The 461,373-nt window shown below is 37.8% G+C and carries 368 protein-coding genes, 18 tRNA genes and 11 pseudogenes (2 of these 397 cut by a window edge); 149 read left to right on the forward strand and 248 right to left on the reverse strand.

Annotated elements, in window-relative coordinates; genetic code table 11:
• Positions 1–825, reverse strand: the 5' portion of a protein-coding gene (locus tag PU02_RS04275; RefSeq protein ID WP_053944224.1) for an NADP-dependent isocitrate dehydrogenase. The gene continues 378 nt to the left of window position 1, outside the view; the window shows 825 of its 1,203 coding nt (coding positions 1–825); the start codon lies at positions 823–825; its stop codon lies off the left edge, out of view.
• 709 nt (positions 826–1,534) lie between these two features.
• Positions 1,535–1,609 (reverse strand) — tRNA-Glu (locus PU02_RS04280).
• A gap of 547 nt (positions 1,610–2,156) precedes the next feature.
• Between PU02_RS04280 and glpX the strand changes: the two genes are divergently transcribed.
• Positions 2,157–3,146, forward strand: coding sequence for a class II fructose-bisphosphatase (gene glpX / locus PU02_RS04285; RefSeq protein ID WP_053944225.1), 990 nt, complete (start codon positions 2,157–2,159; stop codon positions 3,144–3,146).
• Positions 3,147–3,243: 97 nt separating this feature from the next.
• Here the strand turns inward: glpX and PU02_RS04290 are convergent, their stop codons facing one another.
• The 4 genes from PU02_RS04290 to PU02_RS04305 form a co-directional block, all read right to left on the reverse strand.
• A complete protein-coding gene (locus tag PU02_RS04290) occupies positions 3,244–4,350 on the reverse strand; it encodes a branched-chain amino acid aminotransferase (protein ID WP_053944226.1) in 1,107 nt (368 codons plus the stop codon).
• 407 nt (positions 4,351–4,757) lie between these two features.
• Positions 4,758–7,055 carry an SPOR domain-containing protein gene (locus tag PU02_RS04295; protein WP_053944227.1) on the reverse strand — a complete coding sequence of 766 codons (2,298 nt, stop codon included), beginning with the start codon at positions 7,053–7,055 and terminating at the stop codon, positions 4,758–4,760.
• Positions 7,056–7,175: 120 nt separating this feature from the next.
• Positions 7,176–8,933: an arginine--tRNA ligase gene (gene argS, locus PU02_RS04300; protein ID WP_053944228.1), complete on the reverse strand. Its 1,758-nt coding sequence runs from the start codon at positions 8,931–8,933 to the stop codon at positions 7,176–7,178.
• Positions 8,934–8,962: 29 nt separating this feature from the next.
• Positions 8,963–10,159, reverse strand: a complete 1,197-nt coding sequence (locus PU02_RS04305; RefSeq protein ID WP_053944229.1) for a deoxyguanosinetriphosphate triphosphohydrolase — start codon at positions 10,157–10,159, stop codon at positions 8,963–8,965.
• Positions 10,160–10,257: 98 nt separating this feature from the next.
• On the opposite strand from PU02_RS04305, the gene PU02_RS04310 reads away from it, so the two are divergent.
• From PU02_RS04310 to glmS, 5 genes are all read left to right on the forward strand, one after another.
• On the forward strand, positions 10,258–10,581 hold the full coding sequence (locus tag PU02_RS04310; protein WP_053944230.1) for a HesB/IscA family protein: 324 nt from the start codon (positions 10,258–10,260) through the stop codon (positions 10,579–10,581).
• A 17-nt stretch (positions 10,582–10,598) separates the two neighbouring features.
• Positions 10,599–11,609 carry a carboxypeptidase regulatory-like domain-containing protein gene (locus PU02_RS04315; RefSeq protein ID WP_144417893.1) on the forward strand — a complete coding sequence of 337 codons (1,011 nt, stop codon included), beginning with the start codon at positions 10,599–10,601 and terminating at the stop codon, positions 11,607–11,609.
• 38 nt (positions 11,610–11,647) lie between these two features.
• Positions 11,648–12,430 carry a cytochrome c biogenesis CcdA family protein gene (locus PU02_RS04320; RefSeq protein ID WP_053944231.1) on the forward strand — a complete coding sequence of 261 codons (783 nt, stop codon included), beginning with the start codon at positions 11,648–11,650 and terminating at the stop codon, positions 12,428–12,430.
• Between the two features lie 8 nt (positions 12,431–12,438).
• Complete coding sequence (glmU, locus tag PU02_RS04325) at positions 12,439–13,788, forward strand: bifunctional UDP-N-acetylglucosamine diphosphorylase/glucosamine-1-phosphate N-acetyltransferase GlmU (protein WP_053944232.1); 1,350 nt, start codon at positions 12,439–12,441, stop codon at positions 13,786–13,788.
• Between the two features lie 156 nt (positions 13,789–13,944).
• Positions 13,945–15,771 (forward strand): glutamine--fructose-6-phosphate transaminase (isomerizing), encoded by a 1,827-nt coding sequence (gene glmS / locus PU02_RS04330; RefSeq protein WP_053944233.1) that lies wholly within the window; start codon positions 13,945–13,947, stop codon positions 15,769–15,771.
• 225 nt (positions 15,772–15,996) lie between these two features.
• On the opposite strand, the gene recG is transcribed toward glmS, so the two are convergent.
• The gene (recG, locus tag PU02_RS04335) at positions 15,997–18,108 is read right to left on the reverse strand and encodes an ATP-dependent DNA helicase RecG (RefSeq protein WP_053944234.1); all 2,112 of its coding nucleotides are present in this window, start codon (positions 18,106–18,108) and stop codon (positions 15,997–15,999) included.
• A 387-nt stretch (positions 18,109–18,495) separates the two neighbouring features.
• Here recG and dnaE point away from each other — a divergent pair, with 387 nt between their 5' ends.
• Positions 18,496–21,966 carry a DNA polymerase III subunit alpha gene (gene dnaE, locus PU02_RS04340; protein WP_053944235.1) on the forward strand — a complete coding sequence of 1,157 codons (3,471 nt, stop codon included), beginning with the start codon at positions 18,496–18,498 and terminating at the stop codon, positions 21,964–21,966.
• Between the two features lie 130 nt (positions 21,967–22,096).
• Here the strand turns inward: dnaE and PU02_RS04345 are convergent, their stop codons facing one another.
• From PU02_RS04345 to rnd, 3 genes are all read right to left on the reverse strand, one after another.
• Positions 22,097–23,356 carry an FAD-binding protein gene (locus PU02_RS04345; RefSeq protein ID WP_053944236.1) on the reverse strand — a complete coding sequence of 420 codons (1,260 nt, stop codon included), beginning with the start codon at positions 23,354–23,356 and terminating at the stop codon, positions 22,097–22,099.
• Between the two features lie 15 nt (positions 23,357–23,371).
• Complete coding sequence (locus tag PU02_RS04350) at positions 23,372–23,626, reverse strand: zinc-finger domain-containing protein (RefSeq protein WP_053944237.1); 255 nt, start codon at positions 23,624–23,626, stop codon at positions 23,372–23,374.
• Between the two features lie 310 nt (positions 23,627–23,936).
• Entirely contained in the window at positions 23,937–25,091 is a 1,155-nt protein-coding gene (gene rnd / locus PU02_RS04355; RefSeq protein ID WP_053944238.1) for a ribonuclease D, read from the reverse strand.
• Positions 25,092–25,219: 128 nt separating this feature from the next.
• Between rnd and aspS the strand changes: the two genes are divergently transcribed.
• The gene (aspS, locus tag PU02_RS04360; protein ID WP_053944239.1) at positions 25,220–27,001 is read left to right on the forward strand and encodes an aspartate--tRNA ligase; all 1,782 of its coding nucleotides are present in this window, start codon (positions 25,220–25,222) and stop codon (positions 26,999–27,001) included.
• 150 nt (positions 27,002–27,151) lie between these two features.
• Positions 27,152–29,401, forward strand: a complete 2,250-nt coding sequence (gene parC, locus PU02_RS04365; protein WP_053944240.1) for a DNA topoisomerase IV subunit A — start codon at positions 27,152–27,154, stop codon at positions 29,399–29,401.
• A gap of 91 nt (positions 29,402–29,492) precedes the next feature.
• Here the strand turns inward: parC and PU02_RS04370 are convergent, their stop codons facing one another.
• The 10 genes from PU02_RS04370 to rpe all read right to left on the reverse strand — a co-directional run bounded on the left by PU02_RS04370 (position 29,493) and on the right by rpe (position 38,478).
• Entirely contained in the window at positions 29,493–30,743 is a 1,251-nt protein-coding gene (locus PU02_RS04370) for a multidrug effflux MFS transporter (RefSeq protein WP_082311410.1), read from the reverse strand.
• 68 nt (positions 30,744–30,811) lie between these two features.
• The gene (gene grxD, locus PU02_RS04375) at positions 30,812–31,144 is read right to left on the reverse strand and encodes a Grx4 family monothiol glutaredoxin (RefSeq protein ID WP_053944241.1); all 333 of its coding nucleotides are present in this window, start codon (positions 31,142–31,144) and stop codon (positions 30,812–30,814) included.
• Positions 31,145–31,239: 95 nt separating this feature from the next.
• Positions 31,240–31,473: a BolA/IbaG family iron-sulfur metabolism protein gene (locus PU02_RS04380; RefSeq protein ID WP_053944242.1), complete on the reverse strand. Its 234-nt coding sequence runs from the start codon at positions 31,471–31,473 to the stop codon at positions 31,240–31,242.
• 63 nt (positions 31,474–31,536) lie between these two features.
• A complete protein-coding gene (purL, locus tag PU02_RS04385; protein WP_053944243.1) occupies positions 31,537–33,747 on the reverse strand; it encodes a phosphoribosylformylglycinamidine synthase subunit PurL in 2,211 nt (736 codons plus the stop codon).
• Positions 33,748–33,914: 167 nt separating this feature from the next.
• On the reverse strand, positions 33,915–34,583 hold the full coding sequence (purQ, locus tag PU02_RS04390; protein ID WP_053944666.1) for a phosphoribosylformylglycinamidine synthase subunit PurQ: 669 nt from the start codon (positions 34,581–34,583) through the stop codon (positions 33,915–33,917).
• Positions 34,584–34,595: 12 nt separating this feature from the next.
• A complete protein-coding gene (purS, locus tag PU02_RS04395) occupies positions 34,596–34,835 on the reverse strand; it encodes a phosphoribosylformylglycinamidine synthase subunit PurS (protein WP_053944244.1) in 240 nt (79 codons plus the stop codon).
• Positions 34,836–34,890: 55 nt separating this feature from the next.
• Positions 34,891–35,655: a phosphoribosylaminoimidazolesuccinocarboxamide synthase gene (gene purC / locus PU02_RS04400; RefSeq protein WP_053944245.1), complete on the reverse strand. Its 765-nt coding sequence runs from the start codon at positions 35,653–35,655 to the stop codon at positions 34,891–34,893.
• Between the two features lie 192 nt (positions 35,656–35,847).
• Positions 35,848–36,396, reverse strand: coding sequence for an RBBP9/YdeN family alpha/beta hydrolase (locus PU02_RS04405; protein WP_053944246.1), 549 nt, complete (start codon positions 36,394–36,396; stop codon positions 35,848–35,850).
• A gap of 91 nt (positions 36,397–36,487) precedes the next feature.
• Positions 36,488–37,792, reverse strand: coding sequence for an adenylosuccinate lyase (purB, locus tag PU02_RS04410; RefSeq protein WP_053944247.1), 1,305 nt, complete (start codon positions 37,790–37,792; stop codon positions 36,488–36,490).
• Positions 37,793–37,803: 11 nt separating this feature from the next.
• On the reverse strand, positions 37,804–38,478 hold the full coding sequence (gene rpe, locus PU02_RS04415; protein WP_053944248.1) for a ribulose-phosphate 3-epimerase: 675 nt from the start codon (positions 38,476–38,478) through the stop codon (positions 37,804–37,806).
• Positions 38,479–38,699: 221 nt separating this feature from the next.
• Here rpe and PU02_RS04420 point away from each other — a divergent pair, with 221 nt between their 5' ends.
• Positions 38,700–39,155, forward strand: coding sequence for a flavin reductase (locus PU02_RS04420; protein WP_082311428.1), 456 nt, complete (start codon positions 38,700–38,702; stop codon positions 39,153–39,155).
• Between the two features lie 520 nt (positions 39,156–39,675).
• Positions 39,676–40,092 (forward strand): RNA polymerase-binding protein DksA, encoded by a 417-nt coding sequence (gene dksA / locus PU02_RS04425; protein WP_053944250.1) that lies wholly within the window; start codon positions 39,676–39,678, stop codon positions 40,090–40,092.
• A gap of 243 nt (positions 40,093–40,335) precedes the next feature.
• Here the strand turns inward: dksA and PU02_RS06600 are convergent, their stop codons facing one another.
• A complete protein-coding gene (locus PU02_RS06600) occupies positions 40,336–40,500 on the reverse strand; it encodes a flagellar biosynthetic protein FliO (protein ID WP_082311411.1) in 165 nt (54 codons plus the stop codon).
• A gap of 378 nt (positions 40,501–40,878) precedes the next feature.
• Between PU02_RS06600 and PU02_RS04430 the strand changes: the two genes are divergently transcribed.
• From PU02_RS04430 to PU02_RS04440, 3 genes are all read left to right on the forward strand, one after another.
• Positions 40,879–43,428 (forward strand): ATP-binding protein, encoded by a 2,550-nt coding sequence (locus PU02_RS04430; RefSeq protein ID WP_053944251.1) that lies wholly within the window; start codon positions 40,879–40,881, stop codon positions 43,426–43,428.
• A 351-nt stretch (positions 43,429–43,779) separates the two neighbouring features.
• Positions 43,780–44,760 (forward strand): tRNA dihydrouridine(20/20a) synthase DusA, encoded by a 981-nt coding sequence (dusA, locus tag PU02_RS04435; protein WP_053944252.1) that lies wholly within the window; start codon positions 43,780–43,782, stop codon positions 44,758–44,760.
• A gap of 358 nt (positions 44,761–45,118) precedes the next feature.
• A complete protein-coding gene (locus PU02_RS04440) occupies positions 45,119–46,123 on the forward strand; it encodes a nicotinate-nucleotide--dimethylbenzimidazole phosphoribosyltransferase (protein WP_053944253.1) in 1,005 nt (334 codons plus the stop codon).
• 38 nt (positions 46,124–46,161) lie between these two features.
• On the opposite strand, the gene PU02_RS04445 is transcribed toward PU02_RS04440, so the two are convergent.
• From PU02_RS04445 to PU02_RS04485, 9 genes are all read right to left on the reverse strand, one after another.
• Entirely contained in the window at positions 46,162–46,641 is a 480-nt protein-coding gene (locus PU02_RS04445) for an Lrp/AsnC family transcriptional regulator (protein WP_053944254.1), read from the reverse strand.
• A 436-nt stretch (positions 46,642–47,077) separates the two neighbouring features.
• A complete protein-coding gene (locus PU02_RS04450; protein ID WP_053944255.1) occupies positions 47,078–47,629 on the reverse strand; it encodes a thermonuclease family protein in 552 nt (183 codons plus the stop codon).
• Positions 47,630–47,982: 353 nt separating this feature from the next.
• Positions 47,983–48,150: a 50S ribosomal protein L33 gene (rpmG, locus tag PU02_RS04455; RefSeq protein WP_053944256.1), complete on the reverse strand. Its 168-nt coding sequence runs from the start codon at positions 48,148–48,150 to the stop codon at positions 47,983–47,985.
• Between the two features lie 512 nt (positions 48,151–48,662).
• Entirely contained in the window at positions 48,663–50,741 is a 2,079-nt protein-coding gene (rnr, locus tag PU02_RS04460) for a ribonuclease R (protein WP_053944257.1), read from the reverse strand.
• Between the two features lie 197 nt (positions 50,742–50,938).
• On the reverse strand, positions 50,939–53,536 hold the full coding sequence (gene topA / locus PU02_RS04465) for a type I DNA topoisomerase (protein WP_053944258.1): 2,598 nt from the start codon (positions 53,534–53,536) through the stop codon (positions 50,939–50,941).
• A 406-nt stretch (positions 53,537–53,942) separates the two neighbouring features.
• Positions 53,943–55,130 (reverse strand): DNA-processing protein DprA, encoded by a 1,188-nt coding sequence (dprA, locus tag PU02_RS04470; RefSeq protein WP_053944259.1) that lies wholly within the window; start codon positions 55,128–55,130, stop codon positions 53,943–53,945.
• Positions 55,131–55,135: 5 nt separating this feature from the next.
• A complete protein-coding gene (plsY, locus tag PU02_RS04475) occupies positions 55,136–55,765 on the reverse strand; it encodes a glycerol-3-phosphate 1-O-acyltransferase PlsY (RefSeq protein WP_053944260.1) in 630 nt (209 codons plus the stop codon).
• 8 nt (positions 55,766–55,773) lie between these two features.
• Positions 55,774–57,078 (reverse strand): dihydroorotase, encoded by a 1,305-nt coding sequence (locus tag PU02_RS04480; RefSeq protein WP_053944261.1) that lies wholly within the window; start codon positions 57,076–57,078, stop codon positions 55,774–55,776.
• Positions 57,038–58,039: an aspartate carbamoyltransferase catalytic subunit gene (locus tag PU02_RS04485; protein WP_053944667.1), complete on the reverse strand. Its 1,002-nt coding sequence runs from the start codon at positions 58,037–58,039 to the stop codon at positions 57,038–57,040. The genes PU02_RS04480 and PU02_RS04485 overlap by 41 nt, the downstream gene beginning before the upstream one ends.
• 127 nt (positions 58,040–58,166) lie before the next feature.
• On the opposite strand from PU02_RS04485, the gene PU02_RS04490 reads away from it, so the two are divergent.
• Positions 58,167–59,795 carry an acyl-CoA dehydrogenase family protein gene (locus tag PU02_RS04490; protein ID WP_053944262.1) on the forward strand — a complete coding sequence of 543 codons (1,629 nt, stop codon included), beginning with the start codon at positions 58,167–58,169 and terminating at the stop codon, positions 59,793–59,795.
• Here PU02_RS04490 and ruvX read toward each other — a convergent pair.
• Positions 59,780–60,265, reverse strand: coding sequence for a Holliday junction resolvase RuvX (gene ruvX / locus PU02_RS04495; protein WP_053944263.1), 486 nt, complete (start codon positions 60,263–60,265; stop codon positions 59,780–59,782). The genes PU02_RS04490 and ruvX overlap by 16 nt on opposite strands.
• Positions 60,266–60,428: 163 nt before the next feature.
• On the opposite strand from ruvX, the gene gatC reads away from it, so the two are divergent.
• The 6 genes from gatC (at position 60,429) to PU02_RS04525 (ending at position 65,214) form a co-directional block, all read left to right on the forward strand.
• The gene (gene gatC, locus PU02_RS04500; RefSeq protein ID WP_257719831.1) at positions 60,429–60,713 is read left to right on the forward strand and encodes an Asp-tRNA(Asn)/Glu-tRNA(Gln) amidotransferase subunit GatC; all 285 of its coding nucleotides are present in this window, start codon (positions 60,429–60,431) and stop codon (positions 60,711–60,713) included.
• Positions 60,714–60,741: 28 nt separating this feature from the next.
• Positions 60,742–62,226: an Asp-tRNA(Asn)/Glu-tRNA(Gln) amidotransferase subunit GatA gene (gatA, locus tag PU02_RS04505; protein ID WP_053944265.1), complete on the forward strand. Its 1,485-nt coding sequence runs from the start codon at positions 60,742–60,744 to the stop codon at positions 62,224–62,226.
• A gap of 697 nt (positions 62,227–62,923) precedes the next feature.
• Positions 62,924–63,499 carry a cold-shock protein gene (locus tag PU02_RS04510; protein ID WP_053944668.1) on the forward strand — a complete coding sequence of 192 codons (576 nt, stop codon included), beginning with the start codon at positions 62,924–62,926 and terminating at the stop codon, positions 63,497–63,499.
• Positions 63,500–63,564: 65 nt separating this feature from the next.
• Complete coding sequence (locus tag PU02_RS04515) at positions 63,565–64,080, forward strand: DUF192 domain-containing protein (protein WP_053944266.1); 516 nt, start codon at positions 63,565–63,567, stop codon at positions 64,078–64,080.
• A 2-nt stretch (positions 64,081–64,082) separates the two neighbouring features.
• Positions 64,083–64,889 (forward strand): alpha/beta fold hydrolase, encoded by an 807-nt coding sequence (locus PU02_RS04520; protein ID WP_053944267.1) that lies wholly within the window; start codon positions 64,083–64,085, stop codon positions 64,887–64,889.
• A 112-nt stretch (positions 64,890–65,001) separates the two neighbouring features.
• Positions 65,002–65,214, forward strand: a complete 213-nt coding sequence (locus PU02_RS04525) for a DUF3126 family protein (RefSeq protein WP_053944268.1) — start codon at positions 65,002–65,004, stop codon at positions 65,212–65,214.
• A gap of 31 nt (positions 65,215–65,245) precedes the next feature.
• Here PU02_RS04525 and radC read toward each other — a convergent pair whose 3' ends face one another.
• Together radC and map are read right to left on the reverse strand one after the other, a co-directional pair.
• Complete coding sequence (radC, locus tag PU02_RS04530; protein ID WP_053944269.1) at positions 65,246–66,040, reverse strand: RadC family protein; 795 nt, start codon at positions 66,038–66,040, stop codon at positions 65,246–65,248.
• A gap of 12 nt (positions 66,041–66,052) precedes the next feature.
• On the reverse strand, positions 66,053–66,889 hold the full coding sequence (map, locus tag PU02_RS04535) for a type I methionyl aminopeptidase (RefSeq protein WP_053944270.1): 837 nt from the start codon (positions 66,887–66,889) through the stop codon (positions 66,053–66,055).
• Positions 66,890–67,748: 859 nt separating this feature from the next.
• Here map and PU02_RS04540 point away from each other — a divergent pair.
• The 11 genes from PU02_RS04540 (at position 67,749) to PU02_RS04590 (ending at position 78,890) form a co-directional block, all read left to right on the forward strand.
• The gene (locus PU02_RS04540; protein WP_053944271.1) at positions 67,749–68,567 is read left to right on the forward strand and encodes an RNA methyltransferase; all 819 of its coding nucleotides are present in this window, start codon (positions 67,749–67,751) and stop codon (positions 68,565–68,567) included.
• Positions 68,567–69,376, forward strand: coding sequence for a glutamate racemase (gene murI / locus PU02_RS04545; protein WP_053944272.1), 810 nt, complete (start codon positions 68,567–68,569; stop codon positions 69,374–69,376). Before PU02_RS04540 ends, murI begins: the two co-directional genes overlap by 1 nt.
• 168 nt (positions 69,377–69,544) lie before the next feature.
• Positions 69,545–70,162, forward strand: a complete 618-nt coding sequence (rpsD, locus tag PU02_RS04550; RefSeq protein WP_053944669.1) for a 30S ribosomal protein S4 — start codon at positions 69,545–69,547, stop codon at positions 70,160–70,162.
• 280 nt (positions 70,163–70,442) lie between these two features.
• On the forward strand, positions 70,443–71,300 hold the full coding sequence (gene ttcA / locus PU02_RS04555; RefSeq protein WP_144417874.1) for a tRNA 2-thiocytidine(32) synthetase TtcA: 858 nt from the start codon (positions 70,443–70,445) through the stop codon (positions 71,298–71,300).
• Positions 71,301–72,006: 706 nt separating this feature from the next.
• Positions 72,007–72,082 (forward strand) — tRNA-Lys (locus tag PU02_RS04560).
• A 786-nt stretch (positions 72,083–72,868) separates the two neighbouring features.
• Complete coding sequence (locus PU02_RS06945) at positions 72,869–73,579, forward strand: septal ring lytic transglycosylase RlpA family protein (RefSeq protein WP_269464937.1); 711 nt, start codon at positions 72,869–72,871, stop codon at positions 73,577–73,579.
• Positions 73,580–73,985: 406 nt separating this feature from the next.
• Positions 73,986–74,630 carry a dTMP kinase gene (gene tmk / locus PU02_RS04570; protein WP_053944275.1) on the forward strand — a complete coding sequence of 215 codons (645 nt, stop codon included), beginning with the start codon at positions 73,986–73,988 and terminating at the stop codon, positions 74,628–74,630.
• Complete coding sequence (locus tag PU02_RS04575) at positions 74,627–75,679, forward strand: DNA polymerase III subunit delta' (RefSeq protein ID WP_053944276.1); 1,053 nt, start codon at positions 74,627–74,629, stop codon at positions 75,677–75,679. The genes tmk and PU02_RS04575 overlap by 4 nt, the downstream gene beginning before the upstream one ends.
• Positions 75,680–75,740: 61 nt before the next feature.
• Positions 75,741–77,297 (forward strand): methionine--tRNA ligase, encoded by a 1,557-nt coding sequence (metG, locus tag PU02_RS04580; RefSeq protein ID WP_053944277.1) that lies wholly within the window; start codon positions 75,741–75,743, stop codon positions 77,295–77,297.
• A complete protein-coding gene (locus tag PU02_RS04585; RefSeq protein WP_053944670.1) occupies positions 77,287–78,060 on the forward strand; it encodes a TatD family hydrolase in 774 nt (257 codons plus the stop codon). The genes metG and PU02_RS04585 overlap by 11 nt, the downstream gene beginning before the upstream one ends.
• Before the next feature lie 11 nt (positions 78,061–78,071).
• Complete coding sequence (locus PU02_RS04590) at positions 78,072–78,890, forward strand: MBL fold metallo-hydrolase (protein ID WP_053944278.1); 819 nt, start codon at positions 78,072–78,074, stop codon at positions 78,888–78,890.
• 70 nt (positions 78,891–78,960) lie between these two features.
• Here PU02_RS04590 and PU02_RS07045 read toward each other — a convergent pair whose 3' ends face one another.
• Both PU02_RS07045 and pcsA read right to left on the reverse strand, forming a co-directional pair.
• Complete coding sequence (locus PU02_RS07045; RefSeq protein ID WP_470210669.1) at positions 78,961–79,275, reverse strand: DUF6163 family protein; 315 nt, start codon at positions 79,273–79,275, stop codon at positions 78,961–78,963.
• A gap of 124 nt (positions 79,276–79,399) precedes the next feature.
• Complete coding sequence (gene pcsA / locus PU02_RS04595) at positions 79,400–80,176, reverse strand: phosphatidylcholine synthase (RefSeq protein WP_053944279.1); 777 nt, start codon at positions 80,174–80,176, stop codon at positions 79,400–79,402.
• A 173-nt stretch (positions 80,177–80,349) separates the two neighbouring features.
• Here pcsA and PU02_RS04600 point away from each other — a divergent pair, with 173 nt between their 5' ends.
• From PU02_RS04600 to sodC, 3 genes are all read left to right on the forward strand, one after another.
• Positions 80,350–81,555, forward strand: coding sequence for a UbiH/UbiF family hydroxylase (locus tag PU02_RS04600; protein WP_053944280.1), 1,206 nt, complete (start codon positions 80,350–80,352; stop codon positions 81,553–81,555).
• A 277-nt stretch (positions 81,556–81,832) separates the two neighbouring features.
• Positions 81,833–81,922 (forward strand) — tRNA-Ser (locus tag PU02_RS04605).
• A gap of 222 nt (positions 81,923–82,144) precedes the next feature.
• Complete coding sequence (sodC, locus tag PU02_RS04610; RefSeq protein ID WP_053944281.1) at positions 82,145–82,672, forward strand: superoxide dismutase family protein; 528 nt, start codon at positions 82,145–82,147, stop codon at positions 82,670–82,672.
• Positions 82,673–82,737: 65 nt separating this feature from the next.
• On the opposite strand, the gene PU02_RS04615 is transcribed toward sodC, so the two are convergent.
• From PU02_RS04615 to PU02_RS04640, 6 genes are all read right to left on the reverse strand, one after another.
• Positions 82,738–83,103 carry an SUF system Fe-S cluster assembly protein gene (locus PU02_RS04615; RefSeq protein WP_414947389.1) on the reverse strand — a complete coding sequence of 122 codons (366 nt, stop codon included), beginning with the start codon at positions 83,101–83,103 and terminating at the stop codon, positions 82,738–82,740.
• A 37-nt stretch (positions 83,104–83,140) separates the two neighbouring features.
• The gene (locus PU02_RS04620; protein WP_053944283.1) at positions 83,141–84,373 is read right to left on the reverse strand and encodes a cysteine desulfurase; all 1,233 of its coding nucleotides are present in this window, start codon (positions 84,371–84,373) and stop codon (positions 83,141–83,143) included.
• A gap of 20 nt (positions 84,374–84,393) precedes the next feature.
• Positions 84,394–85,662: a Fe-S cluster assembly protein SufD gene (gene sufD, locus PU02_RS04625; protein ID WP_053944284.1), complete on the reverse strand. Its 1,269-nt coding sequence runs from the start codon at positions 85,660–85,662 to the stop codon at positions 84,394–84,396.
• 9 nt (positions 85,663–85,671) lie between these two features.
• Complete coding sequence (gene sufC, locus PU02_RS04630; RefSeq protein ID WP_053944285.1) at positions 85,672–86,427, reverse strand: Fe-S cluster assembly ATPase SufC; 756 nt, start codon at positions 86,425–86,427, stop codon at positions 85,672–85,674.
• Positions 86,428–86,504: 77 nt separating this feature from the next.
• Positions 86,505–88,016, reverse strand: a complete 1,512-nt coding sequence (sufB, locus tag PU02_RS04635; protein ID WP_053944286.1) for a Fe-S cluster assembly protein SufB — start codon at positions 88,014–88,016, stop codon at positions 86,505–86,507.
• A gap of 111 nt (positions 88,017–88,127) precedes the next feature.
• A complete protein-coding gene (locus PU02_RS04640; protein WP_053944287.1) occupies positions 88,128–89,279 on the reverse strand; it encodes a cysteine desulfurase family protein in 1,152 nt (383 codons plus the stop codon).
• Between the two features lie 168 nt (positions 89,280–89,447).
• On the opposite strand from PU02_RS04640, the gene PU02_RS04645 reads away from it, so the two are divergent.
• From PU02_RS04645 to bcp, 3 genes are all read left to right on the forward strand, one after another.
• A complete protein-coding gene (locus PU02_RS04645) occupies positions 89,448–90,140 on the forward strand; it encodes an alpha/beta hydrolase (RefSeq protein WP_053944288.1) in 693 nt (230 codons plus the stop codon).
• Positions 90,141–90,460: 320 nt separating this feature from the next.
• Positions 90,461–91,714 (forward strand): tyrosine--tRNA ligase, encoded by a 1,254-nt coding sequence (tyrS, locus tag PU02_RS04650; RefSeq protein WP_053944289.1) that lies wholly within the window; start codon positions 90,461–90,463, stop codon positions 91,712–91,714.
• Positions 91,715–91,892: 178 nt separating this feature from the next.
• Positions 91,893–92,375, forward strand: a complete 483-nt coding sequence (gene bcp / locus PU02_RS04655) for a thioredoxin-dependent thiol peroxidase (protein ID WP_053944290.1) — start codon at positions 91,893–91,895, stop codon at positions 92,373–92,375.
• A 110-nt stretch (positions 92,376–92,485) separates the two neighbouring features.
• Here bcp and prfB read toward each other — a convergent pair.
• The 3 genes from prfB to PU02_RS04670 all read right to left on the reverse strand — a co-directional run bounded on the left by prfB (position 92,486) and on the right by PU02_RS04670 (position 97,617).
• A protein-coding gene (gene prfB / locus PU02_RS04660; RefSeq protein ID WP_144417877.1) for a peptide chain release factor 2 occupies positions 92,486–93,617 on the reverse strand; the annotation gives its coding sequence in 2 pieces (ribosomal slippage) (positions 92,486–93,547 and positions 93,549–93,617; 1,131 coding nt in all).
• 155 nt (positions 93,618–93,772) lie between these two features.
• Positions 93,773–96,226 (reverse strand): penicillin-binding protein 1A, encoded by a 2,454-nt coding sequence (locus tag PU02_RS04665; RefSeq protein ID WP_414947390.1) that lies wholly within the window; start codon positions 96,224–96,226, stop codon positions 93,773–93,775.
• Between the two features lie 143 nt (positions 96,227–96,369).
• Positions 96,370–97,617, reverse strand: coding sequence for an N-acetylmuramoyl-L-alanine amidase family protein (locus PU02_RS04670; protein WP_053944672.1), 1,248 nt, complete (start codon positions 97,615–97,617; stop codon positions 96,370–96,372).
• Between the two features lie 594 nt (positions 97,618–98,211).
• On the opposite strand from PU02_RS04670, the pseudogene PU02_RS04675 reads away from it, so the two are divergent.
• Positions 98,212–100,267 (forward strand): annotated as a pseudogene (locus PU02_RS04675) (Rne/Rng family ribonuclease); the annotation flags it as partial.
• 539 nt (positions 100,268–100,806) lie between these two features.
• On the opposite strand, the gene PU02_RS04680 reads toward PU02_RS04675, so the two are convergent.
• Positions 100,807–101,424, reverse strand: a complete 618-nt coding sequence (locus tag PU02_RS04680; protein ID WP_053944292.1) for an invasion associated locus B family protein — start codon at positions 101,422–101,424, stop codon at positions 100,807–100,809.
• A gap of 250 nt (positions 101,425–101,674) precedes the next feature.
• Here PU02_RS04680 and PU02_RS04685 point away from each other — a divergent pair, with 250 nt between their 5' ends.
• Complete coding sequence (locus PU02_RS04685) at positions 101,675–103,498, forward strand: extracellular solute-binding protein (RefSeq protein WP_053944293.1); 1,824 nt, start codon at positions 101,675–101,677, stop codon at positions 103,496–103,498.
• A gap of 82 nt (positions 103,499–103,580) precedes the next feature.
• On the opposite strand, the gene mfd is transcribed toward PU02_RS04685, so the two are convergent.
• From mfd to PU02_RS04795, 22 genes are all read right to left on the reverse strand, one after another.
• A complete protein-coding gene (gene mfd, locus PU02_RS04690) occupies positions 103,581–107,072 on the reverse strand; it encodes a transcription-repair coupling factor (protein WP_053944294.1) in 3,492 nt (1,163 codons plus the stop codon).
• Between the two features lie 5 nt (positions 107,073–107,077).
• Complete coding sequence (locus PU02_RS04695; protein ID WP_053944295.1) at positions 107,078–107,368, reverse strand: FAD assembly factor SdhE; 291 nt, start codon at positions 107,366–107,368, stop codon at positions 107,078–107,080.
• A gap of 74 nt (positions 107,369–107,442) precedes the next feature.
• A complete protein-coding gene (locus tag PU02_RS04700; RefSeq protein ID WP_053944296.1) occupies positions 107,443–108,123 on the reverse strand; it encodes an ABC transporter ATP-binding protein in 681 nt (226 codons plus the stop codon).
• Entirely contained in the window at positions 108,123–109,391 is a 1,269-nt protein-coding gene (locus PU02_RS04705) for a lipoprotein-releasing ABC transporter permease subunit (protein WP_053944297.1), read from the reverse strand. Before PU02_RS04705 ends, PU02_RS04700 begins: the two co-directional genes overlap by 1 nt.
• A gap of 11 nt (positions 109,392–109,402) precedes the next feature.
• Positions 109,403–110,731 carry a proline--tRNA ligase gene (proS, locus tag PU02_RS04710; RefSeq protein WP_053944298.1) on the reverse strand — a complete coding sequence of 443 codons (1,329 nt, stop codon included), beginning with the start codon at positions 110,729–110,731 and terminating at the stop codon, positions 109,403–109,405.
• Between the two features lie 185 nt (positions 110,732–110,916).
• Positions 110,917–112,593 carry a ribonuclease J gene (locus tag PU02_RS04715; protein WP_053944299.1) on the reverse strand — a complete coding sequence of 559 codons (1,677 nt, stop codon included), beginning with the start codon at positions 112,591–112,593 and terminating at the stop codon, positions 110,917–110,919.
• A gap of 52 nt (positions 112,594–112,645) precedes the next feature.
• On the reverse strand, positions 112,646–113,449 hold the full coding sequence (locus tag PU02_RS04720; protein ID WP_053944300.1) for a biotin--[acetyl-CoA-carboxylase] ligase: 804 nt from the start codon (positions 113,447–113,449) through the stop codon (positions 112,646–112,648).
• Positions 113,446–114,906, reverse strand: coding sequence for an NADH-quinone oxidoreductase subunit NuoN (gene nuoN / locus PU02_RS04725; protein WP_053944301.1), 1,461 nt, complete (start codon positions 114,904–114,906; stop codon positions 113,446–113,448). The genes PU02_RS04720 and nuoN overlap by 4 nt, the downstream gene beginning before the upstream one ends.
• Positions 114,907–114,923: 17 nt before the next feature.
• Positions 114,924–116,393, reverse strand: coding sequence for an NADH-quinone oxidoreductase subunit M (locus tag PU02_RS04730; protein ID WP_053944302.1), 1,470 nt, complete (start codon positions 116,391–116,393; stop codon positions 114,924–114,926).
• Complete coding sequence (nuoL, locus tag PU02_RS04735; RefSeq protein WP_053944303.1) at positions 116,393–118,357, reverse strand: NADH-quinone oxidoreductase subunit L; 1,965 nt, start codon at positions 118,355–118,357, stop codon at positions 116,393–116,395. Before nuoL ends, PU02_RS04730 begins: the two co-directional genes overlap by 1 nt.
• Positions 118,358–118,363: 6 nt before the next feature.
• Complete coding sequence (gene nuoK / locus PU02_RS04740) at positions 118,364–118,672, reverse strand: NADH-quinone oxidoreductase subunit NuoK (protein ID WP_053944304.1); 309 nt, start codon at positions 118,670–118,672, stop codon at positions 118,364–118,366.
• Positions 118,673–118,685: 13 nt separating this feature from the next.
• Entirely contained in the window at positions 118,686–119,306 is a 621-nt protein-coding gene (locus tag PU02_RS04745; RefSeq protein WP_053944305.1) for an NADH-quinone oxidoreductase subunit J, read from the reverse strand.
• A gap of 94 nt (positions 119,307–119,400) precedes the next feature.
• The gene (gene nuoI, locus PU02_RS04750; RefSeq protein WP_053944306.1) at positions 119,401–119,892 is read right to left on the reverse strand and encodes an NADH-quinone oxidoreductase subunit NuoI; all 492 of its coding nucleotides are present in this window, start codon (positions 119,890–119,892) and stop codon (positions 119,401–119,403) included.
• 13 nt (positions 119,893–119,905) lie between these two features.
• A complete protein-coding gene (nuoH, locus tag PU02_RS04755; protein ID WP_053944307.1) occupies positions 119,906–120,952 on the reverse strand; it encodes an NADH-quinone oxidoreductase subunit NuoH in 1,047 nt (348 codons plus the stop codon).
• Between the two features lie 21 nt (positions 120,953–120,973).
• Positions 120,974–123,043, reverse strand: a complete 2,070-nt coding sequence (nuoG, locus tag PU02_RS04760; protein ID WP_053944308.1) for an NADH-quinone oxidoreductase subunit NuoG — start codon at positions 123,041–123,043, stop codon at positions 120,974–120,976.
• Positions 123,044–123,104: 61 nt separating this feature from the next.
• A complete protein-coding gene (gene nuoF, locus PU02_RS04765; protein ID WP_053944309.1) occupies positions 123,105–124,412 on the reverse strand; it encodes an NADH-quinone oxidoreductase subunit NuoF in 1,308 nt (435 codons plus the stop codon).
• Positions 124,413–124,537: 125 nt separating this feature from the next.
• Positions 124,538–125,209 (reverse strand): NADH-quinone oxidoreductase subunit NuoE, encoded by a 672-nt coding sequence (gene nuoE, locus PU02_RS04770; RefSeq protein WP_053944310.1) that lies wholly within the window; start codon positions 125,207–125,209, stop codon positions 124,538–124,540.
• Positions 125,209–126,399, reverse strand: coding sequence for an NADH-quinone oxidoreductase subunit D (locus PU02_RS04775; protein ID WP_053944311.1), 1,191 nt, complete (start codon positions 126,397–126,399; stop codon positions 125,209–125,211). Before PU02_RS04775 ends, nuoE begins: the two co-directional genes overlap by 1 nt.
• A 147-nt stretch (positions 126,400–126,546) precedes the next feature.
• Entirely contained in the window at positions 126,547–127,158 is a 612-nt protein-coding gene (locus tag PU02_RS04780) for an NADH-quinone oxidoreductase subunit C (protein WP_053944312.1), read from the reverse strand.
• An 11-nt stretch (positions 127,159–127,169) separates the two neighbouring features.
• Positions 127,170–127,751: a NuoB/complex I 20 kDa subunit family protein gene (locus tag PU02_RS04785; protein WP_053944313.1), complete on the reverse strand. Its 582-nt coding sequence runs from the start codon at positions 127,749–127,751 to the stop codon at positions 127,170–127,172.
• On the reverse strand, positions 127,742–128,107 hold the full coding sequence (locus PU02_RS04790; protein WP_053944314.1) for an NADH-quinone oxidoreductase subunit A: 366 nt from the start codon (positions 128,105–128,107) through the stop codon (positions 127,742–127,744). Before PU02_RS04790 ends, PU02_RS04785 begins: the two co-directional genes overlap by 10 nt.
• Positions 128,108–128,393: 286 nt before the next feature.
• Positions 128,394–128,470 (reverse strand) — tRNA-Asp (locus tag PU02_RS04795).
• 210 nt (positions 128,471–128,680) lie between these two features.
• On the opposite strand from PU02_RS04795, the gene PU02_RS04800 reads away from it, so the two are divergent.
• From PU02_RS04800 to parE, 5 genes are all read left to right on the forward strand, one after another.
• A tRNA-Val gene (locus PU02_RS04800) sits at positions 128,681–128,756 on the forward strand.
• Positions 128,757–129,012: 256 nt separating this feature from the next.
• Positions 129,013–129,630: a LemA family protein gene (locus tag PU02_RS04805; RefSeq protein ID WP_053944315.1), complete on the forward strand. Its 618-nt coding sequence runs from the start codon at positions 129,013–129,015 to the stop codon at positions 129,628–129,630.
• Positions 129,631–129,634: 4 nt separating this feature from the next.
• The gene (locus PU02_RS04810) at positions 129,635–130,468 is read left to right on the forward strand and encodes a TPM domain-containing protein (protein ID WP_053944673.1); all 834 of its coding nucleotides are present in this window, start codon (positions 129,635–129,637) and stop codon (positions 130,466–130,468) included.
• A gap of 301 nt (positions 130,469–130,769) precedes the next feature.
• Positions 130,770–131,507: a lipoyl(octanoyl) transferase LipB gene (gene lipB / locus PU02_RS04815; RefSeq protein ID WP_053944316.1), complete on the forward strand. Its 738-nt coding sequence runs from the start codon at positions 130,770–130,772 to the stop codon at positions 131,505–131,507.
• A 94-nt stretch (positions 131,508–131,601) separates the two neighbouring features.
• Positions 131,602–133,671 (forward strand): DNA topoisomerase IV subunit B, encoded by a 2,070-nt coding sequence (gene parE, locus PU02_RS04820; protein ID WP_053944317.1) that lies wholly within the window; start codon positions 131,602–131,604, stop codon positions 133,669–133,671.
• A 19-nt stretch (positions 133,672–133,690) separates the two neighbouring features.
• Here the strand turns inward: parE and recJ are convergent, their stop codons facing one another.
• Positions 133,691–135,475 carry a single-stranded-DNA-specific exonuclease RecJ gene (recJ, locus tag PU02_RS04825; protein ID WP_053944674.1) on the reverse strand — a complete coding sequence of 595 codons (1,785 nt, stop codon included), beginning with the start codon at positions 135,473–135,475 and terminating at the stop codon, positions 133,691–133,693.
• Positions 135,476–135,753: 278 nt separating this feature from the next.
• On the opposite strand from recJ, the gene rplM reads away from it, so the two are divergent.
• Both rplM and rpsI read left to right on the forward strand, forming a co-directional pair.
• Positions 135,754–136,218 carry a 50S ribosomal protein L13 gene (rplM, locus tag PU02_RS04830; RefSeq protein ID WP_053944318.1) on the forward strand — a complete coding sequence of 155 codons (465 nt, stop codon included), beginning with the start codon at positions 135,754–135,756 and terminating at the stop codon, positions 136,216–136,218.
• Between the two features lie 2 nt (positions 136,219–136,220).
• Entirely contained in the window at positions 136,221–136,706 is a 486-nt protein-coding gene (gene rpsI / locus PU02_RS04835) for a 30S ribosomal protein S9 (RefSeq protein ID WP_053944319.1), read from the forward strand.
• Between the two features lie 104 nt (positions 136,707–136,810).
• Here rpsI and PU02_RS04840 read toward each other — a convergent pair whose 3' ends face one another.
• From PU02_RS04840 to PU02_RS04870, 7 genes are all read right to left on the reverse strand, one after another.
• Entirely contained in the window at positions 136,811–137,206 is a 396-nt protein-coding gene (locus tag PU02_RS04840; RefSeq protein ID WP_053944320.1) for a response regulator, read from the reverse strand.
• Between the two features lie 368 nt (positions 137,207–137,574).
• Positions 137,575–138,375 carry an N-acetylmuramoyl-L-alanine amidase gene (locus PU02_RS04845; protein WP_053944321.1) on the reverse strand — a complete coding sequence of 267 codons (801 nt, stop codon included), beginning with the start codon at positions 138,373–138,375 and terminating at the stop codon, positions 137,575–137,577.
• A gap of 506 nt (positions 138,376–138,881) precedes the next feature.
• Positions 138,882–138,958: transfer RNA gene (locus tag PU02_RS04850), tRNA-Arg, on the reverse strand.
• 27 nt (positions 138,959–138,985) lie between these two features.
• Positions 138,986–139,291 (reverse strand): ETC complex I subunit, encoded by a 306-nt coding sequence (locus PU02_RS04855; RefSeq protein ID WP_053944322.1) that lies wholly within the window; start codon positions 139,289–139,291, stop codon positions 138,986–138,988.
• A 97-nt stretch (positions 139,292–139,388) separates the two neighbouring features.
• Positions 139,389–139,465, reverse strand: a tRNA-Pro gene (locus tag PU02_RS04860).
• Between the two features lie 348 nt (positions 139,466–139,813).
• On the reverse strand, positions 139,814–140,512 hold the full coding sequence (hdaA, locus tag PU02_RS04865) for a DnaA regulatory inactivator HdaA (RefSeq protein WP_053944323.1): 699 nt from the start codon (positions 140,510–140,512) through the stop codon (positions 139,814–139,816).
• Positions 140,509–141,663, reverse strand: a complete 1,155-nt coding sequence (locus PU02_RS04870) for an AI-2E family transporter (protein WP_053944324.1) — start codon at positions 141,661–141,663, stop codon at positions 140,509–140,511. Before PU02_RS04870 ends, hdaA begins: the two co-directional genes overlap by 4 nt.
• A gap of 215 nt (positions 141,664–141,878) precedes the next feature.
• Between PU02_RS04870 and purM the strand changes: the two genes are divergently transcribed.
• From purM to accC, 5 genes are all read left to right on the forward strand, one after another.
• Positions 141,879–142,964 (forward strand): phosphoribosylformylglycinamidine cyclo-ligase, encoded by a 1,086-nt coding sequence (gene purM, locus PU02_RS04875; protein ID WP_053944325.1) that lies wholly within the window; start codon positions 141,879–141,881, stop codon positions 142,962–142,964.
• On the forward strand, positions 142,924–143,574 hold the full coding sequence (purN, locus tag PU02_RS04880; RefSeq protein ID WP_053944326.1) for a phosphoribosylglycinamide formyltransferase: 651 nt from the start codon (positions 142,924–142,926) through the stop codon (positions 143,572–143,574). Before purM ends, purN begins: the two co-directional genes overlap by 41 nt.
• Positions 143,575–144,147: 573 nt before the next feature.
• Positions 144,148–144,987: a DsbA family protein gene (locus PU02_RS04885; protein WP_053944327.1), complete on the forward strand. Its 840-nt coding sequence runs from the start codon at positions 144,148–144,150 to the stop codon at positions 144,985–144,987.
• Between the two features lie 126 nt (positions 144,988–145,113).
• Positions 145,114–145,602 carry an acetyl-CoA carboxylase biotin carboxyl carrier protein gene (accB, locus tag PU02_RS04890; protein WP_053944328.1) on the forward strand — a complete coding sequence of 163 codons (489 nt, stop codon included), beginning with the start codon at positions 145,114–145,116 and terminating at the stop codon, positions 145,600–145,602.
• 13 nt (positions 145,603–145,615) lie between these two features.
• Positions 145,616–146,989, forward strand: coding sequence for an acetyl-CoA carboxylase biotin carboxylase subunit (accC, locus tag PU02_RS04895; protein ID WP_053944329.1), 1,374 nt, complete (start codon positions 145,616–145,618; stop codon positions 146,987–146,989).
• 317 nt (positions 146,990–147,306) lie between these two features.
• Here the strand turns inward: accC and PU02_RS04900 are convergent.
• The 4 genes from PU02_RS04900 to folE all read right to left on the reverse strand — a co-directional run bounded on the left by PU02_RS04900 (position 147,307) and on the right by folE (position 150,088).
• A tRNA-Thr gene (locus PU02_RS04900) sits at positions 147,307–147,379 on the reverse strand.
• Between the two features lie 528 nt (positions 147,380–147,907).
• Positions 147,908–149,092: an alpha/beta hydrolase gene (locus PU02_RS04905; RefSeq protein WP_053944330.1), complete on the reverse strand. Its 1,185-nt coding sequence runs from the start codon at positions 149,090–149,092 to the stop codon at positions 147,908–147,910.
• Between the two features lie 176 nt (positions 149,093–149,268).
• Positions 149,269–149,353 (reverse strand) — tRNA-Leu (locus tag PU02_RS04910).
• Between the two features lie 132 nt (positions 149,354–149,485).
• Positions 149,486–150,088, reverse strand: a complete 603-nt coding sequence (gene folE / locus PU02_RS04915) for a GTP cyclohydrolase I FolE (protein WP_053944331.1) — start codon at positions 150,086–150,088, stop codon at positions 149,486–149,488.
• Positions 150,089–150,208: 120 nt separating this feature from the next.
• Here folE and PU02_RS04920 point away from each other — a divergent pair.
• From PU02_RS04920 to thrS, 3 genes and pseudogenes are all read left to right on the forward strand, one after another.
• Positions 150,209–150,634: pseudogene (locus tag PU02_RS04920) on the forward strand (iron-sulfur cluster assembly scaffold protein); the annotation flags it as partial.
• Positions 150,635–150,638: 4 nt separating this feature from the next.
• A complete protein-coding gene (gene yidD / locus PU02_RS04925; protein ID WP_053944332.1) occupies positions 150,639–150,992 on the forward strand; it encodes a membrane protein insertion efficiency factor YidD in 354 nt (117 codons plus the stop codon).
• Positions 150,993–151,110: 118 nt separating this feature from the next.
• A complete protein-coding gene (gene thrS, locus PU02_RS04930) occupies positions 151,111–153,111 on the forward strand; it encodes a threonine--tRNA ligase (protein WP_053944333.1) in 2,001 nt (666 codons plus the stop codon).
• Between the two features lie 23 nt (positions 153,112–153,134).
• On the opposite strand, the gene PU02_RS04935 is transcribed toward thrS, so the two are convergent.
• The 5 genes from PU02_RS04935 to PU02_RS04955 all read right to left on the reverse strand — a co-directional run bounded on the left by PU02_RS04935 (position 153,135) and on the right by PU02_RS04955 (position 156,991).
• On the reverse strand, positions 153,135–153,638 hold the full coding sequence (locus PU02_RS04935) for a MerR family transcriptional regulator (RefSeq protein WP_053944334.1): 504 nt from the start codon (positions 153,636–153,638) through the stop codon (positions 153,135–153,137).
• A gap of 142 nt (positions 153,639–153,780) precedes the next feature.
• Positions 153,781–154,152 carry an integration host factor subunit alpha gene (locus PU02_RS04940; protein ID WP_257719834.1) on the reverse strand — a complete coding sequence of 124 codons (372 nt, stop codon included), beginning with the start codon at positions 154,150–154,152 and terminating at the stop codon, positions 153,781–153,783.
• Positions 154,153–154,212: 60 nt separating this feature from the next.
• Positions 154,213–155,187 (reverse strand): beta-ketoacyl-ACP synthase III, encoded by a 975-nt coding sequence (locus PU02_RS04945; protein WP_053944336.1) that lies wholly within the window; start codon positions 155,185–155,187, stop codon positions 154,213–154,215.
• 49 nt (positions 155,188–155,236) lie between these two features.
• Entirely contained in the window at positions 155,237–156,307 is a 1,071-nt protein-coding gene (gene plsX / locus PU02_RS04950; protein ID WP_053944337.1) for a phosphate acyltransferase PlsX, read from the reverse strand.
• A gap of 150 nt (positions 156,308–156,457) precedes the next feature.
• Positions 156,458–156,991, reverse strand: a complete 534-nt coding sequence (locus tag PU02_RS04955; protein WP_053944338.1) for a YceD family protein — start codon at positions 156,989–156,991, stop codon at positions 156,458–156,460.
• A 238-nt stretch (positions 156,992–157,229) separates the two neighbouring features.
• Here PU02_RS04955 and PU02_RS04960 point away from each other — a divergent pair, with 238 nt between their 5' ends.
• A complete protein-coding gene (locus tag PU02_RS04960; protein ID WP_236824044.1) occupies positions 157,230–157,652 on the forward strand; it encodes an outer membrane protein assembly factor BamE in 423 nt (140 codons plus the stop codon).
• Positions 157,653–157,706: 54 nt separating this feature from the next.
• Here the strand turns inward: PU02_RS04960 and nusB are convergent, their stop codons facing one another.
• From nusB to glyA, 6 genes are all read right to left on the reverse strand, one after another.
• Positions 157,707–158,177, reverse strand: coding sequence for a transcription antitermination factor NusB (nusB, locus tag PU02_RS04965; protein ID WP_053944340.1), 471 nt, complete (start codon positions 158,175–158,177; stop codon positions 157,707–157,709).
• Between the two features lie 2 nt (positions 158,178–158,179).
• Positions 158,180–158,638: a 6,7-dimethyl-8-ribityllumazine synthase gene (locus PU02_RS04970; RefSeq protein WP_053944341.1), complete on the reverse strand. Its 459-nt coding sequence runs from the start codon at positions 158,636–158,638 to the stop codon at positions 158,180–158,182.
• An 89-nt stretch (positions 158,639–158,727) separates the two neighbouring features.
• Entirely contained in the window at positions 158,728–159,345 is a 618-nt protein-coding gene (locus PU02_RS04975) for a riboflavin synthase (RefSeq protein WP_053944342.1), read from the reverse strand.
• Positions 159,327–160,454: a bifunctional diaminohydroxyphosphoribosylaminopyrimidine deaminase/5-amino-6-(5-phosphoribosylamino)uracil reductase RibD gene (gene ribD, locus PU02_RS04980; RefSeq protein WP_053944343.1), complete on the reverse strand. Its 1,128-nt coding sequence runs from the start codon at positions 160,452–160,454 to the stop codon at positions 159,327–159,329. Before ribD ends, PU02_RS04975 begins: the two co-directional genes overlap by 19 nt.
• Positions 160,447–160,929: a transcriptional regulator NrdR gene (nrdR, locus tag PU02_RS04985; protein WP_053944344.1), complete on the reverse strand. Its 483-nt coding sequence runs from the start codon at positions 160,927–160,929 to the stop codon at positions 160,447–160,449. The genes ribD and nrdR overlap by 8 nt, the downstream gene beginning before the upstream one ends.
• Positions 160,930–160,958: 29 nt before the next feature.
• Positions 160,959–162,257, reverse strand: a complete 1,299-nt coding sequence (gene glyA / locus PU02_RS04990; RefSeq protein WP_053944345.1) for a serine hydroxymethyltransferase — start codon at positions 162,255–162,257, stop codon at positions 160,959–160,961.
• A 241-nt stretch (positions 162,258–162,498) separates the two neighbouring features.
• Between glyA and argC the strand changes: the two genes are divergently transcribed.
• Positions 162,499–163,437, forward strand: coding sequence for an N-acetyl-gamma-glutamyl-phosphate reductase (argC, locus tag PU02_RS04995; protein WP_144417879.1), 939 nt, complete (start codon positions 162,499–162,501; stop codon positions 163,435–163,437).
• Here the strand turns inward: argC and PU02_RS05000 are convergent.
• From PU02_RS05000 to hfq, 3 genes are all read right to left on the reverse strand, one after another.
• Positions 163,417–164,532: a COX15/CtaA family protein gene (locus PU02_RS05000; protein ID WP_053944346.1), complete on the reverse strand. Its 1,116-nt coding sequence runs from the start codon at positions 164,530–164,532 to the stop codon at positions 163,417–163,419. The two genes, argC and PU02_RS05000, sit on opposite strands and share 21 nt — an antisense overlap.
• A gap of 865 nt (positions 164,533–165,397) precedes the next feature.
• Positions 165,398–166,738, reverse strand: a complete 1,341-nt coding sequence (hflX, locus tag PU02_RS05005; RefSeq protein WP_053944347.1) for a GTPase HflX — start codon at positions 166,736–166,738, stop codon at positions 165,398–165,400.
• 33 nt (positions 166,739–166,771) lie between these two features.
• Complete coding sequence (hfq, locus tag PU02_RS05010; RefSeq protein WP_053944348.1) at positions 166,772–167,008, reverse strand: RNA chaperone Hfq; 237 nt, start codon at positions 167,006–167,008, stop codon at positions 166,772–166,774.
• 980 nt (positions 167,009–167,988) lie between these two features.
• Between hfq and PU02_RS05015 the strand changes: the two genes are divergently transcribed.
• The 7 genes from PU02_RS05015 to PU02_RS05045 all read left to right on the forward strand — a co-directional run bounded on the left by PU02_RS05015 (position 167,989) and on the right by PU02_RS05045 (position 180,634).
• On the forward strand, positions 167,989–172,680 hold the full coding sequence (locus tag PU02_RS05015) for an apolipoprotein A-IV repeat region-like domain-containing protein (protein WP_053944349.1): 4,692 nt from the start codon (positions 167,989–167,991) through the stop codon (positions 172,678–172,680).
• Between the two features lie 638 nt (positions 172,681–173,318).
• Complete coding sequence (locus tag PU02_RS05020; RefSeq protein ID WP_053944350.1) at positions 173,319–175,673, forward strand: NADP-dependent malic enzyme; 2,355 nt, start codon at positions 173,319–173,321, stop codon at positions 175,671–175,673.
• Between the two features lie 171 nt (positions 175,674–175,844).
• Positions 175,845–176,129: an acyl carrier protein gene (locus PU02_RS05025; protein WP_053944351.1), complete on the forward strand. Its 285-nt coding sequence runs from the start codon at positions 175,845–175,847 to the stop codon at positions 176,127–176,129.
• Between the two features lie 9 nt (positions 176,130–176,138).
• Positions 176,139–177,314: a beta-ketoacyl-ACP synthase gene (locus tag PU02_RS05030; protein ID WP_053944352.1), complete on the forward strand. Its 1,176-nt coding sequence runs from the start codon at positions 176,139–176,141 to the stop codon at positions 177,312–177,314.
• A gap of 17 nt (positions 177,315–177,331) precedes the next feature.
• A complete protein-coding gene (locus tag PU02_RS05035; RefSeq protein ID WP_053944675.1) occupies positions 177,332–178,633 on the forward strand; it encodes a beta-ketoacyl-ACP synthase in 1,302 nt (433 codons plus the stop codon).
• A 39-nt stretch (positions 178,634–178,672) separates the two neighbouring features.
• A complete protein-coding gene (locus PU02_RS05040; RefSeq protein WP_053944353.1) occupies positions 178,673–179,701 on the forward strand; it encodes a zinc-binding dehydrogenase in 1,029 nt (342 codons plus the stop codon).
• A 3-nt stretch (positions 179,702–179,704) separates the two neighbouring features.
• A complete protein-coding gene (locus PU02_RS05045; protein WP_053944354.1) occupies positions 179,705–180,634 on the forward strand; it encodes a lipid A biosynthesis lauroyl acyltransferase in 930 nt (309 codons plus the stop codon).
• Positions 180,635–180,717: 83 nt separating this feature from the next.
• On the opposite strand, the gene PU02_RS05050 is transcribed toward PU02_RS05045, so the two are convergent.
• Complete coding sequence (locus tag PU02_RS05050) at positions 180,718–181,095, reverse strand: iron-sulfur cluster assembly accessory protein (RefSeq protein ID WP_053944355.1); 378 nt, start codon at positions 181,093–181,095, stop codon at positions 180,718–180,720.
• Positions 181,096–181,592: 497 nt separating this feature from the next.
• On the opposite strand from PU02_RS05050, the gene PU02_RS05055 reads away from it, so the two are divergent.
• Positions 181,593–181,669: transfer RNA gene (locus tag PU02_RS05055), tRNA-Pro, on the forward strand.
• A gap of 231 nt (positions 181,670–181,900) precedes the next feature.
• On the opposite strand, the gene PU02_RS05060 is transcribed toward PU02_RS05055, so the two are convergent.
• A complete protein-coding gene (locus PU02_RS05060; protein ID WP_053944356.1) occupies positions 181,901–182,371 on the reverse strand; it encodes an Hsp20 family protein in 471 nt (156 codons plus the stop codon).
• 740 nt (positions 182,372–183,111) lie between these two features.
• Here PU02_RS05060 and cpdR point away from each other — a divergent pair.
• Together cpdR and PU02_RS05070 are read left to right on the forward strand one after the other, a co-directional pair.
• Entirely contained in the window at positions 183,112–183,474 is a 363-nt protein-coding gene (cpdR, locus tag PU02_RS05065; protein ID WP_053944357.1) for a cell cycle two-component system response regulator CpdR, read from the forward strand.
• Between the two features lie 94 nt (positions 183,475–183,568).
• Positions 183,569–183,643, forward strand: a tRNA-Val gene (locus PU02_RS05070).
• Between the two features lie 238 nt (positions 183,644–183,881).
• Here the strand turns inward: PU02_RS05070 and PU02_RS05075 are convergent.
• Positions 183,882–183,958: transfer RNA gene (locus PU02_RS05075), tRNA-Arg, on the reverse strand.
• A 252-nt stretch (positions 183,959–184,210) separates the two neighbouring features.
• On the opposite strand from PU02_RS05075, the gene PU02_RS05080 reads away from it, so the two are divergent.
• Positions 184,211–184,984, forward strand: a complete 774-nt coding sequence (locus tag PU02_RS05080) for an NAD kinase (RefSeq protein WP_053944358.1) — start codon at positions 184,211–184,213, stop codon at positions 184,982–184,984.
• Between the two features lie 106 nt (positions 184,985–185,090).
• Positions 185,091–186,518: a DEAD/DEAH box helicase gene (locus tag PU02_RS05085; RefSeq protein ID WP_082311414.1), complete on the forward strand. Its 1,428-nt coding sequence runs from the start codon at positions 185,091–185,093 to the stop codon at positions 186,516–186,518.
• Positions 186,519–186,600: 82 nt separating this feature from the next.
• On the opposite strand, the gene gltX (PU02_RS05090) is transcribed toward PU02_RS05085, so the two are convergent.
• From gltX (PU02_RS05090) to PU02_RS05115, 6 genes are all read right to left on the reverse strand, one after another.
• A complete protein-coding gene (gltX, locus tag PU02_RS05090; RefSeq protein ID WP_053944359.1) occupies positions 186,601–187,971 on the reverse strand; it encodes a glutamate--tRNA ligase in 1,371 nt (456 codons plus the stop codon).
• Positions 187,972–187,981: 10 nt separating this feature from the next.
• Entirely contained in the window at positions 187,982–189,661 is a 1,680-nt protein-coding gene (locus PU02_RS05095) for an NAD+ synthase (RefSeq protein ID WP_053944360.1), read from the reverse strand.
• Between the two features lie 832 nt (positions 189,662–190,493).
• Positions 190,494–191,876, reverse strand: a complete 1,383-nt coding sequence (gene gorA / locus PU02_RS05100; RefSeq protein ID WP_053944361.1) for a glutathione-disulfide reductase — start codon at positions 191,874–191,876, stop codon at positions 190,494–190,496.
• Positions 191,877–192,072: 196 nt separating this feature from the next.
• Positions 192,073–192,630, reverse strand: coding sequence for a DUF2059 domain-containing protein (locus tag PU02_RS05105; protein ID WP_053944362.1), 558 nt, complete (start codon positions 192,628–192,630; stop codon positions 192,073–192,075).
• Positions 192,631–192,685: 55 nt separating this feature from the next.
• On the reverse strand, positions 192,686–193,390 hold the full coding sequence (gene rpiA / locus PU02_RS05110; protein ID WP_053944363.1) for a ribose-5-phosphate isomerase RpiA: 705 nt from the start codon (positions 193,388–193,390) through the stop codon (positions 192,686–192,688).
• Positions 193,391–193,956: 566 nt separating this feature from the next.
• Entirely contained in the window at positions 193,957–196,221 is a 2,265-nt protein-coding gene (locus tag PU02_RS05115) for a ComEC/Rec2 family competence protein (protein ID WP_236824001.1), read from the reverse strand.
• 115 nt (positions 196,222–196,336) lie between these two features.
• Here PU02_RS05115 and gltX (PU02_RS05120) point away from each other — a divergent pair, with 115 nt between their 5' ends.
• The 5 genes from gltX (PU02_RS05120) to PU02_RS05140 all read left to right on the forward strand — a co-directional run bounded on the left by gltX (PU02_RS05120) (position 196,337) and on the right by PU02_RS05140 (position 201,877).
• Positions 196,337–197,773 carry a glutamate--tRNA ligase gene (gene gltX, locus PU02_RS05120; protein WP_053944364.1) on the forward strand — a complete coding sequence of 479 codons (1,437 nt, stop codon included), beginning with the start codon at positions 196,337–196,339 and terminating at the stop codon, positions 197,771–197,773.
• Positions 197,774–198,012: 239 nt separating this feature from the next.
• Positions 198,013–199,317 carry a citrate synthase gene (gene gltA, locus PU02_RS05125; RefSeq protein ID WP_053944365.1) on the forward strand — a complete coding sequence of 435 codons (1,305 nt, stop codon included), beginning with the start codon at positions 198,013–198,015 and terminating at the stop codon, positions 199,315–199,317.
• 304 nt (positions 199,318–199,621) lie between these two features.
• Entirely contained in the window at positions 199,622–200,374 is a 753-nt protein-coding gene (locus PU02_RS05130; protein WP_053944366.1) for a transporter substrate-binding domain-containing protein, read from the forward strand.
• A 76-nt stretch (positions 200,375–200,450) separates the two neighbouring features.
• On the forward strand, positions 200,451–201,170 hold the full coding sequence (locus PU02_RS05135) for an ABC transporter permease (protein ID WP_053944367.1): 720 nt from the start codon (positions 200,451–200,453) through the stop codon (positions 201,168–201,170).
• A complete protein-coding gene (locus PU02_RS05140; RefSeq protein ID WP_053944368.1) occupies positions 201,170–201,877 on the forward strand; it encodes an ABC transporter permease in 708 nt (235 codons plus the stop codon). The genes PU02_RS05135 and PU02_RS05140 overlap by 1 nt, the downstream gene beginning before the upstream one ends.
• Before the next feature lie 279 nt (positions 201,878–202,156).
• On the opposite strand, the gene lpxB is transcribed toward PU02_RS05140, so the two are convergent.
• The 13 genes and pseudogenes from lpxB to PU02_RS05205 form a co-directional block, all read right to left on the reverse strand.
• Entirely contained in the window at positions 202,157–203,362 is a 1,206-nt protein-coding gene (gene lpxB / locus PU02_RS05145) for a lipid-A-disaccharide synthase (RefSeq protein ID WP_053944369.1), read from the reverse strand.
• Positions 203,355–204,227 (reverse strand): LpxI family protein, encoded by an 873-nt coding sequence (locus PU02_RS05150; protein WP_053944370.1) that lies wholly within the window; start codon positions 204,225–204,227, stop codon positions 203,355–203,357. The genes lpxB and PU02_RS05150 overlap by 8 nt, the downstream gene beginning before the upstream one ends.
• Positions 204,228–204,229: 2 nt before the next feature.
• Positions 204,230–205,054: an acyl-ACP--UDP-N-acetylglucosamine O-acyltransferase gene (lpxA, locus tag PU02_RS05155; protein WP_053944371.1), complete on the reverse strand. Its 825-nt coding sequence runs from the start codon at positions 205,052–205,054 to the stop codon at positions 204,230–204,232.
• Between the two features lie 2 nt (positions 205,055–205,056).
• Entirely contained in the window at positions 205,057–205,539 is a 483-nt protein-coding gene (gene fabZ / locus PU02_RS05160; RefSeq protein ID WP_053944372.1) for a 3-hydroxyacyl-ACP dehydratase FabZ, read from the reverse strand.
• 1 nt (position 205,540) lies between these two features.
• Positions 205,541–206,583: pseudogene (lpxD, locus tag PU02_RS05165) on the reverse strand (UDP-3-O-(3-hydroxymyristoyl)glucosamine N-acyltransferase).
• A 60-nt stretch (positions 206,584–206,643) separates the two neighbouring features.
• A complete protein-coding gene (bamA, locus tag PU02_RS05170) occupies positions 206,644–209,040 on the reverse strand; it encodes an outer membrane protein assembly factor BamA (protein WP_053944374.1) in 2,397 nt (798 codons plus the stop codon).
• 201 nt (positions 209,041–209,241) lie between these two features.
• The gene (gene rseP / locus PU02_RS05175) at positions 209,242–210,390 is read right to left on the reverse strand and encodes an RIP metalloprotease RseP (protein WP_053944375.1); all 1,149 of its coding nucleotides are present in this window, start codon (positions 210,388–210,390) and stop codon (positions 209,242–209,244) included.
• Positions 210,391–210,428: 38 nt separating this feature from the next.
• Positions 210,429–211,232: a phosphatidate cytidylyltransferase gene (locus PU02_RS05180; RefSeq protein ID WP_053944676.1), complete on the reverse strand. Its 804-nt coding sequence runs from the start codon at positions 211,230–211,232 to the stop codon at positions 210,429–210,431.
• 610 nt (positions 211,233–211,842) lie between these two features.
• Positions 211,843–212,403, reverse strand: a complete 561-nt coding sequence (gene frr / locus PU02_RS05185; protein WP_053944376.1) for a ribosome recycling factor — start codon at positions 212,401–212,403, stop codon at positions 211,843–211,845.
• A 33-nt stretch (positions 212,404–212,436) separates the two neighbouring features.
• Positions 212,437–213,156: a UMP kinase gene (gene pyrH, locus PU02_RS05190; protein ID WP_053944377.1), complete on the reverse strand. Its 720-nt coding sequence runs from the start codon at positions 213,154–213,156 to the stop codon at positions 212,437–212,439.
• A gap of 141 nt (positions 213,157–213,297) precedes the next feature.
• Positions 213,298–214,221: a translation elongation factor Ts gene (gene tsf / locus PU02_RS05195; protein ID WP_053944378.1), complete on the reverse strand. Its 924-nt coding sequence runs from the start codon at positions 214,219–214,221 to the stop codon at positions 213,298–213,300.
• A gap of 109 nt (positions 214,222–214,330) precedes the next feature.
• Positions 214,331–215,104, reverse strand: coding sequence for a 30S ribosomal protein S2 (rpsB, locus tag PU02_RS05200; protein ID WP_053944379.1), 774 nt, complete (start codon positions 215,102–215,104; stop codon positions 214,331–214,333).
• Positions 215,105–215,262: 158 nt separating this feature from the next.
• A complete protein-coding gene (locus tag PU02_RS05205) occupies positions 215,263–216,063 on the reverse strand; it encodes an EipB family protein (protein ID WP_071628368.1) in 801 nt (266 codons plus the stop codon).
• Between the two features lie 138 nt (positions 216,064–216,201).
• Between PU02_RS05205 and PU02_RS05210 the strand changes: the two genes are divergently transcribed.
• Both PU02_RS05210 and PU02_RS05215 read left to right on the forward strand, forming a co-directional pair.
• Positions 216,202–216,663 (forward strand): RidA family protein, encoded by a 462-nt coding sequence (locus PU02_RS05210; RefSeq protein ID WP_053944381.1) that lies wholly within the window; start codon positions 216,202–216,204, stop codon positions 216,661–216,663.
• Between the two features lie 125 nt (positions 216,664–216,788).
• Positions 216,789–217,211, forward strand: a complete 423-nt coding sequence (locus tag PU02_RS05215; protein ID WP_053944382.1) for an HIT family protein — start codon at positions 216,789–216,791, stop codon at positions 217,209–217,211.
• A gap of 8 nt (positions 217,212–217,219) precedes the next feature.
• On the opposite strand, the gene clpA is transcribed toward PU02_RS05215, so the two are convergent.
• Together clpA and clpS are read right to left on the reverse strand one after the other, a co-directional pair.
• Positions 217,220–219,586, reverse strand: coding sequence for an ATP-dependent Clp protease ATP-binding subunit ClpA (gene clpA / locus PU02_RS05220; protein WP_053944383.1), 2,367 nt, complete (start codon positions 219,584–219,586; stop codon positions 217,220–217,222).
• Positions 219,587–219,598: 12 nt separating this feature from the next.
• On the reverse strand, positions 219,599–219,952 hold the full coding sequence (clpS, locus tag PU02_RS05225; RefSeq protein WP_053944384.1) for an ATP-dependent Clp protease adapter ClpS: 354 nt from the start codon (positions 219,950–219,952) through the stop codon (positions 219,599–219,601).
• 245 nt (positions 219,953–220,197) lie between these two features.
• Between clpS and PU02_RS05230 the strand changes: the two genes are divergently transcribed.
• Both PU02_RS05230 and PU02_RS06955 read left to right on the forward strand, forming a co-directional pair.
• On the forward strand, positions 220,198–221,517 hold the full coding sequence (locus PU02_RS05230; protein ID WP_053944385.1) for an SPOR domain-containing protein: 1,320 nt from the start codon (positions 220,198–220,200) through the stop codon (positions 221,515–221,517).
• A 32-nt stretch (positions 221,518–221,549) separates the two neighbouring features.
• Entirely contained in the window at positions 221,550–221,828 is a 279-nt protein-coding gene (locus tag PU02_RS06955; RefSeq protein WP_071628369.1) for a hypothetical protein, read from the forward strand.
• A gap of 383 nt (positions 221,829–222,211) precedes the next feature.
• Here the strand turns inward: PU02_RS06955 and PU02_RS05235 are convergent, their stop codons facing one another.
• The 14 genes from PU02_RS05235 to PU02_RS05300 all read right to left on the reverse strand — a co-directional run bounded on the left by PU02_RS05235 (position 222,212) and on the right by PU02_RS05300 (position 239,134).
• The gene (locus PU02_RS05235; RefSeq protein WP_053944386.1) at positions 222,212–223,609 is read right to left on the reverse strand and encodes an L-serine ammonia-lyase; all 1,398 of its coding nucleotides are present in this window, start codon (positions 223,607–223,609) and stop codon (positions 222,212–222,214) included.
• Between the two features lie 370 nt (positions 223,610–223,979).
• A complete protein-coding gene (locus PU02_RS05240; RefSeq protein WP_053944387.1) occupies positions 223,980–224,660 on the reverse strand; it encodes a nitroreductase in 681 nt (226 codons plus the stop codon).
• A gap of 453 nt (positions 224,661–225,113) precedes the next feature.
• Complete coding sequence (gene rpoC, locus PU02_RS05245; RefSeq protein WP_053944388.1) at positions 225,114–229,325, reverse strand: DNA-directed RNA polymerase subunit beta'; 4,212 nt, start codon at positions 229,323–229,325, stop codon at positions 225,114–225,116.
• A gap of 167 nt (positions 229,326–229,492) precedes the next feature.
• Positions 229,493–233,641 (reverse strand): DNA-directed RNA polymerase subunit beta, encoded by a 4,149-nt coding sequence (rpoB, locus tag PU02_RS05250; RefSeq protein WP_053944389.1) that lies wholly within the window; start codon positions 233,639–233,641, stop codon positions 229,493–229,495.
• 276 nt (positions 233,642–233,917) lie between these two features.
• Positions 233,918–234,289 (reverse strand): 50S ribosomal protein L7/L12, encoded by a 372-nt coding sequence (gene rplL / locus PU02_RS05255; RefSeq protein WP_053944390.1) that lies wholly within the window; start codon positions 234,287–234,289, stop codon positions 233,918–233,920.
• Between the two features lie 106 nt (positions 234,290–234,395).
• Positions 234,396–234,914 (reverse strand): 50S ribosomal protein L10, encoded by a 519-nt coding sequence (gene rplJ, locus PU02_RS05260; RefSeq protein WP_053944391.1) that lies wholly within the window; start codon positions 234,912–234,914, stop codon positions 234,396–234,398.
• Positions 234,915–235,275: 361 nt separating this feature from the next.
• Positions 235,276–235,974, reverse strand: a complete 699-nt coding sequence (gene rplA, locus PU02_RS05265) for a 50S ribosomal protein L1 (protein WP_053944392.1) — start codon at positions 235,972–235,974, stop codon at positions 235,276–235,278.
• 4 nt (positions 235,975–235,978) lie between these two features.
• Positions 235,979–236,407: a 50S ribosomal protein L11 gene (rplK, locus tag PU02_RS05270; protein ID WP_053944393.1), complete on the reverse strand. Its 429-nt coding sequence runs from the start codon at positions 236,405–236,407 to the stop codon at positions 235,979–235,981.
• A gap of 156 nt (positions 236,408–236,563) precedes the next feature.
• Positions 236,564–237,094: a transcription termination/antitermination protein NusG gene (gene nusG / locus PU02_RS05275; protein WP_053944677.1), complete on the reverse strand. Its 531-nt coding sequence runs from the start codon at positions 237,092–237,094 to the stop codon at positions 236,564–236,566.
• Positions 237,095–237,114: 20 nt separating this feature from the next.
• Positions 237,115–237,327, reverse strand: coding sequence for a preprotein translocase subunit SecE (secE, locus tag PU02_RS05280; protein WP_053944394.1), 213 nt, complete (start codon positions 237,325–237,327; stop codon positions 237,115–237,117).
• 180 nt (positions 237,328–237,507) lie between these two features.
• Positions 237,508–237,583 (reverse strand) — tRNA-Trp (locus tag PU02_RS05285).
• Between the two features lie 41 nt (positions 237,584–237,624).
• Complete coding sequence (gene tuf / locus PU02_RS05290) at positions 237,625–238,800, reverse strand: elongation factor Tu (protein ID WP_053944181.1); 1,176 nt, start codon at positions 238,798–238,800, stop codon at positions 237,625–237,627.
• Between the two features lie 155 nt (positions 238,801–238,955).
• Positions 238,956–239,029: transfer RNA gene (locus PU02_RS05295), tRNA-Gly, on the reverse strand.
• Positions 239,030–239,050: 21 nt separating this feature from the next.
• A tRNA-Tyr gene (locus PU02_RS05300) sits at positions 239,051–239,134 on the reverse strand.
• A 191-nt stretch (positions 239,135–239,325) separates the two neighbouring features.
• Here PU02_RS05300 and PU02_RS05305 point away from each other — a divergent pair.
• Positions 239,326–240,156: a TrmH family RNA methyltransferase gene (locus PU02_RS05305; RefSeq protein ID WP_053944395.1), complete on the forward strand. Its 831-nt coding sequence runs from the start codon at positions 239,326–239,328 to the stop codon at positions 240,154–240,156.
• A 684-nt stretch (positions 240,157–240,840) separates the two neighbouring features.
• Here PU02_RS05305 and PU02_RS05310 read toward each other — a convergent pair.
• From PU02_RS05310 to PU02_RS05330, 5 genes are all read right to left on the reverse strand, one after another.
• The gene (locus tag PU02_RS05310) at positions 240,841–241,245 is read right to left on the reverse strand and encodes a DUF2155 domain-containing protein (protein ID WP_053944396.1); all 405 of its coding nucleotides are present in this window, start codon (positions 241,243–241,245) and stop codon (positions 240,841–240,843) included.
• Positions 241,246–241,351: 106 nt separating this feature from the next.
• Positions 241,352–241,756 carry an NADH:ubiquinone oxidoreductase subunit NDUFA12 gene (locus PU02_RS05315; RefSeq protein ID WP_053944397.1) on the reverse strand — a complete coding sequence of 135 codons (405 nt, stop codon included), beginning with the start codon at positions 241,754–241,756 and terminating at the stop codon, positions 241,352–241,354.
• 180 nt (positions 241,757–241,936) lie between these two features.
• On the reverse strand, positions 241,937–243,436 hold the full coding sequence (gene gatB / locus PU02_RS05320; protein ID WP_053944398.1) for an Asp-tRNA(Asn)/Glu-tRNA(Gln) amidotransferase subunit GatB: 1,500 nt from the start codon (positions 243,434–243,436) through the stop codon (positions 241,937–241,939).
• Between the two features lie 124 nt (positions 243,437–243,560).
• Entirely contained in the window at positions 243,561–244,985 is a 1,425-nt protein-coding gene (gene tig, locus PU02_RS05325) for a trigger factor (protein ID WP_053944399.1), read from the reverse strand.
• Positions 244,986–245,120: 135 nt separating this feature from the next.
• Positions 245,121–245,203: transfer RNA gene (locus tag PU02_RS05330), tRNA-Leu, on the reverse strand.
• Positions 245,204–245,371: 168 nt separating this feature from the next.
• Here PU02_RS05330 and trmFO point away from each other — a divergent pair.
• A pseudogene (trmFO, locus tag PU02_RS05335) lies at positions 245,372–246,753 on the forward strand (methylenetetrahydrofolate--tRNA-(uracil(54)-C(5))-methyltransferase (FADH(2)-oxidizing) TrmFO).
• 327 nt (positions 246,754–247,080) lie between these two features.
• Here the strand turns inward: trmFO and PU02_RS05340 are convergent.
• The 7 genes from PU02_RS05340 to PU02_RS05370 all read right to left on the reverse strand — a co-directional run bounded on the left by PU02_RS05340 (position 247,081) and on the right by PU02_RS05370 (position 257,840).
• Positions 247,081–247,359, reverse strand: a complete 279-nt coding sequence (locus tag PU02_RS05340; protein ID WP_053944400.1) for an HU family DNA-binding protein — start codon at positions 247,357–247,359, stop codon at positions 247,081–247,083.
• Positions 247,360–247,585: 226 nt separating this feature from the next.
• Positions 247,586–250,006 carry an endopeptidase La gene (gene lon, locus PU02_RS05345; RefSeq protein WP_053944401.1) on the reverse strand — a complete coding sequence of 807 codons (2,421 nt, stop codon included), beginning with the start codon at positions 250,004–250,006 and terminating at the stop codon, positions 247,586–247,588.
• Between the two features lie 188 nt (positions 250,007–250,194).
• Positions 250,195–251,469: an ATP-dependent Clp protease ATP-binding subunit ClpX gene (gene clpX, locus PU02_RS05350; protein ID WP_053944402.1), complete on the reverse strand. Its 1,275-nt coding sequence runs from the start codon at positions 251,467–251,469 to the stop codon at positions 250,195–250,197.
• 187 nt (positions 251,470–251,656) lie between these two features.
• A complete protein-coding gene (clpP, locus tag PU02_RS05355; protein ID WP_053944403.1) occupies positions 251,657–252,283 on the reverse strand; it encodes an ATP-dependent Clp endopeptidase proteolytic subunit ClpP in 627 nt (208 codons plus the stop codon).
• A 562-nt stretch (positions 252,284–252,845) separates the two neighbouring features.
• Positions 252,846–254,222: a Trk system potassium transporter TrkA gene (trkA, locus tag PU02_RS05360; RefSeq protein ID WP_053944404.1), complete on the reverse strand. Its 1,377-nt coding sequence runs from the start codon at positions 254,220–254,222 to the stop codon at positions 252,846–252,848.
• A gap of 4 nt (positions 254,223–254,226) precedes the next feature.
• Positions 254,227–255,585, reverse strand: a complete 1,359-nt coding sequence (gene ntrX / locus PU02_RS05365) for a nitrogen assimilation response regulator NtrX (protein WP_053944405.1) — start codon at positions 255,583–255,585, stop codon at positions 254,227–254,229.
• A gap of 14 nt (positions 255,586–255,599) precedes the next feature.
• A complete protein-coding gene (locus PU02_RS05370; protein ID WP_053944678.1) occupies positions 255,600–257,840 on the reverse strand; it encodes a sensor histidine kinase NtrY-like in 2,241 nt (746 codons plus the stop codon).
• A 531-nt stretch (positions 257,841–258,371) separates the two neighbouring features.
• On the opposite strand from PU02_RS05370, the gene PU02_RS05375 reads away from it, so the two are divergent.
• The gene (locus PU02_RS05375; protein ID WP_071628370.1) at positions 258,372–259,565 is read left to right on the forward strand and encodes a bifunctional 2-C-methyl-D-erythritol 4-phosphate cytidylyltransferase/2-C-methyl-D-erythritol 2,4-cyclodiphosphate synthase; all 1,194 of its coding nucleotides are present in this window, start codon (positions 258,372–258,374) and stop codon (positions 259,563–259,565) included.
• 201 nt (positions 259,566–259,766) lie between these two features.
• Here the strand turns inward: PU02_RS05375 and PU02_RS05380 are convergent, their stop codons facing one another.
• The 12 genes from PU02_RS05380 to tpiA form a co-directional block, all read right to left on the reverse strand.
• On the reverse strand, positions 259,767–260,228 hold the full coding sequence (locus tag PU02_RS05380) for a type II toxin-antitoxin system RatA family toxin (protein WP_053944406.1): 462 nt from the start codon (positions 260,226–260,228) through the stop codon (positions 259,767–259,769).
• A gap of 12 nt (positions 260,229–260,240) precedes the next feature.
• Positions 260,241–261,194 (reverse strand): lipoyl synthase, encoded by a 954-nt coding sequence (gene lipA, locus PU02_RS05385; protein ID WP_053944407.1) that lies wholly within the window; start codon positions 261,192–261,194, stop codon positions 260,241–260,243.
• A gap of 67 nt (positions 261,195–261,261) precedes the next feature.
• The gene (gene lpdA, locus PU02_RS05390; RefSeq protein ID WP_053944408.1) at positions 261,262–262,722 is read right to left on the reverse strand and encodes a dihydrolipoyl dehydrogenase; all 1,461 of its coding nucleotides are present in this window, start codon (positions 262,720–262,722) and stop codon (positions 261,262–261,264) included.
• Positions 262,723–262,944: 222 nt separating this feature from the next.
• A complete protein-coding gene (locus PU02_RS05395; RefSeq protein WP_053944409.1) occupies positions 262,945–264,258 on the reverse strand; it encodes a pyruvate dehydrogenase complex dihydrolipoamide acetyltransferase in 1,314 nt (437 codons plus the stop codon).
• Between the two features lie 14 nt (positions 264,259–264,272).
• Positions 264,273–265,637, reverse strand: coding sequence for a pyruvate dehydrogenase complex E1 component subunit beta (locus tag PU02_RS05400; RefSeq protein ID WP_053944410.1), 1,365 nt, complete (start codon positions 265,635–265,637; stop codon positions 264,273–264,275).
• Between the two features lie 17 nt (positions 265,638–265,654).
• A complete protein-coding gene (pdhA, locus tag PU02_RS05405) occupies positions 265,655–266,707 on the reverse strand; it encodes a pyruvate dehydrogenase (acetyl-transferring) E1 component subunit alpha (protein ID WP_053944411.1) in 1,053 nt (350 codons plus the stop codon).
• 812 nt (positions 266,708–267,519) lie between these two features.
• Entirely contained in the window at positions 267,520–267,837 is a 318-nt protein-coding gene (locus PU02_RS05410; RefSeq protein ID WP_053944412.1) for an FtsB family cell division protein, read from the reverse strand.
• Between the two features lie 382 nt (positions 267,838–268,219).
• Positions 268,220–269,482 carry a phosphopyruvate hydratase gene (gene eno / locus PU02_RS05415; RefSeq protein WP_053944413.1) on the reverse strand — a complete coding sequence of 421 codons (1,263 nt, stop codon included), beginning with the start codon at positions 269,480–269,482 and terminating at the stop codon, positions 268,220–268,222.
• A gap of 88 nt (positions 269,483–269,570) precedes the next feature.
• A complete protein-coding gene (gene kdsA, locus PU02_RS05420) occupies positions 269,571–270,416 on the reverse strand; it encodes a 3-deoxy-8-phosphooctulonate synthase (RefSeq protein WP_053944414.1) in 846 nt (281 codons plus the stop codon).
• A gap of 33 nt (positions 270,417–270,449) precedes the next feature.
• Positions 270,450–272,078: a CTP synthase gene (locus PU02_RS05425; RefSeq protein WP_053944415.1), complete on the reverse strand. Its 1,629-nt coding sequence runs from the start codon at positions 272,076–272,078 to the stop codon at positions 270,450–270,452.
• Between the two features lie 134 nt (positions 272,079–272,212).
• Positions 272,213–272,641, reverse strand: a complete 429-nt coding sequence (secG, locus tag PU02_RS05430; protein WP_053944416.1) for a preprotein translocase subunit SecG — start codon at positions 272,639–272,641, stop codon at positions 272,213–272,215.
• Between the two features lie 100 nt (positions 272,642–272,741).
• The gene (tpiA, locus tag PU02_RS05435; protein WP_053944417.1) at positions 272,742–273,506 is read right to left on the reverse strand and encodes a triose-phosphate isomerase; all 765 of its coding nucleotides are present in this window, start codon (positions 273,504–273,506) and stop codon (positions 272,742–272,744) included.
• A gap of 167 nt (positions 273,507–273,673) precedes the next feature.
• Between tpiA and PU02_RS05440 the strand changes: the two genes are divergently transcribed.
• Positions 273,674–275,563 (forward strand): peptidyl-prolyl cis-trans isomerase, encoded by a 1,890-nt coding sequence (locus PU02_RS05440; RefSeq protein WP_053944418.1) that lies wholly within the window; start codon positions 273,674–273,676, stop codon positions 275,561–275,563.
• A 240-nt stretch (positions 275,564–275,803) separates the two neighbouring features.
• Here PU02_RS05440 and PU02_RS05445 read toward each other — a convergent pair whose 3' ends face one another.
• From PU02_RS05445 to nagZ, 10 genes are all read right to left on the reverse strand, one after another.
• Positions 275,804–276,655, reverse strand: a complete 852-nt coding sequence (locus PU02_RS05445; protein WP_053944419.1) for a phytoene/squalene synthase family protein — start codon at positions 276,653–276,655, stop codon at positions 275,804–275,806.
• A complete protein-coding gene (locus tag PU02_RS05450; protein ID WP_053944420.1) occupies positions 276,652–277,038 on the reverse strand; it encodes an Mth938-like domain-containing protein in 387 nt (128 codons plus the stop codon). Before PU02_RS05450 ends, PU02_RS05445 begins: the two co-directional genes overlap by 4 nt.
• Before the next feature lie 447 nt (positions 277,039–277,485).
• On the reverse strand, positions 277,486–277,944 hold the full coding sequence (gene yajC / locus PU02_RS05455; RefSeq protein ID WP_200903951.1) for a preprotein translocase subunit YajC: 459 nt from the start codon (positions 277,942–277,944) through the stop codon (positions 277,486–277,488).
• A gap of 361 nt (positions 277,945–278,305) precedes the next feature.
• Positions 278,306–279,514: a M23 family metallopeptidase gene (locus PU02_RS05460; protein ID WP_053944680.1), complete on the reverse strand. Its 1,209-nt coding sequence runs from the start codon at positions 279,512–279,514 to the stop codon at positions 278,306–278,308.
• 146 nt (positions 279,515–279,660) lie between these two features.
• Positions 279,661–280,323, reverse strand: a complete 663-nt coding sequence (locus PU02_RS05465) for a protein-L-isoaspartate(D-aspartate) O-methyltransferase (protein ID WP_053944422.1) — start codon at positions 280,321–280,323, stop codon at positions 279,661–279,663.
• Between the two features lie 133 nt (positions 280,324–280,456).
• Positions 280,457–281,734, reverse strand: coding sequence for a serine--tRNA ligase (gene serS / locus PU02_RS05470; protein WP_053944423.1), 1,278 nt, complete (start codon positions 281,732–281,734; stop codon positions 280,457–280,459).
• Between the two features lie 58 nt (positions 281,735–281,792).
• On the reverse strand, positions 281,793–282,575 hold the full coding sequence (tatC, locus tag PU02_RS05475) for a twin-arginine translocase subunit TatC (protein WP_053944424.1): 783 nt from the start codon (positions 282,573–282,575) through the stop codon (positions 281,793–281,795).
• 12 nt (positions 282,576–282,587) lie between these two features.
• Positions 282,588–283,010, reverse strand: a complete 423-nt coding sequence (locus PU02_RS05480) for a twin-arginine translocase TatA/TatE family subunit (protein ID WP_053944425.1) — start codon at positions 283,008–283,010, stop codon at positions 282,588–282,590.
• 72 nt (positions 283,011–283,082) lie between these two features.
• Complete coding sequence (gene tatA / locus PU02_RS05485; RefSeq protein ID WP_053944426.1) at positions 283,083–283,382, reverse strand: twin-arginine translocase TatA/TatE family subunit; 300 nt, start codon at positions 283,380–283,382, stop codon at positions 283,083–283,085.
• Positions 283,383–283,584: 202 nt separating this feature from the next.
• Positions 283,585–284,607 (reverse strand): beta-N-acetylhexosaminidase, encoded by a 1,023-nt coding sequence (gene nagZ, locus PU02_RS05490; protein WP_053944427.1) that lies wholly within the window; start codon positions 284,605–284,607, stop codon positions 283,585–283,587.
• 601 nt (positions 284,608–285,208) lie between these two features.
• Here nagZ and PU02_RS05495 point away from each other — a divergent pair.
• From PU02_RS05495 to pgsA, 3 genes are all read left to right on the forward strand, one after another.
• Positions 285,209–286,069 (forward strand): 23S rRNA (adenine(2030)-N(6))-methyltransferase RlmJ, encoded by an 861-nt coding sequence (locus PU02_RS05495; RefSeq protein WP_053944428.1) that lies wholly within the window; start codon positions 285,209–285,211, stop codon positions 286,067–286,069.
• Between the two features lie 332 nt (positions 286,070–286,401).
• Positions 286,402–288,387, forward strand: coding sequence for an excinuclease ABC subunit UvrC (gene uvrC / locus PU02_RS05500; protein WP_053944429.1), 1,986 nt, complete (start codon positions 286,402–286,404; stop codon positions 288,385–288,387).
• A gap of 70 nt (positions 288,388–288,457) precedes the next feature.
• Entirely contained in the window at positions 288,458–289,039 is a 582-nt protein-coding gene (gene pgsA / locus PU02_RS05505; protein ID WP_053944681.1) for a CDP-diacylglycerol--glycerol-3-phosphate 3-phosphatidyltransferase, read from the forward strand.
• A gap of 421 nt (positions 289,040–289,460) precedes the next feature.
• Here pgsA and ndk read toward each other — a convergent pair whose 3' ends face one another.
• The 3 genes from ndk to PU02_RS05520 form a co-directional block, all read right to left on the reverse strand.
• On the reverse strand, positions 289,461–289,883 hold the full coding sequence (gene ndk, locus PU02_RS05510; protein ID WP_053944430.1) for a nucleoside-diphosphate kinase: 423 nt from the start codon (positions 289,881–289,883) through the stop codon (positions 289,461–289,463).
• Positions 289,884–290,229: 346 nt separating this feature from the next.
• Positions 290,230–292,977 (reverse strand): autotransporter outer membrane beta-barrel domain-containing protein, encoded by a 2,748-nt coding sequence (locus PU02_RS05515; protein ID WP_082311416.1) that lies wholly within the window; start codon positions 292,975–292,977, stop codon positions 290,230–290,232.
• A gap of 1,173 nt (positions 292,978–294,150) precedes the next feature.
• Positions 294,151–294,600, reverse strand: a complete 450-nt coding sequence (locus tag PU02_RS05520; RefSeq protein WP_053944432.1) for a DNA polymerase III subunit chi — start codon at positions 294,598–294,600, stop codon at positions 294,151–294,153.
• 356 nt (positions 294,601–294,956) lie between these two features.
• On the opposite strand from PU02_RS05520, the gene lptF reads away from it, so the two are divergent.
• The 6 genes from lptF to rsmA all read left to right on the forward strand — a co-directional run bounded on the left by lptF (position 294,957) and on the right by rsmA (position 302,478).
• Positions 294,957–296,147, forward strand: a complete 1,191-nt coding sequence (lptF, locus tag PU02_RS05525; RefSeq protein WP_053944433.1) for an LPS export ABC transporter permease LptF — start codon at positions 294,957–294,959, stop codon at positions 296,145–296,147.
• Positions 296,144–297,235, forward strand: coding sequence for an LptF/LptG family permease (locus PU02_RS05530; protein ID WP_053944434.1), 1,092 nt, complete (start codon positions 296,144–296,146; stop codon positions 297,233–297,235). Before lptF ends, PU02_RS05530 begins: the two co-directional genes overlap by 4 nt.
• A gap of 51 nt (positions 297,236–297,286) precedes the next feature.
• Positions 297,287–299,581 (forward strand): LPS-assembly protein LptD, encoded by a 2,295-nt coding sequence (locus PU02_RS05535; RefSeq protein ID WP_053944682.1) that lies wholly within the window; start codon positions 297,287–297,289, stop codon positions 299,579–299,581.
• Between the two features lie 103 nt (positions 299,582–299,684).
• On the forward strand, positions 299,685–300,644 hold the full coding sequence (locus PU02_RS05540; protein WP_053944435.1) for a SurA N-terminal domain-containing protein: 960 nt from the start codon (positions 299,685–299,687) through the stop codon (positions 300,642–300,644).
• On the forward strand, positions 300,641–301,657 hold the full coding sequence (gene pdxA / locus PU02_RS05545) for a 4-hydroxythreonine-4-phosphate dehydrogenase PdxA (RefSeq protein ID WP_071628371.1): 1,017 nt from the start codon (positions 300,641–300,643) through the stop codon (positions 301,655–301,657). Before PU02_RS05540 ends, pdxA begins: the two co-directional genes overlap by 4 nt.
• Positions 301,648–302,478: a 16S rRNA (adenine(1518)-N(6)/adenine(1519)-N(6))-dimethyltransferase RsmA gene (gene rsmA, locus PU02_RS05550; RefSeq protein ID WP_053944436.1), complete on the forward strand. Its 831-nt coding sequence runs from the start codon at positions 301,648–301,650 to the stop codon at positions 302,476–302,478. The genes pdxA and rsmA overlap by 10 nt, the downstream gene beginning before the upstream one ends.
• Before the next feature lie 26 nt (positions 302,479–302,504).
• Here the strand turns inward: rsmA and gmk are convergent, their stop codons facing one another.
• The 7 genes from gmk to PU02_RS05585 all read right to left on the reverse strand — a co-directional run bounded on the left by gmk (position 302,505) and on the right by PU02_RS05585 (position 308,645).
• A complete protein-coding gene (gmk, locus tag PU02_RS05555; RefSeq protein WP_053944437.1) occupies positions 302,505–303,170 on the reverse strand; it encodes a guanylate kinase in 666 nt (221 codons plus the stop codon).
• A 69-nt stretch (positions 303,171–303,239) separates the two neighbouring features.
• Positions 303,240–304,346 carry an endolytic transglycosylase MltG gene (gene mltG, locus PU02_RS05560; RefSeq protein WP_053944683.1) on the reverse strand — a complete coding sequence of 369 codons (1,107 nt, stop codon included), beginning with the start codon at positions 304,344–304,346 and terminating at the stop codon, positions 303,240–303,242.
• A gap of 87 nt (positions 304,347–304,433) precedes the next feature.
• Positions 304,434–305,696 (reverse strand): beta-ketoacyl-ACP synthase II, encoded by a 1,263-nt coding sequence (gene fabF, locus PU02_RS05565; RefSeq protein WP_053944438.1) that lies wholly within the window; start codon positions 305,694–305,696, stop codon positions 304,434–304,436.
• A gap of 96 nt (positions 305,697–305,792) precedes the next feature.
• On the reverse strand, positions 305,793–306,029 hold the full coding sequence (locus PU02_RS05570; RefSeq protein ID WP_053944439.1) for an acyl carrier protein: 237 nt from the start codon (positions 306,027–306,029) through the stop codon (positions 305,793–305,795).
• 254 nt (positions 306,030–306,283) lie between these two features.
• On the reverse strand, positions 306,284–307,021 hold the full coding sequence (gene fabG / locus PU02_RS05575) for a 3-oxoacyl-[acyl-carrier-protein] reductase (RefSeq protein WP_053944440.1): 738 nt from the start codon (positions 307,019–307,021) through the stop codon (positions 306,284–306,286).
• An 18-nt stretch (positions 307,022–307,039) separates the two neighbouring features.
• Positions 307,040–307,984 carry an ACP S-malonyltransferase gene (fabD, locus tag PU02_RS05580; protein ID WP_053944441.1) on the reverse strand — a complete coding sequence of 315 codons (945 nt, stop codon included), beginning with the start codon at positions 307,982–307,984 and terminating at the stop codon, positions 307,040–307,042.
• A 73-nt stretch (positions 307,985–308,057) separates the two neighbouring features.
• Positions 308,058–308,645, reverse strand: a complete 588-nt coding sequence (locus PU02_RS05585; RefSeq protein ID WP_414947420.1) for an undecaprenyl-diphosphatase — start codon at positions 308,643–308,645, stop codon at positions 308,058–308,060.
• Positions 308,646–309,054: 409 nt separating this feature from the next.
• On the opposite strand from PU02_RS05585, the gene rpsF reads away from it, so the two are divergent.
• From rpsF to PU02_RS05630, 9 genes are all read left to right on the forward strand, one after another.
• Complete coding sequence (rpsF, locus tag PU02_RS05590; protein ID WP_053944443.1) at positions 309,055–309,468, forward strand: 30S ribosomal protein S6; 414 nt, start codon at positions 309,055–309,057, stop codon at positions 309,466–309,468.
• Entirely contained in the window at positions 309,468–309,716 is a 249-nt protein-coding gene (rpsR, locus tag PU02_RS05595; RefSeq protein ID WP_053944444.1) for a 30S ribosomal protein S18, read from the forward strand. Before rpsF ends, rpsR begins: the two co-directional genes overlap by 1 nt.
• A gap of 80 nt (positions 309,717–309,796) precedes the next feature.
• Positions 309,797–310,768 (forward strand): hypothetical protein, encoded by a 972-nt coding sequence (locus PU02_RS05600; protein ID WP_053944445.1) that lies wholly within the window; start codon positions 309,797–309,799, stop codon positions 310,766–310,768.
• Between the two features lie 34 nt (positions 310,769–310,802).
• The gene (gene rplI, locus PU02_RS05605) at positions 310,803–311,357 is read left to right on the forward strand and encodes a 50S ribosomal protein L9 (protein ID WP_053944446.1); all 555 of its coding nucleotides are present in this window, start codon (positions 310,803–310,805) and stop codon (positions 311,355–311,357) included.
• Between the two features lie 374 nt (positions 311,358–311,731).
• Positions 311,732–313,234 (forward strand): replicative DNA helicase, encoded by a 1,503-nt coding sequence (locus PU02_RS05610; protein ID WP_053944447.1) that lies wholly within the window; start codon positions 311,732–311,734, stop codon positions 313,232–313,234.
• 6 nt (positions 313,235–313,240) lie between these two features.
• Entirely contained in the window at positions 313,241–314,650 is a 1,410-nt protein-coding gene (gene radA, locus PU02_RS05615; protein ID WP_053944448.1) for a DNA repair protein RadA, read from the forward strand.
• A 130-nt stretch (positions 314,651–314,780) separates the two neighbouring features.
• Positions 314,781–315,374, forward strand: coding sequence for a CvpA family protein (locus PU02_RS05620; RefSeq protein WP_053944449.1), 594 nt, complete (start codon positions 314,781–314,783; stop codon positions 315,372–315,374).
• A gap of 70 nt (positions 315,375–315,444) precedes the next feature.
• A complete protein-coding gene (gene purF, locus PU02_RS05625) occupies positions 315,445–316,932 on the forward strand; it encodes an amidophosphoribosyltransferase (RefSeq protein WP_053944450.1) in 1,488 nt (495 codons plus the stop codon).
• A 2-nt stretch (positions 316,933–316,934) separates the two neighbouring features.
• Entirely contained in the window at positions 316,935–317,684 is a 750-nt protein-coding gene (locus PU02_RS05630) for an SDR family NAD(P)-dependent oxidoreductase (RefSeq protein WP_053944451.1), read from the forward strand.
• Between the two features lie 74 nt (positions 317,685–317,758).
• On the opposite strand, the gene pssA is transcribed toward PU02_RS05630, so the two are convergent.
• From pssA to PU02_RS05655, 5 genes are all read right to left on the reverse strand, one after another.
• Positions 317,759–318,598 (reverse strand): CDP-diacylglycerol--serine O-phosphatidyltransferase, encoded by an 840-nt coding sequence (gene pssA, locus PU02_RS05635; RefSeq protein ID WP_053944452.1) that lies wholly within the window; start codon positions 318,596–318,598, stop codon positions 317,759–317,761.
• A gap of 8 nt (positions 318,599–318,606) precedes the next feature.
• Positions 318,607–319,305 (reverse strand): phosphatidylserine decarboxylase, encoded by a 699-nt coding sequence (locus tag PU02_RS05640; protein ID WP_053944453.1) that lies wholly within the window; start codon positions 319,303–319,305, stop codon positions 318,607–318,609.
• Between the two features lie 115 nt (positions 319,306–319,420).
• The gene (locus PU02_RS05645; RefSeq protein WP_053944454.1) at positions 319,421–321,304 is read right to left on the reverse strand and encodes an ABCB family ABC transporter ATP-binding protein/permease; all 1,884 of its coding nucleotides are present in this window, start codon (positions 321,302–321,304) and stop codon (positions 319,421–319,423) included.
• Between the two features lie 595 nt (positions 321,305–321,899).
• Entirely contained in the window at positions 321,900–323,399 is a 1,500-nt protein-coding gene (cysS, locus tag PU02_RS05650; RefSeq protein ID WP_053944455.1) for a cysteine--tRNA ligase, read from the reverse strand.
• Between the two features lie 283 nt (positions 323,400–323,682).
• Positions 323,683–325,005, reverse strand: a complete 1,323-nt coding sequence (locus PU02_RS05655) for a dihydroorotase (RefSeq protein WP_053944456.1) — start codon at positions 325,003–325,005, stop codon at positions 323,683–323,685.
• Between the two features lie 67 nt (positions 325,006–325,072).
• On the opposite strand from PU02_RS05655, the pseudogene ygfZ reads away from it, so the two are divergent.
• Positions 325,073–325,918, forward strand: a pseudogene (gene ygfZ / locus PU02_RS05660) (CAF17-like 4Fe-4S cluster assembly/insertion protein YgfZ).
• 754 nt (positions 325,919–326,672) lie between these two features.
• On the opposite strand, the gene panB reads toward ygfZ, so the two are convergent.
• The 11 genes from panB to rpoZ all read right to left on the reverse strand — a co-directional run bounded on the left by panB (position 326,673) and on the right by rpoZ (position 336,044).
• Positions 326,673–327,488, reverse strand: coding sequence for a 3-methyl-2-oxobutanoate hydroxymethyltransferase (gene panB, locus PU02_RS05665; RefSeq protein WP_053944457.1), 816 nt, complete (start codon positions 327,486–327,488; stop codon positions 326,673–326,675).
• 12 nt (positions 327,489–327,500) lie between these two features.
• A complete protein-coding gene (gene panC, locus PU02_RS05670) occupies positions 327,501–328,346 on the reverse strand; it encodes a pantoate--beta-alanine ligase (protein WP_053944458.1) in 846 nt (281 codons plus the stop codon).
• 27 nt (positions 328,347–328,373) lie between these two features.
• Positions 328,374–329,120 (reverse strand): DNA repair protein RecO, encoded by a 747-nt coding sequence (gene recO / locus PU02_RS05675; RefSeq protein WP_053944459.1) that lies wholly within the window; start codon positions 329,118–329,120, stop codon positions 328,374–328,376.
• Positions 329,121–329,124: 4 nt separating this feature from the next.
• Positions 329,125–330,027, reverse strand: a complete 903-nt coding sequence (era, locus tag PU02_RS05680) for a GTPase Era (protein ID WP_053944460.1) — start codon at positions 330,025–330,027, stop codon at positions 329,125–329,127.
• The gene (gene rnc, locus PU02_RS05685) at positions 330,024–330,728 is read right to left on the reverse strand and encodes a ribonuclease III (protein WP_053944461.1); all 705 of its coding nucleotides are present in this window, start codon (positions 330,726–330,728) and stop codon (positions 330,024–330,026) included. Before rnc ends, era begins: the two co-directional genes overlap by 4 nt.
• A gap of 10 nt (positions 330,729–330,738) precedes the next feature.
• On the reverse strand, positions 330,739–331,521 hold the full coding sequence (lepB, locus tag PU02_RS05690) for a signal peptidase I (protein WP_053944462.1): 783 nt from the start codon (positions 331,519–331,521) through the stop codon (positions 330,739–330,741).
• Positions 331,522–331,605: 84 nt separating this feature from the next.
• Positions 331,606–332,007 carry a holo-ACP synthase gene (gene acpS / locus PU02_RS05695; protein ID WP_053944463.1) on the reverse strand — a complete coding sequence of 134 codons (402 nt, stop codon included), beginning with the start codon at positions 332,005–332,007 and terminating at the stop codon, positions 331,606–331,608.
• A 43-nt stretch (positions 332,008–332,050) separates the two neighbouring features.
• A complete protein-coding gene (locus tag PU02_RS05700) occupies positions 332,051–332,596 on the reverse strand; it encodes a DUF2062 domain-containing protein (RefSeq protein WP_053944464.1) in 546 nt (181 codons plus the stop codon).
• A 105-nt stretch (positions 332,597–332,701) separates the two neighbouring features.
• Positions 332,702–333,280, reverse strand: a complete 579-nt coding sequence (gene pyrE / locus PU02_RS05705) for an orotate phosphoribosyltransferase (protein ID WP_053944684.1) — start codon at positions 333,278–333,280, stop codon at positions 332,702–332,704.
• 16 nt (positions 333,281–333,296) lie between these two features.
• Positions 333,297–335,525: a RelA/SpoT family protein gene (locus PU02_RS05710; protein WP_053944465.1), complete on the reverse strand. Its 2,229-nt coding sequence runs from the start codon at positions 335,523–335,525 to the stop codon at positions 333,297–333,299.
• A gap of 123 nt (positions 335,526–335,648) precedes the next feature.
• Positions 335,649–336,044 carry a DNA-directed RNA polymerase subunit omega gene (gene rpoZ, locus PU02_RS05715; RefSeq protein ID WP_053944466.1) on the reverse strand — a complete coding sequence of 132 codons (396 nt, stop codon included), beginning with the start codon at positions 336,042–336,044 and terminating at the stop codon, positions 335,649–335,651.
• 504 nt (positions 336,045–336,548) lie between these two features.
• Between rpoZ and PU02_RS05720 the strand changes: the two genes are divergently transcribed.
• Entirely contained in the window at positions 336,549–337,232 is a 684-nt protein-coding gene (locus PU02_RS05720) for a uracil-DNA glycosylase (protein WP_053944467.1), read from the forward strand.
• A gap of 37 nt (positions 337,233–337,269) precedes the next feature.
• Here PU02_RS05720 and smpB read toward each other — a convergent pair whose 3' ends face one another.
• Entirely contained in the window at positions 337,270–337,749 is a 480-nt protein-coding gene (smpB, locus tag PU02_RS05725; protein ID WP_053944468.1) for an SsrA-binding protein SmpB, read from the reverse strand.
• Between the two features lie 18 nt (positions 337,750–337,767).
• Positions 337,768–338,652 carry a 4-hydroxy-tetrahydrodipicolinate synthase gene (gene dapA, locus PU02_RS05730; protein ID WP_053944469.1) on the reverse strand — a complete coding sequence of 295 codons (885 nt, stop codon included), beginning with the start codon at positions 338,650–338,652 and terminating at the stop codon, positions 337,768–337,770.
• 242 nt (positions 338,653–338,894) lie between these two features.
• Between dapA and PU02_RS05735 the strand changes: the two are divergent.
• Positions 338,895–341,015 (forward strand): annotated as a pseudogene (locus PU02_RS05735) (lytic transglycosylase domain-containing protein).
• Between the two features lie 185 nt (positions 341,016–341,200).
• On the opposite strand, the gene PU02_RS05740 reads toward PU02_RS05735, so the two are convergent.
• Entirely contained in the window at positions 341,201–341,980 is a 780-nt protein-coding gene (locus PU02_RS05740; RefSeq protein WP_053944470.1) for an energy transducer TonB, read from the reverse strand.
• A 276-nt stretch (positions 341,981–342,256) separates the two neighbouring features.
• On the opposite strand from PU02_RS05740, the gene PU02_RS05745 reads away from it, so the two are divergent.
• From PU02_RS05745 to PU02_RS05765, 5 genes are all read left to right on the forward strand, one after another.
• On the forward strand, positions 342,257–344,458 hold the full coding sequence (locus PU02_RS05745; protein ID WP_053944471.1) for a TonB-dependent hemoglobin/transferrin/lactoferrin family receptor: 2,202 nt from the start codon (positions 342,257–342,259) through the stop codon (positions 344,456–344,458).
• 224 nt (positions 344,459–344,682) lie between these two features.
• A complete protein-coding gene (locus tag PU02_RS05750) occupies positions 344,683–345,726 on the forward strand; it encodes a hemin-degrading factor (RefSeq protein ID WP_053944472.1) in 1,044 nt (347 codons plus the stop codon).
• 18 nt (positions 345,727–345,744) lie between these two features.
• Positions 345,745–346,632 (forward strand): heme/hemin ABC transporter substrate-binding protein, encoded by an 888-nt coding sequence (locus PU02_RS05755; protein WP_053944473.1) that lies wholly within the window; start codon positions 345,745–345,747, stop codon positions 346,630–346,632.
• Between the two features lie 118 nt (positions 346,633–346,750).
• Positions 346,751–347,743 carry a FecCD family ABC transporter permease gene (locus PU02_RS05760; protein WP_144417880.1) on the forward strand — a complete coding sequence of 331 codons (993 nt, stop codon included), beginning with the start codon at positions 346,751–346,753 and terminating at the stop codon, positions 347,741–347,743.
• Positions 347,736–348,581, forward strand: a complete 846-nt coding sequence (locus PU02_RS05765) for a heme ABC transporter ATP-binding protein (RefSeq protein WP_053944474.1) — start codon at positions 347,736–347,738, stop codon at positions 348,579–348,581. Before PU02_RS05760 ends, PU02_RS05765 begins: the two co-directional genes overlap by 8 nt.
• A gap of 369 nt (positions 348,582–348,950) precedes the next feature.
• Here the strand turns inward: PU02_RS05765 and PU02_RS05770 are convergent.
• Positions 348,951–349,730 (reverse strand): annotated as a pseudogene (locus PU02_RS05770) (N-acetylmuramoyl-L-alanine amidase).
• A 995-nt stretch (positions 349,731–350,725) separates the two neighbouring features.
• Positions 350,726–350,816: transfer RNA gene (locus PU02_RS05775), tRNA-Ser, on the reverse strand.
• 393 nt (positions 350,817–351,209) lie between these two features.
• Between PU02_RS05775 and PU02_RS05780 the strand changes: the two genes are divergently transcribed.
• The 10 genes and pseudogenes from PU02_RS05780 (at position 351,210) to PU02_RS05825 (ending at position 364,984) form a co-directional block, all read left to right on the forward strand.
• Complete coding sequence (locus PU02_RS05780; protein ID WP_053944475.1) at positions 351,210–352,421, forward strand: porin; 1,212 nt, start codon at positions 351,210–351,212, stop codon at positions 352,419–352,421.
• Between the two features lie 897 nt (positions 352,422–353,318).
• Positions 353,319–355,154 (forward strand): phosphomethylpyrimidine synthase ThiC, encoded by a 1,836-nt coding sequence (thiC, locus tag PU02_RS05785; RefSeq protein WP_053944476.1) that lies wholly within the window; start codon positions 353,319–353,321, stop codon positions 355,152–355,154.
• Positions 355,151–356,101 carry an FAD-dependent oxidoreductase gene (locus tag PU02_RS05790; RefSeq protein WP_053944477.1) on the forward strand — a complete coding sequence of 317 codons (951 nt, stop codon included), beginning with the start codon at positions 355,151–355,153 and terminating at the stop codon, positions 356,099–356,101. Before thiC ends, PU02_RS05790 begins: the two co-directional genes overlap by 4 nt.
• A 3-nt stretch (positions 356,102–356,104) precedes the next feature.
• Entirely contained in the window at positions 356,105–356,302 is a 198-nt protein-coding gene (gene thiS, locus PU02_RS05795) for a sulfur carrier protein ThiS (RefSeq protein WP_053944478.1), read from the forward strand.
• Positions 356,303–356,306: 4 nt separating this feature from the next.
• Entirely contained in the window at positions 356,307–357,080 is a 774-nt protein-coding gene (locus PU02_RS05800; RefSeq protein ID WP_053944479.1) for a thiazole synthase, read from the forward strand.
• The gene (locus PU02_RS05805; protein ID WP_071628372.1) at positions 357,077–357,679 is read left to right on the forward strand and encodes a thiamine phosphate synthase; all 603 of its coding nucleotides are present in this window, start codon (positions 357,077–357,079) and stop codon (positions 357,677–357,679) included. Before PU02_RS05800 ends, PU02_RS05805 begins: the two co-directional genes overlap by 4 nt.
• Positions 357,670–358,417, forward strand: a pseudogene (locus PU02_RS05810) (hydroxymethylpyrimidine/phosphomethylpyrimidine kinase). Before PU02_RS05805 ends, PU02_RS05810 begins: the two are co-directional and overlap by 10 nt.
• Before the next feature lie 480 nt (positions 358,418–358,897).
• A complete protein-coding gene (locus PU02_RS05815) occupies positions 358,898–359,725 on the forward strand; it encodes a uracil-DNA glycosylase (RefSeq protein ID WP_053944480.1) in 828 nt (275 codons plus the stop codon).
• Positions 359,726–359,795: 70 nt separating this feature from the next.
• The gene (gene pepN, locus PU02_RS05820) at positions 359,796–362,420 is read left to right on the forward strand and encodes an aminopeptidase N (RefSeq protein ID WP_053944481.1); all 2,625 of its coding nucleotides are present in this window, start codon (positions 359,796–359,798) and stop codon (positions 362,418–362,420) included.
• Between the two features lie 236 nt (positions 362,421–362,656).
• Positions 362,657–364,984: a PAS domain-containing sensor histidine kinase gene (locus PU02_RS05825; RefSeq protein WP_053944482.1), complete on the forward strand. Its 2,328-nt coding sequence runs from the start codon at positions 362,657–362,659 to the stop codon at positions 364,982–364,984.
• Here PU02_RS05825 and PU02_RS05830 read toward each other — a convergent pair.
• The 8 genes and pseudogenes from PU02_RS05830 to PU02_RS05865 all read right to left on the reverse strand — a co-directional run bounded on the left by PU02_RS05830 (position 364,962) and on the right by PU02_RS05865 (position 373,592).
• The gene (locus PU02_RS05830; protein WP_053944483.1) at positions 364,962–366,347 is read right to left on the reverse strand and encodes a sensor histidine kinase; all 1,386 of its coding nucleotides are present in this window, start codon (positions 366,345–366,347) and stop codon (positions 364,962–364,964) included. The genes PU02_RS05825 and PU02_RS05830 overlap by 23 nt on opposite strands.
• Positions 366,344–367,027, reverse strand: coding sequence for a response regulator transcription factor (locus tag PU02_RS05835; protein ID WP_053944484.1), 684 nt, complete (start codon positions 367,025–367,027; stop codon positions 366,344–366,346). The genes PU02_RS05830 and PU02_RS05835 overlap by 4 nt, the downstream gene beginning before the upstream one ends.
• A 74-nt stretch (positions 367,028–367,101) precedes the next feature.
• The gene (locus PU02_RS05840) at positions 367,102–368,610 is read right to left on the reverse strand and encodes a Do family serine endopeptidase (protein ID WP_053944485.1); all 1,509 of its coding nucleotides are present in this window, start codon (positions 368,608–368,610) and stop codon (positions 367,102–367,104) included.
• Between the two features lie 215 nt (positions 368,611–368,825).
• Entirely contained in the window at positions 368,826–369,257 is a 432-nt protein-coding gene (locus tag PU02_RS05845; RefSeq protein WP_053944486.1) for a cytochrome c-type biogenesis protein, read from the reverse strand.
• Positions 369,254–371,242: pseudogene (locus tag PU02_RS05850) on the reverse strand (heme lyase CcmF/NrfE family subunit). Before PU02_RS05850 ends, PU02_RS05845 begins: the two are co-directional and overlap by 4 nt.
• Entirely contained in the window at positions 371,232–371,729 is a 498-nt protein-coding gene (ccmE, locus tag PU02_RS05855; protein ID WP_082311418.1) for a cytochrome c maturation protein CcmE, read from the reverse strand. The pseudogene PU02_RS05850 and the gene ccmE overlap by 11 nt, the downstream one beginning before the upstream one ends.
• 183 nt (positions 371,730–371,912) lie before the next feature.
• Positions 371,913–372,455, reverse strand: coding sequence for a tetratricopeptide repeat protein (locus tag PU02_RS05860; protein WP_053944487.1), 543 nt, complete (start codon positions 372,453–372,455; stop codon positions 371,913–371,915).
• Between the two features lie 291 nt (positions 372,456–372,746).
• Positions 372,747–373,592 carry a peptidoglycan-binding domain-containing protein gene (locus PU02_RS05865; protein WP_053944488.1) on the reverse strand — a complete coding sequence of 282 codons (846 nt, stop codon included), beginning with the start codon at positions 373,590–373,592 and terminating at the stop codon, positions 372,747–372,749.
• 865 nt (positions 373,593–374,457) lie between these two features.
• On the opposite strand from PU02_RS05865, the gene PU02_RS05870 reads away from it, so the two are divergent.
• Positions 374,458–374,790 carry a DUF5330 domain-containing protein gene (locus tag PU02_RS05870; protein WP_236824003.1) on the forward strand — a complete coding sequence of 111 codons (333 nt, stop codon included), beginning with the start codon at positions 374,458–374,460 and terminating at the stop codon, positions 374,788–374,790.
• A gap of 113 nt (positions 374,791–374,903) precedes the next feature.
• Positions 374,904–375,311, forward strand: a complete 408-nt coding sequence (locus PU02_RS05875; protein ID WP_053944490.1) for a SufE family protein — start codon at positions 374,904–374,906, stop codon at positions 375,309–375,311.
• A gap of 70 nt (positions 375,312–375,381) precedes the next feature.
• Here PU02_RS05875 and PU02_RS05880 read toward each other — a convergent pair whose 3' ends face one another.
• Positions 375,382–375,819 (reverse strand): Ros/MucR family transcriptional regulator, encoded by a 438-nt coding sequence (locus PU02_RS05880; RefSeq protein ID WP_053944491.1) that lies wholly within the window; start codon positions 375,817–375,819, stop codon positions 375,382–375,384.
• Positions 375,820–376,341: 522 nt separating this feature from the next.
• Here PU02_RS05880 and PU02_RS05885 point away from each other — a divergent pair.
• On the forward strand, positions 376,342–378,474 hold the full coding sequence (locus tag PU02_RS05885; protein ID WP_053944492.1) for a S9 family peptidase: 2,133 nt from the start codon (positions 376,342–376,344) through the stop codon (positions 378,472–378,474).
• 44 nt (positions 378,475–378,518) lie between these two features.
• Here the strand turns inward: PU02_RS05885 and PU02_RS05890 are convergent, their stop codons facing one another.
• The 5 genes from PU02_RS05890 to PU02_RS05910 form a co-directional block, all read right to left on the reverse strand.
• Entirely contained in the window at positions 378,519–379,121 is a 603-nt protein-coding gene (locus PU02_RS05890; protein ID WP_053944493.1) for a superoxide dismutase, read from the reverse strand.
• 307 nt (positions 379,122–379,428) lie between these two features.
• Positions 379,429–379,503 (reverse strand) — tRNA-Gln (locus PU02_RS05895).
• A gap of 629 nt (positions 379,504–380,132) precedes the next feature.
• Complete coding sequence (gene ppdK, locus PU02_RS05900) at positions 380,133–382,805, reverse strand: pyruvate, phosphate dikinase (RefSeq protein ID WP_053944686.1); 2,673 nt, start codon at positions 382,803–382,805, stop codon at positions 380,133–380,135.
• An 83-nt stretch (positions 382,806–382,888) separates the two neighbouring features.
• Positions 382,889–383,482, reverse strand: coding sequence for a DsbA family protein (locus PU02_RS05905; protein WP_236824045.1), 594 nt, complete (start codon positions 383,480–383,482; stop codon positions 382,889–382,891).
• A 79-nt stretch (positions 383,483–383,561) separates the two neighbouring features.
• Entirely contained in the window at positions 383,562–384,113 is a 552-nt protein-coding gene (locus PU02_RS05910; protein WP_053944495.1) for a DUF721 domain-containing protein, read from the reverse strand.
• A 199-nt stretch (positions 384,114–384,312) separates the two neighbouring features.
• Here PU02_RS05910 and mutY point away from each other — a divergent pair, with 199 nt between their 5' ends.
• Positions 384,313–385,371 carry an A/G-specific adenine glycosylase gene (gene mutY / locus PU02_RS05915; RefSeq protein ID WP_053944496.1) on the forward strand — a complete coding sequence of 353 codons (1,059 nt, stop codon included), beginning with the start codon at positions 384,313–384,315 and terminating at the stop codon, positions 385,369–385,371.
• Between the two features lie 72 nt (positions 385,372–385,443).
• On the opposite strand, the gene PU02_RS05920 is transcribed toward mutY, so the two are convergent.
• Positions 385,444–386,580 carry a site-specific DNA-methyltransferase gene (locus PU02_RS05920; protein ID WP_053944497.1) on the reverse strand — a complete coding sequence of 379 codons (1,137 nt, stop codon included), beginning with the start codon at positions 386,578–386,580 and terminating at the stop codon, positions 385,444–385,446.
• A 307-nt stretch (positions 386,581–386,887) separates the two neighbouring features.
• Here PU02_RS05920 and PU02_RS05925 point away from each other — a divergent pair, with 307 nt between their 5' ends.
• From PU02_RS05925 to PU02_RS05935, 3 genes are all read left to right on the forward strand, one after another.
• Positions 386,888–387,580, forward strand: a complete 693-nt coding sequence (locus tag PU02_RS05925; RefSeq protein ID WP_053944498.1) for an HAD family hydrolase — start codon at positions 386,888–386,890, stop codon at positions 387,578–387,580.
• Positions 387,581–388,039: 459 nt separating this feature from the next.
• Positions 388,040–389,362: a M16 family metallopeptidase gene (locus tag PU02_RS05930; protein ID WP_053944499.1), complete on the forward strand. Its 1,323-nt coding sequence runs from the start codon at positions 388,040–388,042 to the stop codon at positions 389,360–389,362.
• A gap of 450 nt (positions 389,363–389,812) precedes the next feature.
• A complete protein-coding gene (locus tag PU02_RS05935) occupies positions 389,813–392,647 on the forward strand; it encodes an EAL domain-containing protein (RefSeq protein WP_414947419.1) in 2,835 nt (944 codons plus the stop codon).
• Positions 392,648–392,720: 73 nt separating this feature from the next.
• Here PU02_RS05935 and PU02_RS05940 read toward each other — a convergent pair whose 3' ends face one another.
• A complete protein-coding gene (locus PU02_RS05940) occupies positions 392,721–393,323 on the reverse strand; it encodes a YqgE/AlgH family protein (RefSeq protein ID WP_414947402.1) in 603 nt (200 codons plus the stop codon).
• A gap of 20 nt (positions 393,324–393,343) precedes the next feature.
• Here PU02_RS05940 and PU02_RS05945 point away from each other — a divergent pair, with 20 nt between their 5' ends.
• Positions 393,344–394,231: a protein-disulfide reductase DsbD domain-containing protein gene (locus PU02_RS05945; RefSeq protein ID WP_335337470.1), complete on the forward strand. Its 888-nt coding sequence runs from the start codon at positions 393,344–393,346 to the stop codon at positions 394,229–394,231.
• A 10-nt stretch (positions 394,232–394,241) separates the two neighbouring features.
• Here the strand turns inward: PU02_RS05945 and rnhA are convergent, their stop codons facing one another.
• The 3 genes and pseudogenes from rnhA to cyoE form a co-directional block, all read right to left on the reverse strand.
• Positions 394,242–394,721, reverse strand: coding sequence for a ribonuclease HI (rnhA, locus tag PU02_RS05950; protein WP_053944503.1), 480 nt, complete (start codon positions 394,719–394,721; stop codon positions 394,242–394,244).
• Positions 394,722–395,196: 475 nt separating this feature from the next.
• Positions 395,197–396,243 carry a 4-hydroxy-3-methylbut-2-enyl diphosphate reductase gene (gene ispH / locus PU02_RS05955; RefSeq protein ID WP_053944504.1) on the reverse strand — a complete coding sequence of 349 codons (1,047 nt, stop codon included), beginning with the start codon at positions 396,241–396,243 and terminating at the stop codon, positions 395,197–395,199.
• Between the two features lie 193 nt (positions 396,244–396,436).
• Positions 396,437–397,368, reverse strand: a pseudogene (cyoE, locus tag PU02_RS05960) (heme o synthase).
• A 390-nt stretch (positions 397,369–397,758) separates the two neighbouring features.
• Between cyoE and PU02_RS05965 the strand changes: the two are divergent.
• Together PU02_RS05965 and tldD are read left to right on the forward strand one after the other, a co-directional pair.
• Complete coding sequence (locus PU02_RS05965; protein ID WP_053944505.1) at positions 397,759–398,295, forward strand: invasion associated locus B family protein; 537 nt, start codon at positions 397,759–397,761, stop codon at positions 398,293–398,295.
• 113 nt (positions 398,296–398,408) lie between these two features.
• Positions 398,409–399,827, forward strand: a complete 1,419-nt coding sequence (gene tldD / locus PU02_RS05970) for a metalloprotease TldD (RefSeq protein WP_053944506.1) — start codon at positions 398,409–398,411, stop codon at positions 399,825–399,827.
• 67 nt (positions 399,828–399,894) lie between these two features.
• Here tldD and PU02_RS05975 read toward each other — a convergent pair whose 3' ends face one another.
• The 7 genes from PU02_RS05975 to PU02_RS06005 all read right to left on the reverse strand — a co-directional run bounded on the left by PU02_RS05975 (position 399,895) and on the right by PU02_RS06005 (position 407,792).
• On the reverse strand, positions 399,895–401,148 hold the full coding sequence (locus PU02_RS05975) for a class I SAM-dependent RNA methyltransferase (protein WP_053944507.1): 1,254 nt from the start codon (positions 401,146–401,148) through the stop codon (positions 399,895–399,897).
• Positions 401,145–401,882, reverse strand: a complete 738-nt coding sequence (locus PU02_RS05980; RefSeq protein WP_053944508.1) for a TlyA family RNA methyltransferase — start codon at positions 401,880–401,882, stop codon at positions 401,145–401,147. The genes PU02_RS05975 and PU02_RS05980 overlap by 4 nt, the downstream gene beginning before the upstream one ends.
• A 1-nt stretch (position 401,883) precedes the next feature.
• Entirely contained in the window at positions 401,884–403,806 is a 1,923-nt protein-coding gene (gene dxs / locus PU02_RS05985) for a 1-deoxy-D-xylulose-5-phosphate synthase (protein WP_053944509.1), read from the reverse strand.
• A 188-nt stretch (positions 403,807–403,994) separates the two neighbouring features.
• Positions 403,995–404,249, reverse strand: a complete 255-nt coding sequence (locus PU02_RS05990; protein ID WP_053944510.1) for an exodeoxyribonuclease VII small subunit — start codon at positions 404,247–404,249, stop codon at positions 403,995–403,997.
• A 7-nt stretch (positions 404,250–404,256) separates the two neighbouring features.
• A complete protein-coding gene (ribB, locus tag PU02_RS05995) occupies positions 404,257–405,369 on the reverse strand; it encodes a 3,4-dihydroxy-2-butanone-4-phosphate synthase (RefSeq protein ID WP_053944511.1) in 1,113 nt (370 codons plus the stop codon).
• Between the two features lie 576 nt (positions 405,370–405,945).
• Positions 405,946–406,764, reverse strand: a complete 819-nt coding sequence (fabI, locus tag PU02_RS06000; RefSeq protein WP_053944512.1) for an enoyl-ACP reductase FabI — start codon at positions 406,762–406,764, stop codon at positions 405,946–405,948.
• A gap of 125 nt (positions 406,765–406,889) precedes the next feature.
• Positions 406,890–407,792 carry a DnaJ C-terminal domain-containing protein gene (locus PU02_RS06005; RefSeq protein ID WP_053944513.1) on the reverse strand — a complete coding sequence of 301 codons (903 nt, stop codon included), beginning with the start codon at positions 407,790–407,792 and terminating at the stop codon, positions 406,890–406,892.
• Between the two features lie 297 nt (positions 407,793–408,089).
• On the opposite strand from PU02_RS06005, the gene pdxH reads away from it, so the two are divergent.
• Positions 408,090–408,713, forward strand: a complete 624-nt coding sequence (gene pdxH / locus PU02_RS06010; protein ID WP_053944514.1) for a pyridoxamine 5'-phosphate oxidase — start codon at positions 408,090–408,092, stop codon at positions 408,711–408,713.
• A gap of 81 nt (positions 408,714–408,794) precedes the next feature.
• Here the strand turns inward: pdxH and ubiA are convergent, their stop codons facing one another.
• Entirely contained in the window at positions 408,795–409,739 is a 945-nt protein-coding gene (ubiA, locus tag PU02_RS06015) for a 4-hydroxybenzoate octaprenyltransferase (RefSeq protein WP_144417881.1), read from the reverse strand.
• Between the two features lie 145 nt (positions 409,740–409,884).
• On the opposite strand from ubiA, the gene purD reads away from it, so the two are divergent.
• Positions 409,885–411,186 carry a phosphoribosylamine--glycine ligase gene (gene purD / locus PU02_RS06020; protein WP_053944515.1) on the forward strand — a complete coding sequence of 434 codons (1,302 nt, stop codon included), beginning with the start codon at positions 409,885–409,887 and terminating at the stop codon, positions 411,184–411,186.
• A 434-nt stretch (positions 411,187–411,620) separates the two neighbouring features.
• Here the strand turns inward: purD and PU02_RS06025 are convergent, their stop codons facing one another.
• The 7 genes from PU02_RS06025 to PU02_RS06055 all read right to left on the reverse strand — a co-directional run bounded on the left by PU02_RS06025 (position 411,621) and on the right by PU02_RS06055 (position 418,385).
• Positions 411,621–412,151: a DUF6101 family protein gene (locus PU02_RS06025; RefSeq protein WP_053944516.1), complete on the reverse strand. Its 531-nt coding sequence runs from the start codon at positions 412,149–412,151 to the stop codon at positions 411,621–411,623.
• A gap of 94 nt (positions 412,152–412,245) precedes the next feature.
• Positions 412,246–413,655 carry an FAD-binding oxidoreductase gene (locus PU02_RS06030; protein ID WP_053944517.1) on the reverse strand — a complete coding sequence of 470 codons (1,410 nt, stop codon included), beginning with the start codon at positions 413,653–413,655 and terminating at the stop codon, positions 412,246–412,248.
• A complete protein-coding gene (locus tag PU02_RS06035) occupies positions 413,636–414,619 on the reverse strand; it encodes an L-threonylcarbamoyladenylate synthase (RefSeq protein WP_053944518.1) in 984 nt (327 codons plus the stop codon). The genes PU02_RS06030 and PU02_RS06035 overlap by 20 nt, the downstream gene beginning before the upstream one ends.
• Entirely contained in the window at positions 414,616–415,257 is a 642-nt protein-coding gene (locus PU02_RS06040; protein ID WP_053944687.1) for a ribonuclease HII, read from the reverse strand. The genes PU02_RS06035 and PU02_RS06040 overlap by 4 nt, the downstream gene beginning before the upstream one ends.
• A 226-nt stretch (positions 415,258–415,483) precedes the next feature.
• Entirely contained in the window at positions 415,484–416,368 is an 885-nt protein-coding gene (locus PU02_RS06045; RefSeq protein WP_053944519.1) for a 4-(cytidine 5'-diphospho)-2-C-methyl-D-erythritol kinase, read from the reverse strand.
• Between the two features lie 274 nt (positions 416,369–416,642).
• Positions 416,643–417,494 carry a S49 family peptidase gene (locus PU02_RS06050; RefSeq protein WP_053944520.1) on the reverse strand — a complete coding sequence of 284 codons (852 nt, stop codon included), beginning with the start codon at positions 417,492–417,494 and terminating at the stop codon, positions 416,643–416,645.
• Between the two features lie 99 nt (positions 417,495–417,593).
• Positions 417,594–418,385 carry a tRNA1(Val) (adenine(37)-N6)-methyltransferase gene (locus tag PU02_RS06055; protein WP_053944521.1) on the reverse strand — a complete coding sequence of 264 codons (792 nt, stop codon included), beginning with the start codon at positions 418,383–418,385 and terminating at the stop codon, positions 417,594–417,596.
• A gap of 179 nt (positions 418,386–418,564) precedes the next feature.
• Here PU02_RS06055 and PU02_RS06060 point away from each other — a divergent pair, with 179 nt between their 5' ends.
• From PU02_RS06060 to glyS, 4 genes are all read left to right on the forward strand, one after another.
• Positions 418,565–419,641: a polyprenyl synthetase family protein gene (locus PU02_RS06060; RefSeq protein WP_082311419.1), complete on the forward strand. Its 1,077-nt coding sequence runs from the start codon at positions 418,565–418,567 to the stop codon at positions 419,639–419,641.
• Positions 419,642–419,721: 80 nt separating this feature from the next.
• Positions 419,722–421,452 carry a tetratricopeptide repeat protein gene (locus PU02_RS06065; protein ID WP_053944522.1) on the forward strand — a complete coding sequence of 577 codons (1,731 nt, stop codon included), beginning with the start codon at positions 419,722–419,724 and terminating at the stop codon, positions 421,450–421,452.
• Between the two features lie 67 nt (positions 421,453–421,519).
• Entirely contained in the window at positions 421,520–422,464 is a 945-nt protein-coding gene (locus tag PU02_RS06070; RefSeq protein ID WP_053944523.1) for a glycine--tRNA ligase subunit alpha, read from the forward strand.
• Positions 422,464–424,686, forward strand: a complete 2,223-nt coding sequence (glyS, locus tag PU02_RS06075; RefSeq protein ID WP_053944524.1) for a glycine--tRNA ligase subunit beta — start codon at positions 422,464–422,466, stop codon at positions 424,684–424,686. The genes PU02_RS06070 and glyS overlap by 1 nt, the downstream gene beginning before the upstream one ends.
• Positions 424,687–424,797: 111 nt before the next feature.
• On the opposite strand, the gene PU02_RS06080 is transcribed toward glyS, so the two are convergent.
• The 7 genes from PU02_RS06080 to PU02_RS06110 all read right to left on the reverse strand — a co-directional run bounded on the left by PU02_RS06080 (position 424,798) and on the right by PU02_RS06110 (position 429,884).
• Positions 424,798–425,277 carry a F0F1 ATP synthase subunit B gene (locus tag PU02_RS06080; protein ID WP_053944525.1) on the reverse strand — a complete coding sequence of 160 codons (480 nt, stop codon included), beginning with the start codon at positions 425,275–425,277 and terminating at the stop codon, positions 424,798–424,800.
• Positions 425,278–425,288: 11 nt separating this feature from the next.
• Entirely contained in the window at positions 425,289–425,855 is a 567-nt protein-coding gene (locus tag PU02_RS06085) for a F0F1 ATP synthase subunit B (protein WP_053944526.1), read from the reverse strand.
• Positions 425,856–425,991: 136 nt separating this feature from the next.
• On the reverse strand, positions 425,992–426,222 hold the full coding sequence (locus PU02_RS06090; RefSeq protein WP_007477984.1) for a F0F1 ATP synthase subunit C: 231 nt from the start codon (positions 426,220–426,222) through the stop codon (positions 425,992–425,994).
• Positions 426,223–426,278: 56 nt separating this feature from the next.
• Positions 426,279–427,037: a F0F1 ATP synthase subunit A gene (locus PU02_RS06095; protein WP_053944527.1), complete on the reverse strand. Its 759-nt coding sequence runs from the start codon at positions 427,035–427,037 to the stop codon at positions 426,279–426,281.
• A gap of 64 nt (positions 427,038–427,101) precedes the next feature.
• Positions 427,102–427,470 carry an AtpZ/AtpI family protein gene (locus PU02_RS06100; RefSeq protein WP_236824046.1) on the reverse strand — a complete coding sequence of 123 codons (369 nt, stop codon included), beginning with the start codon at positions 427,468–427,470 and terminating at the stop codon, positions 427,102–427,104.
• Between the two features lie 322 nt (positions 427,471–427,792).
• Positions 427,793–429,208 carry a ribosome biogenesis GTPase Der gene (gene der, locus PU02_RS06105; protein ID WP_053944528.1) on the reverse strand — a complete coding sequence of 472 codons (1,416 nt, stop codon included), beginning with the start codon at positions 429,206–429,208 and terminating at the stop codon, positions 427,793–427,795.
• A gap of 4 nt (positions 429,209–429,212) precedes the next feature.
• Complete coding sequence (locus PU02_RS06110; RefSeq protein ID WP_053944529.1) at positions 429,213–429,884, reverse strand: tetratricopeptide repeat protein; 672 nt, start codon at positions 429,882–429,884, stop codon at positions 429,213–429,215.
• A gap of 831 nt (positions 429,885–430,715) precedes the next feature.
• Between PU02_RS06110 and PU02_RS06115 the strand changes: the two genes are divergently transcribed.
• Both PU02_RS06115 and nhaA read left to right on the forward strand, forming a co-directional pair.
• On the forward strand, positions 430,716–432,401 hold the full coding sequence (locus PU02_RS06115) for a hypothetical protein (protein ID WP_053944690.1): 1,686 nt from the start codon (positions 430,716–430,718) through the stop codon (positions 432,399–432,401).
• A gap of 38 nt (positions 432,402–432,439) precedes the next feature.
• On the forward strand, positions 432,440–433,783 hold the full coding sequence (gene nhaA, locus PU02_RS06120; RefSeq protein WP_053944530.1) for a Na+/H+ antiporter NhaA: 1,344 nt from the start codon (positions 432,440–432,442) through the stop codon (positions 433,781–433,783).
• A gap of 2,142 nt (positions 433,784–435,925) precedes the next feature.
• Here nhaA and PU02_RS06130 read toward each other — a convergent pair.
• A complete protein-coding gene (locus PU02_RS06130) occupies positions 435,926–437,182 on the reverse strand; it encodes an aspartate kinase (protein ID WP_053944532.1) in 1,257 nt (418 codons plus the stop codon).
• A gap of 175 nt (positions 437,183–437,357) precedes the next feature.
• On the opposite strand from PU02_RS06130, the gene ubiG reads away from it, so the two are divergent.
• Positions 437,358–438,104 carry a bifunctional 2-polyprenyl-6-hydroxyphenol methylase/3-demethylubiquinol 3-O-methyltransferase UbiG gene (gene ubiG, locus PU02_RS06135; RefSeq protein WP_053944533.1) on the forward strand — a complete coding sequence of 249 codons (747 nt, stop codon included), beginning with the start codon at positions 437,358–437,360 and terminating at the stop codon, positions 438,102–438,104.
• A 13-nt stretch (positions 438,105–438,117) separates the two neighbouring features.
• Here the strand turns inward: ubiG and grxC are convergent, their stop codons facing one another.
• Both grxC and PU02_RS06145 read right to left on the reverse strand, forming a co-directional pair.
• Positions 438,118–438,372, reverse strand: coding sequence for a glutaredoxin 3 (gene grxC, locus PU02_RS06140; protein WP_053944534.1), 255 nt, complete (start codon positions 438,370–438,372; stop codon positions 438,118–438,120).
• A gap of 70 nt (positions 438,373–438,442) precedes the next feature.
• Positions 438,443–439,162: a ComF family protein gene (locus PU02_RS06145; RefSeq protein WP_053944691.1), complete on the reverse strand. Its 720-nt coding sequence runs from the start codon at positions 439,160–439,162 to the stop codon at positions 438,443–438,445.
• Between the two features lie 226 nt (positions 439,163–439,388).
• On the opposite strand from PU02_RS06145, the gene PU02_RS06150 reads away from it, so the two are divergent.
• Positions 439,389–440,279: a methyltransferase domain-containing protein gene (locus PU02_RS06150; RefSeq protein ID WP_053944535.1), complete on the forward strand. Its 891-nt coding sequence runs from the start codon at positions 439,389–439,391 to the stop codon at positions 440,277–440,279.
• A 16-nt stretch (positions 440,280–440,295) separates the two neighbouring features.
• Here the strand turns inward: PU02_RS06150 and PU02_RS06155 are convergent, their stop codons facing one another.
• The 4 genes from PU02_RS06155 to PU02_RS06170 all read right to left on the reverse strand — a co-directional run bounded on the left by PU02_RS06155 (position 440,296) and on the right by PU02_RS06170 (position 444,787).
• On the reverse strand, positions 440,296–441,651 hold the full coding sequence (locus PU02_RS06155; RefSeq protein WP_053944536.1) for an L-cystine transporter: 1,356 nt from the start codon (positions 441,649–441,651) through the stop codon (positions 440,296–440,298).
• Between the two features lie 284 nt (positions 441,652–441,935).
• Positions 441,936–442,349: an 8-oxo-dGTP diphosphatase MutT gene (gene mutT / locus PU02_RS06160; protein ID WP_053944537.1), complete on the reverse strand. Its 414-nt coding sequence runs from the start codon at positions 442,347–442,349 to the stop codon at positions 441,936–441,938.
• Between the two features lie 150 nt (positions 442,350–442,499).
• Positions 442,500–443,738, reverse strand: a complete 1,239-nt coding sequence (gene argJ, locus PU02_RS06165; protein ID WP_053944538.1) for a bifunctional glutamate N-acetyltransferase/amino-acid acetyltransferase ArgJ — start codon at positions 443,736–443,738, stop codon at positions 442,500–442,502.
• Between the two features lie 104 nt (positions 443,739–443,842).
• Entirely contained in the window at positions 443,843–444,787 is a 945-nt protein-coding gene (locus PU02_RS06170) for a peptidylprolyl isomerase (RefSeq protein ID WP_053944539.1), read from the reverse strand.
• A 397-nt stretch (positions 444,788–445,184) separates the two neighbouring features.
• Between PU02_RS06170 and secA the strand changes: the two genes are divergently transcribed.
• The 4 genes from secA to prmC all read left to right on the forward strand — a co-directional run bounded on the left by secA (position 445,185) and on the right by prmC (position 450,458).
• A complete protein-coding gene (gene secA / locus PU02_RS06180; protein WP_053944541.1) occupies positions 445,185–447,902 on the forward strand; it encodes a preprotein translocase subunit SecA in 2,718 nt (905 codons plus the stop codon).
• Positions 447,903–447,918: 16 nt separating this feature from the next.
• A complete protein-coding gene (locus PU02_RS06185) occupies positions 447,919–448,398 on the forward strand; it encodes a Fur family transcriptional regulator (protein WP_053944542.1) in 480 nt (159 codons plus the stop codon).
• Positions 448,399–448,520: 122 nt separating this feature from the next.
• The gene (prfA, locus tag PU02_RS06190) at positions 448,521–449,594 is read left to right on the forward strand and encodes a peptide chain release factor 1 (protein WP_053944543.1); all 1,074 of its coding nucleotides are present in this window, start codon (positions 448,521–448,523) and stop codon (positions 449,592–449,594) included.
• A 3-nt stretch (positions 449,595–449,597) separates the two neighbouring features.
• Positions 449,598–450,458 (forward strand): peptide chain release factor N(5)-glutamine methyltransferase, encoded by an 861-nt coding sequence (gene prmC, locus PU02_RS06195; RefSeq protein WP_053944544.1) that lies wholly within the window; start codon positions 449,598–449,600, stop codon positions 450,456–450,458.
• Here the strand turns inward: prmC and nrdF are convergent.
• From nrdF to nrdH, 4 genes are read right to left on the reverse strand one after another with little or no spacing between them, the layout of a single operon-like run.
• A complete protein-coding gene (nrdF, locus tag PU02_RS06200) occupies positions 450,455–451,429 on the reverse strand; it encodes a class 1b ribonucleoside-diphosphate reductase subunit beta (RefSeq protein ID WP_053944545.1) in 975 nt (324 codons plus the stop codon). The two genes, prmC and nrdF, sit on opposite strands and share 4 nt — an antisense overlap.
• A gap of 11 nt (positions 451,430–451,440) precedes the next feature.
• Positions 451,441–453,591, reverse strand: coding sequence for a class 1b ribonucleoside-diphosphate reductase subunit alpha (gene nrdE, locus PU02_RS06205; RefSeq protein WP_053944546.1), 2,151 nt, complete (start codon positions 453,589–453,591; stop codon positions 451,441–451,443).
• Entirely contained in the window at positions 453,573–453,971 is a 399-nt protein-coding gene (gene nrdI, locus PU02_RS06210) for a class Ib ribonucleoside-diphosphate reductase assembly flavoprotein NrdI (RefSeq protein ID WP_053944547.1), read from the reverse strand. The genes nrdE and nrdI overlap by 19 nt, the downstream gene beginning before the upstream one ends.
• Positions 453,971–454,195: a glutaredoxin-like protein NrdH gene (gene nrdH / locus PU02_RS06215; protein ID WP_053944548.1), complete on the reverse strand. Its 225-nt coding sequence runs from the start codon at positions 454,193–454,195 to the stop codon at positions 453,971–453,973. The genes nrdI and nrdH overlap by 1 nt, the downstream gene beginning before the upstream one ends.
• Positions 454,196–454,901: 706 nt before the next feature.
• On the opposite strand from nrdH, the gene PU02_RS06220 reads away from it, so the two are divergent.
• The 7 genes and pseudogenes from PU02_RS06220 to PU02_RS06250 all read left to right on the forward strand — a co-directional run.
• The gene (locus PU02_RS06220; RefSeq protein WP_053944692.1) at positions 454,902–455,654 is read left to right on the forward strand and encodes an ABC transporter ATP-binding protein; all 753 of its coding nucleotides are present in this window, start codon (positions 454,902–454,904) and stop codon (positions 455,652–455,654) included.
• A 3-nt stretch (positions 455,655–455,657) separates the two neighbouring features.
• Positions 455,658–456,527, forward strand: a complete 870-nt coding sequence (locus PU02_RS06225) for a metal ABC transporter permease (RefSeq protein ID WP_053944549.1) — start codon at positions 455,658–455,660, stop codon at positions 456,525–456,527.
• A gap of 10 nt (positions 456,528–456,537) precedes the next feature.
• Positions 456,538–457,455, forward strand: coding sequence for a metal ABC transporter solute-binding protein, Zn/Mn family (locus tag PU02_RS06230; protein WP_053944550.1), 918 nt, complete (start codon positions 456,538–456,540; stop codon positions 457,453–457,455).
• A gap of 227 nt (positions 457,456–457,682) precedes the next feature.
• Complete coding sequence (gene ugpB, locus PU02_RS06235) at positions 457,683–459,008, forward strand: sn-glycerol-3-phosphate ABC transporter substrate-binding protein UgpB (RefSeq protein ID WP_053944551.1); 1,326 nt, start codon at positions 457,683–457,685, stop codon at positions 459,006–459,008.
• 87 nt (positions 459,009–459,095) lie between these two features.
• Positions 459,096–459,980: pseudogene (gene ugpA / locus PU02_RS06240) on the forward strand (sn-glycerol-3-phosphate ABC transporter permease UgpA).
• 10 nt (positions 459,981–459,990) lie between these two features.
• Positions 459,991–460,842 (forward strand): sn-glycerol-3-phosphate ABC transporter permease UgpE, encoded by an 852-nt coding sequence (ugpE, locus tag PU02_RS06245; RefSeq protein ID WP_053944552.1) that lies wholly within the window; start codon positions 459,991–459,993, stop codon positions 460,840–460,842.
• Positions 460,843–460,844: 2 nt separating this feature from the next.
• A protein-coding gene (locus PU02_RS06250; protein WP_053944553.1) for a sn-glycerol-3-phosphate import ATP-binding protein UgpC crosses the window boundary here: on the forward strand, positions 460,845–461,373 show its 5' portion. It continues 509 nt past the right edge of the window; the window shows 529 of its 1,038 coding nt (coding positions 1–529); its start codon is at positions 460,845–460,847; its stop codon lies off the right edge, out of view.

The following is a 461,373-nucleotide window of genomic DNA, read 5'->3' on the forward strand; positions in this document are numbered from 1 at the left end:
TTGGACATCACCATCGTAGTTTTTACATGCCCAGACATAGCCTCCTGACCATTTTAAGGCAGAAGCGACCATATCATCAATTAAGCGGTGTTCATAGTTTAATTTACGATTTTCAAATTCAGTTTTAAATTCAGTCTCAAATATCGTTTGAAAAATATCTTTAAAACGCCCATCGTAAGCCTTCAAAATGGTATTTTTTGTAGAGAGATAAACAGAAACATTTCGTTGTAGGCCATAATTAAAAGAGGCTCGAGCAAAATCACGGATTGATTCATCGAGGTTATACATAGCCATAGCGACGCCTGCATTTGGGGCATCAAAAATATCATGTTCAATAGTGTGGCCATTCTCGCCAACAAATTTGATACTGAGCTTTCCTTTGCCAGGAAATTTAAAGTCAGTTGCTTTATATTGATCACCAAAAGCATGGCGCCCTATAATAATTGGTTTTGTCCAATGTGGAACAAGGCGTGGGACATTTTTGCAAATAATAGGTTCGCGAAAAATGACGCCTCCTAAGATATTACGAATTGTTCCATTTGGTGATCTCCACATTTTTTTTAAGTTAAATTCTTCCACACGCGCTTTGTCAGGAGTAATTGTCGCACATTTTATACCTACTCCATGTTTTTTGATGGCATGAGCAGAATCGATAGTAACTTGATCGTCTGTTGCATCTCGATTCGTTATAGAAAGATCGTAATATTCAATGTCAATATCTAGATAGGGATGAATCAGTTTATCTTTGATATATTGCCAAATGACACGAGTCATTTCATCTCCATCGATTTCGACAATGGGATTTTCCACTTTGATCTTTTCCATCAGAGATCCTTTATCTTTTTTAAATAATAATGTTAGTCATAACATTTTTAGTTCTATGATGAAAAGTAAAAATAGGAATGATATGAGAAGTATACTTTATAGGAACGGGGGCTAAAGTGTATTCGCTATTTGAAAGCAGTGATTATTACAGATGAACTAGAGATCCTGAAAAGAAAATAAGATATTTGTAAGCAATGATTTTTTTTACAATAGCTTATAGGCATCTTTTCTTAAATTACCTTTCATAAATTTTATAAAACTTTTCATTGAGTGGGAGATAATGAAGAGTTTTTTTTCACTTTAAAGTATTGGAAGTGACAAATATGGATATTAGTTTTACTTTAGCTAAAGTAAGTGGTTGCTGATCTTCTTATTTTTATTGAAATAAGATTCTTTTAGCAAATCTGACGCAGGCTATACTCATAAACTAGTTAATCTATTTTCTATTTGTGTAATTTTTTATTAAATTTTTTGAGTAGTTATGGCAGGAATCTTCTTTGCACAAAAACAGAAACGTTCTATGAAATAAGGCTCTTATAACAAAAGTAACAAGAAGCACATGCATGTCGAATAAAACACATAGAAAGCAACGATCAGTACTTGTGTGCAACTAGGTTTCCGTTTTATTGAAATTTTCATGAAAATGAAAAAGAAATAACACACTGTTCGTGCAGTAATCAAATAAGCAGTGGCACGATAAAAAGGAGACTGGTACGCCCAAGGGGAATCGAACCCCTGTTTCCGCCGTGAAAGGGCGATGTCCTAACCGCTAGACGATGGGCGCAAACCAATGAAAAGGCTTATAGAGAGGATCTTTTTACTTAGCAAGTCCCTATGGATAACTTTTTTTAAAAAATATGTTTTATTAAATTATTTTTAAGTGTTTACTATCCGTATGCAGCTTAAAATTTTGGATAAAGTTTACGTAGGATGCTCATTATTGCAAAAAATAATAAAAATTTATAAAATTCACTCTTAATTTAGCATCAGCAAGGAAGCTATATGATCTTTATCATTATGAATGTTTGAAGGCAGGTTTTTGCGTAGTTTTATCGTTTCTACACTTTGTTATATATTGTTTTGTGGTAATTGTATTTTATAAAAAAAACTTGATAAAAAGGATAGGTCATCAAGAAGGAGAGTCTTATTCTAGTTGTGTGCAAAAAAGTAGGTGTGTAGTAACGTATTTAAAAAATGTATTTGTTTTTTGGAATTATGAAATAAAAAACTCAAATTGCTTTTATTTTATCTTTTTAAGAAGTGTTAGTTGATATTTGAGCGATAAAAAGTTAGTTTTTTTATGAATAATAATTTGGTAGGACTCTGATCATATGCTTGAGGAAACTCAAACTGCTTTAAATGGGCTGGATCGTATTTTGACGCTTGAGTTGGTGCGTGCAACTGAACATGCTGCTGTTGCGGCTGCGCGTTTGCGGGGCCGTGGTAATGAAAAGGCAGCCGATCAAGCTGCTGTTGATGCAATGCGAAAAGAACTAAATCGCTTACCTATTAGTGGTACAGTTGTAATTGGTGAAGGTGAGCGTGATGAAGCACCCATGCTCTATATTGGAGAAAAAGTAGGACTTCGAACCGGTCCAGAGATGGATATTGCGCTTGACCCTCTTGAAGGGACTACAATTTGTGCTAAAAATCTTGCTAATTCTTTGTCAGTTATTGCCATTGCTGAAAAAGGCAATTTACTTTACGCACCGGATGTTTATATGCAAAAAATTGCTATTGGTCCTGGTTACCCAAAAGATCTGGTTGATATAGATGCTAGCCCATCGGATAATATTTTTTCTCTTGCGAAATTTAAGGGTGCTTCTGTTAATGAAATCACTGTCTGCATTATGGATCGGCCGCGTCATGCAAAATTGATCAGTGAAGTACGTGCGACAGGAGCAGCGATCTGTTTGATTAATGATGGGGATGTCGCTGGTGTCATTAATACATCAGCTCCAGATGAAACAGGTATTGATATTTATATGGGGATTGGTGGAGCTCCAGAAGGTGTTTTAGCTGCTGCTGCTTTACGCTGTACCGGTGGATATATGCAAGGGCGTTTACAGTTTAGTACAGAAGAACAAATCACTCGAGCTCAAAAAATGGGGATCAATGATACTGATAAAGTTTATACAATGGAAGAAATGGCAAAGGGTGATGTCCTATTTTCTGCAACAGGTGTAACTGATGGCAATATGTTGTCTGGTGTAAAATTTATGCGCGATTACATTCAAACAGAAACGATCGTAATGCGTTCGTGCACTGGTACGATTCGCAATGTTAAAACGCGACACAAAGATCAGGAAAAATTTAGGTAGTGCTTTTTTAAATTAGTGTCTTTAAAAACGCGGAAGAGTCTGCTTAATTGTCGAAGTGAGTGCTTGAGGCTTTGAGAGCGAATGGCGTGTTTTGTGATTATGAAAGCTCGACGAAACGTATCCAGCCGTTTTTATCTTCTATGTTTCCCCTTTGGATATTGGTGAGTTCTGTACGAATTTTGTTGGTAATTTCACCGGTCAATCCATCTCCAACAACAAGTTCTCTACCTTTGTATTTAAAACGGCCAATCGGTGTAATGATAGCAGCAGTGCCACAAGCAAACGCTTCTTTAAGTTGCTTGTTTTGAATATCATTTTTCAGTGATTCAAAGGCATACGGGCGTTCTTCCACTGTTAAGCCCATTTGTTGAGCCAATTTTAAAACTGAATTACGAGTTATTCCAGCGAGAATAGTGTCCTTAAGAGAAGGTGTTATAAGGGTATTGTTTGCCAAAACAAAGCATATGTTCATGCAACCAAGTTCTTCAATCCACTTACGTTCAACCATGTCAAGAAAGAGTACTTGATGACAATGGGACTGAAGTGCATTTTTTTGTGCAAGAAAACTTACTGCATAATTGCTACCACATTTAGCACTGCCTGTTCCGCCTGGTCCTGTTCGGCTATATTCTGTTTCAATCCATACGGTTATAGACTCATTCATTTCTGTGAAGAATGACTCAACTGGAGAGGCGATAATACAGAAAATGTATTTTTGAGAGGGACGAACGCCTAAAAAACCTTCATTTCCAAACATAAATGGGCGTAAGTAAAGACTAGCATTTGGATTACTAGAAATCCATTTTTCATCAATTTTTACTAATTGGTCAATTGCATCCAAAAAAATATTTTTGGGTAATTCAGGCATTACTAGTCTCTTTGCTGATTGTGCAAAACGTTGGGCATTAGCTTCAGGACGAAACAATACAACGCGTTTATCTTTTGTGCGATACGCTTTAAGACCTTCAAAAATTCCCTGAGCATAATGTAATACAGCACTTGCTGGACTAATTGCTAAATGTTTGTGTTGCGAAACAGTAGCATTATGCCATCCATTTTGTTCGTTCCACTGTATGGTGACCATATGGTCTGTAAAAAATTTGCCAAAACCGGGGTTCTTAAGTATTTCTGCCCGTTTTTTATCTGATATTGGGGATAAGCTTTTTTCTACTTTAAAGCTTAATGGTAAGTGAGAAGGAGTCATGAATAGAACCTTTTTGGAGATAACTTAATTTTTTGATAGGACAGGAAGGAAAACAGCTTTTGGTAACATTATAACAAAGATTGAAGTATGAGTCTTGTACTGAAAATCTACCCTAAGACTAATGTGATTATTACAGATCTTTCAAATTTACTTTGTTACGTATAGTGAATATTTTGATTATTAGAAAGCAGACCTAACTTTTTAGGTTATAGGCATTTTTACAAATAAAACTTAAAATACAAAACAAAAAACCAAAATTTTTAGATTCTTATTAAGGAACAAGAAAAGAAAGAAACAAACACATCTAGGGGAATGTTTTTTCCTTAATATGCACACAAAACTAGTATTTTTTACGTTTCTAGAAATTTAATAGAAATAAAAATATATAAATAACGAAGCTGTATTATTTATTGGGGGATGAAACAGCTGCCTCCAGAATTTTTTATGCTTTCACAAAGGCTTACAGCTTCATTACGATTGTTAGTTTGAACACGAACACGGTAATAAGTTCCTTTCCCTTCTATAAAAGCAGGCTGAATATTTAGAATGCGATTGCCGATAAGATAACCAAATTTGAGTTTTAAATTTCTCAAAGAATCTTCAGCGAGTTCAGGTGTTGGTTGAGATGCAAGTTGCACGTAGTAACTTTGAGAACCTTCCATTTTTGTTTGCACGGCTGTATTTGCTCTAGAAATGGTTTGTTTCCGTTCATTTACACTTGGCTTAATAAAAGGTCTTGGTACAAAAGAATTAAGCTCTTGTTCATTGACATTGGAAGAATGTGAAACAGTTGAAGATTGATCATGAGAATGATCTTTCTCTTGAGATCTATTCGTTCCATAGTCATTTACAGAGTATACTGATACCAGTTTTTTTGTGCCATCTGGATTTACAACAACGGTTTTAACTTCCTGTTTTGGCGTGGAATGATCAGAAGATTCCATTGGCTTATATGTTTTTTCTGAAGTTAATGTTTTTCTGCTATCTGAATGCGCGATGACTTCTTTAACTTCATGTGTCGGAATAACACGATCAAGCGCATGCGATATTGCATCTTCCACATGGAATTCCTCAGAGAGGGATGAAGAAGAATCATTGAGTTGTGATTCAGTTAAAATTTTAGGCTCTTCGGAGGTATCAATAAGAGATTCTTGTGCTACCTCTTGTTTCTTATAGAGGTCATCTTTTTGCTGATAAATATTTAAATTGTTCTGGATGTCATTTTCAGATTCTGTCTCTTCTGGTTTTATCTTAAACGGTATATTATCCGCTCGTATAAAAGGTAAATATGCCTCGTCACTTGATGATTCAAAGAGGCGGAAATAATTAATAAAAGAAGTTCCTAGTATGGCAAGAAGAGTAACACCAGCAATAAGAGTTTTATATGTAACGATAAACTTCCAAAAAGGATTAGCTAATATATAAACTTGTTTTTTTATCTGCAAATCCATATTGTGGATCTTCAGGAAGAGAGGAAAAAAAATGCTCTTTACTGTCAATGGAAGGGCTAAAATCGCTTTGTTTTTTTGTGAAGAAGAATTTTCTGAAACACTTCCTACATTAAATATATCAGAAAATTCTTCGTCAATCTTATCAGAGGAAATATTGTGTTGGGGTGCTTCATATAAAACTTCAGGAACCATTATAGGTTCAATTTTTTCTACGACTTCATCTACAAGCTTACACGTATCAACTTCTGGATGAGGATTATCATTGTAGGAATTCTTTTGTACGAAAAAATTATCTCCTTTCATACCCTCAATTGCTCCTGATGAAGGTTGTATATTACTGAAGCTATCCTGATAATGTCGGGCATCATTTTTACCATCTTTCTTTTGGGTGACAGCAGATTCCCGTTCTAATGATTCTTTTTTGTGCAAATCTGGATGAGAAAAAACGCGTTTTTCTTGAGAAGGATTCTTCCGGTTAAGTGATCCACTATCTTGTGATGAAACAGAAGATGATGAAAAAAAGTTTTCTTCTTTATCGATAGAGGAAGTCCTCATTTTTTTTATTAACTGAGAAGATGGAGAAAGAGAAAGTTCACCTTCAGAAGGAGATGGATTCCTATCGCTACTCTGTTTAGATTGCACTTTATCATTTTCAAAACGTGGAGAACTAGATAATTCACCATGATTGTGAGGATTGTGAGTACTTTTATTTAATTTCTGAATATCTGAATTATTTGAAGACTGCAGATTTGCTTGCATAAGAGACGCAGTTTCTTTTTTATTAGCACTACTTTGGGCAGAGAAATAGTTGGTGCCACTGGGTAAAGAACTTTCTTTTAAAGCTTCGCTTTTTTGAATTGGTAAAGGAGATAATGTATTCAAAAATTTTTCTTCATCATCATTTATGGATGATAAATCATTTTTCTTTATAGAGGAAATTTCCGGAAAAGAAACAGCTCGCTGAGGTTCTTGATTGTTAATAGTAGGGTGTAAATCCTGAGAATTTTCTTTATTCTTAAGTGCAAATTTATTTGCTAAGTCATTTTCAAATTCTTCATCTAGAAAAGGAAAATCAAAATCACCATCCGAAAATGAACCATCAGAATTCTGAGATTCTAAAGATTCTTGGTTTGGTAAGGAGTCAAACTCTTGATTTTCATCTTGATTTAAAAATTGTGCAAGCTCCGCCAATGGATCATATTCTTCATGATCTTTTCTTTTTTCTTGCAGATATTTGCGATCATTATCGCTCATAGGCTTTCTCACATGACACTAAGGTTGAATATGACACAGTAACTAAACTCTAAGATAGTATTTTCTTCGTAACAAAATATCAAATATATTCTTAATAATTTCTATATATTTATGATTTTTCTAATGCATCTCTGTTAAAGCTTCTACCCCAATAATTTTGAGTCCTGATGATAGCACATTTATAAATGCTTGAATTAATCCTAATCTAGCTAGTGACAATTCCTCATCATCAGCTTTGATAAAACGTAAATAAGGGTTGTCATTACCTTTATTCCAATGCCCATGGAAATTTGAGGCAAGATCATAAAGATAAAATGCTAAACGGTGTGGTTCTTTGTAAATGATAGCTTGTTCAATAATACGTGGATATTCAGCTAATTTACGGATCAGTGAAATTTCAGTGTTATCTGATAGTTTATCGAGATGTTTAATTGTAACATCACTTGAGAAATTGGTTGTCTGAAGATTTTCTTGTGCTTGACGAAGAACAGAATGGCAACGTGCACTTGCGTATTGTACATAAAAAATGGGGTTATCTTTTGATTGTTCTGTTACTTTTGCTAAATCGAAATCAAGAGGCATTTCACATTTGCGGTAAAGCATCATAAAACGTACAGGGTCAGGACCAACTTCCTTCACTACATCATGAAGAGTGATAAATGAGCCTTCTCTCTTAGACATACGCACTGGTTGGCCATCACGAAAAATTCTAACTAATTGGCACAAAAAAACAGTTAACTTTGCTTTATCTCCAGCAATTGCTTTTGCTACCGCTTCAAGTCGTTTTACGTAGCCACTATGATCAGCTCCTAAGACGTAAACCATATCATCAAAGTGGCGCTTAAATTTATCATAAAAATATGCAACATCAGCAGCAAAGTAGGTATAAGAGCCATCAGATTTAACCAAGACTCGGTCCTGATCATCACCAATATCAGTTGAGCGGAATAAGATTTGCTCATGTGCTTCCCAATTTTCTACGATTTGTCCTTTAGGGGCTGACAATACACCCCTATAAGCATGATTTTTAAGAGTGAGATTATCAATTGTATCCTTAATAGCTTGTGCATTACTGGCATAAAGTCTTTTTTCTGAAAAAAAGACGTCATGGCAAATGTTTAAAGCAGCAAGATCTTGACGAATCATTGCCATCATCGCATCCACAGCACGTTCTTTAACGATAGATAAAGCTTTATCACTATCCATGGCAAGTAGTTTGTCGCCAAACTCTTGAGCGAGTGATTGCCCCAATGGTATAAGATAGTCACCAGGGTACATACCTTCTGGAATTTTATGGATCGTTTCTCCTAAAACTTCACGATAGCGCAGCAGTACGGAATGAGCGAGAGTTTCAATTTGTTGACCGGCATCATTGATATAATATTCTCTGGTAACGTCATAATCAGCAAACTGAAGTAAATTAGAGAATACGTCACCAATAACAGCACCTCGACAATGTCCAATATGCATTGGACCTGTTGGGTTTGCGGACACATACTCAACATTAACTCGTTTGCCTTTTCCCATTGTCAAGCGACCATAATCTGTACCGGATTCAATTATCGACTTCAGCACATCGTACCAAAAGGATTGAGTCAATTTGATATTAATGAATCCAGGGCCAGCAACATCGATACAGTCAATAGAATGATCGTTTTTTAAAAGAATTAAAATTTTTTCTGCGAGCACACGCGGACTCAATCCGACAGATTTTGCAAGAACCATAGCAGCGTTTGTTGAAAGATCACCATGTGCAGGATCACGTGGAGGATCAACTGTAATCTTTGATAGATCTAAATGTTCATTATTTTTTCCTTTTATATCAGATAGTTCAATTGATCTTTTAATTTTTTTCTCAAAGTTTTTAAAAACATTCATATTCAAATTCCGCGCTACATTGAAACCAGTTAAACGAAATTGTCTAGTCGGTCAAATAATCGCCGATATTCTCGTAAAGCATAATGGTCAGTCATACCCGATAAAAAATCAGAAATGAGGTGCACACGTTCTTTTTCATTTAAATGGATCGTCTTGTCGTACCAATTTTCTGGCATGAGATTTTGGTTTTCATAATAACAGTTAAATAATTTTTGTACGATATGTTTCGCTATATTACGATGTTTGAGAACTTGATTATGGTAGTAAAGATTCTTGAAAAGAAAATCTTTTAGCTGCTTTTCTTTTAAAGCCATTATAGGAGAAAAAGTAATAATGGCTTGTTCTGCTCGACGAACATCATTTGTATTCTGAGGCTTGAGAAGAGCTAAATTTTTGTGTGCCTGTTGGATTACATCTTCAACCATGACTGTTATTTGCTTCCTCACCAATTCATAACCACGCCGAGTCTGATCAAGTTGTGGGTATTTTTCTTCGATATCATTCAATAATGGAGCAGTAAGTGAAACTGTTTTGAATTGGTTCAGTGTTAAATAGCGTGAACGTAAACCATCATCAATATCATGCGCATTGTAAGCAATATCATCAGCAATGGCAGCACATTGTGCTTCTAACCCAGCAAAGCAATCAAGCTCAAGATCATGATCTGCATTGTACTGCATAATATAGGTAGGAATATTTTTGTTTTTAGAATGCGATCCTAAAAGAGGTCCATTATGCTTTACAAGACCTTCTAAAGTTTCCCAGGTAAGATTTAGCCCCGTAAAATCTGCATAGCGTTGTTCAAGTTTTGTAACTATGCGCAACGTTTGTGCATTATGATCGAAACCACCATAAGAAACCATTAATTCATCAAGGGCTTCTTCTCCTGCATGACCGAAAGGAGGATGTCCTAAATCGTGAGCAAGGGCAATAGCTTCAGCCAGATCTTCATCGAGGTATAATGCACGTGCCAGTGTTCGTGCAATTTGAGAGACTTCAATTGAATGGGTAAGACGAGTACGATAATGGTCACTTTCATCGGTGATGAATACTTGTGTTTTATGTTTGAGACGTCTGAATGCATTGGAGTGAATGATACGGTCTCTGTCTCGTTGAAAAGGTGTACGTATGTTGCTAGAATTTTCATAAAACAGTCTTCCACGGCTTGTTTGTGGATTTGTGCTATATATTGACCGAAATTGGTTTTTTGTGTTGCTGATATCCATTGAAAATTGCTTATTCTCGCTTTAAGTGTAGGTAATTTATTTTTCGTTGTCCGCCTAAGATATTCTTTCTTGGTGGTCTAGTGCAAGGGTATATAAAGATGACTGTGGATATATCAGATTCGGCTGTTAAACGAATTGCACAGATACTTTCAAATGAGCCTGATAAGGTGGCATTGCGTGTTTCTGTTGAAGGAGGAGGTTGTTCAGGTTTTTCTTACAAATATAATTTAGTTCATGCGCGTGAAGAAAACGATTTCGTTTTTGAAAAAGATGGGGCTGTAGTTTTGATTGATTCGATCTCCCTTCCTTTTATGGAAGGAGCAAGGATTGATTTTGTTGATGATCTTTTAGGACAGTATTTCCAAATACAGAATCCCAATGCTATTTCACAATGCGGATGTGGTGTGAGTTTTTCAATCTAAGCTCTCCAGTGCGCAGTATTGCTCTTGAAAAGATTACTATCTTAGTTAACAATGGAGGAATGGGTATTTTTTCTGAAAGATTATGTCGAGTTTTATGGTTAACAATAGTATCTCTTTTATTGTGGGGGGGTGTTGCTGTGTTTTCTGGAGAAAGGGGAAAGAAGAATTTGCAACATGAATATTCAGAGGTTTTTGATCTGTACGCCCAAGGTCATGGGAAAGAATCTTTTGCTTCTCAGGCTAAGTTAGTTATGCATGCCCAATTAATCAACGATAGTGAGAATATTACTGAAGGACTTGTATGGAGAGTTTATAGCTCTGTTATGGAAAGTAGTAATGAGTTACCTTTGGTTGCGAGTTTTGAAGGAGGGAGTGCGCATTTTGATTTAGAAGCAGGGAGCTATGTTATTCACGTTTCATTCGGTCGTGCAAGTTTAATACGCCGTGTGAATCTCGAGGGTGGGCAAAGGCTTGTCGAAAATTTTAATCTAAATGCCGGTGGTGTCATTTTAGATAGTGGGGTTCTTGATGGTAAGGTTAATGAAAAGGAACTGCACTTTGCTATATACGAAAGCACAAAAGCAATGGATGATACTGATGCTATTGTATCTAATATAAGGCCTAAGTCACTTGTACGCTTGAAAGCTGGCTACTACCACGTTGTATCTTATTATGGTTCAGTTAATGCTGTTATACGTTCTGATATTCAGGTAGAAGCAGGGCAAATTACTGAAGCAACCCTTCAGCATCAAGCTGCTCAAATTCTGTTGAAATTGGTACGACAAGAAGGAGGAGAGGCATTAGCAGATACGAGTTGGTCTGTTATTAATAACTCTGGGGATATTATTTATGAAACTGTTGGCCCCTATGTCTCTCTTGTATTAGCTGAGGGTGACTATATTGCCATTGCAAAGAATAAAGAGCAGATTTATCAAAAAGATTTTTCAGTTACATCAGGTCGTGACGAGGATGTGAGCGTCATAGCAGATGTAAATAGCATAAAAAAAGTTAATGAAGCAATCAATTAGGTAGCACGCTAGTTATCATTGGAGATGGATTTAAGATTTTGGTGATAGAATTTTCAGTTTTGAGCGTATTTTTCGCAGGTGCATTGTCCTTTTTATCTCCGTGTGTTTTACCATTGGTTCCACCTTATTTGTGCTATATGGCAGGTGTGAGCATTAGTGATTTGCGTTTGTCTAAACAAGAAGGAAAAGGATCAGTACGTCTAGTTCTTTTATTTTCAGTCATTGCATTTATATTTGGATTTACAACTGTTTTTGTTGCGTTGGGTGCAAGTGCGAGCACAATTGGTAGGTTTGTTGGCTACTATCGTGATTTGTTGGCAATAGTTGCAGGGATAATTGTTATTATTTTTGGTTTAAATTTTCTGGGTCTCATAAAAATTAATTTTTTATTTCAGGAGGCACGTATTCAGACGTATAAAACGCCTTCAGGGCCTTTAGGGGCTTATATTATTGGTTTGGCTTTTGCATTTGGTTGGACACCCTGCATTGGACCAATTTTGGGACCAATTATAACTCTTGCAGGAACAAAAAAGACTGTGTTTGAAGGTGCTACGCTCTTGGGGGTTTATTCTTTAGGGCTTGCAGTTCCTTTTGTCCTGGCAGCGTTATTTTCAGGTAGCTTTATGCGATTTTTAGGATTTTTTCGTGTTCATTTAGGAAAAGTTGAAAAGATTATCGGTTTTTTTCTCGTTATCACGGGCATTTTATTTTTAACAGGTTATATGCAAAATTTTTCATTTTGGATTTTGGACAATTATCCCACGTTAGGTAATATCGAATCTTTCGGTTTGTCTGACGTAATCGATTTATTTAATTTTTGAGTGATTTTATGGCTAGGAGCTGTCTTTCTATTATTCTTGCAGCGGGTGAAGGGACACGTATGAAATCGTCTCTTCCAAAGGTTCTTCATAAGATAGCTGGATTACCACTCGTATGTCATGTAATAAACCAAGTAAAATTAGTAGGTTCTTCACAATTAGCAGTAGTTGTAGGATCTGGTGCAGAAGAGGTTACAAGGGTTGTTCAGTCTTTTGTAAAAGATACAATGATTTTTGAACAAAGAGAGCGTTTGGGTACCGCTCATGCTGTTTTGTCCGCTCGCTCAGTTTTGGAAAAAGCAATTGATGATGTTTTAATTGTTTTTGGTGATACCCCCTTAATAGACTGTGATTCACTAGAACAGATGCGTGTGCTTCTTGCCAATGGAGCGGATGTTGTAGTAGCTGGTTTTCACGCAGATGATCCTACGGGTTACGGTCGTCTTATGATGGAAGACAATAAACTTATTGCTATTACAGAGGAAAAAGATGCGACTGCTGAAGAGAAAAAAGTGTCTTTTTGTAATGGTGGGATGATGGCAGTTAACGGGAAGTGTATAATTTCCCTTTTAGAAAAGATCAGTAATAACAATGTAAAAAAAGAGTACTACCTAACGGAGATTGTTTCTGTTGCATCGCGTGAAAATTTAAATGTTCAAGTAATAGAAGTTTCTTCTGAAAATATCATTGGTGTGAATAATTGTTATGAGCTTTTTGAAGCTGATACTATATGGCAAAGACGCAAAGCGCGTGATCTTATGCTTTCTGGAGTTACGATATTAAGGCCAGAGACTACTTATTTTTCTTATGATACAGAAATTGAACCAGATGTTGTAATCGAGCCAAATGTTTATTTTGGACCTGGAGTAAGAGTAAAATCTGGTACAGTAATTCGTGCTTTTAGCTATTTAGAAGGGGCGATTATTGGCAAAGATGCACAGGTAGGTCCTTACACGCGTTTACGTCTTGGAACAGAGTTATCCAGGTTTGTTAAGGTTGGGAATTTTTGTGAGCTTAAGCAAGCAAAAGTTGGAGAATATAGCAAAATTAATCATTTAAGCTATGTTGGTGATGCAGAAATTGGTGCCCACACTAATATTGGGGCTGGCACAATTACTTGCAATTATGATGGTTTTAACAAACATAAAGTTATTATTGAGGATAGTGTTTTTGTTGGTTCTAATTCAGCACTTGTTGCTCCACTGGCTATTGGGAGAGGGGCTTATATAGCTTCAGGGAGTGTTGTTACAGAAAACGCACCTATAAACAGTGTTGTTTTTGGTCGTGCGCGGCAGGTAACGAAAGAAAATCGTGCAACAAAATTGTGTGAGCGTTTATCAAAAAATAAGCAGAAAAAATGATATTTAAGTCTATTTTTAAATTTTATTTAAGTTCAGTAATAAAATAGAGACGGTTATATTGTTCCTTATTCGTAAAGGAATTTCAACTTTGAGATAAAGTTAGCGTAATTGTTTTAAATATCTTTATAGATCGAAGATGTAGATCGGAGTTTTCTAATGTGCGGAATTATTGGAGTCCTTGGGAACAAGCCTGTTGCATCGCGTCTTATTGAAGGTTTGAAGCGCCTTGAATATAGAGGGTATGATTCATCTGGTTTAGCGATGCTGCATGATGGAGATCTTCATCGAGTCCGGGCTGAAGGGAAGATTGTTAATTTAGAAGAAAAATTAAAATTAATTCCCTTGGAAGGGAATGTAGGGATTGGTCATACACGTTGGGCTACACATGGGGCAGCTGTGGAACGAAATGCCCATCCTCATATGACTAAACAGCTCGCAGTTGTTCATAATGGTATTGTTGAGAATTTTGCAGAATTGCGAAGGGAATTAATTGAAGATGGCTATGTTTTTGAAACAGAAACCGATACGGAAGTTATTGCTTATCTAATTACGCATTCTCTAAAATTAGGTCTTTCGCCACGGGACGCGACATATACAAGTTGTAAGAGATTGCGAGGTAGTTTTGCTATTGCCCTTATTTTTGAAGGGAAAGAAGATTTGATGATAGCTGTTCGTTCTGGGCCTCCCTTAGCGATTGGTTATGGTGAAGGAGAGTTTTTTATAGGGTCAGATGCAGTGGCTTTATCCTCATTTACGGATCGTATAAGCTATATGGAAGATGGTGATCTTGCGGTCATTATGCATGAAGGAGTAACAATTTACGATGCAAATAATCAGTTAGTAAAACGTCCTGTTACGACATCATTGTTTGATGGAGCGCTACTTGTCTCTAAAGGAGGGCACCGTCATTTTATGCGTAAAGAAATATTTGAACAACCTGAAGTTATTTCTCATACGTTGGCACGTTATCTCGATCTTGAAAATCATACAGTTCGTCTATGTGAAAATTTTATAAATTGGAAAAATATTAATCGATTATTGTTTGCAAGTTGTGGAACAGCTTATTATTCAACGCTTGTTGCACGTTACTGGTTTGAAAATTTTGCTTCTTTAAGTGTTGATAATGATGTGGCTTCTGAATTTCGTTATAGGGAACCGCCTATAGCGAGTGATGCATTATCGGTATTTGTCTCTCAGTCCGGAGAAACAGCAGATACGTTGGCGTCTTTGCGTTATTGTAAGGATTTGGGTATGAAAACGGCAACGATTGTCAATGCTATGCAATCAACGATGGCAAGAGAGGCTGATTTTGTTTTTCCAATATTGGCAGGGCCAGAAATTGGTGTTGCATCAACAAAAGCTTTTATGTGTCAGTTATTAACGCTTGCTTCAATTGCACTTTATGCAGCAAAACAACGAGGATTTCTTCCAGAGATAGTAGAACAGCAATTTGTCCAGCAATTAGTCAAAGTACCTAAAATTTTAAATGAAGTTTTAAAACTGGATGAAAAAATTAAGAAAATTTGTCGTGATTTGGTTAGTGCAAAAACTGTTCTATATCTCGGACGTGGTACTTCTTATCCAATTGCTTTAGAAGGGGCACTAAAACTAAAAGAGTTATCTTATATTCATGCAGAAGGTTATGCGGCGGGTGAATTAAAACACGGACCGATTGCATTAATTGATAAGGAAACTCCAGTTATCATCGTTGCTCCTTATGATAAATGGTTTGAAAAGACTTGTTCTAATATGCAGGAAGTCGCTGCACGTAATGGCCGGATCATTTTAATAACTGATAAAAGAGGGGGGGAGGCAGCATGTCTTGATTCTATAACAACGGTTATATTGCCAGAGATTCCAGAATTTATCGCGCCTATCATTTACACTTTACCTGTACAATTAATTGCTTACCATACGGCTGTTTTGTTGGGTACAGACGTTGATCAACCACGCAATTTAGCAAAATCAGTAACTGTTGAATAAATGTTTTTTAAAATTTTTTGAAAAAAGAGTTGTAAAAAAGTGCGCTCATTGGAAAAATCGTTGTTCCATTTAAGAAATTATTTTTATTTGAAATGCATCATTAAGGCGATGAATATGAGCGTTGTTTTTACTAAAGGCGGATGAGTAATTTTCAGTAACATCTACTCTTTGTACTGTTTTTACGAGTCATTTTAGTAAAATATCTTTATGTGCTTTTTTGAGGTGTCATCCTGCGCGTAAAAGTTGAAGGGCTTCGTTGTGTCCAAAAAGGTGCAAGAGAAGACGTAGGGCTTTTCCTTGTTTCGAAAAAAGACCGGCATCATGTTGTAAAAACAGACGCACATCCCTTCTTGCCATTGATAAAAGATCACCATGCACTGCAAGATTTGCTATGTGAAATTCAGGTAATCCGGATTGTCGTGTTCCTAATAATTCGCCTTCACCCCGTAGACACAAATCTTTTTCAGCAATTTTAAAACCATCTTCTGTGTTACGCATGATATTAAGACGTGCTGCTGCCATTTTGGTTAGTGGAGTTTTGTAGAGCAAGACACAAGAGGATTTTTTATTTCCACGTCCAACGCGTCCGCGTAATTGGTGTAATTGTGCAAGTCCAAAATGTTCCGCATGTTCAATGACAATGATTGAAGCATCAGGGATGTCTACTCCTACTTCAATAACAGTGGTTGCAACTAAAATACGTATTTCGCCACATTTAAAAGAGGCCATTACAGCTTTCTTTTTATCAGCAGGCATTTTGCCGTGCATCATGCCAACGTAATCTCCAAATTCTTTATGCAAGATAGCAAAACGACTTTCAATTGAGGTTAATTGGAGAGTTGTGGATTCTTCTACCAAAGGACAAATCCAATAGAGTCTTTCACCTTTTTCCAAAGCATTTGAAATTCGCTCTATGAGTTCAGAAATTTTTTCCAAAGGGAAAGTTACTGTGGTAATTGGTTGTCGTCCAAAGGGTTTTTCTGTGATTTTGGATACGTCCATATCACCAAAAGTTGTTAGTATTAGAGTACGTGGTATAGGTGTTGCGGTCATAACCAATATATCGGGGATATGGCCTTTTTCCGCGAGGGTGAGACGCTGTTGCACACCAAAACGATGTTGTTCATCAATTATAGCTAATGAAAGGTTATGATAAGTAACAGCTTTTTGTATTAGGGCATGGGTTCCTATAATGATGGAGCTTTGTCCTGACGCAATTTCATTTAAAATATTCGCACGTAATTTTCCTTTTTCCTGTCCGGTTAGTAGGGTGGTTTGCAAGCCTATTTTCTTGGCGAGAGGTGCAATTGTAGTCAAATGCTGTCGAGCTAAAACTTCTGTTGGAACCATTAAAGCTGACTGTCCAAAATTTTCAGCAATTTGTGCCATTGCCATTAATGCTACAATGGTTTTTCCTGTTCCAACATCACCTTGAAGAAGTCTTAACATGGGTTCAGATGAAGCTAAGTCGTTTTCAATTTCTCTTATTGCGTTTTGTTGTCCATTTGTTAGTTGGAATGGCAAAATTTTGATTAGTTTTTTAGTATAGGTCCCTGTTGGTGGACGAGAAATACCCGGGAGAGATTTCGTTTTTAGGCGCACAAGAGCAAGGGCTAGTTGACTGGAAAGAAATTCATCATAAACAAGGCGTTTATAGGCCGTGCTTTCCAAATTTATATCACAAGGGTCTATAGGAGAGTGGATGCGGTGTAGAGCAACAGAAAACGAAGAAAAATTTTGTTGTTTTTTTGTATCTTCATTAATCCATTCTGGTAAAAGAGGGACATGGTCAAGAGCATTTTTTATTGCAGATCTCAATGTTTTTGCTGACAATCCAGAAGTAGAAGGGTAGATGGGCTCGATGAGAGGTATGTTAGTTAATGGTTCATCACTAAAAATCACATGATCAGGGTGAGCCATGGATAATTGTCCATTAAATCGCTCGACTTTACCGGATACAATGATTGTCTTTCCCTCAGGGAATCTTTTTTCTAGCCAAGAGCGCTTAGCGTGAAAAAAAAGCAAGATTATTATACCTGTTTTGTCATGACAGATGATGCGATAGGGTGATCTGCTATGCTTGCTCGGTGGTGGTTGATGTTGGTCGATGATAATCTCAAGAGTAACAATCGTTCCTTCTTTTGCAGAGGCAATGTTTGGTCTTGCTCTGCGGTCTACAACGGTATGGGGCATCAACTGAAGTAAGTTAATAAGCTTAAGTTCGTGTTGTGCAGGGTTAATATTTAAAACTTTAGCAAATAGTGAACATGTTTTTGGATTGAGACCCGGAAGGGTGTGAATGGGAGACAAAAGAGGAAGGATAAGGTTTAAACACATAGGGGAAAATCTCAATTGTGTTTTTTATTTTTCAGTTTTTTAGGCACTGAATGATGAATCATTTAAGATGCAAAAAGGATATCACACCATTCACACCGTATTTAAATTTACGTTTCACAAGAAATCACAGGTAGCAAAAATAGATATTAATATAAATAGCTGCTATTACTATTAGTATTGTTTCTAGATGTTTTTATGTGAATATCTTGAACATAGCTCATGAATAAAGCTAGAATGTATCATCGGATGTGTAATGATACCCAAGTTACGTAAAATTTTATATAGGTAATGTATAAAAGTTTTTGCTTAAGAGGATTATAGATTCCGATTGTAATTTGGTTTTTATTTCGGGGCAGGAAATTGTAGAGTGCTAAAAAAAAGAGCAACATAACCAGTAAAAATAAACAATTTCCTCGGTTTATTCATCTGAGGGTACATTCGGCTTATTCGCTTCTTGAAGGAGCTTTAAGAACGGAGCAGATTGTTCAATATGCGGTTTCTGATTATGCTCCGGCGATAGCTATTACAGACACGAATAATTTATTTGGTGCATTAGAATTTTCTCAATATTGTTTTTCTCATGGTATTCAACCCCTCATTGGATGCCAACTTGCTGTTGATTTTGACGATAACGACGATTATTCACGTTTGACAGATAAATACAGATATCCTTCAGATTTTTCTTCTATTGTTCTTTTTGCTGCCAGTGATGTAGGTTATGCTCATTTGGTGCGTCTCGTGAGCCGTGCTTATCTTGATAAACGTGATACTGATCCTCCCCACATAAGAGCTGATTGGTTGTTATCACATAATGAGGGGATAATTGCTTTGACTGGCGGTCCAGGTGGCCCGATTAATTTATCCTTAGAACAAGATAAAAGAGGATGGGCTGTTCAGTGTTTAACGAATTTGAAGAAAATTTTTGATAATCGCCTATATATCGAATTGCAACGTCATGGTTCTTACAATAAAAAAGTTGAGTGTGAGCTTATCGATTTAGCTTATGAACATGAAATACCTCTTGTTGCAACAAACGAATCCTTTTTTCTTGATAAAAAATGCTATGAGGCTCATGACGCATTAATGGCTGTTGCTGAAGGGCAGGTCGTTTCTAATCCAGACCGTAAACGTGTGACGCCAGATCATTATTTAAAATCACAAGATGAAATGGTTGTGTTGTTTTCTGATCTTCCAGAGGCTTTAGAAAATAGCGTTGAGATTGCGTTGCGTTGTCATGCTTTCACTCCTGTTCGCCAACCAATTCTACCTCGTTTTACAGAAAGAACTGAAGATTCAAGTTCCGCTTTAAAAGAAGAGGATAATGAATTGTTAAAACAGGCTAAAAATGGCTTAAAAGTACGTATTGAAACAATAGGCTTAGCTCCAGGATATACGATTTTAGATTATGAGAAGCGGCTTGATTACGAACTTTCAATTATTATGCGCATGCAGTTTTCTGGTTATTTTCTTATAGTTTCTGATTTTATAAAGTGGGCAAAATCTCGTGATATTCCTGTTGGTCCAGGTCGTGGTTCTGGGGCTGGTTCACTTGTTGCTTATGCTTTAACTATTACTGATGTTGATCCGTTACGTTTTTCTCTCTTATTTGAACGTTTTTTGAATCCGGATCGTGTTTCGATGCCAGATTTTGATATTGATTTTTGTCAAGATCGACGTGAAGAGGTTATTCGTTATGTGCAAGAAAAATACGGTTATGATCAGGTAGCTCAAATTATTACATTTGGTAAATTGCAAGCACGTGCAGTATTACGTGATGTCGGTAGAGTTTTAGAAATTCCCTATCGTCAAGTAGATTATTTGACGAGGTTGGTTCCTGCTGTACCTGGAAACAATGTTGAATTAGCACAAGCTATTAAAGATGAACCAAAATTTAAGGAAGAGGCAAAAAAAGACCCTACTATAGGTCGTATGTTAGATATAGCCTTACAGCTTGAAGGTCTTTATCGCCACGCGTCGACGCATGCCGCAGGTATTGTGATTGGTGATAGACCTTTATCCGAGATTGTGCCGATGTATCGCGATCCACGCTCTGATATGCCTGTAACTCAATTTAATATGAAATATGTTGAGAAAGCTGGGCTAGTAAAATTCGATTTTCTTGGTTTAAAAACACTTACTGTTCTAAAAATGGCTGTCGATTTTGTTGCACGAAAGAACATAAAAATCGATTTATCTCATATTTCTTTCGATGATCAAACTACCTATGCCATGTTAGCACGTGGTGAGACTGTTGGTGTATTTCAAGTTGAAAGTGCTGGTATGCGCAAGGCACTTATTGGTATGAAACCAGATCGTATTGAAGATATTATTGCGCTTGTAGCACTTTATCGTCCTGGTCCGATGGAACATATTCCAGTGTATAATGCCTGCAAACATGGAAAGGAAGAGATTGCCTCTATTCATCCTAAAATAGATTATTTGATTAAAGAAACTCAAGGCGTCATTATTTACCAAGAACAAGTAATGCAAATAGCTCAAGAACTTTCTGGTTATTCTCTTGGAGAAGCAGATTTGCTGCGTCGAGCTATGGGAAAAAAATCCGTGAAGAGATGCAAAAACAGCGAGTACGTTTTTGTAAGCGGAGCCGTTAAGAGTGGGATTGATGAAGAGCAAGCGGATGTCATATTTGATCTCTTAGCAAAATTTGCAGATTATGGTTTTAATAAATCGCATGCTGCTGCATACGCGATTTTATCCTACCAAACAGCTTACATGAAAGCACATTATCCAGTTGAATTTTTAGCAGCTTCTATGACATATGATATGACAAACACTGATAAATTAAATGATTTTCGGTGCGAAGCATTAAGGCTAGGAATTGAAGTTGTTAAACCTTGCGTGCAAACGTCTCATCGTGTTTTTGAAGTGGGAGAAAATTGTATTTATTATTCTTTGGCTGCTATTAAAGGTGTCGGTGATTCAGTAGTTGATCATATTGTGGCTTGCCGTGGGGGCAAGCCTTTTAAAGATTTAGAAGATTTTTGTGAACGCATTGATCCTCGCATTGTCAATAAGCGTGCGATGGAAGGGTTGGTCTATTCTGGAGCTTTGGATTGTTTTGGTATTGCGCGAGAAGTTTTACTAGCAAATCTTGGAATGTTGAGTGCGCGCGCTGTTCGTATTTGTGATAATAATTTTAGTGGTCAGACTGATATATTTGAAATGGTGGATGGTCCGAAGGAACCATTTATTTTGACGCAAGCACCGGCTTGGTCTTTGGCAGAAAGAATGTACAATGAATTTCAGGTTATAGGTTTTTATTTTTCCGCCCATCCTCTAGATGAGTATCAAACAATTCTTGCTAAAAAACGTGTTCAGACTTGGAGTAGTTTTGCCAGTGCGGTTAGGGGTGGTGCAACTGCTGCTCGACTTTCTGGAACTGTTTTAGCAAAGCAAATTCGCAAAACAAAGTCCGGAAAAAGGATGGGTATTATTCAATTTTCTGATATAAGTGGGCAATATGAAGCTGTAATATTTTCTGAAGGTCTTGCTCTATATGATGACATTCTACAACCTGGAAAATCTTTTGTCATTACAGTGAGTGCAGAGAATCGATCTGAGGGAATAAGCCTACGTATTGAAGCAGTTCAGTCCTTAGAAGAAGAGGCTGTACAAGATCATAAGGTGATGCGTCTCTTTATAAAAACAGTTGATGTTATTGCGCAAATTGAGAAAAATCTAAGTTTAGGCGGTAATGGAGAGGTAAGAATTATTTTAATACAAGAATATAAATCACAAGAAATTGAGATTGTACTTCCTGAGCGATATAAGGTGAATCTTCGCGTAGCACATTCTATGAAAATACTCCATGGTGTTCTTGATGTAGAGTTGAGCTAGTTAAGTAATGGTGAAATCACGTCTACATCCTGGATATTTCTAATACTTAATAAGAACGAAGACTAGCAAGTTATACGCATCTACTTGTATTTTTTATAGAACAATCAATGTCATTTAAACCATGTGATTTTTAACGCTTATTAGTTTGTGTGATATAGCTTTTTGTTAAGTTTATAGCATCGTAAGTGTAGAGCCAATCAAGGTCGGAGATAATATTTTCTGCTGTCCGGATTTTCATCATAAAGTTACGTGCAATCGCTAAAGGACCAGAGGCATGATAGACTAGTTTATTGAAGTTTACTTGTTTTTTTATGGCTGCAATGCGGGGTCTACGTATTTTTTCATAAAGTGAGACTGCTCTTTGTAGTGAAAGGTTACTGGCAGAAATAGTTTCTGCCAGTGTAGCTGCGTCTTCTATTGCCATAGAAGAGCCCTGTGCCGCAAAAGGTAAGGCTGCATGAGCGCAGTCGCCAACAAATACTTGGTTTTCCAGACCTAAAAATCTATCTTGTTTCATTTGAAACAGTGGCCAATATCTCCAGTCATCAATATGGTCAATTAATTGAAGAATTTTAGGATTCCATTTACTGAAGAGGGATTTTAACTCATTTTTTTCTCCCTTTAAATTCCATTTTTTTTCAGAATTTTCTCCATAAGTAATAGCAACAATATTAAAAGTTTTTTCTGGCTGAATAGGATAAATAACAAGATGATTGTTAGACCCTAACCAAGCGGTAATCGTTTTTGTGCTTTGTAGTAGAGGGTAGACATTTTGAGACAGATTATTAGAGGATATAGTTGCACGCCAGGCAATGAGACCACTAAAATCCGCTTTTTCGCAAAAAGGAGTTAATTGTCGTAATTTTGACCAAACACCGTCACATCCAATGAGAAGTGATGTCGTGTAAGGCTGATATTGTTGCTTTTGGGTGGAGTTTACCGTTTGTATTTCTATTACACTAGCACCGTTTATTGTAGCTTTCTTTGACGATATGAAAGCCTCTCCTATTTTGCATGTGATAAGAGGGTGTTCAATAGCAGTCTCGTATAAAATTTTTTGTAAATCAGCTCGATGAATTGTAAGATAGGGGAATTTCCAGCGTTTTTCATAGCATTCAATAAGATCAATTTGTAAATGTGTCTTTAGTGATGTGCCATCTCTCAATTGAAGAAAATGGGGTTGAATACCTGCTTTAATTAATCTATCAAGAATTCCCCAGTGGGCAAGAATACGTGTTGCATTTGGAGTAACCTGAATGCCAGCGCCCGCAGTATCGATTTTTTTACGTTTTTCAATAACAATACTTTTAATCCCCTTGTGAGCAAGAGCTAAGGCAGAGCTCAGGCCAGCAATACCTGCACCAACAATAATGGGTGGATTATATTTCATATTGAAAAGATGATATTATGAAACATTGCTACTGTCGCTGTGGTATGCACAGCCTATCGGATTTGTTTGGTCATGTTGTAATAAATTATTATAGCGGTAAAGTGTTGAACAATAAGGACAAATTTTCTCATCAGCTGCTCCCATATCTATAAAAATATGGGGGTGATCAAACGGCTGCGTTGCGCCCACGCACATAAATTCCTTTACGCCGATTTCAATTATTTTATAACCATTATCATTTTGGAAATGGGGGATATTGTGGTCAGCCATGATACATAAGTTCCAGATAAATTATTTAAATGCCATAGTTTAGATTACATACTCTAACATTAGTTATGTTTGTAATGAAATTCACAAGAACACAAGCTTCTTTTTAAAATAATGTCGATTATATCATAACTGACGCTATATGCCTATGTTTCGTAGTAACGGTAGTGGTGTGTTTTTATTTTTGAACGCTGCTAGTTTATAAGAACGAATACGCTCTAATTGCAAAAGATAACGAAGATCTTGCTGCTGAGAACATATATGTTTTTGTATGCTGGACGCCACATACCATAATCATAATCGTTATAAGTTATTAAAGATTTTTAATTGTTAATTGCCTATTCTGAAAACAGAAGCCTATTTTCCCTTTTAACATTTGTTCAGCTTTTTGACCAAATATTTCATAACGCCAACCATTCATAGCCGGGATATTCAATGTTGTTGTGTTATTAGCAATTTTCTCTAAATCATCAGATGTTGCAATGATTTTGGCTGCAACATTATTTTCATTTGCAACTAATTTTAATAGTATCTTGAGGAGATCAATTGCTACAGCTGTTTTATTGCTGACGGGGTTGTGTTTTGGGAGAGCAGGAAGAGAGGTTATATCAACTGTCAAGCTTTCATTGATGGCTTCAATTAATGTTTGCATCATTTGTGGACGGTGCAAAATCTTGTTAACACCACGTAAACGTCCTAGCTCAGATTCATCTTTTGGTTTCTGAATTGCAATTTCAATAAGAGATTCGTCCTTCATGATATGACGGCGTGGAACATTATGCTTGCGTGCTTCACGTTCACGCCAAGCTGCTACTTTTTGTAAAACAGCAAATTCACAAGCTTTTCCAACTTTTCCTTTTACTTTTTTCCATGCCTCATTTTCTGGAATTTCATAAGTCTGTGGTGCTAAAAGAGTGGCCATCTCATCGTCCATCCAATGAGTGCGTTTATTGTTTTCTAATAGTTTTTTTAATGCGAGATAAACATCTCTAAGATAAGTAACATCAGCAAGAGCATAGAGTAATTGTTTTTCAGACAGAGGACGGTAGCTCCAGTCTGTAAAGCGCGATGACTTGTCAAGGCAATGTCCTGTACAGCGCTGTACAATTTGATCATAAGAGATAGAATCACCAAACCCACAAATTGATCCTGCTATCTGCGTGTCAAAAAGGGGAAGGGGAATGATTCTTCCTAAGTGATAAATGATTTCTATATCTTGACGAGCAGCGTGGAATACCTTGACAACTTTTTTATTAGTCATCAATTCAAAGAATGGTTGTAAATCAATACCTTGTGCTGTTGGATCAATAAGGACTGTGAGATTGGGTGATGAAATTTGAATGAGACATAATTGAGGCCAAAAAGTTGTTTCCCGAATAAATTCAGTATCAACTGTTACAAAATCAGAATCGCAAAGGGTGGCAATAGCAATTTTAAGATCTTCTGTTTGTGTAATGGGTTTCATTATTCTATTATAGCGAAAGGAGATTAAGTTATTATTATTTTCTTATAGCCTTTGTGGTCATATCTTGACAAATGGTTGCCAAAAAGCATTTGTAACGCGTATAAAAACAATTATAACAAAAGGCAAGAACTATGCACCGTTATCGCAGCCATAATTGCGCCGCTCTTCGTAAGTCTGATGTAGGAACGAAGGTTCGTCTTTCGGGATGGGTTCACCGCGTTCGTGATCATGGGAGAATTCTTTTCGTTGATTTGCGTGATCATTTCGGAATTACACAAATTGTTGTGAGTCCTGATTCTCCTGTTTTTCAACTTATTGAAAAAGTACGTTCTGAATGGGTTATTTGCGTGGGTGGAAAAGTGTGTGCACGCGCTGATGATGTTATTAACGCAACTTTACCAACAGGTGAGATTGAAGTTTTTGCTGATGAAGTTGAAATTCTTTCAAAATCTGATGAGCTTCCGTTACCTGTTTTTGGTGAGCCTGACTATCCAGAAGATATTAGATTAAAGTATCGTTTTCTTGATTTGCGTCGAGTGACCATGCATAAAAATATTATGCGCCGTACAGAGATCATTACCTCTATACGACGATTTATGCAGGACAGTGGTTTTACAGAATTTACGACTCCACTTTTAACAGCTTCTTCACCGGAAGGAGCACGCGATTTTTTAGTTCCAAGTCGTATTCATCAAGGGAAATTTTATGCGCTGCCTCAAGCACCCCAACAGTATAAGCAATTATTAATGATATCTGGTTTTGATCGCTATTTTCAAATTGCTCCGTGTTTTAGAGATGAGGATCCACGGGCTGATCGCCTTCCTGGGGAATTTTATCAGTTAGATCTTGAAATGAGTTTTGTTGAGCAAGAAGATGTTCTTACAATAATGGAACCCATTATACGTTCTATTTTCGAAGAATTTGCGGACGGAAAATCTGTAACAAAAAAGTTTCCTCGAATTGCATATGATGAAGCAATACGAAAATATGGTACAGATAAACCTGATTTGCGTAATCCTATTATTATGGAGGATGTTTCTCATCATTTTTATGATTCTGGTTTTAAAGTTTTTTCTCAAATTTTGGCTAATGATGAGAATGCGCAGGTATGGGCTATTCCTGCCAAAACAGGTGGAAATCGCGCTTTTTGTGATCGCATGAATGGGTGGGCTCAAAGTGAGGGACAGCCAGGTCTTGGGTACATTTTTTGGCGTAAAGAAGATGAGAATTTTGAAGGAGCTGGTCCTATTGCAAAGAATATAGGTTCTCAAAAAACTGAAGCTATTCGTATGCAACTTGGGCTTGAAAAGGGGGATGCTTGTTTTTTTGTGGCAGGAAATCCCAAAAAATTCACATCTTTTGCTGGTGCTACACGTACTCGAATAGGAGAGGAATTAAATTTCATTGATGGAGAATGTTTTTCTTTTGCGTGGATTGTTGATTTTCCATTTTTTGAATGGAACGAAGATGAGAAAAAAATTGATTTTGCACATAACCCTTTTTCAATGCCTCAGGGAGGAATGGATGCTGTTAATCACAAAGATCCCCTCACTCTTAAAGCTTTCCAATATGATCTTGTTTGTAATGGTTATGAGATTGCATCAGGGGGGATTCGTAATCACTTACCTGAAATGATGCTTAAAGTTTTCGAGTTGGCTGGTTTTTCTAAGGAAGTTGTAGAAGAACGTTTTGGCGCTTTATACCGTGCATTTCATTATGGCGCTCCACCACACGGTGGTATGGCAGCCGGTATCGATCGCATTGTTATGCTTTTGCAAGGTGCAAAAAACTTACGTGAAGTTTCTTTATTTCCAATGAATCAGCAGGCTCTTGATTTGTTAATGAACGCTCCATCTGATGTTTTTTCTTCACAATTGAGTGATTTAGGAATTCGAATTTTTCCTACTGCTTAAAATAGTTAACAATAACTGATTAAATTTCATATATATATATATAATCCCAGAGAAGAGTATCTATTTTTATAAGTTTGATTTAAAAAATTCTTCATTTTTTGTATGTGAGGTTAGGTACAATTTAAATATGAAAGGTATTTTCTTGCTGCAATGGCCAATGAAATAAAAGAATTTTCTGATAAGGAACGTATTGAGTCAATAGAGCTACATTCTGCTTTACAAGAGCGTTACCTTTCTTATGCTCTTTCTACGATTACACATCGCGCATTGCCTGATGTACGTGATGGATTAAAGCCTGTTCATCGACGTATTATTTATGCAATGCGCTTATTAAAGTTATATCCTGGACAATCTTATGCTAAATGTGCTCGGATTGTGGGGGATGTTATGGGAAAATTTCATCCTCATGGCGATTCCTCTATTTATGATGCATTAGTTCGTTTAGCTCAAGATTTTGCAGTTCGTTATCCATTGATTGATGGACAAGGAAATTTTGGTAATATTGATGGGGATAATGCTGCAGCTATGCGTTATACAGAAGCGCGTATGACTGAGGTTACAGAGCTATTGCTCGAAGGAATCAATGAAAATGCTACAGATTTCCGTTTAACCTACAATGAAGAAGATGAAGAACCTACCGTTTTACCTGGAGCTTTTCCAAATCTTTTGGCTAATGGTTCTTCGGGTATTGCCGTTGGTATGGCGACATCTATTCCTCCACATAATGTTGCTGAATTATGTGATGCGGCGCTGCATTTAATTTCTTATCCTGATGCCAACCATAAGGATCTAAATAGGTTTGTATTGGGGCCTGATTTTCCAACCGGTGGTGTTTTGATTGAGCCACCTGAAAATATTGAAGAATCTTACCGTACAGGGCGTGGATTCTTTCGATTACGTTCACGTTGGCATCAGGAAGTAGGTAACCGTGGTTCTTATGTAGTGGTTGTTACTGAAATTCCATATCAAGTACAAAAATCTCGCCTTATCGAAAAAACAGCAGAGCTATTAATTGCAAGACGTTTGCCTATGCTTGAAGAGATTCACGATGAATCAGCAGAGGATATTCGTATAGTTCTCATACCTAAAAATCGTACAATTGATCCCGAACTTTTGATGGAATCACTTTTTAAATTAACTGATTTTGAAGTTAGATTTCCTCTTAATCTGAATGTTTTAACTTCAGGAAAGATTCCTAATGTCCTTTCTTTACGTGAGACTTTACAGCAGTGGCTTGAACATCGTAAAGAAGTTCTTATTCGTCGCTCAAATTACAGACTTAGTCAAATTGAATGCCGATTAGAAATTCTTCATGGATATCTTGTTGCATATTTAAATCTTGATCAAGTGATTCAGATTATTAGAGAAGAAGATGAACCTAAAAGAAAGCTTATTGCATATCTTAAGCTGACAGAAAATCAAGCTGAAGCTATCTTAAATATGAGGTTGCGTTCTTTACGTAAACTTGAAGAATTTGAGATTCGTAAAGAATTTGAAGCTCTTAAAGCTGAAGAAGCTAATTTACAGACTTTGTTGGCCTCTGATGCACAGCAGTGGAAAATGGTTTCAGAAGAAATTATGAAGGTTCGCGAAAAATTCAGCGGCAACACTCTTTTAGGAAGAAGACGTACAAAGTTTGGAGAAGCACCAAAGCGTGATATTGATGATATTCATCAAGCAATGATCGAGAAAGAACCCATTACCATAGTTATTTCTGAGAAAGGATGGGTACGCGCTTTAAGAGGGCATTTACATGATTATAAAATTCTTTCTTTTAAAGAGGGAGATTGCTTGAAATTAGCGTTTCCAGCCTGCACAACAGACAAGATTATAATAGTGAGTACTGGTGGAAAGTTTTTTACTGTTAGTGCAAATACCTTACCAAAAGGGCGAGGACATGGTGAGCCGGTTCGTATCTTAGTTGATATGGGGGATGAGCATGATATTTTGACAGCTTTTGTACATGATCCACGGAGAAAATTACTTTTAGTTTCGTCTTATGGAGATGGTTTTATTGTTTCCGAGAGAGGGATTATAGCGAATACCAAAAAGGGGAAGCAAATTATGCAGGTAAAATCTCCAGGTCAGGTGAGGCTTTGTGTCCCTGTAAAAGGAGATCATGTTGCAGTAATTGGCGAAAATCGTAAAATGCTCATTTTTTCTGTTGAACAAATACCTGAAATGAATCGTGGTAAAGGTGTTCGTCTGCAACGTTTTAAAGATGGTGGTGTTATTGATGCCAAAACATTTAATTTGTCGGAAGGATTAAGCTGGCAAGACACAGCTGAGCGCACTTTTAATCGTCGAGCTGACGAGCTTATAGAGTGGATGGGTGTCCGTGCTGGGGCAGGGCGTTTGCTTCCAAAAGGCTTCCCTAAGTCTGGAAAATTTACTGGCTAGTGATTAATAAAGAATACTCGTTTAGATCATTAGTATAGAGAAGGATAAGCTATTTAAGTTTACCTCTTAAATAAGAAAGGGTAAGAAATCTTCATTTTTGAGAAGCATTTTGCATAAATAAGCATCCACGTTCAGCCCACAAAATAAGAAGAATCGCAATAAAACTTAGAAAAAAGAATCCTGCTGAATTGGGGATTGTTGTGTCATCAAATTGTTGTGCAACGAGAAAACCGAGAACTGTAGCAATAGATGTTTGAAGACAGCCAGAAACAGAAGATGCTGTCCCAGCAATTTTTCCAAGAGATTCGAGTGCAAGAGTGTTAAAATTTGCTATAATTCCTCCGCACGTAAACATAATAAAGCTATAAAGCATCATATAATAATAAAAGGGAACAACTCCGTCTGTCAATAATGATGAAACGAACCAAACACATGAAACCGAAGAAAATAATAGAAGCATGCTATGAGCAATAAAGCGAATTCCAAGAGTCATAACAAGACGGGAATTGAAAAAAGCTGCTATAACCTGAAATATAGTAGCAGTTGCAAAAGCGACTGGAAACCAGACGCCTAGATTATAAATTCCATCGTATACCTGTTGAGACGTATTAATAGAGGCAAAAAATGCAACCCATAACAATAGAAGTTGCAAGGGTGTAACAAAGCGCGTTTCGGTCACTGATAACAGACCAGAGGTTTTTTTTACAGAAGAAAAGGAGAGGGATGTTTGTGCGTACAAGGTTTCAGGTAAGCGCAGATAAACCCAAATCATAAGTCCAAGGCTTGTGATTCCCATAATCATGAAGATAAGTTTCCAGTTTCCAAAAAACAAAATAATCTGCCCTACTGTTGGTCCGAGCATCGCAACGATAAGAAAAATCATCATAACCATGGACATAACTTTTGCCATTTTTTTACCATCATACAGATCACGTACCATAGCAGTTGTGAGGACGCGCATGACGGCTCCTCCCACACCCTGTAAAAGGCGTAAAAGCAGTAATACATGAAAATTTGATGTAAGTGCGCATGCAATAGATGCAAAAGAGTACAGTGCAAGCCCTATGAGGACGAGGCTACGTCGACCGTAGCGATCGCTTATTGGCCCAAAAAATATCTGTGTAATTCCGAAGCTTATAAGGTAACAAGAAATGATATAATGTTGGTCATTCTCATTTGCAACATGAAAGTCGGTTAAAATGTCTTTGGTAGCTGGCAACATAATGTCGATAGCTATGGAGTTTATGGCCATCAATGCTGCAATGATAACAATAAACTCTTTGTATCCAATCGCTCTCTTAATTAGATCTATATGTTTTTGTTCTTCGATAAGATATGACATGCGTGCTCATCCTCAAAAAAATCTCGACTGAACAACGCTTTTTAAAGAGCTGAATAAAATCAGAGACATTAAGACATATTAAAGGGGATACCATTTTCACTTAGTAGTTTTTGCAACTCACCACTTTGAAACATTTCTTTGATAATATCACAGCCACCAATAAATTCCCCTTTGATGTAAAGCTGTGGAATCGTTGGCCAATTGGAATAATTCTTAATTTCTTGACGCAACTCATCAGAATCTAGAACATTGATCCCTTTATAATTCAATCCGAGATAATTTAAAATTTGAACAACTTGTCCGGAAAATCCGCATTGCGGAAAATCTGGCAATCCCTTCATGAATAAAACGATGTCATTCATCTTTATTTCATTATTAATAAAATCGTAGGAAGTTGTCATTTCGTTATTCTTGATATTAGGAATTAAAATTTATATTCACACTAGATGCACTCTTAAATCGTATTGGTGCAGTGAATGCAAGAAAAAATTTTAAATTATTGAGGAACACTCGTTTGAATCGCTAAAGCGTGAAGTGCGTTACCCATATTTCCTCTAAGGGCATTATAGACCATTTGGTGCTGTTGAACGCGGCTTTTGCCTTGAAAACTTTCTGAAATAATTTCTGCAGCATAATGTTCACCATCTCCGGCAAGATCACGAATTGTTACTTTCGCATCTGGAATAGCTTCACAAATAAGATTTTCGATTTCGGTAGCACTCATCGCCATTATTACTCTCCTATATTTGTTGTTACAATGAACAATTCTAAACGAATGGGAATCAATAACCACTTATCCTTCATTCATAAACTCTGGAAACCAATTTTCATAAGCTTGTGTGAGCTTGGATATTGAAAGTATGAATATATCTTTTACATCAAGCTCAGAACCTCCAACTGTACCAAGCTTTGTTAAGGCAATGCCATTGATTTGTGCATATTTTTCAAGATTGTGAAGTTCTTTCGGTTTAACTGCGAGAATATAACGGCCTTGATCTTCTCCAAAGAGTTCAGCATGCTGAGGTAGCTTTTTGCTTAACTCTATTTTCATTCCTTTTTTGGCCTTAATAACCATTTCAGCAAGGGCAATTGCTAATCCCCCATCAGAAATGTCATGAACGGCATTGGTATAGCCATGGTGAATGACTTCTCGAACAAATTTACCATTTGTTTTTTCAAGTTGTAGATCTACGTGAGGCGGTGTACCTTCTGTGATGTTTAGAATGTCGCGTGCATAAACTGATTGTCCTAAATGTGATCCACAAGGACCAACTAAAATAATGACGTCTCCATTTTGCATACCATCTATTGTTGCCGTTTGTGACCAATCATCCAATATGCCAACGCCAGCTATTGTCGGTGTAGGAGGGATAGCGTTACCGTTTGTTTCATTGTATAGAGAAACGTTTCCTGAAACGATTGGAAAGTCAAGTTCTTTACAAGCCTCTCCTATACCTTGAATAGCAAGGACAAGTTGTCCCATAATTTCGGGTTTTTCAGGATTACCAAAATTAAGATTATCTGTTGCAGCTAGTGGTTTTGCTCCTGTGGCACTAATATTGCGCCAACATTCTGCAACAGCTTGTTTTCCTCCTTCATAAGGATCAGCTTCACAATAACGGGGAGTTACATCAGAAGAAAAAGCCAAAGCACGTTTTTTATTATTATCTACACGGACAACTCCTGCGTCACCTCCAGGATGAACAAGAGTGTTTCCTTGTATAAAACTATCATACTGTTCATAAACCCACCGCCGTGAACTTTGGTTTGCAGAATTAAGTAATGTTAAGAGTGCATTTCCTAAATTTTCAACTTGTTTGACATTTTCTATTCTGAGGGGTTCTTTCAGGATAGGGGCTGTCCAAGGACGGTTGTAAACAGGGGCTTCATCACCAAGTTCTTTAATTGGTAGATTAACAACTTCTTGTTTTTGATGGTACACACGAAAACGCAAATCATCTGTTGTTTTTCCAATGATGGAAAAATCAAGGCCCCATTTATAAAAAATAGCTGCAGCCTTTTCCTCCTTCTCTGGTTTTAATATCATGAGCATGCGCTCTTGACTTTCAGAAAGCATCATTTCGTAAGCTGTCATATTTTCTTCGCAAACAGGAACTTTATCAAGATCAAGAGTTATACCTAAGTTTCCTTTTGCTCCCATCTCGACTGAAGAGGATGTTAACCCTGCGGCTCCCATGTCTTGAATAGAAATAACAGCTCCCGATTCCATGAGTTCTAGGCATGCTTCAAGTAAACATTTTTCTGTAAAAGGATCACCAACTTGAACAGCTGGACGCTTTTCATTTATAGCATCATTAAACGCAGCGGAAGCCATTGTTGCTCCTCCGACACCATCACGCCCCGTTTTGGCACCAAGATAAACAACAGGCAGTCCTACCCCTTGAGCTTTTGAGTAAAAAATAGAATCTGTTTTTGTAATCCCAGCGGCAAAAGTATTAACAAGAATATTGCCGTTATAACGCTCATCGAAGTTCACTTCTCCTCCAACGGTTGGAACGCCAAAAGCATTACCGTAACCACCGATTCCAGAAACAACACCTGAGACAAGGTGACGTGTTCGAGAATGTTTTGGTGAGCCAAAGCGCAATGCATTCATAATAGCCACAGGGCGCGCGCCCATTGTAAAAACATCTCGCAGAATACCACCGACACCTGTTGCTGCACCTTGATAAGGTTCAATATAAGAGGGATGATTGTGGCTTTCCATTTTAAAAACGACACAAAGACCATCGCCAATATCGACAATACCAGCGTTTTCTCCAGGACCCTGGATGACATGTTCTCCTTGTGTTGGTAAAGTTTTAAGCCATTTTTTAGACGATTTATAAGAACAATGCTCGTTCCACATTGCAGAAAAAACACCCAGTTCAGTAAAAGTTGGTTCTCTTCCAATTAATTTTAAGATACGCTCATATTCATCATTTTTTAGGCCATGTTGTGCAATGAGTTCTGGTGTAATAGCAATATTATTACGAACGTTCATGAGTGCTTTATCCCGTTAAATTAATAAAAATAGGATTTGTGTTATTATTCCCTAAGTAACCGATTTTACTTTCGAGTTGTCAAGCTTTCAAAGAGCTTTAAGAGCTTTATAAGTTAAAATCTAGTTTGTATGTTCGTTATCAATTAAGATACAATCTTTTATAATCACTAACCTAGAAGTCCTAAGGCGCTTTGAAAAAGCAAGCGACCATCGATGCCACCATGCGCAGGTTCAATCATATTTTCGGGGTGGGGCATCATACCAAGAATATTTCCAGATTCATTTATAATTCCAGCAACATCACCAATTGATCCGTTAGGATTTGTATCTTCTGCATAGCGAAAAACAATTTGTCCATTGTCTTCCATTTTTTTAAATATATCCTCGTCTGCAAAATAGTTACCGTCATGATGTGCTACAGGGCAACGAATAATTTGCCCTTCAGAATATCCCTGGGAAAATCTTGTATCTGCATTAGTAATTTTAAGTTTTACTTCACGACAAACAAATTTTAAGGAAGCGTTACGCATTAAAGCACCAGGTAGCAATCCAGATTCTAGTAAAATTTGAAAACCATTACAGACCCCTATAATCGTAACGCCTCTTTGTGCTTTTTCATGGAGAGCTTTTAAAACTGGCATGCGTGCAGCAATTGCACCACACCTTAAATAGTCGCCATAAGAAAATCCTCCAGGAATAACAATCATGTCAACATCTGGGATTGTTACCTCTGTTTGCCATACCTTTAATGGTTCAACACCTGTTATATGACGTAGGGCTACGATCATATCTTTATCACGATTCAATCCAGGTAATTGAATAATCGCAGTTTTCATTGATAAATCCACTTAAAGAAGTTTTATAGTATAGTTCTCAACGACAGTATTTGTGAGTAATTTTTTACACACCTCTTCAAGTGTTTGCTGCGCAGTTTCAGAAGGCATATCATCAAGAACAATGTCAAAAACTTTTCCTTGGCGAACAGATTGGATACTTTTAAAATCTAGACTATTCAGAGCATTAGCGATTGCTTTTCCCTGAGGGTCGAGGACGCCATTTTTTAAAGTAACTATGATACGCGCTTCCACTTTGTGTTTCCTATTGTTAGCAATTGTCGAAAAATATGTGACTCTGCTTTATTTTTTATTTCACTAAAACTGGACCACTCGGTCGAGGATTGTCATTTTCATTCATAATTCCAAGGCGTCTTGCAACATCCTGATAAGCATCGATTAATCCTCCCATATCTTGGCGAAAACGATCCTTATCCATCTTTTCTTGTGTTTTCACATCCCATAAACGGGCAGAATCAGGTGAAATTTCATCAGCTAGAATAATACGCATTGTATCATTTTCCCATAAACGGCCAAATTCCATTTTAAAATCTATTAACTGGATACCAACACCAGTAAAAAGACCAGAGAGGAAATCATTAATACGAACTGAAAGCTGCATAATATCCTCTAATTCTTGCGGAGAAGCCCATCTAAAAGCTGTGACATGCTCCTCTGTTACCATTGGATCATTAAGGGTGTCGTTTTTATAATAAAGCTCGATAATGGATTGAGAGAGAATTGTCCCTTCCTCCAATCCTAAACGTTTAGAAAGAGAACCCGCTGCGACATTTCTTACGACAACCTCTAAAGGAATAATTTCAACAGCCCTGATAAGCTGCTCACGCATATTGATACGTTTAATAAAATGGGTTGGGATCCCTAAACGAGCAAGGTTTGTAAAGATATATTCTGAAATACGGTTATTTAAAACCCCTTTGCCATCAATGACTGCATGTTTCTTTGCGTTAAATGCGGTTGTATCATCCTTGAAGAATTGAATATAAGTATTCGGCTCAGGACCTTCGTATAAAATTTTAGCTTTGCCTTCATAGATGCGGTTGCGACGATTCATCATAACTTTCTATTCGTGTAAGAGATTCTAATATCACTGATGGAAGGAATAGTATCTTAATTAATAACAATTCTCAATGACTGTATAGCACCTATGACCATTTTTGTTATTTCAAGGAGAATAAATAAAGACTAACTAGTGTATAACCCATATTATAATAGAACGATTGCAAAAAATCATTCATACTTTATATCAAATCTTTGATAAGAGACGAGAAAAAGCTATAAGCCCTTCAGGCCAAGGGCCATGTCCGGATTCTGTGTTGATATGACCAGAGAAACCTGCATCAATAAATAATGATCCCCAGTCACTTGCAAGCTCTTTTGCAACTGAAAATTGGCAAAAATCATCGTTTCGACTAGCCACGACAGTTGAAGGAAAAGGGAGTTTGTTCCTCTGGTATGGCCCAAATGTCATCAAATGCTTAGGACGTATTTTTTCATTAGTTACATCTGGTGGAGCAACAAAAAAAGCGCCACAAATTTTTTTTGCATCATGGGCAATAGCACAGATGGCTGTTGGAACTCCCAACGAGTGAGCAATAATAACAACCGGCTTATGAGCGGTTGCAATAGCCTTTTTAACTTCCTGCACCCATTCTTCACAAATAGGTTTAGACCAGTGATGTTGTTGAATACGACGAGCTGTTGATAATTTTTTTTCCCAGCGTGTTTGCCAATGGTCAAAATCAGAACCTTTGTAACCTGGAATGATAAGAATATCGAGTTGGTTTACTTTCATTTATTCTTGTTTACTAATTTTTTTTAAAAAAAGCATAAAAAGATAACACAAAATATGTATCTAAAGCAGATGCTACCATACACGACTTTTATCATGATTCAAAGACACGGTCAAAAATTGTGTCAATATGTTTGGTATGGTAGGAAAGATCAAATTTTTGACGAAGTTCTGTTTCAGTCAAGGCCTGTGTAATTTCTTCGTCTTTTAGAAGCTCTTCCAAAAAATCTTTTCCTTGTTCCCAGACTTTCATGGCGTTCCGTTGTACAATCCGATAAGAATCTTCGCGACTTATACCTGCTTGTGTTAGTGCCAAAAGCACACGTTGTGAATGGATGAGGCCGCGAAACTTATTTAGATTTTTTTTCATATTTTCTGGATAGACGATTAAGTTTTCAATCACTGATGTCAACCGAGCGAGGGCAAAATCAAGTGTAATGGTTGCATCAGGGCCTATATAACGCTCAACAGATGAGTGAGAAATGTCACGTTCATGCCAAAGTGCAACATTTTCCATAGCAGGAACTGAAAATGCACGCACCATACGTGCCAATCCAGTCAAATTTTCTGTCAATATTGGATTACGTTTATGAGGCATGGAAGAAGATCCCTTTTGTCCAGGTGAAAAATATTCTTCTGCTTCAAGAACTTCTGTTCGTTGTAAATGGCGTATTTCTATAGCCAATCTCTCAATAGATGAAGCAATTACAGCAAGTGTTGCAAAAAACATGGCATGACGGTCACGTGGAATAACTTGGGTAGAGATGGGTTCAACACGCATTCCTAGTGCTTTTGCTACATGTTCTTCAATACGTGGATCAATATTAGCAAAAGTGCCAACAGCTCCTGATATAGCACAAGTAGAAATTTCCTCCCGTGCATCGAGAAGGCGCTTCCGGCAACGTGAAAATTCGGCATATGCCAAAGCAAATTTAATTCCAAATGTTGTTGGTTCAGCATGGATACCGTGACTGCGTCCAATTGTAATTGTTTCTTTATGTTCAAAAGCACGCTTTTTTAATGCTGTGAGAAGTTGATCTATATCTTCTAGTAAAATGTTGCTTGCACGCATAAGCTGAATATTGAGAGCCGTATCCAAGATATCTGATGATGTCATACCTTGGTGAATAAAACGGGCTTCTGGTCCAACAAATTCAGCTAAATGCGTTAAAAATGCTATAACATCATGCTTAGTAATTGCTTCAATTTCATTAATACGATCGATATCAAATATAGCAGCGTTCCCCTTTTCCCAGATAGTCTGAGCAGTCTTTTGTGGAATGAGACCGAGTTGCGCAAGTGCATCACAAGCATGCGCTTCTATCTCAAATAAAATACGGTATTTAGTCTCTGGAGACCAAATTGCTACCATTGTAGGACGAGAATAACGGGTAATCATAATATTTCCTTTTAAATTGAAGAGGTTGTAGCCTTGCGTAATGCATTAATACGTGTTTTATAAAGGTCTTTATTGCCATTTTTATAAATAGAAGATCCTGCAACAAACACATTTGCACCGGCTTTTGCAGTAATACCAATTGTACCAACTGTAACGCCACCATCTACTTCAAGGTTAATGGGTCGATGTGCAATCATAGCCCTGACACGCTTAATTTTATCTACCATTTCCGGAATAAAATTTTGTCCACCAAAGCCAGGATTGACTGTCATAACAAGAATGAGATCAACTTGGTCAAGTACGTAGTTCAGTACATGTTCTGGTGTACTTGGATTGATTGAAACTCCTGCTTTTTTTCCCATTTCTTTAATTTTTTGTAATGAACGGTGCATATGGGGGGCTGCTTCTGCATGAATGGTTATAATATCTGCACCAGCTTTTGCAAATGATTCAATGTGAGGATCAACAGGTGCTATCATTAAATGGACATCGAAAATTGCTTTGCTTAGTGGGCGTAGGGCTTTAATAACATCTGGACCAAAAGTAATATTGGGAACGAAATGTCCATCCATAACGTCCAGATGAATCCAGTCAGCTCCAGCATCTATAACATCAGATACTTCCTGACCAAGTTTTGAAAAATCTGCCGCTAAGAGTGAAGGTGCAATGAAATGAGAGCGGGACATTAAGATCTCCTTAGTTGGCTCTTTTCTTACATAATGTTACATGATGTAATGTACAACTGCTTATTGCTTATGTATGATACAATGTAGATGGTTGAGTTTTTCATTAAAATATCACGTAAATTTTAAAACTATGTAAGTGAAATATGTCAGATTGTGCAATAGATTCTACTCATGAATTTCAAAAAACACCCCCTGTTTCTTCACAGGAGTATAGGGATACTATGAGTTATTTTGCAGGGGCTGTCCATATTATCACGACTAATGGTATTGGTGGAAAGCGCGGAGTGACAATTTCAGCTTGTTGTTCCTTATCAGATGACCCTCCAACGCTTTTGGTTTGTCTTATGCGCCACAATGCTGGTAATAAGTTATTTGTAAAAAACGGTAATTTTTGTGTCAACAGTTTAGCAGGAAAGCATCAATTATTAGCAGATATTTTTTCTGGGTGTTCTGGTCTTACGCAGCAGGAACGTTTTAATTTAGCTAAATGGAGGATTTTAAAAACAGGTGCACCGATTCTTTTGGACGCTTTGGCATCACTGGATTGCAAGTTAATTTGTTGGCATGAATATGCAACGCATTATATTTTGGTAGGTGAGGTTGTGGCTACAAACCATAGCAAAAATGAAGATTCTCTGATATATTTAAATCGTAGTTATCACAGTCTACCATTGTAGATTTTTGTATATAAAAGAATCAGATTTTTTTTGTAATCTTTTCTTTAGTGCACTCATGTTTTTATAAAAGTGGTGAAAAGCCAGCATTGTAGGGTATAGTAATATCCTGCAGCTGTATTTATTAAAATGCGGTTATATAAATACTGACTTTAGGGATAATACGATTTTGATCTATACCTCTATGGGACTCTATTTGAGCAATATGTATAAATTTATACCACAAATTTAGTAATGCTTTTTGGTAAGAATCTTAGCATTTTGAAGGCTTAAGTTTTTAATGGATTAAAATTCATCTTTAATCTCTTTAATTTTAAATTTTTTCATTTTTTGCATAAGAAAGTCATTTTTTGCACTTAGCATCCCTCGTATTATTCTCTTAATTTTCATATTTGATAGGTTATCTTATTAATATGTGCTGTATGAGGAGATAGTAGGGAGAATTAGGTAAATTTACGCTTGTGTTGTTGTAAACTGCACAATATTGTAGAGGCCCGCACATACCATATATGGAGGTTATGGCATGAGTAAAGTGATGAAAGCTCGGTATCACCCTAGTGAAGATGAGCCTTTTATGAATAAACGGCAGCAAGAATATTTTCGTGCAAAGTTAATTTCTTGGAAAACCGATATATTAAAGGAATCTCGTGAGACTTTAGAAAGCTTACAAAAAGAAACTGTTAATCAACCTGATTTAACTGATCGGGCAGCTTTTGAAACTGATCGAGCAGTTGAGTTACGTGCTCGTAATCGTCAAAGGAAGCTTATTGCAAAGATAGATGCAGCCTTAGAGCGTATTAAAAATGGTACCTACGGGTTTTGTGAAGAAACTGGAGAACCTATTGCCTTGAAACGTCTTGAGGCTAGGCCGATTGCTGTTTTATCATTGGAAGCTCAGGAACGTCATGAAAAACGAGAAAAGGTTTATCGTGATGATTAAGATAGTGAGGCAAGTAGCTGATTAAAAATAATAATTGTTTTAGAATGACAGAAATTTTATCTGTAATCTGCTGTAAGGGAGGGAGTGTCTTCCCCTGCTTATTAGTAATAAATTCCTGGAATAGACAGATAGTTTAGAAAGGGATGGGTGTTGCCTTTCATTTACCTGATCTTTCCAAAGAGTGAGGTAGTGCTCCTATAAATTAGAGATTAAAATCAACGAAAAACTGTCAATAGTGCATTTCTATGGCATATGACGTTCTTTGTGTGGGATTTTTGTTTTTTTAGTATCAGATTCCACGACAATGTCTGTTGTTCCACCGATAAGAATAAGATGTTCTACATCGTCACGACGGACTAAAATAAGGCGGCGCACACGGTCGACAGCGATTGTATCAAGTATTGCCAGTCGTTGTGGATTTTTTTTCCGTTTATGTTGAGTCCTCTTTTATTTACAAATCGTAGAAGCGCCATGGTTACGACTATTGCTGCAATTGTTACAATAAAAAATATAAGGCTTGTGATCACGCTCGCTGTAAATCCCCCTATTTGGTTTGATAACAAGATATTCACAGTGTTTACTTCCCCTATCAAGTGAAAATCGTTACGTCTTTTATAAGTTTAATTTTAAAAACGTAATCATACAGCAAGCTGATAAGATAGCTTATTCAAGATTAAGTTCTTCATCGCAAATAAGGTAGCATGAATGCATTTGATGTAGTAGGAAAAAATCATGTTTACACTGCAAAGGTGATGATATGTTCGGCTGTGATCAGGGCAGATAGAGATGAATAACAGTTTTAATGATATTATGAAGTTATTATCTAACCCTATGCATTGGTGGCGGTGGATCCTGATTTTTTGGCTCTTCTTTGTTACAATTTTCCTATTTATCATGGGATTTTTGAACATTTTTTACTTACAGGATTATTTTGATAAAGTTGCATTAATATTTTTCTTAATTTTAGCTGTTATAATTTTTACAATGCTTCTTCTGATAGGACTTGGCATCCTGAGATATAAAGGCATTCAATGGTATCATAACCTAGATTTTAGCATTTTTAATGAAGTGAATGATATAATAATTGTTTCTGATTTGTCGGGCTTTGTTTATTACTCTAATCACAATTATCAAAGAATTTTTACCTACAAGAAAGGAATTTCCTGTTATGCCATTATAGCTGCTTTACCGGGTGCTGGTGCGTTCGTGTATCGCCTGAAGCTAGCAATATCCAACAATTTTTTATTTGAAGAAAAATTAAGAGTGGATTGCTCAATTTTTGGTCATTCTATACAGGAAAATCCAGCTTGGTATAGTGTTTCTGTTCATCCAATTGTGCAGTGTAAACAAAAATTTCTGTTTTGGCGTATTACTGATATTATGCATGTACAAGGAAATTGTGAATCTGTTCTTCCAAATTTTCAAGAAGCTATTTGTCAGTTAGATAAGATTCCAGTAGGATTTTTATCTGTTAATACGCAAGGGACTATCCTTTATCTGAATCAAATCTTTGCTGAGTGGTTTTCAATTAATTTAGCTTCTTTTGGGGCTGGAAAACATTGTTTTGATCAATTATTTCACGATGCTGGAATTAATAAAACGTGGAGTGATCTTCGTGCACAAAGTAGAGAACATCAGCGTTTAGATTTTTCTCAACCCTATGAATTTACACTGCGTTTGGCCCCTGATACGAGTAGAGAGAAACTTCTAAGCTGTTTTATGTCTGTTTCTTCTCTTCCAGAAGATGACGATGTTCATCATATTATTATGGTGCCAAAACGAACACAAGAAGATGCAAAAAATTTGCCATCAGCAATATCAAATAGACTGGTGAGTTATCTTGATAAAAGTCCCTTTGCAATAGCGGTAGTTGATCATAGAGGGAACTTTATTTGTGTAAATAATGCTTTTTCGTTGTTAATGCGGTGTACCAGCGATTTGATTAGCCTTTATGATGTTATACCCAGTCGTGATCATGCACGATTGAGGTATGCATTCCAAAAAATTGCAACATATCAAAATGTTTCAGATCCAATTGATACAGTATCTAAAAATGATGGAGAACATCATTTGCGCTTTCATGTGATGCCAGTGGTTCAGGATCATGCTGGCACAGCACAAAATTTTGCTGTTGTATCGGTTGTTGAAATAACAGAGCAAAACACATTTGAAGCTGAAATAGCACAAAACCAAAAGATGCAAGCTGTTGGACAATTAGCCGGGGGCATTGCTCATGACTTTAATAACGTTTTAACAGCAATCTTAATGTCATGTGATCTTCTTCTAAATACACATCGTAGTTTTGATCCAGCGTACGCTGATCTCATTAACATAAAAAATAATGCTGATCGTGCTGCTGCACTTGTTCAGCAATTATTGGCGTTTTCTAGAAAACAAACGCTTCTTCCTGAAAAGATTGACTTTACAGAATTTCTGTCAGACATCCGCAGTCTAATTTTACCTCTTCTGGGTAATAATATTCAATTAAAAATTATTCATGGAAGAGATTTATGGAGTGTCAAAGTTGATCAGGCATCTTTTCAACGTATCATTATGAATTTAGTTATTAATGCACGCGATGCTATATCTGATACAGGTGTAGTGACAATTACAACTAATAATATTACAAAGGAGCGTAGTGTTGAGCTCAATTACGTAGACTTTTCAGCTGGTGAATATGTTCAGTTAAGCATTTCAGATACGGGATCTGGTATACCTTCTTCTGTTCAAGAGAAGATGTTTGAGCCATTTTTTACAACAAAAGAAGTTGGAAAAGGAACAGGCCTTGGTTTATCGATGGTCTATGGAATTATAAAGCAAACAGGTGGTTATATTTACTGTGATAGCCAAGAGGGGCAGGGAGCGACATTTCATATTTTTCTGCCTCGTTACATTGCTGATCCTGAAGATGAAGTTAAGCATATTGAGGAAGTGAATAAGAAAGGTCAAAATCAAGATTTGACAGGCTCAGCAACTGTGTTATTGGTTGAAGATGAAGATGCTGTTCGAATGGGAGGAATGAAAGCACTTCAGATGAGGGGGTATACGGTCTTAGAGGCTAGAAGCGGAGAGGATGCACTCTCTGTGCTTGAAGATAATAAAGGTACTGTTGATATTATAGTTTCTGACGTCGTTATGCCGGAAATGGATGGGCCGACTTTATTTCAAGAGGTACGCAAAAATTATCCTCATATTAAATTTATTTTTGTTTCTGGATATACAAAGGATACTTTCTCGAAAAATCTTCCCAAAGATGCTGTTTTTGGATTTTTATCTAAACCATTTACACTAAAACAGTTGGCACTAGCGGTTAAAGAGGGACTCGCAAAAAAATAGGACGAATTTACAAGTATAATGAACAATAAAAATATCATATATAACGAGTTAATTCTTTAAGTTAAATTTTAATAAATTTAGGTAATATTTTGATAAATTAGTATATTATGAATATAAAAATCGTAGTGATATTAAAGTGGAGATGCTACGTTTGTGTATTCTACTACAGCAGTATGAAAATACTATATGGTAGCCATTTTTATAAAAAACTCTTTAAGGAAATTGCAGATAAAAATAATATCTGAGATACATTTTTTATCATATGTATAATAAATATGCTGGCGCTATGTGAATAAAAATTGGCACGCATGAGTACTAGAAGAGCATTGATGGTAGAGATATAGGTTAATTATGGCGCTTTATGATACTTCGCCACTGGTTAAGTTTGCAGTGGCTCCAATGTTGGATTGGACAGATCGGCATTGCAGATTTCTTTATCGTCTTTTAACGAAAAAGGCGCTTCTTTATACTGAAATGATTGTTGCAGATGCTATCATACATGGAAATCGTCAGCAAATTTTAGCTTTTAGCAGTCAAGAACATCCAATTTCACTGCAAATAGGAGGACATGATCCTCAGAAATTAGCACAGGCTGCACAAATTGCCGAGAGTTTTGGTTATGATGAGATTAATTTAAATGTAGGATGTCCATCAAATCGTGTTCAGGCTGGTACGTTTGGAGCTTGCTTAATGCTGAATCCTGATATTGTAGCGCGTGCCGTAGATGCAATGAAAAAAGCTATAAGTCTACCTGTTACTGTCAAATGTCGTATAGGTGTGGATGAACAGGATGAAGAAGCAGCTTTAAATCTTTTAGCTGATCAATTGTGGAATGCCGGTTGCAACGCGCTTTGGGTTCATGCACGCAAGGCATGGTTAAAAGGTTTAAGCCCCAAAGAAAATCGAAATATTCCACCACTTCATTACGAACGGGTATATAATTTAAAAAATAAATATAACAATAAATTCATTGGAATAAATGGAGGAATTAAATCAATTAATGAAATAAAAGAACACCTAAAATTTTGTGATGCGGCTATGGTTGGACGGCAGGTTTATTATAACCCATCCTTATTGTGTCTCATTGATTCTGAAATATATGGTGAGTCACGGAGTGTTTTTAGAGATTGTGATCTTATCAATGCAATGTATGAGTATACTGATCGACATCTTGCAGTGGGTGGAAGTCTTTTTCATGTAACACGCCACATGGTACATCTGTTTCATGGTCGAAAAGGTGCACGCAAATGGCGGAGAATTTTATCAGATGCTGCAACAAAAGAAGATGCAAAGGCACATATTATCAAAGAGGCTTTTGCTTCTCTTGTTTAGAACGCTTTCGTAGTGGTTTACATTACCTTTTCAATAAAATAGCATGTAGTGCTTATCGTAGTTTATTAATGAGCCAGATAACGTTTTTTTGTTGTAGAGTAAATTTCTTTTGCAGAATCTATAACTCTGCATGTTGTTATGCTACTGGCTAGTAAATAGTTATGAGATAGTTTGTGTATGAACTGTGTTAATCGAATTTGTCAAATAATAATTTTAGTAAGACAGGAGTTCAATTCAAATGATTGCTGCTGAGTAGTGGGGATATCTATTGTTACAATATATTCGAAATACAAAATGAATTGTTCATAACATGTTCGTACAAAAGAGTTTTAATTATACGGTGTAAGAAGGTATTTTCATATTGGCTGCTCCTTTCGATGATTTTCATGCATTGCTAACAACTTTACCTACCATTGACGAATTTTTTGTAACTTTAGCAAAAAAGCGGCAAATAAAATTGAAAAAGTCACGGGGAAAACTAGGAAAATTAGAAGAGATTGCAATTTGGTACGCTGGATGGAGAGCTGAAGAAAAACCAGTTATAAACAAACCGTTTGTGGCTATTTTTTCTGGAAATCATGGTGTTACTGATCAAAATATCACACCATTACCAAGATCTGTAACGCAGCAAAGAGTTGATAATTTTTCAGTAGGAGGGGGCGTTATTAATCAAATTTGTGCATCTTATGATCTTGGATTGAAAGTATTTGATCTGGCACTGGAATATCCAACAATGGATATTACTAAGGGAGCAGCAATGGATGAACGTACTGCAGCTGCAACAATGGCATTTGGGATGGAAGCAATTGCAGGAGGAACAGATCTTTTGTGTATAGGCGAAATGGGTATTGGAAATACGACTATTGCCTCAGCTCTATGTTTTGCTTTGTTTGGTGGAGAAGCTGAAGAATGGGTAGAATCTGATACAAGTTCTATGAGTGATTTTTATCAAAATAAAATAAAGGTAGTAAAACAAGCAATTTCTTTACATAAGGATTTTTTCAATGATCCTTTTGATATTATGCGCTACTTAGGGGGACGTGAAATTGCTGCTATGGTTGGGGCTATTTTGGCTGCAAGAATGGAAAGGATTCCTGTTATTCTAGATGGTTTTGTAGCAACTGCGGCAGCAGCGATTCTCTATAAGATATATCCAATGGCTCTTGATCATACTATTATCAGTCATATCTCTAAGGGAACAGCACATAGCAAGCTTTTAGAAAAAATTGAGAAAAGACCACTTTTAGATTTAGAAATAGATCTTGGTGAAGGGGCAGGTGCAGCTATAGCAGCTGGTGTGGTTAAGGCAAGCGTTTTAGTTCATGCGCAAACAACACTGCTAGAAGAGAAAAATGGTATCTAAAAAACGAAAAATCTCTACAAAACATGAAGAAATATTCTTCATCTGTTTTCCTTTTCTAATATTATATAATCAAGAGGAAGTTCTGTGGTGTATTTAATTTGTTCCATAGCAAAAGAAGAAGATACGTCGTAGATATCAATCTGCGTAGTTAGCTTTTTATAAAAAATATCATAAGATTCAATGTTAGGAACTACAACACGTAGTAAATAGTCTATATCTCCGTTCATTCTATAAAATTCAATGACTTCGCGAAATTCATGAATAATTTTTGAAAAGCGCTTAAACCACTCGTGACTATGCGAATTGACGCGGATGGAAACAAAAACGGTAACATGTACATTCACTTTTTGAGGAGAAAGGATAGCAACACGGCGCTGGATTACGCCATCTTCTTCAAGTTTCTGAATTCTTCTCCAACAAGGAGTTGTGGAAAGCCCAACTTTTTTAGCAATATCAGCTACGGAGAATGTAGCATCTTCTTGTAATAAACAAAGGATTTTTCGATCAAGGCGGTCCATATTTCTCTTCCAAGTATTAAAACTTACAAAAATTAACGGATTAAAAGACGAAGATACACAATGGGACTATAGTAATCACGAAGTAGCATTGCAGTCCAAGAGTACTTTTTGCTATAGTGGGTAAGGTAAAATGGCGACATCATGTTCTTTGATTGACCTGCATAAATTTCTTTAATGGTAGTAAGTGGTCTATGATAGCCCTATATTTTAATTCTGAAATGTGCCATTTTTGTGCATAATTACCCATCAATGGTAAGGGGAAATCTTATCCAGCCGTGGCTTGAATATTTTAAAATTATATATCTCTTTATATTGAATTAGATTCACCGTAGTCATAATCAGAAAATTATGTCTATGATGGCAAACAAGAATTTGTTGGTGAGGACATATATACGGAGAGTTATACCTTCAGAAAACTATATATAATTTTAATATTCTACTTTATTTTTCTATATGAAGATGATTTTCGCCATTGTTGTGGCCGTTGGAAATATGATCTCCATATTCCCCTTTTTTCCTCCCTGGCTTCTTTTTCTTCCCGAGGATATTCGTAGTAACTTACAGCCCAACCTTTATGCACCATCGCAGCATTTATGTTATTGATGTCTTTTGTTCGACAGGTAGCAATAATACGATGATATTTATCTCTTTTATTCCAATGACATGTAATCATTCTATTTGATATGAGCTTTTCTAAATTCTTCTTCGCTCTAAGACCACAAGGGTATCTCTCATTTTTTATACCGCAAAATTGGCCAAGTTCGGGAGCATCGATTCCTGAAAGTCGGACCATAATATTAGATATTACAATTGAATCGCCATCGATAACTTTTGCATAACCTCTAATGGTTTTAGAAGTAGAAATTTTTTTTTGTATTTGAACAAAATTTTTACAGAGTACTGGACTCGAAAAAACAAAAATTGTTACAAAAAATCCTAAAGTGAAAACTTTCTTTTTTAAATATGTTTTGGGAATAAGAAAATTCATTACTTTAATTAGCTAATAACCGTAAAATTATATAACAAAAAAATGCAACACAAATTGCCAAAAATAACGAAAAATAAAGACCCTATATAAGAGTTGAGTGCAATTTTCTGTTGTAATGATACCAAAAAGATATCAACGGCAAAAACGGAAGCACTTATTAGACTAACCACAGACACAATGATTAGCAGTATTTCCACAATATAGAAGCACAGCGCACACAAGAACAATGTACAGAAGAACCTCAAAACGGAAAGAAGTTACATACAGAACACACTAGCTCATCGAAAGGAAGTACCCAAAAACGTTCTAATCTTATCCATAGTTTTTCACTTAGGAACAAGAAAACAAATCAACTACTTAATTTTAGCTTCTTTAAAATTAACATGCTTCTTCGCAATAGGATCATACTTACGCTTACTCATCTTATCTGTCATTGTACGGCTATTTTTCTTTGTCACATAAAAAAAACCGGTATCCGCAGTTGATAAAAGCTTAATCTTAATTGTTGCTGCCTTGGCCATGATAAGGGTCCTATTACATTAAAAACAACACCACTGTGCTATCAATAATTTACTTTTTTGATTGGATTATGTTCCTCGATCAACCTACGTATGTTACAAAAAAAGTCAAGGGTCAATTGCTAATTGTGCATTGATTAGAAAAAAGTTAAAACGACCTATAATCATAGGTTAAAACAATACATGATCCTAAAAGACAAGCGATTTTAACAAAATACTCTCTTATCACTTTATAGTTGAATAAAAACTCACTTACATATTTTAAAATATAATTGTACTCTCAATAAGAAAAAAGCTTGCACTCTTCAAAAAGTATATTGATAGTTCTATATGATTTTGAGTTATAAAAATTATCATTATACATTCAAAAAAATCCCAAATATCATAATTTATTAATATTTAATTATTTTTGCTCGCAACAAATTCAAAAAATATTAATCCTTGTGTGAGTTATTAGGCAGTAGGATAACTTAATTTAATACATTTCTATGAGATCTTCATAAATTAGGTACATCTCATGTAATGTTTTTTCTTTGATAAAAATCAGATCGTTTCTTTTTTATTGGGTATTTTTCTTCGTTGTAGGAAGAAGATGAAAAGCTTGATGGGTGAGGTTCTGTTAATATTTTAAGGCACAAAGAACCAGAAATGGGTTGTACTTCTACAAGTTTTATCTCTACTTTATCACCAATTTGGTAGCATTTTTTGCTATACTTTCCTACAAGAGCATGCTGCTCTTCATTAAGGTGGTAATGATCTTTCCTAAGAGTAGAAATAGGTACAAAACCATCTGTATGAAGATTATCAAGTAGAATGAAAAGACCTGCTTTTGTAACTCCAGAAATGCGACCCGTAAATATATGCCCAACTTTATTTTCTAAATAGTGTGCAATAAGTCGATCAACGGTTTCTCTTTCAGCTATCATTGCTCGGCGTTCATGAGAAGATATTTGTATGGCAATTTGTGCAAGATTTTGTTCCTGTTTATCTTCGAGGGTATCATCCCCTAATTGTAAAGCTTTGATAAGTGCTCGGTGAACAATAAGATCAGCATAACGACGGATAGGTGACGTAAAATGCGTATAATTTTGCAAATTTAAACCAAAATGCCCTCTATTTTTAGGATGATATTCGGCTTGAGATTGGGAACGCAAGATCACTTGATTTATAAGTTCTTGTTTTTGTGTATTACTGACATTTATAAGAATACTGTTCAATTTTTTTGATGTAAGTTCTTCTTTTTTAGAGAGAACTATTTCAAAATTATGCAAAAAATTATAGAGTGTTTCTTGTTTAGCAAGGGAGGGTTTGTCATGAATACGATAAATAAAAGGTTGCTGATGTCTTTTTAATGTTTCGGCAGCAGATACATTGGCCTGTATCATAAATTCTTCTATTAAACGGTGTGCTTCCAAACGAGGTGGAATTATAATATCTTTAATTCGCCCTTGATCATCAAGAATAATCTTTTTTTCAGATATCTCTAACTCTAATGGTTGTCGGCTGTTGCGTGCAATTTTTAAGCTATCATAAGCTTCCCATAATGGCTTTAGGATATTTTCAAGGAGAGAAACTGTTTTTTCATTCACATTGCCCTCAATAGCGTATTGTACTTCTTGATATGATAATTTTGCTATTGTTCGCATTGTAATACGATGAAAGCTATGTTGACGTTTGTTGCCATTGGCATCAAATATCATACGAACGGCTAGGGCAGGCCTGTCTTCTCCTTCACGCAGAGAACACAAATTATTTGAAATAAACTCAGGCAGCATTGGTATAACTTTACCTGGAAAATAAATAGAATTTCCTCTCTTAAATGCTTCTTTATCTAATGCACTATCTGTTTTTACATAATAAGAAACGTCTGCGATCGCGACAATGATAATCCAACCACCTTCATTAGTGGGGTCTTTATCTTTTGTTGTGTAAACTGCATCATCATGATCTTTTGCATCTGGTGGATCAATTGTAATGAATGGTAAATTCCTCCAATCTTCACGGTTGACGGTATTGGAAGGCTTTATATTTTCTACTTGTTCAAGCACATTTTTAGGGAAGTGATAGGGAATCTCTTTTGAAATAAGAGAAATTATTGCCAGTTCTTTTTCATCAGTAATATGTCCTAAAATATTTTTTATTATTATATTTTTTGAGTTAGAACGGGTACTTTTTGGGATTTCAGCTTCAATTAAATGGCCAGATTGTATGTTGTTATTTAAAGGTTTACAAACAATGAATCCTCTGTCTTTTTTTTCTAGCGGTAAAAACTGCCATTGATCATTTTCCAATTTTTTAACGATGCCGACAGTGGTTGTTTTTTTCTTATAAATTTTACGAACTATTCGTCCTGTATATGATGGAACTTGAGAATTTTTATTTAGGAAAGTTTTTACAAGAACATAATCTTCGACGCCAATATTTTTATCCTTTTTAGAATGCAAAGGAAGAATTTTAACATCATGTTTTATGCTGTCATTCCAATTAATGGGTTGTGCAGTAAAACTACCATCATTGTTTCGTGCACTAATTTTTACCACGACTATAGAAGGCAACTGAAGAAAAGGGATTAGTTTTTTATATTGTTTTAGCATGAAGTGCTTATTCTAAAGGTCATGTGATATATTCCTTACCGGTTATGACGGTCATTTTAAATGAGATATATAGGAAATTCTGTTTCTACTTTATACAACGGAAATTATGAGTTGATTGTAAAAGAACCTTATGGCATCAAGAAACGCGTAAATTTTGAATGAATAAAAATATTTAACTCTTTCCTTTTGATTAAAACTTATGATTTTTCTGCAGGGGAAGTTTTTTTAGATTTCTCTTTCTTCTTTGAACTTTGTTTTTTAGTACTTTTTATTTTAAGAGAAGTGGATGCTTTAGTCGATATAAGCTCTAACGCTTCTGAAAATGTTACTTTTGTTGGATCTTTATCTTTTGATAATGTTACATTGATTTTTTTCCAATTGATATATGGACCGTAACGTCCGTCACGTACGGTGATGCTTCCGCCATCTGGATGATCACCTAACGTTGATAATATAGAAGAGATTGTTTTACGCTGGCTAGTTTTATTTTCTTTCTGTTCGGAAAGCATCACAACAGCATGGTTTATGCCAATATTAAAAACATCGTCTACCTTCAAAAGGGTAGCATACTTGCTATCATGAATGAGATAAGGGCCGTACCTTCCAAGTGTAGCCGTAATCATTTTTCCTGTTTCGGGGTGTATTCCTACTTCACGTGGAAGTGATAATAAAGACAAAGCTTTGTTAATATCAACGTGATCTATTACCCACTCTTTAGGTATACTTAAGCGTTTGCTTTCCTTTCCTTCACCTAACTGAACGTAAGGTCCAAAGCGACCATTGCGAAGAGAAATATCCTTTCCTGTTATTGGATCAACACCAAGAATGATAGGTTCATCATTGCGTATAGCTTGCCTTTCTTCTCCAATGTTTGCGCCAAGTTGATTTGTGTATTTGCATTCAGGATAATGAGAACAACCAACAAATGCTCCATAACGACCTAATTTTAATGATAACTGACCATCTTTACAAAGAGGGCAAGAACGGGGATCACTTCCATCTTCATGCGCAGGGAAGATAAGGGGGGCCAATGTAACATTCAATGCATCAAGAATGTTTGTTATACGTAATTCTTGGATATTAGTGACTGATTCATTAAATCCAGTCCAAAAATCGTTCAAAACATCTTTCCAAAAAAGAGTTCCCTCTGATATGAGGTCTAATTTTTCTTCTAAATCTGCTGTGAAATCATATTCTATATAGCGATTAAAAAAGTTTTCAAGAAATGCCGTAACAATACGTCCCTTAGCATCCGGGATAAGTTTTCGTTTATCAATGACAATGTAATTACGATCACAAAGTGTTGCTAATGTAGATGCATAAGTTGAAGGACGACCAATTCCCAACTCCTCAAGTTTTTTAATTAATGAAGCTTCAGAATAACGAGGAGGTGGTTCTGTGGAGTGTTGTATCGTTTCTATTTTCTCTTGTACAAGGATTTCATTGACGTTGATTTTTGGTAATCGAGCTAGTTCATCTTGATTATCATTTATTTCATCGTTTTGATCAGAGTATGCGGCGATAAAACCATCAAAGCGGACAACAGAACCTGTCGCTCGCAAATTTGCACAGTTTTCCCCCTGTACTGCTTGAATTTCAACGATTGTACGCTCAATTTCAGCAGAACGCATTTGACTAGCGATAGTACGCTTCCATATTAATTCATATAATTTTGCTTGATCGTTATCAAGAAAACTACGAATTTTATCAGGGTGGTACCCAAAATTTGTTGGACGAATAGCTTCGTGTGCTTCTTGTGCATTTTTTGCTTTTGTTGAATAAAAGCGCGGTTTTTCAGGAAGATAGTTAATACCAAATGATGTACTTATTGCCTCTCGTGCTAAATCAATAGCTTCGGGAGCCATTTGTACACCATCAGTACGCATATAAGTGATGAGACCTGCTATTTCACCATTGATTTCAACACCTTCATAAAGCTTTTGAGCTACTTGCATTGTACGAGATGCAGAAAAACCTAATTTTGAAGAAGAAGCTTGCTGTAACGTAGAAGTTGTAAAAGGCGGAAAAGGATTTCTTTTTATAGGTTTTGCTTCAACACTTAGTGTGTGATATTCCGCTTTCTCCAAGACAGAACGAATTTCATCTGCTTGTTCTTGGGAACGAATATCAAGCTTTCCAAGTTTTTTTTTGTTAAATTCTATTAATTTCGTCTGTATGATATCGTTCCTAGGGGTTTTTAGGTTAGCTGCAACTGACCAATAATCTTCTTTAATGAAACCTTCTATTTCTGATTCGCGATCACAAATGATGCGCAAAGCAACCGATTGAACACGACCAGCTGAGCGGGCGCCAGGTAATTTTCGCCACAATACAGGTGAAAGCGTAAAACCCACAAGATAATCAAGAGCACGACGTGCAAGGTAAGCATTGACAAGAGATATATCAATATCACGTGGGTTGTTCATCGCATCAAGAACAGATTTTTTTGTGATGGCATTAAAAACAACACGCTTAACGGGTTTGCCATTTAATATTTTTTTCTGATTAAGAACATCAAGAATATGCCATGAGATAGCTTCTCCTTCACGATCAGGGTCAGTTGCCAAAATGAGGCTATCTGATTCTTTAACAGCTTTAATTATTTCATTTAAGCGTTTTGCTGAAGCGGTATCAATTTCCCATTTCATAGAGAAATCTTCATCGGGAAGAACAGAGCCATCTTTGGCCGATAAGTCACGAACATGTCCAAATGACGCCATGACCTTATACTGCTCTCCGAGATATTTGTTAATTGTTTTTGCTTTAGCTGGAGATTCAACGATGACAATATTCATAATTTTATCCAAATGCTACAATAATTTTATCCAAATGCTACAATAAAAGTATTCCTTATAAACATTATTTCAAATGAATAGCCAATGACAATTGATCAAGAATACATAAAAATATATTATGCAACTTTTGGTTGTTATTATATAAAATACTCTTTATAAGAGATTTACACCTTATTTTTTGTGTCTGATATAGAAGCATGCGGCAAATATTTAAGATGACATCTGTTGAGAGATAGAGAGAATGCTCAAGGATAGAAGGCTATGTATATACATCATTTAAAAGTCATTCACTATATCACAGATATGTCAAAACAGATGAGTCATATGGCATGTCGAGCTGATAGTCCACTTTTGGCACTACTGTTGGATATGGTTGCTAAAGAGGGAGAGAGCATTCTTAATGATACTAAGACTCTTGAGAATAATGAAAATTCGACAAAGAAACATAACCACCGGAATGTCGAGTAAGTTTTCCAGCAAGGTCAAGCTCAATTAACAAAAGATAAAGATTTGGTAGAGAAGCACCAGAATGATTACTTAATGTATCTAAGTCAATTGGAGTTGTTGATAGAGCAGAAAGGACAGCTGCACGTTCTTTATCATCTTCTGCAGAAGAGAGATTGTTGTTTCCCTTGCTTGGTTTAATGAAATATTCTTGTTGAGAGTAAATAGAATGCACTTCTTCAAAAAAATTGAGTTGAGGATCTATGTTTTTTGGGATTAGTGGAGTAAGTGCCTCTATGATGTCAGATGGATGTGTAACTAATAAAGCTCCTTCTTTTATCAAGTTGTTTGCGCCAATGGATCTTGGATCAAGCGGAGAACCTGGAATAGCAAAAACTTGTCGTCCTATTTCAATAGTTTGACGAGCTGTAATTAAGGAACCTGACCGCATGGCAGCTTCTACCACCAAAAGTCCAAGTGACAAACTTGCTACGATACGGTTTCTCCTTGGAAAATCGATGGCACGAGGTCTCCAACCAATAGGCATTTCACTAATGATTGCTCCTCCATTAGCTATAATATCATCATAAAGTTTTTTGTTTTCTGGAGGATAGATATGATCGATACCACCAGCCATAACCGCAACTGTTCCGGTTAATAAACTCGTTTGATGCGCTATACTATCAATGCCACGCGCAAGGCCAGAAATAACGGAAAAACCAGCATGACCTAAAAAATGAGCAAATTGGACAGTTATTTTCTTTCCAGCTGCTGAAGCATCACGAGAACCAACGATTCCAACAGAAGGTTTACAAAAAACTGAAGCGTTTCCTTTTATAGCAACGAGTGGAGGAGAAGCTTCTGTTAGCTTGAGTAATGGTGGATAACTTGGCTCTCCTAAGCCTACAAATCGAACACCTAATTTTTCTGCTCGTTGCATTTCTTTTTCAGCATCTTCTAATGTTGCCACACGGACAGCTACACTGCGACCACCTTTTTTACTAAGTTCAGGAAGTGCAGCTAAAGCATTTTCTGCTGTTTTGTAACGACCTATCAAATCACGAAAAGTAATTGCCCCAATGTTCTCACTGCGTAAGAGCCGTAACCAATTTAAACGTTGACGATCAGTAAGAAGGATCCCCTTATCCATTCCCTTTATTTAATGCTCACTTTTCTTTCTTTATTAGCTAAGATTCTAGTAATGTTATCACGATGCTTAATGACTACGAGTACACTCATTACAACTATAATGCAATCATCATAAGAAAATGGAGAAAAAAAATTAACAAAAATTGAAACAACAAGAACAGTTATAAGCGCAGATAACGAAGAAATATATGTTAACAAAAAAGTTATTGTCCAGGATGCAATAAAAACAATCATAATTGGCCAGTAAAAACCCATGCAAACACCTAAATAAGTAGCTACACCCTTGCCGCCCTTAAATTTAAGCCATATTGGGAAAAGATGCCCTAAAAAGGTTAGAAAACCTGCCAAAGTTATGATGAAAGAATTTTCTGTTTGAGGAAATAAGAATTTAGCGCCCCAGACAATGCAACTTCCCTTCAATACATCACAAAGAAGGGTAAGGGCTGCAACTTTTTTGTTTCCTGTTCGTAAAACATTCGTAGCACCAATATTTCCAGATCCAACCGTTCTAATATCACCAAGACCACATAATTTTGTAAAGAGTAGTCCAAACGGAATAGAACCTACGAGGTAGGATATTACGAGATAAAGCCATGCATTGGTACAAGATTGTAAAAATATTACGAGTTCGTTCATTGGATATTCTATTTTACTGGATTGTGAAGTTTGAACACTGATTTTCCTTTAACAAGAGTCTGAACAACTCGTCCTTGAAAACGTGTATTCTCAAAAGGCGTATTTTTTGAGTGTGATGACAACATGTCTGAAGAAAGTACCCATGGTTCATCAAGATCAACTAGAATAAGATCAGCATGAGCACCTCTCATTAATGTTCCAGCATTAAGACCAAACAGCTTCGCTGGCGCAGTTGATAAAAGCTCAACTAATCGTAAGAGGGATACATCATGATTGTGATAAAGGAGTAAAGTTGCACTCAATAAAGTCTCCATACCGATAGCACCTGCTGCTGCTTCTTGGAATGGTAAATGTTTTTTATCTACGCCTTGAGGATCATGAGAAGAAACAATAACATCCACGGTTCCGTTTTTTATTGCTTCAATCATCGCAATTCGATCTTCTTCTGTGCGTAGTGGAGGTTCCAGACGTAGGGAAGTGCGATATTCAGCAATATCATTTTCATTGAGAGATAGATGATTAATTGATACACCAGCTGAAATTTTTGGATTATGATTTTTGGCTAAATATATGGCGTTAGCAGACATAGCTGTTGATATTTGCGTTGCATGATAGCGTGTTTGTGTAAGTGCTGCCAATCGTAAATCCCTTTCAAGGGGGATAATCTCTGCTTCACGAGGTATACCAGTAAGACCTAGCCAGCTTGCCAATAGACCTTCATTCATAACACCTTGATCTACAAGATCTTTATCTTGTGTTTCATTAAGTAATGCAACATTAAAATCACGAGCATATGTCATTGCACGATGCATAATAGATGAGTTTTGAATGGTTTTTTTTCCTTCACTGAAAGCTATCGCTCCAGCGTTTTTCAATAAGCCAAATTCAGCTATTTTTTCTCCATTAAGACCCTGAGTGATAGCAGCTACAGGATAAATATTGACTAATGCTTCATCACGTGCTGTACGCACAATAAATTCAATAAGTGCAACATTATCAATAACTAACTGTGTATCTGGCATAACAAAAAATGAAGTAATGCCTCCTGCTGCTGCAGATTGACTCGCTGAAATAATTGTTTCCCGGTATTCAACCTTCGGTTCACCAATGAAAACTCTAGTGTCAACAAGTCCAGGAAAAATTGCCTTATTTTGTGCATTAACAATTTCTGCACCCTCTGGGGTTCCTTGATTAAGAGCTTCTTTTCCAGCAACCGTAATGAGTCCGTTTTCAACAATAACAGTTCCAACTTCGTCAATTGCGCGCGAAGGATCAACAATACGAGCATTTTGAAAAACTATGGGTTTTATCATTTTTTTCTCCATTCCTATTGTGATACGTATCCAGCAAAGCTTCCATAACAGCCATGCGCACAGCTACCCCTATCTTGACTTGTGTGTGAATTACGCTACGAGCTCCATCGGCTATATCAGAAGAGATCTCTACTCCACGATTTATTGGACCAGGATGCATAACGACACAATCACTTTTGGCATAGGTTAGGTTATCTTTATGGAGGCCAAAATAATGGGAATACTCACGAAGAGAAGGGATAAACGCTCCGGTCATACGTTCATGTTGCAAGCGTAACATCATAATAACATCAGCATTTTTAAGACCATCTTGCATCGTATTGAAAACTTCTACTCCCATATTTCCAATGCCTGGAGGTAAAAGTGTTGAAGGTGCAACAACACGAACACGTGCTCCTAGTGCATTAAGACTGATGATATTAGAACGTGCAACACGCGAATGTAAAATATCACCGCAAATTACAACGATTAGTCCCTCAATATGGCCTTTTGTTTTCCTTATAGTTAGAGCATCCAACAAAGCTTGAGTTGGATGCTCATGTGCACCATCACCTGCATTGATAACACAACAATCAACTTTTTCAGCTAAAAGGGAAACAGCCCCAGCACAGTGATGACGAACAACGAGTATATCTGGTTTCATTGCGTTAAGAGTCATAGCCGTATCAATGAGTGTTTCTCCTTTTTGTACAGATGAATTGCTGATCGCAATATTTATCACGTTTGCTCCCAACTTCTTGCCAGCCAATTCAAAAGAGGATTGCGTTCGTGTAGAGGCTTCAAAAAAAAGATTAATTTGGGTACATCCATTTAGAACAGATTTTTTTTTATTAATCTTTTCTAAAAAAAGAATGTTTTCATCTGCGCGATCAAGTAACGCTACAAGATCCTGTGTACGAAGATTCTTAATTCCTAAAAAGTGTCTGTAAGGAAAAATTGAAGATGATGCATTCTGAATCATAATATTCTTTTCTGTAACTATCTTTAAAGAACTCAAACATGAATTTCTTTAAGTGTAACAGATGTTTTTAATTGCAAAAAGACAAATAGTTTATGATATGAAATTATACAAATAAGGAATATATCGTATGAATGCTTCGTCTATGCAGAATCCTCGTCCCAAAAATGCGTTTCTTAATGATACTCTCATGTCTCACGTCGCATCCATCCTTCCTGCAGATTTATTAGCAGGTTTTGAAGAAATAGGAGCTTTCATTGCAAGTCGTGAAGCACAGAATTTTTCTCGTTTAGCAAATTGTTACCGACCAATATTACGCCACGATAATGAGCATAATCAACCAAAAGAAGATCTTGAAATACATGCATCTTACCATAATCTTCAGCAGTATTCGAGGCAAATAGGTTTAGTTTCCTCACTTTGGGAAAATACAGCTATGGAAAACGGTGTGCGTTACCAAGCTCGTGCTATTCGTTTAGCTCTTTCTGCTGGTCTGGAGACTGGACATCTGAATGAAGTGGTTATAGCAAGTGCATCTATAGCAGTGTTAATTGGTGAAACTGAATTATTTAAGAAATGGCAGCATGCCCTTTTGTCACGCAAATATGATTCTTCTTCTCAATCGATATCTTGTAAGAAAGGCGCTTCTCTTACCTGTGCTTTTGATAAACTTGAAGAAAGTGAAAAGCATTTTTCAAATGTTCCAGAGGCTCAAAAAATCTCTTTTGATGAAACAATGAAATGTGATTTGTATCGCTTAAGTATCACAAAAACTAACGTTGTTAATCCAATGGCTGATGGATACATTGTCAGTGCAGAAATAGATGGTTATTTAAGCTGTTTTCTAGTTCCTCGTTTTCAAGAAGATGGTACACCCAATAATACTATATCAGTGCGTTATCTGATGCAGCGTTCCGGAGAATGTTCAGTACCTGAAGGGACTATTGATTTTCAAGGATGTTATGGCTGGATTATAGGAAACATTGGAGATGGAGCGAAAGTTATCAAAGATATTGAAACTATGATACGTTTTGATCAGTCTGTGATATCAGCAGGAGTTTTACGTGCGGCACTTTCACTAGGTATGGACTTTTTTAGAAAAAAAACGCTAAATTGTCTTTTTTCACCACTAACAGAACGCGTTTTTGCTGATATTGCACTCGATATTGCTGCTTCTCAAGCGTTAGTTTTGCGTTTAGCAAGAGCATTCGATAATGCTGCAAATGATCGCTCTGAAGCAGCCTTTGCACGCGTTATGACACCGGTCATTACTTATCACGTAAGCCAATTAGTTATTCCCATTGTTGGTGAGATTATTGCACAGGTTGGTTTAAAAGGTTTTATAAAGGGTAATCCTTTATCGCAAATGTTAAACGATGGAGCAATGCGAGTAGTTAGAAATAAGGTTTCAAATCAATTGGTAAAAGATACCATTCTTATGGCAAATAAAGCACCTGGATTATTTCAGCAATTGTTAGAAAATATTGCTATTGATATCGGACCAGCGGGTTCACGAGCTATTGAAATTATTAAATCAGCTGCGCATATGGCTTCAACAAATGAAGGAATAGGCCGGTTCTTTGTTGAGCAGATAGCTTACGCAGCAGCAACTGCTTCGCTGCGCCATAAGGGGATGGAATATGTTACAAATGCTTATATGGAAAGTCGTCTTGGAGGGCAATGGAGATCATCTTATGGAATGATGATTGTACAGTATAATGCAGAAAAACTACTAAGCATTCTTTATCCATCTGCATGATTTTTATAAAGGAATCTAATTCTATCGAGAGCACCTTGTAATATGAAAGATGCTGCTGCTGAGTCAATGTGTTTAGCTCTTTTGGAGCGTGACATGTTCATTTCTAAAAGGTGACGTTCTGCTGCTATTGTTGATAGTCGTTCGTCCCAAAAAACGAATGGAATGTTTGTCTGTATTGCCATATTACTGACAAAAGATCGGGTTGCCTGAGCTCGAGGACCACTGCTTCCGTCCATGTTAATAGGCAATCCAATAACGATAATACCTACATTTTCATCATTTAAAATTTTCATAAGTATATGAGAATCTAGAGTAAATTTTTTTCGTTGAATAACAGAACGCGGATTGGCATAAGTTAAACTTATATCAGAAATAGCAATTCCAACAGTTTTCGTACCTAGATCCAAACCTGCTACTGTTTGCTTAGGTAGAAGATGTGTGATAGCTTCATCTATGGTAATAATGGCCATGGGGATGGATCTTGACGTTCAGAAGTCTCGAATATATTCCTGATTTATGACTGAATCTTTGTATAATGGGTTTCCTTATACGCCTATAGATGAAACATTGATCGGCCTCAAATAAAAAATTTGGAATTGGGTAAATTCCTGACCAGAAAGGTGTGGTGTCTCTGTGGATAGTAAGACAATGAAGCGAGTGGCGCATCTAGCACGTATTGCCATCCGTGATGATGAAGAAAAACACATGATAGAAGACCTCAATGCCGTCATTGAGGGTTTTTCCAAGCAACTTGATGAAGTTGATGTTACTGGGGTTGAGCCGCTAGTATCAGTAACGCCATTGCTACTCCGAATGCGTGAGGATAATGTTACAGATGGCAATATGGCTTCAGATATTGTAGCAAATGCGCCTATGACGAGCGAAAATTTTTTTCTTGTAGCAAAAATTATTGAGTAGTTTTCTATATAAATTTTGAGAGTCGAATATGACTGATTTAACAACATTGACTATCGCACAGGCTCGTGATGCCTTAACGAAAGGTGATTTTAAAGCAACAGAGCTGACAGAATCTTACCTAAAAGCCATAAAAGAAGCCAATTTAACTTTGAATGTTTATGTAGCAATTACTGAAGAACAAGCAATGAAAATGGCGGTTGAATCGGACAGTCGTTTTTTTAAAAAAGAGGCGGGTATTCTAGAAGGAATTCCGTTAGGAATTAAAGATAACTTCGCGACAAGGGATGTTCATACTCAAGCTTGTTCATATATCCTCGATGGATTTAAGCCAAAATACGAATCAACTGTGACCGCTAATCTGTGGAAAAGTGGTGCAGTTATGTTAGGTAAGCTTAATATGGATGAATTTGCCATGGGCTCTTCTAATAAAACATCCTATTATGGACCAGCTATCAATCCGTGGCGTAAATTGAACTCTAATGAAAATCTTGTTCCGGGTGGTTCTTCAGGAGGATCCTCTGCCGCAGTTGCGGCACGGCTTTGTGCAGCTGCAACAGCAACAGATACTGGCGGATCGATACGCCAACCTGCAGCATTTACTGGAACCGTAGGAATCAAGCCAACTTATGGACGTTGTTCGCGGTGGGGAATCATAGCTTACGCCTCATCACTTGACCAAGCCGGACCTATTGGACGCACCGTTCAAGATTGTGCGATTATGCTCAAATCAATGGCTTCTTTTGACAAAAAAGATTCAACTTCTGTAGATTTGCCTGTTCCTGACTACGAAAGTTATCTTGGCAAATCAATTAAAGGAATGAGGATTGGTATCCCAAAAGAATATCAAATTGAAGGAATTTCTTCAGAAATTATTGAACTTTGGCAGAAAGGGGTTCATTGGCTTCAAGAAGCAGGAGCTGAAATTGTTGATGTTTCATTGCCCCACACAAAGTACGCTTTACCTGCTTACTATATCGTAGCTTCTGCGGAGGCATCTTCTAATTTAGCGCGCTATGATGGTGTTCGCTTTGGGCTTCGTATTCCAGGAAAAGATATTGTTGAAATGTACGAAAATACGCGTTCTGCAGGTTTTGGTAATGAAGTTAAAAGGCGTATTTTAATTGGTACCTATGTTCTTTCAGCGGGATACTATGATGCATATTATCTAAAAGCTCAAAAAGTACGTACATTAATTAAGCATGATTTTGATCAATGTTTTTCCTCTGGCGTTGATGCAATTCTCACACCTGCAACACCAACACCTGCTTTTGGCATTACGGATGAGACAATAAAAAATGATGCAATAACAATGTATCTTAATGATATTTTTACTGTGCCGGTTAACATGGTAGGTTTGCCTGGGATTTCTGTTCCTGCAGGTTTATCATCGAGTGGTCTTCCCCTAGGACTACAATTAATAGGCAAGCCTTTTTCAGAAGAAGTCATTTTTCAGGCGGCTCACATTATAGAGCAGGCGGCTGGGACATTAAGTGCAGATAAATGGTGGCCGTAAGTATTTATATCTTCAGCTGGTTTAATGAAAAAAATTAAAGGTTTTTAGGGAGGTGGGAGATTCTAATCATTAATTAACTCATTTTGATATCGCGACAAGTGGATTTCCCTTTTTGTTTAAGTTTCTATTAGTTAGTTTTAACTGATGACTATAAATTTCAGTAGCATTACTGAGTTTGTTGCTATCAGCAATTAAATGTCATAATATTTTTTAATGTTATATGTGTCATATTCACCATTTTGGTAAGCATGGTTACTACTCTCTATATATACTAGAATTGCATGCTCTTAGGTTTTAATCATTTTCTAGTACACAATATCTTAAATTAATAAAAAGGAATGATTAATTGAATAAGGTTGCATACATAATTTTTACACGCATAAGCAACAATGCTATAGCAAATAAGATATAAGGTTCCTTCAATTTTAGAACTATAAAATCTACAACTTACTCTCTCTAAAATTTTTTCTTGTATAAATTCTGCCATAAAAAAATCAATCACTGCATGTAGGTTTTCTGAGACAGTGTGATAATACAGTTAGATATTTGGGAGGATATTTATAAAGTGCCATTAAAGTAAAGTATGACAATATGGGGAAATTTTATCTTGGGGGTTGCTTGTTCATAGGGGTGCAATGTTTACTCTTATATGAGAGAATCGATTTGTGAAATTAAACCTGCGGGATTATGTTTGAGTATGATGATTAAAAATACATTAAAAGATCATTCCCTATCTGAAGAAAATCTTGGGGTTTGTGGTGAAATTATTGAGATTAGCGGCATTATTAAGTGGTTTGATGGCAGTAAGGGGTACGGGTTCATCGTGTCGGACTTGCCTGGTTTTCCCGATATATTGTTGCACGTGACAGTAATGCGACGAGATGGTTTTAAGACAGCCTTGGAAGGTTCTAGAATTGTTTGCGTTGTTAAAAAAACCGAGAGAGGATTGAAGTGTGTTCAAGTAAAGTCTATTGACTTGTCTTCAGCTGTTCACCCTTCAGAAATTCCAGTACGCACGCATGTTACGGTTTCTCCTGAAAGTGGTTTAGAACGCGTAATTGTAAAATGGTTTAATCGTAATAAGGGATTTGGATTTCTGAGTAGGGGACAGGGGACAGGAGATATTTTTATTCATATGGAGACATTACGGCGTTTTGGTTTAGCAGAGCTTCATCCCGGTCAAGTTGTTATCGTGCGTTTTGGCCAAGGGGAAAAAGGATTGATGACTGCAGAGATTTATCCTGATATAGCACTTCCGTTCGCTACTCATTAGATGAGAGATGTCAATCTTCCTTTTTAGGGATTTTGATTCTTTTTAATTACTCTAGAGAGGGATGTATGCTGCGCTTGTTCAGGAAAGAGAAAGTTTCTCTGCTGGTGTTGTTTTTTTATATAGGTGGGATGGGTGTAGCTGCTACACAAGAACCCATGAAGATTCCTGTTGATTCAGTTCCTCTGCAAATAAAAACAGAGCAAGGTGTTGTCTCCTATGAGGTGGAAGTTGCTTTTTCAACTGATCAGTCAGCCGCAGGTTTAATGTATCGAACTTCTTTTCCTAAAAATCGTGCCATGTTATTTAAAAATTCGATAAATGAAGAGGGTGATGATACACAAAAGTTTTATATGTGGATGGCTAACACTTACATATCTCTAGATATGATTTTTTTAAATTCAGAGGGAATAATTGTTTCAATTATTGAAAAAACTTCTCCACTATCAACGAATATTATTTCATCAGAGGTAGCTGCAACTTTTGCTATTGAAATCAATGCTGGTGAAGTTTTTGATAAACAAATACAAAAGGGACAACGTGTTATTCATCCTGCTATTTGCGGAAAATGTGAAAGTGAATAAAAATGACAACAGAAAACATTCATTTTTTTGAGCACAGTGGTTTTAAATTTGCTTACCGTGAGGAAGGGGAAGGGGAGCCTGTTTTGCTTATTCATGGTTTTGGATCTTCTGCATGGATAAATTGGTGTGCGACGGGTTGGTTCCGTACCCTTACTGAAGCAGGCTATCGTGTTATTGCAATTGATAATCGTGGGCATGGTGATTCAGAAAAGAGTTATGACCCTCTATTTTATACACCTCAAGCTATGGCTAGTGATTCAGTTAAGCTTCTTCAACATTTAAAAATATCTAAAGCTCATGTTATGGGATATTCTATGGGAGCGCGAATTAGCGCATTCATGTCCCTTCTTTATCCAGAGTATGTGCATAGCGTTGTTTTTGGTGGTTTAGGTATAGGTATGGTGACGGGAGCAGGTAATTGGGAACCCGTTGCAGAGGCTCTCTTAGCGAAAGATGTTTCAACTATTACAAATCCACGTGGTTTGATGTTTCGTAAATTTGCAGATCAAACTAAAAGTGATAAACGAGCTTTAGCTGCTTGTGTTGTAAAATCGAAACAAGAATTAGCAGAAGAAGATGTTCGTAAAATTAAGCAACCAGCACTTGTCGCAGTGGGCTCATTAGATGACATTGGTGGTGAAGCAGAACCATTAGCGGCTTTATTGCCTAATGGTAAGGCTCTACAAATTCCTAATCGGGATCATATGCTTGCTGTAGGAGATAAAATTTATAAAAAAGGTGTTGTCGATTTTTTTCTCATTATCCCATTCTTTAATTTGTGGCTTTTAAAAGCTGTTTTTTTCACATAAGGAGAATTTTGAGATAAAAATAACGGAACGAGAAACCATAAAATATGCTTATTTTATGGTTCCATCTATTTCGTTTGTAGGTGAGGCTATTTTTAAAACATAGGAGAGTGCAGTGAATAGTAATGAAATAAAAAAACTTGATAATTACTTAAAAAACACATTTCAAAATACGCACTTACAGGTAAAAACACGACCAAAGAAAGATGATTCTTGTGAAGTTTATATCAAAGGTGAATTTTTAGGGGTAATCTACAAAGATGAGGACGAAGGTGAATTATCCTACAATTTTTCTATGGCTATATTAGATGTTGACCTGGATAACTAATACCTGAATCGCAATAAATTTTTACTATTTTTTATATTAGTTTGAGCGCTTTAAAACTCGTATGGTCGTTACGCCCAATAATGAGGTGATCGTGGAGGATAATCTCTAACGCATTGGCTACATCTTTTAGTCTATATGTCATTGATATATCCGCTTGAGAAGGTGTTGCATCACCTGAAGGGTGGTTGTGAACCAAGATAATTCCGGATGCAGACAATGCTAAGGCACGAGAAATAACTTCACGAGGATAAACGGATGTGCGATCGACAGTCCCAATTTGCTGGATTTCATCAGCAAGAAGACCATTTTTTTTATCCAAAAATAAAATACGAAATTGTTCACGTGTTTCATGAGCCATAGCAGCTTTACAATAAGCTAATACTTTATCCCATGAAGAAAAAATATCGCGTTTAGATAATTGTGTGCGAGCGATGCGTGCAGCAACATCAGAAATAATTTTTAAATCTATTGCGGTAGCAGAACCACATCCCTGAACTTCTTGGAGCCTATGGATATCTGCTCCTAGTACATCTGCCAAAGACCCAAAATATTCTATTAAATTCTTGGCCAATGGTTTAGTATTGGCACGAGGAATTGTTCGAAAAAGCAACAACTCAAGATATTCATAATCTTCAATTGCACTGCCCTTTGTGCTTAAATATCGCTTACGTAAACGATTTCTATGACCTTGATAATGTTGAATAATTTTTGATTTTTTTTTGGGTATTTTATTTTTAGTACGTTCTACAAAACTAAAACCAGTATCTGATGTAAGCTCAAATTGGCTATCTTTGTCTGCTCCAGCTTTGTTGAATTTTGAATCCATAGCATTTTACATCTATATTGGAGCGGATAATTGAGAGATATAAAAAATGTCTTTTGGAGATTCAGTAAATATCTCACATCCCTCATCCGTCACACCAATTGTATGTTCATACTGTGCAGTAAGGGAACGATCGCGCGTAACAGCAGTCCACCCATCAGATAAAATTTTAACCTGTGGTTTACCTAAATTAATCATGGGTTCAATTGTGAATATCATACCCTTCTTTAGTTCTTCACCTTCACCTTTTTTTCCATAGTGTAAAATATTGGGCACATCGTGAAAAAGCTGTCCAATTCCGTGACCACAAAAATCTCTTACAACCGAGCACCGCTCAAGTTCTGCATAATGTTGAATAGCAGCACCAATATCACCTGTTGTTGCTCCGGGTTTTACTGCGGCAATTCCTCTCATAAGACACTCATGAGTTACTTTTAACAAACGCTCCGCGGAACGCTTAATTTTTCCAACGGGATACATACGACTTGAATCTCCATGCCAACTGTTAAGGATAAAAGTGACATCAACATTAACAATATCACCTTCTTGCAAAGGTTTCTTATTTGGTATGCCATGGCAAACAACATGATTAATAGACGTACAACATGAATGACTATACCCACGATAATTTAAATCAGCAGGTAGAGCATTGCGCTCAGCTCCAAAAGTAAAAACAAAATCATCAATTTCTTGTGTAGTAACACCAGGAATGATAATGTCTGCAAGTGCATCAAGGCATTCTGCAGAAAGCCGTCCTACTTTACGCATTTCACTGAAAGCATAATCGTCAAAAATGCGAATTTTTCCGTTAAATTTGAGAGGTACTTTATTATATTCAATGTAATCAGTCATTTTTTATTTTCTGTCTCTGCATGAGTGAATTGAAAAATACTTTTTAGATTTCGTACAACATTTTAGAGAGTAAAGCCCCGTTATTGATCTTTCAGCTAGACACTAAATGTAGATTTACATCTGTGATTAGAATTAAGCCTATAATAAGCGACAAACTCTAAACAATTGTACCTCTGAATGATATTAAGCATTATTGTTTACTTTCTTTGCTGTGCAACTGTTATTAGTTTACCTAAATGATACGATCCACATTTTTTCTGTATCTACAAATTTTTATCAATATTTTTTGGTTAATAAAATATAATGAACGTTTTTTATCTCTAAATAACATTCAAAGAGAATATCATCAGATAGAAGAAAATCAATGCATGAATTGATACCGCTGTTGTCATAATAATTATCTAATTATATGAAATAATAATCTATCTTGAGTTACTTTTCATGTAAGGCTATTCGAAAAACTTATATTAAACCAATAAAACATTACCCACTTCAATACTTTTTAATAAATATGAAGACTTTTATTAAAAGTTATTACTATAGTAATAGTAATATTTTATTACAAATATAAAGTAATACTATTAAATTAGTTAGTATTTTTATAGCTATATATTCTACACGATACAATTTAAAATACATTATGTGTTAAGTATATTCGTTCAAAATTAAGATTGAATTGTACTAATATAAATAGAAATACTTACTTCTTAAGTAATTAATTTTGTTTGTAGTATTCTAAACGCCAGAATAGAATCGGCAATGTTATATTGAAAAATTTATTTTATAGAGTAATAGTTTCAGGTAGTTAAATCAAATAAAGATATAATGATAACTTACTTTACGCACAGTGGTGTAGATAATGGCTGGAACAAATAGGAATTGCAATAATGTAATGGATGGTCCAACAATTATATTGGTCGAACCACAATTACCAGAAAATATTGGTATGGTAGCAAGAGCAATGGCAAATTTTGGATTATTTAAATTACGTCTAGTTAATCCAAGAGAAAAATTTCCAAATGAAAAAGCGAGGGCTGCGGCGAGTAAGGCAGACCATGTCATTAATAATACTCAAGTCTTTTGTAAACTGTGTGATGCAATTGCAGATTTAAATTATGTTATTGGTACAACGGCACGTAAAAGATATAGTTTTAAAACCGTTAAAAGTGCTGTGGAGGCTACGAGAACTTTACGTCATCACGAGAATATAGGGCATAAAACTGGTATTTTATTTGGAAGAGAGCGGTGGGGATTAGAAAATGATGAAATAAGCCTTGTCGATGAAATAGTTACTTTTCCTGTTAATCCTGCTTTTGCATCACTCAATATTGCACAGGCTGTCCTGATAATGTCTTATGAATGGATGAAATCAGGTCTAGAAAATACAGATGATACAGCTTTTCGTGCAGAGGAAATAAAGCCTGTTGATAAAGCAACTCTTCATGGTTTTTTATCGCAGTTAGAAGAAGCTCTGGATATTCGCGGCTATTTTAGACCGAAAGAACGTAAAGAAGTTATGATTACAAACATACGTTCTGTTTTCACACAGGCTCATTTTGGAGAATCTGAGGTTCGTTTGTTAAGGGGAATTATATCGTCACTTGATCACTTTTCTCCCAAATTTCCACGAGGTAGCGGTGCACCTATAGGACGTGACCGTAAAAAATGTGAATATTGATGAGCGCAAAACCACTTCTTTTTTTTGATAGCGGCATTGGTGGATTAACGGTACTGAAAGAGGTACGTGCTCTTCTTCCCACACTTCAGTTTATTTATGTTGCGGATGACGCAGGGTTTCCTTATGGTCTTTGGGAAGAAAAGTTATTAAGAAGCCGTATTTTAAAAATTTTTACATATCTCATGAAGTGTTATGATCCTGCTTTATGTGTTATTGCCTGTAATACAGCCTCTACATTAGTCATATCAGACTTGCGACATGAATTTCCTCATATTCCCTTCGTGGGAACTGTTCCTGCCATTAAATTAGCAGCTGAACTAACAAAGTCTGGTTTAATTTCAGTATTAGCAACTCCAGGAACAGTCAAACGTGCATATACACATGAATTGATTTGTGCTTTCGCTAATCAATGTTGCGTTCAACTTGTTGGTAGTGAAAAACTTGCTATATTTTCTGAAAATTATTTACGTGGTTATCCTATTGATCTTGAAGAATTTAGGAATGAGATTTTACCGTGCTTTGTTGAAAAAAATGGCAAATATACCGATGTCATTGTTTTAGCTTGTACACATTATCCTTTTTTGATGAATTTATTTAGGGAACAAGCCTTATGGCCTGTCAATTGGATTGATCCCGCAAGAGCTATAGCCAGACGTACAAGATCATTATTACCAGAAAAATTGCAACATAAAAACACAGAGCATAAAAATTATGCTTTATTTACATCCAAAAATGTAGACTTACTGACTGAACATTTATTACAAAGATTTAATCTTAGTATCATAAGGGGAGTTGACTTTAAGATATGAGATACCTACAATAAGCCTCGTTCTTTTATGAAGAGGATATTTATTGACGTGTCCCGTGAATAGCTTTTGGATTGTCAAGCTGTTCTGTCGGTTTCTTTTACGGAGCAGAGGAGGGTGCGTTTCCTAGAGGTTCTATTTAATCTCTTTGTTTATTTTAGAGGAAATGCGATGAGTAAACGTGAAACAACGAAGTATAAGATTGATCGACGCATAGGAGAAAATATTTGGGGTCGTCCGAAATCTCCGGTTAACCGCCGTGAATATGGCCCAGGACAGCATGGTCAGCGTCGTAAAGGGAAACTCTCTGATTATGGTGTTCAGTTGCGTGCTAAGCAAAAACTGAGGGGGTTTTACGGTGACATTTCAGAAAAGCAGTTTCGTAGAATTTATCAAGAAGCGGTTCGTCGTCGGGGTGATACTGGTGAGAACCTTGTAGGACTTCTGGAATCACGCTTAGATGCTATTGTTTATCGTGCAAAATTCGTTCCTACCATTTTTGCTTCTCGCCAGTTTATTAATCACGGTCACATCAATGTGAATGGACGGCGTACGAATATTCAGTCATACCGTTGCAAACCTGGTGATGTTATTGAGGTTCGTGAAAAGTCAAAGCAGCTTGTTTTGGTTTTAGAGGCAACACAGCTTGTTGAACGTGATGTTCCCGAATATATTCAAGCAGATCATAGCAAGATGGTAGCAACTTTCGTTCGCGTTCCTTCTTTTTCGGATATTCCTTATGCTGTTCAGATGGAACCAAATTTGGTTGTTGAGTTTTATTCTCGTTAAGCTTTTGCGTAGGGAACCTTATTGTTCTGCTACAGGTGGTTCTCTTTGTCCCTAAGCTTGTTATAAAAATTGTTTGGGGATGGAGGATTTTTATAGCGTATGCTTGACTATATTGTTGTGTGCGTTTTTTTGCTTTGTCCTTTTTTTTAATATGGATTAGAGAGATATTTTTTATCTCCATTTGTATTGTAATCGTAATTGATGGGCCACTCCCTGTACTGCCCTGTAGCGTAGTAATTTCTTTATAAAATCAAATAAAATGCTGGATAATAAAAAGAACATGGCCGTAAAGGATCTTGTAGACGAAGAAATCAAAGGTTGTCATCCAATATTTCGGATTTCTCCTTCAACTATAGAATTTAATAAATTGCGTAAACGGCTTTTGCGTAATGTTCGGCAAGCATTAGATGATTTTTCTATGCTATCATCAGGAAAAAGATGGCTTGTTGCTTTGTCTGGAGGAAAAGATTCTTATAGTATGTTGGCTTTATTGCTTGATTTAAAGTGGCGTGGTTTTTTGCCTATTGAGATCTTAGTCTGTAATCTTAATCAAGGCCAACCAGGTTTTCCTGAGCATATTTTACCTGATTTCCTGAATTCTTATCAAATTTCACATCGCATTGAGTATCAAGATACTTACTCAATCGTCACAGATAAGCTTGAGCACACGCAAACATATTGCTCTCTTTGCTCTCGGTTGAGACAGGGGCATTTGTATCGTATTGCGCGCGAAGAACACTGTTCTGCACTAGTACTCGGACATCATCGTGATGATGTTTTAGAAACGTTTTTTATGAATTTATTTCATGCTGGCCGATTGGCAGCTATGCCTGGAAAGCTTTTAAATGATGAAGGAGATCTCTTTGTTTTGCGTCCTCTTGTGTATGCAGCTGAAGAAGATATAGAAAAATTTTCTCAGGCGATGCAATTCCCAATAATTCCATGTAATCTTTGCGGCAGTCAGGATGGTTTGCAACGTAATGCGATGAAGAAAATGCTTGCTGAAATCGAGAAAAAAATGCCTGGACGCAAAGACACTATGATCCGTGCTTTAACAAACGTACGTCCAAGCCATTTACTTGATAAACAGCTTTTCTCTTTTGCTTTCCAAGACCATATTACTAATATCAGTGATTAATTTAAGTATTTCAAACTGCAATAACATGAAGATCATAAAGATCAGATGTTTTATCTTAACAGTAGTAAACTCATTTGTATAATGCTCATCACGATAACATGTCACGTGGCTTTCTACTTTTGGGGCATCATATTCACGCTAGTCCTCTTAACAATTTTATCTTGTTATTTATTTAAATTGGAAAGTCTTTTTCCAATCTTTTGTTAATAGGAAGAAATTTTCTTTTACTTTACATAAAATATTTTTGGAAGTTTTCTTTCATATCGCTAAAAGCTCCTTCTAAGCTAAAGTTATTTGCAACAGCTCATATCTTTTACTGCCTTTTTAAAAGCTATTTAAATATTGCGTTTTCTTTGTTTAGTAAAATATAGATGAAATACCTATTTTTCACATAATTATAAATAAATCAGAATACTTCATAACCATAATCACATGATAAAAATACAAACAGAGAGCGCATATATTTTATAGAACAAAATTCTATCACTTATATTTTATCTCTCATGGTTATTAGTTACAAATAATTGTAATATGAAGTAATAATTATTGTACTCAACACTTTTTAATTAATTCTCTTTGTACTCAAAATGTAAAAAAACACTAACAATAAGAAAATAAAAATAATATTTCTTTAAAAAGTGTTGACCAAATGAAAAGTCGATCGTATGTTCCGTTCACTTTCTGCAAGTAGAAGTGACTTGTTTGAGAGCGCGTAGCTCAGCCGGTAGAGCAACTGACTTTTAATCAGTAGGTCCAGGGTTCGAATCCCTGCGCGCTCACCATACAAATGAGCTAGGAGGGGTCTGAGTTATAAGATCCTGAGTTTTCTTGTTTTATCAAATTGTCTCTTATTGCTTTCACCAATTCTTATGATCTTTTGTGATTATTGCAATATTCTTCACACATTGTACAATAGGAGGTTTTGTAATTCCTTCTTGTACTCTACAAAGACTCAATCCAATGGTTTTTTGTGTCACGCATGTTAGAAGATTTGATCAATAGATTTTCTTCTTCATATCTTAACCTTTAAAACCACTCTCACGTCATACGTTCAATAAAAGGGTTAATTATTGCTTTGTAAACGACCGCAAAATTGTAAAACAGCCTAACAAATTCGCGCAATTTTCTCCACTAAAAAGCGTAACAAATTATACATTTATTCTCAACAGGTTGATTTTAAAGTAAGATTTTTCTTATAGGAATTTTTTATAATATAAATTAGAGACTTTTTTCATAATTTAATAATTTTTTCTAATATTACTGTTTAATATACTATGTTAATATCTTGATATAAAAGTGAAAATGTTCTAATTTTCATTGTTTTTTCTATAAAGCAAATTTGTAATTATAGATTTTCTTATCCCATACAATAATTTAATTAATAGGATAGAATCAAGAATTAGACAGGATAGCAAATGTTCCTTAACGGTCAGGAAAAATTAAGCTTAACTACCAGAACAATGTTAAGGTTTTTTTTTATAATATTTTCTTTTGGAATATTAACCGCTTGTATAACTCAGAAAACGCAATCTACAGTAAAGTATTCTAACTCTAAGAAAACATCCAATATGGTGAAAAAAAATAGCATTCACATAACGGATTCTTCATCTAATCATTCTACGAAAAAAGGGGATAAAAAGCTAAATGCAAAAAAGATTATTGGAAAACCTTATAAAATTAAAGGTGAGTGGTACTATCCGAAATTTGATCCTACTTACAAAAGTACTGGAAAAGCATCGTGGTATGGATCGCATTTTCATGGAAGTTTGACTGCGAATGGTGAAATTTATGATATGGATTCTTTAACTGCTGCTCATCCTACGATGCCTCTTCCTAGCTATGCTCGTGTTACAAATTTAAAAAATGGCTCTTCAATCATTGTTAGAGTGAATGATCGTGGTCCTTATATAAAGGGAAGAATTATTGATTTATCACGGCGAGCAGCTAAAATGCTGGGCTATGCAAATGAAGGGGTGGCAGACGTTCGGGTGGAATACATCGGAGAAGCTCCCCTTGATAGATATGATTCCTCTTATCTGCTAAATTCTTATTCATCTGGAAAATTGATATTGTCGTCAAAAAATACTCCGAAAAAATCAAACAGAAAAGACGAGAATATATTTTCTGTATCTGGTATGAAAAGCTTGCAAAAATCGACAAAAAGTCTGATAATTAAAGGAAATCTTATTAAAGATTCCTCAATAAAATTACCTAAGATTGGCCCTGTTTCAGCCAGAAAACCCGTATCCTTTATCCTAAATCTAAGTGACAGTAACTAAGAAATATATCTGTTTTATAAAAGACAGACATATATCTTACAATGATAACTAATCCTTATAAATTATATTATTTATGTTCATAATATAATAGATTGCGTTGTTTTTTGTCGAGCATCAGTAAATTAAAATATGTCATTAAATAACAATATTGTTTAATATCTTCAATAAGTTACAAAATAAGAACTCACAAGGAAATTGCATTTTTTTTATTTTTCAAACATTATAATTTTTAGCACAGAATGCAGATTTCAGCGTAGAAGCGTACACTCTAAGATTTTTGTGATTTGAGTCCCCTAAAAAGAAAATATTTTGCAAAAAAAGGCATTTATCTTATCATGCAAAGATGGCTTTAGTTACGAGCTTCACTGCTTATGATGCATATCAATAAAAAGATTAAGGTTCGCACGTGTCGGGTTATTTCATCACATTTGAAGGAGGGGAGGGGGCAGGTAAAACAACCCAGATTTCTTTACTATCGCAGTATCTTCGCAGTGAAGGATATGAAGTTTTGATTACAAGAGAACCAGGGGGCACAGTAGGTGCAGAAATTTTACGTTCTATCTTGTTATCAGGTGATGCAGCTCAGTATGGATCATTAATTGAAGCAGTTTTATTTACGGCAGCACGTATTGACCATGTTTTTGAGGTTATCGCACCATCTTTACAGGAAGGTAAAGTTGTCTTATGTGATCGCTTCATAGATTCAACGCATGTTTATCAAGGAATTAATGATCAAATAGATCCTTGTACTCTTTCTGTTTTAGAATATATCGGTACGAATGGAATCGTGCCTAATTTAACGTTTTTACTAGATATACCAGCAACTTTGGGAATCAAGCGTGTTAATTTGAGAAAAAAAGAATCTAACCTTATCGATTATTTTGAAAAAGACGGATTGGCTATTCAGGAACAAAGACGAAAGGCTTTTCTCCAATTAGCAAAAAATGAATCTAACAGGATTCAGGTCATTGATGCAACAAACTCCGTAGAAATGATTGCATTACAGATAAAAAATATTTGCCATCAACTGATGTTGGATCGTACGGTATGAGCGATATGAGCTTTCTGCATCAGCATGATGACATTGACGGTATTTTGTCACCATCAAAAAATAATGTTCTTATTGGTCATAAAAATGCTCGTCATTTTTTAACTAAAATACGTCAAGAAAAGCGTTTATATCACGCATTACTATTTGAAGGTAGACAAGGAATCGGAAAGGCAACACTAGCATTTCATTTTGCATGGAATCTTTTAAGCTCCAAAGAAAATGAATTCTTACAACCTAGTTATGACTCAACAGTATGGCGCCAAATTGGGCAAGGGTGTCATCCTAATCTTCTTCATATTTCACGCCAATTTGACTTAAAAGCAAAAAAAATCAAAGTAGGTATATCTATTGACGATATACGCAATATTGCCCATTTTTTAAACCAAAAAGTATCAAATAATGCATGGCGCATCATTATCGTTGATCCTGCGGACGACATGAACAAAAATGCTGCTAACGCAATTCTTAAGATACTTGAGGAACCACCTGCAAAAACGGTATTTATCATTATTGCACATTCTTCAGGAAAACTACTCTCAACAATTCGTTCGCGCTGTCAACAAATTTTCCTACAACCATTACATGATAACGAAATGAAGGAAGTTGTTTTGCAATTTTTGCCTGAAAAAATGCGAAATGATAAAGAATTTATCGAAATGATTATCCAAAAATCTCAAGGAAGTCCTAGAAAGGCAGCTCTGCTGGTCTGTGGCGGGTTTGAAATAAGCGAAACCATTCACAGTATTTTAGAAAACCCTGTTCTTAACCTAGCTCGTGCTCATGATTTTGCACAGGTACTGTTACCATCTAATTCTGATATTCAATTTCAACAATTTTGTGAAGAGATTCTACATAAAATTCAAAGAGAAACAATTACATCTGCAGAAAATAAAAATTTTATACTTTCAAAAAAATATGCACAAATATGGCAAGATACTCACCAAAAAATAACAGCGCTGCAAACATTTAATCTTGATAAAAAACAATTTATTATAAACCTTCTTTGCAACTTACATAAAATTATTCATAAACACCGTCTTTTTTCATGAAAATGTGTTTGACAAGAGCTATTCGTTATATTCTTTTACTTCATTTTAGAATGAGTGCGACATGGGTGATACATATTATATAACAACTCCAATTTTTTATCCTAATGCTTCTCCGCATATTGGGCATGCTTATAATGCAGTTGCAAGTGATGCATTGGCTCGTTTTCAAAGATTAGAAGGTAAAGATGTTTTTTTTCTTTCTGGCACAGATGAGCATGGTCTTAAGATGCAGCAAACAGCAGATTCGCTAAATATACTCCCCCAACAACTTGCAGATCGTAATAGTGCTATTTTCCAAAAAATGTTGAAAACATTGAATTGTTCCAATGATGATTTCATCCGTACAACAGAAGAAAGACACCGTGAAACCTGTCAGATAATTTGGCAAAAAATGCAAGATAATGGCGATATTTATCTCGATAGTTATGCAGGTTGGTATTCTGTCAGCCAAGAATCTTATTATGAAGAAAAAGATACAGAGGTGAATGAGAAAGGAATACGCTGTGAAAAAGAATTAGGATCTCCTGTTCAATGGAATGAAGAAGAAAGCTATTTTTTTAAATTATCACGCTATGAAGAAGCCCTTCTTAAACATTACGAAAAATACCCTGATTTTATAGCTCCCAATGAACGACGCAATGAAATTATAAGTTTTGTTAAGTCAGGTTTAAAAGACATTTCAATTTCACGTACTAATTTTAGTTGGGGAATTTCCGTTCCAAAAGATCCAAAACATATCATGTATGTTTGGGTTGATGCCCTTACAAATTATCTCACGGCAATAGATTTTTTTAACAAAACTTCCAAAAAGCGTATTTTTTGGCCTGTAAATACTCATATTGTAGGGAAAGACATTATCCGATTCCATGCTGTTTATTGGCCAGCTTTTTTGATGTCAGCAGGAATTGAGCTTCCTAAACGTATCTTTGCACACGGTTTTTTACTTAATCGCGGTTCCAAAATGTCTAAATCCATTGGAAATGTTGTTGATCCTTTTGATATGGTTAATCATTATGGAGTTGATCAGGTGCGATACTTTTTTTTACGTGAAGTTCCTTTCGGGCAAGATGGTACTTACAGCCATGAAAATTTAGTTAATCGTATTAATGCAGACCTCGCTAATGATCTTGGAAACTTAGCACAACGTTCTTTATCAATGATTCAAAAAAATTGTGATGCAAAAGTCCCTGTTCCATATAGCTTCTTGTTTCAAGATCAGCAACTTTTAGAAAAAGCAGATCAGGTACTAGATACAACACGTCAAGCTATGTTGGCTCAAGCGCCTCATTTAGCACTTTCAGCAATTTTTTCACTTGTAGCAGATGCAAATCGCTATTTTACAAGTGAAGAACCTTGGGATTTACGTAAAAATGATATAAAAAGATTTTCTACAGTTATTTATGTAACCGCAGAAAGTCTTCGAAGAATAGGTATTATGCTTTTGCCTTTCATCCCTCAATCAGCTACTAAGCTTCTTGATAGCCTTGCAATCGTTGAAGAAGATCGATTATTATCCCATATAAAAACTTCCAAGATAAGGGAAAAAAGCATTTTACCACCACCCGTAGCAATTTTTCCTCGCTATGTTGAAGGAGGTGACAGTAATGATGTTAATTGATACGCACTGTCATCTTGATTTTGAGGATTTTGAACAAAATTTAGATAGTGTTGTTCAGAGAGCTTCAGCTGCTAATGTTGAACGCATGATAACAATTTCAACATCTGTTCATAAATTAGATAGGCTTTTAGAAATTGCACAAACATATGATCAAATATTCTGCTCTGTTGGAACTCATCCTAATCATACACATGAAGAACAGAATATTAAAGCCATGGATCTTATTCGTTTATCAAAAAATCCAAATATTGTTGCATTTGGCGAAAGTGGTCTTGATTATTATTATGATTATGCCTCGCCATCAGAGCAAAAAAGGAGCTTTCTAGAGCACATAATTGCTGCTCGAGAGACACAATTGCCTCTTGTTATTCACTCACGCAATGCTGATCCAGATATGGAGAAGATCTTATATGAGCAAATGAAGGAGGGGGAGTTTCCATTTGTTCTTCACTGTTACTCATCTGGAGTACAATTAGCCCGTTCTGCCATTGAATTTGGTGGCTATATATCTTTTTCAGGTATTCTTACATTTAAAAATTCATTTGAAATTCGTGAAATCGCAAAAAATATCCCTCATGAGCGTTTATTAGTCGAAACAGACGCACCATTTTTAGCACCAATTCCTCACCGTGGTAAGATAAATGAACCATCTTTTGTACGTTATACGTCAAATATTCTTGCAGAAACTATTGGCTTAGATATTGAAAAAACTGCTCAAATAACAACGCAAAATGCTTTTCGTTTATTCAGTAAAATGAAATAATATAAAAGACAATGTCTGATTTCTATCGATTTACAATATTAGGTTGTGGTTCATCAGCAGGAGTTCCTCGCCCTAATGGTTTTTGGGGAGCGTGTAATCCAAATAATCCTAAAAATAAACGTTATAGAACTTCTTTATTAGTTCAACGAATTCAGCAGTGTGATCAAAAAACAACTGTCATTATTGACACTGGAGCAGATTTTCGATCGCAGATGTTAGATATGCATGTTGAAAACTTAAATGCTGCTATTTATACACATTTTCATGCAGATCATACCCACGGGATCGATGATTTACGTAGCTATGCACTTGCACAGAAATGCTTAATTAATATTTATGCAGATACTTTTACATTAAAGCATTTGAATAAATCTTTTGAGTATTGTTTTCAAACCTCAAGGGGATCAAACTATTCTCCCATTTTAAAAGCACATCCTATAGAGGAAGAGAGCAAATTTATTATTCAAGGGAAGGGAGGAGCAATCATTTTTAGCGCACACCCGCAATTGCACGGTTCCATTCATTCTCTAGGATTTCGTATTGGCAATGTTGCTTATTGCACAGATGTCAACCATTTTCCTGAAAAAGCATTGCTAAACCTCATGAATTTAGATGTTTTGATTATTGATGCTCTTCAGTTTAAACCGCACGTAAGTCATTTCTCTGTTGACCAAGCACTGCATTGGATAAACTATCTCAAACCCAAAAAAGCTATACTAACACATATGGATAATTCTCTTGATTATGACGAAGTTATGAAATACGTCCCATCCAATGTTGAACCTGCATATCAAGGACTTACTTTTGAAACAGATGTGATTGAGAGTTAGTAGAAATTTCTGAGAATTTTCATTGTTTGCTTTATTGTTTAATAATCGCATAATATATATTATGGAACTTTTATGTGTTTTTATAGTTTTTTACGTATAAAAGTATGAAAACTAAAAACAAAAGCCTCAAAAACCCCATAAGTGTGTGATAAGATAAATAACAGCTAACGTTCCTGATACATAATTTCCATTGCCATGGCGTAAGATCAAGGCTCCATAAGTCTCCCACGAAAACACCTGTCAAGCGCAACCAGTAAAAAATCCCTAAAGCCAAACAAATAAGCGCTAAAACCCGCAAATAAAAATTATAAACACATGTTGACGTGATAGTTTTAAAAATCCGTCTTTGTTGAGATATATCCTTCAAAAAAAGCTCCCAACTCAAACAAATTGAGAACGAATAATCGAACCATAACTCCTAATAAATCTCTTGATCAAGCTTCCCCCTCCTAGAATTGTGACAACTCTTTTTCAAGATTGTAAAAAAATACAACTATATTGCAATTTTATTATTTTAAACTGCCATTTTGTGCTCCTAATTTAGGAAACATTTGCATAAAGAAGCCAATACAGTAAATATAAACACCCGTTACGGATATGCCAATTTTAATCCAATGTGGAGCATCAAGCTGATAATAAAGTGCTACAACACCGAAAAGACACCATATAATAAATATCGGAAGATTAAACATACGTAGGCGCACAACTCTTACCGGATGAATAAAATAAATAGGCAAAAAAGAAAGAAATACTGATAATAATATTATGCTGAAAGAAACCCATTTCTCTGGGTTCACTGCAAACAACGTAAAGATTATCATGTTCCAAACAACAGGAAAACCTTTAAAAAAATTCTCTTGTGTTTTTATTCCAGTATCTGCGTAATAAATAGCTGATGCAATGACGATAGCTGCACTTAGTATAAATGAAAGCTTCGTCCCCATAAGGCCACTTTGATAGAGCGCAAAAGCTGGTATTAAAACATATGTTACATAATCAATAATATTATCTAGCACTTCACCAGACCAGGTTGGAAGTATATATTTAACGTCAAGCTTTCTTGCAATCGGACCATCAATTCCATCAACAAGAAGAGCAAGCCCAAGCCAACAAAACATAATAGTCCACTTTTTTTCAGATGCAGACACCAAAGAAAGAAATGCCAAAAACGATCCAGATGCTGTCAGTAAATGGACAGAAAAAGCCTTCACTTTTGGCATTGTTACTGTTTTAGGCAGCAACCGATCAGTACTTGTTTTGATTTTTTTTGTTAACTTTTCTTTCAACGTTCTTCTATCCTTACTTTAGGTTGTTTTCTCGCCTTATATGTATGGCTCATCTGCATAAAAACTACAATATTGTTTGTTTTTTATATCGCAATATTTATTACATTATGTAATAAGAAGATGGCTTTATTTTAATATATCAAAACATTGAACAACTAGAAAAGTAAACTGTTGTGAAATTTGAAAAAAGCAAACATACTGATATAGCTGTTGTTGGTACCGGTCCAGTTGGCCTGTTAACAGCCCTTTCTCTTGCACATAAAGGTTACACTGTCTCTTTAATTGGTTTAAATCCGTATATAAATGAATTAAGGACAACCGCCCTCATGATGCCTGCAATTCATATGCTCCAAAAACTAAATATCTGGGACAGCATAGAATGCTACGCGGCAGCCCTATCATCAATTAGAATCATTGATTCAACGTTCAGACTTGTGCGCTCTTCAACAGTGAATTTTTGCTCTAGTGAAATTGGTGAGGAAGCTTTTGGATACAACATACCCAACTGTAGACTGAATACTGCTTTAATGCATGAGATTTTAAAAACTTCGGTTATCAAACGGTTTCCTTCTTTAGCAAAATCTTTCCATGACCAACAAAATTGTACACGCATAACTCTCTCAGATGATGAAGTGATATACGCATCCATCATCATCGCAGCTGACGGATGGAACTCCTTAACACGAAAAGAAGCTGGAATTCGCGTAAAACAGTGGAATTATCCACAAAAAGCACTCATTTTGAACTTCTCACATCATCTACCCCACCATAACACATCGACAGAATTTCATACAAAGGACGGGCCTTTCACACAAGTTCCCCTACCTGGAAAAAAATCTAGCCTCGTATGGATTTCCCATCCTACACGCGCCCAAGAAATTCTAAATATGAAATCAGAGACCGTTAATAAAATAATTGAAAAGAAGATGCAGTCTATTCTCGGTACTATAACAGTAGAAACAAAAATTCAAGTCCTATCTCTTTTTGGCCTCGTCTCCAATTGTTTCGCTACTAACCGAACAATTTTAGTGGGTGAAGCAGCTCATGTTTTTCCTCCTATTGGAGCACAAGGCCTAAATTTAGGCTTCAGAGATGTTCGAACTTTGATTGATATTTTGCCTAATAAAGAAAATTTTAATTTTAATTTTAATACGCTTATTTCACGTTATAATCGCTATCGTAAACCAGACATATTAATGCGTACAGGATCTGTCCACGCACTTGATTATGCTCTATCTTCTAACATACTACCTATTCATGTTATGCGAAGCATCGGGTTTGAGTTATTACGCAATTTTTCATCACTCCGCAACTTATTGATGCGAGAAGGGATGCAACCTGGCTCTGGGTTAAAAACACTTATGAAATTTCTAAGTTAAGAAATCTTATTTTACTTGAAGATCTTAGAAAATTTTGTTTCAGAAATCGTTTAAAAACTGAAAATACAAATTCTCAATATAAGCTGTTTTTTTTATTGTTTTAAACTTTACAATCTGTTATATGCGCTGTTATTTAAGCGAACAATGTAACTTATTAAATTCATTATTATTTTTCTAATAAGTAATAAATTGGAATAGCTGAACTAAAAATGTTTAGAGCCCTGTTTTAGTGATTGATCTTTTTAGAGGAGACTGCAATAAGAGCTACATCTATCCAGGAGGGGTGGTCGAGTGGTTTAAGGCACCGGTCTTGAAAACCGGCGTGCAGGGAACTGTACCGTGGGTTCGAATCCCACCCCCTCCGCCACTATAATTGGAATAAATATTTCTTGAAACATTTCTAGTTTTGTGTTTGAAAAGCAAAGTTCTGAGTGCTTTTTGTTTTTCTGTACCTGGCTATCCCCTCCTTTGTATCTATAACATCGAAGTTATATCTAAATCTTCTTGGGGTTGTTTATAGACTTCCAAATCCAAATAAAGAGTAATATTCTTATTTTATTTATTTAAGCTCAATGAAAGAAAGAATTTCATGAATAAGAAAAATTTTTTATTATTAGCATCGCTTGTGTTCTTAAGTTCTAATATTACTACATTATTGGCAGAAGAAGCTCAGGTAGAGATTTACGCACTAAAAGACGATAACAGAAAAGATCATATAGGAAGCATTCTCATTCAGGAAACTTCACACGGTTTAATTTTTGTTCCCAAATTGTCTTCTTTACCAGAGGGTCTACATGGTTTTCATGTGCATAAAATGCCTTCGTGTGACACAAAAGATGGCATGCTTGGTGGTGCTGCAGGTGGGCATTACGATCCACAAAATACTAACAAACATCTTGGACCTTATAATACTGATGGGCATCTCGGCGATCTGCCAGCAATCTATTTTGATTCACATAACCAAGCAACAATGGGAGTTCTTGCTCCGCGAATTAAAAAACTCGATGATATTAAGGGTCACTCACTGATGATTCATGCAGGAGGAGACAATTCTTCTGATAAACCACTACCACTTGGTGGCGGAGGTGCACGCTTAGCATGTGGCATTATTGAGTGATGTTTGGAATTTTATCTAAAATTTGAAGATTATACTATTTTCCTTTTATAATCTTACCTCGTACTTTAGAATTTTTGATACCATCCTGTGGCGACTTGAGCTTCCTCTGACATACATTCAGGTGTCCAGGGTGGATCGAATGTCATAGTTACTTCAACGTCTAAAACACCTGCGACAGCACCAACAGCATTTTCTACCCAAACCGGCATCTCTGCAGCGACAGGACAGCCAGGTGCTGTAAGTGTCATCTCAATTTTTACTAAACGATTATCTTCTATATCAATGCGATAAATTAATCCAAGCTCATAAATATCAGCAGGAATTTCTGGATCGTAAACTGTTTTCAGAGCAGCGATGATATCATCCGTCATACGGCTAATTTCATCCTCTGAAAGTGCTAATATAGGATTCTTTTTCTCTTCTTCTTTCATAGAAATTAATTGAGAAGAATTACCTTCTTTGACTGAATTAACCATTAAAAAAAATCCTTGCTTTTTCTAACGATTCAACAAGTTGATTAATATCCTCACTACTACTATACATGGCTAACGATGCGCGGCAAGTAGATGTTAAACCTAAATGCTGTAATAAAGGTTGTGCACAATGAGTTCCTGCTCGTATAGCGACCCCTTGCCTGTCAATAAATGTAGCAACATCATGCGCATGGATTCCTTCAATTTCAAAAGATATAATGGCTCCTTTATCAGGGGCATGACCATGAATACGTAATGATTTAATAGTTTCTAACCCCTCACATGCATAAGCTAAGAGAGCCTTTTCATGTGCATGAATAGAATCTTTACCTTTTTCTTGTATATAATTAATTGCAGCAGCTAATCCAATAGCCTCGGCTATAGGAGGAGTACCAGCTTCAAAACGATATGGAGGAGTATTATAAGAAACTTTATCAAGAGTTACCTCCTCAATCATCTCTCCTCCTCCTTGAAAAGGATGCATTTCCTCCAATCGAGATTGTTTTCCGTACAGGACTCCTACACCTGTTGGACCATAAACTTTATGACCCGTGAAAACATACCAATCACAATCAAGATCTTGTACATCTACTGTTAAATGAACAGCTCCTTGAGAACCATCGATAAGGACAGGAATTGAATTTTGATGAGCTAATTCAATTATCTCTTTAACAGGAAGCACAGTTCCTAGTACATTAGACATGTGGGTGAGTGTTACAAGACGTGTCTTTTTACTTAAAACTTTTTGAAAATCCTCAACATGCAGAATACCATTTTTATCAACTGGCATGAATATAAGCTTAACACCCTTCCGTTCACGAATGAAATGCCAAGGAATGATATTTGAGTGATGTTCCATAACAGTAAGGACAATTTCATCACCTTCATTTAGTTTATTCATTCCCCAACCATAAGCTACAGTATTTATTGCTTCTGTTGTGTTCTTTGTAAATACAATCTCTCCAACTGTCCGAGCATTTAAAAAAGAACGTACTGTTTCACGAGAGTTTTCATAAGACTGCGTGGTAGTATTTGATAAAAAATGCATCCCTCTATGCACATTAGCATAACCAGATTGGTAAAGATTATTCATCGTATCCAATACCAATTGTGGTTTTTGAGAAGAGGCTGCATTATCAAGATAAGCCAGTCTTTTACCATGAACAGTCTGTTGTAAAATAGGGAAATCACGCCGAATTTCTTCAACATCATAATTTAACATTTGCATATAATACCCTATTTTCTCTCTTAAATATTCTTATCTAACCATTGAGCAATGAAGTTGTTCAAAATAGCTTTTATGTGATCCCTTTCAATACTATCAACTAATTCACTAACAAATCCTTTTATTAAAAGCTCACGAGCAATTTTAAAAGGAATACCACGTGCCATCAAATAAAAAATATGATCACGATCGACCTTAGAAACTGTTGCGCCATGAGCACAAACAACATCATCAGCAAAAATTTCTAACTCAGGTTTTGCATCAAATTCAGAATTATCCGAAAGAACTAAGCTATTACAGGCCATACGAGCATCTGTTTTTTGAGCCTCCTTTGCAACGCGTATCATCCCTTGAAAAACACCCCGCGCTTTACCTGTAACAACATTACGCACAATCTCTGTCGAAGTCGATTTTTCTTCAATATGACGAACAGTCATTGTAAGATCGCTATGCGTCTGTCCAGATAACAAGTTAATCGCTCGCAAATGAAAATTAGATTCTCTTTCCTGCAGCTCAATATCAACTTCTTGACGATTTAACTGGCTTCCTATGTTAAGTACGTAAAGTGACAATTTTGCATTATTACCAAGAACAGCACGAAATTTGCCAAATTGCGTAGAGTTAACCCCACGATCCCGAATAAGGATCCACGTAACATCGCTATACTCTGCAATACGCAGCGAAAACACAGAACTGGCAAAAGTACTCTCATCATTACCAATCTGACGTTCAATCACCGTAATTTGACTGTTTTTTCCAATTTCAATGTCTGAAAAGATGTGTGATTGTCCTCCCATTTGAATATTTTGTAACTCAATTGGATTATCCAATTTTGTATTTTCGGGGATTTTAAAAACCCAACCATCTGTAACAAAAGCTGTATTTAATTGCCCGATAAAATCTTCATCAACAAGAACCTGATTTATCTTTGCATCATCTTCTTTTAGTGCATCTGCAAAGCTTTTAAAAGCAATGTTCTTTAATTTTGATTGTAGAAGTATTTCACCATTTTCAATAGAAAAAGTGACGTTTTCTGGAAGTAAAGGATCTAGAGATTTTCTGTTCTTTACCTCCGAAAAATCGCTAACCGACTTTAACAAAGTGCGCAAATCAGTGTAATGCCAATTTTTCAATTTTACGCGAAGGAGCCTTTTTTTTCGTAGTAGTTCTACAGCCCTTTTACGTGTAGCCAATACAGCCTTATTGCCAGGTAGGCTATCAATACGCTGATTAAAATTATTTATAATCTCTGCTTCAACGGCTGTTAATTCTCGCTGTACGCTCATGTTCATTTTGTGGCCTCAAATTGACTCACTGATAATATCAGCATATCCATTTTTTTCTAAATAAAGTGCTAATGATTTGTCCCCACTTTTAATGATACGGCCCTTACAGAGTACATGCACCGTATCTGGCACGATATAATCAAGCAACCGTTGATAGTGGGTGATAATTAAAAACGAACGTTCCGGAGAACGAAGCCTGTTAACGCCATCTGCAACAATTTTTAATGCGTCAATATCTAAACCAGAATCTGTTTCATCTAAAAATACAAAGACTGGGTTCAAATAAAGCCATTTGAAGGATTTCAGCTCGTTTTTTTCTCCACCTGAAAACCCAACATTTAAAGGACGTTTTAACATCTCCATATCTACTTCAAGCTTAGAAGAAATTTCCTTAACACGTTTTATGAATTGAGGAATCTTAAGCTCTTCATCACCACTAGCTTTACGCCGAGAATTTATCGCAACTTTTAAAAATTCCATCGTTGCAACCCCCGGTATCTCCATTGGATATTGAAATGCAAGAAAGATACCAGAGACCGCACGTTCTGCTGGATCCATTTCTAAAATGGACTGCCCATTATACAGAATATCACCTTCTGTTACCTCGTAATCTTCATGACCGGCAAGTAAATAAGACAAAGTAGACTTCCCTGCTCCATTTTGTCCCATAATAGCAGCAACTTCACCATCCCTAACTGTCAAATTTAAACCCTGAATAATTTCGGTATCAGTCCCAGTAATGCGAGCGCGCAAATCCTTTATTTCTAGCATATTAAAACCCCAGTTTTCCTGCTGTCCGATATTGATCGAGCAAATTTTCCCGTAGCCAATGAATTATCTATTAATTATCAACCCACGCTACCTTCAAGACTAATACCGATGAGCTTCTGCGCTTCAACTGCAAATTCCATTGGAAGTTTTTGAATAACTTCTTTCACAAAACCATTGACGATTAATGCAACTGCCTCCTCTTCAGGAATTCCCCTTTGCATAACATAAAAGAGTTGATCATCAGAAATCTTTGACGTTGTTGCCTCATGTTCAAACTGAACTGTTGCATTTTTTGCTTCAATATAAGGGACAGTATGGGCACCACAATTATTTCCAATCAATAAACTATCACATTGGGTGAAGTTACGTGCGTTTTGCGCCTTTTTATGTGCGCTAACTTGTCCACGATAGGTATTATTCGAAAACCCTGCAGAAATGCCCTTAGATATAATCCGACTTGATGTATTCCTTCCTAAATGGATCATTTTCGTACCAGAATCAATCTGTTGATAGCCATTTGCAATAGCTATAGAATAAAACTCTCCACACGAATTATCACCACGCAGCAAACATGATGGATACTTCCAAGTAATTGCAGAGCCTGTTTCAACTTGTGTCCATGAAATTTTAGAATTTTCACCTCGACAATCTCCGCGCTTAGTAACAAAGTTGTAAATACCTCCTCTGCCCTCTTTATCACCAGGGTACCAATTTTGCACAGTGGAATACTTGATTTCAGCGTTTTTTAGTGCAACAAGCTCTACAACAGCAGCGTGAAGTTGATTTTCATCACGCTGGGGCGCTGTACACCCCTCAAGATAAGAAACATAAGAATCTTCATCCGCAATAATTAAGGTTCGTTCAAATTGGCCTGTATTACGCTCATTAATCCGGAAATAAGTTGAAAGCTCCATAGGACAACGAACACCCTTTGGAATATAAACAAACGAACCGTCGGTAAAAACAGCTGCATTCAAAGCAGCATAATAATTATCATTGACCGGTACAACTGTTCCCAAATATTCCTTAATTAAAGCAAAATGTTCAGTGATTGCTTCCGAAATAGAACAAAAAATAACACCCGAACGCGCTAATTCTTTCTTAAATGTTGTCACAACAGAAACGGAATCAAAAACAGCATCAATAGCAACTTTTCCTGAACTATAAACACCATCATCAAGAGTAGACTGATCAGTCTGTTTGCGTACCCCTGCCAAAATTTCCTGTTCTTTAAGCGGAATACCAAGCTTTTCATAAGTAGCTAATAGTTCAGGATCAACTTCATCTAAAGATTTTGGTCCCGTATGATTTTTAGGAGCAGCATAATAGCACAGTTCCTGAAAATTAATTTTGGGATACTTAACACGCGCCCAATGAGGTTCCTGCATCACAGACCAACGACGAAAAGCGTGTAACCGCCAAGTTAGCATCCACTCAGGTTCACATTTTTTTGCAGAAATAAATCTAATAATATCTTCACTCAAACCCTGTTGAGCTTTATCCATTTCAATATTTGTTTCAAAACCATACTTATATTGATCAACATCTATTTCACGTACCTGGCGTATTGTTTCTTGCACTGCCGGCATCAACTCCCTCCATTCTTGCCGGCGTCAAGAACCAGCGATTAAAGACTTCAATTTAGAAATGATTGACTTGTTTTCCAAGTTATATGCAAAATGAAGAAATTTCAATCAAGCTTATCTTAATTTTTTACTATTATCGATAAATTGAGCGAAAACAAACAAAAAATCGTCAATATCTTCCTGAATTGTGTCACGACCTATTGAAATTCGGATTGCACCATAAGGATTGTGGTATCCCATCGCTTCTAAAACTTTGCTCTGCTTTGTTTTTCCTGAAGAACATGCAGAACCTGCTGATACAGAAAATCCTGCCAAATCAAAATTAATCTGCATTGTTTCAGCCTTTACATTGCACACGGCAAAGTAAGTAGTATTTGGTAAACGTTGCACTTCCTTTCCAAAAATTTTAACATCATCACTAATTTGCTGTAAACCCTCTTCCAACTTACTACGTAAATTACTCAACCTTTGTATCTCTTCCTGAGTAATGCACTCAGTCATCACCGCCCCAAAAGAAGCAATAAGCGGTAATGCTTCAGTTCCTCCACGAAATCCCTTTTCCTGCCCGCCAGCAATGATAAGGGGACATGGCATGAGAAGATTGCTACACGCAACAAAGGCACCAACTCCTTTAAGTCCACCCATTTTATGAGCTGATAATATAAAAAAATCTCCTCCAAAGTTGTTTATGTCGATGGGATATTTATCTACATATTGTACTAGGTCAACAATTAAGATACCTCCAGCATCTCTTACAATATGTGCTATCTTTTTTATAGGTTGAATGACACCAGTTTCACCGTTTGCTGCTTGAATAGCGACAAGAGGTAAGCCTTTCGCTTTATCATGTGTAGCTAGTAGGTTTTTGAGTATTTCTTCCTGAATTAAGCCATTGTGATCAATGGAAACCACACTAATCAATTCTTTTGGAAACCTCCCTCCTTCTGCAATAGAAGGATGTTCGCTTGCACCAACGTAAAGATGAGAAAAATGTACCTTGGAACGCCCCATATTATACATCGGAGTAAGCAACGTCATTGCAGCCTCACTGGCACCAGATGTAAAAATAACATTATCCGGATTCGCACTCAACCTATCAGCAACTTGCCGACGTGCTCTTTGTAACAAAGCCTTAGCAGCACGACCTTCTGTATGAACAGATGATGGATTAGCGAATATCTCCAAAGATTCCAGCAAAGCCACTCGTGCCATTTTTGTCAGTGGCGCTGTTGCATTATGATCAAAATAGCGGCGTTTCACGGCCATTTTTAATTCCAATCACTAATTTTGAACTGATTTTTTTCCAAAGCGGTGCAATTTTCTTGAAAAAGGCACATAAAATAGAATATCAACTACCAAGTGCGGCAACCCATCGCCTAGCGCTGTTCTATGGTGAAAATTGATGAAGGTCAATAAAAATTTAAGGAGCGTTTAATGCCAGAAATTATTTTCAACGGTCCTGCTGGTCGTCTTGAAGGACGTTATCAACCCTCACAACAAAAAAATGCACCAATCGCAATCATTCTTCATCCTCATCCTCAATTTGGGGGAACGATGAATAACAAAATTATCTATGACCTTTTCTACATATTCCAGCAACGTGATTTTACAACATTACGATTTAATTTTCGTGGCATCGGTCGAAGCCAGGGTGAATTTGATCACGGAGCAGGTGAACTTTCAGATGCCGCTGCTGCGCTCGATTGGGTACAAACACAACACCCTTCTTCTAGAAATTGCTGGGTAGCTGGATATTCGTTTGGGGCATGGATTGGTATGCAGCTTTTAATGCGTAGACCAGAAATAGAAGGATTCATATCAGTTGCTCCTCAACCCAATATCTATGATTTTTCATTCCTTGCTCCTTGTCCTTCCTCTGGCCTTATAATCCACGGCGACGCTGATAAAGTTTCAACTCCAAGAGATGTTCAAACTCTTGTTGATAAATTAAAAACGCAAAAAGGCATTACAATTACACAAGAAATACTAGAAGGTGCCAATCACTTTTTCACCGGTCATACTGAAAAGCTTATTGAACGATGTGCACATTATTTGGATTCCTATCTTGCAAATGAGAAAAATGCACCGCGCGAAATACCTTTTCTCAACCAAAAAAATAAAAAATAGAAATTTTTTCTTCTAAAAACATTCCAGTCTCTTTGTCTATTCAAGAAAGGATCATTGGTAATTTTGAAATCTTAAATATTTTCAAGACAAAAAGCATCTTAAAATATTCCATTGTTTTTAAAACTAACGTGCAAATATTCAAGACTATTGCTGAATTAAATTTTTTGAATTTATTTCAACTACAAATACAACTGACATGTTTACCATATTTTATTAATATTTTTCGTTGTTTTGTGAGCAACGCTCTAACGACAATAATTGCCAATGTATGAACATACACTTTTATAAATAAACGTAATATCAATCAGGAAACAAAATTTATGCCTGCTTTTAAATCTGAATTTTTACATGTTATGAATGAACGTGGTTTTATACACCAGATTTCAGATGAACAAGGCCTTGATAGTCTTTTACTAAAAGAAACTATAACAGCTTATATCGGCTTTGATCCCACAGCTTCAAGTCTTCATGCTGGAAGCCTTCTCCAAATCATGATGCTCCATTGGTTACAAAAAACCGGCCATCGACCTATTGTTGTAATGGGTGGAGGTACAGGTATGATTGGTGATCCTTCTTTTAAAGATGAAAGCAGACTTTTTCTAACGCAGGATAATATTATTGAAAATATTAATGGTATCAAGAAAGTTTTTTCTAATTACTTAACATTTGGTGATGGAAAAACTGATGCACATATTGTTAACAATGCCGAATGGTTGTGCAAGTTAAACTATATAGAATTTCTACGTAATGTCGGAAAACATTTTTCCGTCAATCGTATGTTATCATTTGATTCTGTTAAACTTCGACTTGAGCGCGAACACTCCTTATCATTTCTTGAATTTAACTATATGATTTTACAAGCTTATGATTTCGTTGAGCTAAATAAACGCTATGGATTACGTATGCAAATGGGTGGCTCTGACCAATGGGGCAATATCATTAATGGAATTGAATTAGGACATCGCCTTGGAACGCCGCAATTATACGCAGTAACTTCACCTTTACTAACGACCTCTTCTGGCGCAAAGATGGGAAAATCCTTGAATGGTGCAGTATGGTTAAATAAAGATATGCTTTCACCTTATCAATTTTGGCAATATTGGCGCAATACGGAAGATAGCGACGTTATACGGTTTTTAAAACTTTACACAACACTCCCAATGGAAGAAATTGCTAAGCTTTCTGTATTACAAGGCACAGAACTTAATGAAGCAAAAAAGATTCTTGCAACAGAAATTACAGCAATGTTACATGGAGACGTTCTTGCTCATGAGGCAGCAGAAACTGCTCGCAAAACTTTTGAAGAAAAAACCCTCGGAAACAAATTACCAACCTTTGAAAGAAATATTGCAGATTTTAAAAAAGGCGTAGGGTTACTATCTCTTTTAGTATATGTAGGATTAGCTAAATCCAATAGTGAAGCACGTAGACAAGTTCAGGGTAATGCTATACGTATAAATGACAAGATTATCGATGACGAAACGCGCCTTGTTGTCGAAAATGATGCCAATTTTACAGGAATTATTAAAATTTCTTTTGGTAGAAAAAAGCATGTTTTAGTTAAATTAGTATAATCAATTATAGTCAGAATTTAAATTCCCTACGTATGACCCTATAAATTATTCATAACGCAAGAAAAACTCATCTATGTATAAATAAACTTCTTATATAATGGATAAAAATTTGTCTGAAATGATCGTCCTTTACTGCAACAGCCGGTACATAACTTGAACTTAAAGGAAGGATAACCACATGGCACAGCTAATACAAGGTGATATCGCCCCTGATTTTAAATTGTCACGTGATGGTGGAAATCAATTGCAGCTTTCTAGTCTTCAAGGAAATCCTGTCGTTTTATACTTTTATCCCAAAGATGACACAAGTGGTTGCACAAATGAGGCAGTCAATTTTTCCCTTTTAAAGGGAGAATTCGATAAAATAGGAGTTACTGTTATTGGTATCTCTCCAGACAGCGTAGAGAAACATAATAAATTTAAAGAAAAACATAAACTTGATGTTATTCTTGTATCTGATGAAGAAAAAAATACCCTTCAAGATTATGGTGTTTGGGTTCAAAAAAGCATGTATGGGCGCCAATATATGGGTGTTGAACGTACTACTTTTTTAATAGACTCAAGTGGAAAAATAGCAGCAAAGTGGCAAAAAGTTAGTGTGCCTGGACATGCAGAAAAAGTTTTGGAAGCTGCACGTGAGTTATGCAGTAGACTATCATAGATTATCCGTAGCTCTTATCTGTCCATATTTCTTGTAAGCAAGGTGTTTATAGTAAAAAATAAGCTAAGGTTATAGATTCTGAATAAAGTAGAGTATGTACACATCTAACATTATAAATTGGAATCTTTAGTTTTCTTATTTTTTCCGTAGATACGCTGTGCAAGTGCTGCTTCTATGAATATATCTAAATCACCATCAAGCACAGCCTGTGGGTTAGTGTTTTCAGTGCCTGTACGCAAATCTTTAACAAGTTGGTAAGGTTGCAGAACATAAGATCTAATTTGATGTCCCCATCCAATTTCTGTTTTAGAAGCTTCAACAGCACTTGTTTCTTCTTCACGCTTTTTCATCTCTTCTTCATAAAGGCGCGCGCGTAACATAGACCAGGCTGTAGCCTTATTTTTATGTTGAGAGCGCTCTGTTTGACACTGCACAACAATCCCTGTTTTCACATGAGTAATACGAACTGCTGAATCCGTTGTGTTAACATGTTGTCCTCCTGCTCCTGATGCACGATAGGTATCAATCCGAACATCTGCTTCTGAAACATCAACTTCAATATTATCATCAATAACCGAGTAAACCCAAACACTCGCAAATGATGTATGGCGCCTTGCGTTTGAGTCATACGGTGAAATTCGTACCAAACGATGAACTCCTGACTCTGTTTTCATCATACCATAAGCATTATGCCCTTTAATAAGGATCGTAGCTGACTTTATACCTGCTTCTTCCCCATCATGAATCTCTAGCATATCAACTTTCATTTTGTGTTTTTCAGCCCAACGAGTATACATACGCAAAAGCATAGAAGCCCAATCCTGACTTTCTGTACCACCAGCACCAGCGTGAATTTCTAAATAAGTATCATTAGAATCTGCTTCTCCAGAAAGAAGCGTATCAATTTGGCGCTTGTCTATTTCATGCTTAAGCTTACGTATTGTGTTCTCTGCATCAACAACAATATCTACATCCCCTTCCTCTTCACCCATTGCAATTAATTCAACAGACTCCTCAAGAGTCCCTGTAAGAGACTGAATAGAATTGATAGAATCCTCAAGATACTGACGCTCACGCATCATATCCTGTGCTAACTGCGCATCATCCCACAGAGAAGAATCCCCTACTCTTTTATTAAGATACTCAAGGCGCTTTAATGACTGATCCCAGTCAAAGATGCCTCCTTAGCAGTTGAAGCGCTTTTTCTATCTCGTTAACTAATGTTTCTATCTCTGTTCTCATAATTTAATATCCTAAAGTCATATTCTCCTAACGTCATTTCTCATGACAATCCGTTATCACCCCTTACAGTGAGAAATGAACCCCCATTCCTTAATAATTTACCAGCTAAAATCCTATAACATAGAATAAACCAACTTACCTATCTTAAGTTTTTACTAGTATAATCCACCAACTCCACTTTCAATTGCTTTATTGACCTGTGGCGAAGTTGTTACCGCTGAGACACCTTCTTGAAAAGAGTTTGTTCCACCAATAACCTGATACATGTCAACAGGACCTGTTCCTGGTTTAAACGCTTCAATAATGACATCCTCGTCTCCTGCCTCAGCAAGCATACCTGTTTTGCGATTAATTGGTAATAAAATCATATCACTAGGCACTTTAAATGGAACATCCGGTTTATCTTTTAACGCATCTTTTATAAACTCTCCAAAAATAGGAGTTACCAACGAACTCCCGGTCTCATAATGCCCTAACGAAGCTGGTTGATCATACCCAAGAAAAAAACCAACAACGAGATCGGGTGTAAAACCTAAAAACCATACATCCTTAGAGTCATTCGTCGTACCTGTCTTACCCGCGAGATGACGATTGAGATGACCCAAATGCCTTGCTAAAGAACGTTGAACAACTCCCTCCATCATCGAGGTAATTTGGTAAGCAGTCATGGGATCTAGAACCTGATCTCTTTCATCAATGAGTGTTGGTTCATCTTGATTATTCCATAATTGAACATTACAGTTTTCACATAATCGGTTATCATGCCGGTATATAGTCTTTCCATAACGATCTTGAATTCTATCAATAAGAGAAGGTCGGATAGAACGTCCTCCATTCGCAATGACCGAATAAGCTGTTACCATGCGTAAAACCGTTGTTTCACCAGCTCCCAAGGCCATAGGAAGATAAGGTTGTAGCTTATCTGTAACACCAAAACGCTCTGCATACTCAGCAACTAAACCCATCCCCATGTCATTAGCAAGCCTAATGGTCATGAGATTACGGGAGTGTTCAATCCCATAACGCAATGTTGAAGGCCCTGCAAATGTTCCACCATAATTTTTTGGTTTCCAAACTTCACCATTGCTTTGGCGAACTTCAACAGGACCATCCAGAATAACTGATCCCGGCGTATATCCATTATCAAGTGCAGCTGCGTAAACAAAAGGTTTAAACGAAGAACCAGGTTGACGGTAAGCTTGCGTTGCTCGATTAAATTCAGATATAGCGAAGGAAAAACCACCTATCATTGCGAGAACACGTCCCGTATGAGGATCCATTACAACAGCTGCTCCTTGAATTTGAGGCACTTGCTGCAAATTATAGGTACCACTTTTCTCCGATTGTTCAACAAAAATAACATCCCCAACATGCAGAACATTTGATAAATTCTGAAATTTTTTATGATGGCCATTTTCATTGATAACTTTTAACGCCCACCCTGATTGCTCCAGAGATAATGTGGCAATCTCCCGTTTTGTTGATAACAAACCTGAATCTTCACGTTGCGGCTGCAAACCAATGCTTATTTTATCCTTGTGAGAAGACAAAACAACCGCTAAAGTCCATTCAGGAACATCGCTTAACCTAGAGATTTTAGCGAGTGCTTTCCCCCAATCCCCTTCACTACTAATTTTTCGGTAAGCTCCACGCCACCCTTGTGCACGATCAAACTTAATTAAACCATTCTGCAATGAACGCCGTGCAATGAGTTGCAAATTAGGATCCAATGTCGTACGCACCGAAAGCCCACCTTCATACAAGGTTGTAGCTCCGTAGCGATTTATAAGGTCACGACGAACCTCTTCCGTAAAATAATCGGCTGCAAAAACATAGCTGTCTTTTCCACGTAACTTCACCCCTAAAGGTTTCTTTTTGGCCTCTTCAGCTTCCTCTGACCCAATATACCCGTTAACAACCATTCGGTCTATAACCCAATTACGCCGTTCAATAGCACGTTGTGTATACTTAAATGGATCATAATTTGCAGGAGCTTTCGGAAGAGCCGCTAGATAGGCGCATTCTTCCAGAGAAAGCTCATCAACAGATTTACCAAAATAGGTCAATGATGCTGAGGCAACACCATATGAGCCATGGCCAAGATAAATTTCATTAAGGTATAATTCAAGAATATGATCTTTCGAATAAGTTTTTTCAATACGCATTGCAAGAATAGCTTCTTTCAATTTACGCCTAAATGTTACGCTCGAATCCAGTAAGAAATTCTTAGCCACCTGCTGTGTAATCGTTGATGCCCCCTCTAAACGTCGACCAGAACCAATATGCATAATATTATTGACTAAAGCTCTAGAAATTCCCTCAGGATCTAAACCAAAATGACTGTAAAAATTCTTATCTTCAGCAGAAATAAAGGCTTCTTGCAGAGATGATGGGATTGATTGAATTGGTAAAAAAAGGCGATTTTTTGTAGCAAATTCAGCCATAAGACTACCATCAGCAGCATGAAAACGTGTCAACACAGGTGGTTCATAAAGGGAGAGAACTTTATAATCAGGAAGTGAATCAGCATAGCTGACCCCCACTGCCGTCCACACCATAACTACATAAAACACAATAAGAGAAAAAATATGAAAAAGATATCTAAAAATAATCATCGTAAAATAGGTATCCCCTTAATGTTACAGAGTGATAATGATCATACTCTACCTTCAAGCATCAGGATTATTGAATTTTAAAAATGCAAGGTAATTTCACCCATCCTGATACATATACCTTAATGCATAATAAATTTCTATGGAAATGAAATAATCTCTTGATGGTGCAACGAAAATTGATAGATAGAACGTGCAATAGAAGAAGCCATTTTTTTTCTCCATTCAGAATCGTTCAGTAATTTCTCATCCTCTTCATTAGACAAATAGCCTATCTCTATAAGAACAGACGGCACATCCGGAGCTTTTAAAACCTGGAAATCAGCATACCGATGAGGATTATTGATTAAATGAATATCATCCTGCGACAAATTTAAGATGATGCGATCAGCAAAATTAATCGAAAATGTATGTGTTTCACGCCGAGCAAGATCAATTAAAATATCTGTAACTTCAGAAAATTCTTCTGTAGGAAATCCACCAAGGAGATCAACTTTATTTTCACTTTCAGCTAAAGTCTTTGCCATTGCATCAGATGCTTTATCTGATAAGGTATAAACTGTGGAACCTCGAAGAAAAGGAGTGTTAATAGTATCTGCATGAATAGATACAAAAAGATCAGCATTGAATCTTTGTGCTTTTTGAACTCTCTCTTTCAATCTTAAAAAAACATCAGAATCGCGCGTTAGAATTACATTAATGTTGTTATATTTTTTCAGTGCATCTCGCACTGCACGCGCAAAAGCTAAAGTTACATCTTTTTCTAAAACTCCAGTAACACCTTTTGCACCACTATCAATACCACCATGGCCAGGATCAAGAACGACACGAAAATGATTCCCAAAATCAGGCTGCTTTTTTGTAATATTACCAACCTGTTTCTGCCCCTGTGATGCTGCATTCTGCTCCTGTAACGCTGCATTAAACTGCTGTTGTGTAGTTTGAGTAATGTCAATTAACACTTGCCATAAATTTTCATGTAATTTCTGTACAACACTTTTTTTAACAGAAAAAGCAGCCTTACTTGTAACAATGACACGTGATTCCCGCACATTTGAAAAAATATAGCTCATATCAAACAGCATAGCCGGTAATACGTTTTCTTCCTTTATAAACGTATTTTTTTTCATTAAAGGTAAATTAATAATTAAACGTGCTGGCTTATCTAAAATCTGTAAATGAAAGCGTGGTTCAGAACTAAAAGCCGCAATAATTCGTACATTCGTATTATCACCAATAGCACGCAAACTTACTAATCCAAACGAATCAGCAGCCTGAACACTTACTTGATACATCAAAAAAAATAGCAAAAAATGTATAAAATGCTGAATAATACTCAAATAAGAATGAGATGCTCTCAATTTTGTCACAGAGACGCACCACACCATAAGAAAAATCCCTTTTATTGTACTAAAATCTTCAACTACCACATATAAATGGCGATACTCAATACACTCCATCTTTTCTGACAAGTATAAAAATTTTTCACCAAAAGAAAAATTATGGAATAATTATACTACCGTAGTGACCATTATATTAGCACTTGCCAAAAATACGATATCAACATAAAAGGGTACTTACGCTTCCTAAGTAGCAATGACCGTCTGATTTGACTTGTGTTGTTAGTGGTTCTTTTGGATTATTTTAGAGGGTTTATTTCATGGTTATGAAGCAGAATTTAAAGTAAAGGATCCTTAACAAAACCTTCATAAGGCAAGGTTGTGTTTTTCGAGGATTCACATGTTCAGATATCTGGACTATTTCGAAATTATTTTGCTGAGGACTTGTAAAGGTTATGAGTCGTACAAAACAGGTGAAAATGGTTAAAAGTATGATGCAAGCAAAGATGCGTTTGTGCACTGCATCCCGTCACATTGTTATGTCAGCACCTACGTTTTATGGCAGACAACTTTTTTCATCTACGGATAATTATACTGTTTTCCTAGATAAAGTTGTGCATACTGTCTTCGGGATTATAACTTATGTCAAACAAAATGCTCATAGATGCCTCTCATCCAGAGGAAACACGTGTTGTTGTCGTTCAAGGCAACAAAATTGAAGAACTTGACTTCGAATCAGAACATAAGAAGCAGCTCAAGGGGAATATTTACTTAGCACGTATCACACGTGTAGAACCTTCGCTTCAAGCAGCTTTTGTAGAATATGGTGGTAACCGTCACGGTTTTTTGGCGTTTTCAGAAATTCATCCTGATTATTACCAAATTCCGATTACTGATCGCCTCGCCCTTATTGAAAGAGAAGAAAAAGCTGCTTCTCACGAAGATGATCTTTATGGTCTTGATGAAGAAAAAAATCAGCATAAAAAAAAATCGAAAAAAAGAAATGAGGCTTCTGTTGCTGTAAATGTTGAAAGTAGCACTGCATCTAAGATGGTAATAGCTGATGATGTAGAGGATTCTTTTGATACGCAAACTGCCGATGATGACATTGAAGTCGTTAATGCAGAAGACTCTTTTGAAGAGATCTTCTCTTATCAACGCAAGCAAGAGCGTCAATATAAAATTCAAGAGGTTATTAAGCGACGTCAAATTTTGTTGGTGCAGGTTATCAAAGAGGAACGTGGTAATAAGGGAGCAGCGCTTACAACTTATTTGTCTCTTGCAGGCCGCTATTCTGTTTTGATGCCAAATACGGCACGGGGTGGTGGTATCTCACGAAAAATTACCAATGTGCAAGATCGTGAACGCCTCAAAGAAATCGTAAAAGGATTGGCTGTTCCTAAAGGAATGGGGGTAATTTTGCGAACAGCTGGAGCAAATAGAACAAAGGCTGAAATTAAACGTGACTACGAATACCTCATGCGATTGTGGGAAACTGTTCGCACTTTAACTCTTAAATCAACAGCTCCCTGTCTTGTTCATGAAGAAAGTAATTTGATCAAGCGTTCTATTAGAGACCTTTATAATAAAAATATTGATGAGATTCTCGTATCTGGAGAGCAAGGCTACCGTGAAGCCAAGGATTTTATGCGCATGCTTATGCCAAGTCATGCAAAAGTTGTTCAACCTTACAATGATCCTGTACCTATTTTCACACGCAATGATATCGAAACGCAACTTGATAAAATGTTGCATCCACATGTTTCTCTTAAATCTGGCGGTTATCTCGTTATTAACCAAACAGAGGCTCTTGTTTCTATTGACATAAATTCTGGTCGTTCTACAAAAGAGCATTCTGTTGAAAAGACAGCGCTACAAACTAATCTGGAAGCTGCTGAAGAAATAGCACGTCAGCTACGTCTTCGTGATTTAGCTGGTTTAATAGTAATCGATTTTATTGATATGGTTGAGAATCGTAATATTAGACTCGTCGAGAAAAAATTAAAAGATTGCTTGAAAAATGACCGTGCTCGCATTCAAGTTGGTCGCATTTCTCACTTTGGTCTTATGGAAATGAGCCGTCAACGCATTCGCATATCAGTTTTAGAAAGTACAATGCAACCCTGCCCTCATTGCTCTGGAACTGGTAACATACGCTCTGCATCTTCAATCGCTTTACACGTTATGCGCTCAATTGAGGAGTACCTTTTACACAATTCTCAACATAGTATCATTGTGCGGACACCTGTAACAACAGCTCTTTACGTGCTTAATCACAAACGTCATGTTCTCGTTGATTTAGAAAAACGCTTTAATTTGAGTATTAACATCGAAGCGGATGATACTATTGGAACGCAGCATCTCGTTATTTCTAAAGGAACTCCTATAAAGGATGATATTTTTGCGGTAATATCTGAAAATAACGATACAGCAAAAATTAAAGTTGTTCCAAACGTGGAGAAGGAAGTTGCCGTAGATGAGCCATCCGTAAAAAATAATCAACAACGTCGGCGTAAAAATTATCAAAACGAGGTCCATGAAGAAGAAACCCAAAATGATGAAGAATCTCACCGTCGTGGACGTCGTGGAAATCGTCGTAATCAAAAGAATGGCTTTCGTTCACCTCGTATTCCTTATGCAGAAGCAGTTGGAGATTTTGCTAAACAAGCCTTAGCAGAAATTAAAGCAACAATGCGTCGTCGTCGCTATGTTCCAAACGCAGAGCCTGTTGGATTTAGCGAAAATGCAAACGATAAAGAACAAAATATTTCTTCAAAAACCAATGGCCATAAGTCTAAAAAGCGTGAAGTTTTTCCTGAAAAAACACCCGCACAAATTTCTGAAGCTGATGAACAACCAATAACAAAAGAAGAGTCTCCTAAAAATAAACTCATCGCTAGCTTTGCTCGCAAATTTAAAAAGAGAAAAACCAATGAATCTGTTCACAAACAATCGTAGAATATGATGCTAAAAATTAGAAAATTGGCACAAAAAGGTTATCTAGGTAATTGAAATATTAAGATAAAGGAGCTGCATAAGAAGAAACAGTTAAATAAATTTCGAATTATAGGCTATAGATAAAAAGCCTGAAGTTTCCTATAAGAAATCAAACATCCTTCTTGATAGAAACACGGGAATTTTTTTTAAGACTAAGGCGCATACAAAATCATAACTTCGAAGAACCTGTTAAAAGAATAATGTACATAACGCAACGTAACTAATATGAATTAGCTGGGGTCATAGATTTTTTTTGGCCTTTTCTTGCTCAGCTCGCATACGATCTTCGATTTCCTTTTGCCTGGATTGAACAGCCTGTTGCAACTTCATTTGTTCTTGCTGAAAGGTTTTCTCGTCTACACTGGCTCCTGTATATGCAGCAGTAAAGCCATTAAGAGAAAACTCTATAGGATTAGCAGAACCCCGAAAATTAACCGTAGTAATCGTCATTTTTGAGCCAGCTCTCATAGCAGAAATCAATTTGTCATCTAGGATATCGTTCGCGATACAGCTTTGTGCATTGCATATAATGTAAGGAATTTTCTTGGAAAAATTATCTCCAACTTGGATATGAACACCTTCTGGTAAAAAACGACCTGTAGGAACCTGAATACCTATACGCTTCTCATTTTGCTTTCCTCCTTTGATGTCAACCAAATTAACGGAAGTTAAAGGTTGTCCTGTATTTGAAATAACAGTATTCATTGTGTTGCAAATATCGTTATCTCCTTGCTTATCACAAATCTTATACCATCCCTGCGACAAAGCCTGTGCATGTGCTGAAACACAAAAAGTTAGGAAAAAAGAAGAAGCCCCAGCGAATACTGTAATGGCTGTACGAATATTTTTATGCAACATGATTAGTGAATCCTTCAATGCGCGGCCCATGCAATAACTTTAGCAGTAAAATATTAAATAGAATTTTTGATCACGTCTATAAAATTAATAACCAAAAATAACATATTTTATATTTTAATAGAAATTTTATACAATTTAAGTTAAATTTTAGATAAACTTATACTTTTGTAAAGCTGTTTCTTTTTATAAAATTAATTTTCAAAATAGAAAATCAGAAAAATTTCTTGTAATATTGTTGAAGTAAAATTTTATGTCCTTTTACATTTCCCATTTTTTTATTAAGATTCCTTTTATTTTAGCTATCTTTCTTCTTTACCATGAAGCCACCGCAAGTGGTATTGCAATGCATGGAACACCAAAATTATCTGATGATTTTGATCACTTTCCTTATGCTTCTCCCACTAAAATCAATCAAGATGGTAAAATAACCTATGGTGTTGTGGGAACATTTGATGGATTAAATCCATTTGTTATTCGTGGCTTTAGAACGACCGCAAGAGGACTCTTCGCTGATGAGCAATTTTCTGGCCTTGTTTATGAGACAATGATGGTACGTTCTCGTGATGAACCTTTTACACTCTATAGTTTATTAGCAGAAAAAATTGAGCTCAATGATGAACGTACTGAAATCACTTTTTTTCTGAATCCCAAAGCGCGTTTCTCAGATGGACAACCTATAACGATTGAAGATGTTCTATTTACAATCGAACTTCTTAAAGAGAAAGGTCGTCCTCCATTTAACAGATATATGAAAAACATCGAATCCGTGGAAATCATCGGTAACCACGGCATTAAGATGCGTTTCCCAAACTCAAAAGATCGTGAACTTCCATTGCTTTTAGCGGGAAGTATGCCAGTCTTACCTAAACATGCTATTAATATTAATAATTTCGAAAAAAATGGTCTTACTCAAATACCAGGAAGTGGTCCATATATTATTGATCGTGTTAATCCTGGTGAACGAATTGTTTACAAAAGAAATCCTGATTATTGGGGTAAAGACCTTCCTGTTAACAAAGGATTGAACAATTTTGAAACCATTCAAATTGAATATTTTTTGAATGATACAGCACATTTTGAATCTTTTAAAAAAGGTCTCATTGATGTTTTCATTGAAGGATCTGCCAACGCAAATCGCTGGCATTTTTCTTATAATTTCCCAGCAGTTCAAGAAGGGAAGATTATTAAAGAAAGTTTTTTAAAAAAGACACCTGCTGATACGATTGGCTTTGTCTTTAATACACGTCGTTCGATTTTTGAAGACAGAAAAGTTCGACAAGCATTATCGATGATTTTTGATTTTGAATGGGTTAATCATCATCTTTTTAATAATGTCTATAGTAGAATAGAGGGATATTGGGCAGGATCTATTCTTTCTTCTATAGGAAAATCAGCTAACAAAAAAGAACGGGAACTTTTAAAACCTTACCCTGATGCAGTTCTTCCTGATGTGATGAGTGGAAATTGGCACATGCCAAAAACAGATGGTTCAGGAATGAGCCGACTAACAGCCCAAAAAGCATGGATTCTCTTGCAAGAAGCAGGTTTTACAAGAAAAAATAATAAAGCTATTGCCCCTAATGGCATACCTTTCAAATTTGAAATTATGACGCAAACACTTAATGAAGAAAAAGTAGCTCTTGCTTTTAAAAGCAGCTTATCACGACTTGGTATCGATGTTGATATCAGAACTGTTGATGATACACAGTATCAAAACCGACTGGGAACATTTGATTACGATATGATTATTGGAAAATTACGGAATTCCTTATCACCAGGAAATGAACAGATAAATCGTTGGGGATCAACTTCTAGAAATTTAAAAGGAAGTTTTAATTTTGCAGGAGCAGCTGATCCCGCAATAGACGCAATGATAACAGCAATGCTCGACGCACGCTCAACCGAAGAATTTATCGCTGCAGTCCGTGCTTTAGACAGAGTCCTTATTTCCGGGAGTTACTACATACCACTCTATCATATACCCGAACAATGGGTAGCCCGTTGGTCACATATTAACCACCCTTCTTATACATCACTTTACGGATATCACATTCCAACTTGGTGGCGTGAATAAAGCAGAAAACTTGATCTATTTATTACAATTACGAAATGCTAAACACTAATGTGTGGCTTTGCGTAAAAGATTTTAAAATAAATCACTCCGTTATCATATTCGAAAGATCTGTCATAATAGCCTCTGCTTCCAACAGCCTTTTTTCCACCGTTGAACAATCACGAATGAAAACAATACTTTGGTCTGAACGAATTTTTGCAGTTGTACCCTGTTCCCCAATCCACTTAACAAGATCAGTAGTATTATTAAAATGGTTATTACGAAACTGGATAACAATTCCCTTTGGTCCAATATCCAATTTTTCTACAGATGTTTTCCGACACAGTGCCTTGATATAAACCATCTTCAGAAGATACTGCACTTCGATTGGAAGAGGACCAAAGCGGTCAATTAATTCACTCCCTAATTCATTGATTTTTTCTAAATAACTAAGTTCCATTAAACGACGGTAAAGGCTTATACGCAATGATAAATCAGGAACAAAATCTTCTGGTATAAGAGCTGTTACACCAAGCGAAATTTGAGGTGACCATTGACCATCGACATTACATTTTCCTTCCTTTAATTCAGTAATAGTTTCTTCAAGCATTTTTTGATATAATTCAAATCCAACTTCCTTGACATGTCCTGATTGCTCTTCCCCCAGTAAATTACCTGTACCACGAATATCCATATCATGACTAGCTAATTGAAAACCGGCACCTAAAGTATCAAGAGATTGCAAAGCTTTAAGGCGACGATCGGCCGCAGGATTCAAAATTCTACCAGCAGAAAAAGTAAAAAGCGCATAAGCACGTTGTTTTGAACGCCCTACTCTGCCTCGTAATTGATAAAGTGCAGAAAGACCGAACATTTCAGCACGATGTACAATTAAAGTGTTCGCAGTTGGGATATCAATTCCTGACTCAATTATAGTCGTTGAAAGCAAAACATCATATTTGCCATCACAAAACGCATTCATGATATCATCGAGTTGTCCAGCCGGCATTTGTCCATGCGCTACAACAAATTTTAGCTCAGACACATACTTTTTAAGGTATTCTTCTACATATGCAATATCAGAAATACGAGGACAAACATAAAAACTTTGTCCTCCACGATAATATTCACGAAGCAGTGTTTCACGTACCACCAATGCATCAAAAGGTGAAATAAAAGTGCGGACTGCCATTCTATCAATTGGAGGAGTAGTGATTAATGAAAGTTCACGTAATCCTGATAGAGCAAGCCCTAAAGTTCGTGGTATGGGTGTCGCAGAAAGTGTGAGTACATGAATATCACTTTTAAGTTTTTTCAAATATTCTTTGTGTTTTACGCCAAAATGCTGCTCTTCATCAATAACTAGTAACCCTAATCGTAAAAAATTAATTTTCTCACTCAATAGTGCGTGTGTTCCAATAACAATATCAACTGTGCCATCTGCAATTGCCTTTTTACTTTGTAGTAATTCCTTAGCCTGCACTAATCTTGAAACATGACAGATTTTAACTGGTAATCCTTTAAATCGGGAAGAAAAAGTCTTATAATGCTGTCGTGAAAGCAAGGTTGTCGGTACAACGATAGCAGTTTGATAGCCATTTAATGCAGCAACAAATGCGCTACGCATGGCGACTTCTGTTTTCCCAAAACCAACATCGCCACATATTAATCTATCCATTGGTTTTCCTGATGCTAAATCGCCTAACACTGCATCAATTGCGCTGATTTGGTCTTCTGTTTCTTCGTGAGGAAAACACGCAATAAATTCATCAAAAAGCCCTACTGGGGGAATAAGAACAGGCGCAGAACGCATGGCACGCTCTGCAGCAATACGGATTAATTGTTCTGCACTTCTTAACAAATGTTTTTTAAGACGCGCTTTACGTGTTTGCCATGCAGCTCCCCCTAATTTATCAAGTACTATGCCTGTACCTTCTGATCCGTAGCGTGATAAAAGCTCGATATTCTCGATAGGTAAAAATAATCGATCACCTCCAGCATATATAATTTCAAGACAATCGCGTAAAATTTCATCTACCTTAATTGTTTTAAGACCAACAAATTGCCCGATCCCGTGATCTATATGGACAACAAAATCTCCAGAATTTAATGCAGCTATTTCGGAAATAAAATGAGCGCTGTTTTTGCGTCTTTTTGATGATCTTATTAAGCGATCACCAAGAACATCTTGCTCTGTTATAACAACAAAATCTTCAGATTCAAAACCATGATCAATCGGTATAACAGCAGCTAATGTATGCTTATATGGTGCTTTTTTTACAGTACTGAAGGAATGAACAATTTCTATTTTTTTTAACCCATATTCATCAAGGACCTGTAGCAGGCGATTCATAGATCCTTCGCTCCAACAGGCTAAAAGCACCTTTTTTTCTAAAGATTGAAGTGAAACAATATGATCAACCACACTAGAAAAAACATTTTTATCTTTTTCATTACGCTCTTTTACAAAATCATATCCTGCTGTAACGTTTGCATGAAAAATCATTTTTCCAAAAGATTTTGGAACATTGAAGGGCGTGAAATTCATACACAACCCTAATCGTTCTCTGCATACTAAAATTTGACTTGGTGTCATGTAAAGAAGATCTGGATTTACTGGACAGTAAGAAACATCACTGGCCTCATCCTTTTCATGTTCTTTGCGAGCAATATAATAATCTTTAATAAGATCGTAGCGCTTTTCCAAAACTTCTTCTATGCAATTTTCAAAAACAACAGGAGCATCACCACAATAATCAAAAAAATTATCAAGTTTTTCGTAAAAAAGTGGCAACCAATGCTCCATACCAGAGAAACGTCTCCCTTGAGAGATAGCCTCATAAACTATGTCATTCGCCTGCGGTACACCAAATGCACGAATATAATTGCCCTTAAACCGACTAATGAGTTCTTGTGTGAGAACAACTTCACTCATTGCCTGCAAAGAAAACTCAACTTTATTTGCTATTGTCCTTTGTGTTTCTACATCAAATGTGCGAACTGTTTCTAAGGTATTACCAAAAAAATCAAGACGCAAAGGATTGCTTTCACTTGGAGGAAAAATATCAATAATTCCTCCTCTAACAGCAAATTCACCAACATCACGCACAATAGAAACACGTTCAAAGCTATTACGCTCTAAGTAATGAATGATATCATTCATATCAACACATTGGCCAACACGCATATGGATGGCTTGGTTTTCAACTATTGTACGTGGTGGTAATTTTTGAATGATAGCATTTGCTGTTGTCAATATAATTGCAGAACATGGATTTTTATGCAAATTTAATATATTCGTCAAAGCTGAAAGACGGCGTGCCGTGACAAGAATTCCCGGTGATACACGATCATACGGTAGGCAATCCCACGAAGGAAAATTGAAAACTGGCAAATGGGGATCTATAAAGTTTAAAATTTTCTGCAAATAGGTTATTTTTGTTTCATCACGAAGCACGTAAACGAATGGTTTTCCTTGGAAAATCTCTGTGCATAGTTGGGAAAGAGCAAAGGCTTCAGTTCCATCAATTACATTATCAAAAATAATCAAATTACGCGTATTCTTAGGAAGAACAATTTTTTTAAATATAGACATAATGATTAATTAAAATTTTTAAAAAAGCAATAATTGATGATATCACGAAAAAGAAAACTATCTACTTTAGATGGTGGGGAAATTTTTCCGGTGATCCACTCTAATAAATCGCTGTCGTCAAAAGACATGATATATTCAAGTTCAGAAACCGTCTGATCACTCATATTATGGATATGTGCATCAACATATTGCCCTAAAATCAAGTCCATTTCACGAATACCTCTATGCCATGCACGAAAAACTAATCGGCGACGACGCTCATCTAATTGAGAACTATCAATTACAAAAGTTGCCATTTAAAACCCCTAATAAATAATAATAAATGTAAAAGGCTGTATTCTTTTTTTAGAATAAATTTAGAATCTCATTATCAGGGAATCTCAACAATTTTTCTTCCTTTAAGTGTAATTCTACGATGCATTTGTTTAGCTAAAGCATAGTTATGTGTTGCAATAATAGCAGAAAGACCAGATTGACGAACAAGAGAAGACAAAGCCTGAAAAACATGAGATGAAGTTGCTGGATCAAGATTACCTGTGGGTTCATCTGCTAACAATATAGAGGGTGCATTTGCCACTGCGCGCGCGATCGCAACCCTTTGTTGTTCACCACCCGATAATTCTGATGGACGATGCTTAGCACGATGAGAAACACGCAAATATGCCAATAATTTTAATGCACGATCTTCTGCTACTGATTTTTTCAGTCCTGATATCATTTGCGGTATCATCACATTCTCCAAAGCTGTAAACTCTGGAAGTAAATGATGAAATTGATAAACAAAACCAATATCATCTCTTCTCATTGCTGTTCGCTCACTATCAGAACATTTTGAGCAAGAGATGCCACGCAACAAAACATCACCAGATGTCGGCCTTTCCAACAATCCAGCGATATGAAGCAATGTCGATTTTCCTGCGCCAGATGGTGCAATAAGTGCTACAAGTTCCCTACGATTAAGGGTAAAATTGGCTTTATCTAAGATAACTAAAGGACTATCATTATTAAAAAAACAATGCTCAATCCCAACAAGCTCTAAAATAGCGGACATTACTCATACCTTAATGCTTGAACGGGATCTAACTTTGCAGCTCGCCACGCTGGCAGCAATGTAGCAATAAATGACAAAAATAAAGCCATCATAACAACCATCATCGTTTGTCCTAATTCAACACGTGCTGGTAATTTTGTTAAAAAGTACAATTGAGGATTAAAAACATCAACATTAAAAAACCACGATATAAAACTTTGAATGTGATTAATATTTGTGGTTGTAATAATAGCTAAAATTAAACCAAGCATTGTTCCAATAAATCCAATCATCATGCCAGTAATGATAAATATACACATTATTGCACTTTTATGGGCTCCCATCGTACGTAAAATTGCAATATCACTGCCTTTGTCTTTTACAAGCATCACCAATCCTGAAATAATATTTAAAGTTGCAACAAGGACAATCAAAGACAAAATAAAAAACATAACATTTCTTTCAATCTGTAAAGCCGAAAAAAAAGCCTGATTACGCATACGCCAATCAGTTAGATAGATTCCTTGATCGACTTCTTTTATTATCGTTGATTTTATTTGATCAATATTATCAGGATCATGAATAAATAACTCTAATGATTGAATTTTGTTTCCAAGATTAAAAAACGCCTGAGCTTCACGAAGAGGCATAAAAATAAAAATTGAATCGTACTCAGACATGCCTATTTCAAAAATAGAAATAATCTTATAGGCCTTAGCACGTGGCATAACACCAAAAGGTGTGATATCACCATCTGGCGTAATAATACGAAGACTATCTCCAACCTGAACACCTAGCCTTTCTGCTAAACCGCTTCCAATAGCAACTCCTTCTTCTTCATCAAATTTATCAAGAGAACCTGACTGTATATTTTGAGAAATTATGCTAAGCTTTTCCAGATCTTCTTGACGCACGCCTCGCACTAAAGCGCCAACCCCTCCACTAATGTTTCCCTGAACAAGAGCTTGTCCTTCAACAATAGGCAAAACAAACTTCACACCATTCACCTTCTCTAAACGATGAATGAGAGCATCATAATCAGCGAAATTAGATTCCACTGTTTGCAGGATGAGATGTCCATTTATGCCAAGAATACGGTCAAGAAGCTCTGTACGAAAACCATTCATAACCGCCATAACAACAATTAAAGCAAAAACCCCCAACATTATCCCAATTAAAGAAATAATTGAAATAATTGATGTAAACATATGTTTTTTATTTGGAATCATGTAACGAAAAGCAATCATCCACTGATAAGATGAAAACTTTTTTCTATTCAAATCATTCATAAAATAACGGCCTATAAACTCCGAGAAAACATATTAAGAGCAGCTTCAACTGTCAAAACTTCTCTCGTACCCGTTTTTCGATCCTTAATCTCAACTTCATTTTGTAAAGCCCCCTTGGGACCAACAATAATCTGCGTTGGCAAACCAATCAAATCCATTGTTGAAAATTTTGACCCAGGACGCTCATTCTTATCATCTAATAATGGATCAAAACCTGCATTTATAAGACCCTGATAAAGGGTTTCACATATGTGATTACATTTTTCATCATCTGGTTTTATATTAATAATACCGAAATCGAATGGAGCTATCTGCTTAGGCCAAATTATACCATTTTCATCGTGAGAAGCTTCAATTACCGCAGCTACAAGACGGGAAGGTCCTATTCCGTAAGATCCCATAAAAACTGGACTCTCTTTTCCATCCTTTCCCATAATTTTTACCCCCATTGGAATAGAATATTTGGTACCAAAATAAAAAATATGTCCTACTTCAATGCCACGTGTCGCAAGCCTATTATTTTCAGGAACTTTACTCCACTCTCTTTCATCATGCATTTCCTCTGTTGCAGCATAAGGAGCTGTCCACTGCTTAACAATATTTTCTAAAGTGGCACTATCTTTGAAATCAGCCGTGATAGAAGAAGTTGTCATTTCAAGCAATCTCCTATCGCAGAAGATAGTGCTTTCACCTGTTTCAGCTAAAATAATAAATTCATGGCTTAACTCACCGCCAATAGGACCGGTATCCGCACGCATAGGGATCACCTGAAGACCAGTACGAAAAAATGTACGCAGGTAAGCAACAAACATTCGATTATAAGATATCTTCGCACTATCGTAATCAAGATCAAAAGAATAGGCATCTTTCATCAAAAATTCTCGTGAGCGCATAACACCAAAACGCGGACGAATTTCATCTCTAAATTTCCACTGAATTTGATAAAGATAAATAGGAAGATCTCTATAAGAACGAATGTGGGAACGAAAAATATCCGTTATCATTTCTTCATTCGTTGGCCCATAAAGTAAATCACGTTCTTGACGATCCTTAATACGCAACATTTCAAGACCATAATCATCATAGCGCCCACTTTCACGCCAAAGATCTGCAGATTGAACCGTAGGCATCAATACTTCTAAAGCCCCTGCTCTCTCTTGCTCTTCACGAATAATAGCACAAATCTTATCAAGTGCCTTCTTTCCTAATGGTAACCAAGAATAAATCCCTGAGGTTTGTTGACGAACCATACCCGCTCGCAACATGAGCCGATGCGAAATAATTTCCGCTTCTTTAGGATTTTCTTTTAAAATGGGAAGGAAATATTGTGAAAGACGCATCGAAGTTGTTAAATCCTAATAAAATCTGCCGAATCGAAACAGTAAAAAATACCTGTATTGCATCATAGCTACATTCTAAAAAAATTCCAATGCACATGAATTTTATATCAAAGTTTATACTATTGTCCTTTATCCAGGATGAATTCAGTTTAAAAGTCTCTTCTTCTGCATCAAGGAGTGTACTCTTATTTTGATCTATGTACAAAAACTGTACAAACAGGTTTTTTTCCCCAAATTTCATTAACAATTGCTCTAACAGCAAGGCATACTGCCTTTTGAAGAAGATTATCATCTTTTCTTTTATTACGCGAAATAGTCTGAATAGTATCTTCTATGACATCTAAAAGGATATCTTTTAATAATTCTCCATTTCCATCCTTTGCAGGTAAACCAAACGTAAAAAGACCAATATCATCGGACAAATCATGCTTACTACTTATATGGAGAGAAATAGAAATACAGCCAACGTAACTTAACTTACGACGTTCACTAATACCAAGATCATTCTCATTTCCAAGTAGGTAACCGTCTTTATAAATTCTTCCAACAGAGATTTTTTTAACAATTTCCACTGGACCTGGTGCAAGACGAAGTACATCACCATTTCTAATTTTAGCAACAGTTTTAATGCCAGCCTGACGTGCTAAATCTGCTTGAGCTTCAAGATGCATAGCTTCACCATGTACAGGGACAAGTATCTGTGGTTTTACCCAATCATACATCTGTAAAAGTTCTGAACGGCGTGGATGCCCCGAAACATGAACGAGAGCGTTATCATTTGTAATAATTTTAACTCCAAGATCAACTAAACGATTTTGTATATCAATAATGGCTCGTTCATTTCCTGGAATATTTCGTGATGAATAAATAACCGTATCACCGGGAAAAAGAGAAATATTTTTCATCGCATTGCGTGAAAGTTTTGCTAATGCAGCACGCTCTTCACCTTGACTTCCTGTTACGATTAAAACCACATTTTCTCTTGGAATAGAAACGTAATCATCTTCCGTTATAAACGGTGCCAAACCATCCATATAGCCAAGCTCTTGTGCTACCATATAGCTACGTTTTAGAGAACGTCCAACCAAAAAAACTTGACGCCCAACAGATTCTGCAGCAAGCGCAATAGAACGTATTCGACCAATATTGGATGAAAACGTTACAATTGCAACCTGACCTTTAGCTTCCGAAATAATCGTAGCAAGGCTTTCTTGAACTTTTTTCTCTGGTGGAGATACATCATTCTGAAATGCATTAGTTGAATCACAAAGTAATGCTAAGATCCCTTCATTTCCTAAAGCGCGGAAACGTTTTTCATTTGTTTTCTTTTCAAAAAAAGGAGTTTGATCAATTTTCCAATCTCCAGTATGAAGCACTGTCCCTAGGGAAGTAGTAATTACTAAAGAAACAGCTTCTGGTATTGAATGACTGACAGCAATAGCTTCAATTACAAAAGAACCAACTTGAAAGCTGTCACCATCCTCAAAAATATTAATTAAAATTTCACTGAATTTGAAATCTGATCTTTTCTTGCTCTCTAATAATCCTGCTGTAAAAGGGGTACAATAAACCGGAACTCGAAGTCGTGGCCACAAATCAAGGACAGCGCCGTAGTGATCTTCATGTGCGTGTGTTAAAATCAAGCCACATATATTGTGTCTTTCATTTTCCAAAAAATGAATATCCGGAAAAATAAGATCTACTCCTGGCAATTCAGGACCAGCAAAACTAACTCCCATGTCTACAAGCAACCACTCACGACAATCCTTCGGGCCTAATCCATAAGCAGCTAGATTCATCCCTATTTCTCCCACCCCTCCCAAGGGGAAAAAAACCAGTTGATCCCCGTCAACAGCAACCATACATGTCTCCTCTTAAAACCACCTTCATCTACGGTAAAACAAATTTTGTAAACTAACGGTCATCTGCATGAACAGAATGGGCAAGACCAAAATGAACATCTCCGACTGTTACGATCGTTCGCTGACCATCTTCTTGTTTTACAATGCAGTTAAAATTATAATCAAGGCCATCAAAAGTACCTAAAATGGTCTTCCTACCATCGATCATTTTAATATCTTTTCCCAAACACGAAGAATGTGAGAGCCATTTTTTACGAATGATATCACTCCCTCCTGGTCGTTTCCAAAGGAGATAATTTTGAGCAAAGTACTTTGTCAAGGAACTAAATAATTGTTCTTTTTCAATATGTAAACCAACTTTATGCATACTTGATGTTAAATACGGTGCATCCTCATAATGATGTTTTATATTCATACCAATACCAATGATCAATGCACAGCTTTGAGAAGGTAATTCAAATAACTCAAGTAAAATCCCAGAACTTTTCGCTCCTTCAAGTAAAATATCATTTGGCCATTTTAACTTAATAATATCAATAGATTTTTTTTGATCTTCTATAAATTCCCCTATGGCTTCTACCATACTCACACCAGCAACAAAACCCAACTGAGAAGCCGTTTTATGAACAATATGATCATTTAATAAGAGACTAGCATATAGATTCCCTCTCGGGCTGTTCCATAATCTTCCTCTCCTAGCTCTTCCTTGTGTCTGCACTTCTGCAGTAACCCAGAGATAACCCGGATGACCTTCTTTTGCCCTTTGCTGTGCAACTAAATTTGTTGATCCAATTGTTTCATATGATTCACAAACATATCCTTGCTCTCGTGCAAAATCCGACAATACGTAAGTCATGTTAAAAATAACGATATTGCTGCTTTCTCTGCAAACTCAGCAAGCAAAGAACCAAGAAAAACATAACATAAAACAAAAATTCCAGATCCCCAAAGACAAATCTTCAACTCCCTTGGCAAAATAGCAAAATCAACCTTGGCATCATCAAACCACATAATTTTAATGATACGTAGATAATAAAACGCCCCAATAACAGAAAAAACCACGCCAATTACAGCGAGTGGAATAAGTCCTGCATAAACAGCTGCAGAAAATGCATACCATTTACCAAAAAAACCAGCCATGGGCGGCATACCTGCCAACGAAAAAAGCTGTATAGTCATAATGGTAGCCATGAACAGATCAGTCTTCGCTAACCCTGATAAATCATGAATATCCTCAACATATCTGTCATTCAATCGCATTCCAAGGATAAAGGAAAATGAACCAAGTGTCATGACAAGATAGATGGTCATATAAAGGATAACACCTTTTATTCCCAATATATTCCCAGAAGATAATCCTACAAGGACATACCCCATATGACTGATCGATGAATAGGCCATTAAACGTTTAATATTATTCTGACCAATAGCAGCAAATGCACCCAACCCCATAGATGCAATTGCCATAAAAATTAAAATCTGTTGCCAAGCAGGCATAAATGCATCGGCTTTCCCTAACGGAATGAATGTAAATGCAATGATCCGGATGATTAATGCCATTGCTGCGATTTTAGAAGCCCCTGCAAAAAACGCTGTAATAGGCGTAGGCGCTCCTTCATAAACATCGGGTGTCCACATATGAAATGGAACCGCAGAAATTTTGAAAGCTAAACCCGCAAAAATAAAAACAATTCCTAAAAGAATGCCTAAATGCGAAGCCTGATCGCTTAAAACAGCAGATATTTCACGAAAACCAATTTGACCTGTAAACCCATAAATTAAGGAAATTCCATAAAGTAATAGTCCTGAAGATAAAGCACCTAAAACGAAATATTTCACACCTGCTTCAGAAGACTTTACATTATCACGATTAATGGCAGCTAAAACATACAAAGCTAAAGATTGTAACTCTAATCCCATATAAAGTGACAGCATATTTCCAGATGAAATCATAAACATCATACCAAGAGTCGCCAAAAGAACTAATATAGGAAACTCAAACTTATTTAATTTTTGAGAGCAGGTAAAATTAACAGACATAACGAGGGAAAATAAAGCACCGGTAAGCGTTAAAATCTTCATATAACGACTAAATGGATCAATAATGAGCGCATTCGTGTAAAAGAAACCGTCTTGACGAAAAAAAACTATTGAACAAATTGTTACAGCAAGAAGAAAAATTGCTAAACAAACAATCGTTAAATATGAACGAGCACCAGAATAAGCACCTATCAAAAGTAGCACCATCACTCCCAACGCTATGATAATTTCTGGAAGGATTAATATTAATTGAGCCATTATTTCAGTTTGCATGAGCGACCATCTTTTATTCAGTGTAGCTTATTGATAAGGGATTCTACCGCAAACGCACTCGTTTTAAGAATAGGTGCCGGATAAATGCCGAAGAATATTGTAAGAATGGCCATTGGGTAAAGAACAAACTTTTCTCTTGAAGAAAGGTCAGAAAGTACCTTTAGACTTTCCTTATCTAAAGGACCAAAAACCACACGTCGATAAAGATAAAGTGCATAAGCGGCCGATAAAATGACACCCATTGTAGAAAAAATAGCAACCAGCTTACTGACTTGAAATACACCAACTAAAGTCAAAAACTCACCCAAAAACCCTGAGCTTCCAGGTATACCAATATTAGCCATAGTAAAAATTAAAAAAACAACAGCATATTTAGGCATATTGTTTACTAAACCACCAAATGCTGAAATTTCACGTGTATGTAAACGATCGTAAATAACTCCAACACAAAGAAACAACGCTGCAGATACAATTCCATGAGATAGCATTTGATAAATAGCACCTTGAATACCCTGTTCGTTGGCAGCAAAAATACCCATTGTGACATATCCCATGTGAGCCACTGAAGAATAAGCAATAAGTTTTTTCATATCAGTTTGAACAAGTGCAACCAATGAAGCGTAAATAATTGCAATAAGCGATAAAGAAAAAACAAAAGGAGCAAAATTGGCAGACGCAATGGGAAACATTGGTAAAGAAAAACGGAGAAAACCATATCCTCCCAATTTAAGCAATACACCAGCTAAAATAACCGATCCTGCAGTTGGTGCTTCTACGTGAGCATCAGGTAACCACGTGTGAACCGGCCACATTGGCATTTTCACTGCGAATGAAGCAAAAAATGCGAGCCATAACCACGTTTGCATGTACGAAGGAAACTGATAATTCAACAAAACTGCTATATTAAGAGTTCCAGCTTCCCAATATATGCCCATAATAGCAAGCAACATTAATACAGAGCCAAGCAAAGTATATAAAAAAAACTTCATGCTAGCATAAACACGACGCCCCCCACCCCAAACACCAATAATGATGAACATTGGAATGAGGCTACCTTCAAAAAAAATATAAAATAACATTGCATCAAGAGAACAAAAGACCCCAATAATCGCAACTTCAAGAAGAAGAAAAGCAATCATATAAGCTTTCAATCTATCCTTGATAATTTCCCAGCTTGCTAGAATGCAAAAAGGTAATAAAAAGGCTGAAAGAACGACAAAAAGTACAGAAATACCATCGACCCCCATATGGTAACTAATACCGATATCAAGCCAATCAAACTTTTCAACCATTTGAAAGTTAGGATTTTCACTATCAAAACTTGCCCAAATAACCAAAGAAATAACAAAAACAAACACAGTTGTAAAAAATGCAACATTGCGTATGTTACGCTTTTCTAGCTCGCTATTGCCTTTGATTAATGCAATTAAGAAAACACCAACAAGAGGCAAAAACGTAACTGTAGAAAGAATAGGCCAATCAGTCATTACTTAAAGCTCCCAAGCATCATCCACGTAATCAATAACGCAACACCAATGAGCATCGCAAACGCATAGTGATATAAATAGCCTGTCTGCATTCTAATTACTCTATTAGTAACATTAATGACGCGTGCAGCAATGCCATTAGGGCCGCAACCATCAATAATCTTACTGTCGACAACTCTCCACAAAAAATCACCTATCTTAAAAATAGAACGAACAAACAAAACATCATAAAGTTTATCGAAATACCATTTGTTGTGAAGAAAACGATATATAATTGGCAGTGCTTTAGTAAGCTTTTTAGACACTGAAGGAACTAAAATGTAAAATAAATAAGCTAATACAAAGCCCAAGTTCATAGCTATAAAAGGAGACCATTTCACCCAATTAGGAACACTATGCGCTTCATGAAGTATATGGTTATGATCGCTCGTGAATAATACTCCTTTCCAAAAGGATTCATATAAGTCACCAAAAAAATAAGGTTGAAAAACAACACCCGCGAAAAATGCTCCGATAGATAAAACAAATAATGGAATCAACATAATTGGAGGAGATTCATGAACATGACTCATAACATCAACAGTTGCACGTGGTTTACCATAAAACGTCATAAATATAAGACGCCATGAATAAAAGCTTGTTAGTAAAGCAGAGAAAACAAGTAACCAAAAAGCATAGCCTGAAACAATATTATGAGACGCAAAGGCAGACTCTATAATTGCATCTTTTGAGAAAAAACCCGCTGTACCAAAAAGCGTCCCCGGAATTCCAACACCTGTTAATGCAATAGTCCCTATAATCATCATCCAATGAGTTACACCAATATATTTGCGTAACCCTCCCATTTTCCGCATATCCTGCTCATTAGAAACTGCATGAATTACGGAACCCGCGCCAAGAAATAATAATGCCTTAAAAAAAGCATGCGTAAAAAGATGAAAAATAGCAGCTCCATAAGCTCCAACACCCAATGCAACAAACATATAACCAAGCTGCGAACATGTCGAGTAAGCAATAACACGCTTAATATCATTTTGTACCAACCCTACAGTTGCTGAAAAAAATGCAGTTGTTGCTCCAACAACAATGATCACCGTCAAAGCATGTGTAGAAAGTTCAAAAATCGGTGACATACGTGCAACCATAAAAACGCCAGCTGTCACCATTGTCGCCGCGTGAATAAGTGCAGAAACAGGTGTTGGGCCTTCCATTGCATCGGGAAGCCACGTATGTAGAAAAAATTGAGCTGATTTTCCCATAGCACCGATGAATAAAAAAAGACATGTCGCAGTAATCATCATCTGCCCATCAAGCCGCAAACCTAAAAACGTCATATTCTGTAAAAAGCTATTGTCCGCAGCTTGCGCAAAAATGGATGAAAAATTAACCGATTTGAATAAAATAAAGATACTAAAAATACCCAATAAAAAACCAAAATCTCCAACACGATTAACGACAAAAGCTTTCATAGCAGCCTTATTGGCAGAATGTTTTTGAAACCAAAAACCGATCAATAAATAAGATGCGAGTCCAACTCCTTCCCACCCAAAAAACATCTGAACTAAATTATTAGATGTTACCAACATAAGCATCATGAACGTAAATAAAGAAAGATACGCGAAAAAACGAGGCCTCGAAGGATCATGATGCATATAACCTATAGAATAAATGTGCACTAATGCTGAAACACTGTTTACAACAACAAACATGACTGCTGTTAATGTATCAATATGCAATGCCCAATCAAATACCAGCCCACCGATACTCACCCAATGTAAAAGCAATATATCAACTGCCTGAGTATCTCCAACTGCAATAGTAAAAAAAGAAATCCACGATAACGCGGCAACAATAACCATAAAGCTACAGGTTATCAGCTCGCTAACACAGGCTTCCATATTTTTTCCACCTATAGCGGTGATTAAAAAACCTATAAGAGGAAGAAAGACGATTACATAGTACATCTTTCACTAGCCTTTCATCATATTAACATCTTCAACCGCAGTAGAACCACGATTACGAAAAAAAACAACGAGTATTGCGAGACCAATTGCTGATTCAGCAGCCGCCACTGTTAAAATAAACAAGGAAAATATCTGGCCAACAAGATCATTAAGAAATGCTGAAAATGCAACAAAATTAAAATTAACAGAAAGCAAGATAAGCTCAATCGACATGAGGATAATAATTATATTTTTTCTATTAAAAAAAACCCCTAAAACACCAATTGAAAACATGATTGCAGAAACAACGAGATAATGAGCAATACCGATGGACATAATGATCTTTCCGCTAAACGCCTTTTCTTGATTCAACTTTTTTTAATTCGATTGTATCTTCTGGTTTCCTAGAAACCTGTGCAGAAATAGACTGTCTTTTAACACCTGATTTATGACGCAACGTCAAAACGATAGCGCCTATCATTGCAACCAATAAAATCATTCCAGCAGTCTGAAAATAAAAAATATAATCTGTATAGAGAACATCACCTAATGCCTCTGTATTAGTTCGGTGTTTTATATCTGGAATTGGTTGTATGATATTACTACCCAACACGAAAGAACCGTGATGATAGACAAAAACAATGACGAGCTCTACTGCAATAACGACTCCAACAAAGGCACCAATGAAAGAGTATTGCAAAGTAGCTTTTTTCGGGGAAATAAAACCAATATCAAGCATCATAACAACAAACAAAAATAATACAGCCACGGCACCAACATAGACAACGAGCAGAATGAGCCCTACAAATTCTGCACCTACAAGAAGAAACAAAGCCGCTGCATTAAAAAATGCTAATATAAGAAAAAGCACCGAATGTACCGGATTACGTGCAAAAACAACAATAAGCGCACTTACCAGCATAATAAAAGAAAACAGGTAGAAAAATGCCGCCGCTAGACCTGTTAGCATGGGCTTCCCCTTAACTAGTTAAAAGTTGGTATAAAATTTATACCAGATGTTACAATTTACCGGATAGAATCATCCGACCACTCATATAGTATACCTAACGATAAGGTGCATCCATTAATATATTGCGTGCGATCTCTCTTTCCCAGCGATCCCCATTGAGCAAAAGCTTTTCTTTATCATAATAAAGCTCTTCACGTGTCTCTGTTGCAAATTCAAAATTAGGACCCTCCACAATAGCATCAACTGGACAAGCTTCTTGACAAAAACCACAATAAATACACTTAACCATATCAATATCGTAACGAACAGTTCTACGTGTGCCGTCATTACGACGCGGCCCAGCTTCAATCGTTATAGCCTGTGCCGGACAAATCGCTTCACATAATTTGCAAGCAATACACCGCTCTTCACCATTTGGATAACGACGCAAAGCATGCTCTCCACGAAAACGATGAGAAACAAAACCTTTTTCGTAAGGGTAGTTAATTGTAGGCTTTGGCGAAAAAAATTGACGCATTGCTAAGAAAAAAGCACTTACGAACTCTAACAGAAGAAGTGACTTTGCCGCTTGAATGAAAGTTGACATGCAAAAATTCTCCTCAAGAAAGACTCATATACTTTAAGATACCAGCAGTTACCACAACCATTGCAAATGAAATAGGAAGAAATACCTTCCAACCAAGCCTCATCAGCTGATCATAGCGATAACGCGGTACAAATGCCTTAACCATAGCAAACCCAAAAAATACAAAACAAACTTTAAAAACAAACCAAATAACACCAGGAATCCAATTAAGCCACCAAACATCTAGGAGAGGTAACCAACCACCTAAAAACAAAATAGTCGTCAACGCACACATTAAAACAATAGCTACATACTCGCCCAAAAAAAAGAGCATGTAAGGAGTTGAAGAATACTCAACCATATGACCTGCTACAAGCTCAGATTCTGCTTCAACTAGATCAAAAGGAGGACGATTTGTTTCCGCAAGTGCAGAGATGAAAAATATCACAAACATTGGAAACAAGATTAACCAATTCCAGTCCAAAAAACTACTAAACGGCAAACCAAGATTGGTTCCAATCCCTTTATTTTGCTCATAAACAATTGTTGAAAGATCTAACGAACCACTCACTAAAACAACTGTAACTAGAACAAAACCAATCGAAACTTCGTAAGAAACCATCTGCGCTGCTGATCTAAGCGCACCTAAAAAAGGATATTTCGAATTTGATGCCCATCCTCCCATAATCACACCATAGACCTCAAGAGACGAAATAGCTAAAACATAAAGTAAACCAACATTAATACTGGCAATTTCCCAGCCTTCATTAACTGGAATAACAGCCCAAGCCGATAATGCAAGAGTCGCAGAAATAAAAGGAGCTAATAAAAAAACACCTTTATTAGCACCTGAAGGGATAATCGGTTCCTTAACAGCAAATTTAATCAAATCCGCAAAAGACTGCAACAACCCCCATGGACCAACAACATTTGGACCACGCCGTAACTGCACAGCTGCCCAAATTTTTCTATCTGCATAAAGAAGATAAGCAATAAAAACTAAAAGAGCAACTAACAGAAGAAGCGTCTTCCCCACTATAATCAACAATGGCAACATCCAATCTATGAAGAAACTACACATGATTCTTCTCTTCCCCTAACTCTAATCTTCAGCTTCCACAAAACTCTTCTTCGAAAAAGCTGAACATTCAGCCATAACTGCAGAAGCACGTGCTATCGGATTTGTCATATAAAAGTCTTTAACCACAGAAGAAAATTTCTGAAAATCTAAAGAAGGTGTTTCTAGACCAAGTTTTCTAACATCATTAATACACGAAGGTGCTATACCATCAATGAGACCAAAATGCGGGAAATCATTAAATAAATTCTGCCTCAATTGATACAACGAATCGAAAGGGAGACTTTTTCCTAAAACATTAGATAAAGCACGTAAAATAGCCCAATCTTCCTTTGCTTCACCTGGAGCAAAACCAGCACGATTGGTCATTTGGACACGCCCCTCTGTATTAACGTAAATTCCCGACTTTTCAGTATATGCAGATGCTGGTAAAATCACATCAGCAGCATGTGCTCCATTATCACCATGACTACCAATATAAATTATAAATTTCTTCTTTTGCTCTAAATTAACTTCATCCGCACCAAGCAAAAACAAAACATCACAAGTTTCTAAAATATTTTTAACGCCGAGCTTAGAAACAAAACCAACATCAAACCCTCCAACAATTGAAGCTACATTGTGAAGGATAGCAAATCCATTCCATTCCTCATTCAAAGCACCAACAAGATCAGTTAGTTTTGCAAGATTCCTTAAAATAGAAAAACCTTCCTGACCGAGGAGCGCTCCTTCTCCAATGAGAATAAGCGGCTTTTTTGCTTTTTCTAATATACTAAAAAACTCACAATCTCGGTTAACAAGCTTTTGCAACGCATCCGTACCAGCTCCCAAATAAGAATATGGATAACGTAAATCAGCTTGTTCTCCAATTAACCCAATTGGGAAACCTCCTGCACGCTGGCGCTGCAAAATGCGTGCATTCAAAACGGCAGCTTCAATACGTGGATTAGACCCTACAATGAGCAAAGCATCAGCCTGTTTAATACCAGAAATAGTAGGATTAAAGATATAACTCGAACGTCCAAATTCAGGCGATAAAGCCATATCTCTTTGACGACAATCAAAAGAATCTGAACCTAATGAAATTAGTAATTTCTTAAGTGCATACATTTCCTCGACAGAGGCCAAATCTCCAGCAATAGCACCAATTTTTTTCGCTGATACCTCAGACACAACATCCTTAATCTTTTCGAAAGCTTCTGACCAGCTCACAGGATGAAGCTTTCCATCTTTGCGAAGATAAGGCCTATCAAGCCGTTGTGTACGCAGCCCATCCCAAACAAAGCGTGTCTTATCAGAAATCCACTCTTCATTTACACTTTCGTTAACACGTGGAACAATACGCATAACTTCACGACCACGGCTATCAACGCGAATGGCGCTGCCAAGTGCATCCATCACATCGATAGATTCCGTTTTAATTAACTCCCACGGACGGGCGTGGAACGCATATGGCTTTGAAGTCAATGCTCCTACCGGACAAAGATCAATAATATTTCCTTGCAACTCAGACGTCATCGCCTTTTGAAGATAAGTTGTAATTTCAGCGTCTTCACCACGACCAATTAAACCAAGCTCGGAAATACCCGCAATTTCTGTTGTAAAACGAACACAGCGAGTACAATGAATACAGCGTGTCATAACCGTTTTAACAAGAGGTCCTATGTACTTATCTTCTACAGCACGTTTATTTTCTGTATAACGAGAACAATCACGACCATAAAGCATTGCCTGATCTTGTAGATCGCATTCTCCACCTTGATCGCACACAGGGCAATCTAATGGATGATTAATAAGAAGGAACTCCATAACACCTTTACGAGCCTTCTTAACCATATCTGTATTGGTAAATATTTCAGGAACTTCACCGTTGGGCCCTAATCGTAAATCACGAACCCCTATCGCACAAGATGGTTGAGGTTTTGGAGGACCTCCCTTAACTTCAACCAAACACATGCGACAATTCCCTGCAATTGACAAACATTCATGAAAACAAAACCGCGGTACCTCAGTACCCGCAGCTTCAGCAGCCTGAAGCAACGTGTAGTAATCAGGAACTTCAATCTCTTTGCCATCAACTTTGATATTTATCATTACTAACCCAGTCCGCAGACAATTTATCTGAACTTTTTCTAATCATTCACAATAAAAAATTTTATCCAATTACTTCTGAAACAACGCCTTTGTTTTGAACCGCATTATGTGTATATGCATCAATTCTTTTCTCTATTTCTGAACGAAAATTGCGTATTAATCCCTGCACGGGCCAAGCCGCTGCATCACCAAGCGCACAAATAGTATGCCCTTCTACTTGCTTAGAAACTTCAAACAAAAGGTCAATTTCTCGCTTTTGCGCCCTTCCCTCAACCATGCGTCCTAAAAGACGCATCATCCAACCAGTACCTTCACGACACGGGGTACATTGCCCGCAACTTTCATGCTTAAAAAAAGCTGCTATACGCCAAATTGCCCTAATAATGTCGGTTGATTTATCCATAACAATTGCGCCACCTGTACCGAAAGATGAACCGACATCACGCATCCCATCAAAATCCATCAATGCGTCCATCATATCTTCACCACGAACAACTGGACAAGACGCCCCACCAGGAATAACTGCTAAAAGATTGTCCCACCCTCCTCGAATACCTCCTGCATATTTCTCAATCAATTCACGAAAAGAAATACCTAGAGACTCTTCAAACGTACAAGGCGTATTGACATGGCCAGAAATCATAAACAGTTTTGTGCCAGTATTATTTTGACGACCAATTGATGAAAACCACGATGCCCCCCGACGCAAAATGGTTGGAACAACTGCTATAGATTCCACATTATTAACCGTTGTTGGACAACCGTAAAGTCCCACATTAGCTGGAAATGGTGGTTTAAGTCGAGGTTGTCCTTTTTTTCCTTCAAGACTTTCAAGAAGAGCTGTTTCCTCACCACAAATATAAGCACCAGCACCATGATGAACAATTATATCACAAGCGTGCCCATATTTGGTCTTTTTTCCCAATAATCCTGCGTCATAACACTCATCAATTGCCGCTTGTAATCTTTCGCGCTCACGAATGTACTCACCACGAACATAAATGAAAGCAACATTTGCTCCTATTGCAAAAGTAGCAAGAACGCAGCCCTCAATCAAAGTATGAGGCTCATGCCTTAAAATATCACGATCTTTGCAGGTTCCAGGTTCTGATTCATCTGCATTAACAACCAAATAATGTGGTCGACCATCATTGCATTTAGGCATAAACGACCACTTCATTCCCGTAGAAAAACCTGCACCACCACGACCACGCAGGCCTGAAGCTTTCACTTCATCAATAATCCAGTCACGACCCTTTGCAATAATTTCTCCAGTACCATCCCAATGCCCACGCAACACCGCAGCTTTCAAAGATCTATCTTCAAAGCCATAAATGTTGGTGAAAATGCGATCTATATTAGCCAGCATACCCCACCATTTCCTTGTATGAACACATCTTAAGCATTTTTCTTAACAACCCTCAAACATCCCTGCAAGTCCACCAAGGAATCTTAACGATGGATAATATAATTCCCTACACAGCAAAAAACCACTCATTCTGAATTTGCTCCCTTGCTTTTTTTCTTAGACTTTGAAGAGGCCTCTTTCCTCTTTTCTACAGAAACCAAAGAAATCGAACCACTAATAGCCTCTGATGATCTACGCCCATTTTGTGGCCCTACAGCCATATTAAGGCCCTTGCCTTCCTTAAACGCATCAATAATTTCTTCAAGACGCCCTGCCGTAAGATCCTCATAAGTATCCTTAAAAATCATAATCATAGGAGCATTCACACAGGCACCAAGACACTCTACCTCTTCCCATGATAAAGTTCCATCCTCATTAGTCGTAAAAGGCTCATGATGAATTTTTTCTCTGCAAACTCTGATTAATTCATCAGAACCACGCAACATACAAGGAGTTGTACCACAAACCTGAATGTGCGCTTTTGTACCAACCGGCTTTAACTGAAATTGAGTATAAAAAGTTGCAACCTCTAAAACACGAATATAAGCCATAGAAAGCATCTGAGCGACATGTTCAATCGCAGCGCGCGTTACCCACCCTTCTTGCTCTTGAGCGCGCATTAATAAAGGAATAACCGCTGATTGCTCACGACCTACAGGATACTTTGCTATAGTATTCTTTGCCCATAACTGATTTTCTTTTGTAAATGAAAATGTTACTGGCTGATGAATATCATCAGCAAGACGACGCACAGACATCAGCGATCAACCTCTCCAAAAACAATATCAATAGAACCCAAAATAGCCGTTGCATCAGCTAACATATGACCTCGAGTTAAAAAATCCATGGCCTGAAGATGAGCAAAACCTGGAGCGCGCAGTTTAACACGATAAGGCTTATTCGTTCCATCGGAAATCAAATAAATACCAAACTCACCCTTTGGAGCCTCCACAGCAACATAAACCTCACCTGGAGGAGTATGGAAACCTTCTGTATAAAGTTTAAAATGATGGATAAGTGCCTCCATTGAATTTTTCATCTCACCACGCTTTGGCGGCACAACCTTTCGATCCAGACTCGAAACAGGCCCACTCCTTTCTGTACTGAGTAGACGATCCACACATTGACGCATGATTCGCGTTGATTGACGCATTTCTTCCATACGAATGAGGTAACGATCATAGCAATCGCTATTTTTACCAATGGGAATATCAAATTCCATTTCATCATAGCATTCATAAGGCTGACTCTTGCGCAAATCCCACGCTACACCGGCTCCACGAATCATCACACCAGAAAAACCACGGGCCCAAGCCTCATCGATACTCACTACACCGATATCAACATTTCGCTGTTTAAAAATACGATTTGGCGTTATAAGCGCATCAAGTTTATCAAGCGCAACAAGAAATGGATCAATGAAGTTACCAATATCTTCAATTAGCGATTCCGGCAAATCTTGATGCACTCCACCAGGTCTAAAATAATTTGCATGGAGACGCGCTCCACAAGCACGCTCATAAAAAACCATCAATTTTTCTCGTTGCTCAAACCCCCAAAGCGGAGGCGTTAAAGCACCAACATCCATTGCCTGAGTCGTTACATTAAGCAAATGATTGAGAATACGGCCAATTTCAGAAAACAGCACACGAATTAACTGTCCCCTTTTAGGAACTTCAACAGCCAATAATTTTTCAATAGCAAGAACAAAAGCATGTTCCTGATTCATCGGAGCAACATAATCTAGACGATCAAGGTATGGACACGCTTGAAGGTAAGTTTTTGTCTCCATGAGTTTTTCGGTACCACGATGCAACAACCCAATATGCGGATCAACACGTTCAACAACCTCACCATCCAACTCAAGAACCATACGCAAAACACCATGCGCAGCAGGATGTTGCGGTCCAAAATTGATATTAAAATTTCGAACGTTGACTTCAGCCACGATAAACCCCTTGCTCTTTCAAAAAAAACTCAAGGAAAACATGAAGAAAAGTTTTTATACTATGTCTCAATTTCCTCTACCTTACGCAAAATTCGCCATTTCCTTAAGAAGGCTTGACAAGTTTTATACTTATCCACAAACAACAAATCATTTTTCTCTACTTTCCTTTTTACTTTCTGGAAAACTATGTTCTGGACCTTCCCAAGGTGAAAGAAAATCAAAATGACGCATTTCTTGGCGCAAAACAACAGGCTCATAAATTACTCGTTTTGCTTCATTATCATAACGACACTCAACAAACCCCGTTACAGGAAAATCTTTACGCAGAGGATGCCCTTCAAACCCATAATCAGTTAAGATGCGCCTCAAATCTGGATGACCAGAAAATAGGATACCATACATATCGTACGCCTCACGCTCATACCATTCTGCTCCAGAAAAAACAGAACAGGCAGAAGCAACAGGTGTGCTTTCATCAGTACGCACCTTGACACGAATCCGTAAATTTTGAGAGGGTGATAGCAACTGGTAAGAAACGTCAAAACGCTTATCACGAGAAGGATAATCGACACCGCTAATGTCTGTGATGTTGATAAACTGGCAATCAGGATCATCACGCAGAAATGTCAAAACATCGAGAATAGCATCCAGGCGTGACACTAATGTCAACTCACCAAAAGCCAGCACACTTTCCTCTAGCTTATCTCCTAATTTATCGTCTAAATAAGCTGCCAAATCGACTAATGTTTTAGTTACCATGATTTTACCTATTATCGCTCTATAGAACCGGTACGACGGATTTTTTTCTGTAAAAGCAATATGGCATACAACAAAGCCTCTGCAGTCGGAGGACAACCCGGAACATAAATATCCACTGGCACTATACGATCACATCCACGAACAACTGAATAGGAATAATGATAATACCCACCACCATTTGCACAAGAGCCCATAGAAATAACGTAACGCGGTTCAGGCATTTGATCATAAACTTTGCGTAAAGCAGGAGCCATTTTATTAGTTAAAGTTCCAGCAACCACCATAACATCTGACTGGCGAGGTGAGGCACGTGGTGCATACCCAAAACGCTCGTTATCATAATGAGGCATAGAGCACTGCATCATTTCAACAGCGCAGCAAGCGAGACCAAAACTCATCCACATCAACGACCCCGTACGCGCCCATGTCACCAGAGCATCAACTGATGTAAGCAAAAAACCTTTATCAGATAACTCGCTATTTATATCTTGAAAAAATTTATCATTCGAAGAAACAAGATCACCTGTATTCGGCTCAATGACTCCTTTTTGTTGTGGAGCAACAATTGTTGAATTATTAAATATCAATCCCATTCAAGAGCCCCCTTCTTCCATTCATATATAAATCCGATCATTAAAACAGCCAAAAAGACAATCATCGACCAAAAACCAAGCATACTTAAAGAATGAAACGAAACAGCCCACGGAAAAAGGAAAGCAACCTCAAGATCGAAGATGATAAACAAAATCGAAACGAGATAGAATCGAACATCAAATTTCATACGCGCATCGCTAAATGAGTTGAACCCACACTCATAAGCTGACAATTTTTCAGGATCAGGAGCACGATAGGCTACAGCATAAGGAATCACCAAAAGTGACCCCGCAATAATCGCTGAAATAACAATAAAAATTAACACCGGCAAATAAGAGCTCAGCAAATGAGTCATGATCCTTTTTGCCTCAGCGAGGCACCTCAATTAACCTAACCATCTGATATTTAATAAATATAGGAAGCGTAACACTACTCCGCTAATTCTGCTCGTACTGCTTCAAGGGCACGCCGTGCAACATTTCTATTTACACTAAGTATCGCAGAGTAAGGAAAGACGCAAGCCCTCATCCTACAAATATCTCTTAACTCTTAAAAAAAGAAGATTCAATCTACAGAGAACACCACCGCCCACATTCATGCGCCTACAATCCAAAAATGCTTACATCGGTGAAAATTTGAAATGGCGCGAGTGACGGGGCTCGAACCCGCGACCTCCGGCGTGACAGGCCAGCACTCTAACCAACTGAGCTACACCCGCGCATCTTTCAAACCAATTTAATTGGTGTAAGTGGTCCTGTTAAGGTGTTCATTCGTTTCTGTCAAGCGTGATACAGTATTTTTTTATTCAAAAAAATTAGTTACAAAAATAAAAATACTTCGTTGGCCAAAAAATTAAGTAGGTGACATCTTTATTCTTGCGTTTAGAGGAAAATTTCCTTAAATAACTCCCATCCAGTTAGTGTTAACTGGGCGATTAGCTCAGCTGGTAGAGCGCCTCGTTTACACCGAGGATGTCGGGAGTTCGAGTCTCTCATCGCCCACCATTTTGTTATCTCGCTGATCGTTTGGGAAGGGGATTTTGAAGGGGGAGTCTGCTTTTCAATCGTTTGGGTTCCTCAGTTGCCAATGTCTGCATTAAATGTCTGCATTAACTGAAGAATAGGTTTGATGAATATCTAAACAAACCTAAAATTTCCAGTTTCCAAAATCATCAAAGATAAGGCAGATAACCTTCTTTAAATTTTGTTTTCTTTTTTTATTTTCATAAAATTAATGATAAAGAGATCTCGGAGATGTTTTATGCTAGATGCCTTAGTTGTAAAGATACCGCAACAATTTACAATCGCTGCCTTCTTTATTTCCATGATGCTATTATTGAGTGGTTGTGGGTTTAACACAATACCAACAAACGAAGAAAAAGTGCACGCAGCTTGGAGTGAAGTTCTTAATCAGTACCAGCGTCGAGCAGACCTCGTTCCCAATCTCATAGCAACTGTTAAAGCCTATGCAACCCATGAAAAAGACGTTTTAACCAGTGTTGTTGAAGCACGCGCAAAAGCAACGCAAACAACTATTCAAGCTGATATGTTAAACGATCCACAAATCATGCAACAATATCTCAGTAGTCAAGCAAATTTATCAAGCGCACTTTTCCGTCTCATGGCTATTTCTGAAAATTATCCTGATCTCAAAGCAAACCAAAACTTTCTTTCTCTTCAATCACAATTAGAGGGAACTGAAAACCGCATAACTATTGCGCGTCGGGACTATATTGAAGCGGTCCGTATATACAACACAGCACTGAAAACGATGCCAACAATGCTTTGGGCCAAGCTATGGTTCTATGATGCTGCCCCTATACAAACTTTCACCATTGATACAAACACTCAACAAACACCACAAGTGAACTTTGATTAACGGCATGCTCAAACACTTTGCACAGCATATCACATTCCTGCATTTATGGTTTATTATAGGCCTTTTTGGGGGAAGTATTGCACTAAGTACTGCTTCTCACTCACAAATTCAATACCCTTCCCTACAAGGATATATTAATGATGAAGCTCACTTACTTGACCAAGCAATAATAGACGATTTAACAAAAAAACTCTTCACTTTAGAAAAAGAAACAGGTGCTCAACTCGTTATTGCAACTGTTACTGGTCTATCAGGAATCGATATCGAAACTTATAGCAATTCTCTTTTTCGCACATGGCAGCTAGGGAAAGAAAAAATTGATAACGGTATCCTACTTATTATAGCACCAAAAGAGCGAAAAGTGCGCATCGAAGTTGGCTATGGTTTGGAAGGAAAATTAACAGATGCAATCTCTGCAATTATCATTAATAATTTTATCGTTCCTAACTTTCATGAAGAAAATTACCAAGAAGGGATCACAAAAGCAGTTAATGCAATCATTGATATTGTCGCAGGAAATAATTCTGATATATTGAAGGCAAAAGGAGCTCCTAAACATTCTAAGGCAAACGATAAAAAAGAAGCAATAATAACCAATTTGGTGCTACTTTTGCTCTTTTTTACGATGGTGTGTTTACCTATTCTGGCAATGATTTTTGGCAAAAAGGTAGCTGTACACAAATATCGCTGGATGGGCATCACCTTTACCCTCTGGTTTATTAATCCGAATTTCACTACAAAGTACCGTAATAAAAAATTCAATGAGTACCCACATCGCCGTAGATTTAGAGGTGGTGGAGGATCATCAGGTGGTGGTGGCGCATCTGGAAGATGGTGACGGTACTACAGATGTAATGTGACAAAAAGAAATTTTATGTGGTACTATATGTATTAACATGCCTCATAACAGGGACAATATCCAACTACTATATTAATTTAATAATCAAAATCCTAAATATGCTTTCCTGTATTTAAAATAGAACTCTTCAAGGATCATCCATAAATACTGTATCTATCTCTATAAAGCCTTCATCAAAATGAAAAATATTGACATCTCTCATTTCATTTTCATCGTAACATGTGTAACCTGTATCTTATCTCTAATATAAGCCCTATGAATACAATATAGACAACTGTTGATGACAAATAAACTAAACCGTCCCCATCCCACTCAGTTTCAGCACCATTTCAAGACTCTTAAATCAACATCGCCTGTTGAGTGGAAAGTTAGTGATGGTCTGGTTGAATATCCCGAGGCACTCCTCTACATGCAAAAACATGTAGAAAATATTTCCTTAGAAATAGCAAATGAACAAGTTTGGCTTCTTGAACACCCTCCTCTCTATACATCTGGGACCAGTGCAAAAAAGAAGGATCTTCTAAGCCCTCATTTGTTCCCTGTTTATGAAGCAGGTCGAGGTGGTGAATTTACGTACCATGGTCCTGGACAACGGATTGCTTATATCATGCTTGATCTCAAACGTCGAAAACAAGATATACGCGCCTTTATCAGTGCCCTGGAACAGTGGATCATACAAATGCTCGCACAATTCAATATAAAAGGTGAGCGCCGTGCAGACAGGATTGGTGTTTGGATTGTAAGATCTGACCGCCCACAAACGATAAATGGAACAAAAGCGGAAGATAAAATTGCTGCTATCGGTATTCGTGTAAGAAAGTGGGTTAGCTTTCACGGAGTTTCTATCAACGTCAACACTAATTTAGAACATTATGCTGGAATTATTCCCTGTGGAATAACAAATCATGGAATAACCAGTTTTCTTGACCTAGGTTTACCTATCACAATGCATGATGTTGATATTGCTCTAAAAAAATCATTCGAGCAGATTTTTGGTCCAGTCATTGATATTTCTTAAGTGCATTGATTTTTAAATACAAAACAGGCATAAGGAGTCTTCTATACTAAATCTTTTTTAAAAAAAACCTGAATTTGGTAGATTACTAAGCACCATGAGCGATGATTATAAAGACCTTTTTAGTATTTTGAACAATGCTCAATCTCGTTTAGTAAAAAGAAAAAATAAGCAAGACTCAATTAGTTTAGAAAAAATTAAAGAACTTCTTCCACCAACCGTTCACAATACTGTTAAAGATGATTATAATGCTTCATCTATACGAGTTCTCGAAGGATTAGAACCTGTACGCTTACGACCTGGTATGTACATCGGTGGTACAGATAGCAAAGCGCTTCATCACTTATTTTCAGAAATCATTGATAATGCAATGGATGAAGCTGTTGCTGGTTATGCTAATTTCATTGATGTGACATTAGACAAAGATGGTTATTTGACAGTAATAGATAATGGACGCGGAATCCCTGTAGAAAACCATCCTCAAATGCCAGATAAATCTACTCTTGAAGTGATTATGACACAGCTCCACTCAGGTGGAAAATTTGATGGAAAAGCTTATCATACTTCTGGTGGATTGCACGGAGTAGGAATTTCTGTTGTCAACGCTCTTTCTTCTGATATGGAAGTGGAAGTAGTGAGAGAACGTAAACTGTACCGTCAGCGTTTTTCACGTGGTATTCCTCAATCAGGGTTGGAAAAGCTAGGTGATATTCATAACCGTCGTGGAACGCGTGTTCGTTTTCGACCTGATGAAGAAATTTTTGGCAAAAATATAACATTTGAACCAAAAAAAATTTATGAAATGGCACGTTCCAAAGCCTACTTATTCAGTGGAGTAAAAATCCGCTGGAATTGTGATCCTGTATTACTTGAAAATATAAAGGAGATACCTGAAAAAGATGTTTTTCACTTTCCAGGTGGCCTTAAAGATTACCTGCTGTTATCGTTAAAGGGCCAGCGCTGTATAACAACTGAAATTTTCTCTGGTAAAATACAGCAGGATAACGACCACGGCTCGGTTGAATGGGCGATAGCTTGGTACGATGGTAATCCTTACATACGATCATATTGTAATACCATTCCTACTGGAGAAGGTGGAACACATGAAACAGGATTGCGACACATCCTTCTACGTGGACTGAAGACTTATGCTGAACTGATTGGGAATAAACGTGCTTCTATTATTGCCGCTGATGACATTATGGCTTCAACTGTCGCAGTTCTTTCTGTTTTTATCAAAGAACCAGAATTTGTAGGACAAACAAAAAACAGGTTAGCTACAATTGAAGCACAGCGTATTGTCGAAAATGCAATACGTGACCCCTTTGATCATTGGCTTGCCAATTCTCCTCAAGAAGCTACAAAATTGCTTGACTGGGTTATTGAACACGCCGAAGAACGCATTAAACGACGACAAGAAAAGGAAATAAATCGAAAGACAGCCGTACGTAAATTACGTCTACCTGGAAAGCTAGCTGATTGTAGTCAAAATTTTGCTGCCGGTGCTGAACTATTTATCGTTGAAGGTGATTCTGCTGGTGGTTCTGCTAAACAAGCGAGAAATAGGGCTAACCAAGCTATATTACCCCTTCGTGGAAAAATTTTAAATGTAGCAAGTTCTGCACGTGAAAAAATGACCGCAAGCCAAGCAATAGGTGATCTCATCCTCGCACTTGGATGTGGAACAGGTTCTAAATATCGTGAAGAAGATCTCAGATATGAGCGTATCATTATTATGACTGATGCAGACGTTGATGGTGCTCACATTGCCTCACTCTTAATAACCTTTTTCTTTCAAGAAATGCCCAATCTTATTTGCGCAGGGCACCTTTATCTTGCAGTTCCCCCTCTTTACAGAATATCACAAGGCGGAAAAATCGCTTACGCTCGTGACGATGCACATAAAGATGAGCTTTTAAAAACAGAATTTACCGGAAAAGCTAAAATTGAGATTGGTCGTTTTAAAGGTCTTGGAGAAATGCGCGCTGAACAGCTCAAAGAAACAACAATGAACCCCAAAAAACGAACACTTTTACGTATTTCCATCGATGACATTGAAATACAAAAAACTAGAGAAATAGTAGAAAAACTAATGGGTACAAAACCAGAAGCACGATTTCGATTTATACAAGAGAATTCTACATTCGCATGCAATTTAGACATTTAATTTTTAGAAACTCGCTTCTTCATGCTATTTCTGCAGCATCAACAACTTGTAATTGTGGAGTGATAGTTCCGTTCCAATGGTTTAAACTAAGATTACCAGCCAAATGGATTGTTTTACCGACATTTTTAATTAAAAAATTTCCAAGAGGTGTTCCTACTGCACGAAAGGTTATTCCTCGCAACTTCTTACCTTCAATATCCGAGACAGTAAAGCACAAGTGCCCTTTTCCAACTTCACGTAAATTGAGTAAGCGGTGGGATGGAAGGACAAAAGTAGGTACAGGATTCCCTGAACCAAATGGGCCAGCCTTTTCAATCATATAAAATAGCTCTTTACTGGCACCAGAAGCAGAGATAAACCCATCTATTCTGAGTGATTTTTTAGCATGTACTTCTAAAACCATTGATGAAACTTTTTCTTTTAGCCACTCTCGAAAAGAATCAATTTTCGTTGATTGGATTGTAAATCCAGCGGCCATACTGTGTCCTCCACCCTTTTCCAACAAATTTAGTACGACAGCTTCACGAACAAGTTCTCCTAAGTCTATCCCACTAATGGAACGCCCTGATCCCGTACCACTCCCATCTGTTTTCAAAGCGATTGCAAAAAACAGGACAAAAAAACGTTCTTTTAAACGAGATGCCAAAATACCGACGATTCCTGGATGCCACTCTTTACTAGCAACAACGAGAGAGAGAGGAATTTCTGCACCTTGATAAATAGAATCGACATAAGATTCTGCTTGAGCCAGTTGAATAGTTTCCATTTCTTGGCGTTCTCGATTCAACTGATCTAATTGTTCTGCTATCATATCTGCTTCATCTTTATCATCGCAACTAAGCAAACGTGCCCCTAAAGCTTGATCTCCAATACGCCCTCCAGCATTAATTCTAGGACCTAACAAAAAACCAAAGTGAAAACTATTAAGGGGTTCTCCTATACGTGAAACTTTTGCCAAAGCAGCTATTCCGGGATTATACAGTGAGCGTGCGACCTGAAGTCCTTTAGCAACAAAAGCACGATTAACCCCTTGCAACGGAACCACATCGCATATTGTAGCTAAGGCAACAAGATCAAGCATGCTCAAAAGATCAGGAAGATTTCCTTCCCATTTTTGTTTACGCAATAAATAATTAACCCGTACTAGTGTGATAAAAACAACGCCAGCAGCACATAAATGACCTTGTTCGGAAAAATCATCAGGTCGGTTAGGGTTAACGAGTGCAACAGCCTCCCGATGAATAACATCCATTTGATGGTGATCTAAAACAATAACATCAGCCCCTGAAACTCTAGCTGCCTTTACTGCATCTGGACTATTTGCACCACAATCAACAGTAACAATTAAGCGAGCCCCTTCCTGCACTAACATCTTCATTGCTTGCTCATTTGGCCCATAACCCTCAACAATACGATCAGGGATATAAATTTTCACTGCAACACCAAAATGTTGTAAAAAACGTGCCAAAATAGCGGATGAACAAGCCCCATCAACATCGTAGTCACCAAAAATAGCAATCTTTTCTCGTTGCATGATAGCTTGAACTAAACGTTCTGCTGCAGAGTTCATATCTATAAAACTCTCTGGATCAGGCATCAAACTACGTAAGGCTGGATTAATAAAAGAAAGTGCATCAAACTCGTCAACATTCCTTGCAGCAAGAACGCGAGCCAACTGATCTGGCAAACCAAATTTCTGAGAAATAGCGCAAGCATTATTGCATCCTGAGGAATCCAAAGCATCCACCCAAGCCTGATTACAAGCAGAAGATTTAATATTAAGGCAATAACGTACTGTTTGCATCATCGCACATTGTAAAACGCTGAAAGATACAATTCAAGCTACGAAGTAAACGCTTTTTTCTAATTATAAATATAAACTAGTAAAATGGTACTATAATACCATTTCTATAACATACTGTTTTATAGATTTTTATTTTTCTTGACGCAAACCATAAGACACTATATCAGGTGAGATGCATGGATTGAGGTTATGGCATGATATAGCAATGATCTGTTGTGCAAAACAGCAAAAGAATGCTCCCAGTACTAAGATTGAGAGTTTTATTGAAAGGTACTTCTATGGTAACTTTTTCGCAGAAGCCAGCTGAGGTGGTAAAAAAATGGGTCGTCATTGATGCGACAGACCTCGTTTTGGGTCGTCTTGCCACACTCGTTGCTAACCGCCTACGTGGTAAACATAAGGCTACTTTTACTCCACATGTTGATGATGGTGACAATGTTATCGTTATCAATGCAAGTAAAGTAGCGCTCACTGGTAAAAAATATACAGACAAGAAATACTATTGGCACACTGGCTACATTGGTGGAATCAAAGAGCGCACAGCTCGCCAAATTCTTGAGGGTCGTTTTCCTGAGCGGATTGTTGAAAAAGCCGTAGAACGCATGATTCCTCGTGGTCCTCTTGGTCGTCGTCAAATGAGAAATTTACGTGTTTATGCTGGTAGCCAACATCCACATGTGGCGCAACAGCCTGAAGCTCTCGACGTCGGGAACTTAAACCGGAAAAATAAAAGGATTGCTTAGTCATGGCTGAACTTAACTCCCTTTCTCGACATGATGCAGTAGAAAATACTGTGCAAATTAGTACAAATTCTTCTCCTGTTCACGTACAAAAGCTTGATTCACAAGGGCGCTCTTATGCAACAGGAAAACGTAAAGATGCTGTTGCTCGTGTTTGGATTAAACCAGGTACAGGAAAAATTACTATCAATGACAAAGAGTTTGATAAATATTTTGCTAGACCTGTCCTTAGAATGATTCTTCGTCAACCGATTGTTGCAACAAATAGAGATACCCAGTACGATATTGTCGCAACTGTTTCCGGAGGCGGCCTCTCTGGACAAGCAGGTGCGGTACGTCACGGCATTTCTAAAGCTTTAACTTATTATGAGCCAACATTGCGTGCTATTCTAAAAAAAGGTGGATTTCTTACACGTGATAGCCGTGTTGTTGAACGCAAAAAATATGGTAAGGCGAAAGCACGTCGTTCATTCCAGTTCTCGAAACGTTAATGTTTGGTTTTTGCACAAAAACACAATAGTTCATGTTACAAAGGAAGATTTTTTTGGCACTATGATTTGAGTCTATACTTTTTTGATTGTATGGGATTTTCTTCTCAAAACGGAGAGCTCTGCTGATTCTCTGTATCATCCAAAAAAGACTTTAACATTGCAATGAAGTGAGGAACTGAAATAGGTTTGGATACGTATTTTTCGCATCCGCTTGCGCGGATTCGTTCTTCATCTCCCTTCATAGCGAAAGCTGTCACAGCAACAACAGGAATTGATTTGAGATCTTCGTTTTCTTTGAGCTGCTTTATGATGTCTATTCCTGATACTTCAGGTAATTGGACATCCATTAAAATGAGAGAAGGCTTTGTTGAGCGAGCCAAATCCAACGCAGCAAGGCCGCTGCGCGTTTCAACCGTTTCATAACCACTTACCTTCACAAGATCGCGAAACAATTTCATATTGAGCTCATTGTCTTCTACGATCATGACTTTTTTTGACATTGAGGCTACCCTGATTTCTTACAGTAAAATAGCACAGTGCAAACAAAACATACTAGTGTCTCGAGTAGAGAAAAATGACAAAAAAGCCATGTGGAAACATAACTGCACACAATAGAAAATTTCTTGCTATATGCAAAAAAACTAACTTTACATCTTTAAGTTATACAATTGCTCAAATAATCATGAAAACGCACCGCTCCCTACACAGAGCCTCTACCTCTTCCTAACCAGCACTGCCGTTGCATAAAAAACTGTGCAATAAAAACAGAATAAATATTATAGGGCTTCTCTGATTAAAAAATGACTGCATTCTGACTACCAATAATAAACTAAATTTTCTCTACATTGTAACAATCACTTTACATAAATTAACATGTTTTATTTTGTGGATAGTATTTGTCTATTAATGCATAAAGAATTGCTGCAGTTTCTGCATCCAAAACTCCATTATAATCTTTTTGACGAAAATGAAGCTGAAACGCTCGAATCAAATCAGTATATCCACTTTCAGTACATGCAATTGAAACATCATAACCATAACGTTCCAACTGTGAAATAATCATTGATTTTAAAGGTAATTTTTTAAGAAATTCTGCCTCGTACTTTTCTTTTACTTCATCATCATACCACGCTCCGACGCCTGCAACATAAAATTCTTTCCAAGGAAACAGCGGACCTGGATCACTCTTGCGCATGGGTGCGATATCGCTATGACCTAAAACATTCATTGGCAAAATTTCTGGATAACGTTGAAGGATATTCAATGCTAACTCCTTCACTGCAGCAATTTGTATTGGGTTATATGGAGAAAATACTTCATTACAAGGAGATACACAGGAATCTCCTTGAACAGCTGTCGCTAAATTAACTATTTCAATTCCAATTGATGAATCATTTAAATTTGTGCGCCCAGCCCATGAACTAACACCAGCATGCCATGCACGCCTATTTTCATCAACGAGGTTAAAAATACGCATATCCTTAAAGCCTGCACCAATGTAACTCTTATCTGAAGGATCAGGAACAAGATAATGAGAGCTGACCTTTTCACCTGTAAGAGCTTTAATCGACTCCTCAAAATTAATTGCAGTATAGTGAATGATTAAAAAATGAACTCTATGATCAAAACTCTTGATAGAACGGTAACTTGAATAATCAATCCGATACATAAGACTCTCCTTTACACAGCATATAGGAAAACACTCCGCCAACACTTGTCATATTCTAGATCTTTTTTATGGCAGAAATATAAACCTAATACGTCACTAAAAGACTTCTCACACGTAAAAATCTAAAATTTTCTGATAGCGAAATTTACTGTCGTTCCCCACAACGAAGTGCCAATTTTTTTACAAATTGCACAAACTAGCACAAACTATATGAACACCATGCCTGTAATAACTATACCGAAGACTAATCACAACACTTTCATTACGATAAAAATCTCATGACCAGCAGCATACAAACCAGACAAGACAACAATTATCGTAGCATTTACTGAACAAAAACCAAAAATACGGTAGCTTAATTCCCTCTAGGGAAAATAGCGCATCAGCCTCATATTCAAAAAAATCTAAAAATACAACCCCTGAGAAGATAATAAATCAACTTATAATCTCAAAAGTAATCAAAAAATTTCTAACTCTAAAAATAATTCATAAATCTCATTTTAATCTGGTGATCCCGACAGGATTCGAACCTGTGACCCACGGCTTAGAAGGCCGTTGCTCTATCCAGCTGAGCTACGGGACCTATCGATTAATTAAAACGGGCAAACACTCAGTGCGTCCACGGGTTCTGTCGATTATTACAAAAATTATCAGAATAAGATACAGCTCGCCGCGAAATTTCACACGGATCTTCTACACGATAAGGAATAGAGTTCCTGACGGCAAAAGAAATTGCATCCTCTTTCATCTTAAACCTAATCTTTATCTGATTTCTCATATCGGACGTCGCGGTATAACCCATAAGAGGCTCAAGCATCTTTGCCTGCTCAGGTTCATACTGCAAAATCCAAAAACCTGTATTGGCCTTCCCTGACTGCATCGGTGTTTTTGCAGGGCTATAAATGCGCGCAACCATAATTATTCCTCTAGATAACAACAGTCAAAAACTTCCCCGTATCTCACTCGATCACCCACTATATCTTACTCCATTATCTCTCACCAACGACACATCATGGTCGGAGCGATAGGATTCGAACCTACGACCCCCTGATCCCAAATCAGGTGCGCTACCAGACTGCGCTACGCTCCGCTACCTAAACTCAATGTGCTCTTCCTAAAATTTTCGTGACAGAAGTGCAAGAGTAAAACACATTTTTTTAAAATTTTGTTTCATTTATTTACAAATAGCATCATCTTTGAATTTTTTTAACCCAGATTATACAAAACGAAAAACTCTTCTACTTAAAACTACGTTTACACGCGTAAAAAACCTAATTTACTAACATTAACCATTAAAAATTTTAAGCTGACATCGCTTTTGGATAATTATAAATTTAGAATAGCACCACTCCCCTCAATAACCATCTCTTCACAAAAAATTGAAAATTTGATACGAAAAACTCCACGCCATATATGCATTTATAAGTTTTTTCTACATTCAAAAATCCAAAATTGTATTTGCATTTATAGCTTCGTTAACAACAGCACGTGTTATTTTACTTTTTCTTTGTAGAGCTAACTTATCTATGGAATCAATAATTTTCCTTAATGAAGATAAAGATCTTTCACAACGATTGATAAGATAATGGACGATATCTGAGTGAACAACAATCTGCCGATCAGAAAAAAGTTTAAAGGCAACAGCCTCCAGTAATGTGTCATCAGGTTTATTAATTGCAACCAACATAACTGAATTAAGACGACTCCTTAAATCATTTAACTTTAGATTCCATGTCGATGGAAACGTATTAGCAGTCATAAGTAGAGTAGCCTGATGCATATCAAGATTTGCTTGCTTGATACTATTTATTAAGTGAAAAAGCCCTGTTTCGCTGACTTCTCCTGTATCAATATCCTCAATTAAAAATGATCTACCTGAGGATGCCAATGAAATAGCTTGATCAATATCATCACGATTAATAATTATAGCATTAGCTTTCTGCGCCCATACGCTGGAAAAATGTGTTTTACCACACCCCTCTCTTCCTACCAAAATAGCAAAAGGTAGTTTCCAATGTGGCCAATGATCAATAAGCTGAAAAGCCATACGATTACTATCTGTAATAACTAAGTCATCAAACTGAAAAATAGACTCATAAGGAAAATTAAGAGGCAACTGCATTTCACATCTTTTCATTTTGTAGCCTCAGAATTTTCACTTGGTAAATACAATTGAGAACTAAGATACGTATGAAGAGCAAAACGCACTAAAACCCCAACGGATGCTGCTGCCGGAACTGCAATAAGCATACCTGTAAAACCAAATAATGAACTAAATGCAAAAAGAGAAAATATCAGCCAAACAGGATGAAGACCTACCGATGAACCCACAAGCTTTGGTTGAAGAATACAGGCTTCTGTAAACTGACCAACAAGAAAAACAATCATTACAACAACAACCAACTCCCAATCATTTGGATAAAACTGAACCCATGCAACCCCAACAGAGAGTGCGAGACCAAGCATTGTTCCGATATAAGGGATAAAACTGACGATGCCGATAAATATTCCAATTATCAAGGCAAAATTAAGGCCTGTAAAAGTTAGACCAATAGCATAATATGCTCCCAGTATCAAACAAACCGTTCCTTGCCCGCGGACAAAACCAGAAACTGCCCTATCCATTTCATAAAAAATTCCACGAACAGTTGCAAGGTGATCACGGGGTATCAAAGAGTCAACCGTTTCAATCATACGTCGCCAATCTAGCAACATATAAAATGCTACAACAGGCGATATTATCAACAGATTAATGATATTAACGATGGATTTTCCTGATCTTAAAAGTGAATTTAAAAGGGATGTAATGAGATCAGAACTTTGGCCTAAAATTGCCCTAATGTTAGCCTGCAACTCACTGGGATCACTTCCAAAATAGTGCTTAACCCAGTCAAAATCATGTTGAACAAAAAGAGTCTGGATGCGAACCATATAAATTGGCAGACCATTACTTAAAAATTGCTGTATTTGTCCACTGATAATAGGAATTAAAATCGTCAAAGCTACTATGAAAATAATGGTGATAAATGAAGTAATTAAAAGGGTCCCTAGAACACGATGAATTCCAGATGATTCAAAAAGTTGAACTACAGGGTTAAGAAAATAAGCCAAAACAATTCCTACTACAAAAGGCAGCAAGATGGATCCAAAAATAAACATAAAAGCAACAAAAAAAACAAATGTTCCTAACCAAAAAAAAACCTGTTTTTTTATACTGCTTGGTAATGGTACTTGGGCATAGGCCGGCACATAAGAGGCATAGTACTTTTGACTTTTATTTTTACTCATCTTCTCTTTCACTAGCTATGAAATAAAATTATTATAAATTGCGTAACATTTTTTTGTAATTAGCCCCCAATTTAGTTAAATGGCTACACTGCTCTTTTCATCAAACTAAAAACAGATATTTATCCCAGCATTCTACACCAATATCTCTTGCAGAGAAAATTCTATCATGGCATAGCGTAAACATCAAAATTGATTTTCCATGAGGAAAAATTCTAATGAGTAATCAAAATCCCATCGACAGAAAATCTAGCAATAACCTTACTTATGCAAAATCTGGTGTTGATATTAGCATGGGTAATCTTATGGTGCAAAAAATTAAGTCCCATGCGCATTCAACAAGACGCACAGGAGCAGATGCAGAAATTGGTGGCTTCGGAGGTCTTTTTGATCTGAAAGCGGCAGGATTTGTGGATCCCATTCTCGTTGCAACTACCGATGGTGTGGGAACAAAATTAAAAATTGCTACCGAAATTGGTATCCACAATACTGTTGGCATTGATCTCGTGGCTATGTGTGTTAACGATTTAATTGTACAAGGTGCTGAACCACTCTTTTTCTTGGATTATTTTGCAACTGGAAAGCTTGATGCAGAACAAGGTTCTGAAATAGTTTCCGGTATTGCGACGGGGTGTCAGCGGGCTGGTGTAGCTCTCATCGGAGGGGAAACCGCAGAAATGCCTGGAATGTACATGAATGGGGATTATGATTTAGCAGGTTTTGCTGTAGGAGCTGTTGAACGTAACTCCTTATTACCGTTAAAAAATATAACTGAAGATGATGCCATTTTAGGCCTTCACTCATCTGGAATTCACTCAAATGGTTTTTCTCTTGTCAGGAAAATCATTGCAGATAACAATCTGCAATGGAACCACCCTGCTCCTTTTTCTCCTAACATGAACCTGGGTGAGGCACTGCTCGTACCGACACGCATCTACGTAAAAACACTACTCTCCATTATTCGAGGTTGTAAAGGAATAAAAGCCCTAGCTCACATTACAGGTGGTGGATTTCCTGAAAATATTCCACGAGTTCTTCCATCTCCTTTTTGTGCCGAAATCAATCTTTCTTCTATTAACCTCCCACCGGTATTTTCGTGGATTGCTAAGCAAGGTAACGTACAAGAAAAGGAAATGCTCCAAACATTTAATTGCGGCATTGGTATGGTCATTATTGTTGCACGAGATTCACTCGAAATTGTTACAAAAGAACTAGAAGAAAGGGGAGAACATGTTACTCTTCTCGGCTCCTTGAAAAAAGATCATGAGAACAAAATCCTTTATAAAGGGACGCTCCATCTATGAAAAAAAGGTGGTTATTTTTATTTCTGGTAATGGATCTAATATGCTTTCTCTTATCAAGGAAAGTAAAGCTGCTGGTTATCCTGCTGAAATTGTAGCTGTTATTTGCGACAGGCCTCATGCTGCTGGTATTGAGAAAGCTCGCAAATATGACCTTCCCGTCCATGTTTTCGATCGTACAAAATATCCTTCTAGAGATACGCATGAAGAATCCATTCTGGATATCCTAGCTCAATATAAACCAGATTTTATCTGCCTCGCTGGTTACATGCGCCTCATCTCATCACGCTTTATAAAGCTCTACGAAGGAAGAATCCTCAACATCCACCCTTCCCTTTTACCTGCATTTAAAGGCTTGCATGTTCACGAAAGGGTGATAGAAGAAGGAGTCAAAATTACAGGCTGTACCGTTCACCTTGTCGTAGAAGAGATGGATGCAGGAAAAATTCTTGCCCAGGCTGCTGTTCCTGTATATCACAGCGACACGGCAGAAATTTTAGCACAAAGAGTTCTCAAAGTTGAGCACGAGCTTTATCCAAAGGCTTTAAAATTTTTGATCCAAAATTATATAGAGGAAGATGTAAATACACAGCAGAAGCTTTTATCTTTTTGAAACACTGGAGAATATACCAGTCCGCACATTCATTTTTAAAGCACCTATTACTTAATGTTGAATTTTCCAATGAATTCTTCATTTATGAGCGCCTCCACCTAAGATCTATTTAGATTTTTTACAGAATCAATTGATACAATCATCCTGAAAATAAAAATTCTCTAAATTCAATTTAGTAATAACGCGTGCCTAACTGAGATACGTAGCCTTCTCTTTTCGGTACTGTCCATAATACTTTAAAAAACTGAAAATTCTGACATTATCTGTCTCTTTTTATAATGTGTTATTATGCATGCACTTGTATATAACTCACCACTAAAAAGCCTTTTCATTTATCAGTGTAAAGGCACACTAATCATACTAAACTATATTAATAAAAATACCCCTAGAGAATCTGAGCTTTTGTTTTAAAATATAGCCATATCCTTAAATGTACCTCATTATACCATGCATAGATTCTTTTAATTCGATATTGTCTTGATAATAAATTAAGTTTATAGCATAGTCGGTCGTTTTGTTGCACACTGCGCAATATTTTACTCTATCCTTGCACGAGGTTAAAAGACGCAATTAATGATTTATCAACTTCAGTACTTAGTAGTAAAATCAGGTGTGGTATTTTTAGTACTAGCTCTATTAGGCACTTCATCAGTACTCGATGCGAAAGAAAAAAATCCTAACTCTACTTTAAAAAATCTTGAAGCACAAATTCTGGAAGATCCGGATTTTTTATCCGAGCTTAGCAAGAAAATTATGCTGAATATCGACAATCGTTATATCCAAAACACTATAAGGAATTATCTTCTTCAGAATCCAGAAATTATGATTGAAATGCAATTGATTCTTCAAAAAAAAGTAGATAAACAGAACATTACGTCACTTAAAGAAGAAATTTTTCACTCTCCCCATGACGCGATCATCGGGAATCCAAATGGTAAAATAGTTCTCGTCGAATTTTTTGACTATAATTGCGGCTATTGTAAACGTTCATATTCGAACATAGCAAGCTTAATAAAAAAGTACCCAGATTTGAAAATGATTATTAAAGATTTGCCAATCTTAGGTCCCGATTCGATGGCAGCACATGCTGTTGCATATGCCTTTCGAAAACAATTTCCTCATAAGTATGCTCAATTTCATGAAAAACTTGTAAGAGATAAGGGTCGTACTAACGAAGAAAAAGCTATGAAAATAGCTATTTCTCTTGGAGCAAATGAACAAAGTCTGCGCCGTATAATGCAGAATTCTAACTTAAAAGAAATTTTTAAAGAAAATATCCAAATTTCTTCTGCTCTGAATATCACAGGTACCCCCTCTTATATTATCGGTGACACCGTGTTTGTTGGAGCTGTAGAAAATGCTGATCTCGAAAAAATAATTGAGAATGTACAAGGAGATGTTTCTTTTAATTAAAGTACTTTAATAATATCATTTTTTCGCTTTTTATAAGCAAAAATTGGTTTGGAATCGCAAATTTTCGAAGAGGAAGTGATATTGGAGTCATGATGATTTTTATCGATCAAGGAGTTGAAAATTAAAATGGTAATAAATAAAAAAAACATGACGAAAGACACAAAAATTGACATGGAAATTATCCGTGATCTTGCAAAAATTTTGAACGAAACAAATTTAAGCAACATTGAGCTTGAACAGGACGGAATTCGTATTTGTGTCTCACGCCAAGGTGTTTTACCTCCTCACGAGAAAACAATTTATACTGCCATTCCTCCTCATGCTACAACTCCTCCTGCTGCTGCAACTACACCATCCCCTGCAAAAGAAGAAAAATTGTCAAAAAATGCAATAACATCTCCGATGGTTGGTACAGCATATCTTGCACCTTCCCCTGGTGCACAGCCGTTCGTTGAGATAGGACAAAATGTTTCTGAAGGTCAGACATTACTTATCATTGAAGCAATGAAAACTATGAATCACATCTCATCACCACGTTCAGGAACTGTAAAGGCTATTTTTGTGAAGGATTCTCAACCTGTTGAATTTGAAGAACCACTCATTGTCGTTGAATAAAACGGAAAGAAACATGATTAAAAAAATTCTAATCGCCAATAGAGGAGAGATTGCTGTCCGTATTCTGCGTGCCTGTAAGGAGCTTGGAATTAAAACTGTAGCTATTCACTCAACTGCTGATGTCGACGCTATGCACGTTCGTCTTTCCGATGAAAGTGTCTGTATTGGACCTCCATCTTCTCGTGATTCTTATTTAAACATTCATCAAATAATCGCTGCCTGTGAAATCACAGGAGCAGATTCTGTTCACCCTGGATATGGATTTCTCTCTGAAAATGCAAAGTTTGCAAATATTTTAGAAGCTCATAACATTACGTTTATCGGTCCAACAGCTACGCATATTCAAATCATGGGTGATAAAATAGAGGCTAAAAAAACAGCTAAATCTCTTGGGATTCCTGTCGTACCTGGTTCTGATGGTGCTGTAACTGAGGAAACAGACGCCTTACATATTGCTCAAGAGATTGGTTATCCAGTTATCATTAAAGCTTCTTCAGGTGGTGGTGGTCGTGGTATGAAAGTTGCTCATTCTGAAAAAGAACTTTCTATAGCTCTGCACACGGCCCGCTCAGAAGCAAATGCAGCATTCGGTGATGATGCTGTTTATATAGAAAAGTATCTAGAGAAACCGCGCCATATTGAAGTCCAAGTTATAGGAGATGGAGCTGGACATGCTATTCATCTAGGAGAACGTGATTGTTCGCTTCAACGACGTCATCAAAAAGTATGGGAAGAGGCTCTCTCACCTGCACTCAACGAAGAAGAACGCAAAAAAATTGGTGACATCGTTGCAAATGCTTGTGCAAAACTTAGATATCGCGGAGCAGGAACCATCGAATTCCTTTATGAAAACGGTGAATTTTACTTCATAGAAATGAATACCCGCTTACAAGTTGAGCATCCTGTTACGGAAGCTATTACAGGCATAGATTTAGTTCATGAGCAAATTCATATTGCATCTGGTCAAGGTCTTTCAGTCACACAAGATGACGTTCGCTTTTCTGGCCATGCTATTGAATGTCGCATTAATGCCGAAAATCCTATTAATTTTATGCCATCTCCTGGGCTCATTACACATTTTCATACACCAGGAGGATTAGGAATTCGTGTTGATTCAGGTGTCTACTCTGGTTATTATATCCCTCCTTATTATGATAGTTTGATTGGAAAGTTAATCGTTCATGGGCGGACACGCTTAGAGTGCATGATGCGTTTGCGACGTGCGTTGGATGAATTCGTTGTTGATGGTGTTAAAACAACATTGCCTTTGTTTCGTGATCTCATTGATAATCCTGATATTGAAAAAGGTAATTACAATATTCATTGGCTAGAAAAATATCTCTCCAACAAAGAAAGTTTTAACAGTGTAGAAAAAAATAACCTCTAAACAAACAAGAAAACTTAAAGTTTAAGTTATATTTTATTAACAGTGAATTCTGGTTTCTCAGTATCCGCAGGTACAAGCCTTGGATGTTGTGAACTGTAGATTATTGTGTGGTATGCACTTACGAAAAACCCACAAGACTTGAATATCCTTGATGAAATGGATGCTGAAGTTGTGATCAAAAATTTGAAATATTATCTAAAGTCTTTTATACTTCTTACGCTGCTTGACGTAGCACGCTCAACGCGAAAGTCGGACACCTCCTGCTACTCTTCATCACAGCACAACGTGCAACTCATCGCATTTTATTGAAAAAACGGTGCCCCCAGAGAGACTCGAACTCCCGACCCCCTGATTACAAATCAGGTGCTCTACCAACTGAGCTATAAGGGCACTGCAAGACCGGGATTAGCATAAATATATCCAAAGGTAAATAGAAGATCACACACATACACTCTAAGGATATAATCCTTAACAACGATATATTTTATCAATATACAAATAGAGAATATTTGAGAAATTAACTTTATATTTTTAAAAGGAAATTCTATAAAAATCTAATTCATAAATAACTTAATTAAAATTTTTCCTTACTTAGCTCTTTTCATTCCTCATATGGATAGTCAATACTTTCGCTAATATTCAAATAGAAAAATCTTCTTTCTCTTGTCATTAAAGAAAAACCAATGATCCTACAGCAAAGCATCTCAACTTCTTCAAAGCTACAATAAATTATTTTTAATAATAAAAAGGGAAGAAAAATTACATCAAACTCTATTACAAATACCCATATCCTGAATGCTCAGTGTATAAAAAATACAACTAGCACGATCAAGAATCTCTCTAGTCAATAGGATAAACTACTTCTTTTTTTCCTAATTTACCAGTAGTTTAATAGATACATCTGCTCTTTTTAGAACTTTATTGACCAAACAACGAAGATAGAATACGCATAGGTGTATAAAAAATAAAGCTTGTCGTGTCCTGCAAAGAATCGCTACTATCAGAAAAAATAGCCTGACTGGAAGAAGATTTTGTTTCTTGCATGATTGCTGAGGACAAAGAACCATCTCGAGAAAGAGCCATTAACGTAGGTGATGATGCAAATACATTGTGCGCTCCACCATCAACATTGGAAACATCAAGGACAGCTATTCTATTCTTCTTAAACAGATCAATATTTAAGCCATCCCCTAAACGAGGATGCCCCCCTGCTAAACGTGCTGAAATAGCAAGAGCCCTATCTTTACGAGATACTAAAACAGCTGTTGGTCTAGGCAGTATCTTAATATCTTTAAGTTGGCGCTCAAACACATCTACATCAATATCTGGAGCAGCCATTAAAAAGCTTGTAATACGGCGAATCGGATCATATTTTCCCTGCAGAGCTAACGTCCTAAATGCTTCCATTATGACAAAATTACCCATAGAGTGCGCGATAACCGAAATATAGTTAGCATCTGTCTCACTGATAACTGTTAAAAGATCAATCAACCCATCACGTGCAAAATTAGCACTATCACGATCATAAACATAAAGGGGCATCGATCCAGCAGAAGGCCACGAATAATGTACAGTTACAACATTCAAAGAATAATCATACGAAAATTGAGCTGCCCGGAAGACGCCATCAGCAAAATTATTATTGTAACCATGAATAAAGAGAAATATTTCTTTGTTCTTGTCATTCTGCTTTGCCAACACAGCATTTAATTGTTTCTTAAATTCCTCTCTATTATTATATTTTTGCAAAGATACAGCTGCAAAATACTTATCATGAGTGGGTCTATAGGCATTTGTCTCAACCATACCCTTCACATGTTTTTGTGGAATCCCTACATCAACACGGTTGTAATAAACCTTTTTTGATCGCTTCTCTCCATAAGGTTGGGAGTAGCTATCCTGCATCATACGGCTTGTGGCAACATACACAGGAACAATAGCTTTTGGAAAAACTTTATTATTCTCAATTTCTTCCTGTACTGAAAGCATAGAAGGCGTCGAATGAATCCCGTGCCACAACACAGCACGCGTCCTATAGCAAGCTGAAAAAAGAACGACACAGGCAAAAAACATAAAATATTCCAAGAATCTTGTATTTTTCATTATGACATTATCACAATTTTACCAAAAATATACACTATCACTTAAGATAAGAGATAAGGAAATTTCCTTAATAACATGAAATAAAACAACTATTATAACAACACTAGCAAAGAAATCCATACACCATATACAGATTTCCTATAACGCTGCACAGACTTACTAACATTAGAAATAAGTGGTGCGGTCGAGAAGACTCGAACTTCCACGGGCTGCCCCACAGCGACCTCAACGCTGCGCGTCTACCAATTCCGCCACGACCGCACACGGTAGAGAAGAATATCACCTCTGGCATTTAACAAAACATACAGAAAGGCACAAGAGCATTGACGCATTTATTTTACTAAATGGTGAAAATAGACTCCTACACCATACAACCTAATTACCACATCACACTCAGCGAATCATCTCCATGAAATTAGCTTGTACACTTTGATTTTTTTCATAACAATCTAAAAACCTTGTTGTCACTGTTATTGCTCCTTGTTTCTGCACCCCTCTCATGCTCATGCACGTATGTTCAGCTTCGACCAATACTGCAACACCTCTAGGTTGCAGATGTATTTTCAAAGCATCAGCTATTTGGGCTGTCATAGCTTCCTGCGTTTGTAAACGACGCGCAAAAACATCTACGATTCGTGCAATTTTTGAAAGACCAACAATTTTTGTATCAGGAAAATAAGCTACATGAGCCTTACCAATGATTGGAAGCATATGATGCTCACAATGTGAGTAAAATGAAATATCCTTTACCAAAACAGCTTCATCATATCCTGAAACTTCTTCAAAAACTGTACCTAAAATCTCCTCGGCTGATTCATTGTAACCACCAAAAAGTTCACTGTAGACTTTGATAACACGCTTTGGTGTATCCAAAAGCCCTTCACGATTTGGATCTTCCCCTATCCATGATAACAACGTGCGAATCGCCTCTTGTACCTTTTCAAGATCAGGACTCTCCTTTTCAGACAAGAACTGATTTGCAACATTTTTTTTCACAACAAAACTCCAGCTTACTCTGTATGAAGATTTAGTATATATTCGCGCTAACAATAGCCTTTATACGAATGAATTAAAAGCTTGAACGCTGAAAATTTTAAACTTTTTAGATGAAAATTCATGATTTACAATATTTACAGTCGCGAGATCCTTAAACATGCTGCGCATATAAGCAAAGTTGGGCGATTGGACAATCCCGATGTCACATCAAAAAAACGCGCGCGTCTCTGCGGCTCAACAGTTCTCGTTGACCTAAAAATAGAAGACAAGATTGTTATCGATTTTTCCCACGAAATACGTGCGTGCGCTCTTGGACAAGCTGCATCCTCTATTTTGGCACGCCACATCGTAGGAAAAAAAATACAAGACCTTAAAGAATTGCAAAACGTAATCCAACACATGCTAACAAAAAATGGGCCTCCTCCCCTAACTCCTTTTGAAGAATTTTCTTGCCTACAACCTCTCAAAAATTATAAAGAGCGTCATGCATCAATAATGATCATATTTGACGCAATCATCGACTGTATCAAGCAATTTGAAGAAAAAACAGATGGTCTCCTCTCTCCCACAAGAAAAGAAAGCAAAAAGTCGGAATTATGCAGGGCACTGGAAAAAAACTCCCGGACGGCTACTTGGCATAGCACTGATACGTCTCTATCAAATAACACTTTCTAGTTTTCTAGGAAATCAGTGCCGTTATCAACCAACCTGTTCAGAGTATACCTACGAAGCAATTGCGCGCTACGGTTTGTGGCCCGGCATCTGGATGGGTTTTTTTCGCATCTTACGCTGTAATCCATTTGGAGCACACGGCTTTGATCCGGTACCAGCTTCTCTTGCTCCTTCTTGTCGTTTTTACAAACCTTGGCATTACTGGAAAATTTCTGCAAAACGTCATAAATAGTTCTTTTCTTTTTTAGTGTATCTTGCTAAAGGGTCAAGCTGTTAGTTTCGCTGAGGAATTAATACGGTATTTGTAAAACCATTCGCAACCGTTGGCGAAACTGGATAGAGGTTTTTTTATGTCTTGTTCTGTTGTTCTTTCTTTTCCCGATGGTTCAGAGCATAATTACCCTTCTGAAACGACAGGCTTGGAATTTGCTGAGTCCATTTCTAAATCTCTTGCAAAAACAGCTGTTGCGTATAGCCTTAATGGGAAAATCCGAGATCTTTCAGATCCATTGAAAGAATCCGGTAAAATTGAAGTTATTACCCGTGATGATCCACGCGCGCTTGAGCTGATACGCCACGATTGTGCACATGTTCTTGCTGAAGCAGTTCAGGAACTATTTCCTGAAACACAAGTCACAATTGGACCAGTTATTGAAAATGGTTTTTATTATGATTTTGCGCGTCCACAGCCATTTACCCTAGATGATCTTACAACCATCGAAAAGAAAATGCGTGAAATTATCCAGCGCAACGAACCTTTCAAAAAAGAAATTTGGTCTCGTGAAAAAGCTAAAAGGATTTTTTCTGAAAAGGGTGAATTTTACAAAGTTGAGCTTATTGATGCTATCCCTGAAGATCAATACTTAAATATTTATTATCAGGGAAATTGGTTTGACCTATGTCGTGGCCCCCATATGCGATCTGCTGGTCAAATTGGTAATGCTTTTAAACTTATGAAAGTTGCGGGTGCTTACTGGCGTGGTGATGCTAATAATCCCATGTTAACAAGAATTTATGGCACAGCATTTTCTAATGAAAATGATTTGAAAGCCTATCTTCACATATTGGAAGAAGCTGAGAAACGTGATCATCGTCGTTTAGGACGTGAAATGGATTTATTCCATTTTCAAGAAGAAAGTCCTGGAATGATCTTTTGGCATCCTAAAGGTTGGAAAATATTTCAAAATCTAATTGGCTATATGCGCAGACGCCTCGATGATCATCAATACGCAGAAGTCAATGCACCACAAGTTCTTGACAAATCACTCTGGGAAACATCTGGTCATTGGGAGTGGTATAAAGAAAATATGTTTAAAACAATCCCGGCTTCTGATAACTGGGATGATAACCATGTTTACGCGCTAAAGCCCATGAATTGTCCTGGTCACGTGCAACTTTTTAAACATGGTCTAAGGTCTTATCGCGATCTACCTGTAAGACTTGCCGAATTTGGTCTTCTCCATCGCTATGAACCTTCAGGCTCTTTGCATGGTCTCATGCGCGTACGTAGTTTTACACAAGACGATGCACATATTTTTTGTACAGAAGAACAATTAGCTAATGAATGCCTTAGTATTAATAATCTTATACTGTCCACTTATGCCGATTTTGGTTTCAATGAGGTTATTCTCAAGCTCTCAACGCGTCCCAAAAAACGCGTCGGATCCGATGAATTGTGGGACCATGCCGAAGCTATTATGACATCTGTCCTTAAGACTATTGAACAGGAATCTGAAGGGCGTATCAAAACAGATATTCTTCCCGGAGAAGGCGCATTTTATGGCCCTAAATTTGAGTACACCTTAAAAGATGCTATCGGCCGAGAATGGCAGTGTGGCACAACACAAGTAGACTTTAATCTTCCTGAACGTTTTGGCGCATTTTATATTGATAAAAATTCAGAAAAGCGCCAGCCTGTTATGGTTCACCGAGCTGTCTTGGGATCCATGGAGCGTTTTTTGGGGATACTCATTGAAAATTTTTCTGGACATATGCCACTTTGGCTTGCTCCTCAACAAATTATTGTTGCGTCTATTACATCAGAGACCAATGAATATGTAAAAATGGTTACCACAAAACTTAAAGTGGCTGGACTTTCAGCAGAATCAGACCTGCGCAACGAAAAGATTAATTATAAGATACGTGAACACTCTCTGCAGAAGATTCCTGTACTTTTGATATGTGGAAAACGTGAGGCTGAAACAGGAAGTGTAAGTATACGTCGTTTAGGAAGTACAGACCAGATAGCTTCTCTCTCCGTAGAAGATGTAATCAAACAGCTTTCAAAAGAAGCAACCCCACCGGATATACAACGCTTAATCAATGCAGATAAAAATAACCAACTGTTATGAAAGAGATAATGGGCTAAGGGTTGTTACCGTGCCTTATCAAGTATGCGCTTACACTCAACGAGCTCGAGAAGTATCTCTTGCAACAAAACCCCATCACTTTTATCTTGATAACTATTGGCAACACCAATCTTTTCTTCTTCCCCCTTTATAAATTCAAAAAAACCGAGTGCCGTCTCCTTTTTTGATTTATCTTGAGTCTCTTCAGAGCTTTTTTTTGCTTGTTTTTTCTCCATTAAAATACGCATAGCATCAACATCGTTACTCCCGACCGCAACAACAAAAGAGGCACCGTTTTCCTTTAAAAGGCGCTGAACGCCTTTTATAGTATATCCCTGCCCATAAAGTAGCTGCTTGATACCACTGAGTAAGGCAACATCTGTAGGGCGATAATAACGCCGCCCCCCACCACGCTTCAATAACTTAATCTGAGGAAAACGCGTTTCCCAAAATCTCAACACATGCTGAGGAAGCCCCAATAACTCAGCAACTTCGCTAATCGTGCGAAAAGCATCAAGGCTCTTGTCCATTTCACAATACCTTACTTAAAATTATATAAATAATTTTACAATGAATAGCTAAACTTGATCCCCTATCATCACTACACACCAAAAATAAAAACCATATTACCTAATTCCAAAAACAAAAACTTTCCTCTTAAATTAAGATTCCTTAACGAAAACCAGACTGCTTAAATTTATCTGATCTCATAAGAGTATTTTTAGTTTTTACGTAATGCGCATCTAAAATCCTCTGCTTAAGTATATTAGCAGCCTTAAATGTCACAACACGCCGCGGCGGAATAGGTGCCTCAACACCCGTTTTTGGATTACGCCCAATTCGTTCACTTTTACTACGTACCTGAAAAGTTGCAAAAGAAGATAACTTAACTGATTCACCCCTTACAAGTGAATTACTAATCTCACTCAGAATGAACTCGATCAAAGCTACCGATTCAGAATGCGACAAGCCCACTTTTCTACAAACCGCACTCGCCAGATCCGCACGCGTTACCGCCTTACTTGCCATTATTTTCACCTTCAACTTTTCTAAATTATGAGGCAATTTATACGTTTTATTTCTATATGGTCAAGTTGTTATATCTCACCAACGGATAAGCATTGCTCCCCATGTAAATCCGCCTCCCATAGCCTCCAACAAGATTAAATTCCCCTTTTTTACTCTTCCATCCTGAACAGCAGTTGTTAAAGCTAATGGTACAGATGCCGCAGATGTATTACCATGTTGATCAACAGTAATAACAATCTTATTTTCCTTGATCCCTAATTTTTTAGCAGATGCTTCAATGATACGCTTGTTTGCTTGATGGGGTATGAACCAATCTAATTGGGAAGGGTCTATACCAACCGCATCAAAGCAATCATCAATTACATCCGTTATCATACCAACAGCATGTTTAAAAACCTCCCGCCCTTTCATGCGTAACTGACCCACAGTTTGCGTTGTTGAAGGACCACCATCGACATAAAGCTTCTCTTTATACATACCGTCAGAGCGCAATTTTACAGACAATATTCCACGATCATGAAAAGGATCACCTTTAACTTCTTTTGCTTCTAAAATAGCTGCTCCTGCTCCATCTCCAAACAATACACATGTTGTACGATCTCCCCAATCCAAAATTCGAGAAAACGTCTCTGACCCTATTACCAAAACTCTTTTAACGGCTCCACAGCGCAAATAAGCATCCCCTGTTGCCAATGCAAAAATAAAACCAGAACAAACAGCTTGAATATCAAAAGCAAAACCATGCTTCATTCCTAAAGCATGCTGAATTTCAACAGCAGATGCAGGAAAAGTATGGTTAGGTGTTGATGTTGCTAAAATGATACAATCAATATCCTGTACTGTCATCCCAGAGTTGATAAGCGCGGCTTGTGCAGCCTGCACTCCTAAAGAAACTGTTGTCTCATTTTCATTAGCAATGTAACGTTGGCGAATTCCTGTACGTTGAACGATCCACGCATCAGATGTTTCAACAAACTTTGTGATCTCGTCATTTGACAATTTTTTTTCAGGTAAAGCACTTCCTACACCACACACAACCGATTGGATCATTAAATTATAACCCTCTTACAAAAATTTTTACCTGTACTGTGGATATCAATCATATTACTTCCTTATCAATCACAAATTCACCTTCACTATTCAAAAATGTTTCTCTTTTTTCATGAAAGCATCGTAAGTCTTCAATTATTCTTTTTAAAAGCTCGTTATTAACCATCTCATAACCAACACCGATGGCAGAAGCAAAACTACTAGCATTAGCACTACCATGACTTTTTATAACAACACCATTTAGCCCTAGTAAAACACCACCATTAACTCGATTAGGGTCCATTTTCTGTTTTAGTTTACGAAAAGCATCTCGTGATAAAAAATAACCCAAGCGCGAAAGGATGGAACTACTCATAGCATTTTTTAAGATATCCGACATCTGTTGTGCTGTACCTTCTGCAACTTTTAGTGCGATATTACCAGAAAATCCCTCAGTAATAACAACATCAGCCGTTCCTTTTCCAATATCATTCCCTTCAACAAACCCTTTATATTCCAACCCATCCAACTGAACTTTACGTAATATCATTCCAGCTTTCTTAATTTCATCGAGTCCTTTAACCTCTTCAACCCCTACATTTAAAAGTCCAATGGTTGGCTTCTTAATACAATACAAGGCTCGAAACATACCAGCACCCATAACCGCAAAATCAACCAATTGATGAGCAGATGCACCAATCGTTGCTCCTATATCTAAAACAACACTTTCACCACGAAGAGTGGGCCAAACACCTGCAATCCCAGGACGCTCAACTCCTGATATCATTTTTAAACAAAAATAGGACATTGCCATAAGTGCACCAGTATTTCCAGCAGAAATACAAGCGTCAGCTTCACCATTTTTTACAGCTTCAATTGCATGCCACATTGAAGACCTTCCACGCCCAACACGTAATGCTTGGCTTGGTTTCTCATCCATACGCGTATAAGTTTTTGTGGCATAAAAGCGTGATACGGTAGAAAGATTAGGGTACTTTTTTAAAATCGGCTCAACAAGATCTTCTATCCCATAAAACAAAAAATAAACACCTGGTAAATACCTCTGCGCAATCGCTGCCCCTGCTATCACAACTTCTGGACCATAATCACCACCCATGACATCCACAGAAATTCTAATCACAGCTACATACCCCGTTTAATAAAATTACCACGACAACAACTATCCCTGTAACCGCTTATTACTACAACCTTTTTGTAAAGCACTATTCCCTACGTTAACAATTAAGTATTCTTTGCTTTAACATACAACAAATAGTCTTTAACATCCCTGTTATTTCAGTCTTTTCAGAACAGAGAATGGTGATGATTTTTCTTCTACTTTCTCTGAATTCTTTGTTGCATTTATGGAGACATTTTCTTTACGTGGATAATGATCAATTGATAATTCTAGAAATTCCTCCATAACTGCACCAATATCAATTTTATCACCATAAAAAACGTCCGGTATATCCGGCCCATCTACATTTAAGAATAATTCACCTGTATCCTTCGATACAAGCGGTTTGGCTAGTTTTGAATCTTCGGGAACAAAAATAACCTCAATATTTTCATGAATATCATTTTCTAACGCCTCTAACGTAACAACACATTGCTGTATTATGCTAACTCGCAACGAACCTGTTACAAGAACTCCACGCTTTTTCCAAAGGGAAATATGAAACTTTCCTTCACATAGTTTTACTCCAAGTAAATTATGATTTTGAGCTAAAGATGCACACTCTTCTTTATTTGCAGAGACATGAACTTTAATCCCCTTAAGAGGTAAAGATCGTACTGAAATAGGATAAGTTAGAGCAAATATCATGGCATAGGCATTTTCTTGAATGTAATTTAAAATTCCACAACATAGGTGACTATAATATACCGTCCTTAATATTCAACAAAAAAGAAGTTAAATCTAACCTATTGCAGATCATATAAAATTAAGGTAGAATCTGAGCAGACTCCTTTGTTTATATTTTAGATGTAAAGTGAAAATGTCATTTTTTCGAGTATCTTTTGCAACAACTTTTAATTCGTATAGATTGTCTGTCGCCGCACTTATGACAGTTTCTTCGCTTCTTGCTGGTTGCTATATTTTTGATTCTTTGGATTCAAGCCAGGTTTACACGGAAGGTTATGTTCTTGATAAAGGTGCTCTTAGCTCTGTCTCTGTTGGATCAAGCCAAGAACAAGTTCTTTTAGCTTTGGGATCTCCTTCTTTAAAAACACAATATGATAATGAAGTTTTCTATTATATTTCACAAACCCGATATCGGAAGGTGCAATTTATGAAAACAAGAATTATAGATCGTAAAGTTTTGGCCATATATTTTAACAAAAATCGTCAAATTGAAAGAATAGCTCATTATGGCTTGCAGGATGGCAAAGTGTTTGACTTTATTACGCAAGAAACACCAACAGCTGGCAAAGATCAATCGTTCTTGATGAAAATAATCGGAAATCCTATAGCTAGTTTAAACTAGTTTATCATTCTCTTTTTTCATTTCCGTAGATGTTTTTGCTAAAGTTTTTTCTATTCACGGGCGGCATTTTTTCGCTATACTATCGAGAATTGCATTAACAACTTTTGGCTCGTCATCATCAAAAAACGCTTTAGCTATATCAATATATTCACTTATTACAACAGCAGTTGGAACGTCTTTACGGTTTATTAACTCCCATAACCCTGCACGTAATATTGCACGTAGTATTGAATCTAAACGCGATAGAGACCATTCCTCAGAAAGCTGCTTATGAAGCACTGGATCAAGTTTTTTCTGATCTTGAACAACACCAACTGTAATAGCCCGAAACCACTGTAAATCAGCATCAAGATATTGATTACCATCTATATCTTGCCCTAACCGGTAGCTCTCGTATTCAGCTACCGTTTCCATAACACCGGTGCCAACTACATCCATTTGGTAAAGAGCCTGCACAGCAGCAAGTCTTGCTGCACCACGTTTGTTGACAGAACACAAAAAGTCCTCGTTTTTCACATGAGTCATATCTAATGGGACTCTCCAAATTGCTTTTTAAGAGCTATCATACATAAAGCAGCTTGAGCAGCAAAACCACCTTTATTTTTTCTATCTTCTCTCGCACGTTCCCATGCTTGTTTTTCATTCTCAACGGTCAGAATACCATTTCCGATAGCCAATCGTCTATGGGTGGTCAAATTCATTAACGCCATACAAGAATTGTTTGCAACAATCTCGAAATGATATGTTTCTCCTCGAATTATACAACCAAGTGCAACATAACCATCATAAAATATCTTTTTATTATCTTCAGCAAAAGCTATTGCTCCAGGAATTTCAAGTGCTCCAGGGACACTTACAACGTCATAGCTAGCACCACTTCTTTGTAAAACACTCGCAGCACCCATAAGAAGCGCATCAGACAATTCATGGTAAAAACGCGCCTCAACAATTAATAAATGCGAACCTATGTGTGCTTTTTGTCTCACAAAAGAGCCTCCAATAAAAATAATCTATAAAAAAATATTAAAAATACACAACAGAAAATTTCTGAAAAATACAAAACAACCTAATTTACTTATTTATTCTCCATTCCAAAACCAGAAAGTCTAGCAGCATAACGAGCAAATTGATCAACTTCTAAGTTTACCTGATCTCCGATTCTAGCCTGTCCCCACGTCGTCACATCAAGTGTATGTCGAATAATAAGAACATCTAGAATATCATCTTTTATAGAATTAACAGTCAAAGACGTACCATTAAGCGCAACAGCTCCCTTTTCAGCAATAAAAGGTGTCAACCGTTCTGGAACTCGTAAACGAAAGTGAATAGCATCACCTTCACTTTTTTTATCAATAATTTCAGCAAGACCATCAATATGGCCAGAAACAAGATGTCCTCCCATTTCATCACCAAGTTTTAACGAACGTTCTAAATTAATAAAAGTACCTTTTTTCCAATATGAGAGATTTGTTAAAAGCAAAGTCTCTTTCCATGCCTCCACAGTAAACCAATTACCACCGGCTTGTTTTAACACCCGTTCTACAACCGTTAAACAGATACCTGAACATGAAATGGATGCGCCAATTTTTAAATTTTTTAAATCATAACTCGTAAAAATATTCAAACGCACACCTTGTGCCAAAGGTTTTACTTCTTCAACACAACCAATCCCCATTACAATCCCTGTAAACATAGCGCTTTTCGCCTCCACCTGCATAAATGATCATTTTCTAGCATTCTCGTCTCTATTTTACTAAATTCTGAAAGATAAGATTCAATATGAGGAGGCCTAATTCGGTCTTTGCCTAAGATAATTGGAGTATAAAAACATATTAAGTGATCTACACAACCAACATTTAAGAAAATTTCCCCCGTTTTTGTTCCCCCTTCAAGTAAGACACTATTGATTCCAAGCTCGCAAAGTAATTGTAAAATAGCAAGAGGATGCATCAAATTGTTATTCACTTTTACTGAATACACACGCACACCGTATCGCTCCAATTCTACTTTTTTTCTTCCATCTAAAAGAGTTTCATCGCAAATAATCCATGTAGGAATTTGCATTGCAGTTTGCACAACTTTTGCATTCAGTGGAATACGTAAATTTTTATCTAAAATGATACGCACAGGTGAACGCATTTCAAGCCCTGGTAAACGGCAGCTTAATTGTGGATCATCTGCTAATATGGTACCAATACCTACCATAATAGCATCACTCCGAGCACGCAAAATATGAACGTATTTGCGAGAAGCAACTCCACTAATTCTTATCCCTCCATTCCCCTTTTTTCCTACACCATTATCTGCAGAAATTGCCATCTTTAAAGTTACTTCACAACGCTGCAAATTTTTAACACAAAAATAGGCACTTAACGTTTCAAATGCTTCATCTCTGAGAACACCTTCAACGACTTTGACACCTGCAGCCTTCAAAATAGAAATACCACGACCACAAACCCTCTTATCCGGATCAGTGAAAGCAATAACAACTCGCGAGATACCTGAATGAATCAGCGCATCAACACATGGTGGTGTTTCACCATAATGTGCACAAGGCTCTAACGTAACATAAGCGGTAGCACCACAAGAAAATGAACCAGCCATCTGTAAGGCCTGTATTTCAGCATGAGGTCTCCCACCGATAGCAGTTGCAGCATGACCTACAACAAATGATCTTACATCATCTCCCCGCACAATGAGTGCTCCAACGGAAGGGTTTTTACAGGTAAGACCAACACGAAGCTCTGCCAAACAGATAGCCGCAGACATAAAACGCTTATCTTGTGCGCTCCTCTTATTCATCAAAATAAGATTCTATATCTGATGCGCCTTTTGATAACTCATTTATAATATCATGAAAATCACTCGCATTACGAAAATCACGGTATACTGAAGAAAAACGAATATATGCAATATCATCAATATTTTTTAGTGATTCCATAACAAGACACCCAATTTTTTCTGAATGTATCTCAGGCTCCCCCAAATTTTCGAGTCGACGGACAATGCCAGAAATCGCCTGCTCAATGCGATCAGAATCAATGTTACGCTTGCGTACCGCTACATCAACTGACCACGTCAGTTTATTACGATCAAATGGTTCACGTCGACCATTTTTTTTTAAAACCATCAGCTCACGTAATTGAACACGCTCAAAAGTCGTAAAACGACCACCGCAAATAGAACACACACGCCTACGACGGATAACCGCTCCCTCTTCTGCTGGACGAGAATCTTTAACTTGTGTCTCTTCACACTGACAGTAGGGGCAACGCATCCTGTCTAAACCTCAACAAATATTAAAATTTAAGAGTAAATAGGAAAATTATCTGTCATCTTTTTTACTTTTTTCTTAACAGACTCTTCAACCAGAATATTGTCTATATCATCCTCCGATTTTCTAAGTCTATCAAGAACTTCTGAAATAAAATCACCAATCTGAACAAATTCATTTTCTGAAAAACCACGTGTTGTCGCAGCAGGCGTACCTAAACGGATTCCTGACGTAATAAAAGGCTTTTCTGGATCAAACGGAATACTATTTTTATTACAAATAATATTAACACGTTCTAACGCCGATGCTGAACGCTTCCCTGTTAATCCCTTGAGACGTAAATCAACAGATAATAGGTGATTATCTGTACCACCGGAAACAATAGTAAAACCATTGCCCTGTAAGCTTTTTGCCAAAATCTTAGCATTAGCAACTACACAAGCAGCATAATCCTTGAAAGAAGGATTCAAAGCTTCCCCTAATGCAACAGCCTTCGCTGCAATTATATGCATTAAAGGCCCACCCTGAAGGCCCGGAAAAACCGCTAAATCTATCTTTTTGGCTAAAACTTCATCATTCGTTAATATCATACCACCACGAGGACCACGCAATGACTTATGAGTCGTTGTGGTAACAATATGAGCATATGGTACAGGTGAAGGATGCACACCACCAGCAACTAATCCTGCAATATGAGCCATATCAACTACTAAATAAGCTCCAATTTCATCAGCAATTTCACGAAAACGTTTCCAATCCCATATACGTGAATAAGCCGTCCCACCTGCTAAAATAAGTTTTGGTTTATGTTTTTTCCCAAGACATTCAATCTCTTCCATATCAAGCAAATTGTCATCTTTGCGCACACCATAAGAAACCGCATTAAACCATTTTCCTGACATATTTACAGATGAACCATGCGTTAAATGGCCACCAGAATTTAAATCCAACCCCATAAAAGTATCACCAGGTTGAAGCAAAGCCAAAAATACAGCTTGGTTCATTTGACTGCCCGAATGGGGCTGGACATTTGCAAAAGAAGCGCCAAAAAGCTGCTTTGCTCTTTCAATTGCTATATTTTCAATTAAATCAACAAAACGACAGCCGCCATAGTAACGCTTCTCTGGATAACCTTCTGCATACTTATTTGTTAAAACCGACCCTTGCGCTTCAAGAACTGCTTTTGAAACAATATTTTCCGATGCAATCAACTCGATTTCATCACACTGACGCCTAAACTCTCCCTCGATTAAATCAAAAATTTCCGTATCAGTGGCTTGTAAAGTATCACTAGAAAAGCACCCTCGTAGATCATTTTCCTTCTTGATCATAAACATATCCTAATATCAAAATGGGACCATTGATGGTAACATACTACATCATACAGACCAAATATTTTAAAGTATTTTGTTAAAAAAATTTTAACAAAATGAAGAATATTCCCATTTTTTACCAACTTCAGTGGTAGAATTTGAATGAAATAAGTACGTTATCCATTTTTCTTGCTTTTCCCTTGTTGGAATATCCCTCGGAGAGAGGTATAGTAGAAATTTGTTTGAGGCAAATGTGGTAATGGTAACAAGAATTTTTATTGATGGTGAATACGGAACAACTGGGCTCCAGATACGGGAAAGACTTGCAGCTCAGCCTAATTTAGAAATTCTCTCTCTTTCCCATGCAGACCGTCATAAAACTGATCTTCGCTATGATTGCCTTGATCAAACTGATGTCGCTATCTTATGTCTTCCAGATGACGCTGCTCGTGAAACGGTAACATATCTTAAAAATAATAAAAAATTAGAGTTATTGATAGCTCGACGGCACACCGTGTTGCAACGAATTGGGTTTATGGTTTTTCCTGAAATGACAAAAGGACAAAAAAAGCGAATTCAAGAAGCGCGTTATGTCGCAAATCCTGGATGCTACCCTACAGGAGCAATTAGCCTGATTAGACCACTGCGTGAAGCATGCTTAATAGATTCTCATTATCCAATATCAATTAATGCCATATCCGGTTACACAGGTGGCGGAAAAAAACTGATTGAAAAAATGGAAAGTGCTCCTTCTCAAGACTCCCTTCAAGATAAGTACTTTCTCTACGCCCTTAATCTTGAACATAAACACCTACCTGAAATAAAAATTCATGGAAAAATTGATCAAACACCTGTTTTCGTGCCAAGTGTTGGTCATTTCCCTCAAGGGATGATCGTCAACCTTCCGCTTCACTGCCGCTTGTTTTCAAAATCAGCAAATTGCTCCGATTTACGCGAAATTTTTAATGCCCATTACAGTGATAGCCAAAATGTTATATCAATTGCATCACAAGAAGAAACTGACGCACTCTCTCAGTTAAATCCAGAATATCTGGCTCACAAAGATGGTCTGAAGATTTTTATTTTTTGCGATAAAAATGAAAACATCTTCAATCTATGCGCTGTATTGGACAATTTAGGAAAGGGTGCATCCGCAGCGGCCATCCAAAACCTTAACTTAATGCTTGCAAGTAACTAAATCTCTTGTTTCTAAATCTTTCTTTAAAAAGGGAGTACGCTCCTTCGTTGCTCTCCAGTGCGTAACTGAAAAACACAATAAAACAAAAGCAACACCCTGGTGAATGAGCCCCAAACTGATTGGTACCTCATTCAATAAAGTCATAACACCTAAAAGTGCTTGAATAACAACGATTACACATAAAAACAACGCACGGCGCATATGAGCTGAATGCGGCGCTTTACCATGCACATATAAAGCATGGACGATTATTATAACAAATAAAAAATAAGCAAAAAAACGGTGAATAAATTGAACTGTTAAAGGATTTTCAAATAAATTAAGCCAAATTGGGTCATAACTAAGCAATCCTTCCGGTATAATTTGGCTATCCATCAATGGCCATGTATTGTAGATTTTACCAGCATGAAGGCCCGCAACAAGAGCGCCTAGATAAATCTCAACCAAAGTAAAAAAAACAAGCCAACCTGCAAAATGCTGGACCCCCTTGCTCGCAGGTCCTTCTGAACATTCTCTTAAACCTTGTGATAAATAAGTTACGAAAATAATCACAAAACACGCCGCAATGAGATGAATCGCCAAACGATACTGGCTAACACTTGTTAAATCACTGTGACCAAGACCCGAAGCAACCATCCACCAACCAATAACGCCCTGCATAGCAATTAGTATTGGCACAGCAACAAGATGAGGAAAAATACCTCTTTCAATACGTTTGGTTACCCAAAACCAAATCAAACCTAGTAAAGCCACAAGCCCAACAAGACGACCAAGCACACGATGCCCCCATTCCCACCAAAAAATAGTCTTAAATGCATTTAACGTCATATCATAATTAAGAATCTTATACTGGGCTATTTGTTGATATTTTAAAAACTCTTCCTGCCACTGATCAGCGCTAACTGGTGGAATAATACCATGTACCGGCTTCCACTCTGTAATTGACAGCCCTGAACCTGTTAAACGCGTAGCACCACCTACTAAAACGATTGCCAAACAAAGTAATAAAATTATACAAAGCCACACCTGAATCTGCTTTCGATTACGTTTTTGCAGCGTTGTCAGAGTGATATTGTTCACTTTATTCGTTGTCATCCAATCATCTCCGGTTCTATCTTACCGTAAACATTTTATTAAAATATCTAACCTCAATTTTAAACACATTAAGTGGTATTATAAACCATGCTACAAATGTCACCATTGTTTCTACTTAGTAGACATCCAAGGCAAGATAATACGTAAATAACTCCTGAAAGCCTAGATAGCACATAGGAAGCATCCAATCATATTTATCAGGAGATAACGTTACAAATATAGTATTCCGCTAATTGTACAATCTTCCCAAATTTGCATTTTTGTTCATCGGTTGCTTGAATAATAATCGTATTATGTTTTTTAAAAATCTTTCTAATATATTCAAGATATCCCTCAAATAACTCTGTGCATCAGCAAAACCAGTTAACCTCCTAAAGAGGATTAGCTTTAATAATGATAAAGGATATTTCGTGACTGCATATTCTCCACCAAAATGTCACCTAATCTCTTATCATTTTCTTTAACAAACTGGAAGATTTAAAAATCAAACCGTTTGGTGTTCTCCTTAATACAAAAGGATAATATTTTTCTTCCTCTTTGCACAATTTCAGGAACAGCAGCGAAAACTCATCCTCCAATTTAAAATACCTCCAAATTAGGGTGAAATTTAAGAATTTTCGTCATATTAGAAATATGAAACCTTTTCCCCTCCTTCTAATAATGTATTCTTTAACTTACTTAGTATTCACTCTAGAATGGGATTTTAAATAAAAATACTTCTCAAAAGAGTAGCAAAATTCATCAATATTCCTAAGAAAATAGCACATAGCCACTCCTCTAGAAGGAAAAATAGTTAACTTAAAATCATCCATTCCACTAAATTCCTCAAAGTGCCAAAATAAACACATGCTCGTTAGCACATATTTTACTTAATACAATCTAATTGTCTCTTTGCTTCATCGGTAAGTACTGCCCTAACGGTAACGGAACCATCATCGTGGCTCCATTGCTCTACCTTTCCAGAATTTTTGTAAAACCAATCGATAAGCGACATTGTTTCAGGTTTCAAAACCAATTCAACGGCTTGCATTTCTCCAAAAATCCGCCTTTCAATTGTACTTAGTAACTCCTTCAATCCTTCCCCGGCTTTCGCTGAAACCATTAATGCAGGATTAAATAATGCCCTTGCACTTATCTGCAAAGAATTCAGCGTATACTCATCTAGCATATCAATCTTATTCCAAACCTCTATAATACGATTTGTATTATCAACATCAACACCAAGATCTGAGAGTATCTCTAAAACATCCCGAGCATGTGCGTGATGATCAGGATCTGATATATCTTTCACATGAATAATAAAATCAGCTTCAACAACTTCCTCAAGAGTTGCTCTAAAAGCTGCAACTAAATGTGTTGGTAAATTAGAAATAAAACCCACTGTATCAGATAAAAGAATCGTTTTTCCATGAGGAAGAGTAACCTTACGCAAAGTCGGATCAAGTGTCGCAAACAACATATCCTCTGTCAGAACATTCGCACCACTTAACTGATTAAAAAGTGTTGATTTTCCTGCATTAGTATATCCTACTAGAGCCACAACCAAATGCTGCATCTTTTTTCTCTTAGCCCTATGAAGGGCTCGTGTCTTTACAACAGTCTTTAACTCGCGTCGAATACGGGTGATTTTATCCTGTAAAAGGCGTCTGTCCGATTCAATCTGAGTTTCACCCGGTCCTCCTAAAAAACCACTACCGCCACGCTGCCTCTCTAAATGAGTCCAACTGCGAACAAGTCTTCCCTTTTGATAAGATAAATGAGCTAACTCAACTTGCAAAACCCCTTCCCGTGTCTGTGCGCGATCACCAAAAATTTCAAGGATCAAAGCAGTTCTATCAATAACCTTACAACTCCATAATTTTTCCAAATTACGCTGTTGCACTGGTGTCAAAGTACAGTCCACAATTGCAACAGAAACATCACGTCCTTCTGAACAAGACAAAACTTGTTTAAATGCATCAACTTTACCTGACCCAAATAAAGTTGCAGGATTTTTTGTAGTAATATTTACAACTTCACAATGAACAACATTAAGCCCTATAGAAAGCGCTAATCCCACTGCTTCATTTACTCGCGATGCGATCGAACGCTCATTTGAAGCTCCTTTGCTCTTATCCACGCAATAAATTGGTACAAAAATAACGGTAGAAACCTTCTTCGCAATATGCGAAACGAATCTTCTAGATCTCGCACCCGTGCTCACCATGACAACTGAACCAGCGTTTTAAAAAATGATTACCTACCCAACGTCCCCTTCCAGCATATGTAAAGGCTGGCTAGGCATGATCGTCGAAATAGCATGCTTGTAAACCAACTGTGTATGCTCATCGCGACGCAAAAGAATACAAAAACTATCAAACGACGCCACAACACCAGTTAACTTAACACCATTAACGAGAAAAATTGTAAGAAAAATTTTTTGCTTGCAAACTGTATTCAAAAACACATCTTGCAGGTTTTGTAACTTTTCTACCATCGCCCTCTCACCTTTGTCACAAACTGCATAAAAACACTCCCATCGGCTAATACACTTCCTACCAACATGTCAGTGCTAAAGCTTCAAAACCTACAATAGACCACAACCCAGCGTATCACTCACGCACAATAAACACCTCAACCTAAAAGGTCAAATATTAAGAATTTTAAATCTACCTTTGCAACAGGCTATGCCTAAGCAGCAGGTTATGCCCACCCCCTCCCTTTCTGCATCTGTCTTAGACAAAGCAGGCCTCCCCCCGTCAATCACTGAAATTCCCCTTTACTCCTCCCTGTAACCAGAAAATACCAAAAAACACAAAACCAGCGGCTGCGCTTCTTCTTCTTTCTGCCTCCAGATTAAGCATCTTCATTTTGGCCTAAATAAGTCGTAAACGCTAACCATTATGTATATTCCAGGCTATTTGTAGATTCACCCAAAATTAGATATGAAATCTGATGAAAGCATTTTATATTAAAGTACTGCTATTTTGAGTATATAGTTTTTACACCTGCACAATATATCTTTACTCTCCAGAACCTGAAATGCACAGCGAGAAATTACCTCTTCACCTTCTTAGAAAGGAAACTTGCCATTTATCACAAAGAATACTACGTAACGAGCAGTGAAATCTGTACTTTATGGCGATACAGGCTGCTGATCTTGTAAAAAACATGTTCATATTGCTGAAATATTGCATACGACTGCGGATTTTATCCGAGTTCATCCATCAAGAATAACTTGGATCATGGAATTTTAGTTATGAACAATATCTAACTATAACAATAATTATGCAATATACTGTTTACAAACCATTTTATTATTATCTTAAATGAGAAATGAGTATCACGTTAACTCTATCTTAAAAGTTTTCTAACTTTTGCCTTGAAGATGTTTCCTTCTAGGTAATAAACAGTTAATATGCAAGCTACTTGGAAAAGAACGTATCTCTTTATCCATCCGTAGAGTGTGAGGCGAGTATGGCACGTAGAACTGGACGACAAACATTTGAAATGAAAGTTGAAAAAGCTCTTGAAAAAGCAATGGACTTTGATTTCAGTAAAGCGGGAATTGAGGGAATGTCGTCAGATACTTCTGCAAATCCTGTTGATCCTGTTGATGTAGATGATTTAATTAAAAAAATAGCATCAGCTGAAGAAAATGCCACTACCGAAGATGATACCTCATCTCTTCCTCCTTCTATTCACGATGGCGCTGCTATCGATGAGTCAGTTGCTGAACAACTTTTCGGCCAAAAACCCACAGATGAACTTGCAGGAGGAACAGTGCAGAATACGCTGCTGTCTGAACAGCCTCTTCCTGCCAATGATGATAGTATAATACCATTGAATTTTACATCCTCACGGCAAAACTCTATCTCTCGTACCTACTGGAATACAACAGCGCTTAGTGCACTATGGGCGGCAGGAGGAGCTTTCATAGCTCATAAATTAGCCCCTTCAGGACTAAACTCTTTAGAGAGCGTTGTAAACTTCATCACATCGCCTATTGGACTTGCGGTAGCTGCAGGAACTGCGATTCCTATTATGATGTCCTGGGGCTTTGCTAAACTGATAAAGCATTCAAAGGAATTGCATAATATTGTTATGCTTATGACGAATGCTGCACAACATCTTAATGAACCTCGAGAAATATCCGAAAAGCAAATTGCGATCATAGGAAAAACTATTCGTGAAGAAATAGCCACTATGAACGAGGAGATTGAGCGTACTCTCAAACGTGCAGTTGAACTTGAAGCCATTATACAGGGTGAAGTTCGTACTCTTGAGCAAGCTTATGGCAGAAATGAATCGCGGATCCATACGTTAATTAAAGAATTGAGTAACGAGCGTATGGCTATCTTAAACCATGCCAGCCGTGTACAGTCTGCAATTAAAGGAACACAGCAACAATTAAGCGGTGAATTTGATTCTGTCACATCCCAAATTGCAAAGAATGTCGAAAATTTTGCGCAAATACTATCTCAAACCTTACAAAAACAAGGAGAAGATCTCGTCGCAAAATTATCTTATGCAGGTGATGGTGTTACAAACAAACTCTTTGAAAAATTTAATGAAACAACTTTACAAATTCAGCATAAAAACACGAAACTTTTTCATGAATTAGGAAAAAATTTCGATAATTTTTCAGAGCGCTTTGATGATAATGAAAGACGGCTAGAAAACATTTTCAATGAAACAGCTACTAAAGCTGAAATTTGTATTGCTAAGGTTGCAACGCATATACAAGATGTGACAGATGATACCCTGTTAAAAGTAGACAAAAAATTCAAGGTATTGGATAAAACAATTATTGATCGTCATGATGAATCGTTGCAGAATTTTGACGAAAAGATCCTACACCTCAATGAAAAAGCTGGTAAACTTTCATCTCAGTTTGATGATATTACTTCGGAAGCGATTGAAGCTTTTGAGGATCGTTTGGTAGCTGTTGACTTGTCTCTTAAAGAACATAGTGACTCTGTTGTTGAAACCTTCGTTGCGCATAGTCAAGAACTAGAGAACAACGTTGAGAAACTTGGATCATTTTTGGAAGCTCATGCCTCACAAATTCATGCAGGTCTTAAACAAAAAACATCTGATATTGCTGATGTATTTACAAGTGGACACGATAATATTCGCCTTGCCGTTGATGAAAGCAAAAAATCCCTACGGGAAGAAATAAGAAACATTGATACTGCAATCATTGATATCATCAAAGAGCGCTCTCAGGATCTGCAGTTACAATTTTCTGACCAACGAGACATTATGTCGGATATGATCAACCGTGAGAAAGATAAAATTGCTAATACTCTAAAAGATCAGATTGATTCATTGGCCCAAAATATTTCGGCTATTGAGAAAACTTTAATTGATAACGTCCAAACTGTAGACTTGCACACTGCAGATCAAGTTGCAAATATAGTTCACTGCACAGAAAAACTACAAGAATCTATCGCACAAAGCTGTGAAAAAACTCAAGAAGCCTTAGAAGTTCAAGCTCGAAACATCGATGTACGCACTGATGCTCTACGCGATTCTTTAGCTATGAATAGTGTTTCTCTTAACGAAGTTCTTTCTGGTCAAACACACGTACTTGAAAAACGTATGGAAGAAATCCATGATCTCATCGCAAAGAGTGATATACACATCGACGTAGCGCTTAAGCAGCAAGTAAATTTAGTTGAAGATGCGATTGCTGATAATAATAAGGTTCTTGTTGAAACTGTTCAAAACCACATTAAAGAGCTGGGTGATCGTACCGAAATTTTAAAGGACACTCTCTATCATTCTAATGGAGAATTCTTTGAAGCTTTTGGAACGCACATAGAGTTGTTTGATAAAGATCTTGAAAGTCGTGCACATCAAATTTGTGAACATGCAGATATGCTAACAGAAAAGTTAGCTCAAAAATTTAACCAAGTTCATGAAACCATTGATATGCAGACATCTGCGCTTGAAGAACGTTCTGATGCCTTAAAGACATCTATTATTATCAATAATGAGCAGAATCGAGAAATTCAACACGCACTAGAAACTAGTGTTGATAATATACGCACTACACTGGAAAGCTCCATTAGTGCAATTACAGATAATTTACAAGATACAATCACACAGGCATCAGGTATCTTCTATTCTACGGGAGAGCAAATACTCGCATCTTTGCATGGTGAAACAGATAAGGCGCAAGAAAAGCTTTTTATCGTTTCTGAGCAATTAGCATCAATAGTAGCTGAACAGGTGGAAAGGTCAGAAACTTCTATCCTTTCTGCTGGAGATAAATTTATCTCATCTGTCTCTGATATTACTGTAAAAGCAGAAAATATTATTCTGGAATCCGGTGACCGTATTGTGTCGAATGTTGAACAAACAGTTCACGAAACGAGCCAAAAGCTTCTTTCTTCTCTAACTGAACAGACAGCTTACACCACTGAAGCGTTTACAGTAGCAAGTAATAACGTTCATACACTGCTAAACGAAGCAGTGAATACTTCAACAACAGCGATTGAACAGCTACTGCATGAACGTTCCAGTGCTCTTTATCACTCTATGCAAGAACTTGAAAGTAATTTGGGGTATCAACTTTCTGATGTAAGTAGCCGTTTAGAAGAAACGAGTAATCAGACAGCACTTCAAATTTCAGGACATGTTGAACAACTAACAGAGCTGTCAGATCACTTAAATCAAGTTGCGCAACATACAGCTGAGTCTTTAAGTAACTTAACACAGCATGTCAGCGAACAAATTTCTTTCTCTACAGAAGAAGTGGAAAAGAGAATTCATGCACAAAACCAATCTTTAGTTGATACTTTGACTCAAGCAAATTTTGAAACTATTCAAACCGTAAACACAGTAAAAGAAGACCTAGTTGGTAATGTTTCAAGTATTCTTGAACAGTTGAATCAGTCAATTTACAATATTCATGAAAATAGCAATGCTTTGGTCTCCACAATTCAAAGTGTTGATGGTCAATTTAATGAAACTGCAAATAACTTCTTCCATAATACTAGTAAGACAGCTGAATATTTTTCAAACTCTAGCCAAGAATTAAATAGTACTGTTGAAATTTTACAAGAATTTGTACAAGGTACATTCAATAAAATGAGTAACATAACGGAAAATTTTGGCAGCCACACTCAAGCACTCTCTGAAACTATTAATGCTCTTCAAGAATCAGAATCTGAGCTTAGCGGAGCCTTTAAAAAGAAGCAGAATGTACTCTATGAATTGGGTGATCTTCTTGTTTCAAAATTTGATGAGTTTAGCAAATTAATTCAGCATTATGAAAATGCCCTCAATTCGGCATTTGAACGTACTGACAAAAACGCACGTAACTCTGAAAAGTCATTGCAACAAACACTGAATAAACTTGTTTATGAAGCTTCAACACGTTTTTCAGAATCTGCAGAAGATATACATAACTCTGTTAATGAAGTACGCTTAGAACTTTCAAAAATAAGCAATAATGTCAATGAAAGTATTCAGCAATTACCAGAAAAAGCGCAAGAAACGATAGATGCTATTCATCTTGCTTTGGAAGAAAAAATCTCTGTGTTAAAAGACTTGGCGAATGTTGTGCAAAATAATAATAAAAAAGAGCGCTTGATACCAAAGGTTCTTGAATCTTTGGCGCCTAGTAAGAAAAATAGTGTATTCCCTGATATCGTCAAAAAGGCAACACTACCGAAGTCTGTTGTGCAAACTGAACAAAATAACAAGAATCAAAACAAGTGGGTATCGAATCTCTTGGAGAGAGCTTCTCATGAGGAAAGGAATGATGAATCTACTGCCACTGCTACTGCCTCACAAGTACAAACAAAACCCCAGCTTATGAAAGAATCCCTTAATTTACTTGCTGCTAACATTTTAAAAGCCATTAATCATGACGCTGTTGTTGGGTTGTGGAGGCATTATAAACGTGGACAGAAAAACATCACAGTGGAGCGTCTCTACACTGCAAGTGGACAAATGATATTTGAAAAAATCAAGAAAAAGTACGTGAAAGACTCTGATTTCAAACGTGTAGTCGATCGATATATTGCAGATTTCGAGAGATTATTGCGCGATGCATCCCGTTCTTCTGGAACTGCAGGTGCAGCTCAAAAACATTTAGTATCAAATGCTGGAAAAGTTTATACTATACTTTCACATGCAAGTGGACGGATCCAATAAAAAGGTAAAAAGGGAAAGCATTTTCTTCCCTTTTTTCTAAGTTTAGGTTGTGATTGAACACATAGATTTTTTAGCAATTAAAAGTTAGTTGCTCGCCTCTAGGGTACTGTACGTACTATTTATGCAGTGCATATACTGTTGTGGTTGCAAATAAAAGAACGGCTGCTTTAACATATTGGTTGTGCAATTAGCTGTAACTTTTGGGTACATTTAAAATTGAATACAATTTTGCGCGGTATTGTATATCTTGCTCCCCTATACGTTCACCATGGAACATATGGTAACTGTTATTCATTTTGAAATTTTCAGCATCTTAAATAAAGGCCATTATAGCCATACTCTTCATTTACCAATGAAAAATATAAATAAAAAATTATCGTAATATTTTTATGAATTAAGTGCTATAGTGAGAAGCTGCGGTAAAAAATAATAACCTTATTTTATTAAAAGGAATAGCAAGTGTCGTTACCAACATACAAATGGAGAGATTATACTATTCAGAAAATGTATCGAAAAAGTAAGGGCCTGCAGTACATAATCCGTCAGGAAGCACAATAAAGTCTATAATTGTAAAAAAATCTTATTATAAACAACGTTTCTTCTATGAAGCGTATATCTAAAACCTGGATATCATACAAATGTCTACAGAAAAACGTAACGATGGTAATTTGCAAAAGACCGGCTTTGATGATGCCGCGCTTTTTTATCATCAGCACCCAGTTCCTGGAAAAATAAAGATACAGGCAACAAAACCTCTCGGGAATCAACGTGATTTGGCACTTGCTTACTCCCCTGGCGTTGCAGCTCCCTGTCTTGCGATTCATAATGATCCAAAACTTGCTGCCCAATACACTTCACGTTCCAATTTAGTAGCTGTCATATCGAATGGTACGGCTGTTTTAGGATTAGGTAATATAGGCCCACTTGCTTCAAAACCAGTTATGGAAGGCAAGGCTGTTTTATTTAAAAAATTTGCAAATATTGATGTTTTCGACATTGAGCTAGATGCGCCAGATATCAAAAAAATGGTGGAAATTGTATCTGCATTAGAACCAACGTTTGGTGGTATTAATCTTGAAGATATTAAAGCACCTGAATGTTTTGAAATTGAAGAAAAACTCCGTGAAAAAATGAATATTCCAGTCTTCCATGATGATCAACATGGAACTGCTATCATTGTTTCCTCCGCAGTATTAAATGCATTGAGCCTCTCTAGAAAAAAAATTGAAGATGTAAAAATAGTAACTTCAGGTGCAGGTGCAGCTGCATTAGCCTGCCTTAATCTCTTAGTCCGTCTTGGTGCTAAAATTGAAAATATCTGGCTCAGTGACTTAGATGGTGTTGTTTATGAAGGTCGTGAGACCCTTATGGACCGTTGGAAAATTAATTACGCACAAAAAACTAATGCACGCACTTTATCTGAAATCATTGAACATGCAGATGTTTTTTTAGGCGTTTCTGCAGGTGGTGTTCTAAAGCCTGAGTACCTAAAAAAAATGGCTCCGAACCCTCTGATTTTAGCACTTGCCAATCCAACACCAGAAATCATGCCAGAAGAAGTGCACACCATTCGACCAGATGCAATGATCTGTACGGGACGTTCTGATTATCCAAATCAGGTGAATAATGTTCTTTGTTTTCCTTATATTTTTCGTGGTGCACTTGATGTTGGTGCCACTGCAATTAATGATGAAATGAAAGTGGCAGCAGTTCACGCTATTGCAGCCTTAGCCCGTGAAGAATCTTCCGATATCGCAGCACGTGCATATTCTAAAGAAACCCCTCGTTTTGGACCAGATTATCTTATCCCATCACCTTTTGACCCACGCTTAATATTACGTATTTCTCCTGCTGTTGCCCAAGCCGCGATGGAAACTGGTGTAGCCGTTCGACCTATTGAAGATATTTCCGCTTATCGTGATACACTTAGCCGTTTTGTTTTTCGTTCTGGTTTGACAATGAAACCTGTTTTTGCAGCAATAAAAACAGCAAAACTCAAACGTGTAATTTATGCTGATGGTGAAGATGAACGTGTACTACGTGCAGCGCAAATTGTTCTTGAAGAAAAAATTGCGATCCCCCTTCTTATCGGTCGCCCTCACGTAGTTGCAACAAGATTGGAACGCTTTGGTTTAAAAATTCGCCCTGGTGTAGACTTTGAACTTATAAATCCGGAAAATGATCCACGGTTTCGTGATTATGTTAGTTTATTTCTTCGTTATACGGAGAGGCGTGGTGTCTCACCTGAAGTTGCCAAGACAACCGTGCGAACTTCAACAACAACTATCGCTGCTCTTGCAGTAATGCGCGAAGAAGCAGATGCAATGATTTGTGGGTTAGAAGGCCACTTTGAGGGTAATCTTAAATTAATTGAACAAATTATTGGTCTTGATCCCAATATTAGTCTTTTTTCTTCTGTTAGTTTGCTTATTTCTCCTAACGAAACTATCTTTCTAACAGATACTTATGTTAACGAGAACCCTTCTGCAGAAGAAATCGCAGAAATGACTGTCCTCGCAGCACAGGAAGTTGAAACCTTTGGTATAACACCCAAAGCAGCATTGTTATCACATTCAAATTTTGGTTCTAAAAATACGGAAAATGCACAAAAAATGCGCCGTGCTGCCGAAATTCTTTCTGAACTGTATCCAGATCTGGAAGCAGATGGAGAAATGCAAGGTGATGCTGCATTATCCAAAATTTTCCGTGATCGTATTTTTCCAAATTCGCGTCTTAAGAATGAAGCTAACCTACTGGTTTTTCCTACACTAGACTCTGCAAACATTACACTCAATATTGTTAAAAATTTAACGGATTCACTTCATGTTGGTCCTATTTTGATTGGTGCTGCCCGCCCTGTCCATATTTTAACACCATCGGTGACATCACGAGGAGTTGTAAACATAACAGCACTCGCAGTTCTTGCTGCTAGTAGAAAAAAATTTTACAACAAAATAAGTGAAAGTCTTACTGATAGAGATAAACGCCGCTAACGACGAATGATTTTTTTTATTTGAAAAAATAAAGATATTAAGTTGCTATAACACAGCTTTATCAAAAGAGAGTTTTATTTGGAATTAATATTTTTTTCTTTTTAAAAGAGGCTAGATAGAGTAGCCTTAGGAGCTTTTATAACATGATTAACCATTATAAGGAATCTTACATTGTCTTCTACTTTTGATAAAGTTGCTGATATCATTGCAGAAATTAGTGAAATTGATCGCAGTGTGATTGTCCCCGAGAGCCACACAATTGACGATTTAGGAATTGATAGTCTTGATTTTCTTGATATTGTTTTTGCTATTGATAAAGCTTTTGGAATCAAGGTCCCTTTAGAGCAATGGACACAAGAAATTAATGAAGGTGCTGTTGCAACTGAGGAGTATTTTGTCCTTAAAAATCTTTGCGCAAAAATTGACGAACTTGTTGCTCTAAAGACGGATAATTAGCTTTTTATCATGCAAGATCAGGCTGTATTCATTACTGGTATAGGATTAATTAGCTCTTTGGGTGAAGGAGTCAGCAGTCATTGGGATAAACTGAATAATCCTATGGTTACACCAAATATTGATGATGTAAGCTTTGCACCTTATATTGTCCACAAGCTAACTGAGGTAGATTGGAATAAGCAAATTCCTCGGAAAAGTGATCAAAGGCAAATGGAAACATGGCAACGTCTTGGGACTTATGCAGCTGGTCTTGCTCTTGAAGATGCAAAAATCAAAAATGATGAAAAATTAACATCTACAATGGATATGATTGTTGCTGCGGGTGGGGGTGAGCGTGACATTTCTGTTGATACACAAATATTAACCAGAGCACGCACAGAAATTGATCGTGACCTGATGCTTAACTTATCTCTATCCAATGAGCTTCGCCCAACTTTATTTCTGGCGCAATTATCAAATCTTTTAGCAGGAAATATTTCAATTGTTCACAAAGTTACTGGTTCTTCTCGTACCTTCATGGGTGAAGAAGGAAGCGGACTTTCTGCTATCCAAATAGCTGCTTCTCGTATTAAATCAAGACAGAGTACTCACGTTCTTGTGGGTGCCTCTTATAATGCACAACGCTATGATATGTTATTAGCGTACGAACTTGGAAACCTCTTAACACGCGGTGAATGGAAACCCGTTTGGGACCGTAAAAATAGCCTTGGTGGTGGTGTTATTACTGGATCTGGCGCTGTTTTTCTTGTTCTTGAAGGTGCTGAACATGCAAGACGAAGAAACGCACATGTTTATGCTGAAATTGCTGAACTTATTACAGATCAAACGAATAGAAAAAAGAATTTACTTAAAGAGACAATTTCAACAATGCTAAAAAAAATAGGAGCAAACTCCTCTTTTATGATTTCAGCGGCCTCAGGGTTTCACGAGACAACGAAAGCAGAAAAAAATGCACTTGATGAAGAAAATATTTTTTATCGCGGCATTACAACATTATTCGGTCATTTATGGGAAGCCCAATTTCCGTTAGCACTTGCATTAGCTGCCATTGCTGTTAAAAATAGGAAGAGCTTTCCAGCACTCAGTATTCACGAAAAGTCGTTTTCTGGAGAAATCTGTGAAGCTTTCGTTTCTACAGTCGGCGTAAAAAGAGCTGAAGGTGTGGCACGTCTAGTTTCCATTTAAAGGTGTTGTTCTCCATGATAAATTATAGTGATCACCTTGGACGTCCTATTGCGGTGATAACTGGAGCTGGGATTGTAACGTCATTAGGACAAGGAAAAGAAATAAACTGGAAAAAATTAGTCAATGGCATTAGTGGTATCCACAAAATAACACGTTTTTCTATTGAAGGATTAAGTACTCATATTGCAGGAACTGTTGATTTTCTTAAAGAAAGTACCATGGGCGCTTCAATTCTTTCTGAAAAATTGGCTCACCTTGCAGCGGAAGAATCTTTAGAACAAGCTGATCTCAATGGAAAAGAATTTAATGGGCCGCTGTTTTTAGCGTCACCCCCTGTTGAGCTCGAATGGAAAGAACGTTTTGCTCTTGATAAAGAAGAAATACCCAATACTGAACCTTCTTATGCGCGCCTCCTCGAGATATGCAGTCACAAACCTCATCAGAAGATTTTTGAGTCTGTTCAACTTGGCAGTATTGCAGAAAAAATTCAAGAAACATTTGGAACAAAAGGATTACCAATTACACTTTCAACTGCTTGTGCATCTGGTGCAACAGCAATTCAATTAGGTGTTGAAGCAATCAGACGGGGTGAAACAGAGCGTGCACTTGTAATTGCAACTGATGGTTCAGTCTCTGCAGAATCTCTTATCCGTTTTTCTTTGTTATCTGCACTTTCAACACATAACGATCCTCCAGAAAAAGCGGCAAAACCATTTAGCAGAGATCGAGATGGTTTCGTTATGGCAGAGGGATCAGGTGCTCTTGTTCTTGAATCCCTCAAGAGTGCTCTAAGTCGTAATGCAACCATTCTCGGCATCATAGCTGGTTGTGGAGAAACAGCTGACGATTTTCACCGTACACGCTCAAAACCTGACGCATCACCAGCAATTGAAGCAGTTCGTAAAGCTTTAGCGGATGCAAATACAACCATACATGGAATTGATTATATCAATGCTCATGGCACCTCAACTCCTGAAAATGAAAAGATGGAGTATTTGGCACTATCAACAGTCTTTGGTAAAATTTTGGAGTGTATCCCTGTTTCTTCTAATAAATCGATGATTGGCCATACACTGACTGCTGCAGGAGCCATAGAAGCCATCTTTTCTCTTTTGACAATCCAATCGGGAATCCTCCCTCCTACCATTAATTATGACGATCCTGATCCTGCTATCCCTCTGGATGTCGTTCCAAATTGTAGTCGTAAGGCTCATGTCAATGCAGTTTTATCGAATTCATTTGGTTTTGGTGGTCAAAATACCAGCCTTGTTATTACTGCTTACAATGGAAACAATTTTTTTAATAAAAATAATGAATAATCAATATATTATGTTATATAGTTAAAGGTAATAATAATAATGCGTGCACTGCAATTATTCAATGAACGTCGGCTTGAAATTACTGATATCGCTCCTCCTCCTCCTCCAAATCCTGATGAAGCAACAGTACGTATAAAGGTTGTTGCTCTTAACCATATTGATGTATGGGGATGGCGTGGTATGGCATTCGCAAAAAGAAAAATGCCACTCATCATAGGTGCAGAAGCCTCTGGAGAGATTACTCAATTAGGAAATGATGTAAAAAATTTACAACTTGGGCAACTCGTTTCTATTTATGGAGCACAGACCTGTGGTATCTGTCAGGCCTGTTGTGAAAAACGCGATAATCTTTGCCATAATGTGAAAGGTGTTTACGGTTTTCATTTAGATGGATTTAGTCGTGAATTCATAAACATTCCGGCGCGCTTATTAATTCCAGCTCCTACAGGATGCAGTAAGATAGGAGCTGCCGTTGCTCCTATCACCTTTGGTACAGTGGAACATATGCTTTTTGATAATGCAAAATTACAAATGGGAGAAACGATTTTAATACAGGCAGGTGGATCTGGTATTGGTTCAGCAGCCATTCAAATCGCGAAACGTATGAATTGTACAGTTATCACGACTGTGGGCTCAGACGATAAGATTGCAAAGGCACAGTCTCTTGGAGCAGACCACGTTATTAATTACCGTAAAGATCGTTTTGAAGGTGTTGTTCGTAAATTAACTCAAAAAAAAGGGGTTGATGTCGTTTTTGAGCATGTAGGAGCTGATACATGGGCAGCCTCTATGTTATGTATGAGACGAGGAGCCCGTTTAGTAACATGTGGTTCTACTTCTGGTGTTTCGGTTTCTATGAATTTGATGCAATTGTTTCAGCAACAACTTAAAATATTTGGTTCATTTGGCTGCCGTATGGAAAATATGGCAAATGCTATGCAAAAAATGGCACAAGGTGCTATACATCCCGTTATTGATACCATTATTAACCTTGATGAAATTGATGTAGCTTTAAGACGCATGGAAAATCGTGATGTCTTTGGCAAAATTATTCTCAAAATTGATTAAATTATGATAAAGAGTTACATTAAATATTTAATATATCATATTAAAATAATTACAAAAAATATATTAATATTATTGTGGTCGTATTCGCTAATCAGTTTTTTAGCTATCTTACGACACCTTCCTATAAAAATTGGACTATCTTTTTTTTCTTGGTTGGCAAAGACACTTGGTCCTCACGTTCATCGTCATAAAATTGCACTTAACAATCTCAAAGCTGCATATCCAGAAAAAACACAACAAGAACTCCATGAGATTGTCATGGAGATGTGGGAGAATATGGGACTCTTGCTTGCTGAATACGTTTTTCTTGATAAAATTTTTGACTTTGATCCTGATGCTGAAAAACCAGGTTTAATCGAAGTTAGCGGCATTGAAATATTTAAAAGGTTAAGAAACGAAAAAAACCACACCTTTTTTTACAGCTCATACTGGAAATTTGAGCTTCTTCCTGTATGTGCGCAGAAGTTCTCTCTCAATATGACGGTATTATTTAGGCCTCCCAATAATTTTCATATTGCAAAAAGAGTTTTTAAAGCTCGACAGACATCCATGGGGAATCTTGTACCATCTCAAGCTGGCGCAGTCTGGACACTAGCAGAAAAGTTAGCAAAAGGTGAAAATGTTGGCATGCTTGTTGACCAAAAATTTCGTCAGGGAATTTCTAGCACGTTCTTTAATCGACCACTTAAAACCAACCCATTAATTATAAAACTCGCACGGCAATACAAATGTGATATTTATCCTGCACGCTGCATTCGTCTTCCTGGAGGACGCCACCGTCTAGAACTGTATGAACGTATTGAACTTCCATCAAAGGCAGATAATGAAATTGATATAGATGCTTCTGTACAAAAACTTAATGACATTGTTGAGACTTGGGTACGCGAACATCCAGGGCAGTGGATGTGGTTTCATAAACGTTGGGATGCGTAATACAAAAAATGCACCTAAAACAAGAACTACCACCCAACGGCACATAGAATGATTACCCTGCATAAGCAGTGCTCATTCTAAATTCAATGAGCTCCACGCAGCTTGTCAAGATCGCTAGGCAAAACAGGACGAATTTCTACCGACTCGCCACACCCACACGCTGAAACTTGATTTGGATTATTAAATGTAAAACCAGAACGCAGTGTAGTAATTTCGTAACCTATCTCCATTCCTAATAAAAATAATATTGCATCTCGTGCAATAAAAACACGAGCTCCCTTGATTTCGACAATATCTACATCATGCATCTCTTCTGTAACTAAGGAAACTTTGTATTCCATACCTGCACATCCCCCCTTTTTGATATCAACAAGTATACCACGAGCATCTTTTGTTTTCATGATGTCTTTAATGCGTTCTATTGCAGACTCTGTTAAACTTATTATTGAATAACTACTCATCACCTACTCTTCTCTCGCCAAACAAGTACCTTATGAATAAACTCTCACGAGGGCACGATGCCATTTTACTAAAAACAACGGAACAAGAGATCAATCGAAATATTTTATTCTTAATTCAGGATCTATTGTTGCATATGAAATTGTGACAACTACATTCAGAAAACCTCCTTGTGATACTGAATAAACGGAATTGATAAAAATATTTCAACGATCCTTCTTAATTTCATGTTGCAATCGCCCCTGAAAAATCCTTGTATCCATCCCACTGAGAGTAGTTTTGTCACTCACTCGTGATATTATAAACTGCTTACGCCCTATTAAACAAGAATATGATATAGGAAATTAGCTTCATAACTTTTAAATCAGTTTAAAAACACTTTTCTTGTATCTCTTCCTAAATCTCTTCAAGTAAAAAAAATGACGTTTTTATGAGATCTTTTTTTATTGATTTTTCTCTTGCCTTTAAAGAAACAGTCGTTTAGTCGTTCTGGATGGTTCGGGGCGTAGCGCAGCCTGGTAGCGCACTTGACTGGGGGTCAAGGGGTCGTGGGTTCAAATCCCGCCGCTCCGACCATTCTTTCTAGTGTTGGACTGGATAATGTAAGATGAAATCATGCTAACGTAGTAGCTAGAAACCTATAAAGCACTTAGATTTTATTGTCATAACAATTTCTTTTCTTATATTCACAATAACTTTCACGTATTAAACAGCCTTCTCCTCAACAATTTCTCAGTCTAGAAAACAAAAAGCACGAGACAAAAGTCTCGTGCATAAAAGCTTGAGGACTAACCGCAGTTTTATAATCTAAATTTTTGGATTCTCTTCGTTGGAACTTCTTTTAGTAATAGATGATGGCGCCTGCACAGCAATTTTTCTCGGTTTTAATTCAGCAGGCATCTCTCTCTTCAACTGGATATGTAGGAGACCATCGCTCAATTCAGCCCCGATAACCTTAACGTGATCAGCCAAATGAAAGCGCCGCTCAAAAGCACGTGAAGCAATACCCCGATAAAGAAATTCTCGTCCTTCATCATTCCCAGGCACTTTCTCGCCCTTAATGGTTAATTGATTACAATGCATTTCGATATCAATTTCATCAAGAGAAAAACCAGCAACAGCCATAGAAATCCTGTAAGAATCCTCACTTAAACGCTCAATATTATAGGGAGGATAAGAAGAAAGATCTTCTGGTTGAGTTCTAGAATCAAACCAGTTTAAAAGGTGGTCAAAACCTACTGTTGAACGATAAAACGGTGAAAAATCTACTTGACGCATAATATTGCCCTCCTTCTAGAGCGACTTACAACTGACCTATATAGCTTCCAAATGGCAAGCTTTCGTATAAACAAACAATCCCATCATTGGCGATTGTAGTGCTTATCTGGGTATGAATCTTTTCTATTTCAACTCTTTTTTTCATAATTTGCATAAATTAAGTACAAAAGTGCTCTCTAATCACCACCATACACACCTCATACATCAACGAAAAAATCCCTTTTTTCTGAAAGAGTAAAATATATTACCAACAACCATAATGGTTATTAAATGCAAAATATACCAAACCCAAAATGCACCATAAAATGACAAAAAAAACCTTCATATTTAGGAGAAAAACAATATTACAAAGGAAAATTTTCAGCGTAATTTTTAATAAAAAAACTAAAATTACATGGCCAAAATTGTATTAAAGAAAACACTTAACAAATTATATAATTTTAATATAAAATCATATAATTATCTTACTTTATTAATAATTTAATTTAATTAATAATCTCTCGTTTTAAAAACAAGAAAACAAAATTCTTATTGTGCGCTTCTTTCCATTTTATACACTATTTACGTACTTTATTTGCCAGGGCTAAAAAAACGATGTCTTCTTAACACATACTATGAAGTTGTGAGAATTAACCATTTTTCTACTCATTCAAGTTATCAGGTGATTTATAGTTTTTTTATGAACAGCTTATAATATATAATGCAAAAATCTCTGACGTATGTAACAAATGGATATAACTATGAAACGAATTTTGCTTGCGGAAGATGACAATGATATGCGCCGATTCCTCGCAAAAGCATTGGAACGTGCGGGCTATGAAGTTGTTGGTTTTGATAATGGTGCCAGCGCATATGAATGTTTACAAGAAGAGCCATTTTCTCTCCTTTTGACTGATATCGTGATGCCAGAAATGGATGGGATTGAGCTAGCACGTCGTGCTACAGAAATTGATCCTGATTTACGCGTTATGTTCATTACGGGGTTTGCAGCGGTCGCGCTAAATTCAAGCAATTCTGCTCCTCCTGATGCAAAAATACTTTCTAAGCCATTTCATCTACGTGAATTAGTTCATGAAGTTGAAAAAATGCTTTTGGCTGCTTGAATGGACACTTTGTTCCTATTATTCTATCTTTAATTAAAAAATAAAACAAACATTGACGTTTGTATTCCTATGTGCTGTATGCACAAGACAATGTGGGCATGTAGCTCAGCGGGAGAGCACTACGTTGACATCGTAGGGGTCACAGGTTCGATCCCTGTCATGCCCACCATTTTATTTTATGATTCTTTATGTTCTATTTCTGATATTTTCGAAGTATAGAATGGTGCAAAGATCTAAGATTTGCGTATGCTCTTCTATGTTTTCCTTAAATTATTCCAAGAAAACAAAATAACTACCCATTGGAAAACTTACTAAGAGTTATAAGAGAAATTCTAATTATCACTAGCGTTACTTAAAAATGAAAAGCCCTTCTCTACCTCATCACAATCGCAATAAAGGGGAAAAACTGGTGCACCCGACAGAATTCGAATCTGTGACCTCTGCCTTCGGAGGGCAGCGCTCTATCCAGCTGAGCTACGGGTGCTTACGATCATTTACCAACTGCTGTACGTAACTTCTAACTGATCATGCCTTCAGCTTCAATGAAGAATTACTGTTCTCACTCGAAATTATAAAAAGAATAGCTATTATTTAATTTTTTATGCTATCGGAAAAACCATGATGTTTTTCCCTAAGCAAACTACCTCTTATGTAAAACTGTTCTCTTTTAATTAAATGACCTTTATGTTCGCTTTTTAAACCTAAAAATAAGTTGTGTATATTAGGATAGTTTTTAATGAATTTATCACCCAATCGCTTTCACTTTATTTCCGCTGAAACTGAAGAAGCCATGAAGGCCACCAACAAATTAATTTCCATTTATGGCCACTCTACTCTAGAAGAAGCCGACGTAGTTATCTCTATCGGAGGAGATGGAACAATGTTACAAACAGTGCGAAAGGTTATGAATAGCGGAAAACCTATCTATGGTATGAATCGAGGTTCAGTAGGGTTCTTGATGAATAAATTCCACGAAAATAAGTTGCCGAATCGCATTGCCGCAGCACATAAAAAGGAAATCCATCCGTTACGCATGATCGCGAATTTTGAATCCCAGGAATGTGTAGAAGCACTTGCAATTAATGAAGTGTCCCTGTTCCGTCAATCTTATCAAGCTGCTAAAGTCTGCATTAGTATCGATGGAAAAGTTCGTATGAAACAATTGAATTGTGATGGTATTCTCGTTGCAACCCCAGCAGGATCAACTGCATACAATTTATCAGCACGTGGTCCCATTTTACCGCTTATGGCTCCCCTTATGGCGCTTACACCTATCAGCCCTTTCCGTCCTCGGCATTGGTGTGGAGCACTGCTCCCTAATACAGTGGTAGTACATTTTGACATGCTTGAGGCTGACAAACGTCCTGTTAATGCTGCTGCAGATAACGTTGAAGTAAAATCTGTCCAATCAGTGACTATCTCTTCCGCTATGGAAATAAAAGTCTCCATACTTTTTGATTCTAACCATTCATGGGATGAACGCATCTTATCAGAACAATTTCGCCATTAATCATTTTGTATCACTTTCTACACATGTAGGATACGTTCCAGTTGACTTTTTCACCAATCCACCTTACCCCTTCTTGTAATGTGAAATTCTTAGCCTTACCAATATCATGACTGACGTAGTTAATATTGCAAAACAACCGATAAATAGTGTGCCCTCATCTGTGGATAATTTTAATAATTTAGGTCTTTCTCCAAAAACGATAAAAGCGGTTCAATCCGCGGGGTATACGAGTCCAACCCCGATTCAAAGTGAGACAATTCCTCATGTGCTTCAACGCAAAGATATTCTGGGAATTGCTCAAACAGGTACCGGGAAAACAGCATCTTTCGTCTTACCAATGCTCACATTACTCGAGAAGGGTCGTGCAAAGGCTAGGATGCCTCGTACTCTTATATTAGAACCAACACGAGAACTTGCTGCCCAAGTTAAAGAAAACTTTGACAAATATGGTGTAAACCACCGTCTAAATGTTTCTCTTTTGATCGGTGGGGTTTCCTTTGAGCATCAAGATTATAAATTGGAAAGAGGTGCCGATGTTCTTATAGCAACTCCAGGGCGTCTTCTTGATCATTTTGAGCGTGGTAAATTGCTCTTAATGGGCGTTGAAATACTCGTTATTGATGAAGCAGATCGTATGCTGGATATGGGGTTTATTCCGGATATTGGACGGATCTGTAAATTAACCCCTTCTAAACGTCAAACATTGTTTTTTTCTGCAACAATGACGCCAGAAATTACAAAATTGACAGAGCAATTCTTACAATCACCCGTGTGTATTGAGATTACAAAAGCATCCTCGAGTGCCCAAACGATAACGCAAAGACTCGTAAAATCTGGAAATAAAGCATGGGAAAAAAGAGCCATTTTACGAGAAATTATCCGTAGCGAAAGTGCTGAACTCAAAAATGCTATCATTTTCTGTAACCGAAAAAGAGATGTTTCTGAACTTTTTAGATCACTTGTAAAGTATAATTTCAGTGCAGGAGCGCTTCACGGTGATATGGACCAACACTCCCGCATGAATACATTAGCAAATTTCAAGGAAAATAAGCTCAAATTTCTTGTTGCTTCTGACGTTGCGGCCCGTGGACTTGATATTCCAGATGTAAGCCATGTGTTTAACTATGACGTTCCTACACATGCTGAGGACTACATTCACCGCATTGGACGTACAGGACGTGCAAAACGGACCGGTAAGGCTTTCACAATTGTTACAAAAACTGATCAAAAATATATCAATGCAATCGAAGAAATGAGCAACGAAAAAATTGAATGGCTCGATGGAGATCTCCCTACTTTAGTAGATAACGATGAAATAAAGAGCTCTTCTTCAGAAACAAAGCCTACAACGGAATCATTACAAACATCTTCAAAAAGGAAACGCACCGCCTCCTTTTCTCAAAAAGACGGAAAGGGTACAACTTCTCATACTAAAACAGCGAGCAACAAGACACCTTTCGACAATCTTGCTGAAAAAAAGAAGATCCTCCTCTTTTCGGGTTTGGTGACAACATTCCAGCATTTATGCTCATAAAAACCCATAGCTAAACTGAGAATTAGTGCTTAAAAACCAACGCACAAAGAATAAAATCTTCTCCCAATATTGCTGATTTGTTCTAAATGTTTAGTCTATTGATTACCCTCTCACGCCCTAAAAGTGGCAAGATTTTCCCCATCTCAGGACCATGCTCTCTTCCTGTTAAAGCCTGACGTAACGGCATAAACAAAGATCTTCCTTGACGCCCCGTTCTTTCCTTTAATGTAGTTGTCCAAATTTTCCAACTGTCATCATTTAAAGCTCCTTCAGGTAATAGAGCTGCAGACTGCCGCACAAACACATGATCTTCTAAAGGAACAGTACCAAAAGCTTTACTACTGTGAATAATATCCCACCATAAAACTGCGTCATTTACTTTATCAATATTACCCCTTATGGCATTCCAAAAATTCTCTGCCTTTTCTCCGTTAATACAAAGATCTTCTAGCCGATTTCTAACTTCCTCATAAGTTAAATCACGTACAAAATGACTGTTCAAAGAAACAAGATCTACAACACTGAATTTTGCGGCTGACTTTGATGTATTTTGAAGGTTAAAATGCTTCAAAAGAGACTTTTGGTCACGATAAGCTTGTACATTACTCGACGTTCCAGTTAAAACGGCAAGACATTGGATAGCTGCAGGTTCAAATCCCTCTTCCCTCAAAGAACGAATAGAAAGATCACTATTGCGTTTTGAAAGCCCTTTTCCTGAAACTGTAGTTAAAAGATTAATATGTCCTACGGTAGGAAGCTGCGCATTAAGAGCCTTTAAGATAGCAAACTGCGTCCCTGTATTTGTAATATGATCATCTCCACGAATGATATGGGTAATGCCCATATCAATATCATCAACAACAGAAGGCAATGTATAAAGGTAACTTCCATCTTCACGAATCAATATGGGATCTGAAAGAGAAGAAAGATCTACCGCCTGCTTTCCCTTTACAACATCTTCCCAGCAAACTTCTGTTCGCTTAATCTGAAACGGATTATTTTCAAAATTTGGTAAAAGAAAACGCCAATGAGGCCTACGTCCTTGATCCTCTAGTAATTTTTTATCTCCTTCTGTCAACTTTAACGCCGCACGATCATAGACAGGAGGCCGCCTACGCAAAATCTGCATTTTGCGACGTCTTTCCAATTCTTCTTCCGTTTCATAGCAAGGATAAAGAAGACCTTTCTTCTTCAATATTTCTGCAACTTCATCATATCGATGAAATCTTTCAGATTGAAAATAAATTTCATCTGGATGAATATCAAGCCACTTAAGATCAACCATGATACCATCAACATACTCTTTTTTAGAGCGCTCAAAATCCGTATCATCATAACGCAAAATAAACATTCCTTTATGCGCTTGCGCGTAAAGCCAATTGAATAATGCAACGCGAATATTGCCGATGTGAATATGGCCTGTTGGAGATGGGGCAAAACGAACTTTTATCATAAAACAATGCTCAATTTTTATCGCGGAAACGATTAGTAATTGGATAACGACGATCGCGTCCAAAGCTCTTGTAACTGATTTTAACACCAGGCGCAGATTGCCTTCTCTTATGTTCGGATACATAAAGAGAATGTTCAATCCGCTTTACTACTTCCTGTGAATAGCCACATTGAACAACATCGTCAATGCTCATGTCATCTTCTACTAGCAATTGCAAGATGTCATCTAGAATGGGATAAGGTGGTAAAAAATCTTCATCTTTTTGATTTTCTCGCAATTCTGCAGATGGTGCTTTCTTTATAATATTAGAAGGAATAACAACCCCTTCTTTTCCTAAAAAACGGTGTGAATAATTTTTATTACGCCACTCAGCTAATGCATAAACATGCATCTTGTACAGATCTTTAATAGGATTAAAACCACCATTCATATCGCCATAAAGTGTCGCATATCCAACAGCCATTTCTGACTTATTACCCGTTGTAATCACCATTGAACCTAATTTATTTGAAAGGGCCATTAAAACAGTGCCACGTACACGACTTTGAATATTTTCCTCCGTAACATCAGAAGGAAGACCTGAAAAGATAGGTGCCATTACATTTAAAAAACTCTCAACAGGCTGAACAATTGATATTACTTCGTAACGACAATTCAAAAGACGCGCACAATCTTCAGCGTCCTGCAATGATTCTTGAGAGGTGTAATGATAAGGCATCATTACTGCACAAACCCTGTCGGCTCCAAGAGCATCAACTGCCATTGTCGCACAAAGCGCTGAATCAATGCCTCCCGAAAGACCAAGAAGAACATCTTTAAAGCCATTTTTGTTAACATAATCCCCTAGCCCTAAAATACAGGCGTGATAATCAGCACAAATCCCGCTTAAAAGTTCTTCTTTTGGTCCCAAAATACACTGCCATCCAACAGATTTTTTTTGCCAATGAGTTAATGCAACATGGCTTTCAAAGTGTTTCATCTGAAATGCTATTGCCCCTTGCCCATCCAATGCAAAAGAGCCCCCATCAAAAACAAGCTCATCCTGACCACCAACTTGATTAGCGTAAATAATTGGTACAGCAGATCGAATAGCTTGCTCACAAACAATACTGATACGTTCCAACGTTTTATGACGACGATAAGGAGAGGCATTAGAAACGAGAATGATCTCAGCCCCCTTCTTTCTAAGATCTTCACAAATAGAAGGATTATTCCATATATCTTCGCAAATCACAATGCCTAACACCACTCCACGGTAAACAATAGGTTCAAGACATGGACCAGGAGAAAATACGCGTTTCTCATCAAACTCAGCGTAATTTGGCAAATCAAATTTCAAATACTCAGCAATAACCTTCCCATCATCAAGAAACATGACACCATTATAAACAGCTTTACCGTTGCTTATTGGAGTACCAATAACAATGCCTGGCCCATCCTTTGTAACTTCTGCTAATTTTTTAACTGCATTTTCACAAGATTTCACAAAAGAAGGCTTAAGTGCAAGATCTTCTGGTGAATACGCACTTACAAAAAGCTCAGTTAATAGCATGAGATCAGCATTTTTCTCTTGTGCTTCCTGATAAGCCATTTTTGCAAGAGACAAATTTCCCTCAATATCACCCATGACAGGATTTAACTGAGCAACAACAATCCGAAAATCATCTTTTATGAACTTTTGTATCACCATAACCAGTCTATCGTAGCATAAATTTTATTTTGATAATCTAACATTTTTCAAAGAAATCAATGAATGACAAAATAAAAACTCTACATACAGTCTTATTAGCTGTTCTCTTCATTGTTCAATGAGTGAGGACTATAATTGACAATCTTAAGAAATCACCAAAATACGCATATACGGTGTCCATGTCTTCAGTTAAATTACAAGGTCTGCAATTTTAATATAAACACCATCCTTGTAAATCACTTCCCCTTAATATATTCAAAAAACTCTTATTTTTTAGAAAAACCATAATTACAACAATATCGTACAATCACAAGCTTAGAATACGCGCACTAAGACAAAAAATTGAAACCATCCCTGTTTCAATCCTTTACCACCCCAAGATACTCTATAATCCGTCTTTATATCGGCTACAGCGAGCAAAACTCACTAAAACATAAAATGAGTTCATTTCTAAAAGCCATCAAAGAATCGAATAATAGCTAAATTTATAAACCACTGACAGTAGCCTTCCTACTCTTTCTGAATATGTTCTGAAACACCAGGGCACTTAGTGCAAAAATACACAATAGACAAGATACCTTAATAACTACCGTACACCTCTCAACAAATACATGATCCTTTAATAACAACAACTGTTAGATTACACATTTCACTAGTAAAAACCAGGATGAAGTATTTATATCTGCCTTTTTCGATATTCACTCACAAAAAACTGAAAGTTGTACCCAATCCACTAGGCTACTTTTCTTAAAATCCCCACCACTTACCATTACACTCACCATCCATGCCCCTATTGTAAACACTTCTTACTTACCACGAGCTTTTACTATTTTTATAACCTTTTTCCATTTTCATATACATAACTCGGTTCATACATTGTCACTAATTCTTCTGCCGCAGTTGGATGCAGTGCCATAGTAGCATCAAAAACATCTTTTGTTAGTTTTCCTTTAAGAGACACTGCTATAAGCTGCACCATCTCACTGGCGCCCTCCCCTAAAATATGTGCACCAACGACAACACGACTTTCACCATCAACAACGAGTTTCATAAAAGTTTTTTCGGAAATTCCTGAAAGAGTATTTCGCATGGGACGAAATAATGTACGGTAAATTTCAACACGCTTATACAGGCCTACAGAATCTTCTTCTGAAATACCGACCGTTCCAATCTCTGGCTGCGAAAAAACAGACGTCGGAATTAAATCATAATCAGGTACTGTTGGAATATCTTTAAACACGTTTTTAACAAAGCACATTGCCTCGTGGATGGCCACAGGTGTTAATTGAGCATTCCCTGTTACATCTCCAACTGCCCAAATATGTGGCACATTTGTCATCATCTTTTCATCAACAATGATCGCACCAGAATTATTAAGCTTAACCCCTACATCTTCAAGTCCTAAGCCCATCGTATTAGGTACACGCCCCGCAGCCCAAACAGCTTGATCAGCACTTAAAATTTGTCCATTCGACAAAGTAATATCATAGTGCTTATTATTAACCTCTACTCGAGAAGGTATTTCTCCATAAATAATGGAAATTCCCTTTTCAATCATTACATCACTGAGAATCTTTCTCAAATCGTAATCAAAACCACGAAGAATAAGGTCACCACGATGAATCAATGTGGTATTGACTCCTAATGCGTGAAAGATACCAGCAAACTCAACACCAATGTAACCACCTCCAACAATTATTATTGATTCTGGTAATTTTTTAAGATCAAAGATTTCGTTAGAAGTAAGAAATAAATCACCTCCTACCACCATAGGAGGAGTAACTCTTGCTCCTGTTGCAATTAAAATCTCTTTTGCCCTCAGCCGCTCACCTGTTTTAGAAAGTTCCAACATATGATCGTCTATGAAGGTAGCACGGCTCTCATAAATATGAACATTGTTACTTCTCAGTGTATTACGATAGAGGCCTTCTAATCTTGATATTTCTTTATCTTTGTTTGCAATCAATTTCTGCAAATCAAAAATTGGATTTGTACATTGCCACCCAAAACCAGTACTTTCACTAAAAGCCCGTGCATACTGCGACGCATAAACAAAAAGCTTTTTAGGGATACAACCACGGATAACACAAGTACCACCCACACGGTGTTCTTCTGCTATAGCAACACGCTTACCAAGTGCTCCAGCAAGGCGAGCAGCACGCACCCCACCAGAACCACCTCCAACAACAAACAAATCAAAATCAAAAGACGTCATAGACCTCTCCCTCCTATAAAGCTCAACCCGCACAAGCTGCAGTCATTTACTCACCCCAAAAAGTTTCTATATCCTAAGAAAAACTCTACCCATATAGGCAGAGACGCTCATTTTTTTAAATCTTAGCGAAGCTTGCCTCATTCAATAAAAATAGCCAATTGTTAATGTTATCTCACCCGTAACATAATTGACAAAACTACTTCAAACTTTTTGAAGGAAAAGATTTTTTAGGATCCGCTAACTTGTTTAAACGAACTGTCTTAGCCATATCATTCTCAACATTTTTCACAAGATCTTCCATAAGAGAAGAACTCCATTCGTTAAATACGGCATAAGAGTCACGCGCAATGTTAGGAACCTCTGTTAGAAATTTTTTACCAACATCAGAACTATAAAATACTGTAATCTTATCAAGTTCCTCTAAACTAAAGTACTTTGTGTACACATAAGCAATTGCTTTTTCTAAATCAGCACGCCGCTTGGCCAAAGCAAGCGCATTTTTATCAACAATATCAGAAATAACCGCTTCCAAATTTGGATCACTACTCACTAATTCATTCTTAAGATCTCGCGCAGCTGTTGGCAAAAAACTATCAAACTGATCAGTTGCGTGTATCACCTTTATCATTTTTTTAGCAGCTTCTAAATGCTGTTCACTGACATTTTGCGCATAAGATACCCCGATATTTACAGCTAAAAAGGTAACTAAACAGAACAGTGCAACAACGCGCTGAAAAGAAGATATATTTTTCATCCAATAATTACTCCGTAGTTATTGTAACCTGCATTGGTTACTATAATTGAAATTTTTAATAATGCTTTGATTCTGAAACTTGAACATCACCTGTTGCCATCGCTATGATTGAACGTGATGCTACCCCCAAAAAAAGTCCATGTTCAACAACACCTGGAATCTCATAAAGTGCAGCAGATAACAACTCTGGCTGTGCAATATACCCAAAAGCTACATCAAAGATAAAGAAGTTGTCATCCGTTTCAAAGGGATTGTCCCCATTCATCCGTAACGTTATCTTTCCTGAAAAACCAAAATCATCGGCTACTTTTTCAATAGCTCTACGGGTAACATTTACACCAAACTGATTAACAACAACTGGAAGTGGGAAGGCGCCAAGCTTTCTTACTAATTTTGTTTCATCGGCTATAATCAATACCGAACGAGAGGCGGAAGCAACAATCTTTTCGCGCAATAATGCCCCACCACCTCCTTTAATTAAGGCCATATGTGGATCAATTTCATCTGCTCCATCAATATCAAGGTCAAGATCAGGCATTTTTTCTAAGGTAGTAACAGGCACCCCAAACTGATGACACAACTGTTCAGAATAACGTGATGTAACCACTCCCATAACGCGTAAACCACCAGCAACACGTTCCCCAAGAAGGCGAACAAACTCATTAACTGTCGAACCAGAACCAATACCAAGCTGCATACCATCCTGAATAAACTCAAGTGCCTTTGCCGCTGCCAGTTTTTTTAATTCCTGAGCATCCATAAGTTATTTTTCCTTTTAACTTATTATCTATACATATTATGAGTTAACGGTAAAAAAAGCATTATATCGATTTAACTTATTGCAGATTCATTTATCATCATCCAATCTTAAAATACCAGAAGCGTAACACAATAATCAACGAAATCCCTTCGTAAACTTATTTACCAAGCCTGACAAAAACTGGGGTAAAATCACTTGTTCTTAAAAGCAACAACTTTGCTATAATATCAACCATATCTTTAAAACCATAAGTGAGCTAGAAAAACAATCTGTTCCTTCTTTATTCTTACCCCCCATTTTTATAATTTTGTAAAAACTTTATACCTTTTAAAAATAAAAAATGTTTCAATTGATCATAAAAACCTACTGAACATAGTTCAGATAAAATTTAAAACATGAAGACAATACACGGTGCATGATATTTGAAAAAATACCATCCAATTAAGTATATTCCTCTAAATAAAACTGAAATTTATTTTCAATATCAAGGTCTTGTAGCCAACTTCTTGTAGCATTTGAGCTATACTTTTACCACCTTAATCAATCTGAAATAGCAATGAGAATGTTTATATACCTAACTTTTCTAAATCTTGCCTATGCATGCTCCACGGTCGATGAAAACCCACAGAAGACCACATAACAACTTTATTTCTGGTTACCATAACACTCCCTCTTGATAAAAGCTGCTGAGGCGTGATCATTATTCCTGATATTTGAACACACACTCGATCATCTACCGTAGATTCTTTAATTACGACATCTACCTTTATGCATTGACTAGTTTTTCTACGTAAAATAGAAACTCTTAATCCATCTTTTGGTAGAGATGTACAAACATTATCATCACAAATAAATTGTCCGTTCAATGTTGGCCCACTTCTTGTTGGTTTAATAATTTCATCAACATCAAATAACCTCTTCCATTGAGATATGGTAAACTTGGATGCACGAGACTTATCGATATATAACGTCTTCTTATTGATAACACCCACGAGGTTCATACCATCTGATACAATCAGTTGCACAGATGAACATATTCCATAAATCAGTACACCTGCGATTATGGGGATAGCAAAAATGAATCTCAACGGTGTTTTGAAAAAAATTAAACCTGTTAAACCTAAACTTAAAAAAATTAACGCAGATGACGGTATAAATCCTGGATTAAACGTAGGAGAAATAGATGCTATCATATAGGCAATCTTAATCACAAGACCAATACCAAAACCCATAATTTGCAATGGGAACCATTCAAGCCCTAAAGTCATTGCGAGTACTGCCACTAGTCCAAAAGGCATTACTAAGATTGATACGATAGGAAGAGCCAAAACATTGCTAATTACACTAAGTGATGCCACATTAGTAAAAATGATGTGCAGCATAAATTCCACTAGCAGAACCTGCAATAAGAGAAGATGAACAAATTGAAACAACTGATAAAAAAATAAAGCGAAATACTTTAGCTCCAATAGAGGATGGTATTGTTTTTTTACATCAGAAGATCGCCTTTTAGCCCACCACTCAAAAGCAGCAATTAAAGCTGCAGTTGCTGAAAATGACATTTGAAAACTAGGACCTAATATTTCATGTGGAGAAATAGCAATAACCACCAAAGCAGCAATAGCAAAACTACGCATTGTGATGCCAGAACGGTTGCATAATATAGCAATCAACATAGTAGCAACCATCACAAAACTCCTTTGAGCCGAGACACTAGCTCCAGATAATGCTAAATAAAAAGCTGCAATTATTAATGCAGCAATAGCAGCAATTTTTTTTGTTGAATAATGAGATGAAAAAACTGGAAAAAATGCAAAAAAAACACGTATAAAAATAAAAACTATGCCACTGAGCAAAGCCATATGCAAACCTGATATTGATAAGATATGTGCCAATCCAGATGTTCTCAATGCCTCGTTGGTATTATCTGAAATACCGCCACGCTGTCCTGTTATTAAGGCAGAAGAAACCTTACCATTTTCTCCATCAATGGCTGCACTTATCCTCAGAGTCATTTCCATGCGTAGATTTTCAATTTTCTGTGAGGTCCGCGCTAATAAAGCGCCCGGTTGAAAAACAGATATCTTGATTGGTTGGCCTAAGTAAGTTCCATAAGCACCAATTCCTTTGAAATAATTATGGAAGCTAAAATCATAACCTCCTGGACGCATAGCTCCAGACAAAGCGTGAAGCCTTACCCTTCCATATAAACCATCACCCGGAGATAACTTAGATGGTAAATATTTTGCGGTTAAACGCACACGATCAGGACTATGACGTAAAATTGGCTTTTCTGTTTTCAATACATCTACAATTACATAAAATCCCCCCTTTTCTAAAGCTTCAACAGAAACAACACGTCCTGTTAATGTGGTAGAAATGTTGCTACTTAACATCGGTGTAGACATACGCCACGTCTCTATTTTTGCAAACAAAGCTCCCAGTACAATGCAACACAAAAAACAAACAATTAACCACACGCTATAATAATTGCGTGCACCATACAGCAACCCGAAAAGTAAAATAATCAGTGCAACAAATTGCTCCCAACTTGGTTCTTTGTCTAAATTGAAATAAAAAATAGCTCCTACAACGCAAAATACTAAAATCAACAAAAAAGGTAGCCCAAAAGAAATTTCTTTTCTTATGCACTCCATAAACCATTGCTGTACAAGAACAATGCCTTCTATCACACGAGAAGATAAAGAAAATTTCTTCTCATCATAGGTCGCATCCTTTGGAACATCAATGATGAGAGGAAACCCCTTTTGGGCTAAAGTTAAATTTGCATTCTCCAAAACAGATTCTGTTGATGGATTGCTTTTATCCAATATTTTCACCCTCCCGCTTTACTTAAAAGTGCGACTATTGCACACTCCATCAGCTATGCTAACATGATCACTTAATACGGTTCCACGGATAACATCTTATGGAAAGGATATTCCCATGTCTGTCATTACCCGTTTTGCACCATCGCCTACAGGTTTTCTTCACATCGGTAGTGCTCGTACCGCTCTCTTTAACTGGTTATACGCAAAACATAATAATGGAAAGATGCTTCTGCGTATTGAAGACACAGATCGAGAACGTTCAACAGATATAGCTGTTAAAGCTATCATAGATGGTCTGCATTGGATGGGAATTGATTATGACGGAGATCCTATTTCGCAATTTGAACGAGCAGAACGTCATCGTCAAGTTGCTGAGCAATTGGTAAAAAATGGTAAGGCTTATTATTGCTACGCTTCTCCCGAAGAATTAGCGCAAATGCGAGAAAATGCCCGTGCAGAAGGCCGTCCACCACGCTATGATGGACGGTGGCGTGATCGTGATATTTCCAAAGCTCCTAAGGGTGTAAGACCTGTCATTCGCATCAAAGCACCGCAAAATGGAGAAACTGTCTTACATGACCGTGTTCAGGGGAAGATCCTTTTTCCAAATAAAGATCTTGATGATTTCATTATTTTACGCTCTGATAGGACTCCAACCTATATGCATGCTGTCGTTGTTGATGATCATGATATGGGAATCACTCATATCATCCGTGGTGATGATCATCTTACAAACGCAGCTCGCCAGGCAATCATTTTCAATGCAATGGGATGGGAAATTCCTGTAATGGCGCATATTCCACTGATTCATGGTGAAAATGGTGCAAAATTATCGAAACGGCATGGCGCACTCGGTGTTGAAAACTACAGAACAATGGGATATCTTCCTGATGCTCTACGCAACTATCTTGTTCGCCTCGGCTGGAGCCATGGCAATGATGAAATCATCTCAACTGAAGATATGATTTCTTGGTTTGATATTGATGACATCAATAAAGGTCCTGCCCGATTTGATTTCAAAAAACTTGATGCCGTTAATGGGCACTACATACGTGTGAGTGATAATCAAAATCTTTTTGATTATAGTTTGGGTATTTTACCTGAAATTGAAGGTGGTATAGAAATAATAAATAAACTTAACACAGAACGGTGTGCTCAATTTTTGGCTGCAATACCATACGTAAAAGAACGTTCAAAAACACTTCTTGAGCTCATTGACGGTACGTCTTTTATTTTTGCAGAACGACCATTACAACTTGATGAAAAAGCAAAAAAACTATTAAATGGAGATGGATGGATTATCTTACGAGAAATTTACCCCATTCTTGAGGCGTGCCCTGACTGGACCACAGAGGTCTTAAATGAAACTTTGCGCTGTTACGCACAAAAGAAAGAACTTAAACTCGGAGAAGTTGCCCAACCTCTTAGAGCTGCGCTCACTGGGCGTACAACATCGCCAGGTGTCTTTGATATTCTTGTTTTATTAGGAAAAACTGAATCTCTTAATCGCATAAATGATCAAATAGATGCAAAAAAAATCTACGCTATCTAATGAGGTTATTTGAAGTACAAGTTCTTTAACAAGAATTAAAATGTGTCTTTACTTCAATAATAACAATTAATGATTGAAGTATATAATATCTAAAACTGATAAAAGATTATCCTTCAATTGCATGCGCTTATTTTCATAGCAAATTTACTTTACGTATAACTAAAAAATGTTTTGATTATATAGCTTCCTATCTGGTAGAACCTGGATATGAAAGATAAGGGAACCGAAAGGAAGACTGAATGCCTGAGAATAGAGTATGCGTTATCATAAATGATAAAAAAATAGACCTACCAGTGCGTAAAGGAACTATCGGTCCTGATGTTATTGAAATTGCATCCCTTCACAAAGAAACAAACATTTTTACCTACGATCCTGGTTTTACCTCAACAGCCTCTTGTGAATCAAAAATTACTTATATCGATGGAGATGAAGGGATATTGCTGTATCATGGCTATTCCATTGATCAACTAGCTGAAAATGGTGATTTCCTTGAAACATGTTACCTCTTGCTTTACGGTGAGCTACCAAATAGACAAGAAAAAATAGATTTCGATCGCCGTATTATGCAGCACACAATGGTGCATGAACAATTTGCACGATTTTTTCATGGTTTTCGTCGTGATTCCCATCCTATGGCTGTTATGGTTGCCTGCCTTGGTGCAATGTCTGCATTTTACCACGACTCTATTGACATTACGGATTCTCAACAACGAATGATTGCCTCTGTCCGCCTTATTGCAAAGGTTCCAACTCTTGCTGCGATGGCATATAAATACAGCATCGGACAACCCTTTGTATATCCACGTAATGACCTTGGCTATGCAGCTAATTTTCTTCATATGTGTTTCTCTGTTCCTTGCGAAGAATATGTTGTAAATCCTGTTCTTTCTCAAGCTATGGATCGAATATTTACTCTTCACGCAGACCATGAACAAAATGCATCAACATCAACAGTGCGTCTCGCGGGATCATCAGGGGCTAATCCATTCGCCTGCATTGCAGCAGGTGTTGCATGTCTTTGGGGACCAGCCCATGGTGGTGCAAATGAAGCATGCCTAAAAATGCTGCAGGAAATCGGTTCTATTAAAAAAATTCCTGAATTCATTGCGCGTGCAAAAGATAAAAATGATCCTTTTCGCCTCATGGGATTTGGTCATCGAGTTTATAAAAATTATGATCCACGTGCAAAGCTTATGCAAAAAACCTGTCATGAGGTTTTAAAAGAATTAAATATTCAAAATGATCCACTCTTTGATATCGCTATGGAGCTTGAACACATTGCTCTCAATGATGAATATTTTATTGAAAAGAAACTCTATCCTAATATTGATTTTTATTCTGGTATTACATTGAGGGCCATGGGTTTCCCTACTGAAATGTTTACTGTTCTTTTCGCATTAGCGCGTAGTGTTGGCTGGGTTGCTCAGTGGAAAGAAATGATTGAAGATCCAGCGCAAAAAATCGGTAGACCACGCCAACTTTATATGGGTCACGTTAAACGAAATTACGTTACTATGGATAATCGTATAGATTCAAAACAATAAAATCAATGTTGTTTTGATTCAACGGGGCTTTGTTGATTAATTATCCCTTTAATTATTAAAATATTGACATGCTTAGAACATCACAATTCAATATCATTCATTACAAATTTACACAGATGAAACGACGACTACAAATGTCTTTGATAAATTGTTTACACTATGAGCTACATGACACTAATTCATGACCCATCATGGCTGTATCCAAAAAGGAATCTACGTATTATTTCGTTTTTTCGGTAAAAATCACTGATCTCAAGAGCATGATAATGTGGTAGCTTCCTGTGTACCCAACTAGGAGAACATAATGAAACTATTTGCAGTAACCCTTGCAGCAAGCATGGTGCTATTTTCTCAACAAGCTAATGCAAAAACACTAAGAATTGCAAGTGAAGGCGCTTACCCTCCTTTCAACTACATGGACTCAAATAACAAACTACACGGATTCGATATTGACATAGCCTACGCACTTTGCGAAAAAATGAAAGTTGAATGTATTATCACTGCCCAAAATTTTGATGGAATAATCCCAGGCCTTCTTGCTAAAAAGTATGATGCCATCGTTGCATCACTATCTCCCACAAAAGAGAGACTTAAAAAAATAAGTTTTACAGATGCCTATTATAGCACAGAAACGGCTGTTATCGTTTCTAAGGACTCTCAGATAAATGAAATTTCAGTGGAAGCATTTAAGGAAAAAAATATTGGTGTACAATCAAATACGGTACAGGCAACATATGCAGAAGATAATTATGCACCTCAAGGGGTAAATGTAAAAATTTATCCCACCACAATAGAAGCCAATCGTGATCTTCTAAATCATCGCCTTGATGTTATCCTCATTGATAAATTGCAAATATTGAATTGGCTTGCAAATGATGGCAAAGAATGTTGTGAACTTTTGGGAACTATCAAATCTTCAAAGTTCCCTGTCGCAATTGGCCTGCGTAAAAATAATGAAGACCTAAAAAATGCCTTTAATGAAGCTATACAAGAGATTCGTATTGATGGGACATACGATAAAATTATGAAAAAATATTTCGATTTTGATATTTATTAAAGCAAGCTGAAGCGTAAATAAAAAAAACCTACATCTCTGATGAGGACATACTTAAGTTTTTGTTAGGATTTTATAGATGATTGAAAATTTGGCGCTACTGTCTTTCGGTAATGGGGGATGGGGTGCGGTGATGCTGTTGAGTGCAGGTGTAACATTATCATTATCCGTATGTTGTGCACTTTTAGGGTTCCCGTTAGGGCTCATAGGTGCAATGATGATTCAATCAAACATCAAAACTGCACGGGTTATAGCTACCATTTTTTCGGTGATATTTCGTGCATTACCAGAACTTTTGATTTTGTTTCTTGTATATCATGGTTTGCAAAATATTATTCAAATGACGCTTGACTACTTTAATATTGAAATCATTGTAAGTATCAATGCTTTTGTTTCTGGTGTTTTAGCACTTAGCATGGTTTTTGCAGCCTTTTCATGTGATGTTTGGATCGGAGCATTCAAAGTTGTTGATAAAGGACAGTATGAAGCAGCTCAAGCCCTGGGATTCTCGCGTTCAATTACATTTTTTCAGATTATTTTTCCTCAACTGATTCGCAATGCTTTACCAGGGCTTTCTAATAATTGGCTTATGCTACTCAAGGATACATCTCTTGTCTCAACAATTTCTCTCGTTGACCTCATGCGACAAGCAAATTTAGCAGCTGCAACAACTAATAAACCTATATTTTTTTATCTCATAGCCTGCATATTCTATCTATCATTTTCAGCAATTTCTTCTGCTATTTTTCGATATTTAGAAAAGAATACTCAAATAAGCTATAAAAGGGTTCTAGCTTAATGACCCCTGCATGGCTTTACTCTCTTTTCAGTTCTGATCTCCTTAATCAACACGGCCCTCAGCTGATTAAGGGGTTTATTGTCACAATTGAGCTTGTATTTATTTCCTTTTTTTCTGGACTTTTTTTTAGTATGTTTGTCACTTTTTCATATTTGTCAAATAAAAAACCCTTACGTTATTTAGCACAAGCCTATATCTACTTTTTTCGTAGCTCTCCTTTATTAGTGCAGCTTTTTCTCTTTTACTACGGCCTCGGATCAATGAAAGGATTTTGGGAAAAAATTGATTTATGGTGGTTTTTTCAAAACGCGTGGTATTGTTGTCTTTTCATTTTTTCACTCAATTCTGCTGCTTATCAAGCAAAAATATTTACTGGAAGTTTTTCATCAATAAAAGTTGAACAATATGAAGCAGCAAAGGCTTTAGGTCTGCGCAATTCTACGATATTTTTAAAAATTATTTTACCACAAGCAATAGTTATAGCTTTACGCCCTTTAGGAAATGAATTTATCTTGATACTTAAATCTAGTGCCATTGCTTCACTTTTGACAATTTATGATTTAATGGGAATTGCCAAATTAATTTACGCACGTACATTCGATTTTCAAGTTTACATTTGGATCTCTATTATTTACCTCTCCATCGTAGGGCTAATTCATTGTTTTATCACTGCTATTGAACATTATCTCACGCGACACTTGCGGTAAACAAAAATAGCCTAAAAAGATTTTATTAATACCGAAATAATAAGGTTATGGAGTTTTTATCGTTTTTATTCGACATTCCCACAAATAGCACAACAACTTCTCAATACCACATAATATAAATTTGGATGCTGAAGCTGCCAAGTGCATTAGTGAATTTCTTGTGCAAAGTTGTAAGAAGAAGATCTTTTCTAAGAAATAAAAAAATCATCAAAAACACAATAACTGATATTTTTCATACTAATCCTTCCTCTCAGTGATTTTACGATTTTTTCATAAAAATTAAGAGCTAGTATCACTACGCGGATAATCTTTGGTATTCCGCTTTTTTCGAAAAAGATCCATAATTACTTGAGATGCTCGAATCCCTGGTGGTATCTCAACTTCCATCTTTTCTTTTACTATATCAAAAGAACTAAGTTGCAGCTGTCGCAATGAAGAATTATATAAAAGCTGCTCAATTTGTCTTGCCAACATACCTGGTCGCAAAAATTCATTCAAATACTCAGGAACAATTGGCTTATCTAAGATAATATTTGGAAGAGCAGCACTCCACAGCATCAATTTCGGAAAAATAAATAATTTGGAAAAAAGATCTAACTTATAGCAAAGAACCATTGGAATTTTTGCTAACGCTAGTTCAAGTGATACTGTACCGAGTGCCGCAAGTGCAACATCAGACTCTGAAAAAGCACACCATTTTGCATTTTCACCAACAACAACATCAATTTTATCCTCCCAATTTTGTACAAAGGAATGAATATCATCTACCAAATGTGGTAAAGTTGGTAGAATAATGCGTAAATGAGGAACACGCTGCCTTAATATTTTTATTACCTTTTCAAAAATAGGCATCAAATGACGAACTTCTGAGCGGCGAGATCCTGGTAAAATGACCATTGTAAAAGAAAAATCTTTCTTAGTTGTTGAATTTTTCCTTTTTGATTGGATTTTTAAAAGCGGAGCATAACTTGAGAGACGATGTCCTACATAAGTAGTAGGCGGCCCACCTAAGTTTTTCATTATCTCTTCCTCGAAGGGAAAAACTGCTAAAACATGGTCAACAAATTTGCACATAGCCCTGGCGCGATCCGGACGCCATGCCCACACAGTTGGCGCAACATACTGAATAATAGGGATAGAAGGAGCCAAAATTCGCACCCTTTTAGCAACACGATGTGCAAAATCAGGATTATCTATAATAATTAAACAATGAGGATTCTCTCGTGCAATAAACCTGGACAAACTCCGAATATGCATCAACAAAATCGGCAATCTTTTTAATACTGCACCAAGGCCTATCAAAGAAATCTCACTGGAATTAAAAACACTCTTTAAGCCTAAACCCTCTAAGTGCCTTCCTCCAACACCAATTAAACGGATATTGCATGCTTCTTGAGAAGATAAAGAAGAAATCAAATCAGCTCCAAGCAAATCACCTGACTCTTCTCCTGCAATAACAGCAATTTTTAAAGAAAATTTACCCATTATCAGATATTTCAAATGTTTCTATAAATAATTTACTCTTATTGGCCTCTGCTACCGTCTCTCTAAGAGATAATATTAGACTCTTATTTGCTTCCACTGCAATGCCAGATAATCCGCTTTTTGCAGCATTAATGATTGTTCTAGGGCCAATTGATGGCAAATCAAAGCGGTAATCTTGTTGTGGTTTAACACACTTAACAAGGATTCCTCCTTGAAGTGCTACTTTTCCACTTTTCTTCATTTCATAAATCTGATGTAGCATAGCATCCGTCCCTTCAGCTCCCTCTAGTGCGGCTACTTTACCGTCAATAACCACGGCAGCTTGCCCAATATCTAATCGACCTAAAGACTTAGCGGCTGAAACTGCCAATAAAATATCAGACTTTTCTTTCTGACTGGCACGTCGCAATGTTAAATCAAATTCTGGTGGCGCTAATAAATCTGGTACAATTTCATGAGCACCAACAACACAAAAACCGTATGATTCAACAATTTGTACAAAAGTTTTTAATAGCGCGTCATCCCCTTTCTTCAATACTTTTAAAAGTTTAGGTAAGATAGACAAAGTTATCCAATCAAATCGCAACTGAAAAAGAGCGGGACGCCTTTTAACACCTCCCGCTAAAACAACATTACAAATTTCTTTCTCTTTTAAAACCTTCAACAATCGCGCTAATTCTACGATCGATAATTCACAGTGCTCATAAGCATAAAGCACAGGTTCTACTTCTCCACGCAAAAGAATGATAAAAGGATCACTTCCACGTTGTTCAAGAGCTTTAGCAACAGCTATAGGCAACACACCACTTCCTGCTATGATAGCAGTCCGACCAGAAAAATGATCCTTATGACAAAGAAGAGACATCCTTAGTCCTGATTTAAGAGCATCATATCACTTTCAAATTTAGGTGTGCAGTAAAAACGTCTTCCTTTTTCCTTAATGAAATTCAAAACATCAATCACAGATTGAGAAGTAGAATGAGAAGAAAAAACATCATTTACGCGCTCTTTCAGCGGCTTACTGCGATCAAACAGCATATTTACTGCATGACGCAGTGCGTGGATTTCTTTTCGCTCAAGACCAGAACGTTTCATACCAATGATATTTAACCCAGCAAGTTTAGCTTGCACACCAACAGCCGTTCCGTAGGGAATTAAATCACCAACTAGTGCAGAAACACCACCAATAAACGCATGATGCCCGATACGAACAAACTGATGTACAGCAGAACCACCACCAATAATGACATGATCACCAACTGTAACATGACCACCAATCATCGCATTGTTTGCAAATGTTACATGATCACCTACATGACAATCATGGGCAACATGAGCATAAGAAAAAAATTGACAATTATCACCAACAACGGTCGTCCCTATACTTGAATCAGAGCCTCTATGCATTGTAACACCCTCACGGATGATACAATTTTTACCAATGGAAAGAGTTGTACGCCCTCCTTTATGTTTGTTATTCTGTGGAGATGCTCCTAAAACTGCATGGGGAAACACCGTACTATGTGCACCCAACACCGTCTCTCCCATAATAACAACATGGCTCATTAAACGACATCCATTCCCGATAACAGCCTCTGGCCCAATATGGCAAAAAGGGCCTATCAATACGTCTTCACCAAGCTGTGCTCCTTTTTCCACATAAGCAGTTGGATGAATTTTCGTATCAGACATTTCTAAAATCCTACTGCTTTTTTTGATTCAACAATCATTGCAGATACTTCAGCTTCAGAGACACGTATACCCTCTACCTCTGCAACACACAGAAAACGCCTAATACCAGATCGTTTTTTTAATAGCTGAACATGAATCTTCAATTGATCGCCGGGTATAACAGGTTTACGAAACTTGGCACTGTCAACAGTCATGAGATAGACCAAACCTACTTTCTGGTTACTCAAATTTAAAAGTGAAATAGCCCCTGCCGTTTGTGCCATAGCCTCTAAAATCAAAACTCCAGGCATAACAGGCTCTCCAGGAAAATGCCCCATAAAATGAGGTTCGTTAATTGTTACATTCTTGATACCTGTCGCCTTCTGATCACCATCAATTTCGATGATACGATCGATCAACAAAAATGGATAACGATGCGGCAATATTGATAATAATCGAGTAATATCCGCAGATTCTAGGCTCTCTACTCTTCCTACGCTAACCATACTATTTTTTTCCTCTTTTATGGCCAATATTACGCAACGCTGCTACCTCACGGAACCACTTTTTAAACGGTTGAGCTGGACTACCTCCCCATTTTTCGCCATCAGGAATATCGTTCATAACACCACTACCAGCAGCGATCTGAACATCTTCGCCTATTGTAACATGATCTACAACCCCAACACTCCCACCAAGTCGAGACATATCACCTATAGATGTACTACCAGCAATGCCGCATTGAGCAGCAATAAGACAATAACGACCAATTTTTACATTATGAGCAATTTGCACAAGGTTATCGATTTTACTACCCTCACCAATGATAGTATCTCCAAAAGCTCCACGATCAATTGTTGTATTAGCTCCAATTTCTACACCGTCCTGAATAATCACACGGCCAAGCTGTGGAACTTTTTCAATCCCAGAAGAACCACGGACATAACCAAATCCATCTTGCCCAATACACACACCGGGATAAAGCTTAACTTTATCACCTATCAGAGAGTACTGAACCGTTACTTTAGGGGCAATATAACACTCCCGCCCAATGCGACAATTTTCACCAATAACAGCTGTTGATGCGATGAGAGTACCTGCACCAATTTCAACATTTTTACCAATGACTGCTCCTACTTCAATACACGCACCATCTTCAATCTTAGCACTCGGATGAATATACGCGTATGGTGAAATTTCCTTTTGGCCAAACCAGGGAACCGGCTGAACAGAATCAGGAAATAAAATACGTCCTATTCGAGCAAAATCACGTTGTGGAGTAGATGTCACGAGAACCGCAATAGACCTTGGAACCTTCATAACAACATCGCTCGTACAAAAAACGGCAACCGCAGCACTACCTAATAAAGCATCAGAAAATTTCAAATTCTCTATAAAAACCAAAGAACCTTCTCGGGCATCTTCAACAGAGGAAAGAGTGCTTATGACTATGTTCGAAAACTCAGGATTCAAAAGCTTTGCACCAGTTAATTCCGCAGCATCAGCAACAGTCAATCGCCGAGACGGCATAAAAAAAATGTATCCGCCATAAAAACACTTCATCTCCCAGCTTAGTATACCTTTTCCAGACGCTCTATTCTTTTCAAGGACTAAAATTTGGTGGAAATACCAAAATTTAAATTCTGCACATAATCACCCTTTTGCTTAGTTATTGGCCAAGCATAATCGACACGAAGAGGGCCAAATGGCGACTCCCACATCAAACTAACACCAGCAGACGTACGCCACGCACTCTTGGTGTCCGTGACTGGCTTTTCATCTTTAAGGACAGAGCTATAATGATTACCATAAAGAGTTGCAGCATCTGCAAACACTGCACCACGAAAGCCTAAGCTATCAGGAACAAGAGGTATAGGAAACTGCACTTCAGCTGTTGCGTTAGCATACGTTGTTCCTCCTAAAAAATACACCTCTCCCTTATTGGAAACCTGACGTGGACCTATCCCATTGTGCCTGAACCCCCTAATCATATCAGTACCACTTTTAAACATATCAAAAATGCGAACTCCCTCCTTGGAAGTCCCATGAATATAACCAGCACCGAAAGAAAGAAGACCAACAAGATCCATTTTATCAGAAAGTGTCTTGTACATCATCGCTTTGGTAGTTGTTTTTAAAAACCGTGCACTCCCACCTAAACCCGCATATTCCTGAAGAGCACGAAGATATAAACCATCATGCGGATTTTTCATATCATCAATAGAGTTGTAAGTAAGCCCATAGATAATTGACGAACGTTTCCAGGGACTCTGCTTTGCAGCCTGAACAATAGCACCAGAATATTTATCATATAGCTCTTCTATGACTTTCTCATTATTCAAATCATAGCTACCGCCAAAATCATACTCTTCTTGCACATAGGAATATGCCACACTAGCAGATAACTGCTCATTGATCGACATACCAAATCGAAGCGATCCCCCCGTTTGACGCACATCATATGCTTTATCGGCACGATAAGTGCTACGAAAAATATCCACTCCAGCAGACAAACGGTAACCCAAAAAATAAGGCTCTACAAAAGACAAATTATAATTACGAGACTTTTCTTGGCCAGCTCCCAATCCTAAACGGACATATTGGCCATGCCCTTTCAGATTACGCTCAGTTACAGAAGCTTCAAGTGACATACCAGGACTGTTACCACCTGTCGTATAACCTCCGGAAAGGGAAAGATCCCCTGTTGGAGTTTCAACTACATTGACAAGCAACATCACTTGATCAGATTCATCAGTTGGTACCATAGAAATATCAACAGATCTAAAGAAACCTAAATTCTCTAATCGACGCTTTGCCCGTTGTACAAGTGTCTGATTATAAGCATCTCCTTCATTCAAATCAATTTCACGACGAATAACATAATCACGAGTCTTTTCATTACCACGTATATCAATTCTCTGAACATAAACCCGAGACCCTTGCTCAATGTTATAATGTACAGAAATCGTTTTATTCTTGAAATCACGATTACTTCGTGGATCTACTCGAGCAAATGCATATCCAGAATCAGCAACCTTATTGTTAATAATTGCAACAGACCTTTCAATATCTTCTGCACTATAAATATCGCCTGAACGAGTTCTAAGTGCTGCCTTTATAGACTGAGTATCAACTCCACTGATATCACTCTCAACACTTACATTACCAATCTTATAACGCGCACCTTCGTCAAGAATAAAATGAATTCTATAACTATTACTCACGTTATCAAAAAATACTTTAGACGAAACAATGCGAAAATCTGCATAACCGTGATTATAATAAAAACGACGAAGCGCCTCTTCATCCGCAGCTAATCTTTCTGGGCTATAAATATCACCTCGTGTTAATAAAGATAATATTCCCGAAGGTTTCGTTGAAATAACGTCACGCAAACGACGATTTCCAAATACACTGTTTCCTTCAAAGGTAATGTCTGAAATCTTTGTTTTAGCTCCCTCTGTAACGTTGAAAACTATATTCACACGCCCCTTACCCAAACTGACAGTCCGAGCCGTAATAGAAACATTATTACGACCAACCATGCGGTAAGATTCTTTGAGGACTCTGATATCCGCTGATAACTTAGCAGGACTAAAAGCTGTATTTGGCTTCAGAGAAGTAAACCGCTTAAGATCAGCTTCCTTGAGTGCTCTATTTCCTTGAAATAGTACCTCATTGACCATCTCGTACTCTTTGACAACTACAACCAGTTTATTGCCGTTCTGGTTTATTTTAACATCATAAAATAACCCTAAATCAAAAAGACGTTTCACGGCGGCATCAATATCACCACTCCCAACATCTTTGCCAGATTTGATATTCACCCTATCCCGAATCATCTGAGAATCGACAAGCTTATTACCACGAACTTCAATATCATGAACAACGGATGCTTGTGCCCTTTCAACGCTTGAAACTGACATAACTGCCATTGCTGAAGAAAACATAAACGCGGTCAACACAGTCATCGATACTGTATTAAAAAATCTTGAACTTGTAGCCATTGGCACCTTCACCCTAACCCCTAATAAACATTAAAAAATTTTCTTTACTTGATAAATAAAGGCTTTCTAGATAAAATCTATAACAGCACAGCACCCTGACTAATATAGAAGAAAGCTTTCTAATTTTCATCTTTTCCTACTATTACCCGGTTCGCGTAGTTTCACTATTAGCTAACTTATAGCATTTTTGCTATCACTTAATTAACTCAACCAACAAAAATAATCATTGAAGAACACAAAAACCACAAAGGTAAAAACCGTAAAGATACCTACCCGGAAAAGCACTTCCTGAATTTTGGCGGGCACCGATCGTCCAATAACGGCTTCAATCGTATAAAATAATAAACGCCCACCATCAAGTGGCAAGATTGGAAAAAGATTAATAAGAGCAATGTTAACCGAAAGAAAAGCAGAAAAATTGAGTAATGAGATAAATCCTGTCTCGCTTATTTTCCAAGCAACTGTAGCGACCTTTGAGGGACCACTTAATTGGCAAAAATCTCCTCCTCCACTCATCAAGCGACCAATAAAAAAAATCGTCTGAGTGACAATAAACGTCGTACGTCTCAACGCTTCCCTTACCGCTTCTCCAGCACTATAGTAAACTTTTTTTACATAAGCTTGATTTAAACGCACGGAATTTTCTGGATCGATTGGTGCCCCCACTCCAATCATAAAAAACTGAATCTTGTTACCAAATCCATCATCTTGCTCTGTTACTTTGGGCACGATCACAGTTTTAAATATTCTTCCCACACGCTCCATTGTAAATTCTATAGAGTTTTCACCATGAGAAGCCACATAAATTGCTAAATCCTCAAAGCTTTTAACTTTTTGACCGTTTATTTCAATAAAACGATCTCCTAATAGCAAACCAGCCTGAGAAGCAGGAGAATCTTTCACTAAAGAACCAACAACAGGCTCAACAGTCATACTCCCTGAATAAAAGAAAAAAAATGCTAAAACAATAATACCAAAAAGAACATTAAATAAAGGACCAGCAAACACAGTCACTGCCCTTTTCCAAGCACGAGCGCAAGAAAATGAACCTCTAACTAGTAAAGATGCTTTCGACGAAGAAACATCCGTCTCATCTTCATCACCAACAAATCTTACATATCCTCCTAAAAAAATCCACGATAGACGCCACCGCGTGCCATATTTATCCGTATAAGACAACATCGGTGGTCCAAATCCTATAGAAAAAACCGACGCTCTAATACCACATAATCGACCAACAAGATAGTGCCCCATTTCATGCACAAAAACAACAACCATAATGGTAAAAATAACGCTAGAAATCCTCCAAAGAACATCGCTTACAGCAAACACATGATTTAAAATTTCCAAAACACACCTCTTAACTAGATCAAGTAAAATTAACTAGATCATATAAAAAACTTAAAAGGTGCGTTCATATCAAATGCAAATGCACTAACTAAATAAAGGAAAAAAGAAGCACCAACCAGCCCATCCATGCGGTCCATAAAACCACCATGTCCGGGCAATAAACAACCGGAATCCTTAACAAAAAAATACCTCTTTAACCATGATTGGCCTAAATCACTTATCTGTGAAACAATGGATAAGATCAAAGCAAGCAGTGCCACAAAAATACTCAATCGGTTCATAAATAAAAAGTAAACTGATGTACCACCAATGACCCCGATTACCGTCCCAGCAATTGCTCCTGACCATGTTTTATTAGGGGAAAATTGTGGAGCTAATTTAGGTCCACCAAATGTACGACCGGCGAAATATGCAGCAATATCTGTTCCCCACACAATTACAAATAAAAAAATGGCTACCCAAAATCCTAATGTCTCATAGCCCCTTAAAAAATGTAAAGACAAAACCGGAAGAGACGCATACAAAAAGCCACAAGAGACCCAACCAATATTCTTAACAGATATAATACCCAATAACACCGCTGATATTATCAAAATAGAAAAAATTGAAAAAGCTGAAGCTCCTAACATGAAAGATAGGCAAACAATAAAGTAAAAAATACCAGCTAATATTTTTTGTAAAAAATTCCATTTTTCTTTGGTAATATTAATCCATTCATAAAGGATAAAACCTCCGATACTCCACACAAATAACAAGAAATAAATTCCTCCAAGCCAGGTAAAACTCAGAGCAATAGGACAAAAAATAGAAGCCGTCAAAACACGTAAACAAAAATTAGACAAAATGACCTCCAATTGATCACAAAAAGTCAACAAAAAATTCCCGCTTACTCAAAAATCAGTTAGATAAAAATCAAACAACAAATGTAAATACAAACTAAAATATTCTCTTATCTTACAAATGAATTAAGGATCCATCACAATATATGTCAATAAACCAGAATTTGACACCCATTTCATGTCGAACCCACTCTGTTGCAAAAATAATTTACCATTTGTTAAAAGTGATAAAAATTACTAGTGACACCGTCATGCTCATTCCTGCAATTCTACACGTTACTAGCAACAGCACTAAAAATATATTTACAATATACTATACCCCAAGCTCGTGGATTCCCTGTAAAACATTTGCAAAAAAGCGATCAATCCTTAATAATATCAAAGATGAATTTTATTAACCCAGAACTATATGAACCGTACTTTAAAGTTATGACTATTCGACAAAAAACAACCCTTCAAGAAGACTTTTATTCCGTTTTAGTGAACACAAACCATCCTTAACAACTCTCACCCATCTTTAAAGATAGAACACAGAAAGGCATCTTTTCTGATTTTTTATATAAGACGCCAATATAAATTACCGTAGCTAAATTATTTCGTTAATAGAATAATTTCAAACTTGCATAATTTCAGCTTCTTTCACAAGAAGAATTTTATCGATATCTGTGATTGTTTCATCAGTAAGTTTTTGAACTTTTTCAGATAGAGAACGAGACTCATCTTGACTGATTTCTCCTTCTTTTTCTAACTTTTTCAAATTATCCATACCATCACGACGAACATGGCGGGTAGCAACTCGAGCCTGTTCTGCATATTGATGTGCAATCTTGACGAGTTCTTTACGGCGCTCTTCATTTAATTCAGGCAAAGGAATCCGTAAATTCATGCCATCAACGATAGGATTCAAACCAAGACTACACTCTCGAATAGAACGCTCCACAGCTCCCACCATCGTTTTATCCCACACAGAAACCAAGAGCATCCGTGGCTCAGGGACAGAAATATTAGCAACCTGTTTTATAGGAACAACAGAACCATAAGCTTCTACTGTCAATGGCTCCAACAAACTTGCCGATGCTCGTCCAGTTCGTAAACCACTCAGCTCATGCCTAAAAGCAGAAACAGCACCTTCCATACGACGTTTTAAATCATCTGTGATTAGCGTAACACTCATGTTGTTACCTCCTATAATATTTTGAAATCACTTTTATCCTGACACTATCGTACAGCATCCCGTCCCACTTAATACTTTAGCCAAACCACCTTTTTCGTGGATAGAATACACAATAATGGGCACATTATTTTCACGTGCTAAAGTTATCGCAGTCGTATCCATAACAGACAACCCCAACTGTAAAATTTCAACATGTGTCAATTGGTCAAAACGCTTAGCCGTCGAATCTACCTTCGGATCAGCAGAGTAAATACCATCTACCTGCGTTCCTTTCAATAAAACATCTGCACCAATCTCTGCAGCACGTAAAGTTGCAGCAGAATCAGTCGTGAAAAACGGATTACCTGTTCCCCCAGCAAAAATGACAACTTTTCCTTGATTCATATAGCTTATTGCTTTGCGCTGAGAAAAACTTTCACATATTTGCGGCATAGAAATTGCAGAAAGTACAACTGAATCAACTCCCAATTTAGTTAATGACGTTCGTAATGCTAAAGAATTAATGGCTGTTGCCAACATTCCCATGTGATCACCAGTAACACGGTCTCCTCCTCGAGAAACCACAGCAACTCCACGAAAAATATTACCTCCCCCTATAACAATAGCAACCTCCACACCCATCGCTTGCACCTCAGCAATATCGGCAGCAACACGATCTGCAACAGAAACATCAATCCCAAAACTCTGCTCTCCCATGAGAGCTTCACCGGACACTTTTAACAAAATTCGCTTATATCGAAAAGTTAATGTCATAATAATCTCCAAAAGAGCACACTTCCGTTCCTCCTCGATACACCAAGGGCATCACCTTGTCACGTGATGCCCCTTCGATTAATGAAACTTTTCACTCAGAAATCCATCTTAAAATCGTTACCCAACAACTCATGGATACAATTACCCTTTTACCACAGAAGCAACTTCCGCAGCAAAATTAACATCTTCCTTCTCTACACCCTCACCTAATGCAAAACGAGCAAAGCCAGTGATTTTTGCAGGAGATCCGATTAACTTCTCGGCATCTTTTAAAGCAGCTTCAACGGTAATATCAGGATTCATAACAAAAGCCTGAGAAAGCAATACAACTTCTTCATAAAACTTACGCATACGTCCTTCTACCATTTTCTCGATAATATTTTCAGGCTTTCCAGACTGACGTGCTTGATCTGAAAAAATTGCTTTCTCGCGCTCGACAATGTTGGAGTCAATATCCTCTACCTTCAATGCCAATGGATTGGTTGCAGCAATATGCATCGCAACTTGACGACCAAAATTAGTAGCAGCCTCTTTATCACCAGCTGTTTCAATGGCAACCAAAACACCAAGTTTACCAAGACCATCCGCCACACTATTATGTACATAAGTGGCAACAACCCCTTCTTTGACAGACAACTTAAACGAACGACGAAACGTCATATTTTCGCCGATTGTACCAATTGCATCCTTAATCGCAGCCTCCACAGTTTTTCCAGAACCTGGATAAACAGATTCGGATATAGCTTCAACACTACCCTCTGTATCCAGGGCAGCAACCGCTATATTGCGTACGATCGTTTGAAAAGCATCATTACGTGCAACAAAGTCTGTTTCAGAATTAACCTCAATTAAAACAGCATTCGAATCTCTTGATGCAACACCGACTAGCCCCTCTGCAGCTGTACGCCCAGCCTTCTTGTCTGCCTTGGCAATCCCCTTCTTGCGAAGCCAATCAATAGCAGCCTCCATGTCACCATTGGCTTCTGCCAAAGCTGCCTTACAATCCATCATACCAGCGCCTGACAATTCTCGAAGTTCTTTTACTTGTACGGCAGTAATGTTCATATCTTCCTCTTGTTATTTTAGCGAAAGAGAATATGTGCACAAGAAAACTCATACACATTACAAATCTCTACTTTAGAAAATAAATACCTGAAAAGGTATCATAAAAGCACTAATCAGAAAGCAAAACCGCATCTTCCAATACAGGTTCACTAGGAGCTTCATCTTGGGCTCCCAAATCAACACCCATAGCACCTTGTGCACGCGCGATACCATCAAGAGCTGCACGAGCAAAAAGATCACAATAAAGAGAAATTGCACGCGAAGAATCGTCGTTTCCTGGTATCGGATGATCAACACCATCAGGATTACAATTAGTATCAATGATAGCAACAACCGGAATACCCAAACGCTTTGCTTCCTGGATGGCAATACTCTCTTTGTTGGTATCAATAATGAACATAAGATCTGGAACGGACCCCATGTCCTTGATGCCGCCAAGCGCACGATTAAGCTTTTCTCTATCACGCTCAAGATTCAAACGCTCCTTCTTCGTAAATCCATGAGCTTCAGAAGCAAGAATCTTATCAAGTTTGCGCAACCTATGTATCGAATTAGAAATCGTTTTCCAATTCGTAAGCATGCCGCCAAGCCAACGGGAATTAACGTAATACTGCGCTGAACGTTTAGCTGCATCAGCAATAATATCGGAAGCTTGCCGTTTTGTTCCAACAAATAAAACACGACCGCCACGCGCTACTGTATCAGAAACAAGTCCAAGAGCTCGATGCAAAAGAGGAACGGTCTGTGCAAGATCAATAATGTGAATGTTATTACGCTGCCCATAAATGTAAGAAGCCATCTTCGGATTCCAGCGCTGCGTCTGGTGACCGAAGTGGACACCTGCTTCTAAAAGCTGGCGCATAGTAAAGTCTGGTAATGCCATATTCTATCCTTTCCGGTTTAGCCTCCGCGAAAAAAGTAAAAACATACTACCGGCGGACATTCACCCAAACAATTAAGCAAACACCCAAATTTCGCGTGTGGAATAAGAAGACTATATTAAATACACAGTTCCTTTTCAAGTTATTTTCTACATACAGCTCAATGTTCGCACTTATCAGAATCTTTTTTATAATCAATATGCTCAAAATGCACCAATTTTGCACTAATAGAAAAATCCTCATACGCAATTACATGATCACCCATAACACCATCTTCACTTAAAAGAGATTTAACACTGTATGTAGGCAAACCATCACCATTCCCTGTATCATCAAAATAAGAAATAGTGAGAGGCCAATAACTCTTATTTGCTAATTTTTCTACTCCAGAAGATGACGATGCTACCTTTTCTCCTATGATCACACTCACCTTGACAATTTTTCCATCCTCTACCAAATTTCCCTGATAAAAATGGCGACCACTTTTTGCATGTTGAATAATGGTTTTTAACTGCATGACAGGAAAATTAGCTAGAGAAACCTCATAACTTCTCTCATCTGGTTTTTTCATCTTAATTACGACTTTATCCTGGGTCCGCTCAACCACCCCCTCGCTACTCTCATGAGGTCCTTGTCCAATCCTACGGTTCGTCTCAAAATGAAACTTACGACTGTCTCTTGTCTCATAATCAACACTCTTCCACTCCATTGGAAGTGCGAATTCGTCCCCAAAATAAATCTTTCCCTCTAAATGTACATACGTGGTGTAATCTTGACATGCTGAATTCGCGAATTCACGAACCATTTTGCCAGATATTCTTGAAATACCAGCTACAGGATCGGCATCATGAAGCTGCAAATCATAAACGGCCCGATGAGGTACCAAAAAAATAGAATCCCCTGCCTTTACTGGATACAAGAGAGCAATATACATACTTAGCACAAACAACCATCTAACCATTTCCAATTCCTGCCTTTCGGTTTTTCTTAAGAGAAGACAACCAAAGAAAAAGTTTGACCGCGCACAACGATGCATTTCTTTGTGTCGAAAAATAGTCTATATTTGATGTAGTGTATAGAAAAATTGCTAGGGTATAACATGACAAATTCTATTGAAGGCCATTTAGAACAATTGGGCATTGTCATCCCCGTGGCGACAAGCTCCATCGCAAATTATAAAGCCGTACAGCAAAGTGGCAATCAGCTTTTTATTTCGGGACAACTTCCTCTCACCAATGGGAAGCCTTTGGTGATTGGGAAAGTTGGTGCAACAGTGACAACCGAGCAAGCAAAGAATTCTGCCAAATTATGTGCCTTAAATATCCTTGCACAGGCAAAATTATTTCTTGAAAATCTAGATAAAATAAAACGCATAGTAAAAATTACTGTCTTTGTAGCTGTTGACCCCAATTTTACTGATCTTCCTTCTATCGCAAATGAAGCTTCCAATTTACTGATTAAGATCTTCGGCGAAGTTGGTAAGCACAGTCGTTCTACCATTGGTGTTGCTGTGCTGCCCATGGATGTACCGGTAGAGATAGAAGCTATTATAGAGATCTAACTCTCTACAAAATATTTACTGTCTATAAGCAATGTAGAAGTAAATTTCTTCGTTTCGTTTTATGCACTTAAATTTTAAATGCTGATAATTTTTGAACAAAAAATATTGTTAAAATGAGGAAATATATGAAACATATTTATGATAAAGACAACATCTTTGCCAAACTAATCCGTAATGAAATCCCTTCCGTTCGAGTCTACGAAAATAATGACGTCATTGCATTTATGGATATCAAACCCCAAGCACCAGGTCACACACTGATTATTCCCAGAAAAGGATCCAGAAATTTATTAGATGCAGATACTGAGACATTGTTTCCAGTCATCGAAGCTGTTCAAAAAATTGCCATTGCAGTCAAAAAAGCATTTCAAGCAGACGGCATAACCGTTATGCAACTAAACGAACCTGCTAGCCACCAAACCGTATTTCATCTTCATTTTCATGTTATTCCACGCATGGAAGGAGTAGAACTCTCCTCTCATGATCATATCACTACATCCACAGAAATATTAGAAAAACATGCCCGAGAAATCCAAAAGTTCCTTTAAGATATTTTTTAGATTGTAGAACTGCTTTTTTGCACGCGCCTCTTTATAAGGCCCGGCGTGCGCGTTCCTGTGATCTTTCCACCTCTTGATTTTGCAGATATGTCAAAAGGAAAAATTTCTAATTTTAACTTTTCTTTTTGTCCATCGGGCTTATGTGTCAATATGCGAACTATTCCTCCTTTACTCAACTCTCCAAATAAAATTTTGTCGGCTAATGGCTTTTTAATATGCTCTTGTATAACACGACTTAGCGGACGTGCTCCCATCTGAGAATCATATCCTTTACTGGCAAGCCACTCTATGGCAGGAGTGCTTAATTCAAAAGTTATTCCCTTATCTACTAGTTGGGCCTCAAGATGAAAAATAAATTTCTGCACTATTTGCGCAGTGATTGACTGAGATAAAGTTGCAAATGGAATGATAGCATCTAAACGATTACGAAATTCTGGCGTAAATAATCGGTTTATTGCATCTACATCATCACCATCACGACGTGTTCTACCGAACCCAATTGCCGACTTTGCCATTTCTGAAGCGCCAGCATTAGTTGTCATAATCAAAATGATATTTCGAAAATCGATCTTCTTTCCATTATGGTCTGTCAAACGACCATAGTCCATCACCTGCAATATGATGTTAAACAAATCTGGATGAGCTTTTTCAATTTCATCTAGCAAAACGACCGCATGAGGTTTCTGATCAACCGCATCGGTGAGAAGACCTCCCTGATCAAAACCAACATAGCCTGGAGGAGCCCCAATTAAACGTGCAATTGTATGCCGCTCCATGTACTCTGACATATCAAAACGCAATAACTCAACGCCCAATAAGGAAGCAAGCTGTTTTGCGACCTCGGTCTTTCCAACACCTGTTGGCCCTGAAAATAAATAACTTCCTATCGGTTTTTCTGGCTCACGCAACCCTGCTCGAGCCAATTTAATTGATGACACCAGAGCTACAATTGCCTGATCTTGCCCGTAAATGACACGCTTAAGCTCTTTTTCAAGATTACTAAGCAATTTCTGTTCATTTCTAGAAACTGTTTTGGCTGGAACCCTTGCCATTGCAGCGATAACCGATTCAATTTCTTTAATCCCTACCTTCTTTGTTCTACTGTTTTTTGGCAAAAGCATCTGCGCGGCGCCACTTTCATCAACAATATCAATTGCTTTATCTGGTAGTCGACGATCAGCCATGTAACGAGAAGACAATTCTACAGATGCTTTCATCGCTTCATCAGTATATTTTATTTGATAAAAATCTTCAAAGTAGGGTTTTAACCCCTGTAAGATTCTAATCGCGTCAGCAATAGATGGTTCACTTACATCAATTTTCTGAAAACGACGCTCCAAAGCACGATCTTGTTCAAAAATCCTGCGATATTCTTTATAAGTTGTCGAACCAATACAACGAATGCTTCTAGAAGATAAACAGGGCTTTAAAAGATTTGCTGCATCCATATTCCCTCCAGAAGTTGCCCCAGCTCCAACTAATGTATGAATTTCATCAATAAATAAAATGGAACCCGGATATTGCTCAAGCTCTTTAATAATTTGCTTTAGTCTCTCTTCAAAATCACCGCGATAACGCGTGCCAGCAACAATCCCTCCCATATCAAGCAAGAAAATTGTTGAACCAGACAAAACTTCAGGAACTTTTCTATCAACAATAAGTTTAGCTAATCCTTCGACAATAGCTGTTTTTCCAACACCAGGATCACCAACCAAAAGTGGATTATTTTTTGATCGCCGACATAAAATCTGAATTATCCTTGAAATTTCTGTATCACGACCAACCAACAAATCAACGTTGCCCTCGCGAGCCTTATCATTCAGATTAATGCAATAAGCAGAAAGCGCACTTTTTACCTTTTCATCATTTTCTAAATTTTGTTGATCCAAATGTTCTTCAAACCCCTCAAGCAATGAAGAAAATTCATCATCACGTACAATACCATGTGAAATAAAACGTACCGCATCATAACGAGTCATCCCCATTTCCTTAAGGAAATGTACTGCATAACTTTCACCTTCAGAAAAAATTGCAACAAGAACATTTGCTCCAGAAACTTCACCTTTCCCAGCTGATTGAGCATGGATCACCGCTCGCTGAATAACACGTTGAAAAAATGCTGTTGGTTGTGTATCCTCGTCACCTTTAATTTGTACATCTAATTCTGACTGAATATAATGAGTGAGACGCTCTCGTAACTTCTCTAAATTTACTTGACAAGCGCAAATAACCGAGCTGGCATCCACATCATCTAATAGGGCAAGCAAAAGATGTTCTAAAGTTGCATATTCATGCTGCGCTTGGGAAGCAATCGTTAATGAACGACGCAAAACCTCTTCAAGACTGGGTGTAAAAGATGGCATAGTCCCTCACTTTTATTCCATGATACATTGTAATGGATGCTCGTTTTTACGTGCACACTCTATCACTTGCATAATTTTCATTTCAGCCATTTCATGGGTATAAAGACCGCACTCACCAACACCGTTATAGTGAACGTTTAGCATGATGCAGGTTGCCTCCTCAAAAATTTTTTTAAAAATTTTTTCCAAAATGAAAACAACAAAACCCATAGGAGTATAATCATCGTTTAATAAAAAAACACGATATAGCCTTGGTTTTTGAAGCTTTGGCTTCATTTGAGCCCTAATAGCAGAATCATACTTACTCTCACCCTTACTGTTTTTTTTTCCTTCTTCATCACACATACTGTAAGATCCTGAATTCATAATACCGTAACTTTTCGTGAAATATGGCTCCTAAGATTCATTTAAATCCCTTTATCCCCATTACAATAATTGATTGTGAAAAGAGGGAAAAACTTTATTCTATGATTACGTTAAACGAAATGTAGCACTTTTCAATACATTTTATAAATAAATTGGTAATACCATTTATCTACAACACATCAGGTAACAAGACGCAAAAAAATAGCTTCACTAACCTTTTAGGATAAACGGAGTAAAAAGTGTACATGAACTACAAAAAAATTATGGTTTTTCTCATTATTTTGGCTTTTTCTTGCTCTTGGACACAGGCTGCTCCCAAAGGGACACATCCGGATAAATATGCCGCTATTGTTATAGATGCAAATACAGGAAAAACATTATTTCGAGCTAATGAAACAGCAAAGCGTTATCCGGCTTCTTTAACAAAAATGATGACATTGTACCTGCTCTTCGAAGCAATGAAAGAACGTCGCATAACACCTAACACACCTATTCCTATATCAACTTACGCAGCAGAGCGGCCTCCAACAAAAATTGGGCTCAAAGCAGGTCAAACAATTTCTGCAGAAGCCGCAGCGAAAGCTCTCATTACAAAATCTGCAAATGATGTTGCAGCAGCCATCGGCGAATATCTCGGAGGAAGTGAAAAAAAGTTCGCAAAATTGATGACAACCAAAGCTCACAAATTAGGCATGATGAATACGAAGTTTGCAAATGCTTCAGGCCTTCCAGATGTAAACAACTACTCTACAGCAAAAGACATGGCCACTTTATCATTGGCTTTACGTAAAAATTTTCCTCAACAATACAAACTCTTTAAAATGAAAAGTTTCGTTTTTCGTGGCCAGACAATTAATAGTCACAACAGACTAGTTCAAACAATGAAGGGTGTGGATGGAATAAAAACAGGCTACACACAAATGTCAGGTTCCAACTTAGCAACCTCAATGCAGATTGACGGACACTCCATTGTAGCTGTTGTCATGGGAGGAAAATCCTCTACCGAACGTGACATCCACATGGCTAACTTATTAAATAAGTATCTTCCAAAATCAAGCCGCTTTCAAACAAACGGGCACCTAATTGCTTCTCTGCCTACTGCTGCAGAAGCTCCAATACCTGCTTCCAAAACAAGCCCAACTAACCTTGAAGACAATATTTCTGTCCTTTTGACCGCGCTTACATCACAACCTAATGATGCTAACACTGCGATAGCTGCTGTCAATCAAGCGATCATACCCATCCCAAATCCTCACAAGGTCAAGCTTAGTCAAGCAGATCAAGCAGATAGTGTCATGAGAGATTCTTCATTGACCAATGGTGGGTGGGCTATCCAAATTGGCTCTCTTCCCAATGAAGAAAATGCAAATTCTCTTCTTGCAAAAGCAAAAAATTCTGTCCCTTCTCTCTTAAAAAACACATCCTCAAGCACGCAATTATTTGAAAAAAATGGACGCCGCTATTATCGCGCTCGTTTCGTTGGCTTTCAATCTAGAAAAGCCGCACTTGATGCTTGTTCTACTTTAAAGAAAGAAAATTTTAACTGCTACACTGTAGTTTACTAAGAAATTCAGGACTCTGCGTCAAGGACGGTACCATGACATACAACACTAATTTCTCACTTTCTAAAAAAGAAAAGCTGCTAAGCTATCCGTCGTTCCTTCCTCTACGTACCCCTCATAAGGCTGTAATAAAATTTTCTCATCTTAAAAACTCCCTTGCTAAATCAAGCAGACTCTCCTTGATCAACCTGTTAACCTGCCAAATAGCTAGATATCGTCGTTTAGCTATACCCCCAGTGCGCATCCATCTGCGCGTTATAAGCAGAACGGGGAATGTTCCTGTTAAACTTCGTCTTGGTGCAACAAATAGTTAACTTTAGTAAAAATGCTTCTTTCACAAAGGGTGCACTCTACCTACTTTCTCAAAAATCCTGACATAATTTTTTTTATCCTTAATCTACGAAAAGGCTATGTCAAAACTCTCTTTCTCTCAAATGAGTTTGAAGCGAAAGACGTATAACTTTATGAAGATTATGGTTGAATACAATTCTTGCAAAAAATATGATGCTTGAAACAAGATAGAAAACTCTCATTCTTCCTGTTTATACCTCAAAAAAATCCATCTTATTCAAAAATAAGCTTATTTTATTAAACAACCAGATACAGCAAAAATGATTACTCCTATTTGCGAATAATATCTCCTCTCCAGAGTATATCTTCATAGCACAAAAACACCACCATATAATGGAAATCCTACTTAACAAGCCGTAACATTAAGAGCAAGGCCTCCCTGACTCGTTTCTTTGTAACGTCCACTCATATCATTTCCTGTCTGGCGCATTGTCTCAATGCAAGCATCAAGAGAAACAAAATGGCTTCCATTTCCATGTAAAGCAAGAGAAGCAGCCGTTACAGCCTTAACAGCTCCCATAGCGTTACGTTCGATACAAGGAATTTGAACAAGCCCTGCAACTGGATCACAGGTCATACCAAGGTGATGTTCAAGAGCAATTTCTGCTGCATTCTCAATCTGAGCAGCAGTTCCTCCACATGCCGCAACCAACCCTGCTGCTGCCATTGAGGACGCAGCTCCAATTTCACCTTGACAACCAACTTCTGCCCCAGAAATAGAAGCATTATGCTTGATGATACCACCAATAGCCGCTGCTGTTAGCAAAAAATTATAAACGCCTTCCTGATTTGAACTGCTATTAAATTTTAAGTAGTAATATAAAACAGCAGGCACAACACCAGCAGCACCATTTGTTGGTGCCGTAACGACACGACCGCCAGCAGCATTTTCCTCGTTAACTGCCATAGCATATACGGAAAGCCAATCATTCGCAAAGAACGAATAATCATCCTTCATTTTTTGATCTCTTAGAAATTTATCATGAAGCTTTTTAGCACGTCTAAAAACATGCAGCCCCCCTGGTAGCTCTCCTTCTTGTGAGAGACCTCTATAAATGCAGTCTTTCATAGCTAAAACAATCTCATCAAGTGCTGCATTAAAAGCAGAGCGCTCCATTCTTGTCTCTTCATTCATGCGCTTCATGTCGGAAATTGAAAGCCCAGAATCCTGTGCCATCAACAACATTTTATTTGCTGAATCAAAAGGATATGGCACCTCAGGCATACTTTGATCTGTCATACAACTTCTATTATTAATCTCGTCTTCAGTCATAACAAAACCACCCCCAACAGAATAGTAAACTCTCCGCAAGAGAATATTGCCATTAGAATCAAGACCTTCAAAGGCAAGACCATTACTATGCCCTGATAAAGTAACTTTTCGTTCAAAAACAAGATCAATTTGCGGATCAAAGTGGTAAACAGGATGACTTTCTGGTTGCACCTTTTTTTCAAATTTAACTTTTTCTATCAAAAAATCTATACAATCAAGATCAACCGTAGCAGCATTTTCTCCTAATAAACCCAAGATAACAGCCTTATCCGTAGCATGACCAATCCCTGTAAATGCCAGTGAACCATGCAGATAAACACGAATACGAGAAATTTTCGCACACAAAGACGAAGAATGATTTAGAGAAGAAATTTCCTTCAAAAACATACTCACAGCCACCATCGGCCCCATCGTATGTGAACTAGAAGGACCAATACCAACCTTAAAAAGCTCAAAAACAGATAAAAACACACTCCCCTCCCCTAAAATCAAGCATATACTCAGTGAGCATTCCCTTATTCCTCTTATTACTTTGATGTTCACCTTTTACAAAATCAAATTGCAAGAGAAAGCAGAAAAAACAAAGCACACCACACACAGCGCGCCACCGGCCTGGAACCTCCTCCTCAACAACTCCCTGCGCAAGGCTAACCCCTGCACAGTGTACCCATTAATAAGGATGAATAATCATTCCTTAACGGGAGAAGTATAATGAAACAGGTGCTCGTATGCAATATTAAAACTCGATAGAAATCATAAGCTCATTTTAAAACAGCTTCGCATCCTTCCAAAACATCTATGAGATTAAATGCTCCAGAAAGACTAAATCACTCTACTAGCATCATTGAATAAAGCGTACAAAATTCTCGATTGGCTCACGCTCAGTTTCAAAATTATTTTCTGGAGCATTCATATCGCGATAACCAAGTGCCATACCACAAATAATTTTCTCTTCAGGAGGAACCGATAACAAAACACGAATTTGCTGATGATAATCAGCAAAAGCAGCTTGAGGACATGTATCCAAACCAAATCCACGTGCTGCTAGCATCACTGTCTGCATAAACATACCTAAATCAAGCCAACTACCTACCTCCATATCTTGATCCATTGTAAAAAGTAACCCAACAGGTGCATCAAAAAATGAGTAGTTACGCGCTTGCTGGCGAATTATTCTCTCTTTTTCATCTTTTTCAATTCCAAGACTTTTATAAAGATCTAAGCCAATTTTTTTTCTTCGAGTCAGATAAGGTTCTCTCCATTGACGTGGATAATAGTGATACTGACGCTGCCCTTTTACGCCTGACAACGCAAGTTGCGAAAGCTCTTTGCCAACTTTCTGCAATGCTTCTCCCGTGATAACAGTAACTTTCCAAGGTTGAAGATTTGTTCCTGATGGAGCTCGTGCTGCAAGCTTCAAAATTTCCTCAATTATTTCTTTTTTTACAGCTCGGTCAGTAAAAGCCCTGATTGATTTTCGTGATAAAATAGACTGGAAAACATCAAGAGTACAATTTGTCATTTCTTTCCCTCCTTATCAAAAAACAAATATCAACACATGTCTGATAAGTAACTTTCTGTATGAATAATAACGGAAAAAATCTGTACAATAATTTAGTAATACACGCTCACATCCTAATGCAATCCTGTTCACAACTTTCCAAGACACAGAAATAATATAAAATGATATGTTGTTTTATAGATAACTTTTTCCATTTATTTCTCAAACAATAAAACCCCTCTATCAATCAGTTTTAATGAAGCACGCTGCATTTTCTTATGTAAATTAAACGGCTGATAATAATACAAATATTTAAAAATCTATAAAACCTAACAACAAAAATTTCTGAAACTCACAACGATAATTAGCACAATTTGTTTTGAAGCAACGGATTTTTTCTTCATTCAAAACCCAATAAAAAACGCCCGAATTTCATTCAGGCGCTTTTTCTTTTAACCTTAACCAACATTCACATCATTCAGAAAGAGTATTTTCCGTCATATCGGCCAATAACACCTTAGATGCATCATCATTTCTGGATTTGTGCTGTTCGTCCACGATCAAATCATCACGAACAGTAGCAATACGGTGAATCTGAGCGATTGCACCTCCCGTACCTGCAGGAATAAGCCTACCAACAATAACATTTTCTTTAAGGCCTTGCAGAGTATCAATTTTTCCAGAAACTGCTGCCTCAGTAAGAACCCGAGTTGTTTCCTGAAATGATGCCGCTGAGATAAAAGATGGTGTCTGGAGAGATGCTTTCGTAATCCCAAGAAGAATAGGATTACCAGAAGCAGGCCTTTTGCCTTCTGCGATGAGATGATCATTAATCTCATCTAATTCAATGCGATCAACATGATCCCCCGGAATGTAATCAGAATCACCCGATTCAGTAATTTCCACTTTTTGTAGCATCTGACGAACAATGACTTCGATGTGTTTGTCATTAATCAAAACACCCTGCAAGCGATAAACTTCCTGAATTTCATTAACAAGGTAAGACGCTAAAGCTTCAACACCCTTAATAGCTAAAATATCATGAGGAGCCGGATTACCATCAAGAATATAATCACCCTTTTCAATTTGATCACCTTCTTGCAGATGGAACAACTTCCCTTTTGGAATTAAATATTCTACCGCTTCAAGAGTATTATCATCAGGTTCAATGATGATACAACGTTTGTTCTTATATCCCCGACCAAACCGTACTGTACCACTAATCTCAGCAATGATAGCATGATCCTTCGGACGCCGTGCTTCAAAAAGTTCAGCCACACGCGGTAAACCACCTGTAATATCTTTTGTTTTAGCACTTTCCATCGGTAAACGCGCAATAACATCACCTGCCTTGACATAAGAACCTGGTTCAACAGAAAGAATAGTTTCCACCGACATCATATAACGTGCTTCTCCACCTTTCTGCAGCTTGGCAATACTACCATCTTTCTTATCCGTATGGATAACGATTGCAGGCTTAAGTTCAGCACCACGTGGATTAGCACGCCAATCAATAACCTGACGTTTTGTAATCCCAGTGGATTCATCAGTCGTTTCAGTAACTGATAAACCATCAAGCATATCCTCAAACGCCACATAACCATCAACCTCTGTTAAAACCGGACGAGTATAAGGATCCCACTCAGCTATACGCTGACCACGTTTAATCATATCACCATCATCAACAAAGATCCGTGCACCATAACTGATACGATGCACAGCACGTTCTTTGCCAGCCTCATCTTTGATAAGAACAGCCATATTACGCCCCATAACCACTAAATGTCCTTCAGAATTGCGAACGACATTACGGTTACGAAGTTCTACCTTACCCTCATACGACGCTTCAAAGTAAGATGAATCAACAACCTGTGCTGTTCCACCTAAGTGAAAAGTACGCATAGTAAGCTGTGTCCCCGGCTCACCAATGGATTGAGCTGCAATAACACCAACGGCCTCACCCTGATTAACAAGCGTTCCACGTGCCAAATCACGACCATAACACCTAGCACAAACACCAAGACGAGTTTCACATGTCAAAGCTGAACGAATCTGAACAGACTGAATCCCTGCTTCTTCAATTCTCGCAACATCAGATTCTTCAATCATCGCTCCGCCCTCAAGAATAACCTCACCAGATACTGGATGCAAAATATCCAAAAGCGCTGTACGACCAAGAATTCTTTGACCAAGAGTTGCAACAATCTGCCCTGCATCAATGATAGGCTGCATTGTAAGCCCTTTTACAGTTCCACAATCGACAGCTAGAATGATAGCATCCTGTGCAACATCAACAAGACGCCGTGTCAAATAACCGGAATTTGCAGTCTTTAGAGCGGTATCTGCTAACCCTTTACGTGCACCATGGGTCGAGTTAAAATACTCGTTAACAGTTAAACCCTCTTTAAAATTCGAAATGATTGGCGTTTCAATAATTTCGCCTGATGGTTTTGCCATCAATCCACGCATACCAGCTAACTGTTTCATTTGATTAGCAGAACCACATGCACCAGAATGTGACATCATATAAATTGAATTCATTTGCTGCTGACGGCCAGTCTGGGGATCAAATTTGATAGCCTGAATACGCCTCATCATTTCATCTGCGATGCGGTCAGTACATTTCCCCCAAGCATCTACAACCTTATTATATTTCTCTCCTTGTGTAATCAGACCATCATTATACTGCTGCTCATATTCTTTAACCAAAGATTCCGTTTCAGCAACTAAACGAGGTTTACTATCAGGAATGACCATATCATCCTTACCAAATGAAATCCCTGCACGACAGGCATGAGAAAAACCAAGTTGCATAATACGATCACAAAAAACAACCGTCTCCTTTTGTCCACAGTGCCTGTAGACTTGGTCAATCATCTTGGAAATATTCTTTTTAGTCATTTCCTGATTAACGATATCGAACGAAATATTTGGATTTTTTGGTAAGAGCTCACCAATAATTAGGCGCCCAGGTGTTGTGTCATAAAGCTTAGCAACTTCCTTTCCATCTTTATCCACATTCTTGAAACGACCTTTAATCTTCGTATGGAGAGTTACGACCTTATTCTCCAAAGCATAATACAACTCTCCCATATCAGAAAAAGCCATCCCTTCACCTGGTTCTTTCTCTGAAACAATAGAGAGATAATAGAGACCGAGAACCATATCCTGAGACGGAACAATAACTGGCGCACCATTGGCTGGATGAAGAATATTGTTCGTTGACATCATCAAGACACGAGCCTCAAGCTGTGCTTCAAGTGAAAGAGGAACGTGAACCGCCATCTGATCACCATCAAAATCCGCATTAAAAGCCGTACAAACTAATGGATGAAGCTGTATCGCTTTTCCTTCAATCAATACGGGCTCAAAAGCTTGAATTCCTAAACGGTGAAGTGTTGGCGCACGATTAAGCAAAACAGGATGCTCACGAATAACCTCATCCAAAATATCCCAAACTTCCGGATGCTCCTTCTCAACAAGTCTCTTTGCTTGTTTTACCGTCGATGAATAACCCTTCGCATCAAGACGAGCGTAAATGAACGGCTTAAACAATTCGAGAGCCATTTTTTTAGGAAGACCACACTGATGCAATTTTAACTCAGGACCCGTAACGATGACAGAACGTCCTGAATAATCAACCCGCTTCCCTAGCAAATTCTGACGAAAACGACCCTGTTTTCCCTTTAACATATCTGAGAGTGACTTTAACGGACGTTTATTCGCTCCTGTTATAACACGACCGCGACGACCATTATCAAATAAAGCATCAACCGCTTCCTGAACCATACGCTTCTCATTACGCACAATGATTCCAGGGGCACGCAATTCAATAAGACGTTTCAAACGATTATTACGGTTTATAACACGCCGGTAAAGATCATTTAAATCTGATGTTGCAAAACGACCACCATCTAGAGGAACCAATGGACGCAAATCCGGTGGAATTACCGGAATCGTTTTCATTATCATCCACTCTGGTCTATTGCCGGATTCAATAAAATTTTCGACAATTTTAAGTCTTTTAATCAACTTCTTTTGCTTTATTTCTGAAGTTGTCGCTGCTAACTCAACACGCAAGTTTCCCGCTATTTTATCTAACTCCATTGAAGAAAGAAGATCATAAATAGCCTCTGCGCCTATCATGGCTGTGAATTGATCCTCTCCAAATTCATCAACAGCAAGCATATATTCTTCTTCTGAAAGCAGCTGATGCAGCTTAAGGGATGTTAAACCCGGCTCTGTTACGATATAATTCTCAAAATAAAGAACCCTCTCTATATCTTTTAAAGCTAAATCTAAAAGGGTAGAAATTCGACTTGGCAATGATCTTAGAAACCAAATATGCGCAACTGGTGCTGCAAGCTCTATATGCCCCATACGTTCACGTCGTACACGTGAAAGAGTAACTTCCACACCACATTTTTCGCAAATAATACCCCTATATTTCATACGCTTATATTTACCACATAAGCACTCATAATCTTTAATAGGACCAAAAATACGCGCACAAAAAAGACCGTCACGCTCTGGTTTAAATGTTCTATAATTAATAGTCTCTGGTTTTTTTATTTCACCATAAGACCAAGACAGAATCTTCTCAGGACTCGCAATTGAAATACGAATAGAATCGAATGTCTGTGCTAGTACTTGAGGATTGAAAAGATTCATAACCTCGTGATTCATGCCATTCTCCTTTAAAGATCCTCAGAATCTCTCATAGCCTCTTCCATTACAGCTCTATTAGAAATGGTGCTTCCAATACTAAAACTGTTCTTGCTATTTCAATAGAAATTCCTCTAGTTATAGCGTTTTATAATGATCAGAGCGCACAACTCTCAGTGCGCTCTCATTTAATCTATCGTTTCAGGCAAGGCTCGCTGCGCAGTAAATTCACGTACATCGTCAAGTTCTACATTCAAACCGAGTGAACGCATTTCCTTAACTAAAACATTAAAGCTTTCAGGTATACCCGCTTCAAAGGTGTCATCACCACGCACAATTGCTTCATAAACCTTTGTCCTACCCGCCACATCATCCGACTTAACTGTTAACATTTCTTGTAAAGTGTAAGCAGCACCATAAGCTTCAAGTGCCCAAACCTCCATTTCACCAAAACGTTGACCACCAAACTGTGCCTTACCACCCAACGGCTGTTGAGTAACAAGTGAGTATGGCCCTATCGAACGTGCATGGATCTTATCATCAACGAGATGGTGCAACTTAAGCATATAGATGTAACCCACAGTCACAGACCGATCAAACGGCTCCCCAGTACGACCATCATAAAGTGTCACCTGACCAGAACTATCTAAACCTGCATCCTCTAACATCATATTGATATCAGATTCATGTGCTCCATCAAAAACAGGGGTTGCAATCGAAACACCCTTTCCCATCTGAAGAGCCAGCTTCAAAAGACTCTCATCATCATACTTACGCACAGGCTCGTTGCGACCATTATCAGGAATAAAATCTTCAATGCGCTGACGCAATGGAATTATATCTCCTGTCTCTCTGTAAAAATCGATCAAATCACCAATTTTTTTACCCATACCAGCACAAGCCCAGCCAAGGTGAGTTTCAAGAATTTGACCAACATTCATACGACTTGGAACACCCAATGGATTCAACACAACATCAGCATGAGTTCCATCTTCAAGAAACGGCATATCTTCCACAGGTAGAATCCGAGACACGACACCCTTATTACCATGGCGCCCTGCCATCTTATCACCGGGCTGAATTTTACGTTTTACAGCCACGAAAACCTTCACCATTTTCATGACACCCGGAGGCATCTCATCGCCACGCTGAACTTTTTCAACTTTATCCATGAAACGACGTTGCAGGGCCTCTTTTGAAGCATCATATTGATTACGCAAGACTTCAATTTCACCCTGAAGTTTTTCATCATCAACAGCAAATTGCCACCACTGTGAGCGCGGATAAGAATCCATAATGCTACTATCAAGTTTTTTGCCTTTTGAAAAACCTTTCGGTCCCCCTATGGCAAACTTACCCATCAACATATCTGAAAGACGCGCATAAACATTTCTGTCAAGTATCGACTGCTCATCATCCCTATCTTTGGCCAGACGTTCAATTTCTTCACGCTCGATAGACATAGCCCGCTCGTCTTTTTCTACACCATGACGATTAAAAACACGAACTTCCACAACAGTCCCGAAAGTTCCTGGAGGCATTCTCATCGAAGTATCACGAACATCTGAAGCTTTTTCACCAAAGATCGCACGCAAAAGTTTTTCTTCCGGCGTCATAGGACTTTCACCCTTTGGCGTAATCTTACCGACAAGAATATCACCAGGTTGAACTTCAGCACCAATGTAAACAATACCTGACTCGTCAAGATTCCTTAAAGCTTCCTCTGCAACATTAGGAATATCACGAGTAACTTCCTCTGGTCCAAGCTTTGTATCACGCGCAGCAACCTCAAATTCTTCAATATGAATCGAAGTAAAAACGTCATCAGATACAATACGCTCTGAAAGTAGTATAGAATCCTCGTAGTTGTAACCATTCCAAGGCATAAATGCCACCAGAACATTCCTACCAAGAGCCAAATCACCGAGATCTGTCGATGGACCGTCAGCTATAATATCACCCTTTTCTATCCTATCACCAACGTGAACAAGAGGGCGTTGATTGATACATGTAGATTGATTAGAACGTTGAAATTTTTGTAAACGGTAAATATCAACGCCAGATTTTGAAGGATCTAAATCCTTTGTTGCGCGAATAACAATACGCGTCGCATCAACTTGATCAACGATACCGCCCCGTTTTGCAGCAATAGCAGCACCTGAATCACGAGAAACTACAGACTCCATACCGGTGCCAACAAAAGGAGCTTCAGCACGAATAAGGGGAACAGCTTGACGTTGCATATTCGACCCCATCAATGCACGGTTTGCATCATCATTTTCCAAAAACGGAATAAGAGCTGCAGCAACTGAAACCAACTGTTTTGGCGAAACATCCATCAAATCTACGTGATCACGCGGTGTCATTAAAACTTCACCAGCATGACGACAAACAACAAATTCCTCCGTAAAACGCCCCTCTGAATCCAATGAAGAATTAGCTTGAGCCACATAATGCTTCGACTCTTCCATGGCAGAAAGATAAACAACTTCTGCCGTCACTTTCCCACCAACAATTTTACGATACGGACTTTCAATGAATCCATATTTATTGACGCGTGCAAAAGTCGCCAGAGAATTTATTAAGCCAATATTCGGACCTTCAGGGGTTTCAATTGGACAGATACGACCATAATGCGTAGGATGCACGTCGCGCACTTCAAAACCTGCACGCTCCCGAGTTAAACCACCTGGTCCAAGAGCAGAAAGGCGTCGCTTATGCGTAATCTCTGATAAAGGATTTGTTTGATCCATAAACTGTGACAATTGTGAGGATCCAAAAAATTCACGAACAGCTGCAGCAGCCGGTTTCGCATTAATAAGATCCTGTGGCATAACAGTATCAATCTCAACTGAAGACATGCGCTCTTTTATCGCACGTTCCATGCGCAATAAACCAACCCGGTATTGGTTCTCCATCAGCTCCCCAACGGATCGCACGCGACGATTACCAAGGTTATCAATATCATCAACTTCGCCGCGACCATCACGCAAATCAACCAGCATCTTAACAACTGCCAGAATATCCTCTTGACGCAAAACACGAACCGTATCCGGACAATCGAGTCCCATACGTGAATTCATTTTAACACGACCAACCGCAGAAAGATCATAACGCTCAGGATCAAAAAACAACGAATGGAACATAGCCTCTGCCGTATCCATCGTGGGTGGCTCACCTGGACGCATAACTCTATAAATATCAAACAAGGCATCCTGCTGGCTTTCGTTCTTGTCTGCTTTTAAGGTATTGCGAATGTATGCACCAACATTCATATGATCAATATCAAGAACATTGATTGTATCAACACCAACATCCAACAAAATTTTCAATGCTTTTTCATCAATTTCATCACCGGCCTCAAGATGAATCTCGCCTGTTTGATAATTGACAACATCATCCGCCAAATAAGATCCTAATAAATCATCTTCACTGATTTTGATTACCTTTAAGCCTTTTTCTTCTAAAAGCTTCGCACTACGGACCGTTAATTTTTTACCAGCCTCAGCAACAACCTCCCCACTCTCTGCATCAACGAGATCAGAGACTAACTTTATTCCCTTAAAGCGACCAACTGAATAGGGAATGCGCCACCCATCTCCAAACCGCTCATAGGTAAGCTTATTATAAAAGGTCGATAGGATATCAGATCCATCCATACCCAATGCCATCAAAAGGCTAGTTACTGGGATCTTACGCCGCCGATCAATGCGAGTATATATGATATCCTTTGCATCAAATTCAATATCAAGCCAAGATCCCCTGTAAGGTATCACACGAGCTGCAAAAAGAAATTTTCCTGATGAGTGAGATTTTCCTTTATCGTGGTCAAAAAACACACCTGGAGAACGGTGCATCTGTGAAACGATAACGCGCTCCGTACCGTTTATGACAAAAGTACCGTTACCCGTCATCAACGGCATGTCTCCCATATAGACACCCTGCTCCTTGATGTCCTTAATGTCTCTTAAACCCGTATCTTCATCAATATCAAAAACAATCAAACGCAGTACTACCTTTAGTGGAGCTGCATAAGTCAAATCACGCTGACGACACTCTTCAACGTCAAACTTCGGCAAATCGAACTCGTAGCGCACGAATTCAAGCATGGCGGTACCGGAAAAATCTGATATTGGAAACACTGACTTAAAAACAGCCTGTAAACCTTCATCTGGACGCCCGCCTTCCGGCTCTTCAATCATGAGAAATTGATCGTATGACGCTTTCTGAACTTCAATAAGATTTGGCATTTCCGCCACTTCAGAAATCTTACCAAAAAATTTACGTACACGTTTACGACCATTAAATTGAGACATCATTGCTAGAGTCTGAGCCATCGTTGCTCCTCAATTTTACTATCCAAGGTAGACTAAACCTTGAAAGCTTCCTACTATTAATCTGCGCACGCAGACCTGTTTACCTAATACCAAAAACGAATATAACTCTCTTCGACACACACCCAACAGCTACACTGCCAATGCCCACCATATTCACTAAAAATCTACGAGGCAAAAGCGTTCTCCATAGCTGCTAAATCGTTAGAAAAATATTCATAAACCCTTCCGAAAAGAAAAGAGGTCGGCAGATAATTTATACCTGCCAACAAACGAAACTTATTTAAGTTCAACCTTAGCACCTGCAGCTTCAAGCTGAGCTTTAATCTTTTCTGCCTCATCCTTAGAAGCACCTTCTTTAATTGGTTTAGGAGCTCCTTCAACCAAATCTTTTGCCTCTTTAAGACCAAGACCTGTAAGAGCGCGCACTTCCTTAATTACATTAATTTTCTGAGCGCCACCATCGACAAGAACAACATCAAATTCTGTCTTTTCTTCAGCAGCTGCAGCAGCTTCACCACTGACAGCGGCAACAGCTACAGGAGCAGCAGCTGAAACTCCCCATTTTTCTTCAAGCAACTTAGAAAGCTCAGCAGCTTCCAAAAGAGTAAGGTTAGAGAGGTCTTCTACGATCTTCGCTAGATCAGCCATATTAAAATTCCTTCAAGTTAAAAGGTTTAGATTATCACTTAAAATTCATTCAAAAAAACAGAAAAGCAACAAAACCGTCCCGTTAATACGAATAAACCAAACAGTTTCAAGCTGCTTTCTTCCCCTGAGCATGCGCACCAATGACACGAGCAATTTGACCAGCAGGAGCATCAACAACCTGAGCAATACGAGTCGCAGGAGTAGAAACCATACCCACAAGCTTTGCTCGCAACTCATTGAGTGAAGGTAATGCAGCTAAAGATTTTACAGCATCAACGCTTAAGCTTGTAGCACCCATTGAACCACCAAGGATGACAAATTTATCATTGACCTTCGCAAAATCAACAGCAACTTTTGGCGCTGTAATCGGATCCTCTGAATACGCTATGAGTGTCTGCCCAGTAAACAAACCCGCTATCGATTCAGACTCCGTGCCCTGAAGAGCGATTTTTGCAAGACGGTTTTTGGCAACTTTAATAGCACCACCAGCCTCACCCATCTTTGAACGAAGATCATTCATTTGTGAAACTGTCAAACCGGAATAATGTGCAATAACGATAGAACCAGACTCCTGAAAAGCCTTATTCAACCATGTAACAAATGCACGTTTTTCTGCTCTATCCACTGTCTTTCTCCATTTAACAGATTTACTTAAAAATCCGCTTGTTACCTTTGATAACACAAAATACTTATGCTACCGATGAGGATCCTGCCCCCTTCTTCACGCACAAACGATCAAAGGTAACTCTGGTTCAAACCTTTGAAGTTTTTTTAACCTTAAAGTTTTTACCCCAGTCTCATGCAGGCCTTTAAATTAAGATATTCTAAAAATATCACCTACAATCTCGGACAGGACATTCCGGGATTTCTCCCGGCATGACCCGAGCCTAACAAGGCTCAGATAACTATGTGCCAAAAAAATTGACACAAAAAACAATATTCAATGACTATATATATTTCAGCAAAATTACTAACCTACCCTTAACTTATTCTGAACGCACTGTCACGGGATCAACTTTAATTCCAACACCCATTGTTGAAGCAATTGCAACACGTCTAATGTATTCACCCTTCGCACCTTGCGGCCTCGCTTTAATGACTGCACCAACAAAAGCCCTAACATTATCCACTATCTTGTTAGCCTCAAAAGAAGCCTTGCCAACACCGGCATGTACAATACCAGACTTTTCAACACGGAACTCCACAGCCCCTCCCTTAGAATCCTTAACGGCATTAGCGACATCTAGTGTCACGGTGCCAATTTTAGGATTCGGCATCAAACTCCTTGGACCAAGAATCTTACCAAGACGACCAACAAGAGGCATCATATCTGGTGTTGCTATACAACGATCAAACTCTATCGTTCCACCATCGATGACTTCAAATAAATCCTCAGCACCAACAATATCTGCACCCGCTGCTTTGGCTTCATCAGCTTTATCACCACGCGCAAAAACAGCAACCCGAACATTCCGTCCTGTTCCATGAGGCAAATGAGCAACCCCTCTAACCATCTGATCTGCGTGACGTGGATCAACGCCCAAATTCATTGCAATCTCAATCGTTTCATCAAATTTAGCAACTGCACGTTCTCTAACCATAGAAACCGCATCGGCCAAAGTATAGAGTTTGTTAAAATTGACACCTTCACGAATTTTTTCTAATCTCTTCACTAGCTTTGCCATAACATCAGCCTACCACTTCTAAACCCATGGAGCGAGCAGAACCTTCAACCATACGCATCGCTGCCTCAATATCGTTTGCATTAAGATCTTTCATTTTTGCTTCTGCAATCAAACGAACTTTATCACGAGAAATTGTTCCTGCAGATACCTTACCAGGCTCCTTTGAACCCGACTTTAAATTTGCTTCCTTCTTCAAAAAGAAAGAAACGGGAGGAGTCTTAAGAGAAAACGTAAAGGACTTATCTTGATAATAAGTAATGACTACAGGAATTGGCGACCCTTTTTCCATTTCCTGGGTCGCAGCATTAAATGCTTTACAAAACTCCATGATATTAATACCCCTCTGTCCAAGAGCTGGACCAATCGGTGGAGAGGGTGTTGCAGCTCCTGCAGGAACTTGCAACTTTAACTGACCTGCACTTTTCTTTGCCATAATTCTGCCTTCAATTAACTTTGATAAACGGATGTCTTACCATACCGAATACCTGCCGCAGTCTAGTGGTCTGGATCATTAAGCCGGCAAAAGCCATAAAATCACCTCCCACTCAATTTAGGGTAATTTTTAATCACCCCACATAATCAAATCCAATCAAAGCTTTTCTACCTGACCAAACTCCAATTCAACAGGCGTAGGACGCCCAAAAATTGATACCTCAACCTTAAGACGAGAACGATCTTCCTCAACGTCCTGAACAATACCATTAAAAGACACGAAAGGCCCATCAGCCACCCGAACCTGCTCACCAATCTCAAAAGAAACAGATGGCTTTGGAGACTCTACACCTTCCTGAACTTGCTGAAGAATCTCCTCAGCCTCTTTATCAGAAATAGGAAAAGGCTTTGCATCTGAACCCAAAAAACCCGTTACCTTTGGAGTATTTTTAATAAGATGATATACCTCATCTGTCAATTCAGCACAAACAAGGACATAACCTGGAAAAAATTTCCTTTCAGAATTCACCTTGCGCCCTCGACGAACTTCAACAACACGTTCAGTCGGAACGAAAATCCTGCTAAACAAGTGATCCAACCCCTTTTGCTTAGCCTCTTTTTCAATAGCCTCCGCTACCTTTTTTTCAAAATTTGAATATGCCTGAACGATATACCAACGAGCAACCACTGCCATACTTCCCTGTGCGATCAACTAAAAAGATATTTCAAAAAATCAATACCCTGCCATACACTAAAATTTATGACCTGGTCTACGATAAAAAAGAACGTCGAGGAAAAAACAGTAACAAGAAGGACCATAACGGTAGAAATCATAGTTTCACGATATGTAGGCCACTTCACTTTAGCAGTCTCTGCACGAACCTGTCTTAAAAAAGTAACTAAATTAGTCTTAGGCATCATCAGCTATACATATTCTTTCCACAAATCACGCAACAAAACAGACGCAAAATAAAAAACCCGTCATCCCACACGCGAATTCTCTTATCACCTATCAAATATCGAAACACACACAAAAAAACAAGCCCTATATGAGAAGTAAAAAAGAAGTTAAAACTCCCATCACAAAGAAGAGAGCTTGCATGGCAGGGGCAGCAGGGCTTGAACCCGCGACCTGCGGTTTTGGAGACCGCCGCTCTACCAACTGAGCTATACCCCTAACTCCTTAATACATTCCCTAAATGTGCTTTAATATACATTTTATTCAACAATTTTAGAGACGATACCTGCTCCGACGGTGCGGCCACCTTCACGGATCGCAAAACGCAACTTTTCCTCCATTGCAATTGGAACAATCAGAGAAATATCCATCGCAACATTATCACCGGGCATAACCATCTCCGTACCTTCAGGAAGAGTAACAATCCCCGTCACATCCGTAGTACGAAAATAAAACTGTGGACGATAATTTGTAAAGAAAGGCGTATGACGACCCCCCTCATCTTTCGTTAAAATGTAAGCTTCGGCTTTAAACTTAGTATGAGGTGTAACAGAACCAGGCTTCGCCAAAACTTGCCCACGCTCAATCCCTTCACGATCAACACCACGAAGCAAGGCACCAATATTATCACCCGCCTGACCTTGATCCAAAAGCTTACGAAACATTTCAACGCCCGTAACTGTTGTCTTCGACGTAGGACGAATCCCTATAATCTCAATTTCTTCACCAACTTTAATAACACCACGCTCAACACGACCTGTAACAACCGTTCCACGACCCGAAATCGAAAAAACATCCTCAATAGGCATCAAAAAAGGCTGATCAATTGGACGTTCTGGCGTCGGTATATACTTATCAACCTCACTCATTAAAAGGCGAACAGCATCCTCTCCTATACTCTTGTTGGAATCTTCAAGAGCCGCCAAAGCGGAGCCTTTAACAACAGGTATATCATCACCTGGAAAATCATACTTCGAAAGAAGTTCTCGAACTTCAAGCTCAACAAGCTCCAAAAGCTCCGCATCATCAACCTGATCAACTTTATTCAAAAAAACAACAATCGCAGGAACACCCACCTGACGCGCCAACAAAATATGTTCACGTGTCTGAGGCATCGGACCATCCGCTGCAGAAACAACCAATATAGCACCATCCATTTGAGCTGCACCCGTGATCATGTTCTTTACATAATCAGCATGACCAGGACAATCCACATGCGCATAATGGCGTTGCTCCGTTTCATATTCAACGTGCGCAGTTGAAATAGTTATGCCACGAGCCCGCTCTTCAGGCGCAGCATCAATCTGATCATACGCTTTGAACTCACCAAAATACTTCGTAATCGCTGCAGTCAACGAGGTCTTACCATGATCAACGTGACCAATCGTTCCAATATTAACATGCGGCTTCGTACGTTCAAATTTGCTCTTCGCCATTGCTATCAATCTCTTTTTTCTAAATACCTAAAATAAGCTACCACAACCAAACCTTACCAGAAACAACCCACCAGCTTGGCTACAAAACCACCCCAAGACAAAAACATACCCGAATACGGTAGAACACCCACCGCGACAGTACCAACTTAACACCTTGGAGCGGGTAGCGGGAATCGAACCCGCATATTCAGCTTGGAAGGCTGCTGCTCTACCACTGAGCTATACCCGCATTACGGCCTATTCCGACGGATGGTGAAGGGGGTTGGATTCGAACCAACGTAGCATACGCAACGGATTTACAGTCCGTCCCCTTTAACCACTCGGGCACCCCTCCATCACACCGGATAAGTCGCAAGATTGAAACCGATGCGACTCCAAAATCAAGCCAATCGCGTACCGATTTTGACGATTACCATTATATCTGTCAATAAAATAAATATAGTTTTGTACAAATTTTACGTCAATTAATTTTATTTTTTGTTTTTTCTACAAACATTTTTCTACATAACACGCTATAAGAAAAATATGTCACAAAAAATACACAAAAAATCTCACTTCACGCATTCTTATCATCGAGACTTTAACAAAAAGGGTCTCTCCATCTCGCCTTCAACTTATTCAAAATACGATCACACCTCTACGATGCAAAAAACAATTCATCTCTACGGGGTCCATACCATCGACGCTGCCCTCAAAAACCCCAATAGAGTTCTTAAACATCTTTACGTTACACAAAATGCTTTAAAACGTTTAGATATAAGCAACCATAATTTGCCATGCCCTATAGAATTATCTTCGCCTAAAAAGCTTGATACACTTGTTGGAAGTGATGCTGTCCACCAGGGAGTTGTGCTGGAAACTGAACCCCTGAAATCACGCGACTTATCTGAACTTACTCATACTGATCTTGTTATCGTAATGGACCAAATTACTGATCCTCATAATGTTGGAGCTATTATGCGCTCCGCAGCTGCATTCAAAACCGGAGCACTTATCACTTCCTATCGTCATTCACCGCAAGAAAGTGGTGTACTTGCTAAAGCAGCCTCTGGAGCTTTAGAATCGATTGATTACATTATGGTACAGAACCTTGCTGAAGCACTTAAATTCCTCCATAAAGCTCATTTTATCACCTTCGGACTTGATTCAGAAGGTGACGCTCCTTTAGAGAACGTACTAACAGGAGAAAAAATTGCCCTCGTTTTAGGGGCAGAAGGAAAAGGTTTACGCAAAAAAACACGCGAAACAGTTCACACACTAGCGCGCCTTGATATGCCTGGAAAAATTAAATCCCTAAATGTTTCAAATGCAGCGACAATCGCACTCTACACAGCTCACAAACACCTAAGACCATGATCTCCTATTTTCTTATAGAAAATCAAATATATTTTAATTTTCTGCAAACCATACAACAATAGCAATACACATAAGTATGACATTTAAACACAAGTGGCTCAGGATCAATAACAAGGCCAGATCCACACGAACATTAAAAATAAACAAAAACCATGCAATCAATAACACCTATCAGGCCAAAAGCTTTACTTAAAGCACCGATAAGTAGTACTGCACTCTCTTATAAAAAATAAAACAACTCCATGAAAAAAGCTGTTACCAATACAAAAAAGAAGATTGCTAAAAATTATCACAAAAACTGAATAATTGATAACAGCACTCACTACACCAACCATCCCAGCTTTTTTTCACAATGTTGACACGAATAAACCTGCTGTAATACCGTATACTAGCCAAAATCTAGCTTAATACATGAAGAATTTGAAATAACTTCCGTAGAAAATTCTCAGAATTTTTTCTTATCATCTACACATCCACAGTAAACGCCCACCATTATTTGATTTGGCCAACACTGTTTTGTCGCTATTCATACAATCAAGTACAAAGCAACGACATTTACAACTTTCCCTTACTTAAAAAACCCTAACATATGAGCTCACCCATCTTTTCGAACCAGATGAGAAATTTCATATCACGAATGCATTACCTTCAAAAATCATTGTGCAGAATGCAGCGTGATATTATTCAATTTTTTTTACAATCTTCAAGCCACACGTCATAAATGGGATGCTCCACAGCATTTAGACCAGGACTATCCGAAAACATCCATCCTGCAAAGATACGCTGCACCTTTTTATCCTGGACTACCTCATAAACTTCAAGAAAACCACTCGTACGAGCTGGCTCATCTTTAGAACTTGCGTAACACGCACGAGGCGTTATCTGCAAAGCACCAAATCGGTAAACTTGACCAATAGGAACTTCAAAACGAGTCGTTCGACCAGTGATTTTGTCAAGACCTGAAAGAATAGCAATTTCATTGCTAACACGCTGAGCCTGTACCTCACCTACTACAAACAAAACTACCCCTATCCCCATTAAAATAGCATATAAAAAGCACCCTAATTTTGATAACAGAGAAAACTTCATCGCATCACATCAACTGAATTTAACAAAAACAACTTTAACAAAAATGACATTAACTGCCAGCACACTAATTTCAGAAAACGAAAAAACAACTCACATGCTCTACTTCCTAAGGATCATTGTTGGGTATCCATGCATCGTAATCTTTACACACATGAAAGTTCTCAACATTATGAAAAATGGATCCTTTCGGCCGATATGCTCTCTTTGAACCCGTCATATTCGCACTATGAGGTTTTTCCCATTCGTGGAGTTGATAACCATCATCTGTAGGCGGCGCATCACAGCGGTGATGAATCCAACCATGCCAACCTGGGGGAATAGTGGAAGCCTCAGAATACCCTTTGTAAATCACCCAACGACGCGGATAGCCATCTTTATGATAGCCCCCTTCATAATAAATGTTACCAAACTGATCTTCCCCCACACGCCTCCCCTTACGCCACGTAAAAAAACGCGTATTAACAGTATTACCATTCCACCACGTGAAGACTTGCTTTAAGAAACTAACCATTTGCTACCTTACCTCTTCAACACCCTCACAAACCAAACTACTGATGTGAATCCACACAACCTTTTCAACTACAAAAGGTAACAAAACAGTCTCAGTATTCAACAGAGATTCCCAACCGGAAGCTTCCTAAATTGCATTTCAAACACTTCAAAATATATTGCCCAAGCCTCTTTATCTATTTTAATCTATCTTAAGCTTTGACTTAACAAACTCATTAACACTTTGGGGATTGGCTTTCCCCCCCGTCGCCTTTATAACCTGTCCAACAAACCACCCAACCAAAGCAGGCTTCCCTTTTGCTTGGATAACTTTATCTGGATTATTGGCAATGACATCATCAACAGCACGTTGAATGACCTCCATGTCTGTTACTTGCTTCATGCCGCGCTTTTCTACAATTTGACGCGGATCCCCGCCTTCACACCAAACAATCTCAAACAAATCCTTAGCAATTTTCCCGGAAATAACACCTTCTTTTATTAGATCAATGATTGCTCCTAACTGACTTGGCGTAACTGGCGTGTTCTCAATTGCAAGATTGCTTTTATTTAGGGCACCCAACAGATCATTGATCACCCAATTAGCAACCATCTTCCCATCACGCCCGCAAGCTACCTCTTCAAAATAATCTGCAATTGCTTTGTCCGTTACAAGAATGGAAGCATCATACGCAGTCAACCCCATACTATCTATAAAACGCGCTTTTATATCGTCAGGTAACTCCGGCAGCCCTGAAGCCAAAGCATCAACAAATGCCTGATCAAATTCTAACGGTAATAAATCAGGATCTGGAAAATAACGGTAATCATGCGCTTCTTCCTTTGAGCGCATAGACCGCGTCTCACATTTAACTGCATCAAACAGCCGAGTCTCCTGATCTACCGTACCACCATTCTCTAAAATGGCAATCTGACGACGTGCCTCATACTCTATAGCTTGGCCAATAAAACGGATAGAATTAATATTCTTTATTTCACAACGCGTTCCAAACGCTCCACCTGGACGACGAACAGATACATTAACATCAGCACGGATAGACCCCTCATCCATATTACCATCACAGGTCCCTAAATAACGAACAATTGCTCGCAATTTTGTCATATAAGCCTTAGCTTCCTCTGACGAACGCATATCCGGTTTGGAAACAATTTCCATGAGGGCAACACCAGAGCGATTAAGATCAACAAAAGACATTATTGGATGCTGATCATGCATAGATTTCCCAGCATCTTGTTCAAGATGAAGCCTTTCAATCCCAACCTCAATATCCTCAAACTCACCATTTGAGTCCGGCCCTATCGATACAACAACTTTCCCTTCACCAACAATAGGGTATTGAAACTGCGAAATTTGATATCCCTGCGGCAAATCTGGATAAAAGTAATTCTTACGATCAAAAATAGACCTCAAATTAATCTGAGCTTTTAATCCTAAACCAGTCCGAATAGCCTGACGAACACACTCCTGATTAACAACAGGTAGCATTCCAGGCATAGCTGCATCAATGAGTGACACATTATTATTCGGCTCAGAACCAAATTCCGTAGATGCTCCCGAAAAAAGTTTTGAATTCGACTTAATTTGCGCATGAACTTCCATGCCAATGACGACCTCCCAATCACCTGTCGCTCCAGCAATAAAGCGCCTAGGATCAGGGGTGCGATTATCAACAATTTCCATTACCAATCCATTACCAATGCTTCTAAAATACTACTTAATGTTCCTCAAAATCATCATAGGCATGAACTCAGAACACAAAACCTGCAAATGAAGTCTCCCTACGCAACTTCTCCTGATTCAAAAACTATTTCTTCTTATCTGCGACCTTTTTCTTAGTGCTTGCTTTCGCTGAAGAACCTTTTTCAGATTCTGTTTTTGTTGAATCCTTTTTAATTAAGTCTGACTCATCATATTCCTTCATCAGTTCATCAACTGTTACTTTTTTATCTGTAACTTTTATCTGTGTCAGTAAATAATCAATAACCTTTTCTTCAAAAATTGGTGCACGCAAATTTGCAACAGCCTCTGGTGTGCGACGAAAAAAGTCCATAATCTCTTTTTCTTGTCCAGGATGCTGACGCAGCTGATCATAGATCGCTGCCTGTAATTCATTTTCACTGACTTCAATACCAGCCTTCATTCCAATCTCAGAAAGAACTAAGCCAAGACGAACACGGCGTTGTGCAAGCGTACGATACTCTTCTTGCATCTTCTCCTCTGTAGTGTTTTCATCCTCAAAAGACCTTCCTGTCCTTTGCAAATCAGCACTGACTTGAGCCCATATATTATCGAACTCAATCTTTACAAGACGCTCAGGAATTTCAAAATGGTAATCAGCATCTAGTGAATCAAGAATTTGACGCTTGATCTTTTGACGTGTCATGGAACCGTACTGACTTTCAATCTGCTTGTGAACAACTTCACGTAGACGATAGAGAGACTCTAAACCAAGTTTTTGTGCTGACTCGTCATCAATTTTCAATTCATCTGGTTTAAAAACAGCCTTAACGGTAACATCAAAAACTGCATCTTTACCAGCTAGGTGTGTAACACCATAATCGCCAGGAAATTTAACAGAAATTTCTTGTGTGTCACCAGCTTTTACACCAACTAATTGTTCTTCAAAGCCTGGAATAAATTGCCCAGAACCAAGAACTAACTGCACATCATTGGCTGCTCCACCATCAAATGAAGTGCCATCAATTTTACCTAAATAATCGATTGTAATACGATCATTTTCCTCAGCAAAACCCTCCTTCTCTGAATAGTTCCGGGTAGAGGAAAGAACTTTGTTAACTTGCTCATCCACATCTTTTTCAAGAACATCTGCAATTTCACGAACAATTTCAATATTCTCGAAACCTTTAATTTCAAACTCCGGCAGAACTTCATATTTTAAACTAAATACAAAATCAGCATTACCCTCTAAGACCTTTTCGTCTTCATATACTTCAATTTGCGGTTGCACTGCAGAACGCTCATTACGATCCGCTAAAATAGAACGAGGAGCATCATTCATAATTTCATTCAGAACTTCAGCCATAAAAGACTGACCATACATTTTACGAAGATAACCGGAAGGTACCTTTCCAGGACGAAAGCCATTTAACTTAATCTTATCTTTAGTATCATCTAACCGCTTACTTAACCTTTGCTCCAAATTGTCCATTGGAACTACAACTTTAATCTCGCGTTTCAATCCTTCATTGACTATCTCAGTAACCTGCATCGAACAACCTTCGTCTTTTTAGGAAATGAATAATTACATCTCCCGGAATAACAATACCTCAACACCTAAAGTGTCAGCTTCATATAAGGCAGATTCCACACACTCCCAATTTAGAGTATTGAAAGCGACTCCCTTTGGTGCGGATGGAGGGAGTCGAACCCCCACGGTTTCCCGCCAGAACCTAAATCTGGTGCGTCTACCAATTTCGCCACATCCGCTAAACTTGAAAATAAATAGCTTCGCATCAGCAATTTTCTATATCACTCAATTTTAACCAATTAAAGAAAAAAAGAGAGAAAATACATTCTAACCCATATATATCATTTTTCACATTACGAAAAAAGTTTTACTATTCAGATAATACTATATTTATATAGAGTCGGATCATGTTAAACAAACACAACACTCCAATTCACGTTATCGGTGGTGGTCTCGCTGGAAGCGAAGCAAGTTGGCAAATCGCTCAATCAAAAATTCCTGTAATTTTACACGAAATGAGACCAATAAAAACATCTGAGGCCCATAAAACTGATAAACTCGCGGAGCTCGTATGCTCTAATTCATTCCGTTCAGATGATTCATCAACAAATGCTGTAGGACTCTTACACGCCGAAATGCGACTTGCCAATTCCCTCATTATGAAGGCTGCAGACGCTCATAGAGTACCTGCTGGAAGTGCACTAGCTGTCGATCGCAACGGCTTCTCTCAAACTATTACAGAGATACTTGAAAATCATCCTCTTATCACAATAATGCGAGAAGAAGTACTTGATATTCCTGAAGATTGGCACAACGTCATCATTGCAACTGGCCCCCTCACTTCATCAGCATTGGCCCGAACAATACAAAGGGAAACAGGGATAGAATCATTGTCTTTCTTCGATGCCATTGCTCCTATCATTTACACTGATAGCGTTAATATGGACGTTTGTTGGTATCAATCTCGCTATGATAAGAGCAGTCCTGGAGGAACTGGAAAAGATTATCTTAACTGCTCTCTGAATAAAGAACAATATGAAGCATTCATTCAAGAACTAATACATGGAGAAAAAATAGAATTTCGAGAATTTGAAAAAACTCCCTACTTCGATGGGTGCTTACCAATCGAAATCATGGCTGAGCGTGGTATTGATACCCTGAGGCATGGCCCTATGAAACCAATAGGATTAACAAATGCTCATAACCCCACGGTTAAAGCTCACGCCGTTGTACAGCTACGCCAAGATAATACTCTCGGTACACTTTACAATATGGTTGGATTTCAAACAAAACTGAAATACAGTGAACAAGTCCGTATTTTTAGAAAAATTCCTGGCCTCGAACGAGCAGAATTTGCGCGTCTTGGTGGCCTCCACCGCAACACCTATATTAATTCTCCAATTATTCTAGATCATACACTTCGTCTAAAAGAGAGACCTCAGATACGTTTCGCTGGACAAATTACAGGATGTGAGGGCTATGTAGAATCATCTGCAATAGGACTTCTTGCAGGACGATTCGCTGTTGCTGAATACAATCATTCTTTCCCCTCTTTACCACCAAAAACGACTGCGTTAGGGGCCCTCCTGAACTACATCACAGATGGACATATTGTAACCAATGAAGTAGGGAAAAAATCTTTTCAACCTATGAATATAAATTTTGGTCTATTTCCGCCTATTGATTCCACCGACTCTTCGGTGAAAAATGCACAAAAAAAGAAAAGAGAGAGAGTATAACTGCACGAGCTCTAAATGACTGCACAAAGTGGCTAACAAACGAAAAATAGCCTCTTAATCGATCATTCTTGGTTTCCAATCCAACGAATACCCAATTCTATTAACGTGAATACCCCGCTTCCAACAGCGGACGTCAGCACAATAACAAGCCACAAACAACAAAAACATGATATCTTTGCTTTACAGACCTAACACCTTACTTAGATCAAAACAAACCTTACAGATACTGCATCGAACGAGACCCCCCCACTCCCAAAAATCTTAACAACATCAAAGATTTTCTACAACTTAAACGCTTTTTCACAAAAACATCTAAAAGGACCCTCTAAAAAAACCCGCTTATCGATAAACCGGGTTTTTTAAAAATGAAATTCAAATCACTTTTTATTGACAGCCTCTTTAAGAGTTTTGCCTGCAAAAAACTTAGGCACGGAACGCGCTGGAATGTCAATTTCAGCACCCGTCGAAGGATTACGCCCTTTTGTGGCTGCACGCTGAGAAACTTCAAAACAACCAAAACCCGGCAGACGCACATCACTTCCTTGAGCCAAAGTCTCCGTTACAGAAGCAATAAAAGCATCTAAAACAGAAGCAGCCTGTGCTTTCGAAATATCAGCCTTCTCAGCAATAGAGCTAACCAACTCACCTTTATTCATTGAATGTTTCCTTTCCTATATTACTGAATAACATGTAAATGGACCATCAATAAGTTTATTAAAAACTATAATAAACTGAAGAGTTATTTTGTTTCAGAATGTTGTTTTTTAACAAAAATCACAGTTATTCACGGTTTTTTCATCTTTTTTTCAAGAAAGACAAAGCAAACGTTGCCTAAAAAGGCTCTAATCACCGAAAAATAGGATAATCGACCAGAAAAATGAATCAATGAACCGGTAGAGTTTCACCATCATTTTCTGTCCTAGAAACTGTGGGTACGGTAGAAGGTTCTACCCACTCAATAGCCTCAGGGAAACGGACCAATGCATGCTTAAGAACTTCACTTATGTGATTTACTGGGATAATCTCCATACTATTTTTGATATCATCAGGTACATCAACTAAATCTTTTGCGTTTTCTTCAGGAATGAGAACTTTCTTGATCCCCCCTCGCAGAGCAGCAAGCAACTTTTCTTTTAACCCACCAATTGGTAAAACACACCCTCGCAGAGTAATCTCACCGGTCATTGCTACATCTTTTAGAACAGGTATTTCTGTTAAAATCGAAACAATTGCTGTAACCATCGCAATCCCAGCAGACGGGCCATCCTTAGGCGTTGCACCTTCCGGAACATGAACATGAATATCACACTTCTCAAAAAGTGGCGGTTCAATACCAAAATCAACGGCACGAAAACGTACATAAGATGCTGCCGCTGAGATAGATTCTTTCATAATATCACGTAAATTTCCGGTTACGATCATCTTCCCCTTACCTGGCATCATGACACCTTCAATAGTCAAAAGCTCTCCACCAACTTCAGTCCATGCAAGTCCAGTAACAACTCCAATTTGATTTTCACCTTCGATTTGACCAAAGCGATAACGCCTAACACCTAAAAAGTCATCTATGTTTTTCTCTGTAACACTCACAGACTTCTTTTTATCTTTTATAATTCTTGTAACTGACTTACGTGCCAACTTCATGAGCTCTCGCTCAAGACTACGAACACCTGCTTCTCGCGTATAAAATTGAATGACCGACCTTATTGCATCATCAGAAACACTGAACTCCTTTTTGGACAAAGAATGATCCTTTAGCGCCTTCGGCAAGAGATGCCTCTTAGCAATCTCCACCTTTTCATACTCGGTGTAACCGGCAATGCGAATGATCTCCATACGGTCCATGAGTGGACCTGGAATATTCAGCGTATTTGCAGTAGCAACAAACATAACATCAGAAAGATCATACTCCACCTCTAAATAATGATCAACGAATGCACCATTTTGCTCAGGATCAAGAACCTCTAATAAAGCTGAAGAAGGATCTCCACGAAAATCTTGCCCCATTTTATCAATTTCATCAAGTAAAAAGAGCGGATTGGTTTTCTTAGCCTTTTTCATAGATTGGATTATTTTTCCTGGCATAGACCCTATATAAGTCCGACGATGCCCACGGATCTCCGCTTCATCACGAACACCTCCCAGTGAAACACGAACGTACTCCCGCCCCGTTGCTTTTGCAATAGAACGCGCTAATGACGTTTTCCCAACGCCTGGAGGACCTAAGAGGCAAATGATTGGCCCCTTTACTTTTAAAGATCTACTTTGTACCGCAAGATACTCTACAATTCGCTCTTTCACCTTTTCGAGACCAAAGTGCTCACTGTCCATTACTTTTTCAGCAAAATTTAAATCGCTCTTAATCTTCGATTTTTTCCCCCAGGGTACAGCTAAAATCCAGTCGAGGTAATTACGGACAACTGTTGCTTCTGCAGACATAGGAGACATATTCCGAAGCTTTTTAAGCTCTGCTTCAGCTTTTATGCAAGCTTCTTTTGATAATTTCGTTTTCTTGATTCGACTCTCTATCTCAGACAATTCATCACGACCATCATCACCCGTCCCCAATTCTTTCTGAATAGCCTTTAATTGCTCATTTAAGTAGTATTCTCTCTGAGTCTTCTCCATCTGCCTTTTAACATGCGAACGAATCCGCTTTTCAACTTGCAAAACAGAGATCTCTCCTTCCATAAAAAAAAGCACACGTTCCAAGCGATCTCTTACAGAAAATAGAGCTAATATTTCTTGCTTCTCTGGAAGCTTAATAACCAAATACGAAGCAACAGTATCTGCAAGCTTAGAAGGATCATCAATCTGACTAACCGCATTTACAATTTCAGGAGAAATCTTCTTATTAAGCTTCACGTAATTCTCAAAATAAACGACAACCGATCGAAAAAGAGCCTCAATTTCAATCTCATCTTCTTCAGATTCCGCCACAACAGTTGCATACGCTTGGTGGTACTCTTCATTTGCGGTAAAATGAACAATCTTGGCACGAGCCTTCCCTTCAACCAAAACTTTAACAGTTCCATCAGGAAGCCTCAAAAGTTGAAGAACATTAGCAAAAGTACCGATATCATAAATATCCTCTGGTTTTGGATCATCTGCAGCAGCATTTTTTTGGGTTGCCAATAATATTGGCTTATTTGCTGCCATTGTTTTTTCAAGAGCATGTATTGACTTCTCCCGCCCTACAAAGAGTGGAACAATCATATGTGGAAATACAACAATATCGCGAAGGGGTAAAACAGCATAAGCTTCCTCTGCTGTCCCCTGTATCTCTCCATTAATATGTTGCATACTTTTCCTTTCCGAAACCTATGATGATATTCATCACACAGATTACTTTCAAAACCTGAACCCCCACCCCTGCAATAGAGAAGATGGTAACAAATGATAAACAAATCAAGTACTGTGCTAACAAGCTTAGAAATATCTTATTTCCAAATATCCCTTTTTACTAATTTATACAGCTAGCTACAGCAACACTACGCAGATACATTTTCTTTGTTTTTTACACATTCTGAATAAATATATAACGGCTGAGCTTTTTCCTCAACAACATCGCTTGAAATCACAACTTCTCGTACACCTTCGAGAGATGGTAACTCAAACATGGTATCAAGAAGAATCTTTTCCATAATAGAGCGTAACCCACGAGCGCCAGTTTTTCGCTCAATCGCCTTACGAGCAACTGCCCGTAAAGCATCTTCATGAAATGTTAACTCGACATTCTCCATCTCAAAAAGATACTGATACTGTTTCACTAAAGCATTTTTTGGTTGCGACAAGATCCTAAATAGCGCGTTAATATCCAAATCTTCTAAAGTAGCTATAATAGGAAGACGACCTATAAATTCTGGAATCAAACCAAACTTCACAAGATCTTCGGGTTCTAAATCATGAAAAATTTCTCCAACTCGACGCTCATCTTGTGCCTTAACTGTAGCAGAAAAACCTATTGAGGTTTTTTCACCACGTCCCGAGATAATCTTCTCTAAACCAGCAAACGCTCCCCCACAAATAAACAAGATATTCGTAGTATCAACCTGCAAAAATTCTTGCTGCGGATGCTTACGCCCACCTTGTGGAGGAACAGAAGCAACTGTTCCTTCCATAATTTTTAGTAAGGCTTGCTGAACACCTTCACCTGAAACGTCTCTCGTTATAGAGGGATTGTCAGCTTTGCGAGAAATTTTATCAACTTCATCAATATATACAATACCGCGCTGCGCGCGTTCAACATTATAATCAGCTGCTTGAAGAAGCTTTAAAATGATATTTTCAACATCTTCACCTACGTACCCAGCCTCAGTCAAAGTGGTAGCATCTGCCATAGTAAAAGGCACATCAATGATACGTGCTAAAGTCTGTGCCAAATAAGTTTTACCACACCCTGTTGGTCCCACAAGAAGAATATTTGATTTTGCTAACTCAATAGCATTGCTCTTAAATTGGTGTGCGAGCCGCTTGTAATGATTATGGACAGCAACAGAAAGAACACGTTTTGCATACTTCTGACCAATCACATAATCATCAAGAACCTCTATAATTTCCTGTGGGGTAGGAACACCATCACGTGCCCTAATATTTGAAGACTTATTTTCTTCACGGATAATGTCCGTACAAAGCTCCACGCATTCATCACAAATGAATACAGTGGGACCCGCAATAAGTTTACGTACCTCATGCTGACTCTTTCCGCAGAATGAGCAATAGAGAGTGTTCTTCGATTCGCTCCCACTATTGCTAATTTTGCTCATTTCATTTTCCTTTCACTCCAACATAGAAATACTTTCTTCCTTTATTAAAGAAGTTTTTTATAATTACAAATACAAAGATACACTCAAACATACAAACGCCGTATTATTTTCAAATAACCTATATCTTAAAGTAGCTATTTTAAGGGCAGCCTTTGTTTACTTCAACGATGTGTAACTTAAAAAACTTCTAATCTTCTTCTTGAGATTCTGCACGACACTGAATAACATCATCAATTAAACCGAATGCCTTCGCTTCTCCTGCTCTCATAAAATGATCACGGTCAAGAGTTTTCTCAATAACTTCATAGCTTTGTCCTGTATGATGAACATAAATCTCATTCAAATGACGCTTCATCTTTATAATATCTTGTGCATGCCGTTCAATATCAGAGGCTTGACCCTGAAAGCCCCCAGATGGCTGATGCACCATTACACGAGCATTCGGCAATGAAAAACGACGACCCTTCTCTCCAGCTGTTAAAAGTAATGATCCCATAGATGCAGCTTGCCCCATACATAACGTTGAAACAGGAGGACGGATAAACTGCATAGTATCATAAATTGCCATGCCAGACGTCACAACACCACCAGGAGAATTGATGTATAAACTAATTTCTTTTTTAGGATTTTCTGCCTCTAAAAAGAGCAATTGAGCACACACAAGTGTTGCCATACCATCTTCAATAGGACCATTAATAAAAATAATCCGCTCTTTTAGGAGACGAGAAAAAATATCATAAGCACGCTCACCACGATTAGTTTGTTCAACAACCATGGGTACCAAATTTAAAGCCGTTTTTACAAGATCACTCATCTATTTACTTCCATCGATATTTAAGAATCGCCATTTTATATGCTAACTGAGCTATTCATAAGCCAACACCACTCTCTCATGCAAGCCACAATGAGCCGCAACAAAGAAAGATTACAATGCCAGCAATTAATCAATACTCAGAACGAATACCGTCAAAAAAACTCATCCTAATCAAAACAAAATTTTTCTCTGCGATAGCAAAATAACCTCAGGGGCCCCTCTACCATTCAAGAAACTTTATATGCATAAAGTCTAAGATGACATCGTATCTTTCGTGAAAAACTATGCTGTTTAAAAATTACCATTACTAATTTTTGATTTCATAATTCGAATCCAACTTTAAAAAGCTAATCTCTTTCTTCCAACTAAACAAAGAAAAAACAAAAATCTAACTAATAAAAATTACCCTTACCTCTACCAAATAAGTACAGGGGATTTTTATATTGGGATCATTAAATTGCAAAAAATATTCTAGATTAATACATTCAAACACCATGAGGTACATCTCTTTGTATATCAACTTTGCCTTATGCCTCAGCAAATACACTCAAAACTTTATGCACTAAAAGTACTCTAAACTGACGCGAAATAATTGCTCAACATGACGGACACTTTCAGAAAGTGCAAAAATCACTACACGGTCACCAGGCAAGATTCTTGTATCCGACAATAGTTGCACCATAGTTTTATTACGATAAATCGCACCAATTCTTAAACCATCTGGTAAATTAAGATCTAACAATAATTTTCCAACCAATGCAGAAGTTTTCATTACCTCTGCTTCAATAATTTCTGCAGCACCATTAAAAACTGAATGAACAGCACGAATTCTACCGCGCCGTACTTGTTGTAAAATTTTTGATATAGTTGCACTGAGAGGGTTAAAATGTGCATCCACACCAACAGCACGGCCAATTTCTTGATAGGCAGCATTATTAATTAACACCATATTAGCCTTACATCCTAACCTCTTAGCTATAATCGCACTCAACAGATTAACCTGATCTTGATTGGTTAACGTAATTATGAGATCAGCTTGATCAATTCCTGCTTCTTGAAGAATTAAAGGATCCAGCACATTACCACACAAAACAGTTGTTTTTTCAAGTTGATCAGCGATTATCAATGCTCTCTCTTTACACGCTTCTATGATTTTCAATTTTAATTTATGCAAACGTTTTTCAATTGATTGAGCAACATAAAGACCTATATGACCACCCCCTGCAATGATCATGCGATGTGCTTTTTGCTCCTTATGACCAAAAAGTCCAAGTGCACGACGCACTTGATCACGGGATGAAACAAGATATGTAACATCACCAACACACAATTGTGTATCCGAATGCGCTATCAGTAACTCTGAACCGCGCTTGATAGCAGTAACTGTTGTTTGAAGATTTGGAAACAATTCTGTTAATCGCCGTAAAGGTGTATTAATAACAGGACAATCCTCCATGCATTCTAAAGCTAACGCAACAACATTATCATCACAAAAATGCAAAACGTTCACTGCTTCCGGCAGGACTATGCGGCGCAGAACCATCTCTCCAACTTCTATTTCCGGTGAAATTACAACATCAATAGGGATATTTTCTCTTGCAAAAAGAGTCTTGTACGATGGCTCTAAATACGATTGTGAACGAATCCGCGCTATCTTTGTGGGAATATTAAACAGTGAATGAGCGACCTGGCAAGCAACCATATTCACTTCGTCAAACAAAGTTGCCGCAATAAACATATCAGCCTTATCAGCACCCGCGGCTAACAAAACTTCTGGATGAGAAGCATGACCAACAAAGCTTCTAACATCTAACAGGTCACGAATTCTCTCGACCAATTTTTCTTCAATATCTATAACAGTGATGTCGTGATTCTCAGCACAAAGGCGTTCTGCCATCCCGTAACCAACTTGTCCTGCTCCACAAATAATAATACGCATTGACCTATGAAATCCCTAGTGCCTTAAGCTTCCGATGCAAAGCTGAACGTTCCATACCTATAAATTCAGCGGTACGCGATATATTACCACCTAAACGACTAATCTGTGCTATCAAATACTTCTTCTCAAACAATTCGCGCGCTTCACGCAACGGCAAGTCCATTATATTTTGATCTGTTTCCATCTGGATACTCGGAAAAGAATCACTCACTTCAGCAGGAAGTAGTTCTGGTGTTATTGGACCATCACCATCGCGTGCTAAAATAAGAAGGCGTTCAATATTGTTACGTAACTGACGCACATTTCCTGGCCAATTATGTGCTTGCAAAACCGCAATAACATCATCACTAATTGCACGAAATTTAATGCCAACCTGTTGAGATATAATTTTTACAAAATAGTGAACAAGCTCCGGAATATCTTCGCGATGTGCACACAATGGAGGAACAGAAATAGGAATAACTGAAAGCCGATGAAACAAGTCTTCTCTAAACCGTCCATCAGCAATCAAGCTTTCAAGATTTTGCGCTGTTGAAGAAATTATACGCACATCTACCCTAACACGCTTCGTACCCCCAACTCTCTCAAACGTCTGAGTTGTCAACACTTGAAGAATCTTACTCTGAGTTTCATGCGGCATATCTGCAACTTCATCGATATAGAGTATCCCACCGTGCGCTTCTTCCAACGCACCAATTTTACGTTCTCCACCCTCCATTTCATTTCCAAATAATTCTATTTCCATCCTTTCAGAAGTCATTGTTGCAGCATTTATTGTGATAAAAGGTCCTATGGAACGTTCTGAACGTGCATGAATAGCACGTGCGACTACTTCCTTTCCTGCACCTGAAGGACCAGTGATCATTACACGACTATTTGTTGGAGCAACCTTTTCCACAATTTGACGCAACTGCTTCATAACTGTCGATTTTCCAAGTAGCATAGGGGTTTCAATCGATCGTTTCCGTAACCCTAAAAGCTCCTGTTTTAATTTTGAGTTTTCAAGAGCTCGCTCAGCAACCAATATAAATCGATCCGCTTTGAAAGGTTTTTCAATGAAATCGTACGCTCCTCGTTTGATAGCAGAAACAGCCATCTCAATATTACCATGACCAGAAATCATAACTACTGGAAGAAATGGATATCGAGCCTTTATCTCATCAAGAAGTGCTAAACCATCGAGACGGCTTCCCTGCAACCAAATATCTAAAAAGACTAACTTTGGAACACATTCATTAATTTGTGTCAAAGCTTCATCAGAATTACATGCAACACGCGCTCTGTACCCTTCATCATCCAAAATACCAGAAACGAGTTCACGAATATCTGCCTCATCATCAACAACTAAGATATCTGATACCATACCATTCCCTTATTTTATGATTTACAGCCTATATTATTCATCCTTATTTGCTGAAAAACCATACGAACCATCGCACCACGACCTTCATAAAAATCACCTGGTGCATCATGCAATTCCATATAACCGCCGTGATCTTCAATAATTTTTCGTACTATAGCTAACCCAAGCCCTGTGCCTTTTTTTCGTGTTGTTATATAGGGTTCTAACAACTTTTGCCTCTTTTCTTTGGGAAGCCCCTTGCCGTTATCAATAACATCAACAAATAAACAATCCTCTTGGTGATAAGAACGTACCAAAATATGACCGTAAATACCTTCCTCTCTCACAATTGAATCAATTGCTTCACTAGCATTTTTTATGACATTACTGAAAGCCTGAACAATGAGACGATTATCAAACTCACCTATAAGCGGCACATTACCTAAATCTTGTTCAAAATGAATATCATGTCGGACAACCTCTATCAAAAAACATGCTTCACGGAGCAACCCACGGACATCTAAAACACGCATCTGTGGTTTAGGCATACGTGCGAAAGAGGAAAACTCATCGACCATACGCCCAATATCCCCAACTTGTCGCACGATTATATCTATACACCGATCAAAAACTTCCCTATCTTGCGTAATAGCTTTATCATAACGCCTACGAATACGTTCGGCAGATAATTGAATAGGTGTCAATGGATTTTTGATTTCATGCGCAATACGACGTGCAACGTCTGCCCACGCTGATGAGCGTTGTGCTTCTACAAGATCTGTAATGTCATCAATTGTCAAAACCCATGACTGTCCTTGTCCGTCTTCCTCCTCCATCGTAATTTGCATATTACAGACACGTTCCTTACCTGCAACACTTAAGGTTACTTGCTCACTATGATTTTTACGTCCCGATGCACGGACAAATTCAAAAACTCGCCCGATTTCAACACTTAATGATAAAAGATTTCGCCCAACGACCTGATCAGAATTAACACCAAACATCGTTTCAATAGATCTATTAATAATAGTAACTTCACCATTATCATCAATCCCAGCAACACCTGCTGTTACACCAGACAAAACAGCTTCAGAGAAACGCCGTCTCTCATCAATCTGATCGCGAACTGCTATCAGCTCATTACGCCGACTCTTCAGTTCACTCACCATGTAGTTGAAAGTTTTTGATAATTGACCAATATCACCATCTTTCGCACGCACTGGTACAAAAACATCCATGTTACCGGAAGCCACGTCATCAGCTGCACCAATAAGCAATCTAACAGGACGTACCAAACGATCCGCAACTGCAATACCAGCCCAAATAGCAGACAGGAGTAAACTTAAAAAAAGGCATAAATAAAGCATACCGAATGCAATCTGTGTTGGTAGACGATTTTCGTTAAGATCACGGTATCGATCCGTATTAACCTCAGTTAAACGTAAAGCAGATAAAACAGACCTATCAACATCACGAACTATGTATAAAAATGTGTTCGAAATATTGGTAAATTTCAGAATTATACCAAAATAATCATGCACTCCTGGTTGAAAAGAGAATGGTCTCGTACTAGTTGCCTGTTGAATAAGATTAGATGGAGGTATAGGCAACCTATCTTCATCACCAAGATCACTTGATGCAAAAATAGTACCTATAGAACTTAATAAAAATGCTCCACGGAGATTGCGACCTGCGGCGTGGCGCGTCAATTGCAACCTATATTCAGCTGGATTTCGTAACAAAAGCTCTTTATTATCAAGTGCAAAAGCCATAGCATAAGATAAATTCTTCAAATTTTGCAGCATTTCATCTGCGTAGGCGTTTGCTAAATCGATGGAAGATCCTACAATTTGCCGAGTTGTTGTATCAAACCATCGATCAAGCCCTAAATTCAGAGCGGGACCTGATACAAGAGCAACAGCGACAGCTGGTAATGTAGCTACGAGTGCAAATAATGAAATGAGACGCACATGAAGGCGCGAAGCCGCACGCTGCGAGCGCCATGCGTGCATGATGGGTATCACCTCATAAACAACAATAACAACCAACCCTAAAATCCAAATACTATTAACACCTATCAAGATCAATGTTACCGTTCTACTCGGAATGATAGGAGTCAAACCAACAAGAATGATAAATGAGATAGACGCTGTAAGTAACGCCAAAGTAATGATTACAGCACCTAAAAAAGTGTATACCCCACTTAAACGACGCGCCCCATCATTGTAAGTATTTTGATTTACGCTTTTGGAGTATACCATAGATGTTGAACTCATAATTCTCATACACTACCGACTTCATGTCACCCACATACCACTATGTAGAAAAAATGAATTCAACTACTATGGATATACAGCTAACCGATGAATTACAATAAACTTCATCTTTTTGAAAACAGCGCCGAGGATACTATCAATTAAGGGAATGTGCAAATCAACCAGAACTTTCTTAAAAAAAGATCAAAAACAAAGATCACAGTACTCATGTGAAAAGAGTTACCTCTTAAATAATGGAACGCATCTTATATTAATTTTTCAAATCTAGATTATTTTCTTAAAGATTTAAAAAAGATTGTTTATGGACAGCATAAAAATGCAATGGTAGCCTCAATCATACATATTTAATTGGTAATAGAAAAATTAATGAATTAATATTGAAATCTTATATTTTTTCTGAAAAATAATTTCCTCATAATGTGAATACATACAGCAGCTAGCTCCTCACACGTATATTCTTTATAATTCCTTTTTAAAACCTATTTAAAGGGGAAAAAATAAAACAGTTGTATAAACTTAAGGAGATTAAACATTTCTATTGCAGCAATTATATTAGCCGCAGGACGCGGAAACAGAGCAGGATCTTTTCTAAATGGCCCGAAACAGTATCAAATTTTGGGGAAAGAGCCTGTGGTTTGTCACGCTATACGCAGCTTTTTACAAAACTCAGCAATTACTTCCATTGTTTTGGTAATTCATCCAGATGACCGAAAAATATGTGAAGAAGCTGTAACTTCCTTTAGAGAACGTCTCATCATTGTTGAGGGAGGAGACACACGTCAAGCGTCTACCTTAAACGGACTGTATGCACTTAAAGATTTCAAGCCAAATTACGTTCATATTCATGATGGTGCTCGCCCCTTTGTTGATGATAAACTCCTTGAAAAAATCCACACCAATATCAATCATGAAAGGGGAATTCTTCCAGTTCTTCCTATCTCTGATACCCTTAAACGTATAAGCCATACGTATAGTGTTTTAGAAACGATTCCGTGTCCTCACCTTTATAGTGCACAAACACCTCAGTGTTTCCCATTCAAACTCATTCTAGCAGCACATGAACAAGCAAAGCGACTTTGCAAACAAAACTTTACCGACGATTCAGCAATTGCTGAGTGGTTTAAAATCCCCATATACGCCATTCCAGGTGATCCTGATAATATCAAAATAACATGGCAAGAAGACATTAAAAAAGCAAATTTACAACTATCTAAGAGACAGCAGATGTTCCCTAATATTCGCACCGGAAATGGCTATGATGTTCATTCTTTTGAAGAAGGGAATAGTGTCATATTGTGTGGTATAAAAATTCCTTTTGATAAAAAATTGAGTGGGCACTCAGATGCTGATGTTGCTCTTCATGCACTGACAGATGCTCTTCTAGCAACCCAAGGTGCTGGAGACATTGGTACACACTTTCCTGCTTCTGATCCCAAATGGCACAAAGCATCGTCGGAAATTTTTCTGCACCACGCCGTTAAAATAGTCAAAGAAGCAGGAGGGCGCATTGCCAATGTAGATATTACATTAATAGCTGAGAGACCTAAAATTACTACCTATCGCCATATTATGGTGGAAAATCTTATGAAGATACTTATGATTTCAGTGGATCGTATTTCCATTAAAGCGACAACAAATGAAAAATTAGGATTTATTGGTCGTGAAGAAGGAATTGCTGCTCTTGCAACAGCTACTGTCATTTATCCAGGAGAAACTCCAGAGTGACACATTTTAACAAAAGAAACTTGTTAATGCTTACATCTGTCACCAAAAAGGCATCACTCCCACTTACAAAACACGCAAAAAAGACCAAGATGTTGTTCCACTATACAAAAGCTAACTGATGCTTTTAAAATTCCTTAAAAACATTTGAGTTCCGTGTTTTGCCATAAATAATTTACAAAATTCACGATATTTCTTGGTAAATTATGTAACTGGAAAACCATAAATTTGGTGAGAACGCTCTTCAAAAGCATCTGCAAACTTACAGAAAGCAATATCAAACATTGATCCCATCAATAATCCAAACATTTTACTCTTAAACTCATAATCAATAAAAAATTCCACATCACACGCATTCATGCCCTCATCTTCGTAGAACCTCCAACGATTTTCGAGATACTTAAATGGGCCATCAATATACTTAACTTCAATGAGATTTTTGTTTGATTGCAGAAATATCTGAGTTGTAAAAGTTTCACGAATCATCTTGTAACCAACAGTCATATCAGCAATAAGTAGCGGACACCCTTCGCACTCTTTCCGAGAACGCACAACCAAATCCTCACACATTGGTACAAACTCTGGATAGCGCTGAATATCAGCAACAAGATCAAACATTTCTTTAGCAGTATGTAAAACTCTCCTACGTGTTGTAAAAATTGACATAACTTCCCTTTATCAAGAAAATTTCTCAATACGTGCTTTCTGCAAAATTTCAAAATCATCCCCTGCATGATGAGACGAACGCGTCAAAGGACTAGAAGCCGTATGCAAAAAACCCTTTGCTTTACCTATTTTAGAAAAAGACTCAAACTCATCAGGCGGAACAAAACGAACAACGGGATGATGCTTTCGTGTAGGCTGTAAATACTGTCCTATTGTCATAAAGTCTACATTAGCAGAACGTAAATCATCCATTAATTGAAGAACCTCATTTCGTTCCTCTCCAAAACCGACCATAATTCCAGATTTCGTAAAAATCGTTGGATCAATTTCCTTAACACGCTGCAACAAACGTAATGAATGAAAATAACGCGCACCTGGCCGCACTTTTAAATATTTCGACGGAACAGTTTCCAGATTATGATTAAAAACATCAGGTTTGGCAGAAACCACAATCTCCAATGCATGATCCTTGTGACGAAAATCAGGTGTAAGAACTTCAATTGTTGTACCCGGAGATTTACGACGAATAGCATAAATAACTTTTGCAAAGTGATGCGCTCCACCATCACAAAGATCATCACGATCAACGGAAGTAATCACAACGTGTTTTAATGCCATCTGAGCTACAGCATCTGCTACACGTTCCGGCTCATCATCATCAACTGCAAGTGGAATACCCGTTGCGACATTGCAAAAAGCGCAGGCTCTCGTACATATTTCACCCAAGATCATGAAACTAGCATGTCGTTTACTCCAACACTCACCAACATTTGGACAACCTGCTTCTTCACAAACTGTGACCAACTTATTAGCACGTACAATACTTCGCGTTTCCTGATATGCCTGTGATGTTGGTGCCTTAACACGAATCCAATCCGGTTTTTTTTCAACAGCGCTATCTGGACGGTGCGCCTTCTCAGGGTGACGTACACGCCTACTTGAAACATTATCAACTACCGTAACCATCTAAAACCCTTTTCAACACACAAAACACCAGTAGGAAATTACAAAGAAATACCTTTACATGATCTACTTAAGCATTCAGAACCCGACCATAGGCATCCAGTACACTTTCTTTCATCATTTCTGATAAAGTTGGGTGCGGAAAAACAGTACGCATCAGCTCTTCTTCTGTTGTTTCAAGATTCATTGCAACAACAAAACCCTGAATAAGTTCTGTCACTTCCGCTCCAACCATGTGAGCACCCAAAAGCTGTCCCGTTTTTTTATCAAAAATGGTTTTAACCAATCCTTGATCTTCGCCTAAGGCAATTGCTTTACCATTAGCAGAGAAAAAATAACGACCAACACGCACATCATAACCTGCTTCCTTCGCTGCTGCCTCCGAGAAGCCTACAGAAGCAACTTGCGGCGTACAATATGTGCAGCCTGGAATTTTCCTTCTATCAAGCGGATATATATCTTCCAAACCTGCAATATGTTCAACACATATGACACCTTCTTCTTCCGCTTTATGTGCTAACATAGGAGGACCTGCAACATCACCAATGGCGTAAATACCCTCTATACCTGTCCAACTCCACTCATCCGTTACAATGCACCCTCGATCAATTTTTATACCCAAGGATTCTAACCCAAGATTTTCGACATTACCTTGCACTCCAACAGCTGAAATGAGTCGATCGACTATCATCGTTTCTACCCGACCCTTAACATCAATATGCGCCGTAATATTATCCGAGCTTTTCTCAACTTTCACAACCTTTGCTTCAGTTAAAATGTTGATACCCTTCTTCTCTAACTGTTTACGTGCAAATACTGAAATCTCTACATCCTCAATTGGCATGATGTGCGGCATCATTTCAACGACAGCAACCTTTGACCCCATACCGTTATAAAAGGAGGAAAACTCAATGCCAATCGCTCCAGAACCTATAACCAGAAGCTTTTCTGGTATCGCTCTTGGTACCATAGCGTCAAAATAATTCCAAATAAGCTTTCCATCTGGTTCAATACCAGGAATAGCTCGTGGACGCGCACCAGTAGCAACAATTATGTGCTTGGCCTGATAAACACCTTCACCTAACACATCTTTGGGCACAGAATTTTGTGGTTGCATAGCTAACTTCGATGATGGAGAGACCAAAATTTCAGCAAACTGACTACCTTTAGCTCTTTTTGTTAATTTTGCTTCACCCCAAATAAGATCAATTTTGTTCTTTTTTATCAAAAAACCAACACCAGCATTTAAACGTGCGGACACTCCGCGTGAACGTGCAACAATCTTTTCAATATCAGCTTTAATAGAACCGCTAATCTCTAGCCCATAATCTTTAGCATGCTCGGCAAAGTGCTTTATTTCCACTGAACGCAAAAGCGCTTTTGTTGGAATACAGCCCCAATTTAAACAAATTCCTCCTAAATGCTCACGCTCAACAATAGCAGTCTTAAAACCACACTGCGCTGCACGAATTGCAGTTACGTATCCGCCTGGCCCTGAACCAATTACAATTACATCATAAAGATTTCCCACAGCAATCCCTTCCCATGGATACATACGCAACGAACCAAACTACTGAAGTTTAGTAAAAAAACAACAGCACAAGCCCTCCCGCGTATCTTATTCAAACACCAAAAAACATTCCCAAACAAAAAATTACTAAACCACAGCTAAAACATTCAGGCTTACTAACTTCAATTACCACATCATATACTTTTTATCGTTACGAATATTAGTATAAAATCGCAAGAATACCTAGATCAACATTAATAATGGATTTTCAATCATCCTTTTAAAAGTTTGAATAAGTTCCGCCGCCAATGCTCCGTCAACAGCACGATGATCAACAGAAAGCGTTACTGACATCACTGTTGCTACTGCCAAGATATCGTCCTTAACAATTGCACACCTCTCACCTGCACCAATCGCAAAAATTGTTGCATGTGGAGGATTAATAATGGCAGAAAAACTCTGAATACCGTACATTCCCATATTTGAAATTGCCGCTGTCCCTCCCTGATATTCTTCTGGCTTTAGCTTATTATCACGCGCACATGCAGCAAGACTCTTCATTTCATTAGAAATAACTTGTAAAGGTTTTTCTTCCGCACAACGAACAATCGGTGTAATCAGCCCATTTGGAACAGAAACGGCAACAGCAATATCGCAATGTTTATGATAAAGCATTCCCTCTTCAAGCCACGATACATTAGCATCAGGAACATTTTTCAAGGATAATGCAACAGCCTTAATGACCATGTCATTAACAGATAATTTATAAGCAGGCTTTACACCCTCTTGTGTTTCAATCATCGGAGCAACGGCATTAAGTTCCGCACGCAATTTTAATAACGAATCAAGCTCACAATCCACACTTACGTAAAAATGAGGTACCATCTGTTTTGATTCGACCAAACGCTTGGCTATCGTCTTACGCATGCTGCTATGAGGTACGACGGTATATTCATCTTTTCTGAATAATTTCATTATCTGCCCATCAGAAATACTTGAAGCCATTGGCTGGCTGCTCCGCGGTGAGTAAGTAGTTTTTAAATCATCACCACTTAAAATCTTCTCCACATCACGCTTGATAATTCGCCCATGAGGACCAGTTCCCGAAATACTTAATAAATCAAGACCAGCCTGAGCAGCTAATTTTCGTGCTAATGGGGATGCAAAAACACGCAAATTACCTCTATCTCCTTGCAATAAAGTTTGAGATAGTTGTGTATTAGAAATAAGCTTTTCATTTTTCTCAGTATTTGACCTTTGTGTCGAAACACGAGATTCATCTTCTACAATTTTTGCTGCTTGAGCTGGATCCTCACCTTCCTCTGCTAGTATCATGATTAAAGCATTAACTTTAACTCCTTGTGTTCCAGCAGGAACGACAATCTTAGCAACAATTCCATCATCAATAGCCTCTACTTCCATTGTTGCTTTATCTGTCTCAATTTCAGCAATCACATCACCAGAATGAACCTTGTCTCCCTCTTTAACATTCCACTTTGATAAATTACCTTCTTCCATCGTGGGAGAAAGTGCAGGCATTGTAATCCTAATAGGCATGATGTTTCCCTCCGTTATGCTTTATAAGTCACAGCCTTAACGGCCTCAACAATTTCAGGAATACTTGGTAGAGCCAATTTTTCAAGATTAGCAGCATAAGGCATGGGGACGTCTTTTCCAGCAATCGTTAAAACTGGAGCATCAAGATAATCAAAAGCTTGCTGCATAACACGCGTTGCTATCTCAGTTCCAACAGATGACTGAGGATAACCTTCCTCGATTGTTACCAACCGACCTGTCTTTTGAACTGATGTACAAATTGTTGGTAAATCCATAGGACGAATAGAACGTAAATCAATCAATTCAACATCGATACCTAATTTCTCAATCTCAGGGAGAGCTTGAACAGCATAGTGCATTCCAATTCCACAAGCCACAACCGTTACATCTTTCCCTAATTTATGAATGCGTGCCTTACCAATAGGCAAAATAAAATCATCTATCTTTGGCACCTCAAATTGGTGACCATAAAGAATCTCATTTTCGAGGAAGACAACGGGATTGTCATCACGAATAGCAGCTTTCAACAAACCTTTTGCATCTGCTGCACTATAAGGCATAACAACTTTTAAACCAGGAATATGACCATACCATGCAGCATAACACTGTGAATGCTGAGCACCAACGCGCGCAGCAGCACCATTAGGACCACGAAACACTATAGGTGCAGACATCTGCCCACCAGACATATAACGGGTTTTTGCAGCTGAATTTATAATCTGATCAATTGCCTGCATAGAAAAATTAAACGTCATGAACTCAACAATAGGACGCAAACCAGCAAATGCAGCACCAACACCCAACCCCGCAAAGCCATGCTCTGTAATTGGAGTATCGATAACACGGCGAGCACCAAATTCTTCCAGTAAACCCTGACTCACTTTGTAGGCACCTTGATATTCTGCTACCTCTTCACCCATCAAAAATACCATATCATCACGACGCATTTCCTCTGCTATGGCTTGATTAAGAGCCTCACGCACTGTCATGGTAATCATCTCAGTACCTACAGGAATATCAGGATCACTAGCAGCACAAAACACAGGAAGCATAGAAGTCTGTGAAACAAGAATTGAAGGCTCATTACATAATTTTTGAGAAACTTCCTCTATTTGCGCAATATCCCCAACAGTTTCTCCCTCTTCTAACAAAATAGCAATTGGAGTATTTACCTTCACCCCTTCAGTTCCTTCAGAAATCAAAATCCTACCTATAACGCCTTCATCGACAGCTTCTATTTCCATAACAGCCTTGTCAGTTTCAATTTCAGCAACTACATCACCAGAACTAACTGAATCTCCTTCTTTTTTGAGCCATTTAGATAATTTCCCTTCTTCCATCGTCGGTGAAAGCGCTGGCATTAAAATATTGATAGACATACCTACTCCCTTTCACTTTAAACAAAAATGTCAGTGTAAAGCTCAAAAGCTTCTGGTTCTTGATCGTTTTGAGCAAAATCCGCCGCATCAGCGACAACCGCACGGACTTTTTTATCAATGGATTTTAGATCATCCTCACTAGCCCAACCTTTTTTAATAATTCTACTTTTTACCTGGTCAATCGGATCATGTTCTGTCCTAATTTTATCTACCTCATCCTTTGAGCGATATTTTGCTGGATCGGACATAGAATGTCCACGATAGCGGTAAGTTTGAATATCCAGAATAATAGGTCCCTTACCAGAACGAGCCCAAGAAACTGCTTCATCAGCAGCTCCTTTAACTGCACAAACATCCATACCATCAACAGAAATTCCCAGTATCTCAAAAGGAAGCCCCCTACGAGAAAAATCTACCCCAACAGATGACCGAGAAACTGATGTCCCCATAGCGTACTGGTTATTCTCAACAATGTAGACAGCAGGTAATTTCCACAATGCAGCCATATTGAAGCTTTCATAGACTTGTCCCTGATTCGCAGCACCATCACCAAAATAAATCAGCGCAACATTATCCTTACCAAGATACTGATTCGAAAAAGCTAGACCCGTGCCTATTGGTACCTGAGCACCAACAATACCATGCCCCCCATAAAAATTCTTTTCTTTAGAAAACATATGCATAGAGCCCCCTTTCCCCTTAGAAAAACCATTTCTACGCCCTGTTAATTCTGCCATAACTCCGCGTGGGCTCATACCGGCTGCTAACATATGGCCGTGATCACGATAGGATGTAATAATTTGATCACCCTCCTTTGCCGCCCTCAACGTACCCGTAACAACAGCCTCTTGCCCAACATAAAGATGGCAAAATCCACCAATGAGACCCATGCCATAGAGCTGACCCGCTTTTTCCTCAAAACGACGAATCAAAAGCATTTCACGATAAACATCGAGATCTTCTTCTTTTGTAAATCGAGCTACCCGTGCCTCTGTGCACACGGCCCTAGTACTATCTAACGATGCAGATAGTTGAACTGGTGCAGAGTTTTTTTTCACACGTTCTGCCATATCAAACTCCCTTCAACAATGCTTTGCAAATAACCTCTACGAACAAAAGTTACAAGCATTATAAATTAGCTCAAAGCATATTATGAGAAGCTTCCTTAGAATATCTTTTCAATTTCACTAGCCCAAAAACAAAACCAGAGTAGCAAGTTCATTCAGTTTAAGAATGATCTAAAATTCCTAAATAGCAACGAGCTATCATTCTACGGCAGGGGGTTACACTCCTTGCATTTCTTCAATGCAAACGAAACAATGATACTCAGCCAACCTGCAGGATCACGCTGATAAAGTCACTTCAATTTCCTATTACCAACCAGAATAGTAAAGTAAAGCCGACTTGCGGTTGTACTATGATGAAGCACAATGATCTCACAAGATGCTGCAATCCCGGTAGCCTAAAATGCTTCCCTTAGCACACAAAACTAACTGTAGAAAAAAGATACCCATTACCAACCAAAAAAGGAACTCCTCTTTAAGTTTTCTGATACCCTCTCAGTCGCTCTAACCACCCACAACAGAGCCAGAACAAGGGATAGATAAAAATTATCTATCCCCACACATTACCACACTTTTCTTCTCTAAGGCATACCATTTTTGGAAAGGCAATCTGTAAAAAAGTTTTTCTATATAACTCCATTTTACAAAGAACCCATACCTTCCCTTTTTCAAGATTGTAATAAAGAAAGAGGAACCATTGCCATAAGAAAGAATTATAAACAACCATAGACATCCTTCGAGCACACAAAAAAACCTACACTCTTAACAAAAATACTTTGGATTTAAGGATATTTCAGCCTTACCGGCCACTCCCATCATCACTGGGGAGAAACCAAAATTGTTAATTCATTCGGTTTGGAAAAATTCAAATTTTCTCGAACGTACTCGTCTAGCATATCCTTTTCGATGTGCCCATCATACAAAAGAGAAATGCGATTCTCAATAGATAGCCGCTCTGCCTCTATTTCCCGAAGCTTTTCCCTCAACTCAACTACACGCTCGTTAACGGCACCACGTGAATGAAGTCCGTATTCACCATGGTAAATATGATAACAGAAGTAACCTGCAACCAGAGCGGAAATAAATGGTAAAAAAAAACGTATCAAAGGAGACCTAGACTTCTGTTTTGTCCACATAAAAATCTAACCCTCCCAACATATCAACACCTAAGTCTCCACCCCTAAGCCCGAAATTTCATCACAAAAGTCAAAACTTATACTATGAACCAGCACCAATTCCAATCACCTGGCCCACATACTTGAAAGGGCTCCACGCAACTAAACCCTTAGCCGTCCAAATGGCAAAATACACCAGAAGCACTGCCCTCACGAGCTATCTCTGCAACACACAAGCCCCATACTTAACACGCCGACACCGACTTGTATAAACCATCGCCACCCGTACAATCACACATAAAAAAATCAACAAAAATTTTAACATCATTACTGTAAGGAGTTCCATTTTAACAAAAATATGACTCAACCCGAAAAAATAAGTATGGACTCTACTGCTAAATAATTACAAACTCATCCCATAATGGGACTGTACCCCTAACATTTCTTCAATACGGATAAGGTGATTATATTTCGCTAACCTATCTGATCGTGCTAATGAGCCCGTTTTAATTTGCCCACAATTAGTTGCAACAGCGAGATCTGCAATGAAAGCATCCTCCGTCTCACCCGAACGATGAGATATAACAGCACTATAACCCGCTTTGTGAGCTATCTCCACAGCATTAAGTGTCTCACTTAATGTACCGATTTGGTTAACCTTAATGAGAACAGAATTAGCTGCACCCATTGCAATACCATTACGCAAGCGTTCTGGATTTGTTACAAATAAATCATCACCAACAAGCTGACATTTTTTACCAATCGAACAGGTAAGAAGCTTCCAACCTTCCCAATCATCCTCTGCCATTCCATCTTCAATTGTAATGATCGGATAAGAATTAACGAGATAAGATAAATAATCTACCTGCTTTTGCACATCACGGCGCTTCCCCTCACCTTCATACAAATATAAATCGTCTTTATAAAACTCTGTTGAGGCGCAATCCAAACCAAGAGCGATCTGTTCACCTGGTTTATATCCACAGTCTATAATAGACTCCATAATAAACTCAATTGCCTGCTCAGCACTCTTTAAGTTAGGAGCAAAACCACCTTCATCACCAACATTGGTACTATGACCGGCATCCTTTAAACGATTTTTAAGTGTGTGGAAAATTTCACTGCCATAACGAACTGCTTCTTTAAAGGTAGGCGCCCCTACTGGAATGATCATAAACTCCTGAAAATCAATTGGATTATCAGCATGGACACCACCATTAATAATGTTCATCATAGGTGTAGGTAGAAGGCATGCATGCACCCCACCAATATAACGGTATAATGGAAGTCTCAATGATTTTGCTGCTGCTTTTGCAACAGCTAATGAAACTCCCAAAATAGCATTTGAACCAAGACGAGCTTTATTGGGTGTTCCATCTAAAGCAATCATCGCTTGATCAATAGCTATTTGATCTCTTGCATCCTTCCCGTTTAACTCGTTAAAAATTTCACCATTAACGGCAGAAACTGCTTTTTCAACACCTCTACCATGATAACGCTTACTACCATCACGCAACTCCACCGCCTCATGTGTACCAGTTGATGCCCCTGAAGGAACAATCGAGCGCCCTAGAATTCCATTTCCCAGGCGCACATCAACCTCCACAGTTGGATTACCACGGCTATCAAGTATTTCACGACCAGTGATACCTATAATTTTAGCCACGCAATCCTCCTAAATTTCTAAACATCACCAATCCCTTTAAACTGACAAAAAAACCTAACTCACTCACAACAAATAAAAACTCTACTTACTACACACTCAATTCATTTTTTTTGGCTAAACGGTCAAAATCCACCAAATTTTCAAGCAATTTTTGTAAGTGATCAATTTTTATCATATTGGGACCATCCGAGGGTGCATTATCTGGATCTTGATGTACTTCAAAAAAAACACCTGCGATACAAGTAGAAACAGCTGCACGCGCTAACACCTCAACAAATTTACGCTGCCCACCAGACGAATCGCCATTTCCACCTGGTTCTTGAACAGAATGTGTTGCATCAAAAATAACAGGTGCACCAAATGAGCACATAATTGGCAATGAACGCATGTCAGAAACAAGACGATTATAACCAAACGAAGTCCCGCGCTCACATAACATTACGTTAAGATTACCACTCTGAATTACCTTTTTTAAGACATTTTCCATATCCCAAGGTGCTAAAAATTGACCTTTTTTAACATTGATAATGCACCCTGTCCTTGCCGCCGCTATGAGTAAATTCGTTTGACGACACAAAAAAGCTGGTATTTGTAAAATATCTACAACATCCGCAACAACCGCACATTGTTCTTCGGTATGCACATCGGTCAGTACAGGACAACCAAACTCTTTTTTAATATCATCAAAAATAGTCATCGCTTTCTCAAGACCTATTCCCCGCGCTGCGTACAGGGACGTCCTGTTGGCTTTATCGTAACTTGATTTGTAAACGAAATTAATACCAATCTGATCGGTAATTTCTTTGATACGACCTGCCATTTCAAAAGCATGATCTCGACTTTCCATCTGACAAGGCCCCAAAATAAAAGACAACGGAGCCTTATTCGAAAAGACAACATTTCCAACTTTGACAGAATAATTAGGTTTAAGCACTCTATCCCTCATAAAATAAACCGACCTAGCCAGTTAAACGAGTCTGCTCTGCTCTATTGTGGCCTCAATAAAAGAAGAGAAAAGTGGATGCGGATCGAAAGGACGTGATTTTAATTCCGGATGATATTGAACACCTATAAACCACGGATGATCCGTATACTCTACTGCTTCTGGTAAAACTCCATCCGGAGACATCCCAGAAAAAATCAACCCAGACTGCTCTAATATATCTTTATAATGAATATTAACCTCGTAACGGTGACGATGACGCTCGTAAATATTGTTAGTACCGTAAATTTTGGAAATATGACTACCTTCTTTTAGTTGAGCTGCAAAAGCACCAAGGCGCATTGTACCACCTAAATTTCCGAATGCTGCACGTTTTTCAAGAACATCCCCCTTAAGCCACTCAGTCATCAAACCAACGACAGCATCCCTCGTTTCACAAAATTCACTTGATGAAGCACCCTCAATCCCTGCAATGTGACGCGCAACCTCAATACAAGCTAGTTGCATTCCAAAACAAATACCCAAAAAAGGAACTTTGTGTATACGAGCAAACTGAATCGCCCGAATTTTACCTTCAGCACCACGCGCGCCAAAAGCCCCAGGAACTAAAATTCCATGGACTTTTTGTAAGTAGGGTGCAGGATCATTTTTTTCAAACAATTCCGCCTCAATACACTCAATATTCACTTTCACCTTATTGGCTAGACCACCATGTGCAATCGCTTCCATGAGAGATTTGTAGGAATCTTTCAAACCTACATACTTCCCTACAACTGCAATCGTAACCTCCCCCTCAGGATGGTGAATCCTACATGCAATATCTTCCCAACGTTCCATCTGTGGCTTGGGAACAGGACTAATTCTAAAAACAGACAAAATTTCTGAATCCAAACCCTCTTTATGATACGCAATAGGCACATCATAAATCGTTGGAACATCCAATGCCTGAATCACAGCACTAGGACGAACATTGCAAAACAGAGACAATTTTCTCCGCTCCGTTTCAGGAATAGGACGATCTGAACGAACTAACAGAATATCAGGAGAAATACCAACTGACTGCAACTCTTTAACAGAATGTTGTGTCGGTTTAGTTTTTAATTCTCCTGCAGAAGAAATATAGGGCATTAGTGTAAGATGCATATAAGCGGTGCTTTGTCTCGGTAATTCATTGCGAAGCTGGCGTATTGCCTCAAGAAAGGGCATCGCTTCAATGTCACCAACTGTCCCACCTATTTCACATAGAACAAAATCAAACTCTTCACTATCTGCAACAATAAATGCCTTAATTTCATCTGTAACATGAGGAATGACCTGAACTGTCGCTCCAAGATAATCGCCGCGTCGTTCTCGTTCAATAACGTTGCGATAAATACACCCTGTCGTAATATTATCACGACGACTAGCAGAGCACCCCGTAAAACGCTCATAGTGACCAAGATCAAGATCTGTCTCAGATCCATCGTCAGTAACAAATACCTCACCATGCTGGTAAGGTGACATTGTTCCTGGATCAACATTCAAATAAGGATCGAGCTTGCGAATCCTCACCCGATACCCACGAGCCTGAAGAAGCGCAGCCAAAGCCGCAGCCGCAACACCTTTTCCGAGAGAAGAAACCACACCACCAGTAATAAAAACATAACGTGTCATGGGTTTGCAATGATAAGCATCTTATAACAATTTTTCCAGAAAAAAAACGCACAGCCCCTAACTTCACAGCATGAAAATAAAAAATCGCCCTATAAACGTGAACTACCCGCCAAAAATCTAGCTAAACCTCACCTTCATTTGGTATTGTCAAGCGGAAGCGGAATTGGACTTTCAACAGCCGAATCAGATGACCCTGCTTTCTGTGAAGACGCACCGCCTAATTGCTCAAAAATCGAAGGACCAGTTTCCTCCTTAGATGAAGGAATATTCTCTATTTCACCCTTATTTGTTGAATTCTTCTTTAAATCCATTGGAATACGATCAAGAATATCAGAGCCTGAGTTCGATATACTTCCAATAACAACAAGCGTAATAGATACGGCAAAAAAACAGGTTGCTAAAATAGCTGTTAAACGAGTCAATGCGCTCTTAGCACCACGTGTTCCCATAAACCCTGACCCACTGCTCACACCAAGACCACCGCCCTCGGATGGTTGAATCAAAACGACGCCTATCAGAGCAATAACAATTAGAAAATGTATAACAATCAGGACTGTTTGCATAACTTTGCCTCTTACAACCATACGCAAATGGGATACAAGTAGATCATTCACATGCAAATTGCAATCGTGCCTAACTACAAGCAGCAATTGCAATCTTCATTCACAGCTTACGATAAACATCGCAAACAGACAAAAAGTCAAGTCCTCTTAAACTTGCACCACCAATCAAAGCACCATTTACGTGAGCAACACCTAAAATTTCACGCGCGTTGGATGATTTCACTGACCCACCATAAAGTAACCGCATTGTGAGCCCATTTTCACCGAAACGGCAGCGCATTTTTTCACGGATAAAACCATGTACCTGCGCAATATCCGCCAAAGTAGGTATTTGACCTGTACCTATTGCCCATATAGGCTCATACGCGATGACAGTATTCCATGATGCAGCCCCATCTGGCACAGATTCCTCAAGTTGTCGCTCAAGAATATCTAGCACTCTACCATCTTTACGTTCTTCTAACGTTTCACCAATACAGATTATGGTAACAAGACCAGCCCGCCATGCAGCCTTTACTTTAGCACAAACAATTGAATCACTTTCACAATAAGCTACACGACGTTCTGAATGACCAAGAATAACGTGACTTGCTCCTGCTTCTTTAAGCATATGAGCCGAGATATCCCCCGTGTAAGGACCACTGTCACTAAAGTGGCAATCTTGTCCTCCTAAAAAAAGATTTTTGCCTTCCAATACACCGGAAGCACGAAATAAAAGCGTCCCTGGAACACAAATAAGTACTTCAAATGAACAATCCGAATCAGAACACACACCAGAAGCGATAGTGCGCAACTCTTCAAGAGATTCTCCTGTCCCATTCATTTTCCAATTTCCAGCAAGTAAAGGTTGAATACTGGGAATCATGTTTTTACCTCAATAACTATCTCGACAAAATTTTATCACTTTTCAAATAACAGACTGCAGAGTGGAAGGAAATCGTTAAGACTTGCATCCTGTGTGCTTTTGCTGTTAGTTTTAACGTTAGATTTTATCATTTTTTCGCAAAATTATGCTAGACACGGAACCGGATGATGCTTAACTCCATAAGAAACGCTGCAAGTCATTGGATTGCAAGAGTTTTTTTCACCATTTTACTTCTATGCTTTGTGTTCTTGTGGGGTGTACCGCAGTTATACACAACACACAAAGAGGATCTTATTTCTTCTGGAAAATCTACTATAACCATCGATTCTTACCGCCTTGCACTCTTTGATCAAGCACTCCGTATTGCATCGGCCTCTCAGCTAGGACGAATGTTTTCACAAGATGAAATCCAACAATACAGAATTCCTGCTTTTGTCTTTGACCAGTTGCGACAAGATGTATTACTTGATGAACAAGCATATAGGATGAAGATTGGTCTTTCAAAAGATATGTTAGCCCACATTATTAGTGCTGATAATGTTTTTCAAAACGATGGAGTATTCGACGAAAGATTATTTTTTAATTACCTAAAACAGTCAAATGTTAACCAGAACAATCTTTTAGACTTTTATGCTCAGAAGGGAAAACGTAACCAACTTGTTGCGGCGTCCCTAGACGGAATGAAACTACCGGATATCCTTCATAAAGCTCTTTTCCTTCATAAAGAAGAAAAACGCGTTGCTGACTATTTCATTATCAGCGTAAACAAAGACAAAAAAATTATCGATCCAGATCCAGAAACACTACAAAAATGGTTCGATGCTCGCAAAGATCATTTCCGTTCCCCAGAATATCGTACAGTTTCTTTGCTATCAATGTCTCCAAAGGAAGTTGTAAAACAGGAAAATATTTCAATAGATGAAATTAGGGATTATTACACCCAAAATGCTTCACGTTTTACAACGCCCGAAAAGCGAATCATTGAAGAATTGCGTTTCTCAACGCGCGAAGCTGCTGATGAAGCAGCTCAGAAAATAATCAAAGGTCTGAGTTTTGAAAATTTGGTCAAAGCTGAAAAAAAGACGCTTAAAGAGATAACAAAGGGACCTTTAGGAAAAAATGAATTTCCTGACTACTTAGCGTCCGAAATCTTTGAACTTAAACAAGGGCAGATTAGTCCTGTCATTAATAGCTTGCAAGGACCACTGATCATTCGCGTTATACGTATCATACCATCAGGTCCTGTCTCCTTTGAAAAAGTAAAAGAAGAGATTCTCCAAACACTCATTCAGAATCGTGCTACAACTGTTATACGCAACCAGTATGCGGCAGTTGAAGATTCTCGTTTCGAAGGCCTCTCTTTTGAAGAACTTTCTAATCAGTATAATTTGCCGCTTCGAAAAATAACTTTAGACAGAACAGGAAAAACAATTGAAGGAACGGTTGTTGCTGATTTACCTCAAAAAGAAACCTTATTGAAGGCTATCTATCAATCAACTGAAAATGCAGAGCTTGATCCTATCCCTCTTCACGGAGGAGGATATGTTTGGTACCAAGTGGACCAAATTATCCCTTCTCGTAGCAGACCCCTTGCAGAGGTCAAGCAAGATGCCATTGCTCAATGGAAACATGAAGAAGCTCAGCGAATCCTTGATGAAAAAGCAAACAATATTTTAAAGCAACTCACCGAAGGAAAAAAGTTTGATGCTCTTGCAGATCAGCTTGGTGTTAAAAAACAAACAACACAGGCTTTACGACGTCAAGATTCTCTAGACCTTTTTGGAAAAGAAGGAATTAAAGCATTATTTTCTGGTCCAAAAGGTCATTATGGTGCAGTAAAAAGTACCACTGAAGAAAGCCGCATTATTTACAAGGTCATAACATTGACTGTACCTGAAAATGTAGAGGATCTCACTATATCACCTGACATTCGAGCGAGTATGGACATGATGATCAGAGAAGATCTAAAGCTAGGAATGCTACAATTTGCAAACAGTGAGCATCCTGTAAAAATTAATGGCCAAAACTATAATAGAATTTTCAATATTGCCCAATAAAGTTTCTGCATCATCTTAGATGATGCGCTGCAAAATCTAATCGTCCTTCTTCGCTTAAGGTCATATTATTGCGTATATCTCTACGCAACTCACATAGCATGATTGGATTTTCAAGTAAAATTTTAATCTTTAAGATGAGGCAGGACTTTTACCATCTAATGAGTGAGGGAAAACACTACTGGACTAAATTTTCAGATGTTTTTTCTATGTTCTAACGAAAAAATTTTTGTAAAATTCCTGCTATAATTGTGGGAAATGCCCACCGATTGCTGTTTTTGTTACTAACCAATAGCGATGGAGGGGTGACAAGACCGCATTCTCCTGAAAAATTTTAGCTCCTAATTTTGTTACTTTTTGAAGAGACGCTGGTGTAATAGCCAATGGAAGAAATGCTAATTTCAGCGTTTTAGGCAAAATAGTAGAATGTTCAAGAAATTTAAGATAGTGGTCTCGTGACAAAGCTACCATAGCTTCAATGATACGCTTTTTTTGTGTATCATCGACATGATCAGACTCTAATTCTTCCCTATCAACTCCCGTGGCCTTCAAAAGATCTGATGGGAAATAGTTTCGATATCGTGATTGCCCAAGGGACAAAAGACGAAGTATACCGCTTGATGCTTGAGCAATGCTCGCGTGTCTACAAACATCTGTAAAATCTTGTGCTAATTTAAAATTCAGTATCTGACATGCAAGATATAGAATGCTTCCTGCTGTTTTTTCACAATAAATCTCAAGATCACACGTAGTTGCTATCGGGTTGCTGTAAAGCTCAGAAACTCGCGCATCACAATAATGTAAAAAAACCTCTTTAGGCAAATTAAACGAAGTTATTGCTTCCAGTAAATCATTAAGAATTGGATTGCTATCTTTACCTTCACCACTAGCAATAGAATTGTACCACCAACGTAACCGCATCTCACCAATAAGTGGCTCGTGCACATCTTCGCCAATACGTGAAATTTCTGCATTAAAAGTATAAACAGCAGCCAATGCCCTACGCTCTTTTTTAGGAGCAAACAATACTGATATATAACGATCGCGATCTGTAGCTCGTAAAACATTCAACGAATAAGAAAGAAAATCCATCATTCTACCGCAAACAATAGTGCAGCAACTGCACGATCTTCAGCTAGCAAAACATTAAATGTACGCACTGCTGCTCCTGTACTCATCGTATCCGTCGAAATACCCCTATCCCTTAAAGATATCTGTAATTGTTTTGGTAAAGGTAATAATTCAACTCCTGTTCCTATAAGCAGAACTTCAATTTTATCTGCCTCTTCTAAAATACGGGAAATATCGCTCAAATTAGGGACAGGACCTGTCATATCAATACCGTAAATGCCTGACGGAACACATACAATAGATCCCCTGTGTGACATATCAGCAAAACGAAAACCTCCGTTCCCATAAGCATCAATAGGAGCACGACTTAAAAAATGCGCCTTACGTACCTGAATTGCATGGGACATGATAAAAGCTCCGTTTTGAAAGCCCAATCGCATTTATTTTAAAATTAAAACAAACCACGGATTAAGTATAAAAAAATTCCTAATAATGCCTCTCACGAGAATGTTGACGAAAAACCCCTCCCTCGGGCGCCAGCAACATTGATAATTGAGAGTAAGTTTCGCACACAAAAAATCCTGGAGGATATAAAAACAATTAGCAAATAACAAGATCTTAGCAAAAAAATATGCAAAACTTTATTATTTTAAATGTACAATTTTGATCACATGGGAACAGCTATAACAAAAGGAACAGCTATAACAAAAAACCTAAAAAATCCTAATAAAAACGAAATAAACAACCAAAACCGCACCCAAGGTAATCCCGACTCTCACCAAGCAAAACGATACCTCCCGCAGAAAGAATTTCACTTTTATAAAAGAAAGTATGAAAATCCCTATAACTTACAACTATACTTTTGCTTTTTCACCACCTGATTTTCCTTTCTGCTTTTTCGCAGCAACCGCATTTGTCTTTACTGTAGCTTTACTTGCAGAATTCTTTGAAACTTTTAATTGTGAACGAGCTTCCAATTCTTTTTCTGAAAGTGGCTCACCCTTAACACGAACATCAGCTAATGTAGAACGTACAACACGAACAGACATACCTTCAGCAATCTCAACATCCAATTCGCCACTGTCACTAAAAACTTTTACAACTTTACCAACAATCCCTCCCCCTGTAACAACAACATCACCACGACGTACAGCATTAAGCATCTCTTGCCGCTTTTTCATCTGTATACGCTGTGGACGAATAATTAAAAAATACATAATCGCAAAAATCAGAATAAAAGGAATAAAAGTAACGAATGACATCCCTCCAGAAACACTCCCTGCAGCTTGAGCATAAGCATCACTACTCAACATTTTTATCTCCTATAGTTAAACTTCAAACACTTCCCACCTAAACCTAGACAAACTTTTAATCTAAATCCAGAAATTCATCTCAACATCACACTACCATATCTTAACTATCACGCTCTAATCATCGTACTACACAACCACAGCTTTTCCAAAAATAACCTTTAAATCAGAGACTAATGAAAAGAATTTCCTATCACTCCTTGTACATACAAATACCATTTTTTTCTAGATTAAAGATAAAATAAAATGGTGCAAAATGGCCCGTTTACTTGATTAGTCAAATAAAACCACCTCAAGGCAAACCTCATTTATTATTTAGATACTGTTCAGAGAGATGCATCGTTAAAGTTAAAGCAATCTAATACTAATTCTCTAGATACTGAGTGGGGTTGACAGGAAGAGAATTTTTACGTATCTCAAAATAAACACGCGGCGTTTGGGCACTTCCAGAAATACCAGATTTAGCGATTTCATCGCCACGTCTTACTCTCTGTCCCCTATTCACAACAAGTTGACTATTGTGCCCATAAATTGTGATGATGTTATCCTCATGCCTAATCATAACAACATTACCAAGCTCTTTTAATCCATCACTCGCATAGATAACGATACCATTTTCTACAGCCTTCACAGAGGTACCTTCAGGTACAGAAATATCTATTCCCTTATTAACAGCTATCCCCTTTTTTTGCCCAAACTGGCTCAATAAACGTCCTCGTACCGGCCAACGCATCTTAGAAATTCCTGTAGTCTGAGGAATAGCCGCATCATTCGAATCGGTAACTGTTTTTGGTGAACTTGCAACCAATCTTGATGAAGCCACTGAAGATTCGGTTGTAGAAGATTTTTGCTGAGAAGTCGGCATATTAGCTATTGAAGAAACATTTTTTTCTACAACGACAGGACTCTTAGAAGATTTTTTTTTGTTATCAGCAAGAGGTATTTTTTCAGATTGAGGTGAAGGTGAAATTTTAGTATCTTGCGCACTATTTTTGATCTTTGCAACTACCACACGATTTTCTGGAATGATCAGAATTTTACCAATAGAAATAGAATCACCTTTTATACCATTTGCTAATTTCAATGCTTCAATACTAACTCCCATTTGCTGTGCAATGCTCGACAACGTATCCCCACTTTGCACAATATAACTCCCTTTTTGAAAGACAGGAGAGCTATTTTCAATCGAACGAGGAAGTGTTCCAAGATTGCGTGGAGGTTTTCCTACAATCCGTCCATCAGCAAAAAACTTACTCTCGTTAGGGGAACGTTCTTCCTGTTCTCTTAAAAAATTATAAGATCCATTGTTGTGATCTCTTGAATCATCAAGAGATTCTAAAGGTGGCAGTTCGCTACTTTCTATCACACCACCCGTTTCTGCCCCATAATAATCGCGGATTATAGCAGCTTTCTTAGATGGTTGGCTATGCACCTCATTTTCATAAAAACCATCAGAAAAACGTTCTGTGTTAAAACTACACCCGGCAGCAACGACAACAAATGCCATTACTGCCCAAGAAACAATTTTCTGTAGACTACACCTAAAAATTTTATCCAAATCTTTTAAAGACATGATTTGCTCATCAGCCAACTTCAACTGATTCTATTAGATCTTGCTAAAATTACTTAAAAGTTAAAAAATATTTTATTTATAAATATTTCTACAGAAAATGGAGCAGCATAGTAAAAATAGTATTATTGTAGTCTCTTAATCCAGAATTAGAGAATTAGCGCAACATTTTCAATGAATGGTTGATACCGTACTTGAAACAATTCCGATCTCTCAAATTGACTACCAACCTTTATATAGCGCGTAATCGTTTGGACTCCTTCATCAGGTCCAATAGCCTGAATGAGCACACCGTTTCCTGTTAGCAATTCTAAAAATTTTTTTGGTTCTTCAGAGCATGATGGCCAAATAAGAACACGATCAAACAGTCCAAAACCTACAACACCACGACTCCCATCAATTTGCTGCACAGTAATATTTTCAATCCCTAAATTTTTAAATCTTTGTTGCGCAGAATCAACAAGTGTCCTGTAACGATCAATTGTCATTACGCGATCACTCAAACAAGCCACAAAGGCAGCACAAAAACCTGAACCCGTGCCAATTTCTAAAAACGCGATGTTTTTTTTCAGTGACAATGCAAAAAGAATTAAAAGCTGTTCTTCTAAGCGCTCAATATACTCTCCACATTCAATCGGAATAACCTTATTATCATAGGCTCTATCAAACCAAAGGGAAGAAACGAAATACTGACGTGGAACTTTCTCAAATGCCGAAAAAAAGTGAACATCATCTATTCCCTTACTGCGCATTTTTAAAACAAGACTCGCCAATTTTTCACGAAATCGTAAAATATCCTGCCTTTTTTCCATAATATCACTTAATTTCCAACACGGTAGCTATCCCATTTATGCACAACACTTTTCTTTTACAGAACGCTTTTTGCTACATAAAGGCTACTCTACTTTCTACCAACGATACCAAGACACTTCATTTTTCGCAAAATTAAATGGTAATGCGATTTATCCCTTTCATATAGGGTTGCAAAGCATCCGGAATGATGATGGATCCGTCAATTTGTTGGTAGTTTTCAAGAATAGCTATAAGACAACGACCCACAGCAGTACCTGAACCATTCAAGCTATGCACAAAATATAACGCCTTATCTCCATCCTTACGATATCGGGCATTCATACGCCGCCCCTGAAAATCTCCACAAACTGAGCAACTTGAAATTTCGCGGTAACACTCTTGACCTGGTAACCAAACTTCAATGTCATAAGTTTTCCGTGCAGCAAACCCCATATCACCGGTAGAGAGAAGCATAGTACGAAAAGGTAATCCAAGCCTCTTTAACACATCCTCTGCACATTCTGTCATACGTTCCAACTCAATCCAAGATTGCTCCTCAGTGGTAATTGATACCATCTCCACCTTCCAAAACTGGTGTTGACGCAACATACCACGTGTATCACGTCCTGCAGCTCCGGCTTCTGAACGAAAACATGGAGTCAACGAAGTAAAACGTAACGGTAAATCCTGTATATCAAGCACTTCATCACTCACTAAATTAACTAATGGAACCTCTGCTGTAGAAATAAGCCATCGACCATCTGTTGTTCTGAATAGATCATCAGAAAATTTAGGCAATTGTGCAGCTCCATACACGATCTCATCACGCACAAGAAAAGGAACCGACACCTCTTTATAACCGTACTCATCAACATGTATGTCAAGCATAAACTGACCTAATGCGCGCTCAAGTCTTGCCAATGCCCCTGAAAGGATCGTAAAACGCGCGCCAGATAAGTGACTCGCTTTCTTGAAATCCATCTGTTTAAGATTTTGACCAAGATCAAAATGCTCCTTAGGTTTGAAATCAAACACCGGAAGCGTGCCAACATGCCGAATTACGACATTATCATTTTCATCTTTTCCTTTTGGAACAGAATCTAACGGAATATTAGGTATAGCGGATAAAACCTTTTCAAGATTCTCTGTTAATCTTTTTTCTTCTGCCATAGCGCTAGAAAGAAAATTTTTAATTTCTTCAACCTCAACTTTTATGCGCTCAACAACTTCTTTATCGCCTGCAATCAATGCTCGTTCTATATCTTTTGAAGCTGAATTTCGACGCTCCTGCGCTTGCTGAACTTTAGCGACATGTGAACGACGCTCAAGATCAAGTGCTAACACTCGCTCAGCCTGTGGCTCAAACCCTCTGTTTGCCAGTGCCTCGTCTAATTTTTCGGGATATTCACGAATCCATTTAATATCAAGCATCAAAATTCCTCACTTGCATCATTCTATCGTCTCTTTTTACTATGAAAATATAAATTTCTTAAGAAGGTTTTCTTTCCTTTTCTACCCATCGAGCCATCAAAATTGATACCTCATACAGCGCTGTCATTGGCAAAACCACCGCAAACATGGTAAAAAAATCCGATGGCGTCACCATAGCTGCAATGATGACAAAAATAAGAACAGTCCATCTCCGAACAGATGCTAACATATGGGACGTTACGAATCCAACCTTCGTCAATAAGGTAATGACAAGAGGTAACTGGAAAATAAAACCAAAAATTAAAATAAATAACGTTATAAAATTCAGATAATCTGAAATGCGTGCTATAAACTCTATTTTTAAGTGAAGATCTGGTAATCCCTGCTGAGAAAGACTAAACCAAAGCATTATTGGAACGAACAAACCGTAAACAAATCCTCCCCCAACCAAAAAAAGCACCGGAGCTACGATAAGAAATGGCAAAAAGGCCATACGCTCACTTTTGTAAAGCCCTGGTGCTATAAAGCTGTAAAGTTGAAAAGCTGTATAAGGAAACGATAAAATAGCGCCACCAAAAGCTGCAAGCCTCATCTTAGTTAAAAAAGTCTCTAATACTTGCGTCGACTGCAAACGGATACTCCCAGGATTACCACCTGACATTTTCATTGCCCATTGATAAGGCCATATTAAAAAATTCAAGATATAATCTTTTGCAAAAAAACATATGATAAATGCTATAAAAAAAGCAACTAAGGCAGCAATAATACGCCGGCGAAGTTCCATCAAATGTTCCAAAAGTGTTGCTACATTGGCAGCAACTTCGTCTTTACTAAAATCCACAAAGTATTTTCCCTAATTTTTAGAAATCGCACACGTAATCCCATCACTGGGTAAATCATTAAATGCTGCTAAATTTTTATTTAATATGTTGTTTATATTTCTACGAACCTTTTCATTTTCTTCTGTTGGCGCAGTAACATCAGTGACTAAAGGATCATGAAAACCTTCTGTTACATCCTGTATTGGATTGGGAACTTTCTTAGATTTTTTCTGAGAACTGAGCTTATCTATGTTCCGTGGTATTTCTTGCAGATTATCCAAATCAACTTCCTTTATGGCATCATCAAGTTGATAACGAAATTCGCTAATTACAGAGCGCAGATACTCCTTCATCTTAACTATGGCTTTCAACATTTTAGGCAAATCTTTTGGCTCAACAACAACAACAAAGACGAGTAAAATAATTAAAAATTCTGCCCCATTTATCCCAAACATTATTTACACCGAACTCTTTTGCCTCAAATCCTCAATACCAAATGAAACACTTACACTCCACTACCACATATATTACCTCTTGGAAGCTGATCCCTTTCCACTTTTGCTAAGAGACGAAACCTTTTTAGTACTTGTTGCACGCTTCGCTGACGAAAAATGAGATCCTTGAAATTTAGAATCCACTCTCTCAGAACTCTTCGCTATTTCAAGCTCATTATCAAGACTGTCTTCTTCGTCTTTCAAATTTTTCTTAAATGCTTTGATACCTTTTGCAACGTCCCCCATCAAATCAGAAACCTTACCACGTCCGAACAATATAAGAATAACCAAAAAAATCACTATCAAGTGAGTTGGTGAAAAAATATTACCCATAACTTCCTCTATTCCTAAATTGCATTTTCTTTACTCATTTGAATAACCCTCCAATTATACCCAATCTTATGGATATATTGTCCTCCTAGACAATAAGCTACCAAACGCTCATCATCTTAAAATTAACATCTTTTCAACTCACCCTTGCCTTTAAGTTAGCATATCATAATGAGCCAAGCTATTTCAAACATTGTATTTGCATCTAAATGGACATTAAAAGCTCAGAGAATTCCTCTCTCAACAGAATTTCATCTGAAGTGTCGGGCCGCTTTACCCTGGAATGTGCTTTCGATACACGCTCGAGTGCCTTTCCTGTCAAAGGTGGTGCTGCATTGGCAATAGCACGCATTTCAGTTAAATGACCATTACAATGAAGAATAATGTCGCATCCTGCCGTAAAAACCTGATGGGTTAAATATGCAAAATCTCCTGAAACATTAAATTCTGAAAGTGCCTTCATCGATATATCATCTGATATTAAAACACCATCAAAACCAATTGTCTCACGAATAACATGATCAATAACTCTCTTCGACAAAGTTGCAGGCACTCTACTGTCAATAGATTCATAAAGGATATGAGCAGTCATTGCTGCTGGTAAATCAGCTAAGTTTCTAAAAGGTACAAAATCATGCTGCTCTAAAACATTAAGTGGTGTATTCACGTGTGCTGGCGCTACATGTGTATCGGAAAAGGCCCTTCCATGCCCTGGAATATGCTTCATCACCGGTAAAACACCACCATCCAAAAGCCCACTAGCTGCTGCAAATCCTAAAGCCGTTACAATCTCTGGTTTGAATGCATAAGCACGTGTTCCAATAATATCATGAGCCCCTTGCATAGGTACATCTAACACAGGAAGACAATTTGCGTTAATACCGAGCTTTGTTAAATCAAAAGCGTGAAGTCGTGACATAATCCATGAAGCACGCAATCCTTTTTCTTGATCTTTTTCATAAAGCACTCCCATAGTTCTAGCTTCTGGATAATGAGGTGCTAACGGTGGATGCAAACGCTGAACTTTACCTCCTTCTTGATCAATGAAAATAAAAACATTCTCACGTCCACTAGCTTCACGCAACGATGCAGTAAGTCTCTTCACATCATCTCTGGTGCCAATATTACGTGCAAATAGAATAAAGGCCCAAGGCTTGTATTCTTCAATAAATTCCTTTTCATCATCTTTCAAAAAAGGACCATAAATACCAGTAACCATAGCTTTCATTTTAAAATTCTTATACCCTCTATATCTCGCTATTTACTTAATCGATAAATACGCATAATTAGCGAAAAAGTGCCTCGTGCTCATATTATTCAACGCGTCATGATACTGTGTGAAGAATCTATATATGGTATGTAATCTTTTGCTAACGAGCTCCGTTTCGCCGCATACAACAGTTATTCAGCAAAACATATAACTAATCTCTGCTTTGTCTCATTTTATACTTTTTTGCAAAATGCAACTTTATCTCAACAATTCGTAATTTTACTTCTTTTTGAACTATCTCAGCAAAACACATCACACTTTAATTCGTTGTCCAAGTACATAAAAAACTTTTTACCAAAAAATCTCTAAATGTGACAAAGTTTCATCTAAATGCCCCATAAATCAAAAACATATCCCAAATAAAAAAATTTGTCATGAAAGAGCACTTTGAAACTCTACGAAACCCCTCATTAATATGTATATTACCCATATAAATGATACTATAATCAATCGTTTAATTTGAATCTTACTACTTCATCCAATTTTTACTGATCTGATCACTGTTGTATTGCATTTCAAAAAATTGGATAAGAAACTATTTAAGCAATGGGATTTTCTGATGAACTATAGGCATATTTATCATGCTGGCAATTTTGCTGATGTTTTTAAGCATATCATCATCACACGCATCATAGAATACCTCAAACGTAAAGATAAAGCCTTTCGTGTCATAGATACACATGCAGGAATTGGGCTTTATGATCTTTCTTCCTTAGAAGCACGTAAAACAGAAGAATCCCAAGATGGTATTAAGCGCTTTTTATTAGCTCCTATCCCTGAAGAGCCGAAAATACTCCTCGACCCATGGTTACACATCATTGATATTTTTAACCTAGGAAAAAAGAACATCACGTTCTATCCTGGGTCACCTATGCTCATTCGTAAATTATTACGCAAACAAGACAGATTAACTGCTATTGAACTACATAATTCAGATTATCAAACTCTGGCAAATAACTTTGCTGGTGACTATCAAACAAAAATTCTCCATTTGGATGGGTGGCTTTCTTTAAATTCTCATTTACCACCTAAGGAGCGGCGTGGCATGATTCTCGTTGATCCTCCTTTTGAAAAACTCGATGAATTTTCTTGCTTTATTGAAAAAATTATTAAGGCATATCGACGCTTTCCTGGTGGAATCTACGCTTTATGGTATCCTGTCAAACATGATAAAAAAATTGAACATTTTCTTAATAGACTCCATGAAACAGGAATTTCAAAAATTCTACAGCTCGAAATGCATATCCGAAAAAGTTCAGAACTTCCTAAAATGAATGGAAGCGGCATGATCCTTATCAATCCCCCTTACATCCTTGAAGAGGAGATAAAAAAACTTAGCCCACTTCTTATCACACGTCTTGGACAGGACGAAAGCGCACGTATAACCCATAAATGGCTTCGTAAGGAACTGTTATACTAAATTTCTTTCTCACACTAAGCTTTTATTAAACTTTAAAGTTTTACCGAAATCACGAAAATATCATTTCTATGAAAAAGTAACCGATATGTAGTATTATAAGCTCTTATTTTTCATATACCTTAACGAAAAATGTGCGTAACACACATAACACAATAGTTAAATACGTAATCTTGATTTTTGCCCTTAATCGGATCATTCTGGAGGGGTTCATAAAATAAGGTTAATTCTTACAATCGATGCATAAAGCAAAACTCTACAAGTTAAACTATAGAACGCTCCCTGTAACTTCTAGCACTATTCGATAAGTTTGAAATGTTTTTGAGGCTGGCAAAATGATCTCCAAAAGCGATAGACCTTATTCTTCAATAAAAAAAGAACTACCTTTCTCATCTGACATCGCATGGAACAGAACTAATCAAGAAGATTCTCATCAAGGTCAATCAAGAGTTAAAGGATCAAAACTCATACAAAAATTTGTTAAGCAGCTACCCCATAAGCCAGGTGTCTACCGTATGTTCAATGAAAACGGTGACGTCCTTTACATTGGAAAAGCGCGTAACTTAAAAAAACGCGTCGCAAGCTATACCCGTGAACAAGGTCATAATAATCGTATTCTTCATATGATTCGTACAACATGTCACATGGAATTTGTTGTTACACACACTGAAATTGAAGCTCTCCTTCTGGAAGCCAACCTGATCAAAAAACTAAAACCACGCTTCAATGTACTGCTGCGTGATAATAAAAGCTTCCCTCATATCATTATTACTAAAGGTCACCGCGCACCTGCTCTGTACAAACACCGTGGTGCTCCAACACGTGAAGCACATTATTTTGGACCTTTTGCCTCCTCTGAAGCGGTTGCACAAACAATTAATGCTCTGCAACGCGCCTTCTTATTAAGAACCTGTACAGACTCAGCATTTGAAAATCGTACACGCCCGTGTTTATTATATCAAATTAAACGGTGCTCAGCTCCTTGCACAAATCAGATTAGTAACGATGACTATATGGATTTTGTTAAACAAGCGACAGATTTTCTTTCTGGAAAAAGCCAATTCATAAAACAACATATGGCACAAATTATGCATCAAGCTGCAGAAAATCTTGATTTTGAACGGGCTATAACTTACCGTAACCGCTTATCAGCCCTCTCCCACATACAAAGTTATCAAGGAATTAACGCCCATACGACGGAAGAAGCAGATATCTTCGCAATCGTACAACAAGGAGAGATAGCTTGTATTCAAGTATATTTTTTCCGTATGGGGCAAAATTGGGGTAATCGAGCCTATTTTCCAAAAGCTGATGCAGAATTTTCTAGTGCTGAAATTTTGGCAAGCTTTATTACCCAGTTTTATGATGATAAACAAATTCCGAAACTTATTCTCTTATCCGAAGAAGTGGAAGAAAAAGAACTTCTTAAAGAAGCATTAAGTCTAAAAGCAAAACACAAAGTATCTCTGTCTGTACCACAAAAAGGTGAACGCAAAAAACTCATTAACCATGCTTACACAAATGCCCATGAAGCACTCGGACGCAAACTTTCTGAAATATCAACACACAAAATATTATTTCATAATATTGCTAAAACGTTTCAAATTCCTGGCATTTTACAACGCATAGAAGTTTACGATAATTCACATATCATGGGCACAAACGCAGTAGGCGCAATGATTGTTGCCGATCACACAGGATTCGTTAGAAGCCAGTATCGTAAATTTAACATTAGCTCAACAAATATTTCAGGAGGAGATGACTTAGGTATGATGAGAGAAGTCATCGAAAGAAGATTCTCACGTCTCATTAAAACACACGGTTTTCCTAGTAAAAATGATAAAATAAACGATAAATCCTCTTGCCCTGTTTGGCCTGATCTCATAATCATTGATGGTGGCGAGGGACAAATAAACGCTGCTAGTACAATGCTATGTAAATTAGGAATTGACAATTTTGTCACGGTAATAGGTATGGCAAAGGGTATTGAGCGGGAAGCAGGTCGTGAACGATTTTTTATAAAAGGAAAATCTCCATTTACACTACCTCCACGTGATCCTACTCTTTATTTTCTGCAACGTTTACGTGATGAAGCACATCGTTTTGCAATAGGAACGCATCGAATAAAACGAAAAAAGGAAATGTTCAAAAACCCACTCGATAGGATCAATAATATTGGTCCTACGAGAAAGCGTGCTTTACTCAATCATTTTGGAAGTGCCAAAGCTGTCGCCAGTGCATCTGTAGAAGACCTTTCAAACGTAGCAAACATTTCTGTTACAATGGCGCAAAAAATTTACAACTACTTTAATGAAAAATAAAACTTGTCTCATGCTCTATGCCTTGTTACGTTCACAATATGTTGAATCTTGCAAAATTAAGAATAGCTCTATGAAAAATAATACTTTCTCTTTTCCTAATATTCTAACTTATGCACGAATCATTGCTGTTCCACTAGTAGTGGCATGTTTTTTTTCAGAAGGACGGCTACAATCAGACGATATCGCACGTTGGATATCTGTTTCTATTTTCGTAATGGCATCTATAACAGATTTTTTTGACGGATATCTCGCTCGTATTTGGAAACAAACATCCAACATAGGCCGTATGTTAGACCCTATTGCCGATAAACTTCTTGTATCTTCTTGCTTACTACTGCTTGCAGCAGATAGCACTATCGCTGGGTGGACTCTTTGGGCTGCAATTATTATTTTATGTCGTGAGATTCTTGTATCTGGATTACGTGAATATTTAGCTGAATTGAAAGTTAGCGTTCCTGTCTCTCGTCTCGCCAAATGGAAAACCTTTGTACAAATGATTGCTATAGTACTCCTCTTAGCAGGTCCAGCTGGTGAAAAAATTATGCCATATACTATCGAACTTGGCATAACCATGCTGTGGATCTCTGCTCTTCTCACTTTATGGACAGGATGGGACTATTTTCGTGCAGGACTTAAGCACGTCATCATATAGATTGATCGACGCTAAAATAATACTGTATCCAAGTCAGTTCTTCAAAACATCTAAATATCTTCTGAAAAATTTCTTGTTCCCAATTAATAATAAGAGCTTCATATTCTATAAGGCATGTTCAAAGTTTATTGAAGAAACACACACAGCAAGCAGTAATCCTAGGGTAGAGGATTACCTATGATTGCTCTCATGAAATTGAAAAGAGACTTTATGAGACCGCTGAAACCCCTATTACATTTCAAACATCTTTACAGTGAACCATTTTGAAAAGCTTATATCACTTTTAAGTGCGAAAAAAGCCAGCTTATAAGCTACCAAATTGCAAAAAGGATACCCCACTAAGATATGCCACTTACACGCATTTTTAACAACTTATATCTTTACAAAAAACTTCAAAAAGCTACTCAAGATTTTATACTTGTTAACCAACAATCTCAGTATTAGAAAACCAATAAGCTATTTCTATTTGCGCGTTTTCAGAACTGTCTGAACCGTGAACAGAATTTTCTCCAATTGATAAAGCATACGTCTTACGAATTGTCCCATCCCGTGCATCCACAGGATTCGTCGCTCCCATAACTTCACGATTTTTAACAACCGCGTCTTTACCTTCCAAAACTTGCACAACAGTTGGACCAGAGGACATAGACGCTACTAATTCTTCAAAAAATGGGCGCTCTTTATGAACTGCATAAAATCCCTCAGCCTCACGCTCACTCATCCATACACGCTTAGATGCGACAACACGAAGCCCTGCATCTTCAAGCATCTTTGTAATCGCTCCCGTCAAATTACGACGTGTTGCATCTGGTTTAATCATTGAAAACGTACGTTCTACAGACATCTGATTACCTTCACTTTAATTGGAAAACTGCCTCACCAGCTTATAACGAGTAATGGACACTTTGCCAAGTAATAGTGAAAAATTTATGCTAATTTTTAAAACTACATAGTCCAAGTAAAACTTACTTTGATGTTAAAACACCATACTTTCATCTCAGCTGGTTTACGGCTTGTAAAAACTTTAGGATTCTGAAAAACCCTCCCAAAGATTTTTTATCAAATGGGAGGGATAAGTGCGTTAGGTATTTTTTCAAATGAAAATCCTTTAATTATTATGGAATGCTAAATTTAAGAATAACAACATAGCCCATAATAAAAACCGGACATTTCTTGTCTCTTACTAGAAACTAAAAGCTGTAACGTAAGCCAAGAGTTCCATAAAGAGACTGCTGTTTTTTACTTCCTTTAAGGTAATCAACTTCTCCATAAAATGTTACATGCTCATTTGCCATACCCTTCAGACCGATTCCAAATTTGCCCATATTTCCTGACAAATCGGTAACAAATCTATGTTTTTTGTTTATGACTACGTAATTATCATCAACATACTCGCGCAACCAAGATGCTGTGACATAGCTCATTAACTGAGTGTTCATGCCAACACTAAAGTCATGCCCCACAGACAAACCTACTGCACTTCGTAATGAAGTAGTAGAATCTATCTCGGCCATCATACCATTTGAAATTTCAACATCTTTACCTTCAATTTTCAGCCACGTTAATTGACCGTAAGGTTGCACCCAAGTATTGAATTCTGTGTGAAAACGATAGCCTAGTTCAAGGGAACCTCCTAATGCTCTTCGCTTGTAATCTCCTCGGACCGAGTCTCCATTTGTTGAAATCGCATTAAGATGGTTTCTGTAATAATTGTACTTTAAAATACTATCTGCATACCATCCTTTATTATCAAAGTAGCTTGCATATATTCCCGCACTATAAACATCTACATTACTGGTACCCTTACGTACGTGAGTAACATGTGCCTGATCATAACTACCAAAACCACCAATGTAAAACTCTCCACTCATCAGTTCTTCCAGGTGATCAGCACCCAATATCATGCCCGTCTGATCAAGATCAAAGTGCATATGATCCCTAGCTATGCGCTCTTTTCCTTTGATTAAATAGCTCCACAAAGCGTTATTTTTATTATCTCTATTCAACAATGCCTTTCCAGCTCGCAAATTATTTAACTCATTATGAAAAACGAGCCCTGGAACTACTGCCATAGATAATATCGCATCGGTTGATGGAGTCGTCGGGGAAGGACTGGGTTTAGGCTTATCTGGCTCAGGCTCTTTGTCATCTTTTGTAGCTAAATACCAAATTTTTCCATTATCATCTTCTCTGTCATAGAGGCTGTACATATACACCCCACCATCAACAGCATTAATTTTTTCACCTGAGAGTTTTGTTAATGTAAAATTGGCACCTTTGCTTTTATCAGTGATTAAATCATGCTTTTTTGAGAGAGGATCTGTGATTTCAACACCAGAATCATAAACTACCACCCTATGATCACCTGCTCCCTTTTCGATGAAAAGATAATCACCGTTACCTTCTGCTATAGAGGTATTAAATTCAAAATCTAAGCTTCCTAGAAGTTCATCGATATGCAGCTGAGAGAAATATGGCCCATCTTCCTTAAAAGTAAAACGCACGGTTCCATTACCGCTTAACTTCTTAATCAACGTACTATTGCCATTTTTCCCTGCGCCAACAGCAAATAATAACGTATCTTTTCCTGACAAAATGAGATCATCTACTTTGGTACGGTTCTTACCTTCTCCTGCCTCTAAATGGATAGCTCCCTGATCCTTAATTTCTACCCTTCCATCCAATACTGCGCCAAAATTTACCCATGATCTTGCTCGATCATTAACGGTTAAATCTTTTACATATCCTCCAGTATACACTCCCTGAGCAGCATCACCATGTAAAACTACTTTGATGGCGGATCCTCCTGCTGAAACATACTGCCTACCACCACTAAAAACTTCAGTATCTACAGCAGTTCCTCCAACTTTTTCTTCTGCAGAAGACTTGGTAATATGCTGTGATCCACCTTCAAATATTTTGGTATTATAAGCTACCGCTCCATCATATACTTTTTGTTCTCCCCGCTTTTCTTCTGTATCGCCATCACCATAAATTTTCGTATCGTAAGCCCTACTGGCACCGGCAAAACTATCTTGAGTATCATCTTTAATGGTGTCATCTTTCCCGGCTTTCCCGGTCACAATCTGCTTACCACCGTGAATTACGGTGCCCGTTGACTGCCCTCCATTGTCAATTTTTTGTAATCCACCTAACTTTACAGTGGCATTTTCAGAAGTGCCGCGCTTGCCATTACCAGCTTCAACAAGCTCAATTCCACCATCCTCAATCATAGTCTTTTTACTAACACCACCTCTAACGTGAATTTCGCCGCCAGATTTAACTACGTTATCTGAAGAGAGCCCTGGAGCATCATTTCCAGCATCAGCAGTTATCTCAGCTTGTTGGCCAGAAACAAGGATAGAATCACGCAACTCTCTTCCCTTTTCAATGAGAATATGTGCGTTGTTTACTCTATACGATTCCCCAAAAGAACTTAGTTTACCATGAGGCTTAATGACGGTGCGATCTCCAGACTTATCAACTTCTACCACCTCATCTGTCTCCTCTATTACACAGGTATATTTATTACCATCAGAATTTCTTTGACTGTTGCCAAAATTACAAGATGATATTGTTACCCCTTCTTCACCCCTTAGCGTAGAAATCCCACTCCCTCCTGTTATACCGTACATTCCTGGATAAGGTACCGCTTCAGTTTCATCCCTTATTGGATACCCATCAAGCTCCATTGATACTGGTATATTTATTTCTGCGGGTACAAAGGACGGCACTTCCCTTAAAGTATCTTCACTCCATTCTATATCTACAGAATTCACCCCCCCTACTGTTACAGGACTCCTCTCCCCTGAAAGACCACCAAGTGCACCAGAATAAGTCGCATTAACACTAATAGGGTGTACAAGGCAACTACTAATCATCAATGCCCAATAACTCAACTTCCACTTATATTTCATAACTTCATCCTTACCGTTCATGCCTAAAGAAACATTTGCTATATGTAGTTCTGCTTATCGAAATTTCAACCCATGTAAATTTAAATAAATCAGCAAATGAATCAAGATGCTGTTCGGAGTTATCTTTGCTGTTTTTGGAATAGATAATATCGGTTAGTATAATCGTCAATAATTTGGCCTTTTGCCAAAATCTTAAATAACAATTTTTACTTTAGCAGTTGAATATCTAACATTTCTGCCACCGTCTTCTTTTTCGTGAAAGCTGAAATAATGGTGTATAGTAAAGGTAATATCGTTTTTATAAAAGATAGATTATTACATTTGTTGTAAATTTATCTTTTGAGTAACTACATTGTTGCTATGTAAAGGAAAATACACAATTTCACTGCTATACTCGCAAAAAAATTACCTTATAGAGATTCGTTTTCTCTTTCAGGTAAATGCAAATGAGAAAAAAACACTGCAGTTTCCGCATTGAACGGTAAAAAATTATTACCACCGAATTACAGATAATATTGTATCCCGTGATGTACATCATCTATTTGCAATCTCAGGAATAAGATGACAGCTTATTTAAGGCTTTTCGCTTTTATTATAATATTACAAAAATAATCGGACACGCCCCCTCCTACAACCATCACTTTAGTAAATGATATAAATGCAGCCCTCATGCTATCCGATGTAAAACATCAATATCACCACATATCAGGCTACAGTCCCCCTTCTTCCTTCCATCTTATTTAATTTTTTTGATGAACTTTATGTATGTGAAAATATTCAACTACAATGCGATAAAAAATAAAATAAAGACCAGTAATAAGCACATGATCAATTTTATTTTTAAAGATATGGGCCTTGGTACTTTCCACCATAATAACCCAGAAAATAATGCACAAAAAAGAAAGAATAGAATATCAACAATTATGTTCAAGTAAGAAATCGGGAATAATTGCGACAAAACATGCGTTTCTCCTAACCATGCAACACAAAAAAAGATGATATTACAGCCAAAATACTCAAAAGAACCTTATCAATCACTGAAAAAATCCTTTAATTCCTGACAACACTATTTCCAATCTTAAAAAAATTACAGCAAAAACTTCCCAAACTCTAAAATCTTCCGCAACAACGAACCATAAATCCATCATTTTCATAACAATTTACAAAAACTAAAATCTCAAGCATCTGCAAGCATTAAACTTTCTTCTCCCAACGACGATCTTCAGTCTGCTGCCAATAAGTCACATCATGATTTTGAGCCTTATAGGCTTTCCATTGCACACGAGCCAAATTCAACTGTACATCATCATGGCCATCAAACATAATTACAAGCCGCTGATAAAAATTAATATTGGAACAGACAGCACCTTCTACAAGAAAACGTATCTTTGAATCATTTGGATTTTCATGTCCTGTAGTAAGAAACACCGGTTGAAAACTTGGATGAGAATCGCCTTCAGTTCCATGTCCAATAAATGAATCATCAGTATAAACCCATAGATATGCATCAAGAGCATCGCATTGTTCTTTGCTTACACACTGTATTGTTGCTTTACCAAAGCGCGTGAGGGAACGCTCTACAAGAACCGGCAAAACATCTTCCAATGTCGAATACATTAAATGATAAAAAAGAATATCAACCATCTCAATTGCACTACCCTATCACCATAAAGAATAATATCTTTTTTATTTCCGACAGGAAAAGAAATAACTTCCCTCTATAATTCTCACTATTACATGTCTGTAATATGCAGTAAACATTAATTTAAAATAATGGAGTAACATACTGTATTATCTAAGATTATTCACTACTCTATACTTGAATATAGCATATGACGTATGGCAAAATAAGATAGAGTGCATTAAATGCCTTTTCTCTTTCGTAAAAAAAGCACACACAAATATCTGAAAGATTCTTGAGGAAGAGTCATGGTAGTTAAGCTTTACATATTATAGATACCATCTATTTTAAAGCTTTTAATTAAGGGTGTTATCCAGCTATGCATATTCTTGAATTGTACATCCTGAAACGTATTTTTATTTCATTCATCTTTGTAATGACTGCAGCAATTGGCATCATGTGGACGGTGCAAATACTTACACGCATCGATTTTCTCACAACAAGTAAACAGACATTCTTAACAACTTTACATTTTTCATCCTTATTAATCCCCTCTGTCATTGCTCTTGTCATCCCATTTGCGCTAGTGATTGCAATAACTACTGTCCTCTCCACAATGAACCAAGATTCAGAATTAACGATTATAAGCACTTCCGGTCTTCCCCAGAGCATCATTTGGAAACCTATACTTTCTCTTGCTATTATTGTTTCATGCGTATCTTTTTTTACAACCAATTTTATAGCACCTCAGGCGCGACTTCACATGAGGCAAATGATAGCTAATGCTCATTCTGACCTTATTAATTTTTTCATTACTGAAGGAACTTTTCAAAAATTAACTAATAACCTTTACCTGGAAATAGGCGAACGCCACCCAGATGGCACCATCGGACGCTTATTTATAGCTGATCAGCGTGACCCTAAAATCGACCTTCTTTATTATGCGGTGAAAGGAGCAATCGTTAATAACAAAAATGGTAATTTTTTAGTTCTTAATGACGGTGAAATGAAACAACTTAACCATCAAAATAGTAGTGTTTCTATTATTAAATTTAGCTCTTATACTTTCAACCTCAATGAATTCATTTCCGATAAGGGAATACCTACAATTTATCCCAAAGACAGACCTCTTTCTTACCTATTGAACCCGACTCCTGATGACCCTTCTTACCAGCTTGCTCCCCTTAAATATAAAGCTGAACTTCACCGAAGACTCATAGAATGGTTTTATCCTGTTGTTTTTACACTTGTTTCGGTAATCATAGCAGGCAATGCATATTCACATCGGCAAATGCGTATACCTGCAACATTTTCTGCAATTACCATTTCTTTATTAATTTATTGGATGGAATATTTTTTTATTGAAAAAATAAAGCATAACCCTGCCTACATCCCTCTTCTCTATGCAGTGCCCATTGGGATGAGCATGTTCTTATTTGGGGGACTATTATTTGACTACAAAACAAATATTTTTGTGAAATATGACAATCTTATTCAAACAATTTTCCAAAAAGTGATAAGCAAATTTGAATATCACAAATCACAATCTTCATCGGATAATATATCATGATTGGATGGACACTTGGACGGTATTTTTTCATGTGTTATCTCAAAGCAACTTGCTACCTTTTATTAGGCATTATTATACTCATTTTTTTAATCGATTTTACAGAAAATTCTAGTAAACTAGCTTCGTTTCCTCACTATACAATAAAGGGAGCTCTTCTTCTCTCAGCTTTGCGTGTTCTCCCCATCGTACAGCAAATACTCCCTTTTATTGCTCTATCCTCTGCAATGATTATGCTTATCTCACTAAACAAAAAATTTGAGCTTGTTATAGCTCGTTCAATCGGTATTTCTGCATGGCAATTTCTCATACCTGCTTGCTTTGGTGCCTTCCTCTTTGGCTTATTTTCAATTTTCCTCCTTAACCCACTTGCAGCATGGGGACATTCCAAAGCAAAGCAAATAACCACTGCGTGGCAAAACAATAATGTCCAAATTTCCACCGAAAATCATCGTATTCCGTGGTTAACACATCGCACAGGATCAGAAACAACAACAATTGGTGCAAGAGTAATTTTAGATAAAGAACCTTCCCTCATTGAAGCAACATTTGTACAATACAATGAAGATGCAACTATCAAAAATTGGATTTATACTAAGAGAGCAACACTCGCTAACGATTTCTGGATATTAACTGACGGGACGATTTACAGAACTGGCTACCCCCCTGAAAAATTTGCTAAGTCTCAAATAAAAACAAATCTGAAACCGGAATTTTTAACAGAATATCTGGCTGATCCCATGACAATCCCATTTTATGAATTACCTAAAAAAATTATGACTGCCCGATCTCTTGGATATTCTTCAAATAAATTTGATATGCATTTACAATCGCTCATCGCGTTACCTGCACTGCTCATAGCCATGACTTTCATTGCAGCAACCGTATCACTAAAATTTACCCGTTTGGAACAATCTGGACAATTAATTCTTGGTGGTATTATCTCTGGATTTGTGCTATATGTCATTTCCGTCCTGGTTCGAAATTTTGGTAATGCTGGATATATTCAACCAATCATTGCAGCTTGGATACCCGTTATCATTGCGCTATTTTTAGGTGTCTCCTTTTTACTTCATAAAGAGGATGGATAAGTGGCGTTATTAATACCAACATTTCATAAAATAATTCTGAAAACACTGAATATGATTTCGTTAAGCCATATTCTTTTCTTTGTTTTAAGCCTATCTTTACTATATCCTGTACAAGCACAAAGCTCGGCTACTTTTAGTGGAAAATTAGACTCAAAGGACTCTTTTCTACTCTCTGCCGATGAACTCATTTATAACCACAGTGCTTATACCGTCTCTGCACAAGGAAATGTTCAGATAGAATACGATGGCAACAAAGCTACTGCCCAAAAAGTTACTTATAACCAAAAAACAGGACAAGTTGTGGCAGAAGGAAATGTTGAAATCACTCAAAAAAACGGAAATAAAATCTATTCTAGCAGAATTGACATGACCAAAAATTTTGGTGACGGTTTTATAAATGCCCTACGTATAGAAACAATCAACAATACTTATTTCGCCGCCGCTAATGCAAGAAGACAGAATGACCAAATAATAATCTTTAATGATGCTATATATACAGCTTGTAAACCGTGCCACGATACATCAAGTAAAGAAGCTCTATGGCAAATTAAAGCAAAAAAAATCATCTGGAATAATGAGAATAAAACAATCCGCTTCGAGGGTGGCCACTTTGAACTCTTTGGAAAACCTATTATCTCATTTCCAATTTTTGAACTCCCGGATCCAACTGTAAAACGTGCCAGCGGCTTCCTAATCCCCCATTTTTCCTACAACAATAACCTTGGCATGGGTATAACGAATTCTTATTTTTGGAATCTGTCTCCTAATTACGATTTTACTCTATCCTCAACCATCTACATGAAACAGGGACTTTTAACCGAAGGTGAATGGCATCAACAGTTTGAAACAGGCTCTTACAACGTCCGCTTTGCCCATATGTACCAGATAAATCCTCATCTCTTTGATGATAATACGATCGATTCTAAAAAAGTTCATCGCTATATGCTGGCAACGAAAGGTGGTTTTCGTATTAATTCACACTGGACCTACGGTTGGGATATCCTTGCACAATCAGACCAAAACTTTAGTCGTACATACAAACTCACAGACTACAATGACCCTGTGCAACTTTCTCAAATTTACCTAAATGGCTTAGCAGGTAAAAATTACTTTGATGCACGTTTTTATCATTTTCAAATCCAAAACTCCTTGTCCAATGATATAATAAACAGGCGCCATTTTCCACAAGCATGGATACTACCCCGTGTTGAATATTTTTGGACAGCTGATGAACCAATTTACACTGGGGAGATTAGCTTTCATGGCCATATGCGCTCAATCTATCGTAATCACACCTATGTTACGGGAGACAACTGGCAAAATCATTCCCCTAATACCACAAAAACCTCTGAAATATCTGGAAACAATTTCCTTTTGACAGGAGAGTTAGAGTGGAAAAAACGTTTTAATACCCCGAACGGACTAATTATAGCGCCTACTCTTGCCCTACGTACAAACGCAATCACATTCAATACTCATAACAATAATACCACATATGCTACTGATAGCTCTTCAATAAAATTGGATACTGCCTCATCTGCAATCCATAGTGTAGCGACGGTGGGTTTAGAATTACGTTATCCTCTTCTCATAACTTCTAAAATTTCCTCACAAATTTTAGAACCAATAGTCCAGATTTTCGTGCGCAATAATGAACACTACACCGAATACTTACCAAACGAAGATGCGCAAAACTTCATATTTGATGCAACAACCCTATTTCAACGTAATAAATTTCCTGGATATGATCGTATTGAAGGAGGGACAAGAACAAATATAGGCTTACGGTATTCTGGAAGCTTTAATAACAATTGGTCATTTTATAGCCTCATCGGTCAATCACTTCATCTTGCTGGAAAAAACCCTTTTACAGGAAAAGATCCTATTTCTGGCCTCGAAACAGCTAACTCTGACTATGTCGCCATGCTTAATGTAAACCACAATAGCGGTTTCTCCATAACATCTCGTGGGCGTTTTGACCAAAAAACAGGAAAAATCAATCACAGTGGAATAGAAGCGTCACAAAGGTGGTTAAACTTTAAATTAGCTGTACAATATGCTTATCTAGCTGATAAATATGTACAAAATCGACAAGAAATTTCTTTTCAAACGAGCATAAAATTATCTGATAACTGGTCTATCGGTGGTAGAAGTGGTTATGATTTGGCCTTCAAAAAGTTTGTAAAACAGGGGATAAATTTAAATTACGAAGACGAATGCTTCAAAATAGCATTTGGTTATCAGCAGGAGATAAGTCCACATACCTCAAAACATCTTAAAAATTTCAACCTTTCTCTTTCACTGCGTACAATTTCAGATATTGGTGAGAAAATGCAACTAAACTGATGGAAGGAATATATAAATATCCCAACTTATCGTTGTTTTTACGTAAAAAACATGTATCCTAATAGTCAGTGAAAGTTTGAAAACAATGTGAAAGTCTATTTTCATGAACAGATTCAAAAATACTGCCCTTGCTTTGTTTTGTCTCGCTTTTTTGAGTGCGAGTGGTTCATATTTGAACCAGCTCTTTGTATCACAAGTTGTCGCACAAACTTCAATTGCTGTCACAGTCAATGGCAATGCCATAACAAGTTATGATATTCAGAAACGTGTTGCCTTTCTTAAATTACAGCAAAGAGAGGGGAATCTTGCTATGCAAGCAAGAGAAGAGCTCATTGATGAAATACTCAAAAGTACTGAAGTAAAGAATCGTGGTATTGATGTTAGTAAAGAAGAAGTTGACGACGCTTTTGAAAGTTTTGCAGAGCAAAATAATATGACTCTTGACTACCTCAGCAAAATACTAACTCAAATGGATATTACGGTGGAACACTTTAAGGGATTTATCCGTAACCAAATAGGATGGGGACGTCTTGTTAATGCGCGTTATCAAGCTGAAGGTAACCTCCTCACTGAGCAAGAGGTAGCTCACAGGATATTAAAGAATGGTGGTGTAAAACCCTCAACAAATGAATATACATTGCAGCAAATTATTTTTGTCATTCCTTCTCATCGCCGTGCAGAGCTCTTAAAAAAGCGCACACAAGAAGCAAATAATTTTCGTACACACTTCCGAGGTTGTGAGCATTCTAAGAAACAGGCAGAAGGCGTTGTAGATGTCACTATCCGCAGTTTGGGAAGATTTTTGGAACCACAACTTCCCAAAAATTGGGAGAAAGACGTTCGCTCAACAGCTGTTGGAAAAATAACCAATTTGCAGGAAACATCGTATGGTGTAGAGATGCTTGCTGTTTGTAAAATAAAAAAAGTTTCTGATGATCGTGTTGCGCAGCTTTTATTTTCCATCCAGGATAATGAAAAAAGTGCTCCTCAAAAACTTGAAGCTTTGAGCAAAAAGTACTTAAACGAATTGCGGCAGGCGGCACATATTGAAAATTCGCAATGAGCTCGTTAGTTGTTAGCAGCGGTGATCCAGCGGGTATAGGGCCTGAAGCGGTTATTAAAGCGTGGAATATGCGTAATATGCGTCACATTCCACCTTTTTTTCTTCTTGCTGATCCTGATATTATTCGATCACGTGCTAATTTTTTACAACTCGATATCGCTATAGAAGTTGTTTCTTTAAACACTCTTGCCAAAAAATTTTCAAACAGCTCTTCCTGTAATGCCGCTAAAAAAAATTCGCAAAGTGACCAATTAGGAATCCCTTCGCCAAGCAATGCTGCTGGAATAATTGAAGCAATAAGACAATCTGTTCAGCTAATTCAAAGTGGGCACGCACGTGCGATGATTACCTGTCCTATTGCAAAAAAAATACTTTATGATGCTGGTTTTGAATTTCCAGGTCATACTGAATTTCTTGCTCATCTTGCTTATAAGAGTTCCGGCAGACGCTACCATCCAGTCATGATGCTATCTGGACCTCAATTAAAGACAGTTCCCATTACTGTTCATATTCCACTCAGTGAAATATCCTCACATCTTACTTCCAATTTAATTGTACAAACTGCTTTAACGGTTGAAAAATCTTTAAGGACGCAATTTGCAATTTCTAAGCCCCGTTTAGCTGTTGCTGGTCTTAATCCTCACGCCGGAGAAAATGGAGCAATCGGAAAAGAAGATGTTGAAATTATTACACCTGCTATCATGAACCTTAAGGATAAGGGAGTAAGAATTGTAGGTCCCCTCTCTTCGGATACGATGTTTCACGAGCGTGCAAGACAAACATACGATGTAGCCCTCTGTATGTATCACGATCAAGCCCTCATTCCTGTTAAAACATTGAATTTTGACAATACTGTTAATATTACCTTAGGGTTACCTTTTATTAGAACATCACCAGATCATGGAACTGCTTTTGATATTGCTAATCGTGGTATAGCTTCTCCTGAAAGTTTTATTGCTGCCCTTATAGCAGCTGATAAACTCGCAAATAATAATTATTTAGTATGTCAATAGATAACCTTCCTCCTCTACGTGAAGTGATCAACACATATGGGCTCAAAGCTCATAAAGCTTTAGGCCAAAATTTCCTCTTTGATCTTAATTTAACTTCTAAAATCGCTCATCAGGCCGGAAACTTAGAGAACAAACCTGTCCTTGAAATTGGCCCTGGCCCTGGTGGTCTTACTCGCGCTTTACTCACGAAAGGTGCTATCGTAACAGCAATAGAACGTGACGAACGCTGCATACCAGCACTGTTAGAGATAAAAAAACACTACCCAAAAAAATTAAGGATTATCTGTGGTGATGCATTAAAACAAGACTTCTCAAATATTTTTGATATAAACAAAGAAAAACCATATATTGTTGCAAACCTTCCATATAACATTGGAACGCAGCTTCTATTAAATTGGCTTTTGACACAATCATGGCCTCCATTCTACCAATCGATGACTCTTATGTTTCAGCGCGAAGTAGCTGAACGCATCGTTGCTTCTCCCCAATCGCCTAATTATAGCCGCCTTAGTGTTTTAGCTGGCTGGCGCACCATTGCAAAAATCGCCTTTGATATTCACCCTCAAGCTTTTATACCAGCCCCTAAAGTAGTATCTTCTGTTGTTCATATTACCCCACGCTTGCAACCCCTCACGTGCTCAGAACAAAAACTGAGCTTGGTAACACAAACTGCTTTTGGACAAAAAAGAAAAATGCTCCGCCAAAGTCTAAAGAGCATCGGAGGAGATATGCTTTTGAAAAAAGCAAATATTGACGGAACACGTCGAGCTGAAACACTTTCAGTTCTTGAATTCGTAACTTTAGCAAATTTACTTATTTAAAATCACTGAGCTCTTCCTAAAAATCTCTAATCAATTTTTTCAGAAGCTAGCTCGTTAACAAAAGATTCTAAAAAACAACAGCGCTCTCGTTTTACTGCTTCTGCAAAATAAATTGACCTAACAAAAAATAACGACTGATTTAAATCTTCGTTGATAATAACATAATCATAACGGTGCCACTGCTGTATTTCTGTTCGTGCATTATTCAAGCGTAGACGAATAGCATCGTGGCTATCTTCTGCTCTACGATGTAACCGCGAAACAAGTTCTTTCATTGATGGGGGAAGAATGAAAACAGATACCGTATCACCTGGCATTTTCTCTTTAAGTTGCTTAGTACCTTGATAATCAATATCAAAAAGCATATCTCGACCAGCGTTCAATGTATTCTTAACATTGTCATACAGAGTTCCGTAGTAATTACCATGAACTTCTGCCCACTCTACGAACTCATTTCTATCGCATCTACGTTCAAACTCTTCTCTTGAAACAAAATAATAGTGAAGACCATGAACTTCACTAGAGCGCCTTTGTCGTGTAGTCATACTTATGGAGAGATCCAACTTTCCATCTTTTAGCATCAACTGCGCAAGAGTTGATTTACCAGCACCTGAAGGAGATGAAAGAATAAACAAAAAACCACGACGTACGCCTATCCTTTGAGCATCAAACTTTCTCTCAAGTAATGTCATAATGTTATTCTTCTTTTTTCAAAATTTTTCTAAAAGATATTAGTAATAAGCTCCAAATTTCATGACAGTTCAATGATCCTGCTTTAATGCGCGCCATTTACGAACATTGGCGTTATGTTCTTCCAAGGTTTTGGAAAATACATGCCCACCAGAACCATCTGCAACAAAATAAAGCGCATCAATCTCAGGTGCATTTGCTGCTGCCTTTAAAGAACCTCGACCTGGATTTGCAATAGCCGTCGGCGGCAGTCCATTAATTTTGTATGTATTATATGGCGTTTCCTTTTCGAGATCTGAACGATAAATAGCACGACCTGGTGGCTTACCTCTTCCACCAAAAATACCATAAATAACCGTAGGATCAGATTGCAGACGCATCCCCTTGATGAGACGATTGTAAAACACCGCAGCAACCTTTGATCTTTCCTCTGGGATTGCTGTTTCTTTCTCAATAATTGAGGCTAGTACAACAAATTCATCCATAGATTTAATTGGTAAATTTGGCGAACGAGCATCCCATATTTCTTTCACTAACTTGGCCTGCCCTTCACGCAACCGCCTTATAATCTCCATACGTGTAGTGCCACGGGTAAAACGCACTGTATCCGTCATTAAGCTACCTTCTGGAGGTAATTCCTCAGGAAGATTACCTGTCAAAATCTCATTCGTCGCCAATCGATCAAAAATTTGCTGAACCGTCAAACCTTCTGGCACTGTAAAAAAATATTCAACAGACCTTCCTCGAACAAGAATGTCCATAATATCTTTCATCGAAGCATTCGCTGGTACCAGATACTCACCTGCTTTAAGGTATGTTGATTTTTGATAATAGCTAACTCCGTATACAAAAACGTCTGATGATCGAATGAGACCATTTTTTTCAAGAAGTGATGCAATTTCCCAAATTCCTGCACCAGAACGGATAGAAATAATCTGTTCTTTTTCAACTGATCTCTTTCCCTCAAACATAATTTTCCCGATATAGATAGGGACGCTAATCACCAAAAGAACGAAGATTATCAGTGTTATAAAAAAGTGTCCAAGAACAATAAATGAGTTATGCACATGCAATCTTTTATGCTTCTCACATGCTAACATATCAGCTTCATTAACCAAATCACCCAATAAAGCAACACCCGTATCCTGTAGGGATGCTTTATTTTCTGCATCGGACAGGTCAGTCAACTTAATCACCCCTCAGATATGATATCATCACTTCTTCCATGATTTTGTTACAAAGACCCCATGAAATGAAAATACTTTCTATCCTACAAAACGTCGCATAAGCAAAGATGCATTCGTTCCACCAAAACCAAATGAATTAGAAAGAACTACATCAATCTTTCGCTCACGCGGCCTGTGTGGAACAAGATCAATTTTAGTTTCGATTGAAGGGTCATCAAGATTAAGCGTTGCTGGAGCTATATTATCTCGTATAGCCAAAATACAAAAAATAGCCTCTGCTGCACCAGCAGCTCCCAACAAATGTCCAACAGATGATTTTGTAGACGACATTGAAATGCTGGACACACAGTGACCAAAAACGCGTTCTACAGCTGCTAGCTCTATAACATCAGCCATCGTTGATGTACCATGAGCATTGATATAGTCTACATCACACACATTCACACGCGCGCGCTCAAGGGCAGAAATCATGCTACGCTGCGCACCCTCTCCTCCTTCCGGAGGGGCTGTAATATGATAAGCGTCACCAGATAGTCCGTAACCGACAATCTCGGCATAAATACGAGCACCTCTTTTTTTTGCGTGTTCAAGCTCTTCCAAAACAACAACCGCAGCCCCCTCTCCCATAACAAAACCATCGCGATCTACATCGTAAGGACGCGACGCATGCTCAGGATCATGATTGCGATTTGTGGAAAGGGCCTTACAAGCTGCAAATCCAGCGAGGGATATTCGATTCACTGGAGATTCCGTTCCTCCAGCTACCATTACATCTGCATCACCAAAAGCAATCAGACGAGAAGCATCTCCTATTGCATGTGCTCCTGTCGAACAAGCAGTTACAACTGCATGATTGGGACCGCGTAGGCCATACTTGATGGAAACATGACCAGAGGCAAGATTAATCAAACGTCCTGGTATAAAAAACGGAGAAACTCGACGAGGTCCCTTATCACGAAGAGTATAGCCTGCTTCAACAATACCTTCAACACCACCAATTCCGGAGCCAATAACAACACCAGTACGAATTTGATCTTCATCATTTTTAGGATGCCATTCAGCATCTGCAAGAGCTTGATCGGCAGCAGCTATTGCATATGTAATAAAAGCATCAACCTTACGCTGCTCCTTAAGGTCCATATACAAATCAGCATTATACGTGCCATTCGTCCCATCTCCTACGGGAATACGTGCAGCGATTTGACACGACAAATCACTCACATCAAACTCAGTAACACGCCGAACACCGCTTTTCCCTTCAAGAAGACGCTTCCAACTATTCTCGGTATCACCAGCAAGAGGAGACACCAATCCTAAACCAGTAACAACAACACGCCTCATATACTTTCAATCCTGAACCAATAACCTACCCCTCAAAGTCATATTCCTCTAAAGGATAAAGGCAAAAGCACTCCACACTTCTGCCCTTCAGTAAAACTACGCAGAAGCTTTATCAATAAACTTTACTGCATCACTAACCGTAAAAATCGTCTCGGCAGCATCATCTGGGATTTCTATACCGAATTCCTCTTCAAAAGCCATAACAAGCTCAACCGTATCAAGGCTATCTGCTCCAAGATCATCAATAAAGCTCGCATTCTCTACTACCTTGTCTGCGTCAACTCCAAGATGCTCCACGATAATCTTCTTAACACGCTCTTCTGTATCACTCATATTGAAATCCTTAAACTAATTAATTTTCTGTATTTAGCTAACCATGCAGCTTCATCTAACCAAATGATAGATATATTACCATAGAATTTTAATCAAAACTCAGCACATATTGTGGATACTCCCTATTCAACGAACCAGTTAGAAATCCTGCACAAGCCCAGCAACCGTTATACAAAACAAATACCTCGTTCCATTTCGTGCACCGTTATCTAGAATAATACGATTTATAAATCAATGTAGAATCAAGCAAATATTCAAATCATTGCCATTCCACCATTGATATGCATTGTCTGACCAGTAACATAAGATGCCTCATCACTAGCTAAATAAACAGCTGCAGAAGCAATTTCTTCACCCGTTCCCATACGCTTCATTGGAATCACTGCCATAATCGCTTCTTTTTGTTTTTCATTCAGTTTATCGGTCATTGCAGATTTAATAAACCCCGGAGCAATGCAGTTAACCGTTACATTCCTTGATGCAATTTCCTGCGCTAAAGATTTAGAAAAACCTATCAGACCAGCTTTGGCTGCACAATAATTTGTTTGCCCAGGATTTCCTACAACACCAACAATAGACGTTATATTAATGATCCGACCGTAGCGACGCCGCATCATAGCATGTACCAATGCACGCGTCAAAATGAAGGAAGCTGTCAAATTGATAGCCAATACATCATCCCAATCTGTATCCTGCATACGTATGAAAAGACCATCCCGAGTGATACCAGCATTATTCACGAGGATATCAACACCCCCCATTTCATTTTCTACTGTCTCTGCTAATTTTTTAACAGCCTCACGCTCAGAAAGACAAGCTGGAAATACAAAAGAATCTTTTCCAAGGTCTGTTGCAATCTCTTCTAACCGTTCTTTACGTGTTCCATGAAGCCCAACAATCGCTCCCTGTGCATGAAAAAGGCGCGCTATCGCCTCACCAATTCCCCCTGAAGCCCCCGTTATAAGAGCTTTTCGACCTGTTAATTTGAACATTTTTTAGACTTTCTTAACTTAAAGATTGAGTACTCTCAATGCTTCTTCAATTTCTTCACCTGTACCAACCGTCAAACCCTTCATATCTTTATCAATACGACGAGCCAAACCTGTTAATATTTTTCCGGAACCAATTTCAAAGAGTGTATCCACTCCATTAGCCCCAAACCACTCGATTGTTTCACGCCAACGCACTTGCCCAACCACTTGATGAACAAGGAGAGCACGAATCCTCTCAGGATCATTTTCTGGTGTGACAGACACATTCTCGACCAACGGAACGATAGGAGCGACCATATCGACGGATCTCAGAGCGACTTCCATCGCATCAGCTGCGGGTTGCATCAAAATCGAATGAAATGGAGCCGACACAGGAAGTAAAACCACACGTTTGGCCCCTTTTTCGGAGGCAATCTCCATCGCTTTTTTGACAGCCCTTGCCTCACCCGAAATAATAAATTGACCACCTCCATTATCGTTGGCGATCTGACATACCCCTTCTTCTGAGACAATTTTACAAATTTCTTCAATATCTTTCTTATCCAGACCAATCAATGCAACCATCAAACCTGCACCAACAGCAACAGCCACCTGCATAGCATTTCCACGAATTCTCAAAAGCCTCGCCGTATCAGCTAAACTAAATGCACCAGCAGCACAAAGAGCAGAATACTCTCCCAAAGAATGACCTGCAACAAATTTTACTTTTGACCTTATGTCAAAACCTAACCCTTCCATAACGCGAATAACTGCAACAGACACTGCCATCAACGCCGGCTGAGCATTTGCTGTTAACATTAATGTATCACCTGGACCTTCGAAAATTATGCGTGATAATTTCTCGCCTAATGCATCATCAACTTCCTCAAAAACCATCCTTGCCGCAGAAAATTGCTCCGAAAGAACCTTTCCCATACCAACAACTTGGCTACCTTGCCCTGGAAAAGTAAACGCAACGCCCATTACTAATACTTCCTTAACGCAATAAACAACACATCATAAACTAAACTATAAACACAAATTAAAACAAAACAACCTACTCTGAATGAATATTCATCCTTAAATTATACCTTAAAGGTGGAATTTCACATAAAAATTTAGGAAAACGTAACACGACAAATTTAACAATAATAAAGCTTACTAAATATCCTAAGATTGCGGCAGCTAACACATCAAGAGGATAATGCACACCCACAAAAACGCGCCCCCAGCAAACAAAAATTAAAGATATTAATGCCAATCTAGGACTTGTTTTACATTTATGGAAATAGAGACAAAACGCATAAGATGCGAAAATTAACGCGTGATGACTTGGAAAAGAAGCCGTCGCCCGGTGCTGTATCAATGAGTGCGTTAAATGCGTGACAAATGGACGAGGACGAAAATAAATCAAGGAAATACAGTACCCTAGAAAGAGAGCCATAGCAATACTAGCACAGACACTAAGTACTACATATCTCTCTGCACGCCCACCGCAAAACCACAAAAAAACAAGATGTAGTGGAATACTATAAACTAAGAATTTTGCACAGAGAATCCCCCAAAAAGCAAAAACAGGCCACGTCTGGTAGTCACCTGCAAGTGTCTTAAAAAGTATTACATCAATTTGATACGCTAAACTCACTACTTGGTATATGAAATCCATCTTCCTCTCTCATTTTGTTCAATATCACTTTGGAAACTTCCATTTTTCATTTTAGCGAATAAGCCACAGTACATACACGTGAATCGCGAACAGCTGAAATATATTAAAATGTATTTCATCAAAGCAATATTTTTACACATATAAGCTTGCTATTTTCTAAGATAAATTGTAAAGATCTGCTGTTCACGCTGGTATTTTGGCTGGAGATTGAACGGAGGACTGGGCAGTTACCCGGTAAGAAGCGTAATGATTCTGGCCTCCCGTGTCTTCGCTCTCGGATGTCTCGAATTGCAAAAGCGTCCTTTCTTCTTTGGATATCATCCAAAAAGACAAGTCGCAGGGGCTTTGCGTCAAGATCAGTGAAGTTTGATTGAAGAAAGGTACAACGATGGCTCTTTATGAACACGTGTTTCTTGCTCAGCAGGATATTGCACCGCAGAAGGTTAGTGCACTTGTAGAGACTTATACAAATGTCATTGAAACGCACGGTGGGAAAGTTGTCCGTATTGAGAATTGGGGGCTCCGATCTCTTGCTTATCGTGTTCGCAAGAATCGTAAAGCTTATTACGTACTTCTCAACATCGATGCTCCGTCTGCTGCAATTGCAGAGGTTGAGCGTCAGATGCGCATTAATGAGGAGATTTTACGTTACATGACTGTTCGTGTAGAAAAACACGAGAAGGGGCCGTCTGCCATGCTTTCACGTTCTGATCGTGAAGATTTTGCTGGCAAAAATAGAGGGGGAGATCAATCCTACTCTTCACGTCACCAGCGCGAGGATTCTGAAGAGGGAGTAGAATAATGACAGATATTAGCCAAACTTCTATGCGCCGTCCATTTAATCGTCGTCGTAAAACATGCCCGTTTTCAGATGAAGGTGCTCCTAAGATTGATTATAAAGATGTCAAGTTATTGCAGCGTTATGTTTCTGAACGTGGTAAAATTGTTCCTTCGCGTATCACGGCTGTTAGTCAGAAAAAACAACGTGAATTGGCCAAAGCAATTAAACGTGCCCGCTTTCTTGGATTGCTGCCTTATATCGTAAAATAAGACACCAGAAAGCACACATAAAATACTCAAAGCTGGGGTACTTGTAGTGCTCCTAACTGTGGAAAGCAGGACAGCGACAAATGAGAAATTTTTGTACTTATGAGGTGATCGTCTCCGTTTTATCTGGAGTCTTTTCTGCTTTTGTAGTGACTGTTGCTGTTGCTGTTGCGCATGTTGCACCTTACCTGTCTTTTCTTCTCGGTTGCTTTGTTTCTCTTCCAATTTTTATCTCTGCATTTGGTCTTGGAACTTCATACAGTATCATCGCTTTAGTAAGTGCTACTAGTGTTCTTGCTGTAGCTAACCATGTTTATATTGCTGTTGGCTTTATGTTGCTGTGTTTTCTTCCTGCGGTCTATACTGCTTGGCTACTTGGACTCGCACAAAAAACACAAGAAAACGAAACTTTACGGTGGTATCCACTATCATCGGTTATCTTTCTTTTAACAAATTTTATTGCTTGTATCTCAATTTTCATCGGATTTTATATTGGGTCTCACCCAGATACTCCGACTATAACTCAAAAAATTACTCAAAGCGTCATACGAGCAATGCAGCAATCGCAATCCATTGATGAAAGTGATATTCTAGTTTTTGGTGAGTTTTTTGTAACACACTCAGCACTCTTAATAGCTCTTGCACTTACTATTTATAGCTTGGTTTTTCTCATTTGTAATCTTTATTTTTCAACAATAATAGCACAGCGTATGAAATGGCTGACACGGCCTCGTGATGATTGGAAAAAAACTTTCCGTCTTCCAATCTCTGGACTTGCTATTTTTATCATTGCCTGCATATCATCAATGATTGAGTTGGGTTTCTTTCTTGATTTAAGTGCACGTATTTTCACCACTGCATATATCATCATCATATCGATTAGTGGTCTGGCCTATCTTCATAATATTACACAAGGAATCAATAGCAGGATCATTATATTGTCACTTGTGTATATTGCGATTTTAACGGTAGTTTTTGCTTCACCTGTTCTATTCATCATTCTTCTTATGGGTATTTGGGCTACTATTCAATATAACCGTCCTATTGCGCGGTGATAAACATTAATTAACTGATTTGAAAGGAAAAAACATGGATATTATTCTACTCGAACGCATCACTCACCTTGGTCAGATTGGCGATATTGTTTCGGTTAAGGATGGTTATGCACGTAATTTTCTGCTACCAAAAGGGAAAGCTTTAAGGGCTAATGAAACTAATAAAAAATATTTTGAAATGCAGCACGCTCAGCTTGAAGCTCGAAACCTTGAACGCAAGAGTGAAGCCCAAGCAATTGCGGAAAAACTTTCTGGTCAATCTTTTTTAATTATTCGCTCTGCTGGTGAAACAGGACAGCTTTATGGCTCTGTATCAACACGTGATATTGCAGAAATTATAATAGAAAATGGTTTTTCTATTGAGCGTAACCAAATTGAACTTCACCATCCGATAAAAATGATCGGCCTTCACACAGTCGCTATAAGCTTACATCCTGAAGTTCAAATTACTGTAACAATTAATATTGCACGTTCAGCCAATGAAGCAAAGCAACAAATAGAAGGTAGAAATCTTACATCTGCTGAGGAAGATCAAGAGCAGATGATAACGAAAAATGATGACGTTGATCATGTCGCTGAAAATTCTTAATTAGTATTTTTCATTTATCTAACCTTTTACCTTCTGCCTCTTTGTGTACAAACATTGTAAAATGCTCAGTCTAAAAAAACAGAGTATCTTGCGGTTGTTCTGCTACTAAAAACATAATCCCTTCATTGTTAAGGAGTGAACCTTTAGCGTATTGTTTTTTAAAAACTTAACTAAAACAACCAGTTATGATAAAAATCTTCTACTCGTATCACTCTGATTGTTTACTAACGATAAGCGGATATTGTGTGGATGTTGCTAAAATGTGAATAACATTGTTTTGGTTTATGTGGCAGCCTATATTTTACCCCTTTAGGGTACGGTGTTTCATTCGTTCCTTAAAGCAATTCATCAAAATGTGAGCAGAAAAGATTATTATGGAAGAGACAAACATCCTAAATTCTAGCCTTTCCAACAAAGAAGAAACTCCTTCTTTTCGGCAACTTCCTCACAATATTGAAGCTGAGCAAGCATTGCTAGGAGCAATTCTCATTAATAATGATGCTCTTGATCGTGTCTCAGATTTTTTTGAAACCAGAACATTTTTTGAGAAATTACACCAAGTAATCTTTAGTGCTTTATCACAAATTATTAAAAAGGGGAAACTGGCAAATCCTATCACCATAAAACCCTTCATTCCATCAGAGGAAATAATTGGAGACATCACCGTATTCGGTTACGTGACTCGTTTAGCTAAAGAAGCCGTTACAATCATTAATTCTGAAGATTACGGACGAGTCATCTATGATCTTTTTGTACGACGCTCCTTAATCGATCTTGGAAATAAAATTGTTAACACAGCTTTTGACACCCCTATTGATCTAAATCCAGCACAACAAATTGAAACTATTGAACGTAATTTATTTCAACTCGCAGAAACTGGAAAATATGGTGGAGGATTTGAAGGTTTCGACCGTGCTATCCAAAAAGCTATTGATATGGCAGGAGCAGCAAAAAAGCGCTCTTCACAATTATCAGGTATCGCTACACATATTAAAAAACTTGATGAACAAATGGGAGGATTACAACCTTCAGATTTGATCATTTTGGCTGGACGTCCTGGTATGGGAAAAACTTCTCTTGCTACCAATATTGCCTTTAACATTGCCAATGCCTACACGAGTGAGACTAGTAACGAAGATACATCGCAAAAAAATGAAGGAGGCATCGTAGGCTTCTTTTCACTTGAAATGTCATCGGAACAACTTGCAACACGCATCATTGCAGAACAAACAGAGATATCCTCTTCTGAAATTCGACGTGGTAACATTTCAGAAGAGCAATTTGTCAAATTACTGCGAACAGTAAATCGCTTACAGAAGATGCCACTCTATATCGACCAGACCGGTGGTATATCAATTGCTCAATTAGCTGCACGCGCACGCCGTCTGAAACGGCAACATGGATTAGATGTATTGATTATTGACTATATACAGTTAATGACAAGTAGCTCAAAGCGTTCATTTGAAAACCGCGTACAGGAAATTACTGAAATTACAACAGGACTAAAGGCTTTGGCAAAAGAGCTCAACATCCCCATTATCGCTCTTTCTCAGCTTTCACGTCAAGTTGAAAACCGAGCAGACAAGCGTCCTCAGTTATCGGATTTACGAGAATCTGGTTCAATTGAACAAGATGCAGACGTTGTTCTTTTCGTCTACCGTCAAGAATATTATCTTAAAAATGAAGAACCTAAAATAGGTAGTCTTGAACATTTAAAATGGCAGACTGAAATGGATGAGATATTTGGAAAAGCTGATATTATTGTTGCGAAGCAGCGACATGGACCAACAGGAATAGTTCATCTTTCTTTTCAATCAGAGTATACACGCTTCAGCGACTTGGCAGATAGCAATTACCTTCCAGAACAATTGGGGTGAGTTTTTATGGTACGCAGTCGCACTCAATTTGTTTGTCAAGATTGTGGTACAACCCACTCACGCTGGGCTGGTAAGTGCACCTCCTGTGGAAGATGGAACTCCCTCATTGAAGAAGAAAATATGAATGGTGGTATTGGCGGTAGCCCTATGATGCACAACCTGCAGAAGGGGCGTGTCATAGCATTAACTTCTCTTTCTGGAGATATTAAAGATGCTCCGCGTATTCATTCCGGTCTCAATGAGCTGGATCGTGTTACTGGTGGCGGCTTTGTTCGTGGATCTGCATTACTTGTTGGCGGCGACCCTGGAATTGGAAAATCAACACTACTTACCCAAACAGCTGCTGCCCTATCGCAAAAAGGCTATAATGTTGTTTACGTTTCAGGTGAAGAAGCTGTTGCTCAAATTCACCTACGTGCACAAAGACTTGGCGCTCAAGATACAACAGTTCAGCTCGCAGCAGAAACCAATGTTGAAGACATTCTTGCAACCTTAAATGAATGTAAAAAACTCGACATGGTTATCATTGATTCAATTCAAACTTTATGGTCAAGCACTACTGATTCAGCTCCTGGAACTGTAATACAAGTACGAGTTAGTGCTCAAGCAATCATCCGTTTTGCTAAGAAAACAGGAACAGCTGTCGTCCTTGTTGGTCATGTCACTAAAGATGGGCAAATTGCTGGTCCTCGCGTTGTAGAGCACATGGTTGACGGTGTCCTCTATTTTGAAGGAGAAGGAAATCACCATTATCGAATTTTAAGAACTGTAAAAAATCGTTTTGGACCAACAGATGAAATTGGCGTTTTTGAAATGTCTGATAAAGGATTACAAGAGGTTAGCAATCCATCTGAATTTTTCTTAGGTGAGCGTAATGAAAAAGCACCTGGAGCTGCTGTTTTTGCGGGAATGGAAGGAACTCGACCTATATTAGTAGAAATTCAAGCTCTTGTAGCCCCCTCTTCCTTAGGCACTCCACGACGTGCTGTTGTAGGATGGGATGGAAACCGCCTCTCAATGATTTTGGCTGTACTGGAAGCCCATTGTGGAGTTCGCTTTGGACAACATGATGTTTACCTCAACGTCGCGGGTGGTTACAGAATCTCGGAACCCGCAGCTGACTTGGCTGTTGCAGCAGCATTGGTGTCTTCTCTTGCAAATGTTCCTCTTCCTGCACATTACGTCTATTTTGGTGAAGTCAGCCTTTCTGGAACAATTCGTGCAGTTTCTTACTCAGAACAACGCATTAAAGAAGCGGAAAAATTGGGATTTCAGGGAGCCATTCAACCTCTTACAATGACCCAAACTAAATCTCAAAATTTTCAGAAAAAAACATTCTCAAATCTTTCTGAACTAGTTACAGCTATTATCTCGGATAAAAAACAATCTCATGAGCACAGCAATAATGTAAAATAGTGAATCATGACACTATGCTGCATAAATTAATCTTGATCTAAAGTAAAAACTAACATAACCAACGATACATTTTATATACTGTTGTACCAGCTGTAAGTAAAACGTGATTTGTACACTAAGGAGCAAAAAAATGGCAATAACTTTCTTAGATGGTATTATTATAGTAACTATCTTATTATCATCCTTTTTAGCTATGGTTCGAGGTTTTTCACGAGAAATTCTGTCCTTAACATCTTGGATAATAGCAGCAATCATCACGTTTTTTTCATTTAGATTCTTATTGCCTTTTGTCGAACCATATATCTCTAATAAAATGATCGCATTAATCACTACATTAGTTGTGGTCTTCGTTGTTATGTTTAGTATCATATCTATTATTACAATGAAAATTGCAGATTCAGTCATAGGTAGCCGGGTTTGTATGCTTGATCGCATACTCGGTTTCATTTTTGGAATGTTCCGTGGTATGTTTATCATGGTTATAAGTGTTATGCTGATTAACACACTTGTCAAACCTGAACAGCAAGCCGGTTGGCTAAAAAATGCCAAAGCAAAGCCTATCTTGGATTCTCTTAGTAAAAAAGTGTGGGAGACATTATCTCCTAATACCGACTATATCCTTGAAAAGATAGACAATATCCTTGAAAAGGATATGCATAAGAACATGCCCACACAAAATGAGGATATGCCTTTACAAAATAATGAGGGTTATTCTACAGAATAATCAGTTTCAAATAACACACTGGTGTGTAGCACTAAATACCTTATACCTCCAACTAGTATACTGAAAGAACATGATGACAAAAAATACTTCTTATCAAGAATCATCACTTGATGATGCTCTTCATGAAAAATGTGGAGTCTTTGGAATTCTTGGACATGAAGAAGCAGCAAAGCTAACAGCCCTTGGATTGCACGCTCTTCAACATCGTGGGCAAGAAGCTGCTGGAATTGTTTCTTACCATAAGAACGTGTTTCATCAAGAAAAGCACCTTGGACTTGTCGGAGATCACTATACAGATCCCGCAACACTTGCTCGCCTTCCTGGAAACCGTGCTATTGGACACACACGTTATTCAACAACAGGAGAGACAGCATTACGAAATGTCCAACCTTTGTTTGCAGAATTAAAAGCTGGAGGAATTGCAATTGCGCACAATGGCAATCTGACTAATGGCCTTACATTACGACATGAATTGATTTCCTCTGGGGCAATCTGTCAATCAACATCAGACTCAGAAGTATTTCTTCACCTTATTGCCCGCTCTCGCCATGAATCATCGTCTGACCGTTTCGTAGATGCAATTCGGCAAGTAGAAGGTGGATACGCTATGTTAGCGTTAACACGTACTAAACTTATTGCTGCACGTGATCCAACCGGCATTAGACCCCTCGTCATGGGTGAACTCGATAAAAAACCAATCTTTTGTTCAGAAACCTGCGCGCTTGACATCATTGGAGCAAAATATATTCGTGATGTTAAAAATGGTGAAATCATCATATGTGAAATACAGAAAGATGGTGAGGTTACCACAAAAGTTATCCAATCAGAGATAGATAAGCCTGAAAAATTATGTCTTTTTGAATATGTTTATTTTGCTCGCCCTGATTCAATTGTTGGAGAACGTAGTGTTTATGCAGTACGTAAAAATATGGGCACCTATCTAGCGCAGGAAGCACCATGTAATGCTGATGTTGTCGTTCCTGTTCCTGATGGAGGAACACCTGCTGCCATTGGATATGCACAAAAAACTGGAATTCCCTTTGAGCTTGGCATCATTCGTAATCACTACGTTGGTCGAACCTTTATAGAACCAACACAGCAAATTCGTGCTTTTGGTGTAAAATTAAAGCATTCTGCAAACCGTCCTGTTATTGAGGGAAAGCGTATCGTTTTAGTTGATGATTCCATTGTACGAGGCACAACATCTGTCAAAATCGTGCAAATGCTTCGCGAAGCAGGAGCAAAAGAAGTTCATATGCGAGTTGCAAGTCCTATGATTTTTTACCCTGATTTTTATGGTATTGACACACCTGAAATTGAAAATCTCTTAGCTAATCGATATCCAGACCTAGAATCTATGTGTAATTTTATCGGAGCTGATTCACTACAATTTCTTTCCACGAACAGCCTATACCTTGCTGTTTCAGGAGAGCCGAGAAATAATTCTGATCCACAATTCACTGATCACTATTTTACCGGTGATTACCCTACAGACCTTGTTGATCAAAAAAATATTCAAGAAATCCACAAGCTCTCTGTTTTAAAAACAAGAAGCTAATCATGAAAAAATCTGACTTTAGTCTTCTAGGACGTGTGGCGCTAGTCACGGGTGCTTCTAGGGGTATTGGCTATCATCTGGCTCTAGAACTAGCTGCACGTGGCGCCCACGTTATCGCTCTTGCACGTACAACCAATGGCCTAACTAAACTTGATGAAGAAATACGACAAAATAGCTCTTCCGCAACACTCATACCATTTGACTTGCGTCACACAGACGCCATCGACGGCTTAAGTGCCTCCATTGCTAATCACTGGAAAAAACTCGATATTATAATTGCAAATGCTGGCCTTCTTGGCACAATATCACCGATTTCCCGCATCGAGAATATAACCTTTGAAGAAATTTTACGAGTAAATCTTACCAGCCAATGGTGCTTAATGAAAGCTTTTGAAGCCCTCTTACTCCAATCTGATGCTGGCCGCGTCGTTCTGTTATCATCAAGCGTTGCTCATTCTGCACGTGCACTCTGGGGACCTTACGCAGCTTCTAAGGCAGCTCTAGAAGTTATTGCACGCTGTTGGGCAGAAGAACTTAAACAAACGCATATAAAAGTTAATTGTGTCAATCCGGGAGCAACACGTACTGCAATGCGCGCGCAAGCCATGCCCAATGAAGATCCAAAAACTTTACCTTCTCCACAAAACATTGCAAAAAAAATCATTCACCTCACTTCACCCAATCTAAAAGAAACAGGTAAACTTTTCGATGTACGCAAAAATAGATTCATGAATTACCGCACGCCCGACTAGCTATTTCTTCACTTTCACTAAATAAAACCAAAATAGCAACCATCCACCCTCTCTCTTGTTACATTAACAAGAGCTTACAGAATTTGATCTGTAGAATCATCTAGCGTTTCTTCTTCTATTTTAGCTCTTTTACTGTAAAAAAAAGCACTACATGGTAAAAAAATTATATAGCCAATAGCCGTTATCAACAAAGTATGCCATATATATGTTGTTAGAAAACCAACATATATAACCATAATTAACATACATGGCACAAAAACATCACGTTTTAACGTGCGATCGATCGTTTTTGCATTCCATACTGGTAAACGGCTAACTAAAAGAAAAGAAATAACAACGGTGTAAAGGCTAAAAAACAGAGCCCAACCCCAATTTGAAACCAGGCCAAGAGCCCCTAAATAAACAGGTAATAAAAGTAACAAGGCCCCTGCTGGAGCAGGAACACCAACAAAATAATTTTTTTTCCATACCAGCACATCAGGGTTGTCAAGCATCACATTAAAACGAGCTAAGCGCAAACAACAAGCAATACAATACACCAGTGCAGCCACCCAACCAACCTGATTAGCTTGATTAAGAATGAAAGAATACACAACAAGAGCAGGAGCTACACCAAAGTTAATAACGTCAGCAAGAGAATCCATCTGAGCCCCAAAAGATGAACTGCCATCTATCAGACGAGCAATACGACCATCTACTCCATCTAAAACAACAGCCAAAAGAACCATTAAAATAGCTGTTTCATAACGCCCCTCAAAGGCCAGACGTATACCACTTACCCCTGCACAAATTGCCAAAATAGTGATAACGTTTGGAATAACATAACGCATTGGTGTTGGAGAACGCTGCCGGAGCGAAACATCGTCATGCGGTCCTTCAAGATCAAATGATGAAAATGGCGAAGAATTTTTCATGAATCGTCCTAATTAAGTTTAAAATCGGCTATGCTAACATCATCATCAAAAGAACCCAATACTGTTTCTCCAGCAACAGCTGTCTGACCAACTGCAACACAAGGTTTTATCCCAGCTGGCATATATACATCAAGACGAGATCCAAAACGGATCATTCCAAAGCGTTGCCCAGCAGTAACAGAATCATTTTCTTTAGACCAACAAACAATCCGACGAGCAATCAATCCTGCTATCTGTACAACACCAATTTTTCCGTTTTTACTGTCAATGACCAAGCTATTGCGCTCATTAAATTGGCTAGATTTGTCAAAATCTGCATTAACAAACTTACCTGGAGAATAGGTGATAGAATCGATAACACCACTTACAGGGGACCGATTTATATGACATGAAAAAACATTCATAAATACAGAAACACGCAGCATTTCTACATCACTTAATCCTAATTCTTTTGGAGGAATAGCTAATCCAACAAATGAAATACGTCCATCCGCAGGAGAAGTAACCCAATTCTCATTTATGGGTGTCACGCGCTCTGGATCACGAAAAAAATATATACACCAAACCGTTAGCACGAAGCCGAACCAGAATAGCGGATCCCATATCCAACCAAGAATAAGTGAAATGATAAAAAATACTGCAATAAAAGGATACCCCTCTTTATGAACTGGAACAAAACTATTGCAGATAGATTGAATGACACTCATAATAATTCCTACTATTAGATGATTAAAAAATCCAAAAAAGCCTTCATCCTCTTTAGCTCTTTATACACTACCCCAATCAATTTTCACACATTAAGCTGTCTTTCTTCAGCATAGCTCATTCTTTGCGGTCAATGATACCTAACTCATCTTCCTCACGTATCTTACATAATCTTTCCTCAACTTGTGAAGCCTCAAGCTGTTTATTCCACATCGCAGAATATAAGCCTTTTTTATTCAGGAGATCGACATGTGTACCTTTCTCAACAATATGGCCATCTTTAAGTACCAAAATTTCATCTGCTCCAATAACAGTTGATAGACGATGAGCAATGATCAACGTAGTACGACCAGAGCTTACAATATCCAAGGCCTGTTGAATATCTTGTTCTGTCGCCACATCAAGAGCTGCTGTTGCCTCATCTAAAACAAGAAGCGGAGGTGATTTTAAAAGCGTACGCGCAATGGCAACACGTTGCTTCTCACCGCCTGATAATTTTAAACCGCGCTCACCAACCAAAGACTGAAAACCTTCTGGCAAAGCCTTAATAAATTTTGATATTTGAGCCATCTCAGCAGCTTTATGCATCTCTTCATTCGTCGCACTCTGACGTCCATAAAAAATATTATAAGCAATTGTATCATTAAATAAAACTGTATCTTGTGGCACTATACCGATGGCCTCACGTAAACTTTTTTGAGTCACATCGCGAATATCTTGCCCATCAATTGTTATTGCTCCATTTTCAATATCATAAAATCGGAAAAGTAATCGAGAAATAGTTGATTTACCAGAACCTGATGGTCCAACGATCGCAACTGTTTTACCCCCAGGAACTTCAAAATCAACTTCTTTGAGAATTGGGCGAACAGAATCATACGAAAATTTCACCTTATTAAACCGAATGGTTCCATTACTTATAACTAGAGGTTTAGCATATGGTTTATCAACAACTTCCTGTTGAGTGCCTAAAAGCTCAAACATCGCTTCAATATCTGTTATACCCTGCCTAATTTCACGATAAATTGAGCCAATAAAATTCAATGGAATAGAAAGTTGTATTAACAACGCATTGATGAGAACGAAATCCCCTACCGTTTGTGTCCCATTAACAATCTCGTAGACTGACATCAACATGAGTAGGGTCATTCCGATACCCAAGATAAGAGCTTGACCAAAATTAAGCCAGCTCAGTGATGTCCAGATTTTCGTCGCAGCTTTTTCATATCCTGCCATAGAAAAATCAAATCGACGCGCTTCTAAAGCCTCATTTCCAAAATATTTAACTGTTTCAAAATTTAGAAGAGAATCAACAGCACGTGTATTCGCTTCATTATCTGCAGCATTCATTTCTTTTCGAATATTAATACGCCAATCGCTTGCCTTGATCGTAAACCATATATACAAACCGACTGTGATCGACACTATGAGTAAGTAGCGCCACCCATAGTTCAGATAAAACACAAGCGCTGTTAGAAAAAATTCTAAAATAGTTGGTACTGTATTAAGAATCGAAAATCGAACAATAGCTTCAATTCCCTTTGTACCGCGTTCAATTATTCGAAAAAGACCACCTGTGCGTCGCTCTAAATGGAACCGCAACGAAAGCTCATGAACATGAACGAAAGTTTTATAGGCCAATTGCCTGACAGCATATTGACCGACAGTTGCAAAGAGGGAATCTCGCAACTGATTTAACCCAACCTGGAGGATCCGTGCCATGTTATATGCTAAAACAAGCATAACAGGAACAACCCAAGCAGAAGAAAGCCACATAGGATGTTCAGGTCCTTCGGTCAATGAATCTGTAGAGTATTTAAAAAAATACGGCACAGATATAAGAATGAGTTTTGCTACGATGAGATAAAATACTGCCCATATAACACGAATCTTCAGATCAAGACGGCCTGATGGCCACATATAAGGCCACAGATTGTAAAGTGCGCGAAATGTCTGACCTGTATCTGCTGGTACAGTTTTTATCCTTTTATCTTGTTTCATAAAGTCTTTGTTTCTTCAAATTCACTCTGAATATACATATGCAACAACCTATTTCCCCTCTAATAATTACCGAGTTTTATTGACTATCAATAATCCATAACACTCAAAGTACTGAAAGATTAAACAATTCTAGATTAAAATATCCCCCGATCGCTGTGCTTCATGTCAGCCCTCAACCATTCTGCCACAAACCACTTTTACAGATCGTATACACGGTAATTTCAAACTAGAGTGAAACTACATCACAAAAAAATCTACCGTTAATACCTAACCAAATAAAAATAATCCGGTACCCACAACGCCACTCACATAACATTGCAATAAGATTATGTACACAAATATCTAAAAAATTGTGCCCCTTTAAATATGCTATTCCAAGATCAGTAAAATATTCTTTCCTATGAAAAACCAATCAAAACACACATACCGGATATGAAAGCTCAAATAGCACAGTAAACTTGGCTTGATGATCAACACCAGCTAATAGACAAAATACAATCTGTTGTTTTTCCTAAAGAGCAAAACTTATGACTGAAACGTGGGGAATTCATACCCTCAACCACGAAGCGCTATGATTCTTCTTATCAAAATCGAATCATATTACCTCCCATTTGGTTGTACGCTCACCCGTCTGTGGATCTTTTTCATCCCTTAATGAGATCCCTTCTTTTGCAAGCTTATCACGAATCTCGTCTGCAGCTTTCCATTCCTTATTACATATAAAAGACAACCTTTCTGCAATGTATTGATCAATTAATTTTGAGTCTAGAGCTGCCTTTTTAACAAAAAGCGGGCATTCTTCTTGAACCCATTCCCACCGTAATAACCCAAACAAATCCATACCACGCGCAAGAGCCCCAGCATTTTTTTCTTTATAAAACTTACGTAAAATAGCAAACCCATTGGGGGTATTGAGGTCATCACTTAACGCATCCATCAAAGAACTATCAAGCACCTCATGGTTATCTAAACATTCTCTCTCACAACGAAGAAATTCATACCAACGAAATAACTCATCACTAGATTTTTCTAAACGTTGAGCTGTCCAATTTAATGGTTCACGATAATGGGTCTGCAACATTGAAAAACGTATAGATAAACCAACCCAATTCTGCTTTATTTCATCTGCTATCAGATGACTAAACTCAAATAAATTATTCTCTAATATGGAATGAACAGTGATAAAATTACCCAGGCTTTTAGACATCTTCCGGCCTTCAACTTGTAAAAAACCATTATGCATCCAAAAATTAGCCATTCGTTCAGTTCCAAAAGCTGAACAACTTTGGGCAATTTCATTTTCATGGTGAGGAAAAATTAAATCGCTCCCACCACCGTGAATATCAAAAACATTCGCGTTAGTATCATCACAGGTTAGACCACCACCATAAGGCACCAACAATTTTGCCATCGACATTGCTGAACACTCAATATGCCAACCTGGACGACCTAAAACAGGAATTCCTGCGGGAGAAATCCAACCTGGATCCTTCTCTGTCGAAGGCTTCCATAGAACAAAATCCATATCTTCTTTTTTGTAAGAAGCAACATCAACACGTGCACCAGCCTTCATTTCGTTAAGGGATCGTTTTGCCAATGCGCCGTAACTGACATTTTTTTCCATACTATTGACAGAAAATAATACGTGATTTTCTGATATATAAGCGAAACCTTTCACAAGAAGACTCTCAATTAAAGACCGCATTTCATCTAAATGATCAGTTGCACGTGGTTGACTGCTTGGTAACAAACAGCCAAGTGCTGACATGTCTCGCTGAAATTGATCATATGTACACTTCGTTAGCTCATGGATAGCATCATTAAGTTCTAACTCCGGATACTCAGATAGGGCTCGTGCACTAATTTTATCATCTACATCCGTAATATTACGAATATATATAACGTGCTCTTCACCATAAACATGACGCAGTAGACGAAATAAAATATCAAAGACAATCACAGAACGCGCATTGCCAATATGGGCATAATCGTAAATTGTCGGACCACAGACATAAAGACGTACCTTAGTAGGATCAATGGGTACAAAATCTTCTTTTTTACGTGTCAGTGTATTATAAAACCTCAAACTTCCCATCACTATACTCCGCCAGTAGCACTGCTACTTCCTTCCTAAATCATGTTCATTATAACTATCATGGAAAAGCATCAAGTAATAAGCTGCAATATGAATTGTATAATCTTACAAAGTTTCCAACGAAAAATTCCGTGTAAAACTGCACTGAATACAATATCGTAATATTTCCATGAGCAAAATAAATCTCACGGCTACTGTCCCAGATACGCGATAAAACAATTATAAAAAAATCCTGGTAACTACAAAACTTTATACAGTACCTTCAACCATTTATTAGTAACAATTACGCCTCTATAAATTTTATGGGTTCACCTTGTGAAGGTGTTACAATGTCCCCTTCCCACATAACCCGCATACCACGAATGATTGTGCCAACGGGCCACCCCTTAACTTTTTGACCATCATAAGGCGTCCAACCCGCACGCGAACCAATTTTTGCGTTGGTTATGGTCTCTTCTCTCTTAAGATCAACAATCGTTAAATCAGCGTCATATCCGACAGCAATACGCCCTTTGCACTTTATTCCAAAAACACGATGAGGACCATGTGATGTAAGATCGACAAAACGTTCAAGAGATAACCTTCCCTCATTTACGTAATTCAGCATAATAGGTACTGATGTTTGTACACCTGTCATACCTGACGGAGATAAAGGATAAGATCTACGTTTTTCTTCAAGAGTGTGAGGTGCATGATCAGAACCTAAAACATCAATAATACCTTGCTGAACACCATACCAAAGAATCTCATTATGATGACTTGCACGAATAGGTGGATTCATCTGAACGAGTGTACCTAATCTTCGATAATCTTCAGAAGTCAAGGTTAAGTGATGATGTGTTACCTCAACCGTTGTGATATCTTTATGATTTCTTAGAAAATCAATTTCTTCTGCTGTAGAAAGATGCAATATATGAATGCGTGCCCTTGCTTCACGTGCAATTGTAACTAAACGCTGTGTACATTTGAGAGCAACGACCTCATCACGCCAAACTGGATGTGATGATACATCGCCATCAACACAAAAAATTTTACGTTCATTAAGACGCACCTCATCTTCAGAATGAAATGCTACACGACGGCGTGCATGCTGTAAAATGAGACGCACACTTTCATCATCATCAACCAAGAGATCACCCGTGGAAGATCCCATAAATACTTTAATTCCTGCAGAACCAGGAAGCCTTTCTAATTCAGCTAATTCATGTGTATTTTCACGCGTTCCTCCAACCCAAAACGCAAAATCACAGTGCATCCGATGAAATCCACGTTTAACTTTATCAGCTAATGCACCCTCTGATGTGGTCATAGGATATGTATTAGGCATCTCAAACACAGCTGTGATTCCGCCTAAAACAGCTGAGCGAGAGCCACTTTCTAAATCTTCCTTATGTTCATTACCCGGTTCACGGAAATGAACTTGGCTATCTATAATACCAGGGACAATGTGAAGCCCCGTACAATCAATAACTTCATCAGCAGATGCATGAGTAAGATCACCAATCTCAGCAATACGGCCATTTGTTACACCTATATCACGGTTACCTATCCCATCATGATTAACAAGTGTTGCACCTTTAAAAATTGTATCAAATGTTTTAAACATGTTAGCAGTGCCTCTTAAATGTGTTACCTTTACCGATTATGGAACTCTGAGCAGAAAGGCAATAACTATGCTCAAAAAACAAAATATTATTTTCTTAAAAAATCGGAAAATCATTAAAATAACAGGTGAAGATGCAACAGATTTTCTCCAAAGCCTTATCACTACAGATGTCAAAATGATAGAAGCACAAAAACTTCTCCCCGGCGCTCTTCTATCTCCACAAGGCAAAGTTACCGCTGATTTTTTAATCGGAAAAATAGATCAAGGTTATATTATCGATATTGCTGAATCTTTAGCTGACGCTTTTCAACGACGCCTCCTCATGTATAAATTGCAAAAAAAAATAGATATTACGAAGCCATTACAAGAAGTTATAACGATTTCTTGGCAAACTGAAATAAGTCCTTATGATTTTAATTTAGTTTTTTTGATAACAGGTTCCCAGAAAAGGAAAAAATTGTCAGAATATATGGATATACTCCTCCCCCTGATACCAGAACATGATAATGATTGGCACAAAATACGTATCCGTTATGCAATTACAGAAAGTAGCCAGGATTATGAAATAGGAAAAGTATTTCCCCATGATATTAATTACGATCAAATTGATGGAGTATCCTTCAATAAAGGGTGTTACATTGGACAAGAAATCGTTTCACGAATGCATCATCGAAGAACAGCTCGCCGCCGCATTCTGATCGTAAAAGGCCAAAATCTCTTAATGCCAAGAGCCGATATTAAAGCAGGAAATAAAGTACTCGGACAACTAGGAACATGTGTTGAAAATGAGGCCTTAGTTCTAATGCGCATCGACCATGTCAAAGATGCCATGACACAAGAAATTCCATTAACCGTCAATAATCATCCCGTGACAGTAAGTATCCCTGAAAATGTGAATTTTTCTTTCCCCTGAAATACCGTAACGACTAGCCACTTTAAAAAAATCATACAGATGAATGAGCTTCTCCTTATAAAAATACTCTCTAATCAACAGCTCAAACTTTTTTAAATTTTCTCTTGTTAACGTGAATATAGTGACTGTAGCCTTATTCGTTTTTCATATTAAAATGATTGTACAAGAAATAAAATGCATTTACCACGTACTACATTCAAAATATCCACTCTGAGCAAAGAAAATATTTTGTAAAGATCTACCTTTAATTCTCACATGACGCATATTTCCTTTTTTCATGCCAATCTTACGCTACTTTTACACGATTAGCATCCATTATAAACCCTTAACATAAGAGAATCTTCCTTTACGTAGGATTTTGCCTTCTGCTCTTAATTTGTAACCGGATATTGCATAAAAAATTGGAAGAAACTTTCTAGCGCAATTTAATAAGACTAAAATCTAAAGAGCATTACAGATTCATAAAAATCATCATCCCTTTATGTGTAAATTCTGAAAAAAATTTATTCATACCCTCACTTGCCCTGATAAAAGCGATAAAAACAAACTTCCCCTTGCGAGCATATTATCTGACCGTAACACTACCCTGTTCTTACTGCAACAATACGTGAAATTGAATCTTATCCCGAAACTATCAAAATATTACATATGCTGCTTACTGCAAAAGTAATGCAAAAATTTGGAATAAAGAACACATGATCAAAGACTTATTTACCAAACAACAAAGCGAGAATTTTGATATTTTTTCATAATTCTACTTAAACTTGTAAACCTCTGCATCGGATGGAAAAGCACGTGATTGAACATCTTCTGCATAATTTTTAATTGCCATCTCCATCGCTTGTTCAAGAGCACCGTAGCGACGCACAAATTTTGGTACCCAAGAACCATATCCTAACATGTCTTCCATTACTAAAATTTGTCCATCACATTGATTAGAGGCACCAATACCAATTGTGGGAATAGAGAGACTCTCCGTAAGTTTTACAGCCAGAGATTCTACTATACCTTCTAACACTACAGCAAAAGAACCAGCACTTTCAATAGCTGCCGCATCAGCTTCAATCCTACTCCAATCATCTTTATCGCGCCCTTGTGTTTTAAAACCACCAAAGCAATTCACTCCTTGTGGGGTGAGACCAATATGACTCATAACTGGAATGCCACGTTTGCATAAAAAATCGATTGTTTCAGCCATATGAATACCACCTTCAAGCTTAACCGCGCTACAACCCGTCTCTGCAATAATGTGTGAAGCATTAGAAAAAGCTTGTTCCGGACTCTCTTCATAAGAACCAAAAGGCATATCTACGACTACAAGCGCGCGCTGAGATCCGCGCATAACCGCCTTTCCATGCATAATCATCATATCCACGCTCACAGGTAATGTTGTATCAAATCCATGCACAACCATACCCACACTGTCACCAACTAAAAGAAAATCACAATATGGATCAGCAATCCGTGCACTATAAGCTTGGTACGCTGTCAAAGAAACAATAGGCTTTTGCCTCTTTCTTGATCGTATGTCAGAAACAGTAACCCGCTTTATCGCCTTATGTGCGCTCATCTTTGCAATCTCCTACCATAATACGTATTGATCAATCAGTCTAACTGTACCAAAACGAACAGTCAGCAATAGAACTGCAGGCACACTCAACTTCCCCTTAACAGCACTTAAATTTTCTATGTCTCGCAGATCTACTGCCTCAACAACAGCACGTGTTTCCCTTTTTATAATGTTACGAGCTGTCTGACACAAAACATTAACCGATCTCTCACCCTGATCGTAGAGACTCTTAACAGCTTTCCCACTTTCAGGAATAATCACTGCAGCTTTGCGATCTTCTGGTGTTAAAAGCCTATTACGTGAAGAGCTTGCGACACCATCTGCATCACGTAAAGTAGGAACTCCAATAATTTCAACAGGAAAAGCTAAATCTTCAACCATGCGACGAATAATCAAAAGCTGCTGGAAATCCTTTTCTCCGAAAAAAGCTCTATCTGGTTGAACAATATTAAAAAATTTTGCGACAACACTAGTGACACCACAAAAATGTCCTGGACGCAATTTCCCCATTAAGACACATGACAATTTTTCTACATTTACAACTGTTTGATTTCCTAGTGGCCACATTTCTTCCACGGAAGGCGCAAAAACATAATCAACATCTTTTTTCCCTAGTAAAGCACAATCTCCTGGAAGATCTCTTGGATATTTCTCAAAATCTTCACAAGGGGAAAACTGTTTTGGATTAACAAAAATGGAGACTAATACGCGATCACACATCTCCTTTGCTTTCTGTACCAGCGTCAAGTGCCCCTCATGCAAAGCCCCCATAGTCGGTACAAAACCTATTGAAAACCCAAAACATCGCTCTTCTGAAAGATGCTGACGTACCTCAGTAACTGTTTTTAAAATGCGCATGACTACGTTCTATCCATTCCCACAAAATTAATTTACTGGTATTTTTGGACGGAATTTTTCCTCAAATAACCGCACAAAACTGGCACGCGCTTGTGGCTGTTTTATACCTCGTGATTCCCAAACATGACGCGCTAAAAAAAAACCCGTAAGGATGAAGCCATTCTTTATATCATCAAAACAAACAGAATACTCTACCTTCCGTACCAAAAATTGCGGCAAAAGTAAAAGTTTATCTTTCCAAGGCTTCCCTATCTCATCACATACAGCACGCCCTGATTTTGGTGATACATAATGAAGCCTTTCCTTACAACCTGTCACCGCACAATGAAACAAATCAAGACCAAAACCAAGTTCTTCTAAGAGACGTATTTCAAAGCGCACAAGCAACTCAGCATTTGTAAATAATTCACCAAAATTTTGCATAAAGAGGTGCAGCATATCGTAGAGATATGGATGGGGATCACGCTCAGGAAGAAGACGAAAATGAGAAACCATTAACTGAAAAGCATACAGCGCTTCCGGTATAAAAATTAATCGTGAAGCGTACGAATCAACGATTTCAACTTTAAAAAGACCCAAATGTTCATCTAAACGTGCCCACCATTCAACCTCAACAAAATTTCCTGGCTGGAGAAGAGAAGCCATACGACGAGAACGCCCTCCTTTGACTACCCCAACATGACGCCCGTGTTGCTGTGTTATAACTTCAAGGATAACGCTTGTTTCACCATGCTGGCGCATACCTAGAATAAATGCTCGTTCTTTCCATTTCATCGTATCAAGAAAAATCTGAAATCATATCGCGATAGCGCTCTGGATTAGAATCCCAATTACTGCGTACCTTTACAAATAAAAAAAGATGCACCTTCTGTTCTAAAATTTTTGCTATTTCTTTACGGGATGCCTGACCAACTGCCTTAATTGTTTGTCCACTTGCTCCTAAAATGATCTTTCTTTGGCTTTCACGCTCCACATATATAACCTGGCTAATCTTAACTGAACCATCCAAACGCTCTTCCCAACTTTCTGTTTCGACTGTCAAAGAATACGGCAGTTCTTCATGAAGACGAAGAAAAAGTTTCTCACGTGTAATTTCAGAAGCAAGCTGATGCATTGGCATATCCGAAATTTGATCTTCTGGATAATACCACGGTCCCAACTGCATTGTCTTACCGAGATAGTGAAGAAGATCTTTGCAACCAGAGCCATTTAAAGCTGAAATCATAAATACCTGTAAAAAATTTACCCGCTCATTTATTTTCATCGTCAAAGCTAAAAGGGACGACTTAGAAACAATATCAATTTTATTAAGGACAAGAATCTTATCCTTTTTGATATTTTCCAAAACATCCAACATCGCATTGACTTCATCCGAAAGGCCACTTTGAACATCAATCAAAACTAAAAGAACATCAGCCCCCTTAATCCCTCCCCAAGCAGCAGACACCATAGCGCGTTCTAACCGCTTACGAGGATGGAAAATACCTGGTGTATCAATCAAAACAATCTGTGTTTTTTCATAAATGACAATACCACGCACCAAAGTGCGTGTCGTTTGCACCTTATGAGTTACAATCGAAACCTTTGCTTTAACGAGTTGATTAACTAACGTTGATTTACCAGCATTAGAAACCCCCACAAGCGCGACAAAACCACAGCGCGTTTCTTCAACATCATTCATAGTTGTCCTTTATCACCCGATTCCCAAACACCTTCCCGTCGCAAAATCTTCTCGGCAGCAGCTCTTTCAGCATGTCGCTTAGAACTTCCTTGACCAACCTCCGATACAAAACCAGAAACACTTACCTCTACTAAAAAAACAGGATCATGATCCGGCCCAGAACGCTGAATAACTCTATATATAGGTTGCACACCATTTTGTATATGCGCCCATTCTTGCAACTCTGTCTTTGCATCACGCCGACTGGCATCCATTTTCCTTGCTCGATCTTGCCAATATCTCTGAACGAAACGACGGACACTTTCGAGTCCTCCTTCAAGATATATTACTGCAATCAAAGCCTCAACAACATCAGCATACATATTAGCTAGACGACGCTCTTCCAAATTTCTCATTTCAAAGCCAACATAAATCATATCAGGTAAATTCATTTCCTGTGCAATCTCAGAACATGTCTGTGCATTTACCAGACCATTTAAACGCACCGATAACTCACCTTCACTAGCCTCAGGAAAAAGATGGTGGAGCATTTCTGCAATAACGAGTCCTAAAACCCTATCACCTAAAAATTCTAGCCGCTCATAATTACCCTGCTTTGAATTCTGAACGCTGGAGTGTGTTAACGCCTTTTTTAATTGATCTTCATCCCTAAAATCATGCCCTGTCAATTTTTTGAGATGATCAGTGCTATGACGTTTCATCTTCGAATTCCTACTCACTCAGCGAAAAATCGTGAACAGTGTGAATAAAAGACAACAAACGCTTCCAACGGACATCAAAAGGCCAACGCCAAATTTGCCAAGCATATGAACCATTGCTAATAGAGAAAAAAATCAAATTTGCTCGACCAACAAGATTTTCTTCCGGGACATATCCCACACTCAGCCGACTATCGTCTGAATTATGACGGTTATCACCTATCATGAAATAATGCCCTGGAGGAACTTCAAAGACCCTCGTATTATCAACCTGTGGGAAATAGCCTAAACTCAAAGTATCATACCTGATACCGTTAGGCATTGTTTCTCGATAAACATCAACTGGGCGATCAAGTTCCGTTATATCAGGATCACTAATCTGCCCTATAAATTGACGCAGAACAGCTTTATCATTGACATAAAGAACACCCTGCCGCATCTGAATACGATCCCCTGGCAATCCAACAACGCGCTTAATATAGTCAATGTCCGTATTACTAGGCAAACGAAAAACTAAAACATCTCCGCGTTCTGGTTGGGATGCCCAGACACGTCCTTTAAAAAGAGGAAGAGAAAAGGGAAAAGAAAATCGGGAATATCCATATGAATATTTCGAAACAAACAAATAGTCTCCTACCAATAAAGTAGGACGCATTGAACCTGATGGAATAGTAAATGGTTGAAAAAGAAATGTACGAATAAGCGCTGCCCAAAAAAAAGCTTGAATCAAAACCGAAATAAACTCAAGGATCCCACCTTTCCCCTTTTTTTCTTGCATTACTTCTTCTTGATTCATCACTTGCTACCTTCCTTACAGATGAAACCCATCTTCACCTAAAATCATAGTTCCTAAATAATAAAAACACAATCTCTCAAATATCTACTTACATGAAAGCGCCTCTATAATAACGAATGCCTGCGCCCAAGGGAAATCATCTGTTAGACTTAGATGTATGATAGCCTCATGTTTAGGTGGCAATAACTTTTGTAATCGTGAGTATGCATAATTAGTTAACTTCATTGTCGGTTTACCAGATGGTAAATTAACAACTCCTATATCCTTCCAACTAACACCACAAGAAAACCCTGTCCCTAGAGCCTTAGCACAAGCCTCTTTAGCAGCAAACCTTTTAGCATAAGAACAAGAACTTCTACGAAGACCATTAGATTTACTTTGTTCAGCATCTGTAAAAATACGCTGAATGAAACGATCACCGTAGCGAGCTAACATTTTCTCAACACGTCTTATATCAATTATATCGCTACCAAGGCCAACGATCATAAAATACGTCCCTTATTATTTTGCAATAAATACAATTTTTGCATTATCTCCTGGTTCCTCTTTTTTGGAAACGAGTCACCACTCTATAGATGCCTACGTAAGACAAACTTCCAAAAATAAAACCCAAAAAAGTACCACCCACAATCATCGGCACCAGAATCAAGTCCCACGTGCGTAAAAAAAACAACCACGCCTGAGAAAATGTCAAATTATTGAACATCATGCTAATTTGAGAAAAAGATATCGCATCACCAGAATCAAAAGACCATAAAAGGAGATGCCCTACTTTATAATCAGCGGCAATAATGAAAAAAAACGTCAGCGGATTCGAAAAAATAGTTCCTATAACTGCTGCAGTAAAATTACCGCGAAAAACCCAAGAAAAAAACACCGCCAGAATGATATGCAATCCTAGAAAGGGAGAAAAAGCTGAAAAAACTCCCATAGAAAACCCTAACGCTACCCTATGAGGCTCTGCTGATATACACAAAACACGCCTATACATATAGCGAAAAAACGAGCAATGTCGCTGAACAAAACCCCACACCCGCTCTCCAAGAGCTACTAACTTTCGATGATCAAAAAGCATGCAATGCTCACATATTCTCCCGTGTACAAAACCTCCCACGCACACACAATGATTCTAGACAACATCACCCAAATTTTACATAAAAATAAAAGTAAATAAAGGTAATTAAATATTTCTACTCCCTAATTTGACAGCTGGAAGCACGGAAAGTTCTGTAGGCAATGCATCAGCATCATAAGACTCTATTTCATACTCAGCTAACGCAATCAATGGCACTCCAACGTCAACATTTCCACCAGAACGGTCAAGTATACATGCGCTTGCGACAACATCTGCTCCTGCCAAAATGAGAGCTTCTATTGTCTCGCGAATAGAAAGACCCGTTGTTACAATATCTTCAACAATAACAACTCTTGCACCTTTTTTAATTTCAAAACGACGCAAACGGAATACACCATTCTCACGCTCTACCCAAAGAGACGGCACTCCTAAATGACGCGATGTTTCATATGCAGGAATAAGACCACCAATCGCAGGACCAACTACATAATCTATCGTTCCTTTAACGTGACTTTTGATTTTTTGGGCGAGACTGTAGCACAATTTTTCTGTCAACTCAGCATGCATAAATACTCTTGCTTTGTGGATATAAACAGCACTATGACGACCAGACGTTAAAATAAAATGTCCATGTAAAATAGCATTTGCTTGTTTAAAAATATCAATTACACCTTGCGTATTCATTCTAAAATCTCTTACTTCATCCATGTACTCGACGTGCTACACTAACAGAACTTGATTCTTTTAACTGAGATAGAATCCGATTCAAATACTTTAAATCCCAGACCTCCAAATCGATTATAATTTCTGTAAAATCTGGTGCCATGCGGATTAATGATAAATTTTGGATATTTGCATCATTAGCAAAAATGATCTGAGAAATTTCAGCCAATGAACCAGGATTATTAATAGCTAACACATTGATTCTGGAAGGAAAACGCTCATCCATCTCGGCATTGATATCCCAGCGCACATCAATCCAGCGCTCCGGCTGATCATCATAAGCCATTAAAGATGGAGATTGAATAGGATAAATAATAATACCTGCACCTGGCTGCATAATGCCAACAATCCGATCCCCTGGAACAGCACCTTCGGGAGAAAATCGCACTGGAATATCTCCACTAATGCCTCGAATGGGAAGCTCTTTACGTTGATGTTCTCCTTCTAAAGTCTTATCCTTTTCATTTTCAGGAACCTTAAAAATCATACCTTGTGCGTTTTCAATATTAAACCACCCATCTTCTTCAGGTTTAAAAGATAATCTTTGAATCAACCGTTGGTCTTGGTAATCTGGATAAATCGCCTTGATAACATCAGAAGCCTGCAACTCCCCACAACCAACAGATGCCAACACATCTTCTACATCTTTACGAGCCAAACGGTGTAAAAATTTCTGCAAAACATCCTTAGAAAATTGTTTTCCTGCACATTCAAATGAACGTTCAAGAACACGGTACCCAAGCTCCGAATATTGCTTACGAACCGCTGCACGTGTCGCTCGACGGATTGCTGAACGTGCCTTCCCTGTTACAACAAGAAACTCCCACGCAGCTGGTGGAACTCGAACCTGTGCACGAATAATATCAACTTCATCACCATTTTTTAACTTGGTCATCAAAGGCATAACACAACCATTAGTCTTTACCCCAACACAGGAATTACCTATATCAGTATGAACAGCGTAAGCAAAATCAATGGGTATGGCGCCCTTTGGCAAGGCAATTAACCGTCCTTTTGGCGTAAAACAAAAAACCTGATCTTGAAAAAGTTCAAGCTTCGTATGCTCTAAAAACTCTTCAGGATTGTCCCCATCCAATAAAGCCTGAATTGTTTGACACAACCATGCATAGGCATTCATCTCATTCAAAAATTTTGGAATCGAATGATTAGCTCCATAATCCCTGTAAATGGAATGCGCTGCTACACCATATTCTGCGATTTTATCCATGATATTCGTTCTAATTTGCAATTCAACACGTTGCCGTGAAGGGCCAACAATTGTCGTATGAATTGAACGATAACCATTTTGTTTAGGTGTTGAAATATAGTCCTTAAAACGTCCAGGAACCATCGACCACGTAGTATGGATAATTCCTAAAGCACGGTAGCAATCACAAACTGTTTCAACGATTACACGAAACCCAAAAATATCAGATAATTGCCCAAAGGATAAAGCTTTACTCTCCATTTTGCGAAAAACAGAATAAGGTCTTTTTTGGCGACTTTTGACATCAGCCTTGATGTTATGCTCGGAAAAAAGCTTCATTAACTCGTTTTCAATCGTAAAAAGCAAATCACGATTACGTTCCAAGAGATCAGAAAGCTTATCAGTGATAGCACTGTATCCTTCTGGATTTAAATAGAAAAAGGATAGGTCTTCCAATTCTTCTCGCATATCTTGCATCCCCATACGACCAGCAAGAGGTGCATAAATATCCATTGTTTCTTCAGCAATCCAGCGACGCTTATCATCGCACATGACTCCAAGAGTACGCATATTATGGAGACGATCTGCTAACTTAACTAAAAGAACGCGAAAATCATCTGAAATCGCAATAAGCAGTTTTCGCAAATTTTCTGCCTGTACAGCTTTCTTTGACACAAAATCAAGCTTTTTAAGCTTAGTGAGCCCTTCAACCAACTTACCAATTTCAGATCCAAAAAGATGGTCAATTTCTGCCCTTGTAGCGTCTGTATCCTCGATCGTATCATGTAGGAGAGCAACCACAATTGTAGCTTCATCCAAACGCATATCCGTTAAAATAGCAGCCACTTCAAGAGGATGAGAAAAATAAAGATCACCAGAAGCACGCTTCTGACGACCATGCTTCTGCATTGCATAGACATATGCTTTCTTCAATAAAGCTTCATTGACGTTAGGCTTATAATGCCGAATACGCTCAACAAGCTCATACTGATGCATCATACAAGCATATCCTCAACAACTCCACACACAAAGCACTGCCAAACATTACCCATACAGATGTAAAACGAAAACACAGAGAAAGAAATAGCCTACGATACTTTACTTTCTTGCTAGATAGCAATATCAGTAATCATCGCTCTTTTCTGGAACAACCAAACCCTCAATACCAGCTAAAAGATCTTCTTCTGTCATATAATCAAACGAACAGTTCTCTTCTTCTGACGAAGCACCTAAAGCTTCAGACTTTCCTGAATGGGAAATAAAATCAGTGACCGTCTCTGGTTCATCTACTTCTACATGCTTTTGCAATGAATGAATGAGGTCTTCTTTCAAATCAGCAGGAGACAAAATTTCATCCGCTATCTCACGCAAAGCCACAACCGGATTTTTGTCATTATCACGATCAACAGTAATCTGTGCTCCCTGTGAAATCTGACGAGCACGATGCCCAGCCAAAAGTACTAACTCAAAACGATTATCAACCTTATCGAGACAATCTTCTACTGTCACGCGAGCCATTCCTGCCCCTTTCTACAAAGTTCAAAAACCCAACAACCAACAAAATTATACATTGTATTCTAAAGGAAAAATTAAAAAAACAACACTGTCTCCTAATATTTTTCCAGAAAATATTACTCCTATAGCTGCCCCATAAATGACATCCTAAGATATCATTTATTCTGCAAAACTATGTTTTGCGCTAAAAGTTACATAATTTTCTGAATATTAATTGGGTTGTTCAAATTTTCAATTCTCACTCCAGCATACTCAACATTTTAAAATTTTCTCAGAGCTGTCGCTATTTTTATCATTACTGCAAACAAAAACAACCCCATTTTCTTGGCAAAAATTTATATTTTTAAAAAAATATCTAAACAAAATTGTTTTTAATGCATAAAATAATCAGTGACATCTTTTACTAAACTACACTATAAGATGCTCCTCATTAGCATAAAGGTTGGGACTCATCATGTTATCCAATGACACTACGGTAGATTAACTCAGAGGTGACGGATATTCACAATGACAGTTCATGAACGAATACAACTTTTTTGCCTGGAACCACCTTCAAATTGTAATTTATGTCCACGTCTCCATAATTTTATCGCTCATTGGCGCTTAAAAGAACCCCACTGGCATAACGCACCTGTAAGTCCTTTTTTTCCTTATAGGGGTGCGGAAACAACGCGCCTCCTCATCGTGGGACTGGCCCCTGGATTGCGTGGAGCAAATAGAACTGGACGCCCTTTTACAGGTGACTATGCCGGTCAGCTTCTTTATTCTACTCTGAAAAAGTTTAGTTTTGCTCGAGGGAATTTTGAAGAACGGATCGATGATACCCTAGAACTCATCGATACGACAATAGTCAATTCAGTTCGTTGTGTTCCCCCAGAAAATAAACCTTCTAGTACCGAAATTAACACTTGTCGATCTTTCTTCTCACCTCTTTTCGAAAATCTTCCTAAACTTCAAGCTGTTATCACCCTCGGAAATATTGCTCATCTTTCAACCATACGTGCCCTCAACGCACGAGCAACATCATACCCTTTTGGTCACGGAAAAACATACAACATAGGTAAATTACGTATTTTCTCAAGCTACCATTGTTCACGTTATAACACTAACACTGGTCGGCTGACGAATGCCATGTTTCATCAAATTTTTCACGACGCAAGAATGTACCTAGATCAACATTGCAACCACTAATATTAATATGACAAGAAAAAACGTGTCGTAATCAACCCTACAACCTATATTGCTTCAATAATTTTTCTTTTTCACGATTCCAATCACGTTTCTTTTCTGTTTCACGTTTATCGTGAAGCTTTTTACCACGTGCTAATGCGATCTCCAATTTGACACGTCCTCGTTCATTAAAATAAATTCTCAGCGGAACAATGGTCATCCCTTCACGAGAAACTGCATTGAAGAAACGTGCCATTTCACGAGATGATATGAGTAATTTTCGCAAACGACGCGGTTCATGATTAAATCGGTTTGCTTGCTCATATTCAGGGATATGACTATTAACTAACCATAATTCCCCATATTCAAAACTAGCATAACTCTCAGCAATATTAGCATGATTAGAACGCAAAGACTTAACTTCTGTTCCATGAAGCACAAGACCAGCCTCAAGATGCTCGAAAAGTTCAAAATTAAAACGCGCCTTGCGATTCTCCGCGATTACCTTACGTATTGGTAGATTTTTTCTTTTATTCATAACCACTTTAACATAATTTTACTCTTCAATGAGGCCAGCATATTGCAAAGCCGCATCAATCATCCTCTTGGTGCTGTCTTCTAGTGGAACGATCGGTAAACGAACAACATCAAGACAAATTCCTAACCGTGCAGCTGCATATTTAATGCCTGCAGGATTCGGCTCAACAAATATAGCGTGATTAAGAGGTGTCAAACGATCATTGAGTTCTAGCGCCGTCCTATAATCACCACGGAGACACGCGGAATAAAGCTCTACACAAAGCTTCGGAGCTACATTAGATGAAACGGAAATACATCCAACGCCTCCATGAGCATTAAATCCCAACGCTGTGCGATCATCTCCAGAAAGCTGTGCAAAAACTTTCCCACATTTTTCTCGTTGCTCACCCACTCGCTCAATTCTACTCGTCGCATCCTTAACACCAACGATATTTTTAAAATTCTTAGAAAGCTCTCCCATAGTTTCTACCGTCATATCAACAACAGAACGCCCTGGAATGTTGTAGATTACAATTGGAATAGAAACAGCTTTAGCAATAGTTGCAAAGTGAGCATATATCCCTCTTTGATTAGGCTTGTTGTAATAAGGAGTTACGACTAAAACCGCATCTGCGCCAGATTTTTCAGCATGCTGTGCAAGCTCTACAGCCTCATCTGTACTATTTGAACCTGCCCCTGCAACTACAGCAACGCGCCGGGCAACTTGCTCAACACATAACTCAACAACCCTCTTATGTTCCTCGTGATTTAAAGTAGGCGACTCACCTGTAGTCCCAACAGGAACTACACCATTGATACCTTGCTTAACCTGCCACTCAACAAAATCACAAAATGCCTTTTCATCAATGGAACAATCTTCGCGAAAAGGTGTAATAAGTGCGGTTAATGCTCCTCTGAGCATGATAAACTCCTTAGTAATACTCAATTTACCTGAAGTAATACCTTCAAAAATAGTGATTACAAAGCATAATTTTATTATAATAACTGAAACAAAGAAAATTTCACATATATTTCACCACCTTAAACATTTTTTAGAGAACTCATTGTTATATTGACACAAACTTTATTCTTTTTCGTTAAGATTCTCCGGTATGGGAAAAATTATAGGGGTTTATAGAGGCTAAATTGCAAGGTTTTTTCCCAATGTACTTACCGTTCACTTACTTTTTTATACGATCTTTGATAGCATTGATGCTTGTAGCAATTTTATCACCGAACGTATCTGCACAAAACCCCTTCATTCCTTCCATAGTACCAATCCCTTTACCTCGTCCTCACGTTTCTACAACAACAGTAAAAAATCTCAAAAAACCGTCCAAGCCCGCTCGTAATGAAAAAATATCTCCTGATACAACCAAGAACATTATCGTATCCAACCAACTCAAATCAGGCCTGAATGCTCTTGCAAATAATAATGTCATCCAAGCGATAGCTCTTCGCGATGTAATGGCAACAAATAGCCTCGACCGCCAAATTTTAACATGGGCAATTGGTGTATCAAATAACCCTAAAACTCCAAGCGCTGAATTGTTTAATACAATCAATGAATTAAAAGAATGGCCTGGTATAACCATCATACAAAGAAATGCTGAATATTCTTTTGCTAGTGAAACTCATTCTGCACAAAAGGTTATTCAATTTTTTTCCTATAACCCTCCTATTACAGCACAAGGTATGGCTGCCTTTATTAAGGCACTTGTTTCAACTGGAAAAACCTCTCGTGCACGACAGATCATTGCACCATGGTGGCATAAAACAAAGCTTACTGCAGAAGAAGAAAAGCTTATACTTAAGGAAACACACTCTATATTGAAACCTATTGATCACCTAAAACGCATGAAAATCATGCTTTATGCTAATCGTATCAACTCAGCTGAACGGGTTGCTGTATTAGCTCAAGCTCAATCTCTGTTTAAAGCTTTTGCTGCAGTTGAAAAAAATGACCCTAGAGCCGCACAAAAATTAAAAGCTGTTGATCAATCATGGCAAAAAGATCCTCTCCTGCAATTTGCGCAAATTCGATATTTGAGACGAACAGGACAATATAACGCTGCAGCAACACTCATGATGAGAGCACCACAAGACACAGAAAACCTTGTCGATCCTCATGCGTGGTGGATAGAACGACGTGCTATTTCTCGTGAAATGCTTGATCTAAATAAACCTCAAATTGCTTATCAACTTGTTGCACACGACACCGGCGCAGAGCCTTCATCAAAAATTGATGCTGCATTCCATGCAGGGTGGTATGCATTACAATTTTTGCGTGATCCTAAATTGGCCATGCAACATTTTACACATATACCCAAATTATCTTCAACACCCTTTCATACATCTCGTGGATATTACTGGATAGGACGAGCAGCAGAAAAATTAGGCAATCATCAAGATGCTCTTAATTATTTTCACCGCGCAGCTCATTTCAAAACAACATATTATGGTCAATTAGCAAACTCCAAGCTCAAAAGAACAAAACTCACAATCTCTTTTCCAAAACCTACACCTGAGGAACGACAGCGCTTTAGTGCGAGAAAATCTGTTCAGGCTATCAAAAAACTTGAAAAAATTGGTCAGACCCATTTGGCAAAAATTCTTTATAGTGAACTTAGCAAAATGATAAAAAGCAGAGGTGAATTAGCCCTCTTGGCTGTTATGGCAGAAAAAAAGGGGATTATTACACTAGCCTCAAGATCGGAAAAAACTCCCGTTCCACAAGATAATGATATTGATGCCCTCTCCTATCCTATAGGGGCCATTCCATCATCTGTCAATATTTCCACAACAAAGAAAGCACTCGTCTATGCCATTGCACGCCAAGAAAGTGAGTTTAACCCTAAAGCCGTATCAAAAGCAGGTGCTCAAGGCATGTTACAACTACTTCCCACAACAGCAAAAGAACTTGCTAATAAACATTCAATTCCTTGGTCTCAACAAAAATTAGCCAATGATGCCGGTTATAGTGCCACCCTGAGTGCTCATTTTTTGGATGAGCAGTTAAAACGTTTTAATGGATCTTTTGTATTAACTCTCGTTAGTTACAACGCAGGTCCCCGACGGGCAAATGAATGGATAGAACGCTATGGTGATCCCAGAGAGCAACCCATTGAGAAAGTGATCGACTGGATAGAACGTATTCCTTACATAGAAACCCGCCATTACATAATGCGTGTCATGGAAAATTATGGAATTTATAAAATGAGACTTGTCGGAACAATGGATATAAAAACGGACCTTGTTTCTGGGCATCCTGGGCATCTCAGATAACTAAACTCATTCGCTGAAAACAAATCTTATATCGGAAGTTGTAAAATTTGCCATAGTACAAAAATCGATTTACATACCTTTTGACAAAAGGAGACTGACTTTATTTTAGGTATCCATCCAAATGATGAAAGATTACCTTTTTGAAAAAGACCCCCTGCGTATCTAAAATCACAAATTACGTAAAACTAATTAAATATTAGAGACACTCTTATTTTTTCGTTTATATTCGAATACGGGGGAGGAGGAAAAGAAGCTCGTTGAAGTGCTACTATAGCTAAATGATCTAGTTCATTATTTCCGGAAGACTGCGCTATACGGTAAAAAACGACTTCTCCCTGTTCCTGCACCTTAAATTCTAACTGCACAATCCCATTTACATGGCGAATACGTTTTCGCATAAGGTATTTTTTTTGTCTTTCCAATTGTGCCTGCAACTTCGCAAACCACTGTGCCAACAAAGTATTATCGTACATTCTCGTACTATTGTGCTTACCAAAAGTAGATAATTGTGCAGTTTCTGTATGGCCTTTATTGCGTTGATTTTTTTGTGTTATTGATAATTCTTCTACCTTGCTCTCTTCCCCTACTTCGCTCTTTTCCTCCGGAAGAGATGCTTTTTTTTGAAACTCTTGCACTATAAAATCACTTCTGTTCGAAATAAATTCTTGTTCCTCAAAAGATTGAATCTCTTTTGATCCATCTTCATATGCAACTAACTCCAACATTTCTTGACTATCTTTCCCAAAATCTAAAAAATCGGAATGAAATTCTTCATCTAGATCGGACTGTGCACCCTCTTGCGTAAAAGTCAGCATAACCGTCGGAAAAAAAACATCTCCCTGTCTGCTCGCTACACTCATTTTGTGGAAATAAAATTGCATCCAAAATGCAAAATGCAGAAAAATAGCAACAAAAAATGCACATATCCAAACAACCGATAATCGTTCAATATTTGCATAACTCATAAACCTATCCATCCCCATTCTAACTCAGCTTTGCACGTGATTTCATTAAAGCAAGCTATTTTCAAATTGCAACTTTTTTCTTGACGATTTTTGTCGCATTTTATATGCTGCACTCATTGTTTTGCATTAACTTCTTAATATTGGTATTGTTCAGTTGATTAGGGTCTGACTATTCCCGAATGATCTTTTTGGTTTATGCGATGCTCTCTTGCGTTGGGAAGGAAGAATACTGGGATAGAAATTGTTTAGTTTATTTGATAAGGTTGTTGGTTTATCATGCAAGTCAAGTGGAAGAATTTTTATAGAAATTGTGTGGCTTTTGGTGTACTGTCTGTTGGAGCATCTTCGTTTGTTCTCGCGCAAAATAACGAAGACTCTGTGGTTGAACTGAAGCCAATTGTGATTGAGAGCGGTCGTGTAGATCCAAATGCAATAACGGTTCTAACAAACCGCAAAAATGTTCAGGATATTGATCAAAAGCAGATAGATGGCATCCATGATGTTAACCGCCTTGATCCTTCTATAACTTATAATGTAGCTAACGATAGTTTCGCCATTCGTGGTTTAGATGCCAACCGCATTTTAACACAAATTGATGGTATACCTCTTCCATGGTTAAGTGATGAGATCCGCGGTGTGAAGGGTGGTGCGTCAATGTTTGATATGAATGCCCTTTCTGCATTTGACATCGTTAAAGGTTCGGATTCTAGCCTGTATGGTTCTGGCGCATTAGGTGGAACCATTAACTTGCATACTCTCAATCCTGAAGACCTTCTTATTACTGAAAAGAATTGGGGCATGATAACGAAAGGTGGTTATAGTTCTATTGATAAGAGTTGGCGTCTAGATCAGGCTCTTGCAATGCGTGCTGATCAAACCCTTATTCTTTTTCAAGGGTCTGTAGTGGATGGTCATGAACGTAATAGTATGGGAACAATCGGTGGTTATGGGGAAGAGCGTACACATGCTAACCCTGCCAATTTTGACCGGAATAATATCCTTTTCAAGGTTCATCAATACCTTAGCAATAACCATAGGTTAGGTTTTGCTATGGAGCGTTTTAATTACAAGAAGGATACCCATTCTCTGAATGCTGCATCCACAATGTATGCTCCGGCATCTGTTCATGATGAAGATGATCGAGACCGTAAACGTTTTTCTCTCTACTATGATTACAATGGTGATGGGGATACTGTTTTTGATGCTTTTCATGGGCAGCTTTATTGGCAAGAGCAGTCAAGTGACCACGTAATGAGTGGACATAGGTTGCAGTCACCAAAAGGGAGATATCTAAGAGAAAATCTGATCCAAAATACGGTTTATGGTTTTAGTGCAAGTGGTGATTTGAAGAGATTTGGTACTAGCACGATAGGCAACACAGTGCGGTTTTCAGCAAATATCTTTGCATCTAAGTTTCATCAATATGCATATGGTGAAGATAATTGTCATTTGCCAGAAAATAAACGAGCATGTGTTTTTTTACGCACGAACATGTCGGATTCTCCAGACACAGATAGTACCGGTTTTGGTATAGCTTTTGAAGATGCGATTGATGTTCATGGTGGTCGTTTCCGCGTAATTCCTGGAATTCGTTATGATTGGTATGTGCATACCCCTCAGAAAACTTCCTCTTATGCTTATGCGCAAATAAGGGATTCTGAAGAAAACCCTCCGAAGAGAAGTTCTTCACGTTTTTCTCCAAAGTTACGGGTAGAGTGGGATGCAGACACTCAGGTAACGCTTTATGCTCAATGGGCGCAAGCTTTTCGCATGCCGAGTGTTTCAGAACTTTATGTCGCATATGCGAAACCTCCCATGTATTACGTGGTTGGAAATCCTGATCTAAAACCTGAAATCAGCAATGGATATGATTTTGGTATAAAATATGGTAATATTCATTGGGGCGGGGCTGTATCTCTTTTTGTAAATGACTATAAGGATTTTATTGAGCGTGTAGATAAAGGGCCGTCAGAAGAATTTATGCTTCAGCGTAATCACTACGTAAATCTCGCACATGTACGAATTCATGGTGTTGAAGCAGCAGTGCACTGGAACTTGAAGAATGGTTTTCATAGTAATTTTGGTGTTTCTTATGCCAAGGGAAGGGATCTTGATAAGAAACAAGATCTGAGCTCAATTCCACCATTGAAGTCGGTTGTTGGATTGGGATATGAAAAAGGGGGGAAATGGGGATTGGACGTTTTACTTACACTGGTTGCTGAAGACAACAATGTAAAGAATAAATCTTATTATGGGAAAGTTCCAGCTTATGGTCTTTTTGATGTGCTAAGTTGGTGGAAGCCTTTGGGAGAGAAAGGGCCTATTGTGCAAGCTGGTGTTTATAATCTTTTTGACAAAAAATATTGGAATGCGAGTGACCTTCCTGAAGCTTCTCCCAGAGGAGTCTCTCCCCTCCCTAAGGATTACTTTAGTCAACCTGGTCGTAATTTCAAGGTGTCCTTTGTGCAGAAGTTTTGATTTATGAGATTTTTGGTTATGAAAAATTTATAATGATGGAGGGGGGAGTTGTTGCGATTTTCTTGAATTGAGAATTAAGATAGGAGTTTTTGAATTTTCAATCTGTTAATTCTTAGCCGTTTTTCTAAACAGTAAGGATTTTCTTGGCGATGGGTTGGATTTATTATTCCGGGTAGTCTAATTTTATAAAGAATTAGATGTTTATGTAGTATTAAGGAAAATCCATGGCTTATACAGCAGAAGAGATCATTTGCTTACGTGAAGAAAAAAGAGATATGCGCAATCGTGATTTTGCGGCTTCTATTGGTATGTCTGAGGCGGAATTTGTTGCTGCTTATTGCACAATTGGACAAGCGAAGAGGTTGCGCCCTGACGTCGTTGCTTTTCTTGAGCATATGCCCAAAGTAGGGATGGTTATGGTTCTGACGCGCAATGATGTTGCTGTTCATGAAGTGACTGGGTGTTTTGAAAAGATTGTTCAAGGTGAACATGTTCTTTTGACACTCGGTGAGGTTGATTTACGCATCTTTCCTGAAAGATGGGAATTCTGCTTCGAATATGAAATGGTTATTGCTGGAAAACTTACGAAGAGCCTGCAATTTTTTGACAAGCACGGTACGGCTATTTTCAAAGTTTATTGCAAAGATGCGACAAACATTGAGGAATGGGATTTTCTTGTTGAGAAATTACTCCATACAGATCAGTCATTCAATCTTAGCATTCTTCCTGTTCCTCAGGCTGTATTAGAAAGTCCAACAGTATTGGATGTAGAAGATTTTCGTAATCGTTGGCGAAGAATGACAGATGTTCATCAACTTCATATGATCATTTCTGAATTTAAAATAAGTAGACATGACGCTGTTAAATATGCTGGTAGTGAATTTGCTAGCGAATTAGAAGTAGAATCCATTGAGATTATGCTGTGTGAGGCTGCGCAAAAAGGACTACCCATTATGTGTTTTGTTGGTAATAAGGGTTGTATCCAGATTTTTACTGGAAAAGTGGAAAATATAAAGAAAATGGGGCCTTGGCTTAATATTCTTGATCCAACTTTTAGCATGCATTTGTACACCTCAGAAATTGACAAGGCATGGCGTGTTCGTAAACCTACTAAAGATGGTTATGTTAATTCACTCGAAGTTTTTGATAAAAATGGCGAAATAATTATTCAATTCTTTGGCTTACGCAAAGAAGGACAACAAGAACGTGAAGATTGGCGTCTTTTGTTAAATAATTTGCCTTTGTATCAAGAAACAGCTACCGTTTAATGAAGATAAAGGTACAGCATGTGCACATCTTTTTTGCGTAGATACTCAAGTGTTTTTTTTGCGTGCACTTTGTTCTCCTTTATTTTTTCTCTCCAAAAGGCAATTGCTGATTTTGTAACTGATTTTCCTGAAAATGCGCGTATTGTTTCTGTAGGTGGTGCACTCACAGAAATTATCTATGCATTAGGTGCCCAAGATCAACTCATTGCTCGTGACAGTACAAGCACATACCCGGAAGATGTCCTTAAAATTCCTGAGCTTGGATATATGCGTGCCCTTTCGCCTGAAGGTGTTTTATCACTCTCTCCAGAAGGCATAATTCTTGTTGAGGGGAGCGGCCCTCCTTCAACAATTGACCTTCTCAAAAAAACATCAATCCCTATTCTGATTGTACCAGAAAATTTTTCTCGTGAAAATATAACAGAAAAGATTCGTTTTGTTGGTAAGGCTCTTCACAAAGAAAAACAGGCTGCTGTCCTTATTCAAAAAATAAACGATCAATTTATAGAAAATGATGCCCTTCTGTCAAAAGTAACTCAACCAAGACGTGTCCTTTTTGTTTTTTCAATAGAAGATGGGCGAGCCCTTGTCTCTGGAGCAGACACAGCTGCAGATGCTATGATAAAATTATCTGGTGCTGTAAATGCTGTTTCTGACTACAAAGGATATAAACTTTTAAACAATGAGGCGTTACTGAAATCGCAACCTGACGTTATTTTACTAACTAATCACATCCAAAACAAAAATGCTTTTGATAAGCTTAAAAATAACCCTGCAATTCAAGCAACACCTGCAGCCCGTAATCATGCTATTAAACAAATAGATACTATGTATTTTTTAGGTTTTGGCCCACGTACCGCACATGCATCAAAAGAACTTATCGATATGCTCTATAAAACAGACTAACCTGTAAAACTGATCAAGATGACCAATAATATCTTCGTAAATTATGTATCTAAAATAAAGAAACGTGAACTTATAAATCGAAAAAAGGGTAGCTTTATTCAGTTTAGTTCTTCTCCTTATGTTAAGTATCTTGAGTGGGCTTTTCAATGGTGCATCAAATGTCTCTTTTATCAATCTCGTCCACACACTTCTTAAAGAGGATTTGACAGTAAGTAGTAAAACTTACGATTACCTTGTACTTATAGACATACGATTACCTCGTATCATCTTAGGGTTATTAGTTGGTGCAGCTTTAGCAGTATCTGGCGTTTTAATGCAAGGATTGTTCCGTAACCCACTTGCTGATCCTGGAATTATAGGCGTATCAGCGGGTGCAAGTCTTGGTGCAGTTTTAGTCATTGTTATAGGCATTAATTTTCCTCCTCTATTAACGCCATTCTTAGAACCTTATAAGCTCATCATGGGAGCATTTTTGGGTGGGCTATTATCAACAACTATCATTTATATAATCGCAACACACCACAGTTGTACCTCTGTAGCTGTAGTTCTTCTTGCAGGTATTGCCCTTAGTTCCTTAAACGGTGCTATAACTGGGGTTTTAATTTTTATTGCAAATGATCAGCAATTACGTGACATTACCTTCTGGAATCTTGGGTCTCTTGCAAGTGCTACATGGTTAAAAGTTGGGTTGACTCTACCCTTTGTTTTGATTGGTCTTCTTTTTTCGCCTTTTTTATCACGCGCACTGAATGCCCTTTCCCTCGGTGAATCTGTTGCTACTCACATTGGTTTTCATACCCAAAGAATTAATAACATCACCATCATACTTGTCGCACTTATGTGTGGTGGAGCGGTTGCTGTCAGTGGTGGAATTGGCTTCATTGGTATTATAGTACCACATATTTTACGCCTCCTCATCGGTCCAGATCACCGCTATCTCATTCCTTGCTCTGCTCTTTTAGGAGCTACACTCCTTGTTTTTGCGGATATATTTGCACGCCTTGTTGTTTCTCCTGCAGAATTACCAATTGGAATCGTTACAGCACTCTTTGGAGCTCCCTTTTTTCTTTGGATACTCTTTTATCAACGGAGAGTAAATTTTCATGATTGAGGCAACCAATCTCTGCATAAAACGTGGGAAAGTGTGCATCATTGATCATATTAGTCTTCAAATTAAAAGTGGTGCCCTCACTGTTATTATAGGCCCTAATGGATCGGGAAAAAGCACGTTTATTAAAGCACTTAGTGGAGAAATTCCCTACAGTGGAAAAATGACACTCAATGGTTGTGATATCACTCAAACAAAAATCCATAAAATGGCTATGATGCGCGCAATTTTACCACAATTAACGACATTAGCATTTCCGTTTTTAGTACATGAAGTGGTAAAATTAGGTCTTTCTAAAAATCAACCTGATGTCACAAAAAGGGACCTGGAATCCCTTCCCAAAGAAGCTTTAGAGCGAGTTGGCCTTGTTGACTATGATAATAAATATTATCATCAATTATCTGGTGGCGAACAAGCAAGAGTACAACTAGCACGTGTCCTTTGCCAGATATGGAAACCCATCTGCAATGGGATACCACGTTGGTTAATATTAGATGAGCCAATTGCTAATCTTGACATTCAACATCAGCTTACTGTCATGAATATCGCCAAAAACTTCGCTAACTGTGGTGGTGGTGTTCTTATGGTCCTACATGACCTCAATTTTGCTGCCCATTACGCTGATAAAATAATATTGTTAAAGAAAGGAAAAATCCACTGTGAAGGCACTGCCTTTACTGTTTTGAAAACGCAAAACTTACGTGACGTATATCACTGCATGCTCAATGTTTCTGAGCTTCCCAAAGAAGATACCCCCTTCATATTACCACATACAGCTTCCCCTTACAAAGAAGATATTCGTATAATGAAAAACAAGGATGTCAACCCTGCAGGAAAATAGTAAAGAACCTCTACATCACTTACCTCTTTGAAAACATTTATCCCACGCTATAAAGCAGGCATGCTATAATTACTAATATACGTTTTTACTTTATGTATTCTTTGTTGCAAAAAATTCACTCCATAGACATAACGAATGTAAAAAACAGTAAAATAAAGAGTAGCGGAATATATGTACATATGTACCGATTGTTTATATCAAAAATAACTGCAAAATAGGGTAACTGAATTCTTTCAAACAGAACCTATAAAGACTGCTAAAATCGTTTAAAGATATTTTCCACTACATCAAAAATATCAAGAGACCTTATAAAGGATAAATGAGCTTTTTTACATTACAAAAACTTACATATTTCAGTTTTAAAATGAATTATTTTGATGGAAAATATTTATCCACCAATGCATAAAGAATTGCTGCAGTTTCGATATCTAATATGCCATCATAGTTCTCTTGACGAAAATGGAGCTGAAATGCTCGGGGCAAAGCTTCAAAACCTTCATAACTATGTGAATCTGAAGTATCATAACCATATTGTTTCAGTTTAATAATCAGATCTCCTTTACTTGGAAGATTCCTTCCTCTTGAAAATGCCTTGTAATATTTATCCTTTGTTACGTTATCATACTATGCCCCTACACCTGCTTCATAAAGCTCTTTCCACGGAAAAGAAGCGCCAGGATCACTTTTTCTTCCAACGGATATATCACTATGCCCAATGACGTTTGTTGGACTAATATCCGGATAACATTGCAAAATATTCAACAAAAGTTCTTTAATTGCCTCAATTTTACTTGGATTATAAGGTGGAAATACAAATACTCCATCATCATCGGTAGCCAAATTAACCGTCTTAATCCCTATAGTGGTGTCATTCAGATTTGTGCGCCCAGCCCATGAACTAACACCTGCATGCCACGAACGTTTATCTTCATCAACTAAATTAAAAATTCGCAAATCTTTAAAACTAGATTCAATATACGACTTATCTGAAAGATCAGGAACAAGATAATGAGCACTAACCCCATCTCCTGTAAGAGATGGCTATTGACATTTTAAATGTCAACTGCAGTGTAAATGCATTATCAAGAAGCGAATACGGCTGTTAAAGCTTTTGACAGAACAATAGCTATTATAATCAATTTTATACAAATTCCCCCTCCAAAGATTTATTAAATGCTTATCTATATAACTAATAACTCTTATATAAAAAAATTAAGCTGTGTCATTTTAAAACATAATTTAATATTAATTATTAGATCGACGATCATTTTTTATTCCCAATGATAAACTCGTGAAATATTAAATCTGTAAACCATAATTCTTCACGATGCTTTATACAAAAAACACCACACAAAAATCACCTTAATCTTCCAATTAGGTCATATGATTACAAAATAAAGACGGACTATATTAAAGCAATTGTAATTTATGCGTGAATGGATGAATTCTTCTTGCAATTATGATGGTAAAATAATGATTTAGACCTTCGTAAATTAACACATTACAATAAATAATGAAAACAACAACTACATTTTCAAAATTAATACGAAACAAACTATTTAACGTACTAAAACTATAAGAGAACATTCCAAAGAACAGATAACCTCTAATATACTAATTTTTCAATGGGTCCGTATCAACTAGGAATTCTAACCATTAAAACACATCTGACCATCTTAAATTAGTATCTTTTTGAGCTAATTACCTACATATAATCCAAGTAAATACCCGATATCGTGTGATTTTTAGCAACCATTTTTAGACAATATTTTTTTAGACAATATTAATGAGACTATGTTCTCTAACTGTAATAAACTTAAAAATTTAAAAACATAACAGACATAATTCGTCCATTCCCTACTTGATACCACGTAACTGCAGTCTTATTCCCAAATTAAGTCCTTCAATTCTAATAAAAATAATATGGATATCTACAAACTACCTCTCTTCACTCAGCAACGCGGCCAGTCTGCACCTTTCAAGTCTTAGAATAGAGTCGATAAAAAAATTCCTCAAAAAAGACCAAACACATCACCACATCGTGACACGTATCCAGGGGAAATTTTAAACAACAGCAGTAAGGAAAAAAGCATTGTAAAAGGTAAGATTCTCTAACGCAAATATAAATCGACCTTTGCAAAATATGGCGGAGAGGAAGAGATTCGAACTCTCGAGAGCCTTTTGAGCCCTACTCCCTTAGCAGGGGAGCGCCTTCGACCACTCGGCCACCTCTCCGGGATCGACCCATAAATGGTCTTTAGAAAAAATTCAAGATACTTTCCGAATAATTTAAAATTTTTCTTCATTGATCTCATCAATTTAGTGCTGAGCTAGCGATTAACGTCAAATTTAACACCATACCAATACTTGACAATAAACTGAACATAACAATACTTAACATTATAAGGAAAAATAAAGTACTCTAAAAGAATACTGTGCTTTTTCTATCACATTAACTAAAATGTTATGTGGGTAACTTCAAAAAACATCTTTTTAGGTTTGCCATTTTGTAAAAATGGTTATGATCCATAAGTCAATTGGGTTTTAGGGTTCCATATTATCTTAACGTATCCGCAAGTAATATTATACTTCTGGTCCCATGTAATTAATTTCAACTGGAGATCGGTTATGAATGTAAAAACTTTCCTTTTAGGATCTACAATAGTTATGGCTGGAGTTTCTGGAGCATATGCAACTCCAGAAGTTGTCAAAGAACCGAAATATGTAAAATATGTTCGTGTCTGTGATGCATATGGTACAGGATATTTTTATATTCCTGGAACAGAAACATGTATGCGTTTATCAGGTACTGTCCGTACCATTGTTTCTGGGGGTGACGATATTGATGCAACAACTGACGCTGATTTAGATGATAGTAAGAAAACTTATAGTGCATCTTCACGTTTGCTACTCGCCTTTGATACTGCTTCTGAAACTGAGTTAGGAACATTGCGTTCTCATGCAAGAGTTAGCTCTGAATGGAGTAATGGAAAAGAAAAAAATGGTGGAAGACTTCATGCTGCTTATATTGAGCTTGCTGGCTTTAGTGTCGGTGTTGAAAGTACAATTTTTGAAACATGGGTAGATGGCTACGGTTCTGTTCTGAATGATGATATAATTTCACCTGCAGGAAATTCACGTACCAATTTTGTTTCTTATATCTTTAGTGGTAGCTCGGGCTTTTCTGCTATTATTGGAGCTGAATTAGGTAATGCTTCAGGACCTACAACGAACTCTAATAAACAATATTACTATATCAATAGTAGCGATAGGGTTGTTGAGGTTGCTAACACTTCTCTTCCAAGCAAAGAAGTAAAAGATTATACTCCTAATGTTCTTTTGGGGATGAAATTTGCTCAGGGATGGGGTGGTGTATCAACTATTGCCGCGTATGATGCATACTATAAAAAGTGGGCAGGTAAAGTACGTGTAGATTTCAATGTTGATGACCGTACAAGCCTTTGGGCCATGAGTGGTTATAAGGATAATACAGATTACTACACTGCTGATGCTGAAAATAGATTGTCTAGAGAAAATACCACAATTTATGCAAATTGGGGTGGAAACTGGGCGATTTGGGCCGGAGCAACTTACAAAGTGACTCCAAAAGCGAAGCTCAATGCCCAAGTTTCTTATAGTGCTGTAAAAACTTTTGCAACATCTGCCAATGTTGTGTACACATTGGTGCCAGGCCTAACAATTACACCTGAAGTGAGCTACATGTCCTGGAATGATGATCGCACTTTCGGAAGAAATGAAAATTCAGTGCCAGTTTATACAAGTTCTTTAAATGGTAAACATGCTATACAGGGTATGCTTCGTATTCAGCGTTCTTTCTAATTAGTGTGAAACAAAAACGTAAAAACTGACTGTCTAAACAGTTGGTTTTTGCGTTTTTTTAATCTTAGTGATAAAGATTGTGCCCCATGGTATGCAATTCTAGATTGTAGTTCACTAGAAACAACTCACCATATGATGGGAAAAAACCTCAAATATATTTACAAAGTACTATCGCAAATTTTAAGCGCACACGGGAAAAAAGCTTACCCTATTCCAAACTATTGCTCCCAACAACTGAATTCAATAGAATATTACTGCCAATAACTATTAATAAAAATTGAAAAATTTTCTTAATACTTTAGATACATAATTTATACATTTATACGCAAAAAATTTATAATTTTTCAACAACAATAGTCACAACAATACTTCTCGTGATGCATATGTTTTTCTTACTAGATATTGTAGTAAGTATTCCTCATAAAAATATTTCTAATGTTAAATGTTGATTAATTACAATTTTTCTTTTTCATATCCCTATATTGCAACATACAATAAAATACAAAACATCTTTTCCTATATTTCTTTGTAGAAAAACGGCCTGAATAATAAGATAAATAATTGACGATGATTATTCTCTCCATCTTAAAAATTATCCAAAGTCGTTAAGAATACATCTTTGCGATTGACAATATCAGCATTTAAGCCGATCATAGCCACATAGATGAAATGCTCTAATCGGAGGTGGGATATGTGTAGAGAGCATGACTAGGGGTTTTCTCATTGATTTTTTAAAAAGAGATTTCTTCGTCCTATAAGGTATGCATTTTTCTTGAAGTGGCGTTGTATGCGTCTTCTTGAGAGAATGATATTTGTGATTTAATCGCTTTTTAAAGATTTATGCCATCCTTACAACACACCATTGAATTGATTGAAAAATTTACAAGGAGAAAGTTTGTGCAAAAACAAACTCCATCAGTTAGTTGCAAGCCTTTTCCTGCTTCACGCAAAATTTATAAAAAGAGTCATCTCTTCTCTGATGTCCATGTTCCATTACGTGAAATTTCCTTAACAAATAGTGATGCCGAAGAATCTTTGAATGTCTATGACACTTCAGGACCTTATACTGATCAAAATGTACATATTGACATAACAAAAGGTTTGCCTTCAATAAAGAGCCCTTGGTTATCCAGACGTTCTGATACTGAAATTTATCCTGCTCGATTAGTAAAACCTGAAGATAATGGTTTTATTCATGATAAAAATCTTACCCCAGCTTTTGAGCAAAAAAGACCCATTTTACGCGCGAAGAAAAATAAAGACATTACACAAATGGCTTATGCACGTGCAGGAATTATCACAGAAGAAATGGAATATGTTGCAATACGTGAAAATGAAGGTCTAATAGATGTAAATAAACAAAAAACAATATCAGATGCAACATACCCCCTATCAATCCCAGAAATCTATACAGCTGAATTTGTTCGTAATGAAATTGCTTGCGGACGTGCTATCATTCCTCAAAATATCAATCATCCAGAATGTGAACCAATGATTATTGGACGCAATTTCCATGTTAAAATTAACGCTAACATTGGAAATTCAGCTGTTACTTCATCTATGGCAGAAGAAGTTGAAAAAATGGTTTGGGCTATTCGCTGGGGAGCAGATACTGTTATGGACCTTTCAACAGGACGTAATATTCATAATATTCGTGAATGGATCATTAGAAACTCCCCTGTACCGATCGGAACTGTTCCAATTTACCAAGCGCTTGAAAAAGTACACGGCATTGCCGAAAATTTAACCTGGGACATTTTTCGAGACACTCTCATCGAACAAGCCGAACAAGGTGTCGATTATTTTACCATTCACGCAGGATTGAGGCTTCCTTTCATTCCCTTAACTGTTGATCGCGTAACAGGTATCGTCTCACGAGGTGGCGCCATCATGGCTAAGTGGTGCTTATATCACCACAAAGAAAGTTTCCTATATGAATATTTTGATGAAATTTGTGACATCGCACGAACCTATGATGTTTCTCTCTCATTGGGTGATGGATTGCGTCCTGGCTCTATTGCTGATGCCAATGATGAGGCTCAATTTGCAGAACTTAGAACTTTAGGAGAACTAACAAAAATTGCGTGGAGTAAAAATGTACAAACTATGATTGAAGGTCCTGGTCATGTCCCAATGCATAAAATTAAAGAAAATATGGATCAACAATTTAAACTTTGTCACGAAGCACCATTTTATACTTTAGGTCCTCTTACAACTGATATTGCTCCTGGATACGACCATATCACTTCAGCTATTGGTGCTGCTATGATCGGTTGGTTTGGAACAGCTATGCTTTGTTATGTCACACCTAAAGAACATTTAGGATTACCGGACAAAAATGATGTAAAAACTGGTGTTATCACTTATAAAATCGCAGCTCATGCCGCTGATCTTGCCAAAGGCCTTCCCCGAGCACAATTGCGTGATGATGCTCTTTCACGTGCACGCTTTGATTTTCGATGGCATGATCAATTCAACCTTTCTCTTGATCCGGATACAGCATGCGCATTCCATGATGAAACACTCCCTAAAGAAGCTCACAAATTAGCGCATTTTTGTTCTATGTGCGGACCTAAATTTTGCTCAATGCGTATTTCTCATGATATCCGTGAAGCAGCAGAAATAGAAAAGAAAAAGGAAGAAGGGATGATCATCATGGCTCAAAAATACCAAAAAAATGGTGATCTCTACATGAAAGTCGTGCCTAATAAAAAAGAAGCAATAGATAATTGAAAAAAATTCTCGTAAAAGGTGCAGGTGTAGGTGGTTTAACAGTTGCCTTTATATTGCAACAAAAGGGAGCTTCCATTACATTATCAGCTCCTCTTCACTCCCCTGTAGGATCTGCAAGTTGGTATGCAGGAGGCATGCTTGCACCTTATTGTGAAAAAGAAAATGCTGAACAAATTGTTGAAGATCTTGGCGTACAAGCAATAGAATGGTGGAGCGATGTTCTCCCTGAAATCGTAACAAAAATGGGAACTTTAGTTGTTGCACATGCACGAGACGTAGCAGAACTTGAACAATTTTCGAAACGCACGCATAATCATGAGACTATCAATGAGACAGCAATAGCTTATCTCGAACCAGATTTAGCAGGACGCTTTCATCATGCGCTTTTTTATAAAAATGAAGCACATATTGATCCTCGTAAAGCACTTATCTCATTAAAAAATATCCTCACGAAGAATGGAGCACTCTTCTCTGATATAGAAGTTTCTGAAAAAGATTTTGACGCCATCATTGATACAACAGGAATAGCATATTCAAAAGTAGATAAAAATATACGTGGCGTACGTGGAGAAATGCTCCTAGTAAGCAGCTCAGATATTAAAATTTCCCGTCCTATTCGTCTCTTACATCCACGCATCCCTCTCTATATTGTACCTCGACAAGATAATATTTTTATGATCGGAGCAACCATGATTGAAAGTGATTTTAGTGGTGCAATATCAGTAAGATCAATGATGGAATTACTCAATGCTGCTTATAGCTTGCACCCCGCTTTTGCTGAAGCAGAAATTATTGAAACCGGCGTTGGCATACGTCCGTGCTATCCTGATAATTTACCTCGCATAAATAAATATAATAACCATATTTCTATCAATGGTTTTTACAGACATGGTTTCCTTTTATCTCCAGAAATTGCAAAAAAAACCGTACAATTAGCATTGGAATGAAACATGAAAATATTCGTTAATGGTGAAATATTGCAGACAGAAATAACTTATTTAGATTCTCTCCTCGAAGAATTAGGATATCAAGGAAATTGGCTAGCAACCGCTGTAAATTCTGAAGTTATTTCTCTCAGTGAACGCAGTAAATTTGCTCTACATGAAGGGGATAAAATTGAAATCCTAGCTCCAATGCAAGGAGGTTAAACGAATGCTTGCTCTTTATGATTGTGAATTTTCTTCCCGTCTGTTACTTGGCACAGCCCAATATCCTTCACCAGAAATTCTTCGTCAAGCTGTTTACAAATCCAATACAGAAATTGTAACGGTTTCATTGCGCCGAGAAGCTGCAGGTAGAAATCATGGTCAGCAATTTTGGCAATTCCTAAAAGAACTTAATATTACAATACTCCCTAATACCGCTGGCTGCTATACTGTAAAAGAGGCAGTTACAACAGCAAAATTAGCACGAGATTTCTTTAAAACATCTTGGATCAAACTGGAAATCATTGGAAATCCAGATACACTACAACCAAATGTTTTTTCTCTTGTAGAGGCTGCACGTATCCTGAATAATGAAGGATTCCAAATTTTTGCTTACACAACAGATGACCTTATCGTTGCTGAAAAACTCTTTGAAATTGGTTGCCGTGTTATCATGCCATGGTGTGCTCCTATTGGATCGGCTAAAGGCCCTCATAACACAGATGGATTACGTTCTATCCGCACTTATCTCCCCGACATCACCCTTGTAATTGATGCAGGAATTGGGCGTCCATCGCATGCAGCTACTGTGATGGAGCTCGGCTATGATGCGGTTCTCCTTAACACTGCTGTCGCTAAAGCAGGGGATCCTGTACTAATGGCTGAAGCATTTTCTCAAGCTATTAAAGCAGGTCGTATGGGTTATAAAGCAGGACTTCTAGAAGCACGTGACGTGGCTGTTCCTTCTACACCAATCATTGGAAAAGCTGTTTTTTCGTGAAATTAGATCCATTTTATCTTATTGTTGACAGTGCCGAATGGGTTGAACGTCTTGTTCCTCTCGGGGTGAAGCTCGTACAACTCCGCATGAAAAATCAAAATATAGAAACGATACGGCACCATACAAAACGAGCAAAAAACATCTGTAATCAATTTGGAGCACAATTCATCCTCAATGATTATTGGACAATAGCAATTGAGGAGCAGTGCGATTTTATTCATCTTGGACAAGAAGACTTAAAAAAAATTGATCTTATCGCAATTCGACGAAATGGCATAAAATTAGGACTTAGTACCCACGATGAGCATGAATTAAACAATTCTCTGCCTTTCTTCCCTGAATATATTGCTCTCGGCCCTGTGTACTCAACAATTTTAAAAAATGAAATGGGCACCACAAGGATTAGAAAAAATTCAACAATGGAAAAAAAAATTGGTACCTTACCCCTAGTTGGCATCGGTGGTTTAACCCCTAAAAGAGCAATAGACGTTCTAAAAGCAGGTGCAAATAGTGCTGCTGTTGTAACAGACATTGTCTTCCACGAAAAACCCGAAGAACGCGTTCAACAATGGATGAAGGCAACTGAACAATGGCGTTAAAATCCTCTATTCTCATAGTTGCAGGAACTGATCCAACAGGAGGTGCTGGCATTATTCGTGATATAGAAACAGCTGCACACTTTCGAATAAAATCAAATTTAGCAATTACTTCTGTTAATGTACAAGATGATAACCATGTTGCTGCCATTGTTCCAATGGATGGAGTGTTTGTTGCGGCACAAATGCAAATAGCTCTGAAAGCTAAACAAATAAATGCGATCAAAATCGGCATGACAGGAACTCAAGATATCATAAAGGAAATTTGCCACACATTAAAACATTACAACCGCATTCCTGTTGTGCTAGACCCTGTACTTTCTGCTTCATCTGGAGGAAAATTAGTGGTGGAGAAAATTGTAGATACAATGATTAATGAATTATTTCCTCACACTGAAATTTTAACACCCAATTTAGAAGAATTATCAATTTTGAGTCAAAGTCCACATGCCTCTCATCATCAAGAAGCGATACAACAAGCAAGAAAACTTCTTGCATTAGGTCCACGCTATATATTGATAAAGGGTGGACACGCAGATGGCCCCCTTGCAACTGACAGTTTGGTTGGTAAAAATGAAATCATCAATATTTCAACTCCACGCCTAGAAACAAAAATGCGTGGAACAGGTTGCCTGCTTTCAAGCGCCATTGCCGTGCACTTAGCACTGAACAACACAATCACTGAAGCTGTAAAAAAATGCGAAAACATATACACATGATATTCTTCTAAAGAATTTCTAAAATATTATGAAATTTCTAGTATAATTTTTTGATAAAACTTTTTCACATTCTTTTATACTTCTTTTCCCCTTAAACTCACCTAATCATGGGATGAACCCAATACACCCATTTAAAACATACTTTGCATAACATTAATACTGTGAGCTCTAAGAATTAAATCTATTATGATTAGTATTTTAAAATTTTAATTTTATAATTATGAAAAAATTCTCCCTCTTTATAACATTCAGGCTAAACTCATCTTGACCGTCCTACCATAACTTTTTTCATAAAAATCTGAATGTTTGTGCTAGATATTTAAGAGATGAGTCTGTATTCAACTACGCAGCAAACAAAGCTACACCCTATTTTTTAAAATATCCAAATCTAAATGCGTGAGTATATGGGAACATTCGTAATCCAACAAATTCATTATAAAACTTGAAGAATAATCTTGCTTAGTTTATTCATCGATGAATCAATTGTTATTCAAAAATCGAAATGTCACAAATAACCCACTGCCCAATATCATATGAAGAACTTTTGAATTTCTACAAAGAAAGTGGTGCCGATACTGCTCTGACAGATACACCTGTTAACCACTTCCATAAATCACATTCTGCAGAAAATGAAGTTAAACAAATAAGCGACATCTCCCATAATAAACAAACGTTATCTTCTCTTGAACAAAAGAGCACTTCATCCTACGAATCTGACAAAATGCGATTCAAGGACTCAATAGAAGAGATGGTAAAAAATATCAAAACACTTGATGAATTGAAATCTGCTCTCCTTTCTTTTGATGGCTGCTCACTAAAATTGACAGCAAAAAACACTTGTTTTTCAGATGGAACAGCAGGAAGCCCTCTAATGCTCATAGGTGAAGCTCCAGGACGAGAAGAAGATATACAAGGCATCCCCTTTGTGGGAAGAGCAGGTATGCTACTCAATAAAATACTTGCTTCTATCGGCTTAACCAGAGAAAATGTTTACATAGCCAATACTATTCCATGGCGACCACCTGGGAATCGCACACCCACACCAAGAGAAATAGCTCTGTGTCGCCCTTTCATTGAACGTCAAATTCAGCTTGCTAACCCTCGCGTCCTCGTGGCACTAGGAGGAACCGCTGTACAATTTTTTACAGGAACCCAAAGTGGCATTATCCGTATGAGAGGAAAATGGTTAACCTATGAAACTGCTGACAACATTAAAATACCTGTTATGCCAACTTTTCACCCTGCCTACCTCCTACGAACCCCAAGCCAAAAAAAACTTACATGGACAGACTTTTTGGAAGTAAAAAGTTTTTTAAGCAATCTTACGTAATTTCCTTATTTCACTTTTTTGAAACCATTTCGACTATTTCCTTGCTCAAAATATCACTAGGAACCAATCTATGAAACAACCAACAACCATTCATCGCTTAGAAGATTACCAACCAACACCCTATACGATACCCAAAATACAGCTTCATTTTTGTTTGGAACAAACCAAGACTTACGTTACAGCAACATTATTTATCGAACCACGTGACGAGATAGCGAAACCAATACCTCTTATTCTTTCTGGAGATGAACTCGAATTAATTTCTATTACTCTCAATAACAAAAAGTTAGCTAAAACTTCTTACGAAAGCACCCCCTCATCTTTAAAGATTTCAACCCCACCTATAACTCCGTTCACCTTGCAATTGATCACAGAACTCAACCCAACCCATAACCATCAGCTTATGGGCCTTTATCTTTCAAATGGAATTTACTGCACACAATGTGAAGCTGAAGGATTCCGTCGGATTACATATTTTTACGATCGTCCGGATATATTATCTACTTATACAGTAAAAATGGAAGCAGATTTTCGAGAAGTTCCCATCTTACTTTCTAATGGAAATCTTGTTGAAACAGGAATGCTCGGTACAGATCGGCATTTTGCTATCTGGGAAGATCCCTATCCAAAACCCTCTTATCTTTTTGCACTGGTTGGTGGAAATCTTGATAAATTAGAGGATAATTTCGTTACTCAATCTGGACGGTATGTCAAGCTCGGTATCTATGTAGAAAAAGGAAAAACCAAACGAGCTGCTTACGCAATGGATGCACTCAAACGCTCTATGCACTGGGACGAGGTGCATTTCGGACGCGAATACGATCTTGATATTTTTAACATCGTAGCTGTCCCAGACTTTAATATGGGAGCAATGGAAAATAAAGGCCTTAATATTTTTAATGATAAATACATCCTTGCAGATCCAAAAACAGCAACAGACTCTGATTACAGAAATATTGAACGCATTATCGCTCATGAATATTTTCACAATTGGACAGGAAATCGTATCACCTGTCGTGATTGGTTTCAGCTTTGTTTAAAAGAAGGATTAACTGTTTATCGCGACCAAGAGTTTTCTGCTGATCAAAACGTACGCAGCTTACAACGAATTAAGAATATAAAAACGTTAAAACTTTCTCAATTTCCTGAGGATGCTGGCCCATTAGCTCATCCCGTGCGCCCTCGCCAATATAGTCAAATAAATAATTTTTATACAACAACTATTTACGAAAAAGGAGCAGAAATAGTCCGTATGGTACATACCATTTTAGGACCAGTTCTCTTCCGAAAAGGGATGGACCTTTACTTTCAACGCCATGATAAACAAGCCTGTACTATCGAAGATTTTATCTCCTGTTTTGCTGAAGTATCTCATCAAAATTTTTCACAATTCATGCTATGGTATGAACAAGCTGGAACACCAAAAATAGAAATCGATAGCCATTATAACGATGGTATTTTGGTAATTCATGCCAAACAATCAATTCCAAAAACACCTCAACAAAATAAAAAACGTCCTATGCTCATTCCTATTGCTTTTAATTTATTAGGATATAACGGAAAACCTCTCACCTATGAAGCAGGTGCAAATGTCCAGTCAAATGTAATGATGCTGTCCCAAGAAAGCCAAACATTTATATTCAAAGGACTGCGTCAAAAACCTATTCTATCATTACTTCAAAATTTTTCTGCTCCTGTTCACTTACATACTCCATTCAATGAGAGTGATCTTATTTTTCTTGCTAAAAACGATAATGATCAAGTGAATCGCTGGCAATCACTCAATTATCTTATAACCCATGCCCTCATTAAAGAAATTACAAGTGAGACATTTGAAAAAATAGCTGTACCTTCCAATTTGCTTCAATTGATAGAAACCATTGTCACAGATGAAACTCTTGAACCCGAATTTCGCGCGTTTTGTTTAAATTTACCTAGTGAAGTTGAATTAGCTCATGCCCTTATCGATAACATAGATCCAGATCGTATTCACTCTGTGCGCAGTCAATTTTTAAACTCTATTGCTCATACTCATTATGAGATTCTTGCAAAAATTTATGCACAGACACAGACAACAGAACCCTACTCACCAAACGCTGAACAAACTGGAAAGAGAGCATTACGCAATATTGCACTAAATTATCTATCTGTCGCTGAAAATTTACCAGATCGTGCTGAAAAACAGTATAAAACAGCTAATAATATGACCGATCGCATCGCTAGCCTTCATGTTTTAACACAATATTTTAGCAACAGTAAGAAAACACAAGATGCCTTAAATGACTTTGAAACTCGGCATCAAAATGACCCTTTAGTAATAGATAAATGGTTTTCCATCCAAGCAACAGTTGCTGATCCCTCAACACTTGACCATGTTCAAAAACTTATGAAGCATCCACTCTTTTCACAAGAAAATCCTAACAGGGTACGTTCCTTAATTGGAGTTTTTGCTGCTGAAAACCAAGTAGGGTTTAATAGAAAAGACGGTGCAGCATACCACTTCTTATGCCGCATAATTCTAGATATTGACAAAAATAATCCACAACTTGCTTCACGCTTATTAACAACCATGCGCTCTTGGCGACAATGGGAACCTGTCCGGAAACAAAAACTCGAAATTGCGTTACAAACAATCGCAATGGAGCCAAAATTATCAAGTGATGTTGCAGATATTATTAGTCGTATGCTGAATTAACAAATATTCGTCCGATAATAATTCAATATATAAAAACTTAGTCAAATCTATCGATTAGTCCTCTTAAAATTTTTATGGCTTCCTATTATCAACGCCTACTGGAAAAGAGTAAATTTTTTCCAGGAAATTTAAAAAAAGACTAGACAGAGGACTCTTGTTTTGATTCACTACTTATACTGAATTGTACGAACATTGAAACGGCTTTAAACCGCATCATTCTAATAAGGGAACCAAAGATGGAAAAACTGGACGTGCACGACGCGCCCACAGAAATACATTCCAATTCAAGTGCGAAGGCGCAAAGTCACAAAATACAAACAGCGCGTATCGACCAACTTTCTGATTTAACTTATCAAAGACTCTTATTCATTGAGCCCTGGTTACGACGTTTTACTTCACTCATCATCATCGTATTCCTTGTCATACTTGCGATAATCCGTTTTACATCAATATATGACTGGCGCCAAAAGATTGATAAAGATGCTGCTGCTACGATAGATCTTGTGAACTCCCATATCGTTAATATAGTTGATCGTGATTTATTATCTGCTTCTCAACAGAGGAAAATTTTTACCCCTTCTCATACCTATTTGCAAAATATCTTAGCAAATTTGATAAAGAATGAATCAATTAACAGCGACACTATTATTGCTATTGCTGACAAAAGTGGAAAAATTCTAGCCTCATCAAATTCAGAAATTGCGTTAGAAAAACCTTTACGAGATTTCATTCTTCAAAATACAACTTTACCAAATTCCGATACTGACCGTAACACTCTGCATATCACAATAGAAGAAAAGCCTTCTTTAGCTTCATTTCGCAAAACAACAAATGGTGAGTATAATGTATTTGTTGGTAAAAAAACACACCACATTTACGCAGAGTGGCAAAAAGTACTTTCACTAAACATAACACTTTTCGTGGGAACTGCTAGCATTATGCTAGCTCTCCTTTATACCTACTACAATCAAATTACACGCACACGTAATATGGATTTAGTTTCCGAAAAAATTCAAAACCGTATTGACACAGCAATGATACGCGGACGTTGTGGATTATGGGACTGGAATATGGCAAGCGGACGAGTTTATTGGTCGCGCGCAATGTATGAGATGCTAGGTTATGTGCCTCAAAATGCCCTTTTATCAATTTCTCAGATTACTGCCATCATCAACCCAACAGATACTAATTTCTTTGACCTCGCTCAAGAATTAATGAATGGTGAAAAAAAACACATTGATATTAATGTTCCCATGCGTCACGCTGATGGCTATTATGTGTGGATGCGTATTCGTGCTGAAGTCACTGATGGAGAAGAACCTCACTTAGTTGGAATTTCCTTTGATATTAGTGAACAACGTCAATTTGCCGAACAAACAGCACAAGCCGATCTCCGTATCCGTGATGCCATTGAAAATATTTCAGAGTCTTTTGTTTTATGGGACTCTGAAGGACGTCTTGTTATGTCGAATAGCAAATTTTGCGAATATGCAGCTATACCCAAAAAAATGCTACAATCAGGAATTCAACGCGCAACTGTCACAGCTATGGCACGACCCGCTATTAGTGAATACTTTCTTAAAGAAGATGATGGAACTGGTAATTTAACCAGTATTAGACAAACAGCAGATGGTTGCTGGCTTAAAATCAACGAACGGCGCACCCAAGATGGAGGACTTGTATGTATCGGAACAGATATTTCAGAGCTTAAACAACAACAAGAAAAATTTGAAGACAGTGAAAGACGGCTTTTTTCTTTCATTCAAGAACTCAAGCGCGCACGGGGAAATGCCCAACAACGTGCAACGGAGGTCGAAAAACTTAATAAAAGTCTGCAAGCTGAAAAAGAGAGGGCTGAAAATGCTAACAAAGCTAAATCAGAGTTTTTGGCAAATATATCTCATGAACTGCGGACACCTCTCAATGCTATTCTTGGTTTTTCAGATATCATGTTACAATCTACTTTTGGCCCTCTTGGTTCACAACGCTACCAAGAATATATGCGTGATATTCACAATTCAGGAACTCACCTTTTAACACTCATTAATGATATCCTTGACATGTCGAAAATTGAAGCAGGTAGATTTACCATCGATTGTCAAAATATTGATATCGAGTCAGTCATCAGTGAAGCAATTCGTACACTAACACCGCAAGCACAAGAGAAAAAGATTTCTATTACAACCAATATTATACCAAAACTTCATGCAGAAGTTGATTGCCGTGCCATGAGACAAGTTTTTCTTAATCTTATCTCCAATGCTGTTAAATTCACACCATCTGGAGGAATTATCAACATCTGTGCGTTTCAAAATGAAAATATACTCGTTGTTAACATAAAAGACACAGGAGTTGGCATTCCTAAATCAGCAATAAAAAAGCTTGGAAAACCTTTTGAGCAAGTTGAAAACCAATTCACAAAAACTCACACTGGCTCGGGTCTAGGGTTAGCTATCTCCCGTTCCTTAATAGAATTACACCATGGAAAACTTGAAATAACTTCTGAAGAGGGAAAAGGTACTGTCGTGACCATTACAGTACCTATTCAGAAAATGCCAAAATAGCTCTTAAACCAGGATTTGCATTCTTTAAAAACAGTTCTCCTCCGTGCAATTTCATAACAGCTTTTGCTAAACTCAAACCAATACCAAAACCATGCCGCGTGCGACTTTCTTCAAGCCGTACAAATCTCTCTGTCACTTTTTCAAGCTTATCTGCTGCAATCCCTGGCCCATTATCACTTACTGTAACCAATAAACGTCCATCACAAATTTCCATAGATAAAGAAATTTCTGTCTTTTGTTCTCCTTCGGAAGCGTATTTTATCGCATTATCAATGAGATTAAAAACAGATTGTGCAACAAGCTCACGATTCAGTTTAAGCTCTTTATCAAAAACATGCCCTAAATGAAGCATAATTCCTTTTTCTTCAGCAAAAGGTTCATAAAGTTCTACAGCATCTTCAAGAATTTTCCGCATATTAACGATCTCAAAATGCTCTGTTGAGCTTGTTGCTTCAAGACGTGAAATCATCAAAAGTGCATTAAAAGTACGAATAAGCTGGTCTGATTCAGAGATAACTCCTTCCAAAGCCTGTCTATATTCAAATTCTGTTTTTTTCCCTAAAAGAGCTTCCTCAGCATGATTTCTAAGACGCGTTAACGGCGTTTTAAGATCATGAGCAATATTATCAGATACTTGACGCAAGCCAATATTTAGTTCTTCAATGCGGTCTAACATAACATTAAGATTGGCAGATAATCTATCAAACTCATCACCCGCAGCAGATATAGGTAAACGCTCATTGAAATTTCCATCCATCAAACGTTGCGATGCAGCAGTCACACGATCAATTTTCTGCAAAGCTCGTCTACCAACAAAAAACCATATCAGTAAAGCTCCTACAACCATCGCAATAAGAGAGATTATCATGGCCTTACGGATAACAACTACAAAACGCTCCGGTTCACCTAAATCTCGTCCAATAAGCAATTTCATAGCATTAGGAAGATCAATAATAATTGCTAGAGCACGGTGCTCACTTGTTTGCCCCTGATCTCCAAAACGTGAATATGAAAAAGAATGAGGACGCAAACCACGATGCTTAAGAAAACCGTGTTCTATACGCGCCACATTCCCTGCCAAAATGCGCCCCACTGGGTCTGTAACAAGATACAGAAACGCTCCTGGTCGCCGTGAGCGATAATCAATGGTACGTATTAATAATGAAAGCCCCCCATAATTATATACATTTTCAATATTCTTCAATTCTTCACGTAAAGCCTTCTCCGTTTGATCTGTTAATAGTGAAACAGAAAACGCCATCATATAAATAGAAAGCCCTGCTGCAACCAAACCACATAACAAAATATAAAGCGCAGAAAGTCTTAATGCAGTTGTACGCATTATATTAATTAAATAACTCATTTTTTATTTGGAGCTTTCAGCATATATCCGGCTCCACGAACCGTATGTAAAAGTGGAACATCAAAACCTTTTTCAATTTTTGCTCTTAAACGAGATATATGAACATCAATGACATTTGTTTGTGGATCGAAATGATAATCCCACACATTTTCCAAGAGCATTGTACGTGTCACGACTTGGCCAGCATAACGCATTAAATATTCAAGTAGGCGAAATTCACGTGGTTGTAATACGATATTCATATCACCACGCTTTACAGTATGTGCTAATCGATCAAGTTCAAGATTATCAACAGAATAGACTGTTTCTGCTTCTTTAGGATTTTTTCGTCGTTGCAATACCTCAATACGCGCCAGTAACTCAGAAAAAGCGTAGGGCTTTGTTAGATAGTCATCACCACCTGCACGCAACCCTATTACACGATCATCAACCTGTCCTAAAGCAGAAAGAATAAGAACCGGCGTCTCATTCCCCTTTGCGCGCAACTCAGTAACGATAGAAAGACCATCCCGATTTGGTAACATTCGATCAATAACCATAACATCGTAATGTCCTGTTTCAGCTAGAGCATACCCTGTATCCCCATCGCAAGCGATATCAACTGCATGCCCTGCTTCTAAAAATGCTTTTTCAAGATAGCGTCCCGTCTCACGATCATCTTCAATGACAAGTATCTTCATACAGAATGGACCTCCATCATTTTTATCAATGATTATGGGACAGAAAAAATTCTGTCCCTATAATAAACACAACATCACTTTTTTATAATTGGAAGAGCTACAAAGCGACTTTGATCATTTGTGCGCACTTGCAATAATATGGCAGTCCTTCCAAGTTTTTGTGCATCTTTAATGGCATCAGTAATATCAGATGCTTTATTGGCAGGTTTATTGTTAACTGTAACAATAATATCGCCAGGGCGAATCCCCTTATCTGAAGCTTCCGAGTCTGAATCGACATCAGTTACAACTAATCCTGAATCACCGTCAGAAGGAGTAACAACCAAACCATAATCCTCAAGGGTTTTAGCGTCACCTTTACTATCTGGGGACTTTAAACCTTTTCCATCAGCATTATTTTCTGGCATCGAAGCAATTTGAACTTTAATTTTCTCCTCTTTACCAGATCTCCAAATACCTAAAATTGCTTTTTTCCCTGGTGCAATATTTGCAATACGCCTTGCGAGATCACGTGCATCAGCAACTTGTTCACCATCCACTGAAATGATTACATCACCTGCTTTAACACCTGCCTTTCTTGCAGGCCCCTCTAGCGGATCAGTAACCAAAGCACCTTTTGCTTCTTTCAAACCAATTGAATCAGAAATACCTTGTGTAACTGGTTGAATTTGAACACCAAGCCAACCACGTTGAACTGATCCTTTTTTAATAAGTTGTTCGACTACTTGCTTTGCTGTCGTTGATGGAATAGCAAACGCAATCCCAACATTCCCACCAGAGGGAGAAAAAATTGCTGTATTAATACCAACAACCTGCCCATTAAGATTAAAGGTTGGTCCACCAGAATTACCCCTATTAACAGCCGCATCAATTTGAATAAAATCATCATAAACACCAGTGCCAATATCACGCCCACGTGCTGAAACAATACCAGCCGTCACGGTTCCTCCAAGACCAAACGGATTCCCCACAGCAACAACCCAATCACCAACTCGAATTTTTGTATCATCCGCAAAATCAACATATGCAAACGCTTGTTTACTATCCACTTTTAAAACTGCAAGATCAGTTCGAGTATCCACCCCAATGAGCTTTGCATCTAGTTCTGTACCATCATCAAGAACGACAGAATAGCTTGTTCCACCAGAAATAACGTGATTATTGGTTACAATGTACCCATCTTCTGAAATAAAAAACCCTGATCCAAACGCAATAGAACGCGGCTTGCGCGGACGATCCGAACGTCCATCATCTGGCCGAGTGTGGCCATAAAATTCCTGAAAAAATCTCCTCAAAGGATGCCCATCCGGTAATTGATCAAAACCTTGACCACCAAAAAATCCTTCAAAAAATCGATCTTCTCTTCGCTCTCTTTTATCACTCTTTACCTGTACAGCAACGACAGCAGGCTTTACTTGAGAAACAACATCTGCAAATCCCTGCTGTTGTGCTGATGTAACAGATACAGGCTTCGCATATGCAGCTGTCTCCCATAAATTCAACTTACCAAAAAAAACCGTGCTCGCTAAAACTGCTGAGAAACCCACAACACTCAGTGTTTCACGGAAAGTTAGCTTAACCATTCTGTACGCTCCTATTTATTTTCATTGGCATTTATGTTTCTATCAAAAATCGTTGTAAAGCAGCATACCTTACCGTTTTCTGTCTAAATTGTTAAAGTTTTGTAAGATTATGCAAAACCGCGTATCTCAAAAGAGAAAAATTACCTATATAATTTTATCGCATTACCGTTTACAATGTAACATTTCCAACAGTTGTAACACAATCGCTAACTATTTTATGAACGAACACTTTTATTGGTTTCTCTTTCATATCTACAATTTTTTACTCGGAAAGATATATAACTGATACCAATGATAATCATCATTAAAGGTGACAACCATAAAAACCATGTAATACTATTAAATGGTGGTTTTAATAAAATTAACTCACCATATCGCTCAACAAGAAAATCAATAATTTGCTGATCACTATCCCCTTCCTTTAAACGTTCACGTACTAAAAGACGTAAATCACGTGCTAATGGAGAATCTGAATCATCAATTGATTGACTTTGGCAAACAGGGCACCGTAAATACGATGAAAGATCACGTGCCCTCGCTTCAAGCATTGAATCTTCTAAGATTTCATCTGGCTCTACCGTTTCTCCTGGATGCACAGAAAAGATGATGGCACAGCTCATAAAAAATAAAAAAAAGAACTTTTTCATTCCAATCTCTCTTCTTCTATGTAGTTAGAATTGAGAGCTTTTCTTTGACGTACATGCACACGAAAATAGTAACCTAAAAAAGCAAAAATACCTCCCATAGCCATCATCAATGCACCAAACCAAATACAAATTACATAAGGTTTCCACCACACATGCACCGAGAGACCCCGATCATCTATGCGACCTGGAACAATATACATTTGGGAGAAACCATAACTTCTAATCCCAACTTCTGTTGTTAATGTATCGTGACCTGCATAAAACCGCTTTGATGCTGTTATGTCACCAATTAAATTTTCATTTTCATATATTTTAAAATAAAATTTTGTCGCAGAATAATTTGAACCGTCAACATTATAAATGTTATCAAAACATATAGTTTTACCAGCTAATGTAACCGTATCTCCTACGTGCATAACTAAAATACGCTCTTCCCCAAAAACAGACGCACAAATAATGCCAAACAATGTAACACCCAACCCCATATGTGCTGACGTAGCACCAAAAACAGACCATGGCAATCTGAAGAACCTCTTAATCCGCACCCCAAAAGAGATACCTCTATGACCACTTTTTACCCAAAGATCAGTCAAACCACCCAAAAAAACAAAACCCGAGAGCCCAATACCTAAAGCTGCTCCAATATCACGGAATGATGTTGCATAAAATGCCACAAAACATACAATACACGACAGCATAATTGTAAATAACAGCCTCTCAAATACCGCAAGTAAATCACCACGTTTCCACGCCATCATTGGTCCAAAAGGAACGAATAACAATAGCGGAATCATCAAAGACCCAAAAGTAAGGTTAAAAAAAGCAGCACCAACAAAAATCTTTTTTCCAGTTAATGATTCAACAAAATAAGGATAAAGTGTCCCGATTAATACTGTCACTGTTGCCGTTGTAAGAAATAAATTATTGAGAATAATAAAAACCCTCACGCGATATGGGCTCAAAAAATCCACTCGCTCTTGAAATAGGCGCTCGGATAGCAAAAAGTAAAAAAGCACCACCTGTAAAAAAAATAAAATAAAAAGAAGTGCCTGTCCACGAGCTGAATCAACAGCAAAACTATGAACGGATGCTACGATGCCTGAACGAACAAGAAAAGTTCCCATAAGAGAAAGGGAGAAAGTAACAATAGCTAAAAATAAGGTCCATCCCTTTAATATATTCCGCTTTTCAAAAACAATCACAGAATGTAGAAGGGCTGTTCCAGAAAGCCAAGGCATCAACGAAATATTTTCAACAGGATCCCAAACCCAATATCCCCCCCAACCTAACTCATAATACGCCCAGTATGATCCAACTGTAATACCAAGTGTCAAAAAAAACCATGCAAAAAGGACCCACGGCCGCACCCAGCATGCCCAATCTTTACCAAAACTTTTCGTAATTAATGCAGCAATTGAAAAAGAAAAACACACAGAAAAACCTACATATCCTAAATATAAAAGGGGAGGATGAATTGCCAAAGCAATATCCTGTAAAACAGGATTAAGACCATCCCCTTGCAGTGCTGGTGGATCAACACGTAAAAATGGATTAGACATAAAAAGGATGAATAAGAGGAAAGCACTCACCATAAAACTCTGACAAATTAAAACTAAAGCTTTAAACTGAGTTGGTAATTCTTGCCCGAAGAAGGCAACGAGTGCACTAAAAAACGTTAAAACTAAGACCCATAAAAACATTGATCCTTCATGATTTCCCCACACACCAACGATTTTGTAAAAGAGTGGTTTTTCTGAATGAGAGTTTTTCACAACATTTAAAACAGAAAAATCAGATACTACATAAGAACGAACAAAAATCAAAAATGATATAATCAATGCCATAAAGACGACGTATGTAAGAGGTACGGCTGCATGCATCAGCGAATACTTCTTCCAAACGACACCCAAAGTAGATAAAAATAGCAACAGTAAACTTGTAGCGAACGCTGCGATTAAGAGAATATGGCCAAACTCAACGAGCACGATGCTTACCTCTTGATACCATAACTTTTCTTGAAGCTATCAACTTTTTTCTCTTAGGTCGATAAGTCTCATCATGTTTCACTAAAACACGCTTTCCTACAAAAACCCCTCGTTCATCAAAATGACCTTCTATAATTACTCCCTGCCCTTCACGAAATAAATCAGGCAATAAACTATTAAAAATTACTTCAATGCGTCCTGAACTATCTGTTACAAAAAAAGTAATACCAGTTTCTCCACTATATTTGACAGTTCCCTTTTCAACAACACCTCCTAACCGTAAAGTGCGACCGATTAAGATATTTTCTTTAGTAATTTCAGATGGCGTATAAAAAAAATTAGCTGTATTACGCACTGCATACATTATAAGGCATGCTGAGATTACTAGCACAATAAAACACAACAATGTCATCAGAAATCGATTTCTTTTTCGTTTCTTTAAAACAAATTGCAGTGAAGAAAAATTCTTTAACGATTGATCACTCATGGCTCACTTATAAAATAGTAACTCATTAACAGGTCGCTGCTGCACACATTACTTCTTACACATATATTCCAACTATTGAATAGCTTTGCACATCATTCAAAATAGTACAACTTCTTATGAAATCTTTTCAGTATCAATCCAGAAAATCTGTTTTTCTAATAGTTCAAATGTTGCTTCAACAAGCTAATCAGATTTTTTTTGTAATTGGGTAATCATTTCTTCAATACGTGATCGTCCTGAAAGATCCTGAGGCATTTCATCGAGAAAATTCTGTAAGAACTGCACCGCTTGTGCATATTTACCCTCTTGACGAAGTGCGTCTGCCAATAACAAACGAGGATAAAAATCTTTCGGCGCTAAATCCGCAGCTTTTTGGAAAATACTCTGTGCTTCTTGCGTAATCACACCACCTTCATAACCAACTAATGCCAAACCATAGCCTACTAATCTCGGGCTTGACTCTCCATTTAAACGCAGTGCCTCCCAATAAACATTAATTGCATTCTGAAAAATACCAGCTTCAAGGTAGGCTACAGCCAACTCATCTGCAATTTGACCATCATTAGGGTTACGAAAAAAAAGTGTTTGCAGACGGACAAGTTTCTCATGCTCATTTAAAAGCCCAGGCTCTTTATCCATTAACTCATTAAAAAAATAGCTTTTAACCTTCGGAGAACCTATCAAATAATAAAAACCACAAGTTACAAAAAAATAAAAACAATACATGATTTAAGGACACAAACATCCTTACGAGATTTGCAGATTTTTCGCAAAAAGCAGCATAATCTGAAACGTTTTTCCTCATCTTTCTTGTTCATGTGCTCACCTTCACAGTAACATTATGCAGCATAAATTACGCTAATCAATACTGATAACCCAAACTCTCTCATCTCCTTTGTAGATTTAACTAAAATGCTAAAAAGAAATTCACACTATCTCCAACATTCCTGATATTAATTTATCGATGAATCTCAATGCTGATCTAAAAGCTATCCAAAACATACGAGCTAATAATCATTAGCTCAATAAACCCACTTCACGCATCTTCATCAAAACCTTATCATCAATTTTACCTGTTATTGGTAGATGAAACATTCTTTGAAATTCTTCCAAAGCATCAACAGTTTTTTGATCTTCTACACCAGTAATCACAACTTCATGGCTGCCAAAAACACGCAACGCCTCCTGCACTTGTGCAACAGAAAATCTTGAAGTACCATCCTCAAACTGAACTACATCACTTGTCATTACAGCATCATTTTCCATCTGCATTTCGCTACACTCGATTAATGCAGAAATCTCGTCCTTTGGATAATTTGATAAAATATCATCTCGTGTTGATACAACCCCATCAGAAACCTTTTGTTTCCATAAAGCGACAGCATGGCGTGTTTTTGGACCATCCAACCCATCTAAAGGACCATCATATAATCCCAATTTTGCTAGTTTTTCCTGAACTTCTAATAAATTTTCAGGTAAAGACTCCAAAAAATTTTTAGCAAAATCTCGATGAAAATGGCTCGAAACTGGAACTAAGAGAGTTGGAACTTCAGCTTGATCAGTAAATTCCCTTTTTCTATGCAGATCAGAATTATATACTATAGCCCCGGTTGAAATTAATTGTAGCTGAGTGAAAGAAGATTTTTCTGTTTTAGTTTGTAAAAACAAAGCATTAACCAAGACAAATCCAAAACTTATGGCAAATAAAAAAAGGCCTGTAACGAGAAAAGCATTCGCACGAATACAACGATAAAACCACCTTATCAGCCAAAGGGACAAACGCCCACTAAGCAAAAAAAATGCTCCGATAAAACTACGGTTCCTTACAGTTTTTTTCTCACGTCTCTCGCGTTTTTTTACCATTGTTTTCTATTTTTACTGACTGTTATCTTCTACATAGAATCGGATAACGCGCATTCTATTTCAAACAAGTAAAAAAGAAGTTTATGGTACTGCATACAACTCCTCAAAAAATGAAACGAGTATAATCATCGAATGATATCTAAATTAACAGCAGATTAAAATGCAACAGCCCCCTTAATCTTATGTTCTTAATACCTTCTAATATATATTAAGAATGTATCGCTTTGTGTATAAAATTAGATAAAGCGAGCAACCATGCACCGTCTTTAATCACCGCGTACAACTGGTCTTTGTATAAATCGGTAGGATCTGCATACAATCCTGCAACCACACCCACAATTAAATTTAGATATATCACGTATATAGTAACAACACTCTCTTACTATTCACAAACAAGAAAAAACTGCAGAACCAAAATCATAAAAAACATTGTTATTCGTACATAATTCTATACCACTCCAGTTAACTTAAAAATATCATTTCATGGCTAAGTACATATGAAATCTATCTAAAACATTTTATATTTCCATTTTTTATCAAACAGAAACAACGATAAATAAAATCTTAAACCTTCGCGATGAGTACTATTACTATTTAAGATACTGTCACTCTTCATTTCAACTTTCACTGCATACTAATATGTATCTCTCTCAACGAGAAGAACATGATGATTTTCTGATATCAATATTGTTATCTATCTCATATGCAGGGATATTTTTTAGTAAAAATAAATAAAAAACTTTGTAAAATACTGATGTTAAAGGTCTTTTAGTAAAAATTAATATAAGCCGCCCCTTTTCATTTATTTGTCATTGCAATATATCTAACCGCCATGATACGTTTCTTTATCAAAATAATCTTTTTCTTGTTTTTTATCTTTGTAGTTGTTTCGCTTTTTGCAGAAAGATCAGATAATAATCGTTTATCCTCAAAAGAAAAAGATATAACAACAGGTGATGTACTCATGACCTTTAAAGAAACTGTGCAAGATTTAGGGAGATTTTGTAGACGTAATGTGCAGACCTGTGAAGTAGGAAAATCTTTTCTAAACTCAATTGGAGAACGTGCTCGCAATGGTGCAAAAGTAACCTATGAATACTTTGATCATATGTTTGGTGATAACAAAAATCTAACCCAAGAAAAAAATACTGATTTAGGGAAATCTTTATCTCTCCCTAAAAATATAACGAAAATGTGATAAATTCCCTATGAAAAAACTCGCAGCATAGCTGTTGTCTTACTTCTTGAGAATGCAGACAGCTCGTCTGCCAACCTTATAAACCGCGTGCTCATAAAACAAGGATTGAGATTATGGCAGATACGATTGAGGACATCATAGGAAATTTTTCCCTCCTTGAGAACTGGGAAGATCGTTACAGTTATGTCATTGATCTTGGCTATGAATTACCTCCATTTCCTGAAAAAGCTCGCATTGATGCCAACAAAGTATCTGGCTGCGTTAGCCAAGTTTGGCTTTTATCCTCACGCGATGACTCAGAAAATCCAGTTGTGACATTTCAAGGGGACTCTGACTCCCATATCGTGCGTGGCCTCATTTATATTCTTCTCTCCTTTTATTCAGGAAAAAGAGCCTCTGAAATTCGCACAGCCGACGTTGAAGGACTCCTTGAACGACTCAACCTAAATGAGAACTTAACCCCCCAACGCTCGAATGGCCTAAAATCAATGATTAAACGTATCCGTGCCGAAAGTTATTAAGGATTCAGAAAAACTGCAGCCTTCTTCTCTAAAACGAACGCACTCATAAAGCACATTTTGTAATGAATAGTTACCTGGTCTTCTTTTTTTGCCGCTTATGCCCAAGCCCCATCTCTTTAGCTAAAGTTGAGCGCACCTTTGTATAATTAGGAGCAACCATGGGATAAGAGCTATCCAATTGCCACTTTTCACGATACTCCTGGGGTGACATTTTATAATGTGTCATCAAATGACGTTTCAGAGATTTGAATTTTTTGCCATCTTCAAGACAGACAAGATAATCAGGAAAAACTGAACGTTTCGGATTAACAGCAGGCTTTTGCCTTTCAATTTCGCCTCCCAATGGCGTCGCATTCCCTACTTTAAGAAAAGCTGCATGAACATCAGCAATCAAGCTCGGCACTTCAGCTGGCTGAATCAAATTATTACTCACATAAGCAGCAACAACATCTGCAACCAACGTAACAACTAAACTGCCTTCAACCTCCGGGGCTTGGTAATGCTCCATCCTTATTTCCTTCAACTCTAAAATTGGGACACTACTCGCATTTGCGCTCGTAACACGAAAACCTCACACGCATAAGCTTCATATTGTACAAAAATATTTTTTGTCAATTCAATTATTCTATAAAGTATGTTTAACTCTAAAAAAAATAAATAAACTTCTTATTTTTGATATAAGAACACTAAAAAGAACAAATTATTTCCTTTTTTGGGATCATTTTATTTTTCAAATACCTCATGAGAGGTGATTTCACATCCCAAATAAAATAGTAAAAACACTAAATGAAACATGTAACAGCTTTTAGCAGCTTTATATTCTTGTGTTTGAAATGTACCTTTATTTTATAAAGAATCGCTTCCTGATATCTTTAGGCCCCTTCAATAATATTCTGAATTAAAATAAAAAATACACCAATTCATGATAATAAAAATATTTACAACCTATAGAGCTTTATTTTCACAGATACAATTAAACTTATTCTACATTAATACATAAAAAATTACTGACATATTCGATAGGATCATTATGACTGACTCATCCGTATTTCCTCCCAAAGCACGTAAGATCGCTCATGAAGACGTACAACACGGCGTTCGTCGCAATGATTTTTATCATTGGCTACGTGCTTCTAATTTTTCAGATGTTTTTAAAAACCCTCTTTGTCTTGATAAAAATATTCAACATCATCTTGAAAGTGAAAACAAGTACCAAGAATCTCAAATGGCTGATACCAAATCACTGCAAGATCTCCTTCTAAAAGAAATGAAAAATCGTATTCAAGAAAACAATAGTTCTGTTCCTGTTAAATGTAGTTCTTTCGCTTATGGATTTTTTTACGTCACCGGAGGACAGCAACCACACTATTTTCGCACCCCAAGGGATGGAGGTAAAAAAACTATCTATCTTGACGGTGATAGCTTAGCTAAAGACAAGAATTACTTTAATCTTGTTTCAGTTAAAATATCTCCTAATCATACTCATGCTGCATGGGCTTATGATGACAATGGATCCGAATTTTATACAATTAAAATCCGAAATTTTGAAACCCTATCTGACTACGAAGATACAGTTACTGACACATCTGGACAACTCGTATGGGATTCTAAATCTGAAGGATTTTTTTATACTAAAATAGATAAAAATCATCGTCCCTCAGAACTTTATTACCATTTATTGCATACTGATCAATCTCAAGATAAGCTTATTTTCTGTGAAAATGATCCGGGATTTTTTTTGCAGATATGTGGTTCCAAACTTCACGATGTAATTTATATTAACGCTCATAATCACGAAACTTCAGAAATATGGCTTATTCCTGCCGCTACACCTCTTTCTCCTCCCCAGTGTGTACAAAAGCGGCAACACGGCGTTGAATACTCACTAACAGAAGGCGGTGATGTTTTTTACATCCTTACCAATCAAGACAATGCAAAAGACTTCAAAATCATGGTAGCACCATGCACATCACCACAGTCAGAAAACTGGTCTGAACTCGTACCTCATAAACCTGGACGTCTAATTTTATCACATGATGCTTACCAAAATTTTCTTGTTTGGCTTGAACAAATTGAGGGATTACCTCACATACAATTCATGAACCGTTCCAGCAAAGAAATTCATTCTGTTTCTTTTACAGAAGAAGCCTATTCCTTAAATTTGCATGGCGCTGCTGAATATGATAGTTCGAGCATTCGTTTTTCTTACTCCTCTATGACAACACCTAAGCAACTTTTCGAGTATGAAGTAGAAAGCCAAAAGAGAAAGCTCTTAAAAACTCAAAAAATTCCTTCCGGACATAATAGAAAAAATTATATAACACGGCGCATCACAGCAACTGCAGAAGATGGTGAAACAATTCCTATCTCACTTCTTTACCACAAAAAAACAAAGCTAAACAGCCAAGCCCCCTGTTTGCTGTACGGCTACGGTGCTTATGGACTTTCCATATCTGCAAATTTTAATAGCAACATACTCTCACTCATCAATAGAGGATTCATCTACGCAATTGCCCATGTTCGTGGTGGAAAAGAAAAAGGTATGGAATGGTACGAAAAGGGAAAACTTTCCTTCAAACAAAATACGTTCACAGATTTTATTACCTGTGGACGCTACCTCGTCAATAACAAGTTTACAGCTCATGATCGACTAATTGCCCAAGGTGGATCAGCAGGAGGAATGCTGATGGGAGCCATAGCTAATATGGCTCCACAGGATTTTGCAGGAATTGTAGCTAATGTTCCTTTTGTTGATGTTTTAACAACTATGCTTGATCCTTCACTTCCTTTAACACCTCCAGAATGGCCAGAATGGGGAAACCCTCTCAAATCAAAAGAAGATTACGATCTCATTGCTTCTTACTCACCTTATGACAATATTAAGGCACAAAACTATCCCCCAATTCTTGTCACAGCAGGACTAACGGATCCTCGTGTAACTTATTGGGAACCTGCAAAATGGGTAGCCAAACTGCGTGATTTGAAGACAGACAATAACCCTATCTTACTGCGTATAAACATGGACGCGGGCCACACAGGCGCAACAGGGCGCTTTTCAAAACTGGAAGAAGTTGCTTACATATACGCATTCATTCTGAAAATAGCAGAAAAAACGGCTTCTAAAGGTAATCCCTCCATTTTCCTTACACTTCCTCCAACCTGATCAACCACAAGACCTACAGCTGAGCATATGTACTATACACCCTCCTAGAATTTGCAATTTTCATATAGCTCCAAAACATAATCCCAGTTGATCAGATGATCTACAAAAGCTTCCAAATATTTTGGACGCGCATTGCGATAGTCAATGTAATAAGAATGCTCCCACACATCAACACCTAAAATCGGCTGAGCTCCGTGGATAAGAGGGTTTTCACCATTAGGTGTTTTCATAATCTTCAGCTCACCATCCTGAACAGCAAGCCATGCCCAACCAGAACCGAATTGAGATGTACCCGCAACAATAAAATCTGCACGAAACTTATCATAACTACCAAAACTACTTTCCAAAGACTTCATTAATTTCTCAGGAATTTTGCTACCACCACCATCTTTCTTCATCCATTTCCAAAAGTGAGTATGGTTATAATACTGCGATATATTATTAAACAAACCAACATGAGTATTGAAGCTTTCTACTACAAGATCTTCAAGACATTTCTCTTCTAGCTTTAAATCTTTTATAAAATTATTGGCATTGATAAGATACGTTAGGTAGTGCTTATCATGATGATACTCAAGCGTTTCACGCGACATATAAGGTGCAAGAGCATCATAATTATAAGGTAATTCAATTAATTCAAAAGCCATTTCAAAAACTCCTCTATTCTAATTATTTAAGATTACTCACTAATCTAACCCGGCGCCTATAGCCTCTAAAAGAACATCACAAAAACACTGCCTCCAATAACCAAATTTTCATGATTATGGTTCACAAACAAACTAAAAAAGTAAGAAAAATTACCCTAAACTACTCACACAGAACATCTGTTTAAAACTGAAATTCTTTAAATAACCACAAATGCCAGTCTAAAAAAATATAAAAAAGACAACAAAACATCACTCAACGAACCTGTGCATCAAAAACGATTTATTATGGTGAACTTTTTTAGAACCCTGGCTGGGGTACCTGGATTCGAACCAGGGAATGCCGGTACCAAAAACCGGTGCCTTACCACTTGGCTATACCCCAAAAACACGATTATATCTATGACTGCGCCTTATACCGATTCTTGTAATCCTACACAACACTTGAAAGTAAAAGCCCTTATTTTTCTCTAGTATAAATAGCCTATCTACAATAACAACAGAGTTTTAAATACCCCTCAGAACATTGGCGCTTTCTCCCCAATAAAATGAAAAAAACAAACTTACCGCAACACAGCACCTACCGCTACAGTAAATCCCCGCTATTCTATCATGAAACCTCACTACCTAATAGTGCAAAATACACACACTATAATATCTAAAAACAATATTGCCAGATTCTAAATACATAAACCACCATCAAACTTAACACATAGCGATGACTGCTTCATATTTGAACCCTACTTACCTCCACAAAAAACCTACTATACTCAATTCAATTAAGTCTGGCATTATATCATTACAAAAACTATCTATCCTCATAAAATAGATGATTTATTATTTTTCTGCTTTCTTCTTCCAACTGTAAATAGCGATTCATGAATAGATCTTACCTGTAACATAAATTGCATAAACACCTCTTCAAAAAACTTTTCCTGAAAAACTAACTTCTAACAATAAAAGCACAACAATTTCTCTACAAATACCCCCTCATCAAAAACAGAAATAGTATCTTTAGCTCAGTTCTTTCTTAGCAATTGCAGATTGTGCAGCTGCCAAACGTGCAATAGGTACCCGAAAAGGTGAGCATGAAACGTAATCCAAATTATTCTCTTCACACAGAGCAATAGAATGAGGATCACCTCCATGTTCGCCACAAATACCCAATTTAAGCGTCTCACGCCGAGAACGTCCACGCTGTGCAGCTAAAGAAATAAGCTCACCTACCCCATCACAATCAAGCGATACAAAAGGATCTTTTTTGAGAATTCCTTTTTGAAGATATGTTGCCAAAAATGGAGCAGCATCATCCCGTGAAATACCAAAAGTTGTTTGTGTCAAATCATTTGTGCCGAACGAAAAAAATTCCGCAGTTACTGCAATTTTGTCTGCTTGAAGAGCTGCTCTTGGAAGTTCAATCATCGTTCCAATTATATACTGAATATGCACTCCCTTTTCTTTCATCACTTCACTAGCAACATGATCAATGCAAGCTTTAACAAAATCCAATTCAGCTTTAAGAGCAATGAGTGGCACCATAATTTCGAGCATAACGGGAGCTCCAGAACTTTGAAATGCTTCTGCTGCTGCTTCAAAAATTGCTCGAGCTTGCATTTCTGCAATTTCAGGATAAGTAATAACTAGACGACACCCTCGCAACCCGAGCATAGGATTAAACTCGTGCAGTTGCTGAACACGTTCAGAAAGTACTTCCACAGAAATCCCCATAGCCACTGCAACATCGTGAATTTCTATTTCTGTTTTTGGCAAAAATTCATGCAAGGGAGGATCCAAAAGGCGAATAGTGACAGGTAAACCAGACATAATCTCAAATAACTCTGTAAAATCTGATCGCTGCATCGGCAAAAGCTTATCTAATGCCCTACGGCGTCCATCTTCATCGCTACTCAAAATCATCTCACGCATGGCGATAATACGCTCACCTGCAAAAAACATATGCTCAGTACGACAAAGACCAATACCTTCTGCTCCAAAAGAACGCCCCATACGTGCATCAGATGGAGTATCCGCATTGATGCGAATTTTCATTCGTCGCATTCCATCAGCCCACGCCATAAGCTTGGAAAAATCTCCACAAAGCTCCGGCTGCAACATCGCAACCTTTCCTTCTAAAATTTCTCCACTGCTACCATCAATAGTAATAATATCACCCTTCTGGAAGCTATGATCTGAAACAATCATTGTATTTGTTCTATAATCGATACGTATTCCCCCTGCACCAGCAACGCAAGGTTTTCCCATGCCACGTGCAACAACAGCAGCATGACTTGTCATACCACCACGCGTTGTCAAAATCCCTTCTGCAGCGTGCATACCATGAATGTCTTCTGGACTCGTCTCTATACGAACCAAAATAACCTTTCGCCCTTCTTTTGAAGCTATTTCTGCTTCATCTGAACTAAAAACAATTTCACCTGTTGCTGCACCTGGAGAAGCAGGTAAACCACGTGCAACGATAAAACGTTTTGCTTCAGGATCAAGAGTTGGATGCAAAAGCTGGTCAAGAGATTTTGGCTCAATCCGCATCACAGCTTCCTCACGACTGATCAATCCCTCTTCGACCATTTCGACTGCTATCTTTAAAGCTGCACGTGCTGTTCGTTTTCCAGAACGAGTTTGTAAAATCCATAATTTACCTTTTTCAATTGTAAATTCGAGATCTTGCATATCTCGATAATGCTGTTCAAGCCTATTTGCTATTTGACAAAATTCTTCAAAAGCTCTTGGCATAATTTTTTCTAATGATGGCTTAGATGAACCAGCAGCTAAACGAGCTGACTCCGTGATATTTTGTGGCGTACGAATACCTGCTACAACATCCTCACCCTGCGCGTTAATTAGAAACTCACCATACAGTTCTTTCTTTCCCGTAGAAGGGTTACGTGTAAATGCTACACCTGTCGCCGAATCCTCTCCCATATTACCAAATACCATGGCTTGTACATTAACCGCCGTCCCCCAATTTTCAGGAATAGCATGCAACCGACGGTAAGTGATTGCACGTGCTGTCATCCAACTAGAAAAAACTGCTCCGATCGCACCCCACAGCTGTTCTTCAGGATCTTGTGGAAAAGGCCTTCCCAATTTTATTTCAACACAATTTTTGTAAGAAGTTATGACACTTTTCCAATCATTTGCTGTCACCTCCGTATCAAAAGTATAACCGCTTTTAACCTTTACATCATCAAGAATATCTTCAAAAAATGAATGCTCTAGCCCTAAAACAACATTAGAATACATTTGGATAAAACGGCGATAACTGTCGTAAGCAAATCGTTCATTATTACTCTGCTTGGCAATGATCTCTACGGTTTCATCATTCATGCCGAGATTAAGAACTGTATCCATCATCCCTGGCATAGAAGCCCGAGACCCTGAACGAACAGAAAGTAATAGTGGTACCTTACTATGACCTAATTCACGTCCTGTTTGCTTACTTATACGCTCCAATGCCTTCCCGACAGCCTCTTTCAACCCTTCCGGATAGATTTTATCATGCGCATAATAAAAATTGCAAACCTCCGTCGTAATGGTGAAACCAGGTGGAACAGGTAGAGCAAGATTGCTCATTTCTGCTAAATTAGCTCCTTTACCACCGAGGAGATCCCGCTCATTAGCATTCCCTTCTGCACTACCATCGCCAAAAGCATAAACCCATTTCGTCACGGCACCAGCCTTTCTGTTATTATAAATATTAACACGTCGCATGATCTAGATTTATCGACTTTTATTATCAACGATAATATCTTTTAAAGAAAACTATCAATTATCGAGGAAAATTTATCCATTGACATTAAACCCTCGTATTTATAGCCATTAATGAAGAAAGTAGGGGTCGCCGTAACACCAAGTTCTCTTCCACGCTCAGCAGATGCATTAACTTCATCCAAAATGGATTGATTTTGTAAGCAAGAATCAAAACCCTCATCTGTAAGACCTGCCATAGAACCAATTTTTCTTAACGGCGTTAAAGCATCTTGTACCCAAGCCCACTCATTTTGTTTTTGGAATAGAACACTTATCAAAGGAAAGTAACGATCTTCCGGTACACACCGTGCCAACATAAAACCTGCCGTTGCCCGAGGATCAAAAGCAAAATCACGAAAAATAAGTCTCACTTTCCCTGTTTTAATGTATTTTTTACGAATCTCAGGAAGTATACTATTGTAAAAATCAGCGCAATGAACACATGTGAGTGATGCATATTCAACAATTACCACAGGTGCATTTACATCACCTTCAGATCTATCAGATACACCGCCTGATTGGAGCAGCTTGACCATATCCACCGCTGGAGCTGACCTCATCGCACCAGCAAAAGCTGTCGCCTCGTGAGAAAGCATAATCACAGAAAAAGTAAAAAAAACTCTGAAAAAAGAAAAAAAATGGCGATGGAACATAAAGAACACTTCTCTGTCGTTATTAAATGAAATAAGCACGATGCTTCCTCAGTGTACTAAAAAATATAAAAACACCCCGTTTATTATTTTTTTCTGCGAAAATGCAACATCCAAGTTCATAAAGTGATTGGCATAAAGTCTCATTTTCAATATTTTGCAGCATTTTTCTCACACGATTTTTGTCTTCTTCACTTATAGTTCTTGCCTTTTTCGAACTATCAATAACACTTACTATCTGTTTTTGTTCTATCTTTATGCGATTAATTGCAATATACCCAAAAAAACTATTAATTCGCTGAATCAACTCACTTATTTCATGCATTAACTTAGGTGCAAAAAAACTCTCACATGCTATAATGAGTGTAGCAGGATAAAAATCCTCATCCTGATGTAAACGACGGCTCCAAACAATTCTAAGCGGCATTGTGCACTCAGCGATATCACAGCCAACAATTTGCGACCAGTACTCCAAAAGCTTCACGCTAAGCCCTGTCCGTTTGCATAGAACTGGATCAAGCACACCAAAAACAGACTCAGAAAGAGAATAAAAATACCCCTGATGCTTCTTGTTCATCGTATCACTGAACATTTTGAAGATGCAATACCCTCTCTCTATACAAGCCCATTTCCCCCAACCATTAAACCTCATTAACGATTTAACTACCGCCATACATAAGCAGCACCCCAATAATTTCTGTTTAACACAGAAAGTAAATTACGAAAAATAATACCCCCTCTTTACATTTTATCCATTCTTGTGGTTAAAAACAACAATGGATGAGATTTCTTCACGCCTTCTTGCTTGGTATGACAAAAATCATCGCCTTTTGCCGTGGCGTGTTGCTCCTAAAAAACAAGCAACAAGAAATTTTCCAGATCCTTATAAAGTTTGGCTGTCCGAAATCATGCTCCAACAAACAACGGTTGAAGCCGTCAAGCCATATTTTAAAAAATTTATAAAATTTTGGCCTGATCTTGCATCTTTATCACTTACATCACAAGACGATATCATGAAAGCATGGGCTGGCCTTGGTTATTATTCCCGTGCACGTAATCTTAAAAATTGCGCTCACCAACTTATGGAAAATTATGAAGGAAAATTTCCACAATCCATGAAAATATTACGGACTTTGCCTGGAATTGGGGATTATACCGCAGCAGCAATTGCCGCTATTGCCTTCGGCCACCCTATCGCTGTTATTGATAGCAATGTTGAACGCATTGTAACCCGTCTATTTGCTATAGCTTCAATATTACCCAAAGCAAAACCTGAAATTAAAGAGAAAACACAAAAAATCACCCCCTTAAATCGCCCAGGAGATTTTGCACAGGCTATGATGGATCTGGGAGCAACGGTTTGTACACCCCGTAAACCATTGTGTCCAGCATGCCCTCTCGAAAATTTATGCGAAGCAAAAAAAATGCAGGTGGCAGAAAACTTTCCAGTAAAACCACCTAAAAAAGCGCAGCCCTCTAAAACTGGCGCCGCTTTTGTGATACTCAATACAAATAGGCAAATTTACTTAGAAAAACGATCCACTCAAAAATTGCTTAATGGAATGACACAGATTCCTAACAATATTGGATCAAACGATGAAAATGGAAAGCTTCATCCACCTTTCCCTACCAATTGGCAATTCAAAGGACAAATCAAACATATTTTTACCCATTTTTCCTTAAAACTTGATATATACTACACTGATAACATTGATGAATTAGATCTTGAAAATGGTTGGTGGTGTGATATCCATCAACTTGCCAATGAAGCTCTACCTACTGTCATGAAAAAAGCCATTGCTATGGCCATCCCCAATCTATTTAAACCAAAATAACTCCACCTTACATAGGAATTCAAAATAAGCAAAATCCAATCCTGTGATAGAAATAGGGATTCGACTAAAAATTTATGCAACACTAACCTTCAAAAATTGTGAACGCACAATTGTCCTCAAATTATCAATTGATTTCAATTGACCATTTTCTTCGTAATACCAAAATGTCCAGCCATTACAACTTTGCGCACCCTGCACTTTTCTCCCCACTGAATGAATGGACCCAGCCTCGCCACCGCATACAATAGTACCATCTACCCTAATAACAGCGGATACTCTCTTTTTCTTGTCATAAAGAACTTTTCCGGGGTGAAGTAAACCAGCTTCAAGCAAACTAGCAAATGCCACACGTGGCTCTTCTTTTTTTCCCTTTAAAATTTCTAACTCTGTTTCTGCTAAAGGTTGAACTGCAGCAATCCTTTTTAAAGCAGCATCAATGTAGCATTGCTCACGTTCAATACCTACAAAATTACGGCCTAAACGCTTTGCAACAGCGCCCGTTGTTCCTGAACCAAAAAATGGATCAAGGATGATATCTCCAGGCTTACTAGCAGCCAAAATAACACGTGCTAACAGTGTCTGTGGTTTTTGTGTTGGATGCAATTTACGTCCTTCTTCATCCTTTAGACGCTCAGAACCCGTACAAAGAGGGAAAAGCCAATCTGAACGCATTTGAACATCTTCATTTGCTGCTTTTAATGCATCATAATTAAACGTATATTTTTTGTCTTTTTGATCCCGAACTGCCCAAATGAGTGTCTCATGAGCATTTTGAAAACGACGTCCACGAAAATTAGGCATAGGATTATTTTTACGCCAAATAATATCATTCAGCATCCAAAAACCTAAATCCTGTAACATCGCACCAACACGAAAAATATTATGGTAAGATCCGATAACCCAAATAGTTCCATTGGGTTTTAAAACACGGCGACAAGCAAGCAACCAAGCACGCGTAAAGGCATCATAAGCAGCAAAACTTTCAAAATGATCCCACGCATCGTCAACCGCATCAACGAGCGAATGATCCGGACGATACAAAGCTCCCTCCAACTGCAAATTATAAGGAGGATCTGCAAAAATCATATCTACCGAATGTTTAGGAAGTTTCCCCAATGCTGCAACACAATCCCCTTTTAAAATACGATTGCACCATTTCTCCTGCACAGCAGTGTGAACAAAATCTTTTTTAAGATGAACAACTGTCATAAAATACTCAATAACATCAAAAAATTACCTACAATTAAGATGATTTAGGAACTGATATTGACAAAATAGGGTAAATGTATCGTTAAAATCTTGTAAAACTGATATCTGCTTTTCAAATTAGAAAATATAATGTGCCATGCGCAGTTATTTTTTATTTTTCTTTTCTTTGTTATATTATTCACATATTCTACACTCTGTATAACTTTTATAAAATCAACCTGGTAGAACATAACGCTTGTAAAACAAAAATCTTTCAACATTATTTTTATGTAAAATCTTCAACACTGATGACTATAAAGGAGTTTTTATGCCTCAGATTGATCTTATTATTTTTGATTGTGATGGAGTACTCGTAGACTCTGAATATCTCGTAGCAAAAATTGGATCGCAATTGCTGAAGGATATAAATTATGAAATATCTCCTGAGGAGTTAAGTGAGCGTTATGCAGGACTCATCTTTTCCGACATTCTCAAAAAAATTGAAAAAGAAACAGGAAGGCTCATTTCTGCAAACCTTATAGACAAAATGTCTACTCTTTTTTGCAAACAAATGAAAACTGATTTACGTGCTATCGACGGAATAGCGGAAGCAATAAAAAACATTAAATCTTCCTACCCCTACTGTATTTGTTCTAACTCAACAAGTGAAGATATAAAACAGATGCTTCTCACCGTTAATCTTTATAATTTCTTCGAAGATAAAATATTTTCTGCACCTGAAATGGGCACTAAAAAACCAAAACCTGCACCAGATATTTTCCTCTTTGCAGCGCAAAAACTATGCGTACATCCAAAAAACACTATCGTCATAGAAGATTCTCTTTACGGTGTACAAGCGGCAACGGCAGCGGGTATGCGTGTTATTGGATTTACAGGAGGATCTCACAGCTATCTAAACCACTCCAATGACCTTGTAGATTCTGGTGCGGAAACAGTTATTACTAAACATGCCCATTTACTGGAGGTTATAAAGGCAATGGAAACGTGGCAGGCTTCTTAAATCAAGAACACCTTATACGATACCAGCTTGTACAATCCCTCACCTAAAACATGGTATGTAAGTGGGTTTTGGAATGTGTGTAGTAAACCGATAGCGCATAAATTGTTTTTATACAGGATGTATAAATTCAAGTTTTTCGTGAAAAAATAATTATTGTTACAGATGATTTATATAGCGATAATCTTATTAATTACCTCCTGCGATCTATTCGCTATATTGTTGCATTTCATGATAAAATTTCGCCTGCTTACAGCTCTTATAGCTCACAAATGTTATTCCTAAATAACTTGATATGCTGTGGTAAAAACTCTACAAGCCTTTGCAACAACGGAAGAATCATGACCTTTCGAAATTGCGAATATTCTATCATTGATAGTGAAATACACTGATTTCAATCAAATATACTCCAATGCTCTTAATTTTATTGAGTACTTGGCTTTTTAGTGGAGTTGCAGATCTATGAGCATAAATATTAGCCATTTGAGTAATGGTTTAACCGTAGCAACATGCACGATGCAACATATCGACAGTGTAGCACTCGGGATATGGGTAAAAGTCGGCTCACGCAACGAAACTTCTACACAACATGGAATCGCTCATATGCTTGAACATATGGCATTTAAGGGAACAGAAAACCGGACAGCGTTCAGTATTGCAGCTGATATTGAAAATGTTGGTGGAGAAATCAATGCTACCACCAGTATTGAAACCACTTCCTATTTTGCACGTGTTCTCAAAAATGATGTTCCTCTTGCTATTGATATTCTATCTGACATCATGACATGTTCAAAGTTTGATGATGATGAATTGGAAAGAGAAAAAAAAGTTGTCCTGCAAGAAATCAGTGCAGCTTATGATGCACCTGATGATATCATTTTTGATCACTTCACTGAAACAGCCTTTCATCATCAGCCTCTTGGTCGCTCTATTTTGGGAACATCTCAAACTGTTCAATCTTTCACATCAAGTGATCTTCATAGCTTCATGAGTACACAGTATAGTGCAGACCGTATGATCGTGGTTGCAGCAGGAGCCGTACAACATGAAATTTTTTTGCGTGAAGTGGAACACCGTCTTGGTAATTTTTGTCCTCACTCGACAACTATCCCTATTGATGTTGCCCACTACACCGGTGGTGATTTTCGTGAATCTCGAAACTTAATGGATACACAAATCCTTCTCGGTTTTGAAGGAATTCCTTACCACACACATGACTTCTATACAGCTCAAATTCTTTCAACTATCCTGGGGGGAGGTATGTCATCGCGTCTATTCCAGGAGATAAGAGAAAAACGTGGGCTATGCTACTCAATTTGCGCCTTTCATTGGGGCTTTTCAGACAGCGGACTTTTCGGCATTCATGCCGCAACTGGACAAGAAGGATTAAAAACGCTCATACCTATCATTCTCAATGAGCTATCCAACATAAGCAAAAATATCGATGAAAAAGAACTGCAACGCGCATTAGCGCAGTACCGTGCAAATCTCATAATGTCGCAAGAAAATCCCGTCAGTCAAGCACATTTCATTGCTCGACAGATACTTCTTCATGGCCGACCAATTCCAATCTCTGAAACGATGACTCTTTTGAACCTTATAACACCACAACGAACCGTAGAATTAGCAAATCGTCTCTTTACAAACTCTACCCCAACATTAGCAGCCATTGGCCCTATAAAATCTCTTATCAGTTTTAATAATCTAGTATCAGCTCTTTCTGCTAGCAGCATTCCTTCTTCTTCAGCAAAAAAGCTTCTCAAAGAAAACCCTTCAGAAACTTAAGGCCGTACCACTGTAGATAGCCAAAGCAACTTGAAACGCAGATCATTTAATAAAATACATATATCCCAGAATGAAAATTAACGCGAAAGCTTTTACCATTAAATAAACTTAGGAAATATTCACCAAAACAATTCGTGAAACTACCAAATAAACGCTTCATATGATAAAAAGATCGAATGAAATGATAATTGTATGAAATCCGAAAACAGGTGATTTAATTTTGCTTCCTACAAAATAGGATACTACTTTAGCTTTTTCTGTGCTGCTAAAATAGTAGTGCATTTTTGTTTTAGTGTAAAATTTGTCACCTTTTTGAATAGTTAACTGCTTTTTGTGAAAAATTGTAAAATGATTCTATCTCTGCAAAAGATAAACTTAAAATTGAACAGCCTACAAAAACTAAATGTACGAAATCTGCAAAAAGTGGCCAATATCACTTTTATCGTAGTAATGTGTCTTTTAGGTTTTCTTTCATCAGCACAAGCGATCGAACCTGTTAAAATATCTTCTCAAGATAAAGCAATTGACTTATCAAAAGCGATTGAAATTCACCGCACAAACAGCTCTATTTTTCAAACCAGCACAGCGCCAGGACCAGACGGCATCATCTGGCGTATTGAAGTGCAGGCCAACAATAAAAATTTTTCCGGTAATTGGGCGGTATTTTCTTTAGCAAATCCAACAAGTGAACAAGTTGATCGACTCATCGTTGCACCTCACTACCGCGTAGCTAACTCAGGATTCCTTTGGCCAGATCTTGGATCAGCGCGTATCCAATCTATCACTCCGAGTGAAGGATTTTCACTTGATCGCCAATCAAGTGCAAATGCAGATGTCTTCCGCATTACACTCAATCCAGGTTCTGTTATTACATTTGTTGCAGAACTCGATTCTGATAATCTGCCACAAATTTATTTATGGGAACCTGAGATATATAAAGACACTATTAATGCTTACACACTCTACCATGGAATCCTATTAGGTATATCAGGTCTCTTAGCTCTTTTGCTAACTGTTTTATTCGTTATTCGAGGAACAGGACTTTTTCCAGCAACCGCTGCTTTTGCTTGGGCTGTCCTTTTTTATATTGGTATTGATTTTAATTTCTTAAACAAAATTTTTGCAATCACAACAATAATAGAACCGGTTTGGCGAGCTGGTACAGAAATTGCGCTTGCTGCAACAATTTTCATATTTCTTTTTGTTTATTTGCGTCTTAATCGCTGGCATTATCACTTCAATTATGGTGCTGTTGCGTGGGTTGTAGCATTTTGCGGCTTGGGAGCAATGGCTATTTATGACCCGATAAAAGCAGCTGGTATTGCCCGCTTATCGTTTGGCCTTACAACTGTACTCGGTATTCTCTTAATTGGCTATTTTTCCATTCGCCAATATGATCGAGCGATTATGCTTATTCCAGCATGGTTACTCATAAGCTTTTGGTCATTCGGATCCTATGTAAGCATAGCAGGACACTTAGATAATAACATTATACAACCAGCTTTAGCAGGAGGATTAGTACTTATCGTTCTTATCATAAGCTTTACTGTCATGCAGCAAACCTTCTCTAATGAAACCTTTCACGAAGGCATCCTCTCTGACCTCGAACGACAAGCACTTGCTGCAAGAGGTGCTGGAAACGTTATTTGGGACTGGGATGTTGAACGTGACCGTATCACCATTCATCCGGATATAACAACTATCTTTGGCACCAATATCTGTAAAACTAATGGCACCATGCATAGCTGGATTTCAGCCCTACATCATGATGACCGTGAACGCTTTCAAGCTGTATTAGACAGTATTCTTAAAAATAAAAATGGGCGCATTGATCAAATTTTGAGGTTATCTTCCGATGATAGCTACTACCATTGGTTTTCGCTTCGTGCGCGCCCAGCTATTCAAAAAGATGGAAAAGTTACTCGCGTCATCGGAACCATCGTTAACATCACCAATCACAAAAAAGCTGAAGAACGTCTCTTGTATGATGCAATTCATGATAATTTAACAGGTCTCCCCAATCAGCAAATTTTCTTTGATAGACTCCAAAATTACACTGCTCTGGCTAAAACAAATATAAAAATTAGACCAACTGTTCTCATGATTGATTTTGATAACTTTCGTCAAATTAACCAGAAATTTGGTATAGCTATCGGAGACACTGTATTGCTAATTATCGCACGTCGTTTAAACCGTCTCATTAATATTCAAGACACCTTATCGCGACTTTCTGCAGACCGTTTTGCAATTATCTTACTCAGTGAGACTGAAACAGAAAAGATTGCAACATTCGTGAATCACCTACACAAAGTAATCTCAGCACCTATTGAAATTTCAGAAAAGAAAATAATCCTCTCAACATCTATTGGACTTGTCATGTGGAATGCAAACAGATCAACGGCTGAAGACATTCTCAGTGATGGTGAGTTAGCGATGATACAAGCAAAACAAAAAGGTGGTAATCACATTGAACCTTTTAGTCCTCACCTTCGCAATTTAGATCTCGGATACAACAATATAGAACACGATATTCACCACGCTATCAAACATGATGAAATGAAAATCCTTTACCAACCTATTTTGAATTTATCAGATGGGAAAATTATTGGTTTTGAAGCTATTCTGAAATGGCATCACCCAAATTATGGACGCCTAAACGCTTATGACTTTGTTAAAATTGCAAAAAGCGAAAAAGTCATCATGGACCTAACTCAATTTGTTATCAATGAGGCCATCAACAACCTCATGCATATACAAGAGAAATGTTCCCAGCAATCTTTCTTCATTTCGATTAATTTACTGAGCACGGAAATGATACACCCTGAATTTGTAAGTCAATTACGATCCACTTTTCTTCGTAATCCACTTAGTGAAAATTGCTTAGTAATTGAAATCCCTGAATCCGTCTTGAGAGAAAATCCTGAACAATCAGCTCATTTTCTTGAGCAAATAAAATCATTGGGTGTTAATCTTGCTCTTGATAACTTTGGAACGGGATATTCATCACTCACTCACCTTGTTCGTTATCCATTTGATATGATTAAGTTGGATCGTTCACTTATTTCTGTCGATTCTCCTGAGAAAAAGATCGTTCTCAAATCAATCATCAACATAGCCTCTGACCTTAACTTGCAGATTATCGCAGAAGGTGTCGAGAGCGAAAGAGATGCTATATTTTTACGAAAAGAAGGATGCAAATACGTTCAAAGCACAACCATAACAAAACCAGTCACAATTGAAGCACTGATCGCTCTCGTTCAAAAACACTTCTCTTACAATGCTTAAAACATTCTTACAATGCCTAAAACATCAGGCAGTGGAACCGACAAAAAATAAAAAGGAAAAAAGACTGAGATGTCTACGCGTGCCCCACTTCTGAAACAAGATAAACTGGATTAATTCCCATACGAGTGAAGCATTCATCATACTTTTTACTTAAGTCACTTTCAAAAAGAAAATCAAGAGATACAGAACTAATCAACCAACCATTAGCAGAAATTTCAGTTTCAAGCTGTCCTGCTTCCCACCTAGCATAACCTAAGGCAACAAGTGCATGCCGAGGCCCATCTTCACAACTAATCGCCTTTAATATATCAACAGTCGCGGTGAGGCAGACTCCGCCTGCGACAGGAACAGTTGCCTCACAACAATAATCATCCGAATGCAGAACAAAACCACGAGAAGGATCAACAGGCCCACCATAGAGCACTGGAAAATTTTTTATCGATTCGGCAAGATCATCCTTTTTTTCTCGTTCAATTACCCCAATTTGTAATAAAAGCTCTAGAAAATTGATATTATGCAACTGATTAAGAATGATGCCCATCGCACCAGCGTCAGAATGAGCACAAACATAAATAACAGAGCGAACAAAGCGTTTGTCATCCATTCCAGGCATTGCTATAAGCAGCTGCCCGTTCAAAAACCCACTACACTTTTCCAATGACTTAAGATTCTCCATAGGCTAAATGCTAAACTTCAATGAAAAAAGTACAAGAAAAAAATAAAACATCGATGAAAAAATTACACATATTCTTTAATTCTAAAAAAAAGATCTCGTTGTATAATAAAGCTATTCTTATAGCTTTAATCTTAATATATGCATTTCTAAAATTATTAATTCCCACTGCTAATGCTCAAGAAAAAAAAGAAACATTCCTTATTTCAACACCTTGGAACGAATCAGAAGGTGGTCGTGTTAGATTAGCTGTAACGAAACCTTCTGCCTCCAAAGAAAGACATGGGATAATTGAAATCCTACTTAAACCGATGTGGAAAACCTATTGGCGTAATCCAGGAAATTCGGGAATTGTGCCATTTTTTCATTTTGACCAGAAGGTTTCTTATGAAATTTTTTACCCTACACCACAGCTTTATGAAATGGAAAATGACTGGTCGTTCGGTTACACCGATGCAGTTACCTTACCTTTTAGTGTTTTAGGTTCAGACGATAATCTCAGTGGTTCTTTGACTATTGGAATTTGTAATAAACTCTGTATTCCTTTAACTATCAATTTTAATTTTTCTTCGTTTTACGGGGAAAATATATACATTCCCTCATCCTTACTTAAAAATGCTCAATCTACTTTACCCAGACACATACAACACAACAAAGAAATAATAAATGCTAAAAGAGACCGAAATTCGCTTCTCATAACAATACGCAAGAATGCAAAAAATACGCCTTTGTCTCTTTTTTTAGATGGAGGAGAAATGCAAATTGGACCAGCAAAAAAAATAACAGACCATGAAAAATACACATTTTTCAGCGCTCCTATATATTTTGCGCCAAATGAAAAAAGTAAAACCGTCTTTTATACAATCTCTTCTGAAGATTATTCCTTCAGTGGAGAATTTACAATAAATTAGATTACAATATTTAAGTATAGGGATCCTTCCCAAAATACCCATTTTGGCGATATTCAGTGATTGCTCTACGTGCAAGCTCATCTGCACGCTCATTATCTGGGTGACCGACATGTCCCTTGATCCAATGCCATCGCACATTATGACGGGAACGAGCATCATCCAGAGCTTGCCACAACTCTACATTTTTTACAGAATTTTTTGATGTAGTGCGCCAATTATTCTTTTTCCAATTCTCAAGCCATGTGGTAGTACCATTACGCACGTAAACTGAATCTGTGTAAAGATCTACAGAGCAAGGCTCTTTGAGAGCATTTAATGCACAAATCGCTGCCATCAATTCCATCTGATTATTGGTTGTGTGCTCCCTTCCACCATATAACTCACGTTCATGGCCATTCCAGCGTAAAACTACACCCCACCCCCCAGGTCCAGGATTTCCTGAACAGGCACCATCTGTATAAATTTCAACGATCTTTTTCTGATCTAACATAGAATCAAATACCTAGCTCAATCCACGACGACATATTACTGAAAAATTACTTCTTTATTCGCATTTTCAATTAGCTTTTCTCAGTATCAAAACAATATACTGAATATCTGAATAAAAAATTTTAGAATCCCATCATATTCTGCGCCGTAATTAAATTACATGAAAAGTGTTTCTGTGGTTAAAAATTTCATTTTACAATATAGAATTGGACTAAATCCGCCACACTTTACAGCAGCAGCATGTTTTCATTTCTCATTTTATGAAATTTCACAAAACAAATCAAAAATAACGGAATTCGTGTAAACTGAAAAAACACACAGAACTAAAATAGAGCTTTCACTAGTATTTTAGCCTCATTACAGGATCATACTGAAGTGTAAGAATAAGCGTATCTCAACACCACACTCTCTACTTTGAAATAGTAATTATACCAATTTCTAAGAAATCTAACCAATCTTCGCAAGTATTACTTTTCTTATACTTTACCCATTAATGCATCAGCACTACTATTCTTCTGCACATCAGTATATCCATTTACAAATTCCATATCTTGAGGCGTCAAAGTAACATCACGCAATTCACGATTAACTAAAAATTCTTGTGTTTCTTCCCCATTTTCAATCAATTCTATTGTAATACTATAGCGCTTACGAAAAGCCTCAATAACTTCATCAGTAATAATCTCGGGAGCAGATGCTCCGGCTGAAAGACCTACGACTGAAAGGTTTTTCAAGTTGTCAAAGTCAATTTCATCAGCACGTTGCACCAAAATAGACTGTCGTGCACCAAACCTCCTGGCAACTTCCACTAAACGCTGCGAATTGGAAGAATTTGGCGCTCCAACAATTATGAATAAATCACTCCCTAATGCTGCTTCTTTAACAGCATTTTGCCGATTTGTAGTAGCATAGCAAATTGATTCAGCTGTCGGCATCTCCAATGCAGGAAAACGCCTTTTCAGCACATCTACAATCTCTCTCGTATCCTCAACAGAAAGTGTCGTTTGCGTTACAAATCCTAATTTATCAGGATTCTCTGGTTGATAATGCAAAGCATCTTCTACTGTCTCAATTAACGTAACAGTCCCTTCTTCAAGTTGTCCCATAGTCCCCACTACTTCAGGATGACCGGAGTGACCAATCAAAATAACATGACAGCCACGACGCTGATGTCTTACTGCTTGTTTATGAACTTTAGAAACTAACGGACATGTTGCATCCAGGTAAAACAAATTATGATGATGAGCTTCTTCTACAACAGATTTTGGAACACCGTGAGCAGAAAAAATAACAGGTCGACCATAATATTTTTCTGGAATTTCACTAAGTTCTTCAATGAAAATGGCCCCTCTCTCCCGCAACCCTTCAACTACATAACGGTTATGCACAATTTCATGACGTACATACACCGGAGCACCATACTTTTTTAGTGCCAAGATGACAATCTGAATAGCACGATCAACCCCAGCACAAAAACCCCGTGGATTGCATAGACGTATTGTCAACGAAGGGAGTACAGACATCTTTCACCTCCAGTATCCGTGTTTTTTGTGTATTTTTGTGTATCTGCGCACACCGGCGCCCGACTATACACTCACAATCACAAAAAAGATAGGAATATTTTCTTCCTACAGATCAAAAATACGTTTTTCTATGCAACTACCACTGAGCCACTAATTAGCAGCACAGTTTTCAATATTTTTTTCCTCTACTTTGTCAAGCTAAATAACGATAGATTAAAAATTCAATTAAAAGAACTCCAAATAATGCACCTAAATAAAGCAGTGAGAAAAAAACATTTTTCTTGCCATACGAATCATTTCATCTTGCGTACAAGCATTCCATAAACGATAGGCTCGATAAGTAAAAGTACCACTTAAAATTACTGCAAAAATACCGTAACCTCTTCCTGCAAAACCTGTCACATAAGGTCCAACAGCGCATATTGCCGTCAAAATAGAATAGACTAAAATTTGTTTCCTTGTCGAACGCTCTCCCCGCACATTCGGCATCATAGGAATACCCGCAGCTTCGTAATCACTTGATGAAAATAGAGAAAGAGCCCAAAAATGCGGTGGGGTCCACATAAAAATGATTAAGAACAATAAAAAACTATCAATAGACACCGATCCTGTCGCAACTGACCACCCAATCATTGGAGGAAAAGCTCCCGCTGCGCCACCAATAACAATATTTTGCGGTGTTATACGTTTTAACCAAATTGTATAGATAGCAACGTAAAAGAAAATCGAAAAAGCAAGAAAAATTGCTGAAAACCAATTAATGACAATCCCCATAACAAAAACTGAGAGGATAGAAAGAATAAATCCGAAAACAAATGCTCGTACAGAACTAATTTTACCACTAGGGATAGGACGCTTTTGGGTACGTTTCATCACTGCATCGATATCCGCCTCATACCACATATTTAAAGCTCCTGCACTTCCTCCCCCCACAGCGATACATAGAATTGCAATAAAGCCATACAATGGATCTACAGAAATAGGTGCCACTACCAATCCAACTAAAGCTGTAAAAACGACCAGTAGCATAACCCTCGGTTTTAACAATGTAATATAATCAAAAACACCACCTCCTTGCGGAATTAATCCATCATTTTTGGACAATAATTTTTCTGAGATAGACATATCGCTGAAGTACCCTTTATTCGTATCATTCCACCCAGCACTTAAAGACTCATCCCAATCTATGGGGAAGAGGATGATTAATGATACACTGTTTTTAAAAATATTGCTTCAATAATTCTCATTCTAAATGAGATAAAATAACTTTAAAATAGAGTATATTTTAATTCAAATACTCGTCTTTCAACATAAATTACCGCACTACAAAATAAAACATATTCCACAAAATATGAAAAATATGCTTGAAAAATCTTATTTTTGTAAAATAATGCCTTCTCACACTTTATATCTTTACGCGTTCAGTATACTAGTTTCTTTGTGAGCAATTCAAAAGAGTAATTTTTGGAAAAACCTATACGTAGATTCTAGTGACAATGTTGGATAAAATTTTTCATGGTACACTATCAAATACATCAAAAAATATCCTTTCTTAGTGCTTTTGTTTGCACGTTTTTTAGCATTTTTTCTGGTCACTCTGTTGCGCAAATATCTAGTGCGCACGATACCCCCGCCCCACAAATTTACGGTACGTGGACAAAAGTTTGTTCTCTGCCACCTGGCACACCTAATATGCAATGTGAAATTGTACAAGATATTCGTATACAGGAACGCCAAGATATCACTTTCCGTGTTATCTTTTATAAGCTACCTAAAAACCAAGGAACTTTGATGCGTGTCTTTGTCCCTATTCGGGTTGAATTACGTCCTGGCATTGCTGTTGAAATTGATAATACGGATATAGGGACATTAGAGTATCGCCGTTGCTTAGGTGATCATTGTGTAGCTGAAACTCTCTTAAGTGATAATCTGTTTCAGTACTTTTTAAAAGGAAAAACAGCAACATATACCATCTTTATAACTCCTGAACAAAAAATTGGCGGTCTCATCAACCTTCATGGTCTGACTGAAGCCTACAAGAACTTGCCGTAATGACAAAAGATTGCTCATAAACTATAGGCTCTTTGTACAGCTAATAAACCTTTTTGATAAAATTCTTCTAGAAATAGGTCCTTCTGAATCGTCGATAAAATAGGGTAATAACCATGAAATCTCTGATCGATCACTTTGATATTGCTCCATCCAAGGTGCAAGAGCTCGTAAAAGAAACGCTTCACAAGGCTGATGACGGCGAACTTTACCTTGAATACACAGAAAGTGAAGAACTTTTATTTGACAATGGTCGTCTTAAAAACGGTTCGTTCCATCAAGATACAGGATTTGGTCTACGCGTTGTATCTGAAGAAGCAACAGGATATGCTCATTCTGGAGAGCTTTCTGTTGCTGCTCTAAAACGTGCTAGTGAAGCTTCTAAAGCAGTCCTTTATCATAATTGTGTGGGATCTTATAAAGCTACACCTCAACAAATGAATCGAAAGCTCTACCAATCAATTAATCCTCTTGAAACACCGTCATTTGAAGAAAAAAATAAACTTTTGCGAGATATTGATGCCTATCTACGTGAAAAAAATGACAAAGTGCACCAAGTGACAATATCTCTTTCTGGGTTATTTCAGCATGTTGAAATTTTGCGTGCTGATGGACAGCTCGTCCGTGACATCCGCCCTCTTGTAAGGCTTTCCATATCTGTAATAATTACCAATGGCAACAGGCATGAAAGTGGATTTTATGGATGTGGTGGACGACAAGCATTTAATCAATTTATTAATGAAGCAAACTGGAAAATAGTAGCTGATGAAGCGCTCCGTATGGCTCTGGTGAATTTGGAAGCAAAACCCGCACCGGCAGGAACATTTGATATTGTCTTAGCTAATGGCTGGCCGGGAGTTATGCTGCATGAAGCTGTCGGTCATGGTTTAGAGGGTGATTTTAATCGAAAAAAAACATCTGCTTTTTCTGAATTATTAGGTCAACAAGTTGCAGCAAAAGATGTAACAATCATTGACGATGGCACCATCCCTCAACGTCGTGGTTCAATTACTATCGATGATGAAGGAACTCCATCAAAACAAAATGTTCTGATTGAAAATGGCAAATTAGTCGGTTTTATGCAAGATAGGTTGAACGCACGACTCATGGGAATGAGTTTGACTGGAAATGGGCGGCGTGAATCTTATGAACATACACCAATACCGCGAATGACAAATACAATGATGCTAAGTGGTGATAAAACACCTGAAGAAATTTTATCATCTCTTAAGAATGGTATTTATGCCGTTTCATTTGGTGGTGGACAAGTTGATATTACCTCTGGAAAATTTGTATTTGAATGTACCGAAGCTTACAGGATAGAAAATGGAAAAATTACAACACCTATCAAAGGTGCTACCCTCATTGGTAATGGACCAGAAGCAATGAAACGTATCACAATGGTTGGAAATGATAGTAAATTAGATAATGGCATAGGTATGTGCGGAAAAGCAGGACAGAACGTTCCCGTTGGTGTTGGACAACCTCACCTTAGGATGAATAATATGACAATTGGTGGAACAGAGGTTTCATAAGGTAGATAATAAAAAATTCTGAGAAGTTTTTTATTCATGTTTTTCTCAAAAGCCATACTCTTCTAACCTAAAGCTTCCAGCGCGTTTTTGTTTTGCGTTTATTCAAAATCGCAACAGTCTCTACATGAGGTGACCATAGAAATTGATCAATAGGTATAACTTTTTCTACTATGTAACCACCCGCAGTAAGAATAGATAAGTCTCGAGACAATGTGATAGGATTGCATGAAACAGCAACTACCCGGGATATTGTTGTTTTTGCTAGTTCGCGAACCTGTTCTTCTGCACCAACGCGTGGAGGATCAAAAACAACACTATCAAAAAACTCAAGTTCCTTTGCAGAAAGTGGACGACGAAATAGATCACGTTTTTCACAAGTAACCGTTTTTAAACCAGTGGAAACACGCGCTGCCCTATCTAAATTTGCTAACGCTTTTTCATCATATTCCACGGCATGAACATTCATTTTCTTAGCCATCCGCAAAGAAAAAGTTCCTATCCCTGAAAATAAATCAACCGCATTTTTTGCTTTTTTGAAATGATCTAAAATAATATTACTTATAGCATTCTCTGCTTTGACCGTTGCCTGAAGAAAACCTCCAGATGGAAACTCAACACATATATCATCAAAATGTATTAATGGCTTTCTCCGTTCAACTAAAATCTCACCTTCAACTGATAGGCGTATAATTCCCAAAGAAAGAGCAGCACAAATCATCTCTTGACGTGTAATTTCATTTGAAATGGAGCAACCACTTAAAGAAATATCAAGCCCATTATCAACAGATGTTACTTTTATATGAAATCTCTTAGAATCACTACCTAAAACAGCGCATATTTTTCTAATATCTGATAGCCTGGAAACAATTTCTACACGAGTAATCGGACATTCTTCAACAGTTATAACCTCATGAGAATGGTAGCCGTTAAAACCAAAATCATAGCCTTTTTTATTTGCAATAGCTGTTAAAGTAATGCGCCGACGACTATGGAGCTCACATTCAATTAAAGGTGTAACATTAACATCAAGACCATATCTTTTGAGTGCATCAACAACCAATTGCCGTTTCCAGGAATGATAAGCATCAAAATGCCAATGTTGAAGGGCACATCCCCCACATTTACCAAAATGTCGGCAAAGTGCACTTACACGCTCTAGTGACTTCTCTTTTAACTCAATGAGATTCCCGTATTTACTGTGATAAAAAGCTTCAACAACCTCCCCTGGTAAAGTACAAGGAACATGAACCAAACCATGAACTGTTTTAGCAACACCATGACCGTTTGCTCCAATATGATCAATGATGACATCGCTTCTCACTCTTCTCTTTCTCCGAATAACACATATTCTAGATTACCATCACCACCTGTAATCGGAGAAGGGAGAAAACCTCTTGCTGTCCATCCTTCTTGAGTATTTAGCCAATTAAAAAGCTCTTCAGCCATTTTTTCCGCCATCAATGGATCTTTCAACATGCCACCTTTACCAATACCTCCTCGACCGACTTCAAACTGAGGCTTTACCAATAAAACGGCTTGAGCTCTCTTATTTATTAAAGATAACACAGGTGGCATAGCAAGTTTAAGAGAAATGAAACTGACATCTGATACAATAAGATCAATTTCACGATTACCTAAATGTTGTTGAGTCAAATCCCTAATATTTAATCCTTCTAATAGTGTTACCGCACTATTTTTTGATAAACGGGCATCGAATTGATTATGACCAACATCAACAGCAATAACGTGAGCTACTCCACGTTCTAAAAGAACCTCTGTAAAACCACCCGTTGATGCACCAATGTCAAGTGCAACCATTTGAGTTGTTGAAACCGGAAATGCATCCAGAGCATAAATTAGTTTTAATGCCGCACGTGAAACATAACCTCGTGCAGGATCACATACAATAATTTCTGAACTATCAGAAACCATTTTCCCAGCTTTTAAAACTATTTCTCCATCAACCTTAACTGTTCGCCGTACAATTGCATCACGTGCACGTGAACGCGTTGTAAAAAACTTTTTTTCAACTAAAAGAATATCGAGTCTCTTCATATTACGCGTAACTCTTGGATACTCTCTGCACCTTACGCCCCAGAGCAACCAAAACCGCATTAATAATACCAGTCGCATCAAGACCAATTCGTGCAAGAGTCTTATTCGGTGAACCATGATTTAAATAATCGTCTGGAAATTGTAGTGTTCGAATTTTTAAACCACGTTCTAACAATGCCTCTTGCGCTAAAAATTGCAATACATGTGCACCAAATCCACCTATTGCCCCCTCTTCAATGGTCACCAACATTTCATGTTCACGTGCCAAGCGGCGTATAAGATCTTTGTCTAAAGGCTTTGCAAATCGTGCATCTACAACAGTTATAGATAATCCCTCTGCCATCAACTCATCAGCCGCGACTAAAACCTCTGATAACCGTGTTCCAAAGCACACAAGAGCGATTTTATTTCCCTCACGCACAACACGTCCTTTACCAATTTCCAAAAGCTTTCCCCTCTGTGGCAAATCCAAACCAATGCCCTCACCACGCGGATAACGGAAAGAAATGGGGCCCTGATCATAAGCCGCTGCTGTACGTACCATGTGCATAAGTTCAATTTCATCAGATGGAGCCATCACAACAAACTGAGGAAGTGTTGCCAAGAAGACAATATCAAAACTTCCAGCATGTGTTGCACCATCTGCACCAACAAAACCAGCTCTATCAATTGCAAAGCGCACTGGCAATCTCTGAATAGATACGTCATGAACGATCTGATCGTAGGCACGTTGCAAAAAAGTGGAATAAATTGCGACAAAAGGCTTATATCCCTCACAAGCCATACCTGCGGCAAAAGTTACAGCATGTTGCTCTGCAATACCAACATCAAACATTCTCTTAGGAAACTTTTCAGCAAAAGAATCAAGACCTGTTCCTGTTGGCATAGCCGCTGTTATGCCAACAATTTTTTGATCACGGTGGGCTTCCTCTATCAAAGCCTTAGAAAATACCTTAGTATAAGAGAGGGACGTGCTTTGTGATTTAACCTGCCTTCCTGTAACAATATCAAAACGGTTAACACCATGATATTTGTCAAGCGCTTTTTCTGCAGGTATGTACCCTTTCCCTTTACATGTTACTACATGCACCAAAACAGGACCGTTAGGATGAGCATGAACATTTTTAAAAACAGGAAGTAAATGCTCAAAATTGTGACCATCTATCGGCCCAACATAATAAAAACCCAATTCATCAAATAAAGTACCTCCAACCAAAAAACCGCGCACAAACTCTTCTAAACGACGTGCTCTTTCAGAAAAAACTCGCGGTAATTTTTTACTCAACACTTTTGCTTGCTCACGTAAACTACGGTAAGAAGGACGAGAAACTAACCGTGCAAGATAAGCACTCATAGCACCCATGGGAGGAGCAATAGACATATCGTTATCATTGAGAATAACGATTAAACGCGCATCTAAAGCACCTGCATTATTCATTGCCTCATAGGCCATACCAGCAGACATAGCACCATCACCAATGACAGAAATAATATTGCGCCTCTTTTCTGATTGCAGTGCATTCGCCACTGCCATCCCAAGGCCGGCTGAAATCGACGTAGAAGAGTGGCCCGCACCAAATGGATCGTATATGCTTTCTGAACGCTTAGTAAAACCTGATAATCCTCCATCTTGACGCAATGTCCGAATTTTATTCCTACGACATGTCAAAATTTTGTGAGGATAAGTTTGGTGACCAACGTCCCAAACAATTCTATCATCAGGCGTATTAAAAATATAATGTAATGCAATGGTTAGCTCAATGACGCCTAAACCAGCACCAAGATGCCCCCCCGTTATGGAAACTGCATCTATTGTTTCAGCTCGTAGCTCATCAGCTAACTGGGCTAAATCAGACTCCGGCAACGACCGTAAATCTCGTGGCGAACTAATACAATCAAGCAGTGGCGTTAATGGCCGAGACAAAAAATCCTCCTGTGGTTATCACAATCGAAGCAATAAAGACACACCGCTCATTATTACACGCAACATACAGTACATCCCTGCAAAAATAACACACCCATTTGAGGTTACCCACAAAACCCTATTTAGAATATCAACAAAATTGCAGATTTTCCTATTAACCGAACCAATATACCAAAATTACAATGGCACTACTCAGAGTCAAGAGATGCCACACTTTCTGGAGATCCACTACTAGAAAGTTGAATTTTTTCAATCTTAGCTTCTGCTGCTTTTAACAATTTATCGCAATGATTTTTAAGAGCCTCTCCATGCTCATAAATATCGATTGACTGCTCCAATGGAACATCGCCACGCTCTAGACTCTCAACAATCATCTCAAGCTGCTTAAGCGCTTCCTCAAAACTTAATGTAGTAATATCTGTTTTTTGCGCTTCTTGTCTCATACAATCCTCACAAGCTATCTGTTCTAGATATGCTAATTCCAAAACTTTCTAGATCGGTATAGTAATGTCCTACCGGAGCATAAATAATAACAGAACTTATTCCTAAATGTTTTAAAATTTGTGCTACTAAACCGATTGGACGCCATTCTTTTTCACGCTCTATCGCCTGCATATGCCTCTCCGAACTACCTACTCCTCCCTCTGAAGCATAAATAGGAGATCGCGAATTAACACAAACAAATCCTTGACGTAAATAAATTAAAATACCACGTTTTTCCCTCTCTATCATACGTTGCGTAACAACTTTGATATCTGATGGTTGTCCTAAAATATCTTTTAAAATATCCTCGCAGTGCAAATATATAGGTATCTCTTTACCATCACCAATATCACCAAAAATAACTGCAACATGCTGAACTAACTCCCAAGGTAGCTGATAACTTTGAACAGTAGCTGAACCTAAAAACGTTTCAATGGACGTGGTTTCAATTTGCTTAATAAACATTTCTTTGCGCCAACGATAAGCAATAAGATCAGAAACTGTCAGGATATGCAGATTATTATCTTGTGCAAATTTTATAACTTCATCTCCATGTTTAACACTACCATCATCATTAACCAGCTCACCTATGACACCAATAGGTGGTAAACTAGATAATTTGCATAAATCAACGGCTGCCTCGGTGTGACCAGAACGTACAAGAACACCGTTTTCATCTGCGATTAAAGGAAAAATATGCCCTGGACGAACAAAATCATTGGCATTAGCATCAGAATTAGCAAGATTACGGACAGCCAATGCGCGATCGTGCGCTGAAATACCCGTTGTTATCCCATACTTAAAATCAACAGTAACTGTAAATTTTGTATTCTGTGGCGAATCATTATCCAAGACCATGGGAGAAAGACCAAACCGTTGTGCCTCTCGCTTCGGCATAGGCACACAGACAATACCGGATGTATGGCGAATGATAAAAGCCATTTTTTTTTCCGTACAATGCACAGCTGCAAGGATTAAATCACCCTCATTTTCACGATCATTATCATCTGTGACTACAACCATTTCACCGCTTTCAAAGGCCTCAATAGCAGAAACAACTCTTTCATGGTCATAATCCATTACTCACCTTTCAAAAATATCCAACCCGGCTACAAAACCTCAAACGATAAGGAATAATAACACAAGTAACTGCCACCTCATCTACAAAAACAAAATCCACTCTACTTTTAGTGCGTTCCTCTATCATAATATTATTGTACTCAATATCAACAGGATAACTAGAAGATCAAATAAACGAAAGGAAAATGAAACAAATCAGATAAAACGATACCCGCTTACAATTCACTACTTGAAATTTCTCTATTTCCATTCCTAAAGAGAGTAAAATTCATTACCCATTCTAACATCTCTACGTAACACATATCTTGATTAATATTTGCACTCCCTCTAGCATTCATAAGAGTATTTTCTAAAACTTTCAAAATAGCTCGTACTAATGAGGAGAACTTTTGTAAGTTTACACGTCTAACAAAGCACAACAGCGCTAACAACTTGCACAAATAAAAATCACTGTATTCTCACTTGAATATATGAAGAACAGAATAAATCAAACACGAGATGCTACACCACAAGTGCATTTCGATCATTTTCTATTTTAATAACATCTCAGTACAATAAGATCACGCTTAATAAACTTCATCCCTTAACGACAGAAATATCTGGCGCATCCACTGCCTTCATACCAATCACATTATACCCGGAATCAACATGATGAATCTCACCAGTTACAGAACGAGACAAATCTGACAAAAAATAAAGAGCGGAATTACCAACATCTTCGATTGTTACAGTGCGACGTAAAGGAGAATTATACTCATTCCACTTTAAAATATAACGAAAATCGCCAATCCCTGAAGCCGCTAATGTTTTTATCGGCCCTGCAGACACAGCATTAACACGAATATTCTTAGGTCCCAGGTCAACAGCCAAATACTTCACACTCGCCTCGAGAGCAGCCTTTGCAATGCCCATAACATTATAATGGGGAACAACCTTTTCTGCCCCATAATAGGTTAACGTCAGAATTGATCCCCCATCTGGCATCAATCTTTCTGCACGCTGCGTAAGAGCCGTCAACGAATAAACCGAAATATTCATTGTCATCATAAAATTCGATTCACTCACATCAACATAGCGGCCACTTAACTCATCTTTGTCTGAAAAGCCAATAGCGTGAACCAGAAAATCAAGCTTACCCCATTTTCTCTCTATTTCACTGAAGACCGCATCCATGGATGCCTTATCAGAAACATCACAATGACCAACAACAGACCCGTTCAATTCCGCAGCTAAAGGTTCAACACGTTTCTTCATCGCTTCACCCTGATAGGTAAAAGCAATATCTGCTCCTGCTGCACTAGCCACCTTGGCTATTCCCCAAGCGATAGAGCGACTATTCGCTAATCCTAAAATAAGACCACGCTTCCCACACAATAAACCATTACTATTCATCATTAGCACTGCCTCATTGCTACTTAAAAACCAACACCCTTATCTTGCCTATGACACAGGTTAATCTTTTCTTCAAGCAATTGGATTCAAAATAAAATTAAAATTACGCTTTTACACAATCAAAACAGTTAGCTTTTCTTCATTTCAAAAAATTTCTCCAACGCGCCATCTCCGCCCTCTGGCAACATGATGCGAACATGCACATAAAGATCATCTCTTTCCCCATTTTTTAAACGAAGCCCCCTTCCTTTCAATCGCAAAACACGATCAGAGCTCGACCAAGCGGGAATTGTCAAAACTATCTTTCCATCCAAAGTTTCAATTTCTTCTTTTGCTCCTAAAACAGCATTCTGGAGAGAAATTGGTAAATCAAAGTGCAACGCACGTCCTTCAACGCGAAAACGGGGATGCTTTTGAATATGAATAGTTACCAAAGCATCCCCAACTTGCCCATATGCAATCTCTTCTCCCTGACCTTTTAAACGGATGATTTGTCCATCCTCAACATATGCTGGCAATTTAACTTTTAACTTTTTTCCATTTGGAAAATCCACCTCTACTCTATCAGCACCAATCACCTGTTCCAGTGTTACTGAAAGATTTACCCGAATATGAGCCTCTGACTGAGACTGATTTTGGCGTGCAGAACTCGAAAAATTTTTTTCTTTTCCAAATAAATCACGAAAAATATCACCTGCATCAAAACTTGTACGGTTTGAAAAACTAAAATCAAAATTCCTTGCTCCTCCTGTAAAGGGATGTTGTCTGCTGCCGAAATGTTCTTTAGAACCGTATGCATGATGGGAAGGTTTTCCTTCCGCATCAATTTCACCGCGATCAAATTGTGCCTTTTTATCTTTATCGCCTATAATTTCATAAGCTTGATTGACTTCAGAAAATTTTTCCTTGGCTCGCGCATCACCCATATTATGATCTGGATGATACTTTTTTGCTAACCTCCTGAATGCAGACTTTATCTCTTGCGGTTTTGCGGTACGCTCCACACCTAAAACCGTGTATGGATCACGCATATTGCCCTCTCTTTAACCTTTCCATTGTTCTCAATATACACTCCTCGTGTTTAAGACAACACCTGCACAGCCCCATAAAACTATTTCAAAAGAATCACCATTCCCTATATTCATAGGTTTATAAAAGAACAAAAATGAAATAGGCTACTTTCGTACCTCAAATAAACACTATTCAGGAACTGTAATAAAAGTGCATCACTTCATTGACTTTGTGTAGTATAAGGCAGAAATATTTTATTTTACAGATAAAAAAATTGAAGCATATTGCATCTACATAAGCGGATACTCGATCATACTATGAGCACCATACCACAGATAGACGATAGTTTTATACAAGAACACGATCCTTTTGTTCTTTTTGCACAATGGCTTAAAGAAGCTACAGCAAGTGAACTTAATGACCCTAATGCCATGGCATTAGCAACCGTCGATGAAACAGGTCTACCCAATGTTCGCATCGTCCTCCTTAAAAATTTCAGTCCTGAAGGATTTGTCTTTTATACAAACTATAAAAGTTGTAAGGGACAAGAAATTTTAAAATCAATGAAAGCATCCCTAGCTTTTCACTGGAAGTCTCTGCGCCGCCAGGTAAGAATTAGAGGTATTGTTGAAAAAACCACTTCTGAAGAGGCAGATGCATATTTTCAATCGCGGCCACGTGAAAGCCAAATTGGTGCATGGGCTTCTCAACAATCTCAGCCACTGGAAAGTAGGCTCTTCCTTGAAAAATCTGCTGCTCGATACACTGCACATTATGCAACCAAAACTGTCCCACGACCACCTCATTGGTCTGGATTCCGTATCAAGCCTCTTTTCATGGAATTTTGGTGTGACCGCTTATTTCGTTTACACGATCGCTTACTTTTCACACGCAATTCCACTGAAAAAAACGACTGGACAAAGCAACAACTCTACCCATAGTAGAGCCATAACTTTGCATTTTACGAAGTAGGTTTGCTCTGAAATGCAAAGAAAAATTGTTTTTTACTTTTTGTAAAATCATCAAGAAAAATGTAGTGCCCAAAAAATACCACCACAGACGAGACCTAAAAAGATAAAAAAGCCAACACATGAATTAGATTTGAAAAGCTTTAAGCACTGCTCAGCATTATCTATATCGAGAATTCTAATTTGGATAAACATGTGTACACTAGCACATAAAAGCCCTAGAAAACTAACAGCAGGAAGATTTGCCAGACAAAATGCTAAACCAACCAGTATTATAAAGCCACCATATAACACTACCAGTGCACATTTAGTATTCTTCCCGAAAAGAAGTGCCGTAGAGCGCACACCTACAACAGCATCATCCTTTCTATCCTGATGCGCATAAATTGTATCATATCCGATCGTCCAGAAGATTGATCCCACGTAAAGTGCAATCGGAGCCCAACTTAAACTTCCATGCACAACAGCCCACCCCATCAATGCTCCCCAATTAAATGCAATCCCTAGAAAAAGTTGTGGCCAATCTGTCACACGTTTCATAAAAGGATACAGAGCAACCGCTATCAATGATGAAATACCCAAATAAAAACTGAACTTATTGAACTGTAATAAAACAGCTAATCCTACAAAACATTGCACTAATATGAAAATTTTTGCTTGAAAACGACTCACTCTGCCTGCAGGTAAAGGGCGAGAGCGTGTACGCTCTATTTGCGAATCAATTTCCTGATCAATGAGGTCATTCCAAGTGCACCCCGCTCCTCGCATAGCAACAGATCCTACAAAAAAAAGGAAAAGATACCACCCCCAGTGGAATATAGCCGTCACAAGAGGTAGGCTCTGCGTTTCGTAAGAAAGAAAAGCCATAGTTGCTGACCAAAAACAAGGCCACATCAATAATTTCCATCCAATAGGCCTATCCCAGCGTGCTAACTGAGCATAAAGCTCAAAAGAAGGTGGAAGAAAATTATATATCCACTGTTTAACGGAGGTATTCACAGCTTATTCCTTTTTTGCATAAGTTTGAATCTCTTTAATATTGTCGTTTTTTTCATCAAATGGCTATACCTTTTTCCTTGCAGTAAAGAGATTTCATTCTTATGATCAAAAAACCAGTTTCATATTTTATGATAGGGACAAAACCATGAATGTTCTTCTTATTGGATCAGGCGGACGGGAACACGCTTTAGCATGGAAAATAGCAGAATCACCTCTCCTCACAAAATTATATTGTGCCCCTGGAAACCCTGCGACAATGAAATTCGGTGAAAATGTTGTCTTGGACATCGATAACCATCCACTTATCATTTCTTTTTGCAAAGAGCGCCTCATTGATCTTGTTGTCGTTGGACCAGAAGCACCATTGGTTGCAGGAATAACAGACTCCCTAAACGCTGCCAATATCTGTGTATTTGGACCTACTCAAAAAGCTGCTCAATTAGAAGGATCAAAAAGTTTTTCAAAGGACCTTTGTTATAAAAATAATATCCCCACGAGCATCTATCAATGCTTTAATGATGCTCAAAAGGCAAAATCTTATATCCGTGAACGAGGTGTTCCTATTGTTATTAAAGCTGATGGTTTAGCCTCAGGAAAAGGGGTTGTTGTTGCAATGACCTTAGAAGAAGCATTCAATGCAGTTGATGCATGCTTTGAAGGTGTGTTTGGCTCTGCAGGAAAAAAGATTGTCGTTGAAGATTTTCTCGAAGGGGAAGAGGTAAGCTTTTTCTGTCTTTGTGATGGTAATATTGCTATTCCTTTCGGGTCTGCACAAGACCATAAACGCGTTGGTGATGGAGACACAGGACCAAATACAGGTGGTATGGGAGCTTATTCACCAGCTCCCATTATGACTTCACAAATGATGGAGCAGACACTCAACAATATTGTTAAACCAGCTCTTAATGGCATGGCCGAAATGGGAGCACCTTTTAAGGGAATTCTCTTCTTTGGATTGATGATAACCCAAATAGGACCACAACTAATTGAATTTAACGTACGCTTCGGTGACCCTGAATGCCAAGTTTTAATGATGCGCCTCGAAGAGGACATTTTACCACTTTTTCTTGCTGCAGCCCAAGGAAATCTTAAAAATAAACATATTCAGTGGTCCGAAAATGCTTCCTTAACAGTTGTCATGGCTGCAGAAGGCTACCCTGATTCTCCTCAAAAAGGGAGTATTATTCGAAATATCGATAAAGCAGATAAACTTCCTATGGTAAAGGTATTTCAAGCTGGAACTGCTTTACACAATGGAGAACTTATTGCTAACGGTGGACGTGTTTTAAATATAACTGCAATAGGAAAAAATATTGCTCAAGCACAAAAATATGCTTATGATGCTGTCGATTGTATAGATTGGAAACAGGGTTTTGTGCGTCGGGATATAGGATGGCGTGCTGTCACGGGAAAAAAGCGCACCCTTGAAGAAGAGACTCAAGGATAAACTCTTCGTTGTCAATCATTTAGCAAAAAGGCTATTCATTTTAAATTAAAATATGAAAAGCATGCAAATGCATTGGTATTCTATTTTCCATTAAAAAATAATCGAACATTTCCATGAAATTCCACTTCTCTAAGTAGTATACCGATATTGTAACCTAGATGCCCTACAAATAACCAAAATACACAAAGGATACAAATATATCGTGAACTCAGACAGCACCACATAGTATAAAAATATTTTTGATTTCTAAATATAACGCCATAAGCCAATGATTTGCATTTGTATAATTTCTACTATCGTATTTTGCAACATAACATACAGGCTTGTTATCCAAAACTACAGGGATCTGCAATTTTTCTTAAATGAAAATTAAAATCGAAAAACACTCAAAAACAAGAGATATCTTTCATGCAATCAGAAAGGCACAAACCACGCTATGGTAGAATAGCCTTATGATCAATTACCAAACGCACACCTAACCAACGATCACAATTAATGACAAAACGTTTGTGAACAAGAGGATGCGATGTCATGCTAAAAAATTGGCGTAAAGTAAAGCGATCTTCAACAGCAGTAATGCTACCATCTTCATTAATCATAAGCATAGGAAGACTATAAGTATCTGCCCATAATCGCCAATCCAACAGCACACTGCTCAAGTCTCTAGACATTAAAAGCGGAATGCAAGCTTCCTCGTCAGCATGAAACAATTCTAATGTAACAGCTTTCTCCCCTGAAAGAGTTTTTATTACGCGGGTAGCAATTCCCTTAAAATGGCAAACCGGTATCAAATGTGATAAATTTGAAGGAGTCTCGATTTTTAAGAATACACTTTGCTCATTTAATGAGCAAAACATTTGATTTCCAGTTTTTGATGCAAGATACCTTGTTGTTTGTGGTAAACGACACGGATTCAACCTAAATTCAAATCCTATTCTTTCTTGCCCCAAGCATTGATTTACCATAACATATTATTCCCTCTATTGATCTCAGAGGGATATATAACAACCTTTTCTCATCAAATTATTAAAAGACTAAGCAAAAAATTTTATTTTTAAATTACAAAATTTTGCCAGGATTCATAATCCCTAATGGATCAAAAATTTTTTTAATAGATTGCATAATTTCTAGGGAAATAGATGACTTAAAAGCACGTAACTCAGTTTTCTTAAGCTGGCCGATCCCATGTTCAGCAGAAAATGACCCCTGATAATGCATAACCAAACAATAAATATGGTGATTCATTTGTGACCATAATTTTAAAAAATCTGAAGGATCACTCCCTACAGGCTGCATAACATTGTAGTGAAGATTACCATCGCCCATATGACCAAAACAAACAACTTGAGCATCCGGCACCATTTCTTTGATAATGAGAGCAGCATCCCTAATAAAATCAGGAATAGACGCAATAGGAATCGAAATGTCATGCTTAATAGACTGTCCTACCGATTTCTGTGCAAGTGACATACTTTCACGTAGCTGCCAAAAAAAATCTCTTTGTCTCAATGATTGTGCAATAACTGCATCATCTAAAATATTATCTTCAAATGCTTTTTCCAAGATAATACCCAACACTGACAAAGCATCGTCATCACTGCGCATTGATGTGACATCAATTAAAACATACCATTCATGCTCATGACTAAAAGGAGACAGATCACACTTTTTATAATTTAAGGCCATCTGCAAACTTATCTTATCCATCAATTCAAACGCAGTTAACAAAAAGCCTCCATAGCATTGACAAATAGATAAAAATTCCAAAGCATTAGCAGGACTATTCAAACCGACAAAAGCAACAGCTCTCCCTTTAGGTTTTGAAAAAATCTTCAATACTGCTGCAGTAATAACCCCTAAGGTCCCTTCTGCACCAATAAAAAGATCTTTTAGATCATAGCCTCTATTATCCTTTCTAACAAAACGCAAATCATCCAAAATACGCCCATCAGGCAAAACAACTTCCAAACCAAGACAAAGATCGCGCATATTACCGTAAGCTAAAACAGCTGTTCCTCCAGCATTAGACGAGAGGTTTCCTCCTATTTGACAAGAACCTTCCGATCCCATAGAAAGAGGAAACAGACGCCCCATTTCGTCTGCTTTTTCTTGTAAATCACGCAAGACAACACCCGCCTCTACCACAGCGTAATTTCCTTCAATATCCAACGTTCGTATCTTATTTAAACGTTCCATTGACAAGATAACACTACATCCGCTTTCATCTGGTTGTTGAGCTCCTACAAGGCCTGTATTGCCACCTTGAGGAACAATCGGCGTGCGTGTTTGGCTAGCCAAACGCATAATGGATGCAATCTCCACTGTAGATGATGGACGCAAAAGCAGTGACGTTTTTCCATGAAAAAGCCCTCTATTTTCGCGCAAATACGGCGCAATTAGTGTTTGATCTGTTATAGCATGTGCAGAACCAACAATTTCACTGAAACACCTAATTAAATCCTGTTCCATCTACTTTTCCTTTTGGAGCTGCTGCACGCATTAAGCGATCATTAATGGCTTCACCTAATCCGTAAGATGGAATGGGCTCCACTGCAATGGATTTTACCTTAAATAAATCCAATCTTCTCATATACTGGAAAAGGTTAAATGCAGCTTCATTTAACTGACCGCTCTCGCTGAGGTTCAAAATAGCCACAGCATTTTCAACACCAAAAATGCGCTTAGGTCCAAAAGCCAAAAGAGCTTCGCCACTATCTACTTCCTGTGCATTCAAACGTACCGAAGCATTTGGAGCGTAGTGTGATTGTAACATTCCGGGAGCTTCAACTGCAGCACATTGGTCTATTCTCTTTAAGGACTTTCCAGTTACGTCCTCAATATCCTTAGAAGCTACTCCCCCTGGACGCAAGAGATATATATTCTCACCACAAATTTTAATGATTGTTGATTCAAGGCCTATTTTTGAAGGCCCCCCATCAATAATTAAAGGGATCTCTTCTCCTAAAGAAGCAAAAACAGATCCAGCTGAAGTGGGACTTAAATACCCCGATCTATTAGCACTAGGGGCAGCTAAAGGACGACCTAAATATCGGATAATTTCTGAAAAACAACCACATGGAAAACGAACTGCTAATGTATCGAGACCAGAAGTTACCAGGGGGTGAATATCATGATGACGCTTTAAAGGCAAAACAAATGTTAAAGGACCAGGCCAAAATTCTTCCATCAACTGACGTGAAATCAAATCAATCTCAACATAACATTCTGCCATTGCAATACTACTTACATGAGCGATAAGAGGATTAAATTGTGGTCGCTTTTTTACAGCAAAAATAGAAGCCACAGCCTTACCATTAGTTGCATCACCTGCTAACCCATAAACAGTTTCTGTTGGTATGGCGACTAATCGACCCTGTTTTAAGAATGCAACAGCCTCTTTCATCGAAGTGTCATTAAAATGTAAAATTGTCATGAAACGTCTTCCCTATAATGCCCTTTAATCGGGGAAAAACTATAACGATGCAATCCTGCGATAGGACCTGATGCGGCAATGGCCTCACGATGAGCAATCGTTGCATAGCCAACATGTTTTTCTAAACCGTAACCTTGATAAATTTGTCCTGCATATTTCATCATCCGATCACGAGTTACCTTAGCAACGATAGATGCTGCTGCAATTGAAACAGAACTCTGATCCCCCTTAACTAAAGCGATTGCAGGACATGGCAAACAAGGAGGAATATCACACCCATCAATCAGTGCATAATGAGCAGGAATCGCAAGTCCCATTATACAACGCCGCATTGCTTCTAAAGTTGCCTTTCTAATATCATATTGATCAATTTTACGAGCACAGATGCTAGAAATGGAAATTGCAAATGCATTTTTTACAATCTCATGATGAAGTTCATTGCGCCTTTGAATAGAAAGTTTTTTTGAATCATTTAACCCACTGGGAATATGATTTTTGTCTAAAATAACTGCTGCTGTTACTACTGGACCAGCTAAAGGACCACGCCCAACCTCATCAACGCCTGCAATATAACGAAAGCCTTGATTCTGTAGACTTAATTCATATGAAAAATTTGGTTGAGATAACAAATTAAACATACCTGACATAATAATAAAAATTATACGATATCTGTTTATTCTCGCACCACCACTTATTTTCTGCAAGTCCTACAAAAATTAATAACTATTTTCTCCTAAGTAGTTCACATACTACTTTTATTTTCAAAAGATTTTGAAAATCGTAGTTTATTATTTGTGCCATCAGCGTGTGCGAATATGATACCGATCACTCCTTCAATAAATTCTTTAGTTACATTCACTACAGTTAAGAAACGCCTACGGTCATTATAGGTTTAACAAACCAATTTGGATGCATTGATTTAATGGAGAAAGCTGCCTCCTGCGCTAATTGCTGATCCTTAAAAATACCAAAGCAGGTTGCACCAGAACCAGACATACGAGAAAAAAGAGAGCCACTTTCATCCAATTCCCGTAAAACTTCAGCCAATTGAGGAGCTATTTTTAATGCTGAAGCAAAAAGATCATTGCGTGTTTCTTGCAAAAACTCAACCAACGAAAAAACTGTTTTTAAAGATCCTGGCTTCAACTTTAAGCATGGATAACGATAATCTTCCAAAGCCTTAAAAACAGCTTGCGTTGCAATCTGCTGACCGTGATTAACCAGTACTAATGCAATAGGACAAGCCTCTCCTAATCGTATAATATCGGTACCAATCCCTTTAACTAAAAAAGGCTGTTTATATTCTAACGCTAAAAAACACATCGGAACATCAGCACCAAGAACTGAACTCATTTTTGCTAACTCTTCACAAGAACAATTGAGCTCCCAATATCGGCGCAATATGCTCAAAACGCTAGCAGCATCGCCAGATCCACCTCCTGTACCTGAAGCAATAGGCAAATTTTTGATAAGTCTGAAAAAAGAAGGTTTAGCACTTTTAGGAAACATTGCACGCATAAAATCACGTGCACAAATAGCTAAATTACCTGAACCAGGAACGATCCCCTGTGCAAAAGGCCCTTCCACAACAAATCGCTCTTCCTTAGAGGGGGTAAAAATTAGATAATCACCACTGAAAGAAAAATAAACTAAGCTCTCCAATAAATGATAACCATCAAGACGCTTTCCTACAACGTGTAAGGCCAGATTTAACTTAATAGGTGTAAACACACAGAAAGACCTCTTCAATGAATTTTATGCATTTAACATCCTACACACGACGTCTGTAAAAGAATTTTTCATCAATATTTTCTTACATACCTGCACTTCCATACGCGCAAAAAACACTGCAGCTCCCACCACAATTAACATGTAAGCAAAAAGCCAACATGAAAGCGCATTAAATGAACAAAACTCAAAAAACAAAACCGTGCAAGCCCGTATCTCTCCTTTCGTACAAAAATCCCTAAACACGATCTCTATATGAATCAGAGACAGACTAAAGAATTCACACCAACTCTTGTTACAAGCCGTAACGCTGCCAAAGTGCCCGTTCTTCCGCTGCCATATACGCACTATCGACTGCTGTATAAAAAAAATCAGAAGAAACTCCGGAAGGTACTTTAGAACTAAAAAAACTCTTTGGAGGAGAAATAACTCGAAGTCCTGTACGAGGACCAAACCGCTCTTTAATGACAGAACGTATATCACCTAATGCATCAACCAAACCAAGCTCAATACCTTTTTTTCCTGTCCAAAAGCTCCCTGTAAAAATATCCGGATCATCTGATAATTTTGATGCACGACGTTCTTTAACTAAATCAATAAAAGTTTGATGCACTTCAAGTTGTAAAGACTTCAAATGTTCAACACCTACCTTTTTTTCTTCTTGAAATGGATCTAATAAAACTTTACTTTTTCCCGCTGTATAAACACGGCGCTCTATGCCAATTTTCTTTAAAAATTCCGGAAAGCCAAAAGAAGCTGAAACTACACCGATAGAACCAATAATAGAAGATGGATCTGCATAAATTTCATCCCCAGCACAGGCAATCATATAACCTCCTGATGCTGCAATGTCCTCAACAAATACAAGAACCTGTTTATTTTTCTCATTCGCCAGATCGCGAATACGTTTGAAAATAAGACGCGACTGCACAGGCGAACCACCAGGGGAATTAACAATCAAAGCAACGGCTGGCGCTTTCCTGTTAGCAAAAGCCCTATCTAAGAGCTTTGCACACCTCCCTAGTGAAAGAGTACGAGCTACAGCTGTAGTTGAATCCATAATTGCACCACAAAGACGAACGACGGGGATATCAAATCCGCGAGAACAAAACCGACGTGGAATAAGACACTTTACGCATTTAACCAAAATAAAATCTCCATATAAATACTAGTAGAATAACAGAGAAAGCCAGCATTACTACCAAAAAAACAATTTTAATTCAATAAATAACTCAGAATCGGCATATTATTCAAAAATTTCCCATAGACTTCTAAGTCCATTGTTAATTGCATCGACTCGCTGCGAAAAATTGTGGCTATTATCCTCATGCATAATCAACGCTGGTAACACAGACAAAGTGCCCTTACTTCCCCTTTTAGCATAAAATAATATACGAATTGCGGCAGTCTCTGTACGAGGTTGGATTGGAATTATGTGTACATCACCAAAACGCCCTTTTGCAGCATTTAATATGTCGATGAGTGAATATGGACGTGCAATTAACCCCAGATATCCACCGGGTTTCACAATCGCAGCAGCACTCCGCAACCAATGATCAAACATAGCCTCAGGCATAACATGTGCTTCAGATTTTTGCTTATCTGGTGTTTTGCGGTCCACAGGATTGTTAAAAGGTGGATTCATAATTGCAAAATCAAAAGTATCATTTATTAATCCTGCTTTTAAACGTGCTTTCCCCCTTAAAGTAACATCCGCATCTAATAAACAAACTCGATGAATCAATTTTTCATTTTGTTTAAGTGAAAGTGTTTTTTGAGCGTAAGATAACATAAAAGCAGACCGCTCAACCAACGTCACATGAGCCTGTAAACACCGCGCTGCAACTGCTAATCCTGCAGCACCAACTCCAGCACCTAAATCAACAACCTTTCCTTCAAAAAAACTAGGAACCAAACTTGCCAACAACATGGCATCCATACCAGAACGGTGACCAGATAGACGTGGTTGAACTAAGTAAAACTTTCCACGATGAAATTGATCTATCGTTTCATCTCGGTCATTCATTTCTCTGTCCATTTCTAATTGGAAACAATTTTTTAATTATTTGCCCTTCTTTCCACTATTTACTCAAATGACCTATTTAACAATCACATTTAGTTTAGCAGATACAAAAAACATCATTTTTCCATATCGTTTAGAATCTTTACCCTAAAGCGGTATCAAAGACTTGAGTTGCAAAAAATCTCCCTTTATTTATGATGCACAATCAACAAAATCTAGTTCATCCATTTACTACACTCTGGGGAAGAAATACTTTGAACACCCTAACAAAACAACATGAAGAAAAAGATACTCAAATTTCTCTCCATCCCCTCATTCAACTTACAAAAAACGATATGGGATGTTTAAACGAATTAATTATGTCCACAGTCAAATCAGACGTTGAGATTATTCCCGAAATTTGCAACTACCTCATTTCATCAGGAGGGAAACGATTGCGCCCGATGATTACGATAGCTTCTGCTCGTATGTTCGAATATCCAGGACGCGAACACATAAAGCTTGCAACAGCCGTTGAATTTATGCATACGGCAACTTTATTGCATGATGATGTCGTTGATGAAAGTGATTTAAGGCGTGGAGAATCTACTGTACGTATCCTTTGGGGAAATCAAGAAAGTGTGCTTGTCGGTGATTTTTTGTTAGGGCAGGCATTTAAAATGATCGTTAGTGTAGGTTCAATGGAGGCACTCACTGTTTTATCAAACGCTGCAGCAATTATTGCTGAAGGGGAAGTTATGCAGCTTGCTACCGCTAAAAATATAAATAATGACATTGAGAATTATCTAAAAATTATCAATGCAAAGACAGCTGCACTTTTTTCAGCAGCAGCTGAAGTTGGCCCTATCATTGCTGGCTATGGAAACGAAGAACGCTCTGCATTACGCCAATATGGAACATCACTGGGACTAGCTTTTCAACTGATAGACGACGTACTAGATTATGGTGGTCAGGCTCAACATTTGGGGAAAAATATTGGTGATGATTTTCGAGAAGGTAAAGTTACTATGCCTGTCATCCTCTCATATGAAAGGGGAAATGTTGTAGAAAAAAAATTTTTGGAACAAACTTTTCAAAATGGTCATCATAGTGATGAAGCTTTAATGCACACACAGCATTTAATGGAAAAGTATAACAGTTTGATTGATACTGTAGAATATGCACGTACCTATGGAAAACAAGCCATTGATGCTCTTTCTTCTGTAAAAGAAGGAGATTTCAAAAAAGCCCTGATTGAAATCATTGATTTCTGTATCACACGTGTAAACTAATTTTTCACAAAAATTGCTATACTACTTGATAAAGCAATTTCACGTATTCAATAGCATCAAAATTTAAAAGGATTGGCCCCATGCGCCATGCAAAAGCACTCTTCCTTTTTGCTTCTCTTATGATTGGAGCTATGTTGGTACTGTCAAAAACCCATAATGAAATTGATGTTATTACCGATACACATTCATTTTCAGCTTCCTATCTGCTAGGGCGAATTGCACGCCATGAAAATAAAAACGATCTTGCTATACGCTATTTTCAGAAAGCACTCACCTACAAACCTGATAATACAGAAGTACAAAGGGAAGTCTTCGAAACTGCATTATCTGTAGGTGCGTTTAAAGATGCTCTCGAACAAGCTAAAAACCTGAAGAAAAAAGAAGAAAGCAATCCTCTTATTTCTTTAATATTATCAGTTGATCATTTTACAAAAAAAAATTACAAAGCCGCTCAACTTCTTTTGCAAGAAAAAATACCCCCTCATCTTAATAATCCTGCATTTGATATGATAAGCGCTTGGATTACATTCGGATCTGGAAACAAAACTCAGGCAATAGCTGATCTTGAAAAGCTTTTGGACCCCACTCAAGATAATTTCTTTATATATTATCACCTAGCCCTTATGAATAACTTAGCAAAACACGATCAAGAGGCAAAAAAATACTTTATACAAGCACTCAATGATCAACAAAGCGCTATCTCTGTCCCTGATACCTACGAACATTTAGTCATAGCTTATGCACATTTTTTACTACGCCATAAAATGCACGATCAAGCGATCAAAGTAATTCAAACCGGTAAAAAATTATTACCAGATCGAGTAGAACTCATATATCTTTTACAACAAATTGAAAATAAATCTCGTGTAAACAATCTTATCAAAACACCTCAACAGGGAGCTGCCGAAGTTTTATACAATTTTGGAACGGCCCTCAATCAACAAGAATCAAAATATATTGCACGTTTTTTTCAACAATTATCCTTGGCCTTATATCCTGATAATGGGGCCACCATGTTCCAATTGGCGAATGTCTCTATAAAATTTAATGATATCACTCAAGCTATTAAATTATATAACTCCCTATCACCCCACTCCCCTTATTACAAGATTAGCCAACTCCAACTAGCATTAATTTTTGCCAATGATAGCAACTCCGATAAAGCTATTAACCTTCTAATAGAATTGAAGAAAAAATTTCCACACGATCATGATATTGTCACGATACTTGCTATCCTTTACATACAGCAAGATAATTTTTCTGAAGCTGTTCAAGTCATCAGTCATGCTATTTCCCAGATAAAAAACCTTCAACAAAACGATTGGAAACTTTTCTATCAACGAGCCATCGCATCTGAACGTTTACAACAATGGACGCAAGTAGAAGATGATCTGCGCCAAGCGCTCCAGTTATTCCCAAATCAACCACAAGTTCTCAATTATCTCGGTTATTCCCTTGTTGAACAAAATAAAAAACTCAACGAAGCACTCAACATGCTTAAAAAAGCTTCTCAATTACAACCACATGACGGCTATATCCTAGACTCTTTAGGATGGGCTTATTACAAACTTAAACAATATGACAAAGCCGTCCAATTATTAGAACGTGCGGTTAAATTGGAACCTCAAGATCCAACATTAAACGATCATTTGGGAGATGCATATTGGCAAGTTGGTTCTAAACGCAAAGCAATATTTCAATGGAAGCATGCTATTCATGGGGAATCAAAAGATATAGAAAAAATAAAAGAAAAATTGAAATTTGGTCTTCAAAATACAACAACACTTGACCATATGCATACGACATTATAGACAAGTATCTTGAGACTAAACTTATTTGGTTTTGATTAAACGTGCAACATTACGAAGAGTATAGCGTGTGAATTTTCCTGAACACCTTAATCCTGTGCGTTCCTTTCAGGGGCTTATTATTGCCTTACAAAACTACTGGGCTAATTATGGGTGTGCAATTTTACAACCCTATGATATGGAGGTAGGTGCTGGCACTTTCCACCCAGCTACAACGCTACGTTCATTGGGGCCACGCCCATGGAAGGCGGCTTATATCCAACCTTCTCGACGTCCAACAGACGGGCGATATGGTAAAAATCCAAATCGTTTACAGCATTATTACCAATTTCAAGTCATTCTTAAACCTTCCCCTCTCAATTTACAGGAACTTTACATTAAATCACTACAAGCCATTAATCTTGATACAACGCTTCATGATATCCGCTTTGTTGAAGATGATTGGGAAAGTCCAACACTTGGTGCGTGGGGACTTGGATGGGAATGCTGGTGTGATGGTATGGAAATCTCGCAGTTTACTTATTTTCAACAAGTTTGTGGGATCGAATGTGTACCAGTTTCAGGAGAAATTACGTATGGACTTGAACGATTAGCTATGCACGTCCAAGGTGTTGATAATGTTTATGATCTTAATTTCAATGGCTTAGATGGAAAAGATCGCATTAGTTACGGTGATATTTTTCTGCAAGCAGAAGAAGAATATTCACGTTATAATTTTGAATTTGCAAATACTGCAATCCTACATCAACACTTTATCGATGCAGAAAATGAATGTCTTGCACTCCTTGAAGCGGGGATGCCCAGTAAAGAAGTTGAGTTTCATCAATGCGTTTTGCCGGCTTATGATCAATGTATAAAAGCAAGCCATATTTTTAACCTGTTACAGGCACGTAGTGTTATCTCTGTAACTGAAAGGCAAAGCTATATTCTCCGTATCCGTGATCTTGCGCGCCGCTGCGGTGAAGCCTTTTTGTTAACTGAAGCTGGTACAACACATGCTAAGGAAAAGATCTGATGTCTGATTTGCTTTTTGAACTTTTCAGCGAAGAAATTCCTGCTCGTATGCAGCGCAAGGCAGCTGCTGATCTCAAAAAAAATGTTACAACCCAACTTGTAAATTCAGGTTTAACCTATAAAGCTGCTTGTGAATATTGGACGCCTCGTCGATTAACACTCGATATACGAGGCCTTTCAACAAAATCGAAAGATATCCGTGAAGAGCGAAGAGGTCCAAGTGTAGAATCACCACAAAACGTAATTGATGGTTTTTTGCGTGCCACAGGCCTTAACGATATCACTGAAGCTAATATCAAACATGATAGCAAAAAAGGTAATTTTTATGTTGCAAAAATTATCAAAAGAGGTCGTACGGCAGAAGAGATTATAGCCGATATTCTTCCCGATATTATTCGCAATTTTTCATGGCCAAAGTCAATGCGTTGGGGTGAAAATTCAGCCAAATGTAGTGCATTGAAGTGGATTCGACCTTTGCAAAATATCCTCTGTGTTTTCGGACCGCAAATCGGTGAAACACATATCATCCCATTTACAGTTGGTTCCCTGAAAAGTAACAATCTAACCTATGGTCACCGTTTCCTAAGTGATGGGAAACCTATCCAAGTGAGGCGCTTTGATGATTATATTTCTCAGCTGGAAACACATAAAGTTATTCTTGATGCAGAAAGACGAAAAAGTATCATTTTGACAGATGCCCAAAATCTCTGCTTTGCTAATGGTCTAGAGTTAGTCGAAGACCATGCCCTTGTAGAAGAAGTTGCAGGACTCGTTGAATGGCCTGTTGTCCTCATGGGTAATTTTGATAAAATTTTTCTTAATATTCCTCCAGAAATTATCCGTTTAACTATTAGAGCAAATCAAAAGTGCTTTGTAACGAGAAAACAAAATGAAAAGGACAAACTCTCTAACCATTTTGTGTTAGTCTCTAATATTATTGCAAAAGATGAAAGTAAGGAAATTATAAAAGGTAACAGTAAAGTTGTGCATGCCCGTCTTTCTGACGCATTGTATTTTTGGAATACTGATCAACAAGATTTACCTGATGTTAAAAATTTAAGACCTTCTGCTGAAAAATTTGATCTCGATCTAAATAAGCCCCTTGACCAACGTGCCGCACGACTTGATCATTTACATGTTACTTTTCATGCTCGATTAGGAACACAAGGTGAAAGGGTAAAGAGAATCTCTTCTTTAGCACAAAAAATTGCATATTCGGTGCAAGCAGATCCTTTACTAACTAAGCGTGCAGCAATACTTGCTAAAGCTGATTTACAAACAGAAGTTGTTGCTGAATTTCCAGAATTACAAGGTTTTGTAGGACGAACATATGCTATTCTGCAAGGAGAAGATCTTCGTGTAGCTGAAGCGATCGAAGACCATTATAAACCTCAAGGACCTAAAGATCGTATTCCCCATGAACCTGTAGCCATTGCCGTTGCCTTAGCTGATAAGATTGACATATTGGTAGGATTTTGGCTCATCAATGAAAAACCAACAAGCTCTAAAGATCCCTACGCACTAAGACGAGCAGCGTTAGGGATTATTAAAATAATTCTTTCAAAACGTCCGGTTATCAAGCTTGTTCCACTTTTTCACCAAGCAATAAATCTTTTTTTACAACAAAGGAGTGAACAGAGTGTCTCCCAAGAAAGGAATATGCAAACATATAATATGCTTTCAGAAAAAGAAGAGCATCTTATATTGGAGCTATTATCTTTTTTGCATGAACGTTTAAGAATTCACCTTAAAGATGAAGGTATTCGCCACGACATTATCGAAGCTGTTTTAACAAAAGATACTGATGATTTTTCATCGATTATACACCGCATTGAAGTAATTATAACTTTCACAAATACGGATAATGGGAATACTTTTCTGGCTGCTATGAAACGCATTGCAAATATCTTAGAAAATGAATCCTTTAAAGAAGTGTCCATAGATAGGATAAATCCCGAGCTTTTAGTTGAGGAAGAAGAAAAGCAATTATATCAAACCGTCCTTACGGTAGAGAAAAAATTTCAAAATCTCAGTGGCACAGCGGCGGATCACACGCTCAAACTTGATGCTTTAGTACCCTTAACTAAACCTATCAACACATTCTTTGAAAAAATTCTGATCAATGATAAAAACGCTCTCACTCGCCTGAACCGTCTTTCTCTCCTTGAACACATTCGCACTCTCACACGAGATATAGCGGATTTTTCAAAAATTATCACTTAGCGCATTTCTGATTCAAACTTGATGCTAAGCTTCCTGTTATCTCACTCTTTCTTCATATCCGGTTCTGCAGGACAAAAAATTTTCCCTGAATACGCCTATTTTTTGAAAAGACTAGTGTAAGTTCTTCTTGATTGTGGCTACTGCTTCTCCAAAAAAGCCGTCTTCTTTCTTAGAAGAAGATTCATGACTGATAAGCATCTGGGCAGCAGAAATTGCTAAATCAACAGCAGACGAAGAAATCTCCCTAATCGCATCATTTTCTGCTTGAGAAATTTTTTGCTCTACTAACTTAGTGCAATTTTTTATGTATTCGTCTGTTTTTATCCGCGCCTCAGAAACAACAAATTCAGCTTCACGTTTAGCTGCAGCAAGAATCCCCTGCGCATCCTTCTCTGCTTCGGCACATCTACGTTGATATTCGGCAAGTAGTTCTTGCGCCTCTTCACGAAGACGAAGAGCTTCATCGAGCTCTTCCTTTATACGCTTTGCTCGATCATCCAAACTACGTATAACCATAGTAGGAACTCTAAAATAGATAAGAAGCATCACAAAAAGAATTAATCCAACCAACGCCCAAAATGTATCCGTCATCTTTATGATCCTTAATGAGCTACAGCTTTAATAGCCGAATTAACAGATCCCCTACTGACATCAGCATCCATCAACTTTTTAACAATTTCAGGAACAATCTCTCCCGCAATTGAATCAATATGCTGTACAGCCTCATCCCGCATCTCTGCTATTCTATTTTCAGCATCCACCAAACTTCTCTCCAAATTTTCTCTAATTTCTTTTCGTTCAAGCTCAGATTTCTCTTTAATCTCATTACTCATTTTTTGAGTAACGAGATGCGCTTGTAGACGGGCTTCCGTCAACTTTTTCTCATACATCTCGACAATAGAATCTGCTTCTTGCTTCATACGCATCGCTTGATCTAGATCAGACGCAATCCGCCCCTGACGCGTCTCGATGATACCACCGATACGCGGTACAATCACACGACTGATAAAAATATAAAAAAGCCCAAAAGAAAGAACAAGCCAAAAAAAGTGCGAACAAAAATACGACAAATCAAAAGGAGGAAATACACGATCTGCGTGCTGCTGCGTCTTTTCAGCATATCCCATTGACGCTTCAACAGCTCGTGCACAGGCAGTGGAAACAAACATTGCACCTCATCCTTCAAAATACCCCAAAAGCCACTATCTCAAAACTTATAACAACTTACTGACACTTTCTGTTAACAATCATCAATGATATACCCGCCTTTCTTACTGAAAAACGGATATACCCCTTCAAAAGTTACTAAACCGCAAACAGGAGCAATAACGCTATGAGCAAAGAAAAAATACCCAACGCCTCTGTTACCGCAAAACCAAAAACCAAACGACCAAACTGACTGTCTGCTGCTGATGGATTGCGTAGCGCACCAGAAAGGTAACTACCAAAAATATTGCCAAGACCCAAAGCTGTCCCAGCCATACCAAAGCAAGCGAGACCAGCGCCAATATACTTTGCTGCAAGTGCTAATTCCATACCATTCTCCTTTAAAAACAAAATTGCATTAACTTAGCGGAAATCCGCCGATTTGATCAATGTCCTGGATGAACTGCATCATGCAAATACATACAGGTCAAAACCGTGAAGACGTAAGCTTGAAGAAACGCCACCAAAAACTCAAGAGCAGTAATCGCCACAGTCATGGTAAGTGGAAGAATCGAACCACCAACACCTACAATTCCCATCCCAACCATCGAAACAACAAAACCAGAGAATACTTTGAGTGTAATGTGACCTGCAAGCATATTCGCAAAAAGACGAAGTGAAAGGCTAATAGGACGAGAAAAAAAAGAGATAACTTCTATCATCGTAACCAAAGGCAAAATAGCGACAGGAACCCCTCTGGGTACAAATAATCTCAAAAAACCAAGCCCATGCTTGTAAAAACCATAAGCAATCACAGTTAAAATTACCAGCATAGCCAATGCAAAGGTAATCATAATCTGAGACGTAATTGTGTAAAAATAAGGGAAAAGACCAATAAAATTAGCCACTAAAATAAAAATAAATAGGGAAAAAACTAAAGGAAAAAACTGCATCCCTTGCACACCAACCGATTCGCGCAAAGTGGATGCTACAAACTCATACGCCATTTCAGATATAGATTGCACTCGTGTTGGAATCAACCGACCACTTGACGATGAAACAAAGAGAAACACCGAAGATACGACAACCGTTAGAATTATAAAAAAAGACACATTAGTAAAAGAAAAATCCACATTACCTACGGAAATACTAATCAGCCGCGAAATTTCGAACTGATGAACGGGATTCGGAGCATGCGATGTCACTTCAACCTCATTTACTAAACTTACTGATCCGTTTCATTTAAGCGCAAAAAACGCCCTACCTCTTTTATCGATTAGGAGTAATATAACCCTCAGCCTTTAAAATATTAAATATACCGGCTACAAACCCAAGGAAAAGAAAAAACACCAAGCCCCATGGGGGAAAACCGACCAATCCATCAAACCCCAATCCTAGAACAACACCAACAATAACGCTTGCCAAAAACTCACTAGATAACTTAACGGCATATGCCACTCTATTTTTTCCTTCTTTATCGCCGTCTTCACCCCCCTGCTTCCCAGACACCCGCTTACGCATCAAAGCCGACTCTAAGTCTTTACTGCGGCAATCTAAATCCCCAAAAAGAGAAGACACTTCTCTTTCCCGTTTCTTGAGCCTCTCCTCTAACATGACGAACTCACCGTCCCGTACCACAGCCACTCAGCTCCTCAATCAAAAAAGAAAAACCGAAATTATCTCTAAGACCCAGATAGCAACATATTGTTACTTAACTTATTCGTCAAGTTTTCAAAAGAACCTACCACAAAGATTTTCATTAACATACAAAACAACCACCACTTTCACTACATGCCCCACATGTACATCAACTAACCTATACCTCATAATCAGCCTAATAAATATGGCAAATCTTAAATATTTCCCCGCACATTTTGAGTTTGGATCATTCTAAAATCAGCTAAATCTATTTCAAACTATGCACTATAAGCCATTATTCCAAAATAATTAAAAAGAATCATCACTTCTTAACGCCTTTTACAAAAGGATTATCTGATGTTCTCAGTGATAACCGAATAGGTATACCTGGCATATCAAACGCATCACGTAATCCATTTGAAAGATACCGCAAATATGACTGAGGCATTACCTTTGCCTGTGAACAAGAAATCATAAATTCAGGAGGTCGTGTCTTAATCTGTGTGATATATTTAATCTTCAATCTACGGCCAGAAATTGCCGGAGGAGGATGATGTGCTGTAACTTTTTCAAGCCAACGATTAAGCTTTCCTGTAGAAATACGACGATTCCATATCCGATGAATCATAATGACATTTTCCATGAGTTTATCAATTCCTCGACCATACTGGCCAGATACAGGAATAGCTCTCAAGCCCTGAACTTGAGGAAGAAGGTGCTCACATTTTCTGTGAAAATCAGCTAGTGTCTCTTGGCTATTTTCAATGAGATCCCATTTGTTAAATGCAAGGATGGGAATACGCCCTTCACGAATCACAAGATCAACAATTTGCAAATCTTGCTTTTCAAAGGGTTTTGTTGAATCAAAAACAATTACAACGACCTCTGCGAAACGAATTGCGCGTAAACTGTCCATCACAGAAATTTTTTCTAATTTTTCTTGAATTTTTGATTTTCGACGCAAACCTGCAGTATCAAAAAGCTTTATATGACGATCATGCCATTCCCAATCTATAGAAATAGAATCACGTGTAATACCAGCCTCAGATCCTGTCAGTAGGCGCTCGTACCCCAACATACTGTTTATGAGTGTAGATTTCCCTGTATTAGGACGACCTGAAATCGCAATTCGAATGGGCTTTTTTTCATCATAAACGACATCATCTCCCTCTAAATCACCATTATCAACGAATGCAGAAGATGTAGCAGCCTGTTCTTCTTTTCTCACAAAAAAAGCTTTGTCCTTTCCAACAGCACCAACAATCGCATCACGAAGATCTGAAAGACCTAAACCATGCTCAGCAGATATCAAACAAGGCTCACCTAGTCCTAATGACCATGCTTCATACCCTCTCTCCATCACTGTTCTTGATTCAGATTTATTAACCACAAGAACAACTGGCTTCCCTGATTTACGAACCAATGAAGAAAAAATTAAATCACTTGATATTATGCCACTCCTTGCATCAAGAACAAATAAAATGAGATCCGCTTCATCAATAGCAGTCTTAGTTTGAAAACGCATACGCCCCTCAAGTGTATGATCTTCCGCTTCTTCCAAACCAGCTGTATCAACTACATCGAAATAAACATCCTGCAACCTTGCTGCGTGAACACGCTTATCACGCGTCACACCTGGCTCGTCAGCAACCAATGCCAACTTTTTTCCGACCAACCGGTTAAACAGGGTTGATTTTCCAACATTAGGACGCCCCACTATAGCAACGGTAAAACTCATAAATCTACCTTTTATTTGTCTTTCCCGTAGCTTGAATAAGCTCAAGCATCACCTTTGCCCGATCGGTTATCCCTAACCCCAACAAACTCTCTTCAGCATTCTTTTGAAAATAGTAAGCAGCTTCATCCATTTTAGCTGCTTTATAAGCAGCCAAACCTAATGCTTCTCTGGCAGACATTCGCATAGGATCAATATCATTTGCCATATCTTTCACGCGCTTTTCAACATCATCCAGTGTTCCTGTATCAACTAAAATATACGCAGCCCGAACCTTTGCAACTTTCTGTAAAAGTAGTGGTGCTTTTTTATGAGATGCAACTGCGTCAAATAGCTTCACTGCTTGAGCATCATCACCTCTTTCACTCATCAAAGAAGCCTCACGCAAACGAGCAAGAAAAGGATAACCTCCCAGATTAGAGGCCTTAACATTTTCTAATTGCTGCATTGCCTCACCAAAATGATGTTCCTCTATCAGCTCAATACTCTTCATGAACGCATCGCTAATTGCATTTTCTTTATTCAATTTTCTATGAGAAAAAATTTGATAAGCAACTATTGTCAAGACAAACATAACTAATGCAACAATAATGAAAACACCATAGCGTTTCCAAAAAGTGTAGATCTTCTCTTGACGGAGCTCTTCATTAACCTCGCGAACAAAACTGTCGTACAGCATATATTCTATCCTCAGAAAAAATTTCAATGACTGCGCTTTTACGTGTAAATGGGTAAAAACGGTACCTCCACAAACTAAAAATCCTCAAATTAAAGGGACCGATCTGTAACAAATTCACACTTTTAATCTTCTCAACATACTAGCTTATCACCCGTTCAACAAGAGTAAATGGTCCCTTCAATAATCTAGATAATTAAGTAAAAATATATGATTTCAAAATGCAACAAGCGTAAACACCTAAGGCTTGCGTAAAAACAGCAGAAACCATAAGGGCACAAAAGTTAATACACCAGCATTTTCAAAACACCTATTATAAAGTAATAAAAATATTAGTGATTTTAACCATACTCATTTTATGTTGCTATTATCGCTTACTTAAATGATAAATTTTGTTATGCCCAAATGCAATACCACAGCATCATGACAACAACCAAATGCTTTCCTTGTACTTGTAGGGAACAAAGGAACATGATAGTGTGAGGGGGGTGACATGTCGTGACAAAATTGGTGTCAAATCATCCGATAATGCTGAGCTGAACACCATCGCCAAACATTAAAAGTTTTATGATTAACGATACAACAGGGTTACAGGTATTTTTATAAGATTATAAAAAATAAGTAAAAATGTAGTTTTTGAGTATATATTGGCTTTTATCTACTCTAAGCGTGACATGTCTTTTTAAGACTAAAAAACTTGGTACCAGTTGATGGAAGCTTATTGCAAAAAAATAAAAAATATCTTATTTGCATGCTGTACCTTAATCCCTATCGTTTCTTAAAGAGATTCGTCTATATTTTCTAAATCATGCGATAAAAATGGAAGAAATAATAATGGTAGATGCTCGTGATAAGCACCAATATAGCTACAAATCTTTGTTAATCTATGCTGTTGGGTTTTGCTCAATTCTCGCAGTTATAATTTTCTGCTGCTTTCACATGGCAAAACCTTACCTCGATAACTTTGTGAAAAAAGAAATTTCCCGTCGCGCAATCGAGGTAGAAAAATCCGAAATAAGCATTATGGGCAAAGTGAACCTGACTCAAGTCACCGTGCCAACCCCTAACAATATGTCTCTCAAAATTGGGGCCGTTTCAGGTCGTCCTCCTATTTTCTTCATTCCTGGTAGTTTTGTGCTTTATGATGTTGAGTTTAAATATGACGATCTTCACTTACAAATCCCCAAAATTTTTATCAGTGGCATATCCCTAAAGAAGAAGGATCCTACGATTGCATCTCTTCTCTTACAATCCCTTATGCGTATTGGTGTTGCATCCGTTTATGCTGAAAATATATCACTTTCTACACAAAACACACCAATCGAAAAATTCACTATAGAAAATTTACAACTTTCTGATTTGAAAAATGGCTATATTCGTTCCATAAACATCGATAATATAACAAGTAATGTAAACTTAGCTTCAACAACTTCTAGTCACCTGCACAAAACAAATGTAGTTGCTAAAAGTGATGTAGCAAAAGCTTATAATGTTGATGTTGCTTATGTCTATTCCGTTATTTTTGATGCTGAAAAAGTCAATAACCAGAATAAAACTGTCATTGGTCAAGTTCTGTTTAAAAATACGATGATTGACCTTTTTAAAGAAGGAGAAAAAAGCTCTTCTTTTTCTCTTGGTGAATTCAAAATGTTTGAATTCAACATGAGACCATTTGAACAAGCACCTAAAAAACTTCTCCACGCCTATTTTGAAGCAAAGAAGACAAATAATAAAAAGGATCAAAAAATAGCACAGAGTGCCATTCTCATGACAGCTATTTCGGCTATTACTTCAATTGATGCGGAAATGAAAAAAATAAACCTCAACACACCGCAGTTTGAAGCAGCGTTTAATTTACTCAAATTAAAATCAAATGGGTGGAAGCAACCTATACCAGAAAATTTTCTACTTTCCGTAACTGACTTTTCAATCTTTCCCCAAAAGCACTTAAATTTTCTCAAAATTTTAGGTCTTCAAAATCTTGATTTTTCAGGAGCAGTTGATGTTTCTTACGATGAAAAAAAGAATAGATTTTTTCTCAACACATTATCCTTGTATGTCAATAAAATCGCTTCCGGGACTATATCAGCCAAAATTGTTGATATGGATAAAAAATTCTTTTCAGGCAAAAAAGATGCAATCATCGCTTCTTTTCAAGAGATCGGTGTAGCAAAAATTAATATGAACTATAAAGATCTCGGACTTATTGATAGAATATTTTCTTACCTCGCAAGAGATATTCAAGATGGTGAACAAAGTTTAAAAAAGGAGCTTTATGATGATCTCCTTTTAATCATGACCCAAAGCCCACGAATATTATTGAAAAATCGTCCCGAAGCTGAAAATATCTCAAAAGCCCTGCACGATTTTGTTAAAAATCCACAATCGTTAACAATTGAAATCACTGCAAAAGATAAAAACGGGCTTAAAGCTTCAGATCTAAATGACATTTTGAAGAATAATTTGTCATCACTTCTTGATAAAGTAAATCTAACTATCAAGAATGAACCATTTAATTAAATATATATACTCAAAATACCGATATTTGGAGCAGCTTTATGCCTAATTTACATCAGCGTCGCTTACCTAATCGTGCTTCCCTTGTCGCCAATCGTGCATTCTCTGCTATTGAACGCTTTCTTCATATCGAAGCAGTGAGCGGTGTTATTCTTCTATTAGCAGCAGCTGCTGCGCTTTTATTTGCTAACTCTAACTACGCTTCCATTTATGAATCATTCTGGCATACGCCTTTTGGTCTTCACTTCGGCAATTTTAACCTATCATGGGATTTACATTTTTGGGTTAATGATGCCCTTATGACTATATTTTTTCTTGTTGCAGGAATGGAAATTCGGCGTGAAATCCATGCAGGTGCTCTTGCAAACCTAAAACAAGCAACTTTACCAATCATTGCTGCTATAGGAGGAGTTTTTCTCCCCGCTGTTATTTATCTTATCATTAACTTCAATGGTGGATATCCATATGGTTGGGCTGTTCCTACAGCAACAGATATTGCCTTTGCTTTAGGTATTCTTGCTCTTCTCGGAAAAGCCATTCCTTCAAATCTACATGTCATTCTCTTATCATTAGCAATCATAGATGACATCATCGCTGTTCTCATCATCGCTTTTTTTTACTCGACAAACCTTGATCCTAGCGGTTTGGTTATTGCAGCAGCGGGCATATCTATCATATTGTTTTTCCAATGGATTGGCTTCGCATCAGCGTGGATATATATCTTACCTGGAATCCTTATTTGGTGGGGTTTAATGGTAACAGGTGTGCATCCATCACTTGCTGGTGTTATTTTAGGGATGATGACACCAGTTCTTCCTACCCGCAATCTTGTATCTCCCTTAAAAACACTCAGTAACGCGGTTAAAATCCTTCAAGATAAAAACATGCATACAGACTCGCACCATATTGCAACGACATTAAAAAAGATGCGTAAAGGACAACGTGACATTATTGCACCTGTAACAAGAATCCAAAAAGAACTACATCCGTGGGTAGCCTATGGTATAATGCCGATTTTTGCTTTCGCCAATGCTGGTGTTAGCTTTGCAAATTTTGATCTTACTTCTGATAACTCACTCTTGATTATTCTTGGAATCATTGTGGGGCTATGTATTGGCAAACCACTGGGGATTCTTACAGCAAGCTATCTTGCCGTAAAATTAGGGCTATGCCGACTCCCTCCCAACACGACATGGGCAGGGATATTATTGATTGGATTACTCGCAGGAATAGGTTTCACAATGTCTATTTTTGTTTCAATGCTTGCCTTCCAAGATGGAGCTCAGCTTAATGCTGCAAAAATTGGTGTTCTTTGTGCATCCGGTTTATCCGCTTTCATAGGTCTTGGATACGGGATCATCTATATAAAATACAATAAACCTTAATCACTAAAACAGTATCGTGCTGTGAAAACACACTCTTCAAAAATAGCTTAGCCCATTTTACTGTTATAAAGTGGTGTATATTAAATAAATTTGGCATACTATCTAAAGATACAACAAGATCGATCAAGAAATGAACTAAAAAACAAAATATAGAGAAAAAAGTTCTTTGCCAACTCATGACATATGTAATTGTGCTTGAGCGTTCCCTTGCACAGAATCTTGTTTAGTAAATTCTCAAGCAAATAATATTAATAATCATCTCAAACGAACAATACCTTTTGATAAGAAGAATGTAGAACTCATACATTCCTTTTGCTTGAAAAATTGTTCAATTTTTTCACCTGAAATTTAAAATATCAAAAAAAATTCGAGTTTACAGAAAATAACTATATCTTACCAAGACTATAAACGGCACCCAATATACTCGATACTCGCCGAAAATTTAATATAATCATAGCAGTTAAAATAGAAATTTTTATTTCTGAATTAGTTATCGCCTTAACATTAAGGCCTTTTTCAACCAAAGTTTTAAATCCTTATATGATTTTCTAAAAAATTATGAATTTATATTAATCAATACGTGTTTTTAAAGATCTTTAAAATCGCCTAATTATTAACATAATGTATTTAAATTATTTATAATAATGTCATTGTTTTATTGTAATACGACAAAGATAATCATACAAATTATTCAATGCTGTTAAATAACCCCGCAAAATGCCCGTGTAGCCTCTAATATTACTTGTACAGTGATGTTATCAATATACAATACATTATATCATTAATTTTCTATCTTTTCCCTTGAAGAAGGGCAAAAGACGGTAGTCTCTTATTTCACGAAGTATGGATAATACAACTAACTTTTATAAAGCTAATCTCCATGATCAGTTGAAACCTTTTGTGCAGATAAATGTTAGATAAGTCAAGCATTTACACAATATAAAAAGGTAATAAATTATAGTTTATGCTCTCAAAAGGAATGTGTAAAAGAGATATCATTAGAGAAATTGAAGGCGGTTTTAAAACATGCTATATAACACAAAATGTATATTATATAGTTGACAATAAAAATCAAAATGTGTATTACATTGATCTGTAACTAAGAGTTCTTTTTCAGAATTCTTTATAGATATGTAATTTGTATAAAGGAATTTATCTCATGAAACGTATTGTCGTAGCTGCTGCTTTGTTTTCTGTATTTTGTTCGGTATTATCCCCAGTGACAGTCAGCGCGCATGGTCCTGCTGCTTCGCGAACTTCACACGATCAAAGACGCCTTAGTGACCTTGTTTCAAAATATTCGAAAGGTGACAAATTTAAAATGAGTGCTGATTCATACAACGGCTGGAGGGAGTGGTCTCAGTTTAACGGTAAATTTAAATGCAAAGTTTTGAAGGGATTTGCGTTCTGCAATACGATAAGATAGGCATTTAGTTATGTACAAAAAACTGCAGTGAAAAATAGAATATGAATACTGTTTTTCAAAATCTGGGACACTAAAATAGTTGTGTTTCTTTATTAGGCTATGTGTCTTGTATAATAAGAGGCCTTTTGTATCAAAGGCCTTTTATTTTCTGTTATATTGATTTAAAGAATACGGTTGGCCAGTCTACCCCACACTGGCACTTAACTTCCATGTTAAATTACCTGTACACCCCTGACTACCTTGACCTGAAAGCGCTTATGCAAGAACAAATACTCACTGCTCTCTGTATATTTTTCACTGTTGATGCATTAAATATTATTGAGAATGATTCTGGAAATGTAGCTGCAGCTAAAATAATCCATTTCATGAGATAAGTTCCATTTTAAACAATTAAATTTATAATCTACTTTTATAAAGGACCTTTTCTGTAAAACAGGATGGCACATATAAAATGTTTCTAACCTCTCCCAATTTTCCCTCATTATACCTCTTCTGCAATCCCTCTTGGGAGAAGAAAATTGCAATTCCTTACCCTTTTTTGCTGTGTGAATGTTTCCTCTCATATCGAAGCCGCAAGCAATGTTGTTCTTCTACGAGCAATCGCCACCGCACTTTTATTTGCCAACCCTAAATATGCTTACACCTTGCTTGAAAAATTGAATAACTTCTTCATCTAAAGTTTAAAATATCAGAAAAACTCTAATGCTATAGAAACCTTACTGTACCTTATCAAGGCCATAAACGGCATGCAATGTTCTTACCGCAAGCTCAGTATAAGCACTATCAATTAAAACAGAAATTTTTATTTCTGAAGTGGTTATTGCTTTTATATTAATACCTTTTTCAGCCAAAGCCTTAAACGCTATAGCAGCAACACCTGCATGACTACGCATTCCAATACCAACAACAGAAACCTTTGCAAGCCCACTTGCAAACTGAATGACATCAAACCCTATTTCCATGCGGTTTTTCTCAAGAATCGCAACCGCTTTATTAACATCTGATGATGGTACAGTGAAGGTCATATCTGTCTTTGATCCATCCTCAGAAATATTTTGCACAATCATATCAACATTAATAAGCTCTTCGGCTAAAGGACCGAAGATTGCTGCAGAAATACCTGGACGATCCGAAAGCCTTCGTAACGAAATTTGTGCCTCATCCTTAGCAAAAGCGACACCAGTAACGTTTTGCTGTTCCACAATCTCATCCTCATCGCAAATAAGTGTCCCAGATGAACTAGTTTTATTACATATAGCAGAAGAACCAGGTTCTTCAAAACTCGAACGCACAAAAGTGCGAACTTTATGAACCATAGCTAACTCAACAGAACGAACTTGTAAAACCTTTGCTCCCAAAGAAGCCATTTCAAGCATTTCTTCAAAAGATACCTTTGATAAACGGCGTGCTCTAGGTTCAATTCTTGGATCAGTTGTATAAACGCCATCAACATCGGTATAAATATCACAACGATCAGCTCGCAAAGCCGCTGCTACCGCTACAGCGCTCGTATCTGATCCACCTCGTCCCAAAGTAGAAATTCGATTATCTGGAGATAATCCTTGAAAACCAGCAATAACAGCTACCTGCCCTTTTCTAAACCCCTGTATCAACAAAGACTCATCAATACCAATAATTCGTGCACCACCATGTGCACTATTAGTACGAACAGGAATTTGCCAACCAAGCCATGAGCGAGCATTTATTCCTATACTCTGAAGAGTAACAGCCAATAAACCCGCTGTTACCTGCTCTCCGGAAGAAACAATAACATCATACTCACGGCTATCGTACGTTGAAGATGCATCGTATGTCCACTGAACAAGCTCATTAGTTTTTCCAGCCATTGCTGATACGACTACAGCAATCTCATGGCCTGCATCTACTTCTCTTTTAACATGCTGTGCAACATTTTGAATGCGCTCAATATCTGCAACAGATGTCCCACCAAACTTCATAACGATACGTGCCATTATTAACGCTCTTACGTTTTTCATTTCAAACGACAGCTAGAATGAAGCCCTACACTGTACTAAACGTCTCTGACATAGCTAATATAAACAATCTTAGCAAGCGTAACATACACACATTATTTTCCTTGACTTTAATTCGTTTGGCTTGGTTATTGAGGATAAAAGGAGAAGCACTATGGTCAATGAAACACATACAACTATAGATCAAAGAGAAATTGATCATTTTTCAAAAATTGCTGCTGAATGGTGGAATCCGCAAGGAAAATTTCGTCCCCTTCATAAATTCAATCCAACACGCCTTGCCTATATTAAAGAAAAAATTTGTCTAACATTTCATTGCAATCCTACCTCATTTAAACCTTTTGAGGGCCTAAAAATTCTTGATGTTGGTTGTGGAGGAGGCCTATTGTGCGAACCGATGGCACGTCTTGGAGCTTCTATTACAGGAATCGACGCAGCACACACTAATGTCGAAGTAGCTAAATTTCACGCCATCCAAAGTAATCTTACAATTGACTACCGTACCACTACCGCTGAAGAACTAGCAGATACAAAAGAGACATTTGATGTTATCCTCAACATGGAAATTATAGAACATGTTTCTAATGTCAGTCTCTTTATGTCAGCCACAGCAAAAATGCTTAAACCACAAGGGCTTATGTTCATAGCAACACTCAATCGTACATGGAAGGCATGGAGCTTAGCCATCATAGGCGCTGAATATATCCTTAATTGGCTTCCCAAAGGAACTCATAATTACAAAAAATTCTTGAAACCTGAAGAACTCAAAAATCTTCTATCAACAAACACTCTCACCGTTATCGATGAGATTGGCATCACCTACAACCCACTCAATGATAGCTGGAACCGTTCAAAAAACATGGACATCAATTACATGCTCCTCGCACAGCGCCCAGAATAAATAACTACAATTACTAAATATCTTCTAGCAAAGGGGTAAGCTTACCTTCAGCATCCAACGAATGGAGATCATCACACCCTCCGACATGATAATCACCTATAAAAATTTGTGGAAATGTATTACGCCCATTTGCCCGCTGCACCATTTGTTGGCGAAGGGAAGTTGACGCATCAATATTCGTATATTTAATGCCCTTTTTATCAAGTAAAGCAAGCGCCTTCACGCAATAAGGGCAATTAGGACGTGTATAAACCGTTACTTCTTTCATTAAAACTCTCCAATCCTTCCCCTCATATAATCAATTTTTAATCATTTGCATAACTAATTTTACAAATTTTTCAAAAATGAGGCAGAGTGGGAGGATCCTTCAGTACCCGTGAAAATGTCAAAACATCAACATTTCGTGTACCTACACGCTTTAATGCCGCAGCAGCAGCGATCACTGTTGCACCTGTCGTGAAAACATCATCTACCAATAGAATAGAACGTCCTTTTAGATGCTTTTTTACGCGATCTGGAACTTTGAAAGCACTCCGCATATTCAATTTTCTCTCCCTCAAAGACAAGCCAACCTGTGGATGCGTATATCTGCAACGAACAAGCCAATCAGGCTTTAAAAACTTTTTTTGTGTCTTTGCGATGTAACGAGCAAGCTCTGCTGATTGATTATAACGCCGTCCTAAAAAACGACGAAAATGTAATGGTATAGGAATAATAATATCACACTCATCAATAACTTCACGCCCTGCAAAGACCATCCAATTTGCCATAAAATGTGCCAGCTCTAAATGATCACCATATTTTAACCGTATCGTTAAAGATCGTGCCAAACCTTCATGTACAATTGCTGAACGAGCACGTGAAAAAGGTGGAGAAATTTGTAAAGCCTCACCACTTAAAAAACCATCTCCCATATCGCAAGAAAAAGGGATTCCCATAACAGGACAATACGGTTTTGTGATAAATTGAAGATCTTTCCAACAATCAGAACAAACCGTTCCATGAGTAAAAATAATCACCTTACAACCTGGACAAATAGGTGGATACAAAAAAACCATAAAATGCCCAACTAATGTATCTAAAAACTTCCACCATTTAAAAAAATTTTTTTCAATTGTCCTCTCATCTATTTTATGTAACATGCGATAGCTTCTTTGCATGCCTTAAATTTTAAACAGTAAAAAAACTCTAACATCTTTCATCAAAGTTTTCCTTTTACACCGTAAGATTGATATACTGTATATTGAAAGCACGCAGTTTGATAATAAGAAAATTCTAAATAACATGTCGCATCCTTTAATTTTTGATTATGCTCGTATTGAGCAGTACCGCAAGCGTGCCTTCATAAAAGCACAAAAAGGATGTGACTTTTTGCTATCCTATGCAGTTGATGATCTTTGCAAGCGTTTAAGCACCGTTAATCGTCACTTTACATTAGCCTTAGATTTGCACAGTCATACAGGTCTTGCTGTGCAAGAAATTGAAAAAATTAACAAAATACACTCCATCGAACGTGTTGAAACTGATATATTATACCAAAGTCACAGTAAAAAATTTCATATTCGTCATCGAGAATTTCTTGATTTTCCCCAACATTACTGTGATTTGATCATATCACTCCTGTCATTACAACTAACCAATGATATGCCTGGTGTCCTCAACCAAATAAGAAATACCCTTAAACCAGATGGTTTATTCCTTGCCGTTATGGCAGGAGCCTGTACATTACAGGAATTACGAGAAAGTCTACTACAGGCTGAAATGGAAATTTACGGTGGAGTTAGTCCAAGAGTTTATCCTTTTATCGATATTCGTGATGCTGGAGTTCTTTTACAACGTGCTGGTTTTGCTCTACCTGTTGTGGATGTTGAAAACATCACTATATACTATAATACGATGTTTGACCTCATGCACGACCTTAAAGCTATGGGAATGCAGAGTGCTCTCACTCATCGCTCACGATACCCTGTATCTAAACGCTTTTTTCTCCGTGCTGCTGAAATCTATGCGCAACAATATAGCGATACCAATGGTCGCATTCGCGCATGTTTTTCTTTCATCTGGCTGTCTGGTTGGGCTCCTGATCCAAGCCAACAAAAACCCATGAAACCTGGCTCTGCTCAGATATCTCTTATAGACGCTCTAGAAAAACAAAATAAAAATATCAAAAAATAGCATTTTAATATAAAAATTATTTTTCAAAAATACTTTTATCCGTTTTACCTAATACTTGACTTGTTATGACTCCAGCTAGCATTGAACCATTAACATTGAGAGCCGTACGCCCCATATCTATTAAAGGTTCTATAGATATGAGAACAACTACCAAAGAAACAGGAAGTCCCATAATTGGCAATGCTATTAATGCAGCAAAAATAGCTCCTCCCCCGACACCAGCAACACCAATGGAACTTAATGTTACAACACCTACAAGAGTGGCAATCCATATAGGATCAAGAGAATTAATCCCCATAGATGGTGCTGTCATTGCAGCAAGCATGGCTGGATAAAGACCTGCACATCCATTTTGCCCAATTATTGCTCCTAAAGAAGCTGAAAAACTAGCTATTGATTGTGGTACACCTATCCATCGTGACTGAGCCTCAATATTCAATGGGATAGTGGCTGTACTTGAACGGCTACTGAAGGCAAATATCAAAACAGGAAAAACTTTTTTGAAAAAGATAAATGGATTAATACCTGATAAAAAAAGTAAAATGGTATGAACTCCGAATATCATAAAAATACCAAGATAAGAGGCAACCACGAAAATAAATAATTTTAAAATATCAGCAATATTTGCGGTTGCTCCAATCTTGATCATAAGAGCAAAAATACCATAGGGTGTTAAAGAAATCACAATCCTAACTAATCGCATAATCCAAAGCTGGGTAGTCTGAATTGATGAAAAAACCTGTTCTCCTCTATTAGGATTGTCCTGCTTCAAAAGAATAATTGCAGCTCCTAAAAAAGCTGAAAAAATAACAACACCTATGATTGACGTACGCCGCCCTCCTGCTAAATCAAAAAACGGATTTTGAGGAATAAATGATAGAACTAATTGTGGTATACTCATACCTTCAAATTGAGAAATTCGTTCCCCAATAACAGTGGAAATATCTTCTCCTCCATGCACCAAACCACTGGCCGTTAAGCCAAAAACATTGACAATTAGAATACCAATTAATGCCGAAAGACAAGTAGTAAAAAGCAATATTGAAATTGTCATGATGCCAATTTTATTCGCAGCATTAGAGCTATGTAAATGAGCTACAGCTGAAATAATGGAGATAAAAACCAACGGCATAACAACCATATGTAGCAAGGATACATAGCCTTGCCCAACAATATTAAACCATTCGATGGATCTTAACAAAGTGGAAGCATTTTCTCCATAAATAAACTGCAGCATGACACCAAAAATTAGACCCGCGATGAGGCTTAGCATAACACACAGCGTAAAGCTCCATCCACTTTTCCTAATTTTTGCAATAAGAAATAAAAATACAATAAATATAGATAAATTAATGAGAAAGTATAATATCATTATTACATCTTAGCATTATCATTTATAAATGTAATAATTTTTAAAAAATAAATATTGATATAGTTTATATTATATAAAAATAGTTTTATAATATTTATACTTATACTTATTTAAAAAAGATATTTTAAAGGTAAAACAAGCTATTTTCTTATCATAATGCGCAATACATCAAAATGATAGAGATAATCGACAAACCACATGCGCAATCTCAAAGAAGGCACTATAACCGTTTTAAAAAATCTTTCTCTTTGACAAATTCACAAAAAAACCTTCTTAAAACATGTTTAAAAAAGATAATTCTTCAGGGCTTTTACCAGCGGCTTATCCGCAATAGGCATAGGATATTGATCAAGATCATTAACAAAAACCCACTGCAAATTTTGCCCCTCTCTGCCCTGAGGAATACCCTCATAATGGCGACAAAGGTAAAATGGCATCAAGAGATGAAATGTCTCATAGCTATAACTCGCAAACGACAAGGGAAATAAATCTTTAGGCTGAACGTAAAGACCAAGTTCTTCCTCTAATTCACGAACCAACGATTCCTCTGGTGTTTCACCACTCTCAATCTTCCCACCTGGAAACTCCCAGAGGCCAGCCATTGGTTTTCCCCGAGGCCGCTCTGCAAGTAATACCTTGTTATCTCGATTCAATAATGCGCATGCAACAACAAGAAGAAGCGGGCCACCTACATCCATACAAGCCTCCAATAGGAATAGTCTCTTTCACTATACCCCTCTTCTTCTCCAATAGTAAAGGCTGCAACACCCAATAAGGACTCCCAAATATATAAGCACTTATATAAGCACTCAACAACTCAAAATGGCACCTCATTAATACCACATATACTAACTTCTGTAGTCCCCATTAATTGCAACATATTCTTTCGTCAAATCACAAGACCAAACCGTTGCCTCACCATGCCCCAAACCAAGACTAACACAAATTTTAATATTCTGATTCTTCATATAAGCACCAACAACCTCTTCGCTATAGCTTGGATCACGCTCCCCATTAACAGCTACACGATGCTCACCAAACCAAATTGCTAATAGATCACGCTTTGCCTCGACACCTGCTTTACCAACCGCCATAACCACCCGGCCCCAATTTGCATCTTCACCAGCGATAGCCGTTTTAACCAGTGGTGAATTGGCAATAGATAAAGCAATAATTTTAGCATCACTATCCGTTGTAGCACCCATCACATTTACTTCAATCAAATGACGAGCACCTTCACCATCACAAACAACTTGTAAAGCAAGATCGTGCAAAAGATTCCCCAATTCCTTCGCAAATACCCCATAACGTGGATCAAACTTACTTGTTATGCAAGGAAAGCCTCTTTTCGCTTCTCCTGTTGCAAACAGCATTAACGTATCTGATGTTGAGGTATCACTATCTACAGTAATCGAATTAAAAGATCTTTCTACTGCCTCCGATAACATAGACTGAAGAATATCTGAAGAAATCGCCGCATCACTGACCACGAAAGAAAGCATCGTCGCCATATCTGGTGCTATCATACCAGCTCCCTTTGCTATTCCATTAATAACGACAGATTTCCCTCCACAATCAAATCGACGAGTTGCAAGCTTTGGGAATGTATCCGTCGTCATAATAGCTTTCGCAGCCTCTAACCAATTTCCCTCTTCTGCTTTAGCTACCATACCAGGAAACAAATTTAAAAAGCGGGATTCATCCATTGGTTCACCAATAACACCTGTAGAAGCTAAAAAAATCTCATTTTCTTCAACTTTCAAAGCATTGGCTACAGCACTTGCAATTGCTTTTGTCGTTCTTTCTCCTCTACAACCCGTAAAAGCATTAGCATTTCCAGAATTAACAACAACCCCCTTTGCAACTCCATGAGAAAGTGAAGCACGACAGTGCTCCACGGAAGAAGATGGACATTTTGAACGAGTAAAAACACCTGCAACATTTGCCGGTTTATCAAAAATAATGAGAAGAAGATCTGTGCGATCTTTATACTTGATCCCAGCTTCAGCAGTCGCTATCCGCACACCATGCAACGGTGGTAACTCTTCTATTTTTTTTGGAGATAAAGGCGACACCCTTACAGTCATTACAAAAACTCCAAACTAAAGATAAGCTCACCTCCAAACAGCCTGCTCACTGCCCCCTCCTTTAAGAGAAAGAATAAATCAAACCCCTATCCTAGAAATGCGTATCACTCTTCTTCAAGAGAAATTCCCGGAAGTGATGCATCACCATCATTAAAGGACTGCATAAGCTTTTCGATTTCAGGATCAGGATACTCGACGCGAACCTTGCTGCGCAAATCAGCTACAAGAGTCTGATAACGCTCTTTTACTACCTGCGTTCGCAGAATCTCTTTAACATCATCAAATGCAGGCGGCTGCCTTAAACGACGATCTTCTACCTTAATAATGTGCCAACCAAATGGGCTTTCAACAGGTTCCTCCGTGTATTCACCAACTTTCAAACGAAACGCCGCATCTTCAAAGGGTTTAACCATCTGACCCTGACTAAAATAGCCAAGATTGCCACCAACAGCAGCCGATCCATCTGTGGAATCCTTTTTTGCGATTTCTTCAAAATCTTCACCTTTTTTCAAACGCTCGATGAGTGCTCTCGCTTCTTCCTCTGTTTTAACCAGAATATGACGCGCCTTTACCTCATCTTCTTTAGGAAAAGAGGTAACCTCCTTGTCATACAAAACTTTTAAATCAGAATCCGTAATTTTATCAACAACTACCTGTTTAAAATAAATCTGCTGAAGAACATTATCACGCATCATCGCCATACGCTTATCGTAGGTTTCTGTTTTATCAATACCCTTCCTAAGAGCCTCCTTAGCAAGAGCTTGCATATCCAAATAGGCTTTCAAAACAGTTACACGACGCTGTTCATCAGGGATACGAGATAAATTAGAATTAATTTCAAGCGCCAATTCATCTAGCTGTCCTACCGTAATGCTCTTACCATCAATGACAGCCATAACATGAGAAGGAGAAAGTGTTTTCTCAGAAGTCCTTTCCAAACTGCTCAAATCATTTTGCGCAAACTTCATATCACCGCGAGCTATCACTGCCAAACTTGTACCTACCAACAAAGTTGGCACCAAAAACAGCGAGGTAAATCTGAATTTCATAAATGTACTCCTTGAAAATAAACGCACGTTTGGAATCTTAAACTTCTTCGTACCATAACACTTTAGATTTTAACAGATAAATTAGCCACTTTATTTCAAAATAGCACAAGATTAGTTTTTCCAATTTACGTGTAAGAAACACCGTACCAACCACAAAATGTTTTGTATTCTGTCCGCCAAATGATGAACCAAAGTTGACACAACGCACTTCCCCCCTTATCTCTACCTTAAGAGAATTACACGGAAAAGCTGCATGTTGAAACATAAGGTAACACCACTTATATCTTAGGAACTGCTTGTATCCTAACTGTGCATAAGTATATTTACCAACGATCATGTGAGTATCGCGTATGAAGCATCATGCTGCAGTGACAACAAATGAAAGAAAGGACCAGAAATGGTCAGCTTGAGTACTATTGCACGCAAATTTTGGGGTTCAACGCGCGAACGCTATATAAAAACCCTTAGTCAAAAGGCTGTGCACATTAATGAGCTAGAAGAACAATTTCAAAAATTGAGTGATGTGCAACTTTGCCAAAAAACGGATGAATTTCGTCAACGATTAACTGAGGGAGCAACTCTTGATTCTATCTTGTTAGAAGCTTTTGCAGTCGTGCGTGAAGCTTCAAAGCGTGTGTACGGCATGCGTCCTTTCGATGTACAGCTCATTGGTGGGATGGTTTTGCACAATAGAGGAATCGCCGAAATGCGTACAGGCGAAGGCAAAACGCTCATGGCAACCTTACCGGTTTACCTTAACGCATTAGAAGGAAAGGGTGTACACGTTGTCACAGTTAACGACTACCTTGCTCGCAGAGATGCTGATGCAATGGGGAAAATTTATAGCTTCTTGGGCTTAACAACAGGCGTTATTTTACATGATCTTGATAAAGATGCCCGTAAAAAAGCCTACGCGTGTGATATCACTTACGCAACAAATAACGAGTTGGGTTTTGATTATTTGCGTGACAACATGGTTTTTGACCCAGTTCAGATGGTCCAACGTGGGCACCATTACGCAATTATTGATGAGGTTGATTCAATCTTAATCGATGAAGCACGTACTCCTCTCATCATTTCTGGTCCTCTAGAAGATCGTACAGATTTTTATAATCTCATGAATGCATTTATTTCTGATCTTAGCCAAGAAGATTACGAAATAGACGAAAAGCAAAAAACAACAATATTTACCGAAATTGGAACTGAAAAGATTGAAAAATTGCTCAAAGAAGCTGGGCACCTAAAAAATGATAGTCTGTATGATATTGAGAATGTCGCTATTGTCCATCATATCAATAATGCCTTGAAGGCCCATAAGCTATTTTCTCGTGACAAAGACTACATCATCCGTAATGATGAAATTGTTATTATTGATGAATTTACAGGGCGTATGATGCCAGGACGGCGTTATTCTGAAGGTCTACACCAGGCATTAGAAGCCAAAGAGCATGTTCCAATTCAGCCAGAAAATCAAACATTAGCTTCTATTACTTTCCAAAATTACTTCCGTATGTACAAAAAATTATCTGGTATGACGGGAACTGCAACAACAGAAGCGGAGGAATTCAGCAACATTTATGACCTTGATGTTGTTGAAATTCCTACAAATCTTCCTGTACAACGTCTTGATGAAGATGATGAAATTTATCGTACAACAGAAGAAAAATATCGTGCTATTATACGTGATATACGCCAAGCACATGAAAAAGGACAACCAGTTCTCGTTGGTACCACTTCCATTCAAAAATCAGAACAGCTTGCAGAACGACTAAAAAAAGAAGGGATAATTAATTTTCAAGTCCTGAATGCACGTTACCATGAACAAGAGGCATACATTATCGCGCAAGCAGGTGTTCCTGGTGCAATAACCATAGCAACCAACATGGCTGGTCGTGGAACAGATATACAACTTGGTGGAAATATCGAAATGCGGCTCCAACAAGAATTACATAATGTATCTGACGCAGCAGAAAAAATTGCCAAAACTGAAGAAATCAAAAAAGACGTTCAACAACTTAAAGAAAAAGCTCTGGCTGCCGGTGGTCTCTACGTCCTTGCGACCGAACGTCATGAAAGTCGCCGGATTGACAACCAACTTCGTGGCCGCTCCGGCCGTCAGGGTGACCCTGGTCGCTCAAAATTCTTCCTTTCTCTTCAAGATGATTTGATGAGAATCTTTGGATCTGAGCGCATGGATGGCATATTACAGAAACTCGGCTTAAAAGAAGATGAAGCCATTATCCATCCATGGATCAACAAAGCACTTGAAAAAGCTCAAAAGAAGGTTGAAGCACGAAATTTTGAAATTCGTAAAAATCTCTTAAAATACGATGATGTAATGAATGATCAACGTAAAGTTATTTTTGAGCAGCGCATAGAAATCATGCATGCAGAAAATTTAACCGAAATGATTTCTGAAATGCGCAACGATGTCATCGAAGATTTGGTAGAAACCTATATCCCATCTGGCACATATTCTGAAAAGTGGGATATGAAAACTCTACAAGAAGAACTCTATAAATCATTTAATCTTGAGCTTCCTATGGAAGAATGGGCAAATGAAGATGGGATCGCTGAAGAAGAAATTTTCCAACGCATATCAAATGCTGCTATAAAATCTGAAAATGAACGCTTTGAAAACATCCCCCCAGAAATAATGCTTTATTGCTATAAAACAATATTGCTCGAAACAATTGATGTCTTGTGGCGTGAACATTTAATCAGCTTAGATCATCTACGTTCTGTTGTTGGTTTTCGTGGCTACGCACAAAGAGACCCGCTTAGTGAATATAAAACCGAAGCATTTGAGCTTTTTCAAGCCATGCTTAAAAATTTACGCAAAAATGTTATTTCTAAGCTTATGCACTTTGAAATTGTTCAAAAACCCATAGAATCCGAAATTATTGAAAAAGAGCAAAAAACAAACTCCATATCTGAAAATCCAGACAAAGAAGATAGTGATCTACTATGGACACAAAAACGAGATAATACTCTTACTCGTCCAGAAGAGCGTGACCCCAATAACCCAATGACGTGGGGAAAAATTGGACGGAATGAAATTTGTCCTTGTAACTCAGGAAAAAAATACAAACATTGTCATGGGGCTTTTATCTAAAAAGTAGACACTCAGAATGAATAAATGGAAAGATTATGAACAAACACTCCGTGCTATGCTAAGCAGTGCAGGATTAAAGATGACGCGTCAAAGACGTCTCATCCTTAATATTTTGATCTCTATGGATGATCATCCAAGTGCCTTTGAAATTTTTAAACGCGCCAGCAAAGTAGATCCAACCATTTCATTATCCACTATTTATCGCACAATGAAAACACTAGAAGAACATGGAACGGTTCATCGTCATACTTTCAGTGGAGAACCATCTCGTTTTGAACAAGCAGATGGAAAACATCACGATCATCTCATTGACATAGAAACAGGACAAATTATTGAATTCAGCTCAAATCTTATTGAACAATTGCAAGAGGAGATAGCTCACTCCCTCGGTTACAATGTTATCCATCATCGTTTCGAGCTTTACGGAAAAAAACAAAATTCCTCAAACAACGTTTCTATGAATGGAGTAAAAAAACGTTCCCATAATAGAGTTTAGCGTAAATTCCACTGAAAGTTTTGTAGTCTTTATTGGCAAAAATATCTTTCTATTTTATCAGTTTTCTATCGTCGGATAGTTATTCATTTCTTATATCAAACTAGAGTTAGATTAGTCTTATCATGATTTCTTTACCAAAAGATCGTATAAAGCAACTAGAAAAACGCTTTGAAATGATTGAAAGCCAAATGGCTGAAAATCCAAACGCTGAAGTTTATGTAAAATTAGCATCCGAGTATGCAGAATTACAGCCAATTGTTAACTCTGTACGAGCCTTAAATGCTCTCTATGAAGAAGTTGGTGATCTTGAGATTATAGCAAGCGATACCAAAACAGATACAGAGATGCGTTCTCTTGTCCAAGAAGAGCTCCCATTATTGCGTCAAAAAATTGAACATCTTGAAAAAGACTTGCAGATTCTTCTTCTTCCTAAAGACATCGCTGATGAAAAAAGTGCTATAATTGAAATCCGTGCTGGAACTGGTGGATCAGAAGCCGCACTTTTTGCTGGTGATCTTTTTCGTATGTATGAGCGTTATGCCAGTATTCATAACTGGAAAGTTGAAATCATTTCATTAAGCGATGGTGAAATTGGAGGATACAAAGAAATCATTGCAACCATTTCAGGGAAAGGTGTCTTTTCTAAGTTGAAATTTGAATCAGGTGTTCACCGTGTACAACGGATTCCTGAAACAGAAACAAGTGGACGCATCCATACATCAGCAGCTACTGTTGCAGTACTACCAGAAGCTGAAGAAATTGATATTGAAATCCGCCCTGAAGACATTCGTATTGATACGATGCGAGCGTCAGGTGCAGGTGGACAACATGTTAATACGACAGATTCTGCAGTTCGCATCACTCATATTCCAACAGGCATTATGGTGGTACAAGCAGAAAAATCACAGCACCAAAATCGAGCGCGTGCACTCCAAATTTTACGCTCACGTTTATTAGATATCGAAAGACAAAAAGCTGAAACTGAACGCTCAGCATCTCGCAAAACCCAAGTTGGCTCCGGTGATCGATCAGAACGTATTCGCACATATAATTTTCCACAAGGACGTGTTACAGACCACCGTATTAACCTCACTTTATACAAGCTTGATCGCATCATGGAAGGAAATCTTGATGAGATTATTGATGCACTTATTTCTGATTACCAAACAACTCTCCTAACTGAGATAGATGGATAACTTATGCATCATCTCAGTGAAGCTATTCAAACAACAAAAGAAACCTTAAGCTATAACGGAATTCCTGAAGCTAGCCTTGAAGCAAAACTTCTTGTCAATTGGATCACAAAGACAAACCCTACTGACATAGTTATCAGACCAAATATAAGACTATCCCCTCAACAAACTGCACAGTTAAAAAAAGCCATCAAACAGCGCATTGCTGGAAAACCCCTTTATCGTATCATAGGCACACGAGAATTTTATGGTATCCCCTTTACTCTATCTCGAGATACATTAGAACCAAGATCTGATACAGAAACGTTAGTTGATCTTGTCTTACCCATTCTTCAGCAACATGCAAAACGATTAGAAAATATTATATTTCTTGATATGGGAACGGGGAGTGGTGCTATTGCCGTTGCACTTCTCAAAAACGTCGATAAAACCCACGCTGTAGCCGTTGATATTTCTGAAAATGCTCTAAAAACAGCCGTCAAAAATGCAACTAATGCAAAAATTGCACACCGCTTTACGCCTTTACTCAGCAATTGGTTTAACGCTGTTTCTGGTCAATTTGATCTCATAATTTCTAATCCACCTTATATTCCCCAAAAAGACATAAAAAACCTTGCAAAAGAGGTACGCGACCACGACCCATTACGCGCTCTTATTGGTGGAAAAGATGGCCTTTACTTTTACAAAAAACTTGCTCGTGAATCAATAAACCATCTAAAAGAAGGAGGCCACATCGCCGTAGAAGTAGGTTATTCTCAAAATGAAATAGTTTGTGACATATTTGAACAAAACGGCTTTAAATGTTTAGAAACACGCAAAGACCTCAATAACATTCCTCGCGCACTTCTTTTTTCATTTAATCATTAAAATGCCCAATCCTCATCTGTGGTTGCAACAGCTTTCCCGATAACATAAGAAGAACCCGATCCTGAAAAAAAATCATGATTTTCATCAGAATTGGGCGATAATGCAGACAAAATAGCAGGATTAACCCGACAAACTTCAGGCGGAAAAAGAGGTTCAAAACCTAAATTCATCAACGCCTTGTTGGCATTGTAGTGCAGGAAGATTTTCACATCCTCCGTTAGCCCAATCGTATCGTAAAGATCTTCGGTGTATTTATATTCGATATTATAAAGGTCAAACAACATGTTAAAAGCAAAATCTTTTATCTCCCGCTTACGAACTTCATCAAGTTGTGCAAAACCTAACTGAAATTTATACCCAATATAATAACCATGTATGGCTTCATCACGGATAATAAGCCTAATTAAATCAGCCGTATTGCTTAACTTAGCGCGGCTTGACCAATACATAGGAAGATAAAAACCAGAGTAAAATAAAAAACTCTCAAGAAAAGTTGAAGCAATCTTTTTCCTTAGTGGATCACGTGCTTCATACTGTTCAAGCACTAACTTCGCTTTTTTTTGCAAATAAACATTTTGCTCTGACCATCTAAAAGCATCATCGACATCCACAGTCAAACATAAGGTTGAAAAAATGGAAGAATAAGAACGTGCATGAACCGCTTCCATAAAGGCAATGTTTGTCAAAACAGCTTCTTCATGTTCTGTCACGGCATCAGCCATCAATGAAATAGCCCCTACAGTATTTTGAAGCGTATCAAGCAAAGTGAGCCCTGTAAAAACGCGAATTGTTAATTTTTGCTCATCTTCTGTTAAACTCGACCATGATGGAATATCATTAGAAAGCGGAACCTTCTCTGGTAACCAAAAATTTCCAGTTAAACGATTCCAAACTTCAAGATCCTTCTCATCATGTATTTTATTCCAATTAACCGCACGAACACAAGGATTCTTAGATGTTATCTGTGTCATATGACAATCTCCTACAAACTACACGAAACACAGCCATCAACCTCCGTTCCACTTAGGGCTTTTTGCCGTAGCCGCACGTAATAAATACTCTTTATACCCTTTTTCCATGCATAAATCTGTGCTCGATTAATATCGCGCGTAGTTGCTGTATCTGGAAAAAACAATGTTAGTGAAAGACCTTGATCTACATGCTGTGTAGCCACAGCATAAATATCAATAATTTTTTCAGGACCAATTTCATAAGCATCCTGATAAAAATCTAAATTTGTATTATCCATATAAGGAGCAGGATAATAAACACGACCAATTTTACCTTCTTTTCGGATTTCAATCTTTGAAGCTATCGGATGTATGGAAGAGGTCGAGTAATTAATATAAGAAATGGAACCTGTAGGTGGAACTGCCTGAAGATTGCGATTATAAAGACCGTACTGAGCAATCAATTTCTTAAGCTCTTCCCAATCTTCTTGGCTGGGTATAGCAATGTTATTACGTACAAAAATTTCTCGCACAATTGAAAATTGTGGCTTCCACTCCTTTTCGATATATTTTGTGAAAAAGCTTCCGTCCGCGTAAGCAGATTTCTCAAATCCTGCAAAAGTTTTTTTACGTTCACGTGCGATTATATTAGAAGCACGCAATGCGTGGTATGCTACTGTGTAGAAATAAATATTGGTGAAATCGACAGCCTCTGGCGACCCATAATAAATTCTTTCGCGCGCTAAGAAACCATGCAAATTCATCTGTCCTAAACCAATTGCGTGACTTTCGGAATTTCCTTTGGCAATGGATGGTACACAAGAAATGTTACTCATATCAGAAACAGCTGTAAGAGCACGAATGGCTGTTTCAACAGTTTTCCCAAAATCACTACTTTCCATCGCTTTTGCAATGTTCATTGAACCGAGATTGCAAGAAATATCACTGCCAATAGAACTGTACGATAAATCCCCCTCCAACTCGCTAGCTTCATTCACTTGCAAAATTTCTGAGCATAAATTACTCATGTTAATGCGACCCTCTATCGGATTAACACGGTTAACCGTATCCTCAAATAAAAGGTATGGATACCCTGATTCAAATTGTATCTCGGCCAATGTCTGAAAAAAAGCACGCGCACTGACTTTCTTTTTACGAATCTTCGGATTATCAACAAAAGACCTGTAATGCTCCGTTAAAGAAATATCGCTAAAAGGTTTCCCCATGACCTTCTCAATATCATAAGGCGAAAAAAGGTACATATCCTCATTATTACGTGCAAGCTCAAAAGTAATATCAGGAATGATCACCCCAAGTGATAAAGTTTTAATTCTTACCTTTTCATCGGCATTTTCACGTTTTGTATCCAAAAAACTCATAATATCCAAATGATGAGCATGCAGATAGACAGCACCAGCACCTTGCCGTGCTCCTAATTGATTGGCATAGGAGAATGAATCTTCCAACAATTTCATAACAGGCAAAACACCAGAAGACTGATTTTCTATTTGCTTAATTGGTGCTCCTGCTTCTCGTAAATTAGTCAAACAAAGCGCTACACCTCCCCCACGCTTTGAAAGCTGCAACGCTGAATTAATGGAGCGACCAATCGACTCCATACTATCTTCAACACGCAATAAAAAGCACGATACCAACTCACCTCGTTGCTTCTTCCCTGCATTCAAAAATGTTGGTGTTGCTGGTTGAAAGCGTCCAGTCATAATTTCATCAACACAGCTCATGGCGAAATCCCTATCCCCTTGTGCCAAATATAATGCCACAAGGCAAACACGGTCTTCATAACGCTCAAGGTAACGCTTTCCATCGAAAGTCTTTAATGTGTAACTCGTGTAGTACTTAAACGCACCCAAAAAAGTAGGAAAACGAAACTTAAACGCATAAGCGCGCTTAAAAATTTCCTTTACAAAGGAAAAATCATAAAGCCGAAACAACTCCTCTTCATAGTAACCTTCTTCCATCAAATAATCTATTTTTTCCTTCAAATTATGAAAAAAAACTGTATTCTGATTGACATGCTGAAGGAAGTACTGCCGCGCAGCAAGCCGGTCCATATCAAATTGGATATGACCATTTTCATCATAAAGGTTAAGCATCGCATTTAATGCATGATAATCCGTAATTTGATCCGGCTTTTGCAGCTTCTCTATACCCATTTTTTCCAAAATTCTCTTAATCCCTCTTTAACAAAAACAACATCTTCATCGGTTCCGCGTAACTCAAAATTATAAAGACGAGGCACAAAACACTTTTCTGCAATGATCTTACTCGCCAAACTATAATTGCGACCAAAATTGCGATTGCCACCGCCTATAACCCCACGTATTAATTGGCGATTTTCCAACTCATTCAAGAAGCGAATAACTGGCTTTGGCACAGCCATTCTTCCTTCTCCATCTGCGTAAGTAGGCACAACCAACACATAAGGCTCACGAACCAATACAGGGGGCTTTTTCTTATCAATTTTCAAAGACCTCTGACCAAGCCGACCAACGAAATGCTCGGTATTCCCTGTCACACTTGAATAATAAACAATGAGCCCCATTAGCTACAAAGATTATTGATCATATCTGGTCTAAACCCTGACCAATGGTTATCACCACAAACCACAACAGGAACTTGACGATATCCCAAAGACTGAACAAAATCATAAGCCTGTTCATCACGAGAAATATCAACAACGCGATAGTGGACCCCCTTAGCATCGAAGGCGCGGTAAGTGGCATTACATTGAACGCACGACGGCTTACTGTAAATAGTGACAGGCATTATCTCCAACTTTCATATTTCAAAAAACAACCCTAAAAGAATTAATTTCGATAATTGCAAAACACCCCACATAATTGCAAATACTACATAACGACTTACGGATACTCAAAAACGATAAAAACTATATACAACACACACGCAGGCTAATTTAGACAACGGCAACATGCACCAAACACAGCCTAGATTACTACACTTATTTTCCAAAAAAACAAAAACACCGATGCACAATCATTACCACCAACACACCCCTCCGGAACAACCACCCGCTGTGAGCCTAATCTCTTCGTTGTATTCGAACACTCTCAACACAAAAGCAAAACACCTCTTTCCATGTCCTGCACATCACATAACGGACCTCGAGCCTATAAACAGCCCCTTCCCCTTTGCCAAAACTCTTAGCAAAACTTCTTCTATTACATCAACACAACCCCACTCGCTACCATACAGAAAAACGAAGCTCCACGAAACGCACTCTATACTTTAAAGCACACTCTATAGAATCATTAACTATCATGATGCTATATATAGTATATATATACGTTATTGCGTGCAAGAAAAATTCAAACGCTATTTAAATTTTCCACGACCTTCGCATTACGGGTACAGTAATCCGCTTAAGATAAATACAATAACCTAATATCATTGACAAATGTAACTATATAACATAACTTCACAAGAGGTGGAAACCTCAAATATGGCATGCTCTATGAATTTACACGTCGACAATATAACGTTAGGATATACGAACAGGAAAATTGTAAAGAACTTCTCTGCAGTTATTACTGCAGGCTCGTCTGTTGCAATCATCGGTGATAATGGCGCTGGAAAATCCACGTTTCTTAAGGCCATTGCAGGACTAATCAAACCTATTAGTGGTACGATAACAAAATCAACGAAAAGTCGTATTGCTTACCTTGCTCAACAGTGTGATATCGACAGAACATTTCCAATTAATGTAGAAGAACTTGTTAAAACAGGGCTATGGTTTTTCTGCGGGCTATTAAAAAATCAGGCCCCTTACCAATCTAAAATCCATAATGCACTAGAAACAGTTGGACTTTCTGCATTAAAAAAATCATCACTCGATAAATTATCAAACGGCCAATTGCAACGTGCCCTTTTTGCGCGTATCATCGTGCAGAATTCTGACATTATATTACTCGATGAGCCCTTCAACGGTATCGACCTTAATACTCAAAAAGACCTTCTTTCACTAATTGCTCATTGGCAAAGGCAAGGTCGGACGATACTTACAGCACTGCACGATCCCCTTATAGTACAAAAACATTTCCCTAAAATAATTCAGATTGATAAACAACACGCCTCTTACGAAGAAACAACTCCACTTTTAGAAATGGATGATCATAACACTACACCTCCTTTTATGAGCAATCTTTTTCCTATCAAGCAGCAAAAAAACTATTTCAAAACCAACTTTTCTAGGCAAACTGGATTGTAAGATATGTACGCATTCTTTCTTGCTCCTTTCATTGATTTTCAGTTTATGTTAAACGCTTTAATAGCTTCAATTTTATTAACAATCAGTGCCTGTCCTATTGGAGTATTTTTAGCACTACGTGGTATGAGTTTAACAGGTGACGCCATATCTCATGCCATTCTCCCAGGTGTTGCTATTGCTTTTCTCCTTTTTGGTCTCTCTCTCATACCTATGACAATTGGTGGTATCTTGGCAGGAATCTTTGTCGCGTTAGCAACCGCTTTAATTTCACGCAATAGCGTCCAAAAAGAAGACGCATCGATGGCTGTTTTTTACCTCATTGCACTGGCAGCAGGTGTTACCATCATTTCGATCAAAGGATCAATGATTGATCTTCTCCACCTTTTATTTGGTTCAATCCTTGCGATTGATACACAAAACCTCTGGTTAATTGGCACTATAACCGTGGTAACAGGAAGTAGTGTATGCATTTTTTGGCGTGCTTTTGTGATAGAAAGCCTTGATCCTTTATTCTTTAAGTCGTTTTCTTCATTGGGGAAATATACGCATATATTACTACTCAAACTTATGGTGTGTAATTTAGTCGGCGGTTTTCAATCGCTTGGAACGCTATTGTCTATCGGCATCATGATGATTCCAGCTATCACAGCTCGTTTTTGGTTTGCACGTCTTGGGCCTATCTGTATATTCTCCATCGTTTTCGGAATGATTTCTAGTATATTTGGCCTACTACTATCTTTTCATATGTCAATTCCATCTGGACCAGCTATTATCATGGTTGCGGGATCTATTTACCTTCTTTCCTGTCTTATAAGCCCGTATGGCCTCATTGCGACATGGTTTCCTCGCTTTTCTCATACTTCTACAGAATAAGGAGATAATTATGCATAAACTCACTAAGCAGCTTGCTCTTTTAGGCTTTTTTCCTTTTTCCTTTTTTTCCTACGCACATACAATCAAAACCGTTGTAAGTTTTTCTATTCTTGCAGACATAGTCGGCAATATAGGGGGTAACCACATTTCTGTAACAACCCTTGTCGGTCCTAATGCGAACATTCACACCTACGAACCAACGCCTAGCGATGCACAAATTATAAAACAAGCTGATATTATTTTTATAAATGGACTTCATTTAGAAAATTTTATTGACCGACTCATCAAAGCAAGCGGCACTAAGGCTCCCCTCATAGAAGCAAGTACTAGCATTATCCCCCTTAAAGCAAAAAACCATACTCACAACGCACATCATCATTCTGAAAGCAGTCTAGATCCACATGCTTGGCAAAGCATCACTAATGTAAAAACTTATGTCAAAAATATAGCAACTGCTCTTTGTAAGATAGACCAAAAATCGTGTAAAAATTACAATAAAAATGCCGATGATTATATTCAAAAACTCGATACTAAACAAAAGGCAATTATGGCGCAGATTGCAACTATTCCAGAAAAAAAACGTACAATCATTACATCCCATGATTCTTTCAACTACTTTGCTCACGAGTACGACTTTACCGTGCTTTCTCCTGAAAGTGTCTCAACAGAAATAGAAGCTACCGCAGCAGATGTTGCCAAACTCATTCGGCAGATAAAAGATAAGAACGTTTCCGCGGTGTTTGTTGAAAATATATCTAATCCACGTCTTATTAAGCAAATTTCAAGGGAAACAGGACTTACGATTGGTGGTATTCTTTACTCCGATGCACTATCAGAAAAAAATGGACCGGCTGCAACTTACATCGATATGATACAACATAATATTGATACCATCATCAATTCAATAACAAAAAATCAAAGCACATAATGTAACCTTGTTCTATTTCGATCGTTCCATCACAAACCGCAAAAGTGATTATAGTCTATGATGATAGCAATGGTGAACTTGATATAATCTCTCAATTTTGTTTGACCTTTTCATAGTTCATGTTTAAATGGTCTTGCATTACTCCGGACGGATCCATGCATGAGACTTTCATGAATGATATTGAATGTTAGAATAATTTTTCTTTTGGCTTATTAAGGGGGTAAATTATGGACCGTTTTCGCTTTTTTGCGTTAGTGCTCATTATTACAGCTACCACTGCAACGGTGACTTTTGCTCGAACAGAAATCAGCTTTTGGCATTCTATGGGTGGTGATCTGGGACGGCAGACTGAAAGTTTAGTAAACAGCTTTAATGCAAGCCAATCCGATTATACTGTTGTCCCTTCATTTCGTGGTGAATATGAAGAAACCATGATCTCTCTCATTGCAGCATTTCGTGGAAAACAACAACCGGTTCTTGCCCAAATTTATGAAGTTGGTACTGCAACCATGATGGCTGCAAAAGGGGCTATCTATCCAATTTACAAACTTATGGATGATACAAAACAAGAGTTCGACATTTTAGATTACTTGCCTGCCATCAGTAACTATTATTCTGACACTCAAGGGCGAATGTTCTCTATGCCGTTTAATGCTTCAACACCAATCCTCTTTTATAACAAGGATATTTTCAAAAGAGCAAAGCTTGATCCTGAACTCCCCCCTAAAACATGGGAAGATGTTGAAAATTTTTCAAAACAAATTATTGACAGTGGAGCAGCACGCTGCGGTTTTACAATGGCCTACGCAGCTCAATGGATCGGCTTAGAAAATTTTTCTGCATTTCATGATCTTCCCTTTGGAACGAAAAATAATGGTTTTGATGGTTTTGACTCAGAGCTTACAGTTAATGGCCCCTTGCAGATTCGTATGTGGACAGATCTGAAAAAATGGTCGGATCAAGGAATTTTTCGTTACGGTGGCCCAGCTGGTGCGTTAGACTCAACCCCCATGTTTATGGCACAGGACTGTGCAATCTTCATGCAATCTTCAGGATCACTCAATGGAATTGTTGCAGATGCTCAATTTGATGTTGGATTTGGCATGTTACCTTACTACTCTGACGTGCAGAGTGCACCACAAAATTCAATCATTGGAGGAGCTTCCATATGGGTTTTAGCAGGCCATACAGCTAAAGAATACATGGGAGCAGCGGCTTTTTTAAAATTCCTCTCACAAGCAGCTAACCAAGCAAAATGGCACCAAGAAACAGGGTACTTACCAATTACAAAAACTGCTTATGAATTAAGTAAACAACAGGGTTTCTATGATAAAAATCCAGGAGCTGATATTGCCATTCAGCAAATTAACATCAATTCTCCAACAAAAAATTCTAAGGGGTTAAGATTTGGTAACTTTCCGCAAATTCGCTCTATTCTTGATCAAGAATTAGAATCTGTTCTTAAAGGCTCTAAAACTCCCACAACTGGACTGAATACAGCAGTTAAACGCGGCAACAAGCTTTTACGCGAATTTGAGAGAACTAACCGTTAATTTTACGGTAGTCATTCAATATTAAAAATTTGATTCTAAAAGCTGACTTCCTGATTTTTTCTGACTCTTATTCAAAGAGCGCTGCACATGAATGAAAAATATGCGTATTTTAAAAACAGTTTACTCCCTTACTGGCTACTTTTTCCTCAGCTTACCATAATTTTTTTGTTTTTCCTTTGGCCTGCATCTCAGGCAATAAAGTCGTCTTTTGAGCGCGAGGATCCCTTCGGTTTTACTACAACCTTTATTGGTCTTGAAAATTATGTAACAATTTTATCTGACCCGACTTACGTAAAATCGCTCCTTACAACCATAATATTTTCTGCTATTGTTGCAGCTGTATCTATGACGATATCACTTCTTCTAGCAGTATCTGTTGATCGTACAGTTCATGCAAAAAAAGCGTATACTGTGCTCTTGCTCTGGCCCTATGCTGTTGCTCCTGTATTATCGGGTATATTATGGTTATTTATTTTCCATCCTACTATCGGAATCATCCCTGATATCTTGAAGAAAACAGGCATTATATGGAATTATCGTGTCAACGAAATTCAAGCAATGATTCTCGTCATAATTGCAGCCAGTTGGCAACAAATTTCCTACAATTTTCTTTTTTTCTTTCCGGACTTCAATCAATTCCACGCTCACAGTTGGAGGCAGCAGCAATTGATGGGGCTAGCCCTTTCAAGCGTTTTCTGGACCATAACTTTTCCACAAATTTCACCGACAACCTTCTTCCTCCTTGTGGTTAATACCAATTACGTTATGTTTGATACATTTGGAATCATTGAAAATACAACGTCCGGAGGTCCTGCACGTGCAACAACTACACTCGCTTATAAGATATATGATGATGGTTTTCGAAATCAAATGATTGGTACATCCGCAGCACAATCAGTTATATTGATGTTCATGGTTATTTTCTTAACACTCATCCAATTTCGTTGGATTGAACGTCGCGTGCAATATTAAAGGAAAAACCATGGTTGAAAATCGTCCATTTTTGACGTTTCTAACTCATTTCGTCCTTATTATCGGTATCATCATTATCTTTTTTCCAGTTTATATCGCTATTGTTGCTTCAACTCATAGTTCAAGCGCATTTAACTCTGGAGTTCTTCCTCTTCTTCCAGGTCAATATGGTTTAGAAAATTATAAAACGATTTTTGGTGATGGCCTCACACAACTAGGCCTTCCTCGCCTCTGGCCACTTCTGATGAACTCATTTATTATAGCTCTTGGTATTAGCATTGGAAAAATCAGTATTTCACTTTTGTCTGCTTATGCAATCGTTTATATGCGCTTTCCATTAAGAAAAATCACCTTTTTCCTTATTTTTATTACGTTGATGCTTCCCATAGAAGTCCGTATCATCCCAACATATACAGTAGTTGCACAATTAGATATGACCAACACTTACGGTGGCGTGATCATTCCATTGATTGCATCAGCAACAGCTACCTTTTTATTTCGTCAATTTTTTCTAACTGTACCCGATGAACTTTTGGAAGCTGCCCGCATTGATGGGGCAGGACCATTTAGGTTTTTTAAAGACATTCTCTTACCTCTCAGTAAAAGCAACATATCTTCCCTATTCATCATCATGTTTATTTATGGATGGGTACAATATCTTTGGCCCCTCATAGTTACAACAGATAAAAATCATCAAACTATTCTCATCATTTTAAAGCAGCTTATAATTGAATCACTTCAACATAATCCTCAGTGGAATATTCTTATGGCAGTATCAATTGTTGCAATGCTCCCACCCATTATAATTGTCGTCTTCATGCACAAACTTTTTATCAAAGGTCTCATTGAAACAGAGAAATAACCGTGGCTATAATCCAATTATTCAATATAAAAAAACAATATGACAATGATACTTTGGTCATTAATGATTTAAATTTAAATATTTTTGATGGTGAATTTCTTGTTATTGTGGGTCCTTCAGGATGCGGAAAATCAACCTTATTGCGCATCATTTCTGGCCTTGAGAAAATTACTTCAGGTGAGATCTATATTGACAATGAATGTGTTAATAACCGCGAACCTGCGGATCGTGACATTGCAATGGTTTTCCAAAACTATGCGCTATACCCGCATATGACTGTGTGCGGGAACTTAGAATATGGTCTTAAGAACCGTAAAACACCTAGAGAAGAAATCAATAAGCGTATTACACATGCTGCAAAACTTTTGGATATAGAACAATTTCTCGAAAGAAAACCGAGACAGTTATCGGGGGGACAACGTCAACGTGTTGCAATGGGGCGTGCAATTGTTCGCCAACCGCGTATCTTTCTCTTTGATGAACCGCTTTCAAATCTTGATGCAAAACTGCGTGCTCACATGTGTATTGAAA

Source organism: Bartonella ancashensis (assembly GCF_001281405.1).
In the GTDB taxonomy this organism is placed as follows: Bacteria; Pseudomonadota; Alphaproteobacteria; order Rhizobiales; family Rhizobiaceae; genus Bartonella; species Bartonella ancashensis.

Excerpts from the sequence above, each read along its gene's own strand:
- purF (WP_053944450.1), top strand. The coding sequence starts at position 315,445 with ATGATGACAAAAAATACTTCTTATCAAGAATCATCACTTGATGATGCT.
- nuoL (WP_053944303.1), bottom strand. The coding sequence starts at position 118,357 with ATGTACTATGTAATCGTCTTTCTTCCTCTTATAGGTTTTTTAATCACC.
- glyA (WP_053944345.1), bottom strand. The coding sequence starts at position 162,257 with ATGATCAAGAAGGAAAATGATCTACGAGGGTGCTTTTCTAGTGATACT.
- PU02_RS05920 (WP_053944497.1), bottom strand. The coding sequence starts at position 386,580 with ATGACAGTTGTTCATCTTAAAAAAGATTTTGTTCACACTGCTGTGCAG.
- PU02_RS06185 (WP_053944542.1), top strand. The coding sequence starts at position 447,919 with ATGAATAAATGGAAAGATTATGAACAAACACTCCGTGCTATGCTAAGC.
- PU02_RS04370 (WP_082311410.1), bottom strand. The coding sequence starts at position 30,743 with ATGTCATATCTTATCGAAGAACAAAAACATATAGATCTAATTAAGAGA.
- PU02_RS06955 (WP_071628369.1), top strand. The coding sequence starts at position 221,550 with ATGACATACAACACTAATTTCTCACTTTCTAAAAAAGAAAAGCTGCTA.
- lon (WP_053944401.1), bottom strand. The coding sequence starts at position 250,006 with ATGCAACATATTAATGGAGAGATACAGGGGACAGCAGAGGAAGCTTAT.
- PU02_RS04310 (WP_053944230.1), top strand. The coding sequence starts at position 10,258 with ATGACTGTGGATATATCAGATTCGGCTGTTAAACGAATTGCACAGATA.
- PU02_RS05965 (WP_053944505.1), top strand. The coding sequence starts at position 397,759 with ATGGTACACTATCAAATACATCAAAAAATATCCTTTCTTAGTGCTTTT.
- PU02_RS04590 (WP_053944278.1), top strand. The coding sequence starts at position 78,072 with ATGTCTGATTTCTATCGATTTACAATATTAGGTTGTGGTTCATCAGCA.
- gltA (WP_053944365.1), top strand. The coding sequence starts at position 198,013 with ATGCCTGAGAATAGAGTATGCGTTATCATAAATGATAAAAAAATAGAC.
- PU02_RS05845 (WP_053944486.1), bottom strand. The coding sequence starts at position 369,257 with ATGAAAAAGTTCTTTTTTTTATTTTTTATGAGCTGTGCCATCATCTTT.
- PU02_RS05700 (WP_053944464.1), bottom strand. The coding sequence starts at position 332,596 with ATGCTTTTTGATCATCGAAAGTTAGTAGCTCTTGGAGAGCGGGTGTGG.
- purC (WP_053944245.1), bottom strand. The coding sequence starts at position 35,655 with ATGAATCGTCGCAACCGCATCTATGAAGGCAAAGCTAAAATTTTATAC.
- ugpE (WP_053944552.1), top strand. The coding sequence starts at position 459,991 with ATGGTTGAAAATCGTCCATTTTTGACGTTTCTAACTCATTTCGTCCTT.
- PU02_RS05980 (WP_053944508.1), bottom strand. The coding sequence starts at position 401,882 with ATGAAGAGACTCGATATTCTTTTAGTTGAAAAAAAGTTTTTTACAACG.
- hfq (WP_053944348.1), bottom strand. The coding sequence starts at position 167,008 with ATGGTAGAAAAGTTACAAAACCTGCAAGATGTGTTTTTGAATACAGTT.
- PU02_RS04345 (WP_053944236.1), bottom strand. The coding sequence starts at position 23,356 with ATGAAATATAATCCACCCATTATTGTTGGTGCAGGTATTGCTGGCCTG.
- cpdR (WP_053944357.1), top strand. The coding sequence starts at position 183,112 with ATGAAACGAATTTTGCTTGCGGAAGATGACAATGATATGCGCCGATTC.
- PU02_RS05600 (WP_053944445.1), top strand. The coding sequence starts at position 309,797 with ATGAGAAATTTTTGTACTTATGAGGTGATCGTCTCCGTTTTATCTGGA.
- gorA (WP_053944361.1), bottom strand. The coding sequence starts at position 191,876 with ATGACGTCTTTTGATTTTGATTTGTTTGTTGTTGGAGGTGGTTCTGGT.
- PU02_RS05135 (WP_053944367.1), top strand. The coding sequence starts at position 200,451 with ATGATTGAAAATTTGGCGCTACTGTCTTTCGGTAATGGGGGATGGGGT.
- PU02_RS04585 (WP_053944670.1), top strand. The coding sequence starts at position 77,287 with ATGTTAATTGATACGCACTGTCATCTTGATTTTGAGGATTTTGAACAA.
- metG (WP_053944277.1), top strand. The coding sequence starts at position 75,741 with ATGGGTGATACATATTATATAACAACTCCAATTTTTTATCCTAATGCT.
- PU02_RS05780 (WP_053944475.1), top strand. The coding sequence starts at position 351,210 with ATGAATGTAAAAACTTTCCTTTTAGGATCTACAATAGTTATGGCTGGA.
- PU02_RS04955 (WP_053944338.1), bottom strand. The coding sequence starts at position 156,991 with ATGATATTTGCTCTAACTTATCCTATTTCAGTACGATCTTTACCTCTT.
- PU02_RS05835 (WP_053944484.1), bottom strand. The coding sequence starts at position 367,027 with ATGAAGATACTTGTCATTGAAGATGATCGTGAGACGGGACGCTATCTT.
- PU02_RS05450 (WP_053944420.1), bottom strand. The coding sequence starts at position 277,038 with ATGTCCCATGCAATTCAGGTACGTAAGGCGCATTTTTTAAGTCGTGCT.
- dapA (WP_053944469.1), bottom strand. The coding sequence starts at position 338,652 with ATGCTCAGAGGAGCATTAACCGCACTTATTACACCTTTTCGCGAAGAT.
- lpxB (WP_053944369.1), bottom strand. The coding sequence starts at position 203,362 with ATGGGTAAATTTTCTTTAAAAATTGCTGTTATTGCAGGAGAAGAGTCA.
- bamA (WP_053944374.1), bottom strand. The coding sequence starts at position 209,040 with ATGGCTACAAGTTCAAGATTTTTTAATACAGTATCGATGACTGTGTTG.
- trkA (WP_053944404.1), bottom strand. The coding sequence starts at position 254,222 with ATGCGTATTATTATTTGTGGAGCAGGACAAGTTGGTTACGGGATGGCA.
- pdhA (WP_053944411.1), bottom strand. The coding sequence starts at position 266,707 with ATGGCAGAACGTGTGAAAAAAAACTCTGCACCAGTTCAACTATCTGCA.
- PU02_RS04575 (WP_053944276.1), top strand. The coding sequence starts at position 74,627 with ATGAGCGATATGAGCTTTCTGCATCAGCATGATGACATTGACGGTATT.
- gatA (WP_053944265.1), top strand. The coding sequence starts at position 60,742 with ATGACTGATTTAACAACATTGACTATCGCACAGGCTCGTGATGCCTTA.
- PU02_RS04515 (WP_053944266.1), top strand. The coding sequence starts at position 63,565 with ATGCTGCGCTTGTTCAGGAAAGAGAAAGTTTCTCTGCTGGTGTTGTTT.
- PU02_RS04295 (WP_053944227.1), bottom strand. The coding sequence starts at position 7,055 with ATGAGCGATAATGATCGCAAATATCTGCAAGAAAAAAGAAAAGATCAT.
- PU02_RS05105 (WP_053944362.1), bottom strand. The coding sequence starts at position 192,630 with ATGAAAAATATATCTTCTTTTCAGCGCGTTGTTGCACTGTTCTGTTTA.
- PU02_RS05890 (WP_053944493.1), bottom strand. The coding sequence starts at position 379,121 with ATGGCTTTTGAATTAATTGAATTACCTTATAATTATGATGCTCTTGCA.
- PU02_RS04290 (WP_053944226.1), bottom strand. The coding sequence starts at position 4,350 with ATGACTCCTTCTCACTTACCATTAAGCTTTAAAGTAGAAAAAAGCTTA.
- ugpB (WP_053944551.1), top strand. The coding sequence starts at position 457,683 with ATGGACCGTTTTCGCTTTTTTGCGTTAGTGCTCATTATTACAGCTACC.
- PU02_RS04810 (WP_053944673.1), top strand. The coding sequence starts at position 129,635 with ATGCTCAAACACTTTGCACAGCATATCACATTCCTGCATTTATGGTTT.
- murI (WP_053944272.1), top strand. The coding sequence starts at position 68,567 with ATGAGCGCAAAACCACTTCTTTTTTTTGATAGCGGCATTGGTGGATTA.
- sufC (WP_053944285.1), bottom strand. The coding sequence starts at position 86,427 with ATGCTAGAAATAAAGGATTTGCGCGCTCGCATTACTGGGACTGATACC.
- PU02_RS06145 (WP_053944691.1), bottom strand. The coding sequence starts at position 439,162 with ATGGTTTTTTTGTATCCACCTATTTGTCCAGGTTGTAAGGTGATTATT.
- rnc (WP_053944461.1), bottom strand. The coding sequence starts at position 330,728 with ATGAAACGTCATAGCACTGATCATCTCAAAAAATTGACAGGGCATGAT.
- PU02_RS05630 (WP_053944451.1), top strand. The coding sequence starts at position 316,935 with ATGAAAAAATCTGACTTTAGTCTTCTAGGACGTGTGGCGCTAGTCACG.
- rpe (WP_053944248.1), bottom strand. The coding sequence starts at position 38,478 with ATGTCCCGCTCTCATTTCATTGCACCTTCACTCTTAGCGGCAGATTTT.
- PU02_RS06025 (WP_053944516.1), bottom strand. The coding sequence starts at position 412,151 with ATGGTAAATCAATGCTTGGGGCAAGAAAGAATAGGATTTGAATTTAGG.
- PU02_RS04670 (WP_053944672.1), bottom strand. The coding sequence starts at position 97,617 with ATGGTGTGGTGCGTCTCTGTGACAAAATTGAGAGCATCTCATTCTTAT.
- tuf (WP_053944181.1), bottom strand. The coding sequence starts at position 238,800 with ATGGCGAAGAGCAAATTTGAACGTACGAAGCCGCATGTTAATATTGGA.
- nrdH (WP_053944548.1), bottom strand. The coding sequence starts at position 454,195 with ATGCCTGTCACTATTTACAGTAAGCCGTCGTGCGTTCAATGTAATGCC.
- PU02_RS05370 (WP_053944678.1), bottom strand. The coding sequence starts at position 257,840 with ATGAGTTCAACATCTATGGTATACTCCAAAAGCGTAAATCAAAATACT.
- nusB (WP_053944340.1), bottom strand. The coding sequence starts at position 158,177 with ATGACTCATGTGAAAAACGAGGACTTTTTGTGTTCTGTCAACAAACGT.
- plsY (WP_053944260.1), bottom strand. The coding sequence starts at position 55,765 with ATGAACGAACTCGTAATATTTTTACAATCTTGTACCAATGCATGGCTT.
- rpmG (WP_053944256.1), bottom strand. The coding sequence starts at position 48,150 with ATGGCCAAGGCAGCAACAATTAAGATTAAGCTTTTATCAACTGCGGAT.
- PU02_RS05910 (WP_053944495.1), bottom strand. The coding sequence starts at position 384,113 with ATGAACAAGAAGCATCAGGGGTATTTTTATTCTCTTTCTGAGTCTGTT.
- PU02_RS06230 (WP_053944550.1), top strand. The coding sequence starts at position 456,538 with ATGCATAAACTCACTAAGCAGCTTGCTCTTTTAGGCTTTTTTCCTTTT.
- thrS (WP_053944333.1), top strand. The coding sequence starts at position 151,111 with ATGTCTTGTTCTGTTGTTCTTTCTTTTCCCGATGGTTCAGAGCATAAT.
- PU02_RS05460 (WP_053944680.1), bottom strand. The coding sequence starts at position 279,514 with ATGTCTTTAAAAGATTTGGATAAAATTTTTAGGTGTAGTCTACAGAAA.
- PU02_RS05750 (WP_053944472.1), top strand. The coding sequence starts at position 344,683 with ATGGCTTATACAGCAGAAGAGATCATTTGCTTACGTGAAGAAAAAAGA.
- nhaA (WP_053944530.1), top strand. The coding sequence starts at position 432,440 with ATGCCTAATTTACATCAGCGTCGCTTACCTAATCGTGCTTCCCTTGTC.
- PU02_RS05060 (WP_053944356.1), bottom strand. The coding sequence starts at position 182,371 with ATGCGTCAAGTAGATTTTTCACCGTTTTATCGTTCAACAGTAGGTTTT.
- PU02_RS05425 (WP_053944415.1), bottom strand. The coding sequence starts at position 272,078 with ATGACACGTTATGTTTTTATTACTGGTGGTGTGGTTTCTTCTCTCGGA.
- era (WP_053944460.1), bottom strand. The coding sequence starts at position 330,027 with ATGAATGATGTTGAAGAAACGCGCTGTGGTTTTGTCGCGCTTGTGGGG.
- clpP (WP_053944403.1), bottom strand. The coding sequence starts at position 252,283 with ATGAGTGATCTTGTAAAAACGGCTTTAAATTTGGTACCCATGGTTGTT.
- rplA (WP_053944392.1), bottom strand. The coding sequence starts at position 235,974 with ATGGCAAAGCTAGTGAAGAGATTAGAAAAAATTCGTGAAGGTGTCAAT.
- nrdR (WP_053944344.1), bottom strand. The coding sequence starts at position 160,929 with ATGCGTTGCCCCTACTGTCAGTGTGAAGAGACACAAGTTAAAGATTCT.
- parE (WP_053944317.1), top strand. The coding sequence starts at position 131,602 with ATGAGCGATGATTATAAAGACCTTTTTAGTATTTTGAACAATGCTCAA.
- argS (WP_053944228.1), bottom strand. The coding sequence starts at position 8,933 with ATGAATGTTTTTAAAAACTTTGAGAAAAAAATTAAAAGATCAATTGAA.
- PU02_RS04720 (WP_053944300.1), bottom strand. The coding sequence starts at position 113,449 with ATGACTTACGTATTGTCGGATTTTGCACGAGAGCAAGGATATGTTTGT.
- PU02_RS05840 (WP_053944485.1), bottom strand. The coding sequence starts at position 368,610 with ATGGTTAAGCTAACTTTCCGTGAAACACTGAGTGTTGTGGGTTTCTCA.
- map (WP_053944270.1), bottom strand. The coding sequence starts at position 66,889 with ATGACTGATTACATTGAATATAATAAAGTACCTCTCAAATTTAACGGA.
- tyrS (WP_053944289.1), top strand. The coding sequence starts at position 90,461 with ATGCCTGCTTTTAAATCTGAATTTTTACATGTTATGAATGAACGTGGT.
- purM (WP_053944325.1), top strand. The coding sequence starts at position 141,879 with ATGAGTAATCAAAATCCCATCGACAGAAAATCTAGCAATAACCTTACT.
- ntrX (WP_053944405.1), bottom strand. The coding sequence starts at position 255,585 with ATGGTATCAGATATCTTAGTTGTTGATGATGAGGCAGATATTCGTGAA.
- PU02_RS04785 (WP_053944313.1), bottom strand. The coding sequence starts at position 127,751 with ATGGGATTGATATTTAATAATTCAACAATTGTTGCTCCACAACAAAAA.
- nuoN (WP_053944301.1), bottom strand. The coding sequence starts at position 114,906 with ATGCAAACTGAAATAATGGCTCAATTAATATTAATCCTTCCAGAAATT.
- PU02_RS05930 (WP_053944499.1), top strand. The coding sequence starts at position 388,040 with ATGAGCATAAATATTAGCCATTTGAGTAATGGTTTAACCGTAGCAACA.
- recJ (WP_053944674.1), bottom strand. The coding sequence starts at position 135,475 with ATGCAAACAGTACGTTATTGCCTTAATATTAAATCTTCTGCTTGTAAT.
- PU02_RS05515 (WP_082311416.1), bottom strand. The coding sequence starts at position 292,977 with ATGAACGGTAAGGATGAAGTTATGAAATATAAGTGGAAGTTGAGTTAT.
- PU02_RS05130 (WP_053944366.1), top strand. The coding sequence starts at position 199,622 with ATGAAACTATTTGCAGTAACCCTTGCAGCAAGCATGGTGCTATTTTCT.
- PU02_RS05150 (WP_053944370.1), bottom strand. The coding sequence starts at position 204,227 with ATGTCTCTTCTTTGTCATAAGGATCATTTTTCTGGTCGGACTGCTATC.
- argJ (WP_053944538.1), bottom strand. The coding sequence starts at position 443,738 with ATGACTGTAAGGGTGTCGCCTTTATCTCCAAAAAAAATAGAAGAGTTA.
- rpsI (WP_053944319.1), top strand. The coding sequence starts at position 136,221 with ATGGCTGAACTTAACTCCCTTTCTCGACATGATGCAGTAGAAAATACT.
- PU02_RS06220 (WP_053944692.1), top strand. The coding sequence starts at position 454,902 with ATGAATTTACACGTCGACAATATAACGTTAGGATATACGAACAGGAAA.
- PU02_RS05765 (WP_053944474.1), top strand. The coding sequence starts at position 347,736 with ATGATTGAGGCAACCAATCTCTGCATAAAACGTGGGAAAGTGTGCATC.
- clpS (WP_053944384.1), bottom strand. The coding sequence starts at position 219,952 with ATGAATTCAGGATCTTACAGTATGTGTGATGAAGAAGGAAAAAAAAAC.
- PU02_RS04855 (WP_053944322.1), bottom strand. The coding sequence starts at position 139,291 with ATGGTTGCGCGCATTTATAGCCCTGCAAAAACACCGATGCAGTCAGGG.
- PU02_RS05015 (WP_053944349.1), top strand. The coding sequence starts at position 167,989 with ATGGCACGTAGAACTGGACGACAAACATTTGAAATGAAAGTTGAAAAA.
- purD (WP_053944515.1), top strand. The coding sequence starts at position 409,885 with ATGAATGTTCTTCTTATTGGATCAGGCGGACGGGAACACGCTTTAGCA.
- hdaA (WP_053944323.1), bottom strand. The coding sequence starts at position 140,512 with ATGAAAAGATGTGAAATGCAGTTGCCTCTTAATTTTCCTTATGAGTCT.
- rplK (WP_053944393.1), bottom strand. The coding sequence starts at position 236,407 with ATGGCAAAGAAAAGTGCAGGTCAGTTAAAGTTGCAAGTTCCTGCAGGA.
- rpoZ (WP_053944466.1), bottom strand. The coding sequence starts at position 336,044 with ATGGCTCGCGTGACAGTAGAAGATTGTCTCGATAAGGTTGATAATCGT.
- PU02_RS05640 (WP_053944453.1), bottom strand. The coding sequence starts at position 319,305 with ATGAGTGTCATTCAATCTATCTGCAATAGTTTTGTTCCAGTTCATAAA.
- rplI (WP_053944446.1), top strand. The coding sequence starts at position 310,803 with ATGGATATTATTCTACTCGAACGCATCACTCACCTTGGTCAGATTGGC.
- dusA (WP_053944252.1), top strand. The coding sequence starts at position 43,780 with ATGGCGCTTTATGATACTTCGCCACTGGTTAAGTTTGCAGTGGCTCCA.
- PU02_RS05825 (WP_053944482.1), top strand. The coding sequence starts at position 362,657 with ATGGAAAAACTGGACGTGCACGACGCGCCCACAGAAATACATTCCAAT.
- PU02_RS06055 (WP_053944521.1), bottom strand. The coding sequence starts at position 418,385 with ATGGACAGAGAAATGAATGACCGAGATGAAACGATAGATCAATTTCAT.
- PU02_RS06090 (WP_007477984.1), bottom strand. The coding sequence starts at position 426,222 with ATGGAATTAGCACTTGCAGCAAAGTATATTGGCGCTGGTCTCGCTTGC.
- PU02_RS04845 (WP_053944321.1), bottom strand. The coding sequence starts at position 138,375 with ATGTATCGGATTGATTATTCAAGTTACCGTTCTATCAAGAGTTTTGAT.
- PU02_RS05800 (WP_053944479.1), top strand. The coding sequence starts at position 356,307 with ATGCTTGCTCTTTATGATTGTGAATTTTCTTCCCGTCTGTTACTTGGC.
- secG (WP_053944416.1), bottom strand. The coding sequence starts at position 272,641 with ATGCAAACAGTCCTGATTGTTATACATTTTCTAATTGTTATTGCTCTG.
- PU02_RS05085 (WP_082311414.1), top strand. The coding sequence starts at position 185,091 with ATGACTGACGTAGTTAATATTGCAAAACAACCGATAAATAGTGTGCCC.
- grxC (WP_053944534.1), bottom strand. The coding sequence starts at position 438,372 with ATGAAAGAAGTAACGGTTTATACACGTCCTAATTGCCCTTATTGCGTG.
- PU02_RS05445 (WP_053944419.1), bottom strand. The coding sequence starts at position 276,655 with ATGATGGATTTTCTTTCTTATTCGTTGAATGTTTTACGAGCTACAGAT.
- PU02_RS04380 (WP_053944242.1), bottom strand. The coding sequence starts at position 31,473 with ATGGCGATGAGTGCTACCGAAATCGAAAATCTTATTTGTGAAGCTATT.
- lipA (WP_053944407.1), bottom strand. The coding sequence starts at position 261,194 with ATGGTTACGGTAGTTGATAATGTTTCAAGTAGGCGTGTACGTCACCCT.
- PU02_RS05535 (WP_053944682.1), top strand. The coding sequence starts at position 297,287 with ATGATTTCGTTAAGCCATATTCTTTTCTTTGTTTTAAGCCTATCTTTA.
- yajC (WP_200903951.1), bottom strand. The coding sequence starts at position 277,944 with ATGTTGAGTAGTGATGCTTATGCTCAAGCTGCAGGGAGTGTTTCTGGA.
- gatB (WP_053944398.1), bottom strand. The coding sequence starts at position 243,436 with ATGGAAATTGTTGATAATCGCACCCCTGATCCTAGGCGCTTTATTGCT.
- PU02_RS05410 (WP_053944412.1), bottom strand. The coding sequence starts at position 267,837 with ATGTGGACAAAACAGAAGTCTAGGTCTCCTTTGATACGTTTTTTTTTA.
- PU02_RS04700 (WP_053944296.1), bottom strand. The coding sequence starts at position 108,123 with ATGTCCGCTATTTTAGAGCTTGTTGGGATTGAGCATTGTTTTTTTAAT.
- tatA (WP_053944426.1), bottom strand. The coding sequence starts at position 283,382 with ATGGGTAATATTTTTTCACCAACTCACTTGATAGTGATTTTTTTGGTT.
- PU02_RS04840 (WP_053944320.1), bottom strand. The coding sequence starts at position 137,206 with ATGTCAAAAAAAGTCATGATCGTAGAAGACAATGAGCTCAATATGAAA.
- gltX (WP_053944359.1), bottom strand. The coding sequence starts at position 187,971 with ATGATAAAAGTTCGTTTTGCCCCATCTCCAACAGGCCATATTCACATC.
- PU02_RS04430 (WP_053944251.1), top strand. The coding sequence starts at position 40,879 with ATGAATAACAGTTTTAATGATATTATGAAGTTATTATCTAACCCTATG.
- pyrE (WP_053944684.1), bottom strand. The coding sequence starts at position 333,280 with ATGAATACGCAAGGTGTAATTGATATTTTTAAACAAGCAAATGCTATT.
- fabG (WP_053944440.1), bottom strand. The coding sequence starts at position 307,021 with ATGTTCAAATTAACAGGTCGAAAAGCTCTTATAACGGGGGCTTCAGGG.
- PU02_RS05045 (WP_053944354.1), top strand. The coding sequence starts at position 179,705 with ATGATAAAGAGTTACATTAAATATTTAATATATCATATTAAAATAATT.
- PU02_RS04680 (WP_053944292.1), bottom strand. The coding sequence starts at position 101,424 with ATGTTGCATAAAAATATTCGTACAGCCATTACAGTATTCGCTGGGGCT.
- ispH (WP_053944504.1), bottom strand. The coding sequence starts at position 396,243 with ATGTCTGTACTCCCTTCGTTGACAATACGTCTATGCAATCCACGGGGT.
- PU02_RS04945 (WP_053944336.1), bottom strand. The coding sequence starts at position 155,187 with ATGATCCAATCGGTTGTGTGTGGTGTAGGAAGTGCTTTACCTGAAAAA.
- PU02_RS05530 (WP_053944434.1), top strand. The coding sequence starts at position 296,144 with ATGATTGGATGGACACTTGGACGGTATTTTTTCATGTGTTATCTCAAA.
- nrdI (WP_053944547.1), bottom strand. The coding sequence starts at position 453,971 with ATGGGGCTCATTGTTTATTATTCAAGTGTGACAGGGAATACCGAGCAT.
- PU02_RS04645 (WP_053944288.1), top strand. The coding sequence starts at position 89,448 with ATGCCAGAAATTATTTTCAACGGTCCTGCTGGTCGTCTTGAAGGACGT.
- pepN (WP_053944481.1), top strand. The coding sequence starts at position 359,796 with ATGAAACAACCAACAACCATTCATCGCTTAGAAGATTACCAACCAACA.
- parC (WP_053944240.1), top strand. The coding sequence starts at position 27,152 with ATGGCCAATGAAATAAAAGAATTTTCTGATAAGGAACGTATTGAGTCA.
- PU02_RS04520 (WP_053944267.1), top strand. The coding sequence starts at position 64,083 with ATGACAACAGAAAACATTCATTTTTTTGAGCACAGTGGTTTTAAATTT.
- mutT (WP_053944537.1), bottom strand. The coding sequence starts at position 442,349 with ATGGATGTAGGTGGCCCGCTTCTTCTTGTTGTTGCATGCGCATTATTG.
- PU02_RS05340 (WP_053944400.1), bottom strand. The coding sequence starts at position 247,359 with ATGAATAAAGGTGAGTTGGTTAGCTCTATTGCTGAGAAGGCTGATATT.
- yidD (WP_053944332.1), top strand. The coding sequence starts at position 150,639 with ATGGTCTCCTCTCTCCCACAAGAAAAGAAAGCAAAAAGTCGGAATTAT.
- PU02_RS04730 (WP_053944302.1), bottom strand. The coding sequence starts at position 116,393 with ATGACTGATTGGCCTATTCTTTCTACAGTTACGTTTTTGCCTCTTGTT.
- PU02_RS06085 (WP_053944526.1), bottom strand. The coding sequence starts at position 425,855 with ATGTTTGTTTCCACTGCCTGTGCACGAGCTGTTGAAGCGTCAATGGGA.
- ruvX (WP_053944263.1), bottom strand. The coding sequence starts at position 60,265 with ATGGCCATTATTACCATAGATGAAGCTATCACACATCTTCTACCTAAG.
- PU02_RS05610 (WP_053944447.1), top strand. The coding sequence starts at position 311,732 with ATGGAAGAGACAAACATCCTAAATTCTAGCCTTTCCAACAAAGAAGAA.
- pssA (WP_053944452.1), bottom strand. The coding sequence starts at position 318,598 with ATGAAAAATTCTTCGCCATTTTCATCATTTGATCTTGAAGGACCGCAT.
- nuoE (WP_053944310.1), bottom strand. The coding sequence starts at position 125,209 with ATGTCTGTGCGTCGTCTTGCTGATGATATTCATCAGCCAGTAACATTT.
- topA (WP_053944258.1), bottom strand. The coding sequence starts at position 53,536 with ATGAATATTGTCATCGTTGAATCTCCAGCTAAAGCAAAAACAATTAAC.
- PU02_RS05620 (WP_053944449.1), top strand. The coding sequence starts at position 314,781 with ATGGCAATAACTTTCTTAGATGGTATTATTATAGTAACTATCTTATTA.
- lptF (WP_053944433.1), top strand. The coding sequence starts at position 294,957 with ATGCATATTCTTGAATTGTACATCCTGAAACGTATTTTTATTTCATTC.
- PU02_RS05880 (WP_053944491.1), bottom strand. The coding sequence starts at position 375,819 with ATGGAGCATTACCAAGCCCCGGAGGTTGAAGGCAGTTTAGTTGTTACG.
- pgsA (WP_053944681.1), top strand. The coding sequence starts at position 288,458 with ATGAAAAATAATACTTTCTCTTTTCCTAATATTCTAACTTATGCACGA.
- ubiG (WP_053944533.1), top strand. The coding sequence starts at position 437,358 with ATGGTCAATGAAACACATACAACTATAGATCAAAGAGAAATTGATCAT.
- PU02_RS05710 (WP_053944465.1), bottom strand. The coding sequence starts at position 335,525 with ATGATGCATCAGTATGAGCTTGTTGAGCGTATTCGGCATTATAAGCCT.
- PU02_RS05940 (WP_414947402.1), bottom strand. The coding sequence starts at position 393,323 with ATGGAGAATCTTAAGTCATTGGAAAAGTGTAGTGGGTTTTTGAACGGG.
- PU02_RS05520 (WP_053944432.1), bottom strand. The coding sequence starts at position 294,600 with ATGGTTGATATTCTTTTTTATCATTTAATGTATTCGACATTGGAAGAT.
- PU02_RS06060 (WP_082311419.1), top strand. The coding sequence starts at position 418,565 with ATGATGCACAATCAACAAAATCTAGTTCATCCATTTACTACACTCTGG.
- PU02_RS04805 (WP_053944315.1), top strand. The coding sequence starts at position 129,013 with ATGCTAGATGCCTTAGTTGTAAAGATACCGCAACAATTTACAATCGCT.
- PU02_RS05095 (WP_053944360.1), bottom strand. The coding sequence starts at position 189,661 with ATGGTGATACAAAAGTTCATAAAAGATGATTTTCGGATTGTTGTTGCT.
- accB (WP_053944328.1), top strand. The coding sequence starts at position 145,114 with ATGGTAATAAATAAAAAAAACATGACGAAAGACACAAAAATTGACATG.
- PU02_RS04905 (WP_053944330.1), bottom strand. The coding sequence starts at position 149,092 with ATGAAAAATACAAGATTCTTGGAATATTTTATGTTTTTTGCCTGTGTC.
- dksA (WP_053944250.1), top strand. The coding sequence starts at position 39,676 with ATGAGTAAAGTGATGAAAGCTCGGTATCACCCTAGTGAAGATGAGCCT.
- rnr (WP_053944257.1), bottom strand. The coding sequence starts at position 50,741 with ATGCTAAAACAATATAAAAAACTAATCCCTTTTCTTCAGTTGCCTTCT.
- nuoG (WP_053944308.1), bottom strand. The coding sequence starts at position 123,043 with ATGATAAATATCAAAGTTGATGGCAAAGAGATTGAAGTTCCTGATTAC.
- PU02_RS04405 (WP_053944246.1), bottom strand. The coding sequence starts at position 36,396 with ATGAAAGTAAACCAACTCGATATTCTTATCATTCCAGGTTACAAAGGT.
- fabD (WP_053944441.1), bottom strand. The coding sequence starts at position 307,984 with ATGGGCGTTGCGTTTACTTTTCCAGGGCAAGGTAGCCAAGTTGTTGGT.
- fabF (WP_053944438.1), bottom strand. The coding sequence starts at position 305,696 with ATGAGGCGTGTTGTTGTTACTGGTTTAGGATTGGTGTCTCCTCTTGCT.
- serS (WP_053944423.1), bottom strand. The coding sequence starts at position 281,734 with ATGCTTGATATTAAATGGATTCGTGAATATCCCGAAAAATTAGACGAG.
- rplL (WP_053944390.1), bottom strand. The coding sequence starts at position 234,289 with ATGGCTGATCTAGCGAAGATCGTAGAAGACCTCTCTAACCTTACTCTT.
- PU02_RS05905 (WP_236824045.1), bottom strand. The coding sequence starts at position 383,482 with ATGCTTTCTCACGAGGCGACAGCTTTTGCTGGTGCGATGAGGTCAGCT.
- aspS (WP_053944239.1), top strand. The coding sequence starts at position 25,220 with ATGCACCGTTATCGCAGCCATAATTGCGCCGCTCTTCGTAAGTCTGAT.
- secE (WP_053944394.1), bottom strand. The coding sequence starts at position 237,327 with ATGATGCCTAAGACTAATTTAGTTACTTTTTTAAGACAGGTTCGTGCA.
- rplM (WP_053944318.1), top strand. The coding sequence starts at position 135,754 with ATGGTAACTTTTTCGCAGAAGCCAGCTGAGGTGGTAAAAAAATGGGTC.
- PU02_RS05210 (WP_053944381.1), top strand. The coding sequence starts at position 216,202 with ATGACAAATTCTATTGAAGGCCATTTAGAACAATTGGGCATTGTCATC.
- PU02_RS04445 (WP_053944254.1), bottom strand. The coding sequence starts at position 46,641 with ATGGACCGCCTTGATCGAAAAATCCTTTGTTTATTACAAGAAGATGCT.
- uvrC (WP_053944429.1), top strand. The coding sequence starts at position 286,402 with ATGATCTCCAAAAGCGATAGACCTTATTCTTCAATAAAAAAAGAACTA.
- PU02_RS05050 (WP_053944355.1), bottom strand. The coding sequence starts at position 181,095 with ATGAGTAGTTATTCAATAATAAGTTTAACAGAGTCTGCAATAGAACGC.
- bcp (WP_053944290.1), top strand. The coding sequence starts at position 91,893 with ATGGCACAGCTAATACAAGGTGATATCGCCCCTGATTTTAAATTGTCA.
- PU02_RS05080 (WP_053944358.1), top strand. The coding sequence starts at position 184,211 with ATGAATTTATCACCCAATCGCTTTCACTTTATTTCCGCTGAAACTGAA.
- PU02_RS05745 (WP_053944471.1), top strand. The coding sequence starts at position 342,257 with ATGCAAGTCAAGTGGAAGAATTTTTATAGAAATTGTGTGGCTTTTGGT.
- purL (WP_053944243.1), bottom strand. The coding sequence starts at position 33,747 with ATGAACGTTCGTAATAATATTGCTATTACACCAGAACTCATTGCACAA.
- PU02_RS05830 (WP_053944483.1), bottom strand. The coding sequence starts at position 366,347 with ATGAGTTATTTAATTAATATAATGCGTACAACTGCATTAAGACTTTCT.
- dprA (WP_053944259.1), bottom strand. The coding sequence starts at position 55,130 with ATGGATAAGGGGATCCTTCTTACTGATCGTCAACGTTTAAATTGGTTA.
- rpiA (WP_053944363.1), bottom strand. The coding sequence starts at position 193,390 with ATGGATGCTCAGGAATTAAAAAAACTGGCAGCGGCAAAGGCACTTGAG.
- argC (WP_144417879.1), top strand. The coding sequence starts at position 162,499 with ATGGTAACAAGAATTTTTATTGATGGTGAATACGGAACAACTGGGCTC.
- PU02_RS05440 (WP_053944418.1), top strand. The coding sequence starts at position 273,674 with ATGCTTAACTCCATAAGAAACGCTGCAAGTCATTGGATTGCAAGAGTT.
- fabI (WP_053944512.1), bottom strand. The coding sequence starts at position 406,764 with ATGATGAATAGTAATGGTTTATTGTGTGGGAAGCGTGGTCTTATTTTA.
- purB (WP_053944247.1), bottom strand. The coding sequence starts at position 37,792 with ATGATTACCCGTTATTCTCGTCCTACAATGGTAGCAATTTGGTCTCCA.
- PU02_RS05865 (WP_053944488.1), bottom strand. The coding sequence starts at position 373,592 with ATGGTAAAAAAACGCGAGAGACGTGAGAAAAAAACTGTAAGGAACCGT.
- glyS (WP_053944524.1), top strand. The coding sequence starts at position 422,464 with ATGTCTGATTTGCTTTTTGAACTTTTCAGCGAAGAAATTCCTGCTCGT.
- PU02_RS05860 (WP_053944487.1), bottom strand. The coding sequence starts at position 372,455 with ATGTATTGTTTTTATTTTTTTGTAACTTGTGGTTTTTATTATTTGATA.
- PU02_RS04540 (WP_053944271.1), top strand. The coding sequence starts at position 67,749 with ATGGCTGGAACAAATAGGAATTGCAATAATGTAATGGATGGTCCAACA.
- mutY (WP_053944496.1), top strand. The coding sequence starts at position 384,313 with ATGGATGAGATTTCTTCACGCCTTCTTGCTTGGTATGACAAAAATCAT.
- ribB (WP_053944511.1), bottom strand. The coding sequence starts at position 405,369 with ATGGATTATGACCATGAAAGAGTTGTTTCTGCTATTGAGGCCTTTGAA.
- lipB (WP_053944316.1), top strand. The coding sequence starts at position 130,770 with ATGACAAATAAACTAAACCGTCCCCATCCCACTCAGTTTCAGCACCAT.
- rpsR (WP_053944444.1), top strand. The coding sequence starts at position 309,468 with ATGACAGATATTAGCCAAACTTCTATGCGCCGTCCATTTAATCGTCGT.
- PU02_RS06155 (WP_053944536.1), bottom strand. The coding sequence starts at position 441,651 with ATGATATTATACTTTCTCATTAATTTATCTATATTTATTGTATTTTTA.
- PU02_RS05720 (WP_053944467.1), top strand. The coding sequence starts at position 336,549 with ATGACAGTTCATGAACGAATACAACTTTTTTGCCTGGAACCACCTTCA.
- secA (WP_053944541.1), top strand. The coding sequence starts at position 445,185 with ATGGTCAGCTTGAGTACTATTGCACGCAAATTTTGGGGTTCAACGCGC.
- PU02_RS05030 (WP_053944352.1), top strand. The coding sequence starts at position 176,139 with ATGCAAGATCAGGCTGTATTCATTACTGGTATAGGATTAATTAGCTCT.
- PU02_RS04715 (WP_053944299.1), bottom strand. The coding sequence starts at position 112,593 with ATGGTTGCTGTTGACGGGGATCAACTGGTTTTTTTCCCCTTGGGAGGG.
- PU02_RS05540 (WP_053944435.1), top strand. The coding sequence starts at position 299,685 with ATGAACAGATTCAAAAATACTGCCCTTGCTTTGTTTTGTCTCGCTTTT.
- PU02_RS04615 (WP_414947389.1), bottom strand. The coding sequence starts at position 83,103 with ATGAAAGAAGAAGAGAAAAAGAATCCTATATTAGCACTTTCAGAGGAT.
- PU02_RS05815 (WP_053944480.1), top strand. The coding sequence starts at position 358,898 with ATGTCACAAATAACCCACTGCCCAATATCATATGAAGAACTTTTGAAT.
- acpS (WP_053944463.1), bottom strand. The coding sequence starts at position 332,007 with ATGATCGTTGGCCTTGGTAGCGATATAATTGATATAAGACGTGTTGAG.
- PU02_RS04420 (WP_082311428.1), top strand. The coding sequence starts at position 38,700 with ATGAGTTATTTTGCAGGGGCTGTCCATATTATCACGACTAATGGTATT.
- prfA (WP_053944543.1), top strand. The coding sequence starts at position 448,521 with ATGATTTCTTTACCAAAAGATCGTATAAAGCAACTAGAAAAACGCTTT.
- tpiA (WP_053944417.1), bottom strand. The coding sequence starts at position 273,506 with ATGATTCCCAGTATTCAACCTTTACTTGCTGGAAATTGGAAAATGAAT.
- rpsD (WP_053944669.1), top strand. The coding sequence starts at position 69,545 with ATGAGTAAACGTGAAACAACGAAGTATAAGATTGATCGACGCATAGGA.
- PU02_RS06130 (WP_053944532.1), bottom strand. The coding sequence starts at position 437,182 with ATGGCACGTATCGTTATGAAGTTTGGTGGGACATCTGTTGCAGATATT.
- grxD (WP_053944241.1), bottom strand. The coding sequence starts at position 31,144 with ATGACAACTTCCTACGATTTTATTAATAATGAAATAAAGATGAATGAC.
- ttcA (WP_144417874.1), top strand. The coding sequence starts at position 70,443 with ATGGCCGTAAAGGATCTTGTAGACGAAGAAATCAAAGGTTGTCATCCA.
- mfd (WP_053944294.1), bottom strand. The coding sequence starts at position 107,072 with ATGTCTATATTTAAAAAAATTGTTCTTCCTAAGAATACGCGTAATTTG.
- sodC (WP_053944281.1), top strand. The coding sequence starts at position 82,145 with ATGAATAAGAAAAATTTTTTATTATTAGCATCGCTTGTGTTCTTAAGT.
- nuoH (WP_053944307.1), bottom strand. The coding sequence starts at position 120,952 with ATGTGTAGTTTCTTCATAGATTGGATGTTGCCATTGTTGATTATAGTG.
- PU02_RS04620 (WP_053944283.1), bottom strand. The coding sequence starts at position 84,373 with ATGCAAATGTTAAATTATGATGTTGAAGAAATTCGGCGTGATTTCCCT.
- sufB (WP_053944286.1), bottom strand. The coding sequence starts at position 88,016 with ATGCCGGCAGTGCAAGAAACAATACGCCAGGTACGTGAAATAGATGTT.
- ccmE (WP_082311418.1), bottom strand. The coding sequence starts at position 371,729 with ATGAGTGATCAATCGTTAAAGAATTTTTCTTCACTGCAATTTGTTTTA.
- PU02_RS05925 (WP_053944498.1), top strand. The coding sequence starts at position 386,888 with ATGCCTCAGATTGATCTTATTATTTTTGATTGTGATGGAGTACTCGTA.
- PU02_RS04870 (WP_053944324.1), bottom strand. The coding sequence starts at position 141,663 with ATGAGTAAAAATAAAAGTCAAAAGTACTATGCCTCTTATGTGCCGGCC.
- recO (WP_053944459.1), bottom strand. The coding sequence starts at position 329,120 with ATGAAATGGAAAGAACGAGCATTTATTCTAGGTATGCGCCAGCATGGT.
- pdxA (WP_071628371.1), top strand. The coding sequence starts at position 300,641 with ATGAGCTCGTTAGTTGTTAGCAGCGGTGATCCAGCGGGTATAGGGCCT.
- PU02_RS05000 (WP_053944346.1), bottom strand. The coding sequence starts at position 164,532 with ATGACAACGAATAAAGTGAACAATATCACTCTGACAACGCTGCAAAAA.
- PU02_RS06065 (WP_053944522.1), top strand. The coding sequence starts at position 419,722 with ATGCGCCATGCAAAAGCACTCTTCCTTTTTGCTTCTCTTATGATTGGA.
- PU02_RS05215 (WP_053944382.1), top strand. The coding sequence starts at position 216,789 with ATGAAACATATTTATGATAAAGACAACATCTTTGCCAAACTAATCCGT.
- glpX (WP_053944225.1), top strand. The coding sequence starts at position 2,157 with ATGCTTGAGGAAACTCAAACTGCTTTAAATGGGCTGGATCGTATTTTG.
- clpX (WP_053944402.1), bottom strand. The coding sequence starts at position 251,469 with ATGAGCAAAATTAGCAATAGTGGGAGCGAATCGAAGAACACTCTCTAT.
- purN (WP_053944326.1), top strand. The coding sequence starts at position 142,924 with ATGAGAACAAAATCCTTTATAAAGGGACGCTCCATCTATGAAAAAAAG.
- PU02_RS05040 (WP_053944353.1), top strand. The coding sequence starts at position 178,673 with ATGCGTGCACTGCAATTATTCAATGAACGTCGGCTTGAAATTACTGAT.
- PU02_RS05140 (WP_053944368.1), top strand. The coding sequence starts at position 201,170 with ATGACCCCTGCATGGCTTTACTCTCTTTTCAGTTCTGATCTCCTTAAT.
- PU02_RS06110 (WP_053944529.1), bottom strand. The coding sequence starts at position 429,884 with ATGCTGTACGACAGTTTTGTTCGCGAGGTTAATGAAGAGCTCCGTCAA.
- nuoF (WP_053944309.1), bottom strand. The coding sequence starts at position 124,412 with ATGCTGGCTAATATAGATCGCATTTTCACCAACATTTATGGCTTTGAA.
- PU02_RS04640 (WP_053944287.1), bottom strand. The coding sequence starts at position 89,279 with ATGGCCGTGAAACGCCGCTATTTTGATCATAATGCAACAGCGCCACTG.
- PU02_RS04480 (WP_053944261.1), bottom strand. The coding sequence starts at position 57,078 with ATGATAAAACCCATAGTTTTTCAAAATGCTCGTATTGTTGATCCTTCG.
- PU02_RS06150 (WP_053944535.1), top strand. The coding sequence starts at position 439,389 with ATGTCGCATCCTTTAATTTTTGATTATGCTCGTATTGAGCAGTACCGC.
- PU02_RS04510 (WP_053944668.1), top strand. The coding sequence starts at position 62,924 with ATGATGATTAAAAATACATTAAAAGATCATTCCCTATCTGAAGAAAAT.
- nuoK (WP_053944304.1), bottom strand. The coding sequence starts at position 118,672 with ATGTCCATCGGTATTGCTCATTATCTCGTTGTTTCTGCAATCATGTTT.
- panC (WP_053944458.1), bottom strand. The coding sequence starts at position 328,346 with ATGCGCATTTTAAAAACAGTTACTGAGGTACGTCAGCATCTTTCAGAA.
- PU02_RS04790 (WP_053944314.1), bottom strand. The coding sequence starts at position 128,107 with ATGACTCATTTGCTGAGCTCTTATTTGCCGGTGTTAATTTTTATTGTT.
- PU02_RS04305 (WP_053944229.1), bottom strand. The coding sequence starts at position 10,159 with ATGGATATCAGCAACACAAAAAACCAATTTCGGTCAATATATAGCACA.
- PU02_RS05655 (WP_053944456.1), bottom strand. The coding sequence starts at position 325,005 with ATGTTTAAAACATTTGATACAATTTTTAAAGGTGCAACACTTGTTAAT.
- panB (WP_053944457.1), bottom strand. The coding sequence starts at position 327,488 with ATGAGCGCACATAAGGCGATAAAGCGGGTTACTGTTTCTGACATACGA.
- rpoC (WP_053944388.1), bottom strand. The coding sequence starts at position 229,325 with ATGAATCACGAGGTTATGAATCTTTTCAATCCTCAAGTACTAGCACAG.
- PU02_RS05315 (WP_053944397.1), bottom strand. The coding sequence starts at position 241,756 with ATGGTTAGTTTCTTAAAGCAAGTCTTCACGTGGTGGAATGGTAATACT.
- smpB (WP_053944468.1), bottom strand. The coding sequence starts at position 337,749 with ATGAATAAAAGAAAAAATCTACCAATACGTAAGGTAATCGCGGAGAAT.
- gmk (WP_053944437.1), bottom strand. The coding sequence starts at position 303,170 with ATGACATTACTTGAGAGAAAGTTTGATGCTCAAAGGATAGGCGTACGT.
- lpxA (WP_053944371.1), bottom strand. The coding sequence starts at position 205,054 with ATGTCTGATACGAAAATTCATCCAACTGCTTATGTGGAAAAAGGAGCA.
- PU02_RS06225 (WP_053944549.1), top strand. The coding sequence starts at position 455,658 with ATGTACGCATTCTTTCTTGCTCCTTTCATTGATTTTCAGTTTATGTTA.
- PU02_RS04780 (WP_053944312.1), bottom strand. The coding sequence starts at position 127,158 with ATGGTAACTAAAACATTAGTCGATTTGGCAGCTTATTTAGACGATAAA.
- PU02_RS04490 (WP_053944262.1), top strand. The coding sequence starts at position 58,167 with ATGAATGCTTCGTCTATGCAGAATCCTCGTCCCAAAAATGCGTTTCTT.
- accC (WP_053944329.1), top strand. The coding sequence starts at position 145,616 with ATGATTAAAAAAATTCTAATCGCCAATAGAGGAGAGATTGCTGTCCGT.
- proS (WP_053944298.1), bottom strand. The coding sequence starts at position 110,731 with ATGCGTCTTTCACAATATTTCCTTCCCATTTTAAAAGAAAATCCTAAA.
- PU02_RS05380 (WP_053944406.1), bottom strand. The coding sequence starts at position 260,228 with ATGTCAATTTTTACAACACGTAGGAGAGTTTTACATACTGCTAAAGAA.
- PU02_RS05400 (WP_053944410.1), bottom strand. The coding sequence starts at position 265,637 with ATGTCTATCAATATTTTAATGCCAGCGCTTTCACCGACGATGGAAGAA.
- PU02_RS05240 (WP_053944387.1), bottom strand. The coding sequence starts at position 224,660 with ATGACAAATTGTACTCTTGATGTTTTCCAGTCTATTTTATCACGAAAA.
- PU02_RS04975 (WP_053944342.1), bottom strand. The coding sequence starts at position 159,345 with ATGTTTACAGGGATTGTAATGGGGATTGGTTGTGTTGAAGAAGTAAAA.
- PU02_RS06040 (WP_053944687.1), bottom strand. The coding sequence starts at position 415,257 with ATGTTTAATTTGTTATCTCAACCAAATTTTTCATATGAATTAAGTCTA.
- PU02_RS06945 (WP_269464937.1), top strand. The coding sequence starts at position 72,869 with ATGGTGAAAAAAAATAGCATTCACATAACGGATTCTTCATCTAATCAT.
- PU02_RS05230 (WP_053944385.1), top strand. The coding sequence starts at position 220,198 with ATGAACTACAAAAAAATTATGGTTTTTCTCATTATTTTGGCTTTTTCT.
- glmU (WP_053944232.1), top strand. The coding sequence starts at position 12,439 with ATGGCTAGGAGCTGTCTTTCTATTATTCTTGCAGCGGGTGAAGGGACA.
- ribD (WP_053944343.1), bottom strand. The coding sequence starts at position 160,454 with ATGAATAAGAGGAGCGCACAAGATAAGCGTTTTATGTCTGCGGCTATC.
- PU02_RS04450 (WP_053944255.1), bottom strand. The coding sequence starts at position 47,629 with ATGAATTTTCTTATTCCCAAAACATATTTAAAAAAGAAAGTTTTCACT.
- PU02_RS05875 (WP_053944490.1), top strand. The coding sequence starts at position 374,904 with ATGGCAGATACGATTGAGGACATCATAGGAAATTTTTCCCTCCTTGAG.
- rpsB (WP_053944379.1), bottom strand. The coding sequence starts at position 215,104 with ATGGCATTACCAGACTTTACTATGCGCCAGCTTTTAGAAGCAGGTGTC.
- nrdF (WP_053944545.1), bottom strand. The coding sequence starts at position 451,429 with ATGACACAGATAACATCTAAGAATCCTTGTGTTCGTGCGGTTAATTGG.
- PU02_RS04935 (WP_053944334.1), bottom strand. The coding sequence starts at position 153,638 with ATGGACAAGAGCCTTGATGCTTTTCGCACGATTAGCGAAGTTGCTGAG.
- lepB (WP_053944462.1), bottom strand. The coding sequence starts at position 331,521 with ATGAATCAAGAAGAAGTAATGCAAGAAAAAAAGGGGAAAGGTGGGATC.
- tsf (WP_053944378.1), bottom strand. The coding sequence starts at position 214,221 with ATGAACATTACTGCCGTACAAGTAAAAGAACTTCGAGAATTGTCAGGC.
- PU02_RS06030 (WP_053944517.1), bottom strand. The coding sequence starts at position 413,655 with ATGGAACAGGATTTAATTAGGTGTTTCAGTGAAATTGTTGGTTCTGCA.
- rnhA (WP_053944503.1), bottom strand. The coding sequence starts at position 394,721 with ATGTTAGATCAGAAAAAGATCGTTGAAATTTATACAGATGGTGCCTGT.
- PU02_RS06005 (WP_053944513.1), bottom strand. The coding sequence starts at position 407,792 with ATGCGTGATCCATACACGGTTTTAGGTGTGGAGCGTACCGCAAAACCG.
- recG (WP_053944234.1), bottom strand. The coding sequence starts at position 18,108 with ATGTGTTTAAACCTTATCCTTCCTCTTTTGTCTCCCATTCACACCCTT.
- thiS (WP_053944478.1), top strand. The coding sequence starts at position 356,105 with ATGAAAATATTCGTTAATGGTGAAATATTGCAGACAGAAATAACTTAT.
- radC (WP_053944269.1), bottom strand. The coding sequence starts at position 66,040 with ATGGATTCAAAATTCAACAAAGCTGGAGCAGACAAAGATAGCCAATTT.
- PU02_RS05945 (WP_335337470.1), top strand. The coding sequence starts at position 393,344 with ATGAAAAAAGTACAAGAAAAAAATAAAACATCGATGAAAAAATTACAC.
- tldD (WP_053944506.1), top strand. The coding sequence starts at position 398,409 with ATGAAATCTCTGATCGATCACTTTGATATTGCTCCATCCAAGGTGCAA.
- cysS (WP_053944455.1), bottom strand. The coding sequence starts at position 323,399 with ATGGGAAGTTTGAGGTTTTATAATACACTGACACGTAAAAAAGAAGAT.
- clpA (WP_053944383.1), bottom strand. The coding sequence starts at position 219,586 with ATGCCATCTTTTACACCCAGTCTTGAAGAGGTTTTGCGTCGTTCATTA.
- PU02_RS05465 (WP_053944422.1), bottom strand. The coding sequence starts at position 280,323 with ATGGAAAAAAGGCAGGATATTTTACGATTTCGTGAAAAATTGGCGAGT.
- PU02_RS05935 (WP_414947419.1), top strand. The coding sequence starts at position 389,813 with ATGTGTCTTTTAGGTTTTCTTTCATCAGCACAAGCGATCGAACCTGTT.
- PU02_RS06080 (WP_053944525.1), bottom strand. The coding sequence starts at position 425,277 with ATGACGGATACATTTTGGGCGTTGGTTGGATTAATTCTTTTTGTGATG.
- PU02_RS05645 (WP_053944454.1), bottom strand. The coding sequence starts at position 321,304 with ATGAAACAAGATAAAAGGATAAAAACTGTACCAGCAGATACAGGTCAG.
- PU02_RS05570 (WP_053944439.1), bottom strand. The coding sequence starts at position 306,029 with ATGAGTGATACAGAAGAGCGTGTTAAGAAGATTATCGTGGAGCATCTT.
- prmC (WP_053944544.1), top strand. The coding sequence starts at position 449,598 with ATGCATCATCTCAGTGAAGCTATTCAAACAACAAAAGAAACCTTAAGC.
- PU02_RS06170 (WP_053944539.1), bottom strand. The coding sequence starts at position 444,787 with ATGAAATTCAGATTTACCTCGCTGTTTTTGGTGCCAACTTTGTTGGTA.
- rsmA (WP_053944436.1), top strand. The coding sequence starts at position 301,648 with ATGTCAATAGATAACCTTCCTCCTCTACGTGAAGTGATCAACACATAT.
- PU02_RS05885 (WP_053944492.1), top strand. The coding sequence starts at position 376,342 with ATGACTGACTCATCCGTATTTCCTCCCAAAGCACGTAAGATCGCTCAT.
- PU02_RS04685 (WP_053944293.1), top strand. The coding sequence starts at position 101,675 with ATGTCCTTTTACATTTCCCATTTTTTTATTAAGATTCCTTTTATTTTA.
- tig (WP_053944399.1), bottom strand. The coding sequence starts at position 244,985 with ATGCAGGTTACTGAGATAGTCAATGAAGGATTGAAACGCGAGATTAAA.
- pyrH (WP_053944377.1), bottom strand. The coding sequence starts at position 213,156 with ATGACATTAACTTTTCGATATAAGCGAATTTTGTTAAAAGTGTCCGGT.
- PU02_RS05495 (WP_053944428.1), top strand. The coding sequence starts at position 285,209 with ATGAACTATAGGCATATTTATCATGCTGGCAATTTTGCTGATGTTTTT.
- radA (WP_053944448.1), top strand. The coding sequence starts at position 313,241 with ATGGTACGCAGTCGCACTCAATTTGTTTGTCAAGATTGTGGTACAACC.
- pdxH (WP_053944514.1), top strand. The coding sequence starts at position 408,090 with ATGAGCACCATACCACAGATAGACGATAGTTTTATACAAGAACACGAT.
- PU02_RS06035 (WP_053944518.1), bottom strand. The coding sequence starts at position 414,619 with ATGACAATTTTACATTTTAATGACACTTCGATGAAAGAGGCTGTTGCA.
- glmS (WP_053944233.1), top strand. The coding sequence starts at position 13,945 with ATGTGCGGAATTATTGGAGTCCTTGGGAACAAGCCTGTTGCATCGCGT.
- PU02_RS04705 (WP_053944297.1), bottom strand. The coding sequence starts at position 109,391 with ATGAATGATTTGAATAGAAAAAAGTTTTCATCTTATCAGTGGATGATT.
- PU02_RS05310 (WP_053944396.1), bottom strand. The coding sequence starts at position 241,245 with ATGAAGTTTTCTCTGTTATCAAAATTAGGGTGCTTTTTATATGCTATT.
- gltX (WP_053944364.1), top strand. The coding sequence starts at position 196,337 with ATGTCTGTCATTACCCGTTTTGCACCATCGCCTACAGGTTTTCTTCAC.
- PU02_RS06115 (WP_053944690.1), top strand. The coding sequence starts at position 430,716 with ATGGTAGATGCTCGTGATAAGCACCAATATAGCTACAAATCTTTGTTA.
- PU02_RS05990 (WP_053944510.1), bottom strand. The coding sequence starts at position 404,249 with ATGAGACAAGAAGCGCAAAAAACAGATATTACTACATTAAGTTTTGAG.
- PU02_RS05760 (WP_144417880.1), top strand. The coding sequence starts at position 346,751 with ATGTTAAGTATCTTGAGTGGGCTTTTCAATGGTGCATCAAATGTCTCT.
- purQ (WP_053944666.1), bottom strand. The coding sequence starts at position 34,583 with ATGAAAACTGCGATTATTCAATTACCTGGATTGAATCGTGATAAAGAT.
- PU02_RS05755 (WP_053944473.1), top strand. The coding sequence starts at position 345,745 with ATGTGCACATCTTTTTTGCGTAGATACTCAAGTGTTTTTTTTGCGTGC.
- rpsF (WP_053944443.1), top strand. The coding sequence starts at position 309,055 with ATGGCTCTTTATGAACACGTGTTTCTTGCTCAGCAGGATATTGCACCG.
- PU02_RS05020 (WP_053944350.1), top strand. The coding sequence starts at position 173,319 with ATGTCTACAGAAAAACGTAACGATGGTAATTTGCAAAAGACCGGCTTT.
- frr (WP_053944376.1), bottom strand. The coding sequence starts at position 212,403 with ATGAGTGTTACGCTAATCACAGATGATTTAAAACGTCGTATGGAAGGT.
- PU02_RS05740 (WP_053944470.1), bottom strand. The coding sequence starts at position 341,980 with ATGAGTTATGCAAATATTGAACGATTATCGGTTGTTTGGATATGTGCA.
- der (WP_053944528.1), bottom strand. The coding sequence starts at position 429,208 with ATGAGTTTTACCGTTGCTATAGTGGGGCGTCCTAATGTTGGAAAATCA.
- PU02_RS04485 (WP_053944667.1), bottom strand. The coding sequence starts at position 58,039 with ATGATTCAGAATGCATCATCTTCAATTTTTCCTTACAGACACTTTTTA.
- hflX (WP_053944347.1), bottom strand. The coding sequence starts at position 166,738 with ATGGTGAGCACGGGTGCGAGATCTAGAAGATTCGTTTCGCATATTGCG.
- rpoB (WP_053944389.1), bottom strand. The coding sequence starts at position 233,641 with ATGGCTCAGACTCTAGCAATGATGTCTCAATTTAATGGTCGTAAACGT.
- PU02_RS05480 (WP_053944425.1), bottom strand. The coding sequence starts at position 283,010 with ATGTTTGGGATAAATGGGGCAGAATTTTTAATTATTTTACTCGTCTTT.
- nagZ (WP_053944427.1), bottom strand. The coding sequence starts at position 284,607 with ATGAAAGCTATGGTTACTGGTATTTATGGTCCTTTTTTGAAAGATGAT.
- fabZ (WP_053944372.1), bottom strand. The coding sequence starts at position 205,539 with ATGGTTAGCGTAGGAAGAGTAGAGAGCCTAGAATCTGCGGATATTACT.
- PU02_RS04885 (WP_053944327.1), top strand. The coding sequence starts at position 144,148 with ATGATTTATCAACTTCAGTACTTAGTAGTAAAATCAGGTGTGGTATTT.
- PU02_RS05205 (WP_071628368.1), bottom strand. The coding sequence starts at position 216,063 with ATGGTTAGATGGTTGTTTGTGCTAAGTATGTATATTGCTCTCTTGTAT.
- PU02_RS05305 (WP_053944395.1), top strand. The coding sequence starts at position 239,326 with ATGTCACAAAAAATACACAAAAAATCTCACTTCACGCATTCTTATCAT.
- PU02_RS05395 (WP_053944409.1), bottom strand. The coding sequence starts at position 264,258 with ATGCCTATTAGGATTACAATGCCTGCACTTTCTCCCACGATGGAAGAA.
- nuoI (WP_053944306.1), bottom strand. The coding sequence starts at position 119,892 with ATGTCAACTTTCATTCAAGCGGCAAAGTCACTTCTTCTGTTAGAGTTC.
- PU02_RS04745 (WP_053944305.1), bottom strand. The coding sequence starts at position 119,306 with ATGCTAACAGGTCTAGCGGCGGCATTTTTCTACCTGTTTTCTTTTATT.
- PU02_RS04960 (WP_236824044.1), top strand. The coding sequence starts at position 157,230 with ATGACAGTTTCTTCGCTTCTTGCTGGTTGCTATATTTTTGATTCTTTG.
- PU02_RS04695 (WP_053944295.1), bottom strand. The coding sequence starts at position 107,368 with ATGGCAACTTTTGTAATTGATAGTTCTCAATTAGATGAGCGTCGTCGC.
- ndk (WP_053944430.1), bottom strand. The coding sequence starts at position 289,883 with ATGTCTGTAGAACGTACGTTTTCAATGATTAAACCAGATGCAACACGT.
- sufD (WP_053944284.1), bottom strand. The coding sequence starts at position 85,662 with ATGAACATGAGCGTACAGCGAGAATTAACAGCCGTTGAAGCAGAGATT.
- PU02_RS04350 (WP_053944237.1), bottom strand. The coding sequence starts at position 23,626 with ATGGCTGACCACAATATCCCCCATTTCCAAAATGATAATGGTTATAAA.